Here is a 445,867-nt window from a genome sequence, read left to right on the forward strand (position 1 = left end):
GGGCGATTCTGATTTTCTTGGTGAACGGCGTGATCCATCGCTTCATGCCCGAGCGGGAGAGGGAGCGCTGATGGCCGCTTCTTCGCGCACGGCGCCTGCCTTGCTGCCGCTTCGGGCTCTCATGTGGCTGTTTGCCCTGCTCACCGTCTCGCCCTTCGCGCTCTTGGTGCTGACCTCGCTCAAGAGCCAGAAGGACGTCCTGGCAGGCGCCTTCGCCCTGCCGCAGCAACTGCATTTCGAGAATTTCGCCAGGGCCTGGGTGGACGGGCATTTCGACACCTATTTCCTCAATTCCATCCTGGTGGTGGTGCCGGTGGTCGGCATTTCCGTCATGCTCGGCATTCTCTCGGGCTTTGCCTTCGCCTTTCTCACACTGCCGCTCAAGCGCACGTTCTTCGTGATGCTGACGATCGGCATGATGGTGCCGACCGAGGCCTTCATCATTCCGTTGTTCCATGAGTTTCGCTGGCTCGGTCTGCTCAATAGCTATTGGGCGCTCATCCTGCCGCAGATCGGCATGTCGATCCCCTTCGCGACCCTGTTCATGGCGAGCGCCATGCGGCAATTGCCGATCGAGCTCGTCGATGCGGCCGTGATCGATGGCGCCACGCGGCTACAGGTGCTGCGCCACGTCATCCTGCCCTTGATGAAGCCGGCGATGTCGACGCTTGCGCTCTTCCTGTTCATCTGGACCTGGAACGAATTCCTGATCCCGCTGATCCTGGTCAACAATGACGAAGTGCGCACGCTGCCGATCGGCATGCTGTTCTTCCAGGGCCGGTATATCGTCGATATTCCGACCCTGACGGCAGGCGCAGTGATCATCGTGGCGCCCATCATCGTGGTCTATCTGATCTTCCAGCGCAATTTCATCCACGGCCTCACGGCCGGAGCGGTGAAATGAGGCACCTCCAGGCTGTGGGAGACCTGTTCATGCGACCAATGGTCTGTTCAATCGGTCGTGGAAGATTTGTAGGAATTGTCTGAACAGTCACGGAGCGGAAACGATGAAGGTCGGCATTATCGGGCTCGGCTATCGCATGGGTTATCTCGCCCGCATCTTCAGCTTGATGGTGCCGGGCTTCACCGTGGTGGGCTATGTCGACCCGGCACCGGCGGGCCTGGGCTACATGAAGGAACATGGCATCGAGGCGGGGCGGGTTCATGACAGCCCCGAGGCCTTGCTCACCGCCGAAAAGCTCGACCTTTTGATGGTCGGCTCCCCCAATGCGATGCATCTCGGCCATATCCAGGTTGGGCTTGAGCATGGCGTGAAGGTCTTCGCCGAAAAGCCGGTGGTGACCTCGCAGGAGGACACCTTCAAGCTGCTCGAACTCCTGCGTATCCACGGCACCGACAGCGTGATGGTCGGCCTGGTGCTGCGCTATGCCTCGCTTTATCGCGATCTCACCCGCATGCGGGACGAGGGCGTGCTGGGCGACATCGTCTCGATCGAGGCGTCCGAGCATCTGGCGCCCTATCACGGCGCCTTCTTCATGCGGGACTGGCGGCGCTACCAGCATTATTCCGGTGGTTTCATGCTGGAAAAATGCTGCCACGACATCGACCTCTACCAGGGCCTGGTCGGCTCTCGCCCGGTGCGGGTGGCAAGTTTTGGCGGCCGCCGCACCTTCCTGCCGGGCAATGCCCCGAATGCCCAGGGCATCAACGATCTCGAAGTCTATCATCGCAAGCCGAGCGGCTGGCTGAGTACGGACAAGGTGTTCGACTCCGATGCCGACATCATCGACTTCCAGGTGGCGATCGTCGAATTCGAGAACGGCGTCGCGCTCAACTTTCACACCAATATCAACGTTCCCGACCAGTTCCGGCGCTTCTGCGTGATCGGCTCGAAGGGCATGGCGGAAGGGGACTTCGTGCGCAATTACTTCCGGGTGCACGACGCCCGCACTTCGGAAAAGCTGGTCGACAAGACCTACGAGATGACGGAGCTTTCGGCCCATTACGGCGCGGACGAGCAGATGGCCGCCGATATCGGCAAGCATCTGATCGAAGGCGCTCCGCTGCCGGTCTCGGTGGTGGACGCGCTCGCGGCGGGCCTGACCGCCATCAAGATGGACGAGGCCCGAGCCAGCCGAGCCGTACTCGACCTCACCGACAGTTGGCGCCGCTTCGACGAGGCGCTGACCGGCGGGTAATACCGGGCCTTCGAAGAGCTATTTTCTGGGATCGCAGGCATCCTTGCCCATAGGCGCTAACTTTGCGGACAAAGGCGCAGGTTCTTATCCTCCCCTGGAGGGGGAGGGTCGACACACAGTGTCGGGGTGGGGTGATTTCTTGGCAGAAAAAGCAGTCATATCAACGAAAAATTGCGCAATTTCATCCCACCCCGGCCTTCCAGGCCGACCCTCCAGGGGAGGATAAGAAATTGGCGCTCGCCGGATTTAAGTCAGCGCTCGTGGGCATCCTTGGCGGCTCTTCCCATTCATCCGCCGAATCGCTTCCAAGAGCGGGCAGAAATGCCTGTGATCCCAGGAAGAGTCGGCTTCAATCCGACCTGGTATGAGCCCTAGAGTTCCACCACGCGGTTCGGCAATTGGTTCCGCGGCTGGCTCTCGGGCGGGAAATGCTGTGCCAGCAGGCCCCCGCATTGGCCGATAGCGGCAATCAGGCCGTCGGCGAGACGCCCGGTCGCGGCAGCCTTGGTCAAGCCGGTGACCGTATCGTCCCAGACCTGTTGCTCGACCTTGGCATTGATGCCCTCGTCGGCGATCAGTACGGCCTGCCGCTCGGCCATGGCGATGAAGATGAGGAGGCCGGTGCGGTCAGCAGTCTGCTGCAGGCCCTGGGCCAGGAACTGGCTGCGGGCCGTCAGCATCACCTTGTGGCGGCGCATGGGCGACGGCGCAAACCAGAGCCGCACGCGCCGCGGCCAGCTCAAGGCCGTCACCACCGTGAAGACGGCGATCTGGATCAGGCTGAGAGTGAGCAAGCCCTTCCTGAGGCCGGAAACCATGTCGACCTGGCTGAAATTGCCGCTGCTCCAGTCCGCTCCGAACAGCGAGGCGTGCAGCAACCCGGGTGCCAGCACACCGATCAGGACAGGAGTAAGGAGCACCGCGACCGCGCCCAGGGTCACCGGAATCCAGCGATAGCTCGCCACGGCATGGCTGACGACGCAGTAGATCTCGCCGGACGTGTTCGCTTCCGCCTCGGTGATGGCCGCCGCAATGCGCCGGTGATCGTCTTGGGTCAGCACCCGGGTCATCTCACCAGCTCCCACTCGAACCGCCGCCGCCGAAGGAGCCGCCGCCGCCCGAAAAGCCGCCGCCGGACGATCCTCCCCCACCGCCCCAGCTCGAACCGCCGCCCCAGCCCGACGAGGTCGGGATGAAGATGGGGCCGGAGCCGCGCCGCCTGGCGCCCGGTCCACGGGGGCCGCCGCGCAAGGAATCGATCCAGCCGGAGGCGATCACGAAAATGAAGAACAGGACGAAGAGAATCACGAAGACGGTCTGCGGATCGAGGCCCTCGTCACTGCGCGCGCCATCCTTGGCACGCTGCTTCCATTCGCTCTCATTGTTGAGTAGCACGTCCTCGATGGCGGCGACACCGGCCTTGATGCCGGCCGGCATGTCGCCAGCCTTGAACTTGGGCAGGATGGCCTGCTGGATGACCACGCTGGAGAGCGCGTCGGTCAGCGTGCCTTCCAGCCCATAGCCGACCTCGATGCGTACCTTGCGTTCATTGGGGGCGACGATGAGCAGCACACCATTGTTGAGCTTGCCCTGGCCGATGCCCCAATGACGGCCGAGCTGATAGCCGTAATCGGCGATTTCCAGGCCTTCCAGGCTCTTGAGGGTGACGACGACGAGTTGGTCGCTCGATTTGTCCTCCAGCGCTTTCAGGGACTGGTCGAGGCTGGCGCGCTCGCCGGCAGGAATTATGCCCGCCTGGTCGACCACGCGATCCGTCAGCGCGGGAAAGTCGAGGGCGAAGGCGGAGGAAAGGAAGAAAAGCAGCAAGGCGACGGCGGCGCAAAATGGTGTGCCGATCTTCTCAACTCCATCGCGAGATGGAGCTGAGAAGACCGGCACACCAAAAAGGACGCGTCCATACATCCGCTTCGAAGCCTCAGTTGAAGTTCACCTTGGGAGCCGCCTGGTTTTCCGGTGCGGCGCTGAAGGTCTCCATCGGCTTGGTGCCGCTGTAGAAGATCGCCTTGTAGATGCTCTGCGGGAAGGTGCGCAGGTCGGTGTTGAAGACCCGGACCGCTTCGATATAGTCCTTGCGCGCCACGGCGATGCGGTTCTCGGTGCCTTCGAGCTGCGATTGCAGCGACAGGAAGTTCTGGTTCGATTTCAGGTCCGGATAGGCTTCCCGCAAGGCGATCAGGCGGCCGAGAGCACCGGACAGGCCCTGCTGGGCCTCCTGGAACTGCTTGAACTTGTCGGGATCGGTGATCGTGCTGGCATCGATCTTCACGCTCGTCGCCTTGGCGCGGGCCTCGACCACTTCGGTCAGCACCTTTTCTTCCTGCTTGGCATAGCCCTTCACGGTTTCGACCAGGTTGGGCACCAGATCGGCGCGGCGCTGATACTGGTTCTGCACTTCGCTCCAGGCGGCCTTGGCCTTTTCCTCGTCGGTGGGAATGGTGTTGATGCCGCCGCTGACCACCAGCCCGACGACAACCACGATGACGGCAATGATCGCAAGAATTCGTGCCAGTCCCGACATGCAAGGGCCCCCTTTGTCGCGCCGACGATGAGCCGGCCATCATGTCCTTATATCGACGCGACCGGCAGGGGCAAAGCATCCCGAAAAACAGCCCACAGGCCAGTCGGGCGTTGTCACGGCGTGATAACGCCCGCTGTTGCATGAGAAGAGCCGGAACGTTCGGCACGACGGCAGGCAGGGGGAAGTCATGAGATCCTATGTCATTCTGCGTCGACCCAAGGCGGACGCACCCGGTCGGATGGGGCTTGAGAGGCTCCAGCCCAAGCCGCCGGAAATCACGGTCGAGAACCTGCCCGACCATGCCCTGCCCGAGCTGGATGCCGATCCAGATACCTCCTATGCCGAGAACATGCCGACGGCGCTGATCGAGCCTCTCGACAGCCCCGCACCGGCAGTGGCCGGCGCGGATTGGGGGATTGCGGCTGTCGGCGCCGATGCCAGCCCCTTTACCGGCGCTGGGGTCACGGTTGCCGTGCTCGATACCGGCATCGATGCGGCCCATCCGGCCTTTGCCGGCGTGACACTGGTCGAGAAGGATTTCACCGGCAGCGGCAATGGCGACGTCAAGGGTCACGGCACCCACTGCGCCGGCACCATTTTTGGCCGCGACGTCGGCGGCCAGCGTATCGGCATTGCGCGCGGTGTCGGCAAGGCCCTGATCGGCAAGGTGCTCCGCAATGATGGCAAGGGCGATTCCGGCATGGTCTTCGAAGCCCTGCAATGGGCTCTGAGCGAGAAGGCCGACATCGTCTCCATGTCGCTCGGCTTCGATTTCCCGGGCCTGGTGAAAAACTTGACCTCGGAGGGCTGGGACATCGAGCCGGCCACCTCGATGGCACTGGTCGGCTATCGCAGCAATCTGCGCATGCTCGACACCATCATGGCCATGCTCAAGGCCCATGGCGCCCTCGGCACCTCGCCGCTGGTGGTGGCGGCGGCGGGCAATGAGAGCAAGCGGGCGGCCGTGACGCCCTATCGCATCGCCGCATCCCTGCCGGCCGCGGCCGATGGCGTGATCGCGGTGGCTGCGATCGGGCGGGACGCCGACACCTACAAGGTGGCGCCCTTTTCCAACATGCTGGCGGCAGTGGCGGCACCCGGGGTCGACATCACCTCGGCCTGGCCTGGCGGCGGCCTTCATACCATCAGCGGCACCAGCATGGCCTGCCCGCATGTGTCGGGCGTCGCCGCCTTGTGGTGGCAGGCGCTCGAGCAGAAGGGCATCAGCGCCAGTGCCGCCAGCGTCGGCGCCCGTATTCTCGCCAGCGCTCGCCGGAACGTGTTCCCCGCGGATGTCCTCGAGGTCGATATCGGCCAGGGCATGGTCACGGCGCCGCCGGCAAACTGACGGCAGCGCTCGCTCAGACGAGGAGGGCGGGAGACAGCGGATCCGCCCGATCGAAGGGCTGCTGCAAGGCTCCGACCGTTGCCGGGGCGGCGTCTGGCCTCGCCTGGGTGATCGCCGCGTAGAAGGAAAAGAAGCTTCCGGCGGGGTAGCGGATCAGGGCATCGCAGCGGGCCAGCAGCAGCATTTCCACCAGGGCGTCCTCGAAGCCTGCTGCGGCGGCACCGGGCGCGTGCAGTTCCCCGGCGGCGGGCGGGCGATAGGTCTTGGGACGGCAGATCACGCCGGGTACCTGGGCCCTGAAAGCGGTCTCCACCTCGACGCTGTCGGTGCAGAGCAGTACCGGGGCCTCGTGGCCGAGCCTGGCGCGAGCGGCCTCGACGGCCCGCCGGCAGCGCTGGAGGGCGGCGTCGAAGGAATGCCAGGAAGGCGCGTGCCCCATGATGTCGCCGCCATTGCCATGGCGCATGTGCAGGCCGATCACCGGCGCTTGTGGAAGCTGGGTTCGCCGGAAATCCTCGACCGCTGCGGCGATGGCGGGCAGGGGACGCAGGGCTGCGAGACAGGCATGCGCGTCGGCGAAGGGGAAATGCTCGCTCGACAGGCAAGCATGGAAGGCGACCGTCGCGGCTGGAAAATCCTCGCCGGCCAGGATCGCGGCCACCGCCTTGTCCCGTTCCTCGGGATAGGAATCGGTCGGCATCAGCCAGGGCATGGCCAGCATGCCCGGCTGTTCCCAGGCAGGCGGATAGGCCGGCCGGGGCAGATCGGCGGTATCGAGCTCGTCGCCGGTGATCAGCGGCACGCCGGCAAGCGTGGGCCCGGCTTCAAAGCAGTGGGTAAAAAGGTTGCCGGCGCCCGGCGCATAGCGGGCGTGGCGCCAGTCGACCACCAGCGTGCGCGCGCTCAGACGCGCGAAACGCCAGGCTGCGCAGAGACAGACGAGCCGGTCGCCCAATCCCGTCTTGCGCAGCGACAGCGCATAGCGACCGGCATCAGGACGGGCCGAGACGGGATCCGGCACGTTTCCCGTCTATTTCCTGGCCTCGAGCGCGGCCTGTGCGGCCGCCAGTCTGGCGATCGGCACGCGGAAGGGCGAACAGGAGACATAGTCGAGCCCGGTGCGCTCGCAAAAGGCGATCGAGGCCGGGTCGCCGCCGTGCTCGCCGCAGATGCCGAGCTTGAGATTGGGCCGCTGCTTGCGGCCACGTTCGACGCCGATCTCCACCAGCGCGCCGACACCCTCCTGGTCGATCGAGACGAAGGGATCGATGGCGAAGATGCCCTTCTGCACATAGGTGCCGAGGAAGGAGGCCGCGTCGTCGCGCGAGATGCCGATCGTGGTCTGCGTCAGGTCGTTGGTGCCGAAGGAGAAGAATTCGGCGCTTTCGGCGATCTCGCCAGCACGGATGGCCGCGCGCGGCAGCTCGATCATGGTGCCGACCTGATAGACCAGCTTGACGCCCTTCTCCTTTTCCACCGCCTGCGCCATGGCATCGATGCGCGCCTTGACGAGGTCGAGTTCGGCTCGCGTCGCCACCAGCGGCACCATGATCTCAGGCGTCACCGGCTGGCCGGTCGAGGCGGCAGCTTCGACCGCCGCCTCGAAGATGGCGCGCGCCTGCATCTCGGCGATTTCCGGGAAGGCGATCGCCAGGCGGCAGCCGCGGAAGCCGAGCATCGGGTTGAACTCGTGCAGTTCCTGGGCGCGGGCCCTGAGCTTGGCGGCCGAGGCTCCCATCGCGGCCGCGACTTCGGCGACCTCGTCTTCCGAATGCGGCAGGAACTCGTGCAGCGGCGGGTCGAGCAGACGGATGGTGACCGGCAGGCCCGACATGATCTCGAAGAGCTGGCGGAAATCCTCGCGCTGCATCGGCAGGAGCTTGGCGAGGGCGGCGCGCCGGCCCTTCTCGTCGTCGGCCAGGATCATCTCGCGCATGGAGACGATGCGGCCCTCGTCGAAGAACATGTGCTCGGTGCGGCACAGGCCAATGCCCTCGGCCCCGAAGCTGCGCGCCTGGCGGGCATCGGCCGGGGTTTCGGCATTGGTGCGTACCTTCATGCGCCTGACGCCGTCGGCCCAGGTCATCAGCTCGGCGAACTCGCCGGAGAGCTCGGGCTGCACCATGGCGATCTTGCCGGCCAGCACCTGTCCCGTCGAGCCGTCAATGGTGATGACGTCGCCCTTCTTGTAGGTCTTGCCACCAGCCACCAGCGTGCCGGTGGCGGTGTCGACGCGGATGCTGCCCGCGCCGGAGACGCAGGGCTTGCCCCAGCCGCGGGCCACCACGGCGGCGTGCGAAGTCATGCCACCGAGACGGGTGAGGATGCCGGAAGCGGCCAGCATGCCCTTGATGTCCTCCGGGCTGGTTTCCTGGCGCACCAGGATGACGGTCTTGCCGGCTGCCTTGCCGGCTTCGGCCTCGTCGGAGGTGAAGACGATCTCGCCGGAGGCCGCGCCAGGGGAGGCTGGCAGGCCGCGCGCGATCTCGATGCGTTCGGCCTTGGGGTCGATGGTGGGATGGAGAAGCTGGTCGAGGGCGCCCGGGTCGATGCGGCCGACGGCCTCTTCCTGCGTGATCAGGCCTTCCTTGGCCATTTCAACCGCGATGCGCAGCGAGGCCTTGGCCGTGCGCTTGCCGGAACGCGTCTGCAGCATCCACAGCTTGTTGTCCTCGACCGTGAACTCGATGTCCTGCATGTCGCGGTAGTGCTTCTCGAGCACCTTGGTGATGCCGACGAATTCGGCGAAAGCGGCGGGCATCGCCTCTTCCATCGAGGGCTTGTTCGAGGCGCCTGCCTGCGCGGCGGCCTTGGAGATCGGCTGCGGCGTGCGGATGCCGGCCACCACGTCCTCGCCCTGGGCGTTGATCAGGAACTCGCCATAGAGCGCGTGCTCGCCGGTGGACGGGTTGCGGGTGAAGGCGACGCCGGTGGCTGAGGTATCACCGCGATTGCCGAACACCATGGCCTGCACATTGACGGCCGTGCCCCATTCGGCGGGGATGGCGTGCAGCGAGCGATAAGTGATGGCGCGCGCGTTCATCCAGGAAGCGAAGACAGCGCCGACAGCGCCCCAGAGCTGTTCCTGCGGATCCTCGGGGAAGGGCTTGCCGAGCTCTTCGAGCACCAGAGCCTTGTATTGGCCGACCAGTATCTTCCAGTCCGCGGCCTGGAGGTCGGTGTCGAGCACATAGCCCTTGCGCTCCTTATAGGTGTCGAGGATCTCCTCGAAATGGCCGTGGTCGACGCCGAGCACCACGTCCGAGAACATGGTGATGAAGCGCCGGTAGGAATCCCAGGCGAAGCGCTCATTGTTGGAGGCCGCCGCCACCGCAGCGACCGTGGTGTCGTTGAGGCCGAGATTGAGCACCGTATCCATCATGCCCGGCATCGAGGCGCGCGCGCCCGAGCGCACCGAGACCAGCAGCGGATTCTCGGCATCGCCGAAGGCCTTGCCGGTGATGCGGCCGATCTCGGCCAGGGCCGTTTCGACCTGGCCCTTCAGCTCCGGCGGGTAGCTGCGGTCATTGGCGTAATAATAGGTGCAGACTTCGGTGGTGACGGTGAAACCGGGCGGCACCGGCAGGCCCAGATTCGACATCTCCGCCAGGTTGGCGCCCTTGCCGCCCAGCAGGTTCTTCATGCTCTGTTCGCCTTCGGCCTTGCCGTCGCCGAACCCATACACCCACTTCGTCATTGCACTTCCTCAGTGATTTCGGATTGGCCGATTGCGCCGGCACGTATTTGGCGCAGAGCCTTTCCACAGCCGGCCGATAAATTCAATTCTTCAAACGTCTAAATCGATAGGTTGGACGGATAACAAAATGTGTCAGAGTGTAATAATTGCGCGTGATCCCGCTTTTGTCTGAAGAACGGGCACGTCTAGAGCGCGATATGTCTGATTAATCGAGCCGAATCGTTGAAGATGGCGGGGAGACAGTATCAGGGACCGCTGTCTTCCGGCCGGCCCTTCCTCTCCAACCAGCGTTGCGTTTCCAGGAGCCGGCTGGAAGCCAGCGGTCCCAGCAAGGCTCTGCGGCCATTTTTCCCCTTGCCTTAACCGGCCCGGGCCTCGAAAACGCCAGTATACCAATTGCAGGAGCGTGCATGTCGACTTTCAAGGCTCTCGTCGTCACCAAGCCCGATAGCGGCTATGCCTGCAACTTCGCCGAGTTCGACGAGCGCGATCTCATGGACGGCGATGTCACAGTGCGCGTCACCCACTCGACCGTCAACTACAAGGATGGCCTCGCCATTACCGGCAAGGGACCGGTGGTACGGCGCTTTCCGATGATTCCGGGGGTCGATTTCGCCGGCGAGGTGATCGCCACTTCCAGCAAGGACTGGGATCCCGGCGACCATGTCATCCTCAATGGCTGGGGCGTGGGCGAGACCCATCTCGGCGGTTATGCCGAGCGGGCCCGCGTCAAGGGCGAGTGGCTGGTACGGGTGCCCTATGGCATGACCCATGCGCAGGCGATGGCTGTTGGCACCGCCGGCTACACCGCCATGCTCAGCCTGATGGCGCTGGAGGCTCATGCCATCACGCCTTCGCGCGGGCCGGTGCTGGTGACCGGGGCTGCCGGCGGCGTGGGTTCCACGGCAGTCGCTTTGCTGGCTCGGGCCGGCTACAGCGTGATTGCCTCCACCGGGCGGCCTGAAGAAGCCGACTATCTCAAGAATCTCGGTGCCGCCGAGGTGATCGATCGTGCCGAGCTGACCGGGCCCGCGCGCCCCCTCGGGAAGGAGCGCTTTGCCGGCGCGGTCGATACGGTCGGCTCGCTTACCCTCGCCAATGTGCTGTCGCAGATCAAATATGGCGGCGCCGTCGCCGCCTGCGGCCTTGCCGGCGGGGCCGACCTGCCATCCAGCGTGATGCCCTTCATCCTGCGCGGGGTCTCGCTGCTCGGCATCGATTCGGTGCAATGCCCCCAGGTCGTCCGCCAGGAGGCCTGGCGCCGCCTCGCCAACGAACTCGACCGCGACAAGCTCGATGCGATGACGAGTTCGATCCCCTTCGACGAGGTCCGCGAAACCGCCGCCAACATTCTGGAAGGCAAGGTGCGCGGCCGGGTCGTGGTGGAGATCGGCTGACGGTTCGGCAAAGGTCCGATGCGGTATAGCTTGCACGACCTTTGTCATTGCCGGGCTTGACCCGGCAACCCAGCTTCAGGCGCCGAACCGCTGGATGCCCGGGTCGAGGCCCGGGCATGACAAAAAGCTGCGTTTCTTTCTTAAGCAAACCGCAGGGGGACAGGGCCGGCTGGGCCCCTCCGTTTGCAGGGCGCCTCCTCGGTGGGCGTTCCTCTTCCTCATGCCAAGGCTGCCATGCGCAAGGATCTTATTCTGGGTATCGTCCTCGTGCTGATCGGGGCCTCCTGCTATGGGCTGCAATCGACCTGCGTGAAGCTCGCCTACGGCCAGGGCTATTCACCGGGCGAGGTCATCGGCACGCAGTTCGTCATCGGGGCCATCGCCCTCGGCCTGATCAAGCTGGCCAGCCAGATGCGGCCGTCCAGATCGGGCGCAGTGCCGGTGCGTTGGCCCGATCGGCTCAAATTGATCGCCGGCGGTGCCAGCATCGGCTTCACCGGCTCGTTCTATTACCTGTCGGTTGCCTATACCTCGGTCTCGGCCGCGATCGTGCTCCTGATGCAGAGCGTGTGGATGGGCGTGGCGCTCGATGCCGTGCTGAGCCGGTCCTGGCCGTCGCCGATCAAGCTGGCATCATCCGCATTGGTGCTGCTCGGCACCGTGCTGGCAACCAATCTCCTCGGGGATACAGACCATCTGAGTGTCCTCGGCATCACCTTTGGCCTGCTGGCGGCCGTGAGCTATACGGCCGTGATCTGGTGCTCCAATCACGTGGCCGTCCATGTCGACGTGATCAGCCGGAGCTTCCTGATGGTGTTCGGTGGCGCGGTGGTCGCGGTGCTCATCGCGCTGCCGCAACTCTCGGTGCGGTTCGATCCGAGCATCATCTGGGGCTGGGGCCTCGTCATCGCCCTGTTCGGCACGGTGCTGCCGCCCTTCCTGTTCAACAAGGGTATTCCAGCCACAGGCGTCGGCCTTGCGGCGATGCTCTCCTCCGTGGAGCTGCCGGTGGCGGTCGTCATGGCCGGCCTGATGCTGCACGAGGCCTTCCTGCCCTCGCAATGGGCCGGTGTCGGCATCATTCTCGGCGCGATCGGGTTGGCCAATGTCGGCGCTGGACGGGCGGCAGCTTGATGCCGCCTAGCCGGACGATTGTTCCAATGGTGCCGATTTCCTGCTATTCAGGGCTTTAAAGGGATAACCGAAGCGCTGCCTCGAAACCCGACATCCTTGGCCTCACCAGGCGGATCGTCGGAACCATCCCGATCCCGGACGTGAGGTCTCATGATCGGGAAGACCAGATGGATCGCCGCGTCCTACTCCTTGCACTCGCTACTTTCGTCACCGGCACCGCCGAGAACATCGTCATCGGCATCCTGCCCGACATTGCCGGCGGGCTCGGTGTTTCCATCGGCCTTGCCGGCCAACTCACGGCGGTCTTTTCGATCACGTTTGCGCTCGCAGCTCCTGCCGCCCTGCTGTTGACCGCGCGTTTGGAGCGCAAGGCCGCCTTTGTCGCGGCCCTCGCGGCCTTCGTCCTTTGCAACCTCCTCGCCGCAGCGAGCCCCGGCTACGGCGTGTTGTTCGTCGCCCGCGTCGGCATGGCGGCGGCGAGCGCCACCATCGCCCTGCTGGCGACCATGCTGGCCACCGAACTCGTCGACGAGAGCATGAAAGGCCGGGCGATCGGCGTGATCTTCATGGGGGTCAGCGGCTCACTGGTGCTCGGTGTGCCGATCGGCATGCTCGTCTGCTCGCTGGCGGGTTGGCGCAGCGTGTTCCTGGCGCTCGCCGCCCTGGCGGTCGTCGTCCTGATCGTCTGCCGCCTGAAGCTGCCCGATGTCGGGGCCCGCCGGCAGGGCATGCCCGATTACCTCGCCCATTTGCGATCGCGCCCCCTGGTCTGCGCACAGCTGGTGTCGATCCTGATGATCTCCGGCCATTTCGTGCTGTTTGCCTATCTGGCTCCCTATCTCGGTGGTGTTCTCGGCATCGCCGGAACCGGGATCGTGCTGGCCTTCATCGCTTTCGGCGTTGCCGGTGTGTCGGGTGGCTATCTCGGCGGCCTCACCGCCGACAAGCTCACGCCGCGCCGGGCGATCGTGCTGGTGCCGCTGGGCTATCTCACAGCGCTCATGCTGATCCCGCTCGCGGCCGGCACGAGCCTGTCCTTCTTTCCCGTGATGATGGTCTGGGCCTGCCTGAGCTGGATGATCTCGCCGGCGGTGCAGAGCTTCCTGATCGCGATGGGGCCGGATACCGCCGAAGCGGGGGTGAGCCTCAATCTTTCCGCCATGCATATCGGCGTCGGCCTCGGCACCGCCCTGGGCGGCGTCGCGGTGGAACTGGTGCCGATCAGCTCTCTGCCGGGCATCGGCGCGATCCTGGCCGCCATGGCCTTGATGATGGCAATGCTGGCCTATCGGGGCGCAGGCAGACGGGCTGGGATGGCGGTGTAGCGGGAGAGCGAATAACCCCACCTGGCTTTACGGGTGAAGCGGCGAACGAGCCGGGGCGGATGCTCAGGATTCCCCGGTTCCCTCCAGCACGGGCCTCAGCTTCGTCAGCGCTTCCCAGCCATGGTCCATGAAGGCGCGGACCTTGGCCGAGTGCTTGAGATCGGGATGGGTCAGGAGCCATAGGCCGGCGCCGACGCCCGGCAGTGGCTCTGACAGGCGCGGCAGCGGCAGGGTATCGCCGATATAACAGGGCAGCAGGCCGACCCCGAACCCCGAACGCAGGGCCTCGGCGACGCCGACAATGGTGTTGAGGCGCATCATGATGCGCTCGTTCGGCACTTCGCGTTCCACCCAGCGCGCCGGCGGAATGTTGGAAAGCCCTTCGCCGGTGGCGATCCAGCGCTCGGCGAAGAGGTCGGTGAGTTCGGCGCCCTTCAGCCGCTCCGGGCCGTAAATGGCCCAGGCAATAGTGCAGACCCGCCGGCCGACCAGCGTGTCCGGCGGCGCGGAGGTGGCACGGATCGCCACATCGGCGTCCCGCTTGGACAGGTTCAGCGGCAGGTTGGAGACCACGACGTCGAGGCGGATGTCGGGAAAGCTGGTCAGGAAACTGGTGAAAACAGGCATCGTCAGGTGGGCCATGATGCTGTCATTGGTGGTGACGCGCAGTTCCCCCGACGGCTTGACGTCCCGTCCCGCAACGCGGCGCTCGAAGCCGCTGATGTCGTCGGCAATGCGGCCGGCGAGGGCCACCATCTCCTCACCGGCCGCGGTGAGGGCGTAGCCGCTGCGCCCTCGCTCGAACAGGCGGGCGCCGAGCAATTCCTCGACGGCATTGATGCGGCGAAACACGGTGGAATGATTGACCCCGAGCGCGATTGCCGCACCCACCAGGGATTTCGTCTCCGCCACGGCGCGGACATAGCGATAATCATCCCAATTGGGGGATGGACGCTGTAGAGCGGAGTCAGAAACGGTCATACAGGCGCCCCTGGCGACAAGAAACGCGGATCCAGCGAAGGCTTTCTATTGTTAGCATCGGTGAGCAACGGTGCAAGATCGACTTGCTGGCGGCAATTCGGTCCGTGTTTTCATAGCAAGCATATTCGTCATTGCGAGCGCAGCGAAGCAATCCAGTCTTCGCAAGATCGTGGGCTATGGCCCCTGGATTGCTTCGCTGCGCTCGCAATGACGGGTCGATTCGGCTTGTGGGTGCCGAGTACGAGAGCAAAGCGCGTTTAGCCGGAAACGCTTGTTTGCTCTCGCTCTTTGGTTCCAAGCCAATCCTACGGATTGGCTTGGGCGTCTTTGCGATTCTTGGCGATTCCGCCAAATCGTAAAACGCTTCAGCCCTCGATGCGCGAGAAGTCGGCGACGCTGCGGGTTGCGGTCCGGATCTCCTCAAGCAGCTTCAGACGGTTGAGACGCAGGGCGGCAACCTCGGCGTTGACCAGGATCTTGTCGAAGAAGGCGTCGACGGGCCGGCGCAACTGCGCGAGGGCCGTCATGGCGCCTTCATAGTCCTCGGTGGCAATGGCGGCAGCGACAGCCTGCTTGGCCGTCTGCAAGGCCATCTGCAGGGCTTTCTCCTCCGGCTCGGTGAGGAGAGAAGCGTCCGCACCGCCGGAATAGGCGCCGGCGCCGTCCTTCTTCTCCTCGATGCGCAGGATGTTGGCGGCGCGCTTGGCGCCAGCCAGCAGTGCCTTGCCGTCCTCGTTGCCGAGAAAGCGGCCAAGAGCCTCGACCCGGCGGACGATGAGCAGGAGATCGTCCTGCCCGCCCAGGCCGAACACCGCGTCGACGAGGTCGTGGCGTGCGCCCTGTTCGCGCAACTGCACCTTCAGGCGATCGGCGAAGAAGGCCAGGAGATCGCCGGCGATGTCATTGCTCTTGGCGAAGGGCGCCTGGGCGATGACAGCCAGAAGAGGCAGGCGCAGCTCGTTGTCGAGGACCAGGCGGATGACGCCGAGAGCGGCCCGGCGCAGCGCGTAAGGGTCCTTGCTGCCGGTCGGCTTCTCGTCGATGGTCCAGAAGCCGACCAGTGTGTCGAGCTTGTCGGCGAGCGCCACGGCGACCGCAACCGGATCGGTCGGCGCACTGTCGCCGGCGCCCTTGGGACGGTAGTGATCTTCGATCGCGGCGGCGATGGCGGCGTCCTCGCCCTGGGCGGTGGCATAATAGCGGCCCATCAACCCCTGCAATTCGGGGAATTCGCCGACCATTTCAGTGGCGAGATCCGCTTTTGCCAGCTTTGACGCGCGTTCGGCCTTGGCTGGATCCGCGCCGACGGCTGGCGCCAGCGCCTTGGCCAGGGCGGCGATGCGATCGATGCGCTGGCCCTGCGTGCCGAGCTTCTCGTGGAACACCACGTTCGAGGCGATGATCTTGGCGAGGCGCTGGTCGAGCGGCTTGCCTTCTTCCTCATAGCCGGGCAGCGGCCTCTGGTCGGTCTCCCAGAAGAATTTGGCGTCGGACAGGCGCGCGCGGATGACGCGCTCATTGCCGGCGACGATGGCCTCGCCGCCATCGACAGCCTCGATATTGGCGATCAGGATGAAGCGGTTGGCCAGGCGCCCCGTCCTGGGATCACGCACCACGAAGCATTTCTGGTTGGCGCGGATGGTAGCCTGGATTGCTTCATCCGGCACGGAGAGGAAGCTCTCCTCAAAGGAGCCCATCAGCACCACCGGCCATTCCACCAGGCCGGCGGCCTCATGCAGCACGGCATCGTCCTCGACCAGTTCCAGCCCCTGGGCGAAAGCAAGGTTGCGGGCGTCGGTGAGGATGATGTCGCGCCGGCGGGCCGGATCGAGCACCACCTTGGCGGCCTCCAGCTTGGCGACATAATCTTCGAAGCGCCTGATCTGGATGGTGCCGGGCGCCATGAAGCGGTGGCCCTTGGTGGTGTCGCCGACGGTGACGCCCTCGATCTCGAAGCGCACCACCTCCGGGTCCTCGGTCTCGGGACCGAAGGTGCAGATGATGGAATGCAGCGGGCGCACCCAGCGCAAGCTTCCCGACCCCCAGCGCATCGATTTGGGCCAGGGAAAGGTACGCACGACTTCCGGCACGATCTCGGCGATGAGTTCGGGCACGGCGCGGCCGGCTTTCTCCACCACCGCGACGTAGAACTCACCCTTCTTCGGATCGCTCTCGATGCGTGCCTGATCGAGCGAGGCGAGACCGGCGGCCTTCAGGAAGCCCTGGATCGCCCCGTCGGGGGCGCCGACCCGGGGACCCTTGCGTTCCTCGCGTGTATCGGGCTGGCGGATCGGCAGGCCGTGCACGGTCAGCGCCAGACGGCGCGGCGTGGCATAGGCCGAGGCGCCCTCATAGACGACGCCGCGCTCGACGAGCGCATCCGTCACCATTTTCTTGAGGTCTTCAGCCGCCTTGGCCTGCATGCGGGCGGGGATTTCCTCGGAGAAGAGTTCGAGCAGAAGGTCGGGCATGGGATCGGTTTCGAAGTTGGGCGACCCGGAAGGTCGAATGAAGGAGGCGAGGACGTGTCGGGCAAGGGAGAGTTGGGGAGAGCTAGGCTCCACCTGCCTCGGTCCTGACCCAGGCCTCGCCGCAGGCCTTGGCGAGCTCGCGCACGCGCAGGATGTAGCTCTGGCGCTCGGTCACCGAGATGGCGCCGCGGGCATCGAGCAGGTTGAAGCGGTGGCTCGCCTTGATGCACTGGTCATAGGCGGGCAAAGCGAGCTGATGCCGCTCGCCTTTGTCGCCGGCCGCGAGCAGGGCGTTGCACTCCTTTTCGGCATCGGCGAAGTGCTGCTTGAGCATCTCGATGTCGGCATGCTCGAAATTATGCCGCGAATATTCCTGCTCGGCCTGCAGGAAGACGTCGCCATAGGTCACCTTCTCGGCGCCCTCGCGGCCGTTGAAGTTGAGGTCGTAGACGTTCTCGACGCCCTGGACATACATCGCCAGGCGCTCGAGGCCGTAGGTCAGTTCCCCGGAGACTGGGTGGCATTCCTGGCCCGCGACCTGCTGGAAATAGGTGAACTGCGACACTTCCATGCCGTCGCACCAGCATTCCCAGCCCAGGCCCCAGGCACCGAGAGTGGGGCTTTCCCAGTCGTCCTCGACGAAGCGGATGTCGTGCAGCAAGGGATCGACGCCGATGGCGGCGAGCGAGCCGAGATAGAGGTCCTGCAGATCCGGCGGCGACGGCTTGAGGATGACCTGGAACTGGTAATAATGCTGCAGGCGATTGGGGTTTTCGCCATAGCGGCCGTCCTTGGGGCGGCGCGAGGGCTGGACATAGGCGGCATTCCAGGCCTTGGGGCCGAGCGAACGCAGCGTGGTGGCCGGATGGAAGGTACCCGCACCCACTTCCATGTCGTAGGGCTGCAGCACGACGCAGCCATAATCGGCCCAGTAGCGCTGGAGGGTCAGGATCAGGCCCTGGAACGAGCGTTCAGGGCGCATATAAGCGGGGGTAGCGTCGGCCATCTCGGTTCTCGAAAGTAATAAGCCGTGCCGGGGAAGGTGTTTCCGCCGGTACAGACGTCAGCCCGACCCTTAGAGCAAGATCGACACTGGGGAAACCTGTTTGTGCAGCGCGCGATCCTGTGCCTGTCCGCACAGCTGCCGGGAAGCTCTCATGAGACAAGGGATGCAACGGGACACATCAACCGATCCCGTACAACCAAATCCCAGGAGAGTAGTATGTCCAGGCAATCCCTTCTTCGTACCGGTCTCATCGCCGCCTTGATCTTCGGCTCGGTGGTCGGCTCCATCACCACCTCCTTTGCCGCATCCACCGGTCCCGGTGCGGGCGGCAACGGTGGGAACGGCGGCGGTCGCGGCGCCAGCGCGGGTCCTTCCGGTGGTGGCGGTGGCGGTGGTGGCATCTCGCCCGAGGCCCGCTTGATCATCGCGAACCCGCCGCCCTGCCGCACCCACGCCTGCAATCCGCCGCCGCGCCCGCCCGTGGTTCGCATCCAGACCAAATTCGTCGATCAGACGCGCTGCACCAATGTCTGGCGCCAGGTGGTGCTGGATGACGGCAGCGTCATCGAGGACCGCACGATGCCGATGCGCAAGCATTGCCGGGTCATCCGCAATTTCGATTGATCGAGCGTCCCAAAACAAAGAAGCAGGTTCGCAAGAACCTGCTTCGACGCGTCTGATAGGCTTGGCGTTAAGAGCGGCCGCACATAGGCATGTGCCATGCCGGGAGGCAGCACCAGATCTGCCGTCCTCCGGTTCAATCCGGGCGATAGACGCCGCTGCGCGGGTCCCGGCGCAGGTTGATGGCTTCCTGCCGAACGGGCTGGGGCTTGTAGAGTTCGTTGTTCACTCGCTCCCATTCGCGCTTGACCAGGCGAACAAGCACCACGGTCCCGACGAGGCTGGCGACTGCTAGAACGACAGGATGCATGGCAGGCCCTCTTCATTCATCATTTCGTAACTATAAACCGAAACGGGCACGAATTGCACGCCCTTCGAGTGCGGCAAGTACGCCTTCGGTTAATTGCTCGCTTTCGGCGGCCGAAAAATGGGTGCCCAGACCAAGGCGCCGGCCCAGCAGACCACGTGACTCCGAGACGGTCTTGAAGCGCACCTTTTCGCCGTAGCGCGCGCGCATCACGGACCGGATGTCCCCAATCGCATCGGCAAGGCCGAACTCGATCGCCTGCGGCGCGAGCCAGAACTCGCCCGAAAAGAGCTGGTCGTCTTCGCCCTTGAGCTTGCCGGTTCGGCGCTCCTTCACCAGGGCGATGAACATATCGTGGATATCGCGCTGCAGGGTGGCCAGCCTTTCGACATCTTCGGGTCTTTCGGGGCGGAAGGGGTCCAGCATCGTCTTGGAGCGCCCGGCCGTATGGACACGGCGCTCGACCCCGATTTTCTCGATCAGCTTGTCGAAGCCGAACGAGGCGGAGACCACGCCGATGGAGCCGAGGATCGAGGCCGGGTCGGCGATGATCTCGTCGGCAGCGCAGGCGATCATATAGCCGCCGGAGGCGGCGACATCCTCGACGAAAGCGAAGACCGGCAGCTTCTTCTCGGCGGCAAGGGCCCGGATGCGGCGCATGATCAGATGCGACTGCGCCGGCGAGCCGCCGGGCGAATTGATCACCAATGCGACCGCCTTGGCACCTTTTACCGCGAAGGCGCTGTCGATGAGCTTGTCGAGCTTGGTCATGTTCAGGCTGGCGCTGAAACGCGAGCCGGTGCCAATGGTGCCCGAGAGCGGAAGGACGGCAACCACGGGAGCCGGGTGGCGCCACTTCTCGGGCAGCAACCGCCGGATCCGGCCGGCACTTCGCTTCAACAGATTGTCCGATTGCGGGATATCAGGTGTCGTCAACGCGGCTTCGCCTTTTCCTGTGCAGCATGAAGCGGCGGGCCTCACGAGAAGGTGATGACCGCCTTTGCCGCATATAGGCACGAAATCCCGGCGGGACGATAGGCTGCGGCATCTGCTGAATGCAGGATGAACGGGTCGATCAAGTGGCATTCAGCAGATGATGGGATAGTGAAAGCGGGAAGGAGCGAGAGATAGTCGCCACTCCCCTGGAACCTTCCCGGTTCTGGCAGTTAGTATCATAGTAAGCTGGCCCGTCGGGGTTGGGTCGAGCTTTCGCCGATCTGAATCGCAGGAGGAACGAATGTTTCGCAAACTCGCTTTGGCGGCCGCCTTGGCTTTCGGCATGGGGGGCGCTGCCATGACCGTGCAGTCGGTCCAGGCCGCGGTGGTTCATCCGACAGCCAATGCCGGCGTGATCCAGGCCATCGAACAGTCGGCCCCAGCACCGGATGCCGCACAGAAGGTCTATCACCGCGGTCGCCCGCATTATGGCCGTCCGCACTACGGCCGCCCGCATTGGCGTCCGCGTCCACACCGCTATTGTCGGGTGAAGCGCGTGCGTGTGCACACCTATTACGGCTGGCGCTGGGTGAACCGTCGCGTCTGCTGGCGCTAACGAACGTTTCGTCCAAGGCGTTTCGCGACTTGGCGGCATCGCCAGGGATCACAAGGATGCGTCGGACCAAAGAGTGAGAGCAAAGCGATGCTCCGTCTGAACGCGCTTTGCTCGAGGGCGTGAATATGAACACCCCCGAACTTGGTTCGGGGGTGTTTCTTCATGCGCAGAGCGGATGTCTTAGAACTCGTCGATGCCGAGTGCCCGCCAGGCTTCGGTCAACTGCAGGGAGATAGGCAGGTTGAGGTTCTCCCCCGTGGGAGCGGGCTGGAGGAACCATCTGCGATAGGTTCTGACCAGCTTGCCCTGTTCGGCCATGGTCGCGAAGGCCCGCCGGACGGCTTCGGCCATCAGCGGATCTTCCCGGCGGAACATGATGCCATAGGCGTCGTAGGTGATGAAATCCCCGACGACGGCCAATGACTTCTGGGCGTGATTGCGGGCGATAAAGCCATAGAGCAGGGCGTCATCGGTCGCGAAGGCATCGGCTTTGCCTGCCGCCAGCATGTCGTAAGACTGCTGGTGGTCGGGAGCCGAGGCGATGATCATGCCAAGCTTGTATTTGTCGTTGAGCTGCTTCAGTGCGGCTTCATTGGTGGTGCCGGCTGTCACCACCAGGGTCTTGCCGTGCAGGTCCTTGTAGGTGTGGATGCCGGAATCGCGTTTGACCAGGAGCTTGGTGCCGGCCACATAGGTGATCGGCGAAAAGGAGACGCTCTTCTGGCGCTCGAGATTGGCAGTGGTCGAGCCGCATTCGAGATCGGCCTCACCTGATGTCACGGCCTCGATACGCGTATCGGAGGTGACGAGCTTGTAGTCGATGCGCACCGGCTTGTCGTGCAGTTCGCGCGAGATCTCCTCCACCACGCCCTTGCACAACTCGATGGCGTAGCCCTCTGGTCCGGCCTGGTCCGGGCGCTTGAAGGAGAAGGGAAAGGAGGCGTCGCGATAGCCGATGGTGATGGCACCGGTGCTGTTCGCCTTCAAAAGGGTGCCGGACAGTTCGAGCGGAAAATATTGCTGCTTGGGCGCGGCCGACAGGTCCTCGCCGATCATGTCTTCGGCCCTGGCGATGCCGATTGCCGCCATCACGATAGCGAACGTGAGCGGAATGAGTTTGTTCAAGGATCTCTCCCGAAAATCCGGGCGGCCGCCGGTCGGCGCCGCCCTCATGCGGCGTGCCGCGACGCAAGAGGCGATTGGCGGCACAAACGATGCTCGATGAGGGCGGCGGCATCGCAGCCGATGCCGCCGCCAGGCGTTCAGGCGTGAGCGCCTGCGGGTGTGGCACCGGCCACGCCGATGTCGTCCTTCTCCGGGCCGAGATCGCCTTCGAACTTGGCGACTGCAGAGGCCGCCAGCGAGTTTCCGATCACATTGGTGGCACTGCGGCCCATGTCGAGGAATTGGTCGATCCCGATGATCAGGAACAGGCCGGCCTCCGGAATCTTGAACTGCTGCAGCGTGGCGAGGATCACCACCAGCGAGGCACGCGGTACACCGGCCACGCCCTTGGAGGTGAGCATCAGCACGGCAGCGATGGTCAACTGGGTACCAATCGAGAGTTCGATGCCATAGGCCTGCGCGATGAACAATGTCGCGAAGGTCGTGTAGGCCATGGTGCCGTCCAGATTGAACGAATAGCCCAAGGGCAGCACGAAACTGGCGATGCGCTTGGAGACACCGAAACGCTCGAGCTGGTCGAGGATCTTCGGATAGGAAGCCTCCGAACTCGCGGTGGAGAAGGCAAGGAGGAAGGGCTCGCGCATGCGGCTGACAAGGCTGGTCATACGTCCGCCGAGCACGAAATAGCCGACGCCGAGCAGGAGTGCCCACAAGATGGCCAGAGTCAGGTAGAAGCCCCCAAGGAACTTGGCGAAGTTGAGGAGAACGCCCGGCCCGGACTTGGTGATGACCGAAGCAACGGCCGCGCATACGGCGAAGGGGGCGACCTTCATCACATAGCCGGTGATGACGAGCATCATATGGGCGATATCGTCTGCCAGCTGGATCAGTGGCTTGCCGCGCTCGCCCAGGGCCATGATGGCGACGCCGGCAAACATCGAGAACACCACGATCTGCAGAATCTCGCCCTCGGCCAGCGATTTGAACAGCGAGGTCGGTACCAGGTGTTCGACGAAGTTCTTGAAACTGAAGGATTCGGAGGAGAGATTGGCTGTGTTCGCGGCCTGATCGGCGATGACGATGCCATGACCGGGCTGGAGGAGATTGGCCATCAGCAGGCCGAGCAGCAGCGACACGATCGAAGCCGATATGAACCAGGCCATGGTCTTGGCGCCGACGCGCCCAAGCGTCGCGGCATCGCCCATATGGCCGATCCCGACGATCAGGGTCGTGAGAACCAGGGGGCCGATAATCATCTTGATCAGGCGCAGGAAGACGGCGCTGACCAGGGACATGTAGTCGGCGACCGAGACAGCCGTTTTCTTGTCGGGGAAGGAATAGAAGCAGGCGATACCGATCGCGATGCCCAGTACAAGGCCGATCATCACGTAGATGAAATTCTTATTCAAGTTGACCCCCCTCATTTGACCTAACGGTTGCATCCGGCGGGATGCAGACAAGCGAGATTTCTCTGGGGCAAATTATCAGACAAACGGCGTTTGAAAGGGCCCTTGCCAAAAATTTGCAACGGATTTGTCATGTTATTGACATAGTTGCACTCCAGCCGGCCGCGTGAGTCAAGCCTTTTCAAAGCGCTTTTGCAGATGTCGACCGGCACATTTCCTGTCGAATATTGACGGGATGTTTTGCTCGAAAAACAGGAGCGTTCACTTTGGTCAACGCGAGGCAGGACCATACCGCCCGTGGTGCAGGCTTCGCGCAGGACAGTGCGGCGGAACGGCGGTGCTGACCGGTGAACTTGCGGTGGCGGCTCAGCCGATGCTTTCCCCACCGTCGACGACCAGGGCCTGCCCGGTCATGAAGGCGGAGCGATCCGAGACCAGGAAGAGGATGGCCTCGGCGATCTCCTCAGCCGTGGCCCAGCGGCCCATCGGGATCTTCTCGCGGACATAGGCTTCGATGGCGGCACGGCCGCCCATCTGGGCGATGAAGGGCTCGTTGAAGGGGGTGTCGACCCAGCCGGGGCAGAGGGCGTTCACGCGCACCTTGTGCCGGGCATAATCGAGGGCCATCTGGCGGGTCATCGCCACCACGGCGTGCTTGGAGGTGGCATAGGCGATCATCTCCCGGTCGTAGAACATGCCGGAATTGGAGGCGGTGTTGAGGATGACGCCACCGCCAGCCGCGATCATCGCCGGCATGGCGAGCCGGGCCGCAAGGAAATGGGCGCGGACATTGATGCGCCAGGAGGCGTCGAACCCATCGAGGCTGACATCGGTGAGCGGCCCGCCGATCTGGATGCCGGCATGATTGTGCAGGATGTCGATGCGGCCATGGCGATCGAGCGTGCTGCGAACGAGATGCTCGACGGCCGCATCGTCAGCCACATCGGTGGCTACAGCCTCGGCACGGCCTCCCTGCGTGCGGATCCTGTCGGCGGTCGCCTCGCCGGCGGCGGCGTCCCGGTCGGCGACGATCACGACGGCTCCTTCGCGCGCCATGGCAAGGGCACCGGCCTGGCCGATGCCCGAGCCCGAACCGGTGACGACGGCGATGCGGCTTTCCAGGATCATGGTCATTCACTCGATGATGGGGAGCAGGGGCGCTATTGGCGCTTGCGCAGCAGGAACTGGGCGAGCAGCACCATCAGCACCGAGGCGACCAGCACCAGCGTGGCGATGGCGTTGATCTCGGGCGTGACGCCGCGGCGGATCGAGGCGAACACATAAATGGGCAGGGTGGTCTGCGGGCCCGCGACGAAGAAGGCCACGATGAAATCGTCGAAAGAGAAGGTGAAGGACAGCAGGAATCCCGCCAGGATGGCCGGGAAGATCTGCGGCAGCACGATGGAGCGGAAGGTGGTGAAGGGCGTGGCGTAAAGATCGCTCGACGCCTCGACCAGGTCGCGGCTCAGGCTGCCGAGGCGCGCGCGTACGATCATGGTGACCAACGCCATCGAGAACAGGCCGTGCGCGGCGATGATCGAGCCATAGCCGAGGCCGAGTCTGGGCGGGGCATCGCCCGGCCAGATCGCCGCGAGCAGCGGATTGGCGAAGGCGAAAACCTGCACCAGCGCCACCAGCGTGGCGATGCCGATGACCACGCCGGGCACCACGATCGCGGCGCCGAAAAGAGCATCGAAGACGAGGCGGGTTCGCGTGCCGACGCGCGACAGGCCGAGGGCCGCCATCGTGCCGAACACCGCCGCCAGCAGTGCACTGCTGGAGGCGACGATCAGGCTGTTGCGCAGGGCTTCCATCAGGAAGGGATTGGCGAGGGCAGTGCCGTACCACTTCGTCGAAAAGCCGACGATCTCGCTGGCGTTGCGGCCGGCGTTGAAGGAGAACAGGACGAGGAGCCCGATCGGCAGATAGAGAAAGGCGAAGACGGCGGCGACGAAGGCTCTCATCAGATCAGGTCCACCTGCCGGGCGCCCGATACGCGTGCCGCGATGCGGTTGGCGATCATGAGCACCACGACCGAGGCGACCACCAGCGTTACGGCGATGGCGGAGCCGAACGGCCAGTTGCGCGATTGCAGGAAGAGGTCGACCAGGGCATTGCCGATGAAGAAGACCTTGCCGCCGCCGAGCAAGGTCGGGATCAGATATTCGCCGAGCAACAGGATCATCACCAGGCTGAAGCCGGTCATCACGCCGGGCAGGGACAACGGCAGCGTCACGCCGAGGAAGGTCGAGACGGGCCTGGCGCCGAGGTCGGCCGAGGCTTCGAGCAGGCGGCGGTCGAGCCGCTCGAGGCTGACGTAGATCGGCAGGATCATCAGCGGCAGGTAGCCATAGACGATGCCGACCAGCACCGAGCCCGGCGTGTTGAGGAGCCGGATATCGGCAATGCCGATGAGATCGAGCAAGGCCGGGATGCCGCGCGAGCCGAGGATGTACATCCAGGCATAGCTGCGCATCAGCAGGCTGGTCCAGAATGGGATGACCACCAGCGCCAGCAGGATCAGGCGCCAGCGTGGCGGCGCTTTGACGGCGAGGTAATAGGCGACGGGATAGGCCACCAGCAGGCAGGCGAAGGCACCGGCCGGCGCCAGGATCGCGGTGTTCCAGAAGGCAGTGGAGCGTGCGCCGAGATTGGCATATTGCGCAAAAGAGAACGCGGCCTGGTAGCCGCCCTCCGGCGCCCGCTCGCCGACGCTGAAGACGAGCACGGCGATGAAGGGCAGCACCAGGAAGACCACGAGCCAGGCGCTCGCCGGGGCGAGCAGCAGGGTCGTCACGAGTGTGCGGCGGGCGCGGGAGGAGGCCACGGATGAGGTTCCAGTGGAAGGGCGGGCTGCATTGTTGGCAAAATGCGCTCGGTGTGAGGATGCTGTCATTCCCGGCGCCGCCGCAGGTGGCGGGAAGGGAATCCAGGGCCAGGGGCGTCGTGCTGCCCCTGGATTCCCTTCCCCTCGCTGTGCTCGGCCGGGAATAACGGAGCGGCCTTGTCTCCAGCGATCACCAGGGGGCACTCAGGCCGATTTGAAACGGGCCATCAGCTCGGCCCGGTTCGGATCGGTCAGTGTCGCCGCCGCCCCGAATTCCAGAGGCTTCAACAGCTCGGCGGCCGGATAGAGGATGGGATTGGCAAGGAATTCCTTGGGCAGTAGGGCGTTGACACGCGAATCCGTGCAGGGCGCGCCATTGGCGATGTGCTCCTTCACCGCATTTTCCGGCGTCATCAGATAATTGAGCAGGGCGTAGCCGGCCGGCTTGTTGGGCGCGTCCTTGGGAATGGCGTAGAAGTCGGTCCAGATCTCGCCGCCTTCCTTGCCGAGGATATATTTGATGTGGGGCAAGTCGCGGTTGAGCTGGGCTCCGTCATTGGTCCAGCACATCGTCATCCAGGCATCGTTGGCGCGCATCGGCGGCTGATAGTCGGAGGACACGGCATAGAGATGGGGCTTGGCCTTGATCAGCAGTTCCTCGGCCTTGGCGAGCTCGTCCTGCTTCAGCGAATTGAAGGAATAGCCGAAATATTTCAAGGCGTTGCCGATGGTGGTGAGCTGGTAGTCATGCACCATGGTGCGATTGGAGCCCTCGGCCATGGCGGTGTCCCAGAAATCCTTCCAGCTTGCCAGCGGCTTGCTGAGCTTCTGGGTGTTCACCGCAAAGCCGGTGGTGCCCCAGTTCTTCGGCACGGCAAAGACCGTGCCGTCGATGGTGCCCTCCGCGGTGAAGCGGGCATCCTCGGTGGCGGCGCTATAGGCCGGCAGCTTGGCAAGGTCGATGGCGTCGATGAGGCCGAGCTTTTTGTAGGTCGAGATGGTGTAGTTGGTCGGCACGAACAGGCTCCAGCCGGTGGCGCCGGCCTGGAGCTTGGCCAGCATCTCCTCGTTGGAACCGAAGACGTTGACCTCGACGGCGACGCCCGTCGCCTTGGTGAAGTTCACGAAGGTCTGCGGGTCGTGATAATTGGGCCAGGTGGCGATCGACATCTTGTCGCCGAGTTCGCCGGCGGCATGGGCGGGAGCGGGCAAGATGCCGTTTTCCCGGCCGAGCACGGCCATCGCCATACCGAGGCCGGTGGCGCCGAGGAAATGGCGGCGGCTGATCGAGCCCTTCCGGTAGCGCAGGAGCTGATCGACAAAGTCTTGGGCGGAGACCGGCAGGCCGTCGCGATAGGATTTCGACATGGCTCATTTCCCTCTGGTAGTGCCGCTTTGCGCGGCTTTTAGATCGACTTCTCGATTAAGAAAATGCGTTAAAACAAAGAGTTAGAGCGAAAACGACAATTCGAAAATAAAGTCATTTTGCTCTATCGTCGTTCAGGCGGCGAAGGCCAACGGCGCTCCCGGTGCGAAGCCGATCGAGACGCTGTCGCCCGGCCCCTTGAGGCCGGGGCCATGGGCCAGATGGTCGGCGGCGACCAGCACCGTGCCGACATCCTTGACGTCGATGGCATATTCGGCGGTCGAACCGAGAAAGATGCGGTTGTGCACGGTGCCCCGCAGGCTCGGCCCCCCGCCGGCCTCCAGGCGCATGGCTTCGGGACGGATGCTGATGCGCGCGGCCTGGCCGGGCTGGAGCGGGGCATGGCTGCGCGCCTGGAGCATGGTGCCGTCGGCGAGCACGATCCTGGCCGCCTTGCCGTCGACCTCGGCGACCTTGCCGTCGAGGAAATTGGACTTTCCGACGAAATCGGCAACGAAGAGGTCGGCCGGATCGTCATAGATCTGGCTGGGTGCCCCGGTCTGGACGATGCGGCCCTTGTTCATCACGCAGACGAGATCGCTCATCGAGAGCGCCTCTTCCTGGTCATGAGTGACGAGCACGAAGGTGATGCCGAGGGACCTTTGCAGATTCTGCAGTTCGAGCTGCATCTCGGTGCGCAGCTTCTTGTCGAGGGCGGCGAGCGGTTCGTCGAGCAGCAGCACGGCGGGCTTGTTGACCAGGGCCCGGGCCAGGGCAACACGCTGCTGCTGGCCGCCGGAGAGCTCGTGGATGCGCCGGCGGCCATAGCCGGAGAGGCGCACCATGGCGAGGGCCTCGTCGACGCGCCGGGCGATCTCCGAACCAGCCAGGCGCGGACGCGCCTGGCGCAGGCCATAGGCGATGTTGTCGCCGACGGTCAGATGCGGAAACAGGGCATATTGCTGGAAGACCATGTTGACCGGGCGGCGATAGGGCGGCGTGCCGGCCATGTCCTGGCCGCGGATCATCACCTGGCCGCTGCTTGGCTGTTCGAAGCCACCGATCATGCGCAGGCAGGTGGTCTTGCCGCAGCCCGAGGGGCCGAGCAAAGCGACGAAGGCCCCGTTGGGGATGGCGAGATCGATGCCATGCACCGCGGTGACCTCACCATAGCGCTTGGCGACGGCGCGAAATTCGATATCGGGCGAGGTCCTGTCGTTCATCCGCGCTTGTCCCCTCGGTCGCTGCCAAGCCGTTTCGATCTGGCCGGTTCATTCTTGCTTTTCGGCTTTTGCGAAAGGAAAGCTAGCAGAGCCGATTTCATCTCGTATATACCTACCAGGGGGTATATGCTGCATGTTTGTTCAGCACAGGGGGTAGAAATCGGCGGCACCAGGCATAATCTGGCGGCATCCACGGCGCTGGCGGAGGCGATAGGAACCGCGGGTCGCACCGGCTCGGGTGACTTCGCGCGCGCCCTGCTGGCCTGGCTCGGCCTGCATGCGCGTTTCGACCACAGCGTGGTGTTCGCCTATCGCGGCTCGGCTCGGCCGCCGATGCTGTACGAGACCTTTTCGCCGGCCGAGAGCCATATCTTCGTCGCCCTCTATCAGGATGGCGCCTATCTGCTCGATCCCTTTCATCGGGCTGCGATCGGGGGCTGCGAAGGCTTCCGGCGCATGCGCGAGCTGGCGCCCGACCGCTTCTATACGAGCGAATATTTCCGCTCCTATTACAGCCAGACGGGCCTTGCCGAGGAGGTGGGCTTTTTCGTGCAGCTCCCCGAGCAGACTTCGGTGGTGCTGTCGCTGATGCGCCTGGCGGGGTCGGGGCCGTTCGGCACCGCCGAGGTGCGCGGCCTGCGCGACCTGGCGCCGATCGTCCTCGCGCTGTGCGCCCAGCATTGGCGCGACCTGCCGGAGTTCGGCGAGACCGGCAGCCGGATGGCGACATTGCCGCTGCCGGGCAGCGATTTCGATCGCGCCCGCCTATGGGCCAGCCAGTCGCTGACGGCGCGGGAGGGCGAAATCGTCAATCTGGTGCTGCAGGGGCATTCGTCGGATTCGATCAGCCGCCTTCTGCATATCTCAGTGGGCACAGTGAAGGTGCATCGCCGCAACATTCACCACAAGCTCGGCATCCATTCCCAGGCCGGCCTGTTCGCCCGTTTCCTCTCGCTTTTGAACGAGACTGGCTAGCCTCCAGGCTAGGCCTGCCAGTCGATCAAGGCTTCACCGCGATGCAGGGCCTCCGCCTCTGCGGTGAAGCCGCCGTTCTCGTCATGCAGGATCAGCGGCGGCAGCAGGAGGAAGGGCGCGCGCGAACCCTTGACGGCGCGGATGAGCAGGCGGACGGCCGGCGCGCCGGCGTTCGGCTGCACGGGCTTGACCCGGATGTCGCCGAAGCGCCGGTCGAGGCTGGCCAGCAGCCGGGGCAGGGCATCCGCGCGGTGGATGAGGGCGAGGCTGCCTTTGGCTCGCAGGAGGGCGAGGGCGCAGAGGATCCAGGCTTCCTCATCGGCCTCGCCATGCACATGCGCACCGGCGCGATAGGCATCGGGTGCCGGGCGAATCGTGCCGGGAAGATGGAAGGGCGGATTCATGATGACATGGTCGGCCGTGCCGGGCTGCAAGGCCTGGCCCTTTGCCGGCCTTTGCGTGACGTCGGCCTCGATCGTGGCCACCCGTTCGGCAAGGCCATTGCGCGCAGCATTCCCGGCTGCCAATGCCGCGATGACCGGATCGATCTCGACCAAAGTGACGCGACATTGCAGGCAGCGGACGGCAAGGCCGAGGCCGGCGGCGCCGATCCCCGCACCGAGGTCGTAGACCATCTCTCCCGCAGCCGGCAAAAGACAGGCCGAAAGCAAGGCGGCGTCGGTTCCGACCCGATGGCCCCGGGCCGGCTGTGAGAGCTGCAGCCGACCGCCGAGAAAAGCCGAGAGTGTGGTCTCGGTTGCGGTCACGGCGTGCGCAGCTCCTTGCCGAGGCCGGCCTCGGTCAGCCGCTGGCGCGCCAGCACGCTCTGATCCGTGTCGACCAGTATGCGGCGCGGGATCATGCCGAGCGAGCCTTCAAGCACGCTCATATGGGTGTCCAGCACGAGATGGACCACGCCTGCCTCTGTGAGCAAGGCCTCGATATAGGAGATCAGCACGGGATCATTGGTACGAACGATTTCTTCCATGCGGCAATGGTTGCGATTATCGCAACAATTGCAATGTGCTTGTTGGCGCGACAACTGCGAGCTTGTATGGGGAGCCACGCATTTCTATGGTGCCGGCAAAACGGAGTGCATGTATTGGGCGTCGTTGTCGCATTCGAGGACAAATCCGGGTCGCAAGGATCGATCCAGCCGATCGTCGACCTGACCAAGGCGGATATGGCGCGGGTCAATGCCACCATCCTGTCGCGGACGGGGTCGGAGGTGACGATGATTCCTGAAGTCGCCAACCATCTGATCTCTTCCGGGGGCAAGCGACTGCGCCCGATCCTGACGTTGGCGACTGCCCAGCTTGCCCGCTACCAGGGCGAGGGGCATGTGAAGCTGGCCGCCTCCGTGGAGTTCATGCATACGGCCACGCTTTTGCACGACGATGTCGTCGACGAGAGCGATATGCGGCGCGGCAAGCCGGCCGCGCGCATGCTGTGGGGCAATGAGGCGAGCGTGCTGGTCGGCGATTTCCTGCTCGGCCAGGCTTTCAAGATGATGGTGGAAGTCGGCTCGCTCAAGGCACTCGACATCCTCTCGACCGCTGCGACGGTGATCGCCGAGGGTGAAGTGGCCCAGCTTGCCGCCGCCAAGAATACGGCGACCACCGAGGACGAATATCTGGCGGTGATTCGCGGCAAGACGGCGGAGCTCTTCGCGGCCGCCTGCGAAGTCGGCCCGGTCCTGGCCGAGCGCCCCAAGGATGAGCAGGCCGCCTGCCGTTCCTTCGGCATGAATCTCGGCATTGCCTTCCAGCTCGTCGACGATGCGCTCGACTATGGCGGCTCGGACACCAAGCTCGGCAAGAATGTCGGCGACGATTTCCGCGAGGGCAAGATCACCCTGCCGGTGGTGCTGGCCTTCCGGCGCGGCAATGAGGGCGAGCGCGATTTCTGGCGCCGCACGCTGGAACGCGGCGAGATCACGGAAGCCGATCTCGAGCACGCCATCGGCCTGATGCGCCGCCACAAGACGCTGGAAGATACCATCGAGCGCGCCCGTCATTATGGGGCCATGGCCAAGGATGCCCTGGCGCTGTTCGCCGACAGTCCGATGAAATCGGCCCTGGCGGATGTGGTGGAGTTCTGTATCGGCCGCGCTCACTGAGCGCCGGCCGGCCCCTTTTGGCCGGATGCGGAACTCGACAAGCGTATTTATGCGGGCGGTCCGAGGCCGTCCAGGGAAGCAAGCCCATGGCTGATCTTTTCGACGTTTCCGTTCCGGTTTTCCTGCGCTATCTCACCAATCTCGACGCGATCCTCGACAAGACGGCCGAGCATCTGCAGCTCCGGGGCACTGAGCAGGCGGAGGTCCTCAACCTGGCCCTGCAGCCGAACATGTTCCCTTTGAAGTGGCAGGTTCGCATCGCGCTGGGCTTCTCCATCCGGGCCATCAACCCGGTGCTGCAGCAACCGATCATGCTCGATGACGGCCCGATCGAATCGATCGAGGACATCCGCCTCTTGCTGGGAAACACCATCGCGCGGCTCAAAAACGTCTCGCGGCGTGATTTTGCCGGCGGGGAAGCCAGGCTCGTACGGGAGAAGGCCGGCCAGGCGGTGTTCGAGGCCAAGGCCGTCGAATTCGTCACTCAATATGCCTTGCCGAACTTCTTCTTTCATCTCGGCATGGCCTATTCACTCTTGCGCCTTGCCGGTTGCCCGATCGGCAAGGGTGATTTCGACGGCTTCCACCAGTATGAAGCCGGCCTCAACCTGGTGCCGGAGATGCCGGCGCAGCCGCAGCCGCTGATGCAGCGGCTACCCGGTTGAAGCATGCGCGCCTGGCTGCGGAGTAGCTGGAGCCTCTCGTCAAAGGGCGGTGATCAGCTTTCGGAGCAAGCCATCGAGGGTTTCCTGCTCGGCCCGCGTCAGCACCGACAGCAGCCGCTCCTCATTGGCAACATGGCGCGCGATAGTCTCGTCGATCACGGCCTTGCCGGCCTCGGTGAGGGCGATTAGCTTGCCGCGGCGGTCATTGGGATCGGGGCGCCTCTCGACCAGGCCGGCGTGTTCCAGCCTGTCGAGGCGATTGGTCATGCCGCCCGAGGAGATCATCGCCGCTTCGTAGAGCCGGGTCGGCGAAAGCATATGGGGCTCGCCCGAACGCCTCAGCGTAGCCAGCACGTCGAACTCGCCGGGCTGCAGGCCCGCGGCGGCGAAGAGCGGGTTCATATGGTCGCGCAGCACCCGTTCTGACGCATCGGACAAGCGGCCGAACACCGCCATCGGCAAGGAGGGGAGGTCGGGGCGCTCGCGAGCCCATTGTTCGACGGCAATATCGGCGCGGTCCATCGGCAGGTTCTCTTGACGAAAAGTATCTTGACATTAAGATACTTTTCGTCTACTAACATCATAGCGAGATAATAAGTCAACTCGCCCATTCGGTGAAGGAGGAAGTGATGGCCAAGATGATTTTCTTGAATCTGCCGGTGCGCGATCTTGCCGCCGCAACTGCATTCTATGTCGCCCTGGGCGGCGAGGTGAACCCGCAATTTTCCGATGAGCAGACCAAATCGGTGGTGCTTTCGGATGCGATCGTCGTGATGCTGCTCACCCATGAGCGCTATGGTCAGTTCACCAAGCGCCCGATCGGTGATGCGCGCCAGTGGAGCCAGGCCCTGATCGCCCTCAATGTCGACACCCGCGATGGGGTGGATGCGACGCTGGCCCGCGCCACGGCGGCGGGCGGGCGCGCCGATCCCAACCCGGCGCAGGACCATGGCTTCATGATCAGCCGCAGCGTCGAGGATCCCGACGGCAATGTCTGGGAAATCGTGTGGATGGATCCCGCCGCGATGGCGCCGCAGGGCTGAGGCGCGAATTCATCACCCTCCCCTGGAGGTATCGGCACTTCCTCTTGGAAGTGCCGATACCTCCAGGGGAGGGTGAAACTTGCGCTTGGGCTTCACCTGCACCCCGCAATTCAGGGGACATCCTGTGGCTGCGCGGCGCGTCCCGCCAGAATGCGCGTTCCCGCAGCCAGGAAGATCGCAACCACGATCAGGAAGGCGGCGGTGCCGAATGTCGCCTGCATGCCGAAGGCGACGGCCTCCGAAGGGGCTTTGGCGATGTCGCCCGTTCCGGCGGCAAAACGGAAGATGGCTCCCATGGCCGAAGCCCCGGTTATCAGGCCCAGATTGCGCGACAAATTGACGAGGCCCGATGTCACGCCTCGCCGGTCCGCTGGGATACCGGCCATGACGACGGTGTTGTTCGCGGCCTGGAAAAGCTGGTAGCCCGGCGTCAGGATGACGATGCCGGCAATATAGCCGGCGACGCCGAACGTCGGGCCCATCATGGACAGGGCGATGGCTCCGACGGCCATCTCGGTGAGGCCGATAAGGATCAGGCGAGGCGCACCCAGGCGATCGACGATGCGTCCGGCAAACACGCCGCTCAGGATGGAAAGGACCGGGCCGACCGCCATCACCGCTCCGATTTCAGCCTCGTCGAGAGCGAAGACGCTGGACAGATAGAATGGCCCGACCACGAAGGTCGTCATCATCACCGTCGCGACCAGGGCGCTCGTTGCCAAATTGACGCTCAGCTCCTCGCTACGGAAGGCCGCCACTTGGATCAGGGGTGAGCTGACACGTGCCTCCGCCAGCAGGAAGAGGCCGCCGCCGATGACGGTTGCCAGCAGCAGACTCGTGCCGATCCAGCCGGGAGTGCCGCGTCCCGTGGTCATGGCCAGGGCATAGGCGGCGAGCGTTGCGGCCAGCAGCAGCGTGCCGAGGCTGTCGAAGCTGTTGCGGACATCCCGGGATTTGCCGCCGTCCTCGCGCAGGAATCGATGGGCAAGATAGAAGGCCAGGAGGCCCAAAGGAATATTGAGGAGGAAGATGCTCCGCCAGCCGAAGGCGGAAATCATGAGGCCTCCGAGCGATGGCCCCAGAGCGGTGCCGACGGCCGACATCGTACCGAGCAGCCCCATGGCACTGCCGGTCCTTTCCCTGGGAACGGCTTCGCCGATAACAGCCATGCCGAGAGCCGCCATGATGGCTGCGCCGAGGCCCTGGGCGGCGCGAGCCGCGACCAGCAGCCCGAATGTGGGCGCCACTGCGCAGGAAGCGGAAGCCAGCGTAAACAGGGCGAGCCCGGCCAACAGCAGCCTGCGCCGCCCGACGATGTCCCCCAATCGGCCGACACTGACGACCAAAGTGGTCATCGCCAGCAGATAGGCCAGCACGATCCACTGCACCTGCTCGAATGAGGCCGAGAAGGCCGTGGCCAAGGTCGGCAGGGCGACATTGGCGATGCTGGTGCCCAGGGACGACAGCAGGATGCAGAGGGAAAGGCAGGCAAGCGCTCCGTGGAACTTGGGCGTGGCCTTTTCATGCATTCGTCCATCGTCTCTGGTGGCTGATTTCGGCATGGATCGCGTCTTCCGTCGGTTCGAAGGTGGAACCACCGAAAGATAGGCCTGTGCCTGACATGGCGGAATGCGCATCATTTGCACTTCATTCATGCATCAAACGCCATGCCATAATTGACTTTGGATGCTATGGTCGACCCATGTCGCTTCCCGATTTCAATCTTCTCATCACGCTCGACGTTCTGCTGACGGAAGGCAGTGTCGCCCGAGCGGCCCGCCGCCTCAGGCTCAGCCCCTCGGCGATGAGCCGGGCCCTGGCCCGCTTGCGCGAGACGACCGGTGATCCCCTGTTGGTTCGGGCCGGCCGCGGGCTCGTGCCGACGCCGCGGGCTCTGGAACTGCGCGAACGCGTCGGCCAACTCGTCCAGAGTGTCGAAAGCGTTCTTCGTCCGGTAGAAGCGCTCAACCTGAAAAAGCTCACGAGAACCTTCACCCTTCGCAACCGGGAGGGCTTCGTCGAGAATTTCGGACCCGATCTCATTGCTCATGTCCGCGAACAGGCGCCGGGGGTCACGCTCCGGTTCGTGCCGAAAGTCGACAAGGACAGCACGCCTCTGCGGGACGGCAGCGTGGATCTGGAGACGGGCGTGATCGGCGATTCGATGGGACCGGAAGTGCGGGCGCAGGCCCTGTTCCGCGATCGTTTCGTCGGTGTCGTCAGGATGGGGCATCCTCTGAGCGAGGCTCCGGTCACGCCTGAGCGCTATGCCGGCGGAAGCCATGTTCTGATTTCTCGCCGAGCCCTCTATCGGGGGCCTGTCGACGGCAGGTTCGAAGCGCTTGGCCTCAAGCCGAACATTGCCACTATCGTCAGCGGTTTTGCGGAAGCCCTGGCCCTGGCCCGCTCGACTGACCTGATCGCCACCGTGCCCGAGCGTTCCACCGGCCGGCTGCGCGCGGGGCTGTTCTGCTTCCCGCTGCCGTTTGCCTTGCCGGAGATCACGATTTCTCTGCTCTGGCACCCGCGGCTCGATGCCGACCCAGCGCATCGCTGGCTGAGGGAGTGCGTCCGAAAGGTCTGCATGGAGCAGCTTGCCGGTTAGGCCGGCTCATCATTTCATGGGATGCCTGCGATCCAAAAAGAGGGACATCCTACGGTGCCATGGCCGGCCTCAGCCCGGACAGCAGCCTGGCGAGACCGGGATCGTCCACGATGATGGAGGCGTCGCCGAGGCCCATCCATTGCACGCGGCGCTCGGCCTGTTCCTTCCACGCCGGCAGCATGCCGGTGACGCGCAGGGGATAGACGTTCACCTTGATCAGTTCGAAGCGGTCGGCGAGACGTTTCCAATAGATAAAGGAGCCGAGCGCCTTCTTGCGCGGCTTGCCGGTCAGCCCCGCTTCCTGCTCGGCCTCGATGCGCGCGGCGACATGATCCTTGCGGCCCTTGATGGGCCAGCCCTTCGGCACCGTCCAGCGATGGGTAGTGCGGGTGGTCACCAGGCAGACCTCGATGCGACCGTCCTTTTCGCGAAGCGGCAAGGCCGCGACCTGGCGGCGCGTCGGATTGGGCAGGATGTCGGTGGCGGTACTCGGCATGGTACTCTCACGCTTCCAGGGCAAAGCGCGTTGGGACGGAAACGTGCTGTGCTCTAACTCTTTGTTTCCTCGCGTCTTTGCGATTCTTGGCGATGCCGCCAGGAATCACAAAACGCTATGGTGGAGCAAAGGCTCCTACGCGACTGACTTGCCGATATCTTTGCTCAAGCACCGCTATGCCGGCGTGACACGGCGCACGCGCCGGGCAGGGGGTGCCTCATGGCGTGCCGAATATGTCGAGCGATGGTCCTTCCGGGAGCGCGGACGTCACAGCGACATGCCTGCATGTCGCGGCGTCCGCGCTCCCGGAAGGAGCCTATCTCCTCGAACTTGGTATCATTCCTCAGCCGGCAGGACCTGCTTGCGCTTGCCGAGCAAAGCCAGGATCGCGGCTCCCTTCACGGCGACGGCCAGGATCAGCGTGATCACGATGATCAGGAAGGCAGCCGCGGCGATGGCCGGGCTGATGTTCTCCCTGAGCGACGAGAACATCTGCCGTGCCAGCGTGGTCTGGTTGGGGCCGGCGACGAACAGGGTGATCACCACCTCGTCGAGCGAGGTGGCGAAGGCGAAGGCAGCGCCGGTGAGGATGCCGGGCAGAGCGAGCGGGAAGGTCACGGCTCGGAAGACGGTGCCGGGCGAAGCGCCGAGGCTGGCCGCCGCCTTTTCCAGTGCCGGATCGATACTGGCAAGCGAACCGGAGACGTTGACCAGCACGAAGGGTACGCACAAAACGGCATGGGCGATGATCACGCCCGCATAGGAGGAAGCGAGGCCGAGCCGGGCATAGAGGATCTGCATGCCGACGCCGAGCACCACCGCCGGCACCACCATGGGCAGCAGGAAGATCGAGCGCAGCACGCCCGAGAACGGCACCAGATTGCGCCTGAGGCCGAGGGCGGCAAGCGTGCCGACCACGGTGGACAGCACCGTCGCGCCCGAGCCCACGATCATGGAGTTGACGATCGAGCGCTGCCAGGCGTCGCTGGTGGCGAGCGTATCGAACCAGCGTGTCGAGGGGCCCGTCATCGGGTAGGTCAGGAACACGCTGTCGGTGAAGGCCAGCGGCAGGATCGCCGCCAGCGGGACGACCAGGAACGCCACGATCAGCGCGCCGAAGGCAAGGCGCAGGGCGTTGAAGGAATTCTTGCCCAATCCCATCATGGCTGCACCATTGGCGTGCGCGAGAGCCGTCCATAGACGAGATAGAGCACCGTGGTCGGCACCAGCAGGAAGATGCCGAGCGCGCCGGCCATGCCCCAATTGGCGGTGCCGGTGGCATAGAAGGCGATTACCGAGGAGATCATCTGCTCGTTCGGGCCGCCGACCAAAGCGGGGGTGATATAGTAGCCGAGCGCCACCATGAAGACGAGGAGCGAGCCGGAGAGCACGCCCGGCATGGCCAGCGGCAGGAGAACGTGGCTGAAGGCCCGCAGCGGGGGGGCGCCGAGCGAAGCGGCGGCCGGCATCAGATTGCGCGGAATGGCGACGAGGCTGGCATAAACAGGTAGCACCATGAAGGGCAGCAGCACATGCGTCATGGCGATGAGGATGCCGGTGCGGTTGTAGATCAGCGGCAGCGAGGCATCGATCAGGCCGAGGGCCTTCAGCGTCTGGTTGATCAGCCCGTTCTCCTGCAGCAGGATCATCCAGGCGGCGGTTCGCACCAGGAGCGAGGTCCAGAGCGGCAGCAGCACGGAGAGCAGCAGGAGATTGCGCTTCCAGCCCGAGAGGCTTGCGGCCAGCATGGCGAAGGGCAGGCCGATGGCGACGCAGAGCAGCGTCACCTGCAGGGCGATCATGAAGGTGCGCAGCATGATCATGCGGTTTACGGCCATATCCGCAGGCACATTGGCGATGCTGCCGTCATCGGCGCGCTTGAGATCGACCGCAGCCAGGAGGTTCGCATCCGTGTAGGACGGCATCGAGCGCTTCAGCGCCAGCCAGAAGGCAGGCTGCCCCCAGCGCGGATCGATGCCGGCGAGGGGAGGCGGGCTGTTTTCGGGGGCGTTGCGCACGGCAGTGGCGGTCTTCGGCAAGAGGGTGCGGAAGCCCGCCTGCTGGCTGTTGAGCGCGCGCACGGCATCGCCGAATTGCTCCTGGGGGATCGTCGTACGCAGATCCTTGGCGAGCGCGGCCTGGACCTCGGCCGGCGGCAGGCCGTCGCCCTTCCAGCCGGCGATCGCCTCCGCCGTCAGCGGGAAGGCATGACGCACGGTGCCGCCCTGCACGGAGGTGACGATCATCATGCCGAGCGGCCACAGGAAGAAGATGCCGAGAAATGCGATGAGGGGAAGCACCAGGAGAGCGGCCTTGAGCCGCGCCGCCGCCGTCATGGCAGGACCAGCGTGCAGTCGTCGGGCGCGAAGCCGACATGGACCTCGGAACCGATGGCCCGGCTCGCCTCGCGCCTATCGGCCTTGGCCACGAGGCGGCGTTCGCCGCTCGACAGATGCAGCCGGACATGGTCGCCGTGATAGACGTCATCCTCGACGCGCACGGGCAGGCTGTTGGCCAGGGTCGGCGCATCGCTCAGATGCAGCCTTTCGGGCCGCACGGAGACCAGCACCTGCGCACTCGGCTTCGGCGAAAGCTCGGTGCGACAGGAGACTGTCGGTCCCAAAGCGAGCTCGACGGTGGCCAGGCCGTCCGAGCAGGATTTCAGGGTACCGTCGAGCAAATTGGTCTCGCCGATGAATTCGGCGACGAAGCGCGTGCGCGGACGGTCGTAGAGGCCCGATGGCGTGTCGAGCTGCTCGATCTTGCCGAGATTGAGCACGGCGACCCGGTCCGACATGGTCAGGGCCTCGCCCTGGTCATGCGTGACGAAGATCACGGTGAGGCCGAGCTTGCGATGCAGCTCGCGGATCTCGAGCTGCATGTGCTCGCGCAACTGCTTGTCGAGTGCGCTGAGCGGCTCGTCCATCAGCACCACCTTGGGTTCGTAGACGAGGGCGCGCGAGAGAGCGATGCGCTGCTGCTGGCCGCCCGAGAGTTGGGAGGGCTTGCGGTCCTTGAGATGGCCGAGGCGAACCAGGTCGAGCGCCTTGGTCACCCGGGCGTCACGCTCCGCCCGGCCGATCCCGCGCATCTTGAGCGGAAAGGCGACGTTCTCGGCGATGCTCATATGCGGAAACAGGGCGTAGTTCTGGAAGACCACGCCCATGTTGCGCTTGTAGGAGGGCAGGTTCTCCACGCGGGTGCCGTCGACGAGCAAGGCGCCGCTGCTGGGTGCCTCGAAGCCGGCCAGCATCATCAGGAGGGTTGTCTTGCCCGACCCGGAGGGGCCGAGCAGGCTGACGAATTCGCCCTGGCCGACATGGAAGTCGAGATTGTCGACGACCTTCATCGTGCCGAAGGATTTGCTGACACCGTCGAAGTGAATGAACGAGTCCATCGGATCCGAAAAGCTCCTTCCAGGCGCGGGCCTTGGGAAGTTGGAATGAGCGATGTCCACACGGACATCGAGACGCAACCCAGCCGGCATTAACGCAGCCTTGTCATGCCCGGGCTCGACCCGGGCATCCAGTGCCTCGCCTCAACCTTGAAAGCGGTCCTGGATTGCCGGGTCAAGCCCGGCAACGACAAAGGCTGGTGCCCGAGAGCAGGCGCATGCTGGAGAAAGGACGGGCCTACTGCCCGAGCCAGGCGTTGAAGCGCTTGGTCAGATCCTCGATGTTGTCATTCCAGAATTCGGTGTCGATGGAGACCGAATCCGTCATGTTGGCCGGCGAGGTCGGCAGATCGACGGCAAGATCGGCGGGCACCTGGGCGGCCGCGGCCTTGCTCGGCAGGCCGTAGGCGATGTCCTGCGGCAACTTGGACTGGTTCTCCGGCAGGCTGGCGAAGGCGATGAAGTCCATCGCCGCATCCTTGTTCGGGCTGCCCTTGAGGATGACCCAGCTGTCGACGGCGTAGATCGAGCCCGGCCACACGCCCTTGAAATGGGTGCCCTCGGTCTTGTTGATGCCGGTGATGCGGCCATTATAGGCCGAGGTCATCACCACCTGGCCCGACTTCAGGAGCTGAAGCGGCTGGGCGCCCGATTCCCACCAGACCATGTCGCCCTTGATCTCGCCGAGCTTCTTGAAGGCACGATCGACGCCCTCGGGCGTGCGCAGCACCGTGTAGACGTCCTTGGGGGCGACGCCATCGGCCATCAGCGCGAATTCGAGGGCGTATTTGGGGCCGCGTCGCAAGGCGCGCTTGCCCGGAAACTTCTTGGTGTCCCAGAAATCGGCCCAGGATTTCGGGGCTTCCTTCAGCTTGTCGCTGTCATAGGCGAGCTGGGTTGACCAGACGATGGCGCCCACGCCGCAATCGCTGACGGCACTGTCGATGAACTTGTCCTTGCCGCCGAGCTTGTTCCAGTCGAGCGGCTCGTAGATGCCGTCAGCACAGCCGATCGCCAATTCCTCGGCCTCGACCTGCACGGCATCCCAATTGGGCGTGCCTGCCTTGACCTTGGCCTGCAGTACGCCGATGCCGCCGTCCCAGGCCTCGTCGAGCACCGGCTTGCCGGTCTTTTCGGAGAAGGGCTTGAAATAGATCTTGCGCTGGGCGTCCTGGTAGTTCCCGCCCCAGGATACGACGGTGAGGTCGCGCGCCGAAGCGCTGGCGACGCCGGCGAGGACGGTGCCCAAGGCGATGCCGGAGGCAAGAAGGAGGTGTTTGAAGCGCATTGCGGTCTTCCCCACTGGTTCGGTCTCTGGTTTGCGTCGCAGTGTCTTTCCCGGAGGAAGGACCCGCTTCGTCTGTTGCACGCGGCTCACCGCCGCATGGAATTGTCGCATCGGAACCCGCGAGCCCGCCAATGGCAATGGCAGCGCCCGCTTCCGGTGAAAAAATTAGACGCCGATCTCCGCAAGCAGCTGCTTGGGAGCGAGGCGCAGGGCTGCCGCCCGGCGATGGCCTTCCAGCCCCTCGCTGGCGCTCTGCCGAATGGCCGGCGGGGCGACTGCGGCGACGCCGCGATCGTCCAGCCACTGATGGGTGCAGGTCTTGAGGTAGGATCCGACCCACAGGCCTCCTGTGTAGCGCCCCGCGCCCATGGTGGGCAAGGTGTGGTTGGTGCCGCAGCACTTGTCCGAATAGACCACGCTGGCCGAGACGCCGATGAACAGCGAGCCGTAATTGCGCAGCCTGGCTGCGGTGGCGTGGGCATCGCGCGTGTGCACCTCAAGATGTTCTGCAGCGATAAAGTCCGAATAGGCCAGCATGGCCCCTTCGTCTTCGCACAGCACGATCTCGCCATAGTCGCGCCACGCCGGACCGGCGACATTGGCGGTGGGCAGGTTGGCGAGCTGGCGCTCGACCTCGGCCAGGGTCGCTTCGGCCAGGGCCCTGTCCGTGGTGATCAGGCCGACGCGCGTGCGTACGTCGTGCTCGGCCTGCGCCAGGAGATCGACGGCGATGGTGACCGCGTCTCCCGTCTCGTCGGCTATCACGAAAATCTCGCTGGGGCCGGCGAGCTGGTCGATGCCGACAAGGCCGAAGACCTGGCGCTTGGCCTCGTTGACGAAGGCATTGCCGGGGCCGAAGATCTTGTCGACGGCCGGGATGCTCTCGGTACCATAGGCCATGGCGGCAATGGCCTGGGCGCCGCCGACCCGGAAGATGCGGTCGGCGCCGGAGAGGTGGCAGCCGGCGATCATGGCCTGGTGAGCGCCCGGCGGCAGGCAGGCGATCACCTCGTCGCAGCCGGCGACCTTGGCGGGCACGATGGTCATCACCGGCGCCGACAGCAGCGGATAGCGCCCGCCGGGCACATAGGCGCCGACACGGGCGATCGGGATGATGCGATGGCCGAGATGCAGGCCCGGCAGGGCCTCGATCTCCAAGGGCAGCAGCGTGGCGCGCTGGGCCTCGGCAAAAGCGCGCACCCGCTCGATGGCGAATTCGGTATCGGCCCGGGTCTGCGGGTCGAGGGCATCCACGGCCGCCTGGCGCTCGGCGGCGGTCACCTCGAAGCGCTCCACATCGACCTTGTCGAACTCGCGCGAATAGTCGCGCAGCGCCGCATCGCCGCGTTTGCGCACCTCGTCGACGACCTGCTTCACGGTGGCTTCCACGGGCGCATTGTCGGTGAGGGCGCTGCGTCCCGGTGCCTTGATGCGTGTGATGCGAGCTTGGATGGTGGCGTCGAGCATTGGTGGCCTTTTTCTCTAATTCTTTGTTTTGGCGCATTTTCTGAATCAGGAAGTCGATCAACTTCTTGGAAAATGCCTTGGGAAGCGAGATGCCCAAAGACTTGCCGCCGCAAGCGCCCGGCGCAATTGCCCCAGACAGGCTCGTTCAATATATTCACCACTTGCGTGATGCCATGCCCAAGGAGGGACGATGAAGATCGGAGACAAGCTGCGCGAATTGCGCCACCGGCGCAAGCTCAGCGTCAGGGAGGTCGCCCTGCGCTCGGGTGTCTCGCACTCCTCGGTCTCGCTGATCGAACGGGACCTGATCAGCCCCTCGCTCGACACGCTGAGAGCGGTTCTCGACGCGCTCGGCACCACGCTGCCGGGCTTCTTCATCGATCTCAAATCCGCGCTGCCGCAGAGCCCCTTCTACCGGGCCGCCGACCTGACCGAGATCGGGCAGCCAGAGGCGATCTCCCATCGCGTCATCGGCCTCGATTATCCCAACAAGTCCATGCTGCTGCTGCACGAGACCTACGCGCCCGGCGCCGATTCAGGCGAGGCCTATGCCCATTCGGCGCAGGAAGGCGGCATGGTGCTGAGCGGCGCCATCGAGATTACCGTCGACGGCAAGGTCGAGGTGCTCCGTGCCGGCGATGGCTATTATTTCGACAGCCGGCTGCCGCACCGTTTTCGCAACATCTCGGACGGGCGCAGCGAGATCGTCAGCGCGATCACGCCGCCGACCTATTAGGCTATCAAGGACGCAATCTAACGAGGCCGAGTAGAGCGCGACAATCCCTCCCCGACTTCGGGGAGGGTGGCCCGGCAAAGCCGGGTCGGGTGGGGGAGAGTGGCGCAGTCGATCATATTTGACAGATGGGCGCCACTCTCCCCCTTCCGCCGCTGCTTCGCATCGGCACCTTCCCCGAAGTCGGGGAAGGATGATCGCGCGCCATTCTGAGAACCGAGGCCTGATGGCCGAAACATCCATACAGGCAGGCACCCTGGTCGATTTACCGACCATTGCGCGGCCTCTCCCGCCATGCGGGGGTTGCGTCGAGGCCTGAGGGATGGGAGAGGGGGATGCCATGGCGCCTCCACAGACATCGACCGTTCTTTCAACGCTGGCCCCGCCTGTTTCCAAGGCACGTGCCGAGGCCATCATCCGTGATCATTACGGCCTCGACGTCGAAGCCTTCCCGCTGATCGGCGAGCGCGACAACAATTTCCAGCTCCTGGCGGGCGACGGACGCGAGTTTCTCCTGAAGATCGTCAACCCGGCCGAAGATGTGGCGGTGACCGATTTCCAGACGGAGGCCCTGCTGCATATCGCCCGAAGGGATGCCGACCTGCCGGTACCTCGGGTCGTGCGCACGCAGGCCGGCGAAGCCTATTTCTGGCTTGAGGAGCCTGGGCAGCCGCCGCGCCTGGTGCGCGTGCTGACCTATCTGCCCGGCACGCCTCTGGCCAAGCTCGAACGGGGCCCCGCGCTTCGCCGCAATCTCGGCGCCGGCCTTGCCCGGCTCGACCGCGCCCTGGACGGTTTCGAGCATGCCGGCAGCCCGGCCGACCTGTTGTGGGATCTCACCCACGCCCCCAGCCTGCGGCCGCTGGTCGTGCATGTCGAGGACGAGGAGGCTCGCGCCCTCGTCACCGCCGTGCTGGACCGGCTCGAGGCCCACACATTGCCCCTGACGGCCGGGCTTCGAACCCAGGTGATTCATAACGACTTCAACCCCTCCAACATCCTGGTCGGGCAGGGGCGCGACGGTGAGTTGGACCAGCTCGCCGGCATCATCGATTTCGGCGACATGGTGCGAGCCCCGCTGGTCAACGAGGTGGGCGTATCGGCCTCCTATCATGTCGGGGAAGGGGTGGACTTCCTGGAGCCGGTCAAGCAGTTCGTCGCCGGTTACAACCGCATCCAGCCCCTACAGGACGATGAGATCGGCTGCCTGTTCGATCTCATCTGCGGCCGCATGACGCTGACGGCCATTATCACGGCCTGGCGCTGCACGCTGGAGCCCGGCAATCGCGACTACATCCTGCGCAATGCCGGCCGGGCCTGGGCGGGATTGGCTGCCGCGCGCTCGCTCTCGTCAAACCAGGCGGCGGACGAATTCCACCTTTACCTGAGCAAGGATCGCCTCTCATGACCATGGTCAATGCCTTCGATCCCAGCAACACGGCCGGCTTTGCCGCCGATGAGGCAGCCCTGATCGAGCGCCGCCGGCGCGTGCTCGGCCCTGCCTATCGTCTGTTCTATGCCCATCCGGTGCATGTGGTCAGGGGCGAGGGCGTCTGGCTTTACGGGCCCGACGACACGGCCTATCTCGACGCCTACAACAATGTCGCCAGCGTCGGTCATTGCCACCCGCATGTGGTGGCGGCGCTGGCGCGCCAGGCCGGGGTGCTCAACACCCATACGCGCTACGTCACCGACGGCATTCTCGACTATGCCGAGCGGCTGGTCGCGACCATGCCGGCCGAGATCTCCAACATCATGTTCACCTGCACCGGCAGCGAGGCCAACGACCTGGCCTTGCGCGTCGCCAAGGCTGTGACCGGCGGTACGGGCGTCATCGTCACGCAGAACGCCTATCATGGCGTGACGGATGTGCTCGCCCAGATGTCGCCCTCGCTCGGCGCGGGGGCGCCGATCGCCGAGACGGTGCGGGTGGTGCCTGCTCCCACGTCTGCCGACACGACCGGCGAAGCCTTTGCGCAAGGCGTGAAGGCGGCGATTGCCGATATGGCTGTTCATGGCATCCGACCTTCGGCGCTGCTGGTCGACACCATCTTCTCCAGCGACGGCGTCTTCGCCGACCCGCCGGGCTTCCTGCGTCCGGCGGTGGAGGCCATCCGCGCTGTCGGCGGCCTGTTCATCGCAGACGAGGTCCAGCCCGGCTTCGGCCGTACCGGCGCCGGCATGTGGGGCTTTGCCCGGCATGACATCGTTCCCGATCTCGTCACCATGGGCAAGCCGATGGGCGATGGCCATCCGATGGCGGCCATGGCGGCGAGGCCCGAGCATCTCGAAGCCTTCGGGCGCGAGGTGCGCTATTTCAACACCTTCGGCGGCAATCCCGTCTCCTGCGCGGTGGGCATGGCCGTGCTCGACGTTATCGAGAACGAAGGCCTGATCGCCAATGCCCGTGATGTCGGCGCGGCGCTCAAGCGCGGCATCGAGGATCTCGGCAGGCATGATGGCCGTATCGGCGAAGTGCGCGGGGCAGGGCTGTTCATCGGCGCCGATATCGTCGATGCCAAGGGTGCCCCCGACGCCGCAGCGGCCGCCGCCATCGTCAACGGCCTGCGCGAGCGCCAGGTGCTGATCTCAGCCACCGGCCTGCGGGGACACAGCCTGAAGATCCGCCCGCCCATGGTGTTCTCGCATGAGAATGCGGCCTTGCTGATCGAGCGATTGAAGGCGACGCTGGCGGACCTGTAGCGCCCCACCAGGGTATAGCCCCTTCTCTCCTCGGGGGAGAAGGGGCGGCTGGACGAGGGCGATGAGTTTCACTTAGGCAAGGGCAGAGCGCTTCAATTCGTCATAGCCGGGCTTGACCCGGCTATCCAGCGCCACAGACAGGCGGGTAAGAGACTGGATTGCCGGGTCAAGTGTAAAGACCGGGGACATAGCTCGCGCAAACTCCGATGGTGTTTTAGCGAACGCTATTGAGCCGGACGAGGGGATGTATCACCCCCAAGGAACCTCGACGCGGACGCAGCCGTCCAAATCTACATGGTTTCAGGACCGGCTCGCCGTCGCCCGAAAATCCTCGGCCGTCATGACAAAGACGAGGCTCGGCGCTTGCCCCGGCACATCGTCGAGAAAGCCATCGCGGCGCATCGCCAGTCTCTCGAGCGTTCGGATCGAGGGGAGATTGGCCGGCCGGACGAGCGCGAAGACCGCCTCGCTGCCCAGGTCCTCGAAGGCGTGTTCCAGGCCTGCACGGCCGAGTTCCGTGGCTAGGCCCTTACCCCAGGCTTCGGGGGCGAATCGAAAGCCGAGATTGAGGCGTTCCTCGCTGCCATAGGTTCGGTAACCGACGCCGCCGAAGCCGATCAGGCGTTCGGGATTGTCTGCGGCCGCCACCGCCCATGTCCCGAAGCCGTGCCGACGCCAATGCTCGATCCAGCGTGTAAGTGCCCGCTCGCTGGCTGCGATATTCGGGGTCGGACCCGCCGGATTGTAAAGATTGGTCGCCGGATCGCCGTGGATCTCGAAATGCCGTTCGAGATCGGACACAGCAGGTTGACGCAAGACCAGACGTCCAAATCGCTTCATGATTTTCGGCATCCGCGGCTGGGGCTCGGCAATCCGCGGGCTCCCGCGCTGGCCCTGCAGCGGGCCTATCATCGGATCACGGCCTTTCCAAGCGACAGCGGCGCGAGCAGGACAATAAAAAACCGCCCGAGGGCTCGGGCGGTTTTCAACAGCGTCCGGTTCGGGCCGCTTAGTTGAGCTTGGCGCGCACCTCGTTGAGGGCAGCCGACATCAGATTGCCGGTGCTGGCGGGCGGCTGGTCGGCAAGGATCGTGGTGGCAGCCTTGACGGCGGCATCGGCAGCGGCGGCCTTGACCTCGGCGACGGCCGACGTTTCGGCCTGGGCGATCTTCTGATCGGCAAGCTTGGTGCGGCGCGCCACGAAGTCTTCGATCTTGGCGATCTGCTCGGCCTTGAAGCGCTCGGCCTCGGCCTTGGCGGCCTCGATCATCGCAGCAGCTTCGGCTTCCGCTTCCTTCTGCTTCTTCTGATAGTCGGCCAGCAGCTTCTGGGCTTCCTCGCGCAAGGCGCGAGCCTGCTCGAGCTCGGCGCGCACGGCATTGCCGCGGGCGTCGAGGCCCTTGCCGATCTGGCCGAAGGCCCCGAGCTTCCAGGCGATGGCCAGGAAGATCAGCGTGGCGATGAGGATGTAGAACTCGGGCCCGGCAGGGTTGAAGAGTTCATGGATCATCTCGGCGAAATATTCGATCACGCCCGCCTCCCTTAGTTAGCCAAGGCCGTGTTGACGGCAGACTGGACCGTCTGCGGCTCAGGGGCCTTGCCGAGCAATTGCTCGATGATGGCGGTGGTGGCGTCGACGGCGATGCCGTTGACGTTGCCGAGGGCAGTCTGCTTGGTCGCCTGGATCTTGGCTTCCGCCGCTGCCAGCTTGGCCGAGAGATCGGCCTCGAGCGACTTGCGGGTGGTGTCCGTTTCGGCAGTCACGGCAGCTCGGGTTTCGGCCGCGATGTTCTGGGCCTTGGCGCGAGCCTTGATGAGGGAGGTCTGGTATGAGGCCACGGCCTCATCGCTGTCCGCCTTCGCCTTCTGCGCAGCCGCAAGGTCCGCCGCGATCTTAGCTGACCGCTCGGAGAGGATGCCGGCGATGCGCGGGAGCGCGATCTTCGACATCAGGATGTAGAGAAGCCCGAAAGCGATGACCAGCCACACAAGCTGTGAGGCAAAGGACGAGCTGTCAAAGGGCGGAAATGCGCCCTTGGCCCCATGTGCATCGCCGGGAACCTCGGTTCCTGCGTGACTTTCAGCCATGAAACACCTTCAACGGATGTGAACTCACGTTTTTGCAGGCCAAGCTACAAACAGATTGAGCCACAAACAGATGGAATTGCTGCCAGTTCTAGAGCAAAGCGCGTTTGGACGGAAACGCTTGTTTGCCCTAGCGCTTTGGTTCGACACGTCTTTGCGATTCTTGGCGGGACCGCCAGATCGCAAAACGCTTTAGCCACTGAAACGACAGACGGCCCCGCGATTTCTAGAAAAAACCGCGAAAGCCGTCCCGTTCGGCGTGGCTGGCGCGGATCAGACTGCGAAGAGGAGCAGCAGAGCGACGAGCAGCGAGAAGATGCCGAGAGCTTCGGTCAGAGCGAAGCCAAGGAGCAGAGTGCCGCGCTGGCCGTCGGCAGCCGACGGGTTGCGCAGGGCGCCCGAGAGGAACTGGCCGAACAGGTTGCCGAGGCCGATACCAGCGCCGGCCATGCCGATGCAAGCGAGACCAGCGCCGATATACTTAGCTGCGACGGGATCCATGGAGAACTCCTGTTGGTGTAGGTTTTGTTGGATTTAGACGGGATCAATGGCCGGGATGAAGGGCGTCATTGAGGTAGATGCAGGTCAGCGTAGCGAAGACATAGGCTTGCAGCACGGCAACCAGCACTTCGAGCGCCACTAGGGCGATCACGAGAAGCAGGGGCAGGGGCGAAAGGATCGCCGTCAGCGCGCCGGCGCTGGCGAGCATGACGATGAAGCCTGCGAAGATCTTCAGCGCGATGTGCCCGGCCAGCATGTTGGCGAAGAGACGGACGGAGAGGCTGATCGGACGCGAGACGAAGGAGATGATCTCGATCGCCACCAGCAGCGGCAGCAGCACGGCCGGCACGCCGGAGGGTACGAACAGCTTCAGGAAGTGGGCGCCGTTCTTGTAGAAACCATAGAGGATCACCGTGGCGATCACCAGGGCCGCCAGCGCGAAGGTGACGATGATGTGGCTGGTGACGGTGAAGAAGCCGGGAATCAGGCCGAGCACGTTGCAGAACAGCACGAACATGAACAGCGAGAACACCAGCGGCATGAAGCGCATGCCCTCGTTCCCGGCCGAGGAGCGCACGGTGCCGGCCACGAATTCATAGAAGGTCTCGGCGAGGGACTGCCAGCGGCCCGGCACGGTGGCGCGGGCAGAGGTCGTGGCAATCATCACCAGCGCGATGAGGATCACCGCCAGGAACATGAAGAGAGCCGAATTGGTGAACGCGATGCTGCCGATATGGAAGAGCGGCTTGATCTCGAACTGCGTAATCGGACTATGCATCGCCTGGCAGGCCCTGTCTTCAATTGTGGCGCAAGGCGCCGGATCATTCCTGTTTGCCGGGCGTTTTGCCCAACATATTCGAGGCGCGCAACAAGTTCCGGATACCTGCCCCGAAGCCAAGCATCAAAAAGATGATGAGCCCCCACGGCGAAGTACCGACAAACCGATCCACGACCCATCCCAGCAAGCCACCGGCGATGATGCCGCCGACGAACTCGGACGAGAGGCGCATGGCCTTGCCGATCGCAGAAGGATCGCCCTCCTGCTTGCGCGCCTTGGCCGTTTCGGCTTCTTCCCCGGCCTTGATGGAGCCGAGGCGCTCGTCGAGACGGCGCAAGCGTTCGTTCAATTCACGTTCGCGGGATTCGTCTTTGCCGGATTTCCCGGCCTGGTCCGCTTCGTCGCTCGCCATTGCGGCAACATGCTCCCTGGCCGGCCAAAACTGAGCCGGACGCCCCCCTTGAAAACGGCGGGACCATACCCAGGCCCCCTTGCGGTGTCAAGGCGAGGCAGAATTATGCCAAGTGTTTGAGAATAAATAAAAAATGGGGAGAATGGCTGTTGGCTGCCGGCTTTTCTGCCAAAGCGTTTTGCGATTTGCCGGAATCGGCAAGAATCGCAAAGACGCGTTGAACCAAAGAATGAGAGCAAAGATGCGCTTACACTCAAACGCGCTTTGCTCCAGGACAAGGCATGGTTGCGGCGTCACATTTGCTCGTGCAGGCCTGCACAAGCCTGCCTTGAAGCCGTCCCGGAGCCGCCACAGATGGGTTGTGGTGGCAAAACGGGGGCGAGAATCAGGAGCTGACAAGCGCAATGCGGCTCATTCAAACGTCATTGGGGGCTTGTGCGAGCTTTGTCGTTAGCGGTTCTCATTTTGACCTATGGCCGGGTCGTCTTGGGAACGCGGACGTCCCCATCCGCATTTTGGAACCGTGGGTAGATACGTGCCGCTGTCATCCCCGGCTGAGCCGCTCTTGAGCGAAGCGAGAGAGGGCGAAGGGAAGGGGATCAAGGGGTTGAAGGGCTCGATCTCTAGCCCCTGGATCCCCTTCCCTCGCTTTGCTCGCCGGGGATGACAGTCCGGAAGCAGTTCACTTATTTCTTCGACATTTTCTAAGCCGCTTCCTGGCGCTCCGATGCGACGTGGTCGACAAGGCCCCAGGCCTGGGCTTCGTCGGCTGACATGAAATTGTCGCGATCCATGGCGGCCTCGACTTCTCTGACGGTCCGGCCGCAATGCTGGGCGTACAGACCGTTGAGACGGGCTCTCGACTTGATGATGTTGTTGGCGTGGATGAGCATGTCGCTGGCCTGGCCCTGATAGCCGCCCGAGGGCTGGTGCACCATGATCGAGGCATTGGGCAGGGCGAAGCGGCGCCCGGCCGTGCCGGCCATCAGGATGAAGGAGCCGAGCGAGAAGGCCGATCCCATGCACAGCGTCGAGACCGGGCTCTTGATGAACTGCATGGTGTCGTAGATGGCGAAGCCGCTGGTCACCGATCCGCCCGGGGAGTTGATGTAGAGCGAGATCTCCTTCTTCGAATTCTCCGCTTCCAGGAACAGGAGCTGTGCGCAGACCAGGGCGGAGACGCCGTCATCGACAGGGCCGTTGATGAAGATGATGCGCTCGCGCAGCAGGCGCGAGAAGATGTCGAAGGCGCGTTCGCCGCGGGTGGACTGCTCCACCACCATGGGGACGAGGGAATTCATGACGAGCTCCTCAGGCGGCGAGAGCCAGTTGCGATCCGATTAGATCGCAACTTTTCTCTGACTCTTTGTTTCGACGTATTTTCTTAATCGAAAAGTCTGCCAACTTTTCTGGAAAATCCTTTGGCAGCATGGTCGGCTGGTTGAGATTGGCGGCGACGGGCCGCAGGACGAAGTTGCTCTGGGTGATGCGCAGCAGCGTGGAGCCTTCGCCATGGGGGACGAGCTCGAAGGTGACGACGCTGTCGAGGACGCGGTCCTGCATCTTTTCGCTCCAGGCATAGCGCAGTATTTGCGGGGCCTCGGCGGCAAGGAGGCGGCAATCGACCAGTTCGGGCTCTTTCGACTCCCGTCGCGGTGAACGGGGAGCACCCGTCCCGTCCTCGGCCGGCGTCAGCCAGGCGGCGACGTAATCGGGAATGGTGAGGGCACGCCAGACCTTGGCGGGCGGTGCTTCCAGCAGGCTTTCGAAGTGAAGATCGTCCGGCGCTGTCTTGTCCTTCGCGCCTTTGATCGTCGCGTCGCTCAGGATCGTCATTGGTCCATCTCCTTCAGCACGGCCTTGAGCCGGTCGATGCGTCCAGGCCAGAAGCTCGCGTAGCGGTCGACCCAGTCGGCCAGCGGGGCGAGCGCCTGGGGGGCGGCACGGTAATGCACCATGCGACCCTCGCGCCGCTCGGCCACCAGGCCCGCCTCGCGCAGCACGGCCAGATGCTGCGAGATCGCCGGCTGGGAAATCTCGAAGCCGGCCTTGATCTGTGAAACGCTCATCTCGCCGCCCGCCAGCCGTTCGAACACGGCGCGGCGGGTGGGGTCGGCGAGGGCCCGGAAGAGGTTCGTCTGCATCATGCAAAACACATAAGCACTTGCTTATGGATTCGGCAAGAGCAATTCGGAGCCTGGAGGGTCGATCTCCAGATCGACCCTCTTCGCCTTTTTCAGGTACAGCTGTTCTAAGATGGTCGATCAGGAGATCGACCCACCAGTCCTGCCTCGACCGAGGCGCCCTTGGTGCTCGACAGTCCTGCTATCCCGAACGCCTACACCGCTTCCAGGAACTTCTCGGCTTCGCTCAGATTGACCGAGACGAGTTGGCTGACGCCGCGTTCGGCCATGGTGACGCCGAACAGGCGATTCTGGCGCGACATGGTGATCGGGTTGTGGGTGATGGTGACGAAACGCGTCTCGGTTTCGCGAATCATCGCGTCGAGAAGATCGCAGAAGCGCTCCACATTGGCGTCATCAAGCGGCGCATCGACTTCGTCGAGCACGCAGATCGGTGCCGGATTGGTGAGAAACACCGCAAAGATCAGCGCCATCGCCGTGAGGGCCTGCTCGCCGCCCGAGAGCAGGGACAGGGTCTGCGGCTTCTTGCCGGGCGGACGGGCCAGCATTTCCAGGCCAGCTTCGAGGGGATCGTCCGACTCGGTGAGCTGCAACTCGGCCGTGCCGCCGCCGAACAGGGTTTGGAACAGGCGCTGGAAGTGGCCGTTGACCACGTCGAAGGCGGCGAGCAGCCTCTCGCGCCCTTCGCGGTTGAGGCCGGCAATCGCCTGGCGCAGGCGTTTGATGGCCTCGACCAGATCGTCCCGTTCGCTGACGAGGCCATCGAGCTGGGTCTGCACGTCCTTCTGCTCGTCCTCGGCCCTGAGGTTGACGGCGCCAAGGCGCTCGCGCTCGCGCTTGGCGTCCTCCAGCGTGCGCTCGACCACGCGCCGATCGGGGATCGGGGCGTCCGGCGCAAGATTGGCGAGCTTCAGGAGGCCCGTCGGCGCGACGTTCAGGGCTTCCGCGATCTCGGCCACGATCTGGGCGCGACGCGCACGCAGGGCGTCGAGCTTTTCTTCCGCGCGCACCTGCTCCTCGCGCGCCTGGCTCAGGGCGACCAGCGCCTCGCGGCCCTGGCGATCGGTCTGGGCCAGACGGGTCTCGGCTTCGGCCAGGCGGTCGGCGGCAATCTTGCGCACTTCTTCCGCCGTCTCGGTTTCCGCGATCAGGCCCCGCCGTCGTGCCGCGAAGACGACCGGGGCATCGTCGAACTCGGCCCGTTCGATTTCCAGTTCGGTCAGGCGGCTGGTCAGCGTCTCGATCTGGGCCGCGCCATTCTCCTGGCGGTCTGTCCAGGACTGGCTTTCCTGCTCGATGGCGGCAAGACGCCGCGAGCGCAACTCGTCCTCGCGTGCCAGCGTCTGGGCCTGGGCGCGCGTCTCGGCTACCTCGGCGCGGCCTTCCGCGACGCCATGGCGCAATTCCTGCAGCTGGTCGTTGAGGGCGCTGCCATCGGGCAGTGCCGCCAAAGTCTGTCTTGTCCGCTCGCAGGCCTCGCGCGCCTCGGCAAGATCGCTGCCGAGGCGGTTGCCGGCTTCGTCCAGGGCGGAGAGGCGGCTGGCGAGCTGGGCTGCCTGGCGCTCGGCCGCGACGGCACGCTCGCGCAGCTGGTCGGCGTCGCGGCTGAGGCTGCGCCAGGCGTCGCGCGTGGTGCGCTCGCGCTCAGCGGCCTGGCGCGAAGCGGTCTGCGCCATCTCGGCCTCGCGGCGACGGGGAGCGACGGCATCCCGCGCCTCGAGCGCGCGCTCTTCCAGTTCGGCCAGACGGTTGCGTTCGGCCAGGCGCCGGGCGGCGGGAGAGGGGGCCTCGGCGGCGGCCACGAAGCCGTCCCAGCGCCAAAGATCGCCTTCGCGGCTCACCAGCCGCTGCCCGGGGGCGAGCAGGGCCTTGAGGCGGTGGCCGTCGGCCTTGTCCACGATGCCGATCTGGGCCAGGCGGCGCGCCAGGTTTTCGGGAGCCTGGACGAAGCTCGCCAGAGCCTCGGCTCCGGCGGGCAGAGCCGGGTCGCCGTCAGCGACCGCGGCGCCCGACCAGTGCGCCGGCGCGTCGAGATCGACAGGCGCGTCGATATCCTCGCCGAGGGCGGCGCCGAGCGCCACCTCATAGCCCTTGGCGACCTGGAGGGCATCGGCAATCGGGGGATATTTGGCGCCGGCCGGCGTCAGCACCAGCTTGGCCAGGGTTCGCGCCTCGGTTTCCAGGCGGTTGGCCGTACGCTCGGCGTCCTGGAGAGGCGTTCGCGTGGCGGCTTCGGCCTCGCGCGCCTCGGCATGAACAGCCTCGGCTTCCAGGGCGGCCTGTTCGGCCTGGCTACGGCGCTCCTGCAGCGCGGCAAGTTCAAGCTGCAACGCTTCGGCGACGGCCGTGGCATTGGATCCGGCGCGCAGGGTTTCGCTCTCGCGCCGGATCTCGGCGAGCTGGCGTTCGAGGCGGAGGACCCGTTCCGCGGCCTCGTGCTCGCTGCGTTCGGCCTGGGTGCGCGATGCCTGCAGTTCGGCCAGGGCGCTCTGGGCCTCGCCCATCGCCTTCTCCTGCTCGGCCAAGACGGCCTCGGCGTCCCGCAACAGGCCAGCGGCCTCGGCGGCACGTTCCCCACTGCCGTCCTGCTCGGCCTTCAAGACGGATGCCTCGGCCCTCAGGCGCTGCAGCATGGTGCCGGCATCCGATATCAGCGATTTTTCGCGGGTGATGTCGGCGCCGGCCTGCTTGATACGGTGGTCGAGCTCAATGCGCCGCTCGCCGGCGCGCCGCTCTTCCTGCTCCAGTTGTTCGCGCGCCAGCACCAGGCGATGCAAAGCGGTGCCGGCGGCATGCTCGGCGTCGCGCAAGGGCGGCATCTCATGGGCGGCGATGGCGGCAAGACGGGCTGTCTCGGCCTGTGCCCGCGTGCGCTCGGCTACGGTGCGGGTATCGAGATCCAGTCGCTTCTCGGCCTCGATCACCAGCCGCCCCGCTTCCTCGAAGGCAATGTGGAAGATGAGGGCCTCGGCCTGCCGGATCTCGTTGGAAAGGCCGCGATAGCGGAAGGCCTGGCGGGACTGGCGCTTCAGGCTGTCGAGCTGGGTCTCGATCTGGGTCAGCACGTCCTCGAGCCGCTCCAGATTGCTTTCGGCCGCCTTCAGCCGCAATTCCGCTTCGTGGCGGCGCGTATGCAGGCCGGAGATGCCGGCGGCTTCTTCGAGGATACGGCGGCGCGACTGCGGCTTGGCGGCAATGAGCTCGGCGATCTGGCCCTGGCGCACCATGGCGGGCGAGCGTGCACCGGTGGAAGCGTCGGCGAAGATGAGCTGTACGTCGCGGGCGCGCACCTCCCGGCCGTTGATGCGGTAATTGGAGCCGCGATCACGCTCGATCCGGCGGGAGATTTCCAGAATGTCGGCGTCGTTGAAGGCAGCCGGGGCGGTGCGGTCCTTGTTCTCGACCGTCAGCATCACCTCGGCCATGTTGCGCGGCGGCCGGTTGCCGGAGCCGCCGAAGATGACGTCGTCCATCTCGGCGGCACGCAGATTCTTGTGGCTGCTCTCGCCCATCACCCAGCGCAGGGCTTCGACAAGGTTCGACTTGCCGCACCCGTTCGGCCCGACCACGCCGGTCAGACCGGGTTCGATCAGGAAATCCGTCGGTTCGACGAACGACTTGAAGCCGAGAAGCCTGAGCTTGGTTAGTTTCATCCATCACCCCGCAGTCCGGCGGGGCCGGGACTGCTTTCAGGATTTGAGGAACGGATCGACGATCTTGGAGAACTCGTCGACCGTGATCTCGCCGCCCTTCCTGATACCGTTGATGAAGAAGGTCGGCGTGCCATCGATACCGAAAGCCGAAGAACCACGCTCCTTCACGGCATTTACGCCAGCATAGAGCGCCTGGTCTTTCAAGCAGGCCTGGAACTGTTCCTGTGTAAAACCGGACTGCTTGGCAATGCCGAACAGGGCGGGAAGCACCTGCTTGGCGTCATTGACGAACGCCCAGCTCTCCTGCTGCGAGAACAGGACGTCGAGCATGGTGTAATATTTCTCCGGCGGCGCATCCTTGGCCACGCAGCGCGCCAGCATGAAGGCAGCGGTGGCGCGCGGGTCGAGCGGGAACTCGCGCATCGTCCACAGCACCTTGCCGGTGTCGATATATTTTTCCTTGATCCCCGGGAACACGTCCTTGGCGAAGCGGGCGCAATGGGGGCAGGTCATCGAGGCATATTCATAGACCTTCACCGGTGCATCCGGCTTGCCGAGCGCGATATCGGGGATGGGGCCGGGAACGGCCAACTCGAGGAGGCTGACCTTGTCGTCGGCCGCGAGGGCGGGCAGGGCCGCAAGCGCCGGACTCGCCGCAAGGGCTGCGATCAGGGTACGGCGGGAAAGCATCGGGCTCATCGGCGACTCATGTCCTTCATCATTGCGCGTTCGCGCACTCTATCTGTGCGGTACTTGAGCCTTGCAATTATGGCAACAGGCAGACCGGCCACCTTCACGTAGCTGTGACCGGTTTGGCACGGCGAGGCGTGCCGCGAACCTGCCGCCCCAGCCGTTCCAGGGCCTCGCGCAAGCCGGGGTTCTCGATGCCGCTGAGATCGTCAGCCAATTGACGGGAGGCTTCGGGAGGCAAATCGGGAATTTTTGGCCTCTCCCGCGGCGCCGGATGGTCCACCGGCCCCTGCTTGAGGCGCAGCTTGCCGATACAGCGCCAGCCGAAAACGGCATTGATGCGTTCGATGATCTGGCTGGCCGACATCTCGACCTCGAGCGCGAAGGCGCTCTCGACCCGCAGGATCAGGGTCGCGGCGGCAGGAGCGGTATCGGACGCTTCGCCTTTGGGGCGGGGCGGCCATTGGATCTTCACGGGCAGCGAATGGGCCGAGAGCCGGGCGCCGACAATATCCGGCCAATGGCCGATGATGTCGGCCGTGGCGAAGCCACGCGCCTTGAGGGCGTCGGCCAGGGCCGGTCCGACGAGATCCGCGAAGGGGCGGGCCGACCTTCGCTTGAAGGGGGCCTGCTGTGGAGACGCTCTGGGTTGAGGCGCTTTGGGTTGAGACTTGGGCTTGTTGATCATGGTCGATCTGTGGAATGAGGAGCCATGCTTAATGGTGTCGCTCCCGAGGTCAAGTCCGCAGAAGGCTCGCATGCCCAAGCCCTGCACGCAGAAGCCCTGCTCGTCTGGTATGACAGGCATCGAAGGCGGCTGCCCTGGCGTGCGCTTCCCGGCGAGAAGGCCGATCCTTATCGCGTCTGGCTTTCCGAGATCATGCTGCAGCAGACAACGGTGAAGACCGTCGGCCCTTATTTCCAGGCTTTTCTGGCACGCTGGCCCACGGTCGACGCCATGGCTGAAAGCGACGAGGAGGATATCCTCAAGGCCTGGGCCGGGCTCGGCTATTATTCGCGCGCCCGCAATCTCCATGCCTGCGCCCGTTTCGTTAGCGGGAAGCTGGGCGGGCACTTTCCCGACACGGTCGAAGGCCTCAGGCAATTGCCGGGAATCGGGGCCTATACGGCGGCGGCCGTTGCCGCTATCGCCTTCGGCCGACGTGCGGCCGTGGTCGACGGCAATGTCGAGCGGGTGGTCACCCGGCTCGAAGCGCTGGAGACGCCGCTGCCGCAGGCCAAGCCTGGGATTGCCGAAATCGTCGACGGCATGACGCCGGCCGACAGGCCCGGCGATTTTGCGCAGGCCATGATGGATCTGGGGGCGACGATCTGCACCCCGAAACGTCCGGCTTGCGGCCTCTGCCCCTATTTGCCCTTCTGCCGGGCACGCCGGGAAGGGACGCAGGAAAGCTTCCCGCGCAAGGCCCCCAAGGCCAAGCGCCCCCTGCGCAAGGGGGCAGCCTTCTGGATCGTCAGGCCGGATGGCTGGGTGCTGGTGCGCAAGCGCCCCGACAGGGGACTGCTCGGCGGCATGACGGAAATTCCCTCCAGCGTGTGGAGCGAAGACTTCGATTCGGCCACGGCGATCAACCACGCGCCGCTTAAGGCAAAATGGCGCAGGCTGACGGGCGAAGTGAGCCATGGTTTCACCCATTTCGAGCTTGCCGTCAGCGTCTATGCCGCCGATGCCCTGCTGAGCACCAAGGCGCCGGCCGATTGCCGCTGGGTTCGCCTTGATGACCTCGACGGCGAGGCCCTGCCGACGGTGATGCGCAAGATCGTGGCACTGGCGCGGGGGAACTAGCGGCTGTAGCCCGAGAAGATCGGCACGCCGTCTTGTTGCCGGTCAGTTCCGAGGCCTGCCGCCATTCTCGATCGCGGCGATCATCAGATCCACCGCCGATCCGATGGGCGCGATGATGGGGATGTCGAACTGGGTGCGCAAATATTCCGCCGCTTCGCCCAGCGGCCCACCGCCGATGATGACCGCTTTGGCTCCGTCTTCGATGCACAGCCGCACCGCGGCTGCCAGCTCGCTGCGCAGGCGTTCTGCATCATCGGCCAGCTTGACCGGGTCACCCGGCGTGCAGCGTATGCCGGTATAGAGGTGCTGAAGCCCCAGGCTTGCCGCACGCGCGGCGATTGCTTCGGCGAGATCCGGCGTGACGGTGGCGACGCCGAATTTCCGTCCGCTCTGCGAGGCGTCGATCATGGATGCCTCGCAAATGCCCATGACCGGCACTTGTAGGCTTTCCTGCAGATGGACGACACCCGGATCGCCATAGGCACTGACGATGATGCCGATGCAGCCCGTGTCCTGCGCGCGGCCGATCTCGATGACCTGGTTTGCCGAAGCGGCAAGCTGGGTCTCGTTGACGATCATCGAGGGGCTGCGGGTTGCCGTGGCGGCTTCCAGCCGAAGCCGCCCATCGGCCTTGCGACGGGCAATGGCCAGCATCATCCCCGTGGTCGCTTCCGAACTGTTGGGATTGATCAATAGGACATGGGGGGACGATGCTTGCATTGTCAGGCCTGTTCTCTGGCGGTTTTGGTAAAATTGACGGTCGGGGTTTCGGGTTCGGCCGGCTGGGTCAGGTCTTCCATGGAACGGCCATAGGTTTCGGGCCCGAGCTGAATGCAGAAGGCGAAGACCGCATACATCGAGGCGGCGAGACCGAAAACGCCGAGCATGCCCAGATGGTCGAACAGGTAGCCAGCCACGGTCGGCACGATCGAGCCTGCGGCCGAGCCGCTTGCCAGGATCAACGCCACGCCGAAGCCGCGAATGCGGGTCGGATAGAGTTCGGGCGCATAGATCCAGATCGAGGTGTTGAGCAGCAGCACGAAGAACTGGAAGAGTGCGCCGAAGAACAGCACCAGATAGAGACTGGTCCCCAGATAGACGATGGCCAGGGCCGCCGCGCAGGCGCAGACCGAACCGATGCTCAGGACCCTCTTGCGCGGGAAATAATAGCCGAACATCGAGGCGGTGATCGCCCCCAGCACGCTGCCGCTCTGGATGATCATGCTGAAGAGCAGGCTGCCGGAGAGCGTGTGGCCCATCGACATGAAGATCATCGGCATGAGGGTGAGCACGGAAAGCTGCGCCCCGTAGCTCATCAGGATCGCGATCGCCACCGGAATGGTGCGTCCGAGATAGGGCGCCCGGAACAGCTCTCTCCAGCTGCTTTTCGCAGGCTGGTCGCTGCCGTCTTCGGGTTTCGACAGATATTCCTTGATCCGCAATTCCTTCGGCCGCAGCGAACCGGAGGCAAGAATGGAAAGCACCTTGTTGGCTTCGTCGATCTTGCCCTGAGAGGCGAGAAAACGCGGTGTTTCCGGAACGTAGCGGCGGAAGAACACGACGAGGAAGGCCGGGATCGCCAGCATCCCGAAGAGCCAGCGCCAGGCATCTTCGCCTGCGAACAGGGTGAAGATCACGAGCCCGAATGCCGGAGCGAGGAAATTCCCCAAGCCGCCGGCGCCGACATTGACCAGGCCTGCCGCCGTGCCGCGGAATTTCGGCGAGCAGAACTCGGCGAGCATGGTGACGGCCGTGGAGATTTCACCGCCGACGCCAAAGCCGACGATGGCGCGCGCCATGCAAAGCACCGTGAAACTCGGTGCAAGCGCACAGAGCGCGGACCCAAGCGTGAACAGCAGCAGATTGATGGTCAGCATGACGCGGCGGCCATAACGATCACCGAGGATGCCGGAGAGGAGGCGGCCCGCGGCCGCACTTGCAAAGGTGATGGTGTTCAGGAAACCGATGTCGGCGCCGGTGAGGCCCCATTGCGTCTTCAGCATCGGCGCGACCAGCCCGATGGTGTTCTGCTCGAAGGCGTCGAACAGACATCCGATCAGAATGAGCGCGAGAATTTGCTTGTGCGCCGTGGTGACGCCGATCGTCCCCAGTGCCTGTTCCATCTGCTTTTGAACCGGCGACGATGAGCCGGATGGGATCATCTGTTCCCCTGCCATGGCGATTAAATCCTCTGGATGATGTTTTTGAAATTATTTTTTCACAATTAAACTCAAAGAAAATATTTTTGCAATTGGTATTTTTGGTCTCTTGCTCAAGGCACAATTTGTGAGGATTTGAGGTGATATGATTGTGCAAACGGTCAAAATCTCCTAGTGCTCGGAATGTCCTGAAAAATGGATTTCAGCAGCCTCGGCCATGCAGTCTTCCGAAAGATCATTCCTGACCCGCGTGCGGGACGTCCTCGACGAGCTTCCGCCGGCCGAACGCCGGCTCGGGGAATTCGTGTGTGATTTTCCCGGCGAACTGGCGAGCTATTCGGCATCGGAGCTGGCGGCCTTGGCTCATGTCTCCAATGCCACCGTGACGCGGTTCGTGCGTCGCCTGGGCTACGAGAGCTATGAGGAATCGCGCCGCCACGTGCGCCAGGAGAGGCAGACCGGGTCACGGCTGTTTCTTTCCAATGCGGCTGACGCTGCCGCCGGCCAGACGCTTTCCAGCCATGTCGGCCAGGCCATCGCCAATCTGGAACAGACCTTTCTGTCGATCCGCGAAGCCCAGATCGATGCGGTGGTGGAGGCCATGCTGGGCGCACGCAGGACCTGGGTCGTGGGCTTTCGCTCCAGCCAGCCCTTTGCCGCCTATCTGCAATGGCAGATGCTGCAGGTCATCGACAATATCGTCGCCATTCCCGGCCCGGGCCAGACGCTCGGCGAATATCTGGCGAGCATCGCCACGGAGGACATGGTGGTGGTTTTCGCCTTACGCCGCCGCATTGCCAGGCTGGACGACATCCTGGCGGCCATTGAAAAGCGGGGCGCCAAGCTGCTCTATATCACCGACGAGGGCGCGCCTCTGCGTTCCTCTGCGCAGTGGCATTTCTACTGCCAGACCTTGGCGCCCGGCCCTTTGTTCAACCACACGTCGGTGATGGCGCTGTGCCATCTGCTCACCACCCGCGCCATCGAGAAGGCCGGCGCTGCCGGGCGCAGGCGCCTGCGCGACATAGAAACCTACGGTGACGCGCTCGAGGAGCTGTAGCGGCTGTGACAAAGGTAGCGCCAGCTCGAAGATGCTTGAGTAAACGGCGTCGGCTGCCAGTGCAGTGTGGTGCCGCGACGTCGGCGCTCCAAAACCCTATTGCCTTTATACCATCCTACCACCAGCATGAGGGCTCATCGGCATAAGGGGGCTGCATGTCGTTGTTTGGCGCTTTTCTGATCGGCGTGGTCGCGGGACTGCGCACCTTCACCGCTCCTGCAGCCGTGAGTTGGGCCGCCTATCTGGGGTGGCTGCCGTTGGATGGCACGTCGCTGGCCTTTCTTGGCCATCCCGTCACGCCCTATGTCTTCACCGTGCTGGCCCTGTTGGAATTCGTCGGCGACCAGCTGCCCTCGACGCCCAGCCGCAAGGTGCCGATGCAGTTCGGCGCCCGCCTCATCAGCGGTGCCTTCAGCGGAGCGGCGATCGGCCTCGCCTCCGGATCCTGGCTGACCGGCCTCGTCGCCGGCCTAGCCGGTGCTGTCGTCGGCACGCTGGGCGGCCATGAGTTCCGCCGCCGCCTGGCGCTCGCCTTCGGGCGGGACCTGCCGGCCGCCTTGATCGAGGACGTGGTTGCGGTCCTCGGGGCGCTCCTGGTCGTCAGGGCATTGCTATGAGCACACAGTTCGACGCCATCATCATCGGCGCGGGCCAGGCCGGGCCGTCCCTGGCTGGCCGGTTCAGTGCGGCGGGGCAGCGGGTTGCCATCATCGAGCGCAAGCATGTCGGCGGAACCTGCGTCAACACCGGCTGCATGCCGACCAAGACCCTGGTGGCTAGCGCCTATGCCGCCCATCTCGCGCGCCGTGCCGACGATTATGGCGTGGTGCTGAATGGTCATGTCGACGTCGACATGAAGAAGGTCTGGACCCGCAAGCAGGCGGTTACCATGAATGCGCGCATCGGGCTGGAGGACTGGCTCGGCGGCATGCCGGGCTGCAGGCTGATCCGGGGCCATGCCCGCTTCACCGGCTCCCATGAGATCGAGGTCGATGGCGAGCGGCTGAGCGCGCCGAAGATCTTCCTCAATGTCGGCGGGCGCGCTTTGGTGCCCGACATGCCGGGGCTTGATGGCATCGACTATCTCACCAACACCTCGATCGTGGAGCTCGCTACGCTGCCGGAGCATCTCATCGTGATCGGCGGCAGCTATATCGCGCTGGAATTTGCGCAGATGTATCGCCGTTTCGGCTCGCAGGTCACGGTGATCGAGCGCGGGCCAAGGCTGACCTCGCGGGAAGACCCCGATATTTCCGACGCCATCCGCGACATCCTGACCAAGGAAGGCATCGATATTCGCCTGGAGGCGACGAACTTGTCCTTTGCCCGTGAGGGTGGCGGCTTTGCCGTCACCGTGGCGGGGGAGGGGCAAAGCCCCGCCCGGATATCAGGCTCGCATGTGCTGGTTGCCGTCGGCCGGGTGCCCAACACCGACGATCTCGGCTTGGACAAGGCGGGCGTACACACCGATGCGCACGGTTATATCACCGTCGACGATGAGCTTCGCACCAATGTCGAGGGGATCTGGGCTCTCGGCGATTGCAACGGCAAAGGCGCCTTCACCCATACCTCCTACAACGACTACGAGATCGCCGCCGCCAATCTGTTCGATGCCGATCCGCGCCGGGTGAGCGATCGGATCACCGCCTATGCCCTCTATATCGATCCGCCGCTCGGACGCATCGGCATGACGGAGGAGGAGGTGCGCCGCTCCGGGCGCAAGGCCCTGATCGGCAAGCGGCCGATGACACGGGTCGGCCGGGCGGTCGAGAAGGGCGAGACGCAGGGCTTCATGAAGGTGATCGTCGATGCCGAAAGCCATGCCATTCTCGGCGCGGCCATCCTCGGTGTCGGCGGCGACGAGGTCGTCCATGGCCTGCTCGACGCAATGTATGCCAAGGCGCCCTATGCCACTATCCAGCGCGCCGTGCACATCCATCCGACCGTCTCGGAACTGGTGCCGACCATGATCGGCGAGATGCAGCCGCTGATGTAGTGGCAGGAAGCTGCTGGAGACGTCAGGGTATCTTCGCGCAGACACTCGCGTCAATATTATACGGGTAATATTGACGCATATGTTTTATCCGGGTAATAACTGGATGTGGGAGTTCGTCGTGCCGATCGCGCGCTCGACCCCTCCCTCTTCGAACCTAGCGCGGCCTTCGATGGTCATTGGTTGCAGCTAGGAAGCTCCGGACGGAATACGGCCTATGAACAGTGTGAAAGCCAACGCCATCGACCTGGCCTATGACAGCTTCGGCGACGATGCCGGCGAAGCGATGCTTTTGATCGCCGGCCTCGGGACGCAGATGATCCACTGGACGGTTCCGTTTTGCGAGGAGCTGGCGACACGGGGCTATCGTGTGATCCGTTTCGACAACCGGGACGCCGGCTACTCGACGCATTTCAGTCAATGCGTCCCGCCGGATTTTGGCGCGCTGGCGGCTATGCTCGCGGCGGGGCGGCGGCCGGACGTTCCCTATACTCTTTACGACATGGCGGCGGACGCAACGGGCCTGCTCGATGCCCTCTCCATCGACCGGGCGCATGTCGTCGGCCGGTCGATGGGCGGGATGATTGCGCAGATCATGGCGAGCGAGCATCCCGAGCGAGTGCTGTCGCTCACCTCGATCATGTCGAGCACCGGCAATCCGAGCCTTCCGCAGGCAGCCCCGGACGTCATGGCGATGATGATGCGCCCGACACCCGATCCTGTCACGAATCATGCGGGATTTCTGTCGCACAGCCTCGCCTTCAGACGCCGCATCGCCGGCACGGGCTATCCGTTTGATGAAAAAGCCCATCGCGCTCTCGTTCTGGAAGAGGTCCAACGCGTCTATGATCCCGGCGGTACCGGGCGACAGATCGCCGCGATGGCCGTGACCGGCGATCGTCGTTCGCGCTTGGCAACCATCACCGTGCCTAGCCTCGTAGTGCATGGGGTTGATGATCCGCTCATCCTCCCCGCTTGTGGCAGGGACACTGCCACGTCGATCCCGAACGCGGACTTCATGCTGGTCGACGGCATGGGGCATGATCTGCCGCCCGCATTGTATCAGATGGTTGTCGATGCGATTGGCAGGACGGCTCGCCGGGCATCCAACGGCTAAAACACCTCTGATGGGTCGCGCCGCGGCAAGGGGCGCGAGACCCTATGAACCGCCGTCGGCTTCCGAAGCTTTTCCTCATCGCTTCCACTCACAAGCGAGCGCAGTGAGGATATGCGGGGGTGACAGAGTGCTATCCGCACAGCCGCTAATCCCCCAAGGGCTCCATCTCCTTGCCGGCGCGGCGGATCTGCACATTGTATTTGATGCGGCGCAGTGTCTCGCGGGCCGAACCGCCGAGCTTATAGCCGGTGGCGGTGGCCATCAGGTCGATCAGGGTCAAGAAGGCAAAGCGCAGGGCCGTGGGCTTGAGGGTGTCGGGGAATTCGGGCACGGCCACGGTCAGCCTTACGTCGCAGGCGCGGGCGAGATCGGTGTCGGGTGCGGTGACGCAGATGGCAGCGGCCCGGTACTGGCGGGCGATCTCGACTGCTTCGACGACCTCGCGCGTGCGTCCGGTTGCAGAGATCGCGATCACCACGTCCCTCGGCTTCAGGGTCGAGGCCGTCATGCGCATGACATAGGGGTCGCAATGGGCTGATACCGCGACGCCATAGCGGAACAGACGATATTGGGTCTCCTGGGCCAAGGCGGAGGCGCTGCCGCCGAGGCCGAAGACGGCGATCTGGCGAGCGCCGGCGATGAGATCTGCCGCCTTCTGCAGTTCGGCAGGATCGAGCTGGCGCTCGGTCTCCTGGATGGCGCGATGGGCCTCGCCGAACACGGCACTCCAGTAGGGCAGCTCAGGGGCCTGGTGGCCGGCATCGGTGCCCGGCTTGCCGAGATAAAGCGCGCCGACCACCAGGCTCTGGGCTAGGCGCAGCTTGAAATCCCTGACGCCTTCGCAACCGATGGCGCGGCAGAATCGGGTAACGGTGGGCTCGCTGACCCCGGCGCGCCTGGCCAATTCACCATTGGAGGCGGCAATGGCGGCCTCGACATCGTCAAGCACCACGTCGGCCACGCGCCGCTCCGCCGGACGCAGGTCGCGATAGCCGTCCTTCACCAGGGAAATGATATCGGGGATATGGGTCACGCGCTCGGCAATGCCGCCGCCCGGCTCGCTTGCCTTGCTGCGCGGGGAGGTCCGCATCCTGCCCTGGCTCATGAGGCGTTTCTCCCTAAGCTTCAAAGCCCGCCGGCGACGGCAGGCAAGCGGCCCATGTAGGAAAGTAACACAACCTTCATGTTGCAATAACACAAGATAATTCCGATAGATAGAAGGCATATCGGCTCACTGGTCTTGCAATGGTCCTACCATATGCTTGACACTAAAGTAGGATAGTTACACAGTGCCGCCTGCGATGAGATGGCCCTTGAGGGCCACGGCGCATTCTCCGAGGGATGGAATGAAAACGGGGCTGGCATCACACCCGAAGCTTGCCGTGCGGGAGGCAAGCAAGGTCTATCACACGGCTTCGGGCGATCTCGTTGCGCTGGACCGCTGCAACATCGACATTCAGGCCAATCAGATCATCTCCATCGTCGGGCCCTCGGGCTGCGGCAAGACCACTTTGCTATGGTCGATGTCGGGGCTTCACCGCCTGTCGAGCGGCGAAATCAGGCTGGACGGCAAGGCCATCACCGGCCCGCATCCCGATATCGGCCTCGTCTTCCAGGAAGCGAACCTGCTGCCCTGGCGCAATCTCGATGCCAACATCGCCTTTCCCTTCGAGATCAAGGGCACTCGGCCCGACCGGACCTGGATCGAGCATCTCCTGCAGCGTGTCGGCCTTGCCGGCTTCGGCGGCAAGTTCCCGCGCGAGCTCTCCGGCGGCATGCAGCAGCGGGCGTCCATCGTGCGCGCTTTATCGCTCAAGCCCTCGGTTTTGCTGATGGACGAGCCCTTCGGTGCTCTCGACAGCTTCACCCGCGAGGAGATGAACGGGTTGGTGGAAGAGATCTGGCTCGATAGGCCGACCACCATCGTCTTCATCACCCACAGCATCGAGGAGGCCATCTTCCTGTCGGACCGGGTGATCGTGATGAGCGCCAGGCCCGGCCGGGTGGCGAGGGAATATCAGGTACCGTTTGCGCGCCCGCGCTCCCTGGAAATCATGGCCACCAAGGAAGTCTTCGACCTTCAGAACGCCATCAAGCTGGACATCGTGGGCGGCCGCGCCAGCCAGACGCAGGTGCCGCTGCGCAGCGCCATGGCCGCAAGCTGAGGACATTGCCGTGAGTGACGCCGTTCCCCAATTTTCCAAAGCCAGCTCCGGCGACGGCCGGGATGTCAGCCTCACCAATCTGTCGGCCTTTTCCTCCGGGCCCGGCATCAAGTCCGGCTTCGAGATCGCCGCGATCGTCGCGGTCGCCGTGATCCTGATCGGCGGCGCCGAGCTCGCGCTCAGGCTGTTCAAGGTGCCGCTCTACATCATGCCGCCGCCGAGCGCGATCGTCACGGCGCTGTTCACCGAATTCCCGCTGATCCTGCCGCATCTCGGCTACACGCTGGTGGAACTGGGCGGTGGCTTTGCCATCGGTGCCTGCATCGGCCTGATCCTGGCTGCGGTGATCACCCAGTTCCCCTTCGCCGAGAAGATCATCGCGCCCTATATTCTCCTGCTGGTCACCACGCCGATGCTGGCTTTGGTACCGTTGCTCATCCTGCGCTTCGGCTTCGGCTATACGCCGAGGATCATCGCGGTGGCGCTGGCCGCCGGCCCGATGGTGATGATCAACGCCGCAACCGGCTTCCGGCGGGTGGACAATGCCAAGATCGCGCTCGCTCGGTCCTATGGCGCCTCGACGCTGCAGATCTTCTGGAAGATCCGGGCACCGATGGCTTTGCCGATGATCCTGGTCGGCCTGATGATCGGTGCCATTTTCGGCCTGTTGACGGCTGTGGGAGCCGAAATGGTCGGCGGCGGCTTCGGGCTCGGCAACCGGCTGACGACATATTCCTCCATGATCCAGATGCCGCAATTCTTCGCGGTGGTGCTGGTGCTCTCCATCCTCGGCATCCTGATCTATGTGCTGTTCTTCCTGATCGGCAAGAAGTGGGCAAGCTGGGAAGCCTGAGCGGGAAAGCCAACGATAGCAAAGCGATAGAACGAAAAGACCACTCACCATTCGAACTGCCGGAAACAGGCAGGGCCCAACCGGAGGAAAGCCGTGACGAAGAACGAGAGCGCATCGACGAGGCCAAAGAGTGTAGAGCCTGGCATCAGCCGGCGCTATTTCCTGCAGGTGGGGGCCGGCGGCCTGGTGACGGCGACGGCCCTCGGCGCCTCCGGCCTGCTGACACCGGCGCGGGCCGCGGCCTATGAGAAGTTCACCTGGATCTCGCCGCGCGGCACGCTGGAAGTGCTCGACGACTATCCCTATTGGGCGGCGAAGAAGGCGGGTTACTTTGGCGATCTCGCCACCGACATGCAGCCCGGCCCTTCCGACGGCACGGCGACGGTGAAATTCGTCGATGTCGGCCAGGCCGATATGGGTTTCCCGTCCCCGGGCGTGTTCTCCTTCGCCATCCAAAACGGCATGAAGCTCAAATCCGTGTTCCATATGGGCGCGCGCGACACCTTCAGCTTCGCTTTCCGCAAGGGCGAGGGCACCAAGGATCTCAAGACGCTGGAAGGCAAGACCATCCTGCTCGGTTCGGCCGCCTGGCAGGCGATCACCGATCCGCTGCTCGCTGCCCAGGGCGTCGACGTCAAGAAGGTGAAATATGTCGAGGCCGGCTGGCCGACCTGGGGCACGGCGCTGGCCGGCGGGCAGGGCGACGCCGCCCTGTCCTGGGAAGGGCTCAGGGCGGAATGGATCGCCAAGGGCCTCAGCTTCGACTACTGGCTCGGGGTCCAGCATTCGAAATTCCCGGCCAATACCTTCGTGGTGCGCAGCGCCGATCTCGAGGATCCCGATCGCAAGGCCTTCCTGGAGAAGTATCTGCGCGGCTGGGCCATGGGCCTGGAGTTCGGCTACCAGAATCCGCGGGCGGCCGTTGAGGCGGTGTTCGAGCAGTTCCCGACGCTCGCCAGCAATCTCGGCCCGGAGCTCGGCACCACCTCGATCCTGCAGCAGGTCAACGTCTTCCGTGGTGACATGGACAAGCGCGGCGGCTGGGGCTGGCACGACATGACAAGCTGGCAGGCCTTCTTCGACCAGATCCACAAGATCGGCCAGATCTCCGCACCGGTTAAGGCGGAGGACGTGGTCACCAACGACCTCATCAAGCCGGCCAATGATTTCGACAAGGCCAAGGTCAAGGCCGACGCGGACAGTGCCAAGCTTTCGGACGGCTTTGCCAAGGTCGACGTCGAGAAGATCAAGGCGAATCTGTTTAACGGAGCCCTGTAGGGGGAATGCGGGTCCACTTAAGGAGGTAATGCTGCGATTTGTCATAGCCGGGCTTGACCCGGCTATCCAGGAGCCACACGCGCAAACGGTCTGGGGCTGGATTGCCGGGTCAAGCCCGGCAATGACAAAGGTCGCGCAAGCTCCAAGACGCTCAAGTGAACCGCATCAGCCCTCTGAGGGGTGCTTTGCAAACATTTGAAATCCGGCGCGGATCCCGGTCCGCGTCGGACTATGTGATTGGTATTGGGGGAGGGCGCATGTCCGACAAGGTTAGGATTCTCGTGGTGGGGCTCGGCAATATGGGAGCCTCCCATGCCAGCGCCTATCATCGCAATGATGGTTTCGAGATCGTCGGCATCATGAGCCGCTCGATCAAGTCGAAGCCCGTACCGGCCGAACTCGCCGGCTACCCGCTGTTCGAGGACTTCGATACCGCACTCAGGGAAACCAGGCCTGATGCCGTCTCGATCAACAGCTGGCCGAACACCCATGCCGAATATGCGCTGAAGGCGATCGAGGCAGGCTGCCACGTCTTCATGGAAAAGCCGATCGCTACCACGATCGAGGACGCGGAGAAGGTGGTCGCCGCTGCTCGTGCCAAAAATCGCAAGCTGGTGCTGGGCTATATCCTGCGCGTGCACCCCTCCTGGGTGAAGTTCATCGAGATGGGCCGGACCCTGGGCAAGCCGTTGGTGATGCGCCTCAATCTCAACCAGCAGAGCAGCGGCCCGGCCTGGCACTGGCACAAGAACCTGATCGATTCGCTAATCCCGATCGTCGATTGCGGCGTGCATTATGTCGATGTGATGTGCCAGCTCACCGGCGCCAAACCGCTGCGCGTGCATGGCATCGGCGCCAAGCTCTGGCAGGAGGCGGCCCAGCAGAATTACGGCCATCTGCACGTCACCTTCGACGATGGTTCCGTCGGCTGGTACGAGGCGGGCTGGGGGCCGATGATGAGCGAGATCGCCTATTTCGTGAAGGACGTCATCGGGCCGGAAGGGGCCGTATCCATCGTTGCCGGCCAGACCGAGAGCAGCAAGCAGGGCGAAGAACTCTCCGATTCCGCCGACATCGATCGCCACACCAAGACCGACGCCATCAAGATCCACTACGCCAAGGTCGACGCCGACAAGAACTTCGCCAAGCCGGACGAGATCTTCAGCATGGAGGACGAACCGGGCCATCAGGAATTGTGCGATCGCGAGCAGGCCTATTTCCTGCGTGCGATCCGCGAGGACCTCGATCTCACCGAATCCATGGCGGCCGCAGTGAACAGCCTGCGCATCGTGCTGGCGGCCGAGCAGAGCATCCGGGAACAGCGGGCGGTCGAGATCGGCTGACGGCGTTCGTCGCTCCGCCAGCGATCCGACGTGCGCGTTTTGCGCGCGTCGTAGCTTTTCATTTCATCACCAAGGGATACTCGTCATGACGACATTGCTGGAAACCTACGTCGAATCCGATGCGCTCGCTTTGGCCGGGCTGGTGCAGAAAGGCGAGGTGTCGCCACTCGAGGTGGTGGAGACCGCCATCACCGTGATCGAACAGCTCAATCCGAAGCTCAATGCAGTCATCCACCGCCTCTACGACATGGGCCGCGCCGCCGCAGCCGATGTCGATCGCCAGGCCGCGTTCGCCGGGGTTCCCTTTCTTGCCAAGGAACTCGCCAGTTCCTGGAAGGGGGCACCGCTCACCAATTCATCGCGTTATCTGAAGGATCTGGTGGCCGAGAGCGATTCGGTGTCGGTGCAGCGCATCCGGGCTGCCGGCCTTGTGCTGCTCGGCAAGTCGAATGCGCCCGAGAATGGCTGGTCGATCTCGACCGAGCCCAAGCTCTACGGCGCCACCATCAATCCCTGGAAGGAGGGCATCACCGCCGGCGGGTCGAGCGGCGGCACGGCGGCGGCCGTGGCCTCGCGCATGGTGCCGATCGGCGAGGCGAGCGATGGTGCGGGCTCCATCCGCGTTCCCGCCTCCTGCTGCGGCATCGTCGGCCTGAAACCCTCGCGCGGACGCGTCACCCTCGCTCCGGCAGGGGACTTCTGGTACGGCGGCGCCTATTTCCTCTGCCATTCGCGCAGCGTGCGCGATACAGCCGCTTATCTCGACGCCGTTGCCGGAGCCTTGCCGGGTGATCCCTACACGCCGCCCAGGCCGGCGGAGAGCTGGCTTGAATTGTCGAAGCGTACGCCTGCGCGGCTGCGCATCGGCTACACCGTCACGCCGGCCAACGGCACGCCGATCGACCCCCAGGTGAAGGCTGCGGTGCTGGCCACGGTGAAGACCCTGGAGGGCCTCGGCCATCTCGTCGAGGAACATGACATGGCCCTCGACGGCAATGATGCCTGGAAGACCTATACCCATATGTCTCCGGTCGAGACGGCCGCGATGTTCGACGGACTGGCCGACGTGATCGGGCGTCCCGTCACCCGGGACGACGTCGAGCCGGTGACCTGGGCGGTGATCGAGCGCGGCCGCTCGATCAGCGGCGTCGAGCATGCCCGCGATGTCTGGAAATTGCGCGAACTCAGCCGTGCCATCGCCGAGGATCTTGGGCCCTACGACATCTTCATCACGCCGACCCTGACGCAGCTGCCGCGCCCGATGGGCTATTACGACATGTCGATGACCGATCTCGACCAGTACAACGCCAAATGGACGGATGCGGTCTTTGCCTTCCCGTTCAATCTTTCCGGCCTGCCCGCGATCTCGCTGCCGCTGGGCTCGACGCCGGACGACATTCCGATCGGCGTGCAACTGGTCGGGCGTTACGGCGACGAGGCGAGCGTGCTGGCGGTTTCCGCACAGCTCGAACAGGCCATGCCCTGGAACGGCCGGCGCCCGGCCATCAGTGCGTGAGGGGCAATTACCTTCTCCCCTTGTGGGTATCGTCTACTCCACTTGGAGTGGACTGGGTGCCCCTAACGGGCGGATGAGGGGTCGCGCGACCCATCCTAAACGCCTTGCAGGCAGCCACCGGCAATGGGGAGGTTTCGTCGACCCCTCATCCGGCTGCCGCCGCCTTCTCCCGCAAGGGGAGAAGGAATTTTACCCCGCCGCTGCCAGTTCCTTGCGCAGGATGGCGCGTAGCTCGTCGATCAGCACCGGCTTGCCACCATCGTCATAGTGCCAATAGGTCCAGCCATTGCAGGCGGGCAGGCCTTGGGCGAGGGCGCCGATCTTGTGGATCGAGCCGACGATGTCGCCGAGCATGATCGATCCATCGACCCGCACGCGGGCCTGATGGCGACGATTGGCGTCGGTCAGGATGGCGCCGGGCTGCAGGAGCTGGCGTTCGATCACGTTGGCGAAGGGAATGCGGGGTTCGGAACGCTTTTCCGCCGGTGCCAGCATGGCGGCATCGTCGACAAGCGTGGCGTGGGCGATGCGCTCGCGGGCATGGGCGATATAGGCCTGATCGCGCTCGATGCCGACGAAGTGGCGGCCGAGTTTCTTGGCGACGGCGCCGGAGGTGCCCGAGCCGAAGAAGGGGTCGAGCACGACGTCGCCGGGCTTGGAGGCGGCGAGCAGGATGCGTGCCAGCAGCGCCTCCGGCTTCTGGGTCGGATGGGCCTTGCGCCCCTCGTCGTCCTTGAGCCGTTCGGAGCCGGTGCACAGCGGGATCAGCCAGTCGGAGCGCATCTGCACATCCTCGTTGCCGGCCTTCAGTGCCTCGTAATTGAAGGTGTAGCGCGAGCGCTGGTCGCGCGAGGCCCAGATCAGGGTCTCATGCGCATTGGTGAAGCGCTTGCCGCGGAAATTCGGCATCGGATTCGATTTGCGCCAAACGATGTCGTTGAGGATCCAGAAATCGAGATCCTGCAGGCTGGCGCCGACCCGGAAGATATTGTGATAGGAGCCGATCACCCACAGTGTGGCATCGGGCTTCATCACGCGCTTGACGGCGGCGAGCCAGGCCCGGGTGAAATCGTCATAGTCGCGCAGGGATGCGAACTTGTCCCAGTCGTCGTCGACAGCGTCGACCATGGAATTGTCGGGCCGCTGAAGATCACCACCCAATTGAAGATTATAGGGGGGATCGGCAAAGACGAGATCGACGCTCGCGGCTGGCAACCGCTGCAACGCGGAAATGCAGTCGCCCTCGATGATGGTATCGAGCGGTAGAACCGCACTCGCCATTGCAGACGAACGCGATTCTACACGCTTCAACCCTGGGCTCATCCGAAGCGCTTGGGCGGCTCCGGTACGCGAGATACTCATGGGGTACTCATACGCAACGCTTACTGACAACACGGTGGATCCTGGGCCGGTTTGGTAAATTCCGCGTTGCCATCCTGATAAAAATTTCGTGCCGGAACGGGACGCCCGCCGCTCCGCCACGCTTGCTGTGATTGTCCGCGTTCTGCTCAAATTGATGACTTGACGCGATTGAAATTGTCCGACCATTCTAGCCGCCGACCATGGCACCGAAACTGCGCTGCCGGCGGTCCGGGCCCGTCGGAACCAGGGCCCAAACGGGAGAGAAACATGATTACGCGTCGTTCCTTGCTGCAGATCGCGGCCGGCAGTGCTGCGTTCACCGGCCTCGGGCTGGTGCCTGCTTACGCCGACCTGCCCAAGCTGAAGAAGAAAGACAAATACAAGGTCGGCTTCGCGCAGACGGAGAGCAACAATCCCTGGCGTCTGGCACAGACCGCCAGCATGAAAGACGAGGCCCAGAAGCGGGGCTGGCAGCTCGTCTACACCGACGCCGCCGGCTCGGCCGCCAAGCAGGTCGCCGACGTACGCTCGATGATCGCCCAGAAGGTCGACGTCATCCTGCTGTCGCCGCGCGAGGAAAAGCCGCTCGTGCCAGCGGTGATGGAAGCCAAGAAGGCAGGCATCCCGCTCTTCCTGATCGATCGCGGTGTCGATGCCAATCTCGCCAAGGGTGGCAAGGACTATGTCGCCTTCATCGGCTCCGACTTCATCAAGGAAGGCGAGATGGCCGGCGAATATCTGGCCAAGGCTGTCAACGGCAAGGCCAAGATCATCGAGCTGCAGGGCACGGTGGGCTCTTCTCCGGCCAACGACCGCAAGACGGGCTTCGAGAAGGCGATCAAGGCCTATCCCGACATGAAGATCATCGCCTCCCAGTCGGGTGACTTCGCCCGCGACAAGGGGCGCCAGGTGTTCGAGACGCTCTATCAGGCCCATCCCGACGCGACCGCCCTCTATTCGCACAATGACGAGATGACCATGGGCGCCATCGCCGCGATGGAGGCTGCCGGCAAAACACCGGGCAAGGACCTGATCCTGGCTTCGATCGACGGTACGCGCGATGCGGCCCAGGCCGTTTCGGATGGCAAGCTTCTCGTCCTGATCGAATGCAATCCGAAATTCGGTCCGGCTGCCTTCGACGCCATCGTCAAATATGCCGCCGGCGAAGCCGTGGCGCCGCGTCTCGTCAATACCGACCGGCTGTTCAACAAGGACAACATCGCCGCTTATTTGCCGGAATCCTATTGATCCGGCAGTCTTAGAACGCTGACTTTTGTCATTGCCGGGCTAGCCCCGGCAATCCAGCTCCTCCTTTATGACAGAGAGCCTGGATGCCCGGGTCATGCCCGGGCATGACAGAGGTCGAGCCTAAGCGGCGATTCTTTACAATGATAGAGGCGGGTTTAGCCGCCATTAGAGCTAGAGACTGAATGGCACCATCGTCCCCGCTTCTTTCCATGGACGCCATCACCAAGAGCTTTGGTGGCGTCAAGGTCCTGCATGGCGCGACCCTCGACATCGCCCCTGCTGAGGTCATGGCCTTGGTGGGCCAGAACGGGGCCGGCAAGTCGACCATGATCAAGATCCTCAATGGTGCCCATACGCATGATGGCGGCACCATCACCTTCGGCGGAGCACCCTGGCAGGCCAGTTCTCCGCAGCAGGCCCAGCGCCTGGGGGTGAGCACCATCTTCCAGGAACTCAACCTGATCGGCTATCGTTCGGTCGCCGAGAACATCTATCTCGGCCGCGAGCCCAAGCACCGCGGCTTGTTCATCGACTGGAAGGCGATGAATGCCGGTGCACGCGAACTCCTGGCCCGTTTCGACGTCAATATCGACGTTACCCAGCCGCTGGGTGAATTTCCCACCGCCATCCAGCAGATGGTGGCGATCGCCCGCGCGGTGTCCTTCAAGGCCCGCCTGGTGATCATGGACGAGCCGACTTCCTCCCTCGACGAGGCCGAGGTGGCGGTGCTGCTGCGCACCATCCGGCAGCTCAAGGATGACGGGGTTTCGGTGCTGTTCGTCACCCACAAGCTCGACGAGCTTTATGCGGTCTGCGACCGCGTCACCATCATGCGCGACGGGCGCACGGTCGCCGTTTCGCCCATGCAGGACATGCCCAAGCTGACCCTTGTCTCTTCCATGCTCGGCAGGGCCCTTGCGGAAGTGATGGCAAAAGGCACCGCCGCCGAACGGGGAGAGGGCTCGGCTGTTCGCGAGGAACTGCTCGGCGTGCGCTCGCTCGCCGTCGGGCGGCGCGTCAGCGATGCCTCCCTTTCGATCGACAAGGGCGAGATCGTCGGATTGGCCGGATTGCTGGGTTCGGGCCGTACCGAGACGGCCCGCGCCATCTTCGCCGCCGACAGGCGCGCCAAGGGAGAGATCGCCTTCAATGGAGCCAAGACGGAGTTCCGCACGCCAACGGAAGCCATCAAGGCCGGAATGGGATTTTGTTCGGAAGACCGCAAGGTCGAAGGCATCGTCCCCGACATGTCGGTCGCCGACAATCTCACCCTCGCGCTGATGCCGGCCCTTTCGCGAGGCGGCCGCTTCGACCTTGCCGAGCAGAGGCGGATCGTCGAGCGTTTCATCAAGGAAATCGGCATCAAATGCTCGGGCCCGGACCAGAAGATCCGCGAATTGTCCGGCGGCAATCAGCAAAAGGTGCTGCTCGCCCGCTGGCTGTGCATGAATCCCAAGCTTCTCATTCTCGATGAGCCGACGCGCGGCATCGATGTCGGGGCCAAGGCGGAAATTCTCAACCTGATCCGCCGCTTTTCCGCGGAGGGGCTCGGCGTGCTGGTGATTTCTTCCGAACTGGAGGAGGTCATCGAGGCGGCAAGTCGCGTCTTCGTGCTGCGCGACGGCTTGAGCGTGGCGGAGCTGCGCGCCCCCAACATCAATGAGGACAGCATCATGGCCGCCATGGCTCACGGCGCCAGCCCCGCAGCCGACGAGACGGGAACGGCTAACCATGCGTGATGTTCCTGCGTTTCTGCAGCGCTACGGTGTCATCATCGCGCTGCTGCTTCTGATCGGCTTCAATTTCGCCGTCACGCCCAATTTTGCTACCACCCAGACCCTGCTGGTCAATCTCACCCAGGTCTGCACCATCGTGATCGTCGGCATCGGCATGACGCTGGTGATCGCAACCGGCGGCATCGACCTGTCGGTCGGTTCGCTGATGGCGATTGCCGGTGCCCTGTCGCCGATGATCTTCACAGGCAAAATCGTGGATTTTTCCAACCTTTATGTCGCGATCGCCTTCGGTATCGTCATTCCGGTGCTGGTCGCGGGCGTATTCGGCCTTTTCAATGGCTGGCTGATCACCCGCTACAACATCCAGCCGATCATCGCGACGCTGATCCTGTTCATTGCGGGCAGGGGGCTGGCCCAGGTCTCCACCAATGGCGACCTGCAGGTTTTCAATAGGCCTGAATTCCAGGCGATCGCGCTCGGCAAGGTGCTGGGGTTGCCGTTCCAGGTCTGGATCATGGCGGCGCTGGTGATCGCGGCCGCCTATGTGCTCAAGGGCACGGTGTTCGGCCGGCAGGTCCTGGCGGTCGGCGGCAATGAGGCGGCGGCCCGGCTCGCCGGCGTGCCGGCGGCCCGCGTCAAGGTGCTGGTCTACTTCATCTGCGGCTTGTGTGCCGGTATCGCCGGCCTCATCGAGATCGCCATGAACTCGGCGGCCGATGCCAATCAGATCGGCATGGGCAAGGAGCTCGATGCCATCGCGGCGGTGGCGGTTGGCGGGACGCTGCTCTCCGGCGGCCGGGCTACCATCGTCGGTACCTTGCTCGGAGCACTCATCATCCAGCTGGTGCGCTACACCTTGCTCGCCAACGGAGTGCCGGATGCGGCGGCTCTCATCGCTAAGGCAGTGCTGATCGTGCTCGCTGTCTGGCTCCAGCGGCAGGGGACGGCATGATGGCGAACTTTCGGTTCTCTCCGGCCCTCGGCGTGCTGCTCGCCCTCGTGCTGCTCGCGGCCTTCGGGGCCTGGCGCTATGACGGCTTCCTCGGCACCTACAACATCCAGACCGTGCTGCGCTACAATTCGATGTTTGCGCTGGTCGCCCTCGGCATGTGCTTCGTGATCATGACTGGCGGCATCGACCTGTCGGTCGGCACCACCGCCGCGCTGGCCAGCGTGGTCTCCGCCTATCTCAGCTCCTATGGCCTCATCGCCGGCGCCGCCGGCGGGCTTGCGGCGGGAGCGGCCGTCGGCATCATCAATGCGCTGATCATCACCCGTTTGAAGATCCTGCCTTTCATCGCCACGCTCGCCACCATGCTGGCGGCGCAAGGCACGGCCCTGCTGCTGGCCAACAACCAGTCGGTCTCGGCTTCCTATGACACGGCCTTCACCGCGCTCGGGCAGGGCGATCTTCTCAGCTTCATGCGACCTGAATGGGTGGATGCCGAAAATGCCGGCACCGCCGCGAACATTCTCGGCTTCATCCTGAGCTTCCCGACGCCGGCCTGGATCGCCCTGTTGGCGTATATCGTGGGCGCCACTACCCTGAACTCCACCTCTTTCGGGCGCCATGTGCTGGCGGTCGGCGGCGGTGCGGAAGCCTCCCGGCTGATGGGCTTGCCGGTCAACCGCACCATCTTCGCGGTCTATGTGATCTCCGGCGTGACGGCCGGCATGGCGGGCGTGATCCTGGCCTCGCAATTCGGTGCCGGCCAACCGATCGAAGGCATTGGCTGGGAGCTGATCGCCATCGCCTCGGTGGTGGTGGGCGGCACGCTGCTGACAGGGGGCAAGGGCTCCATCGGCGGCACGCTGGCCGGCGCCCTGCTGCTCGGCCTGATCTACACGATCCTCAATTTCGAGAATGGCATGGGCTGGATCTCGCTCTCAGCCTATTGGCAGTCGGTGGTGCGCGGCGCCTTCTTGCTGGTCGTCGTCATCCTGCAGGCCAAGCTCATGCAGACCAGACCTGCGCAGATCGCAAAATAGGAAACTACCATGCTCAAGAATATCGATCCGCTGCTGAATGCCGATGTGCTCTATGCCCTCCGAGCGATGGGCCATGGCGACACGCTGGTGATCTGCGACACCAATTTCCCGGCCGATTCGGTCGCTCGCGAGACGGTACTGGGGGACCTCCTGCGCATCGACGGTGTGACGGCCGCCCGTGCGGTTGAGGCCGTACTGTCGGTCGTGCCGCTCGACACCTTCGTCGACGACTCGGCCCGCCGCATGGAGATCGTCGGCTCGCCCGACGAAGTCCCGCCGGTCCAGCAGGAAGTGCAGGCCGCGATCGACAAGGCGGAAGGCAAGTCCTGGCCGATGACCTCGATCGAGCGCATGGAATTCTACGAACACGCCAAGAAGGCCTATTGCGTGATCGCTACCGGCGAACGGCGCTTCTATGGCTGTTTCATCTTCCGCAAGGGCGTGGTCGCGCCGTAAGGAGACAGCACCGCCCTCTCAAACCCGATATGCCTTCAGCCTTCCGAAGGACAGGCGGTGATGCGGGCAGGGTCCATGCGTGTCGATGGCGGCGGTATGTTCGGGCGTGCCGTAGCCCATATGGCGCTCGAAGCCATAGAGCGGGTAGGTGGCCGAAAGCTTGATCATCAGGCGGTCGCGGGTGACCTTGGCGATGATCGAGGCGGCGGAGATGGTCGGCACCAGCGCGTCACCGTCGATGATGGCGCGGGCCGGAAGCTGCAGGCCGTGGGGCACGTCCTTGCCGTCGATCTCCACCGACGAGGGGCGCAGGGACAGCCCCCTGACGGCCCGCCGCATGGCGTCCAGCGTGGCGCCGCGGATGTTGAGCCGGTCGATCAAGGCTGGGCTCGAAAAGGCGACCGAGACCGAGAGCGCCGAGGCCATGATCTCCTGATAGAGCTCTTCGCGCCGTGCCGCCGTGATGACCTTGGAATCGGCCAGGCCGACCGGCACCCTGTCGGGATCGAGGATGACGGCGGCAGCCGATACCGGGCCCGCCAGCGGTCCCCGGCCAGCCTCGTCGACGCCAGCGAGAAGATGTTTTGTCATGAACTGGCGTTAGAAGATTCCCGCCGGCAGGTCCAGCGCAGAGGGTGGGCTGACGCTGTACCGATACAAATCGTGACTTGCTTTGTGCCTCTGCCATGTCAAGTTTAGCCGCAATTTTTCAACGTATGTTGCCGACAACGATGGACAGCGTTTGGGCAGATAGCGTTTGTTGCGGGGCAGGGCGGAATGCAAAAGAACGTGACCGATATCGAGGCTGCTACACCTTCTCAGGACCATCAATCCCAGAGCGAAGCGGCGCCGGCTCCGATCAAGGCTGGCTTGCCCTCCGACAATGTGTTCGATCGCCTGGTGCATGACGAGGAGGATGTCGTCGGCCTGCTGGCCTTTTCCCTCTCCACGCAGAACAAGCGCGACTGGCTGGTGGCTTTCAAGCAGGAGGTCGGGCGCGATCCGACACCGGACGAATTGGCCGCCTACGACATCGGCGAGCGGATCGACCGCCGCCTGGCAACCTATCGCAAGCTCGCCGAGCATGCCCTGGCCGGCAATTCCTTCTGGGCTTCGGCGACCCTGACGCCCGTGAGCGAACTGCCCGGCCCGACGATCAGCGAGCTTTTATCCACGCCGGCCAAACCGGAGCCGGCCAAACCGGCGCGCTCGTCCTGGTTCAAAGGCAGCAAGCGGTGATTGCCGGCAGTTCTTCGGATATTAGGGCGGAAGAAGACCGTTTCTTTACGGTCCGCGGCGTTGCCCCCTTGCCCTCTCCCTGTAAGAACCGGGCAACGGCAAGGGCGACAGGCAACACGACCGAAGAACGAAAATATCTGCTTTTCGCCTGATCAGAACAGCGCCAGTTGTTCACCCATCCGCACCGGGCGGGTGAACAGGTCCGTACGCAGCTTCAACCGCCTGGCGTTGAGGCCCAGCCGGGCGGCAGCCAGTTCGAAACGCCGCCCGATCATCCAGGCATAGGGTCCGGTTCCCGACATGCGCAGGCCCCAGCGCGAATCATAGTCCTTGCCGTCGCGGCTCGATCGCATCAGCGAGAAGACATGGTTCATGGCATCGGGGCGATGCTCGCCCAGCCAATCGCGCATCAGGCCCGAAATCTCGAGGGGCAGGCGTAGCATGACGTAACCCGCCTCGCGGGCGCCCGCCGCACGGGCCGCTTCGAGGATGCGCTCGATCTCGGCATCGTTGATCTTGGGGATGATCGGCGCCACCATCACCGTCACGGGAATGCCGGCATCGGCCAGCTGACGCATGGCCTTCAGGCGCAAGGACGGCGTGGCCGCTCGTGGCTCGAGCGAGCGGGAGAGCTTTGCGTCGAGGGTGGTCACCGACAGGGCGACCTTGACCAGGCCGCGCCGCGCAAGGCGTGCGAGAATGTCGATGTCGCGGGTGATCAAGCCCGATTTGGTGACAATGCCGACCGGGTGGCTGGTTCTATCAAGAACCTCCAGAATGGAGCGGGTGATGCCGCGCTGGCGCTCGATCGGCTGGTAGGGGTCGGTGTTGGTGCCCATCGCGATGGTGCGCGGCTGATAATTCCTGGCCGACAATTCTTTTTCCAGCAGGGTCGCCGCATTCGGCTTGGCGAACAGCTTGGTCTCGAAGTCGAGCCCCGGCGAGAGCCCCATATGCGCGTGCGTCGGCCTGGCGAAGCAATAGACGCAGCCATGCTCGCAGCCGCGATAGGGGTTGATCGAACGGTCGAAGGAGATGTCCGGCGAGTCGTTGAAGGTGATGATCTTGCGGGCCTGCTCGTCCTGGATCTCGGTGCGCAGAGTCGGCAATTCCTCGATCGAGTTCCAGCCGTCATCCTCGATGAAGCGCGAAAGCCCTTCGAAACGCCCGCTGGCGTTGGAGCCGGCGCCGCGGCCCCGCCGCCGATCGATGTCGATCACGGTCGTGCCCACCGGCACCGCATCGGTAAGAGAGACCTTGCTTATCGGCACGCCCATGGCCGCCTCCGCGAATCAAATTCCTCTGTTCTCATTAGAACAAAAAGAGAACATTGCTGCAAGCGAAACGAAATTGCCGATAATTTGCGCAGGATCGGCTGTTTCGGGCTCTGATTTCGAAGGGCGCCGCGTGATATGCGAGGAGGAGAATGAGACTGAAACAACCCCCCTGCCTGCCATGATCAGTGTCGTCATCGCCGCGAACGGCCAGGAATTGCTGCTGGCGGAAACGCTGGCTGCCCTTGTGCCGGCGGCGGCGGATGGTTTCGTGCGCGAGGTGGTGGTCGCCGAGAGCGGATCTTCCCGGGGCACGCGCCTGGTCGCGGATGCCGTCGGCTGCGTCATCGTAGAAGGTGACGAGCGTACCGGCCTCGAGGCTGCCCGCAGCGATTGGGTGTTGGTGATGGCCCCCGGCGTGCGGCTGGAGAGCGATTGGTTTCGCGAAGCCGGCGTGATGATGCAGCGATTGCAGAGAGTGGGCGACCGGCCGGTCGCGATGCTGTTTCGCGGCGCGGTCGACGATTATGGCTGGCGGGCAAGAGCGCGGGAGATCCTGCTCAAACTGTCGCGCAGCCGCAGGCGGCGGCAGGCCGTGCTGGCGCCCCGCCAAGCGCTGCTGGCCGGCGCGCGCCTGGCAATCCATGCGCTGCGGGCGCGTGCTTTTACGGGCGGGGTCGGGCCTGTTGGCTTATGAGACAGATCCTGTCGGCTTGAGCCGGCCTTTTGCCCGCGATGATCCGGCGAGAGCGTCGGCCGTCATGCCGGCACTGGTGCTGGCGCGGATCAGGACAGGGCGCTTTCTTCCTGTCTCCCCTGATGGGCGGCAGTGAGGAAGTCGATAAGTCCGAACGGAGCGCGGTCGCCGAGGCAGATTTCCAGCATCAAATGCGCGTCCGCAGCTTCGGGGGCGCTGCGCGCGAACATCGCATTTTCATGGATGGCGAGGGCCGCTTCGATGTCGTCGGGGTGAGCGGCGATCGCTTTTGCGAGTTCGGCGCCGTCGAGCATCGCCAGGTTCCCGCCCTCGCCGGCCGGGGGCATCAGGTGGGCGGCGTCGCCGAGAAGCGTGACCCCGGGCACGCGGTCCCATCGGTGTCCGACGGGAAGCGCATGGATCATGCGCGGGGTCGGCGGAGTCTCGCCATCGGTAATCAGCGCGGTGAGCGCCGGCGCCCAGCCCTCGAATTCAGCTGCGATCCGGGCTGTTGCGGCAGCGGCGTCACTAAAGTCGATGTCGGCGATCCATTCGGCGGAGCGGTTCAACTCGACATAGGTGTGAAGGATATTTCCGGCCTCGCGATGCGCGACGATGCCCTTTCCCGGGGCGAGTGCGTACATCGCACCGCGGCCGACGGCTCCGGCAGACGCGGAATGCCGTTCGTCGACATCATGTAGATAGGTCTCGATCAATGTGGTGCCGACATAATCGGGCTTCGCATCGGATAGCAGGGGTCGGACCTTCGACCAGGCGCCATCCGCCCCCACGAGAAGTTCCGTTCTCGCGGTCGACCCGTCCGTGAATGCCAACTCGTGCCGGCCATCGCCGAGATCCGCGACGTGGGCGAGCTTCTTTCCCCACTGAATCGTATTCTCGGGCAGGGACTGGACAAGAATTCGTCGCAGGTCGCCTCGAAGCACCTCGGGACGTCCGCTGGTGCCGTCGTCGGGCTCGTCGAGCAATAAGTTGCCGTGTCGGTCGAGAATGCGTGCCGCCGCGCCGCCCCGGTGGATGATCGCGTGGAATTCATCGAGGAGGCCGGCGTCATCGAGCGCGCGTTGCCCGTTATATTCGTGGATATCGAGCTGTCCGCCCTGCGTGCGCGCCCCGGCCGAGGGCTCGGCCTCGTAGACCGTCGCCGAGATGCCGTGCCGGGAGAGGACGCGTGCGAGGATGAGGCCGCCGAGGCCCGCGCCGATAATCGTGACTGGTGTCGTCATTCTATTCCTTTCAAATGTCTATGGAACACTGTTCCATAGACATTTGTTGGAACGATGTTCCAACCATGTCAAGATGGTGGGTATGACAACCAAGATTCAGCGAACCGGACGGCGCGCGGACACGCTCTCGAAGGAGAGGATCGTCGAAGCCGCGATCGAGATCCTGGACAGCGGGGGGGAAGGCGCCCTGACATTCCGCGCACTCGCCGCCCGTCTGGCAACGGGAAGCGGAGCGATCTACTGGCACGTCGCCGACAAGGACGGGCTCCTCGCGGCTGCCACAAACGACATCATTGCCCGCGCCATGACCGAGGTGGTCGATGGAGACAGGCCACAGCAGGCCATCAGAGCCATGGCGCTCGGTGTGTTCGATGCGATCGACGCACACCCCTGGGTGGGTGCGCAACTCTCCCGTGAGCCATTGCAAGCCGCCATGCTCCAGATTTCCGAAGGCATCGGCAGCCATCTCCAGGCGCTCGGCGTTCCCGAGCGGGCGGAGTTCGACTGCTGGTCCGCGCTCGTGAATTACATTCTCGGCGTCGCCGGGCAGAACGCTGCGAATGCCCGTCTCGCCCCGCGCGAAATGGACCGGACGACGTTCCTCACCACCGTTGCAGCGCGGTGGAGGCAGCTCGACCCCGCCAAATATGCCTTCGTGCATCGGTTGGCGACGCGGCTGCCCGGCCATGACGACCGGGAGCAGTTCCTTGCCGGCATCGACCTCATCCTGGCCGGGATCGCAACCGTCCGATAGCGTTGCCGACCCATCCATCTGTCGCGGGCGCACCACCCTTCGAAATCGGCGTTCCGGCGATCCGCTGGGCTCACCGTCGCAGGGAAGCACCCTCTTGGTTGAAGACATGGCAGAGGGCGGGGTCGGCGCGCAGGGGCACGGTTTCGCCATGGCGGACTCGTAATTGCCCAGGGGCCGAAATGGTCAGGTTCTCCCCGCCTGAGGTGGTTGCGTAGAGCACGGTCTCTCCGCCGAGATGCTCGACCAGATGGACTTTGACGTCGCCGAGCGACTCGCCGGCCCCGCCGCCGACCAGGACATGCTCGGGGCGCACGCCGAAGGTGACGGGGGCAGTCGTCCTGGCGCCCGCTAGAGGCGAACCGAGGCTTACGGTTCGGCCTGCAACTTCGATCGCATCGCCGGCTCCGGCCAGGCGGCCGGCCAGGAAATTCATCTTGGGCGAGCCGATGAAGCCGGCCACGAACTGGTTGGCCGGCGCGTTGTAGAGATCGAGGGGTGCGCCGACCTGCATCACCACGCCGTCGCGCAGCACCACGATCTTGTCGGCCATGGTCATCGCCTCGACCTGGTCGTGGGTCACGTAGATCATGGTGTTTCCGAGATCCTGGTGCAGCTTGGCGATCTCCACGCGCATCTGCACCCGCAGTTCCGCGTCGAGATTGGAGAGGGGTTCGTCGAACAGGAAGATGCGCGGTTCGCGCACGATCGCCCGCCCGATAGCGACGCGCTGGCGCTGGCCACCGGACAGGGCCTTGGGGCGGCGCTGCAAATAGTCCTCGATCTTGAGGATCCTGGCGGCATGGCGCACCCGTTGGTCGACCTCGGCCCGCTTGTAGCCGGCGGTCTCCAGCCCGAAAGCGAGGTTCTTGTAGACCGTCATGTGCGGATAGAGGGCGTAGGACTGGAACACCATGGCGATGCCCCTGCGCGAGGCGGGGACATTGTTCATGCGTTCCCCGTCGATGGTGAGGTCGCCGCCCGAAATCGGCTCGAGACCGGCGATCATGCGCAGAAGGGTAGATTTGCCACAGCCCGACGGGCCGACGAACACCGTGAACTCGCCCGGTTCGATGACAAGATCCACGCCGTGAATGACGTCCAGCGAGCCGTAGCGCTTCACCACCTTGTCGAGCCGGATGCTCGTCGCCATGTCGTCCTCCTTACGGTCGCCAACCGCGATATTTCGGATGATCGGGGCCGATCGGCAGGGCCACGTCGCTGCCGGTCTGGGCGGAATGATAAAAGGCGGTCGCCAGTTCCAGCGCCCGGCGGGCATCGGCAACCGTGACCGGGACCGGTGCACGGCCGTGCAGGGCCTCGTGCAAGGCATCCATCTGGCCGAGGAAGCGGCGGCCGACCGGGGGCAGGTCGGCGACGAGATCCTTGATATCAGCCGCCACGGCCTCGTTCGCTGGCAGGATCGTCCAGGGGTTGTCACCCGGCGAATAGGCCTCGCCGCCGCTCTCGAAAGTGACGTTTTCGAAGCACAGGCGCAGCCGCGAAATCTCGTTCTGCGAGCCCAAAGTGGCGCTGGCCGCCACCAGCGCGCCATTAGCCATTTCCCAGGAGGAGGAGACGCAATCCTCGACCTCGATGGCGTTGACCCTCGTCGTCGCCCGCGCGAACAGCCGCCGCACCGGTCCCATCAGATGGGTCATCATGTCATGTTGGTGGATGGCATGGGTCATCAGCACCCCGCCGAGCTCGGTGTCCCATTTGCCGCGCCAATAGACGGCATAATAATCGGGCGTGCGCTTCCAATGGGTTTCGACCGTGCCAAGATAGGGCTTTCCGGCCAATCCTGCCTCGATGATGCGCTTGGCCTTCTGCACACCCTCGCCGAAACGGTACTGGAAGATCGGCATCAGGATCTGGCCGCTCTGGGCCTGGGCATTGGCCAGAAGATCGGCCTCATGCAGCGAGCCGACCAGTGGTTTTTCGCAGACGACATGCTTGCCCGCCGCCAGGGCCCGGCTGACCAGCTCGAAATGGGTTGCGGGCGGTGTGGCGATGTCGATCACGTCGATATCGTCGCGAGCGAGGAGTTCGTCGAAATGCAGCGTGCGGCTTTCGGCCGAGAATTCATCGGCAACCGCATCGAGGCGTTCCTGGTTGCGATCGCAGACGGCGGCGAGGCGCCAGCGTTCGGGGCGCGGCGCATAGGCCTCGGCGATATGCGCGCGCCCGATGTTCAGCCCGACGACGGCGACGGATTTGATCTCGCCCATCACGCAGCCTCCTCGGCGCGCTGCTGGGCCTTGAGGGCGAGTTCCATCGCCTTGAAGCAACGGGCCTGCGGCATGGCCGTCTCGGTCCGCTCCAAGACGTCGGTGATGAACTGCCGGCCGAAGGGAAGCTCGACCGCCGAACAATCGATATGCTGCATACCCTTCCGATCGGTGAGGAAGAGATGGTCTCCGCCGGCGCGGCCGGCGACATCGACATATTTTCGCAGCTCGATGGTGCCTTGGGTGCCGGTGATGAAGAGCCGCCCGTCGCCCCATACCGGCAGGCCGTCGGGCGTGAACCAGTCGACGCGGATATAGCCCGTGACACCCTGCGGCGTGCGAAGGTGGACATCGCCGACATCCTGCAGGCCGGGCTTGTCGGCATTGGCGCGGTTGCCGACAGAGGCGGAGAGGATATCGGCATCCTCGGCGCCGGTGAAGAACAGGAACTGCTCGAACTGGTGGGCGCCGATATCGACGAGGATGCCGCCATAGCGCTCGCGCTCGAAGAACCAGCCCGGTCGCTGCGGCTTGCGCAGGCGATGCGGGCCGAGTCCGGCCATGGTCACGATCTCGCCGATGGCACCCGAGGCCACCAGTTCGCCGGCCTTCACGGTGGCGGGCACCTCGAAATGTTCCGAATAGAGGATGGAGAGGATGCGCCTGGTCTCGGCCTGCACCAGGCGCACGCTCTCAAGCTGGCCGAGGCTGGTCATGCCCGGCTTGTCCAGCAGCACATCCTTGCCGTGGCGCATGGCCGTGACGGCGACGTCGGCGCGATCGCCCGGAATGGCGGCGCTGACGATCACATCGATCGCAGGGTCCTCATAGAGCCGCGCCGCCTCGGCGACGCGTGGGATCTCGGGATAGGCCCCGGCAAAGGCGACGGCGAGATCGTCTTCGGTGGCATGAAAGCCCGTGCAGACGGCACCGGCCTGCCTGAGCGCCCTGATCTGGCCGTGGATATGGTCGTGATTGATGCCGATGACGGCGAATTTCAAAGGTTTCATATCAATTGTCCGCTCGGGCGTTTTACTTTCAGATTGAATCGCTAGAATCGCAAAATGCGTCTGTTCCCAGTGTGTTAAGTCGAACGAAGATTTCGGCTTGAACGCATTTTGCTCCGGATGTCAGCGTTTCATGCCGGTGGTGGCGATGCCTTCGATCAGAAGGCGCTGGAAGAACAGGAAGACCAGGAAGATCGGGATCAAGGAGAGCACCGACATGGCGAACAGGGCGCCCCAGTCGGAGGTGCCGCTGGCATCGACCAGCGAGCGCAGGCCAAGCTGGACGGTGTAGGTGTGGATGTCGCCCAGATAGATCAGCGGCCCGAAGAAATCCTCCCAGGTCCAGATGAAGGAGAAGATCGCGGCGGTGGCGAGGACAGGCATGGAAAGCGGCAGCACGATCTTCCAGTAGATGCGCCAGGCGCTGCAGCCATCCATCATCGCGGCCTCGTCGAGCTCGCGTGGCAGGCCGCGGAAGAACTGCACCATCAGGAAGATGAAGAAGGCATCGACCGCGAGGAATTTGGGCACCACCAGCGGCAGCCAGGTGTTGACCCAGCCGATGTTCAGGAACAGCACATATTGAGGAATGAGGGTGACGTGGTAGGGCAGCATCAGCGTGCCCAGCATCAATGCAAACCAGAAGTTCTTGCCGAAGAACTGCAGCCGCGCGAAGGCATAGGCCGTCAGCGAGGCGGCCATGACGTTGCCGATCGTCGCCAGCACGGAGATGGCGAGCGAGTTGAGGAAGAAGGTTCCAAAGCTCACCTGCAGTCCGAACCAGCCGGTTTCATAGGCCCGGATCGAGACCTGGGAGGGGATCAGCGAAGTCTGGCCGCCGAAGATGTCGTCCGCCGGCCGCACCGAGCCTGCCAGCATCCAGAGCAGCGGATAAAGCATCACGAAGGAGGCGGCGATCAGGCCAGCATGGATCAGGGCCGAACGCAGGACTGAGCGCTCCGGCGCGTGCACGGCGGCGGCGTCAGTCGTCATAATGCACCCAATAGCGCGCGGTGAGGAAGGAGAAGGCGGTGAAGAAGGCGATGATCAGCACGAGGATCCAGGCCAGCGCCGAGGCATAGCCCATGCGGAAATAGCCGAAGGCCTCCTGGTAGAGATAGAGCGTGTAGAACAGGGTCGAGTTGATCGGGCCGCCATTGCCTTCGGAGATGATGAAGGCGGGCGTGAAGGCCTTGAAGGCTTCGATGGTCTGGATGACGAAATTGAAGAACACCACCGGGGTGAGCAGCGGCAGGGTGATCTTGAAGAATTGCCGGGCCTTGGAAGCGCCGTCGAGGCTGGCGGCCTCGTACATGTCCTGCGGAATCTGGCGCAGGCCCGCCAGGAAGATGATCATGGGCGAGCCGAACTGCCAAACCGAGAGCGCCACCAGCGTGTAGAGCGAATAGCGCGGATTGGAGATCCAGCTCGGCCCGTCGATGCCGGCGAGGGCGAGGAGGGAATTGACGAGGCCGTCGGCGGCGAAGAGCTGGCGCCAGAGCACTGCGATCGCCACGGAGGCGCCGAGCAAAGAGGGCAGGTAGAAGATGGCGCGATAGAGCGGAAGCCCTCTTATGCCGCGATTGAAGGCCATGGCCAGAGCCAGGGCGAAGATCAGCTTGAGCGGCACCGACAGCAGCACATAGGTGAAGGTCACCTTCATCGCCGCCGCGAATTTCGGATCGGCGGTGGCGATACGCACATAATTGGCGGTGCCGACGAATTGCGGGCTCTGCAGCAGATCATAGTCCGTGAAGGACAGATAGAGCGAGGCCAGGGCCGGCCCCAAGGTGAGGCCGAGAAAGCCGATCAGCCAGGGCGCCAGGAACAGATAGCCGGCACCGTTTCGGCGCAGGGCCTGCCGCAGCCGACCTTCGGAGATCTCGCTGGGCTGAACCAGTGTCGTCGCGGCCATGGCGCTCAGCCCCGTTTCAGGATGGACTCGGCTTCCGTAATGAACTGCTCGCCGCCTTGTTCCGGCGTCGACCCGAAGGCGACTTCCTGGCTGATGCGCTGCAGCACGAAGGAGATCTCGCCAGCCCCCTTGGGCGGGGAGGGCGGCAGGGCCCCGACATAGGGGTCGAGCTTGCCGACATAATCGACCATCTGCCTGCTGACGTCGTCGAGCGAGGCGGCAGCAAGGTCGCGCATGGCGGGGGAGGCGGGAACGCCCCGCTCCACCCCGAGGATCTTGACGCCGGCGGGATCATGCACGGTGAAGTTGGCCAGCTTGACGGCGAGCTCCGGCGCCTTGGCGTCCGAGGAGATCGACCACATCTGCGAGGGCTTGAGATAGTGGCCGGGCTTGCCCCCAGCGAGGATGGGATAGGCCGTGATCGACAGTCTGGCCTTGCTGAGCTGCTGGGCGCCGATGAACTGGTTGGAGTGCAGGAAGCTGGTGGCCGAGTAGCCGAGGGCGAGTGGCGAGGTTTCCAGCGTCAGCTTGTCGAGGGCCTGGATGTCGGCGCTGACGCTGCCGCCGGAATCGCGCAGGGCGCCCCAGAGCTTGAACCAGTCGGCGGCATCCTTGGCGTCGAATGCGAGTGCGCCCTTGTCGTCATAGAGGGCCTTGCCCCGTTGCCGCAACCAGAGCTCGAAGGCTGGCTCGACGCCGCTGGCGTCGGCCGTAGCGTAGAATTTCTTGCGCTTGTTGGCCTTGCCGAAAGCCTCGCATTTGCCGGCGAATTCCTCCCAGCTCGTGCCGAATTTCGGCGGCTCCACGCCCGCTTCCTGCCAGGCAGCGGGGTCATAGGCCATGGCTGAAGAGTTGACCCCGAGATTGATGCCGTAGAGCTTGCCGTCGACGCTGCAAGAACCGAGATTGGCCTTGCCGAAATCGGCGATGTCGAGAAGGTTGCCCAAATATTGGTCGAGCGGCAGGATGGCCCCGCGGCGGGCATATTCGAACATGTAGCGATAGTCCATCTGGACCAGGTCCGGCGCATTGCGCCCGGCGACGCGGGTGGCGAGACGCGGCCAGTAGTCGCTCCATCCGGTGAATTCGGTCTTGGTGTCGACGCCGGCATTTGCGGTCCGGAAGGCATCCACGGCCTTGTTGGTACGGTCGGCCCGCTCCTGCGAGCCCCACCAGAACACCCTGAGCTGCTTGTTCTCCGCCCGGGCCTGGCTGCCCAGGATGACGGAAGCGGCAAATCCGCAGCCGGCTCCGAGCATTGCACGACGACTGACGAGATGGGCACGCATGGCTTCCCCCCTTTTTCCGGTCCGTATGGCTGCTTGAAAGCCGGTTTTTCTGTGTTCTTGTCTTTGTACTCGCGGGTTTCGATATCGATATGACGTTACGTGACATCGCATGCCGCCATGGCACGCAATGTCAGAGTTTGTAGGCGCGCTTGGCGAGGTTGTAGGCGAGGTCGACGGCGACCTCGGCGGCTTCGTCCTCATCGAGGCGATGATCGGCCACCAGGCGGGCGAGGCAGGCGCAATCGACGCGGCGAGCCATGTCGTGGCGCGCCGGGATCGACAGATAGGCCCTGGTATCGTCGTTGAAGCCGACCGTGTTGTAGAAACCGGCCGTTTCCGTCGCGAGTTCGCGGAAGCGGCGCATGCCTTCCGGACTGTCGAGGAACCACCAGGGCGGGCCGAGCCGGAGCGCGGGATAATGGCCGGCGAGGGGCGCGAGTTCCCGACTGAAGGCCGTTTCGTCCAAGGTGAACAGCACGACGGTAAGACCGGGCTCGTTGCCGACGGCGTCGAGCAGGGGCTTCAGCGCCTCGACATAGCTGGTCTGCCTGGGAATGTCGGCACCGACATCCGGACCGAAGCGGGTGAACAGCGCCGGATTGTGATTGCGGTAGGAGCCCGGATGGATCTGCATGGTGAGCCCGTCCTCCAGGCTCATCCGCGCCATTTCGGTCAGCATCTGCGCCCGGAACAGCTCGGCATCGGCGGGCGTTGCCGGTTCGGCGATGAGGCGGGCGAAGAGCGCTTCCGCCTCTGCCCGGCCGAGATTGGCCGTGCGGGCGCTGGGATGTCCATGGTCGCTCGATGTCGCCCCCAGCGATTTGAAGAAGGCACGGCGTTCGCGGTGCGCCGTCAGATAGCCTTCCCAGCTCGCGGGCTGGCCGGTCATATCGAGGAGATGTCGAACCTGGTTCCGGAAATCGGCACGATCGGCATCGACGACGGCGTCGGGGCGATAGGCCGGCAGGACACGGCCCTTCCAGCCGGAGGCACGGATGGCCTGATGGGCGTTCAGATCGTCGGTTGCCGCGTCGGTGGTGGAGATCGCCTCGATGTTAAAGCGGTCATAGAGGGCGCGGGGGCGGAATTCCGGCCGTTCGAGTGCGGCGGCGATCTCGTCATAGAGCCGGTCGGCATTGTCCGGTGCCAGGCGCTCGGTAATGCCGAAGCCGCTTTCCAGCGAATGCTCGAACCACAACCGGCTCGGCGTACCCCGGAACAGATACCAGTGTTCGGCAAAAAGCCGCCAGATCTTGCGCCCGTCGGTTTCGACAGCCGTCCCGTCTCTGCTGGGAATGCCGAGCATGTCCAGCCGTACGCCCTGCGAATAGAGCATGCGTGTGATGTAGTGGTCCGGCTTGACGAACAGCGTGGCGGGATCGGGGAAGGGAGCATCCTCGGCATACCAATTGGGGTCGGTATGGCCGTGCGGGGAGAGAATCGGCAGGCCTGCCACCTGCCTGTAGAGGCGGCGGGCAATAGCCCTGGCGTCCGGTTCGATCGGCAAAAGCCTGTCGGGATGAAGTGCCATGCGGGGCTCGGCCCTGTTCTGGTTGGCGTCTCCTCTTGACGATGGCTTTAACACTAAGATACTAGTGTGTCAAAATCTGATGATCGCGGCTCTCTGGAGCAAAGCGCGGTTTGGTGGAAACGCTTTTCTACCCTAACTCCTTGTTCCGACGCGTCTTTGTGATTTGAAGTGGTTCAGTCAAATCACAGAATGCTCTGGGAGGACCACACCGGGCCGGGGCCATGGAAAGCCACGATACAAGCCATTCGCTGGAAATCCTGACGGCACGAGGCAAGGCGGCGCAATCCGGCCTTCGTCCGACGCGTCCGCGCGTCACAACCGCGACCCTGATCTACGATGACCTGCGTGAGGCGATCCTCGGCATGCGGCTGGTTCCCGGTACGCCACTGCAGGAAAAGGCGCTGACCCAGCGTTTCGGCGTGAGCAAGACACCGGTACGCGAGGCCCTGATCCGCCTGGCCGAGGACGGCCTGGTCGATATCTTCGCGCAATCGGGAACCTTCGTGTCGCGCGTGCCGGTGGCGGCCATTCCGGAGGCGGTGGTGATCCGCCAGTCGCTGGAGGACACGGCGGTGCGGCGCTTGATCGAGATCGCTACGGAAGCCGACATCGCTACGATCGACGCCATTCTGGCGCGCCAGCGCCTGCTGGCCGATCTCGGCGACAAGGACGCCTTTCACGAGGCGGACGAGGCTTTCCACCAGGCCATCGCCCAGATCGCCGGCTATCCCAGCATTCCGCGCCTGCTGCGCCAGATCAAGGTGCAGATGGATCGCGCAAGGCGGCTGACCCTGCCGGTGACGGGCCGCATGCATCAGGTCATCGCCGAGCATAGCTTCATCCGCGATGCCATTGCCCGCCGTGATGTCGAGGTGGCCAGCAAGGCCATGAAAGCCCATCTGAGCGCCGTCGTTCCCGACATCGACCGGCTCCGGGTGCAGTATCCCGACTATTTCGTTTAGGGAGAAATGCGATTTCAATAAATCGTTTTTCTCTAAGTTGTTGTTTTAACGCATTTTCTTAACCAAAAAGTCTACCAACTTTTCTGGAAGATGCTCCAAGCGCCCCGGAGAAAGATCCCGTTCCCGGACGCCGTCAACAGCCAGAACCGCATGAGGAAACGCTATGACGATGCAAGCGACGAGACATGAGGATGGGGAAAGCGCAGAGAGGCATCGGGTGGCCTTGGTCGGCACAGGCCATCGCGGAGCCGGCATGTGGGGCAAGGAACTTCTCCAGGGCTGGCGCGACCGGGCCGAATTCGTGGCGATCTGCGACATCAACGAAATGCGGGCCACGGCCGCGCGCACTGCGATCGGCACCAATGCACCCGTCTACACCGATGTCGACCAGATGCTGGCGAGCGTGAAGCCGGAGATCGTCATCGTCTGCAGCCGCGACGACACCCATGACGAGATCATCGTCAAGGCGCTAGAGGCGGGCTGCCGGGTGATCACCGAAAAGCCGATGACCACCACGCCGGAAAAATGCCGCCGCATCCTCGAAGCCGAGGCGCGCACCGGCCGGCCTGTCGACGTGACCTTCAACTATCGCTTCGCGCCCACGGCCGCCCGCATCAAGCAGTTGCTGCGTGAGGAGGCTGTTGGGACCGTGACCTCGGTCGATTTCCATTGGTATCTCGACACCCAGCATGGCGCCGATTATTTCCGCCGCTGGCACGCCAAGGAAGCCCATTCGGGCAGCCTGTTCGTGCACAAGGCCACCCACCATTTCGACCTGCTCAACTGGTATCTGGAATCGGTGCCGCGCGAGGTCTCGGCCTTCGGCACGCAGCGCAATTACGGCCGCAACGGGCCGTTCCGCGGCGAGCGCTGCCAGACCTGCGTCCATGCCCAGGATTGCGATTTCTATTTCGACATGAGCAAGGATCCTTGGCTGACCATGCTCTATGAGGATCCATCAGCTGAGGATGGCTATGTGCGCGATGGTTGCGTCTATCGTGAGGACATCGACATCGCCGACACCATGACGGCGATGCTGCGCTTCGAAAACGAAGTCATCGTGTCCTATTCCCTCAACACTTTCATGCCGATCGAGGGCTATCACCTGGCCTTCAACGGCACCAAGGGGCGCATCGAGGTTCGCCAATATGAGCGCCAGGCCTTCGAAACGCCCGACCATGACGAGATCGTGCTGATGCACAATTTCGGCGGCGTCGAACGCATTCACGTGCCGCATGCCGGCGGCGGGCATTTCGGCGGCGACGATCGCCTGCGCGACATGCTGCTACGCCCCGGCATGACCGATCCGCTTGGCCAGCGCGCCGGCGCGCTGGCAGGGGCGATGTCGATGCTGTGCGGTGCGGCGGCTCTTGCCAGCATGAAGTCGGGACGGCCGGTCAAACTGGCCGAACTCGGAGGCCTGCCGGCCTGATGAGGGCGGGTCTTCGTCTTCTGACCTGCATCTTTGCATGCCGCCTGAAATCGAATGAGTTTACGCAAGGGGGGCTGCCCCTCACCTTACCTCTCCCCGTAAGAACGGGGGGAGGGGACTTTGACGTCGAGTTTATGCCGAAAACCTCTCATCTTGCCCAACGGTGGGGCGAGATGAAAGCTCCGAGGATCAATCGCAACGCTTGCGCCTCCTCGCCCCGTCCTTACGGGGAAAGGTAAGGTGAGGGGCAGCGCGACCTCAACGACAAGGGAGCGAAGTATTCCCCCTCAGATGGCGCCGGAGGTGTCGCAGGAACGGATCTGGCCGCTCTTCAGGCCGGTGACGAACCAGCGCTGGCGCTGCGCCGCCGTGCCGTGGGTGAAGCTGTCGGGCACGACATAGCCCTGCATCTTCTTCTGCAGCATGTCGTCGCCGATGGCCTGGGCCGTCTGCAATGCGCCCTCGATGTCGCCCTGCTCGATGAACTTGAAATCCTGCTGCGTGCGATTAGCCCAGACGCCTGCCAGGCAATCGGCCTGCAGTTCCTGGCGCACCGAGGAGCCGCCGGCGCCCGCGCCGCCCTCTCGCAGCAGGCCGAGTTCGTCCTGCACATGATGGCCGACTTCATGCGCGATCACATAGGCCTGGGCGAAGGCGCAGGCGCCCTGGCCGGCCGGACAGGCATTGAAGCGGTTGCGCATCTCATCGAAGAAGGCGGTGTCGAGATAGACCTTCTTGTCGTTCGGGCAATAGAACGGACCCATGGCCGACTGGGCCGTGCCGCAGGCCGAGCGAGTCACGCCGTTGAACAGCACAAGCTCGGTCGGCTGGTAGGCCTTGCCCTTGACCTGTTCCTGGAACAATTTCGTCCAGGTGTCCTCGGTGGAGCCGAGGATCTTGCGCACGAACGTGCCCGAAGCGTCATCGGCGCCGCCCGTCTGGCTGGAGGGGTGTGGTTGCTGCTGTTGCTGGACCTGCGGCTCACCACCGCCGCTCAAGCCCTGCAGGGCGTTGAAGGCCGCTTCGGGGCCGACGAGGAAATAGAGAGCCGCGACGATCACCAGGCCGCCCAGGCCGATGCCGCCCCGTCCGCCCGGAAAGCCTCCGCCGCCGCCACCGCCGCCGAAACCACCGCCTTCGCCGCGACGATCGTCGACATTGTCGGATGCGCGCATATCGTCGAGTTTCATCGCCCTGTCTCCTGCTCCCCGGATGCCGGCCGTTCACCGATGTCGGGCCGGCATGGTGATTTGTGCTCCTGCAAGCCATACCCAATAAATATGTCTTCGCAAAGCCCGTTACAGGGGCTCTAGGCGGTGCTTACGTAAGGAAATACAGTTTTCCCGAAATGCGCCGTTCGGTTCGGCGCAAGGAGCGGGGATCACAAAGTTTCTCCCACGACGGCAAAGGGCTGGGCACGCGTTTGTCTCAGGAAGCGTCCTGCTCGAGTGCCGTGCGGATCGCGCGGAAATCGCGCCAGGCCAGCCTCTTCTGCACCGGCTGGCGTAAGAGATAGGCCGGATGCAGCGTAGCGATCGCCCGGATACGCTGGCCTGAAAGCTCATGGTCGAGCCAGCGCCCGCGCAGTTTCAGGATACCGTCGGTGGCGCCAAGCAGCGCCTGGGCACTGCGTGCGCCGAGGCAGACCAGGACCTTGGGCGCGACCAGTTCGATCTGGCGTTCGATGAAGGGACGGCAGATCGTGGTCTCCTGCGGGGTCGGGTCGCGATTGCCGGGCGGGCGCCAGGGCACGACATTGGCGATATAGGCCTTGGTGCGGTCAAGGCCGATGGCGGTGAGCATGCGGTCGAGCAACTGGCCCGAGCGGCCGACGAAAGGTTTGCCCTGGATGTCCTCGTCGCGCCCGGGCGCTTCGCCCACGAACATCACCTTGGCGTCGGCAGCCCCGTCGGCAAAGACGAGTCGGCTCGCCGTGGCCTTGAGGGCGCAGCCGTCGAAGCGCTCGAGAAGATCGCGCAATTCGTCCAGCGTGCGGGCGCTGCGCGCCTGCTCGCGCGCAGCCAGTTCCACCGCGTCCGGGGAGGTGGTGAGCATGGTCGGCGCCGGGGACGCCATGCGGGGCTGCGCCGTGGCGGCAGGAGCTCTGCGCGCCGGCTCGGGCTCCGGTGCGGAACGGACGGGGGAGGGGGAGAAAACAGCCTGCGCGCTTTCGGTAAAGCGGTCGACCGGTTCGTCGCCAACAGCCACGTCTACGCCCATATCGGCATACCATTGCAGCAGCGCGACGATCTGTTCGGGGGGCATGGACGCGGACATCATGGCGAAAGGATAGAGCAAAGCTTCCAGAGTTGGAACAGGCTGGGCGCCCCTGTTAACTCCCCATCAAGGTTAATGCATCATCAATGAGCTCATCGGCAACGCCGTGTTGGTTGAACCTGTGAGCCTCGTCCATGCTGCTGCGCCGGCCCGTCATCATCGCCCTTCTGCTCTGCGCTGGCGCCACCAGCACGATGATGTACCGCCGCTCGACCGCCGTGCAGGCGAGCCCCGCCGTTGCCGCTACCATGCATGGCGCCCTGCAGGGCGCGCCGGGCGTGCGGCGCGCCGTGGTGATGCGGGCTGGTCTGTTCGCAATGCCGCAGCTCAGCCTAGCCGATATCGGTTTGGCGCCGCAGACCGCCTTCGGTGACGGCTTCACGCTGCGGGCCATGCCTGCCAGCCTGACGCTGACGCCGAACCGAAACGATTTCATGCCGCTTCCCGATGATGTCGGCCCGCCCAGTGCACCGATCCGGGACGCCACCAAGAAAGGCATGACGATCTGGCCCGAGGTGATCCGGGCAGCCAAGGGTGACCGGCGGCCAGACCGGGGTGTCGGAGAGAATGTTGCCTATATGGCGTTGGGCGATCCACATGTGCTGATGCCCAAAGTCGGCGCCAAGCCGATGGCGCGGCAGTCGCGCAGGCTCCAGCCGCCAGAGACCGCCGAGGGGCTGCAGCAATTCCAGCCGTCCCGGCTCAGTGCCATCGTGGTCACCAAGCTTGCCGAGCGGCTTTCGGTCGCCGATGTCGATCTCGGCGGACATGATGGCGCGGTCCCTCTCGATCATTCGCTTGCCCCGGCTGGTGGCATGTCGCCGGCGGCGAGCCGCCCCGACCTCGCGAGCCTGACCAGCAGTACGACCCGAGCGGACGAGGCGCGGCCGGTCGAACTCGCCATGGCCGACCCGAGCGCCCTCCAGCCGGTGGTGGCCCAGCCAGTCTTGACCCAACCTGTCATGGCTTTGGCGAACGTGCAGCCGGTGATGACGCCGGACGATGCCCAGACCATGCCTGAAATCGGCAGTGACGAGGGTTTGACCGATGCGCAGAAGAAATCGCGTATTGCCGGCCTGCCCGGGCTGGACGACGGCAAGGCCCGCCCGCTCGACCTGCCGCCGGCAGCCTTCACCAAGGCACAGATTTGCCTGGCGACGGCGATCTATTTCGAGGCCCGCGGCGAAAGCCGCGAGGGACAGGTGGCCGTCGCCCAAGTCATCATCAACCGCCTGCGCTCGCCCTTCTATCCCAAGAATGTCTGCGACGTAGTCTACCAGGGGGCCAGCAACAAGCGCTATGGCGGCTGCCAGTTCTCCTTCGCCTGCGATCTCGTCGCCGACAAGGTTACCGAGAAGGAGCCCTGGGAGCAGGCCCTGGTCCTCGCCGAGCGGGTGATGAACGCCAAGGACTGGATCCCAGAAGTCGGGAACGCCACGCATTATCATGCCAATTATGTTCGTCCGCGCTGGGTGCGCGACATGCGCGAGAAGGACAAGATCGGCAAACATATCTTCTACCGCGTCAAATGGTGGGCCTGATCGGCAAGCTTCCACGATAGGCGTCCACAGTTCCTGTAACCGGCGGGATACACAAGATCCGGATTCACGCGTATGGCTGGCACCATAGTTGCGTTTATGGATGGCGTGATTTTCGCATCGTCGATGCGAGTGTAGCGAAGCAATCCAAATGTCGCTGAGGCGGCAATTCTTGCTACAGGATTGGCACGCGTCACTCGCGATGACGGCAAAGATCTTGTCCATGATCAACGCAGCTTCAATTGCCGGGCAAACCGCCTGCACTTGTCGCCCAGAGCATTTTGCGATTTGTCCGGATCGGCCAGAATCGCAAAGACGCTCTAACCAATCCGTTGGATTGGCTTGGAAACAATGAGCTGGAGTGAAGCAGCGTTCACGCTTGAACGCGCTTTGCTCGAGGACCGCGCGGAGCCCGCGCTGCAATGACCTGTCATGGGTGAGCATGTCTGAAGATAGCGCCTTCCTCCTCATCGGCCTCCTGGTGCTCGCCTTTCCGGTGCTGGCGATTGTCGGCTTCGTGATGACACTCGGCCTCAGGCGCAGGGTGCAGGAGCTGGAGGAAAGGGTTCGTCTGCTGGCAGGCCAGCGCCCGGTGCCGGTCGACATCGCCAGCACCGGCGCGACGGCCTCGCCGGCGCCAGCTCTGGCCGGGGAAAGAAAGGCCGCCGAGCCCGTACGGGCAACGGTTGCACCGGTTTCCACTGCCTCGCCTGTCGAGACGTCGCCGATAGTCGGGCAGGCACAGGCGCCAGTCCGGCCGGAACCGGTGATGGCTGCTTCCGGGCAGGCTCAGCGCCGCGCGGCGCCCGACAAGCCCAAGGTCAGCCTCGAGGAGAAGCTTGGCACGCGCTGGGCCGTCTGGGTCGGCGGGCTGGCGCTGGCACTCGGAGGTGCTTTTATGGTGCGGTATGCCATCGAGGAGGAGCTTCTCGGCCCCGGTGCGCGCATCCTGGCTGGCCTCGTCTTCTCCCTGGCCCTGATCTGCGGCGGCGAATATTTGAGGCGTCGTCCGGTGGCGCCGGCCGCAGGACAGGCGGCCTATATTCCCGGCGTGGTCACGGCCGCGGGCACGGTGGCCCTCTTCGCCACCGTCTATGCCGCTTATGCGCTCTATGATTTCCTCAGCCCGGCCCAAGCCTTCGTGCTGCTTGGCCTGGTCGGCATCGCCACCATGTATGCGGCGGCGCTGCATGGCCCCTGGCTCGCCGGCCTGGGCCTCGTCGGCGCCTATGGCGCGCCCCTGCTGGTGTCCTCGAACCAGCCCAATCCCTGGGCGCTCGCCCTCTATGTCGTAGTGGTGACATCAGCCGCTTTCATGCTGGCGCGTATTCGCCTCTGGCGCTGGCTCGCCATCGCCGCCGGTATCGGCGCCTTCTGCTATGGCTTCGTGCTGGGCAGCATCATGGGCGAGGACACCGGTGCCATGGTGTTCTACATCCTCGCTTTGTCGGCGCTGGTCGGCGCGGCGCTGATCTACGAGCCCCATCACGGCAAGACCTATCAGCGTTTCGATCCCATCGGCCTCGGCGCGGTCGCGGGTCTCGCGGTGCTGGCCGTCTCTTTCGCCGGCGCCGATGTGTTCGGGCATGCCTCGCTCGCCACCTTGCTGATCGTGATGGCACTGGCGCTGGCGGCCGCGCTCGCCTTCGATGCACTGGCCCCGGCCGCCGTGATCGCCGGCCTGGCCGGGCTGGCCTGCCTGTGGATCTGGCCGATTGACGGGCAACTCGCCGCCGAACCACTGGTGGTGGTGCCGGGCCATCTCTATCTGCCCTTCCTGGTGCCGGACGCGCTGCAGGCCTATCTGCAGATCGCGATCATCCCGGCTGGCGTGCTGCTGCTGGCTACCACGATCAGCCTGATGCGCCACCCCAGGCCGCAACTGCCGGCACTGGCGCTGGCACTGGCGGGGACGGCAACCCCGATCTTCGCACTGGCTATCGCCTATCTGCGTATCGAGAGCCTGCGCGCCAGCCTGCCTTTCGGCGCGGTGGCAGCCGGGCTCGCCGTGCTCTTCGCCGCGACGACCGAGCGTTTCCTGCGATTGGAGAGGCAGGCGGGCGAGGATGAGACGCCCGGTGCCGGTTCCTCCCTGCATGCCGTCGCGAGCGCCTCGGCAGTGGCACTCACGCTCACCTTCCTGATCACCGATTCCCCGCTCACACTGGCCTTTGGCCTGTCTGCGCTCGGCGCGGCCTGGGTCTCGACCCTGCGGCCGCTGCCGGCCCTGCGCTGGTGCGCGGCCGGTTTCGTCCTGCTGGTGCTGGCGCGCATGGGCGGGGCCTGGACCCTGGCTGGCGCCAGCCTGGAACACTTCCCGGACTGGCAGGATATCGCGCTGCGCTATGCCGTGCCCGCCGCGGCCTTCTATTATGGCGGCGTCCTCCTGCGCCGGCGCAAGACAGATATTCCGGCCGCCATCCTCGATCTCGGCGCCATCCTGCTTGGCAGCGCAGCGGTGGTCTTCGCCATCCGCCTCGGCCTGCGCGGAGCGGAGGAGGCCGCTTATCCCGGCATGTCCCTCGCCGAGGCAGGGCTTTATACGGCACTCGCCTTTGCCGCCTCGATGGCGCTGGTCTATCGTTCCGGGGCGACCACCAGCCCGGTCTACCGGGTCGCGGCGCCGATCAGCGTCATCATCGCGCTTTGCCTGACGGTCACGGGGCCGTTGATCACTGCCAATCCCGTGATCAGCGGCGAGGCGATCGGCGGCGGCGCCCTCTTCAACACCTTGCTGCCCGGCTATGCCCTGCCGGCGCTGCTCGCGGGGGCGGCGGCGCTGTTCTGGCACTGGTATGGTCGTGGCGTCGGTAAGGAGGAACACAAGAATCGGGGCATGGAGAATGCGCCCTTTGCCCTGCTGTGCGGGATCTGTGCCTTCGTGCTCGGCTTCGTCTATGTCACCCTCGAAGTGCGCAAGATCTTTGCCGAGGGCGTGCCCGACTTCGCGTCGATCTCCTCGGCCGAGAACTGGGGCTATACCATCGCCTGGCTGCTCTATGGCCTGGTGCTGCTTGCCCTCGGCATTTGGGCGAAGGTGCGCGCCATCCGCCTGGGCTCGGCCATCGTGATCATGCTGGCGGTCGCCAAGGCCTTTCTGTTCGACATGTCGGAGCTGGAGGGGATCTGGCGTGCCTTGTCCTTCATGGGGCTCGGCGTCGCCTTGATCGGCATCGGCCTCGTCTATCAGCGCCTGTTGTTCGGGCCCAAAATCGGATCCGGGCAGGAACCGCGGCAGTCGCAGTGAATGGCTGGCATCGAGCCTTGTCCCGATGGCATCTTGCAGCGTCTCAGGCTGGAAGTGGCTTTGACGAACTTTGCCGTCCAAGAGTTGCGCCGGCACGCGGTGGAACGGCGGACGACCCGTGCGCGCAGCTGACCGTTTCGCTAAAAATCGTTTCGCCGCCAGCCGCGCGCAATTCCGTTAAGCTCTGCACACAGCCGTGCCACATCATCTTGCATCGCAGGGGGAGCGCGCGGGCGGGATTCACCGCATGTTCAAGTAGTTTTGTCATGCTGCCGGTATACCATATCCGTCGCTGCCCAAGCCTGCGGGGCTGCGCCACACCGACCGGCTCTGCCCCTCCACGGCTCCCGTCAGTGTCCGAAAGCGTGGTATGCCAGATTAAGTTTAAACTTGTATACTTCCGGCTCGGAGACAGATAGGCGGCGTCATCGGCCCGTCATCGATCTTTGCCATGGTCGCGGCCATCGAGCTGTCCGTTCCTCGACAGCGATGCGATGTTTGACCTTTTCCTGGCCCGGCTCCCCGCCGGGCTTTTTTTGGCGGGTCGCCGAGCGGCACTTTCCTGACGACACGCCTTACAAATGCAAGGCGAAGGGCACGCCTTCGAAGCAGTCCTCGCCGCGGCCGATGGCGTCGATGGCGGCAAGCATGCGGCCGTTGCGGCCAAGGCGCATGTCCGCCAGGGCTACGATGCGGCGGTTGGGGGTTGCGGTCGGCGACAGCCGGCGAATGGTTTGCGCCAGCTCATGCTCGTCGAGCGTGGGGTTGAGAGCGCAGGCCGCCGTGAAGGCCGCGGCGGTCGAGCGGCTGACCCCGGCATAGCAATGCACCACCAGCGGCGTCGCCTGGTCCCAGTCCCTGACGAAGGCGAGAAGCTGCGAGAGGTGGTCCTCGCCGGGCAGGATCTGCCCTTCTTCCGCCACCTCGACGATGTCGTTCATGCTGAGAAAGAGATGGCGCTTCTCCTCCACCGTGACAGGCCTGATCACCTTGGTGCCGGCATTGATCAAGGTCAGGATCTGGCGGGCGCCGGTGGCGGTGACCGTGGCGTCGAGCCGGGAGAGCGAGCAGACATTGATTTGCATGGTGGCTTACCTGAAGATCTGGGTAAAACGGTCGAGGAAGGCCCGCTGCGCCTGCTCCGCCGGCAGAGGTTCCAGCCTGGTCTGGTCCATTGGCCGGGGCAGGGGGCGCGGATCGCCGAAGATGCGGCAAGATTCCTCGATGCCGAAGCCGGCAAGCTGGGTCGCTTCGAGAAAGGCAGCCACCATGTCGGCTTTCTTGGTTAGTGCCTTGATCGCCGGAGGCGGGATGGCCGGCAGGCCGAAGCGCAGATGGATGGCTCCGAGCAGGCGGGCCTCCACGCTCTTATAGCTCTCCCCGATCACTGCCTTGAAGGGCGAGATCATGTCGCCGATGACATATTCGGGTGCATCGTGCAGCAGCACCATCAGCCTCACCATGTCGGGCTGGGAGGGCTCCATCGCATCGAGCACGTCGAGGACGAGCACGCTGTGCTGGGCCACCGAGAAGATGGCATTACCGCTGGTCTGGCCGTTCCAGCGCGCGACCCGGGCCAGGCCGTGGGCGATATCCTCGATTTCGATATCGAGCGGGGAAGGATCGAGCAAATCGAGCCGTCGGCCCGATAACATGCGCTGCCAGGCCCGGTGAGGAGTGGCTTTCTTTACGCGTGCCATGGTCAGCCCGGATGCCCCGCCTTGCCGAGCTCGGCGCATTCGGCATGGCGGAAGCAGTCGACGAGATGGTCGTTGACCATGCCGACCGCCTGCATGAAGGCATAGACGATGGTGGGTCCGACGAATTTGAAGCCGCGCGCCTTCAGATCCTTGGAGATCTTTTGCGACAGGGCCGTCTCGGCCGGGACGTCGCCATGGGCGCGCGGTGTGTTCTGCAGGGGACGGCCGTCGAGGAAGTCCCACAGATAGGGCGAGAAACCCTGCTTTTCCTCGATCTCCAGCCAGAGCCGGGCGCCGATGATGGTGCCTTCCACCTTGGAACGATTGCGCACGATGCCGGGATCGGCCATCAGGGCCGCCACCTTCTCCGGACCGTAAAGCGCGATCTTGGCCGGCTCGAAGCCGTCGAACACCTCGCGGAAATGCTCGCGCTTGCGCAGGATGGTGATCCAGGACAGGCCGGCCTGGAAACCGTCGAGGATGAGCTTTTCATAGAGAGCGCGGCCGTCATATTCGGGCACGCCCCATTCCTCGTCGTGATAGGCGATGTAGAAGGGGTCCAGCCCCGGCCAGGGACAACGGTACTTGCCGTCGTCGTGCAGAATGACTGTGCGTTCCATGCCGCCTTCTTGCCATGGCGAAAGCCGACTCGGGAAGAGGCAAGAACATTTCGTGATCGAGGGGAGAAGGTTAACTGCGCCCTTCCTTGCCAGGGCGGCAAAGCCACCTATATTAGTTCGATCGTCATCGAATTTTGTCGTGCCCTTTTCATGATCCCGATTTCAGTCCTCGACCTCTCGCCCATCGCCGTCGGCAGCAATGCCGGGCAGGCCCTCCACAATTCGCTGGACCTTGCCCGCCATGTCGAGCGGCTCGGCTATAACAGGCTGTGGCTGGCCGAGCATCACAACATGCCGGGCATTGCCAGCGCTGCCACCGCGGTGGCGCTTGCCCATGTCGCATCCGGCACCTCCACCATCCGTCTCGGGGCCGGCGGCATCATGCTGCCCAACCATGCGCCCTTGATGGTCGCCGAGGCCTTCGGCACGCTGGCGGCCCTGCATCCCGGGCGCATCGATCTCGGCGTCGGGCGGGCGCCCGGCACCGACCAGATTACAGCGCAGGCGCTGCGCCGCAATCTCAACGCAGAGATCGACGCCTTTCCGCGCGACGTCATCGAGCTGATGAATTATTTCAAGCCGGTGAGCCCGGATCAGCGCGTGCAGGCCGTTCCGGGGGCGGGGCTGGAGGTGCCGGTCTGGATCCTCGGTTCCAGCCTGTTCGGTGCGCAGCTTGCCGCCATGCTCGGCCTGCCCTTCGCATTCGCCTCGCATTTCGCGGCGGCTGATCTCGAAGGGGCGATCGCCATTTATCGCGGCCGCTTCGAGCCCTCCGAATATCTCGACAAACCCCATGTCATGCTGGGCATGAACGTGGTTGCCGCCGACACCGACGAGGAGGCCCAGTTCCTGCAGAGCTCACGCCTGCAGGCCTTCGTCAGCCTGCGCACGGGGCGGCCGGGCCTGATCCAGCCGCCGGTCGAAAACTACGAGGAGACACTCGATGCCGTCGGCCGTGCGACGCTGCAGCATATGCGTCACATATCGGTGGTCGGCTCGCCCGCTACCGTCAAGGCGGGGATCGAGGAATTCGTCGCCCGTACCGGCGCCGACGAGATCATCGCCACCAACATGATCTTCGACCACGAGAAGACCAAGCGCTCCTACGAGATCCTCGCCGGTGAGATGATCGGTGCTCCGGCTCAGGTCAGCGTGTCATAGAGGCCGAGGGCCCAGCCGATCTCGGCAACCAGCGCGACGATGGCGAAGGCGAGCTGAAAGCGCTGGTTTGATACAATAATGGCGGCCGCGCTGGTGATGACGAAGAAGGCGATGCGCACCCAATATTCCGGGCCGAGCGACTGGACGTAGTCGCCGCCCTTGATGAGGGTGTCGATGATGTCGAGGAAGAAGGTGCCGATCAGGATGCCGAAAAACCATTTCCGGCGGGACATGAAATAGTCCTCGAAGCCCTTGTACTCGTACATGGTGTCCGGAAAGAGCATCGTGCACATGAAGAAGAACACGCTCGCATAGAAGGCGACGAAGCCATAAAGCGGGAAGGTCCACTGCACGTTGACCAGATGGAATTCCCACCACCAGAACGAGATGATGTGAAGCAGCATGAAGAAGGTCCACGCCAGATGGACGCTGTAGATCTTGTGCTGGCGCGGATGCTGGACGAAGCGGGCAAGGCCGGTGAGCAGCCGGCCCATGCTGAGGCCCACGATGATGCTGATCACCGTGCGGACATGGCTCAAGACCGTCGGATCGAAGGCGTGGGGCTGGTTCACGGAGGCATCCTCGCGCTTTAGAGCGACAGCATGCCATTGCAACCATGACGCCCGGCATACTCATGAAGAGTCCCGCGCTCGGGCGGGTATGAAATTACTTCCCCAAAGCGTTTGCGATTTGACGGAGTCACTAAGAATCGCAAAGACGCATCGAGACAAGAAGCTGGAGCAAAGCGCGTTCAGTCATGAACGTGCTTTGCTCTAGGATTGCCCGGAATCATCGCGGGAGCAAGACAGGCAGAGCGGGGTGTTGGGGAAGACTGCGCCGCGACGCCTGAATACAGCGCCGTACGACCCACCATCTCGGCCGGCTCGTTGCCGAGACGACTCTGCAATTCGCGCGAGGGCGCAACGCCGGTTGAAGGCCGGGAAAGGAAGCTCAGGCCATCGCCTTGTGCGTCTCGCTCGGTCCAATCCACCAGGAGGGCTTGTCGACCGCCAGAGCCACGCCCTCCGCCGCCAGGATCTCGCCGGCAGCCAGCCCGTCTTCCACACGATCGAGCCGGAGCAGGGCCAACCCCCGCGTACCTGCCGAGGAGCCGAGGGTGCCGGCCGGCCGGTCGCCGATGCGGATTTCCGTGCCGGCTGGCGGCAGGGTGGCGCTGGCTATCACAGGCACGATGCGGGTCCGCGCGGTGCCGCGATGCTGCATGCGGCTGACGACTTCCTGGCCGACGAAGCAGCCTTTCTTGAAGTCGACGCCGGCGAGCATGTCCATCAGCACTTCGTGCGGGAAGGCATCGCCGAAGCGAAAATCCTTGCCGCCTTCGGGAATGCCGAGCTCGATGCGGCGGGCGTGATAGGCGGCAGTAGCGGTATCATCCGCGCCGGCGGCGACAGGCGCGTAAATGCGCAGACCAAGCTCGGGACGGCGGGGGTCGGGGAAGGCGAGGGCGCCCTCGATAGCCAGGCCCTCGATATTGACCTCTTCGGAGGGCAGGGCAACGTAGACACCCCAGGCCGGCGACAGAGTCTCGACCGTCACCTTGGCGCGCAGCCGATAGAAATTGAGCCTCTTGGCTAAATCGGGCGCCACGTCGGCGTCGGTATCGAGATAGAGCCCGTCTTCCCCGATCGTCGCCAGGAAATCGAACAGGATCTTGCCCTGCGGCGTCAGCAAGGCACCCCATCTTCCCTGGCCGGGTTCGAGATGGGCAATGTCGCAGGTGACGAGATTGGCGAACCAGGATCGAGCATCCTCGCCGCTGAGGCGGAGTATGGCGCGGTCGAGCAGATGGATCATGGCAAGGCAGTCCCGTTTCAGCCTCCCCTATATGGCAATCCCTGTGCGCGGCGTGAAGAGGCGGCGGATTGTTGGTTGAAAGCTGGCGCTCTCTGGGGGAAAAGCGCAGGGTTTCAGTTTCGTCCTCGAGGAGAGCGCCATGCCCCAGATCTTCGACCGCATCTTCCGCAATGGCGAAATCGTCAATCAGGACGGGCGGCATGGTGGCGATGTGGGGGTCAAGGATGGACGCATCGCGGCGCTGGGAGACCTGTCGCAGGCCAGTGCCGGCGAGGTGATCGATTGCACCGGGCTCACCATCCTTCCGGGTGTGATCGACAGCCAGGTGCATTTTCGCGAGCCGGGACCGACGCACAAGGAAGACCTCGAATCGGGGTCGCGGGCGGCGGTGATGGGCGGCGTCACCGCAGTGTTCGAGATGCCGAACACCGACCCGCTCACCATTACGCCCGAAGCCCTGGCCGACAAGGTCAGCCGCGGCACGCATCGCATGCATTGCGATTTCGCCTTCTGGGTTGGCGGCACCCGCGAGAACGCGCCGGAGGTGGCGGAACTGGAGCGCCTGCCGGGCGCAGCCGGCATCAAGGTGTTCATGGGCTCTTCCACCGGTTCGCTCTTGGTCGAGGACGACGAGGGCGTGCGCGAGATCCTCAAGCGTACGCGCCGCCGTGCCGCCTTCCATTCGGAGGACGAGTATCGCCTGCGCGAGCGGCGCGATTTGCGCATCCAGGGGGACGCCTCGTCCCACCCGGTCTGGCGCGACGTCGAGGCGGCCCTCAACTGCACGCGCCGCCTCGTCGCCATTGCCGAGGAGACGGGCGCGCCCATCCATGTCCTGCACATCTCGACGGCGGACGAGATACCCTTCCTCGGCGCGCATAAGCGGCTGGTGACCTGCGAGGCGACGCCGCATCATCTCACTCTGGCTGGCCCGGAGGCCTATGAGAAACTGGGTACGCTGGTGCAGATGAACCCGCCGGTTCGTGATGCCGGTCATCGCGAGGGCATCTGGCACGGCATCCGCCAGGGCATCGTCGACGTGCTCGGCTCCGACCACGCGCCGCATACGCTGGAAGAAAAGGCCAAGCCCTATCCCGATTCTCCCTCGGGCATGACCGGCGTGCAGACCTTGGTGCCGGTGATGCTCGACCATGTGAACCAAGGCCGGCTGTCATTGGAGCGTTTCGTCGACCTCACCAGCCACGGCCCCTGCCGCATCTTCGGCATGGCCGGCAAGGGTCGCATCGCCGTCGGTTATGACGCTGACCTCACCATCGTCGACCTCAAGCGCAAGGAGACCATCCGCAACGGGTGGATTGCCTCCAAATGCGGCTGGACGCCCTATGACGGCGTCGAGGTCACCGGTTGGCCTGTTGGCACCATCGTGCGCGGTGCCAGGGTGATGTGGGAAGGCTCGCTGGACGAACATTCGCGCGGCGAGACCGTGCGTTTCTGGACGGCCTGACGCGATGTTCGCGCTCCGCGTCATCGCCGCTTGGAGTGCGCCGTGCCAAACATCCAGGCCAGTGCTATGCCGGCGACGAATCCGAGGCCATGGGCGGCGAAACTGATCTGCGGCAGCGAAAGATCGATCGACGCCTGGATCAGCAATACGATGACGATCAGGCTGAGATTGTGCCGGTCGGCGATGTGGCGCGTTGCCAGGAAGTCCGACAAGCGCCGCAGGGCGATGGCTCCGATCAAGGCGAAGATGGCGCCGGAGGCCCCGACCAGGACCTCGGGCTGGGTTACGCCGGCTACGGCCAAAGCGAGCACCCCGGCCATGGAAGCCAGGCCGCCGATCACATAGATCAGGCCCATGCGCAGGCTTCCGACCGTGGCCTCCACCATGCGGCCAAGAAGGAAAAGCCCGATCATGTTGCTGATCAGATGTTCGGGGCCGGCATGCAGGAACATGGCGCTGAACAGGCGCCACCATTCATGATCCCTGACGAGAGCATCGGGCCATAACCCCCCAAGCCGGAACAGATTTTCGGCGTCGGTGGTGTCGCCATTCCACAGTTCGATGCCGAAGAAGGCGCAATTGGCCAGGATCAGCAGATAGGTCACCGGAGCGGCGCGCCAGCCGGTGCGGCGCAGGGGCGCGTTGCGCCGGATATGCGCCTCCAAATCATCGAGGAAGGCGGTGGCCTGCGGCGAGAGCTGGCCCTCCGCCTCGTTCGCCGGCTTGTCCAGGCGAGCGACGATCGCTTCATGCTGGGCCGGCGTCAGCGATGCGGAAGCAAAGCCCCGCAGCAGTGGTTCGGCAAGTTCGCCACGCGCCGCCGCCTGCAGGGCGGTCGCCTGCCAGAAGGCCTTCACGGAGACCGGCATGGCGTGGAACGAGGCCAGCATCGAATCCGTGGCCTGAACGCGCCCGCAGAAGGCTAGGAGCATCAGGGTCGACAATTGTCCGGAGCCCAGCAGGCCGCGATGGCGCGCGGCTGTCGCCACCATGGCCTCCAGCTGACCAGTTTCCCCCAGAGCCCGAATCGGGAAGGCGACCGCGTCTGCGCCTGGCGGCATGGGGTTACGGGCGAGATAGTCGACGATGCCCTGCCAGTTCTGGCGCTGCCGCAGCAACTGCAGGTCGAGGATTACCTCCTGGTCCGGCTTGGTGGTCTGGCGCAGTGCTTCAAGGGCGTCGATCCGGTCCTTGCGCGTCGATTCGGAAAGGGCCTTGAACAGATTGGCCGTGAAGCGGATTTGCCCGGTGGGCTGAATGACACTGGCCAGGCGGGCGAGCAGGGCGGCGCGTTCGTTGCGGCCGGCCAACAATTCGCGATTGGCTCGATTCAGCAAGGGCCCTGGCGCAATGATCATCAGCAGGACCAGGGCGGCCAGGAAACCGTAATAGTCGGGCAGAAATTGGTATCCCGCGATGGCGATGGCGATCACGATCGCATGCCCCGCCAGGTAGAGAGCGATGCCTGGAAAACGATGGGCCTGGGTAACGAACACCTGGGCGATGGCCACGGCGGACAGGGAACCGGCGGAGAGCGCAAGGAAGGTCTGCAAATCCATGCGCCGCTTTTGCCGGAAGCGCGCCTGAGCCGCAACCTGTCGCTTTCCCGCGCCTTATGCACGGTTGGGTCATGCCGTTTGCATGGCTTTTTCTTTCAATGCGGCGAGGTTAGGGGCTATAGAGGGGAAAATAGCAGATCTGACAGGTTGATAATGGCCGACAAGCCGTCCGATATCGCAACGCTCAGCTTCGAGAAGGCGCTCGCCGAACTCGAGCAAATCGTGCGCAGCCTTGAGGGAGGCAATGTGCCGCTGGAGGAATCGATCACGCTGTTCGGGCGTGGCGAGCAGCTCAAGGCCCATTGCGACAAGCTTCTGAAGGTCGCAGAGGCCAAGGTCGACAAGATCCGGCTCGACGCCGAGGGCAAGCCCGCCGGGCTCGAACCCTTGCCGGAAGCCTGATACGCAACAGCCTTCAGGGCGTCCTGCGATCCGCCGAAATGGGCCGTACTCGCAAAGACGCGTCGGAACAAAGAGTTAGAGCAAAATGATGTTTCCACTTATGCGTGCTTTGCTCTAGTCTTCTCGGGTGAACAATTTGGCAAACACTTCCGCAACCCCGCTGCTCGACACCATCAATCTGCCGGCTGATCTGCGCCGCCTGCCCGAGGACAAGCTCCAGCAGGTGGTGGACGAACTGCGCCGGGAGACCATCGATGCCGTCTCGGTGACCGGCGGTCATCTGGGCGCGGGCCTCGGGGTGGTCGAGCTGACGGTCGCCATCCACGCCGTGTTCGACACGCCGCGTGATCGCCTGATCTGGGATGTCGGCCATCAGGCCTATCCGCACAAGATCCTCACCGGGCGGCGTGACCGTATCCGTACCCTGCGCCAGACGGGGGGGCTCAGCGGCTTCACCAAGCGCAGCGAGAGCGAATACGATCCCTTCGGGGCCGCGCATTCCTCGACCTCGATCTCGGCGGGCCTCGGCATGGCGGCGGCGCGCGATCTCGACGGCCGCGACAACAATGTCATCTGCGTGATCGGTGACGGCTCGATGTCGGCCGGAATGGCCTATGAGGCGATGAACAATGCCGGGGCGCTGGGTTCGCGCCTCGTCGTCATCCTCAACGACAACGACATGTCGATCGCCCCGCCCGTGGGCGCGATGTCGGCCTATCTGGCCCGGCTGGTCTCCGGCGGGACCTACAAGAATTTGCGCGATTTCGGCAAGATGCTGGCCAAGAAGCTGCCGAAATTCTTCTACGACAAGGCCAAGCGCACCGAGGAATATGCTCGCGGCTTCTGGACCGGCGGCACGCTGTTCGAGGAGCTCGGCTTCTACTATATCGGCCCGATCGACGGACATAATCTCGACCACCTCCTGCCGGTGCTCAAGAATGTGCGCGACAAGGCCGACGGACCGGTGCTCATCCACGTCGTCACCCAGAAGGGCAAGGGCTACGGCCCGGCCGAGAACGCGCCCGACAAATATCACGGTGTGGTGAAGTTCGATGTCATCACCGGAGCGCAGGTGAAGGCCAAGGCCAATGCACCATCCTACACCCGCATCTTTGCCGAGAGCCTCATCAAGGAGGCCCGCAAGGACGAGAAGGTGGTAGCGATCACCGCTGCCATGCCGTCCGGTACGGGGCTGGACCTGTTCGAACAGGCCTTTCCCCAACGGCTTTACGATGTCGGCATTGCCGAGCAGCATGCGATAACCTTCGCGGCAGGTCTCGCCAGTGAAGGTTACAAACCATTCTGCGCGATCTACTCCACCTTCCTGCAGCGCGGCTACGACCAGGTCGTCCACGACGTGGCGATCCAGAACCTGCCGGTGCGCTTCCCGATCGACCGCGCCGGTCTCGTCGGGGCGGATGGAGCCACCCATGCCGGCTCCTTCGACGTTGCCTTCCTGGGCTGCCTGCCCAACATGGTAGTGATGGCCGCCGCCGACGAAGCCGAACTGGTGCATATGGTGGCAACCGCGGCAGCCTATGACGATGGCCCGATCGCCTTCCGCTATCCGCGCGGGGAGGGGGTCGGCGTCGAGATGCCCGAAATCGGCGCGCCCCTGCCGATCGGTAAGGGACGCGTGCTGCGCGAAGGCAGCAACATTGCCCTGCTCTCCTTCGGCACGCGCCTGGCCGAGTGCCTGAAGGCGGCCGAGGACCTAGCCGCGCTCGGGCTGTCGGCGACCGTCGCGGACGCCCGCTTTGCCAAGCCGCTCGACGAGGAACTGGTCCTCAGGCTCGCCCGCCAGCACGAGGTACTGCTGACGGTCGAGGAAGGTTCCGTGGGGGGCTTCGGCAGCTTCGTGGCCCAGTGCCTGGCCGAAGCCGGCGCCTTCGACAACGGCCTGAAATTCCGTTCGCTGGTGCTGCCCGACATCTTCCTCGATCAGGACAAGCCAGAGGCGATGTATGCGCAGGCCGGGCTCGATGCCGCCGGTATCGTGACCAAGGTTTTGTCGGTGCTCGGGCGCGATGTCGTAACCGGGGCCAAGCGTGCCTGATGCGCAAGCGCGCGGACGTGCTGCTGGTTGAGCGCGGTCACTTCGACAGCCGTGCCAAGGCACAGGCCGCGATCGCTGCGGGACTTGTGGTCGCCGATGGCAAGCCTGTGCGCAAGGCCTCAGAGGGTTTGGCGCCAGAGGCCGTCATCCGAGCGCAGGCGGCCTTCCCCTTCGTGTCGCGCGGTGGGCTCAAGCTCGAACACGCGCTCGATATATTTTCGGTGCCGGTCGAGGGACGCATCGCGCTCGACATCGGCGCCTCCACCGGCGGCTTCAGCGACGTGCTGCTGCGGCGGGGCGTGGTCCGGGTCTATGCCGTCGATGTCGGCCATGATCAGCTTCATGCCAGCCTGCGGGGAAATGACAGGTTGATTTCGCTGGAAGGGGTGGATGCGCGCAGGCTCGATCGAAGTCTCGTGCCCGACCCCGTCGATGTCGTCGTCGCCGATGTCAGCTTCATCTCGCTGGCGCTGGTGCTGCCGGCGGCGCTGGCGCTCGCCGGCCCGGGCGCGGATCTTGCCGTGCTCGTCAAGCCGCAATTCGAGGCGGGTCGCGAGCGGATTGGCAAGGGGGGCGTGGTCAAGGACGAGGCCGTGCATGCCGAGGTCTGCGAGCGTATCGCCGGCCTCGTCTCCTCGCTCGGCTGGCAACTGCGCGGGATCGTGCCGTCCCCCATCGAAGGTGGCGACGGTAACAAGGAGTTTCTGCTGTCTGCCCATAGGGTTAGTATAGCCGAGCTCGTAGATTGAATCAGGGGACTTGCGTGCCTGAACTGAGATTTTGATTCATCTCGTTCAGGCGCCGCATGATGAAGTTGAGATCGTGAATCAGCACGTTGAGACATCACTGGAACTCAAGATCGAAAGGCTGGGGCATCGCGGTGATGGCATCGCGCCGGGCCCGGTCTTCGTGCCTTATGCCTTGCCGGGTGAAACGGTTCTGGCCGAGGTGAACGGTGAGCGGGGACGGCTGATCGCCCTGCAGGAGCCGAGCCCGGATCGCATCGAGGCTTTCTGCCCCCATTTCAGCCATTGCGGCGGCTGCGCCATCCAGCACTGGTCGCTCCAGGCCTATCAGACCTGGAAGCGCGGCCTGGTGGTCGAGGCGCTGAGGCAGGCCGGCATCGAAACACCGGTCGAGCCGCTCGTCGATGCCCATGGTCGCGGCCGCCGCCGGGCGACCCTGCATGCCCGCAAGGGTTTGGTCGGCTTCGCCGAGGCGCGTTCGCATGCCATCGTCGAACTCGACGCCTGTCCGATTTTGGTGCCGGAACTGAACCGTGGCCTGGAGGTGGTGCGTGCGCTGGAGAAGCAAATGCGCGGCCTTGGCAAGCCCCTCGATCTGGTACTGACCGCCACGGTCACCGGCCTCGACTGTGATATTCGCGGCGCCGGGCGCATCGACGACAAGATGCGGCTGAGGCTCGGCGAGCTTGCCCAGCAGTTCGACCTGGCCAGGCTTTCCAATCACGGCGACGTGGTGATCGAACGCCGGGCTCCGGTGGTGCGTTTCGGAACGGTGGAGGTTTCACCGCCGCCGGGAGCCTTCCTGCAGGCCACGGCCGAGGCAGACCTTGCTCTCACGGGCCTGGTGCGTGAGGGCCTTTCCGGTGCCAAGCGTATCGCTGACCTCTTCTCGGGCTGTGGCACCTTCGCGCTCGCGTTGGCGGATGCCATGCATGTGCAGGCCTTCGATTCGGACAAGCCAGCGGTCGGCGCGCTCGACCGGGCGGCCAGGCGAGCCCAAGGCCTCAAGCCTACCGGGGCGACCGCACGTGATCTCTTCTACCGACCCCTGCTGGCCGAGGAGCTCAAGCCGTTCGATGCCGTGGTGTTCGATCCGCCGCGCGCCGGTGCGGAAGCGCAGGCCAAACGCCTTGCCGCTGCCAAGTTGCGCCGTATCGTCGGTGTGTCCTGCAACCCGACGACCTTTGCCCGCGACGCAGCGCTTTTGATTGCCGGTGGCTACCGGCTCACCAAGGTGACGCCGGTCGACCAGTTTCGCCACTCCGGCCATGTCGAACTGGTCGGCGTGTTCGAGCGAAAATAGCGTTTTGCAATTGGACGGAATCGCCAGGAATCGCAAAATGTTCCTGGCACCCGGCGATTTGATCGAGAGAACCACCTCGACCAGACCGCATTCTGCTCTAGGAAATGTCATGACTTCATCGCCGCCCCTTCCTACTGCTCTCGTTGTCATGGGCGTTTCCGGTTCCGGAAAGAGCAGCATCGGTGAACGCCTGGGGACGCGGCTCGGCTGGACGTTCCGGGATGGCGATTCCTTCCACCCGCCGGCCAATGTCACCAAGATGCATGCGGGCATCCCTTTGACCGACGAGGATCGATGGCCCTGGCTCGCGGCCATCGCGGCCTGGATCGCCGAGTTGAGAGGGGCGGGGCAACACGGCGTCGTTGCCTGCTCGGCGCTCAAGCGCGGCTATCGCAATGCCCTGCGGGATGGGCACGCGGACGTCCGCTTCGTCTTTCTCGAAGGCAGCGCCGAATTGATCTCTGCGCGGTTGGCCAAGCGCAAGAACCATTTCATGCCGCCGAGCCTGCTCGCCAGCCAGTTTGCCACGCTGGAGCCGCCGGGGCCGGACGAGACGCCGATTATCGTTTCAATCGATGCGGAGCCCGACGCGATCGTCGCCAATACGCTCCATCATCTTGTCCGCTAGAGCAAAGCGCATTCACGTGTAAACATGCTTTGCCCCGACTCTTCGTTTCCAAGCCAATCCAACGGATTGGCTAGAGCGTTTTGCGATTCTTGCCACTTCCGTCCAATTGCAAAACGCCGCAGCCAGGATGACCCTCCATGTCCGCTCAGCTTTCTCCCGAACTTCTCGCCCGCTTCGCCGCCCTGGTTGGAGAGCGCTACGCCATTGCTGATGTGGATGCGCAGCAGCCCTTCCTGAAGGAATGGCGCGACCGCTATCACGGCAGGACGCCGCTGGTGCTGCTGCCCGGGACGGTGGAGGAGGTTGCGGCGATCCTCAAGCTGGCCGACGAGACCGATACCGCGATCGTGCCGCAGGGCGGCAATACCGGCCTGGTCGGCGGCCAGGTTCCGCGTGCGGAAGGCAACGAACTGCTGGTCTCGCTCAAGCGCCTGGACAAGGTTCGCGCCGTCGATCCCGACAGCAACACCATCGATGTCGAGGCCGGCGTGACGCTGCAGCGCGTGCAGGAGGCGGCGGAGGCGGCCGGGCGTTTCTTCCCCCTCACTCTGCCATCCGAGGGGAGCTGCACCATCGGCGGCAATATCGGCACCAATGCTGGCGGCACCGGCGTGATCGCCTATGGCAACACACGCGACCTGGTGATGGGGCTGGAAGTCGTGCTGCCGGGAGGGCGGATCTGGCACGGCATGCGTCATTTGCGAAAGGACAACACCGGCTACGATCTGAAGAACCTCTTCATCGGCGCCGAGGGCACGCTCGGCATCGTCACCGCGGCGGTGCTGAAACTGTTTCCCAAGCCCCGCTCCATCGGCACGGCCTTCATCGGTGTCGACAATCCGGCGGCGGCGCTGGCGCTTCTCCATGTTGCGCGGGAAAACGGCGGCGGCACGGTGACGGCTTTCGAATTGATGCCGCGCATCGGCATCGATTTCGTCATCCGCCATGTTGCCGATGCCCGCGATCCCATCGAGGGCAGCTATCCCTGGTATGTGCTGCTGGAGGTCTCGAACTCCTCCGAGGGCGGCGTGAACGAGGCGTTGGAGACGATGCTGATGACGGCCTATGAGCGCGGCTATGCCCGCGATGCCGTGATCGCCGCCTCGCTCGAACAGGCCGCCGATTTCTGGCGTCTGCGCGAATTGCTGTCGGAGAGCCAGCGCTTCGAGGGCGGTTCGATCAAGCATGACGTCTCGGTGCCGATCCGCCTCGTGCCTGCTTTCCTCGACAAGGCCATTGCCGCCGTGGAGGCTTTCATCCCGGGCGCTCGTCCCTTGCCTTTCGGCCATCTTGGCGACGGCAATATCCACTTCAACGTTTCCCAGCCCGTGGGCGGTGACAAGCAGGCCTTCCTGGACAAGTGGGAAAAGACCAACGAGATCGTTCATGCCATCGTCGCCGAATTCCACGGCTCCATTTCGGCCGAGCACGGTATCGGCCAGGCCAAGCGCAAGCTGCTGCCGGGGGTCAAGGATCCAGTGGAGTTGGAGATGATGCGCGCCATCAAGGCGACGTTCGATCCCAAGGGCATCATGAATCCCGGCAAGGTGCTCTGACATGCGAGCGATGGTCGTCATCGGCCATCCCGTGCCAGCGAGTTTCAACCATGCATTGGCCGAGGTCGTGCGAAGGACCTGGCGGGAAGCCGGCTGCGATGTTGCCTATCACGACCTGGCCGCCGAGGGCTTCGACCCACTCCTGACCACCGAGGAGGCTCGCGGCCGTCCGAGCGAGAATACCCTGGTGCAGGCCCATATCGCCGAGCTGCAGTCCTGCGATCTCCTCGCGGTCATCCATCCCAATTGCTGGGGCGCGCCGCCGGCGATCATGAAGGGCTGGATCGACCGGGTCTTCGCGCCCGGTGCCGCCTATACCTTCGCCAAGGGGGACGATCGAGGTGACGTGCCGCAGGGGCTCCTGCGGGCCTGTGCCGCGCTGGTGCTCAACACCGGCAATACGCCTTCGGATCGAGAGCAGGCCGTTTTCGGCGATCCGCTCGATCGCATGTGGCGGGAGGGCATTTTGCGCTATTGTGGCGTGCACCATGTTCTGCGTGCGCTCTATGGCGTGGTCGCCACCAGCACTGCGGCGGATCGGGCCGACTGGCTTGCGGATGCGGAGGCTTTGGCGCTGCGGGCGCGGGATCTCGCCGCGCAGATATGATCAGGGAGAGGACGATGCTGCAAGCTTGCCTGAACGGCAGCAGGAGCCGCGATTTCCACCCGGCGCTGGCCTGCACGCCGGCTGAACTGGCGTACGATGCCAAGGCGGCCATCGGCGCCGGTGCCGAGGAGCTGCATGTCCACCCCCGACGGCAGGACGGCGAGCAGAGCCTGGAGCCGGCCGATGTTGGCGCAGCCCTGGAAGCGATCCGTGCGAGCGTGCCGGGCGTGCCGGTCGGCATCTCGACCCTGTGGACCATTCCGCCGACTGGCCGGGCGCGCCAGGCACCGATGCGCGAATGGCGGACCCTGCCGGATTATGTTTCCGTCAATCTCAGTGAGGAGGATGCGCCGGAGATCATGGCGCTGATGATCCAGCGCCGCATCGGCATCGAAGCGGGGTTGGCCACGGTCGCCGACGCCTTGCGTCTGGTGGCGCTGCCTTCCGCCGAGCGCTGCCTGCGTGTGCTCATCGAGATCGAGGAACAGGAAACGGCGGCGGGACTGCATGTCGCCCACGAGATTCTCGCGGTCCTCAACCACGCCAATCTCAGCCTGCCGATCCAGTTGCACGGTAGCGACCGGACCCAGTGGTCGATGCATGACGAAGCTGTCCGCCTGGGTCTCGACCGCCGCATCGGCCTGGAGGATGGCGCTGACCTGCCAGATGGGACCAGAGCCGCCGACAATGCTGAACTGCTGCGTACGGCAGTGGTGCTTGCCGGGCGGGCGAGCGGCTGACCGCCAGGCCGTTCGCTCTAGCGCCGATCGGTTGTCGTGAATGTCGCAAAAAGGTCGGAAGCGGACGTCATAGAAACGATTGATTGATTGGGCCGCCTGGGCGGTCGAAAGGGATATGGATAGAATGTTTTGGAAGAGTCTCGGCTGCTTGGCGCTCGTTTTGGCGCTTCACGGCCCTGCGCGTGCCGCGGATGCGACGCCCATTCTCGTCGTCGATGTCGCGGCTGGACAGGTGCTCTATGCCGAAGAGGCAGGGCGTCCCTGGTTTCCAGCTTCGACGACCAAGTTGATGACGGCCTTCGTCACTTTTGAGGCCATTCGCGCCGGGCGTGTTTCGATGCAGACGCCAGTGGTGCTTTCCACCCATGCGATGAGCCAGAAATTCCTCGACTCCGGCCTGCACGTCGGAAGCACCATGACGATGGAGGATGCTCTGTTCGCCATGATATCCGGCTCGACCAACGACATCGCCATGGCGATTGCCGAGACGGTTGCCGGATCGGAAGAGGCGTTCGTCAAGGCGATGAACGATGCCGCAAGGCGATTGGGTATGACGGGAAGCCGGTTTACCAATCCGAACGGATTGTTCGATCGCCGGCAAAAGGCGACGGCGCGCGACATGGCGCTGCTGGGCATAGCCATTGACAGGGAGTTTCCGCAATACCGGCACTTCTTCGAGACATCGGCTGTCGTCATCGATGGAAAGACCGTTGAATCGCACAACGAATTGCTCACCCGCTTTGACGGCGCCAGAGGCCTGAAAACCGGTTATCTCTGCGCGGCGGGCAACAATGTGGTCGCTCTCGCCGAGAGGGGCGGGAGGCAGGTCATGGTGGTCGTGATGGGCGCGACGACCGAGCGCGAACGCAACGAGCGGGCAGCAATGTATCTAACCCAGGCGTTTGCCGGCGAGCTTTCGCCCGGCAACAAAGCACTCTCCGCCCTTACCAACGACACCAAGCGCGGTCCCCCGGACATGCGGGCAAAACAATGCGGCGAGCAAACGCGAGACTATGAGCGAATGCGCGATGCTGCCTATCCGATGGGGCTGCCCGGGCAGATCAGTTATCTCGCGCAGGCTGAGGCCGCCAAGAAAGTACATCAGATCACGACTTGGCTGACCCCCAGCGCCCCCAAGCCGGAAAAAACGTCGACCACCGTCAAGCCGAAGCGTGGATGACGCGGCAAGGTTCAGTCCTCGTCGGCGGCGGCCGGTCGCGTCACGCAACCGCGCTGGCGATGCACGCCGCTGCCGCGGGCATCGGGCGCTTCGATGTTGGCGCCAACGCTGCGCGAGCAGTAGGTCGATCCCCGCTCATCGGCGCTGTAGGTCGCACTGCCGACGCTGACACCGGCACTGCAACCGGCAAGGGCCGCTGCGGCTGCAAGCGCGAGGGCTGCGGATAGGATCTTCATCATCGTCTTTCCCTCCAGAGATCGAATCTCGTCGAACAGGAAACCGTCCTTTCTCACAAGATTTCGCTAAGAATTTGAACGCGCGCCATTTCCGGCTTTGGGGTGACAACGGTCATGCGAACTCGAAGACGCTTAAGTGAACTGCATGGGGGATCAGAGGCCGCGATTCAAATCCGGTGCGACTGGCGCCAGTTCGAGCATGTCGGCAGCGGGGGGCCGCAGCAGGACGGCTGCTTCGCCAGGCTTTGTCAGCGGATCGAGCCAGAAGGCCATGGCGTCGGGCTCGATCAGCACGGGACTGCGTTCGCCGACTGCCGCGAGCATGCCGCTGGCATCGGTGGTGAGAAGGCCGACCGTGTCGATCTCACTGCCGTCACAGCCCGACCAGGTCTCCCAGATCGCCGCCAGGGCCATGAGGCCGCCATCGGGCCGGTGCAGCAGATAGGGCCGTTTCGTGCGTCCCTGTTTCTGCCATTGGTAAAAGCCATCTGCCGGTATCAGGCAACGCCGCCGCGCAAAGGCGTTGCGGAAAGAGGGCTTCTCCTGCACCGTCTCAGAGCGGATGTTGATCAGCAGCGGATAGCCTGCCGTATCCTTGATGAAGGCCGGAATGAAGCCCCACCGCATCAAGGTGAAATGCCGTGCCGAAAAGTCGGCATGCACCACGGCAGCGGGCTGGCTCGGTGCAATATTGGTGCGCGGCGGGAAATCCGGTTCCTCGACATAGCCGAACCAGTCCCGCACCTGTCGTGGCGAATGGGTGAGCGCGAAACGGCCGGTCATGATTTTCGAATGAGGTTGCGGGGCAGGGCGCTGCCGCCAATAGTGGCGCCATGACGGAAGCACCGCGATCCTATCCCGCCCGACCGATTCTTGCAGCCAGCATCGCTCTCTTCCGCAATGGCAGAATATTGCTGGGTGAGCGGGCGCGAGCGCCGGGCCGGGGCCTGTTCTCGCTGCCGGGCGGTGTGGTGGAGTTGGGTGAAAACCTCGAAGCGGCGGTACGGCGGGAAGTCCGCGAAGAGACCGGGCTGGAGATCGAGATCACCGGCTTCGTCCGCCATCACGAAGTGATCGCCCGCGACGACGCGGGGGCCGTGCAGCGCCATTTCGTGGTGGCGGTCTTCGTGGGGCGCTCGGTGTGGGGTGAACCGCAGCTCAGCGAGGAAACCCTGAGCTTTCGCTGGGCCGACCCTCTCACTCTCGACGGCCTGCCGCTGACCGACGGGTTGGCCGATATCGTAGCGGCGGCCAGGAGGATGCTGTGAGCGGCCGCCGCCTTCTGCCTGCCGCCCTGCTGGTTTTGGCGGGAGCCCTCTCTCCTGGTTCGGCACAGACCCCGCCGCCCAAGCCGGTGCAACCGTCAACTGTGCCGGCGACTCCCCAGATCGCACCCTATGAACCGCAATTGCTGCGGCTCGCGGAGTTGATGGGGGCCTTGCATTATCTGCGCGGTCTGTGTGGTTTTGCCGATGCGGGGGCCTGGCGGGACAAGATGAATGCCCTGGCCGAAGCCCAGGGTTTCGACGAGGCCGCCAAGGCACGCTTCGCGGGAGCCTTCAATCGCGGCTATCGTAGTTTCAGCGAGAGCTACCGCAGCTGCAACGAGGCAGCCGGCAAGGTGATCGACCTCTATCTGGAAGAGAGCAGCACCATCATCAAGACGCTGGAAGCGCGCTACGGGCGTTAACGATTAATTGGGAAGTGTCTATTCCTGGGACACCGGCGTGCTATGGTCCGGCTCGCCCGCAGCCATCGCCGCGGCAGGATTTTGTCATGTATGATCGCGTTACCCATCTGAAACAGCAATTCGCCGCAGACGATGCCCGGCGGGCAGCGCTCGACTATCTGCTGCAGGCCTGGGAAGAAGCCATTCTCGATGGCATCGACGGCGATTGCGTGGCCAATGCGGCTCTTTTTGCAGCCTTCAAGGAATTGGTCGCGACCTATGGCGAGGAACCCGTCGCGCGCTTTGCCGAGCGCCTGCCCGAGCGGGTGCGCAATGGCGAGTTCACGGTCAAGGGAACCCATCAATAGAATGTGAGCCGCTGTATGCAGGCAGACTGGGCCGTCCGGGAAGGCTCGCAATCGCGCGTGGCTGTGGTTAGGCTGGCTGCGAGCGAATGCCGTGATTCGCCTGATCCCGGATTGATGCCGACCATGCGCCGAATTGTCCTTGCCGTTTCCGCTGTCGTCCTGCTCGGCACCGTGCCGTCACAGGCGGCCAACGACGCGACCAAGAATGCGCCGGGCAAGTCTCCGCCCGTGACCACAGAGGCCCCCACCGTGACGGTCACGCCGCCGGCGAGCGACGACAGCGACAGTGGGCAGGTGGCACCTCAGGTCTTCTATGGCGACGCCGACCTGCCGGCACCGGTGAAGGAATTGCGGCAGAAACTGCTGACGGCGATCAAGACGGGCGAACTGGAATCGCTGCGCCCTATCTTTGCCGCCAATGGCGGCAATCCCGACCTGCCCGGCGGCGAGAGCGACGATCCGATCGCGACGCTCAAGCTGCTGGCCGGCGACCCGAAGGGCCGGGAAATTCTCGCCATCATGGATGACGTGCTCGAGGCAGGCTATGTCCATGTCGACGTCGGCACGCCGCAGGAAGCCTATGTCTGGCCCTATTTCGCGCGCTATCCCCTCAACAAGCTGACCGGCCCGCAGATGGTCGAGCTGTTCCGCCTGATCACCGCCGGAGATTTCCAGGACATGCAGGACAAGGGGGTCTATTCCTTCTATCGCCTCGGCATCAGCCCCCAGGGCAAGTGGCAGTTCTTCGAGGACGGCGACTGACCTTCCTTCGTGCGGCCGATGATTGACCGTCTGGGTCAGGCCGCCGGCGGCGCCTGCATCTGACGCAGGAATTCGCTTGCGCTCATGCCGCAGAGTTGCCCGGACCTCCCGGCTCAGATGGGCCTGGTCGGCATAGCCAGCTGCGGCAGCAAGATCCGCGAGACCCTCGTGGCGAGATGTGCCCGCCAACCGAGCGAAATGCTGGAAGCGCAATATGCGTCCCAGGGTCTTGGGGCCATAACCGAAGAGATGGTGGCTCCGACGCCGGAGTGTGCGCTCGCTGGTCCCCAGTTTGCTGAGGATCGGTCGTAAGGCGGCGCCTTCTTCCCTGGACGATTGTTGCAGAGTCCGGAAGATCAGCGCCGCATCAGGCGCTTGAACCGAATGCTGCCGAGCAAAGGGAACCATCAGGTCTTGCAGCAATGCGCTCTGCTGCGAAAGAGGCGCCGCCTGCAGGCAATCGATGCCGGCTGTGCGCGCCGCGCCCAGACATCGTACATGTCGACGGCGAGACCGACGATCTCGTCCATCGACAGGCCGAGCCAGGCGGCTGCCACCCCTGGCTGGAAGCGCAGGCCGATGATCGTCTCGCAAGCCGCCAGTCGTGGTCGGGCGGCGACGATATCGGGGCCGACCGCAAGGAGGCGGCCCTCACGCCAGATCAGGTCCACGCAACCATCGGGGACGACCGCGATCTCCGTGGTGGCATGATCGGCGATCCGGTGGGTCCAGGCGCAGCGGAAGTGCCGGTGCAAAGCAAGGATCGGCGGATGTTCGAGATATCGGCCTGATCGCATGGCAAGGATGGGAATCGGCGTCAGGTTCGGCCCTCCCATCCGCGTTGGAATGCGCGCCCGACCGAAGCCGGTGGATCAGGGCAGGCCCTAAGCCTGCATCAACGTGGCGACATGCACGGCGCTGGAGCGGGCGAGGGCGGTGAGATCATAGCCGCCTTCGAGCACGGAGACGATACGCCCGCCTGCCGTCCTTGCTGCGAGGTCGATCAACACGGAGGTCGCCCAGGCATAATCCTCCTCGACGAAATTGAGGCCGCCGAGCGGATCGCGCTCATGGGCATCGAAACCGGCCGAAATCAGGATCAGATCCGGCGCGAATTCCTGCAGACGCGGCAGGATCACGCTTTGCATGGCCTCGCGGAACTCGCTGCCGCCTTGCCCGGGCCTGAGGGGCGCGTTGACGATGGTCCCGGCCTCGCCGGTTTCGTTGGGCGCGCCGGTGCCCGGATAGAGCGGCATCTGATGGGTGGAGGCATAGAGCACGCTGGGATCGTTCCAGAAGATCGCCTGGGTGCCATTGCCGTGATGCACATCGAAATCCATGATCGCCACCCGCTCGGCGCCATGCACCTTCTGGGCGTGGCGGGCAGCGATGGCGACATTGTTGAAGAGGCAAAAGCCCATCGCCCGTTGCGGTTCGGCATGATGGCCAGGCGGGCGTGAGGCACTGAAGGCGTTCTGGGCCTTGCCGGTCATGACATGGTCGACCGCCAGCACCGCACCGCCGGCTCCGCGCAGGGCCGCTTCGAAACTGCCCGATGACATCGAGGTGTCGCCGTCGAGCTGCGCCAACCCCTCATCGTCATGCGGGCTCAGGCGCTGTAAGGTTTCGACATAGGTGCGCGGATGGCAGGCCTCGATCATTTCGATCGAAGCCTCCGGCGCCTGGATCCGCTCCAGCGCGTCGAACATCGGACTGGCCAGCACCGCCTCTACCGCCAGGATACGGTCGACCCGTTCGGGATGCCCCCGCGGCGTCTCGTGGCGGGCGTAGGCCGGGTGCGTCACCAACAGCGTCGTCATGCCGGAGCTGTCCTATTGTATTTCAATGCATGGCCTCGCCGATAACCACGCCGGGGGGCGGCACGGAATCGTCGGGCACGAAGAAGTCGGGCGCCAGGGTTTCGCCCGGAACCGCGTGATAAGCCTCGAAATCGGTGACCCCCTCGCCGGAGAGGAAGGTATCGTCGATCAGGAAGTTGCCGGAGAAGCTGACCGGCTTGTTGAAGATGCGATAAGCGGCATCGGCCAGGATATCGGGCTTGCGCGAGCGGCGCATCAGAGCTTCGCCGCCGAGAATGTTCTTGATCGCGGCGGTGGCGATGGTGGTGCGGGGCCACAAGGCGTTCACACCGATGCGTCCGCGCGTCTCGCCGGCGAGGCCGAGCACCACCAGGCTCATGCCGAACTTCGCCATGGAATAGGCGGTGTGGGGAGCGAACCACTTTTCCTTCATGTCGAGCGGCGGCGACAGCATCAGGATATGCGGCTGCTGCGCCTTTTCGAGATAGGGCAGCGCCGTCTTCGAGACCAGGAAGGTGCCGCGCGCGTTGATCTGATGCATCAGATCGAAACGCTTCATCTCGGTGTCAACAGTCTTGCTCATCTGAATGGCGGAGGCATTGTTGACCACGATGTCCACACCGCCGAACTGGGCCGCCGTCTTGGCGAAGGCTTCCTTGACGCTATCCTCGTCGCGCACGTCGACCACCAGGGGCAGGGCCTTGCCACCCGCCTTCTCGATCGCCTCGGCAGCCGTGTAGATCGTGCCTTCCAGCTTCGGATGGGGGGTCTCCGTCTTGGCCGCGATGGCGATGTTGGCGCCATCCCTGGCTGCTCTCAGCGCGATGGCGAGCCCAATGCCACGCGAGGCGCCAGTGATGAACAAGGTTTTGTTGGCAAGGGACATTCAGGGGATCCTGTCAGAGAACGGTTTCGAGTCCGGCGGCAACGTAGCCGCTTACCGCGCTTTCCGCGAGCCCCTCGGCCTGCGGCGAAATCTGCGTGGCGTAGAAATGCGCGGTGTCGATGCGCAGGCGATTGGCGGGCTCGCCAGGATCGATGGCAGCCGCGGCCAGCGCTTCCTTCGCCACCACGCCGCCGCCGGCGGCGATGGCGAACACGCGCAGATAGGGCGTGGCCCCCGCCAGGATGTCCTCGGGGCGCTCGCGGGGCGCCAGCATATAGGCCGTGGCGCGCTCGAGCGCGTCGACGGAGCGTCCCAGGAGCGGCGCGAGGGCCGCAAAGCGCTCGCTGGCCGCAACGGTCGCGACGGTCTCCCGCAACTCGGCGATGAAGCCACCGATCACATCGCCCCCTTCGAGCGGCAGCTTGCGGGTGACGAGGTCGATCGCCTGGATGCCGTTGGTTCCCTCATAGATCGCGGCGATGCGGGCATCGCGAAAATGCTGGGCGGCGCCCGTCTCCTCGATATAGCCCATGCCGCCATGGATCTGGACGCCGAGCGAGGCGACTTCGTTGCCGATATCGGTGGAGAAGGCCTTGGCCACGGGCGTGAGCAAGGCGGCACGGTTGGAGGCTTGTCTGCGCCTGTCGACATTGGTCTCGTGATGGGAACGATCGATCGCCACCGCGAGCAGGTAGGAGATGCCGCGGGCAGCCACGGTGTTCGCCCGCATCTCCAGGAGCATGCGCCGGATGTCGGGATGCTCGATGATCGGGCTCATGTCGCCATTCCGCCAGAGCGCGCTCTTGCCCTGGCGCCGCTCGCGCGCATAGGCGAGCGCGTGCTGATAGGCGCGTTCGGCGATGGCGACCCCCTGTAGGCCGACGGCGAGGCGGGCATTGTTCATCATGGTGAACATGCAGGCCAGGCCCTTGTGTTCCTCGCCGATGAGATAGCCGATGGCACCGCCTTCGTCACCGAACACCATCACGCAGGTCGGCGAGCCGTGAATGCCGAGCTTGTGCTCGATACTGGAGCAGAAGGCATCGTTGCGGCGGCCCGGATTACCCTCGGCGTCGGTGAGATATTTCGGCACCAGGAACAACGAGATGCCGCGCGTGCCCGCGGGCGCATCGGGCAGCCTGGCGAGTACCAGATGCACAATATTGGGCGTCAGGTCGTGATCGCCATAGGTGATGAAGATCTTCTGCCCGAAGATGCGGTAGCTGCCGTCGTCGTGTCGTTCGGCGCGACTGCGCAGGGCGGCGAGGTCGGAGCCCGCCTGCGGTTCTGTCAGGTTCATCGTGCCCGTCCACTCGCCGCTGACCAGCTTGGCGAGATAGGTCTCACGCAGCTCCGGCGTGGCGTGGGTGGCGAGAGCCTCGACCGCGCCCATGGTGAGCACCGGTCCGATGCCGAAAGCCATCGAGGCCGAGTTCCACATTTCCAGGCAGGCGGCGTTGAGCAGCAGAGGCAAGCCTTGACCGCCGAACTCCACCGGTCCCGCCAAGCTGTTCCAGCCGCCGCCGCTCCAGTCGGCATAGGCCTCTCGCCAGCCCGGGGGGGTCACGACGCCCTGCTGTTCGAGCCGGGCGCCGACCCGGTCGCCCTCGCGGTTGAGCGGGGCGATGCGATCGGTCGCGAAACGGCCTGCTTCCTCCAGGATAGTGTCGACCAGATCCGGCGTGGCATCGGGGAACAGCCCCTCGCTCTGCAAAGCGTCGACATCAGCGACATGACGAAGAGAAAAGGCAATATCGGCGACAGGCGCTTGATAGGTCATTGTTGGCTCTTGAACTCCATTGCGCACCTTCGACCTTGACGGAATGCGTGGCTGCGGGCAATGGCGCATCACGCATCGATCAACAGAAGAGCGGACGGCGGCCCTGATGACATATCGAAACACTTTGCATCTTGGGGCCGACCCGTCTTCCCTCGCGACGGCCGGACGTATCCTGGCGGAGGGCGGGCTGGTCTCCTTTCCCACCGAAACGGTATACGGCCTGGGCGCCGATGCCACCAATGGCCGAGCAGTCGCCGGTATTTACGAGGCGAAGGGCCGTCCACGCTTCAACCCGCTGATTGCCCATCTGGCTTCGTTCGAACTCGCTCGTGGCCAGGGTGTCTTCTCGCCAGCCGCCGAACGACTGGCCCGAGCCTTCTGGCCGGGGCCGCTGACGCTGGTCGTGCCGAAGGCGCCGACCTGCACGGTCAGCGAGATCGCCACCGCAGGGCTCGACAGCGTCGCCTTGCGCGTGCCCGATCATCCCGTGGCCCATGCCGTTCTCGAGGCTGTCGGCCGGCCTGTCGCTGCGCCCTCGGCCAATCGCTCTGGTCATGTCAGCGCCACCACCGCCGCCCATGTCGCCGCCGATCTCGACGGGCGCATCGATGCCATCGTGGATGGCGGCGGCACCAAGGTCGGTGTCGAATCGACTATCCTGTCCTGCCTCGGCGATCGCGTGGCGATGCTGCGGCCCGGCGGCTTGTCACGCGACATGATCGAAGACGTGCTCGGCTTTGCCCTCGCCGAGGGTCCTGAGGGCGCAGGTGACGAGCCGGTGGCCCCCGGCATGCTGGCGTCCCATTACGCGCCTCGGGCCCATGTCAGGCTCGATGCCGAGAATGCCGAACCCGACGAAGCCTGGCTGGGGTTCGGGCCGGGTGGTGGCGAGCAGGCCCGCGTCTCTGCCAATCTCAGTCCGAGCGGCGACCTTACCGAAGCCGCCGCCAATCTGTTCGGCATGCTGCGCCTGCTCGACCGGGCTGACATTCATGCCATTGCCATCGCCCCCATTCCCGGTGACGGATTGGGCGAGGCCATACGCGACAGGCTCGCCCGCGCCGCCGCCGAGCGCTAGAGCGTTTTCCAGAAAAGTTGATAGACTTTTCGATTAAGAAAACGCGCCGAAACAAAGAGTTAGAGAAAATGACGCTTCGAAGGAAGTCATTCTGCACTAGGGGGATGGCCCGCATCGTAAGCAGTGCGGTTGGCTCGACAGGCGCCGCTATCGACGCCCGGCCCGGCGGCATCCCTGCACCGGATTGTGTCTCCGGCTATTCCGACGCGCCGATTCCTCCGCCGAGCTTCACCGCTTCATTCCTTCATTGGAGCGTACCTTTCAGGAGTGGAGAGCGAAGTTACGGTGTCTCGGGATAAATTCTTGTTGATCGGATAGGGCACGGCCGAGCCGTCGGGGCCCTCAGCGGCTTCCGATTTTGACCCGGCCTCACGTCTTCACTCGGCCTTCATGGCATCGGGCCTGGCGTGATCCGCTCAGGACCAATTTTATAATGTTTCCAAAACGATGGGTGTCCCGGCGCTGTCATGCCAGCGGGAAAGCTGCGTGAGCGCAGATTGGTTCACCGAGCCTGGAACTTTGGACAAGCGGGGACGTTGTCTTGCTGCCGGTTCGCTACGGCCGGTGCGGCTCTGTGGAAAAAATGAGAATAGCCTAAGGTTGAACCGACAGAAAAATTATGTTCCCTATTGCATGACGCTGGGTAGTTACTGGGGGGTGACTGAGTAGCAAGACAATCTCCAATCATCGGGATCGATTGTTCGAGCGAAGGAGACGCGATGTCGCATCATGTTCTTGTGGCCTGTATGCCTAAGTCAGCTTCGACATTCATAACCAGCGCCATAGCAAACGCGGTCAGTCTTAATTTAATCAATTTGATTCCAAGTTACGGACGCCGCGAGCAGGAACTTTGTGAAATCTGCCTGGCCCAAAACGCCGAGCTTGACTACGTCGCCCAGCACCACATCAAGCACAGCACCTGGACCGAAGAGCTGTGCCGCGATTATGACGTCTCCATCATTGTCCTGATCCGCAGCCTTTTCGATGTCGTGGTCAGCATCCGGGACCACGTCCATCGCGAAAGCCCGGTCAGCCCTGTCTTCTATCTCGACAAACAGCATCTTGGCCGGGACCGTGCCGAGCTCGAGCATATGATCGCGATGCTGGCGATCCCCTGGTACATCAATTTCTATATGGGCTGGCGCAGTTCGAAGGTCGCGCGGATCTTCATGTATGAGGATTTCATTGCCGATCCGGACAAGGCGATAGGCGAGATGCTGGCCTTTGCCAGCATCCCCGCAAGTACCGCGCAAATTGCTGCCGGTCTGGAGGCAGCAAGATCCAAGGGCAGCCGTATCAATGTCGGCAAGGCCGGTCGTGGCATGGACCTCAAACCGGAGACGGTCGCGATGATCATGGATATGGTGGACGCCTATCCTGAAATTCAGGATGACCCCTATGTCCGGATGATGAAAACCCAGGCGGGGAGTATCTTGGCTACGGGAACAGACGAAGTTGCAGCGCCGCTTCCTGCTACCGGCAAGCCGATGGTTCGTCCTTCTTTCGCGATGCGGGCAAGGCGTTATTACAGGCGCAAGGCGAGGTTGCTCGGCAAAAGACGTAACCCGCTCATGGCGACAGGGTTGCTGGCCATCGCCGCCCTCTATTATGCTTTCCTGAACAATCTCATCCCGAATTCGCTGAGTGGGGGGCGCGCCGATGACCTCATCGTGCCGGCCGCGCTGGTTTTCGTCGCCGCCCGATTGTTGACGGCAACCAAGATCAAGGCGGTGCCGGTGCCGTTCAGGGGGGACGGTGTGGCGACACCGGCGTCCTCGCGCTGATGCTAAAGCGTTTTGCGATTTGACGCAGTTACCCAGAATCGCAAAGACGCGTCAAAGCAAAGAGCTAGAGCAAACAAGCGTTTCCGACTAACGCGCTTTTGCTCTAGCCGGAACAACGCCAAACCGATGGTATCGTCGTCGATGCCTTCGATTTCGATCGAGTCCGCTCGATGCCGGCGCAGCCAAGACGCGCACCGGGAGCCACCTTTCAATGCCTCCCGGTACTGGGCCGCGCTCAAGCGCCGACGAGGCTCTCGGCGCTGACATAGGCCAGGTCATGCGCTTCCGCCACCGGGCGGCAGGTGATCTTGCCATCCACCACGTTGAGGCCGTTGCGCAGATGCACGTCGTCGCGCAGTGCCTGCTTCCAGCCCTTGTCGGCCAGCGCGACGGCGAAGGGCAGGGTGACGTTGTTGAGCGCGAAGGTCGAGGTGCGGGCCACGGCGCCCGGCATGTTGGCGACGCAGTAATGCACCACGCCGTCGACGACATAGGTCGGGTGGGAATGCGTGGTCGCCTTCGAGGTTTCGATGCAACCGCCCTGGTCGATCGCCACGTCGACGATGACGGCGCCGGGCTTCATGCTGCGCACCATGTCGCGGCTGACCAGCTTTGGCGCGGCAGCGCCGGGAACCAGCACGGTTCCGATCAGCAGATCGGCGCGCTTCACCAGTTCCTCGATGGCCGAGCGGGTCGAGAATACGGTGGAGATCGAAGTGCCGAACTGGGCGGCAAGCCGCTTGAGGGCTTCGGCCGAGCGGTCGACCACGGTGACCTTGGCACCCATGCCTACGGCGATGGTTGCCGCATGCGTGCCCGAGACGCCGCCGCCGAGAATGACGACCTCGGCTGCCGGAACGCCGGGTACGCCGCCAAGCAGGATGCCGCGTCCACCCTGGGCCTTCTCCAGGCTGTGGGCGCCGACCTGGGGCGCCAGGCGACCGGCGACTTCGGACATCGGCGTCAACAGAGGCAGGGCGCCGGAGGCCGACGTCACGGTCTCATAGGCGATGCAGACGGCGCCGGAGGCAACGAGATCATGCGTCTGCTCCGCATCGGGAGCCAGATGCAGATAGGTGAACAGGATCTGGCCCTGGCGCAGCTTTTTGCGCTCAATCGCCAGTGGTTCCTTCACTTTGACGACCATGTCCGCCTTGGCGAAAATGATATCGGGATTGTCGACGATTTCGGCACCGGCACCGACATAGTCGGCATCCGAGAGGCCGGCGCCGACGCCGGCATTGGTCTCCACCCAGACCTCGTGGCCGTGATGCACCAGTTCCGCAACGGAAGAGGGGATCAGGCCGACGCGAAATTCATTGTCCTTGATTTCCTTGGGAACGCCGATCAGCATTGTTTTTGCCTTGTATGGTGATGAGGCCGGCCCTTGTCGTCGGACCTAGTCTAGAGCGGCATGATGGCGTGGAAATCGCGCAATTTCCCGCTGAAAACTCTGGCGTTTGAGCGGTTCTGTCGCATAGTATGCGACAAAATGATCCATTGATCGCCATTTATGCCGAAATCCGAGATCTCACTCGACATCCGCGACCGCGCCATTCTCAGGCTGCTGCAGGCCGATGGCCGCCTCACCAATGTCGACCTTGCCGAAAAGGTCAATCTGTCCCCTTCAGCCTGCCTGCGGCGGGTCAAGCTTCTGGAGGAGCGCGGGCTGATCTCGCGCTATGTCATGCTGCTGGATGAGAAGGAGGCCGGCTTGCCCGGAGTCGCCTTCGTGCTCGTTACGCTGGATCAGCAGGGGCGCGGCGCGCTCGATGCCTTCGAGGCGGCTATCCAGTGCCATCCGGAGGTGACGGAGTGCTGCCTGCTGGCCGGTGCCGCCGATTACATGGTGCGGGTGGCCTATGCCGATGCCGCCGATTTCGAGCGCATCCACACCGAGATCCTGACCCAGCTTCCCGGCGTGGTGCGGGTTCAGTCCACGCTGGCCTTGCGCAGCGTCAAGAAGACGACTGCGCTGCCGGTGTGAAGGTGTGATGTGACGGTCTTCAGACCGTCTCCGTGCCCTTGATCTCGATGCCGAAGCCGCTGAGGCCGATATAGGTGCGTGGCTTGGTCGAAAGCAGCCTGATCGAAGAGACGTCGAGGTCGCGCAGGATCTGGGCGCCGAGCCCGACCTCACGCCACTGTTCGCTGCGCAGGGCTTCCGAACCGTGTTCCGAGCCGTGGGTCACCATGGGCACGCCGGCGGTGCCGTCACGCAGATAGACGATCACGCCCCGGCCAGCTTCCTTGAACTTGGCGAGGGAGGCACCGAGCATCTTGGCGCCGCCGAACACATCTGTCACCACATCGGCGCGGTGCAGGCGGGTCGGTACATTCTCACCATCGCCGATCTTGCCGTAGACGAAGGCCAATTGCTGCACCTCGTCATAGGGCGTGGTGTAGGCATAGGCGGTGAGCGGCCCGATCTCGCTTTCCACGGTAAAGGTCGCTACGCGCTCCACCAGCTTTTCGCGGGCCTGGCGGAAGGCGATGAGGTCGGCGATCGAGACCATATGCAGGCCATGGGTCTCGGCGAAGGCCACGACCTCGGGTCCGCGCTTGACCGTGCCGTCATCATTGGCGAGCTCGCAGATCGCAGCGACCTGGGGCAGGCCGGCGAGCTTGCACAGGTCGGTGGCCGCCTCGGTATGGCCGGAGCGCATCAGCACTCCGCCTTCCTTGGAAATCAGCGGGAAGATATGGCCGGGGCGGACGAAATCGCTGGCGCCCATATTGGAGTTGGCGAGCGCGCGCACCGTATTGGCGCGCTGCTCGGCCGAGATGCCGGTGGTCAGGCCATGCTTGACGTCGACCGTGACGGTGAAGGCCGTGCCGAGCGGGGCGTCGTTCTGCGACACCATGGGGTCGAGGCGCAGGCGCTTGGCCTCTTCCAGCGTCAGGGGGGCGCAGACGATGCCGCAGCAATGGCGGATGATGAAGGCCATCTTTTCGGTGGTGAGATGGCTGGCGGCGATGATCAGGTCGCCCTCGTTCTCGCGGTCGTCGTCGTCGACCACCACCACGATCTCGCCGCGGGCGAAAGCCTCGAGGGCGGCCTGAATCTTCTGATGGGACACGACAGTCTCCTTGAGGTGCTCACGAACCGGGGCGAGGCCCAGAAAGTCATTGGGAGTGACGCTGCCGCCGGTTGCTTCGGCAATGCGTCCGGCGGTCTCGCGGGAAATCCACGCCGTTTCGTCATTGCACAGGGCGGTGATGCTCGCAGGCGACAGTCCCACCGTCCTGGCGAAGGTGCTGCGGGGCGTTGTGGTCTGTTTGAGCCAAGCGTCGAGTTTCATGGAGCCAAGGTAGGCACGGAGGAATTTAATTTCAACCGAAATGTTGGATGAATTTCAGTATTACTGAAAGGTAGGAGAATCAGATCCCGATCAAAGCCCTCAAGGTCGGCATGGCGAGGTCGAGCGCCAGGCCAACGGCGACACCGGCCGCAAAAATGCCGATATAAGTCCAAAGCGTGCTGTCGCGATGCCAGGCAACAGGCTTGTCGTTACGCAGTTTCAGCATCATCGAAAGGGGCAGGGGCTCGCGCGCGATGGGCGCGAGGGCGGCATGCAAGGCCTCGCTCTGGCGCTGCCAGGTCGCGGCGCGCTCGCTGCCCTGGGAATCGGATTCCAGTGCCTCGCGCGTTTCACGCTCCACCCGTGCGGAGAGCCGGCCATCGACCAGGGCATTGAAGATCCGGTCGGGAATACGGGTGGGCTCGGTCATTTCACGATCCGCAGCACGGCGTGGCGCTGGCCGTCCACCTGGCGCGAGAAAGCCTCGCGAGCTCGGGTGAGGCGAGCGATGAAGGCTTCTTCGCGCACCGCCAGCACGGCGGCAGCCGTCTCATAATCGAGCCCTTCGATGATGATCAGCGACAGGACCTCGCGGTCGGCCAGGGGCAGGCGGTCGAAAGCGCGAAGGATGTCGGGATGGCTGGAGCAGGCAGCCTTCATCGGCGGGCGTTGAGCCTTGAGCTGGTTTTCCCGGTCGTCGAGGTCGCGGCGGCGGGCAATCAGCGCCGTGAGCAGGCGGGGATAATCGAGACGCTTGCCCTCATGCGCGGACAGGATCTCGAGGACCAGGGCATCTGCCCCATCGGAATCATGGCTGAGCGCCCGGGCAAAGCGCCTCAGGCGCTGGACGACGGCTTCAATCTGCTGGCCCATCGGTCGATCCTCCGGCCGCCTCCGGCTGGCCGCTTCTCCCTGCGGATTGAGCCGGAAAGTCGAGCTGGGCGCACGCTTCGGTGCGCCCTCAGCCATCATACTGCGCGGCTTTTGGGGGGCCAAGTATTTTGGCGACGGCAAGAGCTATGCGGAGGGTAAATTTATCACGCCGGCAAGCAGGATGAGCCCGAGTGCGAACACCATGAAGGCAAGACCCATTTCGAGCGTGCGCACCGTGATGGCGGCGGCAAAGCTTTGCGGGGCGGCAAAGCGGACGGCAAGGCTCTTGGCCATCACCGCGACCGTGGCGATGGCGGCGATGGTGACGGCAGTGCCGAGGCCCATGGCGAAAGTCGCGATGATGCCCGAGCCGTAGATTCCCTGCCGCCAGGCGAACACCAGCACGATGATGGCGCCCGTGCAGGGCCTGAGGCCGGCGGCGAGGATCGCCCGCATGTTGTTGCGTTTGGCGGTGTCGCTGTCGGTCGGCAAGGCAAGATGGCCGCAATTGGCGTCGTGGACATGGATGCTGGCGCCGGGCAGGCCGAAACGGGCGGCGATCAGGCCCCACAGAGCGCGGCCCTTGCGCCAGAACAGCCAGGCACCGACTGCCATCACCATGAAGTTGGAGAGCCGCTCCAGCATCAGGGTGGAGGCATCCATGGTCTGGGCGGTGACGTTGAGGATGGCCGCCAGCACCGACACCATGGCGATGGCGGACAGCGCCTGCACCAGTGCGAAGGCGCAGGAGAGGGCGATGCCGCGCTTCACCGCCTCGTCATTGGCGAACAGATAGGAGGAGATGACCGCCTTGCCGTGCCCGGGGCCGGCAGCATGGAAGACGCCATAGCCGAAGCTGAGGGTGATCAGCGCGAGGCTGGCGGTGCCGTTCTGCTTGGATTCCTTCAGAGCATCGACGAGCAATTGATAGTAGCGGGCGGTTTCGCTGAGGATCCAGGCCAGGAAGGGACTGGCGGGGCCGGTGATCGATTGCTCCGGCCGGCTGATGCCGAAGGGCGTGCTCTTCTGGGCGAGCGCTTCGCCAGCCGCCAGCAGAAGCAGGAACAGGACCGCCGGCGCCCCCTGTGCGACCCGCCTGGCAAAGCGGCCGATACCCGTTGTCACGGGCAGTTCACCTGGATGTTGTTGGCGAATTTGGCACCGAAATCCTTGTTCTGGTCCAGCGCGCTGAAATAGGCCTCGTCGAGCTGCAAAGCGGCGGCCTTCTGGTCGTCGCTGGGTGGCTTGGGCCTGATGACGTTGAGCGCACAGCCCTCCGGGGGGCCATCGAGCTTGGCCGGGTTCTCGTCCTGCAGGGTGAAGGCGACATAATAGGTCGGATCGTAGATCTGGATCGCCAGCGCCTTCTGCCCCTGTGTCTGCGGAGAGGAGAGGGGCAGGAAGAAATGCAGGGTCAAGACGCCGTTGGCATAGTCGAGATAAGGGTCGGTCGGATCCTTGAACAGGAGCTCCTTGCCACCGAGTTTGGCAAAGGTGAAATAGCCGAAATCCTTGAGGTTCTCGACATTGGTCTGAGCCAAGGGGGCGAGGGTCTCGCGCGTGTAGCTGCCGTCCTTGCCTTGCTGCAGTCCCTGCGTGGCATAGGAGGAGAAGGCTTCGTCGAAGGTCCAGTGCTGCTTGACGCCGGTTACCCGCCCCTTGTCGTCGTAAACGATCTCGCTGGCTGAATCGACGAAGACATGTGGATGGGCCGCAGCCCGTCCAATGAGGCAGCCAAACAGCATAGTGGCGAGAAGAAGCGAGCGCATGAACGATCCGGATTGCAGCGGGCAGGAGCAGTAGCGATTCACCACCCGGCCGGTTGTAACCTGCCGAGTGGGGCGGAAGGATGGCGCCGCTCATGCCCAGCCTTTGGCGTTTGCTTGAGAGCGCCTGCGCTCCATAGCAAAATCCTGGTTCTGGAACCGTTAAGTTGACTTAATGGTCGCCGCTCTCAGAAGCCCTCCAGCACGATCTTACCCTTGGCGCGTCCGCTTTCGATCAGGGCGTGGGCCTGTTTCAAATTCTCGGCATTGATCGGGCTAAGCACCTGGCTGAGCGTCGTGCGGATCTTGCCTTTGTCGATCAATCCGGCGACCTCGTTCAGCAATTTTCCCTGCTCGTCCATGTCGGGTGTCTGAAAGATCGGACGGGTGAACATCAATTCCCAGTGGATCGAGGCCGCCTTGCGTTTGAAACCCATGATATCGAGCCCCTCCGGATCGTCGATGAGGCCGAACCGGCCCTGGGGCGCGATCAGTTCGACGATCTCGCCGAGATGGCGGTGGGTCTCGGTGGTGGAAAAGACGAAGGCGGGGGCGCCGATGCCGAGTGCCGCGATCTGTCCGGCGATCGGCTTGCCGTGATCGACGACGTGATGGGCTCCGAGTTCACGCACCCAGCCCTGCGTTTCGGGGCGGGAGGCGGTGGCGATGACCGTCACCTCGGTCAGTGCGCGCGCGAGCTGGATGGCGATCGAGCCGACCCCGCCGGCGCCGCCGACGATCACGATGGCATTGGCCGCTCCGGGCACAGGACGGCGAATATCGAGCCGGTCGAACAGCATCTCCCAGGCCGTGATGGCTGTCAGCGGCAGGGCTGCGGCTTCGGCATCCGAGAGAACTTTCGGCTTGTGGCCCACGATGCGCTCGTCGACCAGATGGAACTGGCTGTTGGCACCGGGCCGGGTGATCGAGCCGGCATAGAACACCTCGTCGCCGGGCTTGAAGGCGGTTACCGCTTCGCCGACCTCCACCACCCGGCCAACGGCATCCCAGCCCAGAACCTTCCATTCGCCCGCATCCGGCGAAGCCCTGCGCCGAACCTTGGTATCGACCGGATTGACGGAGATTGCCGCGACCTCGACCAGAAGGTCGTGGCCAGTTGCCTTGGGGCGGGGCAACTCGATGTCCTCGAGCGCTTTCGCAGCGTCGATGGCGCCCGCCGTCCTGTATCCGATCGCTTTCATGGCTTGTTCCTCATCGCTGATTGATATGAGCGAAATCTGTGCCTATGATCAATGATCGTCAATATGCACAAAAAACGCCTATAGTATCAAAAAGGATACTGTCATGGCCAAAGCGCGCCATTCCCGCTTCGATTGCACGCCGGGCTGTTCGGTCGAGGCCGCCATCGCCCTGATCGACGGCAAGTGGAAATCGATCATCCTGTTCCATCTGCTCTCGGGCACGCTGCGCTTCAGCGAGATCCGCCGCCATATCGCGAATGTCACGCCGCGCATGCTGACCAACCAATTACGCGAGCTGGAAGAAGATGCGCTGATCGAGCGCAAGGTCTATGCGCAGGTGCCGCCCAAGGTGGAATACAGTCTCTCGCCGCTCGGCCGCAGCATGGAACCGGTCCTGCTGGCGCTGAAGGCGTGGGGCGATGCCAATATCGGCCTTTATGGCAAGCCGCATGCCGTCGAAAAGGCGGACGCGGCCTGATTCCGTCGCCGGAAAACTCCGCTTAGAGCATGGCGATGTCGATGACCTGGAAACGCCCGCCATCCTCTTGGCGGAACAGGCCAAGGCGATCGATGCGCAGTCGAGGGGCGACCTCGAGCTCCTTTGCCCGGAGATCCAGGTGTTCGCCGATGGCCGGGGCGTTCTCGATGGCCCCCGACAGTGTCATATGGAAGCGGAATTCCTCCAGCACATGGGGGTAGCCATGGGCATGGAGATAGCCGCGCTGGCGCTCGCTCAGGCGGTCTGGATTTCGGCGGGCGATTTCGGCGGGGGTCAGCGGCGCGCGCAGCCTGTCGAAATGCCTGACGATGCCGCCCTCGAGTTCGGCCAATTCACCCGGCGGCTCTGCCGGGACCATGGCGAGAAAGGCGCGGCCATCGCGCGAGGAAGGGATCGGCCTGATGACCCAGGCACCGAGATCGACCGGCCGCTGGGTCCTTGCGAAGGCGATGAAGTCCGATGCAAGAGCCGCCTCGTCCCAGCCGTCGGCGACGCGGAAAGGGGCTTTCAAGGTGGCGTGGAAGCCATAGAGCCGGGGATCGGCAGTCATCTCATGCCAGGCGGAAGCGGTTGTAGCGGCAGGGTGCCATTGGGGCACGTCCTGCCCAGTGAAGGCATCGTAACCCAGGACTTCGCTGCCGAAGCGCCAGAGCGCCGTGTCCGCAGCGGGCACATAATAGATCGCGTAACGTGTCGCCATTCTCAAACGTCCATGACCATTCCCGAGCAAAGCACGTCCATGATTGAGCGCTTGTTTGCTCCAACTCTTCGTTTCCAGCCAATCCGACGGGCTGGCTAGAGCGCCTTTGCGATTAGATGCGACTCCGTCCCATCGCAAAACGCTCTAGAGCCCAAGGGCACCACCGTCGGCGCGTGGGTCGTGCACGGCCTCGATGCGTCCGTCCCTGGTGTGGCGGACGAGCGCACCGGCATGGCCGAAGCTGTCTGCATAGGCCTCGCCGATGTCGAGGGGATGACCAGCACGGTCGAGCGCGTTGAGAAGGCTCTCGTCGAAGCGGTCTTCCAGCCGCAGCACGGATCTTCTTTCTTTCTCATCGCGAGCGAGGATGAAACGCGGGGCGTCGACGGAAGCGGCGAGGCTTTCGCCCAGGCGATAGCGTGAGAACAATTGCGCCAGGATCTGCGGCTGGGCATCGCCGCCCATGGTACCGAAGGGCATCACCCTGCCATCCGAAAACAGCGCCATGGCCGGGGCGAGGGTGTGAAAGGGCAGGCGCCCCGGTGCCAGGGCGCGAGGCGAGCGGGCGTCCAGTGAAAAGGCCATGCCGCGGTTCTGCATCAGCAAGCCGGTCTTCGGCAGCACCAGGCCCGAGCCGTAATCCCAATAGATCGACTGGATGGTGCTGACGGCAAGGCCATCCTTGTCGATCGCGCCCATCCAGACAGTGTCGCCCCTGGCACCCGACAGTGGGGAAGGGGCGGGGCGCGCCATCGAAATCGCCGCGGCTTCGCTCTCCAGGAAGGCGGGCGTGAGGAAGGCGGCTGGATCGGCGCTCATCGAAACGGGATCGGCAATTTCGCGGTCTCGGATGGCCGCCGCTCGCTTGGCTGCCTCGACCAAGCCATGGATATGTTCGAAACTGCCCGCCCGCTTGAGGCCGAGGCGCTCGGCAAGGCCGAGGATGACGAGGGTGGAAAGCCCCTGCGTCGGCGGCGGCAGGCTATGGAGCGTGACCCCCTGCAGGGGCAGGCTCAGCGGTTCGCGCAGTCGCGCTTCATAGCGCCGGAAATCCTCCCGCGTGACGAGGGCACCGGCGCGGTCGAGATCGGCGGCGATTTCGCGGGCGGCGTCGCCACGATAGAAATCGTCGAGCCCAGCATGGGCGAGCTGTTCCAGCAAACCCGCGAGCGCCGGCTGGACGAGAAGGTCCCCGGCTTTGGGGGCTTCACCCGACGGCATGAACTGGGCGGCAAAGCCAGGCACGGTCTTGAGCTCGTCGATCTCGGCGGGCTCGACCCGGGCTTGCGAGGCCGATACGGCGATGCCGTCGCGGGCATGGCGGATGGCATCTTCCAGCAGCACGGCCATGGGCAGCCGGCCGCCGAAGGCCCTGGCCATGTCGGTGGCAACCTGCCAGCCGGCAATCGCGCCGGGAACAGTGAGGCTGGAAAGGGTGCCGCGAGACGGCACTTCATCATAGCCGAGATCACGCAGGGCCGAGATGGTGGCCCGGCTGCCGGCGGGGCCGCAGGCCTGGATCGCCCGGATGCGGCGGCCTTTGTCGGCGATCAGCCAGAAACCATCACCGCCTGCGCCGTTCATATGCGGATAGGTCACGGCGATGGTGGCCGCCATGGCGATCATCGCCTCGATGGCGTTGCCGCCCTGGATCAGGATGCGCTGGCCGGTTTCGCTGGCCGGATGATGGGGCGTGGCGACGGCGGCATGACCGAAGACGGGCGTTTCCATAGGGCAGTGCAGCTTTCCAAGCGCAGACTTACATGGATGATTTGTCATCTACAGCGTTTCGCGCTCCGGTGGAATCACCAAGAATCGCAAAGACGCGTCGAAACAAGGAGTTAGAGCAAAGAGGCGTTTTCGCCATCCATGCGCTTCGTTCCACAAGGGGCGTAGCAAAGCGCGGCGTGATGGTATAGAGGCATGGGACGACATTCACGAAAGCCGTCGGGGAGCCGATTTTGCCCAGCTCTGAAAAATCCATCAATTGGACCAGCCTGATCACCGTTTGCTCGGCCGCCATTCTGATCGGCACCGAACTGCTCGGTGCGGCCTGGGCCTCCGGCTGGGCGCTGGCGGGATTTTTCCAGCTCGGACCCACGGTCGAGATCATCCTGCAATGCGTGTTCGGCCTCGTGGCCTTCTATGCCATTTTCGTCTTCCTCAGGCAGGCCAGCCGGGTCGAGTCGATTTTCAAGCGTGAAGGTGCCAGGTCCTAAGACGAAGGCTCCTGAGACACCGCCCGACGGCGGGATGCCGGAGACTGCCGAACCCAGTCTCGCCTCGCGCTCGCTCCATGGCCTGTTTCGTCTGCTCAGGGTGAAGGATTGGGCAAGGCCGCCGGTTCTGCAGGCGCTGATCCGGCTGAGCCGCCGGACCGGCCCTGCGCTGCCCTCCGCCCGCCTGCGAAATCTTTGTGAGATCCGGCAGGAAGTGGCGCATGGCGACCGGGTGTTCCATCTCGGACCGCGGGACGGCGGCAAAGCGCCCTTCCATTTGCTCTACCTGCATGGGGGCGCCTATTCGTTCGCGATCAGCTTCCTGCATTGGCGCTTTCTCGACGACCTGATCCGCCGCACTGGCTGCAGTGTCACGGTGCCTTTCTACCCGTTGGCTCCGGAAAACGGTCATCGGGAGGCGCTGGCAAGTGTGCTGGCGCATTACACGGATCTATGCGCCCATTTTGCCCCGGAGCGCATGGTGGTGATGGGCGATTCGGCCGGAGGCGGGCTCGCGCTTGCACTGGCCCAGGCTCTGGTCGCGGCCGGCCACCCCCAGCCCGGCCAGATCGTCCTGCTCTCACCTTGGCTTGACCTCACCATGAATGATCCGGCGACACTGGCGCATGTGCCGCATGATCCCGTGATCACGCCTGAGGCGGCCCGGGCGGCAGCGCGTCTTTACGCCGGCGACCTGCCGCTGGACGATCCCGGGATCAGTCCGCTTTATGGCGAGATGCGGGGGCTGGCGCCGGTCACCGTCATGACCGGCACCGCGGATCTGCTCAATCCCGAGGCCCACAGATTGGCCCAGCGCCTGGAACGGGCTGGACAGCCCGTCGAACTCCTTGAGCAGGCCGGCATGGTGCATGCCTGGATGCTGCTGCCGCTGCCGGAGGCGGAACGCGCACGCGGGCAAATCGGTGATCTGTTGAATGCGCGCTTCGGACCGGAGGGCAGGGCAGGTCTTTCGGCCTGACCCCTGGCCTCTGTCTCATGTCAGCCGCCGCGCCGGCCTCTTCGACCAGACCAGGCCGTAAAAGCCGGCCTGGAGTAGCAGGTTGGCCGCAAATCCGGCGGCGTAGCCGATCCAGATGCCGGACAAGCCTATTTTCGCATCCAGCAGGCAGGCCAGCGGCACCTCGACCAGGACGATGGCGGCCATGAACAGGCCTGTCGGCACCAGGACCGTGCCATCCGCCCGCATGACCCCGCTGAGCACCGCTGACCAGCCCGCGAGCACCACGCTCCACAGCACGATATGGAGGAGATCCACGGCGACAAGAGCCGTGGCGGCTTCGGTGATGAACAGGCCGATGGCCACCGGGGCAAGCATATAGGCGGCAACCACGAAGGCGCCTGTCGTAACCAGGTTCAGACGCAGCCCGGTCACCAGGATAGGCCCGACAACGCCTAGCCGGCCTGCGCCGATACTGTGTGACGCCAGGACCGTCGCCGTGATTCCCAGCGACATCACCGGAAATTGCACCCAGCTCATGATCTGGTTGATGGCGCCATAGCTGGCGGTGGCGCCAACTCCGTGCCGGTTCACCAGGCCGAGCAGCACCAGTTCCGCCACAGCCATGCTCATCATCTGGCAGGCTGTCGGCAAGCCGATACGCAGGATGGCCGAAGCGAGCAAGACGTCGAAGGTTGGAGCTCGAGGCGTCGTCGGCGCGAGCGGATGCCGGTGGCGGCGCCAGTGCCAGGCGAGCCAGAGCAGCGACAGCGCATAGGCGCCGATGGTGGAGAAGGCGGCGCTCGTGACGCCAAGACGGGGCAGTCCTGCCCAACCTTCGATCAGGGCCGGCGTGGCGGCAAGAGACAGCGCTGTCGCGATGACGAGCACGAAAAGCGGCGAGACGGCGTCGCCGACGCCCCTGCTCATCGAGGTGACGAGCCAAAGCAGGAAGATGACGGGGCAGCCGGCCGTCATCAGGCGCGCATAGTCGACAGCCGCCGGCAGGACCGCCGCAGGCGTGCCGAGGGCCTGCAACAGGCCGGGAATGGCGAAGTGGCCGAACAGGGCTATCGGCAGGCTGAGGGCGAGCACCATCACGATGGCGGTGGCGGCGATACGGCGAACGCGCGGTCGATCGCCCGCGCCCCAGGCCTGGCCGATCAGCACGGCGGCGCCGCTGCTCAGGCCGATCACCAGCGAGAGCGCCAGGAACAGGATCGGAAAGAAGGCCGATACCGCGGCAATGGCTTGGAGACCGAGAAGCTGGCCGATCCAGATGCCGTCGAGCGTGCCGGAGGCAGCCTGGAGGACATTGGTCAGCATCATCGGCAGGAGAATGCCGAGATAGAGGCGCCACAGGGGGCGAGAGGGAGAAGAGGATGACATGGCGGATACCGGGCAAGCGGATGCATTCCGGGCGGCGGGCCACCAGGTGCATGTAGGAAAGCGGGGCTGAAATCAGGCGGGAATCGTCAGTTGCGTGAGCGGCAACAAGCGTGAATCGGCCAGGGCGGCGGTGCGGTGCCCGAGCCCGGCGAGGTAGCCCTCATCGTCGGCAAAGGCGAGGAAGCTCCGTACGGAGGCCTGCCGCACGAGCGCGACCTGGTCCCACCGTTCCGTTTCGGGGCCAATCAGGAAAGCTCCGCCGGCGCCGAGAAACAGCAGCTCGCCGCCGCTTCGGGACAGGAAGGGCAGGGTGTGGACGACATAGCGCCGAAAGGCTTCCTCGCCGCTGATCGGCGCGATGGGCGCGAGTTCCGGCGAGGCCGAATAGTCGGCGACCTCGCGAAAACGCAGGAGATTGAGCATGGCGACCGGGCCGGCAAGACCCCGCGTCACGAAGTCTCGTCCGGCCTCCTGCGTGGGAGAAAGATAAGGCGGCATGGATTTTCCTCGGCATCCAGGAGGCGTCCGGCTTGGGCGAACAGGTGTCTGCGATTGGACAGGCCCGCGATGAAACTGGCGGGATTATATCCGGGTGAAATTTTCCTTGTCAATATACCCGGGTAATATTGCGTAGCGTGCTGTTCTGGTTTACGGCTGCGTGCAATTGCAACGCCATTCCGCTTTGGTCCAAGGAGGCCGTCCATGAAACGTGAAGATCGCAAGGCGGTTGTCGACGCCTATAAGAAGCGCAAGGTCGCGGCTGGCATCTACGCCCTTCGCTGCACGGAAACGGGGGATTGCTGGGTCGGCCGGGCGCCGGACCTTTCGAAGATCCGCAACAGGCTCTGGTTCACCCTGGGCCAGGGCGCCAGCCTGAACCAGGGCTTGCAGTCCGCCTGGAGCAGGCACGGAGAGCGCACCTTCAGCCTGGAGATCATCGAACAGATCGAGGATGAAGAGGTTGCTTTCGTGCGCGAGCGAACCCTGAAGGAACGGCTCGATCATTGGGTGGCGACCCTGGCGGCAAAGCCGATCTGATGTCGTCATTTCCGGAAGATGGCAGCGTCTTCGCGCCTCTTCGCCCTAAGGCGCCGTGCGATGCCGAAGGCAACTGGTCTCGATCCGGACGAGCCTCCAACTCATGCTTGTGACGGCCTCGAGCGACGTGGCGCTTCTCATTTGCCATCGGAGCAGCGCATGATGCGGAAGGCGGTCACCGGGGGCCCTTCGCATGTCCGATCTTCCAAGCGACGATCAGCTTCGCATCACGCTGGCGCGAACACTCGGCCTGGTCTTCGAGGATTGGAGCATGCCCGATCCGACCCGAATGGAACTGGATGTCGAGCAGGCGATTCGACAGGCGGTCCGGCGAGCCTGGCCGGACTTGACCGTCGCCACGGTGATAGCCGGTCTTCGGCATGAAGGTGAAGTCGATACCATCGATCTTCTGATGGCCGACACCCGAAGCGGCACCAAGCGGCGATATTTGGTGTTTCCCTGAGGCTGCGTGCTTTCGCAGCTGAACGGCTTTTTGCTTCGATTGCGGTTTTCGAGGTGTCCTTGCGAGTCCAGGCGCTTCCGTCAAATCACGAAATGGGGTGGTCGCCGCCGAGAACGACGGTCTCGCGGCAACGCACCACCGCTCGCCGGCGCGAAGAAGAGGGGCGGCAATTGCGCCGAGATACTATCGCAACCGCCGCCCCCTGAAGGCAGGGTCATTGAGGCAGGGCCAGTTTCACCTCATTGCGTGCGCCGGCCTTGATCTCGATGTCCTGGGTGACATTGACGTCGCCCTTCCACGCGCTGGCCGTGTATTTGCCTGCGGGTAGAACGTAGCTCATCGACGTATCGTAGTTCCGCGTGATTTCCTCCGCGTCATCACCATAAATGCCGGTCCGCGGGACGGTGATGCGGATCGAATCTGCGCCCGGCGCGGTGATGGCGACAAGGCCGGCGTCGAGCGGGAAGGAAGCCGTCACCGTCTCACCGGTCTTGATCGTCAGCGGGAAGACGCGATCCACGCCATCGACTTTGATACGGACGCGATAGGTGCCTTCGGGCAGATCGAAAACAGGCTCGGCGGCATAGTCGCCGATCAAGGAGGACTCGCCTTCGGCTGCTTCGGAGCCAACCAAGATATCGACACGGGGATCCTTTACGGCGGAGCCTCCCGGGGAAAAGGTGACCTTGCCCTTCAGCTTGCCGACACCGGCAATGACCTCGACAGGAACCGTTTCACCGGGCGCGATTTCGATATCACGGGTCTGGACGGCTGCGCCAAGCTTCAGCGTGACACTATATTCGCCCGCCGGGAGGATGACCCCGGTCTCGGCGTCATAGCCGGTGAACAGATCAGCGCTGCTGCCTTTGGGTTTCACGGTCCAGACCACATAGCCCTTTGCCGTTTCGGTCGCCGTGCGCTTGGCGCGCAGTCCGATGCGGCCCGCGTTCAACGCCATGTCGACACGGTTCATCTCGTTGGCCTTGATGGTAATGGGGGCCTTCACGCTCGCCTCGCCTGCCGTGAGCGTGAGGATATAGTCGCCCGGCTCAACCTGTTCGTGGATGTTGGCGTTGTAGCTCGTCATCACCACTTCGGATGTCGTGCCTTCCGGCGCGGGGCGGGTGAGTTCCCATCGCACGTCGTCGGTGATCGGGTCGTCGCCCACGGCCAGCCGGGCATAGCCCGTCAGGTTCCAGTCCGGTTTGGGTTCCGCCTTCGGCTCAGCCTTGGGTTGCGGGGCCGGTGCAGGCGCCGGATTGCCTTGGGCGGTGTGCACGGCCTGCTGGATGGCCTTGGTGAGTTCGCCGGCATCCTCGGCCTGCAGGGCGATGCCGCCCGTCGCCTCCGCCATGCAGCGCAGTTCGCGGTTGGCTTCGGGATCCTTGATGTCGAAGCCGACGGTGTCGACGACGAGGTCTATATCGGCCTTCTTCAGGGCTGCGGCCACCTCGCAGGGGTCTGCATTGCAGGTTTCCACGCCGTCGGAGACCAGGATGATGGTCGACCGGCCTTCCTGCCCCTTCATCGCTTCGGCGGCGGTTCGTACGGCGTCGGTCATCGGCGTGCGCCCTTTGGGCGACAGGCCGCCGACCATGGCCATGAACGCCCGCTCGTCGACCGGGCCGACCGGTTTGAGCATCTCTATGTCTTTGCAATCGCCCTTGCGACGATGGCCATAGACGATCAAGCCGAGGTGATCGTCCGCCGGCCAGCCTTTCAGGATGGTACCGACGGTTTGGCGTGCGGCCTCGATCTTGGTGATGTCACCAACCTTGCCCCACATGGAGCCCGAGGCGTCGAGCACGAGCATGACGCGTGCTCCCTCTTCTGCCCTTGCGCTCATTGCAAAAGGCAATAGGGCGCCAGCCAGGCCGAGGAGACCTGGAACAAGGGCATAAAGACTTTTCCGCATAGTAAACTCCAATGAAACGGTCGATCGGACATTTGTGCGGTCAGGTTCGCTTCTTGCCGTTTCAAATATAAGCAAATGTTGTGACACTCAAGCGCGCTGCAGCATGTGTCTATGTTGACGATTACCTCTGTGCGCTTTCGCATAGTTTGACGGGGATGCGATGATGTTCACTCAGTGTCGATGGTGCTCGCCCCGGTGCCTTTCCCGAATGACCCTTCCGGTCGATGGATAGGCGGCATGCTGATACCGCCCCGCAGCGATGTGCGAAAACGCACAGCGCGAAGGGGCCGTTTCCAATTAACCATTGCTGCATCAGCGGGGCCGCAAATCAGCACGAGCCCACGCAAAATCGTCGGGGACTATCGATGTTGACCTCAAACGCACGCCTGGCCTGGAATGACGACATCGACATGTCGGCGCCAGATATCACCGAGCTGCATCGCGCCTACATGCTTTCGATCCGTCAGCACCAGCGTCTGTTGGGCGAGCTTTGCGCGACGCTCTCCAACCTCGGTGTTGCCATCGACAATTCTCCTCTCGACTCGCAGATGCGGGATGCCCTTTCCGCCGGCGTCGGCCGTCATGTCGACCTGGCCCGCGGAATCATCGCTGGAATCGACAGCGCGCTGAGCTTCTCGGCGCCGACGCGTCCGTCGACCGCTCATTGACGAATAGTCGCTGCTGCGGCGGCCGGCTGTGCCGAAAGGCACAGGGGTGCAGCGACCGGGAAACCGGGTTGCCGTGGACGTCACTCTACTCTCCATAGCAGTAACTTGAGCGGGCAGGCCTTGCAGGAGGCTTGCCCGCTCCTTTCAGCATGGACCTATCGCAGAGAACGAACTTTACGCGTGGTCTCGCTCCGGGAAGAAGATGCGGCTTTGCCGAGGGCATGAGGCCCCAATATTTGCTCTTGCCCCAGTTGCCTCCAGTAAATGAGGGGACCTCTCTCGGGGCAAAGTGCGTTTAGGCATGGACGCCCGCTTGCTCTAATTCTTTGTTTCGACGTGTCTTTACGGCTCTTCGCGATGCGGCCAAATCGCAAGACGCTCTGGCGCCGGGGCTCCCGGGTGTCTGGCGTGGCAGCGTATGATATCGGCAACACTTCTTGTTTTTTAATCACACCGCATTGACACCCACTGGTTGTTTCATTTTTGTACTGTCCATGTGTTGAGTTTTCCGGCTCTCGTCTGCCTGGTACCGCCGGACTTAACCGAACAGTAACCATAATGATGGCGGTACTAGCTACGCGCTGACGTATTCGGGGGTACTATGAAACTGGTCCATTTCGCCATGCTCGCGGTCATGTCGCTGAGTCTGGGCGCTTGCCAATACACCAAGACGGCCGATCCCGTGCTCTCGGAGCGGGACGCGCAGTTCATGGCGATGATTCCCACCGGCGACGTGGACAAGATGTTTGCCCGCTACATGGTCGACAATCCCACTGGCGAACCGGCGGGCGTAGTGGTTGTCGAGACCAAGCAGCATCTGCTCTATTATACGCTGCCCGACGGCAAGGCGATGCGCTATGGCGTGGCCCTCGGCAGCGAGGCCTTCGGGTGGACGGGTGAAGCCGTCATCGACCACAAGGCCGAATGGCCGACCTGGAATCCGCCGGCCGAGATGATGGTGCGCTGGCCGCATGTCAAGCGCACCGAAGGGGGGTGGACCAACCCGCTGGGCGCGCGTGCGCTTTACCTCTTCCAGGGCGGCAAGGACACGCTCTATCGCATTCACGGCACCAACGAACCTGAGAAAATCGGCCGTAGCGTCTCGTCCGGCTGCATCCGGATGCGCAACATCGACGTGATCGATCTCTATAACCGCGTTCCCGCCGGTACGAAGGTGATCGTGCGCTGAGGCGGATTTCGGCGGCGTGCTCGTCACGGCGCTGCATCCAAGGTAATTTCGACAAGAGCCCCGGATCGCACTGGGGCTTTTTTGTTGGCCCTGCTGCCCCTGGGGCAGCTTCGTGTCGGCGGGACGAGCCGCGGGCATTCGGCGGAAACCTGCCGACTTTCCGGATCTGGCCAATCGGGCTTCGGCCCATATGCGAATGAAAGCCCGGCGTGGGGGACTATGCGCGAGGCGCTTCAGTATCTTCCATGGGCTTCTGACTTCCGCTGGTTTGGCGGCGGCTGCGTGGCAGCGATCGGTCATTCGTGTCGAGTGGAGGAGGATGAAGGCGGGACTGCGGCGCCAACCAGATTCACGCCGTGCTCGCGCCCGATCTTCCCGGGCCCGGTATCGGCAGGCGTGAGGCGCCTTCGACAAAGGCCGATATCTGGCTGGAGCCTAGTCTGATCGGCTGCATAAGCATGCAGGGACCCGAGACGAAGCTCAGCACCGGATGAGCGCGGCCGAAAATGGCGTCAGCCGTCGGCTTCGGCGTATGCTTGCCTGGCGGGCCGGTTGATACGGGTCCCAATGCCACCTGTCTCGGCAGGCAAAGCGTCGCATCCGGACAAACCTGCCGCCGATTGCGGCAGGTCCAGTGCCGTAAAGGAAAGTATAGCCGGGTCTTACGACTGGGCCATTTGCTGGAGGCGCGTATAGGCTGCCTCCGCGCTCATCTGGCGCTGATCCTTTTCCTTGCGGGCTGCCCCGACGGCGGCGGCCAGAGCCGGGATGGCGATCTTGCCATAACGATCCTCGAGCTTTTCCCGCTTCTCTTGCGCGGGCTGCTGGAGACGCGATCCCTCGATGTCCATAATCTGGTCCTCAACCAAGGTACACGACAAGTACGTGCACAGATTTACGCAGTTACGACAACAACTTGGCTCATAATTGACAGCGAAGGCGTGGGAATTATGACGGAGCGGCGACATGATTATCTTATTTGCGACATCGCCGTCATTTTACTGCAACATGTTGCAAGAACGTCACAAGTAAATAAGCCTGCAGCTCATAAAGAAAGCCGCGCTTTGCGGCGCGGCTGCGATGCTTTCATAAGTTCAATGTTACCGATATGCCGCGCCTCTATCGTTGCGGTCGTGTCGCATATCGACAAATGCGGGATGCTTTCGCCTAAAGTGTTTTGCGATTCAGCGGTAACGCCAGAATCGCAAAGACGCATCGAACCAAAGAGCGAAAGCAGAGCAGGGTTTGGCTCTAAACACGCTTTGCCTTAGGCGGCGAGGTCGTCGTCTTCGTCGCGCAGGCAAGCCGGCATCTCATGCTTGGGCTTCTCCGGCTTGGCGACAACGCGTGCCACCTGGGCCGCTGCCGCGGCGACGGCCGAAATGCCGATGGCGCGATAGAGATGCTGGAGCTGCTCGCGCGGGGAGCCTTGCGGCGGTGCGAGCGCTTCGCTTGGTCGGTCGGTAGAAAGAGGGGAGGTCGTCATAATTAACTCCATACGCAACGACACGCTCTACTTGTTTTCACCCTGAGGGTGCTTTGAAGCGAGGTGAAGGCCGGACTGTGAATATTTGGCGGCGAAAGTATCATGGTTAACGTGAAAGCCCCGTGATACTTCGCACGGCATGACCAGCAATATACGCCGGGCCACCTGAATGTTCGATTAACCAGGCCCGGTGGCGTGCGAAAATTCTCACACGTGCGGCAGGGCCCAGGGCTGTACGCTGACGATGGACCAGGCCGTGCCGCTCCTGCGGCAGCTCTTGCCCTGATACCATTGGGTCGGGCCCTGGCCGCCCTGGGCTGCGACGAAGCTGCGGCAGGTAAGCTTGTTTTCGGCATAGCTATCGGCAACCGGAGTGACCAGGCCATGTACGCCGGTTGTCATGCTGGACCACGCTATGGAGGCGCCCGGATTCTGGGGGTCCATTCCCGCCTGCAGCGCGGCCTTGGCTTGCTGCCAGTCGGCATCGGTCATGCTGGCGTTCAGGCGGATGTCCTGTTCGGGGATCGAACCTGTCGTCGTCTTGTCCTCGGCCGAGCCGAAGATCGGGCCGAGGGGCGTCGAAATGGCGCAGCCTGTCAAAATGACACTGGCGAACAGCACTGACAGTGGGCCGCGGACGCGGTAGGCGTTATAACCGCCCTTGAAGACGAACAGGCTGAACACAGTGGAGCCACCCCAATGACCATGACGTTAGGTAATCCTGGCACGGGCGAGTTAACGCCGGGTGACTCGGCTGGCTTCCTCGGCGCGTCCGAACCGTTTTTGTTGTTCGCGCAATGGCTGGCGGAAGCGGAGAAATCCGAGCCGAACGACCCCAACGCGATGGCGCTCGCCACGGTGGATCCGGAAGGCCTGCCGGACGTGCGCATGGTGTTGCTCAAGGGCCTCGATGACAAGGGTTTCGTCTTCTATACCAACACACAGAGCGCCAAGGGCACGGAATTGGGCGGCACGCCCAAGGCCGCCTTGCTGTTTCATTGGAAGAGCCTGCGCCGGCAGGTGAGGGTGCGTGGGCCGGTCGAGCGCGTCACCGATGCGGAGGCGGACGCCTACTTCGTCACGCGCCCGCGTGGCAGCCGAATCGGCGCCTGGGCGTCGCAGCAGTCGCGGCCACTCGAAGGGCGCTTCGCCCTTGAAAAGGCCGTGGCGACCTATACGGCCAAATTCGCCATCGGCGAGATCCCGCGTCCTCCCCATTGGACCGGTTTCCGCATCCTGCCGGTGCAGATCGAATTCTGGCACGACAGGCCGTTCCGATTGCATGACCGCCTGGTTTTCCGGCGTGCCGAGAGCCAAGGCGGCTGGCGGCGCGAGCAGCTCTATCCCTGACAAGGGCGCGCGCCCATTTGGAGCAACGGCCTCTGGGGTTGTAATTGGGCCCGACTCGGCTGTCGCGGCGATCCGCCACCCTATTTCATTTGGGCGTCGTGATATCTATGTCTTCTGGCATGGCTCCTTGGAGCCGCCTCTTTTTCGATCGGTATCCGTCATGGCAAGCAGTTCCGCCCAGCATCCGCAGCGCGCGATGATTCTCACCGGCGCCTCCCGGGGGATCGGGCATGCGACCGTCAAGCGCTTTTCAGCGGCAGGCTGGCGGGTCATCACCTGCTCCCGCCACGCTTTTCCCGAGGAATGTCCCTGGGAGGCAGGCCCGGAGGATCACATCCAGGTCGATCTCGCCGATCCGGCCAATACCGAGGAAGCGATCGAGGAGATCAAGCGCCGTCTCGACGGCACCGGCCTGCATGCGCTGGTCAACAACGCGGCGATTTCGCCAAAGGGCAAGAGCGGCTCGCGCCTGAGCAGCATCGAGACCGGGCTTTCGGATTGGCAATGGGTGTTCCAGGTCAATTTTTTCGCGCCGATCATGCTGGCGCGCGGGCTGATCCAAGAGCTCGAACAGGTCAAGGGCTCGGTGGTGAACGTCACCTCGATTGCCGGCGCACGCGTTCATCCCTTTGCCGGTGCCGCCTATTCGACCTCCAAGGCCGCCCTGGCTGCCTTGACCCGTGAGATGGCCTCGGACTTTGCGCCGCGCGGCATCAGGGTCAATGCGATCGCGCCTGGCGAAATCGATACCTCGATCCTTTCGCCCGGTACCGAAAAGATCGTCGCTCAGATTCCGATGCGGCGCCTCGGTACACCCGATGAAGTGGCCAAGACCATCTACTTCCTCTGCACGGATCAGAGCTCCTATGTGAACGGGGCCGAGATCGCCATCAATGGTGGCCAGCATGTGTGAAGGCGGTATTCCGGGAACGATAAGGCGGCTGCCGACGCTTTCGGCGTAACAGGGACGGTCTATTCCTCAACAAATAGACCTATCGCCCCTTCCCCCCTGCGCAGCCTTCCGTTATTCATGCCGTTCCTTTCGAATAGGCAGTTGCGGAATGACAGCAAGTGGATTGATGGCCGGCAAGCGCGGCCTCATCATGGGTGTGGCGAATAATCGATCGATCGCCTGGGGCATCGCCAAGGCGTGCAGGCAGCATGGCGCCGAGCTGGCCTTCACCTATCAGGGGGATGCCCTGAAGAAGCGCGTCGAGCCATTGGCTGCCGAACTCGATGCCCTGGTCGTCGGCCATTGCGACGTCACCGACGGGGCCAGCATCGATGCCGTGTTCGCCGAAGTCGCTGCCAAATGGGGCAAGCTCGATTTCATCGTTCACGCCATCGCCTTTTCGGACAAGGACCAGCTCGACGGCCGCTATCTCGAGACGACCGAAGAGAACTTCACCAAGACGATGCTGATCTCCTGCTATTCGCTCACCTCGGTCGCTCAGCGCGCCGAGAAGCTGATGACGGATGGCGGCTCGATCCTGACGCTGACCTATTATGGCGCCGAGAAGTGGATGCCGCACTATAACGTCATGGGCGTGGCCAAGGCCGCTCTCGAGGCGAGCGTGCGCTATCTCGCCGCCGATCTCGGCGAGAAAGCGATTCGGGTGAACGCCATCTCCGCCGGTCCGATCAAGACTTTGGCCGCTTCCGGCATCGGGGATTTCCGCTACATCCTGAAGTGGAACGAATATAACGCGCCGCTACGCCGCACCGTCACCATCGAGGAGGTGGGCGAAGCAGGAGCATATCTGCTATCCGACATGTCGCGCGGCGTTACCGGCGAAGTGCATCATGTCGATGCCGGCTACCATGTGGTCGGCATGAAGAATCCGACCTCGCCCGACATCACGCTCGCCGGCAAGGACTGAGCGCGAGGGCAGGCCTTGGAGCGCCGGTCCAGCAGCCGCTGACAGGCCGGACAGCACGAAACGAGGTGGGCGTTCGCCGATGGCGTGATGCCCGTCCGAGCGGATTCTTCTTGATCGAGCCGTGTGCTCGATCAAGAAGAATCCGCAAGCTCTCAAACACTTGCGAGCTTCTCGGTGTTACCCATTCGAGGGCGACATCTGGAAGCTCTGCTTGGGGAGGCAGGACGGCCTCCCGTCTGATTCATGCGTCCAAAGCAGGAGTAAGCCCGTGGCGCCCACACTTTACTTCATGCGCCACGGCGAGACCGATTGGAACGCCGAAGCGCGCCTGCAAGGCCAGCAGGACATTCCCCTCAATCAGGTCGGACGCAAGCAGGCCACCGAGGCCGGCCACAAGCTTGCCGAGGTCCTGCCGGCGCCGGATGGTCTGCCCTGGCTGGTCAGCCCGCTCGGGCGCACCCGCGAGACGGCGGAACTGGCACGCAAGGCGATCGGCCTGCCACCGCAGCGCTACACCACCGATGACCGTCTCAAGGAACTGACCTTCGGCGATTGGGAAGGCCGGACCTGGGCCGAACTGCGCTCGGTGGATCGCAACATGGTGAAGGCGCGGACTGCCGACAAATGGGCCTATGTCCCGCCGCGCGGCGAGAGCTACGCCATGCTGCATGACCGCATCGCACTCTGGCTCAAGACTGTGACCCAGGATCTCGTGGTGGTCAGCCATGGCGGCGTTGCCCGCGTGCTGATGGTGCTGCTGGCGGGAAAAGCCAGCGGTCAGGCCGCCGAGGAGCCGATCTGGCAGGGCAAGCTTCTGGTCTTCCGCAACAAATCGGCTGAATGGGTCTAGGGGCAATTGCTCACCCCCTGGTCATCCCGTGCGCGATGCAGCATGGAATGCTGCTTCGCAGTCAGACCAAACCTCGGTTTGGTCCGGGGACCGCGCTGAGAATGAGCCTCGGTTGGCTTACGATCCCGGATCTGCGCCGCATCACTACGTGCTGCAGCGCGTCTGGAATGACCCACGTGAGCAATTACGTCTAAGATATTTCCCGAAAAAACGGGCTGGCCAGAGCCGCCGAAGCAGATAACCGGCTTCGGCGGTCGTGGTCGTCAGGCCCGGCGAGGCTTGCCGGCCTCGTCGAGCAGAGGCCGCTCGCAGCGGCAGCAGATTCGGGTCAGGTGGCCGGGCCGCCCTTGTGCTTGCAGCTTTCGCGGAATTTCTTGCGGGGTTTGCCTTTCAGTCCCTGCTTGTCGGCGGCATCGGAGCACGCCTTGGAAATCGCCGCCTTCTTGCTGGCATCGAGAGTGGGTTTCTTGGCCTTCGGGGTCGTCGGCGCAGTGGCGGGCGCCATCTGCTCGGTCGGAGCGGTCGTTGCCGGTGGTGAAGCTTGAGGAGTGGTCTGCGCCGAGGCTGCGCCAACGCCTAAGGAAAGTGCCAATGCAATTGCCGGAAGCAGGCCAAAACGACGTAGGTTCATGGTATTTCCTCCAGTATATTCGATCTTGATAGCGATTTCGATATCCAGACCGACTCAGACATGGAACCGCGAGATGGCCGAATTTTGACCTTCGTTTGAGAATTCGGCGGCGCTACCTGATCGAATCCTAATTCGATCCCGGATAATGCCTTGTCTATTCTGATCGATCGGAGCCGCGGCAAGCCAAAGCTGGGCAGACGTTTAGCGCTGGGCGAGCGGCCGAAATTGAGTTTTGGTACGAATGCTGTAGAAGGCGCCCATCACCCGTTCCCTGCGAGTTCTCATGTCCTTCAACAGCTTCGGCCATCTCTTCCGCGTCACCACCTATGGCGAGAGTCACGGCGTGGCGCTGGGCTGCGTGATCGATGGCTGTCCGCCGCGCCTGCCGATCAGCGAGGCGATGATCCAGGGCTTCCTGGATCGCCGCAAGCCGGGGCAGAGCCGCTTCACCACCCAGCGCCGCGAGCCGGATAGCGTGCGTATCCTTTCGGGCGTGATGGCCGACGAAGCGAGTGGGCTGTTGCTGACCACGGGAACCCCGATCCACCTGATGATCGAGAATGTCGATCAGCGCTCCAAGGATTATGGGGAGATCAAGGACAAGTATCGCCCCGGCCATGCGGATTATGCCTATGACGTCAAATATGGCATCCGTGACTATCGCGGCGGCGGGCGGTCCTCGGCACGCGAGACGGCGGCCCGCGTGGCGGCCGGGGCGGTGGCCCGGCAGGTCCTGCCGGGCGTGAGCGTTCGGGGGGCGCTCGTGCAGATGGGGCCGCACAAGATCGATCGCAACCGCTGGGACTGGGAGGCGGTGAACGCCAATCCGTTCTTCTGTCCGGATCCGGTCGCGGCCGCCTTCTTCGAGGACTATCTCGATGGCGTGCGCAAGGCGGGCTCCTCGATCGGCGCCGTGATCGAGGTGGTGGCCGAAGGGGTGCAGCCCGGCCTCGGCGCCCCGATCTACGGCAAGCTCGATTCGGATCTTGCCGCGGCCATGATGAGCATCAATGCAGTCAAGGGCGTGGAGATCGGGGACGGTTTCGCCGCAGCCGAACTCGGAGGCGAGGCGAATGCCGACGAGATGCGCATGGGCAATGACGGAAGGCCGCTATTCCTGTCCAATCATGCCGGCGGCATTCTCGGCGGCATCTCCACCGGCCAGCCCGTGGTGGTGCGCTTCGCGGTGAAGCCGACCTCCTCCATCCTGCAGGGGCGCCGTACGGTGGATCGCTATGGCCACGACACCGATATCATCACCAAGGGGCGTCACGACCCCTGTGTCGGTATCCGGGCCGTACCGGTGGGAGAGGCGATGATGGCCTGCGTGCTCGCTGACCATGTCCTGCGTCATCGGGGGCAGGTCGGCACGCCGCTGGCCTGGCCGTTCGAGAAATAAGGGGCGGGCCTTCAGACCCGCCTATAGCAAAACGCGTTCAGGCGTGAACGCTTATTGCTCTAACTCTTTGTTCTGGCGCGTCTTTGCGATTCGAGGTGATTCCGTCTAATCGCAAAACGCTCTGGACACGTACCGCCCGATGGTGGGTCTGAAGACCCGCTCCTTGATTCATCGCCCGATATCGTAACCCTTGTCGCGCAGCTTCACGAGAGCGGCCTCGAGTTCGGGATCGATCTTGCCGGGCATGATGATCCTGGGCTGCACGATGAGGTCGCCGGGGCCGTCCTTGGCCTGCACGCCCTTGCCCTTGAGGCGGAAGGAGCGCAGCCCCGTGGTGCCGGCGGGCAAAGTAAGATCGACGGAGCCGTCCAGCGTCGGTACGCGCACCTTGGCGCCGAGCGCTGCCTCATAGACGGTCACGTTGACGTCGACACGCACGTTCCTGCCATCGGCGCGGAACGTATCGTGCGGCGCCACGGCCACCGTGATCAGCGCATCGCCGGGTTCGCCGCCGAACGGGCTGGGCTCGCCCTGGCCCCTGAGGCGGATGGTCTTGCCAGGAGCGATGCCGGCCGGAATGGAGGCGTCCACCATGCGGCCTGGCCCGAGCTCGACCCGTGTCTTGCCGCCCAGCGCCCAGACCGTGAAGGGAATCTGGCCGGTGACCTGGATGTCGTCGCCGCGGGGCGCCGAACCACGCGAACTGCCACCGCGCTGGGCGCGTCCGCCGAACATCTCGCTGAGAATATCGTCGAAACCGCCGGCAAAACCTCCGCCGGTGCTGCTACTACTACCGCCCCGACCGCCACCAAAATTGAACTCGAAGCCGCCGGTATCGCGCCCAAATCCACCACCGGAGCCGCCCGCGGCCTCGAAGCCCTGGAAGTGCGGCTTGCCCTCGGCGTCGATCTCGCCACGGTCGAACTGGGCCCGCTTCTTCTCGTCACCGACGATTTCATAAGCGCTGTTGACCTCGGCGAACTTCGCCGCGGCCTTGGCATCCTTGTTCTGATCGGGGTGGTACTGCTTGGCGAGCTTCCGGAAGGCCTTCTTGATCTCAGCCAAGCTTGCCGTCTTGGAAACGCCAAGGACGCTATAGGGGTCACGCATGTTTCAAAATCTCTCCCGCCGGCCCCCTCATGGGCAGCCTGCCACCGTGGCACGAAGCCCACGTGTGGCTGGAACATGGGATTTGGCGCGAGATTCCGCAATATGTTCGCGCTGCGAAATCTCTGGAAGGCGGCGATTTCGGCCCATGCGTCGAGCATGCGACGTTCGGGTACTGGTTTGATGCATCATAGCCGATTTCTGGCTCCTGCGTGAATTCGGTATGCCACGCCGACCAAATTCCTTATGGAGGGCGAGAAAGGGCTGTAGACTGGGATTCGACATGCCGATACGCGCGATACTCTTCGACAAGGACGGGACCCTGGTCGACTTCCACCTCACCTGGAGCGCCGCCGCCTATGCTGCCATGCAGCGCCTGAGTGGTGGCGACCCCGAGAAGATGGCGAAGCTGGTCGAGATCAACGATTACGACCTGGAGAGCCACCGCATTCTGCCGCATTCGGTGCTGGTGGCTGAATCTTCGGCCGATTATGGCGTCGCCTGGGCCGAGGTGCTCGGGGAGGTCGCCGATACGGCCTTCTTTGAGCAGATGGACCGTATCTTCATCGAAGAAGGCCTGAAACACGTCACGCCGATCGGGGACCCGCCCTGGCTGTTGTCCACCCTGAAGAGCCGGGGCTACCTCCTGGGCATCTGCACCAATGACTCCGAAGCGGGCGCCCGTGCCCACTGCGAGAAGCTCGGCCTGATGCCCTGGCTCGACGCCGTACTTGGCTATGATTCAGGCCATGGCCGCAAGCCGGAGCCGGGCCCGGTGCTCGGCTTTGCTGGGGCTTTCGGGGTTGCGCCTCGGGAAATCGCCCTGGTCGGCGATTCCACCCATGACCTGCATGCCGTCAAGGCGGCCGGAGGCACAGCCATCGCCGTACTCAGCGGCTTCGCGCAGCGGGAGGAATTGGCGCCGCATGCCGATCATGTCATCGAGAGCGTGATGGACCTGCCCGATCTCCTACAGTCGCTGGCGGGCGCGCCCTGATGCTGCGGCGTCCGGCGCCTCCGCCGATCGGCTGGGCCCGTGTCGCGCAGAGTTTGGCGGTCTTTGCCTTCGAGGTCGTGCTGATTTCGCTGGTTCTGATGCGCTTTCATCTCGCCCCGCTCAAGGCTGGTTTTGCCGCCTTATGCGCGGGACTGCTGGCGGCCTGCGCCGCCTTGCTCTGCGCCGTGATCGCCTTCCAGGTGATCTGGCGCAAGGGCGAGCGGGGCTTCGGCCGGGCCTTCAGCGCTTTCCTGCTCGCCATCCTGCTGCTGGGCCCTGCGGCGATTGCCGCCAGTCTCGCTCTCAGCGTGCCTGACATCGTCGATGTCAGCACCGATCCCGACGATCCGCCGCCTTTGGCCCATGCCGCCCGCACGCGCGCTGGCGATGCCAATTCGACCGCCTACGCGGTGGGGCTTGCAGCCTATCAGCGCAAAGCCTTGCCGCAGATCCAATCGATTCTCCTCGATGTCCCGCCGGATGATATCCGCAAAATTGCGCTTCGCCTGATGCGGGACAGGCGCTGGCAGATCGTGGGCGATCTGCGCTTTGGCGAGATGGCTGCGCGCATTCGCTTGCCGGACAGCATCCGCGAGGATGGCGATTCCGCGGACTCCGACACGGCCGGAGGCGCGCCCACAGGATCGGCCGCCACGCAAAGGCGCTTTAGCGATCGCATCGAGGCGATCGCCTCATCCACGCTTCTGGGTACCACCGATGACATCGCCCTGCGCATCCGGGGCGAGGGCGGCAAGACGCGCATCGACATGCGCTCGGCGGCTCGCTACGGCTCCTACGATTTCGGTGCCAACGCCAAGCATGTGCAGAGTTTCATGGCCGAATTGCGCGATCGAGCTCTGACGCCGGATCAGGCCAGCCAGTAATGGCCCGCCATGGAAGGAGCCCCTTCGGTGACGACCTTGCCGCGCTGGACCAGGTCTTCGAGATGGGCGAACAGGTTGAGGGTCGCCGCTCCCTGTAGCCCGGCCGGCAGTCCCGCATAGACCCTGGCGGTCAATGGCGTGATCGGCGTGGGGCCGTCTCCCAGGGCCTGGAGGATCGAGGCCTCACGCATGCGGCGGTGCTGGATCATGGCGCGCACGAAACGCTGGGGCTGCTCGACCGGCCCGCCATGACCGGGAAAGTAGCGTGCCTCCGGCCTGCCGATGAGCTTCTCCAGCGAGGCCATGTAGTCGCCCATCGAGCCATCGGGCGGGGCGACGATGCTGGTGGACCAGGCCATGACATGGTCGCCCGACAACAGCACCTTGTCCGCCTCCAGCGAAAATGCGAGATGGTTGGCGCAGTGACCGGGGGTCGCCACCGCCGTCAACGGCCAGTCCGGCGGCCCGAACCGATCGCCCTCTGCCAGAACCACGTCGGGATGGAAGGCGAGGTCGCCGGCGGCGTCGAGCAGATTGACCTCGCCTTCATGCAGGGGCCGGGCGCTGCGATGCGGGCCGGCGCCATGAGTGGGTGCGCCGGTGGCCGATACCAGTGCCGGCACGGCCGGCGAGTGGTCGCGGTGGGTATGCGTGACGGCAATCGCCACCACTTCCTCGCCGCGCACCGCCGACAGCAGGGCAGCGACATGGCCGGGATCGTCCGGGCCGGGATCGATGATGGCAACCTTGCCGCGTCCGACGATATAGGAACAGGTGCCGGTGAAGGTGAAGGCTCCGCCATTGGGAGCCACGATACGGCGGACACCCGGCGACAATTCCTCGAGGACACCCGGCAATGGCGCGGCGCGATTATAGGGGATGTCTTCGCTCATATGGATTTCCAGTATCGATAAATTTTGTGCTGCGCGGCAAGGGTCGATCGCCCGTGGGGTTCATATCGCCTCTTGCGTACAAACGTCCTTTGGATGAAACTCATTTCGCACTGGTGTGGAATGGATCTGGTCATCCGGCCAGATCGGGACTGGGAGCGTAAGATGGCGCAGAGCGGCACCGTCAAGTTCTTCAACACCCAAAAAGGCTATGGCTTCATAACGCCTGACGATGGTGGACGCGACATCTTTGTTCACATCACCGCAGTCGAAAGTTCCGGTCTGGGTACATTGTCGGAAGGCCAGAAGATCTCCTTCGATGTCGAACCCGACAAGAAGGGCAAGGGACCGAAGGCCGTTAATCTGGTGAAGGCCTGACTGCTATTTCCGCACTAGCGGCTGAAATGCGGTAATGGATGGACGAGCGCTCGCAGGAGCGCTCATGATTCCAGCACTGGATCTCGGCTCCGCCATGCAATTGCGCTCCTCGCCCCCATCGCCCTTTGGGCGGAAAGTCAAGATTGCCGCGCACTATCTCGGCTTGCTCGACAGCATCACCGTGGTTCCTGCGGATACCAATGACCCGCAGGACAGCCTGCGCGGGCAGAATCCGCTCGGCAAGATCCCGGTACTGATCCTGGAAGACGGGACCATTCTCTACGACAGCCGGGTCATTCTCGATTATCTCGACCACCTCGCCGGGGGTGGGCGCATCGTGCCGCATGGGGCGGGGCGCTATGAGGTGCTGACGCGTCAGGCCTTGGCGGACGGCATCATGGATGCCTCATTGCTCCAGGTCTATGAGGCGAGGATCCGTCCCGAAGACCAGCGCAGCGCCAAATGGCTCGACATCCAGGCCGGCAAGGTTGCGCGCGGCCTGGCCGCGTTCGAGGCGCGGGCAGGGGCCTTCGATCCGGCGCTGGATGCGGGAAGCATCGCGCTGGCCTGTGCGCTCGGCTATCTCGATTTGCGCTTCGCTGGAACCTGGCGGCAGCATTTTCCCAAGCTGCAGGCCTGGCTGGCTGCCTTCGAGGCGGAAATCCCGGCCTTCGGTCTGACACGCCCGGAATAATATCAGGTCTCGAAGATGCCGATGCATCCGAGATTTGAGCACCTCGGGATTTTCGACACCAAATCAAAGATTTGGCGAAAATCGTGAAGTGGAACCATGAGTCATTGTCAATGCCTCATGGCATAAGGCCGTTGGCCTTGAGCGGTGGTTGTCGCCTCCGCCCGGTCATGTCGTTGCTGTTCGTCTGAAAGCTTGGGGCGCTAGCGCTGCGGCGCCTCTTCACGCTGGCGTGCTTCCCAGGCCGCGCGCAGGGCCGCGCTTTCGCCTTCGAAGCGTTCCTGCGTGACCTCGCACCGGCGGATGCGGTCGGCCCGGAAGCTGCGGAAGTCCCGACGTAATTCGCACCAGGCGACGACATGCATCACCTCGACATAATAGACCATGGCGATCGGGCGAATGATGCGTCGGCTTTCCCGCCCCTGGGCGTCGGCATAATGCAGCAACAATTTGCGTTCGTCGCGAATGGCCAGGCGAATGGCGGAAAGATCGACGCTGACCGGCTCGGGATGGATCCATTGCGGCACGAAGAGACGAGTCTTGTCGATGGGCTCGCGATTGGCAATCGGCAGGACGCTGGCGATTTTGGCTCGGATCGAGCCCGCCGCCGTCTTGAGCGCGCGGTCGTCGGTGCGTTCCAGCAGGCCAAGGGCAACCACCAGGGCTTCGACTTCCTCGATCGATAGCATCAGCGGCGGCAGGTCATAGCCCGAGCGCATGACATAGCCGATGCCGGCTTCGCCATAGATGGGCACCGACAGGGCCTGAAGCGACGCGATATCGCGATAGATGGTGCGCTTGGCGACTTCGAGCTGCGCGGCGATCGCCTCGGCCGTCACCGGCTTCTTGGCAACGCGCAGGAGCTGGATGATCTCGAACAGGCGTGTGGTGCGGCGCATGGGAGACAAGCCGTTAATCGCGGTCGCCGCAGAGACTGCTGACAGATTCATGTCAGCAAGGTTCTGCTTCAATGTGCATCTGTCAATCGGTATCCAGCCATATCGGAGATTGCGATGTCCATCGAGGAAAGCATGCCGGCCGCATTCTCCCCGCGCCATTTCGGCGTGGTGCTGGTGACGGCCTCCGCCATCCTGTGGAGTACGGCCGGCTATTTCACTCGGGCGGTGCCGCTCGACATCGCTGCCTTGCTGTTCTGGCGGGGCCTGTTCGGCGCAGCCACCAGCCTGGCCTTCATCCTGGCTCTCGAGGGGCGTAATACCTGGCGTAGCTTCAGGGCGATGGGATGGATCGGGCTGGGCTTTTGCCTGCTGTCGAGCCTGGGCATGGCCTGCTTCGTCGCGTCGCTACGGCTTACCAGCGTGGCTCATGTTTCGATCATCTATGCCACGGTGCCATTTGCGGCGGCCGGGTTGGCCTGGCTGGTGATGCGCGAGCGGGTTTCCGCCGCCGTGCTGGTCGCCAGCCTGTTGGCCGTTGCCGGCGTGGCAATGACCGTGGTTGGCGGAGGCGGGCAGGGGAGCCTGATCGGCGATGCCCTGGCGCTTGCGATGACGGTGCTGGTTGCCGCTTTCGTGGTGATGCGGCGGCGCTTTCCCGACGTACCATTGGTGCCGGCCGCCTGCCTGTCGGCGCTGGTGCCGTCGCTGATCAGCGCGCCCCTGATGTCGAGCTGGCCGGCCGATGGTCAGCAGGTTGCCATGCTGGTGGCCTTTGGCGTGAGCAATATGGGGCTCGCTCTGGTCTGCTTCACCATAGGTGCGAAATTCATTCCCGCTGCACAGACGGCGCTGATCGGCGCGCTGGAAACGCCGCTTGCTCCCCTCTGGGTCTGGCTTGCTTTCGGAGAAGCGCCGGGAATGGCGGCCTTGGCTGGCGGTGGCGTGGTTCTCCTGGCCGTGGTGGGCAGCATGATCTGGGAAGGCCGGACATCCCTGGCCAAAGCTGGATAGCGGCGCCCGAACGAAAAAGGCCCGGCGCTGTGCCGGGCCTCTTCGGAGCGCTGTCTTCCGAACGGATCAGAAGTGATAGTTCACGCCCAGCTTGATGTCGCTGCCGCCATAACCGGCCTTGACGATACCGCTGCGGATGTCGAAGTCATCCTTGCCATAACTGGTGTAGTTGTACTCAGCCCGGACCGAAACTTCTGGGGTTACGCGATATTCAGCACCGAAGCCCGCGGTCCAGCCGACCTGCCACTGCGAATCCTTGGCACCAAAGCGGTTGATCTCGACATCGCCGAAGGCGAGACCGGCCTTGATGTAAGGCAGGAAGTCGCCCATGGCATAGCCGAGGCGGGGCGTGATCGAGCCGTTGAAGCCGTAGGTACCCTTATGGCCATCATATTTGTCGGTGATGTCCGCATAGTTCAGCGAACCTTCGAGACCGACCACGATCGGATCGTACTGCATGTTGTAGCCGGCCTGGACACCGCCGGTGAAGCCGCTGGCCTCGTTCAGGCGGACGCCGCGATTGGCGTCGAAGTCACCGGAAAAGCCGTAGCCGAGATTGATACCGGCATAAAAGCCCGTCCAAGTCACGTTGGAAGCCGGAGCCTGATAGGCCGGCGCGGGCTCCTGATACTGCGGAATGTCGGCCGCAAAGGCGGACCCGGTGATCAGCGTCGCTGCTGTGGCGAGAAGAAGCTTTTTCATCGTGAACTCCTGGAACTCATACACGCGATGACGCCGGTATCCCCAACCCATCGAACAATCATGCGACCGTGTTACGTGAAGACTATTAAGAGAAGGTTGCCTGATGGGTTTATTAAGTAGATTTAACAAGGCAATATTATGGCAACGATTTCAATTATATTTGAAATAATTTGTTAACCATGATGTATGTTCTGTAAATTGCCTTAACGTAATTCTATGATTATTATGGTTAACAAGAAATTAATATTGTGAATTCTAGCGCGGCTCGGATGGTTTGTCATTTCCAGCCAGCGGCATAAGGCGCGGGTGCATTGGCAAAATCGGAGTGAACCGAACCCAAATCATAGTTGAACGCCGTTGCCCGGGCTGACCAGCGATTATATTGCACGCCGCCGCAGGCCAGATCATCGCCTCGGCCCGAGGTGAGGCCGGGCAGGAGGCACAGGCTCGTCGGGCGCGCATTGCTGCGCAGGGGCGGACGGTTCTTGCTGTTCTCGCCCAGGGAATCGATCGGGATGGAGCCGACGATGTCGATGTCGTCTTGTCCAGCCGTCGGGCGCGCTGGCTTGACGGCAGCCTGCGGGATGACACCCGCCAGCACCGGTGCCTTGGTCACGGCAATGAAGCGACCGGTCCACACCAGCGAAAGCGCGGAGGGCGCCCCGGGCACGGTTTCGCCGGCCTGCGCCACTCCGGTGAGGGGCTGCCAGGCCAGGATCGCGCAAGTGAGGAAAGTGACCTTCAGCATCGTGTCCCAGTGTTGCCTGTTCCGGTGCCAAAGCGTTTTGCGACTTGATGGAGTCACCACGAATCGCAAACACGCGTCAAACTAAAGAGCCAGAGCAAAAAAGCGTTCCGCCGTGAACGCATTTTGCTCCGGTGCCAGCACGGGCCAGCCCGTCACTTGAACAATGCCCAGAGGTTGTTCGACGTTAACGCTGGGCAGCAATCTGCCCGCATCGTAAACGCAGTATGAAGACAGGCCGACCGACGGAATGGAGAAAATGGTGGAAAAAGTACAAGCGTTTTTCGATTTGCCGGGATCGGCAAGAATCGCAAAGACGCGTCGAACCAATGAGCTAGACCAAACGAGCGTTCAGTCATGAACGCGCTTTGCTCTAGGGCGCAATGCGCCTTGGTGACGGGCGCTGCCAAGCGTATCGGTCGGAGCATCGCGCTTGGTCTGGCGCAGGGCGGATATCATGTCGCGCTCCATTGCAATCACTCGCGTGCGGAAGCGGAGGGGGTGGCGGCCCAAATAGCGGCCATGGGCCGCAGGACCTGCATCGTCGTCGGTGATCTGACCGCGGGAGACAAGGTGAGCGCGATCGTCGAGCAGGCGCGCGCTGGCATCGGCACCCTTGACCTGTTGGTGAATTCGGCCTCGATGTTCGAACCGGACAGCGTCGGCAGCCTCCAGGCACAGATCTGGAACCGGCAATTCGCCGTCAACGCCCAGGCCCCGATCTTTCTCGCCCAGGCTTTTGCGGCTCAGGTCGATCCGCACGCTTATGACCCTTCCATCGTCAACCTGATCGACCAGCGCGTGCTGCATCCCCGGCCTGATTATGTTTCCTATTATCTCAGCAAATCCGTGCTGCATGTCGCCACGCAGACCCTGGCCCAGGCCCTGGCACCGCATATCCGCGTCAATGGCATCGGTCCCGGCCCGACCATGCAGGCCGCCTCTCAGACACCCGAGGAATTCGCCGCCGAGGCGGCCGGCACGCCACTCGGCCACGGCAGCGCCGTGGAGGATATCGTGGAGGCCGTGCTCTACCTCGCTCGGGCCCGCAGCGTCAGCGGCCAGATGATCGCCGTCGACGGCGGCCAGCATCTGGCATGGGCTGAGTAGTCCGAGCGGGAATAGCCCGGGTGCGCCAGGGATTGGGGGCAATTTCACCAGTGATCTGCGTGCCCTCTCGTCAGCGTGCCTCCCGCGTCCTATTTATCAGCCATGACCGACTCGCCCGATCTTGCCGAAACCGAGGAAGCCTCCTCCTCCGTCGACTTTGCCTTCGACGAAAAAGCCGTGCCGTCCTCGCTGCGGGCGGGGACCGCGGTCATCCATGCCTTCTGGAAGACGCTGCCCAATGCCCCGGGCGTCTATCGCATGATCGATGCGGAGGGCACGGTGCTCTATGTCGGCAAGGCGCATTCGCTCAAGAAGCGGGTGGCGAGCTACGCCCGCGGCATCGCGCCGACCGCTCGCATCGCCCGCATGATCGCCGAGACGGCGGCGATGGAATTCGTCACGACCCAGACGGAAACCGAAGCCCTGCTGCTCGAGATCAATCTGATCAAGAGCCTGAAGCCGCGCTTCAACGTGCTGCTGCGCGACGACAAGTCCTTTCCCTATATCCTGCTGACGGGCGACCATCCGGCGCCGCAACTGACCAAGCATCGCGGCGCGCGCACGCGCAAGGGCGATTATTTCGGCCCCTTCGCCAGCGTTCTGGCCGTCAACCGCACCATGAATGCGCTGGAGCGCGCCTTTCTCATTCGCTCCTGCACGGATTCGGTGTTCTCGACCCGTACGCGCCCTTGCCTGCTGCACCAGATCAAGCGCTGCTCCGCGCCTTGCACCGGCGAGGTCTCGATCGAGGACTATGCCGGCCTGGTGGGCGAGGCGCGCGCCTTCCTGACCGGCAAGTCCAAGGCCATCAAGGAGGCGATGGCCCGTGAGATGGAACAGGCCGCCGAGACCTTGGAGTTCGAGCGAGCCGCCCGCTATCGCGACAGGCTCGCGGCGCTTTCGGCCATTCAGTCGACCCAGGGCATCAATCCGCGCTCGATCGAGGAGGCGGACGTCTTTGCCGTGCACGAGCAGGCCGGCCAGTTCTGCATCGAGGTGTTCTTCTTCCGCACCGGCCAGAACTGGGGCAATCGCGCCTATTTCCCCAAGGCCGACCGCACGTTGAGTGAGGCCGAAGTGCTCGATGCCTTCCTCGGCCAGTTCTATGACGATAAGCCCGCCCCCAGGCTCGTCCTGCTCTCGCATGAGGTCGAGGGCGGCGAGATCCTCCAGCAGGCGCTTTCCCTGCGTGCCGGCCATCGCATCGAGATCGCGACGCCCAAGAGGGGTGAGAAACGCGACCTCGTCGAGCATGCCCTTACAAATGCCCGGGAGGCCCTCGGGCGGCGTCTGGCCGAATCCTCCTCGCAGCTCAAGCTGCTGGAAGGCGTTGCCGAAGCCTTTAGCCTCGAGGAGGCGCCACGCCGCATCGAGGTCTATGACAACTCTCACATCATGGGTACCAACGCCGTCGGCGGCATGGTCGTGGCGGGGCGCGAGGGCTTTGCCAAGACGCATTATCGCAAGTTCAATATCAAATCGACGGAGATCACACCGGGCGACGACTACGGCATGATGCGCGAAGTGCTGCAACGGCGCTTTTCCCGCCTGATCAAGGAGGCGCCTAAAGACGACATTACGGAGCCGAAAGAGGGGACGGAACCGGACGATGTAGCGATGCCATCCTGGCCGGATCTCGTCCTGATCGACGGCGGTGCCGGACAGATGCAGGTCGCCCGCGAGGTCTTCGTCGATCTTGGCGTCGAGGATGTCGCGCTGGTCGGTGTCGCCAAGGGGGTCGATCGCGATGCCGGCCGTGAGACCTTCATCGTTGAAGGCAAGTCGCCCTTCAAGCTCGACCCACGCGATCCCGTGCTCTATTTCGTGCAGCGTCTGCGTGACGAAGCCCACCGCTTCGCCATCGGCGCCCATCGCCAGAAACGCTCCAAATCCATGAAGGAGGGGGGGCTGCAGGAAATCGGCGGCATCGGCCCACAGCGCAAACGCGCATTGCTGCGGCATTTCGGCACTCTCAAGGCGATCGAACGCGCCTCGATGGCCGATCTCGAAGGCTGTCCAGGCATCGATCAGGCGACCGCCCGCAAAGTCTATGACTTCTTTCACGAGAAGGCCTCCTGAACTTTCGCCTCATCCCTTAATCCCGGTTGACGGCGCGGCCCGCGCCATGTTCCTTCAAGCCATGACAGCACCTGTGCCCACCAAGCGAACATCACCGCTCTCCCTGCCGAACATCCTCACCTATGGCCGGATTGCGGCGGTGCCGGTGGTGGTGGCCTGCCTGTTCTGGCCGGAGGTGATCTGGGTGCGCTGGGTTGCCTTCGGAGCCTTCGCCCTGGCGGCGGTGACGGACTATTTCGATGGCTATCTCGCCAGGGCCTGGGGGCAGCAATCCTCGCTTGGGCGCATGCTCGATCCGATCGCCGACAAACTCTTGGTGTCCGCCTGCCTGCTCATGCTGGCGGCGACGGGGACCGTGAGCACCGGCAACCTGTCCGTATGGGCTGCAATCGTCATTCTGTGCCGTGAGATTCTGGTTTCGGGCCTCAGGGAATTCCTGGCCGAATTGCGCGTTTCCGTGCCCGTGACGCGGCTCGCCAAATGGAAGACCACGGTCCAGCTCCTGGCGATCGGCTTCCTGCTGGCTGGTCCTGCCGGCGATGCGGTTCTGCCCGGCTGCACGATCATCGGCCTGGTGCTGCTTTGGGTTTCGGCTGTGGTCACGCTCTATACGGGGTATGATTATTTCCGCAGCGGCGTGCAGCATCTCCTCGAAGATGCGTAATGAGGCTGGAGGACGCGCGATGAAGCTGATCTATTTCGCCTGGCTGCGCGAACGCATCGGCGTGCCGGAAGAGGAAGTCGACTTGCCGGCCGAGGTCAAGACGGTCGAGGATCTGATGCAATTTCTGTCCGAGCGCAGCGAGGCCCATGCCCATGCCTTCGAGAACCGCAAGATCGTGCGGGCGGCAATCGACCGGCGCCATGTCAAGCCGGCGGCTCCGCTTGCCGGGGCGGGGGAAGTCGCCTTCTTTCCGCCCATGACGGGTGGTTAGACCAAAATGACTTTTCTTCGAATCGCTATTTTAGTCTAACTCTTTGTTTTAACGCGTTTTCTTAATCGAAAAGTCTATCAACTTTTCTGGAAAACTCTTTGGGCCGTCGGGAGCGGGAAGAGTGAGCGTTCGTCTGCAGCGTGAGGATTTCGACGTCGCGGCCGAGGTCGCCGCGCTCACGCGGGGACGCACGGATATCGGCGCCGTGGTCAATTTCATCGGAATCTGCCGGGCCGGACCGGAAGACGATCGCATCAGCGCCATGACGTTGGACCATTATCCCGAGATGGCCCAGGCCGAGCTCGAGCGCATCGAGACAGAGGCCCGCGAACGCTGGCCGTTGCAGGGCGTCACCATCATCCATCGTCATGGCCGGCTGGTGCCTGGCGACAACATCGTCCTGGTGGTGACGGCCTCGATGCACCGCCAGGCCGCCTTCGAGGCCGCTTCCTTCCTGATGGACTATCTCAAGACGCGGGCGCCCTTCTGGAAGAAGGAAGAACGAGCCTCCGGTACCGGCTGGGTCGCCGCCAAGAATGAAGACGATGCTGCCGCCGCACGCTGGGCGACGAAGAAGTCCTGATGCAGTTCCCCTGGCGACAGACTTAGCCCGCCCGGCGTGCCATTGCCGCCGTTGCGATGGACAGGAGAGATTTTCATGCCGAACGGATTGAGAAAGCTCGCGGGCGCCATAACGGCGGCGACCTTGCTATGCGGTGTCGCGGGAGCGGCCTCGGCCGATTCGGAGCTGCGGCGCGCGCTGTCTCGTGTTCCTGCCAAGGTTGCAATGGATCGCAACGGCATTGCCGCCAGCTTTGTCGGCTTGTCGGAATTGCGCGCGCTCTATGCGGGGGATGTCTCCGCGATGGGGCGACGGGTGGGCTTCGGCGGCACCGATACGCTGAAGGCCCTGCTCATGAGCACGGACGGGTCCTGGCAAGATGACACCGGCCTTAAACGCAACGAGATTGCCAGCCTCACCGATTATGGCACTCCGCCACGAGCAGTCGTCCTCTGGCGCTTCACGGAGCCTGGTGTATCCGCGCCTTTCGTGGAAGGGCTCGGAAAGCGCGGCTTCAGCCTGACCAATGGGGTATGGCGCAATGGCGAGCCGATGAAGCTCGATTTCACCAAACGCAGCGCCACCAATCCCTTCCTCGGCCCGCTGGGCCGGGCCTCGATGCTGGTGCCCTTCGCCGATGGCGTAGCGCAGTCTCCCGACCCCGGGGCGGCGGCCGAGGCGGGTGCTGTTTCGGCCAAGACCAGCCTCGCCGGCCTGGCGCCGATCGAGTCGGCCCTTGACGGTATCGAGAAGGTGGCTGCCCAGGGCTCGATCCTGCAGGCAATCGTTCTCACCCCCGCGATTTGGATGCAAGGGGACGATGTGATGGACCTGATGGCAACGTCACCCACCGCGGACAAGAAAGTACTGGCGGACAAGATGGCAGAGCGGGCAAAAAAGGCCCCCACGCCCGTGTCCCTCGGGGGGATCATCGCCGATGTCGAGACAAAGGAGCCGGCCAGCAATGGTGTGGTGATCGCACTGCCCTATGGCGATTGCGGTATCGCCAGGGAGGGGGCAAGGGCCTTCGCCGACAAGTGGAAGAATGCCGCCGACAGGGACGGCCAGACGGGCGCTCAACGGACCAGCATGGAACCCTCGGTGACGATCCACCAGGGAAAGGAAGCCTGCGTGGCCCTGATATCGCTGTTGGCTACGCCCGATGCCAAAGAGGGCAATCCTGTTCTGCGCTATATCACCGGCGCGATTTGGCGGCGTGACTTCAAGCCACTTCAGGGTGGATAGAACCCCGCGGATCAATGCAGCGAGCCTTCCACTGAGACCGGGTGACGTTGCAAACACGAAATACACAGATTTTACTTTGTGTAAGGCTCTCCGAAGCGCAGTTCGATTCACGGATTAATTGAAACGAAACCAGAATCTGTACAAATTGTCGCAGGCGGTCATCTTTTCAGCAACCAACCGCCACTGAAAGCGGAAGTCGACAATGGAACAGATTCTTATCAACCTGGTAGCGGGCGCGCTTGGCGGCGCCGGTTCCGGCAAGGCTCTGCCGCAATTCGACATGGGCAATATCGGCAACATCATCGCTGGTCTGGTCGGCGGCGGTGTGCTGGGTCAAATCATCACCGCTGTCTGGCCGTCTGTCGCCGCCTCCATGCAGTCGGGGAATTTTGACATCGGCTCGATCGTCACCAATGTCATCGGCGGCGGTGCCGGCGGCGCGATCCTGCAGGTCATCGTCGGCATGATCAAGAATTCGATGAGCAAATAGTCTTCGCTGCCGAGACAGGCGGCCGCTCAAATCGACACGTGCACCGTGAAGCGTCCAGATCTGTTGTGAGACAAGTCTGGATTGCTTTATTTCGTTCAGCACGCCGTTCGATTGGTGATGGTCCTGGAGGGGCCGTCACCATCGTGCGATGCCAAAAAGCGGTGGTTCGGCGTTGTCGTCCTCAGCGCGCCAGCGCCGAAGCGACATGAGCGGCATCGGCGTTCAACGCGCTGCCGAGCAGCCAGACACCGATGATGAGGGCGAGACCGGCAAGCAGCCCGGTGACGACGTCGATCGTCACACCGGCTATGTCGCCTTCTTCAAATCCATCCTTGGCTGCAAACAATCCCGCCAAACGCATCGTACCAACTCCAACACCACTTTCATCGTAAATCGGCGCGGTTAACGCACCGTCTCTACTTGTAAGACCTTTACGACTTTTCGGTGTTGAAGCAGTGTCAAAATGCACGGAATGGCATGCCTTTCTGCAACCCTGATATGGGAGAAAAGCATACCCCTCGATGGCCGGCTGTGAACGTCTTAACTTCCTGTTATTGCTTTATTTTTTCTTAAGGTTGTCGACAGTCTCCGAGTGCCGTTTTCAGCCGTGCAGGAAGAGGCGGTAGGCGTCGTTGGCGCTCTCGTCTTCATAGGGGTAACCGAGCTCTCCCAGACGCTCGAAAAGGCGCGGTCGATCAGCCTCTGGAACCTGGATTCCAACCAACACCCGGCCGTAATCCGCACCATGGTTGCGGTAGTGGAACAGGGTGATGTTCCAGTCGAAGCCGACACCGTCGAGAAACCGGAGCAGAGCGCCCGGCCGCTCGGGGAATTCGAAGCGCAGCACCAATTCATCTGTCAGGCCCGGTGCGCGTCCGCCGACCATATAGCGCACATGCAGCTTGGCGGTTTCGTCGGCGCTAATGTCGACGACACCATAGCCGAGCCGCTCGAGCTGGCCGATGATCTCGCTCTTTTGACGCTTGGCATCCGCCAGTTTCAGGCCGACGAAGACATGGGCCTGGCTGCCGCCGGCGTAGCGATAGTTGAATTCGGTGACGATGCGGCTGCCCAGCACCTCGATGAAGCGGCGATAGCTGCCGGTCTCCTCGGGGATGGTCACCGCGAGCAGGATCTCGCGGGCCTCGCCCACCTCCGCCCGTTCGGCGACATGGCGCAGGCGGTCAAAATTGAGGTTGGCGCCGCTGTTGACGGCGATGAGCGCGCCGGACCTCTCCGGATTGGCCTGCGCATAGGCCTTCAGGCCTGCCAGCGATAGGGCGCCGGCCGGTTCGGACAGCACCCGCATATCCTCGAAGATGTCCTTGATCGCGGCGCACATGGCATCGGTGTCGGCGACCAGGACATCGTCCAGCAGCTCGCGGCAGAGCCGGAAGGTCTCTTCGCCTGCCTGGCGCACGGCGACACCGTCGGCGAACAGACCGACCCGGTCCAGCACCACCCGTTCGCCGGCCGCGATAGCCGCCTGCATCGAGGCGGCGTCGACCGGCTCGACGCCGATAACCTTCGTTTCCGGACGAAGGAACTTGACATAGGAAGCGATGCCGGCCGCCAGCCCGCCGCCCCCGATCGGCACGAAGACCGCCTCGATCGGGGCGGGATGCTGGTGCAGGATCTCGACGGCCACGGTGCCCTGGCCGGCGATGACGTCGCCATCGTCATAGGGATGGACGAAAGTGAGGCCCTGTTCGCGCTCGAGTTCGCGGGCATGGGCATAGGCCTCGTCGAAGACGTCGCCCTTGAGCACGACCTTGCCGCCCCAATAGCGTACGGCGTCGACCTTGATGCGCGGCGTGGTGATCGGCATGACGATGGTAGAGGCGATGCCGAGCTTGGTTGCCGAGAGGGCGACGCCCTGGGCGTGGTTGCCGGCCGAGGCGCAGATGACGCCGGCCGCCTTGGCTTCGGGCGAGAGCCGGGCGATGCGGTTATAGGCGCCGCGGATCTTGAAGGAGAAGATCGGCTGCAGATCCTCGCGCTTGAGCAGGACTTCGGCGTTCAGGCGCTGGCTGAGCCGCACCATGGGGTCCAGCGGTGTTCTCTGGGCAACGTCATAGACGCGGGCATCGAGGATTCGGCGGACATATTCGATCACAACGCACCTGACTGTCGAAAAGGGGAGCAGTTTGGTGCTTCCCTATAGAAAAACCTGTCGGCTTCCATCTTTGAGACGTTCGGATGGCGCTGTCACGTTTGATTTGCGCCCGCTGGCGGAGATAATGTCGCGCCTGTCGATCCTGAGCCCCAGAGACCTCATCATGGCCCTGATACGCCTGTTCTTTCTTGCTGCACTCGTTCTGGCAGGCACGCTGCCGGCCGGTGCGGCCCAGAAGGCGGCTTTGGTGATCGGCAACAGTGCCTATCGCTCGGTGACGCCGCTGGTGAACCCGGCCAATGACGCCAACGACATGGCGGCGGCGCTGGGGCGGATCGGCTATGCGGTGACCTTGGTCAAGGACGGCGACCTGGCTGCGATGAATGACGGGCTCAGGGCGTTCCTGCGCGATGCCGATCATGCCGACAGCGTGGTGGTTTTCTATTCGGGCCATGGCGTGCAGGTGAAGGGTCGCAATTACCTCGTCCCGGTCTCGGCCAAGATCTCGGACGAGCTCGATCTGGATACCCAGACCCTGTCCTTGGACAAGCTTCTGGAACTGGTCGACAGCGCGGCGCCGAAGGTGAAGATCGTGATCCTGGATTCGTGCCGGGACAATCCCCTGACGCGCCAGCTGACGCGGGGGGCTGGTACACGCGGGCTGGCGCGCATCGATCTCGACGCCTCCTCGGCCAAGGGCACGCTGATCGCCTTTTCGACGGCGCCAGGCTCGGTGGCTCAGGATGGCAGCGGGCGCAACTCGCCCTTCACCACGGCCCTGCTCGCTCATATGGAGACGCCCGGCCTCGACATCCGCCAGATGTTCGGCCAGGTCAGGGCCGATGTCGACCAGTCGACCCAGGGCAGCCAGACCCCCTGGGTGAACGAGGCTATCATCGGTTCCTTCGCCATGGCCGGAAAGATGGAATCCGTGCAGCCGGTCAAGGCGATTGGCGGCACTGCCCTGGCACCGGTCGATCAGTCGACGCAAGGCTCAGCCGACATCGCCCCGGCCGCGACGACGGGTGGTGACGCCCAAACCGGCTCCGCGCCGCAACAGAATGCGGCCCTCGACTTTGCGGCCCCCGATCGAACCATTCCCGCATCGGTGGCGCCAAGCTTTCCTTGCAACGGCCGCCTGAATCCCACTGAAGACGCCATCTGCCAGGATGGCAGTCTTGCCACCCTCGATCAGACACTGTCATCGGCCTATGGCATGATCAATTCGGCCCTGCCGAAGGATTTGCAGGCCAAGCTGAAGGCCAACCAGACAGCCTGGCGCGCCCAGCGCGATGAGTGCGGCGGGGACGCGGCCTGTATCGGCGTGAGCTATCGGCAGCGGCTCGCCTTTCTGAAGAGCCTGGTCGACAAGGCGGCAGGCACGCCCTCCGTGTCGCCGAGTTTCCCCTGCGGCCGACGTCTCAATCCCAGCGAGCGTGCCATTTGCCAGAGCGATACGCTGGCGCGGCTCGACCTTGCCCTCGACAATGTCTTCAAGGCTCGTTTCAGGAGCCTGCAGAAGGCCGATCAGGTTGCCCTGTCGGCGAACCAGACGGCCTGGCGCACCAATCGCGATCGCTGCGGCGCCACAGCCAGCTGCATCGAAGCGGCCTATCGGCAAAGGTTGAACTACTTCCAGTCCCAGCAATAGGCAGCCAATTCCCACAAAGAGAAGTTTTGGCCCCCTACCGAGCTGGCGGTGGCTCAGGTCGCCGGCTTGAGGCGATCCCGCCGCAGCCAGCGCATGGTCATCAGCACGGCGACCGCGGTCAGCCCGCTTACCAGGCCGGCCCAGATGCCGGCGCCACCCCAGCCGAAATGGAAGCCCAGCAGGATGCCGAGCGGCAGCCCCGCCACCCAATAGCCGATAGCGGCAAGCAGCATCGGGATCAGGGTGTCGTGCAGGCCGCGCAGCATGCCGGCGGCCACCACCTGGGCACCGTCGGTGATCTGGAACAGGCCGGCGAAGATCAGGAACAGGCTGGCCCGGGACACCACATCGGCGTTGACGGGATCGGCAAGATCGATGAACCGGCCGATCAGCAGATGCGGTGCGATCAGCATGAAGGCCGCCGCCGCGCACATGAAACCGACACCGAGGACATAGGCCGTCCAACCGGACCGGCTGATGGCATGCTTGTCGCCGGCGCCATAGGCGAGGCCGACCCGCACCGTCGCCGCCTGGCCGAGGCCGAGCGGCACCATGAAGCTGATCGAGGCGATCTGGATGGCGATGCCATGCGCCGCCAGGTCCGTCTCGCCGATGCGCCCCATCAGGAAGGCCGCGGCATTGAAGACAGTGACCTCGAAGGCGAGCGTGATGGCGATGGGCACACCCAGCCGAAAGATCTGCCAGAGCCGCTCCCGGTCTGGCCGCCACAGGTTCTGGAACAGTTGAAAGCGCCGGAACGGCCGGCTGAAGGCCAGGAAGGCGGCAAGCAACAGGAAGAAGATCCAGGTCGCGATCGTGGTGGCAATGCCCGGGCCCGGCACGCCGAGGGCCGGCAGGCCGAGATGGCCGAAAGTGAGGCCCCAGGCCAGGACGGCATTGATGACGATGCCGACAAGCGCGCTCCACAAGGCAGCACGCGGCTGGCCCATGGCGGCTGCCGCCGAACGCAGGGCGATGTAGCCCACGAAGGCCGGCAGCGACCAAGCGAGGCCGTTGAGATATTGCGAGGCCTGCCTGGCGATCTCGGGGCTCTGGCCGAGATGCAGCATGATCCATTCGCTGTTCATCAGGCATGCAAGGCCCGGAATCGAGACGATCAGCGACGTCCACAATCCCTGCTGCACGGTGCGGCGGATATCGCGGCCGCTGTCGTCACCGGCACCCAGCGCGCTGGCCACCATTGGCGCCACCGCCGTCACCACGCCCAATCCAATGATGGCAAAGAAGAAGAACAGATTGTTGGCCAGGGTCACGGCGGCAATCGCCTGCGACCCCAATTCACCCACGAGGATGAGATTGGTGGTGGTCAGCGCCAGCTCGACCAGATTGGTCAGAATGAGGGGCCAGGCCAGGATGAAGGTTTCGAGTGCCTCCCGGCTCCAGCTCTGGTGACCGCCGAGGTTCGCCTGCGAACCAGTCGGCGGAAATACCGTAGCCATTTGGTCGTTTCCATTCGTCGTTCAAAATTGGGGCGGGAGCCGCCCAAGGCGTTCTGCGATCTGACGGGACCCGGCAAGTTTCGCAAGGACGCTCCAGCCAATCCGTCGGATTGGCTTGGAAACAAAGACTTGGAGCAAGGCGCGTTCTCACATGAACACGCTTTGCTCCAACGAGCCCCGTTCGGCATCGAGAAAGTCGGGGATGAAAAGACGAGCCGCCTTTCCTATTCAAACACTTCCTTGGCCGCTTCCACGGGCTGCGGCTGTGGGCGCTCGATATTGGGCAGGAAGACGGTCAACAGCCCGATCATCGGCAGGAAGGAGCACACCTTGTAGACGAATTCGATGCTGGTCCAATCGGCCAGAACGCCGAGGGCTGCGGCACCGACGCCGCCCATGCCGAAGGCGAGGCCGAAGAACAGCCCGGCGATCATGCCGGTCTTGCCCGGCACCAACTCCTGCGCGAACACCACGATGGCGGAGAAGGCCGAGGACAGGATGAAGCCGATGATCACCGCCAGAACCGGGGTCCAGGTCAGGTTGGCATAGGGCAGGGCCAGGCTGAAGGGCAGTACGCCCAGGATCGAGACCCAGATCACATATTTGCGCCCGATGCGGTCGCCGATCGGTCCGCCGAGCAACGTGCCGGCGGCTGCAGCGAACAGGAAGATGAAGAGCTGCATCTGCACCGCTTCGGGCGACAGGCCGAAACGATCCTCGAGATAGAGCGTGTAATAGCTCGACAGCGAGGCCATGTAGAAGAATTTGGAGAAGACCAGCGCCAGCAGGACTACCAGCGAGGCGATGACACGGCCGCGCGACAGCGAGGCCACTGCCGGCACGGCCCTGGCCTTGGTGCCCGCCGTATGGCGCCGATAGGCAGCATACCAATTGCCGACATTCCACAGGATGAACATGGCGAGCAAGGCGATCACCGAGAAGATGGCGATCGAATGCTGGCCATAGGGCAACACGATGAAGGCGGCCAGCAGCGGCCCGATCGAGGTGCCGAGATTGCCGCCGACCTGGAAGACAGACTGGGCGAGGCCCGTCTTGCCACCGGAGGCCATGCGCGCCACCCGCGAGGATTCGGGGTGGAAGACGGATGAGCCGGTGCCGACCAGCATCGCGGCGATCAGGACCGTGGTGTAGTTCTGGGCATAGGCCAGAAGCACCAGGCCGACGAGGCTGAGGCCCATGCCGACGGTGAGCGAATAGGGCAGGGGGCGGCGATCGGTATAAAGGCCGACGAAGGGCTGCAGCAGCGACGCCGTGAGCTGGAAGGCCAGCGTGATCAGGCCGATCTGGGTGTAGCTGAGGGCATAGTTGTCGCGCAGCATCGGGTAGATCGAGGGAATCAACGACTGGATGGTGTCGTTGAGGCAATGCGAGACGCTGATCGCCATGAGAATCGAATAGGCCGTCCGCTCGGGGCTGAAAACACCTGAGGGGGGCAAGGTGGCTGCTTTGGCGTCCATACGTCAGTGCTAGACCCGCGGTGGCACGCGGGGTGCAAACGCAGGCTATCCCTTTGTTGCGGCACGAAAAATCGGCATCTTGGCGCACGCCAAGGCCGATCGGGCCTGGTTCCGCTGGGCTATGCGGTCGATGGGAAGAGATGCGGGAGCCGCCCGCTAAACCGTTTTAGCCGAATGTCATCAATCGGGGAATATCGAGACGCATCGTCAATTATAAAACTTCGTGATGATATTCATCACGCCAACGCAATGAAAGCGGCCAGGGCGCGGGAAAGAAATGGTTCAAGATGGAAGCCCGGTCCCTGAAAACAAAATCGCGATCCGGGATGGCCAGGATCGCGATCGGACTATCGATAGGAGGCATGCAAGCCCAAACCGGGGAGCGAGGTCAGATCGCCTCGTTCTCGGCGCTGGCGACGCGGTCGATATGGCCGCGATAGATACCCAGATCCAGCAGGTCGCGGTAGCTCAATTCGCGGCGCACGGTCGCGAGGCGACGGCGGTTGCGATAGGCGACGAGGCGGGTGGTGATGGCATTGATGAAAGCGACGGTCGTCACGGGAGTGGTTCCAAAAAAGAGTAGCTCACTTGCTGGCGTGTATATAGGCGAATCGTGGTGAAATTTGTGCAGAATCGCACGTGCAAAGCGGTATGCCGGTCATGCTATTTTCGCATGGTTTAGAGGGGGTTACCGCAGTGCGGTAGTGTGGCTGACGGCGCTGCATTCGATGCCTAAATCGCGTGCAGCCATGCGCCATGCCATACCCCGGTAGGTTTCTGTTCAGCCCTATGCTTTATTCCTCGGCGAGGGGGCGGGCCACAGGTGGCTCGCGATAGAGCCTGAGGCGTCTTGTGGTTGGGCGTAATCGCCAGAATCGTAAGGACGCATCGAACAGGAAGTGCGGGCAAAACGTCGTTTCCGTCGAAGCGCGTTCTGCTCTGGAGGATTGCATGCACAAAAGCTGGCTTGCGGCCTTGGCCGTTTCGATCCTGGTTCCTTTCGCGCCGGTCAAGGCCGATGAAACGATGGCGGGAACTTTCACGGCGCGAGAGGCCTGCGCGGCCCTCCAGTCCATCCGCAAGCAGACCAATCCCGGCAACGTCAAGCTCGTGCCCGCGCAGAGCTACAGGCTGCTTGCCGGCAACAAGCCCCAGCCGACCTTCTATCGCGTCGAGGTGGAGGATGCGCAGCCTGCGCAACGCTGGGTGCCGGTCTCCTGCGGTGAGGTGAAAGCGGCGGACGGCAGTGCGATCGCGCCCGGCGCAGCCAAAACCGGTCCGGTAACGTCGGCGGGTGGGGCTTCCTATGTCTTCGCCATCAGCTGGCAGGCCGCCTTTTGCGAGGGGCTGCCCGAAAAGACCGAGTGTCGCACGCAAACCGTCGACCGCTATGACGCAAGCCATTTCACCCTGCACGGCCTCTGGCCGCAGCCGCGCGGCAATGCCTATTGCGGTGTGGCGCAACGCGATGTCGAGGCCGACAAGGCGCATCGCTGGGAGGATCTGCCGGCGCCTCAGCTCGAACCAGCGACGCTTACCGCCCTGGAGAAGGCCATGCCCGGCACGGCCTCCTTCCTCGATCGCCACGAATGGATTGAGCATGGCACCTGCTTCTTCGAGAAATCGGCCGACGCCTATTTCCGCCGTTCGGTGGCCTTGATCGGCGAGATCAACGCCTCACCGGTGCAAAAGCTCTTCGCCGACAATATCGGCAAGGAAATCGATACCGGCGAGATCCGTAGCGCCTTCGACCAGGGCTTCGGTGCGGGTGCCGGCGAGCGGGTGCGTTTCGCCTGCAAGCGGGCCGGCAACCGGCGAATCATCGTGGAGATGACCATCGGCCTACGCGGCGAGGTCAAGGATGGTGCCAAGCTCACCGATCTGATCGCCGCTGCCTCGCCGACTGATCAGGGTTGCAAGTCGGGCATTGTCGATCCTGTTGGACTGCAGTGAGGGACGGCCTTGGAGACCTCACTTTATCTGCCCATCAAGACCTTCCTGGAATCGCTTGATTTCGCGGTAAAGGGCGAGATCGGCCGCTGTGATGTCCTTGCCCTGCGCGAGGGCGACCCGCCGGTGGTGGTGATCTGCGAACTCAAGCAGAGCTTCAACCTGGAACTGGTGCTGCAGGGCGTCGACCGGGCCGGGGCCTGCGACGAGGTCTGGCTGGCAGCCCGTCTCTCCGCCCGGGGCAAGGGGCGGGAAAGCGACTCCCGCTTCCGCAATCTCTGCCGGCGGCTTGGCTTCGGCCTGCTGGGCGTGTCCGAGCGTGACGAGGTGCAGATCATCGTTACGCCCGAGGCGCCGTTCCCGCGCCGCGACCCCAAGCGCCGCTCCCGTCTCCTGAGGGAGCATCGCAAGCGCCAGGGCGATCCCGTCCTCGGAGGCTCCACCCGCACGCCGCAGATGACGGCCTATCGCCAGCAGGCGCTTGCCTGCGCCGCTGCCCTGGTCATGGCGCCGCAGCGTCGGCGCGACCTTACCAAATCGGTGCCCGATGCTCCGAGAATCCTGAAAGGCAATGTCTATGGCTGGTTCGAACGGGTCGAGAAAGGCATTTACGGCCTGACGCCTGCGGGCCGGGAAGCGCTGGAGCGCTGGCCGCAGGCGTAAGGGTGGAGACCCATCGGGGGAAGGGCGTATCTCCCTTATACATAGGGCGTGAAGATGTCCGGCCGTCGCGGCAGCAGGCGGCGGAAATAGGCCCGGCCTTCCTCGGAAATGGCATTGGATCCGGTAAAGAAGCTGTCGGGCATGTGACGCGTGCGCCCGGCAACCTGGTCGAGGGATACGATGCGCGGCGCGGTGTGCTTGCCGTCATAATGCAGCACCACCGACCCGGAGCCCGTGAAGGCACTCTGCGCCGCAAAGGCGCCCGCCTCGAAGGCTTCTTTCGCATCGGTCTCGTCGATGATGCCGAGATAGCCGCGCGGCAGGTAACCCAGCGTGTCGACACGGGCGCGGGCCTTGGGAAAGCGCTGCTTGAGGGCCTTCTGGATCTCGATACCGAGATCGCCACCGGTGAGTTGCACATTGCCATGGGCGTCGCGCTCGACCGTGCCGGCGGCGAGCGCCTCGGCCAGCGGCCGCCCGGTTTCGTCCTGCACGCCTTCCGACATCGATACGATGCAGCGGCCGACGCGGGTGTAGACGGCATCGACGTCGTTGAGGAATTGCTCGACAGAGAAGGACTTTTCCGGCGTGTAGATCAGGTGGGGGGCCTCCTCCGGCGCCTGCTGCCAGCCGGCCGCAGCGGCACTGAGGAAGCCGGCATGGCGGCCCATGACGATGGCGACATAAATGCCCGGCATCGCCCGGAAATCGAGATCCATGCTGACGAAGGCATTGGCGACGAAGGCCGCCGCCGAGATGAAGCCCGGCACATGGTCGTTCTCCATCAGGTCGTTGTCGATCGTCTTGGGGGCATGCACGAAGCTGCAGGAGCCGGTCGATTGCTGGCGCAGGAGGTCAAGCGTGCCGGCGGTGTCGTTGCCACCGATATAGATGAAGCCGCGGGCATCGAGCTTTTCCAGCGCCTGCAGGATGGTCTGGCAATAGGCCGGATCGGGCTTGTCGCGTGTCGAGCCGAGCCCCGAATTGGGCGTGCGGGCCAGGCGTTCGAGATCGGTTTCGGAGAGCGCCGTAAGATCGACTAGATCGCCGCGCGTCAGGCCCCGCACGCCATGACGGGCGCCTAGGATGCGCAGCGACGGGTCGTGCCGGCGGGCGGCGACGACGGCGCCGGCGAGGGTCTGGTTGATCACGGCGGTGGGGCCGCCCCCTTGGGCGATGACGATCGACGGCATGGAGCCTCCCTGGGCAGAATTTCCCGATATTGCCTACGAATGGGCAATATCGGGAAATTCTTCAAGCGTTTGAAATCCTGCAGCTTCCTCCTGACCAAGCCCGTGGCTCGATCAGGAGGAAGCTGCCTGACGCTCTGGTGTCCAGTTGCTTAGCCTCGAAACAGCCGGGCGGCAACGAGCGACTTGCCGATGGGATCAGAAAGCTGGCGATCGTTGCGAAGGCGGAAAACGGTGTTCCGTTCACGCTATCGACAGGCGCGTGCGCGGCCAGCTTGTTCCATTGTCATAATTGCTTCATTGTTCCGTCACGGAAGCGCTAACCATCCGGCCGTAAACAACGCCGTCCTTTTCAAGAAGCGGCGCACCGTGAGGGAGTATCATCCATGAAATTGAGCGTTCTGGCTTCGGCCACGGTTCTGTTTGCCGGTGTATCCACCGGGGCCCTGGCAGCCACCGACATACAATGGTGGCACGCGATGACGGGTGCCAATAATGATCGCATCGTCAAGCTGGCCAATGATTTCAATGCCAGCCAGAGCGACTACCGCATCGTTCCCGCCTATAAGGGCTCCTATGCCGATACCATGAATGCCGGCATCGCCGCGTTCCGGGCTGGTAATGCGCCTGATATCCTGCAGGTCTTCGAAGTCGGTACGGCAACCATGATGGCCGCCAAGGGCGCTGTCAAGCCCGTCTACCAGTTGATGAAGGACGCAAACGAACCCTTCGACCAGAAGTCCTATCTGCCCGCCGTGACCGGCTATTATTCCAATGCCAAGGGCGAGATGCTGTCCTTCCCCTTCAATTCCTCGACCATGGTGATGTGGGTCAACGAGGATGCCTTGAAGAAGGCCAATCTCGCGGCCGCGCCCAAGACCTGGCCTGAGGCCTTCGAGGCGGCCAAGAAGCTGAAGGCAGCCGGCTATGCCACTTGCGGCATTTCGACGGGCTGGACAACCTGGGCCAACATCGAGGAACTGTCGGCCTGGCACAACGTACCGCTCTCGACCAAGGCCAACGGCCTCGATGGCTTCGATACCGAGTTGAAGATCAACAATCCGCTGGTGGTCAAGCATCTGGAGAATCTGATCGAGGCCCAGAAGGACAAGACCTTCGACTATTCCGGCCGTACCAACCAGGGCGAGGGGCGCTTCACGTCGGGCGAATGCCCGTTGTTCCTGACTTCGTCGGCTTTCCTGGGCAACGTCAAGGCCAACGCCAAGTTCAAATATTCGGTGGCGCCGATGCCTTATTATCCCGATGTGCAGGGAGCTCCGCAGAATTCGATCATTGGCGGAGCCTCGCTATGGGTGATGGGCGGCAAGTCGGACGAGGCCTACAAGGGCGTCGCCAAGTTCCTGACCTACCTGTCCAAGCCCGATGTGCAGGCCTGGTGGGCCCAGGAGACCGGCTATCTGCCGATCACCCCGGCCGCCTATGAGCTCTCCAAGAAACAGGGCTTCTACGCCAAGGATCCCAACAGCGAAGTCGCCGTGCTGGAGCTGACCAACAAGGCGCCGACGGAAAATTCGCGCGGGCTTCGCCTCGGCAATCTTGCCCAGATCCGCGATGTCTGGGCCGAGGAGATCGAACAGGCCCTGGCCGGCAAGAAATCGGCCCAGGCTGCCATGGACGATGCCGTTCGTCGCGGCGATGCGATGCTGAAGACCTTCGCCCGTACGGCCGGACGGTAAGGGGGGCGTAAAAGCCTCAGCGAAAAGATGCCAAGCTTTGTCATGCCCGGGCTTGACCCGGGCATCCAGTCCAACACCCCCACCGCCTGGACATGGGCGCTGGATTGCCGGGTCAAGCCCGGCAATGACAAAGGTCGAGAGCATTAGAGCATCGTGCCGACAAGGGGCTGCCGGTTTTCGGCAGTAGCGATGCGGCCCATTAGGATCGCCCATGGAAAAACGCTCCGTCTTCTCCGGCAAGACCCTTCCCTGGCTGTTGCTGGCGCCGCAATTGGCGATCACGCTGATCTTCTTCTACTGGCCGGTGGTGCAGGCGATCCGCCAGTCCTTCTTCCTCGAGGACACTTTCGGGACCGTTTCGGAATTCGTCTGGTTCGAGAACTACCAGCTGTTGTTCGCCCAGCCGGAATATTACCAGGCGGTGGGCGTCACCATGGTCTTCGCCATTCTGGTCGCTGTGCTCTCGCTCGGCCTCGCGCTGATCCTGGCTGTGCAGGCCGACAAGAAGATCAAGGGCGCCTCCTTCTACCGTACCATGCTGGTCTGGCCCTATGCGGTAGCGCCGGCTGTGGCCGGCGTGCTCTGGCTCTTCATGTTCCAGCCCTCGCTCGGCCTAGTGGCGCGCGGCCTTGGCCAAATCGGCGTGGCCTGGAACCCGTTGCTCGACGGCCAGCACGCCATGATCCTGGTCGTGCTGGCGGCGACCTGGAAGCAGATTTCCTACAATTTCCTGTTCTTCCTGGCGGGGTTGCAGTCGATCCCCAAATCGCTGATCGAGGCGGCCGCCATCGACGGCGCACGCCCGGCGCGCCGATTCTGGACCATCATCCTGCCGATGCTCTCGCCGACGACCTTCTTCCTTCTGGTGATCAATATCGTCTACGTCTTCTTCGACACGTTCGGCATCATCGACGCGGTGACGCATGGTGGCCCGGCCGCGGCGACCACCACCATGGTATTCAAGGTATTCAATGACGGCCAGCTTGGCGGCGATCTCGGCGGCTCGGCGGCACAGTCGGTGATCCTGCTGATCCTGGTGATCGCGATGACGACCCTGCAGTTCCGCTTCATCGAGAAGAAGGTGACCTATTGATGCCCCGTTTCTCGATGCCATCCGGAGGAGCGGCGCATGGTTGAGAACCGCCGCTTCGGAAATCTTCTACCGCATGCCATCCTGATCCTCGGCGTGGTGGTTCTGGCCTTTCCGGTCTGGCTGGCCTTCGTGGCCTCGACCCATGATGCCACCACCATCGCCAATGGGCAGATGGGCATGCTGCCGGGCCCCGATCTGATCAAGAACTATACCCAGACCCTGTTCCACGGTACGCAGGGCGCCACGCGCGAGCCGGTGCTCACCATGCTGACCACCAGCCTGATCATGGCGGTGGCGATCGCGGTGGGCAAGATCGTGATCTCGCTGATCTCGGCCTTCGCCATCGTCTATTTCCGCTTCCGCTTCCGCATGTTCGCCTTCTGGCTGATCTTCATCACGCTGATGCTGCCGGTGGAAGTGCGCATCTACCCGACCTACAAGATCGTCTCCGATCTCCACCTGCTCGATACCTATGCCGGCCTGACCTTGCCGCTGATCGCCTCGGCGACGGCGACCTTGCTGTTCCGCCAGTTCTTCATGACCATTCCCGACGAATTGCTGGAAGCCTCTAAGATCGATGGGGCCGGCCCGCTGAAATTCTTCAAGGATACCGTGCTGCCGCTGTCAACAACCTCGATCGCGGCGATGTTCGTGATCCAGTTCATCTATGGCTGGAACCAGTATTTGTGGCCCCTGCTGATCACCACCCAGGATTCGATGCAGACCATCGTCATCGGCATCCGCAAGATGATCACCACCCAGGACGCCCTGACCGAATGGCAGATCGCCATGGCGACCGCGATCCTCGCCATGCTGCCGCCGGTAGTGGTGGTCGTCGTCATGCAGAAGCTCTTCGTCAAGGGCCTGGTCGAGACCGAGAAGTGAGTAACCGATGGCGCAAGTCGTTCTGAACAACGTCAAGAAGATCTACGACAACGGCTTCGAAGCGGTGAAGGGAGTGAGCTTCACCGTGCCCGATGGCGGCTTTTGCGTGCTGGTCGGCCCGTCCGGCTGCGGCAAGTCGACCTTGCTGCGCATGGTGGCGGGGCTGGAGCGGATCTCGTCGGGCGACGTCCATATCGGCGAACGCCGGGTCAACGAGATCGAGCCGATGGACCGGGACATCGCCATGGTCTTCCAGAATTACGCGCTCTATCCGCATATGTCGGTCTTCGACAATATGGCCTATGGCCTGCGCAACCGCAGAACTGCCGAGGGCGAGATCAGCCAGCGGGTAAAGGAAGCCGCCCGCATTCTCGAACTCAGCGACGACATGCTCAAGCGCAAGCCGCGCCAGCTTTCCGGCGGCCAGCGCCAGCGTGTGGCGATGGGCCGTGCCATCGTGCGCCAGCCCGCTGCCTTCCTGTTCGACGAGCCGCTCTCCAACCTCGATGCCAAGCTGCGCGTGCAGATGCGTGGTGAGATCAAGCAGCTGCAGCAGCGCCTCGGCACGACCTCGATCTATGTCACCCATGATCAGCTCGAAGCGATGACCCTGGCCGATGTGCTGGTGGTGCTGAATGGTGGCGCGATCGAGCAGATCGGCGCCCCGCTGGAAATCTATCGCAATCCGGCTTCCACCTTCGTGGCCGGCTTTATCGGTTCGCCTGCCATGAACGTCCTGAAGGGGCGCGGCGAGGGGAATACGCTCATCCTCGGGGAAGCTCGGCTGGCCTTGCCGCGTACGGTGCCGGGGGAGGTCCTGGTCGGCCTGCGAGCCGAGGACCTGCAGCCGGTCGCAAGACCGTCGCCGGGAAGCCTGCCCGTGAAGCTGCGTTATGTCGAGGAGCTGGGAGCTCATCGCTTGGTGCACGGGGACATCGGCGAGCAGCCTCTGGTTGTCGCGCTCGGCATGGACCACACCATCAGCGACCATATGCAGTTTGCTGTCGATCCCGGCAAGGTTCATCTTTTTGATGGCGCGACCCGATTGAGAATCCCAAATTGAATCGCGTATAGATTTGCGGGATGGTCAGCGATATGTTGGCTTGCCTGCTCCAATAGTCTTCAGATTTAAAAGTTTTTCACATGACAAAAGTAAAGAAACTACTTTGCGGTATCGCCATCGGCGTTGCCGCGATGCCGTCTTTCGCCTATGCGGGTTCCAGGCAAGTAACGGTACCCCGCGGTAAGCCGTATCCCCTGTTGGCCATGGGCTCCTATGGTGCCGGTACCTGCGAAGTCTTTCCTGTCAGGGATATTCGCATTGCATCGGGCCCGACGCATGGTGTTGCGCAACTTGTGACCGTGACGACCAAACTGGGCAAGGATACCGGTGTGTGTGCCGGTACCACGACCAAGGCACCTGTCGTCGTCTACAAGTCCGCCGGTGCCTTCACGGGTGTCGACCACGTGACAGTCACCTGGATGGCCCCCTCGCATACCGACAATGTGCGGTTCGTTCCCAACCAAATGGAGATCGAGATCACGGTCAAGTGACGGCACCCTCATTCAGTGCGATCATGAGGTTGACAGATTGCTGGCTGTCTTGATTGTCTGCCTTCCGGGCCGATGATGCGAAGCGGGAGGCGGAGGCGCGGATCCTCTTCGGCTGTCGCAGGAGAATCACATGCCCAAGCTCGACCGCATCCTCGAAACCGCCATCTATGTCGACGATCTCGATCGTGCCGCGCGCTTCTATGAGACGGTGCTGCAGCTCCCGCCCTTGCTGAAGATGGAGCGGCTCTACGCCTATGACGTGGGCGGTGCCAGCGTGCTGCTTGTCTTCAAGCGGGGAGCCTCCGCTCAGGACATGACATCGCCGGTGGGTACCATACCGGGCCATGATGCCGTAGGGCGCATCCATGTCGCCTTTGCCATCGGCGCCGACGAACTGGCGGACTGGGAGGCGCGCCTGGCGGTGCATGACGTTGCCGTGGAAGGACGTACCCATTGGCAGGCGGGGGGAGACAGCGTCTATTTCCGTGATCCTGACGGCCATATGCTGGAATTCGCCACGCCGGGTCTTTGGCGAACCTATTGAAACGAGGGGCTGCGGCGCCTGCCGCAGTCGAAAGAACGGAAGTTCCTGATGTCGCTGATCACAACCATCGCCGAGCTCGAGACGCTCTACAGCGAACCGGTGCAGCCGGCCGCCCGCATCAAGGTGCTGGATCATGTGTCCGACCAGTATCACGCCTTCATCCAGGCTTCGCCCTTCATGATGCTGGCCTCGGTGGGGCCGTCCGGCGTCGATTGCTCGCCACGCGGGGATCCGGCCGGATTCGTCCGCGTCGCCGATGCCAAGACGCTGATCATTCCGGACAGGCGCGGCAATAATCGGCTGGATTCGCTGCGCAACATCATCGAGGATCCGCGCGTCCATCTCCTCTTCATGATCCCGGGCATCGGCGAGACGCTGCGCGTGGTCGGCCGTGCCGTGATCTCGACCGATGCGGACCTGTGCGCCAGCTTCGCCATGCAAGGCAAGGCACCGCGCAGCGTCATCATCGTCACGGTGGACGAGATCTACACCCAATGCCAGAAGGCGCTGGTGCGTTCGAAGCTGTGGGATCCTTCGACGCAGATCTCGCGGTCGCAGCTGCCGAGTATGGGCCAGATCCTGAGCACGATTACCAAGGGTGATTTCGACGGCGAGGCCTATGACAAGGCCTATCCCGAACGTCTGCGCCAGACGATCTACTGAGCAGCGCAGCGGTCACATCAACGTTAGGGGCGTGCAGTAAGGCAGGCGCCAGGGAGGATATTGTGATGATCCGAATCAAGATTGCCGCCGTTCTCGCCTCGCTGACGCTGTTGCCGAGCGTGGTCTCGGCGGGTGAGCTTGGGCTCGCCGAACGCGTGACCAGGCTCACGCGGGGGACTGCCTGGAAACAGGTGGCGGCCATCCCCATCGCCTTCCCGACTTTCCATCCGCAGGGCATGGTCATGATCGGTGATGATTTCTTCGTGTCGTCGGTGAACATCATCAAGCCGACCACCAAATACCCCTCGCCGCGCGAGGGGTATGACCGCGATACCGGCGAGGGCGAGGGGCATCTGTTCCGCATCTCCAAGGATGGCAGGCTGCTGGCCGACCTCAAGCTGGGGGAGGGCAGCATCTATCACCCCGGCGGCATCGATTTCGACGGCAAGTTTATCTGGGTGCCGGTGGCCGAATATCGGCCCAACAGCCAGTCGATCATTTACAAGGTCGATCCCGCGACCATGAAGGCCGTCGAGGTTTTTCGCTTCAAGGATCATGTCGGTGGCATCGTCCATGACACGCAGCGCAACTCCCTGCATGGCGTGAGCTGGGGATCGCGGCGCTTCTATGCCTGGCCGCTCGGCGCGGACGGCAAGGTCACCAATGCCGATGCCCGCCCGGAGACGCTGCGGGTGATGAACCCGGCTCAATATATCGACTATCAGGACTGCCATTATGCCGGCGGTTCGCGCATGCTCTGCTCCGGCCTGAACGCCTACAAGGTTGCGCCGAATGCGGAGCCCTTCCGGCTAGGGGGGCTCGAACTGGTCGATCTCAAGGACAACCGGCCGGTCTGGCAGGTGCCTGTTGAACTCTGGGCCCCCTCGGGCTTGCCGATGACGCAGAATCCGGCCTTCATCGAAACCAGGGACGCCGGGCTGCGAGCCTATTTCATGCCGGATGACGACAAGTCGACCCTGTTCGTCTACGAGGCCCAGACGCCCTGATGTCGCTACGGTTGGCAGCGGCCTGGCGCTCAGCCTCCGGCTGCGGAGCGGATGATCCTGCAGACGTCGGAGCGGAAGTCGGGGCCTGGTATCTGGCCCGGATTCAGGATCATGGTGTAGTCGACCCGCGTGGCGTTGCCGCGCTTGCGGGCGACCATCTTGACTTCCTGGACCCGTCCGTTACGGGCACCGTCATTGAGCGCAGTGAGGAGGCCGAGCCGGCGGTTCACCTTGATGCCGACCCAGTAGCTGTTGAGATGCGCCGTGCGCGTCAGATTGTCGATCGCCGTGGCGGGGCTCAAGCCGGGAAAGACATCCCATGTCGAGATCGCCGGGGCGAGTCCGCCGGAAACGGTGAAATTGGAAGAACAGGTCTGAGCCTGGACGGCGGTTGCGCCGAACACAAGCAAGGCTGCGATACCGTATTTGATCATGGGGTTTCGCTGCATGATGAGACAATTCCGGCAGGGCATCATCGATAGCACGGTAACGTAACGTTATCCATGCCGCCGATTGTACCGGGACCTCGGATGCGAGGCAGAACGATTGTGCTGGAGATTACAAAGGTCTTTGCATTCGACTTCGGACCAATAGTGTCTCGGTCTCCTCACAAACCCGCCGTGCTCATGATGACATAGGCCTCGCCGCCTTTGCGATCGTGGCGGACCACATAGGTCTGGCCCCGCATCGTGATCTGGATCGGGCCGTCGCTGGTCAGGCTGGCGGCGGGTACGCCCGCGGCGGTAGCGACTACGCTGCAAAATTGCTCGGCCACAGCCGGGTCGGCACTTTTCTCGGCCGTGACGGCACATTCCTTCTTGCCGCGCACCTGCAGGGAGTAGCTGCCGTCAGGGGCCATGCCGACCAGGCTGGCCCCGAGATCCATCTGGGGTTTGATGCCATGTTTCTTGGCTGCTGCCATCGCCCTGTCGAAGGCTGGCGCCGTGGCAAGGCAGGCGTCCCGGAACAGCATCAAGGCCTTGTCTGTCACGTCGCCAGCTTTGCTTGAAGACGTGTTTGGCAGGCCCAGCACGAGGCCAAGGACCAAGGTCGCGGCCAATGTCCCAGCCTGAGGCCGCATGCGGGGCTTTGAAAGCGAAGGGGTCATTGTAGGCTCCTTGCCTGGACCGAGCACTGCGGTCGTGTATAGGCAGATGAGGCCGCTTTGGGAAGCAAGCGGGCCCGAAGCCTGCTGCCCTCGATGCAGCAATGCCACAGGACGGCATGAAATGGTCCGATGGCGACATGGGCTCTTGCGTCCACGAGCGGTCGGGATTAGAGAGCGCGCCCCGCAACCGTTCGACCCGAGGGAGAACAGCCATGAGATCGCAACAGGGAACGTCACGTTTCGTGCCGGCGCCCGCATTGCGTCCGGCTGTCCATATGTCCATCAGGTTGAACGACCATGGCACGTTCCATGATTCAGCGCCGGCAGGATGCCGAGCGCGAACGTATCGCGGCCTATGAGGCCACGTTGCGCGCCCGCGCGCGGCAGGCGCAGTGCTTTTCTCCCCTGAGCGAGGCAATCGCAGCAGTACGGGTTGGCCTGTCCAGCGCCATGCTGCGCGATCCCGGAGAATGGCGACCGCAGTTGAAGACACGCGATCCCGCGCGCCTGCGGCTGGCGGCGGCCCGATATCTCTTCGCCCGTTATCCGGTGCCCGCTCCGCTCGAACACGTCTGGTCTGGTCCTGCCGGCCTGGAGGTGTCCGATGTGAAAGAGCGCAAGCGCTGGTATCTCGTGGCGGCCCAGGGCGGCTCGCTCTACAAGGAGTGCGCGAAGGACTGGCTCTCCCGCAAGGAGGTACATGCCTTCCTCAATCCGCCGGCGGAGCTCTCCTTCGAGGCGGCTCTCTGGCAGGCGATCGCCCGTTCCTACACCGACGATGTCGGCGTGGCGCTGCGTATCGCCCGCTCGAAGATCGCTGCAACCCAGCGCACGCAGAAGGCGCATGTCTTCTGGCGCGAGGTCGCGCGCTTCTTCTGCGTGCATCCGCTGCCGCTGGAGGAGATCGACGATCTCTGCGATTTCCTCTCGGCCCGCTTCCGGGCGGACCGGCGCTACAGCCTGAAGGGCCGTACGCCCGCTTCGCTACAGCGGCAGATGCGGGAGTGGCACCGTGAACTGGCCCAGCTGGACCAGATCAGGCGGATGGCGCAGCGCCATGCCGCGCAGGCAAGGAGACCGCTCGCCAATGGCGATGGCAAGTCGTCGGATGGCGGGCGCTGGCAGGGAGCGGCTTTGGCCGATTGGTCCTGGCAGCCTTCGACCAAGGAAGCCCCGCACCGCAGGGAAGAGATCCTGATGGTGCAGCTCAAGACCGGCGCCGATCTACTAACCGAGAGCCGCGCCATGCATCACTGCGTCTCGGGCTATGCCTATAAGTGCCTCACCGGCAATGCCTCGATCTGGTCGCTGCGCCGCCGTGTGGCAGGAGCAGTGGAGCGCCTGCTGACCATCGAACTCGATCGTCAGCATGTCGCCATTCAGATCCGGGGTTTTGCCAACCGGCTCGCCAGGCCGGAAGAGGACCAGATGCTGAAGCGCTGGGCGAAAGCGCGCGGGGTAACCCTGCGCTGAAGGACAACACCCCCCGGCTTGCCGGTGGGTGTTTCCGACAGCCATCGATATCGATGAGCCTTGGGATATCAGGGCGCTGGGGCCAGCCCGGATGGGGACAGCAATTGCCAGCGGCCTTCTTCTTGCTTCAGCCAGACCTTGATGCGTGTCCCGTCAGCCGGGAGGTCACGGATGGTGCCGCCCGGTCCGGCCCAGCCCGAAGGTCGTCCATAGGCACGCCAACCCTGCGCCTCGATGCGTTGGCCGGTGAGTGCGCGCGATCCCTTCTCCACCGTGCCGACCTCGATCGTCAGCGTGAAGACTTCGTCGACGAATGCGCCTCTTTCGAAAAAGGAAATGTCATCGCGTCTTTTCACCCATTCCGGCACCTTCTTGGCGGCGGTGGCGGCCACCGAGCGGCCCGTGAGGATGAGATCGGCCTCGGCGGTGAGGGCAGCCTGCGACATGTCGGGAATTGCGGCCGGCGCGGCTGTGCCGATGACGGCCATTGCTCCAGCCAGCATCAGGATGAGGGTATTCCTGCGATGTCGGTTCATAGCCGCCTATTTCGTCCCACTGAATTCAGGCTTTGTCATTGGGCCATATTACCTTGATCTTCGAAGAGCTTCTGTCCCCTCTAGAACAGACAGGCAGACAGTCTTCTCAAACCGTTGGAGTGGCTGCTGTGGCCGGTTTGTTTTGTGTACTCCAAGGGAAAGTATTTTGGTTTTTAGTTTATAAGGTATATTTCTACCTTTTGTTTTCGTCTTCCAATAAATTCAAGATATCGCTATGGTTTCCGGAGTTATTTATAGCGTTCTAGCTTGACAATATTGGGTTTTATGGTCGGATCACCCCAGTCAAAGGGGCGTATCATTCATGAAACATGCATCTGTTTTCTGTTTTGCCGCAGCAAGTGCGGCGGCGGTCTTGCTTGCCGACACGGTGCCGGCCGATGCTGGTACCATCGTCCGGACCGTTGCCCATGGCAAGCCGATGCCGGTGGTGCCTTTGTTCGGGCTGGCGCGGGAAACCTGCGGCGTATACCCCCTGCATGATGTGCGGATCGAACGTCAGCCCCAGCACGGCGCGGCCAGGATCGCCAAGGTCAGCGTTAAATTGCCGGCATCGTTCGGGGTCTGCGCCGGAACCAACGTCACTGCGCCCTGGGTCATCTACCAGCCGGCCGGCAACTATGCAGGGGGCGACAGCTTCGGCGTTTCCTGGCGCATTGCGCCAAATGTGCTTGAATATACCAGTCGCTACGAAAGCTATGAGGTTGATCTGACCGTGAAATAGGAGACGGCACTTTGCGGCGAGGCGACAATCTCCTCCGCCTGTGCCACTGATGGAGGTGGGCAAGGGGGATGAATCGCCATGATTGCACGACATGTCGCTCTACTGGCCGCGATGGCTTGCGCCTTTTTGGCGACGCCGGCGTTGGCCGAGCCGGTACCTGAAGGCTACAAGCTCGAGCAGGTGCTGATGCTCAGCCGGCACAATCTGCGCGCGCCGCTGGCCAACAGCGGCAGTGCGCTCGCCAAGGTCACCGAGAGGAAATGGCCGGAATGGGAGGTGCCTGGCGGCAATCTCACGGTCAAGGGCGGTATTCTCGAAACCTATATGGGCCGCTCCATCGGCGGCTGGCTGGCCGAGAACGGCCTCATCGCCAAGGATGCCTGTCCGGCGCCGGGCAGCGTCCACATCTATGCCAACAGCCTGCAGCGCACGGTCGCGACGGCACAGTTCTTCGTCGCCGGCGCCTTTGCCGGCTGCGATGTCGCCGTGCACCATCAGGACAAGATGGGCACGATGGATCCCACCTTCAATCCGTCCATCCGTGCCGACAGCGATGGCTTCCGCGAGCAGGCGGTCACGGCGATGGTTGCGCAGGCCAAGACGACGCCGCTCGCGCCGGGCTACCGGCTGCTCGACGGCATCCTCGCCTTCAAGGCCTCGCAGAGCTGCAGGCAGGACAAGCTCTGCGATCTGACCAAGAGCGACGACAGCTTCACCGCCAAGGCTGGCGAGGAACCGGGCACCAAGGGCCCGCTCAAGCTCGGCAATGCCGTGGTCGATGCTTTCACCCTGCAATATTATGAGGGCTTCCCGCCCGGCGAGGTCGCCTGGGGGAGGATCCGCAACGAAGCGCAATGGCGCTCGCTCGCCGCCATCAAGAATGGCTACCAGGAGGCTCTGTTCACCACGCCTGCCGTGGCCCGCGACGTGGCCGGCCCTATGCTGGCCTATATTGCCGGTGCCCTGGTGAAGCCGGAGGCCGGCAAGGCCGTGCCGGTGACGATACTGTTCGGACACGATTCCAATGTCGCTTCCGTCCTCGCTGCGCTCGCGGCCGAGCCCTATGTGCTGCCGGGACAGGACGAGAAGACGCCGATCGGCGGCGTCATCCAGTTCCAGCGCTGGCGCGACGGCAAGGGCAATCGCGACCTGTTCCGGCTCGACTATGTCTATCAGACCAAGGCGCAATTGCGCCAAGGCACCAAGCTCACGCCAAAGAACCCACCGCGCCGGGTGACATTGAAGCTCAAGGGGTGTCCCACCGACAAGGACGGCTTCTGCGCCTGGAGCGATTTCGTCAAGGCGCTGCCGTAGGACGACGATGGCGAGCAAGCTCTCTGAGCGGCTGCGCCTTATTCTCGAGGCCTTACCGCAGCGACCGGGCCTGCGCGTGTTGGAGATTGGTTGTGGGCCGGGTGCACTGGCGGCGGGCTATGGCGGCGCGCATCGGCGATGGCCATGTGCTGGCGATCGACCGCTCCGTCCGTGCGATTGCGCAGGCCGTCATAAGCTCCAGGGTTGAGATCATGGCGGGGCGGCTCAGCTTCCGGGAGGTCGCCGCCGAGGCCTTCGTGCTGGAAGACGGTGAGATGCCCTATGATCTGGCTGTCGCCATCGAGCCGGTGCACTCGATGGGCGATATCCGGCGGCCGGCGAGACGGTGCGGCTTCGCCTCGCGGCTGCGTTGAGGCCCGGGGGCGACTTTTCCTCGATGGTGGTGATCCTTTGTACGAGATAATGCTGAATGGGGTTCAGGATTCAAAATGACGGCGGTATCTGTTGTCGCTTTTCCTTAAGAATTCGAGGAATTTAAGCGCAATCTTGAGTTGCATTTTTACTTGAATCTTATTGAAATTACGTTCACGAAAACTTCAGAATTCTGACATTCGGTCTTCATCCATCCGCCGCTATCACCACGCGTCAGGAATGAGCTCGGTGGGGCAGGCAATGCGTGTTTGGGTGGGGATAGCCGCGCTGGTCGCGGCATTGGGGACGGTGGAGACTGCGGGGGCGGCCGATCTGGCGCCGGCCGTTGTCGAGCCCGCGGTTCCCTTGGAGGCGCCGAGCTGGACGGGCTTCTATGCCGGTCTGCATGCCGGTTACGGCTTTGGCGCGGGCCAGGATGTCGATATCGCCCGCATCTCGCGCAACAACGAGGTGCAATGGCGCAGCAAGGCGGGCACAGTCTCGCCTTCAGGGGTCTTCGGGGGTGGCCAGCTCGGCTATAATCTGCAATATGGCGCCTTCGTCGTTGGCCTGGAGACCGATATCGACGTCAGCGGCGTCGAGGACACGGCCCGTGGCCAGTTCGAGCCCTGGAAGGCGCCCTGGGGCAACAGTCCCGGCTATTATTACAGCTATCGCAACCGCGCCAAGGCGCAATGGTTCGGCACGCTGCGTCCACGTCTCGGTTACGCCTATGGCGATTTCCTGTTCTATGTCACGGGTGGCCTTGCCTATGGCGGCATCAAGAGCCAGTCCGATTTCATCGATGGCGGTGTCGGCTCCGGAGGGTTCCACTACGCCGGCCATGTCTCCAAGAGCGAGACCAAGGCCGGTTATGTGCTCGGCGCCGGCATGGAATACGCTTTTGCGCCGAACTGGACCGCAAAGCTCGAATATCAATATCTCGATTTCGGCGATCAGAAGGCCCACGCCAATGAATATTGGCCGAATGCCACGCCACCTGCCTACAATGACTACATGCTCTACCACACCAAGATCAGCACCGCCTTTCATACGGTGCGGCTCGGCGTGAACTACCATTTTTGAGGGTTTGTGGGTGGCTCGCCTCCCGGGCCACCCTATTACAGCAGCGCCTGCAGACTGGGCGCGAGATAGGGGCGCAGCAGGCTGCGGACCTGGCCGAGGCCCCAGGCCAGATGCTCCGGCGTTAGGGCATCGATGCCCTCGTGGACGTCGAGATAGAGTGCCCAATACGTCGCTACGATCCACAGATTGGCGAGCAGTGGCTGGAACTGGTCGTCCGGGACGACCAGCAATCCTCGTTCGCGCAGGACTTGCGCCAGTGTTTCGACGGCGCCACGCAGATGCGCGCTGAGCGCACGCACGCGCAGCCGCAATTCGGGTGAGAGCGCAAGCAGGCCGATCATGTCGCGCAGCAGGAAGCGATACTCCCAGATCAAGGCAAACCAGCGCTCCAGTAATCCGAAGGATGTTGCCGGATCGGCCGTACCCTCGGTTCCTTCCGCCAGCAACGCCATGGCATCGGCCTCGAAGCGGTCGAGCACGGCCGCGACCAGCGTCTCCTTGGTGCGGAAATGGTAATAGAGATTGCCTTCGTTGATGCCGGCGGCGGCGGCGATCTGCGCCGTGGTGACACGATCAGGCCCGTTCTCGTTGAACAGGCCGAGAGCAAGCGAGACGATACGCCCACGCGTCTCTCCGCCCTTGCTGGTTGCTGCCTTTCTTGCCTTCGTCCCCGTCGCCATGCGTCTCCGTCCTAATTTAAGGTGCTCACCTTAATGTCGCCTAACTCTAAGGTCATTACCTTAAATCGATTGCTGGTACGGGTACAATTCAGGCGATGGAGGCCGGCGTGAACATTGCAGTCGATCCCGTGATTTCCGAGGCGAGCGAAGGCGTCGCTGTCAGCCGCAGTTCCCTGCTGGCGGTGTTCTCGGCCATGATCACCAATCCACTCAAGGTCATCCCGCCCGAGGCCTTCAGGGAACCGCTGGTGATCACGCGCAGCGGCGGCAAGCTGCGGATCTTCCTCACCGATCCCGTGCTGATCCACGAGGCGTTGACCACCAACAGCGCCGCTCTCGGCAAGGGCGAGGACACAAGGCGCGGCCTCGGCCCGGCGCTCGGGCAGGGGCTGCTCACAGCCGATGGCGAGCACTGGAAATGGCAACGCCAATCGGTGGCGCAGGGCTTCCGGCACGAGAAGCTGCTTGCCTTCCTGCCCACCATGATCGCCGCCGCGGAGCGCACGCGCATGCGCTGGCACGAGACGGGCCCCGGCGCTGAATTCGATATCGGGCACGAGATGATGCACACCACCTTCGATATCATCGTCGAGACCATGATGTCCGGGCAGGGCGCGATCGATGCCGAGGCGGTGGAACGCAGCGTCACCCGCTACCTGGAAGGATCGGGCTGGACCTTCGCCATGGGCCTGCTCAGGGCGCCGGACTGGTTGCCCTATCCGGGGCGGGGCGGCATCACGCGATCGGCGGGCTATTTGCGCACGACGCTGTCGCGGGTGGTGGCCGAGCGCCGACTGTCGTCCGAGCAGCGGCAGGACCTGCTCGGCCTGCTGCTGTCGGCCGTCGACCCTGAAAGCGGACGCCGAATGAGCGACGGGCAGGTGGTCGACAACCTCTTGACCTTCGTCATGGCTGGCCATGAAACCACGGCGCTCGGCCTCGCTTGGACGTTCCATCTCCTCGTCACCCATCCGGATATCGAGGCACGCGTCCTGGCAGAAATCGAGGCCGTAACCGGGGAGGCCGGCGCGGTGCTGCCGGAGCACATTGCCAACCTCGCCTATACGCGCCAGGTATTCCAGGAGGCGATGCGGCTCTATCCGCCGGCGGCGATCATTCCGCGTGTCGCATTGGCCGATTTCAAGCTCGGCCAGCACGTCATTCCCGTCGGAGCGGCGATCTATGTGCCCATCTATGCGGTGCACCGCCATACCAGCCTGTGGGAGGAGCCGGAGCGCTTCGATCCCGATCGCTTCGCCCCGGAGCGGGCGAAAGGACGCCACCGCTATGCCTATATGCCGTTCGGCGCCGGGCCGCGCACCTGCATCGGCAGTGCCTTTGCCATGCTGGAGGCGGTCGCGATCCTGGCCGTGCTGTTGAAGAGCTTTTCGCTACACCCCGTCGATGCGTCCGAACCCAAGCCAAAGCTGCGCATTACGCTGCGCCCGGATCGTAAGCTGCGGATGAAGGGGGTGCAGCGGCGGTAGCGAAGGAACGCAATCGTTTTGTGGACTGCTTGTGATGTTGATCCCCGCTTGCCGAAGGTCACGTCCGTGTAACCAGCGAAACTCGACTGTGATTTCTCAAGAAGAAATCCGGCCTGATCTGATGACATGCCCGCTGCTCGGCGATAACACGAGTACATCGTCAATCTGGATCAAGCGGCCCCATGAGTGTGCTCGACGCATTTCCCACCCGCCCTCTGCGGGCGAACCGTATCGGCATCAGCCGCCTCACGGGGTGTTTCGTCGTTCTGGTCGGCTTCGCCCTCGCGGGCGGCATTGGCTGGTGGCAGGTCGAGGATCTGTGGCGCGATTACAAGATCAGCCGCAATTACGAGATCGCCGACGATGCGCGGATTTCGAATGGCGAGTGCAAGACCCGCAAGCTCATCTTCACCGATTGCTCCGCCACCATCACGGCACCCGACGGCGCCAGGAGCAGGGTCGAGATGATGTTCGTGGACATGCATGCCGGAGACTATGAAACGGGGGTTGTGCGCTCGCGCGAGGATCCCCAGCTGCTGACACTGGAGCTGGGCGTCGAGAAGATCACCGATCGCGTCCTCACCTTCCTCGCATTTGTCGGTGGGTTTGCCGCCCTTGGCATCGCGGGCCTTGCCATGCTGCTCAAGGCATCGAGACTCAGGCGGGCGGTGGCCGAACCGGTTGTCATGAGACCTGTCGTCGCCAAGGTCCTGACGCAGGCCCGGACCTGGCTGAACTACACGATCAAGTATGAATATTCGCTCGACGGCAAGACCCGCAAGGCGACCAGCGTCTTGAAGAAGAAGGAGACGCCGTTCTTCCTCGGCACCGAGGAGCGCCAGGTGCTCGCAGTTGTGCCTCAGACGACCTCGACGCCGATCCTGCTCGATGCCGGGCTCGAGATGCTCGATCTTACCGACGAGGAACGCGCCGCCGTCCAGGCGGCGGTCTCGCAGGTGCAGGATGATATCCGGCTCGACCGCAGCATGCGCTGGTGAGGGCCGGACTGGAGCGTTTTGCGTCAGGCTGCGGCCACGGCCGTCAGGGCGGCGATGAGGCGGTCGAGCTCGGCTTCGGTGGTGTAGACGGCCGGGGAGACGCGGATGCATTGGCCGGCGGCCACGCCGGCCCGACGCACGGTGAGCACCATGAACTCGTCCCTGAGCCGGGTGACGATGGCGGTGTTGTCCTCCTTGCTCACCTTGCCATTGATCCGGAACGAGGTGATGCCGGCATGCAGGGCCGGATCGTTCGGTGTCAGGATCTCGATGGCGCCGATGCCGGCGACGCGCTCGACCCAGTAATTGCGCAGATGGCTGACCCTGGCATGTTTGGCCGCGACGCCGATCGACTGGTGCAGGTCGAGCGCCGCCGGGATGGTGAGCGCGGCGGCGAAATTGAGCGTGCCGATGTGGATGCGCGAGCGGATGTCCTCGGCCGGCCAGTCCTTGTCGCCCATATGGGTGTCGATATCAGCAAGGCGGCCCTTGTGGATATAGAGGAAGCCGAGCCCGACCGGCGCGCCGATCCATTTGTGCAGGTTGAAGCCGGCGAAGTCGACGCCGAGATCGGTCATGTCGAGCGGCAACTGGCCCCAGCTATGGGCGGCATCGAGGATGACGTCGACGCCCTTGGCGCGCGCCATCGCCGTGATCTCGCGCACCGGCATCACCAGTCCGGTGCGGTGAGACAGATGGGTGAGCAAAAGGAGCTTCGCCTTGGGCGTTTCCTCCAGCACCTTGCGATAGGTTTCCAGCACGGCCTCGCGCGTGGCCGGCTCTGGGATGGCGAAAGTCTTGACCGTGACGCCGCGGCGGCTCTCGAGCATGCCCATGGCGTATTGCATGGAATCATAGTCGAGGTCGGCGTAGAGCACGGTATCGCCGGGCTGGAGCTTGTTGTAGCCGGCTATCAGTGTCTGCAGTGCCTCGGTGGCGCCACGGGTGATGGCGATCTCCTCGGGTGAGACGCCGAGCGCGGTGGCGACGCGGTCACGCACGGCGGCGAAGTCGGCATCGAAGGACTTGCGGGCATAGAGCGTGTTCTGGCGGTTCACGCGCTGGATGTTCTCGACATAGGTCTCCAGCACCGGTCGGGCCATGATGCCCCAATAACCGTTTTCGAGATTGGCGGTGGAGCGGTCGACGTCATAGAGGTCGCGAACGCCAGACCAGAAGCCGGCATCGGTGGCAAGCTTGCTCGGGTCCGGTGCCGGCAGGGTGACGCTTTCGGCCGCCCGCGCCGGCCGCATCGCCGCCGCCATCACGGTGGTCAGCAGCCCGCTGATCAGGAAATTGCGACGCTGGATCATGGTAGCCCCCGGAATTGATGCGAGTCGAAACTGCCGATGTGGATAGGGCCGGGGTATGACGGGGGGATGAAGGATAGGCATTGTTGGAGGCTGATCCCGGGACCACTCCAAATAAGGTCAGCCCACTGCAACATGCTGGGTAGAATTTTCATCGTTCGCAGCCCATGGACATTCGTGCCCGATTGTTCCATCGGAGATAGGCGCGCCGCCCTTTGGCGGCCATGGAGTCTCCAGAACGGTCCGATTGTCCGATGAAACGCTGCCTTGCCCTGTTGCTCTTCCTTGCCGTGGCCTTCGTGCCGGAGGTCGCCCTTGCCGGCCGGCGCGTGGCGTTGCTGATCGGCAATAGCGACTATGCCAAGGTGGCGCGCCTCGCCAATCCCGGGCGCGATGTCGGGCTGTTGAAGGAGACGCTCCAGAAGGCCGGCTTCGATGCGGTCGATACCGTGGTTGACGCCGACCGTGCCGGCATGATCGCGGCGCTGCGGCGCTTCCAGGCGAGCGCGTCGAATGCCGATATCGCGGTGGTCTATTTCTCCGGCCACGGCATCGAGATCGGCGGCGAGAACTATCTGGTGCCGATCGATGCGCATCTGATCAGCGATCGCGACGTCCAGGACGAGACGCTGGCGCTGTCGCGCGTGGTCGAGGCGACGGATGGAGCCGGCCAGCTCAAGCTGGTGATCCTCGATGCCTGCCGCAACAATCCCTTCCTCGCCAAGATGTCGCGCACGCGCGGCACGCGCTCCGTCGGCAAGGGGCTGGCACGGGTGGAGCCGGAGGGTGACAATGTGCTCGTCGCCTATGCCGCCCGTGAGGGCAGCGTGGCGCTGGATGGCAACGGCATCAACAGCCCCTATGCGCAGGCGCTGGCGCGCTATCTCACCCGGCCCGGCCTCGACATCCGCCTCGCCCTCGGCAAGGTGCGCGACGACGTGCTCAGCGCCACCGACCGCCAGCAGACGCCCTTCTTCAATGGTTCGCTGGGCGGCGACGTCATCACCCTGGCGCCTGCGACAGGCGGGCAGGTGGCGATGGTGCCGCCGGCCGAACCACCGCCTCCCGTCGAGCCACCGCCGCGCAAGCAGACCAAGTTCACGCCGCAGGTGGTGCCGCCCTCGCTGTTCCAGAATGGCGGGGCCGCTAGCGGTGCGATGCTGCGCATGAGCGATCCGCGCATCTGGCAAGTGGTCAAGGATGTCGACATGCCTGAGGTGATCGAGGAATTCCGGGACCGTTTCCGCGACTCTCGCGATGCCGGCGAGGCGGAGGAGAGGCTCAAGCAGCTTCTGGGTGTCAGCGAGCTCGATCCACTGCCCCCGCCGGCCGGCGAGCGCATCCCCGCGCCTGAAACCGAATGTGATCGCATCGGGGCGGCGCCGCTCGATCCTGACACCGTGATGCGGCGCACCCGAACGGCCTCGCCCAAGGAGATCGTCGCGGCCTGCGAGGCGGCCCTCAAGCAATATCCGCGCGAGCGGCGCTTCATGCATCAGCTCGGCGATGCGCTCGCCGATGCCGGCCAGAACGACAAGGCGCTCGCCATGAATTTGCGGGCTGGCATTGCCGGCAGCCAGGGCGGCTGGATCAGCTCCGGCCGCCTGTTCAAGGCCAGGGCCGGCGGAGCCAGCAACCCGGACGGCAACAGCTCCATCTCCCTCACCATGGCCTGGCAGCAGCCGCTCGGCTCCTTCTTCTTCAAGCGCGGCTTCGTCGAGCCCTTCGAGCGCATGCGGGGCAAGGCTGGCGTCACACGGGAACTGAGCAAGGCCGCAGCGTCCGGCGACCAGGCCGCCAATGTCTGGATCGGCTACATGTATCTCTTCGGCTTCAACGTGCCGAAGGACTATGCCAAGGGCATGGCGGCGCTCGACAAGGCCCGCCTGTCGCGTCCCGAAGACACCGGCATCCATCTCGCCTTGATGCTGAAGACCGGCTACGGCGTGCGCCAGGACGTCAAGGATGCGCTGGAGGAGTTCGGCAAGGCGCAGAAGGCCGATAACAGCTACGCCACCTATCAACTCGCCTTGATGTATCTGGATGGGCTCGGCGTGCCGCAGAACTATGCCGCTGCCGCCCGCATGATGGGCGATGCCGCCGTCGGCGGCGATCCGCGAAGCGTCGACGACATCCTTGCCAATTTCGCCAAATGGCCGCGGGAATACCGGGTCGTGCTGCAGCAGGAATTGCTCAAGCGCAACCTCATCGAAGGCAAGGCCGATGGCGAGCTCGCGCCCGGCATGACGGAGGATCTGCGCAAGCTCGCTCCAATGCCGACGGCCCCGATGGCAGCTACGCCTTAAGCGCATCTCTTTCAAGGTCTTTGCAAGGTACTTGAAAGTGAATGGATTTGTGTAAGGTGTGGGGCTCCGCGACCTCAACGATAAGGTAGCGCAATTCCGGTTCGATGGCCTGCAAGCACCTTGAACGGGGCGCGCTTTAAGCGGCGCATCCCTTTGCCAGTTTTCGCGCAACGGTTTGACCTCATTCCCGGAGATGATTTGCGTTATGGCTCGGTATGAGCCCGGCGCTGAGGCGCCATGCAATACATGCAGATCTGCTTTAGGGAATGAGAGTTGATGCCTTTGAAATGAGCACGAAGCGCGTTTTCGCATCGCCGATGCGTCTATAGCGACATGTTATTGCGCAGTATGACTGGGAATGACCCATGTCACGCAGTTTGTAATTCGTATAAATATGAACAAGACTGCATATAAATACTGAATGGGGGCAATATCCTATCGCACGATAGAATATTTCGATTTGATAAAACTGGCTATCGTCCATATGTCGCGAGGGCAGTTTTTCAGATCGTTGCGAGCCCTCCATGAACGAGACCACGAAGACCGAGACAGCCAAGACCGGACTTCGCAAGGCGGCCGCCGGTGGCTGGGGAGCGCTCAAGAGCTGCGGCCGGCATCTGTTGGCGAGTGGTTCGCCGCTGACGGGCGCGCGCACCATGCTGAAGGCGAACCAGCCCGATGGTTTCGACTGCCCGGGCTGCGCCTGGGGTGATCCCGAGCATGGTTCCTCCTTCGAGTTCTGCGAGAACGGCGTCAAGGCCGTGGCCTGGGAGGCGACCGACAAGCGCACCACGCCGGTGTTCTTCCGAGAGCATACGCTCGCCGAGCTGAGCCGCTGGAGCGATTACGAACTGGAAGCCCAGGGCCGGCTGACCCATCCGATGCGCTATGACCAGGCCAGCGACCGCTACGAGGCGATCGCCTGGGAGGAGGCCTTCCAAGAGATCGGCGCCCATCTCAATGCACTGGCCAATCCTGATCAGGCCGAGTTCTATACGTCGGGCCGGGCCAGCAACGAGGCCGCCTTCCTCTACCAGCTCTTCGTACGGTTCTACGGCACCAACAATTTCCCGGACTGCTCAAACATGTGCCACGAGGCCAGCGGCGTCGCCTTGCGCCAGGCCATCGGCGTCGGCAAAGGCACGGTGTTGCTCGAGGATTTCGAGGAGGCGGATGCCATCTTCGTCGTCGGCCAGAACCCTGGCACCAACCATCCCCGCATGCTCGGCGACCTCAGGCGCGCAGCGATGCGCGGTGCCCGCGTAGTGGTATTCAACCCGGTGCGCGAGCGGGGCCTCGAACGCTTCGCCGACCCACAGGACAAGCTCGAAATGCTGCGTGGCGGCTCCAAACCCGTCGCCAGCGACTATTTCCAGCCGCGCCTCGGCGGGGACATGGCTGCCTTCCGCGGCATGGGCAAGACCGTCTTCGCCCGCGATGACGCCGAGCGCGCCGCTGGCCGGCCGACCCTGTTGGACGAAACCTTCCTGGCCGAGCACACCCATGGCCTTGCCGCCTACCGCGCCGCCGTCGAGGCCACGAGCTGGGAGGAGATCGAGGACCAGTCGGGCCTGACGCAGGTCGAGATCGAGACGGCCGCCGACATCTACCTGTCGGCCGAGAAGGTGATCTGCACCTGGGCCATGGGCGTGACGCAGCATCTCCATTCGGTTGCGACCATCCGGGAGATCACCAACTTCCTACTGCTGCGCGGCCATGTCGGCCGTCCCGGCGCGGGGCTGTGCCCGGTGCGCGGGCACTCCAATGTGCAGGGGGACCGCACCGTCGGCATCAACGAGAAGCCACCGGCCGCCTTTCTCGACGCGCTCGCCCGCGAGTTCGACTTCGAGCCACCGCGCGCCGACGGCCACAACGTGCTTGCCGCCATCGGCGCCATGCTCGACGGCAGCGCCAAGGCTTTCATCGGTCTCGGCGGCAATTTCGCCCGCGCCACGCCGGACTCGCCCCTGGTGGAAAAGGCGCTCCGGGCCTGCGACCTCACCGTCCACATCGCCACCAAGCTCAACCATTCGCATCTGATGCCGGGGCGCGCCGCCTATCTATTGCCCTGCCTCGGCCGCACAGAGGTCGACCGCAACAGCGCGGGCAAGATCCAGATCGTTACGGTCGAGGATTCGATGAGCATGGTGCACGGCTCGGGTGGCATCAACCCGCCGGCCTCCAAGGAGCTGCGCTCGGAAGTCGCGATCGTCGCCGGCATCGCCGCCGCGACCGTCGGCTCGCACAAGGTCGATTGGGCAGCGCTTGCCGACAATCACGATTTGATCCGCGACAGGATCGCCCGCACCATTCCCGGCTTCGAGGACTACAATGCGCGGGTGCGTAAGCCGCGTGGCTTCCATCTGCGCAATGCCGCCGCCGAGCGCGAGTGGAATACGCCGACCGGCCGCGCCAATTTCGCTGCCGTCCCATTGCCGGAGGCGACAGCCTTCCAGCAGGCTCGCGGGCGCCAAGGCGTCTTCGTATTACAGACCTTCCGCTCGCACGACCAGTACAACACCACGATCTACGGCCATGATGACCGCTATCGCGGCATCAAGGGCGAGCGCCGGGTGATCTTCATCCATCCCGACGACATCACCGCCATCGGTGCCGTGCCCGGCGAGATCATCGATCTGGTCGGCGAGCATGACGATGGCATCATTCGTGTCGCCGAGAATTTCCGGCTGGTCTCCTACGACATTCCGCGCGGCTGCATTGCGGGCTACTACCCCGAGGCGAACGTGCTGGTGCCGCTGTCGAGCGCCGGCGAGGAAAGCGACACGCCGACCTCCAAATCGGTGCTGGTTTCCCTGAGGAGCCGGGTGATGGTGGCCGCATGAGCCAAGAGGAAGAGGATTTGATGGCGACGATCGAGGCAATCCGCCGGCTCGACCCGCGTCTTTCGCCTCTCGATGGCGTCATCCTCGCCGCCGTGACCCTGGACATCGCCGACGATACAAGCAGCTTCGCGCGACTGTTCGAGGTGGAGCACGCCTTGGTGATCCGCGCCGCACATGACCTCACCGAGGAAGGACGCTGGCTCGACGTGGTGGAACGCCAGGCGCGGACGCAGCGCACCAAGGTGGCGATCAGCGAAGCGGGCAGGGCGCGGCTGGCCGGGCTGTAAAGGCGCCGATGGACGCTGCCGGTCCGCCGCCAAGCCCTATCGGCGCCCCCTGGAATCATCCTATGAAAGCAGTTCATAGGAATCCCATCATGACCGACACGACAAGCCACGAGCCCGTGGTGGGCAAGCTCGGGCGCACGGAATTCATCGTGCTGGTGGCCAGCCTCGTTGCCGTCAACGCCTTCGCGATCGACATCATGCTGCCCGGCCTGCAGCAGATCGGCGCCAGCCTCGGCGAGCCCGATCCCAACCGGCGACAATTGGTGATTCCAGCCTATCTGCTCGGCTTCGGCCTGCTGCAGCTCGTGTTCGGGCCGCTCTCCGACCGGTTTGGCCGGCGCGGACCGCTGTTGGTCGGGCTCTCCATCTATTGTGTAGCGGCCTTGTGCGCCTTCTTCACCTCGAACTTCAATGCCCTGGTGGCCCTGCGCTTCATCCAGGGCAGCGGCGCGGCAGCCTCCGCCGTAATCTCTACCGCGCTGGTGCGCGACGTCTTCGCCGGCAACCAGATGGCCAGGATCATGTCGCTGGTGTTCACCGTGCTGATGCTCTCGCCCATCCTCGCGCCCTCGCTCGGCCAGGGCCTGATGACGGTGATGGACTGGCGCGGCCTGTTCGGCTTCATGGCCGGGTGGGGGGTGATCGTCATCGCCTGGGTGTGGTGGCGCCTGCCAGAGACGCTGCAGCCCGAACACAAGCGCCCGCTCGGCTTCGGCGCCGTGATCGAAGGCTTCGGCATTGTCTTCGCCAACCGGGTCTCGCTCGCCTATATCATCGGCATGGCGGCGTTGTTCGGCGCGCTGATGGGCTTTCTCAATTCCTCCCAGCAGATCTATCGCGATGTCTTCGGTGTCGAGGCGATGTTTCCGCTGTTCTTCGCGGGCGGCGCGGCCTGCTCGGCGCTGGGCGGCATGGTGAATGCGCAACTGGTCAACCGCTACGGCATGCAGCTCCTGTCCTGGCTCGCGCTCATGGTGTTCGGCGCGGCGGCCCTGGCCATCCTCGTCGCCGCCTTGCTGCAGGCGCTGCCGCTCTGGCTGTTCTTCGGGCTCAGCGCGGTACAGTTCCTGGTCTTCAGCATGATCCTGTCGAATTTCGGCGCCCTGGCCATGGAGCCGCTCGGCGAGGTGGCGGGCACCGCGGCTTCGACCCAGGGCTTCCTGCAGATGGTGCCCGGCGCTGCCATCGGCATCCTGATCGGCCAGGTGTTCGACGGTACAGTGATCCCCCTCGCCATCGGCTATGTCGCCATGGTCGCGCTGACGGCGACCTGCGTGACGCTGATGGCGGGGAAGGGGCGCATCACGGGCTGACTTGCAAGCCAAACCACCGCGTCAACATTGTCATGGAAGGACGATGTTCTTCGACGGATTTCGAGGCGCGAAGAGATGGACTCCGTAGATTATCGCTGCCGCATCGTTCTTGCCGAAAATCCGCACCCAGTTTTCGGTGCGATGCGCTTGAGATAACCTTACGGCAATAAAAAAGGGAGGTCCGAAAACCTCCCTTAGATTTCAAGTTTTATCTGGTCATCAAGGTCGAAAGTCGCACTGGTCTCTACCTGAGGCGGTAATGACGCTGACGATTGACATCCCCGACTTCCATTCTTCCCTGTATTAGGGCTGTTGATCAGGAAGACTATACCCACTTTTCGCAATGTCAACCGGATTGAGGGAGTACATCCAAGTAGTATTGCGGAAAATAATATTTCATAAGGGTGGTTCAGTAATTTTTGTTCGTACGCTAACGGTTTTTCCCTCCGCGTTTCCTGGCTTAAAACGGGAACGCGCTAGGGCTATTCGTAGCCAGAGCTTCGAGCCCACTTTGGAGCAGGCGGACTGGCGGAAGAGAGACGGTGTCCTCCGCGATTGCCGTAGAGAACCCCGAGGTAACGGAAGGCTTTGGCCAAGCAGAATTGCCCGGAGAGATCCATCTGTGGGCCTCGCCGGGAAATTCTGCAAGCGTTTGATATCGTGCAGATTCCTCTTGATCGTGCCCGTGGCTCGAACAAGAGGAACGTGCTTGGGTTGAAGCGTTGCCCGCGACGCTTCCGTGCCGGGCGCGCTCGGCGGAGGCCAGCCATGCGGCGGTATGATTCAACTTCATCATTCCCGTGCGAGGCATCGATGGTCATGCTATTTTAGGTTGCAGACTTGGTCCATTACAAGCCGCTCGGGAGAGGTGCCATGGACGACAAGACGCGCCCAGCTTCAGTCCAGCAGATTTCTCCGACGGTCCAGGAACCTCCTCCGCATGTCAAGCTGATCCAGATCGCAATGGGCAGCTGGGTTGCGCGCATGGTCTGGGCGGCGGCGAAACTGGGCCTTGCCGATCAACTCGCCGCCGGCCCGCGCAGCGCCGACGAATTGGCAAGTCCGCTCGGCCTCCACGCGCCCTCGCTGTACCGCTTCATGCGCTGCCTTGCCAGCCTGGGTGTCCTCGGCGAACATCCCGGCCAGCGCTTCGCTCTGACGGAGCTGGGCGAGGCGCTCAAAACCGGCGCGCCGGGTGCGGCCAGGGCCACGGTGCTGACCTTCGGCAGTTCCTGGTTCTTTGGAGCCCTCGATGAGATCATCTATTCGCTGCAGACCGGCAAGACCGCCTTCGAGAAAGTACATGGCATGCCGGTTTTCGACTATCTCGGGCGACACCCGGACGAAGCTTCCCTGTTCAGCGAGACGATGGTCGGCGTGCATGGCCAGGAGCCGGCGGCCGTCGCCGCAGCCTATGATTTCTCGCCCTTCCGCACCGTGGTCGACGTGGGCGGGGCCACCGGCAATTTGCTCGCGGCGATCCTGGCCCAACATGCGGGGCCACGCGGCGTCCTGTTCGACCGGCCCTATGTGGTGGCCGAGGCGCCGGCCCTGCTCGAGGCGCGCGGCGTGGGGGCGCGCGTGACGATCGAGGCCGGCGATTTCTTCGAGACGGTGCCCGTGGGAGGCGATGCCTATGTGCTCTCCCACGTCATCCATGACTGGAGCGAGGCGCAGTGCCTGGCCATTCTTGCCCATGTCCACAAGGCCATGCAGCCCGACGGGCGGCTCCTGCTCGTCGAGATGGTGCTGCCCGCCGGCGATGCTCCCCATCCCGGCAAGCTGCTCGACATGGTGATGCTGACACTGCCCGGCGGCCAGGAGCGCACGGAAGAGGAATACCGGCAGCTTCTCGCCAAGGCCGGGTTCCGTCTGACGCGGGTGGTGCCGACCGAGTCGGCCGTGGGCGTCGTGGAGGCGGTGCGGGCGTAGGGAGGGTGTGATCCCGGCCATTTTGCAGCTGCAGCAGCGACCGGTGATGCACCGAATGTTGCAGCGATAGTCTCGTCATCGGGAGTACGATGTCGGCCAAAACCGGACCGCAAGTGGAGGATTCCGGCTCTCCACCCACCATTTGCCGTCACCGATTTGCGCTTTTTATGGAACGCATGCGCTGCTCAGGCATTGTCATAGTGGAACGTCCTGTCACCCCAGAGCAAAGCGCGTTCATGCCTGAACGCTTGTTTGCTCTGGTTCCTTGTTTCGACGCGTCTTTGCGATTCCGGGCGATTCCGTCTCATCGCAAAACGCTTTAGGCCCGTGGACTCCACGGGCGGATGCAAAGGAAGTCTGCCATGACCGAGATCATCACCGGTTTCTACGACAATCGATCCGACGCGCAAGCCGCGCTCGAGCAATTGCTGGCGGCCGGGTTTGCCCGCGACCAGATCACGCTCAACGCCAAAGACGAGAATTCCGACTATGTCCGGGAGGAAGACAGTGCCTCCTACGATCACCGGCGTGACGAAGGCGGCTTCTGGGCGATGCTCAAGCACTTCTTCTTTCCAGACGAACGGCGCTATCTCTACACCGAGGGCATGAGCCGCGGCGGCACGCTGCTCACGGTCGAGGCCGAAAGCCACCAGATCGAAACCGCCAGGATGATCCTGGAGGAATACGGTTCGATCGACCTGCCGGCGCGGGCCGAGACATGGCGCCAGAGCGGCTGGCCGGGCTTCGCTGCCGTGGCCCCGGACGGCGTGCTGCTCGCCCCCGAACCGAGCGGGGGTAACATTCGCGAGAACATGGAGGTCATCACCGCCGATGGCGTGAATATCGGCACGGTCGACGATCTCGGCGACGACCAGATCCGGCTCGCCAAGAACACCTCGCCCGACGGCGTGCATCATTTCGTGCCGCTGGACTGGGTCGACCACGTCGACGAGCAAGTGCATCTCAAACGCAAGGCACCGGAGGTGCAGGCGGTCTGGTAGGCCGTTTGGTCAGTGATGCGTGACGACGGGCGCCGGATCGGGCGCCCGTTGCATTTGGTATGGCCAGTCTATCGCGCGAACACGCCGTCGAAATCCTTGAAGCCCTTGATCTCGATCGGATTTCCGCTCGGGTCGCGGAAGAACATGGTGCGCTGCTCGCCCGGTTCGCCCTGGAAGCGGATCACCGGCGGGATCTCGAAGGCGATGCCGGCCTTCTCCAACCGGGCGGCCAGGTCCAGCCAGGCATCGAGGGGCAGGATCACACCCAGATGCGGCATCGGCACCAAATGATCGCCGACCTTGCCGGTCCGGCTGGTAGCGAAGGGCGTGCCCAGATGCAGCGAAATCTGGTGGCCGAAAAAGTCGAAATCCACCCAGCTCTGGGTGCTGCGTCCTTCCTCGCAACCGAGCACGTCGCCATAGAAGTGGCGGGCCTGGTCGAGATCGATGACGTGATAGGCAAGGTGGAACAGCGAGCGCATGGCCGGTCTCCGCGGTGGCCGGGCGAGGGTAGCTGAAATGCGGGCGGCGATTCAACGCCGCGGGCCGGGTGCGGCGAACTTCAGGGCGGGACGATGCGGCGGCAATGTTCCCTTGGACATTGCCTCGTCGTGTCTCCGGTGCAGAAATGCGGTGTCGCGATTCATCCCGATCGGCAGTCGGGCATTCACGCGGCAATCCGGGACGGTAACCATGGCCCCTACCTTGAACGACCTGTTTTCCGCGGAAGCCGGCTCGGCATTCGCCCGGCAATTGTCGCTCGGTGACCTGATCGGCGACCGCTCGTGGGACGTCGACATCGGGCAGGGAAAGATCTCGTTCGGCAGCGATCTCGCCTTTCCGATCCAGGTTCTCGGGACTAGCGCGGAGCAGGACAATAGCTGGCTGTGGGGCTGGGCCAACCACCAGAGCGGCCTGCCGGCCTCCGTTCTCGAGGCCTGCACGCGGATCAAGGAGATAGGCGATCAGCGCGGCATCAGGGAGTTCGTCGAACCGAAATTCGGGCTCGGCACCATCACCGATCACATGCTCGCCATGCTGTGCGGGGCACTGGTAGACAGATCCTGCTACTACCGGGCTCCCTATCAGGACGGCGCACTCTTCCTTCTGCTCGAGAAGCTGCCTGCTTCGATCCGTGCGCCGGTGGCAGCCGAGCGGGTGAACACGGTGCTGATGCAGGTCGTCAGCAATTTCGAGGTCGATCATCGCGCGATGGCGGAGAGTTTCCTGCGCCAGCAGGGGTTCACGGTCAAAGCGGAGCCCGCGATGATATCCGCGACGCGCGAGGCGGATGGCGCCGAGGTCAGGCTTGCCTTCGATGCGCAGCAGCGGATCGCCAAGGTCGAGGGCGTCATCAAGCCCCGTGAGGTGAAGAAGCCCTGGTGGAAGCCATGGTGAGCGGCGGGGACGGTTTTGCCGAGTTTCGAAAATACCAGCGCCGAAGCAAGCGGCTTTTTCGGCGGGCCGCTTGCTTCAATCCTGCCAAGCGAGGCGTTCAGTTGTTCGCGGTCAACGGATCGATGATCTGTGAAACCTCGGTGATCTTCGTGAACGGAATGCCGCTGAGCTCACTGTGCCTTTTGATCTCTTCCTCGCTCTCGGCCAGGTAGATGCAGAAGGTCTTTTCACCGGCAACATAGGAATGCTGCCATTGGACACGGGGGCCGATCGTCGCGAGCGCCTGGTTCGAAGCGCGGGCCGCACCGCAGAGTTCGGTTACCGAGAACGACCCTATGCCCGGAATGTCGCGTTCAATCACATAGCGTTTCATGTCTGTTTCCTCGCTGTTGTGGGCTTATTTCCCAGCAACGATGCGCCTTTGCCAGGGAGACGGGAAGCGCCAATTTCTTTTGCCTGATAAAGAAAATCTTTAGTAACAAGGCTTGTTCTTTTGTCGTCTAAAGATAATCTTTAGCAATGCCCGCCACCACGCATCTCAAGTCGCTGCAGGCGCTCGAATTGGCGATCAGGTCCGGTTCGCTCAAGGCGGCGGCGGATCGCCTGGGCATCACGCCGGCCGCGGTGGGCCAGCGCATTCGGGCGCTGGAGGATTATCTAGGGGCCGACCTCTTGATGCGGGGGCGCTCGGGACTGCAGCCAACCCCCGAACTCAGCCATGCGCTGGGTGATCTGCATGTGGCGTTCGCGGCGCTGGAGCGTGTGACCGAAACGCTGGATTTCCAACGCGTCAGCGAAATCCAGATCGTGGCGGACACGGATTGGGCCGAGCTTTGGCTGGCGCCACGCCTGCCCGCATTTCGGCAGGACCATCCGAACATCTTGTTCTGTATCAATGGAGCCGGCGATGTGCCGCTCAGGCTCGGGGCGCCAGATGTGCGCGTCGGCTATGGCAATGGGCGCGACGAGCCCTTGTTCAGCGATGTCTTTCTGCCCTTCTCGGGGCCGGACAATCTGCGCCGCATCGCCGGCCGGGATCCGAGCATACAGATGGAGGGCATGCCGCTCCTGCATCTGAAAGCGCAGCTGGAGGAATCGGGGCCGCCTGGATGGGTGGAATGGTTTCAGGCATTCGGACATCGCGAGAGTGGTCCGGATCGTGGCGTGCGCTATCAACACATGCGACTGGCCCTGGAGGCGGTGCGCCAGAACGTGGGGTTTCTGGTCTGTGGCCTGTCCCTGGTCCAGCGCGACCTGGAAGAGGGGCTCGTCGTCAATCCTTTTGCGATGTCGCAACATCTGATTGCCCCACATCCCTATCGGCTGAAGCTTCGCCAGGATATCGACAAGCGGCCGCAACTTCAGAGCTTCGCGGCATGGCTGCGCAACGAGGCGAGCGAGACCCGGAAGTATATCGAAAAGACGGTCGCGCAGGCCTGAGACCGGGCCAAGGCATTGCGGTGACAGCCCAGTGAATATGCTACTATGCCGGCAAACAGTGCGGGCCATCAGGCCTCGCAAGCGAGCCGGAACCTCAATCGGGTAAACTGTCACCGCAATCATAATCATCCTGGGAAAGCGCTCATGTCAGCTCATATCTTCGACATCGTTTCGAAATCCCGCACCGAGGTGGTGATCGCCCATCATGAGGAGGGGCATTCCTATAGGTTCAGCGTGGCGAAGAGCACCGCGGGCAAGCGTGTGCTGGCCGACACTGTGCATTCGGTCGCCGGGCTGGCCGCCAAGCACCCGCCCGAATGGTACACCGCCAGCGCCCGCGCCTTTGCCACCACGGTGGCGCATCGGGCGCATGCGATCGATTGAGGGCAAAGCAAGGGTGGTGTCGGGATGATCGGTTAGGCCCACCGATCAAATCCGCTCTCACCCGACTTGCAGCACCTTGTCGCCCGGCATGATGGCGGACACGAATTTATAGCCGCGGTTCACGCCATAGCGCGGATCGGCCTTGATCAGCGCCATGAACTGGCGGTGGCCGTTCTTGGTGCGGCCGACGAGGCAGCCGGCGCTGGTGCGGCCGAGATCGCCCTGCGGCGCGTCATAGCCCCAATGCTGGTTGATGGCGAAAAGGCCGGTGTCGAGGCGATCGCCGGTGCGCTGGAAGTCCTTGTTGAGGTCCCTGAAGACGCTGAGGGGCTCTGCCTGGACGAGGGCCTCATGGGCCGACGGAGAGCCGGCATGGTGGGTGCCGACGACCCAGGCCTTGTACTGGTTGAAGGCGATCCTGGCCGCCCCGCCGGGGTTCATCGGATGAACGGTCCAGAAATCGCCCGGCTCGGTGGTGCCTTCCCAGAGCGCGTCCTTGAAATCGGGGCGGCCGTTCCTGTCGATGGCGAAGACGATCCGGAGGTCGTTGAAGACATTGTGCCTGTCGTCGTTCAGCGTGCCGTCCGGGTTCAATCCTTCGAGATAGGCGATGTTCCGGCAGTCGGGATGGCGGCAGATGAAGTATTTCTGCGCCTTCATATAGGCGATGACCTTGTCGAACCAGGTTCCGGTCGTGGTGATCTCGGGCAGGAGCGCCGTCGGCTCGAGCAGCCGGCGGGCGATGGCGCTGCTGAAGCCGCCGCCAAGCGAGATACCGTTCAGGTCGCAGAATTCGCTGAGGGCCCAGAGCGAGACCGGGCCGAACTTGCCATCGGCGGGCGGATCGAGGAAGCCCAGTTCCGACAGCCGCCATTGGATCGCCGTGACCAGGCTGGTCTTGCCGCCGAGCTCGGCCACCGGGATGGTGGCGCCGTCGAATTGCGACAGCGAGGTCGTGCCGCCGCCCGTCGCCGCGGCGGTGCCGCTCTTCCGGAACTTGGCGGGCACGATATGGCCGTCGACATAGTCGGTCAGCCAGGCGCGGTAGGCTCGCGTGGTGTCGCCGCCGGCGGCATCGACATAGGCCTGCGCCTTGCTGCGCCCGATCTGGGTCACCAGGTCGCTGAAGGTGTAGGACCGCGTCTGCTTCAGGAAGGCCTGCGCGCCGCCGAGCCCTTCATGGTGGGCGATATAGATGAAGCGGGCTTTCTCGTCGTCGCCGATCTGGTCGTCAACAAGCCCTTCGGCGATCAGGGCGCTCAAATTGAACAGGCCATATTCGGCCGCCGACACGATTGCCAGCTCCGGATCGAAGCGCAGGTCGAGCACGGCCTGCTTCCGCGCGGCTACAATGTCGTTGGCGGCGCTGACGAAGCCCTTGGCCTTGCAGACCTGGTTCAGCAGCGTCTTCCTGTTGGTGGCATGCGAGGTCCAGGTGCTGTCGAGGAACTGCGTGAGCCCGGCCGCGCTGCTGGTGCCGGCCTTGGAGTTGGCGTTCCACTGGCCGGTCGGCAGTTTGGCCGCCTCGGCATCGATGAGGGCAGCGAGTGCGGCCGCGTCGATGTCGGTAATGCCATGGGCCTTGAGGAGGGGCGCGCGATAGACCTCGTTCGGCCCCAGGCTGAGCTCGTCGCCAGTATCGAAACCGGGTCCCTCGGCCTGCTGTTCGTCGGCGTCGTCGGAGCCATCGGCCGGCAGGTCGTTGGTATCGATCCAGCCTTCGGCGGCGCTGCCGTCCTCCAGCCGGATCCGCACCTTCTTCCAGGGCGGCAGCTGGGCGCGTTCCTCGATGATGCTGCCCGTTACAGGCCTCGGCGTGCCCAGAGGCTCGTCATAGAGCTTGAACGCCGTCGCCTGCGCGATCTTCAGCATGTCGGCGTGGAGCCAGCCGAGATAGGTCTGGACGGCCTTGTCGGTGTACGAGACCTTGGCCCAGCTCGAAAGCCCCCGCAGCTGCGAAACCCGGTCGCCCGCGGCGAGACTGACGAGCGCAATGGAGGAATCGTCGGGATCCGGAAAAAGCGACGCCTTCGAAATCACGATGCAATCAGCCATGGCAGCCCCTCCCAACGAGCCAGCAGATCTCAGGCGGATAGGTATGGTCGCGCGGTTTTACTTCCGTGGTTCGCACTGCATCGCGGCGTGAAAAGGATTCAAGAATTCACGACAGGAAAAGGGATGCTTGCCGAAATCGATAGTCACAATAGACGCGTACGGATGCGATGCAGAGCGAGACCTTCTGCTACGAAGTCGCGTATTTCAGGCGTGGATAGTTCGCCGATAAGTAACGCACCGCGGGGCGATGTTTTCAATGACTGTTTTGGCGCTCCCGAGCGGCTTTTCACGGGGCTGTCACGGCTTCGGCCTTCAGTATGGTTCTGCAATCCTCAAAACCAGCGCCATGACAGGCCCGTGACCCGAGTTTCTGGCGAAATCGGCAAGTCGTGACCGTCATTTCAAATACTTCAATCCTGTGTAATTCCCAGGAAAGGAAGACGAGGAGGTAGGAATGGAATATGCAGCGTTGCTGTTTACCCTCCTCATTAGTCTCATCGGAGCGATCCTGGACAAGCCGCCTCTGTGGGCCAAATGCGCAATTATTTTCCTTATTCTGGCGTCATCCAGTGTCTCTGGATATAAAATCTGGAGAGACGACCAGGACAAGCAGGCCAAGCAACTGTTCGATACGGAAGTCGAGAGAAGAACGATTGCCTTGAGTATTTCCGATCTGAACGTCGTGCACCCTCAGATCCTTGGATGGCTGCAATCGAAAGGCTACACCGCGGGTACGGATTGCCGCACTTGGGGAGACGGCGTCCTCTGCGACGTTCAGGAGGTGCAGGGGAGGGACAAATGGGACCTGCCGCTGCGACGCACCGATCTCGCGGCTTTGTACCTGTACGCCTTGAAAACGAAACCTTCGCTTTCCCCGGAAGCTTTCATGTATCTGGATGCCTTATTCACGCGGGGCGGGCGCGCTGACCCCTTGATGCAGCGAACGGATCTGCTGGATACAACCGCCATACTCGCGGCAAACAGCCTGTATGAGAGCTGCGGTTTCGGACCCAATGCGATGCGGGTGAGCGACAAGCTGGAATTTTTGTTGGATTACCAGCGGGACGCCGTCCTTCGCACCACCGTGCTGGCGCAGCCGGATCCGTCCTTGTGGGCAATGGACGAAGACCCTCCGAAGGTGTTCCATCGCCTGATCACCCAATACAGGCGGAGTGTCGCGGTGCAGGACAACCAATGCAAAAGCTGAGCTGGACCGGCGGCATTGCAGGGGATTTGGGCCGCATCCCGGGTTCAGCCGGTCAGCGGCCGCCGTAAATGAAATGCACCGTCGTCTCAACCGTCCGTAATCGTCGTCGTAATTCGCGGTTCTAGCAAAGTTGAATTCCTGCGGGGGAAAACTACCGAGGCAGCGAATTCAACGCACAGGGTTGTTCGAAGATCAGGCTCGCGGAGAATTTCCATGGATAATTTTGTCGATATTCATGGCAAGCCAGTGCATCGGGTCGATCTGGCTGTGGGTGAAACTCGGATCGTCAGCCTGAAAAAGTTCGATTTGCAGCCCATGGTCGAAGTGGGAGTGATTGCACGGAACTCTGACATCGCCTTCAGCCAGCAATGCGTTCATCTGGGCGATGTGACCAAGAAGAAATATATCGACGTCTACGACATGGCGAAGGTCGCGGCTGATAATGTTCCGATCGAGTCTCACGGACGGTACTTTTTCCAGATTTGCGGCAGGTCCGCCGGTGATACCGAACTGGATGCCTTCTATTGGGTTTCCAAGGCAGGGAAGATGGGCGCCACTTATGCTCCGTCACTGCCCATCAGCGTCAAGGCGAACCCGAAGCTGCTCGTCTTGCCGGCTGCGCCCGGCCGGCATGTCGGCAGCTTTCAGGAGATGTGGAACAACCATCCGATGAGCCCGACAAACGGGGCCGTGCACTATCCCTGCAACAAGGGCGAGGCTCCGCTGCGCAATATGCAGTGTTTCGTCCGGCTCTGCGAGGCCCTGCATCTGAGCGGGGTGTCGTTCAAGGGGTGTTGGGGATCGTCATGCCAGCTTCCCGGTGCCGATCACCGGCATCATTTTTCGAACCCCTACGATTTCCCAACCTGGTCCTGGGCCAAGGGGAAGGCCTATGTCTGGGAGGCAAAGCCCCCATTCTCGCCCGAACCGATGCCCGGCCTTGCCGCGTTCAAATTTGTCGAAGGCCGACAAGGCATCATCCTGTTCACGCATTATTTCAGCATCAAGGGGCAAACCTCGATGTGGGGCGGGCACATCGATTTGTGGAACAAGGATCGGATGGGCAACACCTATACCGACATGGACCCGATGCAGGGCGAATCCGCGTTTCTCAGGTCGAGAAAGATCAGCTTCTGGCCGCTGGTGGCGCTATAGGCCGGCAAGTGCGGACCGAAACCGATACTGGGTAAATCGTGCCGTAGTTCGCCATTGCACATTCCACGACATGGGGGGAGGGCAGCACCGGTAAACGGGTGATATGGGTCAATCGGGTATGTCGCGAAATAAAAGACAGTGAGCGCTGTCTCTATAGTTTCAATTTCGAGTAAAACATGGTGTGTTCGCTGGTGCTTTACCGTGGGGCTGGCGATGTTGCGGAAATTCATGTTGGTATTGGGGGTGTCGGCTTTGATTGCTGGCTGTGCGCCCCTGATAGGAGCGAATGCCAACAGCACGACGCCGCCGAGCGCGGAGACCAAGAAGAAATTCCAGGGCGGCACGACCAACATGTCGTTCGACGCCCATGGCACGCAGGTCGAGTTCCTGAGCAAGGACGGCCGGACCGCCCTCTGGTATCCCGGCAACGGTATCGTGCTGCAGGGCCGCTGGCGTCTCGTCGGTGCCGATCCGACCACGGGTTTCCAGGACAACATCTGCTTCCAATACGGCGCCAACACCTACAATCCGCTGACGCTCAACTATGGCGGCAACTGGGAATGCGAGGGGATCGCCCTCTATCAGGGGCATGTCGTCGAGCGCGTGGCGGGTGATCCTTTCGGCCTGGACAAGCGCGGGGCCGTGCTTTTCGTCCTGCCACGGCAGCGCACGACCTTCGCGGAGCTGCTGAAGCGGCGTTCCTGACGCCTCGTCACGCCTGGTTGAAATCGAGGCGCCGAGTTGACCTGTCATCCCCGGCACAGCAGAAGGCCGTGGGGAGGGGATGACGCGCGCAGTTGCCCGTATCGGTCAGAGTTCACTGTCGCCGGCTTAGTTGGCCTTGGCGAAGAACGCGTAGGTCGCGGTATAGGGCACGCCCACTTTCGTCCCGGTTCGCACGGGCGCCGTGGCCGGGGCGACGCCGCCATGGGTCGCGATCCGCTGCACATAACCCACATTGCTCAGCACGCCGGCGGCCGGATCGGCCGTCACCTTGATGAGCAGCCAGGGGATATCGGCGCTGGCCTTCTTGGCCGGCACCGTCACCACCGGCGTATCCTTGTCGCGGACGATCTTGCTGCCATCGGCGGCTTCCCAGGAGGGGCCGGCATAATGATGGAAAGCGCCCTGTCGCGCCGCCAGCTCCGCCACGGGGGCCTCAAGCACCCATTTCGGCGCCGCGCCGGCTTCCGCCGTGCTGGTATAGACCTGCAGGCCCTTGGCCTTGGCGGTGAAGGCCAGTGTGTAGCCGGCGGGCGGCTGCAACGTGGCCGGCACGGCCTCTGCTGCGTTTGCAGCCTGCGTTCCTCCGGCAAACAGCATCGCCGCGGCGACGCATGCGTGGGTTCTTTGCATAAGCATCACTGTCTCCTGGCCCGATTCCGGGCTGGTGCATGTCGCGGCCACGCTAACATGGCACGGCGCCATGGGGGCGGCAACATTGTGGGGAACACAGGCCGGAGCTGGACTCCACCCCATATGTGAGACAGCAAAATACGTAAACTATCACCGTAGTTGGTAATTGGGACCAGCCTCGTTTATGCGAAATCCCAGAACAATACTGTTTTGTTGCTGAAAATTCCCCCCTCACTCATACCCGCAGGGCTATTCGCACTTTGTTTTATAGTGCTCATGTTCCATAACTCGTTGTGAGCCCTGGGCCCAAGATGGGTTCTGGTATCATAAAAAACCAATATCCCCCATCTGTCTGCCAAGTAAGCCTTCATATTGCTCAAGGACGGGTCGGCCATGTTTTTAATGTTTTCTCCAGGGAAAAACTCTCCCTCGAGAAAAAGATCTACTTCATCCGGGGCTCCAAAATAATAATCTCCGCTTTTTCCGCGAAAATTTGGCCGGCGATAGCTTCTTTCCGGAACTTTAATGCCTGCTGCATTTAATGCGTAGCTCAACTGTATACAGCACGACGTTGCGCCCGGCGCATACGCATGTATTCCGTCCATGACGCCCGCAGCATCCGGCGGAAGGCTGGTAAAATATGGGAAATTATCCCATATTTTATTAAAATCGAAAGAAATAAAGTTCACATCTCTTACTGTATCATCACTCATATTCGTCACCGTGAGCTGACTGAATCGTGATACTTCGGATTTTGCAAGTATGCGGTCTAGCGCGGAATGGCAAGCGCAGCCACGGATACTTTCGTGCCGGTTCGCTAGACTGACTTGTCAATGATACGATAGACATAACAAACCCATAAGTCAAAGCCGAATGAGTTGCTTGCCGCTCCAGTTTTCCCGCCGGAAATTATTGAAGAAATTCACGTGACGCAGGTTTTGGTCCTCTTTCGCGAGGGACGGGGCCGGTCTCGGCTTGCAGTTGGGTTTACGGATTGGGGTGATCGTGCATTCATCGGGCGGGGCAACCTAAATGTCTTGAGAGACAGCTGAATGAATGCACCGTCGCCGTAACCACCAATTCCACGATGACCAGCAAGATCGATATAGTGCATGAGGCGACGAAATCAGTAAATCGCCACCGTAGTTCCAACCCCTTGTTTTGACAGCACCTCAGCTTTGCATGATGCTCGCGCGATTGGGGGGCGACGCATGCGGTGGTTCGTTGCCGGCTTGCTTATCTCGTCGAGCCTGGCCGGAGGCTGCCGGGCCGGCGATCTCCATGATGGTTTCGACAGCGGCAGCGCCGACCGAGCCTTGTGGAGCTTCAGCAAGTTCGTCGGGGGCTATCCGTCCCGGCAGGTGCAGCCGCTCTTCCCCGGCATTGGCGGCACCGCGGGTGCCATCTCGATCGTCACGACGGACGCCGACGGCGGCAATGATTGCCCGCTCGAGGAAATGCCGGCGGGCGGCTGCCAGCGTGCCGAATTGCAGGTCGCGAAGAGTGGAGCGCTCCCTTACGGCTCCGATAGCTGGTATGCGTTCAGCTTCCGTATCCGGGGGCTGGTCGCGGCTTCCGGTAGCCACCGCACGGTCATCGGCCAATGGAAGGGGCCTGGCAATGACAGCCCGTTCGTGGCGCAGCGCTACGATGACGGCATTTTTCATATCACCGTGGAAACGGCCAACGGGCGGTGCCTCGTTGCGACGGATCGCAACAATGTCGCCGAGGTGCTCCAGGCCCAGGGCCTTCTCGCCTCCCTGGACGCGTCCGACGATCGGGTGCGCGAACAGGCCGTCGCGCTGATACGGGGCAGAATCGGGCAGCAGCGGCAGGCGGAGGTTCTGACCGGCTTGATGCCGGCCAACATAGCCTTGCCGGCATCGTTGCCGGGCAAGGAGGCGGAGGACCGGCGCAGCGGCGAGAACCGGGCCGCCGATTACCTGCAAGGGCTCGCCTTCCTGTCCGCCCCGGAGAATTATCTCGGCTGTCGCCTGGTCCGTATCGAGCCGGTGTCGAACCGGCCCCTGCCGACGCCCAGGGAGGCCTGGGTCGACATGGTCTATCATATCAGGGGTTCGCACGACGAGCCGTCCGGCAGGCCGGTTGGCGCCCTGCTCGAAGTCTGGGCCGACGGCCGCAAGATCGTGCGTGTCAGCGGCGATTTCGGCACCCGGCCGCCCATCGATCCCAAGGCCGATCCCGGGACGCAATATGTCAAGCTCGGTCTCTATCGTCTCAGGCAGCCGGGGACGCTCAGCATCGACCTCGACGAATTCTCCCAGGCCTCGGATGCGGCCGGGCTGCGGCTCGAGCACATGCATCCGTTGGAGACGCCGTGACGGGTGAACCCATCTACCTCAAACCCCAACACTGCGCCCCCTGTTACCTAAACTTATTGTCTCACCAGAGGGGTGCAGTCCAGTCACTATAATTCGAAATTCCGGCCGCTCCGCTCTGTTTCGACTTTTGCGGCTTGATCAAGCGACTTCGGCGGTGTCCTATCGTTAGGCATTCCAAAATTGCAGCCAGAAAAGTGCTGCCGAGGGGGAAGTCGTGATGAAGCGTGCTTATTTTATCTTGTTACTACTCGGACCGGCTTTTCTTTTGCAGTCGTGCGCTGAGAACAAGCCTTTGGAGAAAGGGTTGAGGGTAGGTCCAAGCGTCACTCGTCATACCAAAAAGAATCAAGCCGTAAAAATCTACAGCGCCTATCAGATTGGCGACGATTGCGTGATGTACGACGCACCGCCCCGCGTCAAAGCCGTCTCTCCACCGAAGAACGGTACCCTCACCATTGTTACCGTTAGAGACCATGCCGCTTATCCCGCGACAAGCCATCTCTTTAAATGCAACTCGAAGCTGATACCCATGACGGCTGTCAATTATCAGCCAAATCCAGGCTTCACCGGAACTGACGACCTCACGTTGCAAACTAACTTCAATGGGATTCTCAATCCTCCGGATAAGACTGCGGTCACCGTAGAAGTGGCACCTTAAACTACAGTCGCAGTGCATTTTATCGACGATGCGGAATCAAATTGAAATTAAATGCACTGTCACCGTAATTCCGAGGGGAAAATGCGGAAAATTTCTCGTTTCGTCACGATCGTGACGCTGTTGCTTGCTGCTTGTACTGTTCAACCGCGTCAAGCCAGCGTAGGGGCTTCTATCCGCCAGGACTTTCGCTCGAAATGCAGGGTTCCAGACTTCGCAACCCTGATCATTAACGACCGAGCTAAAGCAAAGGTGGAGGCCGCGGTGTATATGCGTTGCCTCAATGGCGAAGCCAGACAGCAGGGGCTACAGCGGGCAAAGCCCGTTTGTGTGGCTAAGGGTGTAAGGGACGGCACCGCTGAAATGAGGCAATGCCAACTTGCCGAGGGACATGCGCAGTGTCTTCGATCGATCCGCGACTATCAGGGCTATGCCGGCCAATTGGGATCCGCCAATACCAACGGCCCCACCGCAGAGAGCACCTGCGCGCAGATCTATCATTAATCAAAGATTCTGCGGATAGGTTAGTAGTCGCAACAAGCACGCGAGGTAGAACTTACTTCTCTGGTCGAGCTTGATCACGGGGACAGTGCATTTTATTGGCGATGCCAAATCCAATTGAAATTAAATGCACTGTCACCGTAACCCGTGTCTATTGCTGGGGAACTGGTCCACTCCCAAAACTGCTAGTTTGTCTGCATCTAGATTGGCAAGGGCCTTCGCTCCAATTATCTCTTGCAATAGCTGTTTAACGGCCTTCTTTTTCGCTGCTTCAAGTCGATTGATAAAGGACTCTGGATCGTCCAAAATTGCCATAGAAGCTCTATGGCCTATAATAAAACGATCAAGGACTTGAGATAGGTGGCCAATATTCCGCTTGTCCTCAAGGCAATTTCGAAATGATGCCAGGCTCATTATCTTTTCTACAATGGATTCAAGCTTCTTATCAGGCGCTCGAAGCTCGTATTTATCTCCAAATCTTCTTATTTCGATACCTAAGAACGTTACAGCATCGGATGGAGCCCGAATTGCTGTCTTACTGGTTTCTGACAGCTCAGGAATGTTAAGTTTAACTTTCGTCAATTGATTTTGAATAAACGCGAGCGCGCTTTCGCATTCGCTGCGGCTGGCTGCAAATAGAGCTAAATCATCAGCATATCTTAGAATGGAAATTTTATGCTTCACCAACGTTCTATCAAAATCACGTAAAAGCAGATTGGATATTAGGGGGGATACAGGCATACCTTGCCGAAGCCCTCTGCCCTTTATTATGCCGTTCTCTCTCGCGATTTTTGCTCCATCTCCCCCCCCCCCCGTCATCTAATTCGCAATCGACAGCATTGCACAATAACTGAGCAATTACCTTGGAACGCACTCGGGATGATATAATTTTTTTAACCTGATCGCGGGGAATGTTATCAAAGAACTTAATTATGTCGGCTTGAAGCACCCAAGGTTTTGCTTCGCGTTGGGCCCGAGCCTCACGTTGTGCATCGGCTAAAGTTCTGCCCTTAGTAAAGCCATAACTCACGCTGGAAAAAGCGGCTCTTCGGAAGCGCACATCATTTTCGAGATGTGCCAACAAAACTCTCTGAAGCAAACGATCACGTACTGTCGGCACAGATATAATTCGAAAGCCGCCAGAATTTTTTGGCACGGGCGCGAGTCGAAGCTTACTAAAGCTGAAGCTTCCACTCCGCAGCTCCGCGCGGATATGTGCTATTTGAAGGTCAAGATTCGAACCGAACGCCGCCGGCGTGACATTGTCGACACCTGCCGAGCCAGCACGAGTTTTTCCGGTGCTTGATTTACCTTTTGCGTCCCTGCTGCGCCGCCAGACTTCTCGAAAAGCTTCGTGAGATAAAGTCTTTGGCAATCGTCTCACACCATTCTCCCCCAAGTACCAGAGCAAAGCTCCCTGGGGGCACGGCTGGTGGGTTCCGAGTAACCTGCATCCGAGGATGACAGAACGGAACCGTAGTCCGCCTCCTCAGCCTGGCGCTGGGCGCAAGCATTCGAAGTCGGAGAAACGAGGCGACGAAGGCCGTAGCGCAGGAAGCGAACCGGGCCTAGTATTCAAATAGATGATTCGCTGACATTTGAACATGGATCTGCCGTGTTATTCCACAGCGAACACCCGAAGCAGACTTAAGTTGGGAACAAAGGACTGCAATTACTAGAATAAGGTCTACCTCTTCCACCCACGTCCAGGCTTCCCGCCACCCTTTCGCCTCGCCTCAGCCCCCAACGGCACTTCGCGATCCGTACCCGGGCCCATGCTGTCCAGACCCGGCTTGGTGGCCCGCGTCTTCGGCAGGTTGGCGGCGTCGCCATAGGCCTTCGGGCCCTTATAGGCGCCGGCCTTCTGGCGCACATTGACCTGGCGGGCCGAGCCGTCGTCGGCCACGGCCATCTCGGTCTCGCGCAGGCGCTTGAGTTCGTCGCGCAGCCGCGCGGCTTCCTCGAAGCGCAGGTCGGCGGCGGCGTCGCGCATGCGCTTTTCGAGGTCGGCGGTCACGGCCTCGAAATTGTGGCCGATGGTGGAGACCTTGTCGGCCAGTCCCTTGTCGACAGTGACGCGGTCGCGCTCATAGACCGAGTTGGTGATGTCGGCGATCCCGCGCTTGACGCTCTCGGGCGTGATGCCGTTGGCGGTGTTCCAGGCCACCTGCTTTTCGCGTCGGCGGTTGGTCTCGGCGATGGCGCGCTCCAGCGAGCCGGTCATGTTGTCGGCATAGAGCAACACGCGGCCGTCGACATTGCGGGCGGCGCGGCCGATGGTCTGCACCAGCGAGGTTTCCGAGCGCAGGAAACCTTCCTTGTCGGCGTCGAGAATGGCGACCAGGGCGCATTCGGGAATGTCCAGGCCCTCGCGCAGCAGGTTGATGCCGATCAGCACGTCGAAGGCGCCGAGGCGGAGGTCGCGGATGATCTCGATGCGCTCGATGGTGTCGATGTCCGAATGCATGTAGCGCACGCGGATGCCGTGGTCGTGCATGTATTCGGTGAGGTCCTCCGCCATGCGCTTGGTCAGCACGGTGACGAGGGTGCGGTAGCCCTGTTTCGCCACCTGCTGCACCTCGCCGAGGAGATCGTCGACCTGGGTGCGGGCAGGGCGGATCTCGCATACTGGATCGATCAGTCCGGTTGGGCGGATGACCTGCTCGGCGAAGACGCCGCCGGTGTGCTCCAGCTCCCACTTGCCGGGGGTGGCCGAGACATGCACGGTCTGCGGGCGCATGGCGTCCCATTCCTCGAAACGCAAGGGACGGTTGTCGAGGCAAGAGGGCAGGCGGAAGCCATATTCGGCCAGGGTCGCCTTGCGCCGGAAGTCGCCTTTATACATGGCGCCGATCTGCGGCACGGTGACGTGGCTCTCATCGGTGAAGACGAGGGCGTTGTCGGGCAGATATTCGAACAGGGTCGGCGGCGGCTCGCCGGGCAGGCGGCCGGTGAGCCAGCGCGAATAGTTCTCGATACCGGCGCAGGAGCCGGTGGCCTCCATCATCTCCAGGTCGAAGGTGGTGCGCTGGTCGAGGCGCTGGGCCTCGAGCAGGCGGCCGCCGGTATAGAGCTGCTGCAGCCGGACCTTGAGCTCGTCCTTGATGCCCTTGATCGCCTGGTTCAGCGTGGGGCGCGGCGTGACGTAATGCGAATTGGCGTAGACCTTGACGAATTGCAGGTCCTGGATCTTCTGGCCGGTGAGCGGGTCGAATTCGGCGATGCTCTCGATCTCGTCGCCGAACAGGTTGATGCGCCAGGCGCGGTCCTCGTAATGGGCCGGGAACAGCTCGATGACGTCGCCGCGCACCCGGAAGGTGCCGCGGCCGAAATCGGCGCTGATGCGCTTGTATTGCAGGGCGACGAGGTCGGCGATCAGCTGCTTCTGCTCGACGCGCTCGCCCACGCTCATGCCGAAGGTCATGGCGGTGTAGGTCTCGACCGAGCCGATACCGTAGATGCAGGAGACCGAGGCGACGATGATGACGTCGTCGCGCTCCAGCAGCGAGCGCGTGGCCGAGTGGCGCATGCGGTCGATCTGCTCGTTGATCGAGGACTCCTTCTCGATATAGGTGTCCGTGCGCGGCACATAGGCTTCGGGCTGGTAATAGTCGTAATAGGAGACGAAGTATTCCACCGCATTGTTGGGGAAGAACGACTTGAACTCGCCATAGAGCTGGGCCGCCAGCGTCTTGTTGGGCGCCAGGATCAGAGCGGGGCGCTGGGTGCGGGAGATCACCTGCGCCATGGTGAAGGTCTTGCCCGAGCCGGTGACCCCGAGCAGCACCTGGTCTCGCTCATGGCTCTGCAGGCCCTCGACCAGGTCGGCGATGGCGGTGGGCTGGTCGCCGGCCGGCTGATATTCCGAGACGAGTTCCAGGCGGATGCCACCCTCGCTCTTGTCGGGGCGCGAGGGGCGATGCGGCGTCCATATCGGCTTGCCGATCATGCGCGGGTCGCCGGTCTCCAGCAGTTCGGAGAGGGCCTTGATGGTGCCGGCCGAACCGCCGAGCTTGTCGAGCCCGTCGGGATCGAGCTGGCCGTCGTCCTTGGCGCGGGCCTTCTTGTCAGGTGCCTTGCGCTTGACCGCACGGCCCTCCATCTCGGCGCCTCCGCCGGCCGAGGGCACGCCCAATTTGGCGGCAAGCTCGGGGTCGAGGCCGGTGACGGCACCGGCGTCGAAGCCACTCTGCGGCCCCTCGCCGAAGCCCGGCTTCTCGTCGTCGCGCAGGCTGCTCCTGGCCTCCTTGAGCAGGCCGGGATTGAGCAGGGCCTTCAGATGCTCGTCGAGCGAGGGCAGGGCCGGGCGCGACGCCTTGGATTTCGGCGTGCGGAGTTTCTTCGGAGCAGGGGTCTTGCTCGAGGAGGGGGCTTTGGGTGTATCGGACATGCCCTGATAATGGGGTGAGTCACGCGCCGGGGGAAGGGCCGTCGTCGGAAACTTGCTGACAACGTCCTGTCAGCAGGGTGGCGAAGTTTCCTGCGGCACGACAAGGCCGGCCCTGTTGTGCTAGCGACGGGTTCTTCGTTGCCTTCGGAGTTTCGGATGATCCGTCCTGCAAGTTTTATCATGACAGCGGCCCTGGCCGTCGCAACCCTCGCCTGGCAAGGCCCGGCCCAGGCCGCCGGTTTCGACTGCCGCAAGGCGCATAGCGCGGTCGAGAAGCTGATCTGCGCCCTTCCGAAACTGTCCCGCCTCGATGACGAGATGAACAGGCTCTACCAGGCCATCGAGGGCGAGACGCGCGGGGTCGACGGCGAGACCGGCGCGGTCAGCGACCCCTTCGGCAAGGACCAGACCCACTGGCGCGAGACGGTGCGCGATGTCTGCACCGACGCCTCCTGCATCGAGCGCGCTTATGTGGCGCGCATCGGCCAGGTCAAGAAGGACTGGGCCTCGGCCCTGGGCGAGGGGCAGTAGGGGAGTTCAGAAGCAGGCCCCTCGTCATCCCCGGCCGAGCGCCTCGCGAGCGCAGCGAGAGAGCTAGGGTATCGTCACAAGCTTCGCTTGTGACTGGGATCCAGGGGCCATGGATCCACGCCTATCGACCCCTGGATCCCCTTCCCTCGGCCTACGGCCTCGCCGGGGATGACAGAGCAGCTATTCTTGAAGGGTACCCGTGCTCTCGTCTTTCCGGCAGCGGTCAGTTCCTGCCTCAGCGGACATGAAAGTCCGTGGCGACCAGCGGCAGGCCAAGGCTGGCGGCGACGGCGCGCGAGGCCAGGTTGTCCCAGGACGTGCTGTAGAAGGGCACGGCCCCCAGCGCCCGCACGGCCTGCGCCCAGCCGGCGACGACCGCGACGGCATGGCCATGGCGGCGGTGGTCGGAGTGGGTCTCGACCCCGGCGCAATGCACGGCATCGGAGATGCGCACGCTGGCGCAGATCGCCACGGCGCGATCGCCCTCGACCACAGCCAGGAAGGGCCGCCTGTGCGGTACGTCCGGCAGCCAGTCGGGGAAGAGCGGCCGCAGCAAGTCCGCATTGCCCTCATCGATGGCGATGGGTTGCCGTTGCGGCGGCGGGACGGCATCCGCTCGGTAGACCGGCCCGGCCCAGATCTGCGTCACCGGAGCCTGGTGGCCGAGCAGATCGAGATAGGCTTCTTCCCGGGCCGGGCGTTCCCTCGGCACCTCGCCCAGCGCCTCGTCGCGGCAGAGCTCGCCGAGGCGGGCGACCAGCGCATCCGGCATATCGGCGCGGCAGCGAAACAGCGGCCCGGCCGGCGTGCGCATCAGATGGAAGCGGGGCGCCGGGTGGGAGTCCCACTCATTGCTGTGCAGCAGGCGCCCGCGGCCATCGGTGGCATAGAGCGTGTCGAGACGGCGGCTCAGCAAGGCCCGCTGGGAATCTGTGTCGAGAGGCATGGACCGAGCCTATCGATGCGGTGCCGGGCAGGCAATCGCAGGGAGCGAACGTACTGTATCCGCCGAAACTGAGGTCGCCGGTCAAACGGTGCAAGAGATTGCCGCTGCTCTAGATTGTCCCGGCTCCGGCTCGTGCTAGATGTCGGGCCGTCCCTCCGGAATTGGAATCACCCGACATGAAGCTTCAGCTCGCCCTCGGTGCCGCTGCCCTGGCCCTGATGCTGCCCACCCAGGCCCTGGCCGAATGCGACATCACCGATGCCCTGCTCAAGCAGGCCTATCCCGACGCGCAGCAAGGCGACAACGGCCTGCTGGTGAAGGGCGGTGGCTATGATCGTTCGATCAACCCGGACGACGTGGTCTGCAAGGCCTGGCCCTACCGCCCAGAACTGATGCTGGCGGCGGTGCCGCTGATCGAGGCCAAGCCGCCGGTCGAGGGCGAGAACAAGGGCGATGTCGAGATCATCATCGCCGATGTCGCCACCGGCAATCCCGTGGCGCGGCGGCTGGAGAAGGGCATGGCGTTCTCGGATGCCATCCAGTTCGGCTCGATGAGCCTCGACACGGCCCGCTACGATGTCGGCGACGGGCTGCGTGCCTTCGGCCTGCGCACCTCGCAATCAGGCAGTTCGCGCGTCAATCCCTATAACGAGCAGGCGCTCTGGATGTACACCTTCGACAAGGGACGCATCGAGCGCGTGCTGGACGGGCTGATCGTCGAGCGCAGCAATGGCGAGAACAATGGCGATTGCGAGGGCGAGTCGACCTCGGTGACGCGCACCGTCAAACTCGGTCCCAAGGTCGAGCTGGGCTATCGCGACCTCACGGTCGAGCAGAGCGTCACCCATGAAACCTCCACGAAGGTCGGTGGCGAATGCAGTTTCGACAAGCAGCCCGGCAAGGCGGCGCGGTTCGAGCTGATCTACGACAATGGCCATTACCGCCCGACCGCCGGCGTCAAGCCGCGCAGCGAGGGCGGCGATATCGAGAAGGACCTGTTCTCCACCATCGAGATCGGGGCACAGCCGTGATCGCACGCCGTCTTGCCAGGCTGCCATCGCCTGTCTCCTGCCGGCCGTCGTCATCCCCGTCGATGACGCTGGGCTGAGGCAAAGAACGCGACGCCAGTCATCCCTTCGCCCCGCTTGCGGGGAGAAGGTAAGGATGAGGGGCAGCGTGAGCTCGCAAATTGTTCGCGGAGCTGAGAACGGGGCGAGGGGCGCTTATGTTGGCCTTATCGGCATCCAATCATCTCGCCCAGCCCTTGTCCTAGAGCAAACAAGCGTTCGAGACCGAACGCTTGTTTGCTCTAACTCCTTGTTTCGACGCGTCTTTGCGATTCTTGACGATTCCGTCAAATCACAAAACGCTTTAGCAGCTATGCCGCCTGCCTGGCATTTGTCTCAGGAACCGCTCTCGGCCATGAAGCGGCGGTAGCCGCTGGACCGCAGTTCGCAGGCCGGGCAAGTGCCGCAGCCATAGCCCCAATCGTGCCGATGGCTGCGATCGCCATTGTAGCAGGTGTGGGTCTGTTCGCGGACGAGATCCACCAGCCGGTCGCCGCCGAGCTCCCGCGCCAGCGCCCAGGTCTGCGCCTTGTCGATCCACATCAGGGGCGTGTGGATGATGAAACGGCTTTCCATGCCGAGATTGAGCGCCAACTGCATGGCCTTCATGGTGTCGTCGCGGCAGTCCGGATAGCCGGAGAAATCGGTCTCGCACACGCCGGTGACGAGATGGCGGGCGCCGCGCCGATAGGCGAGGGTGGCGGCGAAGGTCAGGAAGAGCAGATTGCGCCCGGGCACGAAGCTGTTGGGCAGGCCGTTCTCCTGCATGGCGATCTCGACGTCGCGCGTCAGGGAGGTTTCGCTGATGCGGCCGAGTATGCAGAGGTCGACCAGATGGTCTTCGCCCAGCCGCGCGGCCCAGGCGGGGAAGGCTTCGCGAAAGGCGGCAAGAACCACCGGGCGCATCGCCAGCTCGATGCTATGGCGCTGGCCATAATCGAAGCCGACCGTCTCCACGCTGTCGAAACGCTCGAGCGCCCAGGCCAGGCAGGTGGTGGAATCCTGGCCGGCCGAGAACAGGACCAGGGCTTTGTCAGACATGGTTTTCTCCATCCCGAACCTCTTCACGACAGCCATTCATGCCCTTGGAATGGCGGGGTTTTTCAGCCTTCTTCAACCGCCGTGGCGAGGCGCGGGCCGAGATGGGCGTGGCCGCGCCGGCGCGCGAGCGTCTCCTGGCGATGGCGTTCGCGCGAGGAGGCTTTCTGTGTCTCGGTGAGGGTTGCGGCGCAATAGGGGCAGCTCACCCCTTCCTCGTAGTCGGGCGATTGCCGGTTCGCTGCCGAGAGGGGCGACAGGCAGCCATGGCAGAGGGTGAAATCTTCTTGCCTGAGGCCATGGCCGACGGCGACGCGCTTGTCGAAGACGAAGCAGGCGCCCTCCCACAGGCTCTGCGCAGGCGGGATCTCCTCCAGATAGCGCAGCACGCCGCCCTTGAGATGATAGACCTCCTCGAAGCCCTCGCGCAGCATCAGGCTGGTCGCCTTCTCGCAGCGTATGCCGCCGGTGCAGAACATCGCCACTTTCTTGTGCCTGGCGGGGTCGAGATTGTCCCTGACAAAAGCAGGGAAGTCGCCGAAGCTCTCCGTCCGGGGATCGATGGCGCCCTTGAAGCTGCCGATACGCACCTCGAAATCGTTGCGCGTGTCGATGACCAGTACCTCGGGATCGGAAATCAGGGCGTTCCAGTCCCCGGGCTCGACATAGGTGCCGATACGCTCCAGCGGGTCGACGCTCTTGTCACCGATGGTGACGATCTCCTCCTTAAGCCGCACCTTCATGCGCAGGAAGGGCATGTCCTCGGCGAAGGAGGTCTTGTGCTCGATGGCGGGCAGGCCGGTGATCGCGCGCAGGCGCGGATGGAAGGCCGCCATCGCCTCGGGCGTGCCGGCCACCGTGCCGTTGATGCCCTCATGCGCCAGCAGGATGATGCCCTTGATGCCGAGCGAGCAGGCGAGCTTGGCCAGCGGCTCGCGCAGATCGGCGAACCCCGGCAGACGGGCGAAATGATAGAAGGCGGCAATTTCGATGGTCGGCATCGCCGCTCTTTAGCGCCAATGGAGGCGGGGGTAAACCTTGCCGGCACCGCCGGCTGGGCGCCGGGGGTGCCGGAGGACTATTGCGCCGCCTGCCGCGAAGCGACGATGGTGTCGGCCTGCCGCCCCGAGAGCTCGGCCAGATGGTCGAATCTGGATCGGAAAGTGCCGACGCCCGCGGTTGCCGAACGCAGTTCGATGATCAGGTCGGTGATCTCGGCTTCCGGGATCAGCGCCTGTACCACGTCCCAGCCTTCCCAGCCGTCGCGGGCATCGAAGCCGAGGATCTGGCCGCGCCGGGAGGAGACGATGGCGTTGGTCTTGGCCGTGGCATCCGAGGGCACCGAGATCTCCACCGCCAGCACCGGTTCCAGCAGCACGGGGCTGCATTGCGGCATCGCCTCGCTCATGCCGATGCGCGCCGCGGTCTGGAAGGCCATGTCAGAGGAATCCACCGTGTGGTAGGAGCCGTCGGTGAGGGCCACGCCGACATCGACGACCAGGAAGCCGAGCGGGCCGCGCTTGAGATAGTGCTTCACGCCTTCCTCGACCGAAGGGATGTAATTGCGTGGCACCACGCCGCCGGTGATCTTGTCGATGAAGGCAAAACCTTCGCCTCGCGGCAGCGGCATCACGTCGAGCACCACGTCGCCGAACTGGCCATGCCCGCCCGATTGCTTCTTGTGGCGTCCGCGCACGCCCGTCACCGATTTGCGAATGGTCTCGCGATAGCCGATCTGCGGCTGGTTCGAGTCGACGGCGACGCCGAATTTCGAGGCGAGCTTCTCCACCGCCACGCGCAGATGCATCTCGCCCTGACCGCGCAGTATGGTGTCGCCGAGTTCGGCATTCTGCTCCATGGCGAGCGCCTGGTCCTCGTCGGTGAGGCGTTGCAGGGCGGCCGAGAGCTTGACGTCGTCCTTGCGGTCGCGAGCCCGGACGGCGAGCGACATCACCGGTTGGGGGGCCTCGATCTCGGCCGGCCGGGGCACGGCCTTGCCGACAGCCAGCATGTCGCCGGTATGGGCGGCATCGACCTTGCCGAGCGCCACGGTATCCCCGATCTGCGCCTGCGTCGTCTTCTGGGTGGTCTGGCCCAGCAGCCGGGCACAGCCGGCGATACGGCCGGTCTCGCCGGAGGATGTCGTCACCGTCATGCCTTCCTGGAAGGCGCCGCTGAGCACGCGCGTCAACGAGAGCTTGCCGGCATGGGCGGTATGGAAGGTTTTCATGACATAGCCGAGAGGCTCCGATCCCGGCGTTATGCCGAGCCGTGCGGCGGTCTCATGAATGCAGGGCGCCTCATGGCGCAGCGCCTTCATCAGCCGCAGCATGCCGTTGCCATTGACCGCCGAGCCCATCAGAACCGGCACGGCCAGGCCGTCGCGCAACTCGTGGGCGAGATCGTCGAAGACCCGGTCGCGGGGGGGCTCGACCTCTTCGAGAAGCTGCTCCATCAGGGCATCGTCATGATCAGACAGTCGCTCCAGCATGGAATAGCGCGCATCCTTGCTTTCGTCGCGTTCGTCGGGCGGGATCTCCACCACCTGGGAGGCCGCGTGTTCCTGGTAGATGAAGGCCCGTTCGAGCGCGAGGTCGACATAGCCGACTGCAACGCCGTTCTTCCAGATCGGGATCTGGCGCAGCAGCAGCGGCAGACGGGAAGCCGGCTGCAGCAAAGGCAGGGCGTCGCGCACGCTCTGATGCGAATTGTCGATCTTGTTGAGGAAGAGAAAGCGCGGGATCTTCTGGTCTTCGAGTTCGCGCAGGATCAATTGGAGGGCCGGGACCTTCTTCTCATCGGCCTCGCAGACCACAACCGCCGCGTCGATCGCCGGCAGCACGGGCCGCATCTCGGCCAGGAACTCGATCGAGCCGGGGCAGTCGATGAAGGTATAGGTCTCGCCCATGAAGTCCACGGAGGCGATATTGGCCTCGACGCTCATGGTGTGGGCGCGCGCCTCGGCGCTGGCATCACCGATGCTGGAGCCGGCCGCCACGGTGCCCTGGCGCTGCAGGGCGCCCATGCGTGCGAGGATGGCTTCCAGAAGGGTCGTCTTGCCGCTTTGGAACGGGCCGACCAGGGCGATACAGCGCGGCCCGCTGGATCGTCTGCCGTTTGGAGTGTTCTGCGTCATTGTCGCGTCCCTCCTGTTCTGGCCGCCGCTCTTTTGGGCGGCTGACCAAAGCGTCGCGCCGATTGGAGGTCGTGGCAAGGGAAAAGTGACATGCGCTGCCGAAGGCGGCGGTGCCTATGCCGCCCGGCGGACCATTCTCTGTTTTTCATTTGAGCGAGATTGGGAGGCTCACACTCCGCATATCGGGCGGCGCTCCCTCATGAACAGACGACCGTCATCCCGGAAGGCGGAAATCGGCTCGCCAGCCAAGCTCGTCGGAAGCCTTGACGGTCGACAGTTCAGCGCTTGCTTCTGCGACATTATAGGCGCCGGGCCGGCCACGATCGATCGCGAGCAGCGCCGCCTGCGCCGCAGCATCGACATGCACGGACATCGCCCGGCTGGGGATGTCGCTGCCGGTGCCGGGCCCATAGAGATAACCGTAGCGCAGAACCACGCCTTCGATCGGCGCCTGGAGCACGGCATCCTCCAGGGCGATCACCCCATGCACGCTGACCGCGCCCGGGCCCTCGGCCCCGTGATTGAGGGGATCGGTTTCGATGTGCGGCAGCGGGCCGGGTGCATAGACCCAGGCAATGCTCTGGGCGATGATCCGCCGGGCTCCGGCCGCGAGAGCGGCAGCAACCAGATTGGCGCTGCCTTCGCGGCGAATGCGGGCATTGCGCGGCACGAATTCCGCCATGCGGGCCGGATCGAGGGCCGGGGGGAGATCGGTGAGCTGGTGGATGACGATTTCGGGTCTGGCGGCTGTCACGGCGGCGATCAGGGCGTCGCGGTCGAAGACGTCGACCACGACCGGTTCGGCGCCGAGTTTCCGCAAAATATCGGCTTTGGCAGGCGTGCGCGTCGTGCCGACGACCCGGTGACCGGCACGAAGGAGCAGGCGCGTGAGCGGCGCCCCGACGGCACCGGTGGCACCGGCCAGGAAAATGGTTCGAGGCAAAACGGTTGGGTGCGAAGCGGTTCGGGACATGGCTAACCTCGTTTCAGAGCGACTGGCTTCTGAAATAGCCTTGGCATGAGGTCAGCGAAAAGTGCCAAGAATTGCGTGAATGGCTGTACCAAAATGAAAATGCGCCGGATGGCGGGGGGACCATCCGGCGCGTTAGGCGACCAGTTCAATTCGCTTGCGGGGGGACTAGGCGAAGAACCCAATGGTCGCTGTTACTACTGTTGCAGTCGCGAGAAGTCCGACGAGCCAGAGCGCCAAGGTCAGTTGACGTTCTGCTTCAGCCGCCGAAACGCGCATGGCGCGGGTGTCGGCCTTGAGCATATGTGCGGTTGCCTGATTGACGGCCATCGTGATCTCCTCGAAACGCTCGACTGGAAAACATCTAACGTCCTGTCGTCTAAAACTTCGTCCGGCGAAACGAAGTGCGAAAACGCACGCGGCACTCAACTCGGTTACTTCCAACCACGCATCACGCCGCCAAGAACTCGGGTGGCCATGAAGCGCATCGGCTACAGTCAAAGCATCGCTGCCGATCACGGCAGGCTTTTGCGCGTTCTCGGGCGGCGGTGAGGAAGTTTCACGGCTTTGTTGTGTCGATGTTGCCCGGAGCCGGGCGCGTTCATGGCTGAGCGCGCCTGCTCCATAGCTCTTTGGTTTGACACGCCTTTGCGGTTCTCGCCGTCACCGTCAAATCCCAGGATGGTTTAGGAATGAACCCGCGCAGCCTCTCCGGCAAGTTGTGCATTGGACGTAATCTTTGCGCTTGAACGGAGGCTGGCCCGCGCCTAAGCAGAAGCGCGCCCTTCGGGGCGGGCAGGGGGCCGCCCGTGAGGCCGCCTCGCGTTCCCTACACCCGCTTCATCCACGGCTTACAGGAGTTTCCAGCCATGGCTTTTCTCGCCGACGCCCTCTCGCGCATCAAGCCTTCCGCGACCATCGCGGTGAGCCAGAAAGCGCGCGAACTGAAAGCGGCGGGACGCGACATCATCGGCCTTGGCGCCGGCGAGCCCGACATGGACACGCCCGACAACATCAAGAAGGCCGCGGTCGACGCCATGATGCGTGGGGAAACGAAATATCCGCCCGTCTCCGGCATTCCGCAGTTGCGCGAAGCTATCGCCGCCAAATTCAAGCGTGAGAACGGCCTCGACTACAAGCCCTCGCAGACCATCGTCGGCACCGGCGGCAAGCAGATCCTGTTCAACGGCCTGATGGCCACGCTGAACACAGGCGACGAGGTCGTCATTCCCACGCCCTATTGGGTCTCCTATCCGGAGATGGTGGCCCTGTGCGGCGGTACGCCGGTCTTCGCCGAAACCACGCTGGCCACCAATTTCAAGCTGTCGCCCGAGGCGCTGGAAAAGGCGATCACGCCGAAGACGAAATGGTTCATCTTCAACTCGCCCTCCAATCCGTCAGGCGCCGCCTATAGCCGTGGCGAATTGAAGGCGTTGACCGACGTGCTACTGCGCCATCCCCATGTCTGGGTGATGACCGACGACATGTATGAGCATCTCGTCTATGGCGACTTCGCCTATTACACGCCGGCCCAGGTCGAGCCCAAGCTCTATGACCGCACCCTCACCATCAACGGCGTCTCCAAGGCCTATTCGATGACCGGCTGGCGCATCGGCTATGCCGCCGGCCCCGAGGCGCTGATCAAGGCGATGGACATGATCCAGGGCCAGCAGACTTCGGGCGCCTGCACCATCGCGCAATGGGCGGCGGTGGAAGCGCTCAACGGCACGCAGGACTTCATCCCCGAGCGCCGCAAGATCTTCGAGGGCCGCCGCGACCTGATCGTAGGCATGCTCAACCAGGCCAAGGGTATCCAGTGCCCAACGCCGGAAGGCGCCTTCTACGTCTACCCCTCCTGCGCCGGCACCATTGGCAAGAAGGCGCCCAGCGGCAAGGTGATCGAGACGGATGAGGACTTCGTTTCGGAACTGCTGCAGGCCGAAGGGGTTGCGGTAGTGCATGGCTCGGCTTTCGGCCTCGGCCCGAATTTCCGCATCTCCTACGCAACCTCGACCGAGGCGCTGGAAGAGGCCGGCCGCCGCATCCAGCGCTTCTGCAACACGCTGGTCTGATCTTCCGGCATCAAGATATAATCAGGCCTGCCTCCTCAGGGGGCGGGCTTTTTTATTGGGCGGAGGGCATGACGACGCTGCGATAGTAGCTCACTGCTCGCTCTTCTCCGTAATCCGGGTCAGGCAGCAGCCCTCCTTTCCCGGGGACCAAAGCTCGATCTCATAGTCGAAGCCCGCTGCTTCCAGGGTCGCCTCGTCGAGCGCCGAGGCGCAGTAAAGCAAGGTAACGATTTCCTCCTCACTGCATCCGGCCTCAATCCATGCATCCTTGATGGGGCACGCCATCATCTTCACTTCGAGGCATGTGCTGTCGAGCCGCCGGATGTCCGGACAAAACACGGATCCATCATCGGGCGATCTTGCAAAGCCTCTCGCCATGCATTCGAAGTCCCTCGGGGCGCAGCCCGCGAGCGACTTGCCGATCCGAAGGCCGTGGGCACGGCTGGCGCTGCGCATCACATCTTTGGCTTCGTCTTTGCCGTAGCGGGCGTTGAGTTCCCGAAAGACCATGAGATAGGCGGTGCCTCGGTCCTTGATGGCGTCATACAGTAATTTGTTGGTCGGTCTGTTGATCACTACCCTTTCCTCCCAGCTTTCGGCCGGCGCAGGCTTCTCCTATTCCGCGATGGTTTCTGCATCTGCCTTCCGCCACGATTGTGAGCCGCGCTTCCCGGTTTGGCACGATCACACTTTCGGGTCCGGATTTTCCGTATGCCCGTCTACGGCAATGATCATGCTTGGCGAACAGGAAGGCGCCCTCGAGATTGACCATCAGGCAATGCCGCCAATCCGCGACCTCGATATCCTCGATTGGAGCCGTGGGGCCGGCGATGCCGGCATTGGCGCACAAGACATCGAGCCCATCCCAGGAGGCGCGGATCCGCGCGATCAAGGCTTCACGGTGGCCTCATCGCAGACGTCGAGCTGCTCGCGTTCCCAGACAGGCGGGCAGGAGGCCAGGGCGTCTGCGTCGACGGCCCAGACATGCGCGCCCGCCTTATGAAACGTCTCGGCCATGGTCCGGCCGATGCCGCTGCCTCCCGCCGTGATCAGAACGCGCTTGTCCATGGTGCTGCCCCCTTGGTTCGCCCGCCGGGCTAAGAGGAGGCTACGCTTGTGGGTACCCGGCGCAGGGGCGGGAAGCGACGGAAAGCGTGCCTGCTGCGACCTGAATCCGGGCTCCGACTGTCTCAGGGGCTATCGCCGCCTACGACCGCTGCTCAATGGTACAGGTCCCTTCAGCGCTGCCGAATTCCGGCCGCGAGCCACAGGCCGGACACCAGGACCACCACCAGCGCGGCATGGAACATCTTGTCGCCGCTCGTCTGCGGTCCGATGCCGATTGCGATCATCACGGTGCCGACCAGCGTACCGAGAAGCGCAAGGCCTTGAGCTGCGAGGGCGGTGAGGCGCACGAGGGACGGGCGAGCCAAGGCGGTGACGAGACCCAACGCCAGCACCACGGCGATGATCCCCTCCGCAGTGGCGGCCCTCGAATCGAGCCCTCCAATGGGCAGGAGGCCGCCGTGTACCATGGAAGCGCCGGCAAAAAGTGCGATGTCGAGGGCGAGCAGGGTTGCGATCCGCGCCATCACGGCACTGGCACCGCGTTTCCGACCGCTCCCAGACCGAGGAGGCGCACAGCGGCGGACAGGGCTTCGGCGGGTTCGGTTTTCCCCTGAGGCGAACGCCAGGCGACGAAGCCGTCCGGCCGCACCAGCACCGCTCCATCGGGATCGAGGCCATAGGCGGTCGGCCAGCGGCCGTCGATGTCGACGATATCACTGTCCGGCCCGATGATCTCACAAGCGAGCGGCAGGGCGAGCTGCCGACGAGCCTCCTCCACGGCCTGGCGCCAGACAGCCTTGCTGGCCAGCAGCACGAAATCGCCGCCGAAGAGATCGAGGCTGGACAGGCGCTGCCCGTCGCATTCGAGCCAAAGATGCGGGGCGCGGGTGCCGGGCCGCCCCGCCAGCATCGTATGCGCCTCGAAGGGACCATCCGATGCAGGACCTGCGGGCAGAAAGGCACCGGCGTCGAAGCGCTGGCCGAATACGACGTCATAATCCGGCACGAGCGGTGCCGCCGGTGGCAAGCGCTTGGAGGGATCCTTGAACCAGCTTTGCAGGCGCGCGAGGGCCTGGGCCAGCGTCGCCTGCACAACAGGTCGGCGCTCGACGTCATAGCTGTCGAGCAGGCTCGGCCCCGCCTCGCCCTTCAGCACCATGGCCAGCTTCCAGGCAAGGTTGTGGGCGTCGTGAATGCCGGTATTGCCGCCGAAGGCGCCGGTCGGCGGCATCAGATGGGCGGCGTCTCCGATGAGGAAGGTTCGGCCCTGGCGAAAGCGATCAGCAATGGACGCGGCAACGTCCCATGCCCTGATGTCGATCGGCTCTGCCTTGATGTCGGAGCGGCCGGCGGCGCGGATCGCGAGGTCGTGGCAGCGGGCCGCATCGAAGTCCTCCAAGCGCTCGCCCTTCTGCGGATAATATTGCAACGCCAGCAGCCAGCGACCGCCGGCCCGCGGCGTGACAGCGCCGTTGAGATCGGTGATGAAACAGGAAGTGAAGCGCCGGTCCTGCAGGATTGGCGGCAGGTCGGTATCGAAGATGATGCTGATCCAATGCTGCAGCGAGCCGGGGCCGCTGCAGCCGATGCCGAGCCGCTCGCGCATGCCGCCATTGGCGCCGTCGGCCGCGATCGCATAGTCGGCGTACACGACCTCCTCTTCCCCGCTGGCGAGGTTGCGGATGCGGGCGCGCACCCCTCGGGCGTCCTCGTCGAAACCTTCGAGTTGGCTGTTGAAGCGGATGTCTGCGCCATGGTGTTCCGCATGGCGGCGCAGGATCGGTTCCAGCACGTGCTGGTCGCAGGTGGCAGGCTGGGTGGGGCTGAACGGATGGGCGTCCGGCCAGCCAAGATCGCTCCAATGGATATCGGGGTCGGCGAGGCTTTTCGCCCGCGCAATGCCGCCACCTTGCTGATCGCCGGTCCGCTCGGCGCGAATTTCGGCCTCCAGGCCGATGCTGCGAAAGATTTCCATGCTGCGCGGCGAGATGCCGGTGAATTTGTACTGGATCGAGGTGCCGGGGTGCCGCTCCACCACGAGGCAGCGTACGCCCCGACAGGCCAGCAGCGCGGCCGCGGTCAGACCGGTGAGGCCGCCGCCGACGATGAGCACCGACGTTCTGATTTCCGGTGTGGTTCCCATGGCTATCGTCTCCTTTTGATGTTATTTTGATTGACTAAAATATTTTAATAGTCAAATATTTTTATCGAACGAATTTTCGTGCCTTGGAGAATGCCCGCATGACGCCGTCGGATCGCAACCCTGAATCCGCGTCCGCGGCCTGGCGGTTGATGTTCGATTTTCTGATGCGCTCTTCGCCACAGCGGCTGGAGAGCCTGCACAGCCGCGGCCTGACCCCCAACGACTCACGGGTTTTATTCACGCTGGACCAGGAAGAGGCGCGTCCGATCGGTACGCTGGCGCGGCAATGGGGTTCCGATCCCTCGACGGCAACCTGGCTGGTTGATCGGTTGGAACGGGCAGGCCTTGCCGAGCGCTCGCCGGCGCCTGGTGACCGCCGGGTGAAGCTGGTGCGGCTCACCGAAAAGGGAGAGGCGACCCGCAAGGCACTGATGGAGGAATATTATCGCACCCCGCTCGAGGTCGCGGCTCTTTCCGCCGGCGATCTGGAGGACCTGATCCGGATCTTCTCCAAATTGAACCAAAGTGGGGAATGATCAGGCCTCATTGCGGCGCTTGAAGTCCGGGCAACAGTAAAAAACAAGCAACGACAAAAGAAAAAGGGCAGCCCGAAGGCCGCCCCAATTCGCTCGTCTTCTCGTTATTGCTCGCTTAGCGGGATGCGAGACGCTCCATCTTCACCTTGGCGGTGCCGGAGGACACCATGCCGACGGCGCGGGCCGCGCCGAGGGACAGATCGAGGACACGGCCCTTGGCGAAGGGACCCCGGTCGGTGATGCGCACCACGACCTTCTTGCCGTTGCGCAGGTTCGTCACCTGCAGCTTGGTTCCGAAGGGCAGGGAGCGATGCGCGGCAGTCAGGCCGCCCGGATTGAAACGTTCGCCATTGGCCGTGCGGCGACCGCTAAATTCCTTGCCGTAGTAGGAGGCCACACCGACGGAGTCAGCATAGCTAGTTCCCGTCATCGTTAGTAGAGTAATTGCTGCGGCAAAAAATGTAGCGTTCGTCGTTTTAGACGTCATTCAGTCAAGCTCTCAAATGTTGGGGATGTGCGGGGTTATAAGGTGAATTGTGTTCTCAATATGATTGAAAAAAAAGCACCGATAAGCTCAGGGACTTAGCTTTATTGTCAGAGCTGTGAGACATTAGTCTCGACTGGATTTCGAGATGAAATTCGCTTCTGATTTGAGCGTGATGGCGCGCGCCGGCAGGGACGTGCTAAGAGCGCCGTCATGGCTCTGATTTGGACCCTCACGGACGGCAAGGCGGGCGATGCTCTGCAGTGCCTCGGCGTCGCCGAGGCGGTGCTGGCGCAGGCCGGCGGTAGCATCGTGGAACACAAGGTATCACCGCGGCGCCTGTTCGCTCTTGCCATGCCCTGGGGACCGCCTGATCCCCTCGATCTCAAGGGACTGACGCCTCCCTGGCCGGATCTGGCCATCGCCTCCGGCCGGCGTGCCGTGCGCTATCTCGCCTGGCTGAAGCGGCGCTCGCCATCGACGCTCACCGTGTTCTTGAAGGATCCGCGCACGGGAACCGGTGCGGCTGACATCATCTGGGTGCCGGCGCATGACCGCCTGCGGGGTGCCAATGTGCTGGCGACGCTGACCTCGCCGCATCGGCAGGCACCGGCCGTGTTGGCGGCGGCACGCGCGGATGTACGCGCCGAACTGTTCGCCTTGCCGCAACCGCGCGTCGCCGTGTTGGCGGGCGGCCCCTCCAAGGACGTGGCCTTTGGCAGCGATGATGTCGACGGCTTCGTCTCGGCGCTGTCACGTCTGGCCGAAAGCGGGGCGGGGCTGATGGTCACGCCCTCGCGCCGGACGCCGCCCGCCATGGCGCAGGCGATCGCGCAAGCCCTCACGGGCAAGCCGGCCTGGATCTGGGACGGGAAGGGTGCCAATCCCTATGCGGAGATGCTGGCGTTGGCCGATGCTTTCGTGGTTACCGCCGATTCAGCCAACATGCTCAGTGAGGCGGCGGCGACCGGAAAGACCATCCATGTCTATCTGCCAAAAGGCGTTCCGGCCAAGATCATGCGGCTTGTCGATGGCCTGATTGTGCACGGGGCTGTGGTGAAGTTCGATGGGCATCTTGAAAACCACCCCTATGAACCCCTAGATTCAACCCCTTTGATTGCTCAAGAAATCCTCGCGCGCCTTCGCGCTGCATCCTGATTGGAAACCCGGTATGGCTACCCGTCACTCCAAGCTCATCATCCTCGGCTCGGGCCCGGCGGGTTATACCGCAGCGATTTACGCTGCGCGCGCCAATTTGTCGCCCCTGCTGATCTCCGGCATCCAGCCCGGCGGCCAGCTCACCATCACCACCGATGTCGAGAACTATCCCGGCTTTTCCTCGGTGATCCAGGGCCCCTGGCTGATGGAGGAGATGCGCAAGCAGGCCGAGCACATGGGCACGGGCATGGTTTCCGACCATATCTCCAAGGTCGACCTGTCGCAGCGTCCTTTCCGCCTGGAAGGGGATACGGGTGACGTCTATTTCGCCGATGCCCTGATCATCGCCACTGGCGCCCAGGCCAAATGGCTGGAAATGCCGTCGGAGGAGAAATTCCGCGGCTTCGGTGTCTCGGCTTGCGCGACCTGCGACGGTTTCTTCTTCCGCAACCGCAACGTCATCGTGGTCGGTGGCGGCAACACGGCGGTGGAAGAGGCGCTCTACCTCGCCAATATCGCGGCCAAGGTGACGGTGGTGCATCGGCGTGACCATTTCCGTGCCGAGAAGATCCTGCAGGACCGGCTGTTCAAGCATCCCAATATCGAGGTGGTCTGGAACAGCGCGCTCGACGAGATCGGCGGCAACGAGATCCCCCTGGGTGTCACCCACGTCAATCTGCGCAATGTCGAAACCGGCGTCGTGACCAAACACGATACGGACGGCGTCTTCATCGCTATCGGCCACAAGCCCGCCTCCGAGCTCTTTGCAGGACAACTTACCTTCAAGAATGGCGGCTATATCCAAACCGTTGTTGGTACGACGGCGACCAGCGTGCCGGGCGTCTATGCTGCGGGTGACGTTGCCGACGACGTCTATCGTCAGGCCGTCACCGCGGCCGGCATGGGCTGCATGGCGGCGCTCGAGGCGGAAAAATGGCTTGCTGCCGAGGAAGTCCACAGGGAAGCAGCGGAATAAATCGATTTCCGCCCTAAATTCGCCACCCGTTTCAAACTTCTAGGCAATCATCATATACTCTGCGCAAATCAGATCTTCGCGCGTCGCCAAATATGACGTTGAACCAAATACGACGTTGAATTCGGGCGGCGTTGAACCGAAGCAAAGCAAGGGTCGAAGCGCAGAATCTGGAGCGGGGCTGAACTGGGTGCTTCATGGATTGGGATAAGCTCAAGGTCTTTCACGCGGCTGCGGAGGCCGGCAGCTTCACGCATGCGGGCGACGTGCTCGGATTGTCGCAGTCGGCGGTCAGCCGGCAGGTCTCCGCTTTGGAGGGGGACCTGCGCACGCCGCTGTTCCATCGCCATGCGCGCGGGCTGATCCTGACCGAACAGGGTGAGATGCTGTTCCGCACCACCCAGGATGTCATGCTCAAGCTGGAAGCAGCGATGGGCGCCCTCAGCGACAGCCGGGAAAAGCCGAATGGCGAATTGCGCCTGACCACCACGGTCGGTCTCGGCACCTATTGGCTGACGCCGCGCATCGGGGAGTTTCTCGACCTCTATCCCGATATGCGTCTCAAGCTTCTGCTGACCGAGCAGGAACTCGATCTGGGCATGCGTGAAGCCGATGTCGCGCTGCGCATGCGCCAGCCCGAGCAGGGGGATCTCATCCAGCGCCGGCTTTTCACGGTGCATTTCCATGCCTATGCCGCGCCTGAATACATCAAGCGCTTCGGCCAGCCGCGCAGCATTGAGGATATCGACCGTCATCGCATCATCAGCTTCGGCGGTACGGCTGGCAGCTTTCTGCAGGCCATCAACTGGCTGAACACGGTGGGTCGTGATCCCAAGGATCCGCGCGAGCCGGTATTCGAGGTCAATAATCTGGGTGGCGTCAAGACCGCGGTGGAGAAGGGGGTCGGTCTCGCCGTGCTGCCCGATTATCTCGTCGGTCGCGAGTCGACGCTGGTCCAGGTGCTGACCGATGCGGAAATGCCGCAGCTCGAGACCTATTTCGTCTATCCCGAGGAGATGAAGAATCTGGCTCGTATCCAGGTTCTCAGGGATTTCCTGGTCAGCAAGGCCCAGCGCTGGGCCTTCTAGGCTCAAAGCCACTCATTCGAGCATCGTCGAGTTTGCACGATCTTTGTCCAGGGCAATCGGGTGAAGGCGTTTTGTCATCCTCAGCCCCGACTTGCTTTGCAAGTCGGGGCGGGGACGCGTTGCAGCGCGAAGCGCTGAAGTGCAGATCCGGGATCGCATGACGGAAAAAGCGCTCCTATCGGCTTGCGATCCCCGGACCTAACTATTGTTTGGTCTGACTGCGCCGCGTCATGAATGACGCAACGCGCGCGGGATGACCGCATGGGCGTTCATCCGATTGCCCTAATCTTTGTCATTGCCGGGCTTGACCCGATGCTTGGTTCCACGCCCGGCTTTTTGAATAGCGGGGTCAAATCCGGCTATGCCACATCGGAACGTTGCTCACTTAAGTGAATTTCGTGGCTGCTAAACCAGGTACGTCGGCCATCTTGCCTGTTTTTGCAGCAAGGGTGCATTGCGCGGCCGCCTGATCAAGGATCAGGCGAAGAGGGTGCGCATTTCAGTGGCAATTGCATCTATGCGCAGCACGCAGGGCCGGCATGTGAAAGAATGCATTGCAGCAGGGGGCCGGCAAATATAATCTCAGCCTTGTCAGACGTTCGGGCCATCATCCTCCCGGTGGCGACCTGGAGCATCTGACGTTCCCCTCTGGATGGTGACTTTTGGACTTTGTCCAAGCTACGGCCGGGTTCGTCCCGGCCGTCTTTTTTTGTCCAAAGCGCAAGACGGTAGCTTTCTACAGCCTGTTTCATCAGCACATTGCTACATGACAACTTTGTAACAACGCTGACAGGGAAAGTTTTTATTTCCTTCATTATTGGCGCGTGCCCTGATTGCAGGGCGTGATTCTGGATCGGGACGTGTCCAACCCCCTCAATGTCGATGGAAGAATGCTGCTTAGCCGGCATCTATGTACCGCTGGACGGTTCTGTCAGGATTGAACCCCGGCGAGCGCGGGAGCAGCAGGATTATGTTTTGGGCAGCTCGCCCCGGGATGCCCGGCGCGATTTGGCCGCAGGACAACCCACTCACAGGGAACGATAGTTATGGGCATGTGGTTCGTTGTAACCATCTGAATCGCTTGGTTTCTGGGGGAGGCGCAGCATGGACCGATTCACCGGTGGTTGCCTGTGCGGCAATGTCCGACTCGTGGCATCGGGACGCCCATATCGGGTCGGCCTTTGTCACTGTCTCGACTGCCGCAAACATCATGGGGCGCTTTTCTATGCTGCCGCCGTGTTCCCTCAGGAGGCGGTGATGATCGGTGGCGAGACCCGTGACTATGCGGGGCGGTTTTTCTGTCCTCGCTGCGGCTCGTCTGTTTTCGCCCGCAGTGGGGACGAAATCGAAGTGCATCTGGGGACCCTCGATGCTCCTGACCAGTTGATGCCGACCTATGAAAGCTGGACCCTCCGTCGCGAGTCGTGGTTGCCGTCGTTTCCGCTCGCGAAACGATATGAGCATGATCGTGAAGCCACGGGCCGCTTCGAGGACGAGGGCTAAAGCATTTTCCAGAAAAGTTGACAGACTTTTCGATTAAGAAAACGCGCCAAAGCAAAGAATTAGAGAAGAATGACGATTCGGAGAAAAGCCATTCTTCTCTAGAAAAATTGCGATTTCCGCGAATCGCGATTTTTCATGCCGGAAGACCGGCCTTTCGGCAGCCGTCGACGAAATGCTCGAGTGTCGTGGCGTCACGGAAGGGCTCCGTCTCGGCCCAATGGCGGATTGTGAAATGCGGGTTGCCGACGAGAAACAGTTCGACTTCCGCGCGGGCTTCGTCGAGCCGGCCCAGTTGGGCAAGGCTTGCCGCGAGAAAACGGCGCGAACTTGTACGATAGGTCTCGTCCCGGCGCAGGGTCTCGATCGCAGCTTCGTAGTCGCCGGCGGCATATTGCGCCTGGCCGAGCGTCAGATAGTACCAGCTCGCCGGAAACGGGTTCAGCCTGAAAGCCTTGCGGATATGCTCGAGGCCTTCCTCGACCCGCCCGGCCAGGACCGAGATGTCGGATAAAACAGCCCAGATGTCGGCCTCGTTCGGGTCGAGTTCGATTGCCTTGGCGAATTGAGCATCCGCCTCGGCGAAGCGGCGCTCATAGGCAAGCAGGTAAGCCAGGACCCACCGGCACCCGGCATCGTTTGGACCGAGCTCTACGGCCTTGCGTGCCAGCTCCAATGCAATGCCGCGGGACGCTTCGGTTGGCCCGCCCGAATGCACCCATCCCATCCAATGGTTCATGGCAAGCCAGCGGTACGGCTCCGCATAATCAGGATCGAGCGAAACCGCGCGCATGAGCATCAGATGCGCTTCCTGAGCCGTCTGCGGCGAATCATCCATCAATTTGCGCGCCCGCACGCACAGATCGTAGGCCTCGAGATTTCTGGGTGGATTGCGTGGCAGCGGCGCGCGCAGCCGGCCGAGCAAAGCTTCGACGATCTTGCCGGTGACCTCGTCCTGAACGGCAAAGATGTCTTCCAGGCCGCGGTCGAAGCGCTCGGCCCACAGATGGTCACCGCTCACGGCGTCGACCAACTGCGCGTTGATGCGCACGCGTCCGGCAGCGCGTCTTGCGCTGCCCTCCAGCAGGTAGCGCACGCCCAAATCCTGCGCGATGCCGCGTACGTCCATCGCCTTTCCCTTATAGGCAAAGGCCGAGTTGCGGGCGATGACGAACAGGCCCGAGATCCCCGACAGGTCGGTGATCAGGTCCTCGGTCAGCCCGTCGGTGAAGGATTCCTGCTCGGGATCGTTGCTGACATTCACGAAGGGCAGCACGGCTATCGATGGCTTGCCGGGCAAAGGCAGGGGCTTTCGCTGCTCTCGACCAAGCTGTTCGACGGCGCCGGTGAACCGGTAGCCGACGCGAGGAACCGTGACGATCCATTCGCCACCATCGGCGGCCGGGCCGAGGAGCTTGCGCAGTTGCGCGATCTGGACGGTGAGATTGCCTTCCTCGACCGCCATGCCCGGCCAGGCCGCATCCATCAACGCGGCCTTGCCCAGGATCTCGCGGGGGTTTTCGACGAGGGCCGCGAGCAACTTCAACCCGCGATAGCCAATGGCAACGGGAGCCTCGTCCCGAAGGAGCGTTCCCGCGCCGGAATCGAGCACGAACGGACCAAAGGCAAAGCGCGATCCCTGCATGGGGCGCAATCTATAGCCCTTTTGGAAGTTTTGAGAACTATTTGGGAAAGCTTAAGTACGACGCCGTTCGTATCCCGCAGAATTCAACCTCATTCAGGTCGAGGGTCCCCGGACCCGAACCCTATGGAGGTTGTCATGAACGATATTCCCACCCTTGGTTCGGCGCCGCATCAGGCGGCATGGTCAGGACCGTGTGACATGCCGCGCCGGCGCTTCAGCCTGGCGATGCTGCCGAGAATGATCGCGGCCTGGCGCAAGCGGATCTATTTTCGCAGGGACCTGGAGGAAATGGCGAAAGCCAATCCCCATTTGATCGACGATATCGGCATGAAGAAGTGGCAAGTCGAGACAGAGATCGCCAAGCACTTCTGGGAACGATAGGGGAATGTTCCGGCAACGCCCCCAGCCTGTCGAGGGGCATCTGGGAGCCCGGCTTTGGCCGACTGAAATCCCGCTCAGATGATAAGCGGCTTGACAGGCGAGCCTTCGCTCGGCCACTTCCTCGCCATGGCCGAGATCAAGACCCTTTTCGTTACCAAGCTCTACCGTGCCGAACTCGGCGAGGCGCAGGCGCCGCTCGCCGAGATCGACGCAACCTGCCGCTCCCTTGCCGAAGACGACGAGGCCGGTCAGGCCTGGTGCCACAAGCACGGCTATCCAGGCTATACCTCCTACGCTTCCCTGAACGACCTGCCCTGGCGCTTTCCGGCGATCAAGCAACTTGTGAAGGCGCTCGATGGCCATGTCGCTGTCTTTGCCAAGGAGCTCGAATTCGATCTTGGCCGCGACAAGCTCAAGCTCGACGACATCTGGGTCAATGTGCTGCCGGAGGGCGGTGTGCACACCTCGCATATCCACCCGCGCTCGGTGATCTCGGGCACCTATTATGTGGCCACGCCGAAGGGCTCCAGCGCGCTCAAGCTGGAGGATCCGCGGCTCGGCCTGATGATGGCGGCACCCCCCCGCAAGGCCAAGGCTGGCGGGGAACAGCGGCCCTTCGTCTATGAGGCGCCCCAGGCCGGTACGGTGCTGCTGTGGGAGAGCTGGCTGCGCCACGAGGTGCCGATCAACCAGGCGGACGAGGAGCGAATCAGCGTCAGCTTCAATTATCGCTGGCGCTGAGGCGGGCCCGACTCAATAGGTAGCGCGGCCGCCAGAGGCATCGAAGACCGCGCCGGTGGCAAAGGAGCATTCTTCGCTCGCGAGCCAGGCGATCATGGAAGTGACTTCATCGACCTTGCCGAACCGGCCCATCGGGATCTTGGACAGCATGTAGTCGATATGGGCCTGCGCCACCTGCTTGAGAATGGGCGTATCGATCGTGGCCGGCGCGATGACATTGGCGGTGACGCCGCTCTTCGCCAGTTCCTTGCCCAGCGCCTTGGTGAAGCCGATCACCGCGGCTTTCGAGGCCGAATAGGCCGAAGCGGTGGGATTGCCTTCCTTACCCGCAATCGAGGCCAGATTGACGATGCGGCCATAGCCGCGCTTCTTCATCATCGCCGCGATGAAACGGTTGGCATAGAACAAGCCGTTCACATTGATCTCGAAGATGCGCTTCCATTCGTCGATCGGATAGTCGATCACCGGTGCGTTGCGCCCGGCGACACCGGCCGAGCAGATGAGCGCATCGATCTGGCCGAGATGGCGTTCGGAGGTCTTGGCGGCGGCCTCCACCGCCTCCGGATTGGTGACGTCGACCACTAGGCCAAAAGTGCCCGAGCCGATCTGCGCTTTCGCCGCGTCGATACGGGTGGCGTCGACGTCCCAGATCATGATCCGACCGCCCTCGGCGGCAATGCGCCTGGCGCTGGCGAGGCCGATGCCGGACGCCCCGCCGGTGATGACGGCGCTTCGGCCTTTGAAACGATCGGCGAAGAGGGCCATGGCAGCGCTTTCTCCCGATGGTGACGGCAGGATGACATCCTATTGCACCGCCACCGCCCTGCAAGCCGGAAATCCTCCCATTTCTCGCGCCGGTTCATTTCCTCAAAGATTGCCTCCGACCCGCACGACCTGGCTGTCGCGGGCGATGCTGACGGGGGTAACGATGCCCTGATGCTGGATCAGAGTCCAACAGGCCGCGGCATTCCCCGCCGCGCCCCTGCAATCGGGATGACTGGCCCAGCGCGTGGCGAAGAGCGCCTTTACCGCAGGGTTGCGCACGGACAGATTACCGAAACGCTCGACGCGCCCAAGGCTGATGCCGACGCTCCTGAAGGCGTCGTAAGGCAATTCGCTGCAATAGATGGCGTCCGGATCGAGGCGAAAATAGAGATCATAGGGCCGGCCGAGATAGGTCCGCGCCGCTGCGACGGCGGCATCCGCCTTGGCTGGAACGAGCTGGCGCAGCCTGTAAACGGCGAAGCGGCCCTTCGCGCCGCGGGCAAGGAAAGCCTTGAGCGGTGTTTGACGAACGACATCGGCCGCCTCGATCACCACCGGTCCTGCGGGCGTGAGGGAGATGATGCCCATATGCGTGTAGGTGCTGCCCGAGGGCAGGCGGATCGCCTCGCTCTGCGGGCTTTTCGATTGCTGGAAGACAAGGTCGCCCTGACGCAAGGGGGGGAGGTTTTCTGCCAGAGCCTGGCCTGCCGTCAGCGCAAGGGCGATCGAGAGAAGGGTTGTTGCGCGCATCGGCCCTCCGGCATTGTGGCGCGAAGGGTAGGCAACGGAATGCTGCCTGTCGAGCCTGCATGGTATGGAAAATCCATGCATGTTCGTGATGCTGCCACGCGAACGCAGACCGCTCCTCTGTTCGAAACGCCGCTTCTTGGGGAGCAAGATTGACCTTCCCTTGCGTCTTCGCGTCGGGCTATGACACCTATATGGCTTCGCGGGAGGTTCCATGCTGTCGAAACGCGATTTCGTGACGCTCGCCATCGCAGGTGGGGCATCAGCCGCCACGGGTATCGCCAGCCGTACCGGCTCTTCGCAAATCCTCGTCTTCGTCATCGGCGCCGTGGCTCTTGCCGGGCTAGCCTCGCTGATCGGCGAGGCCACCGACCATCTCGGGCGCTATCTCAGCCCGGCCGCCACTGGCATCGTGCAATCGGCGGTCGGCAATCTGCCGGAATTGTGCGTGTGCATCTTCGCGCTGCGGGCCGGGCTGATCGAGGTGGTGCAGGCTTCGCTGATCGGCTCGATCCTCGGCAACAGCCTGCTGGTGCTCGGCATCGCCTTCATCGCCGGCAGCGCCCGCCACAAGGTGCTGGTCTTCGATGCGGCGGGGCCGCGTATGATCGCGGCGCTGCTGCTTCTGGCCGTTTCCGCGCTGATGCTGCCGACGCTGGCTTCGGTGATGCATCTGCCGGCGGGCGCCCATGAAGACAAGCTGGCGTTGGTTTGTGCCGGTGTCCTGCTCCTGGTCTTCCTGGTTTCCGTCAAGGTCATGCTCGGCGGCAGCGAGCGCACTGTGCCGGCCGAGGCGCATGGCCAGCAGGAGGCCGGCTGGCCGCTCTGGCTGGCATTGACCATCCTGGCTCTTGCCGGCGTCGCCGCCCTGTTCGTGTCCGACTGGTTCGTCGAGGCGCTGAACCCGGCCATCGAGACGCTCGGCATTTCCCAGGCCTTCGCTGGCCTTGTCATCGTGGCGATCGTTGGCAATGCGGTGGAGAATGTCGTGGGCATCCAGTTCGCCCTGCGCAACCAGGCCGAACTCGCCATAAGCGTGATCCTGAACTCCTCGCTGCAGGTGGCGCTCGCCCTGATTCCCGTGCTGGTCTTCGTCAGCTACGCCATGGGCGGGACGCCCTTCACCCTGGTGATCCCGCCGATGCTGGCCGTGGCCCTGATGCTGTCGGCCATCATCGGCGTGGTCGTCACGGCGGACGGCCGGGCCGACATGGCGGATGGCGCTGCCCTTATCGGGCTCTACGTCATCATCGCCGCGATCTTCTGGTGGGGGTAGGGCGCTTGGCAGCGCCCTCCCGGCTCAGGCGAACCACGCCTTTTCGGCGACCCGCTGGTCGCACATGTCGAAACGGGCGTGGGGCGCCACGCCCGCCACCTTCTTGGCGTAGCCGTCGAGATAATCGCTGACGGCAAAACAGATCGTGCCGCCGTCATCGTGGATCATTGTCTGGGCCTCGGCATACATCGCCTTTCGCTTGGCCTCGTCCTCCTCCACGCGTGCGGCGATCACCAGCTTGTCGAAATCGGGACGCCGCCAATGGGTGTCGTTCCAGGCAGCGTTCGACAGGAAGGTCTGCGAAAGCTGAATGTCGATAGCGGGGCGATCGGCCCAGTAGACGGCGCAGAAAGGTTCCTTCAGCCAGATGTTCGCCCAATAGCCGTCGGACGAGACGCGCGTGACCGTGAGCTCGATGCCGGCCTGCTTCATAGCCTCCTGATAGAGCACCCCCGAGTCGGTGGCGCCGCTGAAGGCGCCCTCGGATACCTTGAGCTCCAGCTTGGGGCTGCCGGCCTTCTTATAGTGGAAGGCGGCCTTCTCGGGATCGTAGGGTGTCTGCGCCAGGTCCTTGGCGAAGTATTTGTTCGTCGGGCTGATGGTGATATCGTTACCGACCGTGGCATAGCCCTGATAGACGGTATCGACGATCTTCTTGCGGTCGATGCCATATTTGAGGGCCCAGCGCAGGTCCGCATTGGCAAACGGCTCGGTGTCACACAGCGCCACGAAGCAATAGCGATTGCCGGTGCCCTTGGTCTGCACCACGCTCACATCGGGCGAGCCAGTCACCAGGTCCATGGTCTTGGGATCGAGCCGGTTGATGGCATCGACCTGGCCCGAGATAAGCGCCTGCAGGCGCGACGCTGAATCGCCGATATATTGCAGTTCGACGGCGTCGAAATTGCCGCAGCCCTCCTTCCAGTAATGGCCGCTGTTCTTGGTGACCACGCGCACGCCGGGCTCGAACACTTCAAGCTTGTAGGCACCCGTGCCATCCGGCTTGGAGAAATCCTTGAATTCGTTGGGAATGCCGAGGATGTGGAAATCGGTGAGATTGTAGGGCAGGTTGAGATTGCCCTCGCCTAGGGTGATCTGGATCTGGCTGGGCGAGAGCTTCTTGATTTCGGTGATACCAGACAGCACATCCTTGGCGGCGGATTTGGTGTCGCCGCGATGCAGGTTGATCGAATAGATGATGTCGTCGGCATCCAGCGTCTTGCCGGAATGGAAGGTGACGCCCTTGCGCACATTGAAGATCCATTCCTTGGCGCCGGGCTTGTATTCCCAGCTCTCCAGCAATTCGCCGACCGCGTTGCCATTCTTGTCGACTTCGATCAGTCCGTTCCAGATCTGGTAGCTGTAACTGACAGGGATGGAATCGGCGACGGCGCGCGGATCGAGGGTGTCCGATGCCGAGCCGCCCTCCATGCCAAGCCGCAGCGTGCCGCCCTTCTTAGGCGTCTTGGCGGCCAGGGCCGGCCCTCCGAAAGGTCCGATCAGGCCGTAGCCGAGGCCGAGCGCGGCGGCTCCTTTCATCAGTTCGCGGCGATCCACGATCAAGCCTTGCGGTCCCGACTTGCCGATCCTGTCTGTCATGCCTGGCTTTCCCCTGTGATGGACGGATGGGCTTGGCCGCGGGCGGCATACCCCTCACCTGACCATCGTGTTGCCTTGGGTCCGTTACGAATGACCCATAAGCGACGCTGCCTTTGGAGGGGGCGACGATATCGCGTCTTTGCTGGCTCCGAGGGAGAGACGAGAACCGAGGGGCTTTCGGCCGGGCCTAGCGCGGTGTAGGTTGAAAGCTCGAGGTGCCCGGCGAACCATGCCCGGCTGACCCTCGCGCGAAGGCTGATGCCACGCGCCCAAAGTGCGGATCGAAAGCCCTATCCCCATTTTCTGGCCCACTCGTGCCGCCGCCTGGCGTTGCGAGCTCTATCCGAACCCTTGTCATCATTATCGAGAGGAGATCGAGCCTTGTCTCAGATCGATCGTTTCGTCGTCGTCACCGGGGGCCCGGGGTCAGGCAAGACCAGCCTGATTTCGGCCCTGGCGGCCGAGGGGCTGCGTGCCATGCCCGAAGCGGGCCGCGCCATCATCCAGGATCAGGTCGCCATTGGCGGCAATGCCTTGCCATGGGCCGACCGCGCGGCCTTCGCCGAACTGATGCTGGCGTGGGATCTGCGTTCCTATCGTGAGGCGCGGGGGCTCGACGGCCTGGTGCTGTTCGATCGCGGCATTCCCGACGTGATCGGTTATCTCCAGCTTTGCGGCCTGCCGGTGCCGGAGCCGACCCGGAAGGCCGCCGCGCTCCGGCGCTATCGTGCGCAAGTCTTCATCGCGCCGCCCTGGCCGGCGATCTATGCCGGCGATACCGAGCGCAAGCAGAGCCTGGAGGAGGCGCAGGCGACATATGAGGCCATGCTGCGGGTCTATGCCGGCCTGGGTTACGAACTGGTGTCGCTGCCGCTCCTGCCGATCGCCGAGCGGGCGGCATTCATGTTGCGAGAACTAGGGCAGGGCGCATGAGGCGCTGGTTCAGAAGGTCAGCCATGCTTTGTTCGATCTGGCGAAGCCGGGACGGAAGCTGCTATAGCCTGACCATTGCACGCCGTCCGGTCGGCGAAACAAGCATATTCAGGATAATATTCCGGAACGAGGAAACTCCCCGTGTCAGCTTTGCCCCGTGAGGCCGATAGGCCTGGCGACGTCGATTCCGCCTATTCCTGGCTGCGTCTGGTTCTCACTCTCATCCTTGGTACGGTGGCTTGTGTCGGCAACTGGTCAGTGGTGGTCGTGCTGCCGACTCTGCAAGTGGAGTTCGACACGCTGCGGGGCGGTGCCTCCTTGCCCTATACCTGCACCATGCTGGGCTTTGCCGTTGGCGGGGTCGTCATGGGCCGCCTGGCCGATAGGGCCGGCATCGTCGTGCCGATCCTGATCGGGGCGGTGCTGCTCTGCGCTGGCTATGTGCTGGCCGCCTTTACCTCCAATATCTGGCAGTTCGCTGCCCTCTCGATTGTGATCGGCCTGGGTTCGGCTGCCGGTTTCGCGCCGCTGATCTCAGACCTTTCGCATTGGTTTCGCAAGCGCCGGGCGCTGGCGGTGACGTTTGCAGCTTCGGGCAGCTATCTTGCGGGCGCCGTCTGGCCGCTGGTGATCGAGCACTTCCAATCCGATTATGGCTGGCGTGCCACCCATATCGGCATCGGCCTGTTCGCGCCTGTTGCAATGGTGCCGCTCGCTTTGGCGTTGACCCGCCGGCCCGCGACCACCACTTATGCGGCTGCCGAGGCCGCGACGGAGGCCGCCCGCGGAGAACTCGGTCTTTCGGCGAATGCCCTGCAGGCGATCCTGGTGGTGGCCGGCTTTGCCTGCTGCATGGCGATGTCGATGCCGCAGGTTCACATCGTCGCCTATTGCGGGGATCTCGGCTATGGCGTGGCCATCGGGACCCAGATCATCGCGCTCATGCTGGGCCTGGGCGTCGTCAGCCGCCTTGCTTCCGGCGTGGTGGCCGATCGCATCGGCGCCGGGCCGATGCTGCTGATCGGCTCCGCCATGCAAGGGGCGGCGCTGCTGCTCTATCTCTTCTTCAACAGCCTCTCTTCGCTCTGGGTGATCTCGGGCCTGTTCGGCCTGTTCCAGGGCGGCATCGTGCCGATGTATGCGGTGATCATCCGCCAATTCCTGCCGCCGCGCGAGGCCGGTGCCCGCATCAGCCTGGTGCTGATGGCAACCGTGCTCGGCATGGCCTGCGGGGGGCTCGCTTCGGGCTTCATCTATGACGCCACCCAGTCCTACCGGCTCGCCTTCCTGCACGGCTTCCTGTGGAATGTGGTGAACCTCGTCCTGGTGGGCTGGCTAATCCTCTGGCCGAAACGGCGCCAGCGCAGCAAGGCGGCAATGGCGCGCTGAGCAGCCTTTGCCGGCCGCTCAGTCGTTCATGGCGATATCCGTCAGCAGGAAGCCCGCGGCTGTCCTGGTGAACACGAAGATGTTGTCACCGCAGCCGATGGAAAAGGTGTGGTTGCCGTCTCCATCGCGATCATGGACCGGCTTTTCGCGCTGCAGGCAGGCTCTGGTCTTGGCGGTGAAATCAGGCTTGTAGACCTTGGCACGAAACTGCGCGGCATCGGCGATGGCGGCGTCATTCTGAAATGGCAGTTTCGCCATGCCGGCGATGGCTGCTGCATCATTGGCCTTCAGCGCAGCCCGGAATTTCGCGATGAAGCCGTTGAATTCCTTCTGTGCGGCGGCAGATGCCGCCGCGCTTTTCGGCTCCTGGGCGGAGGCCGGGATGATGGACAGCAAGGCGGCTGCCAGCGCGACACACGATACCAGTTTCATCATCACGCTTCCCCTCCGCCGGCTGTTTTGAAGCCTACACCCGCGCCGCGAACCGTCAATCCCTCGCGCCTTCCCCTGTGTGTACGGCGGACCAAGTCCCGTGCAGTTCACTCGTGAGTTTTCGAGTCTGCAGAACCTTTGTCGTTGCCGGGTCAAGCCCGGTTATGACAAATTGGAGTGCCTCCTCCTCAAATGAATTGCATTGGGACTAAGCCGCCGACTTCAGGCAGTCGATCGCGCCGTCGAGGCGGGCGGCGAGCGCGGCGCTTACCGGGGTCATCGGCAGCCGCAATTCCCCGCTGTCGATCAGGCCCGTGCGCCAGAGCCAGTACTTGAGCGCAGCGGGATTGGGTTCGGCAAAGAGCAGCGGCACAAGCTCGGCAAGGGAGCGCCAGGCGATGTCGGCGGCCGGTTCATCGCCGAGAGCGAAGGCGTCTCGGATGGCGATGAAGCTGGCGGTCTCGAGATGGGCGGAGGCGAGGATGGCACCATCCGCGCCGGCAGCCAGGGCAGCGTGGTAGAAGGCATCCTCGCCCGTCAGCACGGAAAAGCCGGGTGGCCGGAGCCGGATCAACTCGGCCGATTGGGCGGGATCGGCGCAGCAATCCTTGGCGCCGACGATGTTGGGCCGTTCGGCGAGCCTGAGCATCGCCTCGTTGCCCAGATTTACGCCGGTGCGGTAGGGAATATTGTAGATCAGGATCGAGTGCTGGGTGCTATCCGCCAGCGCATTGAAATGGGCAATCAGCCCGGCTTGGGACGGCCTGCTGTAATAGGGGCAGGCAATAAGGCAGCCCTCGATCGGCCAGTCTCCCAGGCGGGGGAGCCGCTTGGCGAGCTTGCGTGTATCGCTGCCCGAAAGGCCGAGATAGAGCGGCAGTCGGCGGCCTTGCCGGGCAAGCTCGTCGGCGCTGACCTCGACAATCAGCCGCGTTTCATCCTCGTCCAGTGTCAGGCTTTCGCCCGTGGTGCCGGCGAGAACGAGGCCATCCAGTCCGAGCGTGCCGTAATGGCGGATGAGGCGCCTCAGCGAGGCCTCGTCGAGCGCGCCGTCGCGGAAGGGCGTGATCAACGGCAACCACAGGCCCTGCGGGGAGGCCAGCGATCGGGCGGAAGAAGAGGGGATTTCCATGGATCATCTCCGATTTGCCGGAGACGGCAGCAAAAAAGAACCCCGTCGAACCGGCGGGGTACATTTTCGATCTTGGTTCGCTGCTTATGGCGCGCGCGACGATCACCTGCCCCCGATGAGGAGGTGCTGTTTCGAAGCGGAAAAGGTGATGTAAGCGCAGGCCATGCTTTAAACTGACAGGGGGGCCAGTGCCTTGTCAAGCGGGTCACTCCCGTCGTGTATGGGTATCATTCCCGGGAGCGCGGATGTTCTTGCCCGTTCTTGGAAGTGCTGTGTCTGTTGGAAAGATGCGGATCGTCCGGCATTCACTCGAGTGTCGTCCGACACTCACTCGAGTGTCGCGGGGATGTCCGCGCTCTTTGAGGCGGCATTTCATCGGGACGCAAAAAAACACGGAAGAACAGGAAGTTGACAATGGAATTTGATGTAATCGGCGACATCCACGGCCATGCCGATGCATTGCACAGGCTGCTGGCGAAGCTCGGCTACCGGGAGGCGCGCGGGGTCCATCGGCATGCCGACCGCAAGACGATCTTCCTGGGCGATTTCATCGATCGCGGGCCGGAACAGGTCGAGGTCCTGCGTGTCGTCCGCGCCATGGCCGGAGCGGGGACGGGCCGAGCGATCATGGGCAACCACGAGTTCAACGCTCTCGGCTGGGCCACGCCGGACGGCGCCGGTGGCTTCCTGCGGCCCCACACCGAAAAGAACGAGAAGCAACATGCCGCCTTTCTCGCGCAGATCGGACAGGGATCACCGGCCCATCGCGAGGCATTGACCTGGTTTGCGTCCCTGCCGGTGTGGCTTGATCTCGGCGGCCTGCGGATCGTGCACGCCTGCTGGCATGGAGCCTCGCAGGCCTGCCTGGCCGCGACCTGTCTCGATGCAGCCGGATGCTTTCATGACGAGGGCCTGCGCAAGGCCTATCACGGGGGCACGCCGGAACATCTCGCCGCCGATATCCTGCTCAAGGGGCCGGAGGTGCGGCTGCCCGGCGGGCACTCTTTCCGCGACAAGGACGGCCACACCCGGCACGAGGCTCGCCTGCGCTGGTGGGATCGGGCGGCGACGACTTTCCGGCTCGCGGCCCTGGGGCTGGATGAACGAAGAAGCGAACTGCCGGACGATCCCATACAGTCCGATTATCACTATCAAGAATCCGTGCCGGTGATGTTCGGCCATTACTGGATGTCGGGCCGGCCGCAATTGTTGTCGCCAACGGCGTCGTGCCTTGATTTCAGCGTTGCCAAGGGCGGTATGCTGACCGCCTATCGCTGGTCCGGCGAAGCGGTTCTCTCCAACGACAAGCTTGTTTGGGTGGCGGCCTGAAGGCTCACGCGAAACGTCGCACCCCGCGAAGCGGCTTTGACATCAAACTGTCATAATGAGAAGGAGAGCGCTGAAAGCGCAGGCAAAATCGACGCTGCGCTTTGCCGGCCCCTCCTTTGCGTATCACCGGTCAGCGGCCCCTTTGCCGTCTGTCGGGCGCTCGATGTCCTGAAGTCGCTCCCCCATGGAATTGCAACTCCCCGTCTTCCTGGCCGTGCTGACCGCGGCGGCCCTGCATGCCGGGTGGAACGCGCTGGTCAAGATCAAGCTCGACCCCTTCCTGGCGATGACGCTGATCGCGGTGTCCTGCGGGGTCATCGCCTTGCCGGCGCTGGCGATCACCGGGCTGCCCAACAAGGAAGCCTGGGTGTGGGTGGCCCTGTCGACGGTTCTGCACCTTGGCTATTACCTCTTCCTGGCCGAGGCCTATCGTCGTGCCGACATGAGCCAGGTCTATCCAATTGCCCGCGGAGCCGCGCCGCTGGCCACGACGGCGATTTCCCTGGTTTTCATTCATGATCCGATGACCCTGGGCAACGTCGCCGGCATTGCCGTGCTTGGGTTGGGGGTCCTGCTGATTTCGCTCAAGGGGCAGCGCGGCTCACTGGTCCCGAACCGGACAGCCGTGATCTATGCCCTGCTCACCGCCGTCACCATCTCGCTCTACACCATCGTCGACGGCATCGGCGCACGTGCTGCGGGGAGCCCCAATTCCTATGCGGCCGCACTCTTCACGCTCGATGCCTATCCGATGCTGGCGATATGCCTTTGGCGCAAGGGGTGGACGGGCGTGCGTCCCGCCTTGAAATTTTTGGTGCCGGGATTCGCAGGCGGGGCGATGTCGCTCGCCGCCTATTGGATCGTGATCTGGGCGATGACGGTGGCGCCGATCGCCCTGGTTGCCGCCACGCGCGAGACCAGCGTGCTGTTCGGCGGCCTGATCGCCATGGTCTTCCTGAAAGAGCCCCTTACACCGGTGCGCGGGTTGTCTGCCCTGCTGATCCTGGGGGGCCTCGTGCTGATGCGGCTGGGGTAGGGAGGCGGAGCGGCTGGGACGTCCGCGGTCCCAGCCTTGGCGTTATCGGAGCGGAGAAGGTGAGGCCTTCTCCGCCCGTACCCTCACAGCAATCCGTTCGTCTTCAAAATGGCGTCGGCATTGTCCTTGGTGATGGTCTGCGTATCCAGCACCAGCTTCTTCTCGACCGTTCCGCCGCCCAGCATCTTCAAAGCCTGACGCAGGCCCTCGGCGCCGGGCGTCGGATAGAGGAAGGTGGCGGCGAGTACGCCATCATGCACATATTTGACGCCCTCATTGGGCAGGCCGTCGACACCGACGAACAGGATGTTCTTTTCCCGGCCGGCATCCTTGGCGGCGAGATAGGCGCCATAGGCCATGGGATCGTTGTGGCCATAGACCAGGTTGATGTCCTCGAAATTGCGCAGGGCCGTCGACATCACTTCATAGGCCTTGGCCTGCTTCCAATCGGCCGATTGCTGGTTGAGCAGGTGCTTGATGCCGCTCTCCTTGTCTGCCTTCTCATGATAGCCGTTGGAGCGGTCATGGCTCGCCTGCGTGCCGAGGCCGCCCCAGATTTCGACCACATTGCCCTTGGCCTTGCCGGCCCCGCCCAGGGTCTTGACCACGAAGTCGCCGACCGCCCGGCCGATCACCACATTGTCGCCGCCGATCCATTGGGTGTATTTCTCGGAATTGACGTTGCGGTCGAGCACGAAGACCGGGATCTTGGCGTCCATGGCCTTTTCGACCACGGCAGTCAGGCCGGCCGATTCCTTCGGGCTGATCAGGATGGCGTCGACCTCCTGGGTGATGAAGCTCTCGGTGTCCGACACCTGCTTCTCGGTCTTGTCCTCGGCATCGGCCATCAGGAGCTTGACGTTCGCATGCTTCTCGGCCTCGGCCTTCAGATCCTTGTTGAACTGGACGCGCCAGGGTTCGAGCGTCGTCGCCTGCGAAAAGCCGATCGTATATTTCTTGTCGTCGGCGAGGGCGCGCGGCGTCCAGCCGGCAGGGATCAGCATGGCGCCGCCGCTGGCGAGCGCGGCGTGGATGAAGCTTCGGCGATTGATCATGGGGTTTCCTCCAGCTTGTTATAGGTCTTCTCATCCTGTGCCTCGGCTCGCGGGCTCGTGCGGAGCGACGCGAAGATCTGGCCAAGATTGCGTTCCTGCAGCAGTACGGTGAGGATGATGATCAGCCCCTTCATCACCAATTGGACGTTGGTGGAGATGTTGTGAAGCTGCAGGATATTGGTGAGCAGTCCGAAGATGAGTACGCCGACCAGCGTGCCGGCCAGGCTCCCGCGCCCGCCCATCAGGCTGGTGCCGCCGATCACCACGGCGGCGATGGCGTCGAGTTCGAGGCCGACACCGGCATCAGGCTTGCCCTGGCGGTATTGCGCCACATAGAGCACGCCGGCGATGCAGGCGAGCATGCCTGAGAAAGCATAGGTTGCGATCTTCACCGGTGTGACGGCGATGCCGGAGAGGCGCGTCGCCTCCTCATTGCCGCCGATGGCATAGACATAGCGGCCGAAGGCGGTGAATTTCAGCACCACCATGAAAAGGGTGAGCGCGGCGAGGAAGAACAGGCCCGGCACCGGCAGCACGCCCCAGAGCACGGCGCGCAGGAGATCGATGTCGGTGGTGGCGTTGGTGCCGGAATAGACGGCGACCACGGCGCTGTCCTGGCCGGCGACCAGGCGTGCAAGGCCAAGCATCGTCACCATCATGGCCAAGGTGACGATGAAGGGCTGCAGGCGGCCGCCGACGATGATGGCGCCATTGAGCGCGCCGACCGCGAGCCCGATGCAAGAGACGGCAATCAGTACGCCGGGCATGCCGAACTGGCTGCCGGCCTGGGAGGCGAGCCAGAGTGTCAAAAGCCCTGCGACGACGATGCCTGCGCCGAGGGGCAACCAGATTGCCGAGAGGGTGGATCTACGGCGGCTTCGATGGATTGGCGCCGCCGTTGTGGCGGATCTGCCCGCGCCGAGCTGAGCGGAGACGAAGGAGACGATCAGGGCGACGCCGACCATCGCGACCAGGAAGGTTACGGGCAGGGCGATGCCGGCTGCCACGGTGAGGCCCGGTTGCGTCAGCAGCAGCGCGGCCAGCACGGTGCCCAAGGCCAGGATCGAGCCGACGGAGAGATCGATACCGCCGATCAGGATCACCATGGTCATGCCGACGGCGACCAGGCCGGTGATCGAAACCTGGCGAAGTACGTCCGAGAGATTGCCGGAGGTCAGGAAGATGTTACGCCCCTTGGAAGTGACCGGCGAAAAGGCGACGCCGATCAGGAAGAGGGCGGCGAGGCCCCAATACAGCTTGGTCCGCGACAGAAGTCTCAGAAAGGTCATTGACGGCTCGTTGACGGCTCATTGGGGGCAGGTAGGAAAGGGTGAAATTCCAGCGGATACGGCAGAGAGCTCGGGTAGGGCGGCCGGCCGCCTCGGCGAAGCAAGGGTCATGATCGCCTCCTCGCTGGCCTCCAGGCGCTCGAGGATGCCGGCCTGGCGCCCTTCCTGCATGACGAGGACGCGATCGGAGAGCAGCAGCAATTCGGGCAGTTCGGAGCTGACGACGAGGATGGCCATGCCCTGCCCGGCGAGGCGGAAGATCAGGTCGTAGATCTCCTTCTTGGCGCCGATGTCGATGCCGCGCGTCGGCTCGTCGAGCAGCAGGATGCGCGGGCCGATGGCAAGCCATTTGCCGATCACCACCTTCTGCTGATTGCCGCCGGAGAGCTGGCCGACGATCTGTTCGTCCGAACGGCAGCGCACGGAAAGGCTATCGATCGCCGCGCGGGCAAGCCGGGTTTCCAGGCCGTCATCGCGTAGGCCAAGGCGTCGCTGCAGCGGCTGGGAGGGCAGGGAGACATTGTCGCGAATGGTCGATTGCAAGAGGAGCCCGGTTGCCTTGCGGTCCTCCGTCACCAGAGCTAGGCCGTGCCGGATGGCCTGGCGCGGATTGTCGATCCGGACCTCTTCGCCGTCGACCACGATGCGGCCCTCGCGCCGTCCACTGCTCGCGCCGAAGATGGTTTCCAGAATTTCGGTGCGGCCGGAACCGAGCAGGCCGGCAATGCCGAGGATCTCGCCGCGATGCAGGCTGAAGGAAACGCCGCGCAACACGCGTTTCCAACCGCCGCGCACCTGGGGCAGGCTCAGGCCGAGACCGTGCACCGCGAGGGCTTCGGTGGCGCGATCGGGCGTATGGGGCGGCGTGGCAAGGCTGAGGTCGCGCCCGACCATGCTGGCGATGATGCGTTCGGGCGTCAGCTCCGTCATGGGGGCCGTCAGCACGCGCCGCCCGTCGCGCATCACCGTGACGCGGTCGGCGAGCAGGGAGACTTCGTCCATGCGGTGGCTGATATAGACGATGCCCACGCCCGAGGCGGCGAGCTTTCGGATGATCCCGAACAGGCGCTCGCACTCGCTTGGCGACAGAGCCGAAGTCGGCTCGTCCATGATCAGGACCCGCGCCTCCAGCGAGAGGGCCTTGGCGATCTCGACCAGTTGCTGCTCGCCGACCCGCAGCGACCCCACGCGTGCTTCGGGATCGAGGGCGACGCCGAAGCCCGTCAGCAGGTCGGCGGCGGCGCGGGCAAGAGCGCGCCGGTCAACGAACAGGCCGGCAATGCGAGGTTCGCGGCCGAGAAAGATGTTCTCGGCCACGCTCATTTCGGGAATGAGATTGAGCTCCTGATGGATGATGGCGATGCCGGCAGCCTGGGCGTCTCGTACCGAGGCAAAGCGCAGGCCACGGCCCTGGCTGAACAGGCTGCCGTCGAACTCCGTCAGGATACCGCTGACGATCTTCATCAGGGTGGACTTGCCGGCGCCGTTCTCACCGACGAGCGCATGCACCTCTCCGGCCGCGACCGAGAAGTCGACATCGTACAGGACGGGGACGCCTGCGAACCGTTTCGAGATGCCTCGCGCCTCCAGCGCAGCATCACTCGGTTCGAGCCGGGTGGCGAGCATTGTGCGTTTCCAAAAGTGCTTTGTTTCGGACACCCTTGTTACATCGGTGTCTTTTATTTATAGAGGACACTAACATGCGTTGCTGGGCGCGGCAAGGGCACAAAGCGTCGTGTAGGCATTGGGCCGGCTGTCTCAGCTCTCGCTTGATTGTGCAGCCATGAATCGCGTCTAAGCGGACCTCGCAGGGACGCCCGAACGCCCAGCGATGACGAAATGCGATTGCAATCCTGAGGAACGGCGATGCCGCGCCCGCGCAATGTCTCGATGAAGGCCACCAATCTGGCCCTCGACATCATGGCGAAGCTGCAGCCCGGCGCGCAGTTGCCGCCGGAGGCCGTGCTGGCGCGCGAGGTCGGCGTGAGCCGTACGGCGATGCGCTCAGCCCTCGAAGGCCTGGAACAGGCGGGGCTGGTCCGGCGCGACGGCCGGCTCACCCTGCTGCACCGGCTGCCGGCGGCCTCGGATTATTTCGGCCTGGCTGAAACCGAGAGTCGCTCGGACCTGGTGGAACGGCGTTTCCTCGAAATGGCCGTCGCGGGCGACCTGATGCCCGGACGCAATTTCTCGGAGGCCGAACTCGCACGGACCTTCGGCGCGAGCACGGTGAGCGTACGCGAATTCCTGATCGGCTTTTCGCGTTACGGCCTGGTGGAGAAGGCGCCACGCGGAGGCTGGCGGCTCTGCGCTTTCGATGCCTCCTTCGCCCGGGAGCTCGCGGCAACGCGGCGCACTTTCGAGATCGAGGCGATCGGCTTGTTTGGCGGGCGTGGCGATGACGATCCGGTCTGGCGCGAGATCGGCCGACTGGTCGAAGCCCATGAGGCGATGAGCCGGGGCGGCGAGGAGGTTATCCGCCAGTTTCCGCAGCTCGATCGTCGCTTCCACCGCTTCCTGGTGGACCAGCTCGACAATCGCTTCGTCACCAGCTTCTACGACGTGGTCTCCTTCGTCTTTCACTATCACTATCAGTGGCGCAAGGACGACGAGATCGAGCGCTACCGTACGGCATTGGCCGAGCATCTGAGCATCCTGCTCGCGTTGAGATCCGGCGTGATCGAAGAGGCGCAGAAGCGGCTCGAAGAACATTTGCGCACATCGGTGCGCACGCTGCTGGAGTCGGCGATCGGGGCGGGGAAATAGCGAGCAGAATAAGCCTTGAAAGCGGGGGGCAGTTGCCCGCCCTCCGCCGTGACGCTCTCAGTCGAGCAGACGGTTGATCACGCCGGCCCCCACCGTGCGATTGCCCTCGCGGATGGCGAAGCGCGTATTGGCTTCGAGCGCGATGGCTTCGTTGAGGGCAATGGTGAGCACGACGGTGTCGCCGGGCATCACCATCTCGACGTTCGGCGGCAGTTCGATACCGCCGGTGACGTTGGCCGTGCGGAAGAAGAACTGCGGCCGGTAATGGCCGAAGAAGGGCGTATGACGCCCGCCTTCCTCCTTGGTGAGAACATGAACCTCGGCCTCGAAGCGGGCATGCGGCTCCACCGTTCCCGGCTTGGCCAGAACCTGGCCGCGCCGGACCTCCTTGAGCTCGACGCCGCGCAACAGGCAGCCGATATTCTCCCCGGCGAGACCCTGGTCCAGGATCTTCTGGAAGGTCTCGATGGAGGTGACCACCGTCTTGCGACGGGCACCGAAGCCGACGAGTTCGACCTCGTCGCCGAGCTTGACCGCACCGCGCGCGATCAGGCCGGTGATCACCGTGCCCCGGCCGGAGATGGTGCGCACGCTCTCGATGGGCATCAGGAAGGGCCGGTTCTCGGCGCGCTCGGGCAGTTCGATCGTGCTGTCCAGCGCCTCGAAGAGCCGGAGGATCGCCTCATCCGCCAGCTCACCCTTGAGCCCGTTCAGGGCCTGCAGGGCGGAACCCCGGATGAAGGGCACCTTGTCGCCCTCGTAGTTCTGCCGCGTCAGGAGTTCGCGGATCTCGAGCTCGACCAGGTCGATCAGTTCGTGATCCTCCACCGAATCGCACTTGTTGAGGAACACCACGATGCGGGGCACGCCGATCTGCCGCGCGAGCAGGATGTGCTCGCGCGTCTGCGGCATCGGGCCGTCCAGGGCCGAGACCACCAGGATCGCGCCGTCCATCTGCGCCGCGCCGGTGATCATGTTCTTCACATAATCGGCATGGCCGGGGCAGTCGACATGGGCGTAGTGGCGGTTCTCAGTCGAGAACTCCACATGCCCGGAGGCGATGGTGAGGATCTTCGAGGCATCGCGCGTGCCTTGGGCAGCGGAAGCGCGGGCCACGTCCTGATACGAGACGAAAGCTCCCCAGCCTCGGTCTGCCGAGACCTTGGTGAGCGCCGCGGTCAGCGTCGTCTTGCCATGGTCGACGTGGCCGATGGTGCCCACATTGCAATGGGGCTTCAACCGGGTGAACTTTTCCTTGGTCATGCTACACCTGTGGTGCTTGCCGGCCCTCGCTTGGGGAGGTTGCACGGCTCTGGGCACCACGAGAGCCAAAAAAGTGCCCGGAACCGCTTTTGCGTCCGGGCTGGCTCGATCTCAGGTGATTTCGGTCCGGCCTAGGGCAAAGCGCGTGCGGCCGAGGAATCGATGTTCCTCGGGATCATCAGCGATATCGACGATGGCGTCCGCATGGGTCCGGTGCCTTGTGGCGGGTGACGAATTGGGATGGCGCAGATAGGCGCTTGGCGAAGGAAATGCAAGGGGAAAGGCCCGCGCCTTCCTTCATCCCCTTAGGAGAAGCTAGAGTAGCAGCGTGCCAAAAAAGGGCGCCGATTTTTGGTAGAAAACAATGCGATAATAAGACCTTACAGCATCGGACCTGATTCCTGGATCAGGTCCGATGCTGTAGCTTCATTGTTAGAGCGAATAAGCGTTCAAGTGGGAACGCTTATTCGCTCTAACTCTTTGTTTCGACGCGTCTTTGCGATTCCGTCTAATTGCAAAACGCTTTAGCGGCCACGCCTTTTGTCGGTCTTGTCACCCTGCCAGGGCTTTTCGTCTTGCCGGGGCTTTTCGTCTTGCCAGGGCTTGGTGGTATTCTTCGCGCCACCTTTGGGCGGGCCCTTGCGGTGCGGCTTGGGCTCGGGAGCCGATTCCTCGCCACCCCGATCGCGATAGGGCTGGATGCGGATGTTCTCTTCGTCGGGCTTGCGCACGTTGACGGCAAAATGCTCGGCGGCTTCCTTGGAGATCTCGACCACGGTCTCGTTGTCGAGAATCTTGATGTTGCCGATATCGCGGCGCTTGACGCCGCCGCGGCGGCACAGCATCGGCAGCAGCCATTTCGGGTCGGCATTGTTGCGGCGGCCGATGCTCAGGCGGTAGAGCACCATATCGTCGCCGGCGGACGGCACCTCGTCACGCTCGAAGCGCGCAGCACGCTCGGGACGTTCGAAACGCGGTGCCCGATCGGATTTGTCGAAGCGCGGGGCGCGTTCGCCCTTCTCGAAGCGGGCAGGCCTGTCGTCCCTGTCGAACCTGGGCCTGTCGTCCCGGGCAGGCCTGTCGTCCCGGTCGAAGCGGGAGGGCTTGCGACCATCTCGGCGCTCGAAATTGTCTCGACGCCCGAAGCCGTCGCCGGGATCGCTGACTTCCTCCGGCTCGGGCAGGCGCGAACGGTAGACGCGGGCGAGGGCGGCGGCGATATCCTCGGCGCTGCGATTCTCGAGCAGCAATTTGGCGATGGCCAGATCTTCCTCGCCGGGGGCTTCGGTCAGCAAGGGGTCTTCCAGCATGCGCTGCTGGTCGAGCACGCGGATTTCCTCGGCAGTCGGCGGGCCCATCCACTGGGCCTTCACGCCAGCCTGGTTGAGCATGATTTCGGCCTTGCGGCGGCGCGACATCGGCACCAGCAGAGCGCTGATGCCCTTGCGGCCGGCCCGGCCGGTGCGGCCTGAGCGGTGCTGCATCTTCTCGGCATCGGTGGGCAGGTCGGCATGGATGACCAGGCCGAGATTGGGCAGGTCGATGCCGCGCGCGGCCACGTCGGTGGCGACGCAGATCTGGGCATGGCCGTCGCGCAGGGCTTGCAGCGCCTGGTTGCGCTCGTGCTGGCCAAGTTCGCCCGAGAGCAGCACGGCCGAAAAGCCGCGTTCGCGCAGGGTGGCATGCAGATGGCGCACGGATTCGCGGGTATTGCAGAAGACGATCGTAGTGGGGGAGGCGACGAGGCGGAGCAGGTTGACGACGGCGTGCTCGGTCTCCTTGGGGGAGACGCGGATGGCGCGGTATTCGATGTCGGCGTGGCCTGATACGGCAGCCTTCACCTCGATGCGCAGCGCATCCTTCTGATAGGTGCGCGCGATGGCGACGATGCCCTTGGGCATGGTGGCCGAGAACAGCAGGGTACGCCGGTCATCGGAGGTGGATTTGAGGATGAATTCGAGATCCTCGCGGAAGCCGAGGTCGAGCATCTCGTCGGCTTCATCGAGCACCACGGCGCGCATGGCCGAGAGATCGATGCCCTTGCGCTCGATGTGGTCGCGCAGGCGGCCGGGCGTGCCGACGACGATATGGGCGCCATCGGCGAGCAAGCGGCGCTCGCGGCGCGGATCCATGCCGCCGACGCAGGAAACCACGCGTCCGCCGGCCTTCTGGTAGAGCCAGAGCAATTCGCGTTCGACCTGAATGGCGAGTTCGCGGGTCGGCGCGATGATGAGGGCGAGAGGGGCATCGGCCTGTTCGAAGCGTTCGTCGTCGCCGAGCAGGTCGCGCGCAATGGCCAGTCCGTAAGCCACCGTCTTGCCCGAACCGGTCTGGGCGGAGACGAGCAGGTCGCGGTCGGCGGCCTCGTCGGCCAGCACGGCCGATTGCACGGGGGTCAGTTCTTCATAATTGCGATCTGTCAGAGCCTGGCGAAGGGCCGGGTTCAGAGAAGGAAGGGTCACGGGAAAAGCCTGTCGATGAGGAAAACCGGTCATGTGAAATGCCGGGTCGGGGGCGGCGCGCCCACGGGTATTAAAGTCCGCGCGCCAGCGTCCACTTCTGCAGGATTTCACTGATGAGGCAGCCCAATACAACAAAGCGCGGACAATTGCGAGGGCGATCGCGCGATACTGCTGCGCGTTTCCGGCATGACGGCGAGCACGTGGCCAGCGGAGACGAGGTCGTTGGGCTTTACCAGCGGGCCTCTGGCCGACAGTGCGGCTTGGATTGATTGCCGGCTGTACCAAACCTGGCAAGAGCCCCCGTTGTAGCCCGAATCCACATTGCCAAATAGACAGGCGCTCATGCAAACATCGGGGAGAAATGGCGGGAGAGGAATGGCCAACCGATGGAAGAGTCTGCGACGGAGCGTGAACCCTTCTCCCGTTATTACGCTCGCTATCTGGTCGCCAAACGGGGCTACAGGCTGGGAGCCTTGCCGCAATCGGAAGAATTACTGCAGCATTGCGATTACGTCCTGACCAGATCGGCCGGCAACCGCATCTCGATCGTGGGGATCGTCAATTGCGACAGCGCCGAGGGCAAGATTTTCACTATGCCGGCGCAGGGCCTCTCTGCTCTCGCGCAGCATATCGTCGGCGCGCTGCCGGCTTCCGTAAAACTCGCCATTACGATCTACGAGATTGGCTCCCGCGCGATCGGCAGAACCGACAAGTCCCGTCTGTCCGGCCATAAGAGCGGTGACAGACGCCATGCCACCAGAGCGATCGCCGTCGACGTTTCCAAGCGCCGCGCCTGGCCCTTGCCCTTGTTCGGACGCAGGTTCAGCCCTGCCGGGCAGATGCAGAAGCTACTTCGTGCGCCCCGGTTGTCCGCAGCGGAATTGGTGACTCCGGAGCGGGCGGTCAAGTTGGGAAGGCCAATCTTCGTATGGGTGCTGATGGCTCTCCTGCTGGCGGTTTTCATTGCTGAGCAGGTCTTTGCCTTCGGCAAGACTGGCAAGCCAGCCGTGCCGACCATCGAAACTCTGCAGGTCCTGGGGGGCCTGAGCTATCCGCTGGTGGTCGGGGAGGGAGAATGGTGGCGCCTGTTCACGGCGCCGCTGCTGCATGCCGACCTCTCCCATATCGGCTTCAATGGCCTGGTGCTGCTTCTGATTGGCAATTCGCTTGAAACCTTGATCGGTTGGCGCTGGACGGCAGCGGCTTTCTCCGTGTCGGCGGTCGCCGGTTCCCTGATGTCGCTGGCGGCCAATCCCGTCAACATGGTGAGCGTCGGCGCGTCGGGAGGCATTACAGGACTGCTTGCCACCGCTCTCGTGATATCCTTCAGAATTCCCGCAGGCGCCATCCGTGCCCGGCTGATCAGCCAGGCCCTCTACGGTCTGGTACCGGCATTGCTGCCCTTCCTGAACGCCGCGGTCAGCGGCGGAAAGGTCGATTACGGCGCCCATTTCGGGGGCGCCATCGGCGGTGTGATCATGGGTTTCCTTTTGCTGGGCCTGTGGCCCAGTCGCCTGCCACGGCCCCGATTGAACAATCTGGCTGCGCTCGTCGCTATTGTGTTCTTTTCCGTCGCCGCGGGTGCGTGCCTGCCGATCCAGGACCATTATCGGCGCCGGATGCAGCTCGTACCTGATCTGCCGGCCGCGGCGACTCCATCGGATGCATCCGTCGGAAGCCTCCTGCGCGCTTATCCGCAGGATCCGCGCCTGCACTTCCTGCGGGCCCAGACCTTGCTCCGCAAGAATGACATCAAGGGCGCCGAGGCAGACTTGCGTGCAGCGCTGGCGGACCGGCCGCTTGTTGCGGAAGTCGGTGGATCCGATTTCGAAAACAGGGTTCGGGCCGTCCTTGCCGCCGTTCTGAAGAGCAAGGGAGATCGGGGCGGAGCGGCGACCATGGCTGGGCCTGCATGTGCTGCCGAAAAGAGCGGCCCAATCGCCGATTATCTCAACAAGTTCGCCCTGTGCCGGTAATCCGTTTCTGCACTTTTGCGGCTATGGAAAGTGCTGGGAATTTCGCGTGACGCCTGGCGATGGCGGTCCTGTCGAGGCTTATCGTGTCGGACGGCCACATGCTCTTGTGCATTGCAACAATATTATTGACAAATCTGTCCGAAACAGTGTTTCTGGGGCCATGGCAAGACCGAGAGAATTCGATCGTGACGAGGCGCTCAAGCGCGCCACCGCCGTGTTCTGGGCCAAGGGCTTTGAAGCGGCGTCGACCGACAATCTGCTTGTGGCGATGAAGATCGGCCGCCAGAGCCTCTATGACACGTTCGGCGACAAGCGTCGCCTCTATCTTGAGGCACTGCGGCGCTATCAGGCGGTCAATCTCGCCAATCAGCTCGCGCAGCTCGATGCGGAAGCATCGCCTCTCGCCGGCATTCGCAGGATGCTGCTGGCTGTGGCGGAAGCCGACCCTTCCTTTCGGGCGCTCGGCTGCATGAATGTCGGCGCGATCGTCGAATTCGGACGGAACGACGAAGAAATCGCTGCCATGCTTACCGAGAACGAGGCTGCGCTCGACGCGGCGCTGGAGGGCAGCCTGCGCAAGGCCAAGGCGGAAGGCGAGATCGGCACGACCACCGATATCAAGGGGGCCGTGCGCTTTATCCAGGCGACGCTGCGTGGCCTCAAGGTCAGCGGCAAGGCCGGCGCCGATACACAAAGCCTGCGCCAGACCGTCGAATTCGCGCTCGCTGCACTGACCAAGGATACACGCCGAAGCTGAGGTAGCGTTCACAGGCCGGCGAGCCGATGGACAAGGCCAAAGGCGGCGATCCCGACCAGCAACAATCCCGTGCCGCGCCCGGCCCAAATGGTGAGGGCGGGACTTGAGGTCAGGGCCTCGCGTCCGCGTGCGGCCATCAGGGCCAGCCCGCCATAGACGGCAAGCTGCACCAGTACCGTCATCAGGCCCATCACCACAGCCTGAGGCCAGAGCGCCCCGAAGCTCGGGTTGAGGAATTGCGGGTAGACCGCCAGTACGAACAGCCAGGCCTTCGGATTGAGCAGGCAAGTGGCCAGCCCCTGACCGAAAATGCGTGCGAGCGCGGCTGTATGGTCGGATTCAACCTTGCCGACGGTGATGGAGCTGCGTAGCAGCCGGATGCCGATCCAGATCATATAGGCCGAGCCCGCCAGGATCATGCCGGTGGCAAGGGCCGGGACGAGCCGGCTGAGGGCGGCGACCGCGACCGTGCCGAACAGGGTATGGCAGACGCCGCCCGCCATGATGCCAGAGGTCGCGGCAAGGCCCGCACGCCGGCCGCCTGTCAGCGCATTGGCGAGCACGAAGAGCATGTCCATGCCCGGCACGATGATGATGCCGGTGAGCAGGATGAGGAAGAGCCAGAGATTTTCAGTATAAGTCATGTCAGTTGCCAGCCAGTGGCGAGGCATGTTCGGTGACATCCTTGCCGCTTTTTCAAAGGGTTGGCTGCCTCTATAGAAAGAGGCAACTGACAAGGATGTGTCAGTTGTGAAGGGGGCGCGATGCGCAAGGCGGCACGTTTGTTCGAGATCATCCAGATTCTCAGGCTGGCGCGAAAACCTGTCACGGCTGCCGCGATCGCCGAGGCTCTCGAAGTCACCGTCCGTTCGATCTATCGCGACATCGCCGCGCTACAGGCCATGCGGGTGCCGATCGAGGGAGAACGGGGTATCGGCTATGTCTTGCGCTCCGGCTTCGACCTGCCACCCCTGATGTTTTCGATCGAGGAGACCGAGGCTCTGATGCTCGGCCTGGCCCTGATCGAACGCGCCGGCGATCCTGAACTGACGCAGGCCTCGCGGGGAGCCGGCGCGAAACTGGCGGGCGCGGTGCCCGGGCCTCTGCGCCAGTTGTTCTCCTCCCGTACGCTGCATGCCTGGGGCGACATCGCGCCGACGCCCGAGCGCATCGACCTCGGCCTGGTGCGTCGGGCCATCCGCGACGAGGAGAAGCTCGATCTCGATTATCGCGACGATCAGGGACGGCACACGCAGCGGACGATCCGGCCGCTTGCGCTGATCTATTATTCGCAGGCCTTCGTTCTGGTGGCCTGGTGTGAGCTGCGCCAGGCGATCCGCAATTTCCGCGCCGATCGCGCCTTGTCCTGTACGCCGACCGGAGACTATTTCCGCCATGAGGGCGACAGACTGCGCGAATTATGGATTTCCGGTTGGCAGATCAACCAGGGGCAGGCGGGATAAGGGCGCAGTTTCCCACGAGCGCAGACATCGGCGCTCTTGGGTCAGAGGTTTCGGGTTGCCGGACTCGGCGTGGTATGGTCGGTTGGCGACCGAGAACAAATCGGGAGAATTCGCATGACTGGCCAAATCCGCGTCGGCATCGGCGGCTGGACCTTCGAGCCGTGGCGCGGCAGCTTCTACCCCGCCGACCTGACCCAGAAGCGGGAGCTCGAATATGCCAGCCGCCAGGTGACGGCGATCGAGATCAACGGCACCTATTACGGCTCCCAGAAGCCGGAAAGCTTCGCCAAATGGCATGCGGAGACACCGGATGATTTCGTCTTCGCGATGAAGGCGAACCGCTTTGCCACCAACAAGAAGGTGCTGTCGGAAGCCGGAAAATCGATCGACATGTTCATCGGCAGCGGCATCGTCGAATTGAAGAAGAAGCTCGGGCCGATCAACTGGCAGTTCATGCCGACCAAGAAGTTCGATCCGGCCGATTTCGAGGGCTTCCTGAAGCTCCTGCCCAAGAGCCATGAAGGCCATGCCCTGCGCCATGTCGTAGAGGTCCGGCACGACAGCTTCAAGGTGCCTGAGTTCATCGAGTTGGTGCGGGCCTATGATGTCGGCATCGTCCTGACCGACAAGGCCGATTTCCCGCATATCCACGATGTCACCGCTCCCTTTGTCTACGCGCGCCTACAAGCGGCGAAGGAGGACGAGGAGCTCGGCTATCCCGCAGCTGCGCTGGACAAATGGGCCGAGAGGGCCAAGTTGTGGGCTGGCGGTGGTGAGCCTGCTGACCTTGACAAGGCATCGGACAAGAAGGCGCCGAAGGCGGGCAGCCGGGATGTCTTCATCTTCATGATCAACGGCTTCAAGCCCAAGGCGCCTACGGCGGCCAAGGCCTTGATCGAACGCTTGTAAGCCCCGCCATCGGAGGCCAGGGAAGAGATCGCTAACCCTGCCGTTGGGTCACATAGCCGCCCAGATTTTGGGCCAGAACAAAGCAATGATGGATCTGTTCAGTTTCGACGAGCCCAATCGCCTCGACATTGCCGAGGGCGCCGTGTTGCTCGTCGGCCGTGCCCTTGGCCGGGAGGAGGCGTTGCTCGCCGCCCTCGATACCGTGGTGGCGGCCGCTCCCTTCCGCCATATGGTCACGCCCGGCGGCTTCACCATGTCGGTGGCGATGAGCAATTGCGGCCAGCTCGGCTGGGTAACCGACAGGCGTGGCTATCGCTACAGTGTGGAAGACCCCGAAACGGGCCAGCCCTGGCCGGAGATGCCGGCCGCCTTCGCCACCCTCGCGCGTGAGGCGGCGGCGGAGGCGGGCTTTGCCGGGTTCGAACCGGATGCCTGCCTGATCAACCGCTATGAGCCCGGTGCCAAGATGTCGTTGCATCAGGACAAGGACGAGCGCGATTTCGGCAACCCCATCGTATCGGTCTCGCTCGGCCTGACCGCCGTTTTTCAGTTCGGCGGCCTGTCACGCAGCGACAAGCCGCGCAAGCTGCCGCTGCAGCATGGCGACGTGATGGTATGGGGCGGCCCGTCGCGCCTGGCCTATCACGGCATCTTGCCGCTGAAGGAAGGGCAGCATCCCCGCCTGGGACGCAATCGCATCAATCTGACTTTCCGTAAGACCTGACCAACGACGGTAAATCGCCACCATGTCACGCTGGCCCGGGTGATCGAGAGATTACCCCTGCATCGGCCCAATCGGCGAAGCTCCTCGCCACCCAGTCGATGAAGACACGAACCCGCGGCGAGAGTTGGCGATTTTGTGGGTACAGCAGGGAGACGGGCGTCGGTGTCGGCGGATGGGCCGGCAGCACCTCGATCAGCCTGCCGTCGGCGAAATAGGGCAGGAGATGGTAACGAGGCACCTGGATGAGTCCTAATCCCGCCAGCGCCCCTCCGAACAGGGTTTCCGAGCCCGTGACCGTCAGTGCGGTGGGCAGGGTGACATGGCGTATGTCGGCATCTACCTGAAATTCGAGCGGTATCACGCTACCCGTCGCCGAGGATAGGAAGCCGACCATGCGATGGCCGTCGAGGTCATCCGGCGTGTTCGGCACGCCGTGGCGGGCGAGATAGGCGGGACTTGCGCAGGTGGCCTCGGCGAGCATGGCGACCCGCCGGGCGACCATCGAACTGTCCTGGAGATCGCCGGCGCGGATCACGCAGTCGATGCCTTCGCGCACGAGATCGACCAGGCGGTCTCCCTCGCCGATATGGAGCCGCAGGCCCGGATAGCGTTCCAGGAAGACGGCGAGGCCAGGCAGCAGGAAATGCCGGGCGAGCGTGCCATGAATATCGATCCGCAACAATCCGTGGGGCTTGGCGTCGCCGAAGGCGGCCTCGGCATCCTCGATGTCGGCCAGGATGGCAAGGCAGCGACGATAATAGGCTTCGCCGTCCAGCGTCGGGCTGACGACGCGGGTGGTACGTTGGAGGAGGCGGACGCCGAGGCGTGCTTCCAATTGGCGGATCGCTTCGGTCACGGTCGAACGCGGCAAACCCAGGTCCTGTGCCGCCTGCGTAAAGCTGCGGCGCTCGACGATCCGGGTGAAGAGCCTGATGGCGTCGAAACGATCCATTGTTCGTAAATTCCGAATAGTCATATCAGATTTTGCATGATTATCCGAGATGGCAGAAGTTGGATAGTGCCGTCCAGCGATCAATCTCACATCAAGGAGAGTAAAATGACTATGAATGGCAGCAAGGTTGCCCTCGTCACCGGCGCCTCGCGCGGGATCGGGGCCGCCATCGCCCGTCGCCTCGCGCAGGACGGCTTCTCGGTCGTCATCAACTATGCCGGCAATACCGAGCGGGCCGAGGCGCTGGTGCGTGAGATCGAGGGCACAGGTGGGCGGGCGCTCGCCCTGCAGGCCGATGTCAGCGACCCCGTGGCCGTGGCTGATATGTTCGAGGCGGTGCAGACGGCTTTCGGCGGCCTCGACGTCCTCGTCAACAATGCCGGAATTATCGCATTGTCTCCGCTCGCCGAGACGGAAGACGACGGTTTCGACCGTCTGGTGGCCGTCAATCTCAAGGGCAGCTTCAACACCATGCGCGAGGCGGCGAGGCGATTGCGCCAGGGCGGGAGGATCGTCAATTTCTCGTCCAGTGTCGTCGGCCTGCGCCAGCCGAACTATGGCGTCTATGCCGCCACCAAGGCTGGCATCGAAGCACTGACCAGCGTCCTGGCCAAGGAGCTTCGCGGCCGCTCCATCACCGTCAATGCCATCGCGCCTGGTCCAACGGCGACGGATCTCTTCTTCGACGGCAAGTCGAAGGATCTCGTCGAGCACTATGCCCGCATGGCGCCGTTGGAGCGACTCGGCACGCCGGACGACATTGCCGCGGCGGTCGCCTTCCTGGTCGGCCCGGACGGTGGCTGGATCAACGGGCAGACCTTGAGGGCCAATGGCGGGCTGATCTGAGGTCGCAGAGATGTGGCGCGCCCTGATGACTGCCGGGGAGGCCGCCACACTCGCAAGGGCCTATTGCTCCGCCGCCGCTTTGAGATTGGCGAGGCCCTGTTCGAAGTCCCTGCCGATCATATGGTCCATATTGATGAACAGCCCCATCAGCCTGGCGATGAAAGGTGCGGCGCCCTGCATCGACCAGGTGACGCGCGTGGCATCGCCGGCCTGCGTGAAGGTGAAGGCGGCGCGGTTATTCGCCCGGAACGGGCGGATGAAATCGAGCTTCATGTCGATACCGCGCTCAGGGGCCGCCTCGACAATCTCCATGCGGCCTGCACCGGCCTTGCCATTGCCTTCCCAGGCATAGACGGCACCCTTGCCGGATTCGGCGCCGGAGAAACTGCGTTGCATGGCAGGATCGAGCTTTTCGTAGGGCGACCACCGGCTCCATTGGTGAAAATCGGCAAGCAGGAGATAGATCCGCCCGGGCGGCGCCTGGATTTCGAGCGAGCGTTTCACCTCGAAACTCGGCGGGCGCATAGCGGCGAGGATCAGGACGACTACCAGCACGACGATGAGGATGGCAAGCACATAGACCACGGTGGTTCCTCCGGCAGCGGGAAGCAGGCCTCACGCCTGCGCTGCGTTATCCTTCAACAGCCTATCCAGATGCTGGCGGATGTGATTGGCCTCGGCTGCGGTGGTGGCGAGGGCAATGGCCTGGTCGAAGGCCCGATGGGCCTCCTTGCCTCTGCCGAGCTTCAGCAGCAGCCCGCCTTTGAGGCCATGAAAGTAGAAATAGCCGGACAAGCGGGATTCCAGGGGTTCGATCATCGCGAGCGCGGCTTCCGGCCCCTGCGTCTTGGAGACGGCCACGGCCCGGTTGAGCGTAATCACGGGTGAGGGTTGGATCTCCTCCAGCAGCGCATAGAGCAAATCGATCTGGCGCCAATTGGTGTCTTCCGGTGTCGCTGCCCGGGCGTGCACGGCGGCGAGGGCCGCCTGCAACTGATAGCTGCCGGGGCGTCCGTGGCGGGTGGCCTTGTCGATCAGGGCAAGGCCCTCGGCGATCATCTGGCTGTTCCATAAGTGCCGATCCTGGTCCTCCAGCAGCACGATCTGGCGCTCGGCGTCGAAACGAGCCGGCGAGCGCGCGTGCTGGAGCAGCATCAGCGCCGCCAGTCCCATGATCTCGGGTTCCGTCTGGAACAGGCGCAGCAGCAGGCGGGCAAGACGGATGGCCTCGTCGCAGAGCTGGGCCCGGCTGCCGTCATCCTCTGCGCCGGCCGAGTAGCCCTCGTTGAAGATCAGATAGACCATGGCGGCCACGGCGCCGAGGCGTTCCGAGCGCTCCACGGCGCCCGGTGCCTCGAAGGGCACGTCGGCGCTGGCGATGCGCGCCTTGGCCCTGGTGATGCGCTGTTCCATCGCCGCTTCGCCGACCAGGAAGGCACGGGCGATCTGCTTGACGGTGAGGCCGCAAACGATGCGCAGGGCGAGCGCGATCTGCTGGGTGCCGGGCAGGTCCGGATGGCAGCATATGAAAAGCAGGCGCAGGATATCGTCACGGTAATGCTGGCCATCCAAACGCTCGGTCAGCTCCGCCTCGGCATCGCCGAGGTCAGAGATCTGATCCTCGTCCGGCAGGGCCTCCTGCTTTTTCTCGCGGCGTTTGGCGTCGATGCCGGAATTGCGGCCGGCAAAGATCAGCCAGGCGGTAGGATCGCGGGGCGGGCCGTTTTTCGGCCAGCTCTTCAGCGCGCGCAGGCAGGCTTCCTGATAGGCTTCCTCGGCCGTTTCGAGGTCACGGAAATAGCGCAGCAGCGCTCCCATGGCCTGCGGGCGGGCGGAAGTGAGCGCGCTGCTGATCCAGGCCGCATCGGTCATGTTGCATGCGCCTTCTGTTCGAGCACCCCGGGCTGGAAGATCGAAAGTGGACGAATCTCGTAGGAACCGATGCTGGGATTGGCCTTGGCGAGATCGCGGGCGATATCGAGCGCTTCCTCGAGATTGTCGCAGTCGACCACGTAGAAGCCCAGTAGTTGTTCCTTGGTCTCGGCGAAGGGGCCGTCGATCACCAGGGGTTCGCCACCCGTCTTGCGCAAGGTGGTGGCGGCGGTGGTTGGAAGCAGTCGCACCACCGGGCCGAGCTTGCCAGCTGCCGCGACCTTTTCGTGCACCTTGTGCAGACGTGCCATCACGGCATCGTCCTCCTCCTTGGTCCAGGCGCCGACGACGTCTTCGTAATTGTAGCAAAGGATCGTGTATTGCATTGTCTGCTTCCTCTTGAGCCAAGGACGAATGAGCCAAGAGGTATCCGACATGAGGAAGCAGGACAATTCATACTCTCTTGTCGGCAGCAACGGACGAGATCCTGCGGGCCCTTGCGGAAACGCACCGCTCGCAATCGAGGCGCAAGCTCAGATCGCAGCCTCGCTGCCGCAGGAAGCCAGGGCCGTGTCGTCGGGACCGAGAGAGAGCTGGAACGCGTCGTTTTCTGTCGAATCGATGCCATCGATCTTGCGTAGCGCCGCAATGGTGAAGTCGGTGAAGGCGCGCACCACCGGTCGCATATAACGCACCGAGGGGAAGGCCAGGAAAGCTTCCGTAGGCCGGACGACGTAGTCGGGCAGGATACGGACCAGACGCCCCTCGGCAAGCTCGCAATTCACCAGCAATTGCTGCACCGGCCCGGCCGCGTGCCCTTGTAGCAGCGTGGCGGTGATGACCTCGGCATCATTGGTGCGCAGGATGGGCTGAACAGGCAGGTCGAGCGTTTCGCCGTTGCGATGTTGCAATGTCAGGATGTCGCGCGGCGAAAGCAGTCTGGCACTGCTCACGATGCCGATGTCCGACAGCCGTTCCGGCGTGTCGATCGGCCCGGACCGGGCGAGGAAGCTCGGTGCCGCGACCAGGATACGCCGGATCAGGCCGAGACGGCGGATGATCAGTTCCTGGCCGGCAGGACGTCCATACCTCACCGCCAGATCGAAGTTTTCATAGACAAGGTCGATATCACGGTTCTCCAGGATGAGATCGACCGTAACGGCGGGATGGCGTTTCTGGAATGCCATGACGATTGGATGCAGGTGCCTGACGCCGATGCAGGAGGGTGCATGCAGCCGGAGCGGGCCTTCGATGGCCCCCATGTCACGCCGGACTCCTTCCAGGGCCGCGTCAATGGTGGCGAGCGCGCCTCGGCTGGCTTCGTACAGGGCCTGTCCCTGTGGTGTCGGGCGTACGATGCGCGAGGATCGTTCCAGCAGCCTGGCGCCGACATGCCGTTCGAGATTGCGCAGATGTTTGGTGACGGCGGGCTGGGAGACGGCAAGGTCACGCGCTGCGGCCGTTACCGAAGCGCGCTCGACGGTGCGGACGAAAGCGCGCAAGGCGACCGCGATGTCCATTCATGCCTCATGGTTATGGCTATCATAGCATCATAACATATGGACGCCAGCGGTGTCATCGGGCTCAATCGCCTCCGTGCCGTGTCGGTGGCGTTGCGGAAGGCGTGATGATGATAAGCAGGCGTAGTTTTATGGTTGGATTGCCTTTTTTGGTGGCCGGATGCGCGCAGGACCGCACACCGGATCTGAGCATGCGGGAAGTGCCTGTCGACCCGGATCAGGCCTTGCTCTATGGAGCCGTCGAGTCCGAGCCCTTTACCGTGCCTGCTGTCGACCTGCGACGGGTGAAGCCGCAATATCTGCGCCGGGAGGTCGCCTACGAGACGCAGGAGCAACCCGGCACGATCGTGGTCGATCCGGCCGAGCGTCATGCCTATCTCGTGCTGGAGCATGGCAGAGCCCTGCGTTACGGCGTGGGTGTGGGCAAGGAAGAGGCTTTCAATTTCCAAGGCCGTGCAACCATCGCCCGCAAGGCCGAGTGGCCGCGTTGGACGCCGACGGCCAACATGATCCGGCGCCAGCCCGAACGCTATGCGAGATACGCCGCCGGATTGCCGGGCGGAACCGGCAATCCTCTCGGCCCACGCGCGCTTTATCTGTACAAGGACGGGCGCGACACGCTGTACCGGCTGCACGGCACCATCGAGCCCTGGACGATCGGCACCATGGTGTCGTCAGGCTGCGTGCGCCTGCTCAATCAGGATATCATCGACCTCCACCGGCGCGTGCCCGTCGGGACAACCGTGGTCGTGCTCCCGGCCAGCGCCTCGACGGCTTAGAGCCTGTCTCAAAATCCCAGGCTGAGCTGCTGGGGTTTGTCCGCCTTCTTGGCCGGCTTGTCGTCGATCAGGGGCTTGAGCATCTGAGCCAGCCGCTTGGCCAGCGCCGACGGGTCGGCCTCGGCGAGGGAGGAACTGGCGATCACATCGCGCATCAGCGCGACGCCGGCGATCAAGGCAAGGAACAGGGTGGCGCGTTCCGGCCGGTCCTTGCCGGGCAGGCTGGCGGCAAGCGGGCGTTCGAATTGTTCAGTGACGACCTCACGCAGGATTTCGGCAGCCCTGGGATTGGAGGCCGAATGCAGCATCAGCCGGAACGGATCGACACCGGCGCTCTCGCCGGCAGGGTTGGCCACCATCGCCTGCGCCACGCGGTCGGCGAGGGAGGTGGCATCGCCTTCGAACAGGCTGGCATCGGTGCAGGCGATCTTGGCCGCCTCAGCGAACATCTCTTCCTTCGAACCGAAATAGCGGTTGACCAATATGGCGGTGACACCGGCTTCTCCCGCGATTTCTCGCAGGCCGACACCGTCATAGCCTGCGCGCGAGAAGGCGATCAGCGCCGATTGCAGAATAGCTTCGCGCGTCGCCGCGGCATTGCGCGGGCGCTTGGCTTGGGGGGCGGGGGTCGATTGGGAGGGAGGGGGTGTTTTCTTCCTGGCCATGCCCGCGCCTGCAATGTTTTCGAGGCCGCAGGAGTATACGTGCGTAGAGGCAGGCGCAAGTTTCTCTCTCCCGTGATCCACCGTTCATGTCGCGGGCTCGGCTGGAGGGGTGTTCTTGGCCAGGTGGTCGTCCATATAGAGCCAGGCGGCGGCAGCGCCCGCCAGCGAGACATTGACCGCCAGGCTGCCGTCTGCTGCCTGCAATTGCAGGGAGTGGTGCCCCCGCAAGGCCTGGATCAAATAAGACGTTGCGTCGGCGGGGAGGGTGGCCTCTGCCAGCCCGCCTTCTTCCTCGGGATCGGAAAACGTCACTCGGCCGGCAACGTCGCCGATGGGCTTGCCGTCCGCCAGAAGGACGTAAGGGTGGCCGGCAAGGACACCGGTCGGATCGACCACCGAGAAACGGACCTCCACCGGTGCCGAGGCCTCGATGCGGCGTTGGATGCTGAGATAGCCCTTCGCATCCGGGTCGCCTGCGGCCAAGCCGACGGCCTGGCATTGGTGGCTCGTATCGCAGTTCACCTGCCAGTCCTTGAAGGTCTCGGCTGTGGCCGAGCCGGCGAGCAAGGTGGTCATGACCAAGGCGATTGAAAGGCGGCGCATGGAGGCTTTTCCGGTTGTGATGACACTGACGGCATCATGCCGGCCGAGGCCTGCGTCCGGGAACGGCAAGGTCCGGTCATTGTTGGCCTTTTTGCGTGCGGGCTCGACTGTAATGTGCGGATTTGTCCGGTGGAAGGCGGCGACTCGAGACGGCGGAATTCACACCAGCTTGTTGGCCGGGAAGATGCTCATATGACGGATTTATGCAACTCTGCCCAGATTGTGACTTATTTGCTCAATTTTTACGCGACGAAATACAGGTAAATGAATAAAATTTAAAAGATAAATCGATTTCTATACCTAGGTTACGACGACGATGCGCGCTATAGTTTTCGCACTGCCTTCACGGAACCATATGCACCCTGCCGCGTTCAATCGAGCGGGGTCAAAACGATAGGGTGGAGCCATGAAAGAAAGCCATGCCGCTGTCTTCTCGGTCGAGGAGCTCGAATTCCTGTGTACTCAGGCTGACGACTACGGTTGGTACATATGGACGGAACAGACCCGTCCGATGATTGAGGCCTTGTGTGCCCGTCGGTTGATGGCGGCCAATGGTGATTTCAAGGTGGTGCCCAGGGATGGGCAGCACCATGCCAATCTCGAAGGACATGCTCCTCGCGCGGCCGATTCGGTGTTGCGTTATTATGAGCTGATCGGGGCGGGACGCATCGCCTACCATATGGTGCAGCATCCGCGCCCGACCATGACGGCGACGCCGCTTACGGAAGTGCGCGGTAGCCATAGCCTTCACGGTTGATCGAAGGACGATGCATTTGGATCGAGCCGGTCGTCGTCCCGGCTCCCCGGATTTCAGCGTGTCTTTGCAATTGCCGGCGACACCGCCGGATTGCAAAACACAGCATTACTCATACTTGTCTTGGCGCCTCGCGAGACCTGTGCGGTCTACGCGATATTTGCGGCCAGGCGTGGCAGGGCAGTGCCATCAGGCCCGAAAACATGGGCTGAGTCGCGATCGATCCGCAGGCGGACCTCAGTGTGGGCACGCACGGGGTTTTTGCCGTCGGTTTGCACCACCAGTGTCTGTCCGTCCGCGATAGCTGTATGAAACACGGTCAGACCGCCCAGATGTTCGACGATGCTCGTCGTCCCGGCGATGGCTTCGCCTGTGTCATCCGCTCCGTTCACCAGCGTGATGTGCTCGGGGCGGATGCCGAAGGTGACCTCGGAACCGACTTTCAGGCCACTGGCCGCAAAGGGCAAACGGATGCGCTTGTTCCCCGGCAGGGAAAGGCCCAAGCCTGTCGCGTCGGCTTCGACGATCCGGGCCGGCAGCGTGTTCATGCGCGGTGAGCCGATGAAGCCTGCCACGAACAGGTTGCGAGGGTGATTATAGAGCTCGAGCGGCGCGCCGATCTGCTCGATCCGCCCGCCATTCAGCACCACGATCTTGTCGGCCATGGTCATGGCCTCGACCTGGTCGTGGGTGACATAGATCATGGTGGCCTGGAGTTGCTCGTGCAGGCGCATCAGCTCGATGCGCATCTGCACGCGCAGGGCAGCGTCGAGATTGGACAGCGGCTCGTCGAACAGGAAAACCTTGGGATTGCGCACGATAGCGCGGCCGATGGCGACGCGCTGGCGCTGACCACCGGAAAGCTCCTTGGGCCGGCGATGCAGCAGCGGGCCGAGCTGGAGGGTTTCGGCAGCAGCCTGCACCTTGGCGGCACGTTCGGCCCGGGGCACACCTTCGATGCGCAGGGCGAAGCCCATATTGTCCGCGATGGTCATGTGAGGATAGAGCGCATAGCTCTGGAACACCATGGCGAGGCCGCGCTTGGCCGGCGCGATGTCGTTGGAAAGACGCCCGTCGATGAGGAGGTCGCCGCCGGTGATCTTCTCCAGCCCCGCGATCATGCGTAGCAGAGTCGATTTGCCGCAGCCGGAGGGGCCGACGAAGACCACGAACTCGCGATCCTCAACCTCCAGGTCGACGCCCTTGATGACCTCGACGGCGCCATAGGATTTGCGCAATCCCTTGAGATTGACGGTGGCCATCGTGGCGTTCTCCTTTGCGAGATGATGCAGGGATGGAGGGTCGATCTCCAGATCGACCATCTTGGAAACGTCGAGCGAAATAGAGAACAAAGACGGTCGATCTCGCTCCATCGTTCGATGGAGCTGGGAGATCGACCCTCCATTATTCCGCGCTACTGTTCGCAAAGTGAGCGCTCATGGGTCAGATGCCGGCGCGGCGCAGCGTTTCGCGATTGACCCTGACGGCAGCTGCGGGGTCGGCGGCGGCGGTGTCGGATTCTTCCTCCAGCACCAGCCAGCCATTGAAGTTCGGCCCTGCGGCAACGATGTCGACCACGGCTCCGAGATCGCAGACGCCCTGTCCCAGCATGCGCCACTGGCCCTCGGCATCGACATCCTTCAGATGCAGATAGCGGATGCGATCCTGGTAGGTGCGCAACGTATCGAGGATGTCCTGGCCGCCGCGCAGGATGTGGCCGGTGTCGGGCACCCAGCCGACCAGGGCCGGGTCCAGAAGGGCCATGATGCGGTCATAGTCGGCTCGCGAGCTCAGCAGCGTGTCGTGATGCGAGCTCGGATGCACGGCGACATCGACGCCGACGATACGGCCGAGTTCGCCGGCGCCATTGTAGAAGCGGCCGGCAATGGCGAACTTGTCGTCGAGAGGGCCGGGACTCATGATCGTGGCGCTGCCCAGCGACAGGATGGCACCGGGGAAATGCGCGGTGAAGCGCAGGGCGCGGTCGACCATGGCGAGGTCGGCCTCGACGGCGTCGGCTTCGGTGAAACCGGAACTGCTGCCGCAGGCAAAGGCCACCAGCGTCAGGCCATGGTCTGCCAATGCTTTCGCAAAGTCCTGCGGGCGGTCGGCATAGGGCGGGATCATGGTGTCGGTGATCTCGATGCCGGCATAACCTGCCGCCGCGATGGCCGCGAGCAGGTCGTCGGCATTGCCGCTCCAGCCCTTGCCCAGCATTTCCCAGGTGAAGGTCTGGCAGCCGGCCTTCAGTTTTGCGGTCTCGTTCATGATGTCATTCCTTGGCGACGGTCATTCCTTGACCGCGCCTTGAGTCAGGCCCTCGATGATGTGGCGCTGGAAGAACAGTACCAGCGCGATCAGCGGCACGGTCACCACCACGGAGGCGGCCGCCACGTCGCCCCAGGGCACGTAATAGAGGTTGGTGAAATTGGCGATGCCGACCGGGATCGTCTGGTGCTCGATGGTCGAGGTGAAGGCCAGGGCGAACATGAATTCGTTCCAGGCAGCGATGAAGGCGAGCAGGCCGGTGGTGACGAGGCCGGGCAGCGACATCGGCAGGATGATGCGGACGAACAGACCTGTAACCCCGACTCCGTCCATGCGCGCGGCCTCGTCGATCTCGCGCGGCAGCGTGTCGAAATAGCCGAACAGCACCCAGGTCACCAGCGGCAGGCCGAGCGCCAGATAGACGATGACGAGGCCGCTATAGGTGTCGAGGAAGCCGTAATTGGAAGCGGTCAGGTAGAGCGGGCCGACGATGGCGATCTGCGGGAACATCGAGACCGAGAGCACGACCCCGAGGATGCCGAAGCGCCCCTTGACTTCCAGCCGCGACAGCGAGAAGGCGGCCAGCGCCCCGATGGCCAGGCAGAACAGGGTGGTGAGCCCCGCCACGATCACCGAGTTCAGCACATAGAGCTGGAACTTCTTGACGAAGAAGACATTGGCATAGTGTTCGAAGGTGACCGGCGAAGGCCAGAAGCTCGGTACCGGATCGGTCAGCGCCTTGTCGAGCTGCAACGAGGTGGAGAACTGCCACAGGAACGGGCCGGCCGACCACACGAGCAGCAGGGCCGCGCCGGTATAGACGACGATGAGGCGCAGGATCTCGCGGGCGTTCATCCCTGCCTCCTCAGCCGCGCCACGATGAAGATGCCGAAGCCGATGGCGATCAGGGTTTCTGTGATGAACATCGCGGTGGAGAGCGCAGAGCCATAGCCGAATTGCAGGGTGGAGAAGAGCACCTTGTAGCTCAGGGTGGACAAGGTCTCCGTGGAGTCGGCCGGGCCGCCGCCGGTGAGGACATAGACGAGGTCGAAGATGCGGAAGGCATCGAGGGCCCGGAACATGCCGGCGATCAGCAAGGTCGGCAGCAAGAGGGGCAGGCGTACATGCCAGAAGATGCGCCAGGCCGAGGCACCGTCCATCTTGGCGGCCTCGGTGAGAGACCGCGGCACAGTCTGCAAGCCCGCCAGCAGCAGCAGGGCCATGAAGGGCGTGGTCTTCCAGACGTCGGCGATGATGATGGTGTCGAGGGCGTGGTCGACAGAGCCGTACCAGTTGATGTTGCCGTCGATCAGCCCGACGGATTTCAGCAGGTAGTTGATCAGCCCGTGCTGTCCGTCGAACAGCCAGCCGAACATTTTCGAGGTGACCACGGTGGGCATTGCCCAGGGCACCAGCATGGCGGCGCGCACCAGGGAGCGGCCAATGAAGGGCTCGTACAGCAGCAGGGCCATGGCGAGGCCGAGCACGGTCTCGAGCGCCGTCGACACCGCCGTGAACAGCACCGTATGCCCCCAGGCGTTCCAGAAGCCGTCGTCACCGAGCAGCGTGCGATAATTGGCAAGGCCGACGAAGGCGTCTTCCTGGGTGACCAGGGAGGTATTGGTCAGCGACAGCCAGACCCCGTTGACGATGGGATAGACCGAGACCGAGCCGAGCGAGATCAGCAGCGGCAGGATCAGCAGCCAGGGCGCCAGGTCCAGGGACCGCAGGCCAGCCCCGAGGGGAGGGCTGGCCGCGGAGGCTTGCACGCTCATCGCGTCATCCTGCGACGATCGAATTGATCTTGGTGCTGGCGGCCTCCAACTCTGCCTTGATGTTGCCGCTGACCAGCGCCTTGGAGACGCCCGACTGGATGGCGAGGGTGACCTGGGCATATTTCGGGGTGACGGGGCGCGGCGTCGCGCCGGTGAACACCGATTTGAGCTGCTTCATGAAAGGCTGCTCCTTGCCGAGTTGGGCATCTTCGAACACTTCGGGGCGTGTAGGGGCGATCCCGAGCTGCAGGGCGAACTGGAGCTGGGTTGATGGCGAGGACATCCAGGTCAGGAATTCGATGGCCGCCTCCCGGTTCTTGGTGTTGGCGTTGACGCCATATTGATAGCCGCCGAGGCAGGCCGCGCTCTTGCCACCGGCGAAATGGGGCAGTGGCACCACGCCAACCTTGTCGACCACCGAAGATGCCGCCTTGTCCTGCGCGATGGCATAGACATAGGACCAGTTGCGCAGGAAGGGGGCGCGGCCCGCCGTGAAGGGCTGGCGCGAGGGTTCTTCGTCCCAGCTCAGGACATCGGAAGGGCTGATCTTCGTCTTGTTGATGGTGTCATAGAGGAATTGGACGGCCGCCACCGCCTTGTCGTCGCTGAGCGTCGAGGATTTGCCGTCGGGGGCGAGGATCGAGCCGCCATTGGAGGCAATCGCCTCCACGAGATCGCAGACCAGCACTTCAGCCTGCTTGCCTTGCCAGAGATAGCCGAAATCGGCCTTGCCGGATTTCTGGATCTCCTGGGCGGCGGCGGCCAGTTCGTCCCAGGTCTGCGGCGGCTTGGCACCAATGCCTTCGAGCAGGTCCTTGCGATAAAACAGCATGCCTGAATCGACATACCAGGGCAGGGCGGTGAGCTTGTTGTTGTACGTGCAGGCCGCCACCAGACCGGGGAAGAATTGGCTCTGCACCGAGGCATTGAAATATTCGTCCAGCGGCAAGGCCCAGCCGGCACCCGCGAATTCGGCGATCCAGACCACGTCTTGGGTGAAGACGTCGGGCGTGCCCGTGCGACGGGCGAGCTGCTGCACCAGGGCCGTGTGCACTTCGGTGGAGGAACTGGGCGGCGGCAGCTCGACATAAGTGACGTGGATCTTGCCCTGCGATTGGTTATAGGCGTCCACCACCTGCGCCATGGTCTGCTTGCCGAAGAATTTGGCGCTGGCGAAGGTGATCTCGGTGCGGTCCGCGGCATGGGCGCGCCGGGGCAGGCCGAACGCCAGAGCACCTGCGGCAAGGCCGGCGCCCTGCAGGAAGGTGCGCCGGCTCGGCACCGCTGCCGACCCGGATTGCGAAGCCCCGGCAACCGGGGTCGAGCGTGACTGAACGTCCGACATCACAAGTCCTCCCTTTATGGTGAATGCTCACCTTGATTTTCGGGTCATGCTTGGCCTGAGGCCGCGTGCTGTCAAGGATAAATTGTCATTTTCGTTCAAAAAATTTCATTCAAACACAACGCTTCTCGTGTTTACTTTCTAAATTAATGCAAAAATGAGCAATCCAGTTGACTGGGATGGCGGAGGACGCGCATGGGTAAACTCGGCATCGGCGTGATCGGATGCGGCAATATCTCGATGACCTATCTGCGCAATGCTGCGCTTTTCCCCGGCGTGGAATTGAAGGCCTGTGCCGATATCTCGGCGGAAGCCGCCAAGGTCAGAGCCCGGGAATACGGCATTCGGGCACTCGGCGTGGAAGAACTGCTGGGCGATGACGAAATCGACCTCGTTCTCAACCTGACCATTCCAGCTGTCCATTTCGAGGTATCGATGGCGGCTCTTGCCGCCGGCAAGCACGTCTTCACCGAAAAGCCTCTCGCCGTTACGGCGGCAGAGGGCCGGAGGCTGGTCGAGGAGGCGCGTCGGCATAAGCTGGCGATCGGCTCCGCCCCCGATACTTTTCTCGGTGCGGCAGGGCGGACGGCCCGCCGCCTGATGGAAGAGGGAGCGATCGGCCGTCCGACCACCGGCACCGCCTTCATGATGACCCGCGGCATGGAGCATTGGCATCCCAATCCCCAATTCTATTATCAGCCCGGCGGTGGGCCGGTTCTCGACATGGGCCCCTATTACCTGACCATGCTGGTCAATTTGCTGGGGCCGGCGCGCCAGGTTGCGGCGATGGCGACGACCGGGCAGGCGGAACGGCTGATCACTGCGCCCGGGCCGAACCAGGGCACGAGCTTTGCCGTCGGCACGCCCACGACCTTGATGGCGCTGGTCGAGTTCGCCGGGGGCGCCATCGTCAATGTCGGCATGAGCTGGGACGTGTTCCGCCATTCCAACCAGCCCATCGAACTGCATGGCAGCCAAGGCTCGCTCAGCCTGCCCGATCCGGACACCTTCGGCGGCACCTTCGCCCTCAGCCGCAAGGGCGAGCCCTGGCAGGACATCGATACGGCGGCCATGACCTATGGCGGCCTGAACTGGCCCTATGCCGCGCCCGATCGCGCCAACTATCGGATGCTCGGAGTGGCCGACCTGGCCCGCAGCCTCGAGGAGGGGCGACGGTCGCGGGCTTCCGGCGAACTCGCGCTGCATGTGCTCGAGATCATGGAAGGCATCCTGGAAGCCGCGCGCCTGGGGCGGACGGTGTCGATCGAGGCTCGGGACGTACAGCCCTCGGCCCTGTCGGAAGACGAGGCGGCGAGCCTCGGCAGCACCGGATAGGAGCAGGTGTTCGGGAAGCCCTAAAGCGTGCCCATGCCACCGTCGATCATGAGCTCGCTGCCGACGGTATAGGTCGCTTCGTCGGAAGCCAGGAACACCACGGCCTTGGCGATTTCGCTGGCCTCGCCGAAGCGGCCGGCGGGCACTAGTCCCTTGATGCTATCGGCGACGCTCTTCAGGTCCTGCTCCGAGAAGCCGAGCTTTCCATAGAGCGGCGTGGCGATCGGGCCGGGGCTGACGGCGTTCAGGCGGATGCCCCGCCCGATCAATTCGCCTGACAAGGTGCGGATCAGCGATTGCAACGCGGCCTTCGACGCGGCGTAGACGCTGGAGTTCGGCATGCCGATATGGGCGTTGACCGAGGTGTTCAGCACGATCGACGCCGGATTGGCCAGGATCGGCAGCAGTGCCTGGATCAGGAAGTAAGGCCCCTTCAGATTGATGTCGAAGACCTTGTCGAAATCGGCCTCGCTCCAGTCCGCTAGCGGCTTGAGCTGGGCAATGCCGGCATTGACGAAGAGGATGTCGAGCCCGCCGAAGGCTTGCGCGATGGTCTCGGCGAGCTGTTTTTGCTTGGCGATGTTGGCGGCATCCGACTGAATGACGAGGGCACCTTCGCCCAGTTCCTTGCGCGCGGCCTCCAGCGTTTGGGGATTGGTGCCCGTCACCGCGATGCGTGCGCCTTCCGCCAGGAATTGGCGGGCGGTTTCCAGGCCTATGCCGGTGGTACCGCCGGTAATGAGAGCGCGCTTGCCTGAGAGCCTGTTCATGATTGCAGTTCCTTGTTCATGGGAGACGCTTTGAATGAAGCGAATATGGCGCAGTCATCATGTTCGGGGTATCCTGCTTATATTGGATCTATCTTCCGGGATTTCCGAACAATGAAGCTGGACGGGATCGCGAGTTTCGTAGCGGTGACAGAAGCAGGTTCGATTAGCGAGGCGGCACGCAGCCTGCGCCTGTCCAAGTCGGTGGTCAGCGAACGCCTGGGTGAACTGGAGCGGACCGTCGGTACGCGCCTGCTGCATCGTACCACCCGGCGCCTGTCGGTGACCGAGGACGGAGCTGCTTTTCTCGAGCGCGCCAGGCGGATCGTGCGAGAGGTGGAAGAGGCGGCTGCGGATCTGGCGGAGCGGCGCGGCACCCTGGCCGGTCCGATGCGGATTGCCGCGCCGATTACCTTTGGGCACATGCATCTCGGCCCGGCCCTGTTTCCGTTCCTGGCTGATCATCCGCAGGTCGAACTCATCCTGGACCTCGACGATCGCCGGGTCGACGTCGCCTCCGCTGCCTATGACGGCGTGATCCGCCACGGTGCCATTGCGGATTCACGGCTGATGGTCTGGCGCCTGGCTCCAAGCCGGCGCATTCTGGTGGCATCCGCGGACTATCTGGACCGCGAGGGCACGCCGCGTTCCATCGGCGAACTCGATCATCATAAGGGGCTGTTCTATTCGAACCGGGGGGCTGCCGATTGGCGGTTCCTCGGGCCTGACGGTGTCGAAATCGTGCGGGCGAAGGTCGCCTTACGGGTCAACAATGGTGACATGATCCGTGACGCCGCGCTTGCCGGCCTCGGCATCGGCCTGCTGCCGACTTTCATCGCGGGCCCCGAGATCCGCACCGGGAAGTTGAAGGTCGTCGACATCGGCGTGCGGCCGGAGCCGGAATTCATCTTCCTCGCTCATCCGGAAGGGCGCCGGCCTTCAGCCAAGCTGCGGGCACTGGCCGAGCATCTGAAACGCAGATTCGGCGACCCGCCTTATTGGGAGGAGGGGATGTCCATGGCCGCTTCCGCTTGCACGAGCGTCTTGTGATTTGATTGAATCATTTCAAATCGCAAAGACGCGTCGAACCAAAGAGTTAGAGCAAAAACCGTTCACACTTGAACACGCTTTGCTCTAGAAGTGACGCGTGGTCACTGTGAGGTCCTGAGATGAACGATTTGCCGGCACCAGAGAAGATACGCCCCCTCGGCTGCAGCGGCATGTCGGTAAGCTCTGTGGCCTGGGGCATGTGGCGCTTCGGGAGCGAGGACCTCGCTTCGGCTCAACGACTGATCGAGACTGCGCTCGAGGCCGGGGTCACCTTGTTCGACACCGCCGACATCTATGGCCCGTCGGACCTCGGCGGCTTCGGGATTGCCGAGAGCCAGCTCGGCCGGGTGCTCGAAGCCAGCCCCGGCTTGCGCCACCGCATGGTACTGGCAACCAAGGGCGGCATCGTCTTCGGCACCCCCTACAACTCCTCCGCCGCCTATCTTTCCTCGGCCATCGATGCGTCACTGAAGCGGATGCAGGTCGACCGCATCGATCTGTGGCAGATCCACCGGCCCGATATCCTCACCCACCCCAGCGAGATTGCCAGGGCCCTCGAAGACGCGCATCGGGCCGGCAAGATCGCTGCCATTGGCGTGTCGAATTATACGGTTGCCCAGACACAGGGACTGGCGGCTTGCCTCAGCCTGCCCATCGTCAGCCATCAGCCGGAATTTTCGGCCCTCAAGCTCGATCCGCTCGCAGACGGGATTCTGGACCAGGCGGTCATGAATGACATGGCGGTGCTCGCCTGGTCGCCATTGGCAGGAGGCAGGCTGGCGCAGCCGCAGGACGAGCGGGCACGGGCGGTGGTGGCCCTGTTCGATGCCAAGGCCGCGCAGGCCGGCATTTCCCGCACCGCCGTCGCCCTGAGCTGGTTGATGGTCCATCCGGCACGGACCATCCCGATCGTGGGAACGCAGAATCTCGACCGCATCCGGGAGATCCCGCAAGCCTATCTGCCGCGCTGGAGCCGGGAGGAGTGGTATTCGGTGCTGGTGGCCTCGCGGGGAGAGCGCCTGCCCTGATGCGGCTCAGCCCTGATCGATTGCGCCGATGGCCAGCTTCATGATCGCAAAATCGATGGCGGGGCTCTCGTCGATTTCGATCTGCCATGTCGCGGACAGGCCGGTCCAAGCAATGATCCACTGCAGCATCCGCCTGCGTTCGACACGGGCATGTTCGGTCACGAGGGTCAGCCGGTGTGAAAAACGCTCGGGTGAGGAGGCGAAAGCGCCGCCGTCGCCCTTGTCGGGGTTGCAGAAGAGATTGGCATAGTCGAAGCCACGCTCGCCAAACAGGCCCTTGGGATCGATGACGAGCCAGCCGCGAGGCCCGAAATCGAGGACGTTGTCGTGATGGATGTCGCCATGCAGCACGGTCTCTTCACAGGGATCGGCCAGGAGGGCACGTGCTTCGGCGGCGCTGCGCGCCAGCAGGCCACCCTCCCGGGCCGCGGCTGGCTGCAGATCGGCAAACCAGGCCTGCAAGGGAACGAGGGAGGGAGGAGGATCGGAACGGGCTGCATGCAGCTTTGCCGCGACTTCGCAGAGAATGATCGTGGCCTCGTCGTCCCGCCCGGCGGCGACCAAGGCAGAGAGCGGAGCGCCGCCGCGTTCCATCACGATGGCGTCTTCCTCGGCGGCAAAGATCTCGGCAGCGCCCTTAGCGTGCCACCAACTCATTAACAGGCCACCCTGACGCTCTTCTTCCGCCGTGGCCACTTTCAGCATGGCGGGACGTCCTTGCCAGCGCACTGGCAGCAGGCGCGCGGCATGGGTGACGATCGCCTCGCCATCCGGTGTGAGCCGCCAGCGCGCAAGCGCCTCGGCGAAAACGGCATGTTGCCGGAATTGAGACGAATGCATGGGATCTCTCAAAAATAGCTCGCCGTGGCCGCCCGGTGCCCGGAGGAAGAGCGACAGGTAGCCCGATGCCGGCGTCTGGGAAGTGTTTCCTCGGCTTACCGAATGTTCTCGGGCGCCTATTCCGGTGCGGGCGCAAATCACTGCTGAAAAAGGCAAAAATTCCTGCGACGACATTTGGCAATGACGTAGCTTCTCGGTACCATCATGGCAATTCCAATGCTGTTGATTTCGCTCGCGCAGTTGAGATCCGCCAGATGAAGATAGATGCCGGGCTGGGCTCCGATCGCTTCGATGCGGTCGTTCTTCCGGGCGATGTGGCTCTGCTTCGCCGCGTCATCGAGCAAGCCGGTGTCGCCATGGCACTGATCGGGCATGACGGCCGGTTTTGCTATGCCAATCCGGCCTTTTGTCGGCTCACCGGTTACCAGGCGGCAGACTATGTCGGCATGACTCTTGTCGACCTTGCTCATCCGGAGGACCGGGCCGGTCTTTCCTGGGATGGTTGGGACGAGGACGGTGTCAAGCGCCGCTATCGTCGCCATGACGGCACGGTCTTCACCGGCATGACCAGCCTCTCCCAACTGGCCAAGCCGGACGAGGCCTCGCCCTATGCCGCCATTGCGCAAATCGTGGCCGTGTCGGCCCAAATGCCGAACGAGACGAGCCTGGCCGAGGCGGAGTGGCGTTGGCGCCAGGCTCTGGAGGGGTCTAGGCAGGTCGTGTGGGACTTCGACGTGCCCACTGCGATGGTGTGGGTGTCGCCGCATTGGTGCACGATGCTCAACCTTCCGGACGACGAGTACGTGCTTTCGATCGGCAATTGGCAGAGCAGGATGCACCCGGACGATCTCGCCCGCACGGCGGAGGCCGCGGAGCGTGTTCGGCTCAATGGCGATCGTGATTTCGACGTCACCTACCGATTGAAGCACAGTGACGGCCATTGGATCTGGGTGATAAGCCGAGGCCGGACGGTCGAGTATGCACCCGACGGCACCGCCAGGCGCATGATCGGAACCATCACCGACATCGCGCGGCAAAAGGAGATGGAGGCACGCCTTTCCACCGTCTCGGAGCGATTGGAAGTTGCCGTGCAGGCCGGTGGCATCGGCATCTTCCACGTCGATTATCCCTCGGGGCTCCGGCATTGGGATGCGCGAACCTACGCGCTTCACGGCGTCACGCCGGAGACGTTCGACAACACGATGGAAGCGTTCCGCAGCTTGCTTTCGCCCGAAGATGCTGCCCGGGTCGACCGTATCCGTCGGAGCGGTCTGCGGTCGGGCTCGCACTATCAGCTCGACTATCGCATCCGGCATCCGAAGACGGGCAGGGGGCGTCATATCCGCTCGACGGTTCGGCTGATCCGAGGAGAGGACGGCGCCCTGACGCATGGGATCGGTGTCTGCTGGGACGTCACCGACGATGTGGAACGCAATCAGAGGCTGCACGACACGCTGGTCCTGCTGCAGGCCGTGATGAACGGGACGCCCGACCTGATCTACGCCAAGGATCGCGACGGTCGCTACGCGCTGGTCAATCCCTCGGTCGAGAGGCTGATGGGGAAGACGAGCGATGAAATCCTGGGTCGATCCGACACCGAGATTTTTTCGGCCGAGGTGGCGGGCGCCCTGATCGAGAACGACCGCCACGTGATGGAGAGCGGGGAACCCTCCACCATGGAGGAAACGGCGATGCTCGAGGGCTTGCGGCGCACCTATTCCTCCACCAAGGCGCCCCGGCGCAACGAGCGTGGCGAGATTACCGGGCTGATCGGCATCTCCCGCGACATCACCGATGCCAAGGTCGCCGAGGCGGCTTTGCGGCAAAGTGAGATGCGCTGGCAGTTTGCTCTCTATGGATCGGGCGACGGGGTCTGGGACCAAAATCTCGAGACCGGGGAGGTGTTCTATTCGCATCAGTGGAAAGCAATGCTGGGCTACGGGGAGGGCGAGATCGGCACCAGCGCGAGCGAGTGGTCGGATCGCGTTCATCCCGAAGACCTGCCGTATTGCCAGGCGACTATCGAGGCGCATCTGCGTGGCGAGACGCCGGATTTCGTTTTCGAGAACCGTCTGCTCGCCAAGGATGGCAACTGGCGCTGGATCTATGACCGGGGCAAGGTGGTCGAACGGGCAGCGGACGGGCGTGCCTTGCGCATTATCGGAACCCATACCGACATCACCGCACGCAAGGAGGCCGAGAGCGCTATCCTGGCCCTCAATCAGCGGCTGCAACTGGCGATCGAGGCGGCTGGCGTCGGTGTCTTCGAGTATGATTTTGCCTCCCAGCGCTATAGCTGGGACGATCGCCTCCACCAGCTCTATGAAATGGCGCCGGGCAGCTATGACGGCAGCCGGGAGGCCTGGCTCGATCGCATTCATCCGGACGACGTCGTCGCGATCACGCGCGAATATGACAGGGCGATGCGCGAAGACTCGCTGTTCGACATGGAATTCCGCTTGCGGGTCCAGCGTTCCGGCAAGATCCGCCACATCCATTCGCTCGCCCGGGTGATCCGCGACGAGGCCGGCGCGCCTGTCCGCACGGTCGGCATGGATTGGGATGTCACCGAGCACAAGGAACTGGTGGAGGCACTGTTCGAGGAAAAGGAGCGATTGCGGATCACCCTGCATTCGATCGGGGACGCCGTGATCTCGACCGACGCTCACGCAAGGGTCACCTTCATGAACCCGGTCGCGGAAGAAATGACGGGATGGATGGGCCGGGATGCGGTCGGCAAGCGCCTGGCCGAGGTGTTTCGCATCGTCGATGAAACCACTGGCGAGATCCTTGCCGATCCGGTGGAGACCTGCCTGGCTCGGATGCGCCCCTCTTATCTCAGCGACGGCGCCGTCCTGCTGCGGCGCGATGGTGAGCGACGCAGCGTGCGCGACTCGGCCGCTCCCGTGCGGACGGCCACGGGAGAAATCATCGGTGCGGTGCTGGTGTTCCAGGACGTGACAAAGGCCCGCGTCCTGCAGCAGGCACTCGAACACTCGGCCAATCACGACAGTCTGACCGGGCTTCCCAACCGGTCCGCCTTCGAGCGCGAGATCCGACTTTCGCTGGAGCGCGCGCGCCAGGGCGAACATTGGCACGTGCTGTGCTTCATCGACCTCGATCGTTTCAAGATCGTCAACGACAGTGCCGGGCATGCTGCCGGCGATGCGCTGCTGCGCGAGGTCGCCAATCTCATGCGCCGCGTCTGCCGGCCGGAGGATGTGCCGGCGCGCCTGGGCGGTGACGAGTTCGCACTGCTGCTGCGCGATTGCTCGATCGGCGACGGGGGGGCGGTTGCGCAGCGCTTTCTGCGTGGCCTGGCCGAATTGCGCTTCGCTTGGGATGGCCGGACCTATCAGATCGGGGCCAGCATGGGGCTGACCAAGATCGATGTGCACTCACCGCGGCAGGATGAGTTGATGAGCCAGGCCGACATCGCCTGCTACACGGCCAAGACCTCCGGCCGAAACCAGTTTGCGGTCTATGGTGACGGTGAGAGTGCGGCCCATCGCAATCACAGCGAGATGCGGGTGGCTGCGGGCATTCGCCATGCGATTGAAGCCAATCGCTTCCGCCTTTATGCCCAAGAGATCTTCGATCTTTCCGGACAGGGCGGCGGACAGCGGCATTTCGAGATCCTGCTCCGCATGCTCGACGATGCCGGCAACATCGTCGCGCCGGCTGCCTTCATCCCGGCCTCCGAACATTATGACCTGATGGGCAGCATCGACCGCTGGGTCATCCACACCACGTTCCGTCGCTATGGTGCCCATCTGCTGGGCGCCGACGACATCACCCTTGCCATCAATCTCTCGGCCAACTCCTTGAACGATCCCTTCCTCTGGCCGCTGCTGCAGGAGGAGTTTGCGCAATCGGGCCTGCCGCCCCGGCGGATCCATTTCGAGATTACCGAGACTGCCGTGATCAACAATCTGGCGGCCGCCCAGCAGTTTCTTTCCAGGGCGCGTGCTGCCGGCTGCGGTGTGATCCTCGACGATTTCGGCAAGGGACTGTCCTCCTTCACCTATCTCAGGCAATTCTCCGTCGACGGCCTGAAGATCGATGGCGATTTCATCCGGCAGATGACACAGAGCGAAGTCGATCGCGCCATCGTCGAATCGATCAATACGGTCGGTCATCGCCTGGGTGCCATTACGGTGGCCGAGCAGGTGGAGGATGAGGAGACTTTGGCTCTGTTGCGTGGCCTGGGCGTCGATCAGGCCCAGGGCTTCATCCTGGCTCGGCCGCAGCCGCTGGATGCCCTGTTTTGAGCCATTTGCGAGCGGTCGCTATTCGTGGTGAAACTTTTTTCCTGACATTAAAGTAGCAAAAGATCTTGCACGCGCAGGAATAATCTTTCACTGTGGGTAACAGGCTGCTATGCCTATGAACGAGGCAGCCCATATTCGATGAGGGCAGAGGTACCCATGATTCTCGACGATAAGCGCTGATCGTGCCGGCGTGGCCTGGTCTTGGATGTGGGCGCTAGGGCAGCATGCTCTCGAATCCACCTCTCGCCAGGCGGCCAAGCGACCGGACGACCGAAGTTTTCCGAACTCTTCCCCGGCAAGAAGATCGATGCATTACTCTCTGTTCTCCCTTCTCAAGAATGCCCTGAACGGCCACCGTGGCTGGACGCCGACCTGGCGTGACGCCGAGCCGCGCCTCAACTACGACGTGATCATCATCGGCGGCGGTGGCCACGGTCTGGCCACGGCCTATTATCTCGCCAAGAATCACGGCATCACTAATGTCGCCGTGATCGAGAAGGGCTGGATCGGCGGCGGCAATGTCGGCCGCAACACCACGATCGTGCGCTCGAACTACATGTTGCAGGGCAATATTCCCTTCTACGAGCACGCCATGAAGCTGTGGGAGGGCCTGGAGCAGGATCTCAACTACAATGCGATGATGAGCCAGCGCGGCGTGCTGAACCTCTATCATTCCGACGCCCAGCGCGACGCCTTCGCCCGCCGCGGCAATGCCATGCGCCTGAACGGCGTCGATGCCGAACTGCTCGATCGCGATGGCGTGAAGGCGATGGCGCCTTTCCTCAACTTCGACAATGCCCGTTTCCCGATCCAGGGCGGCCTGCTGCAGCGGCGCGGCGGCACGGCGCGTCACGATGCGGTGGCCTGGGGCTATGCGCGTGCCGCCAGCGATCGCGGTGTCGACATCATCCAGAATTGCGAAGTGAAGGGCTTTGTCCGCGAAGGCGGTGCCATCGTGGGTGTCGAGACCACCCGCGGCACCCTCCGGGCCAAGAAGATCGGCATGGCGGTAGCGGGCAATACCTCCAAGGTCGGTACCATGGCGGGATTGCGCCTGCCGATCGAGAGCCATGTGCTGCAGGCCTTCGTCACCGAGGGGCTCAAGCCGCTGATCCCGGGCGTGATCACTTTCGGCGCCGGCCATTTCTATGTCAGCCAGTCCGACAAGGGCGGCCTGGTCTTCGGCGGCGACATCGATGGCTACAATTCCTATGCCCAGCGCGGCAATATGCCGGTGGTGGAGGATGTCTGCGAAGGCGGCATGGCGGTGATGCCGATGATCGGCCGTCTCAGGCTGCTGCGCAGCTGGGGCGGCATCATGGACATGTCGATGGATGGCTCGCCCATCATCGACAAGAGCGGCATCGACGGCCTCTATCTCAATTGCGGCTGGTGCTATGGCGGCTTCAAGGCGACGCCGGCTTCCGGTTGGTGCTTTGCCCATCTCATTGCCAAGGATCAGCCGCACGACGTGGCGGCGGCCTATCGGCTCAATCGCTTCGAGACAGGAGCGGTGATCGACGAAAAGGGCCAGGGCGCCCAACCCAATCTTCACTAGAGCACAACGCGGTTAGTAGAACGCGATTTTGCTCTAGCTCTTTGTTTCAACGCGTTTTTGCGATTCTTGGCGAAGCCGTCGGATCGCAAAACACTTCAAGGCACGGTTCAATGCGGATTGCCTGTCCTTATTGCGGTGCGCGCGGCGTGCACGAATTCACCTATCTCGGCGATGCCGGGCCGAGCCGTCCGGATGCCTCGGCGCCGGACGCCGGCAAGCACTTTTATGAATATGCCTACCTGCGCGACAACCCCGAGGGAGCGCATGAGGAGTTCTGGTATCACGGCTCGGGCTGCCGTTCCTGGCTCAAGGTCCGGCGTAACACCAAGACCCACGCAATCGAAAAGGCTGAACTGGTGATGCCTCAAGCTTTGGGAGCCGCATCATGAGCGAGGCCGTTTCCTTCCGTCTGCCCTCCGCCGGCCTGGTCGATCGTAACAGCACGGTGCGGTTCCGCTTCGACGGCAACAGCTATGAAGGGCTTGGTGGCGACACGCTGGCCTCGGCCCTGCTTGCCAACGGCATCCGCCTGGTCGGGCGCTCGTTCAAATATCACCGTCCACGCGGCATCTTCACCGCGGGCCCGGAGGAACCGAATGCGCTGGTGGAACTGCGCAGCGGCGCCCGACGCGAGCCCAATACCAAGGCCACTACGATCGAATTGTACGAAGGCCTGGAGGCGGCGAGCCAGAACCGTTGGCCCTCGCTGAAATTCGACCTCTTGTCGGTAAACCAGCTCGCTGGCCCGATCTTTGTCGGGGGCTTCTACTACAAGACTTTCATGTGGCCGGCGGCCCTGTGGGAGAAGCTCTATGAGCCGATGATCCGCCGTGCCGCGGGCCTCGGCAGCGCCAGTCAATTGCCGGATCCCGACACCTACGAGAAGGCCGCCGCCTTCTGCGACGTGCTGGTGATCGGTGCCGGGCCGGCTGGCCTGATGGCGGCGCTCGAGGCGGGCCGGGCCGGCGCGCGCGTGATCCTGTGCGACGATGATTTCCGGCTTGGCGGGCGGTTGTTGGCCGAGCGGCATGAGGTCGGCGGCAAGCCGGCCGCTGCCTTTGCCGCCGATATCGAGGCGGAACTCGCTTCCATGCCCGAGGTGCGCATCTTCAGACGCACCCAGGTGTTCGGCGTCTATGACACGGGTACCTATGGTGCCCTGGAGCGGGTTGCCGATCACCTGCCCGTACCGCCCGCCCATCAGCCGCGTCAGCGCCTGTGGCACATCATGGCCAAGCGCTGCATCAACGCCATGGGCGCCATCGAGCGTCCCATCGTCTTCGGCGGCAATGACCGTCCGGGCGTGATGCTCGCCTCAGCAGCGCGCAGCTACCTCAACCGTTATGGCGTAGCGCCGGGCCGCCAAGCGGTGGTGTTCACCACCAGCGACGATGGCTGGCGCACGGCGGCCGATCTCGTGGCTGCCGGTGTAACCGTGGCAGCCGTCGTTGATCCGCGCCGTGAGGTCGATGCGGCGGTGTCCGGCTGGGCCGGCAAGGCGGGAACGCGCACTTTGCTCGGTGCGAGCGTGACCGACGCCAAGGGCGGCGCCCAGGGCGTCAAGTCGGTCGAGGTGATCGCCGAGCGCAAGTGCGAGACTATTCCCGCCGATTTCCTGGCGGTGTCCGGTGGCTGGAACCCGCAGGTCGCACTCACCACCCATAAGGGCGCCCGGCCGCGCTGGTCGGATGAGCTTGCGGCTTTCGTGCCGGGCGATCTGCCTGATGGCATGACGGTGGCCGGGGCCGCCAATGGCGACTTTTCCCTGGGTGCTTGCCTGCGGGCGGGCGCGCAAGCGGGCCGGGCCGCGGCTGGCGATCTCGGCTTTTCCGCCGGGCAGGCTCCGATCCCGGCCTGTGACGACGAGCCGACGGGCCTCAAGCCGCTCTGGCATGTCGCCGAGACGAAGAGCAAGGCTTTCGTCGACCAGCAGAACGACGTCACGGCCAAGGACATCGAGATCGCCCATCGCGAAGGCTTCCGCTCGGTCGAACATCTCAAGCGCTACACCACGCTCGGCATGGCGACCGACCAGGGCAAGACCTCGAACATCTCGGGCCATGCCATGATGGCGGGCCTGCTCGGCCGTTCGATGACGGAGGTCGGCACCACGGTTTCGCGTCCGCCGCATTTCCCGGTGGCGATCGGCGCTTTGGCCGGGCCACATCGCGACAAGCATTTCAAGGCAACGCGCCTTACGGCGGGTCATGAATGGGCGATGGCCAACGGCGCCACCATGGTGGAGGCCGGCCAGTGGCTGCGCCCACAATGGTTCTCACGTCCGGGCGAGAAAGACTGGCTGGAGAGCGTCTGCCGCGAGGTCAAGACCACTCGCTCGATTGTCGGCGTGTGCGATGTCTCGACCCTCGGCAAGATCGACATCAAGGGGGCCGATGCCGGCGCTTTCCTCGACCGCGTCTATATCAATACCTTCTCGACTGTTGCTGTCGGTAAATGCCGCTACGGCCTGATGCTGCGCGAAGACGGCTTCGTCATGGATGACGGCACGGCGGCCCGCTTTGCGCCCGATCATTATGTGATCTCGACCACCACGGCGAATGCCGTGAAGGTGATGCAGCATCTCGAATTTTGCCGCCAGACGCTCTGGCCCGAACTCGACGTCTCGCTATCCTCGATCACCGAGCAGTGGTCGCAATATGCGGTGGCCGGGCCGAAGGCGCGGGAACTGCTGCAGAAGCTCTACGGCGCCAGCGCCGATCTGTCGAACGAAGCCTTCCCCTATATGGGATGTGCAACGCTGCAGCTCGGCAATGTCGGCTCGCGGCTCTACCGGCTCTCCTTCTCGGGTGAACTCGCCTTTGAGATCGCGGTACCAGCCCATTACGGCCTTGCGCTGCTCCAGGCGCTGATGACCCTGGCCGAGGAAATCGGCGGCTGCGCCTACGGCACCGAGGCTCTCGGCGTCATGCGCGTGGAGAAGGGGCATGTCGCCGGCAACGAGCTCAACGGCCAGACCACGGCCCGCGATCTTGGCCTCGGCAAGATGATGTCGACCAAGAAGGACTATATCGGCCGTGTCCTGGCCCAGCGTCCGGCCTTGGTGGCGCCCGATCGTCCCGGCCTCGTCGGCGTCAAGCCGGTCAATCCGGCGGATCGGCTGCGTGCCGGCTCGCATTTCCTCAAGAAGGGGGCCGCGGCTGTCGCGGCCAACGATGAGGGCTTTGCGACTTCCGTGGTCTATTCGCCGATGCTCGAAAGCTGGATCGGCCTTGGTCTTCTTGCCAATGGCCCATCCCGCCACGGCGAGGTGATCCGGGCCTATGACCCGGTGCGCAACGGCGACATCGAGGTCGAAGTCCTCTCGCCCATCTTCTTTGATCCTGAAGGGAGCCGTCTCCATGTTTGACGCCATCAGTGCCGGGCGTTTGGAGTCCCGTAGCGCCTTTGCCGGCTTGCTGAAACCGGTGGGAACGGGGGCGGGCGTCACCGTGCAGGATCGCTCAGGCCTGGAAATCGTCACCCTGGCCGCCCGCAAGGGGCAGGAGGGAGCGCTGGCGGCCCGCATGCAGGCCGCCTATGGCCTCGGGCTGCCGAATGGGCCCAAGCGCGCCGTCGCCGGCGCGCTCGCCGCCCTGGGCATCGGGCCGTCGGCCTGGCTGGTTACGCGCGAAGCTGGCGAGGCCAATTTGCTTGTCTCGGATCTGGTCGAAGCGGTTGGCACGCTGGCGTCAGTAACCGACCAGACCTCCGGTTATGCCGCGTTGCGGGTGTCAGGTCCGCGAGCCCGCGATATGTTCGCCAAGGGGCTGGACATCGACCTGCATCCGCGCGCGTTCGCCCCGGGCGACGTCGCGGTCACCGCATGCTCGCATATCGGCGTGACGCTGTGGCAGCTCGACGAAACGCCGACCTATGAGATCGCCCTGTTTCGGAGTATGGCCGGCAGCTTTTGGCACTGGCTTGGTGACAGCGCCGCGGAATTCGGCCTGGTGGCGTAACAGGGTTTCTGTTTGGGCACGTGCTCAGCCTTACCCTGTCCTCAACGGGGAAAGGGCAAGGCTGAGAGATTTCGTCACTCTTCCTTGCTGAGGAACCGCGTCAGATGCTCGTTGGCGGCGTTGTCCTGCCATCCCTTCACCTTGTTCGAGACCAGCCAGAGATCGGCATTGGAGAGTAGCGGCGCGACGGGTTGGTCGCGCGCCAGCAGCGCCTCGGCATTCTCCAGAATCTTCAGGCGCTTGGCCGGATCGGCTTCCGTATAGGATTTGGCGACCAGCGCGTCATAGTCCGGACTGGCAAAATGGGAATAGTTGAACGCCTTGTTGGCCGTCATTGGTAGCGCCAGGAAGTTTTCGGCGTCGGCATAGTCGGCCACCCAGGCCGCGCGCGCCACCTCGTAGGTGCCGCCGTCGCGCAGGAAGGCGTAGTGGGACTTGCTGTCAGAATTGAGCAGCGAGACCTCCACGCCGAGCGCTTTCCACATATCGGCCACGGCGGTGGCGATCCGGCGATTGTTGTCGTTGGTGCCGAAACGGATGGTGAGCGTCAGTGGCTTGCCGCCCTCGCCGAAGCCGGCCTGCTTGAGCAGGTCCTTGGCAGCGTCCTCGCGGTCGAGCTGGGGCATCTGCGCGAAATCAGGCTTGGCGGATGTATAGCCTGGCAGGCCCGAAGGGACAAAGCTGTAGCTGCCGACGCGTGTTCCCGAGAAGATCTTCTCGGCCAGGAAATCGCGATCGACCGCCATCGACAGAGCGCGCCGAACCCTGGCATCGTTGAAGGGCGGGGTGCGGGTGTCGAAGGCATAATACTCATTGGTCAGGTTCGGCGAGACATGCACCTGATCGCCCACCTTCTCCTTGAGAAATTTCAACTGATCGGCCGCGAACTCGAAGGTCATGTCGAGCTCGCCCGCAAGAAAGCGTCGCTGGGCTGCGGCCTGGTCATCGATCGGATAGGAGATCACCTTATCGATGCGGACATTGGCGGCATCCCAGTAACGCTGGTTCTTCACCAGCGTGACATGATCATTGGCAAGGTTCTCGGTCAGGGTGTAGGCACCGTTGGAGATCAAATTGCCGGGCTTGACGAAGTCGGCCTTGAGCTTCTCGACCGAGGCCTGATGCACCGGCAGGGCGCTTTGATTGGCAAGAAGTTGCAGGAGATAGGGCGTTGGCCGTTCCAGCGTGATCTCCAACGTTCTATCATCGAGGGCCTTGACGCCGAGCGTGTCGACGCCGGCCTTGCCGCTGTTCACGGCTTCGGCATTCTTGATCGGATAAAACAGATTGGCGAAGCTGGCGGCTTCCTTGGGATCCTCGAGCCGGCGGAAGCTGAAGACGAAGTCACCGGCGGTGACCGGGTCGCCATTGGACCATTTGGCGTTGGGGCGCAGCTTGAAGGTATAGACGAGACCGTCGGACGACATCGACCAGCTCTCGGCTGTCCCCGATGTGATCTTGCCGGCAGCGTCGAAAACGGTGAGCCCCTCGAACAGGTCCTTGAGGATGAACTGTTCGGCAATGATCGAGCTGTGGGTTGGATCGAGCGTCTGCGCCTCGGCACCATTGCCTTTGTGAAGCACCGTCTCGGCCCAGGTAGAGTGGGCGGACCCACTTAAAAGGCCGGCCGTGAGGGGGAGGACGAGGGCGAATAGTCTCAGTGCTGGCTTCATGCGTACTTCCCCTTATGGGCGTCCCGGCTGTTGCCGAGATTCGTTATGGCACGAGTAAACGTGCTCGTTCCGCCCGCGACAACCCTGGATATTCGCGGGGGATAAGACCTTCGGGGCCTGGGTTCAGATTGCGGTCCGGCGCAACAACAAGATGAGTCCCGCCGCGATGATGAAGGCGGCTCCGAGCAGGGTCACCATGTCCGGTACGTCGCCGAAGGCGAAATAGCCGACGATGGCGGCGCCAACGAGTTCGGCATAGACGAGAGGTGCCAGGGTCGAGGCATCGGCGAAGCGAAAGGCGATGATGGAGAGCAGGTGGCAGACCGCCGAGATCAGGCCGAGGCCGGCGAAGAGCAGGAGATGATCGACTGCGGGGGCGGACCAGGAAAGTACAGCCTGCGGCGTAAGCAGCGCGGCACCGACGAAGCACTGAAAAGCCAGGGTCTTGACGGGATCGCTCTGCTGGGCCGCTCGCCTGGTGGCGATCAGGTAGAAGGCAAAGCAGATGCCGGAGGCCAGGGCCAGCAGAATGCCGGGCTCGATGGCGCTGCCGGGCTGGAGAATGATGAGCGAGCCGGCGAAGCCCAAAGCGAGGCCGACGCCCTTGGTCAGCGTCATGCGTTCCTTGAGCACGACGACCGAAAGCGCGACGGCCAAGACCGGGCCTACGAAATAGGCGCAAAGCGCCGTCGCCAGCGGGATGCGGGCAATGGCCAGGAAATACAGGGTCATCGCCGCGACCAGGAAGACGGTGCGCGCGACATGGGAAGCAAGATGCTCGGCCGGGAACATCCTCTTGCCATGCAGGAGGGCCGAGAGAGGCAGTACCGCCAGACCGGCCACTGCATAGCGCGCCCAGCCGATGAAGAAAGGCGAGTAGTCGGCACTCAGATATTTGGCGATGCCGTCGACGGACGGCACGCTCACCATCGCAATGATCATGGCCAGGATGCCTCGGGTGGATCCTGAGGTTTCGGCGGAGGCAGGCATGGCCATGAAGGAACCTATCGATAACCGGTCGCGTCAGCCGGCTTCCCGGCTTCTTCGACCTCCGGAATGTAGCGCCAAGCGTCGGGCTGGGAGCCGTCAAGATCGGTGAAACCGTAGATTCGCGCCAGTTGTCCGCTCGAAAGAGACTGCCCGTTCCAGCAATTCTTTTCAGCATCGCCTGCAAGAGCCGCCACTGCACGCCCGACAAAGCGCGGCGTTTCCGAAATGACGAAATGCGGCACCGTCGCCATGGCATCCCGCCAGTTTTCTTCTGAGACGCCGAACGCCTCGAGCATCATTTCCGAACGCAGCCAGCCCGGGGTGAGTGCCACCGAGGTCGCGCCATGCTTGGCAAGGTCCTTGGCATGCGCCCAGGCGAGGCGGATCACCGATGTCTTCACCAGATCGTAAAAGGGCGAGAGACGATAGTGTTCGGCATTGTATGCCGCCGTCCCGTCCGTCATCTCCACGAGAAGACCGCCGGGGCGCTCGATCAGCAGGGGCAGGGCGTGGTGTGCGGTGATCAGATGGGTATCGATGCCCAGGCGCAGCAGGCGCAATCCCTTGTCGAGATCGTGCTCCCAGACGGCCTTGTTCCATTCGAACAATTTCTCGCCGCCCCAGATGTCGTTGACCAGGATGTCGAGGCGGCCATGTTCGGTCCGGATCCGTTCCACCAGACCGCGCACCTCGTCGGGTACGAGATGGTCGACGCGGACGGCAATGCCCTTGCCGCCCGCCGCATTGATCAGTTCGGCCGTCTCCTCGATGGTTTCCGGCCGGTCATATTCCGAGCGATGGCCGCGCGTGCTGCGTCCGGTGACATAGACGGTTGCGCCTGCCGCACCGAGTTCGACGGCAACGCCTCGGCCGGCTCCTCGCGTGCCGCCCGTGACCAGTGCGATCTTTCTGTCCAGCATGAGAACAACTCCCAGTTTCGATAGCGAGCACCTTTTCTCGTTGCTCGAAACAATATATATAAATGATCGTTCTGTTATAAATGGTTGTCAAGATGCCTAGACACAAGACTCTGTCCGATGAGGCCGTGCTGGAGGCGGCCCTCAAGCTGCTTCACAGCAAGGGGCCGGAGGCTCTGACATTTGCGGGTTTGGCGCAGGCCTGCGGACTGGCCGCGGCCACTCTCGTGCAACGCTTCGGCAGCAAGGTTCACCTGAAACAGGCCGCCTTGCTGTATGCCTGGGATCGTCTAGATGAAAAAACCGCACAATTGGCAGCACGGGCATCGCGCACGCCGGAGGGCGCGATCGACCTGCTGGTCGCCCTTTCCGGGGATTATGGCGGTATCGAATCCTATGCCGAGGGATTGCTGATCCTGCGGGAGGATCTGCGCGATCCTCTATTGCGGGCCCGCGGCGCGCGCTGGCGCGCGGTTCTCGTCGGCGTCCTCGATGCTTGTCTGGCGAAGCAGAGCGACGGGCAGGCGGGGCTTGGCCAGTTGATGGCCTCACAGTGGCAAGGCTCGCTGGCGTGGTGGGGTTTCGAGCCCAAATGCAGCATCGCCGACCAGGTCGGATGCGATCTCAGGCATTTCATGGCTGCACTGCAGCATCGTCGAGTGGGCGCCTGACGGGCGCCCACTCTATCACTTTAAGCCTCCTCGCGGAGGCCCAAGATCACCGGGCTTCGACGGAGCGAAGCTGCGTCACCTGAGCACGCTCCGGCAGCTTTACCGGCAGCGGCGCGTCGTCGCCTACGTGGTCGAGCAAGGCCATGCGTTCGGCGACCCAGCTTTCCGCCAGCGCAAGCGCATGCGGCGTCATGCGATAGGTGCGCACGCGGCCGGCCTTCTCGGAGACGACGATACCCCCAGCTTCGAGCACACCGAGATGCTTGAGCACCGCAGGCATGCCCATTGAGAGGGGGAGTGCGAGTTCACTGACAGAGGCTGGTCCGCGGGCAAGACGATCGACCATGGAGCGACGGCTGGTATCGGCGAGCGCATGGAACATTCTGTCGAGTATAAGAGGATCGAGGCGAGCTTCCACGTCAGGCTACTTTCTTAGTCGGAGGAGGAAACCGGCCAGCAACGTGCCGGCCGGTGTGGCGTCAAGCCAGGGAAAACAATCGCGGGAATACCAGTCTGGCGGGTCCCGGGCCTGGAAAGGGGAGGCATCGGCGTTGAGTTTCGATGGATGGTTTGGTTCGGCGAATGCCTGGGTTTCACATGCGCGATCCGGCTCCCGATCTTGCCGGTGAATCAGCTGATACGATGAAGGAGAGAGCGTCATCGTCAGGCCTCAAAATGCCAATGATCTTCCAAACCGCGCTGGGCTGCCCAAGGAGCCTTTCGAATTGATATCTTTCGAAATTCCAAACTTCTGTCCGTCTTGCCGATCACAAAAAGAAGCCCGCTGCGCGGGCTTGGGAGGGTATCGAGAGAACCGAGCGAAGGTGCGAACAGCACAGCATGGAGGGGATCTGTTTGGAGATCGCTGCGCCGTTCGCAAGAGCAATCTAGACGGGCGGCGCTAGGAGCACACTCCGTCAAATATGACGTGTCGAATTTGACGGATTGGCTGGGAGGCGCGAATAGCGCGCAGGCCTCGCGGCGTGTGAAGGCGAGGCTTTTTTGCATAAAGATGCGTAGATTGAAATAGATTTAGCAGGTTCGGGCGCTGGCAGGAAGCCGATCCTGATACCTCTTTAGTAGCAGGCTTGGCATTTGCCATGGGAAGGAGCCGCTGCGGACGCCGATTCGGCCGCGATCGAAACAGCCGTCGAGCCGCGGTGGCTGGCCTTATTCTGCCGGCGCGGCAATCTCCTTCTCGGTCAAGGTCCGCCTAGCCAGAATCAGCGCCGCGATGGCGCAGAGGGCGATGATGGTGACCATCGGCAAGGCCGTGCCGTTGAAGAACAGGCTGGCGATCGCGATCATGACAGCCCCGGTCACCATCTGCAGCGTACCGCCAAGGGCCGAAGCCATGCCCGCCATGGGGCCTGACGTTCCAGCGAAAGTACCATGCTGGTCGGAATGACCAGGCCGAGGAAGGCAAAGGTGATGAACAGCATCACGATCAGGACGGGCAGGCTATCGACACCGCTGGTAACCACCGCTAAGTGACGCCGAAACCCAGAAAGAAGGCCATCAGGGTCATTTGCGCGGCGGCGGTGCTGGTCTGGAGATGCTCCGCCATCGAAGGGAGGGAGGGAATATACATATCGATTGCAAACGGGCCGATGGCGGCCAGCAGGCCGAGCACCAGAGCGTTGCGAGCAAAGCTATGCGGCATGGCAAATCCTGTGATGACCGGCGAGTTGGAGAGCCTCGAAGACGCGCCCGATGCGGGCGGGAGACATGAACCTGAAGGTCTGCTTGCCGCTCACGTGGTTATCGCGGGCTGACTCGTCAAGCAAGAGCCTGAAATAGACAGACCAGTCCGTCCGTCGGCCGTTCTGCCGCGAAATCGCGCCTGCCGGCCGCTCGAGAAAGGAATTACGGTATGTAGGTGGTGTAAATGGTTCGAGCTGAAAAAGCCGGCAGCGACAACCGGCAACGAAAACGGGGGAAGAAGTAATACTTCTTCCCCCGTTCACCGATTTCTCGAAACGCCAAGCTTTCGCAAGCGAAATCTGCACTTGGTTATTACGTTAAACAACTCCCGGCAGAAATGGCACCCACAAACTCAATAGCGTCTTTGTTAACAAGGTAGAATGCTACAATCAATTTCGGCTCTGTCCAGCACGAAATTGAACCAGGCTATCCGTTGCGGAAGTTATATCGATTTACTTTTTTTAGACGAGCATAAGTATCAAAGCGGGTAGCTTTGGAGACTATTCGATGTTGACGTTTCACGCGTCGCAATGTGGCTCGAGTGACTGGTGGTAGGTGAGCTCACCACACGAGCCAGCCGTCGTGACGGCCGCGCCATCCGTCTTTTCGGCGCATCAGGCCCGGCCCGCAAGAATTTCGCGCAAGGCGCCCGCCACGATATCCGCCTTGTCTTCGGTCATGTTGTAGCCCGACGGCAGATTGATGCCGTGCCTGGCGATCGCCTGTCCCTTGTCGTGCGGGGTGACCAGGCGCTTGGCGGCCGGGCGATCGGCGAAAGCTTGCATGCTCGACAGGGGCGAGAAGAAAGGACGCGTATCGATGTTACGCTTGTCGAATTCGGCCATCAGGCTGAACTTGTCGAGACCGAGTGCCGGATCGAGCACTACCGTCACCATCCAGAAGGAGTTCTCGCTATCTTCCGGTTCGGCATTGAGTGTGATGCCGTTAAGCCCGCCGAGCCGTTGCCGATACCAGTCGAAAATGGCGCGCTTATGGGCGATCAGCGTGTCGATGCGTTCCATCTGCGCGACGCCGAGCGCTGCCGTCACGCCGTTCATGCGATATTTGAAGGCGATTTCCTGATTGATGAAAAGGCGGTGATCTCCGGGTGCCCGGCCATGATCGCGCAGGCAGAGCACGCGCTGGTGAAGAGCGTCGTCATCGGTCACCAGCATGCCGCCCTCGCCGGTGGCGACCGTTTTCGAACCATGGAAGCTAAAGGCAGCGGCCCGTCCGAAGCTGCCCGCCCGGCGTCCGCGATAACGAGAGCCGAGAGCCTCGGCCGAATCCTCGATGAGATGGATGCCGTGCCGGTCGGCAATCTCCTGCAAGGCCTGCCAGTCACACATCGAACCATAGAGATCCACGCCCAGGATTGCCTTGGTCTTGGGGCCGATGGCGGCCTCTGCGGCGCGCGGATCGATGCACCAGGTATCCGGCAGAATGTCGACGAGCACCGGCTCGGCGCCGACATAGGTGATCGGTGCCACCGAGGCGATCCAGGTCACGTCGGGCACGATCACCTCGTCGCCCGGGCCGATGCCGAGCGCGGCCAGGATGAGATGCAGCGCCGCTGTCGCATGAGGCACGCTGACGGCATGCTTCACACCGACATAATCGGCCATCATGCGCTCGAAGCGGGCATTATAGGCATAGTGATTGGCATACCATGCCGTGCGGGCAGCCTCCGCGGCGAGTTCCGCTTCTCTCTCGGTGATGGAGGGACCTGCGACGGGAATGCGTTCGGGAGCAATGATCACGGGGACTCGGCTCTACTTGATTGGCAGTCGATACATACCGCGCTCGCCTACGCGACGCCAGAGTGATCAAAACGCTCGGACCAGCGCGAGATTTGGTAGTTGCAGCTGTTGCTGCAAAGGAATAGGACATCCCTTGATTGTTGCTGATAGGAGCCCGCGAGCGTGTCAGAGCCCTGCGTAACTATAGGGATTCCTGTCTACAATGCAGAAGACATGATTGCGGAATGTCTGGACTGTTTATTGAGCCAGACATACAAGAATATTCATGTCGTTATTTCGGATAACGCTTCAACAGACGGCACTCAAGCCATCATTGAGCGATATGCGGCAATCGATAATCGAATTACATATTTGCGGCGGCCTGAGAATGTCGGGCCTGTGAAGAATTTTCGTGGTCTGGTGGACGCTGCGGAGACGCCGTTCTTCCTGTGGCGAGCGCATGATGATTTGTCGTCCGCCGATTATGTCGAGCGGTTGGTAGCCGCTTTTGATAGAACGCCGGATGCCCTACTGGCGGTTCCTACCGTCAAGACCTATCGAAACGACCGGCCTGTTACCATTGCGCGTCCTCGAGAGCCGCAGGGAACGCAACTCCGACAGATCGCGGATCTTCTTTATGACTCTCACGCAAGCTGGTTTTACGGAATGTGGCGAACGGATGCCTTGCGTGGAATATTGGACTATGTGAATCGGGCGTACCCGGACCCCTGGGGGTCCGATCATCTGGTGATGTATCCAGTTTTCATACGCAGAGCCGTTGCGATGGCGCCGGAGGCTCAGTTTTCTCAGCGAGTCATCTGGAAGGAGGCCAATCGCTCGATGAGGATCGTGCCGGCTATGCATCTGATCCGGCTGCGGCGAGCCTATTGGAAAGCTTGCCTCCATAATATCGATGAAGCCGGATTTAGCGGAGCAAGGAAGCTTGCCCTGAAGGGAATTACTTTTTTCTATGTCGGTAAAAGGGTTGCCCGAGTTGGGAAGATTACCCGTGTCGCCATCAGACAGGTTTTAGCCTTGTTCAAGAGCAAAACTCGAAAATAAAGAAAATTTGAATTCCAATATAATTCTATAATTGTTTCTCCATCAATATTACATCATAAGATTTATCATTCGTATGAAAATGATTCAATAGTGTACCTACAATTCGAAAATTCATCGACTGGTAAAGCGAGGGCGCAGCGAGATTATCTGCTCTGACTTCCAGGAGTATTTTCTCCAGTTGGTATTTTTCCTTTGCCACGGCAACGAGATTCGCCATTGCAAGGCGCCCCAGACCTTGGCCTCGGGCGCTCTGCGCAAGAGCGATCCCAACAAAGCCATACCGGTTGCGATGGTGAATGTTGGTAATCTGGGCAAAGCCTATTGGTTCGTCCGTCGTATCGTCGGCAATGACCATGAAACTGCCATCGGGGTCGCTTTTCCGGCGGTCTAACCATCCCGCGACTGCATCATCATCCGTCGATGCCACCACATTGAGAAGCAGGGCCTGCAGCACGGAATCTTTCCGAAGCGAGGCAAGAAACTCAAAATCGCTATTTTCCGGAGATCTCAAGCTTACTCGCTTCAATATCGTATTCCTGTTTGCTTGACTGCGTTTCCCAAGAACCCGGGAATACGAAAATCCATGAAGAGTTAGCAGCCTTTTCGTTACTCCCATGAACCACCGCCAGTAGTCGATAGGGGGAGTCTGCCGGTCAACGCGTCATGGCTCCTGCTTTGCCAGAAATTCGCGCCAATGCGTGGTTCGGGGTTGCAGATATTGATGGGCATCGCGGTCGACATGGCCGATCAGGTTGAGGACGGAGACATGAGGGGTAAAGGCGACATCGCCCTGTGGCCATGGTGTTAGGCTGTAGTCCATATACTCGACGCTCACGCCATTCGATTCGAACGCCTCATGGTCCATATATCGCGCGGCCCCATGTCCGGTAAGATATCGTGTCCCTCCCAAACTGAGGACGATGTCCAGCACGCGCCTCAACCAATGACCTAGCAGGGCGACGATACCCCGCCATTGGTTGAGGCGCTCGTATTTCATCGTCCAGATGCCTCGGGTACTCAAAGCTGGGCGAGGAACGCGGCTGGGTCCCGCAATAGCGATGCCCTGGCTCGGATGGCCGCATCCGGCAAGGTCCACCAAGCACTGGCCAGCAATTTTTCGATGGTAGCGTCATCGAAGCGGTAGCGGATCAGTTTGGCGGGCACGCCACCCATGATGGCATAGGGAGGCACGTCCCTGGCCACCACCGCGCCGCCGGCGATCACGGCGCCGTGCCCGATGGTGATGCCGGTCATCAGGGTTGCACCCATGCCGATCCAGACATCGTGTCCGATCACGATCGGTTCGTTCTTGGGATAAGGGCGATCGATCGTCTCGTCGACGATTCCCCAGCCTTTGAGGTAGGTGGCGGGGCTGGTCGAGACAAGGTCGAGAGGGTGGTTGCCGCCGGAGACCTTGATCTCGGTCGCAATCGAGCAAAAAGCGCCGATCTCGGCAATCATGGATTGCTTGGTGCAGAGGGGGCGGTATCCGTAACTGTATTTGCCGACGGAGATGCCGAAACGCTGCTTGACCAGTGCCCGCATGAAATCGTCCCGCGGGCCATAGCGGTGGCGCGACCATTTGGCGGCTTTGCGCAAGGCAAAGCGCGGCAGGCCGATTTGTAGTACCCGCCGATGCAGGGCGGAGCGAATGACGATATCATCGGGAGCGTAGGTCAGGGTCGTCGCTTTGGGGGAAATTGCCACGGCAGACTTTCGTTTCTTCGCCATCGTCTCTCTCGGCCAAGTCAGCCCCTATGCGGCGATCGAGAGTGGGACCGCCGGAGCTCCCGTTGCCTACACCAACTCTGCCGACTTCCTCAACGGCTTCTTCGAAGGCTGCCGGCTCTTCTTCATTGCGCCACGGAGACAATCGAGAGGAGGCTGCAAGACACCAAACATTGGCGGAATTTCCCGGCGCGGCCTATCCGTCGGCCTGGCCGGGAAACTCTGGTTAGGCGCTCATGTCAGAACTTCGGCATCGGCGGCAAGGGGGCCAGCGCAGAGCCGAACCATTTCTGGTTGATCTGGCTGAGCTGTCCGTCAGCCACGATCTCGGCAATGAAACCGTTACACCATTCCTGCAGGGCGGTGTCGGCCTTGCGGAAGGCCATGCCGTTGGCCTGCTCCTTCATCTTGAACTTGGCCTCGATGCCGAGGCTGGCATAGTCCTTGGTGAGCTGGGCGAGCACGGTATTGGAGGCGCCGATCGACTGCACCTGGCCCGATATCAGAGCCTGAGTGGTGGTGGCGTCGTCGTCGAAACGCATGATCTGGGTGCCGGAGGGGGCGATCTGCGAGACGGTGATGTCCTGCGTCGAGGCGCGGGCCACGCCCACGGTGACGCCGACGAGCTCTTCGGGTTTGGTCACCTTCAGGTCTTTCGGCCCCATGATATAGGTGGTCAGCGTGCTGTAGGGATTGGAGAACAACACCTGCTTCATACGCTCGGGCGTGATGCCGAAAGTGGCGATCAAAAGGTCGACCTTGTTGGTGAGCAGATAGGGGATGCGGTTGGGCCCGGTCACCGGCACCAGCTCCAGCGAGACGCCCAGCTTCTTGGCCATCAGGGCGGCGACGTCGGCATCATAACCGGCCGGTTTCTGTTCGGAATCGGTGCCGCCGAAGGGTGGATAGTCGGTAAGGACGCCAACGATCAGCTTGCCGCGCGCCTTGATTTCATCGGGTGTCGCGGCGGCTGCCGGCTCGGCGGCGAGGGGCAGGGCCAAGGCAGCCATGCTGGCGGCGAGGCACAGCCCCAGCCTTCGGCGCGAAATCGGATATGTCAAAGCCATGATCGTGTCCTCCCGTTGATTGAAAATTTCAGCGTCTTGCCACCGTCAGCCGCCGCTCCATGGCGCGGCTCCAGAGCGACAGGGGCCAGCACACCAGGAAATAGGCGAGCGCCACCAGGCCGAAGATGGTGAAGGGCCTGAAGGCGGCGTTGTTGATGATCTGGGCGGCGCGGGTGATCTCGACGAAGCCAATGATCGAGGCGAGCGAAGTGCCCTTGATCAACTGTACCAGGAAGCCGATGGTCGGTGGGATGGCGATGCGTATGGCCTGGGGAATGACCACCTTGAACATGCGCGGCACATAGGTGAGGGCGAGTGCCCGGGCGGCCTCGCTCTGGCCGGGTGGCACCACCTCGATGGCGCCGCGCCAGATCTCGCCGAGGAACGCACTGGCGTTGAGGGAAAGGCCGATCGCCGCCGCCGTCCAGGGATTGACGTCGATGCCGAAGATGCCAGGCACGAAAAAGGCCAGAAAAAGCTGCATCAACAGCGGGGTGCCCTGGAACAGCTTGATATAGCCCATGGCCAGCCAGCGCAGGGGCCGGATTTCGGCCGTGCGCGCCAAGGCGACGAGGAGGCCGCCGAGGCCGCCACCGATGAAGGCGACCACCGAAAGCAGCAGCGTCCAGCGCACGGCCAGCAGGATGTAGAGAATGTCGGCTTCGCTGAGGGTGCGCATGCTGCCTCCTACCGCCGGCTCGGTTGGCGCAGGAAGGCGCGCTCGATGCCAGCGAACAGGCACCAGAACACGATCGACAGGGCCAGATAGACGCTGGTCGCCACGAAATAGACCTCGAAACTGCGGAAGGTACGCGACTGGATGTCACCCGCCGCTGCCGTCAGTTCGCTGGCGGCGATGGCCGAACAGACGCTGGAGTTGAGCATGAGCAGGATGAACTGGCTGGTCAGCGAGGGATAGATCGCCTGAATCGCCGGTTTGAGGATGACGAGGCGGAAGATCTGCAGCGGCTTGAGGCCGAGCGATTTGCCGGCCTCGATCTGGCCCTTGGAGATGCTCTCGATGCCGGCGCGGATGATCTCGATGCCATAGGCGCCGACATTCACCACCAGCGCCAGCAGCGCCGCGCTGTTCGAGGAAAAGCGCAGGCCGAGCGAAGGCAGCCCGAAGAAGATCACGAAGACCTGGATGAGGAAGGGGGTGTTGCGGATCAGCTCGATATAGGCGTCGACGACGTAACGCAGCCAGGTTGGGCCGGAGGTCTTGGCGAGCGCGCCGACCACCGCCACCACCATGCCGATCGCCATCGCCAGCCCGGAGAGGACGAGAGTGTGCAGGGCGCCGGCGGCAAGCTCCGGCCAATAGGCGAAGACGTCAGCGAACTCGAATTCGTAGCTCATGCCGTCCGCTCTCGCGGCAGTCCAGTATCGGCTCGGACGGAACGGCCCACGCGGCGTCTCCCTTTGACGTTCCCGTTAAGCGCCCGATCTTCGTGGGCCTCGATCGATGGAACGCAGCTTTGCATGGATGGCCGGCAGGGTGAAGCGCCAGCCGGGAAGATATCCAAGGATATTGGAAAGACCGCGCGTTGGGTGGTCAGTGAGCCTTGCCGGGCAGGATCAGGCCGGGTGAGACGGCGCCGAGCACGATCGGCTTGTCCTTGCCACAATGGAACGAGCGGGCGTGCTCGTCAGCGATCTTACGCGCCAGGGCATTGGCGCCGGCATTGGCCCGGGCATCGACATAGCCGAGGTGGCAGGTGCCGTCCTTGCCGAGCCGGGTGACGACGAGCACGCGGCCGGAGGCGGGCGAGGGACCCTTGGCATCGGATTTGTGGTCGGCTTCCGTCATCACCTGCCATTGCAGGATGGTGGCGAACGGTTGTTGCTCACCGGCAGCGAGACGCCATTCCACCGTACCCCGATAGGCACTGTTGAAACCGGTGAAGGTTTCGTTGGCCGCGATGTTGTTGGCGCCGGCCTTGCCGAAGCTCACGAACATGCGCTGGTCGCCGGCGGCAAGCCGCACCGGCAGGCCTCTATAGCCCGGGCAGCGCCAGGTGCCGTAGTCCTCCTCGTCGCTTCCCGGCTGGTGGGGGCATTTGGCGGTATCGAAGCTGGTATAGGCGCTGGTGAAGGGCTCGGCCGCGAGGACGCCGGAAGAGAGCAGCAGCAGGACGGCCAGCCCCAGCAGGAAGCTGGCGAAAAGGGTCTCCGCGATGTCGTTGCGTGTCATGGCGCTCCTCCTGTCTTCCCGGTTTCGCTGACGCCCTTCTAGGGGCGCCTCGACGAAGACACTGTGCAGGATGGCACGAAGCCGGTTCGGCGAGCGGCAGAGCAGGACTACTCCGACCGGCGGAAGACATCCCGGATGGTCTTGATCGCGCCGGCTTCCTTCACGCGATAGCCCGGCAATTGCGAGATGGCGGTGTGAAATTCCTGGCCGCGCATGACCGCCAGCACGCGCTGCATGGCGGGCTGGTCGAGGATCTGCTTGTGGCACACGAAGACATAGTCTTCGGTGAGGAGGCGCACGAAGTCGAGGCCGAACTGCCGGGCGGCCGCCTCGACCCCGAAGGCCACGTCGGCGAGACCGCTGGCGACATAGGCGGCGACGGCGGCATGGGTGAATTCGGAATGTTCATAGCCGTTGATCCGACTGCCATCGATGGCGTGCTGGGCCAGAAGCTGTTCGAAGACGAGCCTCGTGCCTGAATCCGGATCCCGATTGACGAAACGGATCGATGGTTCGAGCAGCTTTTCCAGCCCGTCTATCCCGCGCGGATTGCCACGCTGCACGATAAGGCCGACCTCGCGCGTTACGAAGGAGATCACGCGGTGCAGATTCGGGTTGAGCCAGCCCTTGCTGGCAGCGATCGCGCGCTTGCGCAACTCACCCTGCGGCAGATGCATGCCGGCGAGGTCGCAGCCGTCATGGACCAGCGAGACCAGTGAGCTCTGGTTGCTGACATAGCGAAAATCGATGTCGATATCCGGCTCTCGGCTGAGAAGCTCGCGCAGCTTGGGCACAGCGAAGCCGTGGCTGGCATGGATGCGCAGCACCAGCGGCCCGTGCGGCAGCATCTGGTTGATTTCGGTTTCCAGTTCCTGCGAGAGATTTTGCAGCAGCGGTCCCAGCCGCGCTTCCAGCCGCTGTCCCGCCCAGACCAGTTTCTCCCCGAAGGGGGTGAGGCTGGTGCCGCTGCCTTGCTTGCGGACGACGATGGGCGTGCTGAAGAATTCGGACCATTTCTCGATCAGGTTCCAGGCGTGGCGATAGGAAACACGCGCCTTGTCCGCGGCGGCGGTGATCTTTCCGGTGGCGCGGATCTCGGCGAGGAAGTCCAACATGATCTGGAGCGATTGCGCATCTTCCTGCCGGCGAAAACGCCAAACGGGCTCGATCTCGATCCGGATCATGCTCTCCCTCCGACTCGAAGCTTTGCGGCGAGTGCGCCAGCATATGAAATTGAGTTCATATTATATCCGTCACAACATAGGATCGTTCGTTCATAACTCTAGCGGTGTTTATAAGCAGAAGATTTCATATTCCCATGATTTTATTAGGTAACTAGCATCATTTCTGTCCTGCGGCCGACGGCCTTCGTCGCCGACAACAAGATAAAATATGAACTATAGTACATATATGGGAGCTCTAGCGTGCTTAAACGGGTTTATGGCGACATACATGATCTCTTGATCGACGGCCGCCGGGTCGCGGCCGCATCCGGTCGCAGTTTCGAGACACTCAATCCCGCGACCGGCGAAGTCGTGGCCCGGGTGGCGGAGGCAGATGCCGGTGATGTCGATGCCGCCGTCCGTTCGGCTCGTGCGGCCTTCGAGGGCAGTTGGTCGCGGATGAAGGCCAGCGAGAGAGGAGCGTTGCTCCTGAAACTGGCAGATCTCATCCGCCGCGATGCGGATGAATTGGCACGGTTGGAGAGCCTCGATTCCGGCAAGACAGTTTCCGCCATTCGCCGCCAGGACCTGCCCGCCGTTCTCGACACGCTCACCTATTATGCCGGCATGGCCGACAAGATTAATGGCCAGGTCATACCGGCCCGCACTGACGCTTTGACCTATACGATGCGTGAGCCGCTGGGGGTTGTCGGCGCCATCATTCCCTGGAACTTCCCGCTGATGATCGGCATGTGGAAGATCGCGCCCGCGCTGGCCTGCGGTTGCACCGTGGTGCTCAAGCCCGCCGAACTGACGCCCCTCACGGCCCTGAAGATCGGCGAACTCGCGCTGGAGGCAGGCTTTCCCGCCGGCGTTCTCAACGTCGTGCCGGGGTTTGGCAAGATTGCCGGCCAGGCGCTCGTCGATCACATGGATGTCGACAAGATCACCTTCACCGGCTCACCTGTGGTCGGACGCCAGATCCTGCAGGGGGCGATCGGCAATCTCAAGCGCGTGACGCTCGAACTGGGCGGCAAGTCGGCCAACGTCATCTTCCCGGACGCCGACCTCGACGCCGCTGCCAAGGCCGCGGGAGCCGGAATCTTCTTCAATACGGGGCAGGTCTGTTCGGCCGGCTCGCGCATTCTCGTGCATGAGAGCGTCTATGACGAAATGGTCGAGCGGCTGGCGGCGCGCGCCCGCTCTATCCGCCTCGGGGATCCCCTGGAGGCATCGACCACGATGGGGCCATTGGTCTCGGAAGTGCAGATGAAGCGGGTGCTTGATTATATCGACATCGGCCGCAAGGAAGGGGCTTCCATTGTCACGGGCGGTGCCAGGCATGGCAAGACCGGCTATTTCGTCGAGCCGACCGTCTTTGCCGGCGTCCAGCATGAGATGCGTATCTCCCAGGAGGAAATCTTCGGGCCTGTCGCGGCCGTCATCCCATTCAAGGACGAGGAAGATGCCATCCGCCTGGCCAATGGCACGGTCTACAGCCTGGCTGCCGGTGTCTGGACCGGGGATATCGGTCGGGCGCACCGCTTTACCCGGCGGCTGAAGGCCGGCACGGTCTGGGTCAATACCTATGGTCCCACCGACGTCCGCCTGCCCTGGGGCGGCGCGCGCGATTCAGGCTTTGGCCGCGAGCATGGCGATGCCGCCATCGACAATTTCACCGAGCCCAAGGTGGTGTGGATCAACACCGGCGCCTGACCAAAGCAGGAGCCGGAAAACCGTGTTGCGGTTTTCCGGCAAGAATCTGCGTCAAGACAAGAACCTAAGCAGACGAAGCGTCGGCGGAGCCACGCAAGTTTGCCTGGCGCCGGCCTGAATGCCGGATCCCCGAGACATGGAGCGTTTTCCAACCCCGCGCGAGCGGAGACGGAGCTTCTTTGCCTGAATTCATGGAGAAATCATGCGTATCGCAATCATTGGCCAGCAAGCGTTCGGCAAGAGCGTGCTGGAAGCCTTTCTGGCCCGCGGCGACGAGGTGGCGGCCGTCTTCTGTGCTCCCGAAAAGCCGGGTGCACGGCCCGACCCGCTCCGCCTCGCCGCCGAGGAGCGGGGGCTCAAGCTGTTCCAACTGCCCAATCTCAAGAGCCCGGCAGCCGAAGGCGCCTTGCGCGCGCTCGATGTCGATCTCGCCGTCATGGCCTATGTGCTGCAATTCGCGCCGCAATCCTTCGTCAACATCCCAAGGCACGGCACGATCCAGTACCATCCGTCCCTGCTGCCGCTGTATCGGGGTCCGAGTTCGATCAACTGGCCGATCATCAAGGGGGACAGACAGACGGGCCTCACCATCTTCCGCCCGACGGACGGACTCGACGAGGGACCGGTGATCCTGCAGAAGACCGTGGCGATCGGCCCGAATGACACGCTCGGCAGCATCTATTTCGACCATCTCTTTCCCTTCGGCGTCGAGGCCATGCTGGAGGCGGCGGACGTGGTCGTGGCTGGTCGCCATGCGGAACACACCCAGGACGAGAACCTCGCCTCCTATGAGGGCTGGTGCCGGGATGCCGAGGCCAGGGTCAATTGGAATGCCCATGCCGAGGCCATTCACAATCTCATCCGAGGCTGCGATCCTGCTCCCGGTGCCTGGACGACGGTGCAGGGCCGGAAGGTCCGCCTGTTCGGCAGCGTGATGCGGCGGGTACGCCGTTTTGGCGATGTTGCCGGAAAGGCCGGGGAGATCACTGCCATCGGTGAGCAGGGCATTGCGATTGCGGCGCAAGGAGGCATGATCGAGATTGCCACCGTCCGCAACGATGCCGGGCAGAAGCAATCGGCCGCCGCCTTTGCAAAGTCGCACGGTCTTTCGGTCGGGGATCGCTTCGAATCCGGTGCCGATGTCGATCTCGCTGCTGCTGCGGGCTGAAAGCTGAGACAAGAGTGCCGACGCCGCAACGGCGTCGGTTTCCCGGCGCTGCCGGAAGGGCCTATTCGGCAGCCAGCGCGCCGCGTCGGATCTGGTCCTCCTCGATCGACTCGAACAAGGCACGGAAATTGCCCTCGCCGAAGCCTTCGTCGCCCTTGCGCTGGATGAATTCGAAGAAGATCGGGCCGATCACGGTCTTGGAGAAGATCTGCAAGAGGATCTTGGTCATGCCACCGTCGCGCACGCCTTCTCCGTCGATCAGGATGCCGTGCTTCTTCATGCGCTCTATCGGCTCGTCATGGCCGTTCACCCTGGCATGGGAGCGCTCGTAATAGGTGTTGGGCGGGCCCGGCATGAATTTCAGGTTGTTGGCGGCCAGTTTGTCGACCGAGTTGTAGATTCCCTCGGTGCCGACGGCGATGTGCTGGATGCCTTCGCCATGATATTTCTTGAGGAATTCCTCGATCTGGCTGGTGTCATCCTTGGACTCGTTGAGCGGGATGCGGATCTTGCCACAGGGCGAGGTGATGGCGCGGCTGACGAGGCCGGTGATGCGGCCGTCGATGTTGAAGAAGTGGATCTGCTTGAAGCCGAACAGTTCACGGTAGAAGGCCCACCATTTGTCCATGTTGCCGCGATAGACATTGTGGGTGAGGTGGTCGAGATAATAGAAGCCGACACTGGCCGGCTTTGGATCGTGCTCGCCCAGCCAGTCGAATTCCCGGGCGTAGGCCGAGCCTTTTTCGCCATAGGCGTCGATGAAATAGAGCAGGGAACCGCCAATGCCGACGATGGCCGGCACGTCGAGCGTCTTGTCGTTGCCTTCATAGGGCGTGGCGCCCCGGGCCACCGCATGCTCGAAGGCGTGCTTGGCATCGACCACGCGCCAGGCCATGGAGGGCGCGCAGGGGCCATGGGTTTCGACGAAGCGCAAGGCGTGGCTGCCAGGCTCGGCATTGACGATGTAGTTGATGTCGCCCTGACGCCAGACCGTGATGTCCTTGGTCTTATGGGTGGCGACAGGCACATAGCCCATGCTGGTGAACAGCGCCTGGAGCTTGGCGGGGTCGGGATGAGCGAATTCGACGAATTCGAACCCATCCGTTCCGGCGGGATTGTCGGTGGTAATGGCCGCCGGCGGCGCGTCATGCGGGAAAGGGCCCATATTTTCCTCCTGCCATAGCGTTTTGCGATTTGACGGAGCCGGCAAGGATCGCAAAGACGTGTCGTAACAAATAGCTAGAGCAAAGAGGCGTTCAGCCATGAATGCGCTTTGCTCTAGGAGGGCGATGATGCGCCCTCCGCTTTGTGAGGAATTGTGCCACTGAGCGCATGCAATGTGCTTGCATCTTTCGCGTGATCGGCAAAAACTATGCACGAAACGCGCATGAAATCACGGATTGATGCAATGATCGATCTCGACGCTTATGATCTCCGAATCCTGTGGGAGCTGCAGCGCGACGGTCGCCTGACCAATATCGAACTGTCCGAGAAGATCGCGCTATCAGCCTCGCAATGCTCGCGCCGGCGCTCTCGCCTGGAGGCGACAGGGGTGATCTGCGGCTATCAGGCCAGCCTCGATCCGCACAAGATCGGGCTCGACCTCCTGGTGGTGATTTCAGTGACGCTCGCCACCCACAACCGCGACAATGCCCGCAAATTCGCCCAGCTGGTCAATGACCTGCCCGAGGTGCTGGAGGCCTATGCCCTCACCGGTGAGATGGACTACCACCTCAAAGTGGCGACACGCGGGCTTGCCGGCCTGTCGCGCTTCGTCAACGAGGTGCTGCTGCCCCATGATTCCGTGCAGCACGTGAAGACCTCGATCGTCCTGGACACGCTGAAGCGTTTCGAAGGGCTGCCGCTCTCCAGCCCGCACGAGGAAGAATGATGCTTGCTCCGTGCCTCAGCTCGTTCGGTGTTCCCGGAAGGCCGTGGTGAGGATGCGCAGGGCATCCCGCGCCCGCGGCGACAGGGCGTTGCAATGCAAGATAATCTGCGATGGCGGCAAGGGGGGCAGGCCGAGCTTGGCGCTGACTTCGATCACGCCGGGCGGGGCGACGCGGTGGGCGAGGGCCGCGACCGCGACGCCGGCGGAAACGGCAAGGTTAAGGGCCGAGCCACCGCCGCCGACGAAGGTCTCGCTCCAGGCCAGGCCCGCTTGCTCGAGAGCTTCCGTGGAGCGCAGGCGATCGGGGCAGGTTTCGCACATGCTCAACATGGCGAGCGGCAAGGGATCTTCGCGCCGCCATTCGAAGCTGGGTGAGGCGTACCAGCCGTAGTGGGTCGCCGAAAGTGGCGTGCCCGGCCGTCGATCGTCCTCGTTATGGACGATGACGGCGTCGAGCCCGCCTTCGTCGAGAGCGGCCATCAGCATGGTGGTGGTGTCGATCTTCACCTTCAAGGTGAGCGTCGGGTCGTGGGCGTTGAGCTGCGCCAACAGGGCGGGCAGTTCGGGGCCGGCGACATGATCGACGAAGCCGAGTGACAGCCGGCAGGGCGCCGAAGCGAATTCGGCGATCGCCCGCTCATGGGCTGCGATGAAGTCGCGGGCGGCGGGCAGGAAGGCGGCGCCGCGCGGTGACAGGCGCACCCGCCGCGGCGTGCGCTCGATCAGCCTTGCGCCGAGCTTTTCTTCCAGCCGCCTCAGCTTGACGCTGATGGTGGCCTGCGTGCTGGCCAGCGCCTCGGCGGCCCTGGTGAAACTCTGCAGGTCTGCCACCATCACGAAGGCCTTGACGGCGTCGACATCCAGCGTCGTCATCGTATCAATTCCATTTTGTCATTTCTGAAATAGATGATGATCGTCTTTTTATATGATCAGCCATCTTCTATGTGAGGACAACCGTCTTTTTCAAGAGCCGGGGGAGGAGTGCGCGGCCATCGCCGCCGGCCCCGGACCGGGTTGTTCGATCATGACTTTTCAGACAGGGCGCAATGCTGTCGCATTGGCGGGCGTATGTCTCGCTTCCCTCTTGTTCGGGCTGGAGATTTCCAGCGTGCCGGTCATCTTGCCGACCCTTGAAACCGCGCTCAAGGCGGATTTCAAGGATCTGCAGTGGATCATGAATGCCTATACCATCGCCTGCACCACCGTCTTGATGGCGACTGGCACCCTGGCCGATCGTTTCGGCCGCAAGCGCGTGACGGTGATCACCACCATCGCCTTCGCCATGGCCTCGTTGATCTGCGGCCTTGCCCAGGATTCGTTGGTGCTAATCGTTGCCCGTTTCTTGCAGGGCCTGGCAGGCGGGGCGATGTTGCTGTGCACCGTGGCTGTGCTCTCGCACCAGTTCCAGGACGGCACCGAGCGCGGCCGGGCCTTCACGGCCTGGGGCATCGTCTCGGGTATCGGCCTCGGTTTCGGGCCGCTGATCGGCGGCCTGATCGTCTCGCTTTCCAACTGGCAGTGGGTGTTCCTCATCCATGTGCCGCTTGCGGCCGTGGCGCTGCTTCTCATCGGTGTCGGCGTCAGGGAATCGCGCGATCCCCAGGCCAAGCGCATCGATTTGGCCGGTATCGTCACGCTGTCCCTGGCCGTGTTCGGTTTCTCCTATCTGATCACCCAGGGAGCCGACCTGGCACCGGCCATGCGCTGGGGCGCCGCGGCAGTGGCCATCGTCGCCTTCGTTGCCTTTCTGGTGGCCGAAAAGATCAGCCCGCATCCGATGTTCGACTTCTCGGTGTTTCGCATCCGGCAGTTCTCGGGCGCGATCATGGGCTGCATCGGCATGAATTTCAGCTATTGGCCCTTCATCATCTATCTGCCGATCTATGTCTCCAGCGGTCTTGGCTATGATGCCACCCAGGCCGGTTTGCTGCTCTTGGCCTATACATTGCCCTTCATGGTCGGCCCGCCACTCGGGGAGGCCTTGCGTCGGCGCTATCAGGCGCGGATCGCCATTCCCCTCGGCCTGCTGACGATCGGCCTCGGTTTCATCGCCATGAAGATCGGTGCCGGCGTCGAGGGTGCCAATTGGCTGACCCTGCTGCCGGGCCTCCTGATCGCCGGCCTCGGCATCGGCATCACCTCGACGCCCACCACCAATACCACCACCGCTTCGGTATCGCCGGATAGGGCCGGCATGGCCTCCGGCATCGATATCAGTGCCCGCCTGATCACCCTGGCCCTCAATATCGCGGTGATGGGTCTCGTCCTGGTCGAGGGCATCCGGGCCTCGCTGCAGGCGAGCCTTGGGGCGGCGCTGGGAACCGAGGAATTGCGGACGCTGGCGGAGAAGGTTGCCGCCGGCAATCTCGCCAGCCTGACCCAGGCCGTGCCCAAACTCGCCGGGGCGGATCCGACCGGCGCTCTCGTCCACGCCGCGCTAGTCGACGGCTTCGGGCTGGTGATGCTCTATGGCGGCATCGGCGTGATCGTGCTGGCCATTCTCAGCTATCTGATCTTCGGATCCGGACAGGCACAGACGGTGGGCAAGGCCGAACGCGAAGTTGCGCCTTCGCCTGCTGTCGCTCTGAAAGGGGAATGAAGTATTCGACCGTATACAGAAGGCAAAATAGTCGAGCGGCGCCGTTGAACCTATCGGCGCCGCAATGCTTTTCTAGGCTCAGAACCTAAGAGTCCGACATCCGCATTTGGCAGCAACTCCCTGAGACGTCGCTCGACAAACGGAGCGTCACCGGCCCCCCAACTGGAAGCGAGCTTTCGACAGGAGTTGTCAGGCGCGGCTTTATCTGCCGTGGGCAGACTATTCGGGCGCGGCGATACGAATAGGACGTGTTCCGACAGGAGCGCCGGTCTGGCGGTCGATGGTGACGGGATCGATCTCCGTTCCGGTCTCAGCGTCGAAGAACCGGGTCACCTTGCCCCCGCCGCGATGTTTGCGTCCCCAGGCACCGATCGCAAACAGCACCGGCAGAAAGTCGCGGCCGGCTTCCGTCAACACATATTCGTCCCGTGGCGGGCGGTCGGAATAGCGGCGTTTCTCCAGCAGCCCGTCGTCGGTCAGGGCTGAAAGCCGCCCCGTCAGCATCGTCGGCGCGATACCGAGGCTCTTGCGAAAATCATCGAAGCGGGTCAGCCCCGCATGAGCGTCGCGCAGGATCAGCATGCTCCATGCGTCACCCACAAGCGCCAGGCTGCGGGCGATCAGACATGGCTGGTCCGACAGTTTTTTCATGTCAGTATCTTTTTAGTAGTGACTTACTATCGAATTGATAGTAATGGATCACTCGTCGATCTTCCACGATAAAATGAAAGCCGAACCTGATGAGCAAGACAGAACGCGGCATTGCCCTGGTCACGGGGGCCTCCTCCGGCATCGGGCTGGTGACGGCACAGGCGCTGCGTCGCGATGGCTACCGTGTCTTCGGTACCAGCCGAAAGACGATGCCCGACACTGCGGACGGGATCACGATGCTGATCTGCGACGTAACCAGCGATGCCTCCGTTCAGAGCCTCGTCGACGAGGTCCTGAGCCGCGCGGGGCGGATCGATCTTCTGGTCAATAACGCTGGTCTCGGCCTCCTAGGGGGCGCTGAGGAATCCTCGGTTGCACAGGTGCAAGCCCTGTTCGACGTCAATCTGTTCGGCGTCATCCGCATGACCAATGCCGTGTTGCCGTCGATGCGGCGGCACGGCAAAGGACGCATCATCAACATCGGCTCGATCTTGGGCCTCATACCTGCGCCGTATGCGGCTCACTATTCAGCGGCAAAACACGCAATCGAGGGCTATTCGGAATCACTGGATCACGAGGTTCGTGCCTTCAATATTCGCGTCTCGGTTATCGAGCCGGCGTTCGTCCGCACTGTCTTCGACCAGAATGGGATTAAGCCGGATTCCATCTTGAATGAATATGATGGCGCTCGAGCTGGCCTCCACGCGCTCCTTCGCGACGTGATGCCCAAAGCCGATCTGCCAGATGTCGTGGCCGCTGTGGTGGTCAAGGCCGCGACCGACGCCCGTCCGCGACGCCGCTATACCGCTGGCAAGGCGGCGCAGCAGATCGGCATACTGCGCCGGTTTGCCCCTTCAGATGTATTCGACAAGAGTTTGCGCAAACAGTTTCGTTTGCCGGTCTGACGGCATTGCTCGGTCGGCCTGCTTTCCATAGAAACGAAAGTCAATCTAATGCGATCATTCCTGATTGACCGCTACACGAAAGGCGGTGTTCTGCGGCTCAGCGAAAGTCCCGAGCCAGCGTTGCTTGCGAATGACGTCATGGTGGAGATTCGAGCCGCCGGCGTGAACCTCCTCGACAGCAAGATCAGGGACGGGGAGTTCAAGTTGATCCTGCCCTACCGCCTTCCCCTGGTGCTGGGCAACGATGTAGCGGGCGTGGTGGTGCGGGTCGGGGCCAATGTCCGGCGCTTCAAGCCTGGCGACGAGGTCTACGCACGTCCGGCCCAGGATCGCATCGGGACTTTTGCCGAGTATATCGCCATGGACGAGGCCGATGTAGCGATCAAGCCGAACAATCTGAGTATGATCGAGGCTGCATCCATTCCGCTTGTCGCCCTGACGGCCTGGCAGGCGCTGGTCGAGCGGGCCGAGTTGCAGAAGGGACAGAAAGTTCTGATCCATGCCGGCTCGGGCGGGGTGGGCACGATCGCGATCCAGCTTGCCAAGCATCTGGGGGCTCATGTGGCCACGACCACGAGTACGGCCAATATCGCTCTTGTGAAAAGTCTCGGCGCGGACGTCGTGGTCGACTACAAGAAGGATGATTTCGAGAAAGTGCTGCAGGGTTACGACGTCGTGCTGAACAGCCTCGGGAAGGATACGCTGGAAAAATCCCTTGCTGTGCTGAAGCCGGGCGGCAAGCTCATCTCGATTTCTGGTCCGCCGGATCCGGACTTCGCGAGACAGAATGGCTCGGGCTGGCTGCTTCAACAGGTCATCCGCCTGCTGAGCTCCGGTATTAGGAGAAAATCGAGACGGCAAAAAATCAGCTATTCGTTTCTCTTTATGACAGCCAACGGCGGGCAACTTGGTAAGATCACTTCCCTGATCGAGGCGGGCGGCATACGCCCGGTAATTGACTCGGTTTTCCCGTTCGAGAGGACCAACGAAGCACTGGACTATGTCGAAACGGGTCGTGCGAAGGGGAAGGTCGTCGTCGCTGTGAAGTGACGTCTGGAGACCAATAGAGGTCAGCGGATTTGAAAGCAGGAAGCATCATGTCGTCTTCGCCGTTCCAAGCGCTCGTCTTCGATCTCGGCGGCGTCGTGGTGGAGCACGACAATGCCGTGCTGTTCGAGCGCCTGGCTTCACGCTGCCATCCCTCCTGGACGCCCGAGGAGGTGGTGGGCTTGTTCCGGCAATCGCGTTGGGGCACGGGAACAGCGATCCGCCTGTTTCACCAGCAATTGGCCGAGGTGGGCGGATATGAGGCTTCATGGGACGTTTTCGTCGAGGATTGGAGCTGCCATCTCGCCGTCAATCCCTCCATGCTTGCCGTCATGGAGCGCCTGGCAAAGCGCAACCGGGTGATGATCTTCTCGAACACCAATCAAGAGCATTGGGATTTCGTCAAGAAGGCATCGGGCGGCCTACTGGCCGGTTTCGAGCCCTATCTCAGCCATGAGATAGGGCATGAGAAACCCTCGCTGCGTTCCTTCCAGGTGGTGGCCGAGAAGGCCGGCATCGATCCGGCCGGCTCCATCTTCTTCGATGACCTGCCCGCAAATGTGGACGGTGCAAGGCAGGCTGGTTTCCAGGCCGAAGTGTTTCTGGGTGAACCTTGGCTCCTGTCTTACCTGGAAGCCCGCGGTGTTGCCTTGGGCTAAGCCTCGAAGTCAGCGGCGGATCGGACACCACGCTCCTGCTTCAGGAACAGCCTGCCTGCTTCGGTCACGCCGACCATGGCATTGCCATCGATCCAGTTGCGCGCAACGAAACCTCGATCATTGGCCTCTTCCCATACCGGTAGCCGCGGACACGATGTCCGCCAGACGTCCATGACCTCGGCATAGGGGCGGTCATTGTGCGACAGCCAGGCCAGGAGGTCGCACAGCAGGGGAACGAGTGTGTCGGATGCCGGTGTTGCCATGATCGAAAAACCTCTTCGTCCTCGCCTTAGAATTGGGCAAGCCCGCTCAGTCCGATCGCGGCGCCTCCCGCCAGTACCAGAAGCGGATGGATGCGCGTCGTCGCGGTGAGCAAGGCGGAAACCGCGATGATGCCGGCCAGCAGCCAGGTCTCGGCGGAGGCTTCGGCGATCACGGAGGCACTCGCCGTGACCAGTCCCACCGTCATCGGCAGCAGGCCCGCCTGCACCTTCTGCCGCCAGGGCCGGTCGCGAAAGCGGTCCCAGAGCCTGAGAGCAACACCGGTGATGAGGGAGGAGGGGCCGAATTTGGCCAGCGAGGTCACCAATACCCCCGGCAATCCGGCGACATGCCAGCCCACGAGCGGCACGATCATCATGTTCGGGCCGGGGGCGGCCTGCGCCAGGGCGAACATTGCGCCGAATTGCTGCGCCGACATCCAGTGATGGATATCGACCACCTGCCGGTGCATCTCGGGCAGGATGGTATTGCCGCCGCCGAAAGCGAGCAGCGAAAGCTCGGTGAAGATCAAAACGAGGCTCAGCAGGGTCGACGCCATCACGCTTTCCTCCAGGCCAGGAGGATGCCGAGGGGGGCCAGGACCAGCATGGTCGCGAGCAGGGGCAGGCGCAGGATGGCGATCGCAAGGAAGCACGCGCAGGCGATCACGATACCAGCGGGGTCGCGCCGCAGCGGACGAGCGACCTTGATCGCCATCGAGACGAGAAGTCCGGCCGCGGCCGCCGAAAGCCCCGCGAAGAGGTGGTGGACATGCGGATCGGCGTGGAAGCGATCATAGAGCACGCCGAGACCGATGACGATTGCCGTCGGAGCGGCGATCAAGCCCAGCAGGGCCGCGCAGGCGCCGGCTACGCCGCGAAAGCGCAAACCGATGGCGACCGACATGTTGATGATGTTGCCGCCTGGCAGGAATTGGCACAGGCCCAGGAGGTCGGCGAATTCCTGCGCGCTCAACCAGCGGCGCTCTTCCACGACCATGCGGCGTGCCAGCGGCAGTACGCCGCCGAAGCCGATCAGGCCCAGAGTGAGGAAACCACCGAAGAGGTCGGCAATGTCGGGGGATCTTCTCTCCATCGGGAGGGAAGGGGTTGCTGCGTCCATGATGATGTCGGGCCTAGCTTCGAGAATTTGCGCTGAAGTTAGGCTTCTCGATCCATCACGTCCAATATATGGTAACGGTATTATTCATATCTAAAGAATATGGCATGATTGAACTACGCCATCTTCGCTATGCCGTGACCGTTGCGGATGAGGGGCATGTGACACGCGCGGCCGAGCGCCTCGGCATCCAGCAGCCGCCGCTCAGCCAGCAGATCCGTGCGCTGGAGCGTGAGGTCGGCGCGCCCCTGTTTCAGCGCCTGCCCCGCGGTGTGCGCTTGACCGAGCCGGGGCGGGTGCTGGTGGAGCGAGCCCGGCTCGTCCTGCAGGATGTTGATGCGGCATTGGAGGCGGCGAGAAGGGCGGCGCGGGGCGAACAGGGCAGGCTTGCGGTCGGCTATACGACCTCGGCTGCCTTCCATCCGCTGGTCTCCGCCGTCATGCGCGGGCTGCGGGAGGCGGCGCCCGGTATCGCGCTCTCATTGGAGGAAGGCAGCACGGGCGATCTTATCGAGCTGCTGCGCGCCGATCGGCTGGACGCGGCCTTCGTCCGGGCACCGGCCGCGAGCCCCGACGGACTTATCGTGGAGCCTCTCCACATCGAGGAGATGCTGGTTGCCCTGCCGGACCATCATCCGCTTGCCGCAGCTTCCTTGCGCCGGCAACGCTTGTCGCTCGGCGCTCTTGCAAACGAGACCTTCGTTCTCAATCGCCGGCCCTCCGGCCCGGGCCTCTATGACGACATCATCGCGGCCTGCCGCGCCGCAGGGTTCAGCCCGATGGTAGGGCAGGAAACGCCGCGGATGGTCTCGACGCTGAGCCTGGTCTCGGCCGGTCTCGGCCTCTCGATCGTGCCGGCTTCCATGGCGAAATTGGAGACGAACGGCATCGTCTATCGCCGGCTCGATAAGACGACGCGGCTGGCCGCGCCGCTCTATCTCGCCCGCCGCGAGGATGCACCGAGCCCCGTCTTGGCGAGGTTCCTGGATATGATACGTCGACAGGCCTGACTCTTGGTATGCCGACGTCAGAGATCGTTGGCCTGGGGGAGGATCACCAGGTCGCGGATGGTGACGTTGCGGGGACGGCTGAGCATGAACATCACTGCATCAGCCACTTCCGTCGGCTGCATAAGATCGCCGGCCGCCAGGGCCGCGTCGAGCTTGGCCTTGGGCCAGTCGCTGATCAGGGCGGTGACCACGGGTCCGGGCTGGACGGCGCCGACACGGATGCCGTGCTTGGCGACCTGGCGCCTGACCGTATGGACGAAGGCCTGCACCGCATGCTTGGAAGCGGTGTAAACAGGCTCCCACACCACTGGGATCATGCCGGCGACCGACGAGGTGACGATGATGTCGCCGGTCTTGCGTTCCACCATATGCGGCAGCACTTCGCGTATCGTGCGGAAGGCGGCATTGATGTTGAGATTGAGCATGCGATCCCAGGCGTCGGGATCGCCCTCGACGACCTCGCCGCCGATATAGGAGCCGGCATTGGCGTGGAAGATGTCGAGCTGGCCTGTTTTGTCGAGAATCTCAGGCATCATCCGCGACACGCTGGTCGGATCGAGCAGGTTGGTCACCACCGGGATGGCGTTCGGGCCGAGTTCCTCGCAGATCGTCTTGAGGGCATCCTCGGCGCGGTCGACGAAGACGACGCGGGCGCCGGCCGCGAGCAGGGCCTTGGCGCATTCGAGGCCTATGCCCGAAGCTGCGCCGGTGATGGCCGCGACCTTCCCCGAGAAATTCTGGCTGTTGAAATTCTGTTCCATGAACGGCGTCTCCTCGATCAGTTCCGGGACGGCGCATGCCTCCCGCTGGGACTTTGAGTATCTCGGGAAAATGAGCCGGCGAGCTCTTGATCGGTAACAGTTCGCCGGCTCGGGACAGGGTCAGGCGCGGCCGTGGGAGACGCGGGACCTGCGGGCCAGGGAGTCGACGATCACGGCGATGGCGAGCACGGCGCCGGTGATCATGTAGCGCAGCGAGGAGGACAGATCGAGCAGCGTCAGGCCGCTCGAAATCGCCTGGATGACGATGATGCCGAGCAGGGCCGAATAGGCACTGCCACGGCCGCCGAACAGGCTGGTGCCGCCGATGACCGCCGAGGCGATGGCATTGAGGTTCACCTCGCCAGTGCCGGCCTGCTGGCTGGCGGAAGCCAGGCGCGCCGCGGCCAGGATGCCGCCGATGGCCGCCAGGCCTGCGCAGGTCACGAAGGCGGAGGCATAGATGAAGCGGACATTGATACCGGCGCGCCGCGCCGCCTCGCGATTGCCGCCGACGGCGGTCATCGAGCGGCCCCATTTGGTGCGGGTCAGCGCGTAGTTCATCACCACGACCAGGACGACGAACAAGGTGAACATCCACGGCACGCCGCGGTCCTGGTTGAGATAGAACACCACGAGTTCCAGCGCCACGATGATCGCGGCAGCGCGCAGCAGGATGAAGGCGAAGGGACGGGCGGATAGCCCGGCTTCGCGGCGGCGGGCTGCGGTGCGAAAATCGGCATAGAAGATCACCACGCCGGCGATGGCGGCGAGGGCGTAGGAGATGATGTGAGGCATCACCAAGGTCTGGCCGAAATCCACCACGCCGGAGCCATAAGGCAGGTTGATGGAGCCGGTCGAGCCGAGCAGATAGAGCTGCAGGCCGAGCACGGCGAGCAGGCCCGCCAGGGTAGCGACGAAGCTCGGCATACCGAAACGGTTGAACAGGAATGCGTAGACGGCGCCGATCGCCATGCCTGCCAGGACCGCGGCGGGAATGGCGAGCGCCACCGGCCAGTTCATGTTAACCCACAGCACGCCGAGCAAAGCCGAGGACAGGCCGCTCACCGAGCCGACCGAAAGGTCGATCTCGCCCAGCATCAGGATGCAGACGATGCCGAGGGCGATCACGCCGACTGTCGAGCAGTCGAACAGCAGGTTGACCAGATTGTTGGCCGAGAGAAACACCGGACTCAGGCTCTGGAACACGATGCAGATCAGGATCAGGCCGACGATCACCGGTAGGAAGCCGAGATCGCCCGAGCGTATGCGTTCCAGGAAGGCGCTGATGGCGCCGCCGATGCTGTCGTCATGCTTCACGCGGATATCGGCGCGGTCGAGCGGCGTTTTGGCGGTAGCCGGTTCAGACCGACTTTGGTCGATGTTGCTGCTCATGGCCGGCTCTCCTGGCTCTGGCTCTGCCTACCCTCGGTGGCGCCTTGTCCCTGAAGCCGCGTGGCGCGCCGGGACACTGAATTCTCCGCGGTGCCGGTAATGGCGCTGATGAGGTCTTGATGAGAATCCTCAGGCGTGAAGACCCCGTTGTTGCGCCCGAGCCGGAGCACCACGATGCGGTCGGCGACGGCGCGGACGTCGTCCATATTGTGGCTGATCATCACCACGCCGAGGCCGCGATCGCGGACGCGCTCGATGAGATCGAGCACTTCGGCGGTCTGTGCGACGCCGAGGGCTGCCGTCGGCTCGTCGAGCAGGATGATCCTGGGTTCGAGCAGGAGCGAGCGGGCGATGGCGACGGTCTGGCGCTGGCCGCCGGACAGCGAGGCGATGGGTTCGCGCACGCTCGGAATGCGCGCCGACAATTCGTTCAGCAGCTTCCAGGCCTTGATCTCCATCGAGACCTCGTCGAGCCGGTAAGGTTCGAGTTCGCGACCGAGGAAGATATTGGCGACCGAGTCGAGGTTCTCGCACAAGGCTAGATCCTGGAAGACGGTGGCGATGCCGAGATTGAGGGCGTCGCTCGGCGTCGAGAGCGTCACCGGCTTGCCGTGGAAGGTGATGGTGCCGGAACTGGGTTGGTGGACGCCGGCCAGCACCTTGACCAGGGTCGACTTGCCGGCGCCGTTGTCGCCGACCAGTGCCACCACCTCGCCGGCATGGACGTCGAGTTCGATATCGGTCAGGGCCGATACGGCGCCGAAATGCTTGGAGACATTGCGCAGGCTCAAAATGAGCTCGCCCATGGGCGCGTTGGCCGATGTGGAACTGGGAGAAAGGTCAGTCATGCCGGAATCCTTTCATGTGTGGGATCGGGAAGGCCTGGCTGCTGGAGGGGTTCGAACAGATGCATGTGGCCGTGTCGCCATCCTCCTGCGAGGCAGCATCCTGCGATATCCGTCAATGTATACAGCCGGAGACTGTGTGGGCAGCCGCGATCTCCCGGCCGCTCGGGGCGGCCGGGAGGGCGATGGCATGCTTACTGTGTGATGCCGAGCTTCTTGCAGCCTTCGGCATAGCGTCCGCCGCAGAGCTGATCTGCCGTGGCGATCTTCTTGTCGATGATCTCCGCCTTGAGGTTCTCGGAGGTCACGATGACCGGCACGAACAGCTTGGAGGGCGTGTCGAACAGGGTGGCCTCAGCCTTGGGGGTCTTGCCGCCAAGGAGTTCGAAGGCGACATCGGCGGCGGCGGCGGCGACGATCTCGCTCGGTTTGGAGATGGTATTGTACTGGTCGCCGGCAATGATCAACTGCAGGGCAGCGAGGGTGGCATCATTGCCGGTGACGGGCGGCACGGGGTCGAAGCCGGCCGCCTTGAAGGCTGCGATCGCGCCGCCACCGGTGCCGTCATTGGCAGCGACCACGCCGACGATCTTCTTGCTGAAGCGCGAGATCTGGCCACTGGCCCATTGCTGGGCGTTTGAAGGCAGCCAGTTGGGCGTGTCGAATTCGGCCAGGGTCTTGTAGCCGCCGCTCTTCAGGCCCTCATGGATGCCGTCGCGGATCAGCCGGGCGGCTGCGTCGGTCGGCGAGCCGTTGATCTGCAGCACGCCGGTGTCCTCGGTCGGCGCCTTCGTCGCCTTCAGATGCTCGACCAGGGATTCGGCAATGGCCTTGCCGATCGCCTTATTGTCGAAGGACACGTAGAAATCGGCCTTGGCGTCGGGGATGGGGCGGTCATAGGCGATGACCTTGATGCCCTGGCTCTGGGCCTGCTTGACCATGGAGGCCGCGGCGGCCGAGTCGACCGGATCGAGCACGATGACCTTGGCACCCTGCGTGATCACCGAGTTGAACTGCTGCTGCTGCTTGGAGATGCTGGCGTCGGCGTTCTGGTAGAGCACCTTGCAGCTCTCGCACAGCTTCTTCATCTGGGCGACGAAGCCGGGATGATCATGTTCTTCATAGCGGGTCGAGCCCTGATCGGGCATGAGGAACGCCACGGTGGCGTCCTTGACGGCGGCGTCCTGCGCCAGGGCAGAGGCGCTGCCAAGCAGGGACAGGGCGAGGACGGCGATGCCGGTCGATTTCAAGGATGTGAGTTTCATTCGGGCTTTCTCCCTAGGACTTTATGATTGTTCGAATGATCGATGGTGACGTTGCGCGGCCGAGATTGGTCTAGTGTCCGCCGCGTTCCGGGATGGAGCTTGGCGGTACAACGCATTGGCTGGCCGCAGGGTACCAAGGCGCTGCTATTTTTTGATCGGCGCGTCAGACCCGGCTTGCCGCCGGACCATGGTCAACTGGAAGAAGCAGGGTGATTGGGAGCGCTGGCGCGTGATCCGCGGCGCGTAATGCCGTTTCGAGCCGGGATGACATGGATTGGCGATAATGCTCGCAGCGCCTCTCCCGGGCCGCTTTCGGATCCCTGGGCATGACCGTCTCCCCCAAATGCGGCCGGCTTGACCCTGCCGCTCTTGCCGTCGAGCCAATGACTCTCCAGTCCCATTAAGCTAACCCGTTGGGGAAACTACGTGCCACCACGTTTCACGGGTTGTGGTGATACTTTTTTGATCGCCGAGGCGCAGATCCGGCTGTCTTCCCAGCCGGGGCCCGTTGCGGGTCAAAAATGATGCGTCCGTGTTTCGGCCGGACACGGCGCGGCGTGGTTCTCGTCGACTTGCTTCACCGGTCATCCGGTTGTCAGAAAATTACGACAAGAACATAGGGGCGGGCATTCAGGGGCGATGGCGAGCAAAGGGTGGAGATCCGGTCATGAAATTTGGTTGCGCGAGATGGAATGCTCTTGTCGGTGTGGCTTTGCTCGGCGCTGCCGCCGTGGGCATGGCCCCGTCTTCGGCAGTCCTTGCTCAAACCGCTAGCGCACCGACAGGCGCCAAGTCTTTTCTGACCCTCGACGGCAAGCCGCCGCTGGTCATCGGACATCGTGGCCTGCCGGGCCTCGCGCCGGAAGAGACGGAGGCTTCCTATGATCTGGCCGCGGCCCTCGGGACGGATGCGCTGGAAGAGGATCTGCATTTGACCAAGGATTGCGTGCTGGTGGCGCGCCACAATCCCTGGCTGAGCGACAATACCAACGTTGCGGAGGTGGCCAAGACCAATGCTGAGGTCGCCGCCCGCAAACGCACGGTGCCCGGGGTCACGGTCAAGGTGAAATGGCCCCAGTCGCCGACCAGCGGACCTGCCGAATACCTCACCGACCTGACCGATCCGGCCAATCCCCAATCGGTGCTGAAGTCCCTGGTTGTCGACGGCGAAGACCATACCAATGATTGGTCGATCACCGATTTCACCATGGCTGAGCTGAAGAATTGGATCGCCGGCACCACCTATGACGCGGCCAATGAGCGGCCGAAGGTGTTCAACGGCAAGTTCCCGATCCTCAGCTTCCAGGAGGTCATCGACATCGCCAAGGCCAAGAGTAAGGAAACCGGACGCCCGATCGCCGTCTATCCGGAAACCAAGAACCCATCCTGGAACAATGCGCAGGCCATCGCCAATGGCTGCGGCGCGCCGGGCAGCCGTCCGCTCGAAGATGCCCTGATCAAGATCATCAAGGACAATGGCCTCAACACCAAGGAAGCCCCCATCCTGGTGCAGAGCTTTGAGCCGAGCAGCCTGAAATATATGCGCAAGCACGGTCTGGAGACCCGGCAGGTCCAGCTCATCGATGGGGATGGCATCGACTTCAAGACCGGCAAGGTCCTCTATGACGACATCACCAATTCCCGCCCCTTCGATTGGACCGTCTCGGGCGACCCGCGCTGGTTCGACGCCATGCTGAGCCCGACGGGCCTGGCAGAGATCAAGAGCTATGCCGACGGCATCGGTCCCTGGAAGCCTCAGATCGTCTCGCTCAAGATCTCGCCCTGGAAGGAAATCAATGCCGATGGCACACCCTTCAAGGGATCGACGCCTGATGCTTCGACCCAGGATCCGACCAGCCTCGTCGCCGACGCGCACAAGGCGGGCCTGTTCGTGCATGTCTTCACTTTCCGGAACGAGAAGAAATATCTGGCCGCCGACTATCGCGGAGATCCGAGCCTGGAATATCTGAAGTTCTTCCGCCTGGGCGTGGATGGCGTCTTTACCGATTTCACCCATACGGGCGTCGGTGCCCGCGCCGCGTATCTGCGCGAACTCGGTTGGTAGGAAACCGCCATCACAAATCCGTATGAAAGCGGCAATGTCGGCGTAATCCCGATCTAGCAAGATCCCCCGAGCGCGGGCGGAACGGCATCGCGCTCTGGACCTTCGACATGCGGATCTATTTCCTCTGCCTTTGGCTGCTCGCTCCCTTGGCTGCCCTGCCGGTGCTGGTTTCCACGCCCAAGCCGGTGACGGTTGTTGCCAATCCGTGGCAGGACCTCCTGATGCTCGAGGTCATGGCGACCGAAACGATCGCGCTGGCTTCGAAGGAAGATCTGGAGGCCGCCGAGAAGCGGATCGGCGATTTCGAGGCGGTCTGGCAAAATGCCGAGATCCATGTGAAGCCCTGGGACGGCAGACTTTGGCGGCTGATCGATCAGGCGATCATGCGGGCAGGCGCGGAATTGCGTGGCAGCGAGCGCAGCCCGGTCCGAGCGCGGGCAGCCCTGTCGAGCCTGCTGGCTGCCTTGAACAGCCGGGTGGGTGGATGATGATTTTGGCTGTCCTGCGCAGCAACGTTACACGGCCAGTTTCAAGACCGTGTTCCAGTTGCGGCCGGTCACCAGCGTACCGAGATGGCGCTCGATCAGCTTGGTGGTGAGCTTGGAGCGGGCGATGCCGTCCGGGTAATGGGCATAGAGACAGCGCTCACTGGCGGCGATGCGTTCGCGCCCCTGGATCGCCGCGCGCAAGGAAGCGAGCGCGGGGCCGGCAATCTCGCCCTTGCTGGGAAGGGCGAGCAACTGGGCGGGGTGCGCTTCTGCCTCGATCTGGAAGGGATTGGCTGCGATCAGGGCCTGCCATTCCGGCATGGTGCGGATCATGAAGGCGGCCGGGACGCCGAAGCTCTCGGCGACAGCCTGTTCCCAGCGCTGCTCCAGATCCGGCACCGCTGCCTCGCCGGCCTCGAAGGTGAGGTTCCCGCTCTGCAGCAGGGTTGTCACCCCGATGAAGCCGAGGCTTTCGCCGAGGGCGCGCAGTTCGGCCATCTTGATCGTCGAGTTTCCCCCGACATTGATGGCGCGCAGCAAGGCGATGTAGCGCATGATCGGGCCCTCGGTCGGGGAACGCACGATGTCGGGCTATAAGCCAGACTCGATGCAATTGGGGGGGATGATATCGGCGATTTCAGCACTGGCTTCGTGTGTGCGGTCAAGCCAATTCGATCATGGAGTGGCAGGTATCCCGTAGGTCATTCCGGGGAAGTCGCCGTGATGTCGTCCGCAAATCTGCGCATGAGCCGCACGAGTTCGCTAAAGTCGCTGTCCTCCCATCCGGCAAAGATCGCACGGCCCATCTTCTCGCGAGCGGCATCGACCAGATCGGTCATCGCCTTGCCTTTGGGCGTGATGGTCGCCTCGCGAATACGTCGATCGGCAATGCTGCCCTGACGATCCACCAGGCCGAGGCTCTCCAGTTTTGCCACCTGCCGGCTGACTGTCGTGTAGTCGCGCCCCACGCGGTCGGCCAGTTCCACCACGCCGATCGGGCCGAGCCGCTCCACCATGACCAGCAACGGAAACAGAGCGCGATCGAGAGAGATGCCGGCTGCCCGCACCATCGCCTCGTCACGCTGGGGGCGGTTCATCACGCTGACGATGTCAACCAGAGCGCCGTGAAGCTCGCGCAGCAGCGAGCTAATATGTGTATTTTGCACATTGTTGATTGACGACATATTCGGTCTCCTATTATGTGCATATTACACATATGGAGCAGGCCATGACAAAGCATTTTGCAGTTGACGTTCTCATTTGCGGGGCAGGGGCGGCTGGGTTGACGCTGGCTATCGACCTCGCGCGGCGTGGGGTGCCCTTCCGGCTGATCGAAAAAATGGACAAGCCGTTCCACGGGTCGCGCGGCAAGGGGATCCAACCGAGAACACTGGAGATCTTCGAGGACCTCGGAGTTTTGGATCGGATCGCGGCGGCGGGCGGACCCTATCCGCGGCAGCGCCACTATCACGATGACGGCAGTCACAGCGATTCCGAGCTCATGGAGCAGCAGGCCCCGATACCGGCCGAACCGTATCGCACCCCGTTGATGCTGCCGCAGTTCATGACCGAGAGCATCCTGCGCGAACGTCTTGCAGAATTGGGACATCGCCCTGAATTTGGATCTGAGCTGGTTGGCCTTGACCAGGACGAGGCCGGTGTATCGATGCGGATCGCCCGCAGGGCGGGCGAAGAGAGCATTCGCGTGCGCTGGCTTGTCGGCGCCGATGGCGGCCGCAGTTTCGTGCGCCAGGCGCTCGACCTGGGCTTCCCGGGCAGGACGCTCGGCGTTCGCGCCATCGTCGCCGACGTTTCCCTGACCGGTTTGAACCGGGATGTCTGGCATCGTTTCGGGGACAAGGACATGCAGCGGCAGATCTCGCTTTGTCCGCTCGCGGGAACCGACCTTTTCCAGATACAGGGACCGGTTCCACTTGAAGGCGACGTCGATCTCTCCGCCGAGGGGCTGAATGCCATGGTCGCCCAACGCACCGGCCGGGACGATATCCAGGTGGGATCCGTCTCCTGGGCTTCGGCTTTCGCCATGAACGCCCGGCTGGCCGATCAGTATCGCGTCGGCAGCATATTCCTGGTTGGGGATGCGGCGCATACGCACCCTCCGACCGGCGGGCAGGGGCTCAATACCGGCGTTCAGGATGCCTATAATCTCGGCTGGAAGCTGGCAGCTGTTCTGGCTGGCGCCCGCGACCAGCTGCTCGATACCTATGAGGAGGAGCGGCGCCCTGTAGCCGCAGCCATGCTCGGCCTTTCGACAAGTCTGCTGGATGATCTCAAGCGCGGCGAGATACGGCGTGGCCGCGAGACGCAGCAGCTCGACATCGGCTATCCCAAGTCGTCGCTGGCGATCGAGCGGCCGACACGACGGGGTGGCGTGCTTGCGGGGGATCGTGCGCCGGATGCCCCGGTCCGGGGCGCGGCCGGTCAGCCCCTGCGCTTGTTTGACTTGTTCAAGGGACCGCACTGGACGTTGCTCGTGTATGAGGGCAATCCAACAGCCCTGCCATCGCGTCGCGGGCTGCATATCCACGGCGTCGGCGAGCAGGGCGATATCGTCGATCACGCCGGCCATGTCGGTGGCATCTACGCCCTCATGCCGGGAGACTGGGTGCTCGTGCGGCCCGATGGCTATGTCGGGGCCATCCTTGCTTCTTCCGAAATGGCGCTGCTGGAGCGCTATCTTGAGGAGGTGGGCCTCGGCCGGCCGGAACAAGCGCAGCCATGACCCATGGCAGTGCAAGGGCGAGCTGGTCGGGGTCGGCCAGCCCGGCCGGCCGCATGGACCTCGCCGCCCCGGCCAAGGCCTTATTGTGGTGAGACGAAGAAGAAATCCGCGGGTGGCAGCGAGCCGTAGACATAGGGTTCCTGCCGGTTGCCCGTGATATCGAGCACGTCCTGCCGGACGAAGCGGAAGATCTTGTTGATCTCCACGCCCGGCTCGACCAGGCGTTTGGCCAGCGAAAGGGCGAAGGGGCTGTTGGCCTGATCGCCGTCGGCGGCCGTCGTACCTTCCTTTGCAGAATAAACCACCAGGGTGGCGCCGGCCGGCTCCACGCGCGAAAGCCCGCGATCGATCGAACGGCTCGCCACGCTCAGCTTCATCTGAGCGATGAAGGGATTGTTGCGACAGGCATCGAGCACCACCAGCTTGAGCTTGCGCGCACCATCCAGCGAACTCATCACCCGCTCCAGCGGGACGGCCTCGTCAGGAACGTCGCGATCGGATTCGAGTACGGCGTCCAGCGGGATCAGATAGTTCTTGTTGTCCACTTCGATGCCGTGACCGGCATAGTAGATGACGGCCCAGTCCGATTGGTCGGCCTTGCGCGCAAAGGCTTTCAGCGCCGCGATCATGCCGGCGCGATCGAGGTCGTGCGCAACCGTGACGTCGTCCACTCCGGTCTGGTGCAGCGCCTGCCCGATAAGGTCGGCATCGCGCAGGGTGTTCGGCAGCTGGGACACCGAACGGTAGGCCGAATTGCCGATGACCAATGCGACGCGGCGAGGCGCTTGGCCGGCGGTGGCGGCGGTCGTGTTGGCAGCAGGAACAGTCTTGACGATGGGAGTGGTTTTGGCAACGGCAGGCGTCTCGATAACAGGCGCGGGCTTGGACGCGTCCTGCGCCGTTTCGATCGTATCGCCGGCATTTTCCGGCAGGGCGTCGGCGACCGCAAGCGGGGCCTGCGGTTCGACCGGCTCATAGGTGATAGTGCCGTCGCCACCCTTCTGCCAGCGATAGACGATCAGATCGGGCGTGGTACGGTCGCCCTTGGCGTCGAAGGCGATGTCGCCGAGTACGGTGTGGAATGCCTCGCCACCATGCATCACCTCCGCCATGCGCTGCGGATCGGGCGTTCGGGCCTGTTTGGCCGCCTGCTGGAAGACCTGTACCGCGGCATAAGCATAGAGTGCGTAGCCTTCCGAGAGGTCGGGTGCGGTACGGATGACGTCGGCGGCCGCGGGGTTCTTGCCGGGCTGGGGAGAGAAGGTCATCAGCGTGCCGATCACGGCATCGCCGCCGATGACGGGAAATTCGCTGCCGGCCAGGCCGTCCCCGGAAAACAGCAAGGTCCTTTGGCCTCGTTGGCGCAATTGCCTGAGAATAAGGCCTGCCTCGGTGTAAAGGCCTCCCCAGAGCAGGAGATCGGCTCGTGCCTTGCTCAGTCGGTCGACGATGGCGGAATAGTCCTTCTCGCCGACATCGACGCCGGCCTCCAGCACCGGCTTGAACCCCGCTCGTACGAAGGCATCGCGGGCGCTATCCGTCAGTAACCGGCCATAGGTGGTTTTGTCATGCACGATCGCCACCCTCTTGCCCTTGAAGTTCTTGGCGGCATAGTCGGCCCAGACGCCGCCATGGCGATCGTCGCGGCCAGCGACACGGAAGACGTTCCACAGGCCGCGCTCGGTCACCTTCGGATTGGTGGCGGAGGGGGAAATCAAGAGCATGCCGTGCTCGGCATAGACCTCCGAGGCCGGAATGGTAACGCCCGAGTTGAAATGCCCCACCACCAGCTTGACGCCCTGCGCCGCGAGCTTGTTGGCGGCCGCCACGCCCTGTCGGGGATCGGAAGCGTCGTCGGCGATGACGATCTCCACCCGCTGCCCGGCGATGCCGCCCTTGGCGTTGATGGCCGCCACTGCCGCCTCGGTGCCCTTTCGCATCTGTTCGCCGAAGCCGGCGTTCGGTCCAGTCATGGGGCCGGCCACGCCGAGCTTGATCTGGGCCCCTGCCGGTGTTCCTGTCGAAAGGCCTATCGCCAGGAGCAGGCAGGTCAACCAGGCCATCCGCATAGCGGGTTCCTTTCGGTGTTCGGAATAGTCTCAACCATAGGTTGTAGCGTATGATACGGCATCGCACCCGGCAGCGACAATCATCTCGGTAACACGTAGCGGCCGAGGCAGGGTGGTCCGGCCTGGGACAAGAAAGGCAAAGCCGCGCGCGGGCCTTTCGGCATCGTGTTCTTGGTGGTGTAGCATTGGGGTGGCGAGCAAGATGCCCGGCCCGGGGAGCCAAACGCCTTAACGTTGCTAAGTATAACTTGAATCACGATTTGACGCTGCCAAGTAACTATGAAACCGTCAGAGCTTGAGGTGTGCGGTTTTTCCGGACAGAGTCGCCGGCGCGCGCCGAAGCTTGATTGAACAGCGTGATGATCGTCTGAGGAAGCCTGCGCTTCAGGCATCGTCCACCGGCACGACAGCCGACAACGGACCGGATCAACGGCCGATGAGGAAACAAGACATCCGGCACGGGTTCGCTGGGCTGCGCCCGGCCGGCGGGGGAGAGCATCGATGTCAGTCAGTACGGCAAGTGTGGACCCTTCGGCGCCGATGAGCAGGGAAGACAAGAAGGTTATCTTCGCCTCTTCTCTAGGCACGGCTTTCGAATGGTATGATTTCTTCATTTATGGTTCATTGGCGACCTATATTGCCGCCCATTTCTTTTCTTCGCTCAGCGAGACTGCAAGCTTCCTCGCCACGCTGCTGGCCTGGGCGGCGGGCTTCATCGTCCGGCCCTTCGGCGCTCTCGTCTTCGGTCGCGTGGGCGATCTGGTCGGACGTAAATATACCTTCCTCGTCACCATCACGCTGATGGGCGCTTCGACCTTTCTGGTCGGCCTGCTGCCCAGCTACGCGTGGTGCGAACAAAATCTCGGCGTCGGCGCCATCGCGCCCACCATTCTGATTGCGCTGCGTATCGTACAGGGCCTGGCTCTCGGTGGCGAATATGGTGGGGCCGCGACCTATGTGGCCGAGCATGCGCCCGCCAACAAGCGGGGCCTTTATACGGGCTGGATCCAGGCAACGGCGACCGGCGGGCTCCTGCTCTCGCTGGTCATTATCCTGTTGATCCGGCAATACATGTCAGAGGCGGCCTTCAGCGCCTGGGGCTGGCGCATCCCCTTCTGGATCTCGATCATCCTGCTGCTGGTTTCGGTGTGGATCCGAATGCAGCTCGCCGAGAGCCCGTCCTTCGTCAAGATGAAGGAGGAGGGGGCAACCTCCAAGGCGCCGTTGAGCGAAGCCTTCCTGAAGTGGTCCAATCTCAAGATCGGCCTGATCGCTTTGTTCGGCATGGTCGCGGGCGAGGCCGTGGTCTGGTATTCGGGGCAGTTCTACGCCTTGCTGTATCTGACCAAGACCTTGCGCGTAGACCTGACCACTGCCTCGCTGCTGCTGGGCGTTGCCCTCGTCGTCGGCCTGCCACTTTTCGTGTTCTTCGGCTGGCTGTCCGACAGGATCGGCCGCAAATGGATCATGCTGCTGGGCTTCCTCCTGGCAGCGGTGTTCTATCAGCCGATCTTCAAGGCCATCACGCACTACGCCAATCCGGCGCTCGAGACGGCACTCGCCAAATCGGCCGTCACCGTCACCGCCGACCCGGCCGATTGCTCGGTGCAGTTCGACCCGATCGGCACCGCCAAGTTCACCTCCTCCTGCGACGTCGCCAAGAATTTTCTGGCTTCGAGCTCGGTGTCCTACACCAACGAGGCGGCCGCACCGGGAACGCCGGCATCGGTGAAGATCGGCGATACGGTGATCCCGTCCTATGTCGCGACGGGGCTTGATGCCGCCTCTGCCAAGGCCAAGAAGGCCGAGTTCACGACGGCGCTCTACAAGGCCTTGAAGGATCACCAATATCCTGTGTCGGAAAAGCAGGCGCCTGTGAAGGATGCCAGCGGTGCCGTCGTCAAGAACCCGGATGGTACCGACAAGACCGCCACCACCTATGCCATGGCGCCGGCCGATCCGGCCGGGATCAACAAGCCGATGCTGGCTTTGATGCTGATCACGCTTATCGTCCTGGTTACCCTGGTCTATGGCCCGATGGCGGCGGCCCTGGTGGAACTCTATCCCACCCGCATCCGCTATACCGGCATGTCCTTGCCCTACCATATCGGCAATGGCTGGTTCGGTGGCCTGGTACCCTTCGTGATCTTCGCCATGGTCGCGGCCAGCGGGGATCTCTATTACGGCCTGTGGTATCCGATCGTCGTCGCGGCGGTGGGCTTCATCGTCGGCATGCTCTTCGTGCCTGAAACCAAGGATCGCGATCTCGACAACATCCCGTCCTGATCGCCTCGCAACACGACAGGAAACGGCGCGGCGCCTCGGTGTCGCGTCGTTTCCTTTTTGGTGAGGTATTTCGCGCCAGCCAGCGGTGTCACGCTGGAAAATCGAACCTCCGCGAGTATAAACTGGCCATGGAGGGGTTCGAATCAATGTCTGACAATTTGGTGCGCAGGCGCCTGCTGGAACAGCGGCAGGCTCTGCTCGATCTTGGCCTGCGCAATCGGCTGATCAACCTGCCGATGCGGACCAAGGGCGTGCGCACCATCGAAATCGTCGAGGCGAGGGCCCCCGAGACCTATGAGCTGCTGGCGGCCGGCAAGGCGCTCACTTTTCTGCCCGGACGCGAGCCGGAAGAGGCAGCACAGGGCGAACTGGCCATCGAGGAGATAACCGCCGCTCCGCCGGCGGCCCCGGTGGACGCCAGGCCGAGCAGCGAGGCCGTGGCACCGGCACCCAATCGGTTGCAGACCCGCCTGGCCGCCGAAGCCCTGCAGAAGCGCTTGTTCGATATCTGGTACGATGCCCGCACCATCGAGGAGGAGCAGGGCGTCAATATTCTCTATCTCGCCTTCGGCCTGCTGCGCTGGTACGAGGACGATAAATCCGACATCGCGCGCCATGCCCCGCTCGTGCTCCTGCCGGTGCGTCTCGAGCGTTCCAGCGCCGCCGAGCGTTTCAGCCTGCGTGCGCGGGGTGAGCCAGCTTCGCCCAATCTGTCGATTCAGGCCAAGTTGCGTGGCGATTTCGGCCTGGTGATCGAGGATTTGCTCGATGAGGACGAAGTCGATATTCCCGCCTATGTCACCGAGATCGCCAGGACGGTTTCCGGCAAGGCGCGCTGGGAGGTGTTGCCGGATGCGATGGTGCTCGGCTTCTTCTCCTTCGCCAAATTCCTGATGTATCGCGACCTCGATCCGGACAATTGGCCTGACGGCAGCGCCATCCACGACCATGGGCCGGTGGCGGCCCTGCTGGGGGAGGGCTTCGAGGCCCATGAGCCGATTGTTCCCGATGGTCAACCCATCGATCCGGTGATACCGCCGCCGGCGCTCAATCACGTGCTGGACGCCGATTCATCCCAGGCCGTCGCCATCGAGGAAGTGCTGCGCGGGCGCCATCTGGTGATCAAGGGGCCGCCGGGCACCGGCAAGAGCCAGACCATCGCCAACATCATTGCAGGTGCCGCCCTGCAGGGCAGGAAAGTGCTGTTCGTGGCGGAGAAGATGGCGGCGCTGGACGTGGTGCATCGGCGGTTGCGCCAGGTTGGGCTCGGGCCGATGACGCTCGAATTGCACTCGACCAAGGCCAATAAGCGCCTGCTCCTGGAGGAGTTGCGGCGAACGCGCGAGCTTGCCCAGAAAGCGGCCGTCCAAGATCCTGGCGTGACTTTGCGCCTGGCCGAGACCCAGGCTGATCTTAACCGGCATGCGGCGATGCTGCATGAACCGATAAGGCCGAGCGGCATCAGTCCCTATCGGCTGCTGGGCCAGCTTGTCGCCCTGCGTGAGGCGGGTGGGCTCGCCGGCTTTGCCGTCGAGGGCGCCAGCCAGTGGACGGGCGAGCAGGCGCGCACCAATCGGGAGTTGATGGCGGAGCTCGCCGAGCGCCTCGCCACGGTGGGGGACCCTGCCACCAGCATCTGGCGCGGCGTAAGGCGCGATGCCATCGATCCGGCCGAACTCGAACGCCTTGCCGGCCTGATGCGCAGCGTCGAAGCGGATCTTGAAGCCGTGGGAGAGGCCGCAACCGGCGTCATCCAGGATTTCGGGCTCGAAGTCGTGACGATCCGCGATCTCGATGCCGTCAGGCGCACCACCTGCGCGGCATCGTCGCTGCCCGCCCATGCTGACCGGCACCTTCTCGCCCAATCGCTATGGCGTGATGACGCCGGCACCCTCGGCGAACTGGTCGCTCTGGGACGGGCCCATTGCAAGGTTATCGAAGCGATGGCACGGGTCTACCGGGCGGAAGCCTGGACGGCGGATCTGCGGCCGATCCGCGAGGAACTTGCCACGCGCGGCGCGTCCTTGCTGCGCTTCTTCTTCGGGCGCTATCGCAGTGCCAAGGCCCAGTTCAAGGCCTTGCTCGCCATCGAGATGCCCGGCGATCTCGCCAAGCGGCTCGAGCTTCTCGACGGCATGATTTCGGCGCAGGACATTCGCCGCCGTTTCGAGAGCCAGAAAGATTTGGGCGCGCGCGCCTTCGGCACACTCTGGGCCGGCGACAAGTCCGACTGGGACAAGCTGCAAGCCATCACCGATTGGTGGCGGGACCATCGCCATCCCGCGCTCGCGCGTGATTTCCTGGAACGGCTGGCTGCCCGGCCGCGCGGCAGGGACCTCGGCGCCATGGGTACGGTGATCGTACAAAGCGTGCCGCGCCTGTTCGAGGATCTGGAGGCACTCAGCAACTTCCTCGATTACGACCTGGAGGGCGGTCACGGCATCGTCGATTGTGCGGACCTGGAGGTTGCGGCCCTCGCGCGGCAACTGCGCCTCTGGCTGGCCAATCTCGAAAGCATCACCCGCTGGATTGCGTTCACCCATCGCTGCCGCGTGGCTGGAGAGGCCGGCCTCGGCGGTCTGGTGGACGGCTTGCTCGACGGCCGTATCCCGGGCGACAGCCTGGTGGCGACCTTCGAGCGAACCTATTACGAGGCCTTGCGCGAGGACGTCTTCACGCGGCACCCCGATCTCAAGCGTTTCGACGGCGAATTGCAGAACCGCACGGTCGAACATTTTCGCTCGCTCGACAGGGCCCGCATCGCCCTGGCGCGCGAGAGCGTGGCCCTCAAGCATTTGCGTGAACGCCCGGCTTCGGCCGGCGGCATCGGGCCATTAGGCGTGCTCAATGGCGAGTTCGCGAAGAAGCGCAATCATCTGCCGATCCGGCAACTGCTCGACAAGGCCGGCCCTGCCATTCAGCAGCTCAAACCGGTGATGATGATGAGCCCGCTCTCCATCAGCCAGTTTCTCAAGCCGGGAGCGCTCGCCTTCGATCTGCTGGTCATCGACGAAGCTTCCCAGGTCGAGCCGGTCGACGCCCTCGGCGCGGCGGCAAGGGCGTCCCAGATCGTCGTGGTCGGCGACGAGCGCCAATTGCCGCCGACGCGCTTCTTCGCCAAGCTGACCGGCGAGGCGCCGGAGGAGGAAGGGGACGAAGAGACCTTCAAGGCGAGCGATGCTGAAAGCGTCCTTGATCTTTGCCTCGCCAAGGGCATGTCCTATCGCCAGCTCAACTGGCATTATCGCTCGCGGCACCAGTCGCTGATCGCCGTTTCCAATCGCGAATTCTACGATAACCGCCTGCTGGTGGTGCCGAGCCCGCATGCCGGCGGTCGCCTCCCCAGTGGCGGCGCCGGGGGGGCGGAGGCGGTGGGCTTGATCTTCCGCTACCTCCCCAAGGCCGTCTATGATCGCGGCAACAGCCGCACCAATGCCGAGGAGGCCAGGGTCGTGGCGCAGGCGATTATGGCGCATGCCCGCCATCGCGCCTCGCAGTCACTCGGGGTGGCCACCTTCTCGGTGGCGCAGCGCCAGGCCATCCTCAAGGAACTCGAACTGTTGCGGCAAGCCAATCCCACGACCGAGGTTTTCTTCAACCGGGAAGGCAACGAGCCCTTTTTCGTCAAGAATCTGGAGAACATCCAGGGCGACGAGCGCGACATCATCTTCATTTCAGTGGGCTATGGCCGCAGCGCCGAGGGGTATCTCGCCATGAGCTTCGGCCCGCTCAATCTCGACGGCGGCGAGCGGCGGCTCAATGTGCTGATCTCGCGGGCGAAGTATCGCTGCGAGGTCTTCTCCTCCCTCCGCGGCGAGGATATCGATCTCGCGCGCGCCAATGCGCGCGGCGTCGTGGCGCTGAAGCTGTTTCTTACTTTCGCCGAGACCGGCCGGCTCGATCAGCCCGTCGAGACCGGCAGGGCGCCCGATTCGCTGTTCGAGGAGCAGGTCGCCAGCCAGTTGCGGGCGCGGGGCCATCAGATCGCGCACCAGATCGGCAGCGCCGGCTTCTTCGTCGACCTCGCGGTGGTGGATCCCGATCGGCCGCAACGCTTCCTGCTCGGCATCGAATGCGACGGCGCCCAATATCACGCCTCGCGGTCGGCCCGTGACCGCGACCGGCTGCGCCAGCACGTGTTGGAAGGGCAGGGCTGGGTGATCCATCGCATCTGGTCGACGGATTGGTATCTGCGCCCGCGGGAGGAACTCGGCAAGGTCGAGGACGCGATCGACCAAGCGAGGGCGATCTGGCGCAAGCGGGATGAGGAACTCGCCGTGTCGGTCGAGCCGGAAAATGGGGCGGAGGAAGAGCCGTTGCCGCCACCGGCCGATGAGCCGCCGGCGGAGCCTGATGAGGTGCCTGCGCCATCCTCGCCCGCGCGTCCCTATGTCGAGGCGCGCCTCAGCATGACGGGCACGGCGGAACTGCACGAGGTGCCGACGGCGCGCATGGCGGCTTATGTGGTCGGCGTGGTCGAGGTCGAGGGGCCGGTGCATGAACAGGAGATCGTGGCGCGCATCCGCGATTCCTTCGGCCTGGCCCGGGCCGGCAACCGGGTGCGCGAAGCGGTGCAGGACGGCATCGACGTCGCTCGCGTCACCAGCAAGATCGTCGGCGGGCCCTTCTACAAGCTGCCTGATGCCCCAGTGGTTCTGCGTGATCGCTCCGTGGTGGATAGCGCCGGCCTCCGGCGTCCCGACATGCTACCCGATGAAGAGGTCGAAGCCGCCTTTCTAGCCGTGATTGCCGCCAATTACGGGGCGCCGCGTGACGCGCTGATCGTGGCGGCGGCTCGCTTGTTCGGCTTTGCGGCAACCAGTTCCGTGCTGAAGGAGCGGCTCGACGACGTGCTGACGGTGATGCTGTTCAAGGGGCAGCTCAAGCTGCAGAATGACCTGATCGTCAGCGGTTGAGGACCTGCTTTCGGCGCTGGCACTCGTCCCGGCCCGAGCCGTTCATCCCGAAAATCCGCATCCGTTGCGTAACTATACGTGCTTGCCGATCACGCATCGTCGTCGACGACGGCGATGGCGTCGACCTCGAGCATGTAGTCGGCGTGCGAGAGGGCAGCCACGCCCACCAGGGTGTCTGTGGGCTTGTGCATGCCGAACAGGGAGATCCGGCCTTCCTCGATCTGGGACAGGTAGTCCCGTTTGTAGTCGGCCACAAAGATGGTGAGCTTGGTGACCTGGTCCGGTCGTGCGCCGGCAGCAGCCAGGGCCAGGCCGATATTGGCGAAGACCTGCGTTGCCTGGGCGACCATGTCGCCGCGGCCGACCAGATTGCCGTGGGGATCTTCGGCGACCTGCCCGGCAATGAACACCAGCCTGCTCCCCTTCGACACGACGACATGCGAATAGGTCTGCGGCGTTGGAATGCCGTCCGGATTGATGCATTGCAGCGGCATCTTTAAAGTCCTTTCGGAAGGGGGGATGGGACTTCGATCACACACAGAGGCCGGCGCCGCACGGGGATAGTCACCGCGTCGGAGACCATGAAGCGCTTTTTCTCGCCCCGGAAACGGTGAGGCGAACCCCAGAAAACGGACAGCACCGTCGCGGCGAAACGGGTGCGTCGTTAATCTCTTTTTTCCTATATTTTCAAAGTGATGCGCAAGCTTGTCAAACTTGGCTGATTAGACGGCACTTTAACACGGTCCGGACACCGGTCAGACATGTCCTGGAAAGGTTTGCCGGGCATGATGCAACCCTCGCTACAAAGGGTCGTGTCATGTTCTATGCGTTGCTGTTCGCCTTGGCCTCGGCCTGCTGCCTCTATTATGTCAGCTATGACATCTGAAAGCGCCCGACCCATCACATTGGCGTAGTTTCTAGAGAAAAGTGCGGTTTCTTTGAATCACACTTTTTCTCTAACTCTTTGTTTTGACGCGTTTTCCTAATCGAAAAGTCGAATAACTTTTCAAAAAAACGCTCCAGCCCCGGCAACGAAACTTTACACGGCAGACCGAGGCCGGAAGCATCGGGGACCGATACTGCATTCTCCATCTGGAGGAGTGCCATGTCGTTTCGTGCCAATGCCGTTTCGATCTTTCTGCAGGGAGCATTGACGAGCGCCGCCGCCCTCCTGGCGGTGAGTGCGATGCTCGCCGTGCTCATCATCGCCCTCCACGAAGGGTTGGTGCATATCCTGTAGCGAACGGCACTGTCAGCCAGCGATGCCGGGCACCGGCTGCGGCGGGCTTGTGGTCCGCTCGTGCCATGGCAGGCCATCGGGGGCGCGTTCGAGCCCCAAACGCCAGCGGCATTTGCCGCCTCAGGAACCGGTGTCGCGCAGATTGTGCACCAGCCGCGGCCTGGAGATCGCCTCGGACGGGAGCGCCGGTGCGGGCGGGCGATGACGGGCATCCACCAGGGCCTGGAAGTGCGACAGCAGCTTGCGATAGAGGCCCTCGCCGGCGGCGGCATCCTCCAGGCCGAGATCGATGTTGGGATTGTCGTTGATCTCGATGACCACGACCCCCGATTTGGTCTGCTTGAGGTCCACGCCATAGAGGCCGTTGCCGATCAGCCTTGCTGCCCGCACTGCCGGTTCGATCACCTCTTGCGGCACCTCCCCGACCGGCACGGCCTGGGTGCGGCCTTCGGTATAAGCCCCGGCTTCGCCATGCTGGATGATCTGCCAGTGGCCGGAGGACATGAAATATTTGGCAGCGAAAATCACCTCGCCTGCGAGGATGCCGATGCGCCAGTCGAAGGGCGTGTAGACATAGTCCTGCACCAGGATGAGATCGGACTGCTTGAACATCGCGGCGGCAATTTCCTGAAATTGCTGCCAATTCTCGGCCTTCTTCACGCTGAGGCTGAAGGCGCCGTCAGGCACTTTCAGCACCGCGGGATAGGTCAACTGCGTCTCGAAGCTCGTCAGCGTGCGGCGAGTGAGGAAGAGCGTACGGGGCGTCGCGATACCGTTGCCGCCGAGAAGTTCGGACAGGAAGGCTTTGTTGGTGCAGCGCAGGATCGAACCGGGATCGTCGATCACCGGCATGCCCTCGCTGGCTGCCTTGCGGGCGAAACGGAAGGTATGGTGCGCGATTGCCGTGGTCTCGCGGATGAACAGCGCGTCGAACTGAGTGAGGCGCGGATAGTCCTTCTTCTCGATCAGCTCCACGGCGATATCCATGTCCTGGCCGATGCGCACCATGGCCTGCAGAGTCTTCAGCTTGGAAGGCGGCAGGGGATCCTTGGGATCGTGCAGGATTGCCAGGTCCATGCGCGGGCCGCTGGTCGAGGGGGCATGGCGCCAGGGACGCCGGCAGAAGCGGGCAAGGCCATCGAGAAACAGGCTGTCGCGGGCCGGGTCGACGTCGCGCGGGTCGAGCGGACGCAGGGCGGCGACCTTCCAGCCGCTGCCGCCTTCCAGGCGCTCGAGGTCGATCGCCAACAGGGGACACCGGAACAGCTCGAAGCTGCGGCTGGCAAACTCGGGCAGACCGCGATCCTCGATGCCGCGATCATCGACCTGGCCGAAAAAGACCTGGATCCGCATCGCCTCCACCGCTCGGGGTACGGAGGCAAGAGCGCCGAGGCAGCGCTCCAGGCCGGCAAGCTTCTGGGTCTGCACCGCCTTGACCTGAAGATCGGTAATCGCCTCCATGCTTGGCGTCACCCGTTCGCCGCGCGCCTCGGCGAGCAGGGACACGTAGTAGCCGATGCTGAGATAGGCATAGCTGCGGCATAGATTGATGATCCGGCGCGGCCGCTGCAGCAGGCTCGGTCCTTCCGCGATGAATTCCTGTGCGGTGATCACCCGGATGCCGGGTACGGACCAGCGAAAATCACTGGATTTTTCAACGATGATCAGTTGAGCGGGCATTGGCTGCTTTCATGAAAGGGAAGGAAGGCGCTCGGCGTTGCGATCGTGCTTGCGCGTCTCTCCGCCGGCGATTTCGCAGGAGGCCGAAAGATGCATCCGAACAATGGTTTATGACTCCGCGCGTATCTATTGCAGCGCGCTTTGCCTCAGGCAGTCGTGGTCGATCAGGCGCTGGAAGCGAATGGCCTCGGCCCCGTCTTCGTAATAGTTCGCCACGCGCTTGAAGGGCCGAAAGCCGAGGCGGCTGAACAGGGCCTGGGCGGGGAGATTGTCGCTGCGCGTTTCCAGCCGCAGCAGATGAGCGCCGGTCCCGGCACTGCTGGCCATTGCCTGCTGGAGGAGCGCCTGTGCGATACCTTGCCGCCGGGCGCGTGGTGCCACGGCAAGGGAATAAAGCCGCGCGACGGCCGTGCGGCGGTTGGTGAGAATGACGCTGCAGCCTGTGAGGCCGGTGGCATCGTCGCTGACGATGACGAGGGCCGAGGGGCTGGTCAGCAGATGGCGCCAATCGCGGCGGCTGATACGATCGCCGGCGAAGGCCGCGTTTTCGAGGTCGATCAGGGCAGGAAGATCCGCTGAACTCGCCTCGCGCAGATAGGGTACGGTCATGTGCGACAGACAGATTGATATCGACAATGAACGCGAGGGTAGGGCGTTGCCGGCGTCCCAACAAATCAGGATTGCATAAGGAAACGAGTGTGCGCCCTGTTGCAGGATGCCTGCCATCATCCTGGAAACAGACGTTTTTTTGGCGCTCGACGTCTTTGATTTACGGCGTCAGGCCTGGGTCAATTCGGTGTCTTTCGGCAGGAAGGAGCAGGGGGAAGAGGGGGAGGCGGATGACGCTCGCCCTCATTTTCCGTCGTGGCCCTCGGGAAACTCGATGGGTCCGCCCGCCTTTTCCCAGGACGAGAAACCATCCTTGAGATGTGCCGCCTCGAAACCCATGTCCTGAAGCGTCGCCACCGTCAGGGCCGAGCGCCATCCGGAGGCGCAGTGGAAGACGAACTTCCTGTCCTGGCCGAAGACGTCCTTGAAATAGGGGCTTTCTGGGTCGACCCAGAACTCAACCATGCCACGGGGAGCGTGGAAGCTGCCGGGAATATAGCCTGAACGCTGCCTTTCCCGGGGATCGCGGATGTCGACGATGACCACGCCGGGATCGCCGACCATGGCGATGGCATCCCTGGTCTCGATTTCCTCGATGCGGGCGCGAGCGGCCGCGACCATCTGAGCCGACGATATTTTTAGCTTTCTCATGGCATTCCCATCCTTTGGTGACGATTTTTGAGATGATGAATCTGCCCGGGGAGCCATGACGTTCAAGGTGGTGGATTGCCGCGAGGCCGCAAGCGTGCGCGATCGGCGCTGTCCTCAGCGCCAATTGCTCTCCCGCTCCGAACTCGGGGCGGATTCGGGCGGCACCACCACCATCGGATTCTCGCCTGGAGCGTAATTGTCCACCAGCGCGTAGCCCTCCGCGATGATCGCCTCGACGTTCTGCCGGGTCATCGTGACGTCAAAGGGCAGATGCGCCGCAAAGGGATCCCAGTCCGAACATACCGTACCGACTTCGCGCATCGCCTGGCGCGGCACCTGCAGGGAAAACCGCACCAGCCCCTCGAAGGCGGTGATCGAATTGATGAAGAGACCGCCCGGCATGCGACCGAGCGTTTCGAAGCGGGCGGCCAAAGCCTCGCGTGCCGATGAGGGGCGATAGCAGCAGCAGGAAACCTCCGGCGTCATCCCCTGGCCATGTGCCGCCACGGCGCCGCGGAAACCCTGGATACGTCGATCGGTGGCGCGTTCCCCGGCGATGCCGCAGAGAAAAAGCAGATCGGATGGCGCCGTCCGGCGTTTGCGCAGCCTGGCGATCAGCCCCTCGGTGAGGGCATAGGCGCCGCCGTAATTGTCAGTGACCACCGAGGGCGCATCGCTGCCGGGCAGATCGAGATTGACGCAAGGGATACCCGGCGGCGCGGCATCGCCCTACTGGACAGGCTGCTCGATCTCTTCCGGCTGATTTCGCCGGCTCGGCGCAAATCGCTGGTCGACGACTGGGTCAAGGCCCTGGCCATCAAGGTCTCCAATCCCGACAATGCGGTGTCGATCTTGTCCGGCGGCAACCAGCAGCGCGTCGTGCTGGCGAAATGGCTGGCCACCAAGCCCAAGCTCCTGATCCTGGATTCACCCACGGTCGGTGTCGATGTCGTCGCCCGCGCCGGTATCTTCGCCATCATCCGCAAGCCGATCATCTCGGGCGGCTTCAAGGGCGGCATGACCGTGGAGAGCCTCATCCATATGCCGCCGCAGCTCGCCTCCGCCTTGTCGGTCTGGCGCCCGGTCGCCAACAGCCGCGAGGAAATCCTGGCCGAGGGCCTGCCCTTCCTGCGCAACAAGGCCAGGCAGTACGGCCTGATCTAGGCCCGTATGCTGGATTGCCCGACAATGCGTCCTCCGATCTCCACCGGTCGGAGGATGCTTTTGTTTGTCCGGCAGCGTTTGGCCGTGTCCGATCGGCAATGCCGTGCCGACAGGTCTGCGAGCTGGATGGATGGGCGCAATGTCCGCGTAATACCCGCGGGCGATAGGGAGACATCGAAGGTTTCGGGTGATTCGCACCCTTTGCCGAAGGTGTCATCGTGGAAGACAGGCCATGTGTCCCTATCCCACCGCCGCCGAAGTGTCGTTTGGCCTTTGCGGACTGTATCTATATTCCCCACCCCTCGAATGTCTGGGCGACCGTCGGTTCAACTCACCGGCGAGGACTCGTCTCGGTCAGGTCTGACCGAAGGCCGGTGCGTCATGTCGGATCCGATCAGACTGAATTTCGATCGCATGCCTCGCCCCAACGGGCTGGCTGCAGCCATGGCGACAGCCGGCGTGGATGCTACCGCGCTTGCCCGCCGTGCCGGTGTGACTGCGAGCGATATCGATGCCTGGGCTCGCGGACAGCGCGACCTACGACCGGCCATGGCCACGCGGCTCTCGGCTCATCTCCATACCACGGCCGCCGATCTGCTGATCGGGCTCGGCTGTGGCGAGCCGGCGCGGCCAACGGGCTTGCCGTCATGCGACGAGATCAGCGCCGGAGCCGCCAAGCCAGTCTGGCTGGAGCGTCTCGCAGGCCGCGGCAATCTGGCCGAAACTGTGCTGATGCTGTCTGCCGCTGCGCTCATGGGAATTGTCGGCTGCCTGGCCGTTCTGGATTAGCCAGCTTTCACCCAACGGCCTCTTCAGATGTCGAAGGTGACATAGATGAAGCCGAGCAATGCCAGCATGACGAAGAGCATGGCCGCAATGGTCAAGGTCCCACACCTTCCTGCGTGAATGACCACACCATAGCGGCGGGGTGTTTCCCTAGTTTTTCCGCTTTGTGAAGGGCTGCGCCTCTATGTCCACGGTTCTCCAGGGAACTGTCGGCCGATATGCGCGCCCCTATACCCCCAAAAGAGATCGGCGCGGTGGCGAGGCCTTTCGCGCAATCGATCCTGCACGGAGGGTCCATGTGGAAGTTCACGGAGCTCGCGGATTGGTGGAGCCAGCAGCAGAAGGAATCCGAAGCGATCCTGGACAAATGGGTCGAGGATTCCAACTATAGCCAGGGTGCGATGATCGTGGGAGCCGGCACCAAGGCCTTGATGACTTTCGGTGCCGGGTTCGTCGATGTGCTGCGGCTTGGCGATGGTCTTGCCAAGGGCACCGCGGCCGGCGCCGGGCAGGATGGCTTGCGGCTCATCGCGATCCTGCCGGTCGGCAAGGCGGCGCAGATGGTCCGCTCCGTCAAGGGCGCCATCATGGCCAGGCTCATCGTCGACATCAATCCGAATGCCGGCATCTGCGCCTGGGTCGCATCGGCCAAGGCTCTCACGCAAATCGGCGCGAAGGTCGATGGCAAGCTCTTCGTCACGGTGGAAGACCTTGCCAAGGCCGCCGGCCTCGACATCGGCGCGCTCGGCGGGCTTTCCATGCAAGGAATGGAGAGGATTCTGACGCAACTCGGCGCGCGCTGCGGTGCCATCCGTCTCGTCAAGGTGGAGCAGGACGTCGCGCGCATGGTGGGCCATGATGGCAGCGTCGTGATGGTCATCGTGGAATTCGAGCGCTTTGGCTCGACGAACTATCATGCCTTTTATGCGTATCACACGGCGATCGGGCAGTTGCGCTACATGGATAGGTCTGTGCAGGCGGCCACTACAAAAATCTACCAGGGCATCGCCGAGATCGCCAAGGTCTACGGTACTCCGGCGATGAAGCCGATCGAGGCCATGAAGATCGAGAACATGTTCGTGAAGACAGTGGCGCATGAGTTGCCGCGCCTGGTCCTGCCGGTGCTTGGGGTCGTCGCCAGCGAAGACAGGCGCTAATAGCCCGTCTGGAAATGCTGACGCATACGAGCCCTGAACAGTTGACGATCCTCAGGCCGCCGCGCGGAGCAGGGGCAGCTCGATACGCACATGTGCGCCCTTCCAGGGACCGTTGACGATTGCGATGCTGCCGCCATGCAACTGCGCGATCTGGCGGGCGAGGTTCAATCCAAGCCCGGCGCCGCGCGAAAGCGGGTGCAGGCGATAGAACGGCTCGAACACGTTCTTGTGCTCCTCGGCGGGGATGCCGGGCCCTTCGTCGCGCACCTCCAGGCCACCAACTTCGTCGAGCGCCACCGTGATGGTGCCGTGACCGCCGCTATGCTCGATGGCGTTGCGGATGATGTTGGCGAGAGCCTGTTCGACCTGCAGGACGTTGGCTTCGACCTCGACCTTGCCGTGCGGCGGTTCGAAGGCAAGGTCGTAGCCGGCCTCGATGGCGAGCGGCGCAAAATCGGCGGCGACGCGGCCCGCGAGTTCGGCAAGGTCGACCACCTCGCGATGGTTGGCGGGACGATCGAGCAATTGATGATCGAGCAATTGCTGGGCCAGATGCGAGAGGCGCTCGATATCCTGTCTCAGCCGCAGGCTCTGCGGTTCCTCCTTCAGCAATTCGGCCCGCGTGCGCAGAATGGCGATCGGCGTGCGTAACTCATGGGCTGCGTCTGTGAGGAAACGGTTGTGCCGGTCGAAGCCCTGGGCAAGGCGGGCCAGTGCCTGGTTGAAGGCGTGCACCAGCGGCACGATCTCCTGGGGGACGTTCTCCACCGGCAATTGCATGGCGCGCGTGCTGACATCGATGCGTGCGGCCTGGCTGGCCGTGCCGATCAGACCGGTTAGGGAGCGGCGCACCACGGCCGGCGTCGTCACCAATGTGGTCACACCCATCACGACGATGATCGGCACCAGGAAGATGGCAAGGCCCACGATGATGCCGGGGATGACCCGTGCCCAATTGGCGCTGCCGTCCGGGTTGCGGGCCATGTCGACCTGGGCGGAAATGTTGATGATGAAGCCGTCGGCTTCGGACCGCGAGTGCAGGGTGGAGGTGACGATCTGCACCGGGCCGGCCTTGGTATCGATCTTCTGCACATAGGCTTCCGGGCGCATTTCCTGCCCGTCGTTCTTGCCGGCGAAACCGATATTGGCGTGATCGACCGCCCGCAGCAGGTCGCCGAGATCACGGTCATAGTCGGGAGGAACCGAACCCACGCGCAGGCTTTGTCCCGCCTGGTCGCGGACGATGTACCAGACATAGGGATATTCGGTGCGGAAGTCGGCCAGTTCCTTGGTATCGTTGACGATGAGCTTGCCGTCCTTGTCGCGCTCGATCGCTCCGGTAATGGCGGCAACTGCCGCCTCGTTGTCGACCATGAGCTGCGGATTGGCGACCGACAGCGCGATGATGAACAGCACGATGAAGGAGACAAGCATCGCCGCTTGCAGCAGGATCAGCCGCCGCACCAGGATCCATTGCAGGGAACGGGCCCGCCCCTGCTTCACGAGGCGGCCCGAAGCAGATAGCCGAGATTGCGGATGGCGCGGATCTCGATGCCGGCCGCAAGGTCGTCCAGCTTGCGGCGCAGGCGCGAAATATGGGCGTCGAGCGCATTCGAGCCGATTTCATCGTCAAGGGCATAGACCGCCTCTTCCAGCGTGCCGCGCATGACGGTGCGCCCTGGCCGCCGGATCAGAGTCTCCAGGACGAGGCGTTCGCGCCGCGGTAGGTCGAGGGGCTGGTCGTCGATCAACGCCTCGCGATGGCGGAAATCATAGGTGAGGCGGCCGACCACCGCCTGGTCCGCCCGCAGCGTATAGGGGCGGCGGTGCAGGGCACGCAGGCGGGCGACCAGTTCCTCGGTGGCGAAGGGCTTGCCCATATAGTCGTCGGCGCCGGCATCGAGCCCCGCGACGCGGTCCTGCAGGCTGCTCATGGCGGTGAGCGCGATGACCGGAGCCTCCACATGCAGGGCGCGCAGGCGCGGAATCAAGGTGAGGCCCTCGCCATCGGGCAGGCGACGGTCGAGCACGATCGCGTCATAGGCGCCGTAGCGAGCCATCGCCTCGGCGTCCGCCAGGTTCGAGGCGTGGTCGACCACGACGTCCTGGCGTTCCAATGCCGTCTTGAGTACGGAAGCCATTTCCGGTTCGTCCTCGATCAGCAGGATACGCATGGGACCCTTTGTCCGTCTTCGGTTCGGGCCGGTCTCAACAGGGAGGCCGGACTACTCGCATTCCAGGCTTGGCTTGCGGAAATTGGTGATGAGCCAGCGCTCGCCTGCGGCGCGGGCATAGAAGGTATAGAAGCATTCCTGCCGCTCGACATAGCCGGGCGTTTCCGTGGTCTCGACATCGCTACCGCGCCGGGTCCGGCGGACTTCGCTCCTGGCGGTACCCGGCACCACGTTGGTGGAAACCTTGCGCCACTGATAGGCGCGCTGGCCAGGTCCGAGATCCAGTATGCTGGTTGGCGGTCCATAGTCCAGCATCACCGTCTCAACCGGACCGCCGACATAGTTCTTCATGACGGCGGAAGCGCAACCCGTAAGCAGCAGAACGCCTGCGGCGAGCACGACAGGGAAGGCGCGACGAAAAGACATTGATGATTCCAGACTATATTTGGCTGTAGAAGCCGAAGATTGCGTCGACATTACGAGGAGCCGACCGGATCCGACTTGTGGCCGGATCCGGTCGGGGACTCCAACAGCGATCACTAGAATCGGTAGTTGAGGCCCGCTTTCAAAGCGTGGCTGCCAATGTCTTCCTTGCCATGCCCGAAGGACGAACGTGTCTTCAGGCCAGGGGTGCGGACATAATTGTATTCGACCTTGAAGGAGACGGTGTCGGAGAAGGCCTGCTCGACACCGGCGCCCATCAGATAGCCGGTCTTCCAGCCGTCCCTGACACGCGCGCCGTCGGTGCCTTCGAATTTGGTGAAGGCGAAGCCGGCCGTGCCGTAAAGCAAAGTGCGATCGAGAGCGATACCGGCCCGGCCCTTCAACGCCGCACGCCATTTCTCCTTGATCTTGCCGCCCCGCACGCGGCGTTCGGCACCGCCGAGATTGGAGCCTTCGATCTCGGCGCCGATGACGGCGGGTCCAAGGCGCATGTCGTGACCTGCCTGCACGCCCAACTGGAGGCTGTTGCCCTTGGCGAAGGGGTTGGCCGACTTGGCCGATGCCGCGCCGACATGCACGCCGACATAGGAGCCACTAAAGGACGTAGGCGGGGGCGGCGCGTAACGGGAGGAAGTATCATAATAATCTTCGGCCCAGGCAGGACCGCAGCCGGCCGCCGCAAAGGCCAGCAGGCCTGCCGCGAGGGGGGTGAGCAATTGCGTACGCACGTGTCTACTCCACTGCACGCGCTTGCGGCTGCGGGGCAATTGCCCGTGCGGACCGATGCGCGGATTGTCGGGTTTGGAGCCATGTTTCCGATGAGGGAGCGGCTCCTTTCGGGCTGTCTTTCGTCGGCGATGACGGCCTGCCGAGATCGATGCATTCTGCGATGCACCGGCATTGGCAAAAATCGCAGGGGCTCTCTAGCCAATCCATCAGATTGGCTTGGAAACAAAGAGCTAGAACATGCAGGTGTTCATGCCTGAATGCGTTTTACTCCCGAGAAGGAAAAGGCCAACGGAGGTTTGCCTCATCTGACCTGCATCGTTTCGATCGCTTGAAAGACATGAATCATCATACGGGCGAACATTACGCCCACATTGCGCTACTAATATCTTTCAGATATTTATGTATTTTTGAAATGAGACTATTGGTATTTACGAATGTTTCATAAATCCGCTTCTTCGGCATATGTAAACTAAAGGTTATTTTGTGCTTTCCTGCGAGTTGTAAGAGAATGCCTTTGCGCCCAAATGCGGTCGGCATGAGGCTGATAAGCCGGATCATGCGGGACGCGATGTGCCAACATCGCCAGGTTCCCCGGAGCCGGGTCGAGTGCGAAGAGCAGCCGGTCGAACCAGGGAAAATCGTTGGTGTCACCAAAAAGGGAAACCAACATCGTGCCCGCTCGTCATGCGGCGACGAAAAAAGCATCAGGGGCTGTAGGGCGTAGGTGCCCTGGCCAGGACGGCGAATGGCGTCGCCGTCTACAGCCCCTGATGGAAGTCGGGGTCCACGAGCCCCTTGCATAGGTCAGATGCAGTGACACGGCCGTGAAACTCATGGTTTACCTTTGGGTGATCATTGTCATGTCCGCTTCGACGCGATGGGGCTTGCCCCGGCTTTTGTGGCGGGCGCATGATCGGCCAAACAGATTCTTTGGAGGAATGCGTGTTTCTCGGCATCGATATGGGTACCTCGTCGATCAAGGCGCTACTTGTGGATGGCGAGCAGCGTGTGGTCGCCAGCCATGACGTTGCGCTGACGGTACAGCGGCCTCATCCCGGCTTCTCGGAACAGGCGCCCCAGGCCTGGGTAGAGGCGGTGATATCAGCTGTCGATGCCCTGAAGACGACCCATCCCAAGGAGGTTGCCGTGGTCGAGGGCGTCGGTCTGTCGGGCCAGATGCATGGCGCCGTGCTGCTCGGGGCCGATCATCAGCCGCTCCGGCCGGCGATCTTGTGGAATGACGGCCGCTCGCAGGCCGAATGTGCGGAATTGGAAGCCAAATGGCCCGATCTGCGTGCTGTGACGGGCAACAAGGCGATGCCGGGTTTCACAGCGCCCAAATTGCTGTGGGTCGCCCGGCATGAGCCAGCAATCTTCGCTGCGACACGCCTCGTGCTGCTGCCCAAGGCTTATATGCGCCTGGCTTTGACCGGCGAGGCCATCGAGGAAATGTCGGATGCGGCCGGCTCGCTCTGGCTCGATGTTAACAGGCGGGACTGGTCGGATGCGGCGCTCGCCGCCACGGGCCTGTCGCGCGAGGCGATGCCGCGCCTGGTCGAGGGCTCCGAACCTGCAGGTCGCCTTAAGGCCGATCTTGCGGCGCGCTGGGGCATGGCCAAGGCCCCCCTGTTCGCCGGCGGCGCAGGGGACAATGCCGCCGGTGCGGTGGGGCTCGGTGCCATCAGGCCTGGCTCGGCCTTTCTCTCGCTCGGCACCTCGGGGGTGCTGTGGGCGACGACCGACCGCTTCCTGCCCAATCCCGCCCATGCCGTGCATGCTTTTTGCCATGCCGTGCCGAAGACATGGCACCAGATGGGCGTGATTCTATCGGCCGCCTCGAGCCTCGCCTGGATCGCCGGCGTGCTGCAGACCAAGGAGAGTGCCTTGCTGGCCCCGCTCGGCGACAAGCCGGCGGCACCGTCGCCGGTGCAGTTCCTGCCTTATCTTTCCGGCGAACGCACGCCGCATGACGATGCCGCCATCCGCGGCGCCTTCACCGGCCTCGCCCATGAGAATGGACGCGATGCCATGGTGCAGGCCGTGCTGGAGGGCGTCGCCTTTGCCTTCGCCGATTGCCGCGATGCCCTGGCGGCGGCGGGAACCGTCATTGCCGGTGCCGATGTGATCGGGGGCGGTTCGCGTTCACGCTTCTGGCTCGAAATCCTCGCCAATGTCCTTGGCTTTCCGGTCCATCGCCTGGCGGATGGTGAAACCGGCGGGGCTTTCGGTGCGGCGCGGCTGGCACGGCTGGCCGTCACCGGCGAAGACCCGCTGGCGATCTGCACACCGCCGCACCGCGTCGAGACCATCGCTCCGGATCCAACTCTCGCCGCCGCCTATGCCGAAGCCTTGGTGCGCTGGCGCGCGCTCTATCCGGCGCTGCGATCGGCGATCGGCTGAAGTGCTTTGCCGCAGGGCGAGCGCAATTTTGCCGCCTTGTGCCGTAAGCTGGTTTGGAATGGGCGCTCAATTCCGCGGCGCCGTTGGGATGGCAATTCCGTTGATGCGCACTCTGCTGCTGGCGTTCGTTCTGGTGGGCTTTTGCTTCGCTCCCGCTGTGGCGCAAAATTCTTCGTCTCCATCGCCTCCGCAGCCGGCATTGCCTGCCCCCCCGCCGCCACTGCCCAGGGCCAAAGCCCTGCCGAGCGCAGCCGACATCAAGCTCGCCGCGACCATCGTCTTTTTCTACGTGCGCAACGATCTTGCGACGGTGCCGGATGTCTTCGCCGCTCTGAAGGATTCGGAAGCGATCGCGGGCACGGGCTTGTCACGCGCGACGCTGGCCGGCTTTTTCTCGATGCTGTTTCTGCAGAACCGCGCGCGCGTGGAGGGCTGGATCGGGGCTGGCGCCGACTATCCGGCCGACAGCAAGTCGATTCTCATCTTCGCCCTGTGGCAATCGGGCAATACCGACCTGATCGCTTCTCTTTTCCATGAGGAACCCGGCTTTCTCAGGGACAAGCCCGGTAATCTCTACACTCTGGCGCCGAGCCGGCCGGTGGAGATGGATCTCAAATGGGGTGCCTTTTTCGCGACGGGCAATCCCGGCTTCCTCGCAACTTTGGTCGATGCGCTCGATCCGCGCAGGCCATTAAGTGGCAGCAACGAACTCGACAAGTCGATCCGCATCAATGCGGTGCAAGGCCTTGCCTATAATGTGCGCCAGCACGAGGTGCTGGAACGCTATCTGGTGCAGCGGGCCGGAGAGGCCTCGGGCTCCTACAAGCAAGCCCTGGATACCTTGTTGGCCAGCAGAAGCGCAGGCTTCAGGCCGGCCCCGGACCGTGACGGTGATTTTTCGGGTACCATCGCCATGCTCAAACTGCCGGATAAGCCTGCGCCCGGTGGCGGCGCCCCCGAAGCAACGGCCCTGAGCGGGGAGATGCCGCAGGCACGGCGGGGCGACACTATCGGCGTGACCATGCTGTTTTCGGGCATGGGTCTCCAGAAGGATCTCTCCGCCGATGTCAGCTATGACATCAAGGTGACAGGGCCCGATGGCTCGGTCGATCCCCGTTCGGCGCAGCAAGGTGTGACGGCGCTCAAGGACAAGGTCGGCGGCCGATTCAACCTGGTCGACAGCCGCTCGACTCTTTCCATTCATTTCGAACCGGACGACAAGCCGGGCCCCTATCGCATCGATGTCCTGCTCAAGGACAATGTCGGGGGGCGCAAGGTCGCGCTGACGCGCTCGATCGAGTTGCTCGACAAGTAAGGCAAACTCGGTCGGGGGCTATTTTGGTAGTGGCCGGAGAGGCGGGCCCGAAGGCCCGCCGCCCGACACAGCATTCTGCTCCGGATTTCAGTTCAAACCGAGCGTGCCGCGCAGCTTGGAAAGATCTTCCGCGAGTGTCGTGATCGGACCCTGGAGGGCCGTACGATCCTCGGGCGTCAGCTTGTCGTAGGTCTCGTAGCCATCCTTGGTCTTGTACTTGGCCAGGATCTTCTCGACGGTTTCGAAATTTGCGTGGATCTTCTGCGACAGGTCCTTGTCGGCCTTCACCGTGAGCGGGTGGAGCAGCTCGACGATCTTCCGGGCGCCGTCGACATTGGCCTTGAAGTCCCAAAGATCGGTGTGGCTGTAGCGATCTTCTTCACCTGTGATCTTGGTGGCACCGACTTCCTCGATCAGTGCCGCAGCGCCACCCACCATCTTCTCGGGCGGGATGGTGAGGCCGGCAATGCGCTTTTGCAGATCCACGACATCGGCATTCAGCTTGTCGGCGAAGGAGGCGAGGCCATCGGTGCTCTTCTTTTCGAACAGGCCGTATTCAAGGCGATGGAAGCCGGTGAAGCCGTCGTCGGCTTCCTTCTTCTCATGGTCGTCGGCGCGGGAATCGATGCTGCCGTCGAGATCGGAAAAGAGTTCGGCGACCGGCTCGATCAGTTCGTAATGGACGCGGGTCGGTGCGTAGAGGGCCTGGGCCTTCTTCAGATCGCCGGCCTTGACCGCGGCCGTGAACTTGGCGGTATCCTCCACCAGCTTCTTGACGCCCCTGGAGATGAAGACCTTGTAGTCGGCCACGGGCTGAACCAGGTCCAGCGGGGAGACGGCCGGCGTGTTTGCGCTGGCGGTCGTGGCAAGGCCGATAACCGCAGCGCCCAACAGCATGCGCCATTTGAGATGTGCCATGTTTTTTCTCTCTCTCTTCAGTTCAAGGTTGAAGGATCGGTTCAGGCCGTCTCCGCCAGCAGGGACTGGCCGAGAAATGCTGTCTTGTCGGGAATGCCGGGCAGGATGAAGAAATAGCCGCCGCCGACCGGCTTGATGTATTCCTCCAGCGGCTCGCCGTTCAGGCGTTGCTGGACGGTGGCGAAACCGGCTTCCAGATCGGATTGGAAGCAGATGAAGAGCAGCCCCATGTCGAGCTGGCCCGATTTGGTGATGCCGTTGGAATAGTTGAAGGGGCGGCGCAGGATCAGGTTCTTGCGCGAATCCGGTGTGCGTGGATTGGCCAGGCGAATATGGGCGTCCAGCGGTGTGCGCTTGCCTTCCGGGTCGTCATGATAGGTAGGGATGTCGGCTTCGACCTTCATGCCGAGAGGAGCGCCATTCGGCTTGTGCCGGCCCATGATGGCTTCCTGCTCGCCGAGCGGGGTGCGGTCCCAGCGCTCGACGAAATTGCGGATGATGCGCACCACGCCATAGCTGCCGCCTTTCGCCCACGCAGGCTCGGGGGCACCTTGCTGGATCCAGACGAGGCGGTTCATCTCGGCCTCGTCCTTGTGGTCCGGATTGGCCGTGCCGTCCTTGAAGCCGAGCAGATTGCGCGGTGCCGACTGGGTTTCGCCGGCGGCACGCGGCGGCGGCACGAAGCCTTCCTGCTTCCAGCGCATCATCAGAAGATCGGGCGTGTTCTTTACGATGTCGCGTACGGCATGCAGATTGCTGTCGGCGGTGTTGGAGCAGATCTGGAGCATCAGATCGCCGTGGCACAGGTCGGCCGACAGTGCGTCGTTGGAAAATTGCGGCATCTTGATCAGTTGCCGCGGCTTCTTGTCGGCGAGCCCGAAACGTTGGTCGAACAGCGAGGCACCCACGCCCACGGTGATGGTGAGATTGTCCGGGGAGACCACAGGCCCCATCAGCCCGGAATTGGGGGAGGAAACTTGGGATCGATTACCGGCGGCGTGCCACCCTGGGTCAGGAAGGCGATGCGATCGGTGAGGACGCGGAACAGGCGTTCGAGATCGGTGCGCGTGGTGGCGAGGATGTTGAAGGCAACCACCAGTCCCATTGGCGGTCGGTCGGTGGTGACGCCGGCCTGATGGGTCCCGAGATAGCTCACGCGGTCGCTGAGGTGGCCGGTTGAACCGGCTTCCTCGGCGGCCGCCTGCTTGCCCGGCAGGGTGGCGAGCAGAGCGCCGCCGCCGGCTGCGCCGAGGCCCAGCAGCATGGAGCGCCGGCCGGGGGAGCGTGGGGCATCAGTATCGGATTGGGGCGGATAGGGGGTCTTGTCGGTCATTGTTCCCATCCCTTCAGTCGAGGCCCAGCGTGCCGCGTAGCGTCGACAGGCTTTCGGCCAGCGTCGTCACCGGCTTTTGCAGGGCCACACGATCGTCCTGGCTCAAAGCGTCATAGGATTTGAAGCCGCCATCGGGCGTGCGGTATTTGGCGAGGATGGCATTCACGGCCGCGAAATTGTCGTCGATGCTCTTCTGGCGTGCCGCGTCGGCCTTGGTGGTCAGGGGGGCGAGCAGTTCGACGATCTTGCGGGCGCCATCGATATTGGCCTGGAAATCCCACAGATCCGTGCGGCTGTAGCGATCTTCTTCGCCGGAGATCTTGTTTGAAGCGACTTCCTCGATGAGCACGGCAGCGCCACCCACCATCTTGGAAGGCGGGATGACCAGAGTCGAAATCCGGTTCTGCAGCTCGGTGACATCGGCCTGCAATTTGTCGGCGAAGGGGGCGAGCCCCTCGGTGCTGCCCTGCTTGAACAGGCCGTATTCGAGGCGGTGGAAGCCGGTGAAAGCCGGGTCGGCCTCCAGTTTCTCGAAAAGATCGGCGCGCGCATCGATCGACTTGTCGAGGTCGGAAAACAGCTCGGCCACCGGCTCGATGCGCTCATAGGATTGGCGTGTCGGCGCATAGAGCTCGCGGGCCTTGGCGAGGTCACCAGCCTTGATGGCGTCGGTGAAGGCCTTGGTCGCGTCGACCAGGTCGTCGACCTCCAAGGTGACATAGACCTTGTATTCGGCAAGCGGGCCGATCAGCTGCGTCAGGCTCGGCTTGACTTCCTTGGGGGCATTGGCGAGAGCCGTTACCTTGAGCTTGCCTCGGGGGTTGGTCAGTAGACCGCAGGCGATCTCATAGTCGCCCGGTTCGAGCCTGGTGGTCAGCTTCTGGGTGAAGCCGGGGGCGATGTTTTCGCGTTCCTCCACCACCATCACGCCTTGCAGGATCTCCCATTCCATCACCCGGTTGCTCTTGTTGGTGATGGCGAAAATGGTGCGCCCTTCGGGGACCGTCAGTTCGTTGGGTTCACAGGCCGTTGCGGTGACGGCGATGGCGACGGTGTCGCCGGCCTTGGGCCCATCGGCGCCAGGCTGCCTGGCGACCAGGAAATAGGTGCCGACGCCCACCGCCACGATGAGGGCGAGCATGCCGGCCCCGACAGCCGGATAATTGATGCGCGGGGCTGTCACGATCGTGCGGCCTTCGAATTGGATGGGGAGGGGGAGGTCGGCGCCATCAGGAAGAGAAACAGCGCCGGAATGAGATAGAGGAGATAGGCGATCACTTCGCCATGGGTCGGCGTGTCGTGATAGCCGAACAAGCCGCCGAGCACCGTGCCGAGCGCACTGTCGCCGGGCAGGATGCCGGAGATATCGAAGGCGATGCCCTGAAGATGGTTCCACAGGCCGGCTTCGTGTAACGAGCGCACCGCGGTTGCCACCAGGCCGGCCGCCACGAAGATGATCAGGATGCTGGTCCAGCGGAAGAACAGGCGCAGATTGAGGCGCGCCCCGCCATAATAGAGCGCCACCCCGAAGACAGCTGCGCAGGCAAGGCCGAGTGCGGCGCCGACCGGCGCCCCATAACCGACATTCTGCTCGAAGGTTGCCAGCAGGAAGAAGGCGGACTCCAGCCCTTCGCGTGCGACCGCCAGGAAGACCATGCCGACCAGCGCGAGGCCCTGATGGTCTGATGAGGCCAGGGCGGCATCGACGGAGTGCTGCAACTCGGCCTTGATGCTGCGCGAGGCTCGCACCATCCAGAATACCATGGCAGTCAACAGGCAGACCGCGATCAGGCCGACCACGGCTTCGAACAGTTCCTGGGTGCGCTGGGGAAATTCGGCGCTGGCGGCGTGAAGCGCGACGAAGACCGAAAACGACAGGCCGACGGCCAGGATGATGCCGCACCACACCGCCGGCATCCAGGCGCTCCGCCCGGTGACACGCAGATAGCTCGCAACGATGCCGACGATCAGCGCTGCCTCGATGCCCTCCCGGAGCATGATGAGAAATGGTACGAGCATGGTGTCGTTCCTGCGCGCCCCCACAGCCGATGCAAGATTAACAATCGGCAAGCTATTACACGCGATCAATTCTGATGAACAAGGGGCTGTGACGCAGAAAGCCGTTACGGATCAAAGATAAGAGCAATTCTAAATTCTAGTTCATAGTAATTCTAAATTGTGCAACTCCTTATCTATTTTTAGAGATATTCCAAAGCGGCTAAATAATCCTGTCTTATCTGGGGTCTGCTTCAAGACGGGTGGCGGACTGGCGCGGTGAGAGGCGCTTCGAGGTGGCCGACCTCCCTGCTTGCGCGGGAGATCGCCCCGTCCGCCGTGAGCAGGCTGATCGAGGGCGCCGGGTGGCGTTTAGCGCGAATCCTCTTCGTCCGGGTGCCTGAAGGATTACCCGCGCCTTTGTGAGATGGCACTCCGAAATACGGTGACGACCCTGGCCGCAAAGCTGCGGGTGGCGATGACCGCCGCCCAGACCGGGGTGCGTTTCAGCCAGTCGAGCAGTGTCCGGCGGACCCAGTCGATCAGGTTCATGAGCCAGGCGAACCAGCCTATGGTCATCAGCTTGGGTTTGCCGGCGGCATAGATGCGCTCGATCAGAAGGAAGCTGGCGAGATAGGCGACGGCCAGGATGAGAAGGCCGCGGAACAGCCGGCCTTCCCCCAAAAGCAGCAGGCCGTAGATCTTCAGCGGTTCTGCCACGGCGATGGGTACGGCTAGCAGAATGAGGATGGCGAAACGCGGCAGGCCGGCGACCGCGCGCTCCCCAATTTCAACGAGGCGCAACGCGGCGAAACGACGGATCAGCGGTCCGTAGACCGGCCGGGCCAGTTCGTCGATGATCACCAGGACTGCAAGGAGAACCTGCAGCGGCAGGAGGACGAGGCGCTTGAGCGTCATGGGCGGTGAGGGATCCTCGAATTGAGGCGGCTTTTGGAAAGCCGCATCCGCTGAATGTGAGAAGCTGCCGCGCTGTTGGCAACGCCCATTCCGCGATGTTCCCGTGTGGTGTTTACCTTTCAGGTGGCCGAAGGGGGATCGAGGACATCGCCTTGGTGGCATTTCCCCTGTTTTTGCCTTATTGCGCGGGTGTAAAGAGCGAGCCCGACAGGGCGGTGTTCGGTTCGGGAGAGACGATGGAAGCGCGCGAACGTATCGGCCTGGCGGCTCTTGGAACGATCGGGCTGGTGTTGTCGGTAGGCGGTTTTGTGCTGCACAGCCCGGCTCCGCAGTCGGCCGTTGCGGAAGCCGCTATGGCGGGCGGGGAGGCGACGAATCCGCAGCCTACGCCTGTGGCAGGCCCGGCGGGCCAGGTTCCCGCGCCCGTCCCCGCGGCTCAACCCACTCCCTATGCCGATTGCCTGCGCAAGGGGATCGAGGTGAAGCTCGGCAAGATCCGCCTGCGCGTTCCCGGCCCACCCGCCTTGACGCTGGTGACAGGAGAAGGCGCGGGCGAGGAGGTCAATTTCGCCACCAAGGCCGGACTGGAAAAGGCCTGTTCGCAGCCCGAGGTGACCGCCAAGGCCTTCGTGCTCACGCTGGAAGCGATGGACAAGCCCTTCGGCATGGCAGCAAGCTGGAGGGCCGCGTTCTGCAAGGGGAATGGGGACGGGACTTCGTCCTTCCTGTGCGGCGGCGAGGCACGCGAAGGCGGGGCACCGCGTTCGCTCGTTACCGTTGCGCTCTACGAACCCGCCGCTTTCCAGGCCGAGAGCATGTTCCAGGCGAAGGCTCCGGATCTCGACAATTTCAAGGCCTGGAAGGAGCGGCTTACCAAGGCGGGCACGCCGCCTCCCGCACAGCCGGATGGCGATTATGACATCTATCCAGGAGGGATCTGGCTTGAGCGCGATGCCAAATCCGCCGCGCCCTTCCTGGTTTCCTGCGACGTCGACGGCTTGCCCGTCACTGGCCAGCATTATTGCATCGGCACGCTCGGCCTCGCAGATGGCCTGCGGGCACGGCTGGAGTTTCGGACCATGACGCCGGAGATTGGCCGCGAGGCCGCGGCAGCGGTGGCCAATTTCAAGGCATTGCTGGCTGCCTGGCAGGTTGCGGCGCCTCAATCGCCTTACGGGCCGCCTCAGCCGAGCAAATAATTCGACATAGGGAGCATCGACCTCAACGTATCCCCTGGCCCGAAGCAGGTGAACTCACCGATCAAAGCGGGTTCGATAACGGGGCCGACATAGTGGTCGCGCGGAAGGGGCCGGTCATCGTGACGTTTCCTGCGAGGGAGCGGCTGCTTGATAGGCGTCCCAGACGCTCCAATAGCAGCGGTCTGCCTGTATGAGGGCTGCGGCGCCGGCTTTTTCCAACCCCATGCGAGCATCGTCCTTAAGGCGCGCGAGATAGAGAAGCCGACCTTCTCCACGCAATAGTGCCTCGAATTCCGTCAAAGCGTCGAGCGCCGTGCTGTCGAGGTCCGAGCTTTCTTCCAGGCTGAGGATGACGGTGTGCGCGCCCGGCTGGTCGGCGCAAAGCTTGCGGGCCTGCGCAAAACTGCTTTCGGCATTGAAAAAGAACAAAGGCTGGCTTGGTCGTAGAATAATCACGCGCGGGTCGCGGTGGCTGTCGGGATGGCGGGCGGCATCGACGAAGTCCCGCGAGGTGTCGAGTTGGCCTAGGGAGGCGACATGGGGTGAGCCGAGGCGGCGCAGGGTGGCGACGATGGAGAGAGCGATGGAAAACAACATGCCGTTCAGCACACCAAGGCCCATCACGGCGAGGGCCGCGGCGCATGCGACATATTGATCCCGATCGATGCGCCAGAGCCGCCACAGCGGCTTCGGATCGAGGGCGTGCAGCATGGCCGAGATCACCACGGCTGCGAGCACCGGTTCCGGCAGGCGGGAGACGAGCGGGCCGGCAAGGCCGATCAGCACGGCGATGCCGACTGCGGCGACCAAGCCCGAGAGCCGGCTGACCGCGCCGGCAGCCTCGTTGGCGGAGGACGCTGAGAAGCCCGCACCGACCGGCATGCCGCGAACGAGGCCTGAAACGAGATTGGCGGTACCCAAAGCGAAGAGTTCGCGATTGGCATCGACGCTCTGTCCGTGACGCAAGGCCAGGGACCGAACCGTTCCCCATGATTCCGCGAAAAGGATGAGGGCGAGGGGAACGGCGGTTTGTACCAGCCGCGACCATTCGCGGGCGGCGAGGTCGGGTATGGCCGGCGCCTGCAAGGCAATGTCGATCCGCCCGGCGATCTGGATGCCGTGGGCTGGGAAGTCGATGGCATAGGTAGCCGCGATACCTGCCACAAGGACGATGAAGGCACCTGGCAAGACCGGGTACCGTCTCACGATGAGCAGGGTGGCCAGGGAGATCAGGCCCGTGGCGAGCCCAAGCAGGTTCCATGCGCCGATCTGGCCGAAAATTCCCACGAGAAGGTGAAACGGGTCGCCGTTGGCCTTGATCCCGAGTATCGCGGGAATCTGCTTGAGGACGATGGTTACCGCCAGCCCGAAGGCGAAGCCGCGCAGCACTGGCCGCGACACGAAACCCGACAAGGATCCCAAACGGGCAAAGCTGGCGACGAGGAAGACGAGGCCGGCAACGATCACGGCTGTGAAGGCAATGGCTTCACGTTCTCCAGCGGCCGCTGCCGGAAAGCCGGCTACCACGGCGGCCAGGATGGCGGCCGAAGATGACGTCGGAGAGGTGATCGCAAAATTGCTGCGGCCGAGCAGGCCATAGACGATCAGGCCGACGAGGGCTGCGAAGATGGCGTGCTGGGGTGGTAGACCGGCAATCGTCGCATAGGCGACGGCTTCCGGGACCAAGAGGCCGGCCACGGACAGTCCCGCCAGAATATCTGCGCGTGCAACCGCCAAAGCTCAATCCTTTGCCGGCAAAGTTGAGCGATCATCTATTGTGGCGATCGTGGCGGGATTGTGGCGAATGGAACTGCAATATTTGATGAGTCGTCTCTCACACGCAGGCTGTGAGCCCGCCATCGACATAGAGGATGTGGCCGTTGACGAAATTGGAGGCATTGCCGGCGAGGAAGATGGCGGCACCAGCCAATTCCTCGACTTTCCCCCAACGCCCGGCCGGCGTGCGCGCCTCGACCCAGGCCGAGAAGGCGGCGTCCTGCATCAGCGCCGTGTTGAGTTCGGTTTCGATATAACCCGGACCGATGCCGTTGACCTGGATGTTGTGACGGGCGAGCTCGGCGCACAGGGCTTTGGTCATCATGCGCACGGCGCCTTTGGCTGCGACATAGGGGACGATATTGGCACGGCCGAGTTCGCTCATCACCGAACAGATGTTGATGATCTTGCCCGAACGTCGCGCGATCATGCCGCGAGCCGCTGCTTGCGCCACGAGGAAGACCCCCTCGACATTGGTGGACTGCACGTCACGGAAGACAGCGAGCGGAAAGTCCACGAAGGGAGCCCTGCGCTGGATGCCGGCATTGTTGACCAGGATGTCGAGGCGACCATGGTGGGCCTCGATGGCGGAGATGGCCGTCTCCACGCCGGCCTGGTCGGTGACGTCGAAGGCCGCGGTTTCCATCGTCAAGCCTTCTTCGGTGAGCAGGCGGGCGGCGGCATCGAGCTTGGCCTGGTCGCGACCGTTGAGAACCACGGTCGCGCCGGCGCCGGCCAGTCCGCGCGCGATGGCCAGGCCAATTCCCTGGCTGGAGCCGGTGACGAGCGCTACCCGTCCCGTCAGGTCGAAAATATCGGTGAGCATGGCGAGCCTCCGGCCATCAAGCTATCGCGCTGGCAGGGAGGCGGCCAGGGCTTTTCATCCGACCAATAAAAAAGGCTCCGGAGCTTGCCCCGGAGCCAGACTTGGCCGGATAAAACCGGCGAAGGCTTACTTCTTGATGGCCGTGATCAGTTCGTCATAGGCCTTGCAGAGCTCGTCGGTCGGCTTGCCGCCGGCAGCCTGGGCCGCCTGGGCCTTGGTCAGCAGTTCCTGCGCCTTCTGGGCCCAGGTCTGCGCATTGGCCTGAGCCTTGGCCGGATCCTTCATGGCGTTGGTCATGGCTTCTGTCAGGTCCTTGCCCTTCTGGGTCAGGGCTTCGACCGTGCAGCTCGAGCTGCCGCCACCGCAGGAGGCGAGGGCAAGAGCGAGAGAGCCAAAAGCGGCGGCGAGCAACATTTTTCTCATGGGGCTTCCTTTCCTCACCGTGGAAGGTCGGTTTTGGACCGCCCAAAACTTCGTGGTGCTGCGGCGCAGGTGAGAAATGCGCCGGCGGCGAACCCCTAGCCGGCCATCCTCATGCATGGCGTGCGTTTACGCACATATCGCCCGAATCGAAAGCCGCCCAGTCCACACGCCATAAGCGAAGCGATGAGGAGTTTCAACACAATGAGGTTGCATTTGACCCTATACTGTTCGGTAATGTGACCGTTATTCACAATGAAACGGCTAAATTTCTCCGACATGACGCACATGTCCATAGGGAGATTTGCTGGGTTATTTGTTTGGCTCCGAGAGCTAATATTGCAATGCAGCAAGAGACGGCCGTCGCGTGGTGAAACAGATTGTGTGCGACAAAAAAATAACAACATTGCAACTTATGCGGTTGTCTTGTCCCGCTAGAATGGCCGGGTGACAGGAAGTAGGCGGGAACTTGCCAGCAAGCTTCTCGTCTATTTGAGGAAACGTGCTTGTTCGAAAGTGGTAGAACAAAGTTGGTGTGCAAAAGCGCACGGGTGCTAAGGAATATTTGATATATTCGCGGTATAGGTAGTGTTGCCGAGTGCAGTGTTAGGGTTTCCTCACGTTACATGGCCAGAGTCGATAAATATCCTCTCAAATCGCCCGTCGAAGCCAAGGAGCTTCGTCAGGTCGGCGCGCTGCCCCTGCGTTTCCAGCGCGGCAAGATCGAGGTTTGCCTGGTGACCACGCGCGAAACGCGGCGTTGGACCATCCCCAAGGGATGGCCGATGAAGGATCGCAAGGACTGCCGGGCGGCCGCCATCGAGGCCGAGGAGGAAGCCGGGCTGCTGGGCAAGGTCGGTAAGGAACCGGTCGGCGAATATCTGTATTGGAAGCGCCGCGACCTGCATTTCGATCTCGTCCGCGTCTTCGTCTATCGTCTCGACGTCACCGGCCATCTGCCGGTCTGGCGGGAGATGAATGAACGCGAGGTGCGCTGGTTCTCGCCCGGGGATGCTGCTCTCCTGGTTGAGGAGCCGGGTCTGTCCGCCTTGCTGGAACAGGTTGCCAGCCCTGCATGACAGCGCGCTGCGCGGTCGTCATCCCATTGTCACATGCATGATCTAGCCCCGTCATTTCAGGCGGCTATCCCGGGGGCGGGATATCGCCTGAACTTGAAGCTATGCGGGCTTCGGGCCTCGGGTGGGGGGGCCTGAAACGCTTGGCGGAGGCGGCATGGACACTATTCAGCAGCAACATCTGCCGGGCGTCAATTTCGTGCCGGCGGCGATCGCCGGCCTGATCTGGGCCTATCGCTTTCGGGAGGGCTATGAGCCCGAGGCGATCGATCCGCGCGACGTGCCTGCAGCCCTGGCGGCGGAGGACGGTTGGCTTTGGCTGCATTTCAGCCTGACGGACCGGCTCGCTCGGGATTGGCTGTCTTCCTTCGAAAGCCTTCCCGAAGAGGTGCGGGCTTTGTTCCTGGCCAAGGACGAACCGCTCGGCCTGCACACGATCGACCATGTCATCTTCGGTGTCATCGCCGATTTCCATAGCGAGCTGGGTGGGGAGAGCGATCATCTCGGCCGGCTGCGCTTCGCCCTCAGCGAGAGGCTGGTGATCTCGGGGCGCAGGCATCCGCTGCGGTCGGTGGAGGAGATCCATCGTGCCGTGCAGAAGGGCCTCAACCTGCCGGCGGCCGGGCGGCTGATCGAAACCATCATCGATCGCTTCTGCGATTCGGTGGCGCGCCGCGTGGCCGGGATGGCCGACGAACTCGACACCGCCGAGGACCGCGTGGTCGAGGATATGGCCGCCACCGAGCGAGTGCGCCTGATCGAAGTCCGCCGCATGACCGTGCGTGTGCACCGCCAGCTTTCCTCGCTCGCTCACGTGTTGCGCGACTGGGAAGACGAGCCGGACGAGGCGAACAAGCCGGGCATGCATATTGCCGCCGAACGCCTGGCGGACCGGTTGCAATCGCTCGACCATGATATTCTCACTTTGCAGGAGCGGGCCAAGCTGCTGCAGGACGAAGTGGGTGCCCGGCTGGCCGAAGAGACCAACCGCTCGTTGCGTGCCCTCTCGATTCTGACGGCCCTGCTGCTGCCCGGCAGCCTGGTCGCCGGCATATTCGGCATGAACACCAAGGATCTGCCCTTCCTCGAGACCGAAGGGGGCTTCTGGTTCGCGATCGTCATCGGCGCGGGGGCGACGGCATTGTTCTATTGGATTCTCAGGCGGGTCGGCGCGGGGCTACGCATCTGAAGCATCACCGCTTGCCCTTGCGAAAATGCGGTCGAGTTCCCACAATAGCGCATCCGTCTTCGAGAATGAGTCTGCCTTGTCCAGAGTTGCGGTGATGCCCTGGCGCCTGAGCGCCAATTTCCTCCCGATCCTCGCCGTATTCGTGGTGACGGCCATCAGCCTGGCGACCGGGTGGTTCGATGCTTCCGTCACCGTGTTCGCCTTCATCGTTTCGGGATGGCTGGTGTCGCTGTGCCTGCACGAGGGGGCGCATGCCCTGGCGGCCTATTGGGGCGGAGACCGGTCGGTGATGGAGAAGGGTTATCTCAGCCTCAATCCCCTGGCCTATAGCGACCCGCTGATGAGCTTCGGCCTGCCGCTGCTCTTCCTGATACTGGGGGGCATCGGCTTGCCCGGCGGTTCGGTCTATATCAACCGCACCGTACTCAAGACCAGGCATTGGGACGCCTTCGTCGCCCTGGCCGGTCCCTTGGCTAATCTCGTCTGTCTCTTCCTGCTCGGCCTGCCTTTCATGCTCGGCCTGCCGGAAACCATGGGCACGGCGCCACTCTGGGCCGGCATCGCCTTCCTGGCTGCGCTGCAGGCCTCGGCCGCCGTCCTCAATCTCCTGCCGGTTCCGGGCTTCGACGGCTTTGCGGTTATCCGGCCCTATCTGCCCTATCACATTCAGGCCCAGGCCAATGCCATCGTCCCCCTGGCGACGATCGGCTTCCTGTTCCTGGTGTTCTCCACCAATGTCGGCGGGATGATCTGGAAAGCCATTTTCGCACTGACGGGCCTGTTCGACATCTATCCCGGCTATGTCGGGCTCGGATATCAGCTGTTCCGTTTCTGGTATTAGCACCCGCTTCCAGGGCAGGGGAGCCCGCCTTATTACGGCGGCGCCCTTGCTCCTATGCGCCCGCTCGGCTACACACCGGCCCAATCCCCTTTCCACGAAAACTCAAGCAGGCAACGATGGCCGCGTATCAATTCGTCTACCACATGCAGGGTCTGAACAAGACCTATCCAGGCGGCAAGAAGGTGCTCGACAACGTTCACCTGTCCTTCTATCCGGACGCCAAGATCGGCGTGCTCGGCGTCAACGGCTCGGGTAAGTCGACCCTGCTGCGCATCATGGCCGGCATCGACAAGGACTTCACCGGCGATGGCTGGGTGGCTGAAGGCGCGCGCGTGGGCTATCTGCCGCAGGAGCCCCAGCTCGATCCCGCCAAGACCGTGCGCGAGAACGTCATGGACGGCGTTGCCGCGAAGAAAGCGATCCTCGACCGCTACAACGAACTCGCCATGAACTATTCGGACGAGACGGCGGATGAGATGAGCCGCCTGCAGGACGAGATCGACGCCAAGAACCTGTGGGACCTCGACAGCCAGGTCGACCAGGCCATGGACGCGCTGATCTGTCCGCCCGACGACGCCGCCGTCGACAATCTCTCGGGCGGTGAGCGCCGCCGCGTGGCACTCTGCCGCCTGCTGCTGGAACAGCCCGAGCTTCTGCTGCTGGACGAACCGACCAACCATCTCGACGCCGAGACGGTGGCCTGGCTCGAAGGCCATCTGCGCAGCTATCCGGGCGCAATCCTGATCGTTACCCATGACCGCTACTTCCTCGACAACGTCACGGGCTGGATCCTCGAACTCGATCGCGGCCGCGGCATTCCCTATGAGGGCAATTATTCGACCTGGTTGTCGCAAAAGCAGAAGCGCCTGGCTCAGGAATCGAGCGAGGAAGAGAGCCGCCAGAAGGTGCTCGCCGCCGAGCAGGAATGGATCGCCGCCAGCCCGAAGGCGCGCCAGGCCAAGTCCAAGGCCCGTATCAATGCCTATGAGGACCTGCTCGCCAAGGCGAACGAGAAGGGCCCCACCACCGCCCAGATCATGATCCAGACCGGCCCGCGTTTGGGCGGCAAGGTCATCGAGGTCGAGGGTGTCTCCAAGGCGTTCGGTGATCGTCTTCTCATCGACGATCTTTCCTTCTCGCTGCCGCCCGGTGGTATCGTCGGCGTGATCGGCCCCAACGGCGCCGGCAAGACCACCCTGTTCCGCATGCTGCTCGGCCTCGAAAAGCCGGACGCCGGCACCATCGCCTTCGGCGACACGGTGCAGCCCGGCTATGTCGACCAGTCGCGCGATGCGCTCGATCCGAACAAGACCGTCTGGCAGGAAATCTCCGGCGGGAATGAGATCCTCTATCTCGGCAAGCGCGAAGTGAACTCGCGCGGCTACACCTCCGCTTTCAATTTCAAGGGCGGCGACCAGCAAAAGAAGGTCGGCGTGCTCTCCGGCGGTGAGCGCAACCGCGTGCAGCTTGCCAAGATGCTGAAGGAAGGCTCCAACGTCCTCTTCCTCGACGAACCGACCAACGACCTCGACGTGGAAACGCTGCGGGCCCTGGAAGAGGCGCTGGAGAACTATGCCGGCTGCGCCGTGATCATCTCGCATGATCGCTTCTTCCTCGACCGCCTCGCCACCCACATTCTCGCCTTCGAGGGCGACAGCCATGTCGAGTGGTTCGAGGGCAATTTCGAGGCTTACGAGGAAGACAAGAAGCGCCGCCTCGGCATCGACTCGACCATTCCCAAGCGCATCCAGTACAAGAAGTTCTCGAGGTGAGTGTGCCAGCCAGCCGCGCCGCAGAACCGGCGCGGCTGGCGCGCACCATCGGCCTCGTCCTGATTGTATTTTTCGCGGCGCAGGGCATTTCCGTGGCAATCACTACCGAAAGGGCGTCGATGGGCGCCCTTTTCTTATGCGCCTATACTCATGTGGGGATCTCGCTCTATGACGGCTTGTTCCCGCGTTGGCGCAAGGTGAGCTGGATCTTGTTCATCGTGGCTCTCCTGTGCGCGCAGATACTGGCCCTTGCCGGCTATGGGGCGCCCTGGAACAAATCCGTGCTTCGACTGAGCTCGAACTATGAAATTCCCGAGAGCGGCACTCCCTTGTGGCGCAGTGAACTGATCCAGTTTCTCGACGTTCCCTGGGAGATGCCGGTACTCGTCGCAACTGTCACTGCGGCCGTTTTTCTCGTGCTTGACCTGATCTTGATGCTCACAGGTGACGACGGAGTTGTCGGCACGCACAAGCCTTCTCCCTCCAGAATCCTTTCGTCACAGGTCTGGCAAGCCGTTCTTGTGCTGGCATTCGTCGCCATCGTCGGCGTCATTACAAGTTCGAGCCGAGGCGGCGGACATGTGGGCTCTTTGTTTGCCTATCCACCGACCTCGACCGGCAATCCCTATGTGCCGCAATGGTGGCTGCTGCCCTATTATTCCTTGCTGCACGTGGGTCCGGGCAGGGTAGGCGGGGGCATCGTCGCCATCTGTGCGACGCTCGTCCTTCTCGCCATACCATGGCTGAGCACGCACCGTTGCCGGCTCAAGCCCGTTCTGCTCTGGTTCGGGACCACCTGCGTCCTATCTGCCTTGTGCTGGATAGGGCTTGGGTGGCTAGGGGGGGCCAGACCCGATGATGCCACGCTCTGGCAGGGCCGCTTTCTGACCCTTTGCTATTTCGCCGTTTTCCTCGTCGCCCTCCCGATCTTAAGCAGATGGGCGCGACGGCTGCAGGATGATCGGACGGGTGAGGTGCTGAAAACCTTCGATTGATAGCGACGGCCGTTTTTGACTTCCAGGTCATTGCGAGCGCAGCGACGCAATGACGGTGCTTGATCAGTCAAGCTTCACTATCGTTCGGCCGTTCGGCCGTTCGACCTTTCGGGCTGGGGCCGTTCATGCCGCCAAGGGCGCGCGCACGGCCCAGCGTTCTTTCTGCTTGTCCTGGCCGATCAAGGCGAGGCCGTAGGCGATCGACTCGAACTGGTCGGTGGAGACCAGGCGCTCTTCGCCGAAGCGCTCGGCGAAGAGCTTGCGTATGGCCGGCACGAAGGAAGTGCCCCCGGTGAGGAAGACGCGCTCGATTTCCTCGGCCCGGGTGTTGGCGCGTTTGAGCCCTTCGTCCAGGCTGGCCTCGATGCGGGAGACGTCGGCGGCGATCCAGTGCTCGAAATCGCGGCGCTTCAGCGGGGCCGAGATCTCGATGTCGCCGCCGGCGAAGCGGAATTCGGTCTCGTCCTGGCTTGATAACGCGATCTTCGCCCTGGACACTGCGCTGTAGAGCGAGAAACCCATGTCGAACTCGATGATCTCGATGAATTTTTCGAGCTTTTCCGGTTCCACCGCGACTTTGACCAGGTCCTGCAAGCCCTTGAGATCGCCATTGGTCTTCATCATGGCGAGCTGATGCCAGCGCGCGAGATTGGCGTAATAGTGATTGGGGATCGACAGCTCCTTGTCGAAGGAGCGGAAGCGCCCGCCCTTGCCCAGGCGCGGCGAGACGATGCGATCGACGATCGAATAGTCGAAGGCGTCGCCGGCAATGCCGACGCCGGAATGGCCGAGCGGCTCGGCCTTCAACTGGCCGGCGGCCTGCTCGAAGCGCATGATCGAAAAGTCGCTGGTGCCGCCGCCGAAATCGGCGACCAGCACGGTCGCATCGCGCTTGAGCTGGCGGGCATAGAAGAAGGCCGCGCCCACCGGTTCATAGACATAGGTGGGATTGACGACGCCGAGGCGCTCGAAGGCAGTCTGATAGCGCTGCATCGCCAGATCGTCATCGGGCTGGCGGCCCGCAAAGGTAACGGGACGGCCTATGACGAGGTTGGCCGCCGACAGGTCGAGCTTCCCGTCCCCATGCTTGACCAGGGTATTGAGGAAGGTCGCCAGCAGATCCTCGAAACGATAGCGCTCGCGGAAGATACGGGTCTCCTGGAAGGTGGCGCTGGCGGCAAAGCTCTTGAAGGATTGGATGAAGCGAAGGGCGCTCGTCGCCTCCACGAATTGCTCGATGGCCCAGGGCCCACCCTCGACGCGAATCGTGGACTTACCGGGGCGGCGTTCGTCCCAAAAGCACAGGGCTGTGACGAAATGGTTCAGGCCCTGGCCGCCATGCTCGAAGTTCAGCGCCTCGGTGCGGCCGTCGGCATGGGCAAAGGCGACCACCGTGTTGCTGGTGCCGAAGTCGATGCCAATGGAGACAGGAGTGCTCTGTCCCGTTGCTGGGGATTGGGGCGGCATGAGGCCTCCTAAGGCTTTGCGATCTGTCGAGGCCGACAAGAATCGCAAGGACGCGTCGAACCTGAGAGGCAGAGCAGGAAAAACGTCCATGATTGAACGCGCTTTGCTCTGGCGGTGGGAAGAGGGCCGGGGGAAATAGCCCAGGAGGCGCGCCAAAGCTAGTGCCGATCCAAAATTTCCTGACTTTGATTTGTCAGACTTGTCAGCAGGCTTGCGCCCGCTACCATGCCACCAATCATGCGGGAGGAAGCGATGGAATTTGCCGGCGAGCGTATCGTGGTAACGGGAGCCACCAAGGGTATCGGACGGGCTACGGCCAAGCTGCTGGCGGCCCGGGGCGCACAAATCATCGCCATCGGGCGCAATCAAGCTGAGCTCGAAAGCCTGTCTGCCGAGACGGGCGCGGAGATCCATGCCGTCGACCTCGCCGATCCCGGGGCCGTCCGCGCCGTGGCCCGTTCGATCCAGCCCGTCGATCGGCTGGTCAACAATGCCGGCACCACCACACTCGAGCCTTTCCTGGAAACCAGTGTGGAGGCCTTCCAGGAACTGATGTCGGTGAACGTGGTCGCGGCCATGATCTTCGGCCAGGAATGCGCGCGCAGTATGATCGCCCGGGGCAAGAAGGGGGCGATCGTCAACGTATCCAGCATCTCCTCCTCGATCGGCTTTGCCGATCACGCGGCCTATTGCGCCAGCAAGGGCGCGCTCGACTCGCTGACCACCGTGATGGCAAACGAACTCGGACGCCAAGGCATCCGCGTCAATGCGATCTGCCCGACGGTGATCCTCACGCCCATGGCGGTGAAGGCCTGGAGCGACCCTGCCAAGGCCGCGCCCATGCTGCAGCGCATCCCGCTGGGACGCTTCTTCGAGCCGGAAGAAGTGGCGGAGACCATCGCCTTTCTTCTCAGCGACAAGGCCTCGATGGTGAACGGGGTCGCCATGCCCGTGGATGGCGGCTTCCTGATCACCTGAGGCGGTCAACCATGGTCCTCCGGCGCGGCCGGGGCATGGTGCCGAAAGGGGGATGCCTGTTTGCGGCATTCCCGATGCGACGACGAGGGCCTGCAACACCAAGTCCGATTCCGAAATCGGATATGGTGCTGTAGACGCTTCGCTGGAGCGAATATTCAAGGATGTTTGTCATGGCCGATTGGAACCCCTCGCTTTATTTGCGTTTCGAGGATGAGCGCACGCGGCCGGCACGAGACCTGCTCGATCGCGTGCCCCTGGCGGCACCCACCCTTGCGGTCGATTTGGGGTGCGGCCCGGGCAACTCCACCGAACTCCTGGCCAAGCGCTGGCCCGCGGCCGAGGTGATCGGGATCGATACCTCCGAGGCCATGCTGTCGGAAGCGCGCAAGCGCCTGCCTTCGGCTCGCTTCGAACAGGGAGACGTGACGAGCTGGCAAGCAACAAAGCCGCCGGAACTGATCTTCGCCAATGCCGTGTTGCAATGGATTCCCGGACATGCAGCTTTGCTGCCGCGCCTGCTGGCCCAAACCGCACCGGGCGGCGTGCTGGCCGTGCAGATGCCCGACAATCTGGCAGAGCCGTCCCACCGCCTGATGCGCGAGACGGCCGCGGACGGCCCCTGGGCGGCCAGGCTCGGCAATGCTTCTCGCATCCGCGAGCGCATCCTGCCCGCCGAGGACTATTATAATCTGTTCGCCGGTCAGGCCTCTTCAATCGATATTTGGCGCACCACCTATTATCACGTGCTCGACGATGCGCCGGCCATCGTGTCCTGGCTGCGGGCGACCGGTCTGCGCGCCTTTCTCGATCCGCTGGATCCCGAGCAGCAGCCTGCCTTTCTGGAAGACTATACGGCGCGCATCGCGAAGGCCTATCCGCCGCGGGCCGACGGCAAGGTGGTGCTGGCCTTTCCGCGCATCTTTATTGTCGTGCAACGCTGATCGCGCGTCTTTGCTCTCATTCCTTGTTTCGGCGCGTCCTTTGGGTTCCCGTCGAGGCCGCCCCATCGCAAAGCGCTCCAGGAGACCTCCATGAAGAATGTTCTTTGTTTCGGCGATTCCAACACGTTCGGCACGCCGCCTCTGGCGAGCCTGGACGAGGCCCGGCGCTACGACGGCAAAACGCGCTGGCCAGGGGTCATGCGCAAGATCCTCGGCCATGCCTGGCACGTGATCGAGGAAGGCCTGCCTGGACGTACCACCATCCGCGACGATCTCATCGAGGGAAGCCACAAGAATGGCCGGCGCTATCTCGCCGCCTGCCTGGAAAGCCATCATCCGCTCGATGTCATCGTATTGACGCTGGGCACCAACGATCTCAAGGCCCGTTTCGGCGCGCCGCCTGAAGACATCGCCGCCGGGGTCGACATTCTCGCCGGCATCATCGCCGGGGCGCCCAATCTCGACCGGCCGCCGGCCAAGCTGCTGATCGCCTGTCCGCCGCCCATCCGCCTCGTCGGTTGCCTCGGATCGCTGTTCGCCGGCGGGGTGGAAAAATCGCAGGCCCTGCCGCCTTTGTACGAGGCTGTCGCGCGCAAGCATGGTGCCGAGTTTCTCGATGTCGGCACGCTAATCGAGGTGAGCCCCATCGATGGCATCCATTACGAAGCCGAGGCACATCGCACGCTGGGACAGGTATTTGCCGAACGAGTCCAGGCGCTGGGAAGCTGATTGCTCACGGCAAATTCGCACGTGACAAAATCATTGGCCGTCGCTATATGCCTGCCATGACCTTTGCATCCGCCCCCACCTTTTATTGGTATTTTGGCTTTCGCAGGCCTCAGGCGGAGGTAGGGGTGCGCTCGATCTGAAGACAGCAACAGATCAGACCCAAACAACCGCCAGCCCGACTGGCGGTTTTTTTATGCCGCCGGCCGGGACCAACCAAAGCCCAAACCGAGACTGGAACCCAGGCCATGTTGAGCACCACCGACGATCTTCGTATCCGTGAAATCAAGGCGTTGACCACGCCGGCTGACGTGATGGGAGAACATCCCCGCACGCTGGAGGCAACCCGCACCGTCGCTCAATCGCGACAGGCCGTGCATGACATCCTGCGTGGCAGCGACGATCGTCTCGCCGTGGTGGTCGGCCCCTGTTCGATCCATGATCCGGTGGCCGCCCTCGATTACGCCGATCGCCTGATGAAGCTGCGCCAGCGCCTGGGTTCCTCGCTGGAAATCATCATGCGGGTCTATTTCGAGAAGCCGCGCACCACGGTGGGATGGAAAGGCCTGATCAACGATCCCGATCTCGATGGCAGCTTCCAGATCGACAAGGGGCTGCGCATCGCCCGCAAGGTGCTGCTCGACGTCAACAATCTCGGTCTGCCGGCAGCCTGCGAATTCCTCGACATGACCACGCCGCAATATATCGCCGACCTCGTCGCCTGGGGCGCCATCGGGGCGCGTACCACCGAGAGCCAGATCCATCGCGAATTGGCCTCGGGCCTGAGCTGCCCGGTCGGTTTCAAGAACGGTACGGACGGCAATGTGCGCATTGCGGTCGATGCAGTGAAATCGGCGTCCCAGCCTCATCACTTCATGGCGGTGACCAAGGATGGCCGCTCCGCCATTGCCTCGACCACCGGCAACGAGGATTGCCACATCATCCTGCGCGGCGGCAAGAGCACCAATTACGATGCGGCGAGCGTCGAGGCGGCCTGCAGCGACGTCGCCAAGTCGGGACTCTCGCCGGTGGTGATGATCGATGCCAGCCATGCCAACAGCGCCAAGAAGCCGGAGAACCAGCCCCTGGTGCTGGCCGATATCGGCATGCAGCTCGCGGCAGGCGACAACCGCATCATCGGCGTGATGATCGAGAGCAATCTCGTCGCCGGCCGCCAGGACCAGGTGCCCGGCCAGCCGCTGACCTACGGGCAGAGCATCACCGATGGCTGCATCGATTGGGACACCACCGTCGTCGCCCTCGAGCGCTTGGCGCTGGCGGTTGAGCAGCGTCGCATCGCCAACCGCGAAGCGGTGAAGGTCGGGGCGTAAGCGGGGGCGGCTCTTCGGACTCGCCTGGAAACGTAAGCTTGCCGGAGAGGGTAGGCGGGTCTGAGGACCCGCCTACAATTGTCGCCGATTTGACGCGGCCTGCCCTGAACCGGCATGGTCGGGCCGGAACGGAGACGAGGACGTGAGCGAAACGCAGATTATCAAGAAGGCCATCTTCGCCGTCTGGTGGCGGATCGGCATTCCCGTGGCCCTGTTCGTCTTCGCTGTCGGCTGGGCGCTGAACTTCCTGTTCTATGTCGCGCCGATGTTGCAGGTTACAGGCTCGATTTCCCATTATGGTGCAATGCTGATCGCCGGCCTGCTGGGCGGTGACGTCTCGGGCTTTCTGGGAGATGGCGGTCTCATCGGCAATGTGGTGATCGGATTCCTCCGCGCCATTCTCGACAATCTCCCGATGCTGGTCATTCTGGTGCTGCTGACACGCTGGCAGATCCGGCGCCACTTGCCCCGTATCCTGCGTGACTGTGGGCTGGTGAGCGCCGGCGAGGGGGGATGAGGCAAGCCATCGAGCGGCGTTTTTGCGTCGCTGCCGATTCGGTGGCAGACCGAGATTCCCGCGCTGCCAGACGAGGTGAGACCATGCCGGATCCTTCGATCAACACCACCCCCGACATCGCTGTCAGCCCTGTGCTCAAGCGTGCGGGGCGGGTGGTCATGGTCGCCGCAGCCGGGGGAGAGGCTATCGGGGCGAAGAGACTAGCCGAGCTCATACTCACGCATGAGGGCATACCGGGAGACCGGCATGCCGGTTTCCTCAGGCCCGCCGATGTCAGGGTACCCTGGTTCGAGCGCAACGCGCCGATCCAGAACGAACGCCAGGTCTCCATCGTCTCGATGGAGGACCTTGCGGTGATCGCCGACAATCTCGGTGTCGAGCGCGTGGAGCCGGAATGGCTTGGCGCCAACCTCGCCGTGGAAGGCGTGCCGGATTTCTCCTTCCTCCCGCGTGGTACCAGACTGTTCTTTCCCTCGGGCGCCGTGCTGGCGGTGACGGGGCAGAACGATCCCTGCCGCATCGCCGGGGCGGAAGTCGAACGGCATCTGAGCGGGCAGGAGGGGCTTGCGCTGCGCTTTGCCGCCGCGGCCAAGCGCCTGCGCGGCGTGGTCGCCACCGTCGACCGTCCCGGCTCGATCCGGGGCGGCGAAGAGTTCAAGCTGCGTGTCCCCGAGCAGTGGATCTGGCAGGGCTGAGCCGGAAACGGCAAGTGCTACACTGGTACTTCAGGGCAATTCCGGCCCGGCGGGCGCAAAGCGCAGCAGCGTCACGCCCTGGGGCAGGCTTTCACTGCCGAGCGGTTTCAGCTTGAGCGACAGGCCCGACTGAAAATAGGGCTTGCCGCCGCCCAGCACGAGGGGATGCTGATAGAGCCGGTATTCGTCGATGAGGCCAGATCGCGCCAGTTCGGCGGCGAAGGTGGGGCCGGCGACGCCGATCTCGCCGTCGCTCTCCGCCTTGAGCGAGCGCACCACCTCCATGGCGTCCGAGCTCACCAGCGTCGCATTCGGCCCGACCTCCCGCAGCGTCGTCGAGAAAACGAGCTTAGGCGTCTCGCGCCAGGCGTAGGCAAAATCCATCTCGACCTCGCCGGAGTCCTGTTCGCGCTCGGGGTTGTCCCAATAGCGCATTACCTCATACATGCGCCGCCCATAGAGTGCGACCGACGTCTGCCGCATAAGCCGGTTGAAATGCCGGTGCAGCTCGGCCTGGGGGATGGGCAGCCCAAATTCCTGCTGTGGTGCGGTGACATAGCCATCCAGGGACATCAGCATGGCATAGACGATCGTGGCCATTGGCGCCTCCCTTGTTCTCCGGCCACTATGCCCAAACCAATTGCATAACGCAATCAGTTCGAAGGGGTAGGCGATGATTTCACCAGCTTATCCGCGCAGAAGTCGCCTGTTCACATGATGTCGTCGCTTGCGAAACAAAATTCTTGCGCATTTTGGGAAATGACATAAACATATCTTTATGTGAGAGACGGTGGCGTAGGATGACGAATCTAGCTCCTTTCGAAATGGTGTTGGGCACGCTGAAGGCGTCGGGTGAACCGACGCGCCTTCGCCTGCTGGCCATCCTGGCGGAAGGCGAGCTCAACGTGACCGATCTCACCGAGATCCTCGGGCAATCGCAGCCGCGCATCTCGCGCCACCTCAAGCTTCTGGTTGAAGCCGGCCTGGTGGAGCGCATCCGCGAGGGCGCCTGGGCCTTCTTCCGCCTGGCGGAAGGGACGATGAAATCCGAGATCTTCGCGCAAATCCTTGCCGGCCTTGATCGCAGCGACCGCATTCTTGCCCGCGACCGTTCTCGCCTCGTCGAAGTCAGGCGCACCCGGGCGGCGGTGGCTGCCGATTATTTCCGCGCCCATGCCGGTGACTGGGATCGCATACGCGCCCTGCATGCCCCCGACGAGGCGGTCGAGGCAGCGTTGCGCGAGGTGGTCGGCAGCCAGCCTATCCAGGCTTTCCTCGACATCGGCACCGGCACCGGGCGCATGCTCGAACTGTTCGCGCCGCTGGCGGTCCGTGCTGTCGGCATCGACGCCAGCGCGGAAATGCTGGTGATCGCCAGGGCCAATCTCGAACGCAACGGTATCCGCAATGCCGTGGTGCGGCAGGGCGATCTCTTCGCGCTTTCGGTCGAGCCGGGCGCCTATGACCTCATCATCGTGCATCAGGTCCTGCATTACCTCGACGATGGCGCCAAGGCCCTGCGCGAGATCGGGCGGGCGCTGCGCCCGGGTGGCCGTCTGGTCATCGTTGATTTCGCCCCACACGAACTCGAATTCATGCGCGAGGATTTCGCGCATCGCCGTCTCGGTTTTGCCCGCGAGACGATCGAGCATTGGCTGGAAGCCGCGCATCTGCGGCCGGATGGCTGGCGCCTGGTGGAAGCGGGCGGGGGGCGCTCGAGCCTCACCGTATCGATTTGGACCGGGCGTGATCCGCGCCGGGTCTCGGACACTATCACTCTTGGTCAGGAGGTCGCGTGATGGCTGGTCACGCCTTGCCCTCACACGGCGGTATTCGGGTTTCCTTCGAGTTCTTCCCGCCGAAGAATTCGGAGATGGAAGCGGCCCTATGGGAGGCGATCGAACGCCTGGCGCCGCTCGATCCCCTGTTCGCTTCGGTGACCTATGGTGCCGGTGGCACCACCCGTGAACGCACGCATGGCACGGTGGCCCGCATGGTGCAGGAAACCGATATCCGCCCGGCTGCACATCTGACCTGTGTCGGCGCAACGCGCGAGGCCATCGACGAGGTGATCCGTGGCTATGCCGAAGCAGGCGTGCGCCACATCGTGGCGCTGCGCGGCGATCCGCCGGCAGGGGTGGGTGCCCGCTACGAACCCCATCCGGGTGGCTATGCCAACTCTGCCGATCTGGTGGCGGGTATCAAGGCGCAGGGCGATTTCGAGGTCTCCGTCTCGGCCTATCCCGAGAAGCACCCCGAAAGCCCGTCGCTCGCCTTCGACATCGACATCCTCAAGGCCAAGGTCGATGCCGGTGCCACGCGTGCCATCACCCAGTTCTTCTTCGACAACGAGCATTATCTGCGCTTTGTCGATCGGGTTCGCGAGGCGGGCATCGATATTCCGATCGTACCGGGCATCGTGCCGGTGCAGAATTTCAACCAGGTCCGCAGCTTCGCCGAGCGCTGCGGGACCGATGTGCCGCGACGCCTTGCCGACCGCTTCGAAGGCTTGGACAATGATGTTGCCACGCGTAAACTCGTGGCCGCCGCGGTCGCCGCCGAACAGGTTTTCGATCTCGTCGATCGCGGGGTCAGCGATTTCCACTTCTACACCATGAACAAGGCCGATCTGGTCTATGCCATCTGCCATCTGCTCGGCCTCAGGCCAAAGGTGGAGAAGGCGGCGGCTTAGCTGGAGCGCGGACTTCCAGTCCGCTTCTCTCGCTTCCTGAAATGGGATCCTCCCAGGAGTGGACGAGGATACCCGCGTTGCCGGCGCCAGTTTCCTACGCGCTAAGTATATTCATGCCGCGCCAGCGCGAAACGGTGGCATCGACTGTTTCGCGGACAGGCAGGAGATGGGATGGTGCCGATCCTATGGTGCCGCTACGGGCGATGCCCGTCTCGACAAGATGGCGTCCCGCATCCTCCAGGAGATCGACACGCAGGATCGCTGTCTCATAGCGCTGCCAGCGGCGCTCGCCATCGACCATCAGGGGAGCGCCCTCTTGTATCAAGGTCTGGTGCGGCCAGGTCCGTCGCTCGGCCAGATGCAGGATTGTGCAGCTCTCGAAACTGACGCCGAGTAGAAGCACCCTGGCTTCGAGATCGTAAAGCCTTGCCAGCGGCGAGTTCTCGCCGAAGGGGTCTTCGAGCGGTTGGTCTTGAAGGATCGTCTCAGCCCGTGTGCCCCAGGCCGCCAAGGAACTGGTGGGATGGTTGCTGCGCATCACACCGGGCCAGGTCCGGAACAATTCGGCGATCCTGCCCATGCCGCGTGCCGGTGTTCGCTTGGGGTCGAAGGCTGGCATCGATTGGCGCACGGGTTCATGCCATGCCTGCGGAATGGGCGGCGCACCCCAGTGGACAGGATCGGTCAGGTCCGGCGACATCGCCGGCATGAGGAGCGTGCCCTCGGGGGTGATGACGTCGCAAAGCGCCTGGATCACCGCCGTCTCGGCGCCATTGACCCAGCCGAGCGCCTTGAGGGAGCTATGAACGAGCAATGTTCCGCCGGGCGTGACCCCGAGTAGCCGCAGGTCGGTAGCAAGGCTTTCCCTCGTTTGCGGCATGGTGCTTTGCTGGATGATGCTTGCCTCGGTCATGACTTCCTCAGGAACAGGGAGAAGGGCTCACCCCCGCAGCCGTGCCATCATATGGGCATCCGCGAACGCACCGGCCCGGAATGCGTAATTGCGCAGGAACCCCTCCTGCTTGAAGCCGAACCGTTCGTAAAGGCGTATGGCCTGCAGATTGTCGGCAAAGACCGTCAGTTCGAGACGCTCGATCCTCAGCCAATGATCGGCCGCGTCGATGACTTCCCGCAGCAGCGCGGTGCCGATACCCTTGCCGAGATGGTCGTCATGAACGCCCATTCCAAGACCTGCGGCATGGGCCCGCCGGCCGCCGTAGCGCTCCAGGCCGGCATTTCCCACGATGGTGCTCTCGAGCACGGCGACGAGATTGAAGGCCTCCGGACCGAGCCCTTCCAGCCATCGCCGGGCCAGCTCCGGCTTCTGATAGGGCAGGCGAAGCGTGCCGGCCCTGTAGCCGGGAAGATTGGCGAGTGCGGTTATCGCGTCGACATCCTCCAAACGCGTGGCACGTATCGACAGTCCCGGCGGTGCAGGCCGTGAATCGAGGGGATGGGATGGGGTCGGGGGCATGGTCGCTCTCCTTTTCGCGAGGAGAGCTGGGCTTCCATGGACCCTGCTCGCCTCGCAGGGTTCATGGGGCGATCGTATCGCGCTTACGGCAATACTCTTCCCGCGCCCCGAGGGAGGTGCGTGGCAAGATGCATGCAGGTCATGCGCTTTATGTTCATGCGCCGACACTAGGCCATTGGCTCGAGAACGGCAAGATGACGAGAATACACCTCGCAAAAGCACGATCCGCTCAACCCAGCGTGATCGTGCGATTGCTCCTGTCGGCGTAGCCGATCGAGATGCTGGCGCCGCAATCGGCCGTGAGCCAACCGGCGAGATGGTTGGTGGCCTCCTCCAGTTCACCCCAGCCATTGGCCTGCACCGTCACCAGCGCCCGCCTTGTTTCCGGCGTGATGGCCGAGCGCATGTCCTGGCGCCAGTTCCATCGGCGGCACAGCACATGCCTGCTGTCGGCGAGCACGACCTCGCCATCCTTGGGCGGATCATTGGGATCCTCACCTGCCTCCGCGCCCATATCCAGAAAGCTGTCGCCGGGGCGCGAGAAGCGGAAGGCGACGGGCGGGGCGATCTTGTCGAGATCGTCGGCGCCGATGCAGAAGCCGTGCTGCAGTGAGATCGTGTTGTAGATATCGACGAAATTGTTGATGGCGGGCAGTCTGTCGCCCGCCAGCACGCGCTTGATCAGTCGCTCGACCGAGGAACGATAGCTGGTCTTCTTGATGCCGAAGCCCTTATAGGCGCTGCGCCAGGCTACGACACCCGGAATGGTGGAAAGTTCCATACCTTCATGCTGGCTGCGGCAGGCTGCCTCCGAGGCGAGGATGGCCGCATCGAGATGGCCCGGTCGTCCCGTGGTGACGGCAAGATCTTCGGCCACGAGGACGGCCACACGGAAGTCGGGAAAGCGTTCGGTGAGTTCGGCAATGGTCAATTGCATGGGCGTCATTCGCTGGTCGGTTTGGCGTGGCGCCGGCATCGGACGGTGATGATGTCACAAAACGAATCATCATGCTTTTGATTGATCTTGCCACGAGGGATCGAACGGATAATGTGAATCCGCGCGGTTCGGCAAGCTTTTGTGCAGGCTGCGCTTTTCGGTTCCGCCGGGATGCGTCCCAGCTGTTCAGACTGTGGTGAGGCCGTATGGAAACCGCCAACGCGCCGACTGCGAGCTATGGTATCGAACCCGGATTGCGTTTCGCCCTGCTGCTCGACGGGCGGGGCGGCTGCTGCCAGCTCGACATGGCGCAGGCCCGGGCCTGGAAGCCCGGTGACGGCGTGCTTTGGCTGCATCTGGAGCGCGATCATCCCGCCGCCGCCGACTGGGTCCATGGCAGAGGAGATTTCGATCCTGTCGTCGCAGATGCCCTCCTCGAAGAAGAGTCGCGGCCGCGTGTCGAGCCGATCGACGATGGTCTGCTGATCATTCTACGCGGTGTCTGTGCGACCGCGCCGGAGGAAGTCGAGGAAAAGCCCGCCGATATCGATCTGGTTCCGCTGCATCTGTGGGTCGATGGCGACCGCGTGATCTCGCTGCGCGACAAGGATCATTACATCACGGCTCTGCGCGACATCCGCAAGGCCCTGCACAAGGGCAAGGGGCCGAGCCATGCCGGCGATCTCCTGGCGATGATCGGCGACAAGCTGGTTCGCGACCTCGAGCCGGTGCTCGATGCCATGGACGAGGAGGTCGACGAACTCGACGATCTGATCTTCCAGGGCGATGCCGGCGAGGTGCGTGAGCGCCTGAAGCTGCTCAGGCGGCGCGCGGTGCAACTGCGCCGCTATCTTGCCCCCCAGCGCGATGCACTCAACCGCATGGAGCATGACGACGCTCCCTGGTTGGATGAACGCGACAAGCTGCGCTTGCGTGAGGTGATCGACAAGCTGATGCGATTCATCGAATATCTCGACGCGATCCGGGACCGGACCAGTATCCTGCATGACGATCTTTCCACCGTGATTGGCGAACGTATCGCGCACAATTCCAACCGCCTGGCTGCCCTTGCCGCGCTGCTGCTGCCGCCCAGTGTGGTAGCCGGCCTGTTCGGCATGAATGTCGGTGGTATTCCCGGCGTCGACAAGGGCTGGGCTTTCGCGACCATCGTGGCCTTCGTCACGATCACCTCGATCGTCACGCTATGGGTTCTCAAGCGGATCAACTGGTTGTAATACCGGTCCGCATCGAGACCGACTCTTCCCAGGCAGACCTGTCTGCCTGGGAAAGCGGCCGACAACGTGGATGGACCCTTCCATCTGCCGTATCGAAAAGACCGCCCTTGCAGCTTGATACATCCCTCGCCAACCTTGCCGTTGCCTCGCCCAATCATGGCGAGCGCCTCGACCCGGCGTCGCCACTTCTGCTCGTCCTGCATTATACCGGCATGCCCGACGGTGAACTGGCGCTGGCCCGGCTTTCCGATCCGGCTTCGCAGGTTTCCTGCCATTACCTCGTCGACGAGGGCGGACGGATCATCCAGATGGTGCCCGAGTCCCGCCGGGCCTGGCATGCCGGCCAGGCGAGCTGGGAGGGCGTGACCGATATCAACTCCCACTCCATCGGCATCGAGATCGTCAATCCCGGACACGAATGGGGTTATCGGGATTTTCCTGCTGTGCAGATGATGGCCGTCAAGGCTCTATGCCGCGATATTGTGAACCGCCACGGCGTCAGGCCGCACCATGTGCTCGGGCATTCGGACATCGCGCCGCTGCGCAAGACCGATCCTGGTGAGCGTTTCGACTGGGCCGGGCTGGCGCAAGAGGGTATCGGCCTCCATGTGCGCCCCGCCGCCATTCAGGGCGGGCGTTTCTTCTCCGCCGGCGAGGCCGGCCAGCCCATCGAGGCGCTGCAAGCGATGTTCTCGCTCTATGGCTACGGCATCGCGGTGAACGGGGTCTATGATGCGCTCACCGAGGCCGTGGTGACGGCCTTCCAGCGCCATTTCCGCCAGGCCAGGGTGGACGGCGTCTGTGATGCCTCGACCATTGAAACCTTGCGCAGCCTCATCCTGGCCAAGCAGGCACTGGTGTGACTTTTCGCACAGCGCCCCCGCGCTGCCGGCGCTAAGGTCACTGGCGAATGGTTCTCCCATTTCCTCCCAAAGACATAACTCCCGGCGTCCAACCAATCGGTTGGCGCCGGTTTTTCTTTGTTGACGCCGCCGGCGCTTGGCGTCACACAGGCGCGGCTAGCTGGCTGGGCGGCCGCTGTTGCCAGGCTCAAACCTGGGAATGGAGGAAAGTCCGGGCTCCACGGAAATAGGGTGCCGGTTAATGGCCGGCGGGGGCGACCTCAGGGAAAGCGCCACAGAAAGTAAACCGCCTCGGCAGGCTTCTTTTGAACTTGCCGGGGTAAGGGTGAAAGGGTGCGGTAAGAGCGCACCGCGCGGCCGGTAACGGCAGCGGCATGGCAAGCCCCACCCGGAGCAAGACCGAATAGGGACGACCGCGGCGGTCTTCGGACGCGCCGAGGCGCATTTCCGCGCCGTCGTCCGGGTTGGTTGCGTTGAGGTCACCGGTGACGGTGGCCCCAGATGAATGGTCGCCACGTCCGCGCGAGCGGGCCATACAGAACCCGGCTTACAGGCCAGCTAGCCTTGCCTTTCAGCGGATGAGCGGTGCGCGGACTTGCAGTCCGCTTTTCGACTTCAAACGCGATGTCTCCAAGAGCGGACATCGCGACATGCAAGCATGTCGCTGAGATCTCCGCGCTCCAATTCGTGCCTTTTCTAGAACCGCTGTTCCAGGCCAGTCGTTCTTGTTTTTGTCACCGAACGCCGCCACATTGCGCCCGAGTGAGTCTCTCGGCGGATATGATTCCGATTCAGGGAGGCGCGACAGTCAGTTGAAATCGTGGGGAATTCGGGAATGGGCCTCTGTGGCGATCCGGCGAACTCCCGCGGACTTCGAACCGGGTAACATCATGGGTATCGTCTGGACCATCCTCATCGGCTTCATCGTTGGCCTGCTTGCGCGTTTCCTCTCGCCGGGGCAGCACAATCCCAGCGGCTTCATCCTTACCACGATACTGGGCGTGGTCGGCGCGGCGCTGGCGACCTGGCTCGGGCAGCAGATCGGCTGGTACACGATCGGCGAAAAGGCGGGCTTCATCGGCGCTGTTGTCGGCGCAGTCATCGTGCTGCTGGTCTGGCGAGCCTTTGCTCGCAGTGCGTGAGAACACCATGGTGTCCCCAGAGCCTTCATGGCCGGGTCCTATCGACAGCTGACCCGACCGTTTCTGGTGCAGATGGATCAGGCCGCCTGATACCCTGACGTCTTTCGATATTGCGCTCGACATGCGGCAATAGAGCATGCCGTCCGGTGCAGGCGCGCCGGCTGTGGCAGTGCAGGAGAATGGACATGGACAAGGATCGTGTCGGAGGGGCCGCAAAGCAGGTCAAAGGCACTATCAAGGAGGCCGTCGGCAAGGTGACGGGCGATGCCAAGACCCAGGCCGAGGGCAAGGCGGAAAAGCTCGCGGGCAAGGTCCAGAGTGCCGTTGGCGGTGCCAAGGATGCGGCGCGCGACGCATTGAAGAAGTGACGAGAGCGGGGAGTGTCCAGGGGCGCTCCCCGCATTGAAGCGGTCATTTACCGGCGCCTGGAAGTGGAGCGCCGTTCCTTTCGCCTCACACCGTTCCGGACTATGGTTCCGTCCGTAAGAGATGGCATGCCGCGCCTCTCGCCGGCAGTGGGAATAGGTCATGGCGAACGAGGTTCCGGATGTGAGCATCCTGCGACGACAGGTGGATCGGCGTCAGCTCCAGGAGATCATTGCGGGGCTGGCCGAAGGCATCTTGTTGATAGACCCTGCGGAGGGGATCGTCTGGGCCAATGAAAGGGCCCTCGACCTGCATGATGCGGGAGAACTGGCGGAGTTGGGCAGGACGCCGGACGAATATCGGCGGAATTATATGCTGAAATACCGCAACAACCATTCGCTGGCTCCCGAGCAATACCCTCTGAATCGCCTGTTGGCCGGGGAAGTTTTCAAGGAACTGGTCGTCGAGGTCGTCAAAGCGGCGCCGCGCAGAAGGAAACAGGGGTGGCGCTGCATCCAACAGCTTCGAGGGCTGGTTCTCGTCGATGCGACCGGTAATCCTGAGTCCTACGTGCTGGTCATCGAGGATCTGACCGAGCGTTTCACCGCGGAGGAGCGCTTCGAGCGCACTTTCGCTGCCAATCCGGCGCCGGCCATCATCTGCCGGATATCGGATCTGCGCTATGTGAAGGTCAATCAGGGCTTCCTGGAAATGACCGGCTACAAGCGCGAGGAGGTTCTCGGCCGCTCGACCTACGAAATCGACGTGTTGGAGAATGCCGGAGTCCGGGAGAGTGCGATCACCTCCCTGCGCGAGGGGCGCACGATTCCACAGACCGAGGCAAGTTTACGCCTGGCCGATGGCGACTCGAAGCTGGTCATCGTCGCCGGCCAGCCGATCGAGATCGGTGAGGAGCCTTGCATGCTCTTCACCTTCATGGATATGGAGCCGCGCAGGCGGGCCGAACAGGCCTTGCGGCAGAGCGAAGAGCGTTTCGCCCGGGCCTTTCGCATGACTCCCGTGCCGACCATCGTGATGGCCCGCAAAGATTTCCACGTGCTGGATGTCAACGAGGCCTTCACCGTGGTCATGGGCTATGCGCGTGAGGACGTGATCGACAAGCCCATCGCCCTGGTACCGATCTGGTCTTCGAGCGGGTCTAGGCGTCAACTCGAACGTGACATCGAGACCGATGGAGCTTTGCGCAACCGGGATTTGGAGCTGCGCAGCCGGCATGGGGAAGTCCTGGATTGCCTGGTCTCCGCCGAGACCGTCGGCATTCAGGGCCAGGACTGCGTCCTGATCGTCCTGCAGGACATTACCGAACGCAAGCGATCGGAAGTCGAGCTGATGTCCGCCATCGAAGCCGTGATGCAGGATACGTCCTGGTTCAGCCGTACGGTAATCGAGAAGCTGGCCAATCTGCGGGGCGGAGGGACGTCGAACGGGGCCTCCACGGAGCTGGCCGACCTGACCCCGCGGGAGTTGGAAGTACTCGGCCTGCTCTGCCAGGGGCTGACCGATGTCCAAATCGTCAAGGCGTTGAAGCTCACCCGCAATACGGTGCGCAACCACGTCGCCCGCATCTATGGCAAGGCCGGTGTGCACAGCCGGGCCGCCGCCGTGGTGTGGGCGCGCGAGCGCGGATTCACCGGCGCTTCGCAAAAAGCCCGGCCCACCCGCTCAAGCTGAAGCACCTGATGCATCCGCACTAGCAATGCTGACGTATCGGCTTCTATTGCTGCAGGCTTCCCGGCGCTAGCTTGCACCCCTCGGCATGCCGCCACCTCCCCAGCGGGATGAGGATGCGGGCCGGTGCCGTTTATGGGAAAGCCAAGATGCATATCCGCTACGGTTTCGATATTGCAATGCAGTTCTCGCAACCGACCACGCTGATCACCGTTCTCGATGTTCACCCCTCACGGCGCGGCGACATTGTGCGCGAGCAGGATCTCTCCACCCTGTCGAACCATCCGACTCAGGCCCACATCGACGTTTTTGGCAATCTGTGCCGGCGCATCCATGTCGAAGATGGTTTCCTGCATCTGCGCTGCGACGGCGTCATCCGCGACAGCGGGGAGCCCGATAAGGCGGTCGAGAGGGCGAAAATCCTGCCCATCATGGCCCTGCCGAAGGAAACGCTGACCTATTTGCATGCCAGCCGTTATTGCGAAACCGATCTCCTGTCCGACTTCGCCTGGGAGCGTTTCGGAGACATAACCGATGGCTGGCAGCGCGTTCAGGCCGTCACGGACTTCGTCCATTCGCATTTGAGCTTTGGCTACGAGCGTGCCAGCGCGACGCGTTCGGCGTTGCAGGCCTTCGAGCAGAAGGTTGGCGTGTGCCGGGATTTTGCCCATTTGGCGGTTGCGCTGTGCCGTTGCCTCAACATTCCGGCGCGCTACTGCAATGGTTATCTCGGTGACATCGGGGTGCCTCCCGATCCGGCCGCCATGGATTTCAATGCCTGGTTCCAGGCCTATCTCGGCGGGGAGTGGTATACCTTCGACCCGCGGCACAACCAGCGCCGGATTGGGCGGATCCTCATCGGCTGCGGCCGCGATGCCGCCGACATCCCGATGATCAGTTCCTTCGGCCGTCACAGCCTGAGCAAGTTCGAGGTTGTGACGGAACGAGTTCCGGACGAACAGGCGGCTGCAACCACGGAGCGGCGGCTGTCACCGTAGCAGCGTCCGGAAAATCGTGATCTGTAAAGCGTTTATGGCGCGACGTTCTTATCGAGAATCAGGATGTCGATATTGCGGTCCGGCGCGTAATTGTTGCGCTTGAGCTCGTAGCGGGTGCTGCTGACCTTCTTGGCGCCTTCTGCGCAGAAGGAGACCAGGTTGTCGGGAAAGGCCTTGTCGATCACCAGGCCGAACCGGCCGGCAGGGCCGGACCAGCGGCCATTGCCGACGAAGGTGTAGCCGAAATAGGTCTGCCGGGTTTTGGGCGTCTTCGCGGTCTCGCCTGCCTGTGGCTTGGCTGCCGTCAGGCGTTTGGTCAAGGCGTCGGCCGCACGCAGGAAGCCCTCAGTGACGCAATATTTCTTTTGATATTGCGTCAACGACTCGCCGGTCAGGTTGGCGCGGTCGAAATAGAGGCCGGCCGCCGAACCGATGCTCGGCGTGTAGCTGTATTGCAGGATGATCTCCTTGCCGGCTGGTAAAACCTGCTGGCGAACGATCCTGGAGCGCAAGGTCCAGAGCGGGACCCAGTTTTCGCCAGCCTGCTCGATATAGCCCGGCGTACTCAGCTTGGTACGGTCCTCATTGTTCAAGCGCTTGAGAGCCTCGGCGGTGGAGGCGACGGCGGGCAGCAATGGCACGTTCAGGCTCTTGAGCAGATCGGTGATTTCGCTCTCCTTGCCGCCGTCCGGCGTGAAGAAGGCATGTTGTTCCACGCTCGCCTCGACCGATTTGCCGGCCGCCTTGGCCTGGACATCGAGGAAGTTCGGCGAAGCCGGGTTGGGAATGGCTAAATCCAGGTCCGTTTCGCCGGTCACCTCCGGAAGGGGGAAGGCGACTGTCAGCGTCAGGTCCTGGCCGGCTTTGTTGAGGAAACGATAGGCAGCCCGGACCTGCTTGGCCGAGAGGAAGATGTCCTCCGCCTTCAATTCGAGCTGGTCCGCCGGCTCGATGACCAGCCCGCCGGCATCGAGATTGGCAAGACTCTCCTCGGCCGAAGCACCCGTCACGGGCATTGCGAGGGTCAAGGCTGCAGCGCAATAGAGCGCTTTGGCGGGTCGGGGCATTGGCTGCGAATCTCCACACCGTCGAAACGGTTCGGCGCCGATAGTGCCCGCCTTTGCGGCACTGCGAAAGAGGCAGGGAGCAATGGCAGGATCTCGAGTTCTTATCGAAGTGGTGACGTAACGGAATTTTCAAGGAGTGGAGCTGTCTCCACGAACCCTTCATTAACCTTTCATGGGCGTTAATGGGATAGGAGAAATCTGCCCGATTTGCGGGCCGCTTCCGCCTGTAATTCCTGCCTTTGAGAGTTCGATGTCCGCTTCCTCCGCTCCCGCCAACGATGCCGCCCGGCATGTGCCGGTGATGCTCGCCGAGGTGCTGAAGGCGCTCGAGCCGAAGGCGGGCGAGCGCTTCATCGACGGCACGTTCGGGGCAGGGGGCTATACGCGCGCAGTTCTGGCGGCCGCGCCCGATGTGCAGGTGCTCGCCGTCGATCGCGATCGCAACGCCATCACCGACGGCATGGCCCTGGTTTCCGACATGCAGGGACGCCTCACTTTGGTCGAGGACCGTTTTTCCCATCTCGACAAGCTCGCGCCCATGCTGGGCGAGGGCGGCGTCGACGGGGTGGTGCTGGATATCGGGGTCTCCTCGATGCAGCTCGACGAGGCCGAGCGCGGCTTTTCCTTTCGCCGCGACGGGCCGCTCGACATGCGCATGTCGCGTGAAGGCTCGCATGCCGGGCCGACCGCCGCCGATCTCGTGGCCGAGCTTCCCGAGGAGGTGCTGGCCCGCATCTTCCAGGTGCTGGGCGAGGAGCGCCGCGCGCGTGCACTGGCGCGCGCCATCGTCACCGATCGGCAGAAGGAGCCGTTCCTCACCACCATGCAACTGGCGGATCTGTGCGGCCGGGTGATCCGCTCCAAGCCCGGCGACATTCATCCGGCGACGCGTGCCTTCCAGGCTCTGCGCATTGCCGTCAATGGCGAGCTCGACGAACTCGGCCGGGCCCTGCTGGCCGCCGAGCGGGCACTCAAGCCCGGCGGACGCCTGGTGGTGGTGACCTTCCATTCGCTCGAAGATCGTATCGTCAAGGCCTTCTTCACCGACCGCACCCGCAGCCAGGCCGGCGGTTCGCGCCATCAGCCCGTGGTGGCGGTACCGCCACCGACCTTCGTTCAGACCCATCGGGGAGCGCTGGCTGCGAGCGAGGCGGAAGCCGAGCTCAATCCCCGCGCCCGCTCCGCCAAGCTGCGCTTCGCCATCCGCAGCGAAGCCCCCGCTCGTGACACCGGCACCAGTTTCCTCGGATTGCCTGAGGTGAGTCTTCAATCCGGGAGAGGCCGTTGACCCGCATTCTCAATCTCATCCTGGTCGGTCTGCTGGTGGCTTCCGCCATCGGCGTCTACTCGATCAAATATGAATCGACCTTGCAGGCCGAGAAGGTCGCCAAGCTGCGCCGGGCCATCGAGACCGAACGTCGCGCCATCGAATCACTCAAAGCCGAATGGGCCTTCATGAGTCAGCCCGACCGTATCGGCGCCCTGGCCAAGCGCCATCTCGACCTCGTGCCGATGAAGGTCGTCCAATCCGTCGATGCCACCGATCTGCCCGAGAAGGCGCGCGAAGGCGATTTGATTGCCGAAAAACTCGAAGGACTCGGCCTGGCCGGGGCGCCGCAAGTCACAGGATCGACCCCATGAGTGAGGGGAACATGAGCGACGGGACCATCGTGGACAACCAGGCCAACGCATCAGCGCCCGAAGCCGGGACGGGCTCGGACGCCGCCAGCCCCGCCAAGACGCCGCGCCGGCGCCTTTCCAAGCTCGAAAAGAGCGGCGGGCGCATCGTGCTGATCGTGGTGGGCTTCGTCTGCATCTATATGGCGATCATGGCGCGGCTCACCCAGTTCGGCACCGCTCCCGACCAGCAATATGACGCACGTCGCTCGGCGGCCGACCAGTTGGCGGCGGCTCGCCCGGATATCCTCGACCGCAACGGCCGGATCCTGGCCACGGACGTGCAGGTGCCCTCGCTCTACGCCGAGCCGAAGAAGATCATCGACGTCGACGAGGCGACCGAGTTGCTGACCGCGCAGATGCCCGAGCTCGACGCACGTGAGCTCAGGACCAAGCTTGCCTCGGGCAAGGGCTTCATCTGGCTCAAGCGCGAGATCACGCCAGAACAGCGCAATCGCATTTATGCGCTCGGCCTGCCCGGCATAGGCTTCATCAACGAAAACAAACGCATCTACCCCAACGGGCCGACGGTGAGCCACGTCTTGGGCGCGGTGAACATCGACAACCAGGGCATAGCTGGCCTGGAGAAATACATCGACAACAAGCGCGGGCTCTCCGAGCTGCAGGCGCTCGGCTATGCCTCGACCTCCGACGCGATGAAGCCGGTGCAGACCTCGATCGATCTGCGCGCCCAGGCGGTGATGCGTGACGAGCTCATCGCCGGCATGGAGCATTTCAAGGCCAAGGCAGCGGGCGGCGTCATCATGGACGTGACCACCGGCGAGATGATCTCACTGGTGTCATTGCCGGACTTCGATCCCAACAATCCGGCCGATGCCCTCGATCCCAACAGGATCAACCGTATCAATGTCGGCACCTATGAAATGGGTTCGACCTTCAAGGCGCTGACCCTGGCCATGGCGATCGAATCGGGCCGGTTCACCACCAATTCCATGCTGGATGCCCGGGCCGGCAGCGTCACCATCGGGCGTTGGACCATCCGCGACTACCATCCGCAGCGCCGCATGCTGAGCCTGCCGGAGGTGTTCACCTATTCGTCGAATATCGGCGTCATCCGCATGGCGCTCGGCCTGGGCGTGCCTGCCCACCAGGCCTTCCTGCGTCAGATGGGTCAGCTCGATCGCCTGGTGACGGAGCTGCCCGAAAATGCTGCGCCGATCCTGCCGCGTCGCTGGGGCACTCTGAACTCCGCCACCATTGCCTTTGGCCAAGGCATCACCGTTGCACCCCTGCAGGCCGTCATGGCGGTTGGCGCAATGATGAACGGCGGCCATCTGATGAAGCCGACCTTCATCAAGCGCGACGAGGACGAGGCTCTGGCCCTGTCCAAGCCGGTGCTCAAGCCCCACACCTCCGACGTGATGCGCTACATCATGCGCCTCAACGCCACCAACGGCTCGGCCAAGAAGGTCGACATTTTCGGCTATCAGGTTGGCGGCAAGACCGGCACGGCCGAAAAGCTGATCGGCGGGCGCTACAACAAGAACCTGAACTTCACCACCTTCATGGCGGTGTTTCCTTTCGACAAGCCGAAATATCTGATCACCGTTCTCTACGACGAGCCCAAGGGCCTGCCCGAGACCTATGGATATTCCACGGCTGCCTGGAACGCCGGCGTCACCACCGGCAAGATCCTGGAGCGCGTCGGCCCGCTCCTCGGCGTCAAACCCCGCTTCATGGAGGTTCCCAATCCGGTTCCGCCGCTCAACGCCCCGAGGGACCAGTTGAACCAGAGCATGGCCTGGCTGGCGGCCCGATAAGATCATCCAATGGGCGGGTCCGACGACCCGCCCATTGCAGTTTGCGGCAATGCATGGCCGGGATGCATCGATCGGCCATTGAAACTGCATTGCCATTGCTCTTAGGCACTCTAATAAAGCCGCCGATTCCGAATCGTCGAAAACCAGGACATTCATGACCAAACGCCTCGCCGACATCGTTTCCGAAGGCTCCCTGGCCGCCGATGCCCGTGCGCTCGAGGTCGCGGGCGTCACCGCCGATTCCCGCGCCGTGAAGCCGGGTTTCGTCTTCGTCGCCATTCCCGGTACGAAGAGCGATGGCGCGGCCTATGTCCCGCAGGCCATTGCCGCCGGTGCGGTGGCTGTTGTCTCCGAAGCCCCGCTCGACGTGCCTGCGTCAGTCGCCCAGATCAAGGTCGGCAATGCCCGCAAGGCGCTGAGCGAGATCGCGGCGGCCTTCTATGACCGCCAACCGGCAACCATCATTGCCGTCACCGGTACCAGTGGCAAGACCTCGGTCGCCGCCTTCGTTCGCCAGATCTGGGCGATATCAGGGTATCAATCGGCGTCCATCGGCACCGTCGGCGTCGTGGCGCCCTGGGGCGAGACCTATGGATCCCTCACCACACCGGATCCGGTCGAGCTGCACCGTCTGATCGACGAACTGGCGGGCAGGGGCATCACCCATCTCGCCATGGAGGCTTCCTCGCACGGCCTCGACCAGTTCCGGCTTGATGGCGTGCGCCTGGCAGCCGGCGGCTTCACCAATCTGTCGCGCGATCATCTCGACTATCATGCGAGCTTCGAGGCCTATCTCGAGGCGAAGCTGCGGCTGTTCCGCGATCTCCTGCCCGATGGCGCCGGGGCGGTCGTGGCGGCCGACCATGCCGAGGCCGCCGCCGTATTGGCCGCGGCGCGCCGGAAGGGCCTGCATGTTCTCGGTGTCGGCGAGGCGGGTGACGGCATCCGCCTGAAATCGGTTGATATCGAAGGCTTCATCCAGCATCTGGAACTCGACTATCGGGGCCGGGCCTATCGGGTGCGGCTGCCGCTCGCGGGGCGCTTCCAGGTGGAGAATGCTCTCGTCGCCGCCGGCCTGTGCCTCCTGACCGGCGGGGAGCCGGATGCCGTCTTCGCTGCTCTCGAGCACCTTCAGGGTGCCAAGGGACGCCTCGACCTTGTCGGCACCGTCGAGGGGGCACCGGTACTCGTCGACTATGCCCATAAGCCCGATGCGCTCGAAAAGGCGCTGGAGGCCTTGCGTCCCTTCGTGCAGGGCAAGCTGGTGGTGATCTTCGGCTGCGGCGGCGATCGCGATGCCGGCAAACGCCCGATCATGGGTGAGATCGCCACTCGGCTGGCCGACAAGGTCATCGTCACAGATGACAATCCCCGCAGCGAGGATCCCGCCACGATCCGCGCGGCGATCATGGCGGCAGCGCCAGGCGCGATCGAAATCGGTGACCGGCGCCTGGCGATCGAGACAGCGATTGTGGAGCTGGAGCGCGGGGATGTGCTGCTGATCGCCGGCAAGGGACACGAACCAGGCCAGATCGTCGGCAAGACGGTGCTCCCCTTCTCCGATCACGATGTCGCCCGCGAGGCGATCGCCGCGAGGGCCGGGTGATGGCCATCCTTCGGAGCGCGGACATCCTGTCCGCTCTTGGAAACGCCGCGGTTAGCGAGCTAGGAAGAGCGGACAGGATGTCCGCGCTCCAGGAAGAATCAAGCCTTTCGCAGGCTGCTCTATTGTTTCGACGCATTTTTTCAAAAAATGCTCTGAGGTTGAAAGGATTTCCATGTTCTATCTGCTGAGCCGCTTCAGCGAACATTTCGAGCTCCTCAACCTGTTCCGCTACATCACCTTCCGGACCGGTGGGGCTATCTTCACGGCACTTTTGTTCGTGTTCTTCTTCGGGCCGTGGACGATCTCCTGGCTGCGCGTGAAGCAGGGCAAGGGCCAGCCGATCCGCGACGACGGCCCGCAATCGCATCTGTCCAAGCGCGGCACGCCGACCATGGGCGGGCTGATGATCCTGTCGGGGCTGGGCGTATCGACACTGCTGTGGGGCAACCTCGCCAATGTCTATGTCTGGGCCGTGTTGTTGGTAACGCTCGGCTTTGGCGCCATCGGCTTCTATGACGACTATCTCAAGGTGACCAAGCAAAGCCACAAGGGCTTTTCCGGCCGGGCGCGCCTGTCTCTGGAATTCCTGATCGCCGGCGTCGCCGTGATCCTGATGGCACAGGCGGGCGGGGCGCGCTTCCTCGGCTTCCTGTGGGGCAGCGGAGCGCCGATCTCGCAGGCGACCTCGGTCGCCTTTCCCTTCTTCAAGGAACTCTTGATCAACCTCTCCTATTTCTTTGTGGTCTTCGGCGCCTTCATCATCGTAGGCTTCGGCAATGCCGTGAATCTGACGGACGGCCTGGACGGGCTTGCCATCGTGCCGGTGATGGTGGCCGCCGGTACCTTCGGTGTCATCGCCTATCTCGTCGGCAACGCGAATTTCGCCAACTACCTGCAGCTTCACTTCGTACCCGGCACCGGCGAACTCGCGGTGATCTGCGGCGCGATGATCGGGGCGGGGCTCGGCTTCCTCTGGTTCAATGCGCCGCCGGCCCAGATCTTCATGGGCGATACCGGTTCGCTCGCGCTCGGCGGCATGCTGGGCTCGATCGCCGTGGCCACCAAGCATGAGATCGTGCTGCTGGTCGTGGGCGGCCTGTTCGTGGCTGAGACCCTGTCGGTGATCATCCAGGTGCTGTCGTTCCGTTATACCGGCAAGCGCGTGTTCAAGATGGCGCCGATCCATCACCATTTCGAACAGCTTGGCTGGAAGGAACCGCAGGTCGTGATCCGCTTCTGGATCATCGCGGTGGTGCTGGCTCTGCTCGGGCTTGCCACGCTCAAGCTCAGATAGGACGAAAGATCGTCATGATCCCGATCACTTCCTTCGGCGACCGTGCTGTTGCCGTGTTCGGCCTAGGCGGGTCGGGCCTGGTGACTGCCGAAGCTCTCGCCGCCGGTGGCGCCAGGCCCATCGTCTGGGACGATGGTGAAGCCGGACGCAAGGCCGCTGGCGACAAGGGGCTCGACGTCCGCGACCTCAATGAGATCGACTGGTCCTCCGTCGCCGCGCTGGTCCTGTCGCCCGGGGTACCGCTCACCCACCCCGGGCCGCATTGGTCGGTCAAGCTGGCCGCTTCACATGGGGTGGAGGTGATCGGCGATATCGAACTCTTCGTCCGCGAGCGCCGGGCGAGGGCGCCGGGCTCGCCCTTCATCGCCATCACCGGCACCAACGGCAAATCCACGACCACGGCACTGATCGCCCACCTTTTCGCCGCAGCCGGCCACGACGTACAGCTCGGCGGCAATATCGGTACGGCGATCCTGTCGCTGGATCCGCCGTCGCCCGACAAGGTGCATGTCGTCGAGTGCTCCTCCTACCAGATCGATCTGGCACCGAGCATCGATCCCTCCGTCGCTATCCTGCTCAACGTCACTGAGGATCATCTCGACCGCCACGGCACGCTGGAACATTATGCCGCCGTGAAGGCGCGCCTCGTCGAAGGCGCCCGCACGCCAGTTGTCGGCGTCGACGATGTCTGGTGCGCTGCTGTTGCCGACGAGATCGAGCGCCAGGGCGGCAGGCCCATCCGCATCTCGGTGCAGCGGCCATTGAGCGACGGCGTCTACGCCGTTGGCGACAGGTTGTTTTCGGCCGAAGCGGGCAGGGCGGCCGAAGTCGCCAGCCTCGCCGGCATCGGCTCCCTGCGCGGCGCGCATAATGCCCAGAATGCCTGTGCTGCGCTGGCTGCTGCCCGGGCCGGCGGGCTGACACTGGATCAGATCCAGGCCGGCATGCGCAGCTTCCCGGGCCTCGCCCACCGCATGGAACAGGTCGGCCGGCTTGGGCCTGTGCTGTTCGTCAACGATTCCAAGGCCACCAATGCCGATGCCACGGCCAAGGCCCTGTCATCCTTCCCGACCCTGTATTGGATCGCCGGCGGCAAGCCCAAGACCGGCGGCATCGAGGCCCTGACCGAGTATTTTCCCAAGATCTGCAAAGCCTATCTGATCGGCGAGGCGACGGAGGAGTTCGCTGCGACACTGGAAGGGCGGGTGCCCTATGTGCGGGCGGAGACGATCGAGAAGGCGGTGCCTCTGGCGTCTGCCGACGCGGCGGCTTCCGGTCTCGAGGAGGCCGTGGTGCTGCTTTCCCCAGCCTGCGCTTCCTTCGACCAGTTCCGCAATTTCGAAGAACGGGGCAAGGCCTTCTCCCGGGCCGTGCTGTCCTTGCCGGGTATCGGAAAGGCCTGACGGCATCTCGATCAGCCGAAGCGGGCCACCAGAAAGTCGATGGCACTGCGCAGCATGGCCGTCGGCCGCCGGTCCGGGGCGTAGACGAGGTGCATCGGTGTGGGACGATAGGACCATAGCGGCAGCACGGGTTCGAGCCGGCCGGCGTCGATATCGTTCATCAACAACAGTTCGGGCTGCAAAACGATGCCTGCGCCATGGAGCGACGCCACGCGCAGCGCCGATCCCTGATTGGTGGTGAAGCGGCCCCCGACATTTACCGTGCAGGTTTCGCCGTGCGGGCCGACGAGATGCCAGATGCCCTGCGTGCGCCAATAGGCATGGCCGAGGCAATCATGATGGCAGAGCTCACGCGGATGGTCTGGCCGCCCGTGCACATCCAGGTAACACGGCGCGGCCGCCAGGATTCGGCGATAGGGCTTCAGCGGACGGGCCACCAGGTTTTCATCCGTGAGATCGCCGATATGAATGCCGAGATCGCAGCCCTCACCGATCAGGTCCGGGGTGCGGTTGTCGAGCATGAGATCGACGGTGACGTCGAGATTGCGCTGCAGATAGTCGATCAGGGCCGGCACCAGGCTTTCGCTGCCGAAACTCACCGGCGCGGCCAAGCGCAGACGCCCACGCGGACTGGCCTGCAATTCGGAGGCGCTCGCTTCGGCCAGGGCCACCTCGGCCAGTGCCGTCTTACAGCGTTCGTAATAGAGCCTGCCGACTTCCGTGAGCTGGTGGCGGCGCGTGGTGCGGTGAAGCAGTCGGGCTCCCAGGCGCTGCTCGATCAGGCGGACATGCTTGGCGACCATGGTCGCCGATACCCGGCTGGTCTCCGCCGCGGCGGCGAAGCTGCCTTCTTCCACCACCCTGACGAACATGGCCATGCCGGCGAGCTTGTCCATGATTGCAATCCATATGGTTCTGAATGAAATGCTCAGATGGTTATTTATCAGCAAAGGGGTTTGGAGAACATTGCGGGAGGCCCGCTATCGGACCTTTTCATGAGGAAGTGACCATGCCTATCCTGCGACTGGAAATGCATCCCGGACGTACACTCGAACAAAAGCGCGATTTCGTGCAGGCGGCGACCAAAGCTGTCGTCGAGACCCTGGTTTGTCCGCCGGAAGCCGTCGAGATCATCATCACCGAGGTCCCGAAGGATGCCTGGGCCGTTGCAGGAAAGCTGAAATCCGACAGTTGAGCGTGTCTTTCCGCGGCGGGCGATGGTCTTGCTGCGGAATGTGCGGGAGCCGGCAGGATCTGCTTGCCGGATCGAACCGGCTCCACGCGGCATCAGCCTCTTGTCGACGCGGTCGTAAAGGCCGCGAGTTCCCGTCCGAATCGTGCCGGCTCCTCATAGAAGGGGCTATGGCCGCTATCGGCGTAGACCGAGAGCCGGCTATCAGGATGAAGGGCCTTGATCCGTTCGGACATCGCCAGGCGCACCAGCCGGTCATGAATGCCATGCGTCAGCAGGATCGGGCCGGGATAGGCCTGGAACACCGGTTCGAGATCGGGGGTGGCGATCTTCACGAAGCCCTCGTTCACCGCCCGCCCGGTCATGCCGTTGACCACCAGCATGCGCTGCAGCTCGATGCCGGTGAGCGGCTTGTGAAAACAGGCGGCGAGAAAGTCGGCCGTCGCGGCGGTCCGTTCGCCGAGATCGTGTGAGATCGCCGTCTTGGCGAAGCTGACCGCGAGCGGAGTGAGCAGATCCGGCGACAGCTTGGTGACGGCATCGACCAGGTTGATCCCCGCGATCTGCGAGCCGCCATATTTACGCAGATAGGCACCGGCGACATGGCCCCCCAGCGACCAGCCCACCAGGATGGGGCGGCGCAGCTTGGTGGCCGCGATCACCGCGGCAACGTCATCCGCCCAACGATCGGTATCGGAATAGGCGTCGGGCGAGGCTGGCTTGTCGGAATCGCCATGGCCGCGCAGATCGAAACGCACCAGCCGGAAGCCGTCCAGTGCCGGATCGGCAAACTGCTTGTCCCAGCTGAGCCGGCTCTGGCGCAGGCCATGGATGAACAGGATCTCGGGCGTTGCCGGATCTCCCTGTGCCTCGCCGGCGAGCAGCGTGCCATCGGCCGAAGGGACGATGAAGCTCTCACGGCCTGAGCCGGATCGGCCGGCCTTCGCGGCGGCATTCGGTTGTTTCTTGCCGGTCGCGCCCGATGCGGAACCTGTCAGTCCCGATTCGATGGCGAGAGCGGTGAGGGCGGCTGCAGCACCCAGGAAAAGGCGCTTCGAAGAATCCATTGCTTTCTTCCATCTTGTTTATCGATCGCTATTCAACTTGCTTGACGCTGCCTGTCAAGATGTTGTTTAGTGCTCGATATGGAACATGGTTCGAAATCACGTGGCGGGCGGCCCTGGAGCTTCGATCGGGAGCAGGCGGTCGAGACGGCTATGCGGCTGTTCTGGCGCCACGGCTATGAGGGCGTGTCGATCGGGGATCTCACCAAGGCGATCGGGATCGCACCACCCAGCCTCTACGCCGCCTTCGGCAGCAAGACCGGGCTTTATCAGGAGGCGCTCGCCCGCTATGAGGGCAGCATCGGCTTACTCGATTTCGCCGCCGTCGCGGAGGCGAGCGGCCTGCCACAGGCCGTGCGCCTGCTGCTGGAAGCGGCGGTCGGGGCCGTCATCCATCCCGACCGCGAGCGTGGCTGCATGATCTCCAGCGGGATGATCACCTGCCATCCTGACCATGCCACACTGGCCCGCGATCTCGCGGCACGGCGCGACGCCATCCGAGCCAAGATCGCTGAGGCGCTCCGGCCCTTCGCCGACGCCGGGACGATCCCGGGCTTGGCAAGACATCTGGCGGCCGTCATGCAGGGGATTTCGATCCAGGCGCGGGACGGTATCGGCCGGGCTGAGTTGCAGGGGATCGTCGAGGATGTGGTGGCGGGGCTCGACCGCAGGCAGCTCCGAGGCCAGGCGCGACAATAGAAGAGGGCCGAGGCGCAGATCGGTGCCGATCGCTCCGAGCGGCTGGGGGCGGCTGTTCAATCGGTGGTCCAGGGGCATTGCCGGCAAAAGCGCGGTAAAGCCTTCGCATTTAACCCTTCCTAAACCCTGTCGGGAGCACTGCTAGGGCGATCCTGCCTCAGCTGACGGACTCCCTGTTCATGGCCTCGCGTACCGAACGTTCAGCCTTCAATGCCTGGTGGTGGACCGTCGATCGGCTGATGCTGATGACGATCCTGGCCCTGATGCTGACCGGAATCGTGCTCCTGCTGGCGGCGAGCCCCGCCGTCGCCGAGCGCATCGGCATCTCCGATATGTTTCACTTCGTCAACCGCCAGGCGATGATGATCCCGGTGGCGCTGATGGTGATGATCGGGGTGTCCTTCCTGTCGCCGCAGTCGATCCGCCGGCTGGCGCTGGTGATGTTTTTGTTCGCCACAGCCTTGGTGGTGGCGACGCTGCTGTTCGGCGCCGAGGTGAAGGGCTCCAGGCGCTGGATCGCAGGCATCCAGCCCTCCGAATTCCTCAAGCCGGCCTTCGTCGTACTGGCGGCCTGGCTGTTCTCCGAAAACGTCAAGCGGCCGGACGTTCCCGCCAATATCCTCGCCATGCTGCTGCTGGCCTGCTCGGCGGGACTGCTCATCCTGCAGCCCGACTTCGGTCAGACCATGCTGATCTCCATCGTCTGGGGCGCGCTGTTCTTCATGGCCGGGCTGCACTGGTTCTGGATGGTGGGGCTCGGCGGCGTCGGTGTCGTCGGCATCGTGGCGGCCTATCAGTTCATCCCGCACGTGACCTCGCGTATCGATCGCTTCCTCAAGCCCGAGGGCACCGACACTTTCCAGGTCGACGTGGCGCGCGATGCCTTCCTTTCAGGCGGCTGGCTCGGCAAGGGGCCGGGCGAGGGCACCTACAAGCTGATCCTGCCGGATTCCCACACCGATTTCATCATGGCGGTAACCGGCGAGGAGTTCGGCCTTCTTTTCGTCATGGCAGTGGTGGCGATGTTCGCCCTCATCGTGCTGCGCGGCTTCTGGCATGCCTACAAGGTCGAAGATCCCTTCTGCCGCTTCGCCACCGCCGGCCTCACTCTGCTGTTCGGAATGCAGTCCTCGATCAATCTGATGGTCAATCTCCATATGATGCCCGCCAAGGGCATGACGCTGCCCTTCATCTCCTATGGCGGCTCCTCGCTGATCTCGGTGGCCTATGGCATGGGCATGGTGCTGGCTCTCACCCGCCGCCGTCCGCGCACCGACATGCTTGAAAGCGCCTTCAGCTTCCGCGACCGCAGGGCTCAGGCCGCAGCCGGCATCGGATTGTCATCGTGAGCGGCAAGATCGTCCTGCTCTGCGCCGGTGGTACCGGCGGCCACCTGTTTCCGGCCGAAGCGTTGGCGGGTGCGCTCGTGCCACTCGGCTTCCGCCCCCATCTTGCCACCGACGAACGGGTGGAGCGCTATACCGGTACCTTCGCCTGGGAGGACATTCATGTCATCCGGTCCGAGACCATGCGTTCGCGTGCGCCGCTCGCCATGGCCAATACGCTCTGGCAACTCGGCACCGGTACGCTGGCAGCCTGGCGCATGCTGGGCCGGCTGCGGCCGGCTGTCGTCTGCGGCTTTGGCGGTTATCCGACCCTGCCGCCGCTGACGGCCGCGGCCTGGCGCAAGATCCCGACCATGATCCATGAAGCCAATGCGGTGATGGGCCGGGCCAACCGCATGCTGGCGCCGAAGGTGACGCGCATCGCCACCGGCTTTGCCGATGTGGCGATGATGGACGATGTGCCGAAATCGAAGCTGGTCCATACCGGCAACCCGGTGCGGCCGGCTGTGATGGAAGCAGCCAAGGTTCCCTATCCCGACCTGGATGGGCCTATCAACCTGCTGGTCTTCGGCGGCAGCCAGGGCGCGGCGGTGATGTCGTCGATCGTGCCGCCGGCGATCGCGCGGCTGGACGAACAATTGCGCCGTCGGCTCAGGATCGTGCAGCAGGCGCGCCAGGAGGATCTTGCCGCAGTGCGCGGGACCTATGCGGGTCTCGGCGTCACCGCCGAGGTCAGCGACTTCTTTCGTGACCTGCCCGCCCGCATCGCGGGGGCCCATCTCGTGATCAGCCGCTCCGGCGCCTCGACCGTCGCCGAGCTCTCGGTCATCGGCCGTCCGTCGATCCTCGTGCCGCTGCCGGGAGCCCTCGATCAGGACCAGGCCGCCAATGCTCGTACGCTCGCCAATGTCAACGGTGCCCGGATGGTGATGCAACCGGACTTCACTGCCGAGACCCTGGCTGCCGATCTCACGGCACTCCTCGGCGATCCGGTGGGGCTGCAGGCAATGGCCGTCAATGCACGGGACGCCGGTATTCCTGACGCAGCCGGCCGCCTCGCCGACTGGGTGGTCAAGCTGGCGGCGATGTGACGGGAGGGCGGGTCCTCGGACCGGCTTTGCGAACCTGCAGGTGGTGGAGAAAGCCGGGGCTGAGGCGCTCCGGGCCTATTCGTTTCGTGGGCGCTGGCGGGCTTGTACACGACATGAGCCCCAGATCCTCCATAGTTTAAAATCGATCTACGGCATCTCATCCGGGACCGGACACCTACTTCAGGGTAATCGCTTCAAATTGTCGTTCGTCCGGGGCTTGAGAATTTTCGGGAGTGCGGGCCTCTCGTTCCAGTCTTCATCACGCGATAACCCAAAGCGATTGCCCCCTCCCGGGTCGGAGGCGCTTGATATCCTTGCAATGCAAGCGCAAGTTGTATTCTCGCGGGCAACAATACAGCACTTGGCGAAGCGCCTGCGATTGGGGGGGGGCGATGAGCACCGATATTGGGCTGGCCGATATTTTCGTCATCCTGCTGATTACGATCGGACCGCTCAAGGCGGCCATCGTCTATGCCAAGCTCACGGGCAAGGCCGATGCGGCGTTCAAGCGCCAGGTGGCCTTCAAGACCGTGCTGGTGGCTGCCATCGTTTGCCTCGTTTTCGTCTTCGCGGGGCAATGGCTGCTCGGTGTCTTCCATATTACGCTTCCGGCGCTGAAGATCGCAGGCGGCCTGATCCTGCTGCTCTTTGCCCTCGACATGGTGATGGGAAGCGAGAAGAAGGCGGAAGATGGCGATGCTCTGCCCTCCGCCGACATCGCTGTATATCCGCTTGCCATTCCGATGATGGCGACGCCCCAGGGCCTGGTGGCGATCACCACCGTCGTCGCCACCAAGGACAGCATCGGCGAACTGATTACCGTTGCGGTGATGGTCCTCGTCATCATGGGCATCAATCTTGCCACCCTGCTTTCGGCTGACAAGCTGCTGAAGAAGGGCGGCGGTGGCGCCATGGTGGTTGTCGGCAAGGTCGTCGGCCTGTTGCTGGCGGCGCTTGCCGTCCAGTTGATGATCTCGAGCTTCCGCGATCTCGGTGTCATCGCTGCGGTGACCGGAGCCCATTGATGAACGAGGCCGCCCGTCCCGATGCGCCGGCTATCACCGATCCGGCGCCACCGCCGAGGAACCCGCTGCGGCGCACGGCGCTCGTGACGGTCCTGATCGTCATCGTTGTGTTCGCGCTTTCGGTGGCGATGGAGCGGTTGACCCCCATCTCCTCGCAGGCCGCGGTTCAGGCCTATGTGGTGCGGATGGCGTCCGAGGTCGGAGGCAGGGTGCTGGAAGTCGGCGTCGGCGACAATGCCCGCATCGCCGCCGGGCAGGTGCTGTTTCGTATCGATCCGAAACCCTATGAAATCGCCGTCGCGGAGGCGCAGGCGGGTCTCGAACGCATCGGCCTGACAATCGGCGCTTCCACTCAGGAAGTGGAATCCGCCCAGGCCAAGCTGGTGAAGGTACAGGCCGATCGCGAGAATGTACGAGCCCAGGTGGAGCGAGCGAGGATCCTGGTGCAACGAGGCATCTATGCACGGGCCAAGCTTGACGAAGCCAATTCGGCCCTCGGCGTTTCGGAAGCGACCGTAACGGGCGCCGAAGCAGACCTCGCCAAAGCGCGCGAGCAGCTTGGGCCGCAAGGCAACGACAATCCGCAGTTCAAGGAAGCACTTGCCGTGCTTGAGCGCGCCCGGCTTAATCTGCTCCATACCACCGTCATTGCTCCATCGGACGGCGTCGTCACCAATCTCCAACTCGGCGTCGGCCAGGTGATCGGCACGGGTCAGGCGGCTTTGACCTTCATCGACGCGAACAGCATATGGGTCGCCGCCGCCTACAAGGAAAACAGTCTGGAATATATGGCGCCGGGCAATGATGCCGAGGTCGTGCTGGATTCTCTGCCCGGCACCGTTTTCGCCATGCGTGTCGAGAGTATCGGCTGGGGCGTTTCCCAGGGCAGCATCGACCCCGCCACGGGGCTTCCGACCATCCGCAACCAGAGTGGCTGGGTGCGCGAGCCTCAGCGTTTCCCGGTGCGACTGGTGTTCAAGGATAGCCCGCCGCGCGGCATCCGCTACGGCTCGCAGGTCAGTGTCGTGGTCTACACCGGCGAAAACCCGGCGATGAACGCTGTCGGCCGATTCTGGATCCGCCTGGTCTCGGCGCTGACCTATGTCAGCTGAGGAGAATCCGGGGCTGTCGCGGGCAAAGCGTCAAGGCCTACGCATCGCTTTCGCGGTCGCCATCGGTTTCACGATGAGCACGGCGGAAGGCTCTCCCTTGCCTTTCCTCGCTCCGATGTTGGCGACGCAATTCCTGATTGGTGGCCTGAAGCCGCTCGGACTGCGGCAGGCCGTCGGCTTCGTCGTGCTGATTGCCGTCTGCGGCTTGGCCATGGTGTGGCTGACAGGCATTTTCGGTGACAAGCCGGCCGCGCTGCTGATCTCGCTCGGCCTGATCTACTTTTTCTGCTTCCTGCTGCTGGTACTGGGCATGGGGGGACAGGCGGCATTCCTGGTCTTGATTCTCGCGGTGATGGTGCCCCTGCTCGGCGTCCTGCAAAAGGACCTCGGCGAGGGCATCGTTGTCATCCTGCTGAAGGCCGCCGTGGCCGGCGTCGTCCTTACATGGCTCGCCCACGCCGCCTTTCCCGACACGGGCGGCAAGATACCCCCAACGCCGGTCTCTCCGCCATCGAGCCAGGCGACCATGCGGGCCTTGGCGAACGCGGCGATCCTGCTGGTCATGGTGACGGTCTGCCTCGTCAGCGACCGGTTTTCATCGGCGGTGGTCGTACCGATCACGGTGGCTTCGCTTCTCAACCAGCTCGACCTTGCTGCCAGCGGTCGCGCGGCCTTCGGGCTGGTTGCCGTCAATCTGCTCGGTGGCATCGTCGCCTCCGTCGCTTTTGCGCTGTTGGAATTGCGTCCGGAACTGCCCTTCCTGTTTCTGATCGTCCTCACGGTTGGCTTGCTGTTCGGCGGCAGGGCGGCCGCCGATCCCACATCCGGTAGGATCTATGCCGGCGCGCTGATCATCTTTCTCGTGCTGCTGGGACTGGGTGTGTCGCCGCTGCCCGGCAGTACGGTGGAAAGCTTTGCCACACGCATCGGCCAAGTGCTGTTTGCGATCGCCTGCACGCTTTGCCTGACGGCCTTGTCGTGGCCTGCATCTGTGCCCCGGCGATCGGGCGACATCGACGAGAATGGCGCGGACACGAGATGAGCGCCAGACGTGACGCCGGTCTCAGCGCCCTCCGCTACCTCTTTGCACGCGATATCGGCTCTTCCCACTTTGTCAGGCTTCGGGGGGCACCTCGATTGCCTTTCCCAGTCGCTCGAGTTCGAGCGAATAGCAGAACAAGGCGAAGAGAACGCTCATGACGATAAATCCCTTCACCAGAATCTGGCCGATGGGCGGGAGCGGATCGAGTTCAGGCACGTGCCTGAAGAAAATTACCGAGAAGAGCGCGCCGCCAATGAAAAAGCTGGCGCGGCTGGTAAATTGGAGGAGGTGGCCGACGACTGCACTGTGGAACGGTGTATAGATAGGGAAAAAACGATATCTTGCCCAATAGAAACATAGAAGGGCGAAGGTGTCTCCGACAATAATCACCCCAATCAACGGCTGAAAATCCTGCTCCTTACCCATGTTGTTAATCAAATTTCGAAATATCGGAAAAATTATCCAGAATAAGAAAGAGGCGAGAGCCGTTTCGATTGTCACGAACAGAATGTAGAAAATGGAATTTCGGGACAATGGCTGCATATGCGCCCCCTTGCTGCCGGACGATACCGAAGCGCCTCCTGATTTTACATATGTAATCGAACGGATGCCGTGCAGGACAGTCTAATCGACCGAATATCCGGGATAGATCAAAGCGGCGGCAATGGGTCTCCTTGATCCAGCTCCGATGAAGATTTGCCTCCTAGCCTCCGCACCCCTATACGAAGCCAAATCCCATCTTTTCGAGAGATCTCATGAAGCTGCCCCGTGAAATTGGCCCCATCCACTTTGTCGGCATCGGCGGCATCGGTATGTCCGGCATCGCCGAAGTGCTGGTCAATCTGGGCTACACGGTGCAGGGCTCGGACGCGGCCGACAATTACAACGTCAAGCGCCTGAAGGATAAGGGCGTGAAGACCTTCATCGGCCACGCCGCCGAGAATATCGGCGAGGCCGAGGTGGTCGTGGTCTCGACCGCAATCAAGCGCGACAATCCCGAACTTGCCGCCGCGCGCGAAAAGCGCCTGCCGGTGGTGCGGCGTGCCGAAATGCTGGCCGAACTGATGCGGCTGAAGACCTGTGTCTCGGTTGCCGGCACGCATGGCAAAACCACCACGACCTCGCTGGTGGCGACGCTCCTTGATGCTGGCGGTTTCGATCCCACCGTGATCAATGGCGGCATCATCAACGCCTACGGCACCAATGCGCGGCTGGGCTCGAGCGATTGGATGGTGGTGGAAGCCGATGAAAGCGACGGCACCTTCCTCAAGCTGCCGACCGACGTCGCCATCGTCACCAATATCGATCCCGAGCATCTCGATCATTTCAAGACCTTCGAGGCCATCAAGGATGCCTTCCGGGCCTTCGTCGAGAACATTCCCTTCTATGGCTTTGCCGTGATGTGCCTCGACCATCCGGTGGTGCAGGAGCTGGTCGGCACCATCGAGGATCGCCGCGTCGTCACCTATGGCGAGAACCCGCAGGCCGATGTGCGCCTGCTGGATCTCGATCTTTCGGGTGGACGTTCGCGTTTCCGGGTCGTCATTCGCGACCGCAAGACCGGCGCGGTAGTGGAGCTACCCGATCTCGGCCTGCCCATGCCGGGCGGGCACAATGCCCTCAATGCCACGGCTGCCATCGCTGTCGCCCACAATCTCGGCATGGATGCCGAGGCGATCCGCAAGGGCCTGGAAGGTTTCGGCGGCGTGAAGCGGCGTTTCACCCGCACCGGGGAGTGGAACGGCGTTACGGTGTTCGACGATTACGGCCACCACCCCGTGGAAATCTCCGCCGTGCTCAAGGCGGCGCGGGCCTCGACCACCGGCCAGGTGATCGCGGTGGTGCAGCCGCATCGCTACAGCCGCCTGGCGAGCCTGTTCAACGAGTTCTCGGCCTGTTTCAACGATGCCGATATGGTCGTGGTCGCCGATGTCTATGCGGCCGGCGAGGCGCCGATCCCGGGGGCAGACAAGGAAGGCCTCGTTGCCGGCATCCGCGCTCGGGGTCACCGCCATGTCGTCGGGCTCGATCGCCCCGGCTCGCTCGCCGGCCTGGTCGCGTCGGTGGCCAAGCCCGGTGACTATGTCGTGTGTCTGGGGGCCGGCAACATCACCCAATGGGCCTATGCGCTGCCTGGCGAACTGGCGGCGCTGGGGTAGGCCAAAGCGTTTCGCGCCTCATCGGAAAACTCCGCTTAGTAGGAGGAGGGCATGAGCCTCGCCGAGACGATCCACGCACGTCTGGCGGTTGCGGCAGACCCGGCGCGGGCTCCGGGCATGCAAGCCTATATGAAATCGACGATGCCCTATCTGGGTGTCTCCGCCGTGCCGCTGAGGCAGATCTGCAAGGCCGTATTCGCCGATCTTCGCTTTGAGAGCGTTGGGCATTGGCAGGCGGAGGTTCTCGCCATCTGGCGTGGCGCCCGTTTCCGCGAGGAACGCTACGCTGCCATCGAACTGACCGGCCTGCGTGCTGCCAGGTCGTTCCAGCGCTTCGAAGTCCTGCCGATGTATGAGGAGATGATCGTCACCGGTGCCTGGTGGGACTATGTCGATGTCATCGCCGCGCATCGCCTGCTACCGATCCTGCGCAATGACGGCGCGGCAATGCGCCAGGCCATGCTCGCCTGGTCCGTCGACGCCAATATGTGGAAGCGCCGGAGTGCGATCCTCTGCCAGCTCGACGCCAAGGTGGAGACGGATCTCGAACTCCTCTATGCCTGCATCGCGCCCTCGATCGCCTCCAGGGAGTTCTTCCTGCGCAAGGCGATCGGCTGGGCTCTCAGGCACCATGCCCGCGTCGATCCCGTGGAGGTTGCCCGCTATGTCGAGGAGCACCCCGAGCTCAGCGGCCTCAGCCGGCGTGAAGCCTTGAAGCATATCAAGGCGTAAAGCGGACCCGGCGCGCAAACGTCCTCCGGGTTCACTCCCTTTGCGCTGATGGGGGCAGGCAGCCGGCGGCGGCGAGGAGCGCCTCGAGATGGCCGTCCTTTTGCCGCTCCAGATCGAGAAGGGCCTGATAGGGATCGCGTTTCAGGCCCAGTGCCGCGGCGAAGGCGGGTTCGGTCTTCAGGCCCGCCTCGCGATGATGCATGACGCGGTTGCGAAAAAGCGCTCCTCCCAGCGTGAGCAGCCGCCGCTCCGCCACGAAATGGCGCCAGCCAGCCTGTTCGGCCACGGGCTGCGGAGAGGCGAAGATCTCGAAGCACCAGCCCTCTGCCGTAAAGGTGGCGATCACCGGGCGCCCGCCACCGATCCATTGATGGATGGAGAAGGCCGGCGCTCCGGCAAGAGTCTCCCAGACCGTCCGGGTGAAGGCGAGGGTGTCCGGGGCGTGGCAGAGGATGTCGATATCGCTGGTGGGCAGGTCGACGCCGAGAGGCGGTGTGCCCGCGATATGGGGATCATAGGCGTGCAACAGCTCGAGCAGCTTCGTTGCCCGCAAGGCCTGCGCGTAGTCCAGTCTGGGCGTCATGGTTGCAGATCCACCAGGCGTAATTGCGGCCAGATCGCCTTTGCGCGTGCCGCCTTTGCGGCCAGGCCCTTGTCGTCGCGGCGTCCCGGATTGGGGCGGATGATCATGCCGAAAACATCATCGAGGCCGAAGGGAGCGGCGATGTCGATCGTATCGTCCTCCTCCAGCCGGACACCGACCGCATGCACGACGGCGGCATAATGCCCGAAGGCCTCGTCGGCCGAATTGAGCCGCGGATAGGGCAGGCCAAAACGCCGCTCGAACCATAGATGGACCCGGGCCTGATTGCGGATCTCGACCGGCCAGCGACCGCCGAGAACGGTATCGGCGCGCCGGATCACGGCATCCTCGGCCTCCCAGCTCACATCGTCGGCATCGAAATAGATGAGGTCATAGTCCTTGATGCCGGTGCCTGCGGGTTTCCCGCTCAGACTGTTCCACACGGTCTGATAGACGCAGCCCGCAGCCAGCCGCCATTGCGGCAGCCGCAGCATCCGGGCGGCGACGAGAAAGGCCATGAGGTTCTCATCCTCGCGGACGATGGTGCGCAGGCGCTCTTCAAGAGAAGCGGACGGATGGGGCAAGGTACGAGCTCTCCAAACGGAATCCGCTTAGCAGAATCGCTGGGCTTTTGGGCGAATGTAGGCAATAAAGCGCCCTTGCCAACCCACTGATCAGACCAAGATCTTTTCGGATACCATGCCCTTTCCCGACATCATCCCCTCGCTGCGCCCGCTGATGCCGGGATTGCGCGGTGCGCTGGACGCCAATGCGCCGATGGCACCGCTCTCCTGGTTCCGCACCGGCGGCTCGGCCCAGGTGCTGTTCACGCCGGTGGACGAGGAGGATCTGGCGCTGTTCATGGCCGGATTGCCCACGCAAACCCCCTGGATGGTGGTCGGTCTGGGCTCCAATCTTCTAGTGCGTGACGGTGGCGTTGAGGGCGTGGTCATCCGTCTCGGCAAGGGCTTCGGCGGCATTGCCGTCGACGGTCTGGCCATCACGGCCGGAGCAGGCGCCCCCGACGTCAAGGTGGCGCGCGCGGCGGCGGAAGCGGGGATCCGGGGGCTGTCCTTCCTGCGCGGCATTCCCGGCGCGATCGGCGGCGCTTTGCGCATGAATGGCGGCGCCTATGGCGGCGAGACCAAGGATGTCTTCGTCTCGGCGCGCGCTGTCCGCCGCGATGGCTCCATCGCGCTTTATGATGCTCCCGCCATGGGCTTCAGCTATCGGCGCTGCAGCGTGCCAGCCGATGTCGTGTTCACGCAAGCGACTTTCCGCGGCGAGCCGGGGGATCGCGAGGCGATCCTGGCGGAGATGCAGAAGATCACCGAGACACGTTCCTCGTCCCAGCCGGTCAATACCCGCACCGGCGGTTCCACGTTCAAGAACCCGCCCGGCCATTCGGCCTGGAAGCTGGTTGATGAGGCCGGTTGCCGCGGGCTGACCATCGGCGGAGCCCAGGTCTCGCCGATGCATACCAATTTCCTGGTCAATCTCGGCACTGCTTCCTCTGCAGACATCGAGACGCTGGGCGAGACCGTCCGCGAGCGCGTGAAGGACCGTTCGGGCATCGAGCTCGACTGGGAAATCAAGCGCGTTGGGCTGCCTGCCTGACCTTAAGCAAATTCCTCTCATCGTACGATCGAGAGGAATTTGTAAAATATCAGCTATTTGCAGCGTTTTCCGGCGAAATCCGTCCTGTGGCCTTGCGGGGAAACTCTGCTTGATATGGCAGGCAGAGTGACCTTGCGTCATGTCGGGTCGGGCATGGTGTCGATTTCTGAGCCTCCCCAGAGCCTAAAGCGGCAAAGCTGAAGCGCCGCTAACCGATTGTTTACTGATTTGTCCGAAAGCTAACGTTAATGGGGCATGAAGCATTTCCCGCCTGAGGGGGGTGATCAGCTCCTGAGATCGCCCTTCAAAAGACCGCCCTAACGGATGGTTCCTCAAGAGCGTTGGCTTCGAGCATATGCTGCGTTTTTTCAATCTGTCCTCCCTGCGCCAAGCCGGATTCACGACCAGGACGTTCGTGGATCAGCGCTCGTCGCGGCTGCAGCGTCTGCTGGCAAAGCCCCCGCGAGGGCTGGGGCTCATGCTGTCGACCGCCTTTCTGGCGGGAACCATCGTCTATGGCGCCCAGACCGGACCGGTCTGGCCGCAGATGAAGGTCCAATATGGCGCGCCGCTCGACATGGCGGCCAATCTCTTCGGCTTCCGGGTCGAGACCGTCGCCGTCACCGGCCAGCGCGAGCTGACGGATCAGAGGATTTTCGCCGCCGCCGGGGTCACCAACACCTCCTCCTTGCTGTTTCTCGATGCCGAAGCGGCACGCGAAGGGTTGGAGAAGCTGCCTCTGGTGAAATCGGCTCAGGTTCGCAAGCTATTTCCCTCCACGCTCTCGGTTACCATCGAGGAGCGCGCGCCCTATGCCCTGTGGCAGCGTGACGGCTCGGTCAACGTGATCGCCGAAGATGGCGTCGTGATCGAGAGCCACGTCGAGGCCCGTTTTGCCGATCTGCCTCTGGTGGTGGGCGAGGGGGCCGACAAGCGGGCCAGCGAGATCGTCGCGGCGGTCGCCGCCACGCCCGAACTGAGCGGGCGGGTAAGGGGAGCCACCCTCGTCTCCCAGCGTCGCTGGAATCTCACGCTCGACAATGGCGTGGTCGTTCGCCTTCCCGAGGACAACCCGGAACAGGCCCTGAAGGCTCTGGCTGGCCTTGAGCGGAAGGGCAAGGTTTTGGAAAAGGATATTCTGGCAGTCGACATGCGTATGCCCGATCGCGCTACCTTTCGTTTAAGTGAGCAGGCCGCGGCTGCCCGGGCCGACGCGCTGTCCAAGAAGAAGGCAAAGGGGGGCCGCGCATGAGCCCCTTCGAGAATGGCCTGACCCCCAAGCTCAAGCCCTTGGCGCCGCGCCGCACCACGGTGATGTCGGTGCTCGACGTCGGTACCAACAAGATCGTTTGCCTGATCGCGCGGCTGCGTCCGCTCGAAGGGGCCGATCTCCTGCCTGGCCGTAGCCATCAGGCCCAGATCCTGGGTATCGGCCATCAACGCTCACGCGGGCTGAAGTCCGGCGCCGTCGTCGACATGGAAGCCGCCGAGCAGGCGATCCGCCACGCCGTCGATGCCGCCGAGCGCATGGCCGGCGTGCGGGTGGATTCGGTGATCGTCAACATTTCCTGCGGGCGGGTGGCGAGCGAGCACTATTCGGCTACGGTCGAGGTCGGTGGCCATCAGGTCTGCGATCTCGACATTCACCGCGTTCTCGATGCTGGCGCCAGCCATTCCGTGCGCGACGGACGCGCCGTGCTGCATTCGCTGCCGATCGGCCATATGCTGGACGGCGTCGGTGGCATCTCCGACCCCAGAGGCATGCTCGGACGTCAACTCGGCGTCGACATGCATGTGGTGACGGCCGAGTCCACGCCGGCCAAGAATTTGATGCTCGCCATCGAGCGTTGCCATCTCCATGTCGAGGCGATGGTCGCCACGCCCTATGCGGCTGGCCTGTCGGCTCTCGTCGATGACGAGACAGAGATGGGGGTGACCCTGATCGACATGGGGGCCGGCACCACGTCCGTCGCCGTCTTCGCCAACCGTGCCTTCGTGCATGCCGATAGCCTGCCGGTGGGTGGGGCGCATGTCACCACCGACGTGGCGCGCGGCCTGTCGACCAAGCTGTCGGAGGCGGAACGCCTGAAGGTTCTCTACGGCGCTACCATCGCCAGCCCCTCGGATGACCGCGAGACCATCGCCGTGCCACCCGTCGGGGATGACCAGGGCGATGGCATTCATCACGTGCCGCGTTCGCGTCTGGTCCGCATCATCAGGCCGCGCATCGAGGAAATCCTCGAAATGGTGCGCGACCGCCTGCGCGGTTCAGGCGCCTGGGCCGAAGCGGGGCGCCGCGTCGTGCTGACGGGTGGCGCCTGCCAATTGACGGGCACGGTGGAACTGGCGCGCAAGATTTTGGACCGGCAGGTCCGCATCGGGCGCCCTCTTGGCATTGCCGGCATGCCCGAAGCGGCCAAGGGGCCACCTTTCGCTACGGCAGCTGGCCTCCTGGTCTATCCGCAGATCGCCGGAGTCGAGCATTTCGAACCGCAGGTTCGGACACGGGCGCAAGCTACCGGAACAGACGGTTATTTTGGTCGGGTAGGGCGTTGGTTGAAACACAGCTTCTAAACTTCGATTTGCAAAAGGGAAATCGAGTTTCGAATCGAAAATTAACGTTGAGACATGAAGAATGGTCGGTTTTTCAAGGCCATTTTGACTAATTTTTCCGGTCGAATTTAGCCGGATTACACAAATGCCTGCTTCGCAAATCAGTAACTTTCTGATTCAAAGAGCAGGAAGGGGTCGTAAGGCCTTGATGAAGGTCAATTAAGGGGCGCGGCGACGCGTCTTGCAAAAGAGGCGAACCATGACGATCAACCTCAAAATGCCGGATATCCGGGAGTTGAAGCCGCGTATCACCGTGTTCGGCGTTGGTGGGGCTGGCGGCAACGCCGTCAACAACATGATCGAGGCCGGATTGGAAGGCGTCGACTTCGTCGTCGCCAATACGGATGCGCAGGCGCTGACCCTTTCGAAGGCCGATCGCATCGTGCAGATGGGTATTCAGGTCACCGAGGGCCTCGGCGCAGGTTCTCAGCCTGAGGTTGGTCGAGCCGCTGCCGAGGAGGTGATCGACGAGATCCGCGATCATCTCAATGGCGTCCACATGGTTTTCGTCACCGCCGGCATGGGCGGTGGTACGGGTACGGGCGCCGCTCCGGTGATCGCCCGCGTGGCCCGCGAGGTCGGCATCCTGACCGTCGGCGTCGTTACCAAGCCCTTCCATTTCGAGGGCCTGCGCCGCATGCGCCTGGCCGAGTCCGGTATCGCCGAGCTCCAGAAGAGCGTCGATACGCTCATCGTCATCCCGAACCAGAATCTGTTCCGCGTCGCCAACGACAAGACCACCTTCGCCGACGCCTTCGCCATGGCCGACCAGGTGCTCTATTCGGGTGTTGCCTCCATCACCGATCTCATGGTCAAGCCCGGCTTGATCAATCTCGACTTTGCCGACGTGCGCGCCGTGATGCGCGAGATGGGCAAGGCGATGATGGGCACCGGCGAAGCCTCCGGCGAGCGCCGTGCCATCCTGGCCGCCGAGGCCGCGATCGCCAATCCGCTGCTCGACGACGTCTCGATGAAGGGTGCTCGCGGCCTGCTGATCTCGATCACCGGCGGCCCCGACATGATGCTCTACGAGCTCGACGAGGCCGCGACCCGCATTCGCGAAGAGGTCGATCCGGAAGCCAACATCATTCTGGGCGCCACCCAGGATCCGTCGCTGGAAGGCACGATGCGTGTCTCGGTGGTCGCCACCGGTATCGACTCGGCCATCCTGCCTCAGGCTTCCCCCTCCAAAGACGACATTCGCCTAGCGGAAATGACCCAGCGCGTGCGTGAGCAGGCTGCCGCCCAGGCCGTGCAGGCTGCCCGCGTTGCCGCTCCGCGCAATACCGCGTCGGCGGCTCCGGCACCGATGGCCGCTGAAACAGCCCCGATCCAGCAGGAGATCGCCCAGCCTGCGCCGGCCGCCCCGGTCGAGCCGGTGGCTGCCGCCAATGACGTGACTCTGCGCCCGCTGGCGCCCAAGCCGACCCTGTTCCGTGAGCCGGTGGTCGAGGAAGCGCCGCGTGCTCCCGAGCACCATCCCGAGCCGGAGCATTTCGTGCCGCCGGCACCGGAGCGGGCTGTCGTCCGCCCGCCGCGCATGCCGCGCATCGAGGACCTGCCGATGCCGGCGCAGGCCCAGATTGCCGCGCAGCGTGGTCCCGAGGCACCCCAGGGCGGTGACAAGAAGCGTATGACGCTGCTCCAGCGCTTGGCCGCCGTCGGCCTCGGCCGTCCCGAGGCGGATGAGGTCGAACACGAGCCAGCGCCTGTCGCCCGCCAGCCCGAGCCGCGCCCTGCGCCGCCACGTCCGCCCGAGGCCCAGCGCCGTCCCCCGGCGCCGCGTCCGGCTCCCCAGCAGTCCCGTTCGATCGAGGACGACCAACTCGAGATTCCAGCCTTCCTGCGTCGCCATTCGAATTGAGGCCGGTTTTGTCTTCGTGACGGAATCGTAACCATAGCACGGATCAATCACGGCCCGGGTGCATCACCCGGGCCGTAATTTTTTGAAATGATTAAGGATTTTAAAACTAGGCTCTCCAGCCGGAACTTGGCGAGCTTGTGTTACAGACCGTAAGAAAGCGTGATTTGGCTAAACCTTTGGTTTTTGCTTTACGTATTTTCGAAGAAAGGTCCGAGTCCCTGTCCTCGTGGCAGGGAATGATAGGATCAAAAGGTCAAACAGAAAGCAGGCCGGTCTAGTTTCGGTTGGGTACCGCCACCCTGGCGGACGGCTTGTGGAATAAGCTCATGAAATCTGGTTTCCAGACGACTTTGAATGACCGGGTATCCCTCGAAGGGATCGGTGTCCATTCTGGCAAGCCCGTCTCCCTCACCTTGCATCCGAGCGAGGCCGACAGCGGCATCATCTTCCTGCGCACCCATCTGGATAATGGGCGCGAACGGGAGATCCTTGCTCATTACGGCAATGTCATCGATACGCGCCTGTGCACCGTCATCGGCGACACCACGCGGGCGTCGGTGGCGACCATCGAGCATCTGATGGCTGCCCTGCGTGGGCTCGGCATCGACAACGTCACCGTGGAAGTCGACGGCGCTGAAGTACCAGTGATGGACGGCTCGTCCGCTCCCTTCATCGCGGCGATCGACCAGGTCGGCATTGCCACGCTGCGTTCGCGCCGCCGCCAGATCAAGGTTCTCAAGCCTGTGCGCGTCGAGATGGGACGCGCCTGGGCCGAGCTGACGCCGTCGGACAAGTCCGGCAATGCGGGCTTCCGCATGGATGTCGAGATCGATTTCGAGACGCCCCTGATCGGCCGCCAGCGCCGTGTGCTCGACCTGACGCCCGACAATTTCCGTCGTGAATTGTCGCGGGCCCGTACCTTCGGCTTCGTCAAGGATGTCGAGCAGCTGTGGGAGCGGGGACTGGCGCTCGGCTCGTCTCTGGAGAACTCGGTTGCCCTGAGCGAGGATCGCATCCTCAATCCGGAAGGCCTTCGCTATGCCGATGAGTTCGTGCGTCACAAAATGCTCGATGCCGTGGGCGATCTGGCACTCGCCGGCGCTCCGCTGATTGGCCAGTTCCGTTCCTATTGCGGTGGGCATCGCGTGAACTACATGATGCTTCAGGCTCTGTTCGCCGATGACAGCGCCTGGACCATGGTCGATGCACCGGTACGCCGCGAGAGCGGCCATGCCGAGCTCTCCAGCGGCCTGGCCGCTGCGGCCTTCGCGCCTGATACCAATTGAGCGCGAAGGCTTTTGCCTCGCTTGACAGCGTCACCGCAAAGCATTGTACAATTTTGCGGAGGCGGTGGCGCTTGGCCGGACAATCGGCTACAAGGACCCCGGAATTGCTGCCGGCATAGCGGCCTATCCATAAGGACGGGCCGGTGGTGGTCGTGATTTGTCGAACCACGAAGTCTTAACGTTGTGGTGCGAAACTGATGGATGGTTTCATCTGCCGGAAGCGCGCGACAATGCCAGTACTAGTCGAAGTAGAGGTCTGAGTGATGCCGCTGCGTTCCCTCTCGTCTTCCCGCACTGTCGCGACGCGGCTCGCGGTTCGCGCCGTCGCCATTGCGCTGATGGCGTCGCCGCTGGCCGCCTGCGGTTTCTGGGATGACGATCCGGGTTACAAGACCCAGGCGACCGATCCGCCGGATCTTCTCTACAATCAGGGTCTGGTCGCCATGAAGGCGGGCGACTATTCGAAAGCCTCGAAGCGTTTCGAGTCGCTCGACAAGCAATATCCGCAGACCGAATGGCAGAAGAAAGCCATTTTGATGATGGCTTATTCGAATTATACGTCGGGCAATTACGACGATGCCATCACCTCGTCGCGCCGCTACGTGACCTTGTGGCCGACCGACAAGGATGCGGCCTATATGACCTATATCTGGGCCAACTCCCAGTATAAGCAGATCCCCGACATCACACGCGACCAGGATCGGGCCAGTCAGGCGCTAGCCGGCTTCCAGAAGGTCGTCACCGACTATCCCAAGTCGGAATATGTCGCCGACGCCAAATTCAAGATCCAGGTCGTACGCGACCAGCTCGCTGGCAAGGAAATGGAGATCGGTCGTTTCTACCAGAAGCAGCAGAACTATACCGCTGCGGTCAACCGTTACAAGGCTGTGGTCAAGGACTATGCTCAGACCCGCCAGATCGAGGAAGCGCTGAGCCGTCTGACGGAATGCTATATGGCCCTGGGCCTTTCCAGCGAGGCGCAGACCGCCGCCGCCATCCTCGGCCACAACTATCCCAACAGCCAGTGGTACAAGGATGCCTATACGCTGGTGAAGTCGCATGGCCTGGAACCGCGCGAAGACACCGATTCCTGGCTGAGCCGGACGTTCCGCAGCGCGATCACGCTCTAAGGCGCTGGCAACGACTGTCGAATTCGTAAAGGGCCGGTCGCAAGATCGGCCCTTTGCTTGTGAGCAGCCTCATGTTTTGTCATGCGGCGCAGGCGCAAGCTCGGTATAGAGGCTGTCATGCTCGTTCAACTGGCCATTCGCGATATCGTCCTGATCGACCGGCTCGACCTCGAATTCATCTCGGGCCTGTCCGTGCTGACCGGCGAGACCGGGGCCGGCAAATCGATCCTGCTCGATGCCTTTGCCTTGGCACTCGGTGGCCGGGGAGATGGCTCTCTGGTGCGGCACGGCACCGGCCAGGGCCAGGTCAGCGCGGTTTTCGATGTTTCGGTCGATCATGCCGCCCGCGCTGTGCTGAAGGCGAACGATATCCCGGATGACGGCGATCTGATCCTGCGCCGTGTGCAGATGGCTGATGGCCGTACCCGCGCTTTCATCAACGACCAACCGGTGAGCGTGCAGGTGCTGCGTGCCACGGGGGCTGCCCTGGTTGAGATCCACGGCCAACATGACGACCGGGCTCTGACTGATCCCGCTTCCCACCGCGCCCTGCTCGATGCCTTCGGAGGGTTGGAGGATCTGGCGGCCAATGTGGCTGGTAAGCATGCGGCTTGGCGCAAGGCGACGCAGTCGCTGGCACAGCACAGGGCCCGGCTGGAAAAGGCACGGGCGGAGGGCGACTGGCTGCGCCATTCGGTCGACGAACTCGGCAAGCTCGACGTCCAGCCTGGCGAGGAAGAGGCCTTGGCCGAGCGCCGCACCCATATGATGCAGGCCGAGAAGATCGCCGTCGACCTCAAGGAGGCCTATGACGGGGTTGGCGGCAATGGCTCTCCCACGCCGTCGCTGGCGGCCATCATCCGGCGTCTCGAGCGACGCGGGACCCAGGCGCCACGCTTGGTCGAGCCGGCCATCGCCTCGCTGGACCAGGCGCTCAACGCCTTGGAAGAGGCCCGCATCGCGCTGCAGACGGCATTGGACGAAGCCGATTTCGATCCGGCCGAGTTGGAACGGCTGGAAGAACGCCTGTTCGCTCTGCGCGCCGCCAGCCGCAAATATGACGTCTCCGTCGAGGATCTGCCGGCGTTGGCCGAGCGTTATACGGCCGATCTCGCTGCCCTGGACGAGGGGGAGGGGCAGCTCCAGACCCTGGAGCAGGCCGATCGTGCCGCCCGTCTCGCCTATGAGGCTGAGGCCGCGGTGCTCTCGGACAAGCGCCGAACCACCGCAGGCCAGCTCGACGCCGCTGTCAACGGTGAATTACCACCTCTGAAGCTCGATAGGGCGAAGTTCACCACCTCGGTCGAGAGCGACAAGACCCTGGCTTCTCCCGATGGCTTCGACAGGGTCGAATTCTGGGTGCAGACCAACCCGGGCACCCGCCCGGGTCCGATGATGAAGGTGGCGTCGGGGGGCGAGCTCTCGCGCTTCATGCTGGCCCTGAAGGTGGCGCTGGCCGATCGCGGTTCGGCGCCGACCTTGGTGTTCGACGAGATCGATTCCGGTGTGGGCGGGGCCGTCGCCGATGCCATCGGCCAGCGTCTGGCGCGGCTGGCGGGCAAAGTGCAGGTCATCAACGTCACCCATGCCCCTCAGGTGGCGGCGCGCGCCTCCACCCATTTCCTGATCGCCAAGGAGGCCGAAGGCAAGGACAGGGTCGCCACCCGCGTCTCTCCCCTGGATACCGACAAGCGGCGCGAGGAGATCGCCCGCATGCTCGCTGGCGCTCATGTGACGGATGAAGCACGGGCTGCGGCGGATCGGCTGTTGGCGAGTGGAGGCGGCGCCGTCCGGTCGATACAGCCGCGATAGTCTTCAAGGCCGTCAGTCGCATTTCGGTGTGCCGATCTCCAGATCGGCACGGGTTAGGCTCGGAATTTGCGTGGTCGAGACGAAGCCACATCTAAGTTGGTATCAGCCCCATTCCTTGCCTCATTTCGATTCACCAGAGGCAACGCAGTTCGTTACATTTCGATTGGTGGACAGCCTTCCCACGAATTTCGCCAATCCGATCGATCGAATGGAGCTCAATCGGCGACAGATCGAACGGGAACTAGATAGGGGGCTTGGTGCATGTTGGTTAGGGATGTCCCAGATTGCACACCTCGTGCAACAGGCCTTGTTTGCCTTCGATCAGGAGCGCTATCGTTTGTGGGCATGGTGTGTCATGCCCAATCATGTGCATTGCCTATTCGAGACTATTGAGGGACATCGGCTCGGCGATATCATCCGATCCTGGAAGAAATACACAGCCTTAAGAGCGAACCGCGTACTTCAGAGAGACGGAGCCTTTTGGCAGCGCGACTATTTCGACCGCTTCATGCGAAACGAGGAGCAATTCGGGCGAACTATCGACTATATCGAGCGCAATCCCGTGAAAGCGGGACTTTGCCGTCATCCGATCGACTGGAAATGGTCAAGTGCGCGTTTTCGGTCGGGCGAATAGGCCGATCCGGAGATCGGCCCACCGACGCGCAACCCGCTCCGTCCCTCTGCCCCGATTGGAATGGTTGTGTTAAGCCACAGCAAAGCAATGCATCGGTTGGCCTGCCATGAACCCTTCCAAATCCGTCTCCGATCTCTCGCTCGCCGAGGCCCGCACTGATTATGAGGCGCTCGCGGCGCGGTTGATCGAGGCCGACAAGGCCTATTTCCAGAACGATGCGCCGATTCTCAGCGATGCCGATTACGACGCCCTGCGTCGGCGCTACACGGCGATCGAGGAGCTTTTCCCCGAGCTCAAATCGGCCGAGAGCCTGTCCGACAGAGTCGGCGCGGCGCCGTCGGAGAAATTCGCCAAGGTAAGGCACCGCGTGCCGATGCTCTCTTTGTCCAACAGCTTCTCCGATGAGGATGTCGAGGAGTTCGTGGCTCGCATCCGCCGCTTCCTGGGCCTTGGCGGGAGCGATGATGTGGTTGTAACCGCTGAACCCAAGATCGATGGCCTGTCCTGCTCGCTGCGCTATGAGAAGGGCAGGCTGGCGGTGGCCGCCACGCGGGGCGATGGTGCCGAAGGCGAGGACGTCACTGCCAATGTCCGCACCATCGGCGACATTCCCAACGTGCTCAAGGGCAATGTCCCCGAGATTTTCGAGGTGCGCGGCGAAGTCTATATGAGCCACGCAGATTTCAATGCCATGAATGAGAGGCAGGCGGCTCTCGGAAAGCCCCTGTTCGCCAATCCGCGCAACGCGGCGGCCGGCTCCCTGCGCCAGCTCGACGCCGCCATCACCGCCAGCCGCCCCCTGCGCTTCTTCGCCTATGCTTGGGGCGAGGTTAGCGCCCTTCCGGCCACCACGCAATTCGAGGTGGTGAGGGCTTTCGCCGACTGGGGCTTTGCCGTGAACCTCTTGATGGTACGCTGCCACGGTGCGGCTGACCTGCTTGTCCACTACCGGATGATCGAGGCCCAGCGCGCCACCCTGGGCTATGACATCGATGGCGTGGTCTACAAGGTCGATCGGCTCGATCTGCAGCAGCGGCTCGGCTTCGTCTCGCGCTCGCCGCGCTGGGCGACGGCGCATAAGTTCCCGGCCGAGAAGGCAACCACGCTGCTGCAGGGCATCGAGATCCAGGTGGGACGCACAGGAGCTTTGACGCCGGTGGCGAAGCTCCAGCCGGTTACCGTCGGCGGCGTGGTCGTCTCCAATGCCACTCTGCACAATGAGGACGAGATCGCCCGCAAGGATGTGCGTATCGGCGATACCGTGATCGTGCAGCGGGCCGGCGACGTCATCCCGCAGATCCTGGGGGCCGTGATCGAGAAGCGCCCGGCGGACGCCGTTCCCTATGTCTTCCCTGAAACCTGCCCTTGTTCGCTGAAGACCCCCGTCGTGCGCGAGGAGACGGTGACGGGCGGGGAGGGGGCCGTGCGGCGCTGCTCAGGCGAATTCGCCTGTCCTTTCCAGAAGATCGAGCATCTCAGGCACTTCGTGTCCCGCCGCGCCTTCGACATCGAGGGGCTGGGCGAAAAGCAGATCGCCTTCTTCTTCGAGAATGACGATTTGCCTATCCGCGAGCCCGGCGACATCTTCACTTTGGCAGTCCGTGACGGCCAGAATCTGAAGAAGCTGAAGGATCGTGAGGGTTTTGGCGCGACCTCCACCAAGAACCTGTTCGCGGCCATCGATGCCCGCCGCGAGATCGCGCTGGAGCGTTTCCTCTATGCGCTCGGCATCCGCCATGTCGGTGAGACCACGGCCCGCCAGCTCGCCCGCGCCTATGGTTCCTGGCAGGCCTTCGAGCAGGCGGCGCTGCGCATCGCCGCCAAGGACGAGGAGGCCGGTGCGGAGATGGATGCAATCGACCAGATCGGCGAAACCGTGGTGGAGGCCATCGGCGCCTATTTCGCCGAGAGCCACAACCTTGCCATCCTCGGACGGCTGACGGCGGAGATCCGCATCCTCGATGCTGAAAAGCCCCGCTCCGAGAGCCCTGTCGCCGGCAAGACGGTGGTGTTCACCGGGGCGCTGGAGCGCATGAGCCGTGACGAGGCCAAGGCCATGGCCGACCGGCTGGGCGCGAAGGTCTCGGGCTCCGTCTCCAAGAAGACCGATCTCGTGGTAGCCGGCCCCGGCGCCGGTTCGAAACTGGCGGATGCGCAAAAGCACGGCGTCAAGGTCATCAATGAGGATGAATGGTTCGAGCTCGTGAATGGAGCGGGGAACACGACGAATGACCAGGATGCGTAGACTTTGCCTCGGCCTTCTGCTGGCATCGGGGCTGGCGGTGCCAGCCCTGGCGGCCGAAACCTCGCCCGAGGCGATAGTGAAGCAGATCTATTCGGGAAAGACGCCCGAGACGAAGGGCATCGACATCATCGGCGATGTCAAGCTGCGTGCCAAATATCTCAGCAAGGACCTGGCCGCCGCAGTGAAGAAGGATATCGACGAATCCACCAAGTCGGGCGAGGTGGGAGCGCTCGATTTCGATCCGGTGAGCGATTCACAGGATCCGATGATCAAGGATTTGAAGATCGAGCCTGCTTCGCTGCAGGGTGACCGGGCCCAGGTGGGCGTGAGTTTCAATCGCGGTGATCCCAAACGCGACGAACTCGTCTACGACTTGGTGAAGGAAAACGAGCAGTGGCGTGTTTTCAACATCTCGAAGAAGGGCAGTACTGAGGAGGCTTGGTCCCTTCGTCAGATGCTGTCCTTGAAATAAAGGCGGCCGCTACGGCGGACGCAACTTTCATCCAAGCAATTTGCCGACAAAGTCATTATCTTGTGGCGATGCCGTCGGAATCCACTGCCTTCACCACACTTGGGGATGCCGCCGAACGGGGCGATGCCGTTCGGTTCTGGCGCGAGCAGCGCTATGATGGATTGGAATGCCTGAGCGCGATCTTCCGCCGGCACCGCTATGTGCCCCATACCCATGAGACCTATGCCATCGCCGCCGTGCTCGATGGTTGCGAGGCATTCTCGCATCGCGGTGTCAGGCATTATGCCTCGCCGGGAAGTTTCGCGATGGTCTGCCCCGATGAATTGCATGACGGCGAGCCGGCGGGCGAGGGCTTCGTCTACCGCGTACTCTACCCCACCGTCGATCTGATGCGCTCAATTGCCGAGGACACCTTCGGCCGTTCGACCGCCGGCACACCTTGGTTCGATCGCTCGGTGATCGAGGATCCTGCCCTGGCGGCTGACCTGGTGGAGCTGCAGATTGCACTCAGCGATCCCGCCGTAACCCTGCTCGAACGGGACGCCAGGCTCGGCCGCTTCTTTTCGGCCTTGCTCGGGCGTTGGGGCGGACATGGCGAGCCGATCAAACTCGGTGACGAGAGCGGGCCGCTTGCCAAGGCGCGCGCCTATCTGGACCAGCATTTCGAGCGCGATGTCGGCCTCGACGAGCTTGCCGCTGTGGCCGGCCTCAATCGCAGCCATCTGGTGCGCTCCTTCCGCAAGGCGATGGGGACCACGCCGCATGCCTATCTCACCGACCGGCGCTACCGGGCGGCCCGCCGCCTGCTGGCGGCAGGCGAAGGGCCGGCCGAAGTGGCTGCTGCCTGCGGCTTCTACGATCAGAGCCATCTCAACCGAGTGTTCAAGGCGCGCATGGGTGTGACGCCGGGGGCTTTTCGCGGGTGATGGAGCGTCAGCCTCCGGCCGACAAATGTTGGCCAGAGGCTGACACTCCCGATGCAACTTTTGTCCAAGACTGGCGATTGCGTTGTGCTTAATCAGGGCGCTCCATCAGGAGTTGTCCCTTGTCCGCCCGTTCCGAAATCCGTTCCGCGCTGATCGATATCGCTCCGCCCGCCCTGGCGGCGATTCCGATCGGCTTCCTGTTCGGCGCCATCGCTGTCTCCAAGGGCCTGTCGCCGGCCGAGATCGCGCTGATGTCGACAACCGTCTTTGCCGGCAGTGCGCAATTCGCTGCCCTCGAACAATGGGTGCAGCCGGTTTCCATTCTGACCTTGGCCTTCGGCACCCTGCTGATCAATTGCCGCCATATCCTGATGGGGGCCTCGCTGACACCCAAGACGGCGCTGTTCTCGCCCGCCCAGCGTTTTCTCGGCTTCTTCATGATGGCCGACGAGAACTGGGCGATGTCGGAGCGCCGGGCCGCTAGGGCCGAGCTGACGCCGACCTATTATTTCGCCATGTCGGTGTTCTTCTATCTCAATTGGGCGCTGTGGAGCTCGGCGGGCGGGCTCGTCGGCCAGCTTCTGGGCGATCCTGCCCGCTACGGCGCCGATTTCGCCTTTACGGCCCTGTTCATCGGGCTGATCGCAGGCTTTTGGGAAGGGCGCAGCTCGGCGGCGACCATCCTCACCAGCGCCGTGGTGGCGGCGCTGGTTTATTTGAAGATCGGGGCACCCTGGCATGTGCCCGCGGGCGCCCTGGCGGGCATTCTGGCTGCCTTCCTGACGGGCCATCCCGGCTTCCTGGCCGGGCCTCCCGGCCATAGCAAGCTCGACACCAAGGAGGCCATCGATGTCGTTTGATCCCCATACGGTCGCGGCCATCCTCACCATGGCCTTGGTGACCTACGCCACCCGCATCGCCGGCATCTTCCTGGGCGGCCGCCTCGCTCTGGCGGGCCGCACCAAGGCCGCCTTCGATGCCATCCCGGCAGCCGTGCTGGTTTCCGTGATCGCCCCGGTCGCCCTGGCGACCGGGCCGGCCGAAACCATCGCCGCCGGCATCACCGCTGTCTCCGCCACCCGCATGCCCCTGCTCGTCACCATCGCGGTCGGCGTGGTCAGCGTGGTGCTGTTGAGGATGGCCATGGGGTGAGGAGGGTCTTCAGACCCGCTTCTTCGTTAACGCTTAAGCGTCGCAAGGTTGACCCGAAGGCTAGCGCCCCGATTAACCGATCGCCTGCGTAACCTGCTCCAGCCACTGGCGCTCCGGCTCGTCGAGCAGAGGGGCGAGCGTCTCGCGCACCTGGACATGGTAGGCGTTGAGCCAGTCGATCTCTCTTTGGGTGAGCAGGGACGATTCGATCGGCCTGGTGTCGATGGGCGCGAGGGTGAGCGTCTCGAAGCCGTACATGGTGCGCTCGGCGCCCTTGATCTCGATCTCTTCGACCAGGACGAGGTTCTCGATGCGTACACCGAAGGCGCCGACCCGGTAATAGCCCGGCTCGTTGGACAGGATCATGCCGGGTTCCAGCGGCGTGGTGCCGAGCTTGGAGATGCGCTGCGGCCCTTCATGCACGGAGAGATAGGAGCCGACGCCATGGCCGGTGCCATGGTCGAAATCGGTACCGATCTCCCAGAGCGCGGCGCGGGCGAAGCTGTCGAGCTGGGCGCCCGAGGCGCCCTTGGGGAAGCGCGCCAGGGAGATGGCGATGTGGCCCTTGAGCACGCGGGTATAGCGGTCCTTCATCTCGGGCGAGACCTTGCCTACCGCGATGGTGCGAGTGATGTCGGTGGTGCCGTCGACATATTGCGCGCCTGAGTCGATCAGGAAGAAGCCAGGCGTCACCGGGCGGTTGCTGGCGTGGCTGACGCGATAATGCGGCAAAGCGGCGTTCGGCCCGGCCGAGGAGATTGAGGGGAAGGAGAGGTCCTTCAAGACGCCGGTGCCTTCGCGGAAGCGCTCCAGGGCCTCGGCCACCGAGATCTCGGTTTCCTTGCCGGCAGGCACGGCCTGCTCGAACCAGGCGAGGAAGTTCACGAAGGCGACGCCGTCGCGAATATGGGCGGCCCTGGCGCCGGCCCGCTCGGCCTCATTCTTGACGGCACGCAGGAGGGCCACGGGATCGCCGCCCTTCTGCACCTTGCCGCCGGCCTGCTCGACCAAGGTGGCGAAATGCTCGACCACCATGCCGGGATCGAGCCGCACCGTCTTGCCCTTCACGCTTCCAGCGAGCACGGCCTCTATCTGGCGCGGCTCGGCGATCGCCATATGCTGGGCGAGATCGTCCCGCACCGCGTTGGAAAATTTGCGGCCATCGGCGAACAAGGTCGGCTGTCCCTCCGCGGGCACCAGCGCGTAGGAGAGGGGCAGGGGCGTGTGGGAGACGTCGCCGCCGCGGATGTTGAAGAGCCAAGCGGAGGCATGGGCATCGTTGGTGAAGACGGCGTCGATCTTCTGCTCGCGCAATTTGGCCTGCAGGCGTTCGACCTTGGAGGAAACGCTTTCGCCAGCCAGAGCGACGTCATGCAGGATGATCTGGGCGAGGGGCGGGGCAGGACGATCCGTCCAGATGGCGTCGACCGGGTTTTCCGTGACAGCAACGAGACTTGCGCCCGCCTTCTCGCAGGCGGTGCGAAGACGTTCGACCTCGTTCATCGATTGAAGATGCGGATCATAGCCGAGTTTCATGCCAGGCTTGAGCACGGCGCCGAGCCATTTTTCCGGCGGCTCTTCGATGAGATGGCGCGGCGTGTATGTCGAGGTGTCCACCTGCTCGCGCACCTGTACGGTGTAACGCCCATCGACGAAAATCGAAGCCTGGTCCTTCAGGACGATGGCGATGCCGGCTGATCCCGCAAAGCCGGTGAGCCAGGCGAGGCGTTCTTCCGAGGGCGGGCAATATTCGTTCTGATGCTCGTCGGAGCGAGGAACCACGAAGCCGTCGAGGCCCGAGGCGGCGAGCTTGTCGCGTAACGCTGCCGCGCGGGATGGGCCGAGGCTGGGCTGGGAAATTTCGTCGAAGGACTGAAAAGCCATTTGATCACCCTTGAAATATAATTGCCTTCTCCGGCAGGCGGATGAGGGAGAGACGCGCCCTTGCAGACTTGGCGCCAACACCTCTCATCCGGCGGCCGCCACCTTCTCCCGCAAGGGAAGAAGGGAATGGTTTTGCTTGCTCACAGCTTCTTTGGCTTGCCACCGCCATACGACAGCACCAGCGTTGTCCATTCGTCGATCTTGATCTGGCGGATGAGATGCAGCCCCTGGGCGCGATATGCCGCCAGTGCGGCATTGGCATGGGAGTGGAGCAAACCCGAGAGGATCACTGTGGCGCCGGGCGCCAGGAGGCGGCTCATCGGTGCCGCCAAGCGGACCAGCGGGCCCATGAGGATGTTGGCGAAGACCAGATCGAATGGCTTGTTGGTCTGCATGGCGCGTGCGGTGGTGCCGCGCGCCACGAAACTCTCCACATAGGCTCCGGCCTTGTTGAAGCGGATATTGTTGCGCGCGGTGGCGATGGCAACCGGATCGATGTCAGAAGCCAGGACGCGCAGGCGCAGGGCGCGCGCAGCCGCGATGGCGAGCACGCCGGTGCCGGTGCCGATATCGAGCGGCCGGCTCGGGCGCTTGCGCTTGAGGAGATCGTCCAAAGCGAGGAGACAGCCCCGCGTGGTGCCGTGATGACCGGTGCCGAAGGCCAGGGCCGCTTCGATCTCGATGCCGATGGTGTTTCCAGGCACGTGCTGCCGATCGTGGCTGCCATGGACGGTGAAGCGGCCTGCACTGACTGGCGCGAGGCCCTCGAGGGAGGCGGCGACCCAGTCCTTGTCGCCGAACGCGTCGAAGATCACCTCCATGTCAGGGCCGGCCGCCAGCGCGATCAGGTCCCTTACGGAAGCTTCGTCCGGCTCAGTGCGGAAATAGACCTCGACCAGCCAGGGGGGCTTGGCCGTGCCGTCTTCCCTCTCGAAGGCGGCAATCGCCGTTTCCGTGGGATCGAAGGCCTCGCCGAGCAGGTCGGCGATGCGACGGGCGCGCATCTCGTCGGTGACGATACGCGCGACATGGGTGGGATTGTTGGGATGAAGACCTTCGAGCATGTCGCTTGGCTATCGCGCCGATCGCCGAAGGGCAACGGAAATCGCGATTAACGCGATGTTGTTTCCTGCAGCCCCAAGCTCCCTAGCCGCCGAAACGCTGGAAGCGTTCGCGCAGGGCCCGCAACTGTTCCACGCCGGCATTGGCGAAGGCGACCCGCATATGTCCTTCGAGGCCTGGGCCGAAATAGGGACCCGGCAGGCAGAGCACGCCGGCCTTCTCCACCAACTCCTTGACCACGCTCGCGGCGGTATGGCCATGGAAGGGATGGTGCAGGAAGGCGAAATAGGCGCCCATCGCATCGATCCGCCAGCCGTTGATGCCCTCGAAGGCCGCGCGGAAGCTGGCTGCCCGCCTGTCGATTTCCAGGCGATTGGCTTCACGCCATTCCGTCAGGCCGTCGATGGCCCAGGCGACGGGGGCCTGGGCGGCGCGCGGTGCGCAGATCTGCAACGTGTCGAGAACCTTGCCGACTTCGGCCGCCACGGCGGGGGCGGCGACGAGCGCGCCCAGTCGATGGCCGGGAATGCAGTAGCTCTTCGAAAAGGAGTAGAGATAAATCAGCGTGTTGTCGAAATCACCGGAAGCGATGAGTCCGTGCGGCCTACCGGCGACGAAGTCCCGATAGGTCTCGTCCAGGATGAGGAAGAGGCCACGTTCCCGGCACAGGCGCGCAAAGGCTTCGATGGTTTCAGGCGGGTAGACGGCGCCCGTCGGGTTGTTGGGCGTAACCAGCAGGATCGCCCGCGTGGTGGGATCGATCAGTTCGGCGGCGCTCTCGACATCCGGCACGAAGCCGTTTTCAGGCGGGCAGGACAATGCCCGAGCCTCGATGCCGAGCATGTCGAGCGTCATCTTGTGATTGAAGTACCAGGGGCTCGGCAGCAGGATTGAGTCACCCGCCTTGGCCACTGCCAGGGCGGCGACGAAGAACGCCTGGTTGCAGCCGGTGGTGATCGAGACGGTCTGCCAGTCGACCTTGCCGCCATAGAGGCTGGAGAGGTGCGCGGCATAGGCCTGGCGCAGAACCGTATCGCCCTCGATCGGGCCATAGCTCGCGCTCGACGCCGCGCTTGCATTGCGGCCGAGCCGCTCCAGCAGCTCCGCATGCGGTGGATAGCCCGGAACCGCCTGCGAGAGGTCGATCAGCGGGCCCGCCGCGCCGTCATAGTCGCGCGCCCAGGCCTGCGCTTCCGGGATCGGCGGAGTGGCGGTGTCGAGGAGATTGGGATTGATGGTGGGCAGCGTGCTCATGGGCCCTTAAATGCCTGCGGCGCATTGACCTGACAAGTGGATTCCAGATGGCCGCGGCGATGACATTGTCGCAGGAATCTCCTACGCCTTCTCCCATGTCTTTGCCACCCAGCCTCAGGATCGATGCCGCCCGCGCGGCCGTGTCGCTCAGCCCCACCGATGCTGCCTTCGTGCAGCATCCCTATCCCACCTACCGGGCCATCCGCGAAGCATGCCCCTTGTTCTTCTGGGAGGAATATGGCTGCTGGTGCGCGGCCTCGCACCAGACGGTGTTCGACCTCTTTCGCGATAAGCGCTTTGGGCGCGAGGTGCTCCACGTGGCCACCCGCGCCGAACTCGGCTGGCCGGAGCCGCAGCCTCATCTGGCGCCCTTCGATGCCGTCGATGCCCATTCCATGCTGGAGCGTGAGCCGCCTGTTCACACGAGGCTGCGCACTTTGGTTAATCGGGCCTTCGTCACCCGACAGGTCGAGCGCCTCAGGCCGCGGATCGCGGCCCTTGCCAACCAATTGATCGACGGTTTCGAGGGGCGAGGGAGCGTCGATCTGATCGAGGCCTTCGCCACGCGGATCCCGGTGATCCTGATTGCCGAACTCCTGGGCGTGCCGGTCGAGATGGCGCCGCAGCTGCTCGATTGGTCGCACCATATGGTGGCGATGTATCAGTTCAGCCGCAGCCGTAGCATCGAGGATCAAGCCGTTGCGGCAGCTGAAGATTTCTCCTCCTTCCTGCGCGGCTATGTCGAGCGGCGGCGGGCCGAGCCGCGCGACGATCTCATCAGCCACCTCATCGCCGTCGAAGCCGAGGGTGACCGGCTCAGCGAGGAGGAACTGATCTCCACCTGCATCCTCCTGCTCAATGCCGGCCATGAGGCGACAGTGCATGCCATCGGCAATGGCGTGAAATCCATCCTGCAGGCCGGTCTCGGCAGTGAGGCGGTGCTCGCGGGCGGCGAGGGGCTGGTGGAGGAAATGCTGCGCTTCGATCCACCACTCCATATGTTCAAGCGCTATGCGCTGGAGGACGTGACGCTCGGGCCGGCCACCTTCCGCAAGGGCGATGAGATCGGCCTGCTGCTCGGTGCCGCCAACCATGATCCTGAGCGCTTCGAGAAGCCCGAGCGTTTCCTGATGACGCGGCAGCGTCCGCCTCATGTCAGCTTCGGCGGCGGCATCCATTTCTGCGTGGGAGCGCCCCTGGCGCGGCTGGAACTGGAGGTCGCGGTACCGATCCTGTTCGAACGGCTTCCCGGCCTGCGGCTGGAGGAAACGCCGGTTTATGCCGATACCTATCATTTCCACGGGCTGAAGGCGCTGGATTTGAGCTGGTAACCCTGGGATCGCAGGCGTCCTCGCCCATGGGCGCTAACTTTGCGGCCGGAGGCGCGGGTAGCGTGGAGGGTCGATCTCCACAGCTCCATCAATTGATGGAGCGAGATCGACCACCTTTGTCCTCTATCTGGCTCGACATTTCCAAGATGGTCGATCTGGAGATCGACCCTCCAATCTGGTGCCACCACCCAAAGTTAGCGCCTATGGGCGAAAACGCCTGCGATCCCAGGAGCAAGCCCTGCACGAGGGGCGTGTCAGCTTTGTCTTGGCTGTCGTTTTCTTTCAAATCCGCTCATGTTATGGATATTGCAAATATATAACATGCACTTTGTGTTATATTGTCATCGACACATTGCAAGGGACTGATCATGGCAACCCCCTCCAGCCCGCAAGCGGCGGCAGCCAAGCCCTTCTATGCCTCCTTCGGTTTCCAGGTGCTCGCCGCCATGGTGGTGGGACTGGCGCTCGGCCTTTACGCCCGCTCTCTTGGGCCAGACGTAACGGGCAACCCGAACTGGCTGGTGCAGACGCTGACGACGATCGCCTCGATCTTCGTCCAGCTGCTCTATGCCCTGGTGCCGCCCTTGGTCTTTACTGCAATCGTCGCCTCGATCGGCAATCTGCGTAAATTGTCGAATGCCGCGGCGCTGGTCTGGCAGACGCTGCTGTGGTTCGCCATCACTGCCCTGATCGCCGTGCTGATCGGCATCGCTCTCGGCCTGATCATCCAGCCGGGCCTGCATTCGAGCGTGCTGGCGGAGACGGCCAAGGCGCCGGCCACCACCGGTTCCTGGCTCGATTTCCTGAAGGGCCTGGTGCCCGCCAATATCTTTGGCATCCAGGCCTCGACCAAGCTCGTTGATGGCGCTGCCTCCACCTCGCTGCAGTTCAACGTGCTGCAGATCCTGGTCATCGCCATTGCGGTCGGCGTGGCGGCCCTGAGCGTCGGCGAACGGGCCAATCCCTTCCTCACCTTCAACGAGTCGCTGCTCGCCATCGTGCGCAAGATCCTGTGGTGGGTCATCCGCCTGACCCCGATCGGCACGATCGGCCTGCTTGGCAAGGCCGTGGCGCAATATGGCTGGCAGACACTGGGGCAACTCTCCTGGTATGCGCTCGCCATCTATATCGGCCTCGCCATCGTCCTGCTCATCGTCTACCCGCTGCTGCTGGTACTGCATGGGCTGAGCCCGGCTCGCTTCTTTGCGGGTGCTTGGCCGGCGATCCAGCTTGCCTTCGTCTCGCGCTCCTCGGTCGGCACCATGCCGGTCACCGAAGCGGTGACGGAGCGCAGCCTCGGCGTGCCCCGCGAATATGCCGCCTTTGCCGTACCGCTCGGCTCGACCACCAAGATGGATGGCTGCGCGGCGATCTACCCGGCCATTTCGGCGATCTTCGTCGCCCAGTTCTACCAGATCCCGCTCGGCATCGAGCATTACGCGCTGATCGTGTTCGTCTCGGTGATAGGCTCGGCCGCCACCGCGGGCCTCACCGGCGCCACCGTGATGCTGACGCTGACGCTGTCGACCCTGGGCTTGCCGCTCTCCGGTGTCGGCCTCCTGCTCGCCATCGATCCGATCCTCGACATGGGCCGCACGGCGGTCAACGTCGCCGGTCAGGCATTGGTGCCGCTGCTGGTCTCCAAGCGCCAGGGCATCCTCGACGAGGCCCGCTTCAACCAGGCCGGCGGCATCGACAATCTCGACGCCGGCGTGCCGGCCAAGGGGTGAGGGGAGCTGCGACCAACCCTTCTCCCCTTGCGGGTGTCGTCAACTCTCTTGAGTTGACTAGAGGTGCCCCGAAGGGGCGGATGAGGGGGATATGGGACCGTGAAGGATGGGTGCTGGCACCCCTCATCCGGCCCGGCTTCGCCGGTCCACCTTCTCCCGCAAGGGGAGAAGGCTGGTCGCGCCTTAGTTGGCTCTAAAACCAGCTCTATGCAGCCTCGACGAAGCTGTCGACCACACGCTTGCGGCCGGCCTTGTCGAAATCGACGGTGAGCTTGTTGCCGTCGACTTCAGCCACCTCGCCATAGCCGAACTTCAGGTGGAAGACGCGGGCGCCGACCTTGTAGGCCGAGGCCGTGCCGGTGGAGCGGGCAACCAATTCGCCCTCGATGGTCAGGGGCTCGCGGCGAAGCGGCGCCTGGGTGGTACGGAATCCGGACGCAATGTTGTGCTGGGCCCGCTGCCAGCCCGGCGTCGAATAGTTCGAGCCGGAAAAAGGCTGGGCCTTGTCGAAACGGCTCATGCCGAGCGAGCCGCCGGAGCCGTAGGAATTGGAAGCTTCCATCACCTCGACATGGGCGGCAGGCAGTTCGTCGACGAAACGCGACGGCATGGTCGATTGCCACAGGCCATGAATGCGGCGGTTGGAGGCGAACCAGACCTTGGCGCGGCGGCGGGCGCGGGTGAGGCCGACATAGGCGAGGCGCCGTTCCTCTTCCAGGCCGGCGCGGCCGTTCTCGTCGAGCGAGCGCTGGTGCGGGAACAGGCCTTCCTCCCAGCCGGGCAGGAACACGGTCTCGTATTCGAGGCCCTTGGCCCCATGCAGCGTCAGGATCGAGACCTTGTCCTCGCTGGCGCCTTCCTCGCTGGCATCCATCACCAGCGAGATGTGCTCGAGGAAGCCGGCCATGTTCTCGAAGCCTTCCATCGAGCGCACGAGTTCCTTGAGGTTCTCCAGCCGGCCCGCGGCTTCGGCCGTGCGGTCTTTCTGCCACATGTCGGTGTAGCCGGATTCCTCCAGGATCAGTTCCGCCAGTTCCTGGTGGCCGAGCACCTCGCTCTGGGCGGCCCAGCGCGAGAAGGAGGCCATCAGGGCGCCGAGCGTCTGGCGCGGCTTGGGCTTGAGTTCCTCGGTTTCCACCAGCACCCGCGTGGCCTGCATCATCGGCACGCCGTTATGGCGGGCATAGTCGTGCAGGATCTGCACTGTGGCGTCGCCGAGGCCGCGCTTGGGCACGTTGACGATGCGCTCGAAGGCAAGATCGTCTGCCGGCTGCATGGTGGCGCGGAAATAAGCGAGGGCGTCGCGGATTTCGGCGCGCTCATAGAAGCGGGGCCCGCCGATGACGCGATAGGGCAGGCCGAGCGTGACGAAGCGATCCTCGAATTCACGCATCTGGAAAGAGGCGCGCACCAGGATGGCGATGTCGTTGAGGGCGTGGCCCTTGTGCTGCAGCGCCTCGATCTCGTCGCCGATGGCGCGGGCTTCCTCCCCCGAATCCCAGGAGCCGGCGACGGTGACGCGCTCGCCCTCCTCGTCGTCGGTGAACAGGGTCTTGCCGAGGCGCCCCTCATTGTTGCTGATCAGGTGCCCCGCCGCGCCGAGAATATGGCCGGTCGAGCGGTAATTGCGCTCGAGCCGGATCACGGTCGCGCCCGGAAAATCCTTCTCGAAGCGCAGGATGTTGTCGACCTCCGCCCCGCGCCAGCCATAGATCGACTGGTCGTCGTCGCCGACGCAGCACAGATTCGGCTTCTCGCCGGCCGGCGTCTGGGCCAGCAAGCGCAGCCACAGATATTGGGCGACGTTGGTGTCCTGGTACTCGTCCACCAGCATGAAGCGGAAGCGGCGGTGATATTCGGCCAGAACGCCCGGGTTTTCGCGGAACAGGCGGATGGATTCCAGCAGGAGATCGCCGAAATCGGCCGCGTTCAGGGTCTTGAGCCGGGCCTGGTAGGCGGCATAGAGCTCGCCGCCCTTGCCATTGGCAAAGGACATGGCTTCGCCCGCAGGAACCTGCGCCGGCGTCAGGCCACGATTCTTCCAACCGTCGATGGCATGGGCAAGCTGGCGGGCAGGCCAGCGCTTTTCATCGATTCCCGCGGCTGAGATCACCTGCTTCATCAGGCGGACCTGATCATCGGTGTCGAGGATGGTGAAATTGGATTTCAGGTCGACCAGCTCGGAATGGCGGCGCAGGATCTTCACGCCGATGGCATGGAAGGTGCCGAGCCAGGGCATGCCTTCCACGCTCTGGCCGATCAGAACGCCGATGCGCTCGCGCATTTCCCGCGCCGCCTTGTTGGTGAAGGTGACGGCGAGGATCTGGTGGGGGGCGGCACGACCGGTGGCGAGAATATGGGCGATGCGAGTGGTCAGCACACGCGTCTTGCCGGTGCCGGCGCCCGCCAGCACGAGTACGGGGCCGTCCAGCGTTTCCACAGCCGCGCGCTGTTCAGGGTTCAAGCCCGTGAGATAGGCGGCAGGCCTTGCGGCGGCCATGGCGCGCGCAGCGATGCCGCCGGCGGCCGGCTGATGGGCAAGGGAAGGGGAACGGGGATCGGACAAATCGGATTTTCGCGTGATTCTGGATTGCCGGATAATGACTTAGATGGGGAGCCGCGTCGAGATTGCGAGCACTTCCCATCGGTATGCGTCAACAGTTGCGCCGCGTATCGGTTAAGAGGAGGCTGAGTGCGCCCTCGGCCTCAGCTTTTCCCAACCGAGCTTGGCGCTGTCGACGGCGCGCGCTGGGCAATGGTGGTGACGATGACGCCTACGGCAATCACCACGGCGCCGAGCCAGGTGAGCAAGTCATAGTGCTCGCCCAAAAAGAAGGTGCCGCTGCCCAGCCCGACCGCAGCGCCGACATAGCCGATCTGGGAAAGATAGACCGGCCCGCCCGCCATTTGCAGGCGGAAGAAGACGGCGAACATCGCAGCGCTCGCTGCGACCTGGATCACGCTGAGCAGCGGGGCTTCGGCGAGGGAAGTGAGGCCGAGTTCACCATTGGCAAGCAGCAAAGCGGCCGAAACCACCAGGGAGGAGGCGAGATTGGTGCCGACCGCCAGGGGCAGCGGGCGGGCATTCGGCGGCCAGTCCAGGGTGCGGTAGACATTGCCGATGGCGAGCGAGAGGGGGATGAGGAAGCCGATGCCGATCCACAGCGAACTGGCATCGCCGACCCGCCCCTTGCCGAGCACGATCAGCATGGCGCCGACGAAACCGATCAGGATGCCGGTGACGCCAAGCAAATTCGGGCGCCGCGCATTCAGAGCCGTCGCCAGGATCGTGGTGATGATCGGCGACAAGGTGAACATGATCGAGGCATAGCCCGAGCCCAGATGCGGAATGGTCAGATAGACCAGGAAATTCGGGATGGCATAGGAAATCGTGCCGCCAATGGCATAGAAGCGCAGATAAGGTGGTGTCAGCGGAAAGGCCTCGCGCTTGAGCGCCAGGACAGCGCCGATGACGAGGGCGCAGCCCGTCGAGATCAGCAGGGTCCACACAGCCGGCTGGATGCCGGCCGCGCCGGCCAGTTTGCCGAGCGGGAAGTTGAGCCCAAGAAAAGTGCCGGTCGCCAGCAGCAGGATGAGAGGTTCGGACGTCTTGGAGACAGGCATGAACAAGCTTGTACGGGCTGGGAAGGGAAGAACGCATGCCCGCTTGCGTCGGGACGCCGGCCGTGCGCTATGAAAACTTCTCTAGCCGCCAAGCCGATTCCCATGTTCGATGTTTCCCTGCTCACCGCAACCTTTTTCGCTGGCTTCCTTTATACGATTTCGCCCGGGCCGGCCTTCCTGGCCCTGTTCGCGCTCGGTGCCGCCAAGGGACGCACGCCCGGCGCCTGGTTCATGACCGGTCATCTCGTCGGCGATATCCTATGGTCGGTGGCGGCGCTGGCGGCGATTGTCGGGGTGAGCCAGATCGGCCCGACCCTGTTCGACATCCTCGGCATCGGCTGCGGCCTCTACCTGATCTATATGGGGGTGAGGGCCGTGATGACGCGCCGGGACGGCAAGGCTGCGGTGATCGGCGCCGACCGGCCTCTGGTCAATGGCGTGATCTTCGGCCTGACCAACCCGAAATCCTATCCCGTGGCACTCGCCACCTTCGGGGCGCTGGTGGCGCCCTATGGCGATCACATCACCTGGAGCGCGACGCCCGGCCTGATCGTGGCCGCCTTTCTCGGTTTCGTGGCGGCGGACTTCATCCTCTATGTCGCCATCGGCCTCAAGCCGATCCGGACTTTCTTCGCACGCCATGGCCTGTGGGTGACGCGGATCGTCGGCGTCGTCTTCATCGGTTTCGGCCTGAAATCGCTGTTTGACGGCGCGCGCGGCCTTGCGGGTTCCGCGCGCGGGTAAAGCGAGAACCCGGGAATAGGTAGTCGCTTCACGCTGTCATCCCCGGCAAGCCACGCAGTGGCGAGGGAAGGGGATCCAGGGGGCAAATGCGCCACCTCACCTCCTGGATCCCCTTCCCCTCGCGCTTCCTCGCGATGCTCGTAAGCTGCTCGGCCGGGGATGACAGCTACACTTGTTCGTCGAACTCCCCATGACAGCTGGCATCACCCCAAACGCTTGCGCGCCTTGGCGCTGGCGCCCCCGATCAGGCGGTCGGCGACGATGCCGATGAAGGCGATGGCAAGGCCGGCGACGATGCCGCGGCCGGCATCCGCCTTGGCGAGGGCGATGAAGACCTCCTGGCCGAGATCGCGCGTGCCGATCATCGCGCAGATGATGATCATGCTCAGCGAGAGCAGGATGGTCTGGTTGATGCCGAGCATGATCTCGGGCAGCGCCATCGGCAATTGCACCAGGCGGAAGGTCTGCCAGCGCGTGCAACCGGCCGTCTTCGCTGCTTCAATCAGGGTCGGCGGCACTTGCCGCAGGCCATGATTGGTATAGCGGATGGCTGGGACGACGGCGAAGGAGACCGTGGCGATCAGGGCAGTGACGTCGCCAACCCGGAACAGCATCACGATCGGAATGATGAAGCAGAAGGACGGCAGGGTCTGCAGGGTATCGACAACAGGTTCGATCACGCGATACACCCGGTCGCTCCGCGAGGCCCAGACGCCGATCGGCATGCCGATGAGCGTGGCGAGGATCGCCGACACGCCGCAGAGATAGACGGTCGACATCGTCTTCTGCCACAGCCCGGACGAGGCGCAGAAAAGCACGAGCAAGCCGATGAGGGCGGCGAGGCGCCAGCCTGCAAGGCGGTAACCCGCCAGCACCAGCAGGACCAGGGCGGCGAGCCAGGGAATGGCTTCGCAGAAGGCCCGGACCGGGTTGAGCACATAAACGAGAAGCCCGACGCGCAGGGCCTCGATCACGTCGAAGAAATGCACGGTGATCCAATCGACGCCCGCCTTCCACCACGGCGCAGTCGACAAGGTCCAGCCCGAGGGGATTTTGGCGAGAGCCGGCAAGACGAGACTGGCCAGCGTGCTTGCAATCAGCAGAGCCAGCGCCAGGACGAGATGGGGATGGCGGGCGAAGAGCCCGCTGCCCTCCCGATGCACGGGCTGGCCGCCGCGATAGGCAAAGGCCTGCGAGAGCCGATCGAGGGCGATGGCCAGCACCACGATGGCGAAGCCCGCCTCCATGCCCTGGCCGATCTTGAGGGCGCGCAGGGCCAGCAGCACGTCATAGCCGAGCCCGCCCGCGCCTATCATCGAGGAGATGATCACCATGTTCAGCGCCAGCATGATCACCTGGTTGACGCCGACCATGAGCATGGGCCGCGCCGTGGGGATCAGCACGCGCCAGAGCTTCTGGCGCGGCGTGCAGCCTGCCATGACGGCAAAATCGGAGATCTCGGAGGGAATCCGGGACAGCGCCACCATGGTGGCCCGCACCATTGGCGGCGTGGCGAAGATCGAAGTGGCGATCATCGCCGAGACCGGGCTGTTGCCGAACAGGATCAACATGGGGATGAGATAGGCGAAGGTCGGGATCGTCTGCATCAGATCGAGGGCCGGGGTGACCGCCAGCCGATCCAGCTTCGGAAAACGCCAGGCGGCGACGCCGAGCAACAGGCCTGTCAGCACGCAAAGCGGCACCGAGATCAGGATCAAAGCGAGGGTAAGCATGGCCCCCTGCCACTGGCCGAAAAGCGCGATATAGCCAAAGCAGGCCGCCATCAGGGCCGCGAGCCGCAGCCCTCCGGCAGCATGGCCTGCGATGATCGCCGCTGAGATCACGCCCAGCCAGGATAATGTCGGCAGCGGGATACCCCATAATTTCAACGGCTTGGCCAGCAATCCGAAAGCAATCTGGAGAGGAAGGTCGAGGATGGCGGCGATCGCCCGTGTCAGCCAGCTCAGATTGCTTTTCATCCAGGCCATGACGGCCGACATCCAACCCGCGAAGGGAATGATCCAGTCATCGGGCCAGGCGGAAAGCCAGCCTGCATTCGACCTCATGAAGTAGAGCGTGATGGCGAGCAGGGAAGCAAGGCACCAGATCACGGTCCAGGTCGTTACCCGGCCACCAGGCGATGTATGCGGTTGAGCGAGGGAAAGGGGGGCTGACTTGCTCAAGCGGCGTTCCTGCGCTGGTCGCCGCCGGTCAGGATACCGAGCACGGCGTCGGGCATGACCTCGCCGAGCAGGGCGCCGGCAGGATCGCGGACCGCGAAGGGCGCGGCGGCACCGATGATGTCGGCGGCGAAAGAGGAGACCTTGTCCGCCGGGGCGAGATTGCCGGCATAGGCGGAACCGGGCTGGGCGGGACGCATGAGGCCGCGGGCGGAAACCACCTTCGCCCTTTGGACGTCACGGGTGAACTCGGCGACATAGTCGGTTGCCGGCCGGGTGACGAGTTCCTCCGGCGTACCGGTCTGGATGATGGCGCCGTCCTTCATGATGGCGACACGATCGGCGAGGCGGATCGCCTCGTCGAAGTCATGGGTGATGAAGACGATGGTCTTGTGCAGCACCTTCTGCAGCCGGACGAGTTCGTCCTGCATCTCCCGGCGTATCAGCGGATCGAGAGCGGAGAAGGGTTCGTCGAGGAACCAGAGTTCGGGCTTGGTGGCGAGGCTGCGCGCGATGCCGACGCGCTGTTGCTGGCCGCCTGAGAGTTCGCGCGGATAGAAGCCTTCGCGGCCGCGCAGGCCGACCAGATCGACCATATCCTGCGCTCGTTTCAGTCGCTCGGCCTTGGCGATGCCCTGGACGGCCAGCGGGAAGGCGACGTTCTCGATCACGCTCAGATGCGGCAGCAGGGCGAAGTTCTGGAACACCATGCCCATCTTGTGGCGGCGAAGTTCGATCATCTCGGCCTCGCTGGCCTTGAGCAGATTCCTGCCGTCGAACTCGACTGTGCCGGCGGTCGGCTCGATCAATCGGGCCAGGCAACGCAGCAGGGTAGATTTGCCCGAGCCGGACAGCCCCATGATGATGAAGATCTCGCCCTCGTGCACGGTAAGGCTGGCCTCGCGCACGGCGGCGACCAGGCTTGCCTTGGCAAGGTCCTCATCCATCGGTCGCTGGCCGTGCCGGGCCAGTTCGCGGGCGGCATTTGGGCCGAAAACCTTCCAGACGTCGCGGCAGGCCAGCTTCACGGTGCGTGTGGCGGCGTCCGGGCCT

General features: G+C 63.3%; 428 protein-coding genes, 1 other RNA gene and 3 pseudogenes (2 of these 432 only partly in view). 220 read left to right on the forward strand and 212 right to left on the reverse strand.

What is annotated here, in order from left to right; genetic code table 11:
- From ACN6KF_RS02820 to ACN6KF_RS02830, 3 genes are all read left to right on the forward strand, one after another.
- Positions 1-71, forward strand: partial view of a carbohydrate ABC transporter permease gene (locus tag ACN6KF_RS02820; RefSeq protein WP_434955372.1) — the final stretch only. The gene continues 808 nt to the left of window position 1, outside the view; 71 of the gene's 879 nt are visible here — the last part of the coding sequence; the start codon falls outside the window, past its left edge; it ends in the stop codon at positions 69-71.
- The gene (locus ACN6KF_RS02825; RefSeq protein WP_434955373.1) at positions 71-904 is read left to right on the forward strand and encodes a carbohydrate ABC transporter permease; all 834 of its coding nucleotides are present in this window, start codon (positions 71-73) and stop codon (positions 902-904) included. Before ACN6KF_RS02820 ends, ACN6KF_RS02825 begins: the two co-directional genes overlap by 1 nt.
- 103 nt (positions 905-1,007) lie before the next feature.
- On the forward strand, positions 1,008-2,159 hold the full coding sequence (locus ACN6KF_RS02830) for a Gfo/Idh/MocA family protein (protein ID WP_434955374.1): 1,152 nt from the start codon (positions 1,008-1,010) through the stop codon (positions 2,157-2,159).
- A gap of 371 nt (positions 2,160-2,530) precedes the next feature.
- On the opposite strand, the gene ACN6KF_RS02835 is transcribed toward ACN6KF_RS02830, so the two are convergent.
- The 3 genes from ACN6KF_RS02835 to ACN6KF_RS02845 all read right to left on the reverse strand — a co-directional run bounded on the left by ACN6KF_RS02835 (position 2,531) and on the right by ACN6KF_RS02845 (position 4,698).
- Positions 2,531-3,229, reverse strand: coding sequence for a TPM domain-containing protein (locus tag ACN6KF_RS02835; protein WP_434955375.1), 699 nt, complete (start codon positions 3,227-3,229; stop codon positions 2,531-2,533).
- A gap of 1 nt (position 3,230) precedes the next feature.
- Positions 3,231-3,986, reverse strand: a complete 756-nt coding sequence (locus tag ACN6KF_RS02840; RefSeq protein WP_434955376.1) for a TPM domain-containing protein — start codon at positions 3,984-3,986, stop codon at positions 3,231-3,233.
- Between the two features lie 109 nt (positions 3,987-4,095).
- Positions 4,096-4,698 (reverse strand): LemA family protein, encoded by a 603-nt coding sequence (locus ACN6KF_RS02845; protein WP_434955377.1) that lies wholly within the window; start codon positions 4,696-4,698, stop codon positions 4,096-4,098.
- A gap of 187 nt (positions 4,699-4,885) precedes the next feature.
- Here ACN6KF_RS02845 and ACN6KF_RS02850 point away from each other — a divergent pair, with 187 nt between their 5' ends.
- Positions 4,886-6,046, forward strand: a complete 1,161-nt coding sequence (locus ACN6KF_RS02850; RefSeq protein WP_434955378.1) for a S8 family peptidase — start codon at positions 4,886-4,888, stop codon at positions 6,044-6,046.
- A 13-nt stretch (positions 6,047-6,059) separates the two neighbouring features.
- Here ACN6KF_RS02850 and ACN6KF_RS02855 read toward each other — a convergent pair whose 3' ends face one another.
- On the reverse strand, positions 6,060-7,067 hold the full coding sequence (locus ACN6KF_RS02855) for a nodulation protein NodZ (protein ID WP_434955379.1): 1,008 nt from the start codon (positions 7,065-7,067) through the stop codon (positions 6,060-6,062).
- Between the two features lie 9 nt (positions 7,068-7,076).
- A complete protein-coding gene (gene ppdK, locus ACN6KF_RS02860; RefSeq protein ID WP_434955380.1) occupies positions 7,077-9,743 on the reverse strand; it encodes a pyruvate, phosphate dikinase in 2,667 nt (888 codons plus the stop codon).
- A 410-nt stretch (positions 9,744-10,153) separates the two neighbouring features.
- On the opposite strand from ppdK, the gene acuI reads away from it, so the two are divergent.
- The 3 genes from acuI to ACN6KF_RS02875 all read left to right on the forward strand — a co-directional run bounded on the left by acuI (position 10,154) and on the right by ACN6KF_RS02875 (position 13,599).
- The gene (gene acuI, locus ACN6KF_RS02865) at positions 10,154-11,140 is read left to right on the forward strand and encodes an acrylyl-CoA reductase (NADPH) (RefSeq protein ID WP_434955381.1); all 987 of its coding nucleotides are present in this window, start codon (positions 10,154-10,156) and stop codon (positions 11,138-11,140) included.
- Positions 11,141-11,374: 234 nt separating this feature from the next.
- Positions 11,375-12,274, forward strand: a complete 900-nt coding sequence (locus ACN6KF_RS02870) for an EamA family transporter (RefSeq protein ID WP_434955382.1) — start codon at positions 11,375-11,377, stop codon at positions 12,272-12,274.
- Positions 12,275-12,441: 167 nt separating this feature from the next.
- Positions 12,442-13,599 (forward strand): MFS transporter, encoded by a 1,158-nt coding sequence (locus ACN6KF_RS02875; RefSeq protein ID WP_434955383.1) that lies wholly within the window; start codon positions 12,442-12,444, stop codon positions 13,597-13,599.
- 63 nt (positions 13,600-13,662) lie between these two features.
- On the opposite strand, the gene ACN6KF_RS02880 is transcribed toward ACN6KF_RS02875, so the two are convergent.
- The 3 genes from ACN6KF_RS02880 to ACN6KF_RS02890 all read right to left on the reverse strand — a co-directional run bounded on the left by ACN6KF_RS02880 (position 13,663) and on the right by ACN6KF_RS02890 (position 18,033).
- Positions 13,663-14,580, reverse strand: coding sequence for a LysR family transcriptional regulator (locus ACN6KF_RS02880; RefSeq protein ID WP_434955384.1), 918 nt, complete (start codon positions 14,578-14,580; stop codon positions 13,663-13,665).
- 365 nt (positions 14,581-14,945) lie between these two features.
- Positions 14,946-17,051, reverse strand: coding sequence for a glycine--tRNA ligase subunit beta (gene glyS, locus ACN6KF_RS02885; RefSeq protein ID WP_434955385.1), 2,106 nt, complete (start codon positions 17,049-17,051; stop codon positions 14,946-14,948).
- Positions 17,052-17,133: 82 nt separating this feature from the next.
- Complete coding sequence (locus tag ACN6KF_RS02890) at positions 17,134-18,033, reverse strand: glycine--tRNA ligase subunit alpha (protein WP_434959602.1); 900 nt, start codon at positions 18,031-18,033, stop codon at positions 17,134-17,136.
- A 240-nt stretch (positions 18,034-18,273) separates the two neighbouring features.
- Between ACN6KF_RS02890 and ACN6KF_RS02895 the strand changes: the two genes are divergently transcribed.
- Positions 18,274-18,681 (forward strand): hypothetical protein, encoded by a 408-nt coding sequence (locus ACN6KF_RS02895; RefSeq protein WP_434955386.1) that lies wholly within the window; start codon positions 18,274-18,276, stop codon positions 18,679-18,681.
- A gap of 133 nt (positions 18,682-18,814) precedes the next feature.
- On the opposite strand, the gene ACN6KF_RS02900 is transcribed toward ACN6KF_RS02895, so the two are convergent.
- Positions 18,815-18,988 (reverse strand): hypothetical protein, encoded by a 174-nt coding sequence (locus ACN6KF_RS02900; RefSeq protein ID WP_187829741.1) that lies wholly within the window; start codon positions 18,986-18,988, stop codon positions 18,815-18,817.
- 30 nt (positions 18,989-19,018) lie between these two features.
- Positions 19,019-19,921, reverse strand: a complete 903-nt coding sequence (locus ACN6KF_RS02905) for a S49 family peptidase (protein WP_434955387.1) — start codon at positions 19,919-19,921, stop codon at positions 19,019-19,021.
- A gap of 301 nt (positions 19,922-20,222) precedes the next feature.
- Between ACN6KF_RS02905 and ACN6KF_RS02910 the strand changes: the two genes are divergently transcribed.
- Positions 20,223-20,537 (forward strand): hypothetical protein, encoded by a 315-nt coding sequence (locus tag ACN6KF_RS02910; protein WP_434955388.1) that lies wholly within the window; start codon positions 20,223-20,225, stop codon positions 20,535-20,537.
- 180 nt (positions 20,538-20,717) lie between these two features.
- On the opposite strand, the gene ACN6KF_RS02915 is transcribed toward ACN6KF_RS02910, so the two are convergent.
- The 7 genes from ACN6KF_RS02915 to ACN6KF_RS02945 form a co-directional block, all read right to left on the reverse strand.
- Positions 20,718-21,662: an amino acid ABC transporter substrate-binding protein gene (locus ACN6KF_RS02915; RefSeq protein WP_434955389.1), complete on the reverse strand. Its 945-nt coding sequence runs from the start codon at positions 21,660-21,662 to the stop codon at positions 20,718-20,720.
- A gap of 137 nt (positions 21,663-21,799) precedes the next feature.
- A complete protein-coding gene (locus ACN6KF_RS02920; RefSeq protein ID WP_434959603.1) occupies positions 21,800-23,047 on the reverse strand; it encodes a dicarboxylate/amino acid:cation symporter in 1,248 nt (415 codons plus the stop codon).
- Between the two features lie 387 nt (positions 23,048-23,434).
- Complete coding sequence (locus ACN6KF_RS02925) at positions 23,435-24,196, reverse strand: SDR family NAD(P)-dependent oxidoreductase (protein ID WP_434955390.1); 762 nt, start codon at positions 24,194-24,196, stop codon at positions 23,435-23,437.
- A 32-nt stretch (positions 24,197-24,228) separates the two neighbouring features.
- Positions 24,229-25,032: an ABC transporter permease gene (locus tag ACN6KF_RS02930; protein WP_434955391.1), complete on the reverse strand. Its 804-nt coding sequence runs from the start codon at positions 25,030-25,032 to the stop codon at positions 24,229-24,231.
- The gene (locus tag ACN6KF_RS02935) at positions 25,032-25,895 is read right to left on the reverse strand and encodes an ABC transporter permease (RefSeq protein WP_434955392.1); all 864 of its coding nucleotides are present in this window, start codon (positions 25,893-25,895) and stop codon (positions 25,032-25,034) included. Before ACN6KF_RS02935 ends, ACN6KF_RS02930 begins: the two co-directional genes overlap by 1 nt.
- A 204-nt stretch (positions 25,896-26,099) precedes the next feature.
- On the reverse strand, positions 26,100-27,263 hold the full coding sequence (locus ACN6KF_RS02940) for an ABC transporter substrate-binding protein (protein WP_434955393.1): 1,164 nt from the start codon (positions 27,261-27,263) through the stop codon (positions 26,100-26,102).
- A gap of 132 nt (positions 27,264-27,395) precedes the next feature.
- On the reverse strand, positions 27,396-28,484 hold the full coding sequence (locus ACN6KF_RS02945; RefSeq protein WP_434955394.1) for an ABC transporter ATP-binding protein: 1,089 nt from the start codon (positions 28,482-28,484) through the stop codon (positions 27,396-27,398).
- A gap of 126 nt (positions 28,485-28,610) precedes the next feature.
- On the opposite strand from ACN6KF_RS02945, the gene ACN6KF_RS02950 reads away from it, so the two are divergent.
- Complete coding sequence (locus tag ACN6KF_RS02950; RefSeq protein WP_434955395.1) at positions 28,611-29,459, forward strand: helix-turn-helix transcriptional regulator; 849 nt, start codon at positions 28,611-28,613, stop codon at positions 29,457-29,459.
- A gap of 8 nt (positions 29,460-29,467) precedes the next feature.
- Here the strand turns inward: ACN6KF_RS02950 and ACN6KF_RS02955 are convergent, their stop codons facing one another.
- A complete protein-coding gene (locus ACN6KF_RS02955; RefSeq protein WP_434955396.1) occupies positions 29,468-30,226 on the reverse strand; it encodes a tRNA1(Val) (adenine(37)-N6)-methyltransferase in 759 nt (252 codons plus the stop codon).
- Entirely contained in the window at positions 30,223-30,447 is a 225-nt protein-coding gene (locus ACN6KF_RS02960) for a putative signal transducing protein (RefSeq protein WP_149251743.1), read from the reverse strand. The genes ACN6KF_RS02955 and ACN6KF_RS02960 overlap by 4 nt, the downstream gene beginning before the upstream one ends.
- Before the next feature lie 114 nt (positions 30,448-30,561).
- Between ACN6KF_RS02960 and ACN6KF_RS02965 the strand changes: the two genes are divergently transcribed.
- Positions 30,562-31,578 (forward strand): polyprenyl synthetase family protein, encoded by a 1,017-nt coding sequence (locus ACN6KF_RS02965; protein WP_434955397.1) that lies wholly within the window; start codon positions 30,562-30,564, stop codon positions 31,576-31,578.
- Positions 31,579-31,664: 86 nt separating this feature from the next.
- Positions 31,665-32,243, forward strand: coding sequence for a DUF1993 family protein (locus ACN6KF_RS02970; protein ID WP_434955398.1), 579 nt, complete (start codon positions 31,665-31,667; stop codon positions 32,241-32,243).
- A 39-nt stretch (positions 32,244-32,282) separates the two neighbouring features.
- Here the strand turns inward: ACN6KF_RS02970 and ACN6KF_RS02975 are convergent, their stop codons facing one another.
- Positions 32,283-32,765, reverse strand: coding sequence for a MarR family winged helix-turn-helix transcriptional regulator (locus ACN6KF_RS02975; RefSeq protein ID WP_434955399.1), 483 nt, complete (start codon positions 32,763-32,765; stop codon positions 32,283-32,285).
- 107 nt (positions 32,766-32,872) lie between these two features.
- On the opposite strand from ACN6KF_RS02975, the gene ACN6KF_RS02980 reads away from it, so the two are divergent.
- On the forward strand, positions 32,873-33,286 hold the full coding sequence (locus ACN6KF_RS02980) for a VOC family protein (RefSeq protein ID WP_434955400.1): 414 nt from the start codon (positions 32,873-32,875) through the stop codon (positions 33,284-33,286).
- Positions 33,287-33,396: 110 nt separating this feature from the next.
- Here the strand turns inward: ACN6KF_RS02980 and ACN6KF_RS02985 are convergent, their stop codons facing one another.
- Entirely contained in the window at positions 33,397-34,815 is a 1,419-nt protein-coding gene (locus tag ACN6KF_RS02985; RefSeq protein ID WP_434955401.1) for an MFS transporter, read from the reverse strand.
- Between the two features lie 173 nt (positions 34,816-34,988).
- On the opposite strand from ACN6KF_RS02985, the gene ACN6KF_RS02990 reads away from it, so the two are divergent.
- Entirely contained in the window at positions 34,989-35,891 is a 903-nt protein-coding gene (locus tag ACN6KF_RS02990; protein WP_434955402.1) for a LysR family transcriptional regulator, read from the forward strand.
- Positions 35,892-35,940: 49 nt separating this feature from the next.
- Here ACN6KF_RS02990 and ACN6KF_RS02995 read toward each other — a convergent pair whose 3' ends face one another.
- The 6 genes from ACN6KF_RS02995 to hisD form a co-directional block, all read right to left on the reverse strand.
- Positions 35,941-36,387 carry an NUDIX hydrolase gene (locus ACN6KF_RS02995; RefSeq protein WP_434955403.1) on the reverse strand — a complete coding sequence of 149 codons (447 nt, stop codon included), beginning with the start codon at positions 36,385-36,387 and terminating at the stop codon, positions 35,941-35,943.
- Between the two features lie 336 nt (positions 36,388-36,723).
- Positions 36,724-37,548, reverse strand: a complete 825-nt coding sequence (locus tag ACN6KF_RS03000; protein WP_434959604.1) for an ABC transporter permease — start codon at positions 37,546-37,548, stop codon at positions 36,724-36,726.
- The gene (locus tag ACN6KF_RS03005; RefSeq protein WP_434955404.1) at positions 37,548-38,723 is read right to left on the reverse strand and encodes an ABC transporter permease; all 1,176 of its coding nucleotides are present in this window, start codon (positions 38,721-38,723) and stop codon (positions 37,548-37,550) included. Before ACN6KF_RS03005 ends, ACN6KF_RS03000 begins: the two co-directional genes overlap by 1 nt.
- Positions 38,720-39,784 carry an ABC transporter ATP-binding protein gene (locus tag ACN6KF_RS03010; RefSeq protein WP_434955405.1) on the reverse strand — a complete coding sequence of 355 codons (1,065 nt, stop codon included), beginning with the start codon at positions 39,782-39,784 and terminating at the stop codon, positions 38,720-38,722. The genes ACN6KF_RS03005 and ACN6KF_RS03010 overlap by 4 nt, the downstream gene beginning before the upstream one ends.
- Positions 39,785-40,019: 235 nt before the next feature.
- Positions 40,020-41,069, reverse strand: coding sequence for an ABC transporter substrate-binding protein (locus ACN6KF_RS03015; RefSeq protein ID WP_434955406.1), 1,050 nt, complete (start codon positions 41,067-41,069; stop codon positions 40,020-40,022).
- Between the two features lie 165 nt (positions 41,070-41,234).
- On the reverse strand, positions 41,235-42,536 hold the full coding sequence (gene hisD / locus ACN6KF_RS03020; protein WP_434955407.1) for a histidinol dehydrogenase: 1,302 nt from the start codon (positions 42,534-42,536) through the stop codon (positions 41,235-41,237).
- A 190-nt stretch (positions 42,537-42,726) separates the two neighbouring features.
- Here hisD and ACN6KF_RS03025 point away from each other — a divergent pair, with 190 nt between their 5' ends.
- The 3 genes from ACN6KF_RS03025 (at position 42,727) to ACN6KF_RS03035 (ending at position 45,972) form a co-directional block, all read left to right on the forward strand.
- A complete protein-coding gene (locus ACN6KF_RS03025) occupies positions 42,727-43,272 on the forward strand; it encodes a cupin domain-containing protein (protein ID WP_434955408.1) in 546 nt (181 codons plus the stop codon).
- A gap of 337 nt (positions 43,273-43,609) precedes the next feature.
- Positions 43,610-44,677 carry a phosphotransferase gene (locus ACN6KF_RS03030; protein ID WP_434955409.1) on the forward strand — a complete coding sequence of 356 codons (1,068 nt, stop codon included), beginning with the start codon at positions 43,610-43,612 and terminating at the stop codon, positions 44,675-44,677.
- Entirely contained in the window at positions 44,674-45,972 is a 1,299-nt protein-coding gene (locus ACN6KF_RS03035; protein ID WP_434955410.1) for an aspartate aminotransferase family protein, read from the forward strand. Before ACN6KF_RS03030 ends, ACN6KF_RS03035 begins: the two co-directional genes overlap by 4 nt.
- A 300-nt stretch (positions 45,973-46,272) precedes the next feature.
- On the opposite strand, the gene ACN6KF_RS03040 is transcribed toward ACN6KF_RS03035, so the two are convergent.
- The 12 genes from ACN6KF_RS03040 to ACN6KF_RS03095 form a co-directional block, all read right to left on the reverse strand.
- Positions 46,273-46,788, reverse strand: a complete 516-nt coding sequence (locus tag ACN6KF_RS03040; RefSeq protein ID WP_434955411.1) for a GNAT family N-acetyltransferase — start codon at positions 46,786-46,788, stop codon at positions 46,273-46,275.
- Positions 46,789-46,981: 193 nt separating this feature from the next.
- Positions 46,982-47,482, reverse strand: a complete 501-nt coding sequence (locus tag ACN6KF_RS03045) for a F0F1 ATP synthase subunit B family protein (protein ID WP_149255299.1) — start codon at positions 47,480-47,482, stop codon at positions 46,982-46,984.
- A gap of 32 nt (positions 47,483-47,514) precedes the next feature.
- The gene (locus ACN6KF_RS03050; RefSeq protein ID WP_434955412.1) at positions 47,515-48,060 is read right to left on the reverse strand and encodes a F0F1 ATP synthase subunit B; all 546 of its coding nucleotides are present in this window, start codon (positions 48,058-48,060) and stop codon (positions 47,515-47,517) included.
- Positions 48,061-48,330: 270 nt separating this feature from the next.
- Complete coding sequence (locus ACN6KF_RS03055; RefSeq protein WP_068291855.1) at positions 48,331-48,558, reverse strand: F0F1 ATP synthase subunit C; 228 nt, start codon at positions 48,556-48,558, stop codon at positions 48,331-48,333.
- A 43-nt stretch (positions 48,559-48,601) separates the two neighbouring features.
- Entirely contained in the window at positions 48,602-49,336 is a 735-nt protein-coding gene (locus tag ACN6KF_RS03060; protein ID WP_434955413.1) for a F0F1 ATP synthase subunit A, read from the reverse strand.
- 43 nt (positions 49,337-49,379) lie between these two features.
- Positions 49,380-49,748, reverse strand: a complete 369-nt coding sequence (locus tag ACN6KF_RS03065) for an AtpZ/AtpI family protein (protein WP_434955414.1) — start codon at positions 49,746-49,748, stop codon at positions 49,380-49,382.
- 704 nt (positions 49,749-50,452) lie between these two features.
- Positions 50,453-51,049 carry an ATP-dependent Clp protease proteolytic subunit gene (locus ACN6KF_RS03070; RefSeq protein WP_434955415.1) on the reverse strand — a complete coding sequence of 199 codons (597 nt, stop codon included), beginning with the start codon at positions 51,047-51,049 and terminating at the stop codon, positions 50,453-50,455.
- A 10-nt stretch (positions 51,050-51,059) separates the two neighbouring features.
- Positions 51,060-51,584 carry an SRPBCC family protein gene (locus ACN6KF_RS03075; protein ID WP_434955416.1) on the reverse strand — a complete coding sequence of 175 codons (525 nt, stop codon included), beginning with the start codon at positions 51,582-51,584 and terminating at the stop codon, positions 51,060-51,062.
- Positions 51,581-51,895, reverse strand: coding sequence for an ArsR/SmtB family transcription factor (locus tag ACN6KF_RS03080; protein WP_434955417.1), 315 nt, complete (start codon positions 51,893-51,895; stop codon positions 51,581-51,583). Before ACN6KF_RS03080 ends, ACN6KF_RS03075 begins: the two co-directional genes overlap by 4 nt.
- 191 nt (positions 51,896-52,086) lie before the next feature.
- Positions 52,087-55,545, reverse strand: coding sequence for a chromosome segregation protein SMC (smc, locus tag ACN6KF_RS03085; protein ID WP_434955418.1), 3,459 nt, complete (start codon positions 55,543-55,545; stop codon positions 52,087-52,089).
- 36 nt (positions 55,546-55,581) lie between these two features.
- The gene (locus tag ACN6KF_RS03090) at positions 55,582-56,244 is read right to left on the reverse strand and encodes a DsbA family protein (protein ID WP_434955419.1); all 663 of its coding nucleotides are present in this window, start codon (positions 56,242-56,244) and stop codon (positions 55,582-55,584) included.
- Positions 56,245-56,338: 94 nt separating this feature from the next.
- Positions 56,339-56,923, reverse strand: a complete 585-nt coding sequence (locus ACN6KF_RS03095) for a DUF721 domain-containing protein (protein WP_434955420.1) — start codon at positions 56,921-56,923, stop codon at positions 56,339-56,341.
- A 24-nt stretch (positions 56,924-56,947) separates the two neighbouring features.
- Here ACN6KF_RS03095 and mutY point away from each other — a divergent pair, with 24 nt between their 5' ends.
- Positions 56,948-58,042: an A/G-specific adenine glycosylase gene (gene mutY / locus ACN6KF_RS03100; RefSeq protein ID WP_434955421.1), complete on the forward strand. Its 1,095-nt coding sequence runs from the start codon at positions 56,948-56,950 to the stop codon at positions 58,040-58,042.
- Between the two features lie 42 nt (positions 58,043-58,084).
- Here mutY and ACN6KF_RS03105 read toward each other — a convergent pair whose 3' ends face one another.
- Positions 58,085-58,762: an aspartate/glutamate racemase family protein gene (locus ACN6KF_RS03105; RefSeq protein WP_434955422.1), complete on the reverse strand. Its 678-nt coding sequence runs from the start codon at positions 58,760-58,762 to the stop codon at positions 58,085-58,087.
- Positions 58,763-58,764: 2 nt separating this feature from the next.
- Positions 58,765-60,219 (reverse strand): MFS transporter, encoded by a 1,455-nt coding sequence (locus ACN6KF_RS03110; protein ID WP_434955423.1) that lies wholly within the window; start codon positions 60,217-60,219, stop codon positions 58,765-58,767.
- A gap of 199 nt (positions 60,220-60,418) precedes the next feature.
- Between ACN6KF_RS03110 and ACN6KF_RS03115 the strand changes: the two genes are divergently transcribed.
- The 4 genes from ACN6KF_RS03115 (at position 60,419) to ACN6KF_RS03130 (ending at position 64,371) form a co-directional block, all read left to right on the forward strand.
- Positions 60,419-61,261 (forward strand): MurR/RpiR family transcriptional regulator, encoded by an 843-nt coding sequence (locus ACN6KF_RS03115; protein ID WP_434955424.1) that lies wholly within the window; start codon positions 60,419-60,421, stop codon positions 61,259-61,261.
- A gap of 155 nt (positions 61,262-61,416) precedes the next feature.
- A complete protein-coding gene (locus ACN6KF_RS03120; RefSeq protein WP_434955425.1) occupies positions 61,417-61,878 on the forward strand; it encodes a DUF4126 family protein in 462 nt (153 codons plus the stop codon).
- Positions 61,875-63,257, forward strand: a complete 1,383-nt coding sequence (locus tag ACN6KF_RS03125) for an FAD-containing oxidoreductase (protein WP_434955426.1) — start codon at positions 61,875-61,877, stop codon at positions 63,255-63,257. Before ACN6KF_RS03120 ends, ACN6KF_RS03125 begins: the two co-directional genes overlap by 4 nt.
- A 214-nt stretch (positions 63,258-63,471) precedes the next feature.
- Positions 63,472-64,371: an alpha/beta fold hydrolase gene (locus tag ACN6KF_RS03130; protein WP_434955427.1), complete on the forward strand. Its 900-nt coding sequence runs from the start codon at positions 63,472-63,474 to the stop codon at positions 64,369-64,371.
- Positions 64,372-64,516: 145 nt separating this feature from the next.
- Here the strand turns inward: ACN6KF_RS03130 and ACN6KF_RS03135 are convergent, their stop codons facing one another.
- Positions 64,517-65,476, reverse strand: coding sequence for a MurR/RpiR family transcriptional regulator (locus ACN6KF_RS03135; RefSeq protein ID WP_434955428.1), 960 nt, complete (start codon positions 65,474-65,476; stop codon positions 64,517-64,519).
- A 241-nt stretch (positions 65,477-65,717) separates the two neighbouring features.
- Here ACN6KF_RS03135 and ACN6KF_RS03140 point away from each other — a divergent pair, with 241 nt between their 5' ends.
- The 5 genes from ACN6KF_RS03140 to ACN6KF_RS03160 all read left to right on the forward strand — a co-directional run bounded on the left by ACN6KF_RS03140 (position 65,718) and on the right by ACN6KF_RS03160 (position 71,526).
- On the forward strand, positions 65,718-66,536 hold the full coding sequence (locus ACN6KF_RS03140) for an ABC transporter ATP-binding protein (protein WP_434955429.1): 819 nt from the start codon (positions 65,718-65,720) through the stop codon (positions 66,534-66,536).
- A 10-nt stretch (positions 66,537-66,546) separates the two neighbouring features.
- Positions 66,547-67,389 carry an ABC transporter permease gene (locus tag ACN6KF_RS03145; protein ID WP_434955430.1) on the forward strand — a complete coding sequence of 281 codons (843 nt, stop codon included), beginning with the start codon at positions 66,547-66,549 and terminating at the stop codon, positions 67,387-67,389.
- 93 nt (positions 67,390-67,482) lie between these two features.
- A complete protein-coding gene (locus ACN6KF_RS03150; RefSeq protein ID WP_434955431.1) occupies positions 67,483-68,667 on the forward strand; it encodes an ABC transporter substrate-binding protein in 1,185 nt (394 codons plus the stop codon).
- A 257-nt stretch (positions 68,668-68,924) separates the two neighbouring features.
- Positions 68,925-70,010 carry a Gfo/Idh/MocA family protein gene (locus ACN6KF_RS03155; protein ID WP_434955432.1) on the forward strand — a complete coding sequence of 362 codons (1,086 nt, stop codon included), beginning with the start codon at positions 68,925-68,927 and terminating at the stop codon, positions 70,008-70,010.
- Between the two features lie 85 nt (positions 70,011-70,095).
- Entirely contained in the window at positions 70,096-71,526 is a 1,431-nt protein-coding gene (locus ACN6KF_RS03160) for an amidase (protein WP_434955433.1), read from the forward strand.
- A gap of 189 nt (positions 71,527-71,715) precedes the next feature.
- Here the strand turns inward: ACN6KF_RS03160 and ACN6KF_RS03165 are convergent, their stop codons facing one another.
- On the reverse strand, positions 71,716-72,888 hold the full coding sequence (locus ACN6KF_RS03165) for a site-specific DNA-methyltransferase (RefSeq protein WP_434955434.1): 1,173 nt from the start codon (positions 72,886-72,888) through the stop codon (positions 71,716-71,718).
- Between the two features lie 267 nt (positions 72,889-73,155).
- On the opposite strand from ACN6KF_RS03165, the gene ACN6KF_RS03170 reads away from it, so the two are divergent.
- The 5 genes from ACN6KF_RS03170 to ACN6KF_RS03190 all read left to right on the forward strand — a co-directional run bounded on the left by ACN6KF_RS03170 (position 73,156) and on the right by ACN6KF_RS03190 (position 78,317).
- Positions 73,156-74,136 (forward strand): ABC transporter substrate-binding protein, encoded by a 981-nt coding sequence (locus ACN6KF_RS03170; RefSeq protein WP_434955435.1) that lies wholly within the window; start codon positions 73,156-73,158, stop codon positions 74,134-74,136.
- 182 nt (positions 74,137-74,318) lie between these two features.
- Complete coding sequence (locus ACN6KF_RS03175; protein ID WP_434955436.1) at positions 74,319-75,875, forward strand: sugar ABC transporter ATP-binding protein; 1,557 nt, start codon at positions 74,319-74,321, stop codon at positions 75,873-75,875.
- The gene (locus tag ACN6KF_RS03180; RefSeq protein ID WP_434955437.1) at positions 75,868-76,824 is read left to right on the forward strand and encodes an ABC transporter permease; all 957 of its coding nucleotides are present in this window, start codon (positions 75,868-75,870) and stop codon (positions 76,822-76,824) included. Before ACN6KF_RS03175 ends, ACN6KF_RS03180 begins: the two co-directional genes overlap by 8 nt.
- Positions 76,821-77,861 (forward strand): ABC transporter permease, encoded by a 1,041-nt coding sequence (locus tag ACN6KF_RS03185; protein ID WP_434955438.1) that lies wholly within the window; start codon positions 76,821-76,823, stop codon positions 77,859-77,861. Before ACN6KF_RS03180 ends, ACN6KF_RS03185 begins: the two co-directional genes overlap by 4 nt.
- A 9-nt stretch (positions 77,862-77,870) precedes the next feature.
- Positions 77,871-78,317: an RbsD/FucU family protein gene (locus ACN6KF_RS03190; RefSeq protein ID WP_434955439.1), complete on the forward strand. Its 447-nt coding sequence runs from the start codon at positions 77,871-77,873 to the stop codon at positions 78,315-78,317.
- A gap of 18 nt (positions 78,318-78,335) precedes the next feature.
- Here the strand turns inward: ACN6KF_RS03190 and ACN6KF_RS03195 are convergent, their stop codons facing one another.
- Complete coding sequence (locus tag ACN6KF_RS03195; protein ID WP_434955440.1) at positions 78,336-78,908, reverse strand: ribonuclease HII; 573 nt, start codon at positions 78,906-78,908, stop codon at positions 78,336-78,338.
- A 186-nt stretch (positions 78,909-79,094) separates the two neighbouring features.
- Here ACN6KF_RS03195 and ACN6KF_RS03200 point away from each other — a divergent pair, with 186 nt between their 5' ends.
- The gene (locus tag ACN6KF_RS03200) at positions 79,095-79,556 is read left to right on the forward strand and encodes a hypothetical protein (RefSeq protein ID WP_434955441.1); all 462 of its coding nucleotides are present in this window, start codon (positions 79,095-79,097) and stop codon (positions 79,554-79,556) included.
- Between the two features lie 152 nt (positions 79,557-79,708).
- Here the strand turns inward: ACN6KF_RS03200 and ACN6KF_RS03205 are convergent, their stop codons facing one another.
- Positions 79,709-80,833: a PA0069 family radical SAM protein gene (locus tag ACN6KF_RS03205; protein ID WP_434955442.1), complete on the reverse strand. Its 1,125-nt coding sequence runs from the start codon at positions 80,831-80,833 to the stop codon at positions 79,709-79,711.
- Here ACN6KF_RS03205 and ACN6KF_RS03210 point away from each other — a divergent pair.
- Positions 80,814-81,527 (forward strand): glycosyltransferase family protein, encoded by a 714-nt coding sequence (locus ACN6KF_RS03210; protein ID WP_434955443.1) that lies wholly within the window; start codon positions 80,814-80,816, stop codon positions 81,525-81,527. The two genes, ACN6KF_RS03205 and ACN6KF_RS03210, sit on opposite strands and share 20 nt — an antisense overlap.
- A gap of 89 nt (positions 81,528-81,616) precedes the next feature.
- On the opposite strand, the gene ACN6KF_RS03215 is transcribed toward ACN6KF_RS03210, so the two are convergent.
- Positions 81,617-82,771 (reverse strand): FAD-dependent oxidoreductase, encoded by a 1,155-nt coding sequence (locus ACN6KF_RS03215; RefSeq protein WP_434955444.1) that lies wholly within the window; start codon positions 82,769-82,771, stop codon positions 81,617-81,619.
- Positions 82,772-82,853: 82 nt separating this feature from the next.
- Here ACN6KF_RS03215 and ACN6KF_RS03220 point away from each other — a divergent pair, with 82 nt between their 5' ends.
- Positions 82,854-83,525: a TetR/AcrR family transcriptional regulator gene (locus tag ACN6KF_RS03220; protein ID WP_434955445.1), complete on the forward strand. Its 672-nt coding sequence runs from the start codon at positions 82,854-82,856 to the stop codon at positions 83,523-83,525.
- Between the two features lie 70 nt (positions 83,526-83,595).
- On the opposite strand, the gene ACN6KF_RS03225 is transcribed toward ACN6KF_RS03220, so the two are convergent.
- The 7 genes from ACN6KF_RS03225 to uxaC form a co-directional block, all read right to left on the reverse strand.
- On the reverse strand, positions 83,596-84,675 hold the full coding sequence (locus ACN6KF_RS03225) for an ABC transporter ATP-binding protein (RefSeq protein ID WP_434955446.1): 1,080 nt from the start codon (positions 84,673-84,675) through the stop codon (positions 83,596-83,598).
- Between the two features lie 10 nt (positions 84,676-84,685).
- Positions 84,686-85,753 carry a Gfo/Idh/MocA family protein gene (locus ACN6KF_RS03230; RefSeq protein WP_434955447.1) on the reverse strand — a complete coding sequence of 356 codons (1,068 nt, stop codon included), beginning with the start codon at positions 85,751-85,753 and terminating at the stop codon, positions 84,686-84,688.
- Positions 85,753-86,763, reverse strand: a complete 1,011-nt coding sequence (locus tag ACN6KF_RS03235) for a Gfo/Idh/MocA family protein (RefSeq protein ID WP_434955448.1) — start codon at positions 86,761-86,763, stop codon at positions 85,753-85,755. Before ACN6KF_RS03235 ends, ACN6KF_RS03230 begins: the two co-directional genes overlap by 1 nt.
- A gap of 120 nt (positions 86,764-86,883) precedes the next feature.
- Positions 86,884-87,753 carry a carbohydrate ABC transporter permease gene (locus ACN6KF_RS03240; protein ID WP_434955449.1) on the reverse strand — a complete coding sequence of 290 codons (870 nt, stop codon included), beginning with the start codon at positions 87,751-87,753 and terminating at the stop codon, positions 86,884-86,886.
- Positions 87,743-88,675, reverse strand: coding sequence for a carbohydrate ABC transporter permease (locus tag ACN6KF_RS03245; RefSeq protein ID WP_434955450.1), 933 nt, complete (start codon positions 88,673-88,675; stop codon positions 87,743-87,745). Before ACN6KF_RS03245 ends, ACN6KF_RS03240 begins: the two co-directional genes overlap by 11 nt.
- Positions 88,676-88,680: 5 nt before the next feature.
- The gene (locus tag ACN6KF_RS03250; protein ID WP_434955451.1) at positions 88,681-89,964 is read right to left on the reverse strand and encodes an ABC transporter substrate-binding protein; all 1,284 of its coding nucleotides are present in this window, start codon (positions 89,962-89,964) and stop codon (positions 88,681-88,683) included.
- 130 nt (positions 89,965-90,094) lie between these two features.
- Positions 90,095-91,495 (reverse strand): glucuronate isomerase, encoded by a 1,401-nt coding sequence (uxaC, locus tag ACN6KF_RS03255; protein WP_434955452.1) that lies wholly within the window; start codon positions 91,493-91,495, stop codon positions 90,095-90,097.
- Positions 91,496-91,716: 221 nt separating this feature from the next.
- Between uxaC and ACN6KF_RS03260 the strand changes: the two genes are divergently transcribed.
- Positions 91,717-92,457: a GntR family transcriptional regulator gene (locus tag ACN6KF_RS03260; RefSeq protein ID WP_434955453.1), complete on the forward strand. Its 741-nt coding sequence runs from the start codon at positions 91,717-91,719 to the stop codon at positions 92,455-92,457.
- A 163-nt stretch (positions 92,458-92,620) separates the two neighbouring features.
- Entirely contained in the window at positions 92,621-93,889 is a 1,269-nt protein-coding gene (locus ACN6KF_RS03265) for a Gfo/Idh/MocA family protein (RefSeq protein WP_434955454.1), read from the forward strand.
- A 287-nt stretch (positions 93,890-94,176) separates the two neighbouring features.
- On the opposite strand, the gene ypfJ is transcribed toward ACN6KF_RS03265, so the two are convergent.
- On the reverse strand, positions 94,177-95,079 hold the full coding sequence (gene ypfJ / locus ACN6KF_RS03270; RefSeq protein ID WP_434955455.1) for a KPN_02809 family neutral zinc metallopeptidase: 903 nt from the start codon (positions 95,077-95,079) through the stop codon (positions 94,177-94,179).
- Positions 95,080-95,317: 238 nt separating this feature from the next.
- Entirely contained in the window at positions 95,318-96,154 is an 837-nt protein-coding gene (locus tag ACN6KF_RS03275) for a uracil-DNA glycosylase (RefSeq protein ID WP_434955456.1), read from the reverse strand.
- A 146-nt stretch (positions 96,155-96,300) separates the two neighbouring features.
- Between ACN6KF_RS03275 and ACN6KF_RS03280 the strand changes: the two genes are divergently transcribed.
- Together ACN6KF_RS03280 and ACN6KF_RS03285 are read left to right on the forward strand one after the other, a co-directional pair.
- The gene (locus tag ACN6KF_RS03280; protein ID WP_434955457.1) at positions 96,301-97,707 is read left to right on the forward strand and encodes a cell wall hydrolase; all 1,407 of its coding nucleotides are present in this window, start codon (positions 96,301-96,303) and stop codon (positions 97,705-97,707) included.
- A 439-nt stretch (positions 97,708-98,146) separates the two neighbouring features.
- The gene (locus ACN6KF_RS03285) at positions 98,147-100,951 is read left to right on the forward strand and encodes a DUF2339 domain-containing protein (protein ID WP_434955458.1); all 2,805 of its coding nucleotides are present in this window, start codon (positions 98,147-98,149) and stop codon (positions 100,949-100,951) included.
- A gap of 575 nt (positions 100,952-101,526) precedes the next feature.
- On the opposite strand, the gene ACN6KF_RS03290 is transcribed toward ACN6KF_RS03285, so the two are convergent.
- The 3 genes from ACN6KF_RS03290 to ACN6KF_RS03300 are packed head-to-tail and all read right to left on the reverse strand — an operon-like array spanning position 101,527 to position 103,271.
- Positions 101,527-102,036, reverse strand: coding sequence for a tyrosine phosphatase family protein (locus tag ACN6KF_RS03290; protein ID WP_434955459.1), 510 nt, complete (start codon positions 102,034-102,036; stop codon positions 101,527-101,529).
- A gap of 6 nt (positions 102,037-102,042) precedes the next feature.
- A complete protein-coding gene (locus ACN6KF_RS03295; protein WP_434955460.1) occupies positions 102,043-102,651 on the reverse strand; it encodes an HD domain-containing protein in 609 nt (202 codons plus the stop codon).
- 2 nt (positions 102,652-102,653) lie between these two features.
- Positions 102,654-103,271 (reverse strand): DNA-3-methyladenine glycosylase I, encoded by a 618-nt coding sequence (locus ACN6KF_RS03300; protein ID WP_434955461.1) that lies wholly within the window; start codon positions 103,269-103,271, stop codon positions 102,654-102,656.
- Positions 103,272-103,421: 150 nt separating this feature from the next.
- Here ACN6KF_RS03300 and ACN6KF_RS03305 point away from each other — a divergent pair, with 150 nt between their 5' ends.
- The gene (locus tag ACN6KF_RS03305) at positions 103,422-104,432 is read left to right on the forward strand and encodes an LLM class flavin-dependent oxidoreductase (RefSeq protein WP_434955462.1); all 1,011 of its coding nucleotides are present in this window, start codon (positions 103,422-103,424) and stop codon (positions 104,430-104,432) included.
- Here ACN6KF_RS03305 and ACN6KF_RS03310 read toward each other — a convergent pair.
- Both ACN6KF_RS03310 and ygfZ read right to left on the reverse strand, forming a co-directional pair.
- A complete protein-coding gene (locus ACN6KF_RS03310; RefSeq protein WP_434955463.1) occupies positions 104,414-105,004 on the reverse strand; it encodes a hypothetical protein in 591 nt (196 codons plus the stop codon). The two genes, ACN6KF_RS03305 and ACN6KF_RS03310, sit on opposite strands and share 19 nt — an antisense overlap.
- A gap of 379 nt (positions 105,005-105,383) precedes the next feature.
- Complete coding sequence (ygfZ, locus tag ACN6KF_RS03315; RefSeq protein WP_434955464.1) at positions 105,384-106,247, reverse strand: CAF17-like 4Fe-4S cluster assembly/insertion protein YgfZ; 864 nt, start codon at positions 106,245-106,247, stop codon at positions 105,384-105,386.
- Between the two features lie 139 nt (positions 106,248-106,386).
- Between ygfZ and ACN6KF_RS03320 the strand changes: the two genes are divergently transcribed.
- A complete protein-coding gene (locus ACN6KF_RS03320) occupies positions 106,387-107,712 on the forward strand; it encodes a dihydroorotase (protein WP_434955465.1) in 1,326 nt (441 codons plus the stop codon).
- Positions 107,713-107,732: 20 nt separating this feature from the next.
- Here the strand turns inward: ACN6KF_RS03320 and ACN6KF_RS03325 are convergent, their stop codons facing one another.
- Positions 107,733-109,271, reverse strand: coding sequence for a rhomboid family intramembrane serine protease (locus ACN6KF_RS03325; RefSeq protein ID WP_434955466.1), 1,539 nt, complete (start codon positions 109,269-109,271; stop codon positions 107,733-107,735).
- Positions 109,272-109,424: 153 nt separating this feature from the next.
- On the opposite strand from ACN6KF_RS03325, the gene ACN6KF_RS03330 reads away from it, so the two are divergent.
- The 9 genes from ACN6KF_RS03330 to ACN6KF_RS03370 all read left to right on the forward strand — a co-directional run bounded on the left by ACN6KF_RS03330 (position 109,425) and on the right by ACN6KF_RS03370 (position 118,489).
- Positions 109,425-109,673 carry an exodeoxyribonuclease VII small subunit gene (locus ACN6KF_RS03330; protein ID WP_068284665.1) on the forward strand — a complete coding sequence of 83 codons (249 nt, stop codon included), beginning with the start codon at positions 109,425-109,427 and terminating at the stop codon, positions 109,671-109,673.
- A 136-nt stretch (positions 109,674-109,809) separates the two neighbouring features.
- The gene (dxs, locus tag ACN6KF_RS03335; RefSeq protein ID WP_434955467.1) at positions 109,810-111,729 is read left to right on the forward strand and encodes a 1-deoxy-D-xylulose-5-phosphate synthase; all 1,920 of its coding nucleotides are present in this window, start codon (positions 109,810-109,812) and stop codon (positions 111,727-111,729) included.
- The gene (locus tag ACN6KF_RS03340; protein WP_434955468.1) at positions 111,729-112,478 is read left to right on the forward strand and encodes a TlyA family RNA methyltransferase; all 750 of its coding nucleotides are present in this window, start codon (positions 111,729-111,731) and stop codon (positions 112,476-112,478) included. The genes dxs and ACN6KF_RS03340 overlap by 1 nt, the downstream gene beginning before the upstream one ends.
- A gap of 73 nt (positions 112,479-112,551) precedes the next feature.
- The gene (locus tag ACN6KF_RS03345) at positions 112,552-113,778 is read left to right on the forward strand and encodes a class I SAM-dependent RNA methyltransferase (protein ID WP_434955469.1); all 1,227 of its coding nucleotides are present in this window, start codon (positions 112,552-112,554) and stop codon (positions 113,776-113,778) included.
- Positions 113,779-113,887: 109 nt separating this feature from the next.
- The gene (locus ACN6KF_RS03350) at positions 113,888-114,406 is read left to right on the forward strand and encodes a gluconokinase (RefSeq protein ID WP_434955470.1); all 519 of its coding nucleotides are present in this window, start codon (positions 113,888-113,890) and stop codon (positions 114,404-114,406) included.
- A gap of 137 nt (positions 114,407-114,543) precedes the next feature.
- Positions 114,544-115,962, forward strand: a complete 1,419-nt coding sequence (locus ACN6KF_RS03355) for an FAD-binding oxidoreductase (protein ID WP_434955471.1) — start codon at positions 114,544-114,546, stop codon at positions 115,960-115,962.
- Between the two features lies 1 nt (position 115,963).
- Positions 115,964-116,569, forward strand: coding sequence for an NAD(P)H-dependent oxidoreductase (locus ACN6KF_RS03360; RefSeq protein WP_434955472.1), 606 nt, complete (start codon positions 115,964-115,966; stop codon positions 116,567-116,569).
- A gap of 14 nt (positions 116,570-116,583) precedes the next feature.
- Entirely contained in the window at positions 116,584-117,309 is a 726-nt protein-coding gene (locus ACN6KF_RS03365) for a 3-keto-5-aminohexanoate cleavage protein (protein WP_434955473.1), read from the forward strand.
- Positions 117,310-117,433: 124 nt separating this feature from the next.
- Positions 117,434-118,489 carry a D-alanyl-D-alanine carboxypeptidase family protein gene (locus ACN6KF_RS03370; RefSeq protein ID WP_434955474.1) on the forward strand — a complete coding sequence of 352 codons (1,056 nt, stop codon included), beginning with the start codon at positions 117,434-117,436 and terminating at the stop codon, positions 118,487-118,489.
- 11 nt (positions 118,490-118,500) lie between these two features.
- Here ACN6KF_RS03370 and ACN6KF_RS03375 read toward each other — a convergent pair whose 3' ends face one another.
- Positions 118,501-118,728 carry a hypothetical protein gene (locus tag ACN6KF_RS03375; protein ID WP_434955475.1) on the reverse strand — a complete coding sequence of 76 codons (228 nt, stop codon included), beginning with the start codon at positions 118,726-118,728 and terminating at the stop codon, positions 118,501-118,503.
- A 150-nt stretch (positions 118,729-118,878) separates the two neighbouring features.
- The gene (locus ACN6KF_RS03380; protein ID WP_434955476.1) at positions 118,879-119,508 is read right to left on the reverse strand and encodes an SOS response-associated peptidase; all 630 of its coding nucleotides are present in this window, start codon (positions 119,506-119,508) and stop codon (positions 118,879-118,881) included.
- Between the two features lie 50 nt (positions 119,509-119,558).
- Between ACN6KF_RS03380 and ACN6KF_RS03385 the strand changes: the two genes are divergently transcribed.
- From ACN6KF_RS03385 to ACN6KF_RS03400, 4 genes are all read left to right on the forward strand, one after another.
- On the forward strand, positions 119,559-119,993 hold the full coding sequence (locus ACN6KF_RS03385) for an NUDIX hydrolase (RefSeq protein ID WP_434955477.1): 435 nt from the start codon (positions 119,559-119,561) through the stop codon (positions 119,991-119,993).
- Complete coding sequence (locus ACN6KF_RS03390) at positions 119,990-120,415, forward strand: TIGR02301 family protein (protein ID WP_434955478.1); 426 nt, start codon at positions 119,990-119,992, stop codon at positions 120,413-120,415. The genes ACN6KF_RS03385 and ACN6KF_RS03390 overlap by 4 nt, the downstream gene beginning before the upstream one ends.
- A gap of 86 nt (positions 120,416-120,501) precedes the next feature.
- Positions 120,502-120,762, forward strand: coding sequence for a hypothetical protein (locus tag ACN6KF_RS03395; RefSeq protein ID WP_068284643.1), 261 nt, complete (start codon positions 120,502-120,504; stop codon positions 120,760-120,762).
- Between the two features lie 123 nt (positions 120,763-120,885).
- Positions 120,886-121,524 carry a hypothetical protein gene (locus tag ACN6KF_RS03400; protein WP_434955479.1) on the forward strand — a complete coding sequence of 213 codons (639 nt, stop codon included), beginning with the start codon at positions 120,886-120,888 and terminating at the stop codon, positions 121,522-121,524.
- 102 nt (positions 121,525-121,626) lie between these two features.
- Here ACN6KF_RS03400 and ACN6KF_RS03405 read toward each other — a convergent pair.
- The 5 genes and pseudogenes from ACN6KF_RS03405 to ACN6KF_RS03425 all read right to left on the reverse strand — a co-directional run.
- Positions 121,627-121,932: pseudogene (locus tag ACN6KF_RS03405) on the reverse strand (helix-turn-helix domain-containing protein); the annotation flags it as partial.
- The gene (locus tag ACN6KF_RS03410) at positions 121,932-122,321 is read right to left on the reverse strand and encodes a DUF6597 domain-containing transcriptional factor (RefSeq protein WP_434955480.1); all 390 of its coding nucleotides are present in this window, start codon (positions 122,319-122,321) and stop codon (positions 121,932-121,934) included. The pseudogene ACN6KF_RS03405 and the gene ACN6KF_RS03410, both read right to left, overlap by 1 nt.
- An 87-nt stretch (positions 122,322-122,408) precedes the next feature.
- The gene (locus ACN6KF_RS03415; protein ID WP_434955481.1) at positions 122,409-123,344 is read right to left on the reverse strand and encodes a histone deacetylase family protein; all 936 of its coding nucleotides are present in this window, start codon (positions 123,342-123,344) and stop codon (positions 122,409-122,411) included.
- 22 nt (positions 123,345-123,366) lie between these two features.
- Entirely contained in the window at positions 123,367-124,230 is an 864-nt protein-coding gene (locus ACN6KF_RS03420) for an SDR family oxidoreductase (RefSeq protein WP_434955482.1), read from the reverse strand.
- A gap of 13 nt (positions 124,231-124,243) precedes the next feature.
- Positions 124,244-126,010 (reverse strand): acyl-CoA dehydrogenase family protein, encoded by a 1,767-nt coding sequence (locus ACN6KF_RS03425; protein WP_434955483.1) that lies wholly within the window; start codon positions 126,008-126,010, stop codon positions 124,244-124,246.
- Between the two features lie 106 nt (positions 126,011-126,116).
- Between ACN6KF_RS03425 and ACN6KF_RS03430 the strand changes: the two genes are divergently transcribed.
- Positions 126,117-127,088 carry an L-threonylcarbamoyladenylate synthase gene (locus ACN6KF_RS03430; protein ID WP_434955484.1) on the forward strand — a complete coding sequence of 324 codons (972 nt, stop codon included), beginning with the start codon at positions 126,117-126,119 and terminating at the stop codon, positions 127,086-127,088.
- Between the two features lie 719 nt (positions 127,089-127,807).
- Positions 127,808-128,872 carry a sulfotransferase family protein gene (locus ACN6KF_RS03435; RefSeq protein WP_434955485.1) on the forward strand — a complete coding sequence of 355 codons (1,065 nt, stop codon included), beginning with the start codon at positions 127,808-127,810 and terminating at the stop codon, positions 128,870-128,872.
- A 235-nt stretch (positions 128,873-129,107) separates the two neighbouring features.
- Here the strand turns inward: ACN6KF_RS03435 and ald are convergent, their stop codons facing one another.
- Positions 129,108-130,226, reverse strand: a complete 1,119-nt coding sequence (ald, locus tag ACN6KF_RS03440) for an alanine dehydrogenase (protein ID WP_434955486.1) — start codon at positions 130,224-130,226, stop codon at positions 129,108-129,110.
- Positions 130,227-130,385: 159 nt separating this feature from the next.
- Between ald and ACN6KF_RS03445 the strand changes: the two genes are divergently transcribed.
- Positions 130,386-130,859 carry an Lrp/AsnC family transcriptional regulator gene (locus ACN6KF_RS03445; RefSeq protein ID WP_434955487.1) on the forward strand — a complete coding sequence of 158 codons (474 nt, stop codon included), beginning with the start codon at positions 130,386-130,388 and terminating at the stop codon, positions 130,857-130,859.
- A gap of 19 nt (positions 130,860-130,878) precedes the next feature.
- On the opposite strand, the gene ribB is transcribed toward ACN6KF_RS03445, so the two are convergent.
- The 6 genes from ribB to ACN6KF_RS03475 all read right to left on the reverse strand — a co-directional run bounded on the left by ribB (position 130,879) and on the right by ACN6KF_RS03475 (position 136,015).
- Entirely contained in the window at positions 130,879-132,174 is a 1,296-nt protein-coding gene (ribB, locus tag ACN6KF_RS03450) for a 3,4-dihydroxy-2-butanone-4-phosphate synthase (RefSeq protein WP_434955488.1), read from the reverse strand.
- A 79-nt stretch (positions 132,175-132,253) separates the two neighbouring features.
- On the reverse strand, positions 132,254-132,604 hold the full coding sequence (locus tag ACN6KF_RS03455; RefSeq protein ID WP_434955489.1) for an anti-sigma factor: 351 nt from the start codon (positions 132,602-132,604) through the stop codon (positions 132,254-132,256).
- Positions 132,601-133,047, reverse strand: a complete 447-nt coding sequence (locus ACN6KF_RS03460; protein WP_434955490.1) for a sigma factor-like helix-turn-helix DNA-binding protein — start codon at positions 133,045-133,047, stop codon at positions 132,601-132,603. Before ACN6KF_RS03460 ends, ACN6KF_RS03455 begins: the two co-directional genes overlap by 4 nt.
- Positions 133,048-133,191: 144 nt before the next feature.
- On the reverse strand, positions 133,192-134,172 hold the full coding sequence (locus ACN6KF_RS03465) for a nickel/cobalt transporter (protein WP_434955491.1): 981 nt from the start codon (positions 134,170-134,172) through the stop codon (positions 133,192-133,194).
- A complete protein-coding gene (locus ACN6KF_RS03470) occupies positions 134,169-134,816 on the reverse strand; it encodes a DUF1007 family protein (protein ID WP_434955492.1) in 648 nt (215 codons plus the stop codon). The genes ACN6KF_RS03465 and ACN6KF_RS03470 overlap by 4 nt, the downstream gene beginning before the upstream one ends.
- A 185-nt stretch (positions 134,817-135,001) precedes the next feature.
- Complete coding sequence (locus ACN6KF_RS03475) at positions 135,002-136,015, reverse strand: zinc-binding alcohol dehydrogenase family protein (RefSeq protein ID WP_434955493.1); 1,014 nt, start codon at positions 136,013-136,015, stop codon at positions 135,002-135,004.
- A gap of 103 nt (positions 136,016-136,118) precedes the next feature.
- Between ACN6KF_RS03475 and ACN6KF_RS03480 the strand changes: the two genes are divergently transcribed.
- Positions 136,119-136,493, forward strand: a complete 375-nt coding sequence (locus ACN6KF_RS03480; protein ID WP_434955494.1) for a winged helix-turn-helix transcriptional regulator — start codon at positions 136,119-136,121, stop codon at positions 136,491-136,493.
- A 22-nt stretch (positions 136,494-136,515) separates the two neighbouring features.
- Here the strand turns inward: ACN6KF_RS03480 and ACN6KF_RS03485 are convergent, their stop codons facing one another.
- The gene (locus ACN6KF_RS03485) at positions 136,516-137,214 is read right to left on the reverse strand and encodes a DUF1045 domain-containing protein (protein WP_434955495.1); all 699 of its coding nucleotides are present in this window, start codon (positions 137,212-137,214) and stop codon (positions 136,516-136,518) included.
- A 144-nt stretch (positions 137,215-137,358) separates the two neighbouring features.
- Positions 137,359-138,945 (reverse strand): gamma-glutamyltransferase family protein, encoded by a 1,587-nt coding sequence (locus ACN6KF_RS03490; RefSeq protein WP_434955496.1) that lies wholly within the window; start codon positions 138,943-138,945, stop codon positions 137,359-137,361.
- A gap of 230 nt (positions 138,946-139,175) precedes the next feature.
- On the opposite strand from ACN6KF_RS03490, the gene ACN6KF_RS03495 reads away from it, so the two are divergent.
- On the forward strand, positions 139,176-139,433 hold the full coding sequence (locus ACN6KF_RS03495; RefSeq protein ID WP_434955497.1) for a hypothetical protein: 258 nt from the start codon (positions 139,176-139,178) through the stop codon (positions 139,431-139,433).
- A 34-nt stretch (positions 139,434-139,467) separates the two neighbouring features.
- Positions 139,468-140,412, forward strand: a complete 945-nt coding sequence (locus tag ACN6KF_RS03500) for an alpha/beta hydrolase fold domain-containing protein (RefSeq protein WP_434955498.1) — start codon at positions 139,468-139,470, stop codon at positions 140,410-140,412.
- A 15-nt stretch (positions 140,413-140,427) separates the two neighbouring features.
- Here ACN6KF_RS03500 and ACN6KF_RS03505 read toward each other — a convergent pair whose 3' ends face one another.
- Positions 140,428-141,780, reverse strand: coding sequence for an MATE family efflux transporter (locus tag ACN6KF_RS03505; protein ID WP_434955499.1), 1,353 nt, complete (start codon positions 141,778-141,780; stop codon positions 140,428-140,430).
- A gap of 72 nt (positions 141,781-141,852) precedes the next feature.
- On the reverse strand, positions 141,853-142,278 hold the full coding sequence (locus ACN6KF_RS03510; RefSeq protein WP_434955500.1) for a DUF1330 domain-containing protein: 426 nt from the start codon (positions 142,276-142,278) through the stop codon (positions 141,853-141,855).
- Between the two features lie 204 nt (positions 142,279-142,482).
- Here ACN6KF_RS03510 and ACN6KF_RS03515 point away from each other — a divergent pair, with 204 nt between their 5' ends.
- Both ACN6KF_RS03515 and ACN6KF_RS03520 read left to right on the forward strand, forming a co-directional pair.
- Complete coding sequence (locus tag ACN6KF_RS03515) at positions 142,483-142,818, forward strand: GIY-YIG nuclease family protein (RefSeq protein WP_434955501.1); 336 nt, start codon at positions 142,483-142,485, stop codon at positions 142,816-142,818.
- A 193-nt stretch (positions 142,819-143,011) separates the two neighbouring features.
- Positions 143,012-143,281 carry a hypothetical protein gene (locus ACN6KF_RS03520; protein ID WP_434955502.1) on the forward strand — a complete coding sequence of 90 codons (270 nt, stop codon included), beginning with the start codon at positions 143,012-143,014 and terminating at the stop codon, positions 143,279-143,281.
- 214 nt (positions 143,282-143,495) lie between these two features.
- Here ACN6KF_RS03520 and ACN6KF_RS03525 read toward each other — a convergent pair whose 3' ends face one another.
- Positions 143,496-145,094: a vWA domain-containing protein gene (locus ACN6KF_RS03525; protein WP_434955503.1), complete on the reverse strand. Its 1,599-nt coding sequence runs from the start codon at positions 145,092-145,094 to the stop codon at positions 143,496-143,498.
- A gap of 467 nt (positions 145,095-145,561) precedes the next feature.
- Between ACN6KF_RS03525 and ACN6KF_RS03530 the strand changes: the two genes are divergently transcribed.
- Both ACN6KF_RS03530 and ACN6KF_RS03535 read left to right on the forward strand, forming a co-directional pair.
- Positions 145,562-145,864, forward strand: coding sequence for a hypothetical protein (locus tag ACN6KF_RS03530; protein WP_434955504.1), 303 nt, complete (start codon positions 145,562-145,564; stop codon positions 145,862-145,864).
- 601 nt (positions 145,865-146,465) lie between these two features.
- A complete protein-coding gene (locus ACN6KF_RS03535; RefSeq protein WP_434955505.1) occupies positions 146,466-147,053 on the forward strand; it encodes a L,D-transpeptidase in 588 nt (195 codons plus the stop codon).
- 662 nt (positions 147,054-147,715) lie between these two features.
- On the opposite strand, the gene ACN6KF_RS03540 is transcribed toward ACN6KF_RS03535, so the two are convergent.
- The 3 genes from ACN6KF_RS03540 to ACN6KF_RS03550 form a co-directional block, all read right to left on the reverse strand.
- Entirely contained in the window at positions 147,716-147,904 is a 189-nt protein-coding gene (locus ACN6KF_RS03540) for a hypothetical protein (RefSeq protein WP_149251642.1), read from the reverse strand.
- A 416-nt stretch (positions 147,905-148,320) separates the two neighbouring features.
- Entirely contained in the window at positions 148,321-148,539 is a 219-nt protein-coding gene (locus ACN6KF_RS03545) for a hypothetical protein (RefSeq protein WP_434955506.1), read from the reverse strand.
- Between the two features lie 207 nt (positions 148,540-148,746).
- A complete protein-coding gene (locus ACN6KF_RS03550) occupies positions 148,747-149,223 on the reverse strand; it encodes an RT0821/Lpp0805 family surface protein (RefSeq protein ID WP_434955507.1) in 477 nt (158 codons plus the stop codon).
- Positions 149,224-149,238: 15 nt separating this feature from the next.
- Between ACN6KF_RS03550 and pdxH the strand changes: the two genes are divergently transcribed.
- From pdxH to ACN6KF_RS03570, 4 genes are all read left to right on the forward strand, one after another.
- Complete coding sequence (pdxH, locus tag ACN6KF_RS03555) at positions 149,239-149,889, forward strand: pyridoxamine 5'-phosphate oxidase (RefSeq protein ID WP_434955508.1); 651 nt, start codon at positions 149,239-149,241, stop codon at positions 149,887-149,889.
- Between the two features lie 160 nt (positions 149,890-150,049).
- Positions 150,050-150,802, forward strand: coding sequence for an SDR family NAD(P)-dependent oxidoreductase (locus tag ACN6KF_RS03560; RefSeq protein ID WP_434955509.1), 753 nt, complete (start codon positions 150,050-150,052; stop codon positions 150,800-150,802).
- 148 nt (positions 150,803-150,950) lie between these two features.
- Complete coding sequence (gene fabI, locus ACN6KF_RS03565) at positions 150,951-151,769, forward strand: enoyl-ACP reductase FabI (protein WP_068284574.1); 819 nt, start codon at positions 150,951-150,953, stop codon at positions 151,767-151,769.
- Between the two features lie 268 nt (positions 151,770-152,037).
- A complete protein-coding gene (locus ACN6KF_RS03570) occupies positions 152,038-152,619 on the forward strand; it encodes a histidine phosphatase family protein (RefSeq protein ID WP_434955510.1) in 582 nt (193 codons plus the stop codon).
- 328 nt (positions 152,620-152,947) lie between these two features.
- Here the strand turns inward: ACN6KF_RS03570 and ACN6KF_RS03575 are convergent, their stop codons facing one another.
- Entirely contained in the window at positions 152,948-153,250 is a 303-nt protein-coding gene (locus tag ACN6KF_RS03575) for a PsiF family protein (protein WP_434955511.1), read from the reverse strand.
- A 283-nt stretch (positions 153,251-153,533) separates the two neighbouring features.
- On the opposite strand from ACN6KF_RS03575, the gene aroC reads away from it, so the two are divergent.
- Positions 153,534-154,649 carry a chorismate synthase gene (gene aroC, locus ACN6KF_RS03580; protein ID WP_434955512.1) on the forward strand — a complete coding sequence of 372 codons (1,116 nt, stop codon included), beginning with the start codon at positions 153,534-153,536 and terminating at the stop codon, positions 154,647-154,649.
- A gap of 168 nt (positions 154,650-154,817) precedes the next feature.
- On the opposite strand, the gene ACN6KF_RS03585 is transcribed toward aroC, so the two are convergent.
- On the reverse strand, positions 154,818-155,759 hold the full coding sequence (locus ACN6KF_RS03585) for a DnaJ C-terminal domain-containing protein (RefSeq protein WP_434955513.1): 942 nt from the start codon (positions 155,757-155,759) through the stop codon (positions 154,818-154,820).
- Between the two features lie 280 nt (positions 155,760-156,039).
- On the opposite strand from ACN6KF_RS03585, the gene ACN6KF_RS03590 reads away from it, so the two are divergent.
- Positions 156,040-156,753 (forward strand): HAD family hydrolase, encoded by a 714-nt coding sequence (locus ACN6KF_RS03590; protein WP_434955514.1) that lies wholly within the window; start codon positions 156,040-156,042, stop codon positions 156,751-156,753.
- A complete protein-coding gene (locus ACN6KF_RS03595) occupies positions 156,753-157,637 on the forward strand; it encodes a DUF1499 domain-containing protein (RefSeq protein WP_434955515.1) in 885 nt (294 codons plus the stop codon). The genes ACN6KF_RS03590 and ACN6KF_RS03595 overlap by 1 nt, the downstream gene beginning before the upstream one ends.
- Here the strand turns inward: ACN6KF_RS03595 and ACN6KF_RS03600 are convergent.
- Positions 157,622-158,530, reverse strand: coding sequence for an MBL fold metallo-hydrolase (locus ACN6KF_RS03600; protein WP_434955516.1), 909 nt, complete (start codon positions 158,528-158,530; stop codon positions 157,622-157,624). The genes ACN6KF_RS03595 and ACN6KF_RS03600 overlap by 16 nt on opposite strands.
- A gap of 162 nt (positions 158,531-158,692) precedes the next feature.
- On the opposite strand from ACN6KF_RS03600, the gene ACN6KF_RS03605 reads away from it, so the two are divergent.
- Together ACN6KF_RS03605 and ACN6KF_RS03610 are read left to right on the forward strand one after the other, a co-directional pair.
- Entirely contained in the window at positions 158,693-158,905 is a 213-nt protein-coding gene (locus ACN6KF_RS03605) for a cold-shock protein (RefSeq protein WP_068284736.1), read from the forward strand.
- 64 nt (positions 158,906-158,969) lie between these two features.
- Positions 158,970-159,599 carry a glutathione S-transferase gene (locus ACN6KF_RS03610; RefSeq protein ID WP_434955517.1) on the forward strand — a complete coding sequence of 210 codons (630 nt, stop codon included), beginning with the start codon at positions 158,970-158,972 and terminating at the stop codon, positions 159,597-159,599.
- A gap of 200 nt (positions 159,600-159,799) precedes the next feature.
- On the opposite strand, the gene ACN6KF_RS03615 is transcribed toward ACN6KF_RS03610, so the two are convergent.
- Positions 159,800-160,495 (reverse strand): helix-turn-helix transcriptional regulator, encoded by a 696-nt coding sequence (locus ACN6KF_RS03615; protein WP_434955518.1) that lies wholly within the window; start codon positions 160,493-160,495, stop codon positions 159,800-159,802.
- A 114-nt stretch (positions 160,496-160,609) separates the two neighbouring features.
- Here ACN6KF_RS03615 and ACN6KF_RS03620 point away from each other — a divergent pair, with 114 nt between their 5' ends.
- Complete coding sequence (locus tag ACN6KF_RS03620; protein WP_434955519.1) at positions 160,610-161,506, forward strand: DMT family transporter; 897 nt, start codon at positions 160,610-160,612, stop codon at positions 161,504-161,506.
- A 66-nt stretch (positions 161,507-161,572) separates the two neighbouring features.
- Here ACN6KF_RS03620 and ACN6KF_RS03625 read toward each other — a convergent pair whose 3' ends face one another.
- The 3 genes from ACN6KF_RS03625 to ACN6KF_RS03635 all read right to left on the reverse strand — a co-directional run bounded on the left by ACN6KF_RS03625 (position 161,573) and on the right by ACN6KF_RS03635 (position 163,283).
- Entirely contained in the window at positions 161,573-162,208 is a 636-nt protein-coding gene (locus ACN6KF_RS03625; protein ID WP_434955520.1) for an outer membrane protein, read from the reverse strand.
- Between the two features lie 277 nt (positions 162,209-162,485).
- Entirely contained in the window at positions 162,486-162,956 is a 471-nt protein-coding gene (locus ACN6KF_RS03630; RefSeq protein ID WP_434955521.1) for a hypothetical protein, read from the reverse strand.
- Positions 162,957-163,037: 81 nt separating this feature from the next.
- Positions 163,038-163,283, reverse strand: a complete 246-nt coding sequence (locus ACN6KF_RS03635) for a hypothetical protein (protein WP_434955522.1) — start codon at positions 163,281-163,283, stop codon at positions 163,038-163,040.
- A 27-nt stretch (positions 163,284-163,310) separates the two neighbouring features.
- On the opposite strand from ACN6KF_RS03635, the gene ACN6KF_RS03640 reads away from it, so the two are divergent.
- The 7 genes from ACN6KF_RS03640 (at position 163,311) to ACN6KF_RS03670 (ending at position 169,374) form a co-directional block, all read left to right on the forward strand.
- On the forward strand, positions 163,311-164,063 hold the full coding sequence (locus tag ACN6KF_RS03640) for an SDR family oxidoreductase (protein ID WP_434955523.1): 753 nt from the start codon (positions 163,311-163,313) through the stop codon (positions 164,061-164,063).
- A gap of 102 nt (positions 164,064-164,165) precedes the next feature.
- Positions 164,166-166,142 carry an excinuclease ABC subunit UvrC gene (uvrC, locus tag ACN6KF_RS03645; protein ID WP_434955524.1) on the forward strand — a complete coding sequence of 659 codons (1,977 nt, stop codon included), beginning with the start codon at positions 164,166-164,168 and terminating at the stop codon, positions 166,140-166,142.
- Between the two features lie 61 nt (positions 166,143-166,203).
- Positions 166,204-166,806, forward strand: coding sequence for a CDP-diacylglycerol--glycerol-3-phosphate 3-phosphatidyltransferase (gene pgsA / locus ACN6KF_RS03650; protein ID WP_434955525.1), 603 nt, complete (start codon positions 166,204-166,206; stop codon positions 166,804-166,806).
- 19 nt (positions 166,807-166,825) lie between these two features.
- A complete protein-coding gene (moaD, locus tag ACN6KF_RS03655) occupies positions 166,826-167,077 on the forward strand; it encodes a molybdopterin converting factor subunit 1 (protein WP_434955526.1) in 252 nt (83 codons plus the stop codon).
- Between the two features lie 121 nt (positions 167,078-167,198).
- Complete coding sequence (locus tag ACN6KF_RS03660; protein ID WP_434955527.1) at positions 167,199-167,660, forward strand: molybdenum cofactor biosynthesis protein MoaE; 462 nt, start codon at positions 167,199-167,201, stop codon at positions 167,658-167,660.
- Between the two features lie 75 nt (positions 167,661-167,735).
- Positions 167,736-168,884: a hypothetical protein gene (locus ACN6KF_RS03665; protein WP_434955528.1), complete on the forward strand. Its 1,149-nt coding sequence runs from the start codon at positions 167,736-167,738 to the stop codon at positions 168,882-168,884.
- Between the two features lie 202 nt (positions 168,885-169,086).
- Entirely contained in the window at positions 169,087-169,374 is a 288-nt protein-coding gene (locus ACN6KF_RS03670) for a hypothetical protein (RefSeq protein ID WP_068284544.1), read from the forward strand.
- Between the two features lie 181 nt (positions 169,375-169,555).
- Here ACN6KF_RS03670 and ACN6KF_RS03675 read toward each other — a convergent pair whose 3' ends face one another.
- Both ACN6KF_RS03675 and ilvA read right to left on the reverse strand, forming a co-directional pair.
- Complete coding sequence (locus ACN6KF_RS03675; protein WP_209431936.1) at positions 169,556-169,735, reverse strand: hypothetical protein; 180 nt, start codon at positions 169,733-169,735, stop codon at positions 169,556-169,558.
- Positions 169,736-169,975: 240 nt separating this feature from the next.
- Entirely contained in the window at positions 169,976-171,490 is a 1,515-nt protein-coding gene (gene ilvA / locus ACN6KF_RS03680; protein ID WP_434955529.1) for a threonine ammonia-lyase, biosynthetic, read from the reverse strand.
- 124 nt (positions 171,491-171,614) lie between these two features.
- Between ilvA and ACN6KF_RS03685 the strand changes: the two genes are divergently transcribed.
- Positions 171,615-173,141 carry a caspase family protein gene (locus ACN6KF_RS03685; RefSeq protein ID WP_434955530.1) on the forward strand — a complete coding sequence of 509 codons (1,527 nt, stop codon included), beginning with the start codon at positions 171,615-171,617 and terminating at the stop codon, positions 173,139-173,141.
- 53 nt (positions 173,142-173,194) lie between these two features.
- On the opposite strand, the gene ACN6KF_RS03690 is transcribed toward ACN6KF_RS03685, so the two are convergent.
- From ACN6KF_RS03690 to ACN6KF_RS03700, 3 genes are all read right to left on the reverse strand, one after another.
- Positions 173,195-174,601, reverse strand: a complete 1,407-nt coding sequence (locus ACN6KF_RS03690; protein ID WP_434955531.1) for an MATE family efflux transporter — start codon at positions 174,599-174,601, stop codon at positions 173,195-173,197.
- 224 nt (positions 174,602-174,825) lie between these two features.
- Positions 174,826-176,079, reverse strand: coding sequence for an MFS transporter (locus ACN6KF_RS03695; RefSeq protein ID WP_434955532.1), 1,254 nt, complete (start codon positions 176,077-176,079; stop codon positions 174,826-174,828).
- Between the two features lie 388 nt (positions 176,080-176,467).
- On the reverse strand, positions 176,468-176,638 hold the full coding sequence (locus ACN6KF_RS03700) for a hypothetical protein (RefSeq protein ID WP_434955533.1): 171 nt from the start codon (positions 176,636-176,638) through the stop codon (positions 176,468-176,470).
- 392 nt (positions 176,639-177,030) lie between these two features.
- Here ACN6KF_RS03700 and ACN6KF_RS03705 point away from each other — a divergent pair, with 392 nt between their 5' ends.
- Both ACN6KF_RS03705 and ACN6KF_RS03710 read left to right on the forward strand, forming a co-directional pair.
- A complete protein-coding gene (locus ACN6KF_RS03705; protein ID WP_434955534.1) occupies positions 177,031-178,032 on the forward strand; it encodes a ribonuclease T2 family protein in 1,002 nt (333 codons plus the stop codon).
- A gap of 9 nt (positions 178,033-178,041) precedes the next feature.
- A complete protein-coding gene (locus ACN6KF_RS03710) occupies positions 178,042-178,692 on the forward strand; it encodes a DUF2161 domain-containing phosphodiesterase (RefSeq protein ID WP_434955535.1) in 651 nt (216 codons plus the stop codon).
- A gap of 35 nt (positions 178,693-178,727) precedes the next feature.
- Here ACN6KF_RS03710 and ACN6KF_RS03715 read toward each other — a convergent pair whose 3' ends face one another.
- Positions 178,728-179,885, reverse strand: coding sequence for a diphosphate--fructose-6-phosphate 1-phosphotransferase (locus ACN6KF_RS03715; protein ID WP_434955536.1), 1,158 nt, complete (start codon positions 179,883-179,885; stop codon positions 178,728-178,730).
- Positions 179,886-180,268: 383 nt separating this feature from the next.
- Here ACN6KF_RS03715 and ugpB point away from each other — a divergent pair, with 383 nt between their 5' ends.
- The 8 genes from ugpB (at position 180,269) to ACN6KF_RS03755 (ending at position 187,325) form a co-directional block, all read left to right on the forward strand.
- Positions 180,269-181,579, forward strand: coding sequence for a sn-glycerol-3-phosphate ABC transporter substrate-binding protein UgpB (gene ugpB / locus ACN6KF_RS03720; protein ID WP_434955537.1), 1,311 nt, complete (start codon positions 180,269-180,271; stop codon positions 181,577-181,579).
- A 211-nt stretch (positions 181,580-181,790) separates the two neighbouring features.
- Positions 181,791-182,672, forward strand: coding sequence for a sn-glycerol-3-phosphate ABC transporter permease UgpA (ugpA, locus tag ACN6KF_RS03725; RefSeq protein WP_434955538.1), 882 nt, complete (start codon positions 181,791-181,793; stop codon positions 182,670-182,672).
- Between the two features lie 36 nt (positions 182,673-182,708).
- Positions 182,709-183,557, forward strand: a complete 849-nt coding sequence (gene ugpE, locus ACN6KF_RS03730) for a sn-glycerol-3-phosphate ABC transporter permease UgpE (RefSeq protein ID WP_434955539.1) — start codon at positions 182,709-182,711, stop codon at positions 183,555-183,557.
- 7 nt (positions 183,558-183,564) lie between these two features.
- Entirely contained in the window at positions 183,565-184,620 is a 1,056-nt protein-coding gene (ugpC, locus tag ACN6KF_RS03735) for a sn-glycerol-3-phosphate ABC transporter ATP-binding protein UgpC (RefSeq protein ID WP_434955540.1), read from the forward strand.
- A gap of 80 nt (positions 184,621-184,700) precedes the next feature.
- A complete protein-coding gene (locus ACN6KF_RS03740) occupies positions 184,701-185,111 on the forward strand; it encodes a hypothetical protein (RefSeq protein WP_434955541.1) in 411 nt (136 codons plus the stop codon).
- Between the two features lie 130 nt (positions 185,112-185,241).
- On the forward strand, positions 185,242-185,655 hold the full coding sequence (locus tag ACN6KF_RS03745) for a VOC family protein (protein ID WP_434955542.1): 414 nt from the start codon (positions 185,242-185,244) through the stop codon (positions 185,653-185,655).
- Between the two features lie 48 nt (positions 185,656-185,703).
- The gene (locus ACN6KF_RS03750) at positions 185,704-186,318 is read left to right on the forward strand and encodes a pyridoxamine 5'-phosphate oxidase family protein (protein WP_434955543.1); all 615 of its coding nucleotides are present in this window, start codon (positions 185,704-185,706) and stop codon (positions 186,316-186,318) included.
- 65 nt (positions 186,319-186,383) lie between these two features.
- A complete protein-coding gene (locus ACN6KF_RS03755) occupies positions 186,384-187,325 on the forward strand; it encodes a DUF6454 family protein (protein WP_434955544.1) in 942 nt (313 codons plus the stop codon).
- Between the two features lie 29 nt (positions 187,326-187,354).
- Here ACN6KF_RS03755 and ACN6KF_RS03760 read toward each other — a convergent pair whose 3' ends face one another.
- Both ACN6KF_RS03760 and ACN6KF_RS03765 read right to left on the reverse strand, forming a co-directional pair.
- Complete coding sequence (locus ACN6KF_RS03760) at positions 187,355-187,774, reverse strand: hypothetical protein (protein ID WP_434955545.1); 420 nt, start codon at positions 187,772-187,774, stop codon at positions 187,355-187,357.
- Between the two features lie 158 nt (positions 187,775-187,932).
- The gene (locus tag ACN6KF_RS03765) at positions 187,933-188,433 is read right to left on the reverse strand and encodes a hypothetical protein (protein ID WP_434955546.1); all 501 of its coding nucleotides are present in this window, start codon (positions 188,431-188,433) and stop codon (positions 187,933-187,935) included.
- A 297-nt stretch (positions 188,434-188,730) separates the two neighbouring features.
- On the opposite strand from ACN6KF_RS03765, the gene ACN6KF_RS03770 reads away from it, so the two are divergent.
- Positions 188,731-189,906, forward strand: a complete 1,176-nt coding sequence (locus ACN6KF_RS03770) for a PcfJ domain-containing protein (RefSeq protein ID WP_434955547.1) — start codon at positions 188,731-188,733, stop codon at positions 189,904-189,906.
- A gap of 68 nt (positions 189,907-189,974) precedes the next feature.
- Here ACN6KF_RS03770 and ACN6KF_RS03775 read toward each other — a convergent pair whose 3' ends face one another.
- Positions 189,975-190,442: a hypothetical protein gene (locus ACN6KF_RS03775; RefSeq protein ID WP_434955548.1), complete on the reverse strand. Its 468-nt coding sequence runs from the start codon at positions 190,440-190,442 to the stop codon at positions 189,975-189,977.
- A 322-nt stretch (positions 190,443-190,764) separates the two neighbouring features.
- Between ACN6KF_RS03775 and ACN6KF_RS03780 the strand changes: the two genes are divergently transcribed.
- The 4 genes from ACN6KF_RS03780 to ACN6KF_RS03795 all read left to right on the forward strand — a co-directional run bounded on the left by ACN6KF_RS03780 (position 190,765) and on the right by ACN6KF_RS03795 (position 193,956).
- Positions 190,765-191,184: a hypothetical protein gene (locus ACN6KF_RS03780; RefSeq protein WP_434955549.1), complete on the forward strand. Its 420-nt coding sequence runs from the start codon at positions 190,765-190,767 to the stop codon at positions 191,182-191,184.
- 78 nt (positions 191,185-191,262) lie between these two features.
- Positions 191,263-192,498: a bifunctional glucose-1-phosphatase/inositol phosphatase gene (gene agp, locus ACN6KF_RS03785; RefSeq protein ID WP_434955550.1), complete on the forward strand. Its 1,236-nt coding sequence runs from the start codon at positions 191,263-191,265 to the stop codon at positions 192,496-192,498.
- Between the two features lie 119 nt (positions 192,499-192,617).
- Complete coding sequence (locus ACN6KF_RS03790; RefSeq protein WP_434955551.1) at positions 192,618-192,872, forward strand: hypothetical protein; 255 nt, start codon at positions 192,618-192,620, stop codon at positions 192,870-192,872.
- Positions 192,873-193,131: 259 nt separating this feature from the next.
- Entirely contained in the window at positions 193,132-193,956 is an 825-nt protein-coding gene (locus ACN6KF_RS03795) for an outer membrane protein (protein WP_434955552.1), read from the forward strand.
- Between the two features lie 35 nt (positions 193,957-193,991).
- On the opposite strand, the gene ACN6KF_RS03800 is transcribed toward ACN6KF_RS03795, so the two are convergent.
- Positions 193,992-194,636 carry a TetR/AcrR family transcriptional regulator gene (locus ACN6KF_RS03800; RefSeq protein ID WP_434955553.1) on the reverse strand — a complete coding sequence of 215 codons (645 nt, stop codon included), beginning with the start codon at positions 194,634-194,636 and terminating at the stop codon, positions 193,992-193,994.
- A 95-nt stretch (positions 194,637-194,731) separates the two neighbouring features.
- Between ACN6KF_RS03800 and ACN6KF_RS03805 the strand changes: the two genes are divergently transcribed.
- Together ACN6KF_RS03805 and ACN6KF_RS03810 are read left to right on the forward strand one after the other, a co-directional pair.
- Positions 194,732-196,123: a cytochrome P450 gene (locus ACN6KF_RS03805; protein WP_434955554.1), complete on the forward strand. Its 1,392-nt coding sequence runs from the start codon at positions 194,732-194,734 to the stop codon at positions 196,121-196,123.
- Between the two features lie 182 nt (positions 196,124-196,305).
- A complete protein-coding gene (locus ACN6KF_RS03810; RefSeq protein WP_434955555.1) occupies positions 196,306-197,121 on the forward strand; it encodes a hypothetical protein in 816 nt (271 codons plus the stop codon).
- A 23-nt stretch (positions 197,122-197,144) separates the two neighbouring features.
- Here ACN6KF_RS03810 and ACN6KF_RS03815 read toward each other — a convergent pair whose 3' ends face one another.
- The gene (locus ACN6KF_RS03815) at positions 197,145-198,434 is read right to left on the reverse strand and encodes an aminotransferase class V-fold PLP-dependent enzyme (RefSeq protein ID WP_434955556.1); all 1,290 of its coding nucleotides are present in this window, start codon (positions 198,432-198,434) and stop codon (positions 197,145-197,147) included.
- Positions 198,435-198,685: 251 nt separating this feature from the next.
- Here ACN6KF_RS03815 and ACN6KF_RS03820 point away from each other — a divergent pair, with 251 nt between their 5' ends.
- From ACN6KF_RS03820 to ACN6KF_RS03845, 6 genes are all read left to right on the forward strand, one after another.
- The gene (locus ACN6KF_RS03820) at positions 198,686-200,737 is read left to right on the forward strand and encodes a caspase family protein (protein ID WP_434955557.1); all 2,052 of its coding nucleotides are present in this window, start codon (positions 198,686-198,688) and stop codon (positions 200,735-200,737) included.
- 524 nt (positions 200,738-201,261) lie between these two features.
- The gene (locus tag ACN6KF_RS03825) at positions 201,262-203,580 is read left to right on the forward strand and encodes an FdhF/YdeP family oxidoreductase (protein WP_434955558.1); all 2,319 of its coding nucleotides are present in this window, start codon (positions 201,262-201,264) and stop codon (positions 203,578-203,580) included.
- On the forward strand, positions 203,577-203,867 hold the full coding sequence (locus ACN6KF_RS03830; RefSeq protein WP_434955559.1) for a hypothetical protein: 291 nt from the start codon (positions 203,577-203,579) through the stop codon (positions 203,865-203,867). Before ACN6KF_RS03825 ends, ACN6KF_RS03830 begins: the two co-directional genes overlap by 4 nt.
- 89 nt (positions 203,868-203,956) lie before the next feature.
- Entirely contained in the window at positions 203,957-205,180 is a 1,224-nt protein-coding gene (locus ACN6KF_RS03835; RefSeq protein ID WP_434955560.1) for a multidrug effflux MFS transporter, read from the forward strand.
- Between the two features lie 873 nt (positions 205,181-206,053).
- The gene (locus tag ACN6KF_RS03840; RefSeq protein ID WP_434955561.1) at positions 206,054-207,112 is read left to right on the forward strand and encodes a methyltransferase; all 1,059 of its coding nucleotides are present in this window, start codon (positions 206,054-206,056) and stop codon (positions 207,110-207,112) included.
- 362 nt (positions 207,113-207,474) lie between these two features.
- A complete protein-coding gene (locus tag ACN6KF_RS03845; RefSeq protein WP_434955562.1) occupies positions 207,475-208,113 on the forward strand; it encodes a DUF2171 domain-containing protein in 639 nt (212 codons plus the stop codon).
- A 68-nt stretch (positions 208,114-208,181) separates the two neighbouring features.
- Here the strand turns inward: ACN6KF_RS03845 and ACN6KF_RS03850 are convergent, their stop codons facing one another.
- Positions 208,182-208,595 carry a VOC family protein gene (locus ACN6KF_RS03850; RefSeq protein WP_434955563.1) on the reverse strand — a complete coding sequence of 138 codons (414 nt, stop codon included), beginning with the start codon at positions 208,593-208,595 and terminating at the stop codon, positions 208,182-208,184.
- A 211-nt stretch (positions 208,596-208,806) separates the two neighbouring features.
- Between ACN6KF_RS03850 and ACN6KF_RS03855 the strand changes: the two genes are divergently transcribed.
- A complete protein-coding gene (locus tag ACN6KF_RS03855) occupies positions 208,807-209,511 on the forward strand; it encodes a DUF6882 domain-containing protein (RefSeq protein ID WP_434955564.1) in 705 nt (234 codons plus the stop codon).
- 97 nt (positions 209,512-209,608) lie between these two features.
- On the opposite strand, the gene ACN6KF_RS03860 is transcribed toward ACN6KF_RS03855, so the two are convergent.
- A complete protein-coding gene (locus tag ACN6KF_RS03860; RefSeq protein ID WP_434955565.1) occupies positions 209,609-209,884 on the reverse strand; it encodes a DUF4242 domain-containing protein in 276 nt (91 codons plus the stop codon).
- A gap of 146 nt (positions 209,885-210,030) precedes the next feature.
- Between ACN6KF_RS03860 and ACN6KF_RS03865 the strand changes: the two genes are divergently transcribed.
- Together ACN6KF_RS03865 and ACN6KF_RS03870 are read left to right on the forward strand one after the other, a co-directional pair.
- The gene (locus ACN6KF_RS03865) at positions 210,031-210,951 is read left to right on the forward strand and encodes a LysR family transcriptional regulator (RefSeq protein ID WP_434955566.1); all 921 of its coding nucleotides are present in this window, start codon (positions 210,031-210,033) and stop codon (positions 210,949-210,951) included.
- A gap of 144 nt (positions 210,952-211,095) precedes the next feature.
- Entirely contained in the window at positions 211,096-211,335 is a 240-nt protein-coding gene (locus tag ACN6KF_RS03870) for a hypothetical protein (RefSeq protein WP_434955567.1), read from the forward strand.
- Between the two features lie 57 nt (positions 211,336-211,392).
- Here ACN6KF_RS03870 and ACN6KF_RS03875 read toward each other — a convergent pair whose 3' ends face one another.
- Positions 211,393-213,390, reverse strand: a complete 1,998-nt coding sequence (locus ACN6KF_RS03875; protein WP_434955568.1) for a peptidoglycan-binding domain-containing protein — start codon at positions 213,388-213,390, stop codon at positions 211,393-211,395.
- A 454-nt stretch (positions 213,391-213,844) separates the two neighbouring features.
- Here ACN6KF_RS03875 and ACN6KF_RS03880 point away from each other — a divergent pair, with 454 nt between their 5' ends.
- The 3 genes from ACN6KF_RS03880 (at position 213,845) to ACN6KF_RS03890 (ending at position 216,457) form a co-directional block, all read left to right on the forward strand.
- Entirely contained in the window at positions 213,845-214,597 is a 753-nt protein-coding gene (locus ACN6KF_RS03880; protein ID WP_434955569.1) for a hypothetical protein, read from the forward strand.
- Between the two features lie 213 nt (positions 214,598-214,810).
- On the forward strand, positions 214,811-215,752 hold the full coding sequence (locus ACN6KF_RS03885) for a T6SS effector amidase Tae4 family protein (protein WP_434955570.1): 942 nt from the start codon (positions 214,811-214,813) through the stop codon (positions 215,750-215,752).
- Between the two features lie 228 nt (positions 215,753-215,980).
- The gene (locus ACN6KF_RS03890; protein ID WP_434955571.1) at positions 215,981-216,457 is read left to right on the forward strand and encodes a hypothetical protein; all 477 of its coding nucleotides are present in this window, start codon (positions 215,981-215,983) and stop codon (positions 216,455-216,457) included.
- A gap of 126 nt (positions 216,458-216,583) precedes the next feature.
- Here ACN6KF_RS03890 and ACN6KF_RS03895 read toward each other — a convergent pair whose 3' ends face one another.
- Positions 216,584-217,114 carry a DUF3455 domain-containing protein gene (locus ACN6KF_RS03895; RefSeq protein ID WP_434955572.1) on the reverse strand — a complete coding sequence of 177 codons (531 nt, stop codon included), beginning with the start codon at positions 217,112-217,114 and terminating at the stop codon, positions 216,584-216,586.
- 176 nt (positions 217,115-217,290) lie between these two features.
- Positions 217,291-217,821, reverse strand: a complete 531-nt coding sequence (locus ACN6KF_RS03900) for a T6SS effector amidase Tae4 family protein (protein ID WP_434955573.1) — start codon at positions 217,819-217,821, stop codon at positions 217,291-217,293.
- Positions 217,822-218,319: 498 nt separating this feature from the next.
- On the opposite strand from ACN6KF_RS03900, the gene ACN6KF_RS03905 reads away from it, so the two are divergent.
- The 3 genes from ACN6KF_RS03905 to ACN6KF_RS03915 all read left to right on the forward strand — a co-directional run bounded on the left by ACN6KF_RS03905 (position 218,320) and on the right by ACN6KF_RS03915 (position 220,609).
- A complete protein-coding gene (locus ACN6KF_RS03905) occupies positions 218,320-219,450 on the forward strand; it encodes a polysaccharide lyase family protein (protein ID WP_434955574.1) in 1,131 nt (376 codons plus the stop codon).
- Between the two features lie 217 nt (positions 219,451-219,667).
- Positions 219,668-220,108 (forward strand): hypothetical protein, encoded by a 441-nt coding sequence (locus tag ACN6KF_RS03910; RefSeq protein ID WP_434955575.1) that lies wholly within the window; start codon positions 219,668-219,670, stop codon positions 220,106-220,108.
- An 81-nt stretch (positions 220,109-220,189) separates the two neighbouring features.
- Positions 220,190-220,609 carry a hypothetical protein gene (locus tag ACN6KF_RS03915; RefSeq protein ID WP_434955576.1) on the forward strand — a complete coding sequence of 140 codons (420 nt, stop codon included), beginning with the start codon at positions 220,190-220,192 and terminating at the stop codon, positions 220,607-220,609.
- A gap of 132 nt (positions 220,610-220,741) precedes the next feature.
- On the opposite strand, the gene ACN6KF_RS03920 is transcribed toward ACN6KF_RS03915, so the two are convergent.
- The 3 genes from ACN6KF_RS03920 to uvrB all read right to left on the reverse strand — a co-directional run bounded on the left by ACN6KF_RS03920 (position 220,742) and on the right by uvrB (position 224,996).
- Positions 220,742-221,425, reverse strand: coding sequence for a reverse transcriptase domain-containing protein (locus ACN6KF_RS03920; RefSeq protein WP_434955577.1), 684 nt, complete (start codon positions 221,423-221,425; stop codon positions 220,742-220,744).
- Entirely contained in the window at positions 221,307-221,990 is a 684-nt protein-coding gene (locus ACN6KF_RS03925; RefSeq protein ID WP_434955578.1) for a reverse transcriptase domain-containing protein, read from the reverse strand. The genes ACN6KF_RS03920 and ACN6KF_RS03925 overlap by 119 nt, the downstream gene beginning before the upstream one ends.
- Before the next feature lie 303 nt (positions 221,991-222,293).
- Positions 222,294-224,996: an excinuclease ABC subunit UvrB gene (gene uvrB / locus ACN6KF_RS03930; protein WP_434955579.1), complete on the reverse strand. Its 2,703-nt coding sequence runs from the start codon at positions 224,994-224,996 to the stop codon at positions 222,294-222,296.
- A gap of 156 nt (positions 224,997-225,152) precedes the next feature.
- Here uvrB and ACN6KF_RS03935 point away from each other — a divergent pair, with 156 nt between their 5' ends.
- Positions 225,153-225,527, forward strand: coding sequence for a lysozyme inhibitor LprI family protein (locus tag ACN6KF_RS03935; RefSeq protein ID WP_434955580.1), 375 nt, complete (start codon positions 225,153-225,155; stop codon positions 225,525-225,527).
- Between the two features lie 235 nt (positions 225,528-225,762).
- Here ACN6KF_RS03935 and ACN6KF_RS03940 read toward each other — a convergent pair whose 3' ends face one another.
- Positions 225,763-226,473, reverse strand: a complete 711-nt coding sequence (locus ACN6KF_RS03940; protein ID WP_434955581.1) for a GNAT family N-acetyltransferase — start codon at positions 226,471-226,473, stop codon at positions 225,763-225,765.
- Between the two features lie 176 nt (positions 226,474-226,649).
- Between ACN6KF_RS03940 and ACN6KF_RS03945 the strand changes: the two genes are divergently transcribed.
- Positions 226,650-227,504 carry a PA3715 family protein gene (locus tag ACN6KF_RS03945; RefSeq protein ID WP_434955582.1) on the forward strand — a complete coding sequence of 285 codons (855 nt, stop codon included), beginning with the start codon at positions 226,650-226,652 and terminating at the stop codon, positions 227,502-227,504.
- 372 nt (positions 227,505-227,876) lie between these two features.
- Here the strand turns inward: ACN6KF_RS03945 and queC are convergent, their stop codons facing one another.
- The 5 genes from queC to ACN6KF_RS03970 all read right to left on the reverse strand — a co-directional run bounded on the left by queC (position 227,877) and on the right by ACN6KF_RS03970 (position 233,014).
- Positions 227,877-228,581: a 7-cyano-7-deazaguanine synthase QueC gene (gene queC, locus ACN6KF_RS03950; RefSeq protein ID WP_434955583.1), complete on the reverse strand. Its 705-nt coding sequence runs from the start codon at positions 228,579-228,581 to the stop codon at positions 227,877-227,879.
- Positions 228,582-228,643: 62 nt separating this feature from the next.
- Positions 228,644-229,579 carry an oxygen-dependent tRNA uridine(34) hydroxylase TrhO gene (gene trhO / locus ACN6KF_RS03955; protein WP_434955584.1) on the reverse strand — a complete coding sequence of 312 codons (936 nt, stop codon included), beginning with the start codon at positions 229,577-229,579 and terminating at the stop codon, positions 228,644-228,646.
- 77 nt (positions 229,580-229,656) lie between these two features.
- Complete coding sequence (locus ACN6KF_RS03960; protein ID WP_434955585.1) at positions 229,657-231,714, reverse strand: elongation factor G; 2,058 nt, start codon at positions 231,712-231,714, stop codon at positions 229,657-229,659.
- Between the two features lie 214 nt (positions 231,715-231,928).
- A complete protein-coding gene (locus ACN6KF_RS03965) occupies positions 231,929-232,687 on the reverse strand; it encodes an NAD-dependent epimerase/dehydratase family protein (protein WP_434955586.1) in 759 nt (252 codons plus the stop codon).
- Positions 232,688-232,852: 165 nt separating this feature from the next.
- Positions 232,853-233,014: a hypothetical protein gene (locus tag ACN6KF_RS03970; protein ID WP_187829720.1), complete on the reverse strand. Its 162-nt coding sequence runs from the start codon at positions 233,012-233,014 to the stop codon at positions 232,853-232,855.
- Positions 233,015-233,553: 539 nt separating this feature from the next.
- On the opposite strand from ACN6KF_RS03970, the gene ACN6KF_RS03975 reads away from it, so the two are divergent.
- Positions 233,554-234,756, forward strand: a complete 1,203-nt coding sequence (locus ACN6KF_RS03975; protein ID WP_434955587.1) for a pyridoxal phosphate-dependent aminotransferase — start codon at positions 233,554-233,556, stop codon at positions 234,754-234,756.
- A 90-nt stretch (positions 234,757-234,846) separates the two neighbouring features.
- Here ACN6KF_RS03975 and ACN6KF_RS03980 read toward each other — a convergent pair whose 3' ends face one another.
- The 5 genes from ACN6KF_RS03980 to ACN6KF_RS04000 form a co-directional block, all read right to left on the reverse strand.
- Positions 234,847-235,332 carry an L-2-amino-thiazoline-4-carboxylic acid hydrolase gene (locus ACN6KF_RS03980; RefSeq protein WP_434955588.1) on the reverse strand — a complete coding sequence of 162 codons (486 nt, stop codon included), beginning with the start codon at positions 235,330-235,332 and terminating at the stop codon, positions 234,847-234,849.
- Positions 235,298-235,648 (reverse strand): SDR family oxidoreductase, encoded by a 351-nt coding sequence (locus tag ACN6KF_RS03985; RefSeq protein ID WP_434955589.1) that lies wholly within the window; start codon positions 235,646-235,648, stop codon positions 235,298-235,300. Before ACN6KF_RS03985 ends, ACN6KF_RS03980 begins: the two co-directional genes overlap by 35 nt.
- The gene (locus ACN6KF_RS03990; protein ID WP_434955590.1) at positions 235,645-235,824 is read right to left on the reverse strand and encodes an SDR family NAD(P)-dependent oxidoreductase; all 180 of its coding nucleotides are present in this window, start codon (positions 235,822-235,824) and stop codon (positions 235,645-235,647) included. Before ACN6KF_RS03990 ends, ACN6KF_RS03985 begins: the two co-directional genes overlap by 4 nt.
- Positions 235,825-235,994: 170 nt before the next feature.
- Positions 235,995-236,348: a hypothetical protein gene (locus ACN6KF_RS03995; protein WP_434959605.1), complete on the reverse strand. Its 354-nt coding sequence runs from the start codon at positions 236,346-236,348 to the stop codon at positions 235,995-235,997.
- Complete coding sequence (locus tag ACN6KF_RS04000) at positions 236,348-237,967, reverse strand: FAD-dependent monooxygenase (RefSeq protein WP_434955591.1); 1,620 nt, start codon at positions 237,965-237,967, stop codon at positions 236,348-236,350. Before ACN6KF_RS04000 ends, ACN6KF_RS03995 begins: the two co-directional genes overlap by 1 nt.
- 98 nt (positions 237,968-238,065) lie before the next feature.
- On the opposite strand from ACN6KF_RS04000, the gene ACN6KF_RS04005 reads away from it, so the two are divergent.
- Positions 238,066-238,503, forward strand: a complete 438-nt coding sequence (locus ACN6KF_RS04005; protein WP_434955592.1) for a MarR family winged helix-turn-helix transcriptional regulator — start codon at positions 238,066-238,068, stop codon at positions 238,501-238,503.
- 115 nt (positions 238,504-238,618) lie between these two features.
- Here the strand turns inward: ACN6KF_RS04005 and ACN6KF_RS04010 are convergent, their stop codons facing one another.
- Positions 238,619-238,990: a septal ring lytic transglycosylase RlpA family protein gene (locus ACN6KF_RS04010; protein WP_434955593.1), complete on the reverse strand. Its 372-nt coding sequence runs from the start codon at positions 238,988-238,990 to the stop codon at positions 238,619-238,621.
- A gap of 210 nt (positions 238,991-239,200) precedes the next feature.
- Between ACN6KF_RS04010 and ACN6KF_RS04015 the strand changes: the two genes are divergently transcribed.
- The 4 genes from ACN6KF_RS04015 (at position 239,201) to ACN6KF_RS04030 (ending at position 243,709) form a co-directional block, all read left to right on the forward strand.
- Entirely contained in the window at positions 239,201-240,145 is a 945-nt protein-coding gene (locus ACN6KF_RS04015) for a mitochondrial fission ELM1 family protein (RefSeq protein ID WP_434955594.1), read from the forward strand.
- Between the two features lie 13 nt (positions 240,146-240,158).
- Positions 240,159-241,121 (forward strand): thioredoxin-disulfide reductase, encoded by a 963-nt coding sequence (gene trxB, locus ACN6KF_RS04020; RefSeq protein WP_434955595.1) that lies wholly within the window; start codon positions 240,159-240,161, stop codon positions 241,119-241,121.
- Positions 241,122-241,315: 194 nt separating this feature from the next.
- A complete protein-coding gene (locus ACN6KF_RS04025; protein ID WP_434955596.1) occupies positions 241,316-242,206 on the forward strand; it encodes a LysR family transcriptional regulator in 891 nt (296 codons plus the stop codon).
- 1,104 nt (positions 242,207-243,310) lie between these two features.
- Positions 243,311-243,709 carry a GFA family protein gene (locus tag ACN6KF_RS04030; protein ID WP_434955597.1) on the forward strand — a complete coding sequence of 133 codons (399 nt, stop codon included), beginning with the start codon at positions 243,311-243,313 and terminating at the stop codon, positions 243,707-243,709.
- A gap of 133 nt (positions 243,710-243,842) precedes the next feature.
- Here the strand turns inward: ACN6KF_RS04030 and ACN6KF_RS04035 are convergent, their stop codons facing one another.
- Positions 243,843-245,351, reverse strand: coding sequence for a winged helix-turn-helix domain-containing tetratricopeptide repeat protein (locus ACN6KF_RS04035; RefSeq protein WP_434955598.1), 1,509 nt, complete (start codon positions 245,349-245,351; stop codon positions 243,843-243,845).
- Between the two features lie 135 nt (positions 245,352-245,486).
- On the opposite strand from ACN6KF_RS04035, the gene ACN6KF_RS04040 reads away from it, so the two are divergent.
- A complete protein-coding gene (locus ACN6KF_RS04040) occupies positions 245,487-245,732 on the forward strand; it encodes a DUF1127 domain-containing protein (RefSeq protein ID WP_434955599.1) in 246 nt (81 codons plus the stop codon).
- Between the two features lie 90 nt (positions 245,733-245,822).
- Positions 245,823-246,473 carry a TIGR02466 family protein gene (locus ACN6KF_RS04045; protein ID WP_434955600.1) on the forward strand — a complete coding sequence of 217 codons (651 nt, stop codon included), beginning with the start codon at positions 245,823-245,825 and terminating at the stop codon, positions 246,471-246,473.
- 12 nt (positions 246,474-246,485) lie between these two features.
- Here the strand turns inward: ACN6KF_RS04045 and ACN6KF_RS04050 are convergent, their stop codons facing one another.
- Together ACN6KF_RS04050 and ACN6KF_RS04055 are read right to left on the reverse strand one after the other, a co-directional pair.
- A complete protein-coding gene (locus ACN6KF_RS04050) occupies positions 246,486-247,238 on the reverse strand; it encodes an SDR family NAD(P)-dependent oxidoreductase (RefSeq protein ID WP_434955601.1) in 753 nt (250 codons plus the stop codon).
- A 102-nt stretch (positions 247,239-247,340) separates the two neighbouring features.
- Positions 247,341-247,988 carry a YiiX/YebB-like N1pC/P60 family cysteine hydrolase gene (locus tag ACN6KF_RS04055; RefSeq protein WP_434955602.1) on the reverse strand — a complete coding sequence of 216 codons (648 nt, stop codon included), beginning with the start codon at positions 247,986-247,988 and terminating at the stop codon, positions 247,341-247,343.
- A gap of 211 nt (positions 247,989-248,199) precedes the next feature.
- Between ACN6KF_RS04055 and ACN6KF_RS04060 the strand changes: the two genes are divergently transcribed.
- The gene (locus ACN6KF_RS04060) at positions 248,200-249,261 is read left to right on the forward strand and encodes a calcium:cation antiporter (protein WP_434955603.1); all 1,062 of its coding nucleotides are present in this window, start codon (positions 248,200-248,202) and stop codon (positions 249,259-249,261) included.
- Between the two features lie 24 nt (positions 249,262-249,285).
- Here ACN6KF_RS04060 and ACN6KF_RS04065 read toward each other — a convergent pair whose 3' ends face one another.
- Positions 249,286-250,860 carry an ABC transporter substrate-binding protein gene (locus ACN6KF_RS04065; protein WP_434955604.1) on the reverse strand — a complete coding sequence of 525 codons (1,575 nt, stop codon included), beginning with the start codon at positions 250,858-250,860 and terminating at the stop codon, positions 249,286-249,288.
- Between the two features lie 381 nt (positions 250,861-251,241).
- Between ACN6KF_RS04065 and ACN6KF_RS04070 the strand changes: the two genes are divergently transcribed.
- Both ACN6KF_RS04070 and ACN6KF_RS04075 read left to right on the forward strand, forming a co-directional pair.
- On the forward strand, positions 251,242-251,793 hold the full coding sequence (locus ACN6KF_RS04070) for an AAA family ATPase (RefSeq protein WP_434955605.1): 552 nt from the start codon (positions 251,242-251,244) through the stop codon (positions 251,791-251,793).
- A gap of 141 nt (positions 251,794-251,934) precedes the next feature.
- Positions 251,935-253,182 carry an MFS transporter gene (locus ACN6KF_RS04075; RefSeq protein WP_434955606.1) on the forward strand — a complete coding sequence of 416 codons (1,248 nt, stop codon included), beginning with the start codon at positions 251,935-251,937 and terminating at the stop codon, positions 253,180-253,182.
- 18 nt (positions 253,183-253,200) lie between these two features.
- Here ACN6KF_RS04075 and ACN6KF_RS04080 read toward each other — a convergent pair whose 3' ends face one another.
- Both ACN6KF_RS04080 and dapA read right to left on the reverse strand, forming a co-directional pair.
- Positions 253,201-253,617 (reverse strand): hypothetical protein, encoded by a 417-nt coding sequence (locus ACN6KF_RS04080; protein WP_434959606.1) that lies wholly within the window; start codon positions 253,615-253,617, stop codon positions 253,201-253,203.
- Positions 253,618-253,822: 205 nt separating this feature from the next.
- Positions 253,823-254,746, reverse strand: a complete 924-nt coding sequence (dapA, locus tag ACN6KF_RS04085; RefSeq protein ID WP_434955607.1) for a 4-hydroxy-tetrahydrodipicolinate synthase — start codon at positions 254,744-254,746, stop codon at positions 253,823-253,825.
- 414 nt (positions 254,747-255,160) lie between these two features.
- Between dapA and ACN6KF_RS04090 the strand changes: the two genes are divergently transcribed.
- Both ACN6KF_RS04090 and ACN6KF_RS04095 read left to right on the forward strand, forming a co-directional pair.
- A complete protein-coding gene (locus tag ACN6KF_RS04090) occupies positions 255,161-256,075 on the forward strand; it encodes a metallophosphoesterase (RefSeq protein WP_434955608.1) in 915 nt (304 codons plus the stop codon).
- A 184-nt stretch (positions 256,076-256,259) separates the two neighbouring features.
- Positions 256,260-257,111: an EamA family transporter gene (locus ACN6KF_RS04095; protein WP_434955609.1), complete on the forward strand. Its 852-nt coding sequence runs from the start codon at positions 256,260-256,262 to the stop codon at positions 257,109-257,111.
- 83 nt (positions 257,112-257,194) lie between these two features.
- Here the strand turns inward: ACN6KF_RS04095 and ACN6KF_RS04100 are convergent, their stop codons facing one another.
- Genes ACN6KF_RS04100 through ACN6KF_RS04110 form a run of 3 tightly spaced genes read right to left on the reverse strand, consistent with a single transcriptional unit; the run spans position 257,195 to position 261,081 of the window.
- Complete coding sequence (locus ACN6KF_RS04100; protein ID WP_434959607.1) at positions 257,195-258,163, reverse strand: substrate-binding domain-containing protein; 969 nt, start codon at positions 258,161-258,163, stop codon at positions 257,195-257,197.
- A complete protein-coding gene (locus ACN6KF_RS04105) occupies positions 258,163-259,455 on the reverse strand; it encodes an ABC transporter permease (RefSeq protein WP_434955610.1) in 1,293 nt (430 codons plus the stop codon). Before ACN6KF_RS04105 ends, ACN6KF_RS04100 begins: the two co-directional genes overlap by 1 nt.
- An 18-nt stretch (positions 259,456-259,473) precedes the next feature.
- Positions 259,474-261,081 (reverse strand): sugar ABC transporter ATP-binding protein, encoded by a 1,608-nt coding sequence (locus tag ACN6KF_RS04110; protein WP_434955611.1) that lies wholly within the window; start codon positions 261,079-261,081, stop codon positions 259,474-259,476.
- Positions 261,082-261,321: 240 nt separating this feature from the next.
- On the opposite strand from ACN6KF_RS04110, the gene ACN6KF_RS04115 reads away from it, so the two are divergent.
- Positions 261,322-262,221 (forward strand): GntR family transcriptional regulator, encoded by a 900-nt coding sequence (locus ACN6KF_RS04115; RefSeq protein WP_434955612.1) that lies wholly within the window; start codon positions 261,322-261,324, stop codon positions 262,219-262,221.
- Positions 262,222-262,278: 57 nt separating this feature from the next.
- Here the strand turns inward: ACN6KF_RS04115 and tuf are convergent, their stop codons facing one another.
- Both tuf and ACN6KF_RS04125 read right to left on the reverse strand, forming a co-directional pair.
- Positions 262,279-263,484 carry an elongation factor Tu gene (tuf, locus tag ACN6KF_RS04120; RefSeq protein WP_434955613.1) on the reverse strand — a complete coding sequence of 402 codons (1,206 nt, stop codon included), beginning with the start codon at positions 263,482-263,484 and terminating at the stop codon, positions 262,279-262,281.
- A gap of 524 nt (positions 263,485-264,008) precedes the next feature.
- A complete protein-coding gene (locus tag ACN6KF_RS04125; RefSeq protein ID WP_434955614.1) occupies positions 264,009-265,946 on the reverse strand; it encodes a DEAD/DEAH box helicase in 1,938 nt (645 codons plus the stop codon).
- A 386-nt stretch (positions 265,947-266,332) separates the two neighbouring features.
- Between ACN6KF_RS04125 and ACN6KF_RS04130 the strand changes: the two genes are divergently transcribed.
- Entirely contained in the window at positions 266,333-267,922 is a 1,590-nt protein-coding gene (locus tag ACN6KF_RS04130; RefSeq protein WP_434955615.1) for a rhomboid family intramembrane serine protease, read from the forward strand.
- 160 nt (positions 267,923-268,082) lie between these two features.
- Complete coding sequence (locus ACN6KF_RS04135) at positions 268,083-268,679, forward strand: TetR/AcrR family transcriptional regulator (protein ID WP_434955616.1); 597 nt, start codon at positions 268,083-268,085, stop codon at positions 268,677-268,679.
- An 8-nt stretch (positions 268,680-268,687) separates the two neighbouring features.
- Here the strand turns inward: ACN6KF_RS04135 and ACN6KF_RS04140 are convergent, their stop codons facing one another.
- Entirely contained in the window at positions 268,688-269,323 is a 636-nt protein-coding gene (locus tag ACN6KF_RS04140) for a LysE family translocator (RefSeq protein ID WP_434955617.1), read from the reverse strand.
- Between the two features lie 120 nt (positions 269,324-269,443).
- On the opposite strand from ACN6KF_RS04140, the gene ACN6KF_RS04145 reads away from it, so the two are divergent.
- The 3 genes from ACN6KF_RS04145 (at position 269,444) to alkB (ending at position 271,775) form a co-directional block, all read left to right on the forward strand.
- The gene (locus ACN6KF_RS04145; RefSeq protein WP_434955618.1) at positions 269,444-270,142 is read left to right on the forward strand and encodes a helix-turn-helix transcriptional regulator; all 699 of its coding nucleotides are present in this window, start codon (positions 269,444-269,446) and stop codon (positions 270,140-270,142) included.
- A gap of 114 nt (positions 270,143-270,256) precedes the next feature.
- Complete coding sequence (locus ACN6KF_RS04150; RefSeq protein ID WP_434955619.1) at positions 270,257-271,051, forward strand: DUF72 domain-containing protein; 795 nt, start codon at positions 270,257-270,259, stop codon at positions 271,049-271,051.
- A gap of 85 nt (positions 271,052-271,136) precedes the next feature.
- Positions 271,137-271,775, forward strand: a complete 639-nt coding sequence (gene alkB, locus ACN6KF_RS04155; protein WP_434955620.1) for a DNA oxidative demethylase AlkB — start codon at positions 271,137-271,139, stop codon at positions 271,773-271,775.
- Positions 271,776-271,800: 25 nt separating this feature from the next.
- On the opposite strand, the gene ACN6KF_RS04160 is transcribed toward alkB, so the two are convergent.
- Positions 271,801-272,727, reverse strand: a complete 927-nt coding sequence (locus ACN6KF_RS04160) for a LysR family transcriptional regulator (RefSeq protein ID WP_434955621.1) — start codon at positions 272,725-272,727, stop codon at positions 271,801-271,803.
- Between the two features lie 105 nt (positions 272,728-272,832).
- On the opposite strand from ACN6KF_RS04160, the gene ACN6KF_RS04165 reads away from it, so the two are divergent.
- Positions 272,833-273,573 carry an SDR family oxidoreductase gene (locus ACN6KF_RS04165; RefSeq protein WP_434955622.1) on the forward strand — a complete coding sequence of 247 codons (741 nt, stop codon included), beginning with the start codon at positions 272,833-272,835 and terminating at the stop codon, positions 273,571-273,573.
- Positions 273,574-273,633: 60 nt separating this feature from the next.
- Here ACN6KF_RS04165 and ACN6KF_RS04170 read toward each other — a convergent pair whose 3' ends face one another.
- The 4 genes from ACN6KF_RS04170 to ACN6KF_RS04185 all read right to left on the reverse strand — a co-directional run bounded on the left by ACN6KF_RS04170 (position 273,634) and on the right by ACN6KF_RS04185 (position 276,965).
- Positions 273,634-274,098: an SRPBCC family protein gene (locus ACN6KF_RS04170; RefSeq protein WP_434959608.1), complete on the reverse strand. Its 465-nt coding sequence runs from the start codon at positions 274,096-274,098 to the stop codon at positions 273,634-273,636.
- 90 nt (positions 274,099-274,188) lie between these two features.
- Positions 274,189-275,445 carry an RNA polymerase sigma factor gene (locus tag ACN6KF_RS04175; RefSeq protein WP_434955623.1) on the reverse strand — a complete coding sequence of 419 codons (1,257 nt, stop codon included), beginning with the start codon at positions 275,443-275,445 and terminating at the stop codon, positions 274,189-274,191.
- On the reverse strand, positions 275,442-275,831 hold the full coding sequence (locus ACN6KF_RS04180; protein ID WP_434955624.1) for a YciI family protein: 390 nt from the start codon (positions 275,829-275,831) through the stop codon (positions 275,442-275,444). Before ACN6KF_RS04180 ends, ACN6KF_RS04175 begins: the two co-directional genes overlap by 4 nt.
- Positions 275,832-275,978: 147 nt before the next feature.
- Positions 275,979-276,965, reverse strand: coding sequence for a LysR family transcriptional regulator (locus tag ACN6KF_RS04185; RefSeq protein WP_434955625.1), 987 nt, complete (start codon positions 276,963-276,965; stop codon positions 275,979-275,981).
- Positions 276,966-277,156: 191 nt separating this feature from the next.
- On the opposite strand from ACN6KF_RS04185, the gene ACN6KF_RS04190 reads away from it, so the two are divergent.
- Positions 277,157-277,744, forward strand: coding sequence for a L,D-transpeptidase (locus ACN6KF_RS04190; protein ID WP_434955626.1), 588 nt, complete (start codon positions 277,157-277,159; stop codon positions 277,742-277,744).
- Positions 277,745-277,752: 8 nt separating this feature from the next.
- Here the strand turns inward: ACN6KF_RS04190 and ACN6KF_RS04195 are convergent, their stop codons facing one another.
- Both ACN6KF_RS04195 and ACN6KF_RS04200 read right to left on the reverse strand, forming a co-directional pair.
- Positions 277,753-278,409: a TetR/AcrR family transcriptional regulator gene (locus ACN6KF_RS04195; RefSeq protein ID WP_434955627.1), complete on the reverse strand. Its 657-nt coding sequence runs from the start codon at positions 278,407-278,409 to the stop codon at positions 277,753-277,755.
- A gap of 84 nt (positions 278,410-278,493) precedes the next feature.
- Positions 278,494-279,012, reverse strand: a complete 519-nt coding sequence (locus ACN6KF_RS04200; RefSeq protein ID WP_434955628.1) for a DUF1176 domain-containing protein — start codon at positions 279,010-279,012, stop codon at positions 278,494-278,496.
- A 406-nt stretch (positions 279,013-279,418) separates the two neighbouring features.
- Here ACN6KF_RS04200 and ACN6KF_RS04205 point away from each other — a divergent pair, with 406 nt between their 5' ends.
- Positions 279,419-279,769: a hypothetical protein gene (locus ACN6KF_RS04205; protein ID WP_434955629.1), complete on the forward strand. Its 351-nt coding sequence runs from the start codon at positions 279,419-279,421 to the stop codon at positions 279,767-279,769.
- A 146-nt stretch (positions 279,770-279,915) separates the two neighbouring features.
- Here the strand turns inward: ACN6KF_RS04205 and ACN6KF_RS04210 are convergent, their stop codons facing one another.
- The 5 genes from ACN6KF_RS04210 to ACN6KF_RS04230 all read right to left on the reverse strand — a co-directional run bounded on the left by ACN6KF_RS04210 (position 279,916) and on the right by ACN6KF_RS04230 (position 285,154).
- A complete protein-coding gene (locus tag ACN6KF_RS04210) occupies positions 279,916-281,028 on the reverse strand; it encodes an ABC transporter ATP-binding protein (RefSeq protein WP_434959609.1) in 1,113 nt (370 codons plus the stop codon).
- A 181-nt stretch (positions 281,029-281,209) separates the two neighbouring features.
- Entirely contained in the window at positions 281,210-282,034 is an 825-nt protein-coding gene (locus ACN6KF_RS04215) for a sugar phosphate isomerase/epimerase family protein (RefSeq protein WP_434955630.1), read from the reverse strand.
- 21 nt (positions 282,035-282,055) lie between these two features.
- Entirely contained in the window at positions 282,056-282,889 is an 834-nt protein-coding gene (locus tag ACN6KF_RS04220) for a carbohydrate ABC transporter permease (RefSeq protein WP_434955631.1), read from the reverse strand.
- Positions 282,886-283,809: a carbohydrate ABC transporter permease gene (locus ACN6KF_RS04225; RefSeq protein WP_434955632.1), complete on the reverse strand. Its 924-nt coding sequence runs from the start codon at positions 283,807-283,809 to the stop codon at positions 282,886-282,888. The genes ACN6KF_RS04220 and ACN6KF_RS04225 overlap by 4 nt, the downstream gene beginning before the upstream one ends.
- 4 nt (positions 283,810-283,813) lie before the next feature.
- A complete protein-coding gene (locus tag ACN6KF_RS04230) occupies positions 283,814-285,154 on the reverse strand; it encodes an ABC transporter substrate-binding protein (protein WP_434955633.1) in 1,341 nt (446 codons plus the stop codon).
- Positions 285,155-285,346: 192 nt separating this feature from the next.
- Between ACN6KF_RS04230 and ACN6KF_RS04235 the strand changes: the two genes are divergently transcribed.
- Positions 285,347-286,486, forward strand: coding sequence for a Gfo/Idh/MocA family protein (locus ACN6KF_RS04235; protein WP_434955634.1), 1,140 nt, complete (start codon positions 285,347-285,349; stop codon positions 286,484-286,486).
- A gap of 20 nt (positions 286,487-286,506) precedes the next feature.
- Here ACN6KF_RS04235 and ACN6KF_RS04240 read toward each other — a convergent pair whose 3' ends face one another.
- On the reverse strand, positions 286,507-287,256 hold the full coding sequence (locus ACN6KF_RS04240; RefSeq protein ID WP_434955635.1) for an SDR family oxidoreductase: 750 nt from the start codon (positions 287,254-287,256) through the stop codon (positions 286,507-286,509).
- 111 nt (positions 287,257-287,367) lie between these two features.
- On the opposite strand from ACN6KF_RS04240, the gene ACN6KF_RS04245 reads away from it, so the two are divergent.
- Together ACN6KF_RS04245 and ACN6KF_RS04250 are read left to right on the forward strand one after the other, a co-directional pair.
- Positions 287,368-288,303 (forward strand): LysR family transcriptional regulator, encoded by a 936-nt coding sequence (locus ACN6KF_RS04245; RefSeq protein ID WP_434955636.1) that lies wholly within the window; start codon positions 287,368-287,370, stop codon positions 288,301-288,303.
- A 170-nt stretch (positions 288,304-288,473) separates the two neighbouring features.
- Positions 288,474-289,331, forward strand: coding sequence for an aldo/keto reductase (locus ACN6KF_RS04250; protein ID WP_434955637.1), 858 nt, complete (start codon positions 288,474-288,476; stop codon positions 289,329-289,331).
- A gap of 6 nt (positions 289,332-289,337) precedes the next feature.
- Here the strand turns inward: ACN6KF_RS04250 and ACN6KF_RS04255 are convergent, their stop codons facing one another.
- Positions 289,338-290,171, reverse strand: coding sequence for an aminoglycoside phosphotransferase family protein (locus ACN6KF_RS04255; RefSeq protein WP_434955638.1), 834 nt, complete (start codon positions 290,169-290,171; stop codon positions 289,338-289,340).
- A 254-nt stretch (positions 290,172-290,425) separates the two neighbouring features.
- Here ACN6KF_RS04255 and ACN6KF_RS04260 point away from each other — a divergent pair, with 254 nt between their 5' ends.
- From ACN6KF_RS04260 to ACN6KF_RS04280, 5 genes are all read left to right on the forward strand, one after another.
- Positions 290,426-294,442 carry a PAS domain-containing protein gene (locus tag ACN6KF_RS04260; RefSeq protein WP_434955639.1) on the forward strand — a complete coding sequence of 1,339 codons (4,017 nt, stop codon included), beginning with the start codon at positions 290,426-290,428 and terminating at the stop codon, positions 294,440-294,442.
- 307 nt (positions 294,443-294,749) lie between these two features.
- Positions 294,750-296,000, forward strand: coding sequence for a sarcosine oxidase subunit beta family protein (locus ACN6KF_RS04265; protein WP_434955640.1), 1,251 nt, complete (start codon positions 294,750-294,752; stop codon positions 295,998-296,000).
- 110 nt (positions 296,001-296,110) lie between these two features.
- Positions 296,111-296,389 (forward strand): sarcosine oxidase subunit delta, encoded by a 279-nt coding sequence (locus tag ACN6KF_RS04270; protein WP_149251521.1) that lies wholly within the window; start codon positions 296,111-296,113, stop codon positions 296,387-296,389.
- Positions 296,386-299,367: a sarcosine oxidase subunit alpha family protein gene (locus ACN6KF_RS04275; protein WP_434955641.1), complete on the forward strand. Its 2,982-nt coding sequence runs from the start codon at positions 296,386-296,388 to the stop codon at positions 299,365-299,367. The genes ACN6KF_RS04270 and ACN6KF_RS04275 overlap by 4 nt, the downstream gene beginning before the upstream one ends.
- Positions 299,360-299,959, forward strand: a complete 600-nt coding sequence (locus tag ACN6KF_RS04280; protein WP_434955642.1) for a sarcosine oxidase subunit gamma — start codon at positions 299,360-299,362, stop codon at positions 299,957-299,959. The genes ACN6KF_RS04275 and ACN6KF_RS04280 overlap by 8 nt, the downstream gene beginning before the upstream one ends.
- 74 nt (positions 299,960-300,033) lie before the next feature.
- On the opposite strand, the gene ACN6KF_RS04285 is transcribed toward ACN6KF_RS04280, so the two are convergent.
- From ACN6KF_RS04285 to ACN6KF_RS04295, 3 genes are all read right to left on the reverse strand, one after another.
- Positions 300,034-301,632: a peptide ABC transporter substrate-binding protein gene (locus ACN6KF_RS04285; protein WP_434955643.1), complete on the reverse strand. Its 1,599-nt coding sequence runs from the start codon at positions 301,630-301,632 to the stop codon at positions 300,034-300,036.
- Positions 301,633-301,755: 123 nt separating this feature from the next.
- The gene (locus tag ACN6KF_RS04290) at positions 301,756-302,628 is read right to left on the reverse strand and encodes a DMT family transporter (protein ID WP_434955644.1); all 873 of its coding nucleotides are present in this window, start codon (positions 302,626-302,628) and stop codon (positions 301,756-301,758) included.
- A gap of 8 nt (positions 302,629-302,636) precedes the next feature.
- Positions 302,637-303,542, reverse strand: coding sequence for an SDR family oxidoreductase (locus ACN6KF_RS04295; RefSeq protein WP_434955645.1), 906 nt, complete (start codon positions 303,540-303,542; stop codon positions 302,637-302,639).
- Positions 303,543-303,634: 92 nt separating this feature from the next.
- Here ACN6KF_RS04295 and ACN6KF_RS04300 point away from each other — a divergent pair, with 92 nt between their 5' ends.
- Positions 303,635-304,210, forward strand: a complete 576-nt coding sequence (locus tag ACN6KF_RS04300) for a TetR/AcrR family transcriptional regulator (RefSeq protein WP_434959610.1) — start codon at positions 303,635-303,637, stop codon at positions 304,208-304,210.
- 46 nt (positions 304,211-304,256) lie between these two features.
- On the opposite strand, the gene ACN6KF_RS04305 is transcribed toward ACN6KF_RS04300, so the two are convergent.
- From ACN6KF_RS04305 to ACN6KF_RS04320, 4 genes are all read right to left on the reverse strand, one after another.
- Positions 304,257-304,592, reverse strand: a complete 336-nt coding sequence (locus ACN6KF_RS04305; protein ID WP_434959611.1) for an ArsR/SmtB family transcription factor — start codon at positions 304,590-304,592, stop codon at positions 304,257-304,259.
- A 788-nt stretch (positions 304,593-305,380) separates the two neighbouring features.
- On the reverse strand, positions 305,381-305,575 hold the full coding sequence (locus tag ACN6KF_RS04310) for a hypothetical protein (protein WP_434955646.1): 195 nt from the start codon (positions 305,573-305,575) through the stop codon (positions 305,381-305,383).
- Positions 305,576-305,696: 121 nt separating this feature from the next.
- Positions 305,697-305,873 carry a hypothetical protein gene (locus ACN6KF_RS04315; protein WP_434955647.1) on the reverse strand — a complete coding sequence of 59 codons (177 nt, stop codon included), beginning with the start codon at positions 305,871-305,873 and terminating at the stop codon, positions 305,697-305,699.
- Positions 305,874-306,528: 655 nt separating this feature from the next.
- On the reverse strand, positions 306,529-307,674 hold the full coding sequence (locus ACN6KF_RS04320; protein ID WP_434955648.1) for a DegT/DnrJ/EryC1/StrS family aminotransferase: 1,146 nt from the start codon (positions 307,672-307,674) through the stop codon (positions 306,529-306,531).
- Between the two features lie 162 nt (positions 307,675-307,836).
- Here ACN6KF_RS04320 and ACN6KF_RS04325 point away from each other — a divergent pair, with 162 nt between their 5' ends.
- A complete protein-coding gene (locus ACN6KF_RS04325) occupies positions 307,837-308,715 on the forward strand; it encodes a glycosyltransferase family 2 protein (protein ID WP_434955649.1) in 879 nt (292 codons plus the stop codon).
- A gap of 25 nt (positions 308,716-308,740) precedes the next feature.
- Here ACN6KF_RS04325 and ACN6KF_RS04330 read toward each other — a convergent pair whose 3' ends face one another.
- The 8 genes from ACN6KF_RS04330 to ACN6KF_RS04365 all read right to left on the reverse strand — a co-directional run bounded on the left by ACN6KF_RS04330 (position 308,741) and on the right by ACN6KF_RS04365 (position 314,888).
- Positions 308,741-309,331: a GNAT family N-acetyltransferase gene (locus ACN6KF_RS04330; RefSeq protein WP_434955650.1), complete on the reverse strand. Its 591-nt coding sequence runs from the start codon at positions 309,329-309,331 to the stop codon at positions 308,741-308,743.
- A 45-nt stretch (positions 309,332-309,376) separates the two neighbouring features.
- Complete coding sequence (locus ACN6KF_RS04335; RefSeq protein WP_434955651.1) at positions 309,377-309,712, reverse strand: WbqC family protein; 336 nt, start codon at positions 309,710-309,712, stop codon at positions 309,377-309,379.
- A gap of 20 nt (positions 309,713-309,732) precedes the next feature.
- Positions 309,733-310,446 (reverse strand): CatB-related O-acetyltransferase, encoded by a 714-nt coding sequence (locus tag ACN6KF_RS04340; protein ID WP_434955652.1) that lies wholly within the window; start codon positions 310,444-310,446, stop codon positions 309,733-309,735.
- Between the two features lie 236 nt (positions 310,447-310,682).
- Complete coding sequence (locus ACN6KF_RS04345; RefSeq protein WP_434955653.1) at positions 310,683-311,510, reverse strand: transporter substrate-binding domain-containing protein; 828 nt, start codon at positions 311,508-311,510, stop codon at positions 310,683-310,685.
- A gap of 28 nt (positions 311,511-311,538) precedes the next feature.
- Positions 311,539-312,189: an amino acid ABC transporter permease gene (locus tag ACN6KF_RS04350; protein ID WP_434955654.1), complete on the reverse strand. Its 651-nt coding sequence runs from the start codon at positions 312,187-312,189 to the stop codon at positions 311,539-311,541.
- Positions 312,190-312,197: 8 nt separating this feature from the next.
- Positions 312,198-312,869: an amino acid ABC transporter permease gene (locus ACN6KF_RS04355; protein WP_434955655.1), complete on the reverse strand. Its 672-nt coding sequence runs from the start codon at positions 312,867-312,869 to the stop codon at positions 312,198-312,200.
- A gap of 196 nt (positions 312,870-313,065) precedes the next feature.
- On the reverse strand, positions 313,066-313,704 hold the full coding sequence (locus tag ACN6KF_RS04360; protein WP_434955656.1) for a hypothetical protein: 639 nt from the start codon (positions 313,702-313,704) through the stop codon (positions 313,066-313,068).
- Between the two features lie 107 nt (positions 313,705-313,811).
- The gene (locus ACN6KF_RS04365; protein WP_434955657.1) at positions 313,812-314,888 is read right to left on the reverse strand and encodes a substrate-binding domain-containing protein; all 1,077 of its coding nucleotides are present in this window, start codon (positions 314,886-314,888) and stop codon (positions 313,812-313,814) included.
- 240 nt (positions 314,889-315,128) lie between these two features.
- Between ACN6KF_RS04365 and ACN6KF_RS04370 the strand changes: the two genes are divergently transcribed.
- A complete protein-coding gene (locus tag ACN6KF_RS04370) occupies positions 315,129-316,583 on the forward strand; it encodes an aldehyde dehydrogenase family protein (protein WP_434955658.1) in 1,455 nt (484 codons plus the stop codon).
- A gap of 202 nt (positions 316,584-316,785) precedes the next feature.
- The gene (locus ACN6KF_RS04375) at positions 316,786-317,751 is read left to right on the forward strand and encodes a methionyl-tRNA formyltransferase (RefSeq protein WP_434955659.1); all 966 of its coding nucleotides are present in this window, start codon (positions 316,786-316,788) and stop codon (positions 317,749-317,751) included.
- A gap of 61 nt (positions 317,752-317,812) precedes the next feature.
- On the opposite strand, the gene hppD is transcribed toward ACN6KF_RS04375, so the two are convergent.
- A complete protein-coding gene (gene hppD / locus ACN6KF_RS04380; protein ID WP_434955660.1) occupies positions 317,813-318,916 on the reverse strand; it encodes a 4-hydroxyphenylpyruvate dioxygenase in 1,104 nt (367 codons plus the stop codon).
- A 243-nt stretch (positions 318,917-319,159) separates the two neighbouring features.
- Here hppD and ACN6KF_RS04385 point away from each other — a divergent pair, with 243 nt between their 5' ends.
- A complete protein-coding gene (locus tag ACN6KF_RS04385) occupies positions 319,160-319,642 on the forward strand; it encodes an Lrp/AsnC family transcriptional regulator (protein ID WP_434959612.1) in 483 nt (160 codons plus the stop codon).
- Positions 319,643-319,657: 15 nt separating this feature from the next.
- On the opposite strand, the gene ACN6KF_RS04390 is transcribed toward ACN6KF_RS04385, so the two are convergent.
- Complete coding sequence (locus ACN6KF_RS04390) at positions 319,658-320,515, reverse strand: LysR family transcriptional regulator (RefSeq protein WP_434955661.1); 858 nt, start codon at positions 320,513-320,515, stop codon at positions 319,658-319,660.
- Positions 320,516-320,666: 151 nt separating this feature from the next.
- Here ACN6KF_RS04390 and ACN6KF_RS04395 point away from each other — a divergent pair, with 151 nt between their 5' ends.
- Positions 320,667-322,241 (forward strand): MFS transporter, encoded by a 1,575-nt coding sequence (locus ACN6KF_RS04395; protein WP_434955662.1) that lies wholly within the window; start codon positions 320,667-320,669, stop codon positions 322,239-322,241.
- A 219-nt stretch (positions 322,242-322,460) separates the two neighbouring features.
- On the opposite strand, the gene ACN6KF_RS04400 is transcribed toward ACN6KF_RS04395, so the two are convergent.
- Positions 322,461-322,892, reverse strand: coding sequence for a winged helix-turn-helix transcriptional regulator (locus ACN6KF_RS04400; RefSeq protein WP_434955663.1), 432 nt, complete (start codon positions 322,890-322,892; stop codon positions 322,461-322,463).
- Between the two features lie 89 nt (positions 322,893-322,981).
- On the opposite strand from ACN6KF_RS04400, the gene ACN6KF_RS04405 reads away from it, so the two are divergent.
- The 3 genes from ACN6KF_RS04405 to ACN6KF_RS04415 are packed head-to-tail and all read left to right on the forward strand — an operon-like array spanning position 322,982 to position 325,503.
- Positions 322,982-323,797, forward strand: coding sequence for an oxidoreductase (locus ACN6KF_RS04405; protein ID WP_434955664.1), 816 nt, complete (start codon positions 322,982-322,984; stop codon positions 323,795-323,797).
- A 48-nt stretch (positions 323,798-323,845) separates the two neighbouring features.
- A complete protein-coding gene (locus ACN6KF_RS04410; RefSeq protein WP_434955665.1) occupies positions 323,846-324,847 on the forward strand; it encodes an NADP-dependent oxidoreductase in 1,002 nt (333 codons plus the stop codon).
- Between the two features lie 47 nt (positions 324,848-324,894).
- A complete protein-coding gene (locus ACN6KF_RS04415) occupies positions 324,895-325,503 on the forward strand; it encodes an HAD-IA family hydrolase (RefSeq protein ID WP_434955666.1) in 609 nt (202 codons plus the stop codon).
- Here ACN6KF_RS04415 and ACN6KF_RS04420 read toward each other — a convergent pair.
- Genes ACN6KF_RS04420 through ACN6KF_RS04430 form a run of 3 tightly spaced genes read right to left on the reverse strand, consistent with a single transcriptional unit; the run spans position 325,500 to position 326,886 of the window.
- Positions 325,500-325,766 (reverse strand): hypothetical protein, encoded by a 267-nt coding sequence (locus ACN6KF_RS04420; protein ID WP_434955667.1) that lies wholly within the window; start codon positions 325,764-325,766, stop codon positions 325,500-325,502. The genes ACN6KF_RS04415 and ACN6KF_RS04420 overlap by 4 nt on opposite strands.
- 26 nt (positions 325,767-325,792) lie before the next feature.
- On the reverse strand, positions 325,793-326,323 hold the full coding sequence (locus ACN6KF_RS04425; protein WP_434955668.1) for a chromate transporter: 531 nt from the start codon (positions 326,321-326,323) through the stop codon (positions 325,793-325,795).
- Entirely contained in the window at positions 326,323-326,886 is a 564-nt protein-coding gene (locus ACN6KF_RS04430; protein ID WP_434955669.1) for a chromate transporter, read from the reverse strand. Before ACN6KF_RS04430 ends, ACN6KF_RS04425 begins: the two co-directional genes overlap by 1 nt.
- A 104-nt stretch (positions 326,887-326,990) precedes the next feature.
- Between ACN6KF_RS04430 and ACN6KF_RS04435 the strand changes: the two genes are divergently transcribed.
- Positions 326,991-327,893 (forward strand): LysR family transcriptional regulator, encoded by a 903-nt coding sequence (locus ACN6KF_RS04435; RefSeq protein ID WP_434955670.1) that lies wholly within the window; start codon positions 326,991-326,993, stop codon positions 327,891-327,893.
- 17 nt (positions 327,894-327,910) lie between these two features.
- Here the strand turns inward: ACN6KF_RS04435 and ACN6KF_RS04440 are convergent, their stop codons facing one another.
- The 4 genes from ACN6KF_RS04440 to ACN6KF_RS04455 form a co-directional block, all read right to left on the reverse strand.
- Positions 327,911-328,654 carry an SDR family oxidoreductase gene (locus ACN6KF_RS04440; protein WP_434955671.1) on the reverse strand — a complete coding sequence of 248 codons (744 nt, stop codon included), beginning with the start codon at positions 328,652-328,654 and terminating at the stop codon, positions 327,911-327,913.
- Positions 328,655-328,774: 120 nt separating this feature from the next.
- Positions 328,775-330,046 (reverse strand): sugar ABC transporter permease, encoded by a 1,272-nt coding sequence (locus ACN6KF_RS04445; protein WP_434955672.1) that lies wholly within the window; start codon positions 330,044-330,046, stop codon positions 328,775-328,777.
- Entirely contained in the window at positions 330,043-330,894 is an 852-nt protein-coding gene (locus ACN6KF_RS04450) for an ATP-binding cassette domain-containing protein (protein WP_434955673.1), read from the reverse strand. The genes ACN6KF_RS04445 and ACN6KF_RS04450 overlap by 4 nt, the downstream gene beginning before the upstream one ends.
- Positions 330,895-331,085: 191 nt before the next feature.
- The gene (locus ACN6KF_RS04455) at positions 331,086-332,156 is read right to left on the reverse strand and encodes an ABC transporter substrate-binding protein (protein ID WP_434955674.1); all 1,071 of its coding nucleotides are present in this window, start codon (positions 332,154-332,156) and stop codon (positions 331,086-331,088) included.
- A 667-nt stretch (positions 332,157-332,823) separates the two neighbouring features.
- On the opposite strand from ACN6KF_RS04455, the gene ACN6KF_RS04460 reads away from it, so the two are divergent.
- Together ACN6KF_RS04460 and ACN6KF_RS04465 are read left to right on the forward strand one after the other, a co-directional pair.
- Complete coding sequence (locus ACN6KF_RS04460) at positions 332,824-334,221, forward strand: glycerophosphodiester phosphodiesterase family protein (protein ID WP_434955675.1); 1,398 nt, start codon at positions 332,824-332,826, stop codon at positions 334,219-334,221.
- 107 nt (positions 334,222-334,328) lie between these two features.
- A complete protein-coding gene (locus ACN6KF_RS04465) occupies positions 334,329-334,709 on the forward strand; it encodes a hypothetical protein (protein ID WP_434955676.1) in 381 nt (126 codons plus the stop codon).
- Between the two features lie 27 nt (positions 334,710-334,736).
- Here the strand turns inward: ACN6KF_RS04465 and ACN6KF_RS04470 are convergent, their stop codons facing one another.
- Positions 334,737-335,264: a DUF1697 domain-containing protein gene (locus ACN6KF_RS04470; RefSeq protein ID WP_434955677.1), complete on the reverse strand. Its 528-nt coding sequence runs from the start codon at positions 335,262-335,264 to the stop codon at positions 334,737-334,739.
- A 146-nt stretch (positions 335,265-335,410) separates the two neighbouring features.
- Positions 335,411-335,893, reverse strand: a complete 483-nt coding sequence (locus ACN6KF_RS04475) for a MarR family winged helix-turn-helix transcriptional regulator (RefSeq protein WP_434955678.1) — start codon at positions 335,891-335,893, stop codon at positions 335,411-335,413.
- A 44-nt stretch (positions 335,894-335,937) separates the two neighbouring features.
- On the opposite strand from ACN6KF_RS04475, the gene ACN6KF_RS04480 reads away from it, so the two are divergent.
- A complete protein-coding gene (locus ACN6KF_RS04480; RefSeq protein ID WP_434959613.1) occupies positions 335,938-337,452 on the forward strand; it encodes an FAD-dependent oxidoreductase in 1,515 nt (504 codons plus the stop codon).
- 80 nt (positions 337,453-337,532) lie between these two features.
- Here the strand turns inward: ACN6KF_RS04480 and ACN6KF_RS04485 are convergent, their stop codons facing one another.
- Positions 337,533-339,521 carry an ABC transporter substrate-binding protein gene (locus ACN6KF_RS04485; protein ID WP_434955679.1) on the reverse strand — a complete coding sequence of 663 codons (1,989 nt, stop codon included), beginning with the start codon at positions 339,519-339,521 and terminating at the stop codon, positions 337,533-337,535.
- Positions 339,522-340,022: 501 nt separating this feature from the next.
- Here ACN6KF_RS04485 and ACN6KF_RS04490 point away from each other — a divergent pair.
- Positions 340,023-341,807 carry an MFS transporter gene (locus tag ACN6KF_RS04490; RefSeq protein WP_434955680.1) on the forward strand — a complete coding sequence of 595 codons (1,785 nt, stop codon included), beginning with the start codon at positions 340,023-340,025 and terminating at the stop codon, positions 341,805-341,807.
- A gap of 146 nt (positions 341,808-341,953) precedes the next feature.
- Positions 341,954-346,723, forward strand: a complete 4,770-nt coding sequence (locus tag ACN6KF_RS04495) for a DUF3320 domain-containing protein (RefSeq protein WP_434955681.1) — start codon at positions 341,954-341,956, stop codon at positions 346,721-346,723.
- Positions 346,724-346,812: 89 nt separating this feature from the next.
- Here the strand turns inward: ACN6KF_RS04495 and ACN6KF_RS04500 are convergent, their stop codons facing one another.
- Both ACN6KF_RS04500 and ACN6KF_RS04505 read right to left on the reverse strand, forming a co-directional pair.
- Positions 346,813-347,217: a RidA family protein gene (locus ACN6KF_RS04500; RefSeq protein ID WP_434955682.1), complete on the reverse strand. Its 405-nt coding sequence runs from the start codon at positions 347,215-347,217 to the stop codon at positions 346,813-346,815.
- A 406-nt stretch (positions 347,218-347,623) separates the two neighbouring features.
- Positions 347,624-347,830: a hypothetical protein gene (locus ACN6KF_RS04505; RefSeq protein ID WP_434955683.1), complete on the reverse strand. Its 207-nt coding sequence runs from the start codon at positions 347,828-347,830 to the stop codon at positions 347,624-347,626.
- On the opposite strand from ACN6KF_RS04505, the gene ACN6KF_RS04510 reads away from it, so the two are divergent.
- Complete coding sequence (locus tag ACN6KF_RS04510) at positions 347,829-347,963, forward strand: hypothetical protein (RefSeq protein WP_434955684.1); 135 nt, start codon at positions 347,829-347,831, stop codon at positions 347,961-347,963. The genes ACN6KF_RS04505 and ACN6KF_RS04510 overlap by 2 nt on opposite strands.
- Before the next feature lie 120 nt (positions 347,964-348,083).
- On the opposite strand, the gene ACN6KF_RS04515 is transcribed toward ACN6KF_RS04510, so the two are convergent.
- The 4 genes from ACN6KF_RS04515 to ACN6KF_RS04530 form a co-directional block, all read right to left on the reverse strand.
- On the reverse strand, positions 348,084-349,643 hold the full coding sequence (locus ACN6KF_RS04515; protein WP_434955685.1) for a RimK family protein: 1,560 nt from the start codon (positions 349,641-349,643) through the stop codon (positions 348,084-348,086).
- Between the two features lie 126 nt (positions 349,644-349,769).
- On the reverse strand, positions 349,770-350,252 hold the full coding sequence (locus tag ACN6KF_RS04520; RefSeq protein ID WP_434955686.1) for a GNAT family N-acetyltransferase: 483 nt from the start codon (positions 350,250-350,252) through the stop codon (positions 349,770-349,772).
- Positions 350,253-350,495: 243 nt separating this feature from the next.
- Positions 350,496-350,903, reverse strand: a complete 408-nt coding sequence (locus tag ACN6KF_RS04525) for a rhodanese-like domain-containing protein (RefSeq protein ID WP_434955687.1) — start codon at positions 350,901-350,903, stop codon at positions 350,496-350,498.
- Positions 350,904-351,017: 114 nt separating this feature from the next.
- Positions 351,018-351,389 (reverse strand): type 1 periplasmic-binding domain-containing protein, encoded by a 372-nt coding sequence (locus ACN6KF_RS04530; protein ID WP_434955688.1) that lies wholly within the window; start codon positions 351,387-351,389, stop codon positions 351,018-351,020.
- Between the two features lie 9 nt (positions 351,390-351,398).
- Between ACN6KF_RS04530 and ACN6KF_RS04535 the strand changes: the two are divergent.
- The 4 genes and pseudogenes from ACN6KF_RS04535 to ACN6KF_RS04550 form a co-directional block, all read left to right on the forward strand.
- Positions 351,399-351,827, forward strand: a pseudogene (locus ACN6KF_RS04535) (ATP-binding cassette domain-containing protein); the annotation flags it as partial.
- Positions 351,828-351,905: 78 nt separating this feature from the next.
- Positions 351,906-352,067, forward strand: a pseudogene (locus ACN6KF_RS04540) (sugar phosphate isomerase/epimerase); the annotation flags it as partial.
- Between the two features lie 381 nt (positions 352,068-352,448).
- Positions 352,449-352,856 (forward strand): hypothetical protein, encoded by a 408-nt coding sequence (locus ACN6KF_RS04545; protein ID WP_434955689.1) that lies wholly within the window; start codon positions 352,449-352,451, stop codon positions 352,854-352,856.
- Between the two features lie 293 nt (positions 352,857-353,149).
- A complete protein-coding gene (locus tag ACN6KF_RS04550; protein WP_434955690.1) occupies positions 353,150-354,010 on the forward strand; it encodes a hypothetical protein in 861 nt (286 codons plus the stop codon).
- Positions 354,011-354,061: 51 nt separating this feature from the next.
- Here ACN6KF_RS04550 and ACN6KF_RS04555 read toward each other — a convergent pair whose 3' ends face one another.
- The 4 genes from ACN6KF_RS04555 to ACN6KF_RS04570 all read right to left on the reverse strand — a co-directional run bounded on the left by ACN6KF_RS04555 (position 354,062) and on the right by ACN6KF_RS04570 (position 357,356).
- Positions 354,062-355,513 carry a sensor histidine kinase gene (locus ACN6KF_RS04555; protein WP_434955691.1) on the reverse strand — a complete coding sequence of 484 codons (1,452 nt, stop codon included), beginning with the start codon at positions 355,511-355,513 and terminating at the stop codon, positions 354,062-354,064.
- Positions 355,510-356,184, reverse strand: a complete 675-nt coding sequence (locus tag ACN6KF_RS04560) for a response regulator transcription factor (protein WP_434955692.1) — start codon at positions 356,182-356,184, stop codon at positions 355,510-355,512. Before ACN6KF_RS04560 ends, ACN6KF_RS04555 begins: the two co-directional genes overlap by 4 nt.
- A gap of 51 nt (positions 356,185-356,235) precedes the next feature.
- On the reverse strand, positions 356,236-356,610 hold the full coding sequence (locus ACN6KF_RS04565; protein ID WP_434955693.1) for a hypothetical protein: 375 nt from the start codon (positions 356,608-356,610) through the stop codon (positions 356,236-356,238).
- A gap of 113 nt (positions 356,611-356,723) precedes the next feature.
- Positions 356,724-357,356 (reverse strand): outer membrane protein, encoded by a 633-nt coding sequence (locus tag ACN6KF_RS04570; protein WP_434955694.1) that lies wholly within the window; start codon positions 357,354-357,356, stop codon positions 356,724-356,726.
- Between the two features lie 943 nt (positions 357,357-358,299).
- Between ACN6KF_RS04570 and xylB the strand changes: the two genes are divergently transcribed.
- Positions 358,300-359,757: a xylulokinase gene (gene xylB / locus ACN6KF_RS04575; protein ID WP_434955695.1), complete on the forward strand. Its 1,458-nt coding sequence runs from the start codon at positions 358,300-358,302 to the stop codon at positions 359,755-359,757.
- 199 nt (positions 359,758-359,956) lie between these two features.
- On the forward strand, positions 359,957-361,072 hold the full coding sequence (locus tag ACN6KF_RS04580) for a hypothetical protein (protein ID WP_434955696.1): 1,116 nt from the start codon (positions 359,957-359,959) through the stop codon (positions 361,070-361,072).
- 87 nt (positions 361,073-361,159) lie between these two features.
- Here the strand turns inward: ACN6KF_RS04580 and efeO (ACN6KF_RS04585) are convergent, their stop codons facing one another.
- The 6 genes from efeO (ACN6KF_RS04585) to ACN6KF_RS04610 all read right to left on the reverse strand — a co-directional run bounded on the left by efeO (ACN6KF_RS04585) (position 361,160) and on the right by ACN6KF_RS04610 (position 366,236).
- A complete protein-coding gene (gene efeO, locus ACN6KF_RS04585) occupies positions 361,160-361,990 on the reverse strand; it encodes an iron uptake system protein EfeO (RefSeq protein WP_434955697.1) in 831 nt (276 codons plus the stop codon).
- Positions 361,991-362,031: 41 nt separating this feature from the next.
- A complete protein-coding gene (locus ACN6KF_RS04590; RefSeq protein ID WP_434955698.1) occupies positions 362,032-362,934 on the reverse strand; it encodes a Dyp-type peroxidase in 903 nt (300 codons plus the stop codon).
- 8 nt (positions 362,935-362,942) lie between these two features.
- Positions 362,943-363,323, reverse strand: a complete 381-nt coding sequence (locus ACN6KF_RS04595) for a Dyp-type peroxidase domain-containing protein (protein ID WP_434955699.1) — start codon at positions 363,321-363,323, stop codon at positions 362,943-362,945.
- A gap of 13 nt (positions 363,324-363,336) precedes the next feature.
- Complete coding sequence (gene efeO, locus ACN6KF_RS04600) at positions 363,337-364,506, reverse strand: iron uptake system protein EfeO (protein WP_434955700.1); 1,170 nt, start codon at positions 364,504-364,506, stop codon at positions 363,337-363,339.
- The gene (gene efeU, locus ACN6KF_RS04605) at positions 364,503-365,342 is read right to left on the reverse strand and encodes an iron uptake transporter permease EfeU (protein WP_434955701.1); all 840 of its coding nucleotides are present in this window, start codon (positions 365,340-365,342) and stop codon (positions 364,503-364,505) included. Before efeU ends, efeO (ACN6KF_RS04600) begins: the two co-directional genes overlap by 4 nt.
- A gap of 384 nt (positions 365,343-365,726) precedes the next feature.
- The gene (locus ACN6KF_RS04610) at positions 365,727-366,236 is read right to left on the reverse strand and encodes a hypothetical protein (protein ID WP_434955702.1); all 510 of its coding nucleotides are present in this window, start codon (positions 366,234-366,236) and stop codon (positions 365,727-365,729) included.
- Between the two features lie 152 nt (positions 366,237-366,388).
- Between ACN6KF_RS04610 and ACN6KF_RS04615 the strand changes: the two genes are divergently transcribed.
- Positions 366,389-367,435: a hypothetical protein gene (locus ACN6KF_RS04615; RefSeq protein ID WP_434955703.1), complete on the forward strand. Its 1,047-nt coding sequence runs from the start codon at positions 366,389-366,391 to the stop codon at positions 367,433-367,435.
- 114 nt (positions 367,436-367,549) lie between these two features.
- Here ACN6KF_RS04615 and ACN6KF_RS04620 read toward each other — a convergent pair whose 3' ends face one another.
- The 3 genes from ACN6KF_RS04620 to ACN6KF_RS04630 all read right to left on the reverse strand — a co-directional run bounded on the left by ACN6KF_RS04620 (position 367,550) and on the right by ACN6KF_RS04630 (position 370,460).
- Entirely contained in the window at positions 367,550-369,172 is a 1,623-nt protein-coding gene (locus tag ACN6KF_RS04620) for a SulP family inorganic anion transporter (protein ID WP_434955704.1), read from the reverse strand.
- 97 nt (positions 369,173-369,269) lie between these two features.
- A complete protein-coding gene (locus ACN6KF_RS04625) occupies positions 369,270-370,037 on the reverse strand; it encodes an SDR family oxidoreductase (protein ID WP_434955705.1) in 768 nt (255 codons plus the stop codon).
- 126 nt (positions 370,038-370,163) lie between these two features.
- On the reverse strand, positions 370,164-370,460 hold the full coding sequence (locus ACN6KF_RS04630) for a hypothetical protein (RefSeq protein ID WP_434955706.1): 297 nt from the start codon (positions 370,458-370,460) through the stop codon (positions 370,164-370,166).
- Positions 370,461-371,083: 623 nt separating this feature from the next.
- Here ACN6KF_RS04630 and ACN6KF_RS04635 point away from each other — a divergent pair.
- From ACN6KF_RS04635 to ACN6KF_RS04655, 5 genes are all read left to right on the forward strand, one after another.
- Positions 371,084-371,536, forward strand: coding sequence for an NUDIX hydrolase (locus tag ACN6KF_RS04635; RefSeq protein ID WP_434955707.1), 453 nt, complete (start codon positions 371,084-371,086; stop codon positions 371,534-371,536).
- A 154-nt stretch (positions 371,537-371,690) separates the two neighbouring features.
- Positions 371,691-372,722: a transporter gene (locus ACN6KF_RS04640; RefSeq protein ID WP_434955708.1), complete on the forward strand. Its 1,032-nt coding sequence runs from the start codon at positions 371,691-371,693 to the stop codon at positions 372,720-372,722.
- A gap of 76 nt (positions 372,723-372,798) precedes the next feature.
- On the forward strand, positions 372,799-373,563 hold the full coding sequence (locus tag ACN6KF_RS04645; protein WP_434955709.1) for a site-2 protease family protein: 765 nt from the start codon (positions 372,799-372,801) through the stop codon (positions 373,561-373,563).
- 116 nt (positions 373,564-373,679) lie between these two features.
- Positions 373,680-375,335: an energy-dependent translational throttle protein EttA gene (gene ettA, locus ACN6KF_RS04650; protein ID WP_434955710.1), complete on the forward strand. Its 1,656-nt coding sequence runs from the start codon at positions 373,680-373,682 to the stop codon at positions 375,333-375,335.
- Positions 375,332-376,330, forward strand: a complete 999-nt coding sequence (locus tag ACN6KF_RS04655) for a cytochrome b family protein (RefSeq protein WP_434955711.1) — start codon at positions 375,332-375,334, stop codon at positions 376,328-376,330. The genes ettA and ACN6KF_RS04655 overlap by 4 nt, the downstream gene beginning before the upstream one ends.
- A 123-nt stretch (positions 376,331-376,453) precedes the next feature.
- Here the strand turns inward: ACN6KF_RS04655 and ACN6KF_RS04660 are convergent, their stop codons facing one another.
- Positions 376,454-377,797: an Hsp70 family protein gene (locus ACN6KF_RS04660; RefSeq protein ID WP_434955712.1), complete on the reverse strand. Its 1,344-nt coding sequence runs from the start codon at positions 377,795-377,797 to the stop codon at positions 376,454-376,456.
- Positions 377,798-378,049: 252 nt separating this feature from the next.
- On the opposite strand from ACN6KF_RS04660, the gene ACN6KF_RS04665 reads away from it, so the two are divergent.
- The 6 genes from ACN6KF_RS04665 to ACN6KF_RS04690 all read left to right on the forward strand — a co-directional run bounded on the left by ACN6KF_RS04665 (position 378,050) and on the right by ACN6KF_RS04690 (position 382,985).
- The gene (locus tag ACN6KF_RS04665; protein ID WP_434955713.1) at positions 378,050-378,775 is read left to right on the forward strand and encodes an SDR family oxidoreductase; all 726 of its coding nucleotides are present in this window, start codon (positions 378,050-378,052) and stop codon (positions 378,773-378,775) included.
- Positions 378,776-378,945: 170 nt separating this feature from the next.
- Positions 378,946-379,716 (forward strand): trans-aconitate 2-methyltransferase, encoded by a 771-nt coding sequence (gene tam / locus ACN6KF_RS04670; RefSeq protein ID WP_434955714.1) that lies wholly within the window; start codon positions 378,946-378,948, stop codon positions 379,714-379,716.
- A 90-nt stretch (positions 379,717-379,806) separates the two neighbouring features.
- Positions 379,807-380,445: an SGNH/GDSL hydrolase family protein gene (locus ACN6KF_RS04675; RefSeq protein WP_434955715.1), complete on the forward strand. Its 639-nt coding sequence runs from the start codon at positions 379,807-379,809 to the stop codon at positions 380,443-380,445.
- A 245-nt stretch (positions 380,446-380,690) separates the two neighbouring features.
- Positions 380,691-381,773 (forward strand): 3-deoxy-7-phosphoheptulonate synthase, encoded by a 1,083-nt coding sequence (locus ACN6KF_RS04680; protein ID WP_434955716.1) that lies wholly within the window; start codon positions 380,691-380,693, stop codon positions 381,771-381,773.
- A gap of 142 nt (positions 381,774-381,915) precedes the next feature.
- The gene (locus tag ACN6KF_RS04685) at positions 381,916-382,290 is read left to right on the forward strand and encodes a hypothetical protein (RefSeq protein ID WP_434955717.1); all 375 of its coding nucleotides are present in this window, start codon (positions 381,916-381,918) and stop codon (positions 382,288-382,290) included.
- 83 nt (positions 382,291-382,373) lie between these two features.
- Positions 382,374-382,985 (forward strand): MOSC domain-containing protein, encoded by a 612-nt coding sequence (locus tag ACN6KF_RS04690; protein ID WP_434955718.1) that lies wholly within the window; start codon positions 382,374-382,376, stop codon positions 382,983-382,985.
- Between the two features lie 30 nt (positions 382,986-383,015).
- Here the strand turns inward: ACN6KF_RS04690 and ACN6KF_RS04695 are convergent, their stop codons facing one another.
- Positions 383,016-383,585 carry a dihydrofolate reductase family protein gene (locus tag ACN6KF_RS04695; RefSeq protein ID WP_434955719.1) on the reverse strand — a complete coding sequence of 190 codons (570 nt, stop codon included), beginning with the start codon at positions 383,583-383,585 and terminating at the stop codon, positions 383,016-383,018.
- A gap of 200 nt (positions 383,586-383,785) precedes the next feature.
- On the opposite strand from ACN6KF_RS04695, the gene ACN6KF_RS04700 reads away from it, so the two are divergent.
- Together ACN6KF_RS04700 and metF are read left to right on the forward strand one after the other, a co-directional pair.
- Entirely contained in the window at positions 383,786-384,784 is a 999-nt protein-coding gene (locus ACN6KF_RS04700; protein ID WP_434955720.1) for an ArsR/SmtB family transcription factor, read from the forward strand.
- Positions 384,784-385,677 (forward strand): methylenetetrahydrofolate reductase [NAD(P)H], encoded by an 894-nt coding sequence (metF, locus tag ACN6KF_RS04705; RefSeq protein WP_434955721.1) that lies wholly within the window; start codon positions 384,784-384,786, stop codon positions 385,675-385,677. Before ACN6KF_RS04700 ends, metF begins: the two co-directional genes overlap by 1 nt.
- Positions 385,678-385,771: 94 nt before the next feature.
- On the opposite strand, the gene ACN6KF_RS04710 is transcribed toward metF, so the two are convergent.
- The 3 genes from ACN6KF_RS04710 to ACN6KF_RS04720 form a co-directional block, all read right to left on the reverse strand.
- Positions 385,772-386,590: an AAC(3) family N-acetyltransferase gene (locus tag ACN6KF_RS04710; RefSeq protein WP_434955722.1), complete on the reverse strand. Its 819-nt coding sequence runs from the start codon at positions 386,588-386,590 to the stop codon at positions 385,772-385,774.
- Between the two features lie 27 nt (positions 386,591-386,617).
- Entirely contained in the window at positions 386,618-387,151 is a 534-nt protein-coding gene (locus ACN6KF_RS04715) for a GNAT family N-acetyltransferase (RefSeq protein WP_434955723.1), read from the reverse strand.
- Between the two features lie 229 nt (positions 387,152-387,380).
- A complete protein-coding gene (locus ACN6KF_RS04720; RefSeq protein WP_434955724.1) occupies positions 387,381-388,088 on the reverse strand; it encodes a B3/B4 domain-containing protein in 708 nt (235 codons plus the stop codon).
- A 206-nt stretch (positions 388,089-388,294) separates the two neighbouring features.
- On the opposite strand from ACN6KF_RS04720, the gene ACN6KF_RS04725 reads away from it, so the two are divergent.
- From ACN6KF_RS04725 to ACN6KF_RS04755, 7 genes are all read left to right on the forward strand, one after another.
- On the forward strand, positions 388,295-389,323 hold the full coding sequence (locus ACN6KF_RS04725; protein ID WP_434955725.1) for a CorA family divalent cation transporter: 1,029 nt from the start codon (positions 388,295-388,297) through the stop codon (positions 389,321-389,323).
- A 107-nt stretch (positions 389,324-389,430) separates the two neighbouring features.
- On the forward strand, positions 389,431-390,186 hold the full coding sequence (locus ACN6KF_RS04730) for an N-acetylmuramoyl-L-alanine amidase (protein WP_434955726.1): 756 nt from the start codon (positions 389,431-389,433) through the stop codon (positions 390,184-390,186).
- A gap of 156 nt (positions 390,187-390,342) precedes the next feature.
- Positions 390,343-390,752, forward strand: an RNA gene (gene rnpB / locus ACN6KF_RS04735) — RNase P RNA component class A.
- 324 nt (positions 390,753-391,076) lie between these two features.
- Positions 391,077-391,328 (forward strand): GlsB/YeaQ/YmgE family stress response membrane protein, encoded by a 252-nt coding sequence (locus ACN6KF_RS04740; RefSeq protein WP_434955727.1) that lies wholly within the window; start codon positions 391,077-391,079, stop codon positions 391,326-391,328.
- 185 nt (positions 391,329-391,513) lie between these two features.
- Positions 391,514-391,696: a CsbD family protein gene (locus tag ACN6KF_RS04745; protein WP_434955728.1), complete on the forward strand. Its 183-nt coding sequence runs from the start codon at positions 391,514-391,516 to the stop codon at positions 391,694-391,696.
- Positions 391,697-391,856: 160 nt separating this feature from the next.
- A complete protein-coding gene (locus ACN6KF_RS04750; RefSeq protein WP_434955729.1) occupies positions 391,857-393,386 on the forward strand; it encodes a helix-turn-helix transcriptional regulator in 1,530 nt (509 codons plus the stop codon).
- A 146-nt stretch (positions 393,387-393,532) separates the two neighbouring features.
- Complete coding sequence (locus ACN6KF_RS04755) at positions 393,533-394,381, forward strand: transglutaminase-like domain-containing protein (RefSeq protein WP_434955730.1); 849 nt, start codon at positions 393,533-393,535, stop codon at positions 394,379-394,381.
- Positions 394,382-394,413: 32 nt separating this feature from the next.
- On the opposite strand, the gene ACN6KF_RS04760 is transcribed toward ACN6KF_RS04755, so the two are convergent.
- Positions 394,414-395,448: a DUF4424 family protein gene (locus ACN6KF_RS04760; RefSeq protein WP_434955731.1), complete on the reverse strand. Its 1,035-nt coding sequence runs from the start codon at positions 395,446-395,448 to the stop codon at positions 394,414-394,416.
- Between the two features lie 250 nt (positions 395,449-395,698).
- On the opposite strand from ACN6KF_RS04760, the gene rsmH reads away from it, so the two are divergent.
- From rsmH to murD, 6 genes are all read left to right on the forward strand, one after another.
- Positions 395,699-396,736, forward strand: coding sequence for a 16S rRNA (cytosine(1402)-N(4))-methyltransferase RsmH (rsmH, locus tag ACN6KF_RS04765; protein WP_434955732.1), 1,038 nt, complete (start codon positions 395,699-395,701; stop codon positions 396,734-396,736).
- A complete protein-coding gene (gene ftsL / locus ACN6KF_RS04770) occupies positions 396,733-397,089 on the forward strand; it encodes a cell division protein FtsL (RefSeq protein WP_434955733.1) in 357 nt (118 codons plus the stop codon). Before rsmH ends, ftsL begins: the two co-directional genes overlap by 4 nt.
- Before the next feature lie 11 nt (positions 397,090-397,100).
- Positions 397,101-398,906: a peptidoglycan D,D-transpeptidase FtsI family protein gene (locus ACN6KF_RS04775; protein WP_434955734.1), complete on the forward strand. Its 1,806-nt coding sequence runs from the start codon at positions 397,101-397,103 to the stop codon at positions 398,904-398,906.
- Positions 398,907-399,060: 154 nt separating this feature from the next.
- Positions 399,061-400,512, forward strand: coding sequence for a UDP-N-acetylmuramoyl-L-alanyl-D-glutamate--2,6-diaminopimelate ligase (locus ACN6KF_RS04780; protein ID WP_434955735.1), 1,452 nt, complete (start codon positions 399,061-399,063; stop codon positions 400,510-400,512).
- A 172-nt stretch (positions 400,513-400,684) separates the two neighbouring features.
- Positions 400,685-401,806: a phospho-N-acetylmuramoyl-pentapeptide-transferase gene (gene mraY, locus ACN6KF_RS04785; RefSeq protein WP_434955736.1), complete on the forward strand. Its 1,122-nt coding sequence runs from the start codon at positions 400,685-400,687 to the stop codon at positions 401,804-401,806.
- A 14-nt stretch (positions 401,807-401,820) separates the two neighbouring features.
- Positions 401,821-403,209, forward strand: coding sequence for a UDP-N-acetylmuramoyl-L-alanine--D-glutamate ligase (murD, locus tag ACN6KF_RS04790; protein ID WP_434955737.1), 1,389 nt, complete (start codon positions 401,821-401,823; stop codon positions 403,207-403,209).
- An 11-nt stretch (positions 403,210-403,220) separates the two neighbouring features.
- On the opposite strand, the gene ACN6KF_RS04795 is transcribed toward murD, so the two are convergent.
- Positions 403,221-404,105 (reverse strand): LysR family transcriptional regulator, encoded by an 885-nt coding sequence (locus ACN6KF_RS04795; protein WP_434955738.1) that lies wholly within the window; start codon positions 404,103-404,105, stop codon positions 403,221-403,223.
- Positions 404,106-404,218: 113 nt separating this feature from the next.
- Here ACN6KF_RS04795 and ACN6KF_RS04800 point away from each other — a divergent pair, with 113 nt between their 5' ends.
- Complete coding sequence (locus ACN6KF_RS04800) at positions 404,219-404,404, forward strand: 4-oxalocrotonate tautomerase (RefSeq protein WP_434955739.1); 186 nt, start codon at positions 404,219-404,221, stop codon at positions 404,402-404,404.
- A gap of 92 nt (positions 404,405-404,496) precedes the next feature.
- Here ACN6KF_RS04800 and ACN6KF_RS04805 read toward each other — a convergent pair whose 3' ends face one another.
- Complete coding sequence (locus ACN6KF_RS04805) at positions 404,497-405,468, reverse strand: alpha/beta fold hydrolase (protein WP_434955740.1); 972 nt, start codon at positions 405,466-405,468, stop codon at positions 404,497-404,499.
- Between the two features lie 78 nt (positions 405,469-405,546).
- On the opposite strand from ACN6KF_RS04805, the gene ACN6KF_RS04810 reads away from it, so the two are divergent.
- From ACN6KF_RS04810 to ACN6KF_RS04835, 6 genes are all read left to right on the forward strand, one after another.
- Positions 405,547-406,164: a TetR/AcrR family transcriptional regulator gene (locus ACN6KF_RS04810; RefSeq protein ID WP_434959614.1), complete on the forward strand. Its 618-nt coding sequence runs from the start codon at positions 405,547-405,549 to the stop codon at positions 406,162-406,164.
- A 179-nt stretch (positions 406,165-406,343) separates the two neighbouring features.
- On the forward strand, positions 406,344-407,513 hold the full coding sequence (locus ACN6KF_RS04815) for an FtsW/RodA/SpoVE family cell cycle protein (RefSeq protein ID WP_149251433.1): 1,170 nt from the start codon (positions 406,344-406,346) through the stop codon (positions 407,511-407,513).
- Complete coding sequence (gene murG, locus ACN6KF_RS04820; RefSeq protein ID WP_434959615.1) at positions 407,507-408,601, forward strand: undecaprenyldiphospho-muramoylpentapeptide beta-N-acetylglucosaminyltransferase; 1,095 nt, start codon at positions 407,507-407,509, stop codon at positions 408,599-408,601. Before ACN6KF_RS04815 ends, murG begins: the two co-directional genes overlap by 7 nt.
- 392 nt (positions 408,602-408,993) lie before the next feature.
- On the forward strand, positions 408,994-409,626 hold the full coding sequence (locus ACN6KF_RS04825; protein ID WP_434955741.1) for a MarC family protein: 633 nt from the start codon (positions 408,994-408,996) through the stop codon (positions 409,624-409,626).
- Entirely contained in the window at positions 409,626-410,738 is a 1,113-nt protein-coding gene (locus ACN6KF_RS04830; RefSeq protein ID WP_434955742.1) for an HlyD family secretion protein, read from the forward strand. The genes ACN6KF_RS04825 and ACN6KF_RS04830 overlap by 1 nt, the downstream gene beginning before the upstream one ends.
- Positions 410,728-411,780 (forward strand): DUF2955 domain-containing protein, encoded by a 1,053-nt coding sequence (locus ACN6KF_RS04835; protein WP_434955743.1) that lies wholly within the window; start codon positions 410,728-410,730, stop codon positions 411,778-411,780. Before ACN6KF_RS04830 ends, ACN6KF_RS04835 begins: the two co-directional genes overlap by 11 nt.
- A gap of 72 nt (positions 411,781-411,852) precedes the next feature.
- On the opposite strand, the gene ACN6KF_RS04840 is transcribed toward ACN6KF_RS04835, so the two are convergent.
- Entirely contained in the window at positions 411,853-412,206 is a 354-nt protein-coding gene (locus tag ACN6KF_RS04840; RefSeq protein WP_434955744.1) for a hypothetical protein, read from the reverse strand.
- Positions 412,207-412,535: 329 nt separating this feature from the next.
- Between ACN6KF_RS04840 and murC the strand changes: the two genes are divergently transcribed.
- On the forward strand, positions 412,536-413,939 hold the full coding sequence (gene murC, locus ACN6KF_RS04845; RefSeq protein ID WP_434955745.1) for a UDP-N-acetylmuramate--L-alanine ligase: 1,404 nt from the start codon (positions 412,536-412,538) through the stop codon (positions 413,937-413,939).
- Positions 413,940-413,990: 51 nt separating this feature from the next.
- Positions 413,991-414,671 carry a DNA alkylation repair protein gene (locus ACN6KF_RS04850; protein WP_434955746.1) on the forward strand — a complete coding sequence of 227 codons (681 nt, stop codon included), beginning with the start codon at positions 413,991-413,993 and terminating at the stop codon, positions 414,669-414,671.
- 31 nt (positions 414,672-414,702) lie between these two features.
- Here the strand turns inward: ACN6KF_RS04850 and ACN6KF_RS04855 are convergent, their stop codons facing one another.
- Both ACN6KF_RS04855 and ACN6KF_RS04860 read right to left on the reverse strand, forming a co-directional pair.
- Positions 414,703-415,254, reverse strand: a complete 552-nt coding sequence (locus tag ACN6KF_RS04855) for a DUF4269 domain-containing protein (RefSeq protein ID WP_434955747.1) — start codon at positions 415,252-415,254, stop codon at positions 414,703-414,705.
- Entirely contained in the window at positions 415,251-415,838 is a 588-nt protein-coding gene (locus ACN6KF_RS04860) for a nucleotidyltransferase family protein (RefSeq protein WP_434955748.1), read from the reverse strand. The genes ACN6KF_RS04855 and ACN6KF_RS04860 overlap by 4 nt, the downstream gene beginning before the upstream one ends.
- A 115-nt stretch (positions 415,839-415,953) precedes the next feature.
- Between ACN6KF_RS04860 and murB the strand changes: the two genes are divergently transcribed.
- From murB to ACN6KF_RS04925, 13 genes are all read left to right on the forward strand, one after another.
- Complete coding sequence (gene murB, locus ACN6KF_RS04865) at positions 415,954-416,871, forward strand: UDP-N-acetylmuramate dehydrogenase (protein ID WP_434955749.1); 918 nt, start codon at positions 415,954-415,956, stop codon at positions 416,869-416,871.
- Between the two features lie 415 nt (positions 416,872-417,286).
- Entirely contained in the window at positions 417,287-418,123 is an 837-nt protein-coding gene (locus tag ACN6KF_RS04870; protein WP_434955750.1) for a cell division protein FtsQ/DivIB, read from the forward strand.
- Positions 418,120-419,445, forward strand: a complete 1,326-nt coding sequence (ftsA, locus tag ACN6KF_RS04875; RefSeq protein ID WP_434955751.1) for a cell division protein FtsA — start codon at positions 418,120-418,122, stop codon at positions 419,443-419,445. Before ACN6KF_RS04870 ends, ftsA begins: the two co-directional genes overlap by 4 nt.
- A 238-nt stretch (positions 419,446-419,683) precedes the next feature.
- Positions 419,684-421,348: a cell division protein FtsZ gene (gene ftsZ, locus ACN6KF_RS04880; protein WP_434955752.1), complete on the forward strand. Its 1,665-nt coding sequence runs from the start codon at positions 419,684-419,686 to the stop codon at positions 421,346-421,348.
- 326 nt (positions 421,349-421,674) lie between these two features.
- A complete protein-coding gene (gene lpxC / locus ACN6KF_RS04885; RefSeq protein WP_434955753.1) occupies positions 421,675-422,634 on the forward strand; it encodes a UDP-3-O-acyl-N-acetylglucosamine deacetylase in 960 nt (319 codons plus the stop codon).
- A gap of 263 nt (positions 422,635-422,897) precedes the next feature.
- On the forward strand, positions 422,898-423,764 hold the full coding sequence (locus ACN6KF_RS04890) for an outer membrane protein assembly factor BamD (protein WP_434955754.1): 867 nt from the start codon (positions 422,898-422,900) through the stop codon (positions 423,762-423,764).
- Between the two features lie 117 nt (positions 423,765-423,881).
- Positions 423,882-425,576 (forward strand): DNA repair protein RecN, encoded by a 1,695-nt coding sequence (gene recN, locus ACN6KF_RS04895; protein WP_434955755.1) that lies wholly within the window; start codon positions 423,882-423,884, stop codon positions 425,574-425,576.
- A gap of 70 nt (positions 425,577-425,646) precedes the next feature.
- The gene (locus tag ACN6KF_RS04900; protein WP_434955756.1) at positions 425,647-426,210 is read left to right on the forward strand and encodes an REP-associated tyrosine transposase; all 564 of its coding nucleotides are present in this window, start codon (positions 425,647-425,649) and stop codon (positions 426,208-426,210) included.
- A 106-nt stretch (positions 426,211-426,316) separates the two neighbouring features.
- Positions 426,317-428,455, forward strand: coding sequence for an NAD-dependent DNA ligase LigA (ligA, locus tag ACN6KF_RS04905; RefSeq protein ID WP_434955757.1), 2,139 nt, complete (start codon positions 426,317-426,319; stop codon positions 428,453-428,455).
- On the forward strand, positions 428,448-428,927 hold the full coding sequence (locus tag ACN6KF_RS04910; RefSeq protein WP_434955758.1) for a DUF3828 domain-containing protein: 480 nt from the start codon (positions 428,448-428,450) through the stop codon (positions 428,925-428,927). Before ligA ends, ACN6KF_RS04910 begins: the two co-directional genes overlap by 8 nt.
- Positions 428,928-428,995: 68 nt before the next feature.
- Positions 428,996-429,853 (forward strand): helix-turn-helix transcriptional regulator, encoded by an 858-nt coding sequence (locus ACN6KF_RS04915; protein WP_434955759.1) that lies wholly within the window; start codon positions 428,996-428,998, stop codon positions 429,851-429,853.
- Between the two features lie 119 nt (positions 429,854-429,972).
- Complete coding sequence (locus tag ACN6KF_RS04920; RefSeq protein ID WP_434955760.1) at positions 429,973-430,713, forward strand: AzlC family ABC transporter permease; 741 nt, start codon at positions 429,973-429,975, stop codon at positions 430,711-430,713.
- A complete protein-coding gene (locus tag ACN6KF_RS04925; RefSeq protein ID WP_434955761.1) occupies positions 430,703-431,005 on the forward strand; it encodes an AzlD family protein in 303 nt (100 codons plus the stop codon). The genes ACN6KF_RS04920 and ACN6KF_RS04925 overlap by 11 nt, the downstream gene beginning before the upstream one ends.
- A 72-nt stretch (positions 431,006-431,077) precedes the next feature.
- On the opposite strand, the gene ACN6KF_RS04930 is transcribed toward ACN6KF_RS04925, so the two are convergent.
- The 3 genes from ACN6KF_RS04930 to ACN6KF_RS04940 form a co-directional block, all read right to left on the reverse strand.
- Positions 431,078-432,889, reverse strand: a complete 1,812-nt coding sequence (locus ACN6KF_RS04930) for an aminopeptidase P family protein (RefSeq protein ID WP_434955762.1) — start codon at positions 432,887-432,889, stop codon at positions 431,078-431,080.
- Positions 432,890-433,029: 140 nt separating this feature from the next.
- Positions 433,030-433,953 (reverse strand): 50S ribosomal protein L11 methyltransferase, encoded by a 924-nt coding sequence (locus tag ACN6KF_RS04935; RefSeq protein WP_434955763.1) that lies wholly within the window; start codon positions 433,951-433,953, stop codon positions 433,030-433,032.
- Positions 433,954-434,035: 82 nt separating this feature from the next.
- On the reverse strand, positions 434,036-435,205 hold the full coding sequence (locus ACN6KF_RS04940; RefSeq protein ID WP_434955764.1) for an aminotransferase: 1,170 nt from the start codon (positions 435,203-435,205) through the stop codon (positions 434,036-434,038).
- A gap of 95 nt (positions 435,206-435,300) precedes the next feature.
- Here ACN6KF_RS04940 and ACN6KF_RS04945 point away from each other — a divergent pair, with 95 nt between their 5' ends.
- Together ACN6KF_RS04945 and ACN6KF_RS04950 are read left to right on the forward strand one after the other, a co-directional pair.
- The gene (locus tag ACN6KF_RS04945; RefSeq protein ID WP_434955765.1) at positions 435,301-436,536 is read left to right on the forward strand and encodes a cytochrome P450; all 1,236 of its coding nucleotides are present in this window, start codon (positions 435,301-435,303) and stop codon (positions 436,534-436,536) included.
- A 368-nt stretch (positions 436,537-436,904) separates the two neighbouring features.
- Positions 436,905-438,266 (forward strand): dicarboxylate/amino acid:cation symporter, encoded by a 1,362-nt coding sequence (locus tag ACN6KF_RS04950; RefSeq protein WP_434955766.1) that lies wholly within the window; start codon positions 436,905-436,907, stop codon positions 438,264-438,266.
- A 205-nt stretch (positions 438,267-438,471) separates the two neighbouring features.
- Here ACN6KF_RS04950 and ACN6KF_RS04955 read toward each other — a convergent pair whose 3' ends face one another.
- Positions 438,472-440,832, reverse strand: a complete 2,361-nt coding sequence (locus ACN6KF_RS04955; RefSeq protein ID WP_434955767.1) for an ATP-dependent helicase — start codon at positions 440,830-440,832, stop codon at positions 438,472-438,474.
- Positions 440,833-440,972: 140 nt separating this feature from the next.
- Positions 440,973-441,890 (reverse strand): DMT family transporter, encoded by a 918-nt coding sequence (locus tag ACN6KF_RS04960; RefSeq protein WP_434955768.1) that lies wholly within the window; start codon positions 441,888-441,890, stop codon positions 440,973-440,975.
- 102 nt (positions 441,891-441,992) lie between these two features.
- Here ACN6KF_RS04960 and ACN6KF_RS04965 point away from each other — a divergent pair, with 102 nt between their 5' ends.
- Positions 441,993-442,634, forward strand: coding sequence for a LysE family translocator (locus tag ACN6KF_RS04965; RefSeq protein WP_434955769.1), 642 nt, complete (start codon positions 441,993-441,995; stop codon positions 442,632-442,634).
- A 203-nt stretch (positions 442,635-442,837) separates the two neighbouring features.
- Here the strand turns inward: ACN6KF_RS04965 and ACN6KF_RS04970 are convergent, their stop codons facing one another.
- Positions 442,838-444,817: an ABC transporter permease gene (locus ACN6KF_RS04970; protein WP_434955770.1), complete on the reverse strand. Its 1,980-nt coding sequence runs from the start codon at positions 444,815-444,817 to the stop codon at positions 442,838-442,840.
- Positions 444,814-445,867: the 3' portion of a quaternary amine ABC transporter ATP-binding protein gene (locus tag ACN6KF_RS04975; RefSeq protein WP_434955771.1), read on the reverse strand. 23 nt of this gene lie beyond the right edge of the window; 1,054 of the gene's 1,077 nt are visible here — the last part of the coding sequence; its start codon lies beyond the right edge, outside the window — the gene reads right to left on this strand; the stop codon is at positions 444,814-444,816. Before ACN6KF_RS04975 ends, ACN6KF_RS04970 begins: the two co-directional genes overlap by 4 nt.

It is taken from the genome of Labrys methylaminiphilus subsp. lupini (assembly GCF_051161885.1).
Lineage (GTDB): Bacteria > Pseudomonadota > Alphaproteobacteria > Rhizobiales > Labraceae > Labrys.

What these genes read in the sequence shown, in the direction of transcription:
- ACN6KF_RS04210 (WP_434959609.1), bottom strand. Translation starts at nt 281,028, where the DNA reads ATGGCCACCGTCAATCTCAAGGGATTGCGCAAATCCTATGGCGCCGTC.
- ACN6KF_RS03760 (WP_434955545.1), bottom strand. Translation starts at nt 187,774, where the DNA reads ATGCAGCGAAACCCCATGATCAAATACGGTATCGCAGCCTTGCTTGTG.
- ACN6KF_RS03500 (WP_434955498.1), top strand. Translation starts at nt 139,468, where the DNA reads ATGCCGGAGACTGCCGAACCCAGTCTCGCCTCGCGCTCGCTCCATGGC.
- ACN6KF_RS04300 (WP_434959610.1), top strand. Translation starts at nt 303,635, where the DNA reads ATGCCTAGACACAAGACTCTGTCCGATGAGGCCGTGCTGGAGGCGGCC.
- ACN6KF_RS03560 (WP_434955509.1), top strand. Translation starts at nt 150,050, where the DNA reads ATGGCAAGCAGTTCCGCCCAGCATCCGCAGCGCGCGATGATTCTCACC.
- ACN6KF_RS04945 (WP_434955765.1), top strand. Translation starts at nt 435,301, where the DNA reads ATGTCTTTGCCACCCAGCCTCAGGATCGATGCCGCCCGCGCGGCCGTG.
- ygfZ (WP_434955464.1), bottom strand. Translation starts at nt 106,247, where the DNA reads ATGATCCATCTGCTCGACCGCGCCATACTCCGCCTCAGCGGCGAGGAT.
- ACN6KF_RS03995 (WP_434959605.1), bottom strand. Translation starts at nt 236,348, where the DNA reads ATGGCGCGGATCGCAACCCTGCTCGCCCTCGACATCGCACTTTTTGCC.
- ACN6KF_RS02950 (WP_434955395.1), top strand. Translation starts at nt 28,611, where the DNA reads ATGCTGCATGTTTGTTCAGCACAGGGGGTAGAAATCGGCGGCACCAGG.
- ACN6KF_RS03460 (WP_434955490.1), bottom strand. Translation starts at nt 133,047, where the DNA reads ATGGGCCAGCAGATTGAAGCCGTCGTCCAGCGCCTGAGGCGCTTTGCC.
- ACN6KF_RS04435 (WP_434955670.1), top strand. Translation starts at nt 326,991, where the DNA reads ATGATTGAACTACGCCATCTTCGCTATGCCGTGACCGTTGCGGATGAG.
- ACN6KF_RS03620 (WP_434955519.1), top strand. Translation starts at nt 160,610, where the DNA reads ATGTCCATCGAGGAAAGCATGCCGGCCGCATTCTCCCCGCGCCATTTC.
- ACN6KF_RS02985 (WP_434955401.1), bottom strand. Translation starts at nt 34,815, where the DNA reads ATGCATGAAAAGGCCACGCCCAAGTTCCACGGAGCGCTTGCCTGCCTT.
- pdxH (WP_434955508.1), top strand. Translation starts at nt 149,239, where the DNA reads ATGACCATGACGTTAGGTAATCCTGGCACGGGCGAGTTAACGCCGGGT.
- ACN6KF_RS03770 (WP_434955547.1), top strand. Translation starts at nt 188,731, where the DNA reads ATGGCACGTTCCATGATTCAGCGCCGGCAGGATGCCGAGCGCGAACGT.
- ACN6KF_RS04855 (WP_434955747.1), bottom strand. Translation starts at nt 415,254, where the DNA reads ATGACGCCCAGACTGGACTACGCGCAGGCCTTGCGGGCAACGAAGCTG.
- ACN6KF_RS02880 (WP_434955384.1), bottom strand. Translation starts at nt 14,580, where the DNA reads ATGACCGTTTCTGACTCCGCTCTACAGCGTCCATCCCCCAATTGGGAT.
- ACN6KF_RS04800 (WP_434955739.1), top strand. Translation starts at nt 404,219, where the DNA reads ATGCCTATCCTGCGACTGGAAATGCATCCCGGACGTACACTCGAACAA.
- ACN6KF_RS04310 (WP_434955646.1), bottom strand. Translation starts at nt 305,575, where the DNA reads ATGGCGGGCATGGCTTCGGCCCTTGGCGGTACGCTGCAGATGGTGACC.
- ugpB (WP_434955537.1), top strand. Translation starts at nt 180,269, where the DNA reads ATGAAATTGAGCGTTCTGGCTTCGGCCACGGTTCTGTTTGCCGGTGTA.
- ppdK (WP_434955380.1), bottom strand. Translation starts at nt 9,743, where the DNA reads ATGACGAAGTGGGTGTATGGGTTCGGCGACGGCAAGGCCGAAGGCGAA.
- ACN6KF_RS03520 (WP_434955502.1), top strand. Translation starts at nt 143,012, where the DNA reads ATGTCCGATCTTCCAAGCGACGATCAGCTTCGCATCACGCTGGCGCGA.
- ACN6KF_RS04185 (WP_434955625.1), bottom strand. Translation starts at nt 276,965, where the DNA reads ATGGACATCGCGGTCGCCTTGCGCGCTTTCGTCCGCACCGTCGAGCGC.
- trxB (WP_434955595.1), top strand. Translation starts at nt 240,159, where the DNA reads ATGGCTACCCGTCACTCCAAGCTCATCATCCTCGGCTCGGGCCCGGCG.
- ACN6KF_RS04445 (WP_434955672.1), bottom strand. Translation starts at nt 330,046, where the DNA reads ATGAGCAGCAACATCGACCAAAGTCGGTCTGAACCGGCTACCGCCAAA.
- agp (WP_434955550.1), top strand. Translation starts at nt 191,263, where the DNA reads ATGATTGCACGACATGTCGCTCTACTGGCCGCGATGGCTTGCGCCTTT.
- ACN6KF_RS03015 (WP_434955406.1), bottom strand. Translation starts at nt 41,069, where the DNA reads ATGCGCTTCAAACACCTCCTTCTTGCCTCCGGCATCGCCTTGGGCACC.
- ACN6KF_RS03420 (WP_434955482.1), bottom strand. Translation starts at nt 124,230, where the DNA reads ATGTCCCTTGCCAACAAAACCTTGTTCATCACTGGCGCCTCGCGTGGC.
- trhO (WP_434955584.1), bottom strand. Translation starts at nt 229,579, where the DNA reads ATGCCGACCATCGAAATTGCCGCCTTCTATCATTTCGCCCGTCTGCCG.
- ACN6KF_RS04775 (WP_434955734.1), top strand. Translation starts at nt 397,101, where the DNA reads ATGAGCGACGGGACCATCGTGGACAACCAGGCCAACGCATCAGCGCCC.
- ACN6KF_RS03505 (WP_434955499.1), bottom strand. Translation starts at nt 141,780, where the DNA reads ATGTCATCCTCTTCTCCCTCTCGCCCCCTGTGGCGCCTCTATCTCGGC.
- ACN6KF_RS03410 (WP_434955480.1), bottom strand. Translation starts at nt 122,321, where the DNA reads ATGCGATCAGGCCGATATCTCGAACATCCGCCGATCCTTGCTTTGCAC.
- ACN6KF_RS04565 (WP_434955693.1), bottom strand. Translation starts at nt 356,610, where the DNA reads ATGTCTTTTCGTCGCGCCTTCCCTGTCGTGCTCGCCGCAGGCGTTCTG.
- ACN6KF_RS04205 (WP_434955629.1), top strand. Translation starts at nt 279,419, where the DNA reads ATGAAAGAAAGCCATGCCGCTGTCTTCTCGGTCGAGGAGCTCGAATTC.
- ACN6KF_RS03045 (WP_149255299.1), bottom strand. Translation starts at nt 47,482, where the DNA reads ATGATCCATGAACTCTTCAACCCTGCCGGGCCCGAGTTCTACATCCTC.
- ACN6KF_RS04135 (WP_434955616.1), top strand. Translation starts at nt 268,083, where the DNA reads ATGGCAAGACCGAGAGAATTCGATCGTGACGAGGCGCTCAAGCGCGCC.
- ACN6KF_RS03115 (WP_434955424.1), top strand. Translation starts at nt 60,419, where the DNA reads ATGCAGTCTTCCGAAAGATCATTCCTGACCCGCGTGCGGGACGTCCTC.
- ACN6KF_RS04490 (WP_434955680.1), top strand. Translation starts at nt 340,023, where the DNA reads ATGTCAGTCAGTACGGCAAGTGTGGACCCTTCGGCGCCGATGAGCAGG.
- ACN6KF_RS04850 (WP_434955746.1), top strand. Translation starts at nt 413,991, where the DNA reads ATGAGCCTCGCCGAGACGATCCACGCACGTCTGGCGGTTGCGGCAGAC.
- ACN6KF_RS02975 (WP_434955399.1), bottom strand. Translation starts at nt 32,765, where the DNA reads ATGGACCGCGCCGATATTGCCGTCGAACAATGGGCTCGCGAGCGCCCC.
- glyS (WP_434955385.1), bottom strand. Translation starts at nt 17,051, where the DNA reads ATGCCCGACCTTCTGCTCGAACTCTTCTCCGAGGAAATCCCCGCCCGC.
- ACN6KF_RS04610 (WP_434955702.1), bottom strand. Translation starts at nt 366,236, where the DNA reads ATGACGCTCAAGCGCCTCGTCCTCCTGCCGCTGCAGGTTCTCCTTGCA.
- ACN6KF_RS04470 (WP_434955677.1), bottom strand. Translation starts at nt 335,264, where the DNA reads ATGCGCTACATCGCCTTGCTGCGCGCCATCAATGTCGGGGGAAACTCG.
- ACN6KF_RS03195 (WP_434955440.1), bottom strand. Translation starts at nt 78,908, where the DNA reads ATGACAAAACATCTTCTCGCTGGCGTCGACGAGGCTGGCCGGGGACCG.
- ACN6KF_RS04050 (WP_434955601.1), bottom strand. Translation starts at nt 247,238, where the DNA reads ATGGCCCTCTTCGCCGATCGTTTCAAAGGCCGAAGCGCCGTCATCACC.
- ACN6KF_RS04750 (WP_434955729.1), top strand. Translation starts at nt 391,857, where the DNA reads ATGGCGAACGAGGTTCCGGATGTGAGCATCCTGCGACGACAGGTGGAT.
- ACN6KF_RS04375 (WP_434955659.1), top strand. Translation starts at nt 316,786, where the DNA reads ATGCGTATCGCAATCATTGGCCAGCAAGCGTTCGGCAAGAGCGTGCTG.
- ACN6KF_RS03160 (WP_434955433.1), top strand. Translation starts at nt 70,096, where the DNA reads ATGACGACATTGCTGGAAACCTACGTCGAATCCGATGCGCTCGCTTTG.
- ACN6KF_RS03815 (WP_434955556.1), bottom strand. Translation starts at nt 198,434, where the DNA reads ATGATCCAGCGTCGCAATTTCCTGATCAGCGGGCTGCTGACCACCGTG.
- ACN6KF_RS03965 (WP_434955586.1), bottom strand. Translation starts at nt 232,687, where the DNA reads ATGTCCCGAACCGCTTCGCACCCAACCGTTTTGCCTCGAACCATTTTC.
- ACN6KF_RS03275 (WP_434955456.1), bottom strand. Translation starts at nt 96,154, where the DNA reads ATGCCCCCCGAACAGATCGTCGCGCTGCTGCAATGGTATGCCGATATG.
- ACN6KF_RS03695 (WP_434955532.1), bottom strand. Translation starts at nt 176,079, where the DNA reads ATGGACGCCAAAGCAGCCACCTTGCCCCCCTCAGGTGTTTTCAGCCCC.
- ACN6KF_RS04415 (WP_434955666.1), top strand. Translation starts at nt 324,895, where the DNA reads ATGTCGTCTTCGCCGTTCCAAGCGCTCGTCTTCGATCTCGGCGGCGTC.
- ACN6KF_RS04410 (WP_434955665.1), top strand. Translation starts at nt 323,846, where the DNA reads ATGCGATCATTCCTGATTGACCGCTACACGAAAGGCGGTGTTCTGCGG.
- ACN6KF_RS03805 (WP_434955554.1), top strand. Translation starts at nt 194,732, where the DNA reads ATGGAGGCCGGCGTGAACATTGCAGTCGATCCCGTGATTTCCGAGGCG.
- ACN6KF_RS03600 (WP_434955516.1), bottom strand. Translation starts at nt 158,530, where the DNA reads ATGAGCGAAGACATCCCCTATAATCGCGCCGCGCCATTGCCGGGTGTC.
- ACN6KF_RS03140 (WP_434955429.1), top strand. Translation starts at nt 65,718, where the DNA reads ATGAAAACGGGGCTGGCATCACACCCGAAGCTTGCCGTGCGGGAGGCA.
- ACN6KF_RS04940 (WP_434955764.1), bottom strand. Translation starts at nt 435,205, where the DNA reads ATGAGCACGCTGCCCACCATCAATCCCAATCTCCTCGACACCGCCACT.
- ACN6KF_RS04080 (WP_434959606.1), bottom strand. Translation starts at nt 253,617, where the DNA reads ATGATGAAACTGGTATCGTGTGTCGCGCTGGCAGCCGCCTTGCTGTCC.
- tam (WP_434955714.1), top strand. Translation starts at nt 378,946, where the DNA reads ATGGCCGATTGGAACCCCTCGCTTTATTTGCGTTTCGAGGATGAGCGC.
- ACN6KF_RS04010 (WP_434955593.1), bottom strand. Translation starts at nt 238,990, where the DNA reads ATGACGTCTAAAACGACGAACGCTACATTTTTTGCCGCAGCAATTACT.
- ACN6KF_RS03365 (WP_434955473.1), top strand. Translation starts at nt 116,584, where the DNA reads ATGCTGCAAGCTTGCCTGAACGGCAGCAGGAGCCGCGATTTCCACCCG.
- hppD (WP_434955660.1), bottom strand. Translation starts at nt 318,916, where the DNA reads ATGGGCCCTTTCCCGCATGACGCGCCGCCGGCGGCCATTACCACCGAC.
- ACN6KF_RS04170 (WP_434959608.1), bottom strand. Translation starts at nt 274,098, where the DNA reads ATGCGCCCGCCGAGTTTCGAGGTGAAACGCTCGCTCGAAATCCAGGCG.
- pgsA (WP_434955525.1), top strand. Translation starts at nt 166,204, where the DNA reads ATGACAGCACCTGTGCCCACCAAGCGAACATCACCGCTCTCCCTGCCG.
- ACN6KF_RS03530 (WP_434955504.1), top strand. Translation starts at nt 145,562, where the DNA reads ATGTTGACCTCAAACGCACGCCTGGCCTGGAATGACGACATCGACATG.
- ACN6KF_RS04440 (WP_434955671.1), bottom strand. Translation starts at nt 328,654, where the DNA reads ATGGAACAGAATTTCAACAGCCAGAATTTCTCGGGGAAGGTCGCGGCC.
- ACN6KF_RS04390 (WP_434955661.1), bottom strand. Translation starts at nt 320,515, where the DNA reads ATGACGACGCTGGATGTCGACGCCGTCAAGGCCTTCGTGATGGTGGCA.
- moaD (WP_434955526.1), top strand. Translation starts at nt 166,826, where the DNA reads ATGAAGCTGATCTATTTCGCCTGGCTGCGCGAACGCATCGGCGTGCCG.
- ACN6KF_RS03610 (WP_434955517.1), top strand. Translation starts at nt 158,970, where the DNA reads ATGATTCCAGCACTGGATCTCGGCTCCGCCATGCAATTGCGCTCCTCG.
- ACN6KF_RS04640 (WP_434955708.1), top strand. Translation starts at nt 371,691, where the DNA reads ATGGACACTATTCAGCAGCAACATCTGCCGGGCGTCAATTTCGTGCCG.
- ACN6KF_RS04740 (WP_434955727.1), top strand. Translation starts at nt 391,077, where the DNA reads ATGGGTATCGTCTGGACCATCCTCATCGGCTTCATCGTTGGCCTGCTT.
- ACN6KF_RS03920 (WP_434955577.1), bottom strand. Translation starts at nt 221,425, where the DNA reads ATGACGGGGGGGGGGGGAGATGGAGCAAAAATCGCGAGAGAGAACGGC.
- ACN6KF_RS04240 (WP_434955635.1), bottom strand. Translation starts at nt 287,256, where the DNA reads ATGAACAGGCTCTCAGGCAAGCGCGCTCTCATTACCGGCGGTACCACC.
- ACN6KF_RS04160 (WP_434955621.1), bottom strand. Translation starts at nt 272,727, where the DNA reads ATGGATCGTTTCGACGCCATCAGGCTCTTCACCCGGATCGTCGAGCGC.
- ugpE (WP_434955539.1), top strand. Translation starts at nt 182,709, where the DNA reads ATGGTTGAGAACCGCCGCTTCGGAAATCTTCTACCGCATGCCATCCTG.
- ACN6KF_RS04225 (WP_434955632.1), bottom strand. Translation starts at nt 283,809, where the DNA reads ATGAGCGTGCAAGCCTCCGCGGCCAGCCCTCCCCTCGGGGCTGGCCTG.
- ACN6KF_RS03740 (WP_434955541.1), top strand. Translation starts at nt 184,701, where the DNA reads ATGACAAAAGTAAAGAAACTACTTTGCGGTATCGCCATCGGCGTTGCC.
- ACN6KF_RS03765 (WP_434955546.1), bottom strand. Translation starts at nt 188,433, where the DNA reads ATGACCCCTTCGCTTTCAAAGCCCCGCATGCGGCCTCAGGCTGGGACA.
- ACN6KF_RS04915 (WP_434955759.1), top strand. Translation starts at nt 428,996, where the DNA reads ATGCCGTCGGAATCCACTGCCTTCACCACACTTGGGGATGCCGCCGAA.
- ACN6KF_RS03080 (WP_434955417.1), bottom strand. Translation starts at nt 51,895, where the DNA reads ATGATGCAGACGAACCTCTTCCGGGCCCTCGCCGACCCCACCCGCCGC.
- ACN6KF_RS03250 (WP_434955451.1), bottom strand. Translation starts at nt 89,964, where the DNA reads ATGCGTGCCCATCTCGTCAGTCGTCGTGCAATGCTCGGAGCCGGCTGC.
- ACN6KF_RS03235 (WP_434955448.1), bottom strand. Translation starts at nt 86,763, where the DNA reads ATGAAACCTTTGAAATTCGCCGTCATCGGCATCAATCACGACCATATC.
- ACN6KF_RS03300 (WP_434955461.1), bottom strand. Translation starts at nt 103,271, where the DNA reads ATGGAACGCACAGTCATTCTGCACGACGACGGCAAGTACCGTTGTCCC.
- ACN6KF_RS04260 (WP_434955639.1), top strand. Translation starts at nt 290,426, where the DNA reads ATGAAGATAGATGCCGGGCTGGGCTCCGATCGCTTCGATGCGGTCGTT.
- ACN6KF_RS03350 (WP_434955470.1), top strand. Translation starts at nt 113,888, where the DNA reads ATGACTTCATCGCCGCCCCTTCCTACTGCTCTCGTTGTCATGGGCGTT.
- ftsZ (WP_434955752.1), top strand. Translation starts at nt 419,684, where the DNA reads ATGACGATCAACCTCAAAATGCCGGATATCCGGGAGTTGAAGCCGCGT.
- ACN6KF_RS04465 (WP_434955676.1), top strand. Translation starts at nt 334,329, where the DNA reads ATGCGGATCTATTTCCTCTGCCTTTGGCTGCTCGCTCCCTTGGCTGCC.
- ACN6KF_RS04105 (WP_434955610.1), bottom strand. Translation starts at nt 259,455, where the DNA reads ATGACCTTTCTGAGACTTCTGTCGCGGACCAAGCTGTATTGGGGCCTC.
- ACN6KF_RS04910 (WP_434955758.1), top strand. Translation starts at nt 428,448, where the DNA reads ATGCGTAGACTTTGCCTCGGCCTTCTGCTGGCATCGGGGCTGGCGGTG.
- ACN6KF_RS04350 (WP_434955654.1), bottom strand. Translation starts at nt 312,189, where the DNA reads ATGCGCACCCTCAGCGAAGCCGACATTCTCTACATCCTGCTGGCCGTG.
- ACN6KF_RS04595 (WP_434955699.1), bottom strand. Translation starts at nt 363,323, where the DNA reads ATGACCGACAAGACCCCCTATCCGCCCCAATCCGATACTGATGCCCCA.
- ACN6KF_RS04400 (WP_434955663.1), bottom strand. Translation starts at nt 322,892, where the DNA reads ATGAAAAAACTGTCGGACCAGCCATGTCTGATCGCCCGCAGCCTGGCG.
- ACN6KF_RS03515 (WP_434955501.1), top strand. Translation starts at nt 142,483, where the DNA reads ATGAAACGTGAAGATCGCAAGGCGGTTGTCGACGCCTATAAGAAGCGC.
- ACN6KF_RS04025 (WP_434955596.1), top strand. Translation starts at nt 241,316, where the DNA reads ATGGATTGGGATAAGCTCAAGGTCTTTCACGCGGCTGCGGAGGCCGGC.
- ACN6KF_RS03295 (WP_434955460.1), bottom strand. Translation starts at nt 102,651, where the DNA reads ATGGCACGCGTAAAGAAAGCCACTCCTCACCGGGCCTGGCAGCGCATG.
- ypfJ (WP_434955455.1), bottom strand. Translation starts at nt 95,079, where the DNA reads ATGAAACTCGACGATATGCGCGCATCCGACAATGTCGACGATCGTCGC.
- ACN6KF_RS04635 (WP_434955707.1), top strand. Translation starts at nt 371,084, where the DNA reads ATGGCCAGAGTCGATAAATATCCTCTCAAATCGCCCGTCGAAGCCAAG.
- ACN6KF_RS02980 (WP_434955400.1), top strand. Translation starts at nt 32,873, where the DNA reads ATGGCCAAGATGATTTTCTTGAATCTGCCGGTGCGCGATCTTGCCGCC.
- ACN6KF_RS04755 (WP_434955730.1), top strand. Translation starts at nt 393,533, where the DNA reads ATGCATATCCGCTACGGTTTCGATATTGCAATGCAGTTCTCGCAACCG.
- ACN6KF_RS03625 (WP_434955520.1), bottom strand. Translation starts at nt 162,208, where the DNA reads ATGAAAAAGCTTCTTCTCGCCACAGCAGCGACGCTGATCACCGGGTCC.
- ACN6KF_RS03755 (WP_434955544.1), top strand. Translation starts at nt 186,384, where the DNA reads ATGATCCGAATCAAGATTGCCGCCGTTCTCGCCTCGCTGACGCTGTTG.
- ald (WP_434955486.1), bottom strand. Translation starts at nt 130,226, where the DNA reads ATGCTGATCGGCGTTCCCAAGGAAATCAAGGACAATGAATTTCGCGTC.
- ACN6KF_RS04315 (WP_434955647.1), bottom strand. Translation starts at nt 305,873, where the DNA reads ATGCCGCATAGCTTTGCTCGCAACGCTCTGGTGCTCGGCCTGCTGGCC.
- ACN6KF_RS04425 (WP_434955668.1), bottom strand. Translation starts at nt 326,323, where the DNA reads ATGGCGTCGACCCTGCTGAGCCTCGTTTTGATCTTCACCGAGCTTTCG.
- ACN6KF_RS04385 (WP_434959612.1), top strand. Translation starts at nt 319,160, where the DNA reads ATGATCGATCTCGACGCTTATGATCTCCGAATCCTGTGGGAGCTGCAG.
- ACN6KF_RS04130 (WP_434955615.1), top strand. Translation starts at nt 266,333, where the DNA reads ATGGAAGAGTCTGCGACGGAGCGTGAACCCTTCTCCCGTTATTACGCT.
- ACN6KF_RS04145 (WP_434955618.1), top strand. Translation starts at nt 269,444, where the DNA reads ATGCGCAAGGCGGCACGTTTGTTCGAGATCATCCAGATTCTCAGGCTG.
- ACN6KF_RS04960 (WP_434955768.1), bottom strand. Translation starts at nt 441,890, where the DNA reads ATGCCTGTCTCCAAGACGTCCGAACCTCTCATCCTGCTGCTGGCGACC.
- aroC (WP_434955512.1), top strand. Translation starts at nt 153,534, where the DNA reads ATGTCCTTCAACAGCTTCGGCCATCTCTTCCGCGTCACCACCTATGGC.
- ACN6KF_RS02910 (WP_434955388.1), top strand. Translation starts at nt 20,223, where the DNA reads ATGTTTCGCAAACTCGCTTTGGCGGCCGCCTTGGCTTTCGGCATGGGG.
- ACN6KF_RS04035 (WP_434955598.1), bottom strand. Translation starts at nt 245,351, where the DNA reads ATGCAGGGATCGCGCTTTGCCTTTGGTCCGTTCGTGCTCGATTCCGGC.
- ACN6KF_RS03795 (WP_434955552.1), top strand. Translation starts at nt 193,132, where the DNA reads ATGCGTGTTTGGGTGGGGATAGCCGCGCTGGTCGCGGCATTGGGGACG.
- ACN6KF_RS04345 (WP_434955653.1), bottom strand. Translation starts at nt 311,510, where the DNA reads ATGGCTTTGACATATCCGATTTCGCGCCGAAGGCTGGGGCTGTGCCTC.
- ACN6KF_RS04420 (WP_434955667.1), bottom strand. Translation starts at nt 325,766, where the DNA reads ATGGCAACACCGGCATCCGACACACTCGTTCCCCTGCTGTGCGACCTC.
- ACN6KF_RS04340 (WP_434955652.1), bottom strand. Translation starts at nt 310,446, where the DNA reads ATGGCGAAGAAACGAAAGTCTGCCGTGGCAATTTCCCCCAAAGCGACG.
- ACN6KF_RS03060 (WP_434955413.1), bottom strand. Translation starts at nt 49,336, where the DNA reads ATGCATAGTCCGATTACGCAGTTCGAGATCAAGCCGCTCTTCCATATC.
- ACN6KF_RS04780 (WP_434955735.1), top strand. Translation starts at nt 399,061, where the DNA reads ATGACCAAACGCCTCGCCGACATCGTTTCCGAAGGCTCCCTGGCCGCC.
- ACN6KF_RS03665 (WP_434955528.1), top strand. Translation starts at nt 167,736, where the DNA reads ATGCCGAACGGATTGAGAAAGCTCGCGGGCGCCATAACGGCGGCGACC.
- ACN6KF_RS04675 (WP_434955715.1), top strand. Translation starts at nt 379,807, where the DNA reads ATGAAGAATGTTCTTTGTTTCGGCGATTCCAACACGTTCGGCACGCCG.
- ACN6KF_RS03265 (WP_434955454.1), top strand. Translation starts at nt 92,621, where the DNA reads ATGACGATGCAAGCGACGAGACATGAGGATGGGGAAAGCGCAGAGAGG.
- ACN6KF_RS03990 (WP_434955590.1), bottom strand. Translation starts at nt 235,824, where the DNA reads ATGGACAAGCGCGTTCTGATCACGGCGGGAGGCAGCGGCATCGGCCGG.
- ACN6KF_RS03400 (WP_434955479.1), top strand. Translation starts at nt 120,886, where the DNA reads ATGCGCCGAATTGTCCTTGCCGTTTCCGCTGTCGTCCTGCTCGGCACC.
- ribB (WP_434955488.1), bottom strand. Translation starts at nt 132,174, where the DNA reads ATGAAACTCGACGCTTGGCTCAAACAGACCACAACGCCCCGCAGCACC.
- ACN6KF_RS04280 (WP_434955642.1), top strand. Translation starts at nt 299,360, where the DNA reads ATGTTTGACGCCATCAGTGCCGGGCGTTTGGAGTCCCGTAGCGCCTTT.
- ACN6KF_RS03885 (WP_434955570.1), top strand. Translation starts at nt 214,811, where the DNA reads ATGGATAATTTTGTCGATATTCATGGCAAGCCAGTGCATCGGGTCGAT.
- ACN6KF_RS02830 (WP_434955374.1), top strand. Translation starts at nt 1,008, where the DNA reads ATGAAGGTCGGCATTATCGGGCTCGGCTATCGCATGGGTTATCTCGCC.
- ACN6KF_RS03010 (WP_434955405.1), bottom strand. Translation starts at nt 39,784, where the DNA reads ATGGACTCGTTCATTCACTTCGACGGTGTCAGCAAATCCTTCGGCACG.
- ACN6KF_RS03595 (WP_434955515.1), top strand. Translation starts at nt 156,753, where the DNA reads ATGCTGCGGCGTCCGGCGCCTCCGCCGATCGGCTGGGCCCGTGTCGCG.
- ACN6KF_RS04275 (WP_434955641.1), top strand. Translation starts at nt 296,386, where the DNA reads ATGAGCGAGGCCGTTTCCTTCCGTCTGCCCTCCGCCGGCCTGGTCGAT.
- ACN6KF_RS04500 (WP_434955682.1), bottom strand. Translation starts at nt 347,217, where the DNA reads ATGCCGCTGCAATGCATCAATCCGGACGGCATTCCAACGCCGCAGACC.
- ACN6KF_RS04220 (WP_434955631.1), bottom strand. Translation starts at nt 282,889, where the DNA reads ATGAACGCCCGCGAGATCCTGCGCCTCATCGTCGTCTATACCGGCGCG.
- ACN6KF_RS03220 (WP_434955445.1), top strand. Translation starts at nt 82,854, where the DNA reads ATGACAACCAAGATTCAGCGAACCGGACGGCGCGCGGACACGCTCTCG.
- ACN6KF_RS03025 (WP_434955408.1), top strand. Translation starts at nt 42,727, where the DNA reads ATGAAGATCGGAGACAAGCTGCGCGAATTGCGCCACCGGCGCAAGCTC.
- ACN6KF_RS04165 (WP_434955622.1), top strand. Translation starts at nt 272,833, where the DNA reads ATGACTATGAATGGCAGCAAGGTTGCCCTCGTCACCGGCGCCTCGCGC.
- ACN6KF_RS03105 (WP_434955422.1), bottom strand. Translation starts at nt 58,762, where the DNA reads ATGCAAGCATCGTCCCCCCATGTCCTATTGATCAATCCCAACAGTTCG.
- ACN6KF_RS03585 (WP_434955513.1), bottom strand. Translation starts at nt 155,759, where the DNA reads ATGCGTGACCCCTATAGCGTCCTTGGCGTTTCCAAGACGGCAAGCTTG.
- ACN6KF_RS04065 (WP_434955604.1), bottom strand. Translation starts at nt 250,860, where the DNA reads ATGACAGACAGGATCGGCAAGTCGGGACCGCAAGGCTTGATCGTGGAT.
- ACN6KF_RS03935 (WP_434955580.1), top strand. Translation starts at nt 225,153, where the DNA reads ATGATCCGTCCTGCAAGTTTTATCATGACAGCGGCCCTGGCCGTCGCA.
- ACN6KF_RS04180 (WP_434955624.1), bottom strand. Translation starts at nt 275,831, where the DNA reads ATGCAATACACGATCCTTTGCTACAATTACGAAGACGTCGTCGGCGCC.
- ACN6KF_RS03470 (WP_434955492.1), bottom strand. Translation starts at nt 134,816, where the DNA reads ATGCGCTCGCTTCTTCTCGCCACTATGCTGTTTGGCTGCCTCATTGGA.
- ACN6KF_RS04005 (WP_434955592.1), top strand. Translation starts at nt 238,066, where the DNA reads ATGACGCCGTCGGATCGCAACCCTGAATCCGCGTCCGCGGCCTGGCGG.
- ACN6KF_RS04405 (WP_434955664.1), top strand. Translation starts at nt 322,982, where the DNA reads ATGAGCAAGACAGAACGCGGCATTGCCCTGGTCACGGGGGCCTCCTCC.
- ACN6KF_RS04515 (WP_434955685.1), bottom strand. Translation starts at nt 349,643, where the DNA reads ATGCCCGCTCAACTGATCATCGTTGAAAAATCCAGTGATTTTCGCTGG.
- ACN6KF_RS04430 (WP_434955669.1), bottom strand. Translation starts at nt 326,886, where the DNA reads ATGGACGCAGCAACCCCTTCCCTCCCGATGGAGAGAAGATCCCCCGAC.
- ACN6KF_RS04200 (WP_434955628.1), bottom strand. Translation starts at nt 279,012, where the DNA reads ATGCGCCGCCTTTCAATCGCCTTGGTCATGACCACCTTGCTCGCCGGC.
- ACN6KF_RS03860 (WP_434955565.1), bottom strand. Translation starts at nt 209,884, where the DNA reads ATGAAACGCTATGTGATTGAACGCGACATTCCGGGCATAGGGTCGTTC.
- ACN6KF_RS03780 (WP_434955549.1), top strand. Translation starts at nt 190,765, where the DNA reads ATGAAACATGCATCTGTTTTCTGTTTTGCCGCAGCAAGTGCGGCGGCG.
- ACN6KF_RS03890 (WP_434955571.1), top strand. Translation starts at nt 215,981, where the DNA reads ATGTTGGTATTGGGGGTGTCGGCTTTGATTGCTGGCTGTGCGCCCCTG.
- ACN6KF_RS03035 (WP_434955410.1), top strand. Translation starts at nt 44,674, where the DNA reads ATGACCATGGTCAATGCCTTCGATCCCAGCAACACGGCCGGCTTTGCC.
- ACN6KF_RS03155 (WP_434955432.1), top strand. Translation starts at nt 68,925, where the DNA reads ATGTCCGACAAGGTTAGGATTCTCGTGGTGGGGCTCGGCAATATGGGA.
- ACN6KF_RS03075 (WP_434955416.1), bottom strand. Translation starts at nt 51,584, where the DNA reads ATGACGATCCTGAGCGACGCGACGATCAAAGGCGCGAAGGACAAGACA.
- ACN6KF_RS03535 (WP_434955505.1), top strand. Translation starts at nt 146,466, where the DNA reads ATGAAACTGGTCCATTTCGCCATGCTCGCGGTCATGTCGCTGAGTCTG.
- ACN6KF_RS04965 (WP_434955769.1), top strand. Translation starts at nt 441,993, where the DNA reads ATGTTCGATGTTTCCCTGCTCACCGCAACCTTTTTCGCTGGCTTCCTT.
- ACN6KF_RS03745 (WP_434955542.1), top strand. Translation starts at nt 185,242, where the DNA reads ATGCCCAAGCTCGACCGCATCCTCGAAACCGCCATCTATGTCGACGAT.
- ACN6KF_RS04830 (WP_434955742.1), top strand. Translation starts at nt 409,626, where the DNA reads ATGAACGAGGCCGCCCGTCCCGATGCGCCGGCTATCACCGATCCGGCG.
- ACN6KF_RS02875 (WP_434955383.1), top strand. Translation starts at nt 12,442, where the DNA reads ATGGATCGCCGCGTCCTACTCCTTGCACTCGCTACTTTCGTCACCGGC.
- ettA (WP_434955710.1), top strand. Translation starts at nt 373,680, where the DNA reads ATGGCCGCGTATCAATTCGTCTACCACATGCAGGGTCTGAACAAGACC.
- ACN6KF_RS04110 (WP_434955611.1), bottom strand. Translation starts at nt 261,081, where the DNA reads ATGCTCGCCACCCGGCTCGAACCGAGTGATGCTGCGCTGGAGGCGCGA.
- ACN6KF_RS03830 (WP_434955559.1), top strand. Translation starts at nt 203,577, where the DNA reads ATGAGCCAAGAGGAAGAGGATTTGATGGCGACGATCGAGGCAATCCGC.
- ACN6KF_RS03280 (WP_434955457.1), top strand. Translation starts at nt 96,301, where the DNA reads ATGCTGCTGCGCCGGCCCGTCATCATCGCCCTTCTGCTCTGCGCTGGC.
- ACN6KF_RS02825 (WP_434955373.1), top strand. Translation starts at nt 71, where the DNA reads ATGGCCGCTTCTTCGCGCACGGCGCCTGCCTTGCTGCCGCTTCGGGCT.
- alkB (WP_434955620.1), top strand. Translation starts at nt 271,137, where the DNA reads ATGATGGATCTGTTCAGTTTCGACGAGCCCAATCGCCTCGACATTGCC.
- ACN6KF_RS03000 (WP_434959604.1), bottom strand. Translation starts at nt 37,548, where the DNA reads ATGGGATTGGGCAAGAATTCCTTCAACGCCCTGCGCCTTGCCTTCGGC.
- ACN6KF_RS04795 (WP_434955738.1), bottom strand. Translation starts at nt 404,105, where the DNA reads ATGGACAAGCTCGCCGGCATGGCCATGTTCGTCAGGGTGGTGGAAGAA.
- ACN6KF_RS04330 (WP_434955650.1), bottom strand. Translation starts at nt 309,331, where the DNA reads ATGGGAGTAACGAAAAGGCTGCTAACTCTTCATGGATTTTCGTATTCC.
- ACN6KF_RS03055 (WP_068291855.1), bottom strand. Translation starts at nt 48,558, where the DNA reads ATGGATCCCGTCGCAGCTAAGTATATCGGCGCTGGTCTCGCTTGCATC.
- ACN6KF_RS04115 (WP_434955612.1), top strand. Translation starts at nt 261,322, where the DNA reads ATGCCGCGCCCGCGCAATGTCTCGATGAAGGCCACCAATCTGGCCCTC.
- ACN6KF_RS04250 (WP_434955637.1), top strand. Translation starts at nt 288,474, where the DNA reads ATGTCGGTAAGCTCTGTGGCCTGGGGCATGTGGCGCTTCGGGAGCGAG.
- ACN6KF_RS04305 (WP_434959611.1), bottom strand. Translation starts at nt 304,592, where the DNA reads ATGTTCCATGCGCTCGCCGATACCAGCCGTCGCTCCATGGTCGATCGT.
- ACN6KF_RS04270 (WP_149251521.1), top strand. Translation starts at nt 296,111, where the DNA reads ATGCGGATTGCCTGTCCTTATTGCGGTGCGCGCGGCGTGCACGAATTC.
- ACN6KF_RS04505 (WP_434955683.1), bottom strand. Translation starts at nt 347,830, where the DNA reads ATGGCACTCCTCCAGATGGAGAATGCAGTATCGGTCCCCGATGCTTCC.
- ACN6KF_RS04475 (WP_434955678.1), bottom strand. Translation starts at nt 335,893, where the DNA reads ATGTCGTCAATCAACAATGTGCAAAATACACATATTAGCTCGCTGCTG.
- mutY (WP_434955421.1), top strand. Translation starts at nt 56,948, where the DNA reads ATGCTTAATGGTGTCGCTCCCGAGGTCAAGTCCGCAGAAGGCTCGCAT.
- ACN6KF_RS03880 (WP_434955569.1), top strand. Translation starts at nt 213,845, where the DNA reads ATGGAATATGCAGCGTTGCTGTTTACCCTCCTCATTAGTCTCATCGGA.
- ACN6KF_RS02970 (WP_434955398.1), top strand. Translation starts at nt 31,665, where the DNA reads ATGGCTGATCTTTTCGACGTTTCCGTTCCGGTTTTCCTGCGCTATCTC.
- ACN6KF_RS03330 (WP_068284665.1), top strand. Translation starts at nt 109,425, where the DNA reads ATGGCCGACAAGCCGTCCGATATCGCAACGCTCAGCTTCGAGAAGGCG.
- ACN6KF_RS02960 (WP_149251743.1), bottom strand. Translation starts at nt 30,447, where the DNA reads ATGGAAGAAATCGTTCGTACCAATGATCCCGTGCTGATCTCCTATATC.
- ugpC (WP_434955540.1), top strand. Translation starts at nt 183,565, where the DNA reads ATGGCGCAAGTCGTTCTGAACAACGTCAAGAAGATCTACGACAACGGC.
- ACN6KF_RS04725 (WP_434955725.1), top strand. Translation starts at nt 388,295, where the DNA reads ATGGAAACCGCCAACGCGCCGACTGCGAGCTATGGTATCGAACCCGGA.
- ACN6KF_RS03125 (WP_434955426.1), top strand. Translation starts at nt 61,875, where the DNA reads ATGAGCACACAGTTCGACGCCATCATCATCGGCGCGGGCCAGGCCGGG.
- ACN6KF_RS04040 (WP_434955599.1), top strand. Translation starts at nt 245,487, where the DNA reads ATGAACGATATTCCCACCCTTGGTTCGGCGCCGCATCAGGCGGCATGG.
- ACN6KF_RS04630 (WP_434955706.1), bottom strand. Translation starts at nt 370,460, where the DNA reads ATGAGAAAAATGTTGCTCGCCGCCGCTTTTGGCTCTCTCGCTCTTGCC.
- ACN6KF_RS02940 (WP_434955393.1), bottom strand. Translation starts at nt 27,263, where the DNA reads ATGTCGAAATCCTATCGCGACGGCCTGCCGGTCTCCGCCCAAGACTTT.
- ACN6KF_RS04545 (WP_434955689.1), top strand. Translation starts at nt 352,449, where the DNA reads ATGTCGGATCCGATCAGACTGAATTTCGATCGCATGCCTCGCCCCAAC.
- ACN6KF_RS03395 (WP_068284643.1), top strand. Translation starts at nt 120,502, where the DNA reads ATGTATGATCGCGTTACCCATCTGAAACAGCAATTCGCCGCAGACGAT.
- uxaC (WP_434955452.1), bottom strand. Translation starts at nt 91,495, where the DNA reads ATGGCACTTCATCCCGACAGGCTTTTGCCGATCGAACCGGACGCCAGG.
- uvrC (WP_434955524.1), top strand. Translation starts at nt 164,166, where the DNA reads ATGACCGACTCGCCCGATCTTGCCGAAACCGAGGAAGCCTCCTCCTCC.
- ACN6KF_RS04175 (WP_434955623.1), bottom strand. Translation starts at nt 275,445, where the DNA reads ATGACCGATGCGGCCTGGATCAGCAGCGCGCTCACTTCCGCCCGCCCG.
- ACN6KF_RS03540 (WP_149251642.1), bottom strand. Translation starts at nt 147,904, where the DNA reads ATGGACATCGAGGGATCGCGTCTCCAGCAGCCCGCGCAAGAGAAGCGG.
- ACN6KF_RS03875 (WP_434955568.1), bottom strand. Translation starts at nt 213,390, where the DNA reads ATGGCTGATTGCATCGTGATTTCGAAGGCGTCGCTTTTTCCGGATCCC.
- ftsA (WP_434955751.1), top strand. Translation starts at nt 418,120, where the DNA reads ATGAGCCCCTTCGAGAATGGCCTGACCCCCAAGCTCAAGCCCTTGGCG.
- ACN6KF_RS04825 (WP_434955741.1), top strand. Translation starts at nt 408,994, where the DNA reads ATGAGCACCGATATTGGGCTGGCCGATATTTTCGTCATCCTGCTGATT.
- ACN6KF_RS04715 (WP_434955723.1), bottom strand. Translation starts at nt 387,151, where the DNA reads ATGCCCCCGACCCCATCCCATCCCCTCGATTCACGGCCTGCACCGCCG.
- ACN6KF_RS04190 (WP_434955626.1), top strand. Translation starts at nt 277,157, where the DNA reads ATGCGGGAAGTGCCTGTCGACCCGGATCAGGCCTTGCTCTATGGAGCC.
- ACN6KF_RS03865 (WP_434955566.1), top strand. Translation starts at nt 210,031, where the DNA reads ATGCCCGCCACCACGCATCTCAAGTCGCTGCAGGCGCTCGAATTGGCG.
- ACN6KF_RS03525 (WP_434955503.1), bottom strand. Translation starts at nt 145,094, where the DNA reads ATGCTCGTGCTCGACGCCTCGGGCTCCATGTGGGGCAAGGTTGGTGAC.
- ACN6KF_RS04090 (WP_434955608.1), top strand. Translation starts at nt 255,161, where the DNA reads ATGGAATTTGATGTAATCGGCGACATCCACGGCCATGCCGATGCATTG.
- ACN6KF_RS03705 (WP_434955534.1), top strand. Translation starts at nt 177,031, where the DNA reads ATGCACAAAAGCTGGCTTGCGGCCTTGGCCGTTTCGATCCTGGTTCCT.
- ACN6KF_RS04480 (WP_434959613.1), top strand. Translation starts at nt 335,938, where the DNA reads ATGACAAAGCATTTTGCAGTTGACGTTCTCATTTGCGGGGCAGGGGCG.
- ACN6KF_RS04495 (WP_434955681.1), top strand. Translation starts at nt 341,954, where the DNA reads ATGTCTGACAATTTGGTGCGCAGGCGCCTGCTGGAACAGCGGCAGGCT.
- uvrB (WP_434955579.1), bottom strand. Translation starts at nt 224,996, where the DNA reads ATGTCCGATACACCCAAAGCCCCCTCCTCGAGCAAGACCCCTGCTCCG.
- ACN6KF_RS04095 (WP_434955609.1), top strand. Translation starts at nt 256,260, where the DNA reads ATGGAATTGCAACTCCCCGTCTTCCTGGCCGTGCTGACCGCGGCGGCC.
- ACN6KF_RS03005 (WP_434955404.1), bottom strand. Translation starts at nt 38,723, where the DNA reads ATGACGGCGGCGGCGCGGCTCAAGGCCGCTCTCCTGGTGCTTCCCCTC.
- ACN6KF_RS04695 (WP_434955719.1), bottom strand. Translation starts at nt 383,585, where the DNA reads ATGGCCACGATCGTCTATGCCATGCTGATGTCCCTGGATGGCTATGTC.
- ACN6KF_RS04810 (WP_434959614.1), top strand. Translation starts at nt 405,547, where the DNA reads ATGGAACATGGTTCGAAATCACGTGGCGGGCGGCCCTGGAGCTTCGAT.
- hisD (WP_434955407.1), bottom strand. Translation starts at nt 42,536, where the DNA reads ATGCTCGACGCCACCATCCAAGCTCGCATCACACGCATCAAGGCACCG.
- ACN6KF_RS03445 (WP_434955487.1), top strand. Translation starts at nt 130,386, where the DNA reads ATGCCGAAATCCGAGATCTCACTCGACATCCGCGACCGCGCCATTCTC.
- ACN6KF_RS04245 (WP_434955636.1), top strand. Translation starts at nt 287,368, where the DNA reads ATGAAGCTGGACGGGATCGCGAGTTTCGTAGCGGTGACAGAAGCAGGT.
- ACN6KF_RS03825 (WP_434955558.1), top strand. Translation starts at nt 201,262, where the DNA reads ATGAACGAGACCACGAAGACCGAGACAGCCAAGACCGGACTTCGCAAG.
- murC (WP_434955745.1), top strand. Translation starts at nt 412,536, where the DNA reads ATGAAGCTGCCCCGTGAAATTGGCCCCATCCACTTTGTCGGCATCGGC.
- ACN6KF_RS03845 (WP_434955562.1), top strand. Translation starts at nt 207,475, where the DNA reads ATGACCGAGATCATCACCGGTTTCTACGACAATCGATCCGACGCGCAA.
- ACN6KF_RS03165 (WP_434955434.1), bottom strand. Translation starts at nt 72,888, where the DNA reads ATGAGTATCTCGCGTACCGGAGCCGCCCAAGCGCTTCGGATGAGCCCA.
- ACN6KF_RS03190 (WP_434955439.1), top strand. Translation starts at nt 77,871, where the DNA reads ATGCTCAAGAATATCGATCCGCTGCTGAATGCCGATGTGCTCTATGCC.
- ACN6KF_RS02900 (WP_187829741.1), bottom strand. Translation starts at nt 18,988, where the DNA reads ATGCATCCTGTCGTTCTAGCAGTCGCCAGCCTCGTCGGGACCGTGGTG.
- ACN6KF_RS04290 (WP_434955644.1), bottom strand. Translation starts at nt 302,628, where the DNA reads ATGGCCATGCCTGCCTCCGCCGAAACCTCAGGATCCACCCGAGGCATC.
- ACN6KF_RS03135 (WP_434955428.1), bottom strand. Translation starts at nt 65,476, where the DNA reads ATGAGCCAGGGCAGGATGCGGACCTCCCCGCGCAGCAAGGCAAGCGAG.
- ACN6KF_RS02895 (WP_434955386.1), top strand. Translation starts at nt 18,274, where the DNA reads ATGTCCAGGCAATCCCTTCTTCGTACCGGTCTCATCGCCGCCTTGATC.
- ACN6KF_RS04925 (WP_434955761.1), top strand. Translation starts at nt 430,703, where the DNA reads ATGTCGTTTGATCCCCATACGGTCGCGGCCATCCTCACCATGGCCTTG.
- ACN6KF_RS03910 (WP_434955575.1), top strand. Translation starts at nt 219,668, where the DNA reads ATGAAGCGTGCTTATTTTATCTTGTTACTACTCGGACCGGCTTTTCTT.
- ACN6KF_RS04255 (WP_434955638.1), bottom strand. Translation starts at nt 290,171, where the DNA reads ATGCATTCGTCTCAATTCCGGCAACATGCCGTTTTCGCCGAGGCGCTT.
- ACN6KF_RS03940 (WP_434955581.1), bottom strand. Translation starts at nt 226,473, where the DNA reads ATGCCTCTCGACACAGATTCCCAGCGGGCCTTGCTGAGCCGCCGTCTC.
- ACN6KF_RS03120 (WP_434955425.1), top strand. Translation starts at nt 61,417, where the DNA reads ATGTCGTTGTTTGGCGCTTTTCTGATCGGCGTGGTCGCGGGACTGCGC.
- ACN6KF_RS03170 (WP_434955435.1), top strand. Translation starts at nt 73,156, where the DNA reads ATGATTACGCGTCGTTCCTTGCTGCAGATCGCGGCCGGCAGTGCTGCG.
- ACN6KF_RS04215 (WP_434955630.1), bottom strand. Translation starts at nt 282,034, where the DNA reads ATGAACGAGACCGCAAAACTGAAGGCCGGCTGCCAGACCTTCACCTGG.
- ACN6KF_RS04680 (WP_434955716.1), top strand. Translation starts at nt 380,691, where the DNA reads ATGTTGAGCACCACCGACGATCTTCGTATCCGTGAAATCAAGGCGTTG.
- ACN6KF_RS03185 (WP_434955438.1), top strand. Translation starts at nt 76,821, where the DNA reads ATGATGGCGAACTTTCGGTTCTCTCCGGCCCTCGGCGTGCTGCTCGCC.
- smc (WP_434955418.1), bottom strand. Translation starts at nt 55,545, where the DNA reads ATGAAACTAACCAAGCTCAGGCTTCTCGGCTTCAAGTCGTTCGTCGAA.
- ACN6KF_RS04690 (WP_434955718.1), top strand. Translation starts at nt 382,374, where the DNA reads ATGCCGGATCCTTCGATCAACACCACCCCCGACATCGCTGTCAGCCCT.
- ACN6KF_RS03305 (WP_434955462.1), top strand. Translation starts at nt 103,422, where the DNA reads ATGATCCCGATTTCAGTCCTCGACCTCTCGCCCATCGCCGTCGGCAGC.
- ACN6KF_RS03690 (WP_434955531.1), bottom strand. Translation starts at nt 174,601, where the DNA reads ATGGCTACGGTATTTCCGCCGACTGGTTCGCAGGCGAACCTCGGCGGT.
- efeO (WP_434955697.1), bottom strand. Translation starts at nt 361,990, where the DNA reads ATGGCACATCTCAAATGGCGCATGCTGTTGGGCGCTGCGGTTATCGGC.
- ACN6KF_RS03430 (WP_434955484.1), top strand. Translation starts at nt 126,117, where the DNA reads ATGACATATCGAAACACTTTGCATCTTGGGGCCGACCCGTCTTCCCTC.
- recN (WP_434955755.1), top strand. Translation starts at nt 423,882, where the DNA reads ATGCTCGTTCAACTGGCCATTCGCGATATCGTCCTGATCGACCGGCTC.
- ACN6KF_RS03050 (WP_434955412.1), bottom strand. Translation starts at nt 48,060, where the DNA reads ATGGCTGAAAGTCACGCAGGAACCGAGGTTCCCGGCGATGCACATGGG.
- ACN6KF_RS03605 (WP_068284736.1), top strand. Translation starts at nt 158,693, where the DNA reads ATGGCGCAGAGCGGCACCGTCAAGTTCTTCAACACCCAAAAAGGCTAT.
- ligA (WP_434955757.1), top strand. Translation starts at nt 426,317, where the DNA reads ATGAACCCTTCCAAATCCGTCTCCGATCTCTCGCTCGCCGAGGCCCGC.
- ACN6KF_RS03820 (WP_434955557.1), top strand. Translation starts at nt 198,686, where the DNA reads ATGAAACGCTGCCTTGCCCTGTTGCTCTTCCTTGCCGTGGCCTTCGTG.
- ACN6KF_RS04660 (WP_434955712.1), bottom strand. Translation starts at nt 377,797, where the DNA reads ATGCCGCCCCAATCCCCAGCAACGGGACAGAGCACTCCTGTCTCCATT.
- rsmH (WP_434955732.1), top strand. Translation starts at nt 395,699, where the DNA reads ATGTCCGCTTCCTCCGCTCCCGCCAACGATGCCGCCCGGCATGTGCCG.
- efeU (WP_434955701.1), bottom strand. Translation starts at nt 365,342, where the DNA reads ATGCTCGTACCATTTCTCATCATGCTCCGGGAGGGCATCGAGGCAGCG.
- ACN6KF_RS03905 (WP_434955574.1), top strand. Translation starts at nt 218,320, where the DNA reads ATGCGGTGGTTCGTTGCCGGCTTGCTTATCTCGTCGAGCCTGGCCGGA.
- fabI (WP_068284574.1), top strand. Translation starts at nt 150,951, where the DNA reads ATGACAGCAAGTGGATTGATGGCCGGCAAGCGCGGCCTCATCATGGGT.
- ACN6KF_RS03320 (WP_434955465.1), top strand. Translation starts at nt 106,387, where the DNA reads ATGCCCCAGATCTTCGACCGCATCTTCCGCAATGGCGAAATCGTCAAT.
- ugpA (WP_434955538.1), top strand. Translation starts at nt 181,791, where the DNA reads ATGGAAAAACGCTCCGTCTTCTCCGGCAAGACCCTTCCCTGGCTGTTG.
- ACN6KF_RS02835 (WP_434955375.1), bottom strand. Translation starts at nt 3,229, where the DNA reads ATGACCCGGGTGCTGACCCAAGACGATCACCGGCGCATTGCGGCGGCC.
- ACN6KF_RS03840 (WP_434955561.1), top strand. Translation starts at nt 206,054, where the DNA reads ATGGACGACAAGACGCGCCCAGCTTCAGTCCAGCAGATTTCTCCGACG.
- ACN6KF_RS03325 (WP_434955466.1), bottom strand. Translation starts at nt 109,271, where the DNA reads ATGGATTTGCAGACCTTCCTTGCGCTCTCCGCCGGTTCCCTGTCCGCC.
- ACN6KF_RS04000 (WP_434955591.1), bottom strand. Translation starts at nt 237,967, where the DNA reads ATGGGAACCACACCGGAAATCAGAACGTCGGTGCTCATCGTCGGCGGC.
- ACN6KF_RS04230 (WP_434955633.1), bottom strand. Translation starts at nt 285,154, where the DNA reads ATGTCGGACGTTCAGTCACGCTCGACCCCGGTTGCCGGGGCTTCGCAA.
- ACN6KF_RS04760 (WP_434955731.1), bottom strand. Translation starts at nt 395,448, where the DNA reads ATGCCCCGACCCGCCAAAGCGCTCTATTGCGCTGCAGCCTTGACCCTC.
- ACN6KF_RS03130 (WP_434955427.1), top strand. Translation starts at nt 63,472, where the DNA reads ATGAACAGTGTGAAAGCCAACGCCATCGACCTGGCCTATGACAGCTTC.
- ACN6KF_RS04550 (WP_434955690.1), top strand. Translation starts at nt 353,150, where the DNA reads ATGTGGAAGTTCACGGAGCTCGCGGATTGGTGGAGCCAGCAGCAGAAG.
- ACN6KF_RS03245 (WP_434955450.1), bottom strand. Translation starts at nt 88,675, where the DNA reads ATGGCCGCGACGACACTGGTTCAGCCCAGCGAGATCTCCGAAGGTCGG.
- ACN6KF_RS04520 (WP_434955686.1), bottom strand. Translation starts at nt 350,252, where the DNA reads ATGACCGTACCCTATCTGCGCGAGGCGAGTTCAGCGGATCTTCCTGCC.
- ACN6KF_RS04560 (WP_434955692.1), bottom strand. Translation starts at nt 356,184, where the DNA reads ATGCGTATCCTGCTGATCGAGGACGAACCGGAAATGGCTTCCGTACTC.
- ACN6KF_RS03260 (WP_434955453.1), top strand. Translation starts at nt 91,717, where the DNA reads ATGGAAAGCCACGATACAAGCCATTCGCTGGAAATCCTGACGGCACGA.
- ACN6KF_RS04335 (WP_434955651.1), bottom strand. Translation starts at nt 309,712, where the DNA reads ATGAAATACGAGCGCCTCAACCAATGGCGGGGTATCGTCGCCCTGCTA.
- ACN6KF_RS03425 (WP_434955483.1), bottom strand. Translation starts at nt 126,010, where the DNA reads ATGACCTATCAAGCGCCTGTCGCCGATATTGCCTTTTCTCTTCGTCAT.
- ACN6KF_RS02990 (WP_434955402.1), top strand. Translation starts at nt 34,989, where the DNA reads ATGTCGCTTCCCGATTTCAATCTTCTCATCACGCTCGACGTTCTGCTG.
- ACN6KF_RS03385 (WP_434955477.1), top strand. Translation starts at nt 119,559, where the DNA reads ATGACGGAAGCACCGCGATCCTATCCCGCCCGACCGATTCTTGCAGCC.
- ACN6KF_RS03630 (WP_434955521.1), bottom strand. Translation starts at nt 162,956, where the DNA reads ATGCTGAAGGTCACTTTCCTCACTTGCGCGATCCTGGCCTGGCAGCCC.
- ACN6KF_RS04805 (WP_434955740.1), bottom strand. Translation starts at nt 405,468, where the DNA reads ATGGATTCTTCGAAGCGCCTTTTCCTGGGTGCTGCAGCCGCCCTCACC.
- ACN6KF_RS04355 (WP_434955655.1), bottom strand. Translation starts at nt 312,869, where the DNA reads ATGAGCTACGAATTCGAGTTCGCTGACGTCTTCGCCTATTGGCCGGAG.
- ACN6KF_RS04625 (WP_434955705.1), bottom strand. Translation starts at nt 370,037, where the DNA reads ATGCTCACCGATATTTTCGACCTGACGGGACGGGTAGCGCTCGTCACC.
- ACN6KF_RS03455 (WP_434955489.1), bottom strand. Translation starts at nt 132,604, where the DNA reads ATGACCGAGCCCACCCGTATTCCCGACCGGATCTTCAATGCCCTGGTC.
- ACN6KF_RS03675 (WP_209431936.1), bottom strand. Translation starts at nt 169,735, where the DNA reads ATGCGTTTGGCGGGATTGTTTGCAGCCAAGGATGGATTTGAAGAAGGC.
- ACN6KF_RS03415 (WP_434955481.1), bottom strand. Translation starts at nt 123,344, where the DNA reads ATGACGACGCTGTTGGTGACGCACCCGGCCTACGCCCGCCACGAGACG.
- ACN6KF_RS04935 (WP_434955763.1), bottom strand. Translation starts at nt 433,953, where the DNA reads ATGCTCGAAGGTCTTCATCCCAACAATCCCACCCATGTCGCGCGTATC.
- ACN6KF_RS04060 (WP_434955603.1), top strand. Translation starts at nt 248,200, where the DNA reads ATGCTGTCGAAACGCGATTTCGTGACGCTCGCCATCGCAGGTGGGGCA.
- ACN6KF_RS03850 (WP_434955563.1), bottom strand. Translation starts at nt 208,595, where the DNA reads ATGCGCTCGCTGTTCCACCTTGCCTATCACGTCATCGATCTCGACCAG.
- ACN6KF_RS03340 (WP_434955468.1), top strand. Translation starts at nt 111,729, where the DNA reads ATGCGCAAGCGCGCGGACGTGCTGCTGGTTGAGCGCGGTCACTTCGAC.
- ACN6KF_RS04890 (WP_434955754.1), top strand. Translation starts at nt 422,898, where the DNA reads ATGCCGCTGCGTTCCCTCTCGTCTTCCCGCACTGTCGCGACGCGGCTC.
- ACN6KF_RS03640 (WP_434955523.1), top strand. Translation starts at nt 163,311, where the DNA reads ATGAACGCGCTTTGCTCTAGGGCGCAATGCGCCTTGGTGACGGGCGCT.
- queC (WP_434955583.1), bottom strand. Translation starts at nt 228,581, where the DNA reads ATGTCTGACAAAGCCCTGGTCCTGTTCTCGGCCGGCCAGGATTCCACC.
- ACN6KF_RS04360 (WP_434955656.1), bottom strand. Translation starts at nt 313,704, where the DNA reads ATGACACGCAACGACATCGCGGAGACCCTTTTCGCCAGCTTCCTGCTG.
- ACN6KF_RS03205 (WP_434955442.1), bottom strand. Translation starts at nt 80,833, where the DNA reads ATGGGCGTGCCGATAAGCAAGGTCTCTCTTACCGATGCGGTGCCGGTG.
- ACN6KF_RS02850 (WP_434955378.1), top strand. Translation starts at nt 4,886, where the DNA reads ATGAGATCCTATGTCATTCTGCGTCGACCCAAGGCGGACGCACCCGGT.
- ACN6KF_RS04265 (WP_434955640.1), top strand. Translation starts at nt 294,750, where the DNA reads ATGCATTACTCTCTGTTCTCCCTTCTCAAGAATGCCCTGAACGGCCAC.
- ACN6KF_RS03110 (WP_434955423.1), bottom strand. Translation starts at nt 60,219, where the DNA reads ATGGCAGGGGAACAGATGATCCCATCCGGCTCATCGTCGCCGGTTCAA.
- ACN6KF_RS03510 (WP_434955500.1), bottom strand. Translation starts at nt 142,278, where the DNA reads ATGCCGCCTTATCTTTCTCCCACGCAGGAGGCCGGACGAGACTTCGTG.
- ACN6KF_RS03285 (WP_434955458.1), top strand. Translation starts at nt 98,147, where the DNA reads ATGTCTGAAGATAGCGCCTTCCTCCTCATCGGCCTCCTGGTGCTCGCC.
- ACN6KF_RS03800 (WP_434955553.1), bottom strand. Translation starts at nt 194,636, where the DNA reads ATGGCGACGGGGACGAAGGCAAGAAAGGCAGCAACCAGCAAGGGCGGA.
- ACN6KF_RS04930 (WP_434955762.1), bottom strand. Translation starts at nt 432,889, where the DNA reads ATGGCTTTTCAGTCCTTCGACGAAATTTCCCAGCCCAGCCTCGGCCCA.
- ACN6KF_RS02890 (WP_434959602.1), bottom strand. Translation starts at nt 18,033, where the DNA reads ATGCGCCCTGAACGCTCGTTCCAGGGCCTGATCCTGACCCTCCAGCGC.
- lpxC (WP_434955753.1), top strand. Translation starts at nt 421,675, where the DNA reads ATGAAATCTGGTTTCCAGACGACTTTGAATGACCGGGTATCCCTCGAA.
- ACN6KF_RS04510 (WP_434955684.1), top strand. Translation starts at nt 347,829, where the DNA reads ATGTCGTTTCGTGCCAATGCCGTTTCGATCTTTCTGCAGGGAGCATTG.
- ACN6KF_RS03810 (WP_434955555.1), top strand. Translation starts at nt 196,306, where the DNA reads ATGAGTGTGCTCGACGCATTTCCCACCCGCCCTCTGCGGGCGAACCGT.
- ACN6KF_RS03590 (WP_434955514.1), top strand. Translation starts at nt 156,040, where the DNA reads ATGCCGATACGCGCGATACTCTTCGACAAGGACGGGACCCTGGTCGAC.
- ACN6KF_RS03870 (WP_434955567.1), top strand. Translation starts at nt 211,096, where the DNA reads ATGTCAGCTCATATCTTCGACATCGTTTCGAAATCCCGCACCGAGGTG.
- ACN6KF_RS03030 (WP_434955409.1), top strand. Translation starts at nt 43,610, where the DNA reads ATGGCGCCTCCACAGACATCGACCGTTCTTTCAACGCTGGCCCCGCCT.
- ACN6KF_RS03355 (WP_434955471.1), top strand. Translation starts at nt 114,544, where the DNA reads ATGTCCGCTCAGCTTTCTCCCGAACTTCTCGCCCGCTTCGCCGCCCTG.
- ACN6KF_RS04745 (WP_434955728.1), top strand. Translation starts at nt 391,514, where the DNA reads ATGGACAAGGATCGTGTCGGAGGGGCCGCAAAGCAGGTCAAAGGCACT.
- ACN6KF_RS04460 (WP_434955675.1), top strand. Translation starts at nt 332,824, where the DNA reads ATGAAATTTGGTTGCGCGAGATGGAATGCTCTTGTCGGTGTGGCTTTG.
- ACN6KF_RS03715 (WP_434955536.1), bottom strand. Translation starts at nt 179,885, where the DNA reads ATGCCGTCGATCGTCATCGCCCAAGGGGGCGGCCCCACCGCCGTGATC.
- ACN6KF_RS03065 (WP_434955414.1), bottom strand. Translation starts at nt 49,748, where the DNA reads ATGGCGAGCGACGAAGCGGACCAGGCCGGGAAATCCGGCAAAGACGAA.
- ACN6KF_RS04815 (WP_149251433.1), top strand. Translation starts at nt 406,344, where the DNA reads ATGGCCTCGCGTACCGAACGTTCAGCCTTCAATGCCTGGTGGTGGACC.
- ACN6KF_RS04530 (WP_434955688.1), bottom strand. Translation starts at nt 351,389, where the DNA reads ATGACGCCGGAGGTTTCCTGCTGCTGCTATCGCCCCTCATCGGCACGC.
- ACN6KF_RS02925 (WP_434955390.1), bottom strand. Translation starts at nt 24,196, where the DNA reads ATGATCCTGGAAAGCCGCATCGCCGTCGTCACCGGTTCGGGCTCGGGC.
- ACN6KF_RS03480 (WP_434955494.1), top strand. Translation starts at nt 136,119, where the DNA reads ATGGCCAAAGCGCGCCATTCCCGCTTCGATTGCACGCCGGGCTGTTCG.
- ACN6KF_RS04455 (WP_434955674.1), bottom strand. Translation starts at nt 332,156, where the DNA reads ATGAAACTCACATCCTTGAAATCGACCGGCATCGCCGTCCTCGCCCTG.
- ACN6KF_RS04840 (WP_434955744.1), bottom strand. Translation starts at nt 412,206, where the DNA reads ATGGGTAAGGAGCAGGATTTTCAGCCGTTGATTGGGGTGATTATTGTC.
- murB (WP_434955749.1), top strand. Translation starts at nt 415,954, where the DNA reads ATGCCCTTTCCCGACATCATCCCCTCGCTGCGCCCGCTGATGCCGGGA.
- ACN6KF_RS04235 (WP_434955634.1), top strand. Translation starts at nt 285,347, where the DNA reads ATGGGTAAACTCGGCATCGGCGTGATCGGATGCGGCAATATCTCGATG.
- ACN6KF_RS04015 (WP_434955594.1), top strand. Translation starts at nt 239,201, where the DNA reads ATGGCTCTGATTTGGACCCTCACGGACGGCAAGGCGGGCGATGCTCTG.
- ACN6KF_RS02870 (WP_434955382.1), top strand. Translation starts at nt 11,375, where the DNA reads ATGCGCAAGGATCTTATTCTGGGTATCGTCCTCGTGCTGATCGGGGCC.
- ACN6KF_RS02920 (WP_434959603.1), bottom strand. Translation starts at nt 23,047, where the DNA reads ATGATCGGCCTTGTACTGGGCATCGCGATCGGTATCGCCTGCTTCTAT.
- ACN6KF_RS03835 (WP_434955560.1), top strand. Translation starts at nt 203,957, where the DNA reads ATGACCGACACGACAAGCCACGAGCCCGTGGTGGGCAAGCTCGGGCGC.
- ACN6KF_RS03670 (WP_068284544.1), top strand. Translation starts at nt 169,087, where the DNA reads ATGGAACAGATTCTTATCAACCTGGTAGCGGGCGCGCTTGGCGGCGCC.
- ACN6KF_RS03225 (WP_434955446.1), bottom strand. Translation starts at nt 84,675, where the DNA reads ATGGCGACGAGCATCCGGCTCGACAAGGTGGTGAAGCGCTACGGCTCG.
- ACN6KF_RS03215 (WP_434955444.1), bottom strand. Translation starts at nt 82,771, where the DNA reads ATGACGACACCAGTCACGATTATCGGCGCGGGCCTCGGCGGCCTCATC.
- ACN6KF_RS02995 (WP_434955403.1), bottom strand. Translation starts at nt 36,387, where the DNA reads ATGCCGAGTACCGCCACCGACATCCTGCCCAATCCGACGCGCCGCCAG.
- ACN6KF_RS03090 (WP_434955419.1), bottom strand. Translation starts at nt 56,244, where the DNA reads ATGAGCCCGATGCTTTCCCGCCGTACCCTGATCGCAGCCCTTGCGGCG.
- ACN6KF_RS03230 (WP_434955447.1), bottom strand. Translation starts at nt 85,753, where the DNA reads ATGGGCGAGATCAAATCCGTCGCCGTCGTCGGGCTGAACATCGGGCGC.
- ACN6KF_RS03490 (WP_434955496.1), bottom strand. Translation starts at nt 138,945, where the DNA reads ATGGAAACGCCCGTCTTCGGTCATGCCGCCGTCGCCACGCCCCATCAT.
- tuf (WP_434955613.1), bottom strand. Translation starts at nt 263,484, where the DNA reads ATGACCAAGGAAAAGTTCACCCGGTTGAAGCCCCATTGCAATGTGGGC.
- ACN6KF_RS04055 (WP_434955602.1), bottom strand. Translation starts at nt 247,988, where the DNA reads ATGCGCGCAACAACCCTTCTCTCGATCGCCCTTGCGCTGACGGCAGGC.
- ACN6KF_RS03290 (WP_434955459.1), bottom strand. Translation starts at nt 102,036, where the DNA reads ATGCAAATCAATGTCTGCTCGCTCTCCCGGCTCGACGCCACGGTCACC.
- ACN6KF_RS03475 (WP_434955493.1), bottom strand. Translation starts at nt 136,015, where the DNA reads ATGAAAGCGATCGGATACAGGACGGCGGGCGCCATCGACGCTGCGAAA.
- ACN6KF_RS03750 (WP_434955543.1), top strand. Translation starts at nt 185,704, where the DNA reads ATGTCGCTGATCACAACCATCGCCGAGCTCGAGACGCTCTACAGCGAA.
- ACN6KF_RS03970 (WP_187829720.1), bottom strand. Translation starts at nt 233,014, where the DNA reads ATGGCCGTCAATCAGGCAACCGCACATATGCTCAAGGCCGACACCCGC.
- ACN6KF_RS03975 (WP_434955587.1), top strand. Translation starts at nt 233,554, where the DNA reads ATGGCTTTTCTCGCCGACGCCCTCTCGCGCATCAAGCCTTCCGCGACC.
- ACN6KF_RS03575 (WP_434955511.1), bottom strand. Translation starts at nt 153,250, where the DNA reads ATGAACCTACGTCGTTTTGGCCTGCTTCCGGCAATTGCATTGGCACTT.
- ACN6KF_RS04835 (WP_434955743.1), top strand. Translation starts at nt 410,728, where the DNA reads ATGTCAGCTGAGGAGAATCCGGGGCTGTCGCGGGCAAAGCGTCAAGGC.
- ACN6KF_RS04485 (WP_434955679.1), bottom strand. Translation starts at nt 339,521, where the DNA reads ATGCGGATGGCCTGGTTGACCTGCCTGCTCCTGGCGATAGGCCTTTCG.
- mraY (WP_434955736.1), top strand. Translation starts at nt 400,685, where the DNA reads ATGTTCTATCTGCTGAGCCGCTTCAGCGAACATTTCGAGCTCCTCAAC.
- ACN6KF_RS02945 (WP_434955394.1), bottom strand. Translation starts at nt 28,484, where the DNA reads ATGAACGACAGGACCTCGCCCGATATCGAATTTCGCGCCGTCGCCAAG.
- ACN6KF_RS03175 (WP_434955436.1), top strand. Translation starts at nt 74,319, where the DNA reads ATGGCACCATCGTCCCCGCTTCTTTCCATGGACGCCATCACCAAGAGC.
- ACN6KF_RS04295 (WP_434955645.1), bottom strand. Translation starts at nt 303,542, where the DNA reads ATGCTGGACAGAAAGATCGCACTGGTCACGGGCGGCACGCGAGGAGCC.
- ACN6KF_RS04700 (WP_434955720.1), top strand. Translation starts at nt 383,786, where the DNA reads ATGACGAATCTAGCTCCTTTCGAAATGGTGTTGGGCACGCTGAAGGCG.
- ACN6KF_RS04140 (WP_434955617.1), bottom strand. Translation starts at nt 269,323, where the DNA reads ATGACTTATACTGAAAATCTCTGGCTCTTCCTCATCCTGCTCACCGGC.
- ACN6KF_RS03485 (WP_434955495.1), bottom strand. Translation starts at nt 137,214, where the DNA reads ATGGCGACACGTTACGCGATCTATTATGTGCCCGCTGCGGACACGGCG.
- ACN6KF_RS04030 (WP_434955597.1), top strand. Translation starts at nt 243,311, where the DNA reads ATGGACCGATTCACCGGTGGTTGCCTGTGCGGCAATGTCCGACTCGTG.
- ACN6KF_RS04150 (WP_434955619.1), top strand. Translation starts at nt 270,257, where the DNA reads ATGACTGGCCAAATCCGCGTCGGCATCGGCGGCTGGACCTTCGAGCCG.
- ACN6KF_RS03375 (WP_434955475.1), bottom strand. Translation starts at nt 118,728, where the DNA reads ATGATGAAGATCCTATCCGCAGCCCTCGCGCTTGCAGCCGCAGCGGCC.
- ACN6KF_RS03200 (WP_434955441.1), top strand. Translation starts at nt 79,095, where the DNA reads ATGCAAAAGAACGTGACCGATATCGAGGCTGCTACACCTTCTCAGGAC.
- murD (WP_434955737.1), top strand. Translation starts at nt 401,821, where the DNA reads ATGATCCCGATCACTTCCTTCGGCGACCGTGCTGTTGCCGTGTTCGGC.
- ACN6KF_RS03895 (WP_434955572.1), bottom strand. Translation starts at nt 217,114, where the DNA reads ATGCTTATGCAAAGAACCCACGCATGCGTCGCCGCGGCGATGCTGTTT.
- ACN6KF_RS04525 (WP_434955687.1), bottom strand. Translation starts at nt 350,903, where the DNA reads ATGAGAAAGCTAAAAATATCGTCGGCTCAGATGGTCGCGGCCGCTCGC.
- ACN6KF_RS03095 (WP_434955420.1), bottom strand. Translation starts at nt 56,923, where the DNA reads ATGATCAACAAGCCCAAGTCTCAACCCAAAGCGCCTCAACCCAGAGCG.
- ACN6KF_RS04195 (WP_434955627.1), bottom strand. Translation starts at nt 278,409, where the DNA reads ATGGCCAGGAAGAAAACACCCCCTCCCTCCCAATCGACCCCCGCCCCC.
- ACN6KF_RS03790 (WP_434955551.1), top strand. Translation starts at nt 192,618, where the DNA reads ATGGCGGCGCGCATCGGCGATGGCCATGTGCTGGCGATCGACCGCTCC.
- acuI (WP_434955381.1), top strand. Translation starts at nt 10,154, where the DNA reads ATGTCGACTTTCAAGGCTCTCGTCGTCACCAAGCCCGATAGCGGCTAT.
- ACN6KF_RS03435 (WP_434955485.1), top strand. Translation starts at nt 127,808, where the DNA reads ATGTCGCATCATGTTCTTGTGGCCTGTATGCCTAAGTCAGCTTCGACA.
- ACN6KF_RS03070 (WP_434955415.1), bottom strand. Translation starts at nt 51,049, where the DNA reads ATGAATTCCCTCGTCCCCATGGTGGTGGAGCAGTCCACCCGCGGCGAA.
- ACN6KF_RS04285 (WP_434955643.1), bottom strand. Translation starts at nt 301,632, where the DNA reads ATGAAGCCAGCACTGAGACTATTCGCCCTCGTCCTCCCCCTCACGGCC.
- ACN6KF_RS03960 (WP_434955585.1), bottom strand. Translation starts at nt 231,714, where the DNA reads ATGACGCAGAACACTCCAAACGGCAGACGATCCAGCGGGCCGCGCTGT.
- ACN6KF_RS03915 (WP_434955576.1), top strand. Translation starts at nt 220,190, where the DNA reads ATGCGGAAAATTTCTCGTTTCGTCACGATCGTGACGCTGTTGCTTGCT.
- metF (WP_434955721.1), top strand. Translation starts at nt 384,784, where the DNA reads ATGGCTGGTCACGCCTTGCCCTCACACGGCGGTATTCGGGTTTCCTTC.
- ACN6KF_RS02930 (WP_434955391.1), bottom strand. Translation starts at nt 25,032, where the DNA reads ATGAGAGCCTTCGTCGCCGCCGTCTTCGCCTTTCTCTATCTGCCGATC.
- ACN6KF_RS03360 (WP_434955472.1), top strand. Translation starts at nt 115,964, where the DNA reads ATGCGAGCGATGGTCGTCATCGGCCATCCCGTGCCAGCGAGTTTCAAC.
- ACN6KF_RS03855 (WP_434955564.1), top strand. Translation starts at nt 208,807, where the DNA reads ATGGCCCCTACCTTGAACGACCTGTTTTCCGCGGAAGCCGGCTCGGCA.
- ACN6KF_RS02845 (WP_434955377.1), bottom strand. Translation starts at nt 4,698, where the DNA reads ATGTCGGGACTGGCACGAATTCTTGCGATCATTGCCGTCATCGTGGTT.
- ACN6KF_RS03180 (WP_434955437.1), top strand. Translation starts at nt 75,868, where the DNA reads ATGCGTGATGTTCCTGCGTTTCTGCAGCGCTACGGTGTCATCATCGCG.
- ACN6KF_RS03900 (WP_434955573.1), bottom strand. Translation starts at nt 217,821, where the DNA reads ATGAGTGATGATACAGTAAGAGATGTGAACTTTATTTCTTTCGATTTT.
- ACN6KF_RS04710 (WP_434955722.1), bottom strand. Translation starts at nt 386,590, where the DNA reads ATGACCGAGGCAAGCATCATCCAGCAAAGCACCATGCCGCAAACGAGG.
- ACN6KF_RS03380 (WP_434955476.1), bottom strand. Translation starts at nt 119,508, where the DNA reads ATGACCGGCCGTTTCGCGCTCACCCATTCGCCACGACAGGTGCGGGAC.
- ACN6KF_RS04665 (WP_434955713.1), top strand. Translation starts at nt 378,050, where the DNA reads ATGGAATTTGCCGGCGAGCGTATCGTGGTAACGGGAGCCACCAAGGGT.
- ACN6KF_RS04395 (WP_434955662.1), top strand. Translation starts at nt 320,667, where the DNA reads ATGACTTTTCAGACAGGGCGCAATGCTGTCGCATTGGCGGGCGTATGT.
- ACN6KF_RS04450 (WP_434955673.1), bottom strand. Translation starts at nt 330,894, where the DNA reads ATGACTGACCTTTCTCCCAGTTCCACATCGGCCAACGCGCCCATGGGC.
- ACN6KF_RS03240 (WP_434955449.1), bottom strand. Translation starts at nt 87,753, where the DNA reads ATGACGACTGACGCCGCCGCCGTGCACGCGCCGGAGCGCTCAGTCCTG.
- ACN6KF_RS04365 (WP_434955657.1), bottom strand. Translation starts at nt 314,888, where the DNA reads ATGATCCGGATCGAGATCGAGCCCGTTTGGCGTTTTCGCCGGCAGGAA.
- ACN6KF_RS04720 (WP_434955724.1), bottom strand. Translation starts at nt 388,088, where the DNA reads ATGCAATTGACCATTGCCGAACTCACCGAACGCTTTCCCGACTTCCGT.
- ACN6KF_RS04950 (WP_434955766.1), top strand. Translation starts at nt 436,905, where the DNA reads ATGGCAACCCCCTCCAGCCCGCAAGCGGCGGCAGCCAAGCCCTTCTAT.
- dapA (WP_434955607.1), bottom strand. Translation starts at nt 254,746, where the DNA reads ATGGAAATCCCCTCTTCTTCCGCCCGATCGCTGGCCTCCCCGCAGGGC.
- ACN6KF_RS03685 (WP_434955530.1), top strand. Translation starts at nt 171,615, where the DNA reads ATGTCGCGCCTGTCGATCCTGAGCCCCAGAGACCTCATCATGGCCCTG.
- ACN6KF_RS03945 (WP_434955582.1), top strand. Translation starts at nt 226,650, where the DNA reads ATGAAGCTTCAGCTCGCCCTCGGTGCCGCTGCCCTGGCCCTGATGCTG.
- ACN6KF_RS03615 (WP_434955518.1), bottom strand. Translation starts at nt 160,495, where the DNA reads ATGCGCCGCACCACACGCCTGTTCGAGATCATCCAGCTCCTGCGCGTT.
- ACN6KF_RS03545 (WP_434955506.1), bottom strand. Translation starts at nt 148,539, where the DNA reads ATGACGACCTCCCCTCTTTCTACCGACCGACCAAGCGAAGCGCTCGCA.
- ACN6KF_RS03370 (WP_434955474.1), top strand. Translation starts at nt 117,434, where the DNA reads ATGTTTTGGAAGAGTCTCGGCTGCTTGGCGCTCGTTTTGGCGCTTCAC.
- ACN6KF_RS03775 (WP_434955548.1), bottom strand. Translation starts at nt 190,442, where the DNA reads ATGAACCGACATCGCAGGAATACCCTCATCCTGATGCTGGCTGGAGCA.